General features: G+C 70.6%; 394 protein-coding genes, 2 tRNA genes, 7 pseudogenes and 1 riboswitch. Of the genes and pseudogenes, 177 read left to right on the top strand and 226 right to left on the bottom strand.

What is annotated here, in order from left to right:
* Window positions 1-213 precede the first annotated feature (213 nt).
* From ACIBAG_RS25115 to ACIBAG_RS25105, 3 genes are all read left to right on the top strand, one after another.
* Window positions 214-867, top strand: coding sequence for a TetR/AcrR family transcriptional regulator (locus tag ACIBAG_RS25115; RefSeq protein ID WP_399107725.1), 654 nt, complete (start codon window positions 214-216; stop codon window positions 865-867).
* Between the two features lie 10 nt (window positions 868-877).
* Entirely contained in the window at window positions 878-1,180 is a 303-nt protein-coding gene (locus ACIBAG_RS25110) for a hypothetical protein (protein ID WP_399107724.1), read from the top strand.
* A gap of 102 nt (window positions 1,181-1,282) precedes the next feature.
* Window positions 1,283-2,473, top strand: coding sequence for an NlpC/P60 family protein (locus tag ACIBAG_RS25105; protein WP_399107723.1), 1,191 nt, complete (start codon window positions 1,283-1,285; stop codon window positions 2,471-2,473).
* Here the strand turns inward: ACIBAG_RS25105 and ACIBAG_RS25100 are convergent.
* From ACIBAG_RS25100 to ACIBAG_RS25080, 5 genes are read right to left on the bottom strand one after another with little or no spacing between them, the layout of a single operon-like run.
* Window positions 2,391-3,644 carry a styrene monooxygenase/indole monooxygenase family protein gene (locus ACIBAG_RS25100; protein ID WP_399107722.1) on the bottom strand — a complete coding sequence of 418 codons (1,254 nt, stop codon included), beginning with the start codon at window positions 3,642-3,644 and terminating at the stop codon, window positions 2,391-2,393. The two genes, ACIBAG_RS25105 and ACIBAG_RS25100, sit on opposite strands and share 83 nt — an antisense overlap.
* 26 nt (window positions 3,645-3,670) lie before the next feature.
* On the bottom strand, window positions 3,671-4,309 hold the full coding sequence (locus ACIBAG_RS25095) for a GTP-binding protein (RefSeq protein ID WP_399107721.1): 639 nt from the start codon (window positions 4,307-4,309) through the stop codon (window positions 3,671-3,673).
* Window positions 4,290-4,727 carry a DUF742 domain-containing protein gene (locus tag ACIBAG_RS25090; protein ID WP_399107720.1) on the bottom strand — a complete coding sequence of 146 codons (438 nt, stop codon included), beginning with the start codon at window positions 4,725-4,727 and terminating at the stop codon, window positions 4,290-4,292. Before ACIBAG_RS25090 ends, ACIBAG_RS25095 begins: the two co-directional genes overlap by 20 nt.
* On the bottom strand, window positions 4,724-5,227 hold the full coding sequence (locus ACIBAG_RS25085) for a roadblock/LC7 domain-containing protein (protein WP_399107719.1): 504 nt from the start codon (window positions 5,225-5,227) through the stop codon (window positions 4,724-4,726). Before ACIBAG_RS25085 ends, ACIBAG_RS25090 begins: the two co-directional genes overlap by 4 nt.
* A complete protein-coding gene (locus tag ACIBAG_RS25080) occupies window positions 5,224-7,977 on the bottom strand; it encodes a nitrate- and nitrite sensing domain-containing protein (RefSeq protein ID WP_399107718.1) in 2,754 nt (917 codons plus the stop codon). Before ACIBAG_RS25080 ends, ACIBAG_RS25085 begins: the two co-directional genes overlap by 4 nt.
* 403 nt (window positions 7,978-8,380) lie before the next feature.
* Here ACIBAG_RS25080 and ACIBAG_RS25075 point away from each other — a divergent pair, with 403 nt between their 5' ends.
* Window positions 8,381-9,169: a protein phosphatase 2C domain-containing protein gene (locus ACIBAG_RS25075; RefSeq protein WP_399107717.1), complete on the top strand. Its 789-nt coding sequence runs from the start codon at window positions 8,381-8,383 to the stop codon at window positions 9,167-9,169.
* 67 nt (window positions 9,170-9,236) lie between these two features.
* Here the strand turns inward: ACIBAG_RS25075 and ACIBAG_RS25070 are convergent, their stop codons facing one another.
* Window positions 9,237-9,749, bottom strand: a complete 513-nt coding sequence (locus ACIBAG_RS25070; protein ID WP_399107716.1) for a MarR family winged helix-turn-helix transcriptional regulator — start codon at window positions 9,747-9,749, stop codon at window positions 9,237-9,239.
* A gap of 252 nt (window positions 9,750-10,001) precedes the next feature.
* Here ACIBAG_RS25070 and ACIBAG_RS25065 point away from each other — a divergent pair, with 252 nt between their 5' ends.
* Window positions 10,002-10,835, top strand: a complete 834-nt coding sequence (locus ACIBAG_RS25065) for a lysozyme (protein ID WP_399107715.1) — start codon at window positions 10,002-10,004, stop codon at window positions 10,833-10,835.
* Between the two features lie 85 nt (window positions 10,836-10,920).
* Here ACIBAG_RS25065 and lon read toward each other — a convergent pair whose 3' ends face one another.
* Window positions 10,921-13,335, bottom strand: coding sequence for an endopeptidase La (gene lon, locus ACIBAG_RS25060; RefSeq protein WP_399107714.1), 2,415 nt, complete (start codon window positions 13,333-13,335; stop codon window positions 10,921-10,923).
* Between the two features lie 187 nt (window positions 13,336-13,522).
* Between lon and ACIBAG_RS25055 the strand changes: the two genes are divergently transcribed.
* On the top strand, window positions 13,523-14,317 hold the full coding sequence (locus ACIBAG_RS25055) for a GNAT family N-acetyltransferase (RefSeq protein ID WP_399107713.1): 795 nt from the start codon (window positions 13,523-13,525) through the stop codon (window positions 14,315-14,317).
* On the opposite strand, the gene ACIBAG_RS25050 is transcribed toward ACIBAG_RS25055, so the two are convergent.
* Window positions 14,300-15,121 (bottom strand): rhomboid-like protein, encoded by an 822-nt coding sequence (locus ACIBAG_RS25050; protein ID WP_399107712.1) that lies wholly within the window; start codon window positions 15,119-15,121, stop codon window positions 14,300-14,302. The genes ACIBAG_RS25055 and ACIBAG_RS25050 overlap by 18 nt on opposite strands.
* Before the next feature lie 233 nt (window positions 15,122-15,354).
* Between ACIBAG_RS25050 and ACIBAG_RS25045 the strand changes: the two genes are divergently transcribed.
* The 5 genes from ACIBAG_RS25045 to ACIBAG_RS25025 all read left to right on the top strand — a co-directional run bounded on the left by ACIBAG_RS25045 (window position 15,355) and on the right by ACIBAG_RS25025 (window position 22,528).
* Window positions 15,355-16,032 carry a spermidine synthase gene (locus tag ACIBAG_RS25045; RefSeq protein WP_399107711.1) on the top strand — a complete coding sequence of 226 codons (678 nt, stop codon included), beginning with the start codon at window positions 15,355-15,357 and terminating at the stop codon, window positions 16,030-16,032.
* Between the two features lie 132 nt (window positions 16,033-16,164).
* Complete coding sequence (locus tag ACIBAG_RS25040; RefSeq protein WP_003997964.1) at window positions 16,165-16,902, top strand: response regulator transcription factor; 738 nt, start codon at window positions 16,165-16,167, stop codon at window positions 16,900-16,902.
* A complete protein-coding gene (locus ACIBAG_RS25035; RefSeq protein ID WP_399107710.1) occupies window positions 16,899-18,005 on the top strand; it encodes an ATP-binding protein in 1,107 nt (368 codons plus the stop codon). Before ACIBAG_RS25040 ends, ACIBAG_RS25035 begins: the two co-directional genes overlap by 4 nt.
* Window positions 18,006-18,296: 291 nt before the next feature.
* The gene (locus tag ACIBAG_RS25030; protein WP_399107709.1) at window positions 18,297-22,103 is read left to right on the top strand and encodes a multifunctional oxoglutarate decarboxylase/oxoglutarate dehydrogenase thiamine pyrophosphate-binding subunit/dihydrolipoyllysine-residue succinyltransferase subunit; all 3,807 of its coding nucleotides are present in this window, start codon (window positions 18,297-18,299) and stop codon (window positions 22,101-22,103) included.
* A 242-nt stretch (window positions 22,104-22,345) separates the two neighbouring features.
* Entirely contained in the window at window positions 22,346-22,528 is a 183-nt protein-coding gene (locus ACIBAG_RS25025; protein WP_003997970.1) for a DUF6104 family protein, read from the top strand.
* A 140-nt stretch (window positions 22,529-22,668) separates the two neighbouring features.
* Here the strand turns inward: ACIBAG_RS25025 and ACIBAG_RS25020 are convergent, their stop codons facing one another.
* A complete protein-coding gene (locus tag ACIBAG_RS25020; protein WP_399107708.1) occupies window positions 22,669-23,508 on the bottom strand; it encodes a hypothetical protein in 840 nt (279 codons plus the stop codon).
* Window positions 23,509-23,677: 169 nt separating this feature from the next.
* Between ACIBAG_RS25020 and ACIBAG_RS25015 the strand changes: the two genes are divergently transcribed.
* Window positions 23,678-24,745, top strand: coding sequence for a DUF4097 family beta strand repeat-containing protein (locus ACIBAG_RS25015; protein ID WP_399107707.1), 1,068 nt, complete (start codon window positions 23,678-23,680; stop codon window positions 24,743-24,745).
* Between the two features lies 1 nt (window position 24,746).
* Complete coding sequence (locus tag ACIBAG_RS25010) at window positions 24,747-25,784, top strand: helix-turn-helix transcriptional regulator (RefSeq protein ID WP_399107706.1); 1,038 nt, start codon at window positions 24,747-24,749, stop codon at window positions 25,782-25,784.
* 351 nt (window positions 25,785-26,135) lie between these two features.
* Here ACIBAG_RS25010 and ACIBAG_RS25005 read toward each other — a convergent pair whose 3' ends face one another.
* The 4 genes from ACIBAG_RS25005 to ACIBAG_RS24990 all read right to left on the bottom strand — a co-directional run bounded on the left by ACIBAG_RS25005 (window position 26,136) and on the right by ACIBAG_RS24990 (window position 29,465).
* On the bottom strand, window positions 26,136-26,699 hold the full coding sequence (locus ACIBAG_RS25005) for a Clp protease N-terminal domain-containing protein (protein ID WP_399107705.1): 564 nt from the start codon (window positions 26,697-26,699) through the stop codon (window positions 26,136-26,138).
* Window positions 26,699-26,908, bottom strand: coding sequence for a helix-turn-helix domain-containing protein (locus ACIBAG_RS25000; RefSeq protein ID WP_007384656.1), 210 nt, complete (start codon window positions 26,906-26,908; stop codon window positions 26,699-26,701). The genes ACIBAG_RS25005 and ACIBAG_RS25000 overlap by 1 nt, the downstream gene beginning before the upstream one ends.
* 119 nt (window positions 26,909-27,027) lie before the next feature.
* Window positions 27,028-27,990, bottom strand: coding sequence for a zinc-binding dehydrogenase (locus ACIBAG_RS24995; protein ID WP_399107704.1), 963 nt, complete (start codon window positions 27,988-27,990; stop codon window positions 27,028-27,030).
* A gap of 251 nt (window positions 27,991-28,241) precedes the next feature.
* Complete coding sequence (locus tag ACIBAG_RS24990) at window positions 28,242-29,465, bottom strand: NADP-dependent malic enzyme (RefSeq protein WP_399107703.1); 1,224 nt, start codon at window positions 29,463-29,465, stop codon at window positions 28,242-28,244.
* Window positions 29,466-30,113: 648 nt separating this feature from the next.
* On the opposite strand from ACIBAG_RS24990, the gene ACIBAG_RS24985 reads away from it, so the two are divergent.
* The 3 genes from ACIBAG_RS24985 to ACIBAG_RS24975 are packed head-to-tail and all read left to right on the top strand — an operon-like array spanning window position 30,114 to window position 32,834.
* On the top strand, window positions 30,114-31,079 hold the full coding sequence (locus ACIBAG_RS24985; RefSeq protein ID WP_399107702.1) for an ABC transporter substrate-binding protein: 966 nt from the start codon (window positions 30,114-30,116) through the stop codon (window positions 31,077-31,079).
* Between the two features lie 31 nt (window positions 31,080-31,110).
* Window positions 31,111-32,076 (top strand): amino acid ABC transporter permease, encoded by a 966-nt coding sequence (locus tag ACIBAG_RS24980; protein WP_399107701.1) that lies wholly within the window; start codon window positions 31,111-31,113, stop codon window positions 32,074-32,076.
* Window positions 32,073-32,834, top strand: a complete 762-nt coding sequence (locus ACIBAG_RS24975; RefSeq protein ID WP_399107700.1) for an amino acid ABC transporter ATP-binding protein — start codon at window positions 32,073-32,075, stop codon at window positions 32,832-32,834. Before ACIBAG_RS24980 ends, ACIBAG_RS24975 begins: the two co-directional genes overlap by 4 nt.
* Before the next feature lie 84 nt (window positions 32,835-32,918).
* Here the strand turns inward: ACIBAG_RS24975 and ACIBAG_RS24970 are convergent, their stop codons facing one another.
* Window positions 32,919-33,686, bottom strand: coding sequence for a class I SAM-dependent methyltransferase (locus ACIBAG_RS24970; RefSeq protein ID WP_399107699.1), 768 nt, complete (start codon window positions 33,684-33,686; stop codon window positions 32,919-32,921).
* Between the two features lie 112 nt (window positions 33,687-33,798).
* On the opposite strand from ACIBAG_RS24970, the gene ACIBAG_RS24965 reads away from it, so the two are divergent.
* The gene (locus ACIBAG_RS24965; protein WP_399107698.1) at window positions 33,799-34,428 is read left to right on the top strand and encodes a CGNR zinc finger domain-containing protein; all 630 of its coding nucleotides are present in this window, start codon (window positions 33,799-33,801) and stop codon (window positions 34,426-34,428) included.
* On the opposite strand, the gene sodX is transcribed toward ACIBAG_RS24965, so the two are convergent.
* Complete coding sequence (sodX, locus tag ACIBAG_RS24960; RefSeq protein ID WP_399107743.1) at window positions 34,332-34,766, bottom strand: nickel-type superoxide dismutase maturation protease; 435 nt, start codon at window positions 34,764-34,766, stop codon at window positions 34,332-34,334. The genes ACIBAG_RS24965 and sodX overlap by 97 nt on opposite strands.
* 145 nt (window positions 34,767-34,911) lie before the next feature.
* On the opposite strand from sodX, the gene sodN reads away from it, so the two are divergent.
* Window positions 34,912-35,307, top strand: a complete 396-nt coding sequence (sodN, locus tag ACIBAG_RS24955; protein WP_020123534.1) for a superoxide dismutase, Ni — start codon at window positions 34,912-34,914, stop codon at window positions 35,305-35,307.
* Window positions 35,308-35,670: 363 nt separating this feature from the next.
* Window positions 35,671-37,107 carry a hypothetical protein gene (locus ACIBAG_RS24950; RefSeq protein WP_399107697.1) on the top strand — a complete coding sequence of 479 codons (1,437 nt, stop codon included), beginning with the start codon at window positions 35,671-35,673 and terminating at the stop codon, window positions 37,105-37,107.
* 168 nt (window positions 37,108-37,275) lie between these two features.
* Here ACIBAG_RS24950 and ACIBAG_RS24945 read toward each other — a convergent pair whose 3' ends face one another.
* Together ACIBAG_RS24945 and ACIBAG_RS24940 are read right to left on the bottom strand one after the other, a co-directional pair.
* The gene (locus ACIBAG_RS24945) at window positions 37,276-37,506 is read right to left on the bottom strand and encodes a hypothetical protein (protein WP_399107696.1); all 231 of its coding nucleotides are present in this window, start codon (window positions 37,504-37,506) and stop codon (window positions 37,276-37,278) included.
* Window positions 37,507-37,587: 81 nt separating this feature from the next.
* Window positions 37,588-38,742, bottom strand: coding sequence for an anion permease (locus ACIBAG_RS24940; RefSeq protein WP_399107695.1), 1,155 nt, complete (start codon window positions 38,740-38,742; stop codon window positions 37,588-37,590).
* 169 nt (window positions 38,743-38,911) lie between these two features.
* Here ACIBAG_RS24940 and ACIBAG_RS24935 point away from each other — a divergent pair, with 169 nt between their 5' ends.
* Window positions 38,912-39,661, top strand: coding sequence for a VOC family protein (locus ACIBAG_RS24935; protein WP_399107694.1), 750 nt, complete (start codon window positions 38,912-38,914; stop codon window positions 39,659-39,661).
* A 50-nt stretch (window positions 39,662-39,711) separates the two neighbouring features.
* On the opposite strand, the gene ACIBAG_RS24930 is transcribed toward ACIBAG_RS24935, so the two are convergent.
* The 6 genes from ACIBAG_RS24930 to ACIBAG_RS24905 form a co-directional block, all read right to left on the bottom strand.
* A complete protein-coding gene (locus ACIBAG_RS24930; RefSeq protein ID WP_399107693.1) occupies window positions 39,712-39,954 on the bottom strand; it encodes a hypothetical protein in 243 nt (80 codons plus the stop codon).
* A complete protein-coding gene (locus tag ACIBAG_RS24925; protein ID WP_399107692.1) occupies window positions 39,945-40,277 on the bottom strand; it encodes a DUF952 domain-containing protein in 333 nt (110 codons plus the stop codon). The genes ACIBAG_RS24930 and ACIBAG_RS24925 overlap by 10 nt, the downstream gene beginning before the upstream one ends.
* Before the next feature lie 9 nt (window positions 40,278-40,286).
* A complete protein-coding gene (locus ACIBAG_RS24920) occupies window positions 40,287-41,513 on the bottom strand; it encodes an RNA polymerase sigma factor (RefSeq protein WP_399107691.1) in 1,227 nt (408 codons plus the stop codon).
* Between the two features lie 7 nt (window positions 41,514-41,520).
* A complete protein-coding gene (locus tag ACIBAG_RS24915; RefSeq protein WP_399107690.1) occupies window positions 41,521-41,934 on the bottom strand; it encodes a YciI family protein in 414 nt (137 codons plus the stop codon).
* Window positions 41,935-42,027: 93 nt separating this feature from the next.
* Complete coding sequence (locus ACIBAG_RS24910) at window positions 42,028-42,267, bottom strand: hypothetical protein (protein WP_399107689.1); 240 nt, start codon at window positions 42,265-42,267, stop codon at window positions 42,028-42,030.
* Window positions 42,268-42,293: 26 nt separating this feature from the next.
* The gene (locus ACIBAG_RS24905) at window positions 42,294-42,878 is read right to left on the bottom strand and encodes a dihydrofolate reductase family protein (protein ID WP_399107688.1); all 585 of its coding nucleotides are present in this window, start codon (window positions 42,876-42,878) and stop codon (window positions 42,294-42,296) included.
* A gap of 125 nt (window positions 42,879-43,003) precedes the next feature.
* Between ACIBAG_RS24905 and ACIBAG_RS24900 the strand changes: the two genes are divergently transcribed.
* Complete coding sequence (locus tag ACIBAG_RS24900; RefSeq protein ID WP_399107687.1) at window positions 43,004-43,594, top strand: TetR/AcrR family transcriptional regulator; 591 nt, start codon at window positions 43,004-43,006, stop codon at window positions 43,592-43,594.
* Between the two features lie 112 nt (window positions 43,595-43,706).
* On the opposite strand, the gene ACIBAG_RS24895 is transcribed toward ACIBAG_RS24900, so the two are convergent.
* The 3 genes from ACIBAG_RS24895 to ACIBAG_RS24885 form a co-directional block, all read right to left on the bottom strand.
* On the bottom strand, window positions 43,707-44,315 hold the full coding sequence (locus tag ACIBAG_RS24895) for a GNAT family N-acetyltransferase (RefSeq protein ID WP_399107686.1): 609 nt from the start codon (window positions 44,313-44,315) through the stop codon (window positions 43,707-43,709).
* Between the two features lie 479 nt (window positions 44,316-44,794).
* Window positions 44,795-45,880: a family 2 encapsulin nanocompartment cargo protein polyprenyl transferase gene (locus ACIBAG_RS24890; RefSeq protein WP_399107685.1), complete on the bottom strand. Its 1,086-nt coding sequence runs from the start codon at window positions 45,878-45,880 to the stop codon at window positions 44,795-44,797.
* A gap of 113 nt (window positions 45,881-45,993) precedes the next feature.
* Window positions 45,994-47,400, bottom strand: a complete 1,407-nt coding sequence (locus ACIBAG_RS24885) for a family 2B encapsulin nanocompartment shell protein (protein WP_399107684.1) — start codon at window positions 47,398-47,400, stop codon at window positions 45,994-45,996.
* A gap of 330 nt (window positions 47,401-47,730) precedes the next feature.
* Here ACIBAG_RS24885 and ACIBAG_RS24880 point away from each other — a divergent pair, with 330 nt between their 5' ends.
* Window positions 47,731-48,321: an N-acetylmuramoyl-L-alanine amidase gene (locus ACIBAG_RS24880; protein ID WP_399107683.1), complete on the top strand. Its 591-nt coding sequence runs from the start codon at window positions 47,731-47,733 to the stop codon at window positions 48,319-48,321.
* A gap of 149 nt (window positions 48,322-48,470) precedes the next feature.
* Window positions 48,471-49,385: a 1-aminocyclopropane-1-carboxylate deaminase/D-cysteine desulfhydrase gene (locus ACIBAG_RS24875; protein WP_399107682.1), complete on the top strand. Its 915-nt coding sequence runs from the start codon at window positions 48,471-48,473 to the stop codon at window positions 49,383-49,385.
* A gap of 7 nt (window positions 49,386-49,392) precedes the next feature.
* Here the strand turns inward: ACIBAG_RS24875 and ACIBAG_RS24870 are convergent, their stop codons facing one another.
* Window positions 49,393-50,988, bottom strand: coding sequence for a Na+/H+ antiporter (locus ACIBAG_RS24870; RefSeq protein WP_399107681.1), 1,596 nt, complete (start codon window positions 50,986-50,988; stop codon window positions 49,393-49,395).
* A gap of 151 nt (window positions 50,989-51,139) precedes the next feature.
* Between ACIBAG_RS24870 and ACIBAG_RS24865 the strand changes: the two genes are divergently transcribed.
* From ACIBAG_RS24865 to ACIBAG_RS24855, 3 genes are all read left to right on the top strand, one after another.
* Complete coding sequence (locus ACIBAG_RS24865) at window positions 51,140-51,400, top strand: UBP-type zinc finger domain-containing protein (protein WP_399107680.1); 261 nt, start codon at window positions 51,140-51,142, stop codon at window positions 51,398-51,400.
* 269 nt (window positions 51,401-51,669) lie between these two features.
* On the top strand, window positions 51,670-52,083 hold the full coding sequence (locus ACIBAG_RS24860; RefSeq protein WP_004925829.1) for an anti-sigma regulatory factor: 414 nt from the start codon (window positions 51,670-51,672) through the stop codon (window positions 52,081-52,083).
* 17 nt (window positions 52,084-52,100) lie between these two features.
* On the top strand, window positions 52,101-53,267 hold the full coding sequence (locus tag ACIBAG_RS24855) for an RNA polymerase sigma factor SigF (RefSeq protein WP_399107679.1): 1,167 nt from the start codon (window positions 52,101-52,103) through the stop codon (window positions 53,265-53,267).
* Window positions 53,268-53,328: 61 nt separating this feature from the next.
* Here the strand turns inward: ACIBAG_RS24855 and ACIBAG_RS24850 are convergent, their stop codons facing one another.
* Window positions 53,329-53,787 (bottom strand): hypothetical protein, encoded by a 459-nt coding sequence (locus tag ACIBAG_RS24850; RefSeq protein ID WP_399107678.1) that lies wholly within the window; start codon window positions 53,785-53,787, stop codon window positions 53,329-53,331.
* A 299-nt stretch (window positions 53,788-54,086) separates the two neighbouring features.
* Here ACIBAG_RS24850 and ACIBAG_RS24845 point away from each other — a divergent pair, with 299 nt between their 5' ends.
* The gene (locus ACIBAG_RS24845) at window positions 54,087-55,055 is read left to right on the top strand and encodes a diacylglycerol/lipid kinase family protein (protein ID WP_399107677.1); all 969 of its coding nucleotides are present in this window, start codon (window positions 54,087-54,089) and stop codon (window positions 55,053-55,055) included.
* 333 nt (window positions 55,056-55,388) lie between these two features.
* A complete protein-coding gene (locus ACIBAG_RS24840) occupies window positions 55,389-55,646 on the top strand; it encodes a WhiB family transcriptional regulator (RefSeq protein WP_003992873.1) in 258 nt (85 codons plus the stop codon).
* A gap of 565 nt (window positions 55,647-56,211) precedes the next feature.
* Here ACIBAG_RS24840 and ACIBAG_RS24835 read toward each other — a convergent pair.
* A complete protein-coding gene (locus tag ACIBAG_RS24835; protein WP_399107742.1) occupies window positions 56,212-57,678 on the bottom strand; it encodes a sensor histidine kinase in 1,467 nt (488 codons plus the stop codon).
* Between the two features lie 422 nt (window positions 57,679-58,100).
* Window positions 58,101-58,721, bottom strand: a complete 621-nt coding sequence (locus tag ACIBAG_RS24830) for a TetR/AcrR family transcriptional regulator (RefSeq protein ID WP_399107741.1) — start codon at window positions 58,719-58,721, stop codon at window positions 58,101-58,103.
* Window positions 58,722-59,040: 319 nt separating this feature from the next.
* On the opposite strand from ACIBAG_RS24830, the gene ACIBAG_RS24825 reads away from it, so the two are divergent.
* Window positions 59,041-59,793 (top strand): SDR family oxidoreductase, encoded by a 753-nt coding sequence (locus ACIBAG_RS24825; protein ID WP_399107676.1) that lies wholly within the window; start codon window positions 59,041-59,043, stop codon window positions 59,791-59,793.
* A 227-nt stretch (window positions 59,794-60,020) separates the two neighbouring features.
* Here ACIBAG_RS24825 and ACIBAG_RS24820 read toward each other — a convergent pair whose 3' ends face one another.
* Entirely contained in the window at window positions 60,021-61,109 is a 1,089-nt protein-coding gene (locus tag ACIBAG_RS24820) for an SIS domain-containing protein (protein ID WP_399107675.1), read from the bottom strand.
* Between the two features lie 718 nt (window positions 61,110-61,827).
* Here ACIBAG_RS24820 and nagB point away from each other — a divergent pair.
* On the top strand, window positions 61,828-62,613 hold the full coding sequence (gene nagB, locus ACIBAG_RS24815) for a glucosamine-6-phosphate deaminase (protein ID WP_399107674.1): 786 nt from the start codon (window positions 61,828-61,830) through the stop codon (window positions 62,611-62,613).
* A 100-nt stretch (window positions 62,614-62,713) separates the two neighbouring features.
* Here nagB and ACIBAG_RS24810 read toward each other — a convergent pair whose 3' ends face one another.
* The 6 genes from ACIBAG_RS24810 to ACIBAG_RS24785 all read right to left on the bottom strand — a co-directional run bounded on the left by ACIBAG_RS24810 (window position 62,714) and on the right by ACIBAG_RS24785 (window position 68,289).
* Entirely contained in the window at window positions 62,714-63,244 is a 531-nt protein-coding gene (locus ACIBAG_RS24810) for a hypothetical protein (RefSeq protein WP_399107673.1), read from the bottom strand.
* The gene (locus tag ACIBAG_RS24805) at window positions 63,241-63,489 is read right to left on the bottom strand and encodes a helix-turn-helix transcriptional regulator (protein WP_031479464.1); all 249 of its coding nucleotides are present in this window, start codon (window positions 63,487-63,489) and stop codon (window positions 63,241-63,243) included. Before ACIBAG_RS24805 ends, ACIBAG_RS24810 begins: the two co-directional genes overlap by 4 nt.
* An 85-nt stretch (window positions 63,490-63,574) precedes the next feature.
* The gene (locus tag ACIBAG_RS24800; RefSeq protein ID WP_399107672.1) at window positions 63,575-65,077 is read right to left on the bottom strand and encodes a glycoside hydrolase family 3 protein; all 1,503 of its coding nucleotides are present in this window, start codon (window positions 65,075-65,077) and stop codon (window positions 63,575-63,577) included.
* Window positions 65,078-65,086: 9 nt separating this feature from the next.
* Window positions 65,087-65,917, bottom strand: a complete 831-nt coding sequence (locus ACIBAG_RS24795; protein ID WP_399107671.1) for a carbohydrate ABC transporter permease — start codon at window positions 65,915-65,917, stop codon at window positions 65,087-65,089.
* Window positions 65,914-66,900, bottom strand: coding sequence for a carbohydrate ABC transporter permease (locus ACIBAG_RS24790; RefSeq protein WP_399107670.1), 987 nt, complete (start codon window positions 66,898-66,900; stop codon window positions 65,914-65,916). Before ACIBAG_RS24790 ends, ACIBAG_RS24795 begins: the two co-directional genes overlap by 4 nt.
* Before the next feature lie 111 nt (window positions 66,901-67,011).
* A complete protein-coding gene (locus ACIBAG_RS24785) occupies window positions 67,012-68,289 on the bottom strand; it encodes an extracellular solute-binding protein (protein ID WP_399107669.1) in 1,278 nt (425 codons plus the stop codon).
* A 318-nt stretch (window positions 68,290-68,607) separates the two neighbouring features.
* Between ACIBAG_RS24785 and ACIBAG_RS24780 the strand changes: the two genes are divergently transcribed.
* The 8 genes from ACIBAG_RS24780 to ACIBAG_RS24745 all read left to right on the top strand — a co-directional run bounded on the left by ACIBAG_RS24780 (window position 68,608) and on the right by ACIBAG_RS24745 (window position 78,805).
* Window positions 68,608-69,372: a GntR family transcriptional regulator gene (locus ACIBAG_RS24780; protein WP_399107668.1), complete on the top strand. Its 765-nt coding sequence runs from the start codon at window positions 68,608-68,610 to the stop codon at window positions 69,370-69,372.
* Window positions 69,373-69,708: 336 nt separating this feature from the next.
* A complete protein-coding gene (locus ACIBAG_RS24775) occupies window positions 69,709-71,865 on the top strand; it encodes a carbon starvation CstA family protein (protein WP_399107667.1) in 2,157 nt (718 codons plus the stop codon).
* Window positions 71,855-72,034, top strand: coding sequence for a YbdD/YjiX family protein (locus ACIBAG_RS24770; RefSeq protein WP_399107666.1), 180 nt, complete (start codon window positions 71,855-71,857; stop codon window positions 72,032-72,034). The genes ACIBAG_RS24775 and ACIBAG_RS24770 overlap by 11 nt, the downstream gene beginning before the upstream one ends.
* A 139-nt stretch (window positions 72,035-72,173) precedes the next feature.
* On the top strand, window positions 72,174-72,440 hold the full coding sequence (locus ACIBAG_RS24765; RefSeq protein WP_399107665.1) for a DUF3311 domain-containing protein: 267 nt from the start codon (window positions 72,174-72,176) through the stop codon (window positions 72,438-72,440).
* On the top strand, window positions 72,437-74,035 hold the full coding sequence (gene mctP, locus ACIBAG_RS24760) for a monocarboxylate uptake permease MctP (protein ID WP_399107664.1): 1,599 nt from the start codon (window positions 72,437-72,439) through the stop codon (window positions 74,033-74,035). Before ACIBAG_RS24765 ends, mctP begins: the two co-directional genes overlap by 4 nt.
* 560 nt (window positions 74,036-74,595) lie before the next feature.
* On the top strand, window positions 74,596-75,099 hold the full coding sequence (locus ACIBAG_RS24755) for a GNAT family N-acetyltransferase (RefSeq protein WP_399107663.1): 504 nt from the start codon (window positions 74,596-74,598) through the stop codon (window positions 75,097-75,099).
* A 77-nt stretch (window positions 75,100-75,176) separates the two neighbouring features.
* Window positions 75,177-75,270, top strand: a riboswitch (cobalamin riboswitch).
* Between the two features lie 146 nt (window positions 75,271-75,416).
* Entirely contained in the window at window positions 75,417-77,795 is a 2,379-nt protein-coding gene (locus tag ACIBAG_RS24750) for a ribonucleoside-diphosphate reductase subunit alpha (protein WP_399107662.1), read from the top strand.
* On the top strand, window positions 77,795-78,805 hold the full coding sequence (locus tag ACIBAG_RS24745; RefSeq protein ID WP_399107661.1) for a ribonucleotide-diphosphate reductase subunit beta: 1,011 nt from the start codon (window positions 77,795-77,797) through the stop codon (window positions 78,803-78,805). Before ACIBAG_RS24750 ends, ACIBAG_RS24745 begins: the two co-directional genes overlap by 1 nt.
* Here ACIBAG_RS24745 and ACIBAG_RS24740 read toward each other — a convergent pair.
* Window positions 78,718-78,957: a hypothetical protein gene (locus ACIBAG_RS24740; protein ID WP_399107660.1), complete on the bottom strand. Its 240-nt coding sequence runs from the start codon at window positions 78,955-78,957 to the stop codon at window positions 78,718-78,720. The two genes, ACIBAG_RS24745 and ACIBAG_RS24740, sit on opposite strands and share 88 nt — an antisense overlap.
* A 92-nt stretch (window positions 78,958-79,049) precedes the next feature.
* On the opposite strand from ACIBAG_RS24740, the gene ACIBAG_RS24735 reads away from it, so the two are divergent.
* Window positions 79,050-80,015 (top strand): helix-turn-helix domain-containing protein, encoded by a 966-nt coding sequence (locus ACIBAG_RS24735; RefSeq protein WP_399107659.1) that lies wholly within the window; start codon window positions 79,050-79,052, stop codon window positions 80,013-80,015.
* Window positions 80,016-80,067: 52 nt separating this feature from the next.
* On the opposite strand, the gene ACIBAG_RS24730 is transcribed toward ACIBAG_RS24735, so the two are convergent.
* The 11 genes from ACIBAG_RS24730 to ACIBAG_RS24680 all read right to left on the bottom strand — a co-directional run bounded on the left by ACIBAG_RS24730 (window position 80,068) and on the right by ACIBAG_RS24680 (window position 91,849).
* Entirely contained in the window at window positions 80,068-81,447 is a 1,380-nt protein-coding gene (locus ACIBAG_RS24730; protein ID WP_399107658.1) for a cytochrome P450, read from the bottom strand.
* A complete protein-coding gene (cyc1, locus tag ACIBAG_RS24725) occupies window positions 81,444-82,529 on the bottom strand; it encodes an epi-isozizaene synthase (protein ID WP_399107657.1) in 1,086 nt (361 codons plus the stop codon). The genes ACIBAG_RS24730 and cyc1 overlap by 4 nt, the downstream gene beginning before the upstream one ends.
* Before the next feature lie 299 nt (window positions 82,530-82,828).
* Complete coding sequence (def, locus tag ACIBAG_RS24720; protein WP_031479430.1) at window positions 82,829-83,479, bottom strand: peptide deformylase; 651 nt, start codon at window positions 83,477-83,479, stop codon at window positions 82,829-82,831.
* A 70-nt stretch (window positions 83,480-83,549) separates the two neighbouring features.
* Window positions 83,550-84,530: a hypothetical protein gene (locus tag ACIBAG_RS24715; RefSeq protein WP_031479428.1), complete on the bottom strand. Its 981-nt coding sequence runs from the start codon at window positions 84,528-84,530 to the stop codon at window positions 83,550-83,552.
* Window positions 84,531-84,639: 109 nt separating this feature from the next.
* Complete coding sequence (locus tag ACIBAG_RS24710) at window positions 84,640-85,920, bottom strand: HD-GYP domain-containing protein (RefSeq protein WP_399107656.1); 1,281 nt, start codon at window positions 85,918-85,920, stop codon at window positions 84,640-84,642.
* Window positions 85,921-86,083: 163 nt separating this feature from the next.
* A complete protein-coding gene (locus ACIBAG_RS24705; protein WP_399107655.1) occupies window positions 86,084-87,430 on the bottom strand; it encodes an HD-GYP domain-containing protein in 1,347 nt (448 codons plus the stop codon).
* A gap of 192 nt (window positions 87,431-87,622) precedes the next feature.
* On the bottom strand, window positions 87,623-87,925 hold the full coding sequence (gene rsrA / locus ACIBAG_RS24700; RefSeq protein WP_384766616.1) for a mycothiol system anti-sigma-R factor: 303 nt from the start codon (window positions 87,923-87,925) through the stop codon (window positions 87,623-87,625).
* A complete protein-coding gene (gene sigR, locus ACIBAG_RS24695) occupies window positions 87,922-88,617 on the bottom strand; it encodes an RNA polymerase sigma factor SigR (protein ID WP_399107654.1) in 696 nt (231 codons plus the stop codon). The genes rsrA and sigR overlap by 4 nt, the downstream gene beginning before the upstream one ends.
* 257 nt (window positions 88,618-88,874) lie before the next feature.
* Complete coding sequence (locus ACIBAG_RS24690) at window positions 88,875-89,522, bottom strand: alpha/beta family hydrolase (protein WP_399107653.1); 648 nt, start codon at window positions 89,520-89,522, stop codon at window positions 88,875-88,877.
* A 1-nt stretch (window position 89,523) separates the two neighbouring features.
* Window positions 89,524-90,339, bottom strand: coding sequence for an SOS response-associated peptidase (locus tag ACIBAG_RS24685; protein ID WP_399107652.1), 816 nt, complete (start codon window positions 90,337-90,339; stop codon window positions 89,524-89,526).
* Window positions 90,340-90,586: 247 nt separating this feature from the next.
* Window positions 90,587-91,849 (bottom strand): MFS transporter, encoded by a 1,263-nt coding sequence (locus ACIBAG_RS24680; RefSeq protein ID WP_399107651.1) that lies wholly within the window; start codon window positions 91,847-91,849, stop codon window positions 90,587-90,589.
* Between the two features lie 662 nt (window positions 91,850-92,511).
* On the opposite strand from ACIBAG_RS24680, the gene asnB reads away from it, so the two are divergent.
* Genes asnB through ACIBAG_RS24605 form a run of 15 tightly spaced genes read left to right on the top strand, consistent with a single transcriptional unit; the run spans window position 92,512 to window position 106,148 of the window.
* Complete coding sequence (gene asnB, locus ACIBAG_RS24675; RefSeq protein WP_399107650.1) at window positions 92,512-94,713, top strand: asparagine synthase (glutamine-hydrolyzing); 2,202 nt, start codon at window positions 92,512-92,514, stop codon at window positions 94,711-94,713.
* Window positions 94,710-95,537 carry a type II CAAX prenyl endopeptidase Rce1 family protein gene (locus ACIBAG_RS24670; RefSeq protein WP_399107649.1) on the top strand — a complete coding sequence of 276 codons (828 nt, stop codon included), beginning with the start codon at window positions 94,710-94,712 and terminating at the stop codon, window positions 95,535-95,537. The genes asnB and ACIBAG_RS24670 overlap by 4 nt, the downstream gene beginning before the upstream one ends.
* On the top strand, window positions 95,534-96,316 hold the full coding sequence (locus ACIBAG_RS24665) for a hypothetical protein (RefSeq protein ID WP_399107648.1): 783 nt from the start codon (window positions 95,534-95,536) through the stop codon (window positions 96,314-96,316). Before ACIBAG_RS24670 ends, ACIBAG_RS24665 begins: the two co-directional genes overlap by 4 nt.
* Entirely contained in the window at window positions 96,316-96,594 is a 279-nt protein-coding gene (locus ACIBAG_RS24660) for a PqqD family protein (protein WP_399107647.1), read from the top strand. The genes ACIBAG_RS24665 and ACIBAG_RS24660 overlap by 1 nt, the downstream gene beginning before the upstream one ends.
* 3 nt (window positions 96,595-96,597) lie before the next feature.
* On the top strand, window positions 96,598-97,659 hold the full coding sequence (locus ACIBAG_RS24655) for a diiron oxygenase (protein WP_399107646.1): 1,062 nt from the start codon (window positions 96,598-96,600) through the stop codon (window positions 97,657-97,659).
* Between the two features lie 18 nt (window positions 97,660-97,677).
* Window positions 97,678-98,823 (top strand): hypothetical protein, encoded by a 1,146-nt coding sequence (locus ACIBAG_RS24650; protein ID WP_399107645.1) that lies wholly within the window; start codon window positions 97,678-97,680, stop codon window positions 98,821-98,823.
* 36 nt (window positions 98,824-98,859) lie between these two features.
* Complete coding sequence (locus ACIBAG_RS24645) at window positions 98,860-99,537, top strand: hypothetical protein (protein ID WP_399107644.1); 678 nt, start codon at window positions 98,860-98,862, stop codon at window positions 99,535-99,537.
* On the top strand, window positions 99,537-100,247 hold the full coding sequence (locus tag ACIBAG_RS24640) for a hypothetical protein (protein WP_399107643.1): 711 nt from the start codon (window positions 99,537-99,539) through the stop codon (window positions 100,245-100,247). The genes ACIBAG_RS24645 and ACIBAG_RS24640 overlap by 1 nt, the downstream gene beginning before the upstream one ends.
* A 2-nt stretch (window positions 100,248-100,249) precedes the next feature.
* Window positions 100,250-100,975, top strand: coding sequence for an alpha/beta hydrolase (locus ACIBAG_RS24635; protein ID WP_399107642.1), 726 nt, complete (start codon window positions 100,250-100,252; stop codon window positions 100,973-100,975).
* On the top strand, window positions 100,972-101,796 hold the full coding sequence (locus tag ACIBAG_RS24630; protein ID WP_399107641.1) for a formyltransferase family protein: 825 nt from the start codon (window positions 100,972-100,974) through the stop codon (window positions 101,794-101,796). The genes ACIBAG_RS24635 and ACIBAG_RS24630 overlap by 4 nt, the downstream gene beginning before the upstream one ends.
* Entirely contained in the window at window positions 101,793-102,803 is a 1,011-nt protein-coding gene (locus ACIBAG_RS24625) for a nucleoside-diphosphate kinase (protein WP_399107640.1), read from the top strand. The genes ACIBAG_RS24630 and ACIBAG_RS24625 overlap by 4 nt, the downstream gene beginning before the upstream one ends.
* Complete coding sequence (locus ACIBAG_RS24620; protein ID WP_399107639.1) at window positions 102,791-104,131, top strand: aminotransferase class III-fold pyridoxal phosphate-dependent enzyme; 1,341 nt, start codon at window positions 102,791-102,793, stop codon at window positions 104,129-104,131. Before ACIBAG_RS24625 ends, ACIBAG_RS24620 begins: the two co-directional genes overlap by 13 nt.
* Window positions 104,124-104,318 carry a bacterioferritin-associated ferredoxin gene (locus tag ACIBAG_RS24615; RefSeq protein WP_399107638.1) on the top strand — a complete coding sequence of 65 codons (195 nt, stop codon included), beginning with the start codon at window positions 104,124-104,126 and terminating at the stop codon, window positions 104,316-104,318. The genes ACIBAG_RS24620 and ACIBAG_RS24615 overlap by 8 nt, the downstream gene beginning before the upstream one ends.
* Entirely contained in the window at window positions 104,315-104,986 is a 672-nt protein-coding gene (locus ACIBAG_RS24610; RefSeq protein ID WP_399107637.1) for an HAD family hydrolase, read from the top strand. Before ACIBAG_RS24615 ends, ACIBAG_RS24610 begins: the two co-directional genes overlap by 4 nt.
* 13 nt (window positions 104,987-104,999) lie before the next feature.
* Window positions 105,000-106,148, top strand: a complete 1,149-nt coding sequence (locus tag ACIBAG_RS24605) for a hypothetical protein (RefSeq protein WP_399107636.1) — start codon at window positions 105,000-105,002, stop codon at window positions 106,146-106,148.
* Between the two features lie 810 nt (window positions 106,149-106,958).
* On the opposite strand, the gene manA is transcribed toward ACIBAG_RS24605, so the two are convergent.
* Window positions 106,959-108,170 carry a mannose-6-phosphate isomerase, class I gene (gene manA / locus ACIBAG_RS24600; RefSeq protein WP_399107635.1) on the bottom strand — a complete coding sequence of 404 codons (1,212 nt, stop codon included), beginning with the start codon at window positions 108,168-108,170 and terminating at the stop codon, window positions 106,959-106,961.
* A 354-nt stretch (window positions 108,171-108,524) separates the two neighbouring features.
* Between manA and ACIBAG_RS24595 the strand changes: the two genes are divergently transcribed.
* The 4 genes from ACIBAG_RS24595 to ACIBAG_RS24580 all read left to right on the top strand — a co-directional run bounded on the left by ACIBAG_RS24595 (window position 108,525) and on the right by ACIBAG_RS24580 (window position 112,161).
* Window positions 108,525-109,247, top strand: coding sequence for a M50 family metallopeptidase (locus ACIBAG_RS24595; RefSeq protein WP_399107634.1), 723 nt, complete (start codon window positions 108,525-108,527; stop codon window positions 109,245-109,247).
* Window positions 109,248-109,379: 132 nt separating this feature from the next.
* Complete coding sequence (gene aroA, locus ACIBAG_RS24590) at window positions 109,380-110,699, top strand: 3-phosphoshikimate 1-carboxyvinyltransferase (protein WP_399107633.1); 1,320 nt, start codon at window positions 109,380-109,382, stop codon at window positions 110,697-110,699.
* Between the two features lie 18 nt (window positions 110,700-110,717).
* A complete protein-coding gene (gene rsgA / locus ACIBAG_RS24585; protein WP_399107632.1) occupies window positions 110,718-111,728 on the top strand; it encodes a ribosome small subunit-dependent GTPase A in 1,011 nt (336 codons plus the stop codon).
* Window positions 111,729-111,837: 109 nt separating this feature from the next.
* Entirely contained in the window at window positions 111,838-112,161 is a 324-nt protein-coding gene (locus ACIBAG_RS24580) for a multidrug efflux SMR transporter (RefSeq protein ID WP_031479408.1), read from the top strand.
* Between the two features lie 34 nt (window positions 112,162-112,195).
* Here the strand turns inward: ACIBAG_RS24580 and ACIBAG_RS24575 are convergent, their stop codons facing one another.
* The gene (locus tag ACIBAG_RS24575) at window positions 112,196-112,804 is read right to left on the bottom strand and encodes a TetR/AcrR family transcriptional regulator (RefSeq protein WP_399107631.1); all 609 of its coding nucleotides are present in this window, start codon (window positions 112,802-112,804) and stop codon (window positions 112,196-112,198) included.
* A 286-nt stretch (window positions 112,805-113,090) separates the two neighbouring features.
* Between ACIBAG_RS24575 and hisN the strand changes: the two genes are divergently transcribed.
* The 4 genes and pseudogenes from hisN (at window position 113,091) to ACIBAG_RS24555 (ending at window position 116,102) form a co-directional block, all read left to right on the top strand.
* Window positions 113,091-113,891, top strand: coding sequence for a histidinol-phosphatase (gene hisN / locus ACIBAG_RS24570; RefSeq protein WP_399107630.1), 801 nt, complete (start codon window positions 113,091-113,093; stop codon window positions 113,889-113,891).
* Window positions 113,892-114,043: 152 nt separating this feature from the next.
* Window positions 114,044-114,436 carry a cyclic nucleotide-binding/CBS domain-containing protein gene (locus ACIBAG_RS24565; protein ID WP_399107629.1) on the top strand — a complete coding sequence of 131 codons (393 nt, stop codon included), beginning with the start codon at window positions 114,044-114,046 and terminating at the stop codon, window positions 114,434-114,436.
* 193 nt (window positions 114,437-114,629) lie between these two features.
* Window positions 114,630-115,046, top strand: a complete 417-nt coding sequence (locus ACIBAG_RS24560) for a Fur family transcriptional regulator (protein ID WP_031479400.1) — start codon at window positions 114,630-114,632, stop codon at window positions 115,044-115,046.
* Window positions 115,047-115,219: 173 nt separating this feature from the next.
* A pseudogene (locus tag ACIBAG_RS24555) lies at window positions 115,220-116,102 on the top strand (hypothetical protein).
* Between the two features lie 49 nt (window positions 116,103-116,151).
* On the opposite strand, the gene ACIBAG_RS24550 reads toward ACIBAG_RS24555, so the two are convergent.
* From ACIBAG_RS24550 to ACIBAG_RS24535, 4 genes are all read right to left on the bottom strand, one after another.
* A tRNA-Met gene (locus ACIBAG_RS24550) sits at window positions 116,152-116,225 on the bottom strand.
* Window positions 116,226-116,373: 148 nt separating this feature from the next.
* A complete protein-coding gene (locus ACIBAG_RS24545; protein ID WP_399107628.1) occupies window positions 116,374-118,335 on the bottom strand; it encodes a tetratricopeptide repeat protein in 1,962 nt (653 codons plus the stop codon).
* Between the two features lie 228 nt (window positions 118,336-118,563).
* A tRNA-Met gene (locus ACIBAG_RS24540) sits at window positions 118,564-118,637 on the bottom strand.
* A gap of 57 nt (window positions 118,638-118,694) precedes the next feature.
* The gene (locus tag ACIBAG_RS24535) at window positions 118,695-121,664 is read right to left on the bottom strand and encodes a UPF0182 family protein (protein ID WP_399107740.1); all 2,970 of its coding nucleotides are present in this window, start codon (window positions 121,662-121,664) and stop codon (window positions 118,695-118,697) included.
* Between the two features lie 164 nt (window positions 121,665-121,828).
* Here ACIBAG_RS24535 and ACIBAG_RS24530 point away from each other — a divergent pair, with 164 nt between their 5' ends.
* Window positions 121,829-122,371 carry a PPA1309 family protein gene (locus ACIBAG_RS24530; RefSeq protein WP_399107627.1) on the top strand — a complete coding sequence of 181 codons (543 nt, stop codon included), beginning with the start codon at window positions 121,829-121,831 and terminating at the stop codon, window positions 122,369-122,371.
* Window positions 122,372-122,466: 95 nt separating this feature from the next.
* Here the strand turns inward: ACIBAG_RS24530 and ACIBAG_RS24525 are convergent, their stop codons facing one another.
* From ACIBAG_RS24525 to ACIBAG_RS24505, 5 genes are all read right to left on the bottom strand, one after another.
* Complete coding sequence (locus tag ACIBAG_RS24525; protein ID WP_399107626.1) at window positions 122,467-123,564, bottom strand: PDZ domain-containing protein; 1,098 nt, start codon at window positions 123,562-123,564, stop codon at window positions 122,467-122,469.
* A gap of 132 nt (window positions 123,565-123,696) precedes the next feature.
* Window positions 123,697-123,861, bottom strand: coding sequence for a hypothetical protein (locus ACIBAG_RS24520; protein ID WP_167348303.1), 165 nt, complete (start codon window positions 123,859-123,861; stop codon window positions 123,697-123,699).
* Between the two features lie 161 nt (window positions 123,862-124,022).
* Window positions 124,023-124,244, bottom strand: coding sequence for a hypothetical protein (locus ACIBAG_RS24515; protein WP_399107625.1), 222 nt, complete (start codon window positions 124,242-124,244; stop codon window positions 124,023-124,025).
* 119 nt (window positions 124,245-124,363) lie between these two features.
* Window positions 124,364-124,825 carry a molybdenum cofactor biosynthesis protein MoaE gene (locus ACIBAG_RS24510; RefSeq protein WP_399107624.1) on the bottom strand — a complete coding sequence of 154 codons (462 nt, stop codon included), beginning with the start codon at window positions 124,823-124,825 and terminating at the stop codon, window positions 124,364-124,366.
* Between the two features lie 128 nt (window positions 124,826-124,953).
* Complete coding sequence (locus ACIBAG_RS24505; protein WP_031479382.1) at window positions 124,954-126,066, bottom strand: SDR family oxidoreductase; 1,113 nt, start codon at window positions 126,064-126,066, stop codon at window positions 124,954-124,956.
* Between the two features lie 192 nt (window positions 126,067-126,258).
* Between ACIBAG_RS24505 and ACIBAG_RS24500 the strand changes: the two genes are divergently transcribed.
* Window positions 126,259-127,695, top strand: a complete 1,437-nt coding sequence (locus ACIBAG_RS24500) for a zinc-dependent metalloprotease (protein WP_399107623.1) — start codon at window positions 126,259-126,261, stop codon at window positions 127,693-127,695.
* Entirely contained in the window at window positions 127,692-128,213 is a 522-nt protein-coding gene (locus tag ACIBAG_RS24495) for an NUDIX hydrolase (RefSeq protein WP_399107622.1), read from the top strand. Before ACIBAG_RS24500 ends, ACIBAG_RS24495 begins: the two co-directional genes overlap by 4 nt.
* 66 nt (window positions 128,214-128,279) lie before the next feature.
* Here ACIBAG_RS24495 and ACIBAG_RS24490 read toward each other — a convergent pair whose 3' ends face one another.
* From ACIBAG_RS24490 to ACIBAG_RS24475, 4 genes are all read right to left on the bottom strand, one after another.
* On the bottom strand, window positions 128,280-129,035 hold the full coding sequence (locus tag ACIBAG_RS24490) for an AIM24 family protein (RefSeq protein ID WP_399107621.1): 756 nt from the start codon (window positions 129,033-129,035) through the stop codon (window positions 128,280-128,282).
* Window positions 129,036-129,052: 17 nt separating this feature from the next.
* The gene (locus ACIBAG_RS24485) at window positions 129,053-129,733 is read right to left on the bottom strand and encodes an AIM24 family protein (RefSeq protein ID WP_031479373.1); all 681 of its coding nucleotides are present in this window, start codon (window positions 129,731-129,733) and stop codon (window positions 129,053-129,055) included.
* A gap of 13 nt (window positions 129,734-129,746) precedes the next feature.
* Window positions 129,747-131,492 carry a TerD family protein gene (locus ACIBAG_RS24480; protein ID WP_399107620.1) on the bottom strand — a complete coding sequence of 582 codons (1,746 nt, stop codon included), beginning with the start codon at window positions 131,490-131,492 and terminating at the stop codon, window positions 129,747-129,749.
* A gap of 150 nt (window positions 131,493-131,642) precedes the next feature.
* Complete coding sequence (locus tag ACIBAG_RS24475) at window positions 131,643-132,239, bottom strand: M48 family metallopeptidase (RefSeq protein ID WP_399107619.1); 597 nt, start codon at window positions 132,237-132,239, stop codon at window positions 131,643-131,645.
* 357 nt (window positions 132,240-132,596) lie between these two features.
* On the opposite strand from ACIBAG_RS24475, the gene ACIBAG_RS24470 reads away from it, so the two are divergent.
* A complete protein-coding gene (locus tag ACIBAG_RS24470; protein WP_399107618.1) occupies window positions 132,597-133,817 on the top strand; it encodes a TOMM precursor leader peptide-binding protein in 1,221 nt (406 codons plus the stop codon).
* The gene (locus ACIBAG_RS24465; RefSeq protein WP_399107617.1) at window positions 133,810-135,180 is read left to right on the top strand and encodes an ABC1 kinase family protein; all 1,371 of its coding nucleotides are present in this window, start codon (window positions 133,810-133,812) and stop codon (window positions 135,178-135,180) included. The genes ACIBAG_RS24470 and ACIBAG_RS24465 overlap by 8 nt, the downstream gene beginning before the upstream one ends.
* Before the next feature lie 6 nt (window positions 135,181-135,186).
* On the opposite strand, the gene ACIBAG_RS24460 is transcribed toward ACIBAG_RS24465, so the two are convergent.
* The 5 genes from ACIBAG_RS24460 to ACIBAG_RS24440 form a co-directional block, all read right to left on the bottom strand.
* On the bottom strand, window positions 135,187-135,396 hold the full coding sequence (locus ACIBAG_RS24460) for a hypothetical protein (RefSeq protein WP_399107616.1): 210 nt from the start codon (window positions 135,394-135,396) through the stop codon (window positions 135,187-135,189).
* Window positions 135,397-135,532: 136 nt separating this feature from the next.
* Window positions 135,533-135,856 carry a hypothetical protein gene (locus ACIBAG_RS24455; RefSeq protein WP_399107615.1) on the bottom strand — a complete coding sequence of 108 codons (324 nt, stop codon included), beginning with the start codon at window positions 135,854-135,856 and terminating at the stop codon, window positions 135,533-135,535.
* Window positions 135,853-136,221 (bottom strand): WhiB family transcriptional regulator, encoded by a 369-nt coding sequence (locus ACIBAG_RS24450; protein WP_126394927.1) that lies wholly within the window; start codon window positions 136,219-136,221, stop codon window positions 135,853-135,855. The genes ACIBAG_RS24455 and ACIBAG_RS24450 overlap by 4 nt, the downstream gene beginning before the upstream one ends.
* Before the next feature lie 176 nt (window positions 136,222-136,397).
* Window positions 136,398-136,724, bottom strand: coding sequence for a hypothetical protein (locus tag ACIBAG_RS24445; protein WP_399107614.1), 327 nt, complete (start codon window positions 136,722-136,724; stop codon window positions 136,398-136,400).
* Window positions 136,725-136,888: 164 nt separating this feature from the next.
* Window positions 136,889-139,141 (bottom strand): ATP-dependent DNA helicase UvrD2, encoded by a 2,253-nt coding sequence (locus ACIBAG_RS24440; protein ID WP_399107613.1) that lies wholly within the window; start codon window positions 139,139-139,141, stop codon window positions 136,889-136,891.
* A 129-nt stretch (window positions 139,142-139,270) separates the two neighbouring features.
* Here ACIBAG_RS24440 and ACIBAG_RS24435 point away from each other — a divergent pair, with 129 nt between their 5' ends.
* The gene (locus ACIBAG_RS24435; protein ID WP_031479355.1) at window positions 139,271-139,513 is read left to right on the top strand and encodes a mycoredoxin; all 243 of its coding nucleotides are present in this window, start codon (window positions 139,271-139,273) and stop codon (window positions 139,511-139,513) included.
* A 108-nt stretch (window positions 139,514-139,621) separates the two neighbouring features.
* Here the strand turns inward: ACIBAG_RS24435 and nudC are convergent, their stop codons facing one another.
* The 5 genes from nudC to ACIBAG_RS24410 form a co-directional block, all read right to left on the bottom strand.
* Window positions 139,622-140,563, bottom strand: a complete 942-nt coding sequence (gene nudC / locus ACIBAG_RS24430; RefSeq protein ID WP_399107612.1) for an NAD(+) diphosphatase — start codon at window positions 140,561-140,563, stop codon at window positions 139,622-139,624.
* Between the two features lie 156 nt (window positions 140,564-140,719).
* Window positions 140,720-142,123: a dipeptidase gene (locus ACIBAG_RS24425; protein ID WP_399107611.1), complete on the bottom strand. Its 1,404-nt coding sequence runs from the start codon at window positions 142,121-142,123 to the stop codon at window positions 140,720-140,722.
* Window positions 142,124-142,133: 10 nt separating this feature from the next.
* Entirely contained in the window at window positions 142,134-145,673 is a 3,540-nt protein-coding gene (locus tag ACIBAG_RS24420; RefSeq protein ID WP_399107610.1) for a UvrD-helicase domain-containing protein, read from the bottom strand.
* Between the two features lie 139 nt (window positions 145,674-145,812).
* Window positions 145,813-149,382, bottom strand: a complete 3,570-nt coding sequence (locus ACIBAG_RS24415; RefSeq protein WP_399107609.1) for an ATP-dependent helicase — start codon at window positions 149,380-149,382, stop codon at window positions 145,813-145,815.
* A gap of 258 nt (window positions 149,383-149,640) precedes the next feature.
* Entirely contained in the window at window positions 149,641-150,048 is a 408-nt protein-coding gene (locus ACIBAG_RS24410; RefSeq protein ID WP_399107608.1) for an MGMT family protein, read from the bottom strand.
* Window positions 150,049-150,234: 186 nt separating this feature from the next.
* Between ACIBAG_RS24410 and ACIBAG_RS24405 the strand changes: the two genes are divergently transcribed.
* The 3 genes from ACIBAG_RS24405 (at window position 150,235) to ACIBAG_RS24395 (ending at window position 156,441) form a co-directional block, all read left to right on the top strand.
* Window positions 150,235-153,108, top strand: a complete 2,874-nt coding sequence (locus ACIBAG_RS24405; RefSeq protein ID WP_399107607.1) for a lysylphosphatidylglycerol synthase domain-containing protein — start codon at window positions 150,235-150,237, stop codon at window positions 153,106-153,108.
* A 104-nt stretch (window positions 153,109-153,212) separates the two neighbouring features.
* Window positions 153,213-154,757: an alpha/beta hydrolase gene (locus ACIBAG_RS24400; protein ID WP_399107606.1), complete on the top strand. Its 1,545-nt coding sequence runs from the start codon at window positions 153,213-153,215 to the stop codon at window positions 154,755-154,757.
* Between the two features lie 133 nt (window positions 154,758-154,890).
* Window positions 154,891-156,441, top strand: a complete 1,551-nt coding sequence (locus ACIBAG_RS24395) for an alpha/beta fold hydrolase (RefSeq protein ID WP_399107605.1) — start codon at window positions 154,891-154,893, stop codon at window positions 156,439-156,441.
* A 71-nt stretch (window positions 156,442-156,512) separates the two neighbouring features.
* On the opposite strand, the gene moeZ is transcribed toward ACIBAG_RS24395, so the two are convergent.
* From moeZ to ACIBAG_RS24335, 12 genes are all read right to left on the bottom strand, one after another.
* On the bottom strand, window positions 156,513-157,691 hold the full coding sequence (gene moeZ, locus ACIBAG_RS24390) for an adenylyltransferase/sulfurtransferase MoeZ (RefSeq protein WP_399107604.1): 1,179 nt from the start codon (window positions 157,689-157,691) through the stop codon (window positions 156,513-156,515).
* A 63-nt stretch (window positions 157,692-157,754) separates the two neighbouring features.
* Complete coding sequence (locus tag ACIBAG_RS24385; protein WP_399107603.1) at window positions 157,755-158,543, bottom strand: spherulation-specific family 4 protein; 789 nt, start codon at window positions 158,541-158,543, stop codon at window positions 157,755-157,757.
* Window positions 158,531-159,526 carry an NAD-dependent epimerase/dehydratase family protein gene (locus ACIBAG_RS24380; RefSeq protein WP_399107602.1) on the bottom strand — a complete coding sequence of 332 codons (996 nt, stop codon included), beginning with the start codon at window positions 159,524-159,526 and terminating at the stop codon, window positions 158,531-158,533. Before ACIBAG_RS24380 ends, ACIBAG_RS24385 begins: the two co-directional genes overlap by 13 nt.
* A gap of 319 nt (window positions 159,527-159,845) precedes the next feature.
* Window positions 159,846-161,369, bottom strand: a complete 1,524-nt coding sequence (locus tag ACIBAG_RS24375; RefSeq protein ID WP_399107601.1) for a hypothetical protein — start codon at window positions 161,367-161,369, stop codon at window positions 159,846-159,848.
* Window positions 161,366-163,075, bottom strand: a complete 1,710-nt coding sequence (locus ACIBAG_RS24370; protein WP_399107600.1) for a DUF3492 domain-containing protein — start codon at window positions 163,073-163,075, stop codon at window positions 161,366-161,368. Before ACIBAG_RS24370 ends, ACIBAG_RS24375 begins: the two co-directional genes overlap by 4 nt.
* Window positions 163,076-163,315: 240 nt before the next feature.
* Entirely contained in the window at window positions 163,316-164,944 is a 1,629-nt protein-coding gene (locus ACIBAG_RS24365; RefSeq protein WP_399107599.1) for a dipeptide ABC transporter ATP-binding protein, read from the bottom strand.
* Window positions 164,941-165,948, bottom strand: coding sequence for an ABC transporter permease (locus tag ACIBAG_RS24360; RefSeq protein WP_399107598.1), 1,008 nt, complete (start codon window positions 165,946-165,948; stop codon window positions 164,941-164,943). Before ACIBAG_RS24360 ends, ACIBAG_RS24365 begins: the two co-directional genes overlap by 4 nt.
* Window positions 165,945-166,931 (bottom strand): ABC transporter permease, encoded by a 987-nt coding sequence (locus ACIBAG_RS24355; RefSeq protein WP_399107597.1) that lies wholly within the window; start codon window positions 166,929-166,931, stop codon window positions 165,945-165,947. Before ACIBAG_RS24355 ends, ACIBAG_RS24360 begins: the two co-directional genes overlap by 4 nt.
* A gap of 4 nt (window positions 166,932-166,935) precedes the next feature.
* Window positions 166,936-168,654 carry an ABC transporter substrate-binding protein gene (locus tag ACIBAG_RS24350; protein ID WP_399107596.1) on the bottom strand — a complete coding sequence of 573 codons (1,719 nt, stop codon included), beginning with the start codon at window positions 168,652-168,654 and terminating at the stop codon, window positions 166,936-166,938.
* A 189-nt stretch (window positions 168,655-168,843) separates the two neighbouring features.
* Window positions 168,844-168,936: an Ms4533A family Cys-rich leader peptide gene (locus ACIBAG_RS24345; protein ID WP_399107595.1), complete on the bottom strand. Its 93-nt coding sequence runs from the start codon at window positions 168,934-168,936 to the stop codon at window positions 168,844-168,846.
* 82 nt (window positions 168,937-169,018) lie between these two features.
* The gene (locus tag ACIBAG_RS24340; RefSeq protein WP_399107594.1) at window positions 169,019-170,812 is read right to left on the bottom strand and encodes a DUF3152 domain-containing protein; all 1,794 of its coding nucleotides are present in this window, start codon (window positions 170,810-170,812) and stop codon (window positions 169,019-169,021) included.
* A gap of 8 nt (window positions 170,813-170,820) precedes the next feature.
* Entirely contained in the window at window positions 170,821-171,879 is a 1,059-nt protein-coding gene (locus ACIBAG_RS24335) for an alpha/beta fold hydrolase (protein ID WP_399107593.1), read from the bottom strand.
* A 250-nt stretch (window positions 171,880-172,129) separates the two neighbouring features.
* On the opposite strand from ACIBAG_RS24335, the gene ACIBAG_RS24330 reads away from it, so the two are divergent.
* From ACIBAG_RS24330 to ACIBAG_RS24315, 4 genes are all read left to right on the top strand, one after another.
* Complete coding sequence (locus ACIBAG_RS24330; protein WP_399107592.1) at window positions 172,130-172,354, top strand: hypothetical protein; 225 nt, start codon at window positions 172,130-172,132, stop codon at window positions 172,352-172,354.
* Between the two features lie 241 nt (window positions 172,355-172,595).
* A complete protein-coding gene (locus tag ACIBAG_RS24325) occupies window positions 172,596-173,237 on the top strand; it encodes a TetR/AcrR family transcriptional regulator (protein ID WP_031479313.1) in 642 nt (213 codons plus the stop codon).
* Between the two features lie 161 nt (window positions 173,238-173,398).
* Window positions 173,399-173,626, top strand: coding sequence for a DUF3107 domain-containing protein (locus ACIBAG_RS24320; protein WP_019754243.1), 228 nt, complete (start codon window positions 173,399-173,401; stop codon window positions 173,624-173,626).
* A 194-nt stretch (window positions 173,627-173,820) separates the two neighbouring features.
* A complete protein-coding gene (locus ACIBAG_RS24315) occupies window positions 173,821-174,090 on the top strand; it encodes a hypothetical protein (protein WP_399107591.1) in 270 nt (89 codons plus the stop codon).
* Window positions 174,091-174,261: 171 nt separating this feature from the next.
* Here the strand turns inward: ACIBAG_RS24315 and ACIBAG_RS24310 are convergent, their stop codons facing one another.
* Entirely contained in the window at window positions 174,262-175,026 is a 765-nt protein-coding gene (locus ACIBAG_RS24310; RefSeq protein WP_399107590.1) for a ferritin-like fold-containing protein, read from the bottom strand.
* Between the two features lie 475 nt (window positions 175,027-175,501).
* Between ACIBAG_RS24310 and ACIBAG_RS24305 the strand changes: the two genes are divergently transcribed.
* Both ACIBAG_RS24305 and ACIBAG_RS24300 read left to right on the top strand, forming a co-directional pair.
* A complete protein-coding gene (locus tag ACIBAG_RS24305) occupies window positions 175,502-178,132 on the top strand; it encodes a DEAD/DEAH box helicase (RefSeq protein WP_399107589.1) in 2,631 nt (876 codons plus the stop codon).
* 198 nt (window positions 178,133-178,330) lie between these two features.
* Window positions 178,331-179,245, top strand: coding sequence for an alpha/beta fold hydrolase (locus tag ACIBAG_RS24300; protein ID WP_399107588.1), 915 nt, complete (start codon window positions 178,331-178,333; stop codon window positions 179,243-179,245).
* A gap of 68 nt (window positions 179,246-179,313) precedes the next feature.
* On the opposite strand, the gene ACIBAG_RS24295 is transcribed toward ACIBAG_RS24300, so the two are convergent.
* On the bottom strand, window positions 179,314-180,210 hold the full coding sequence (locus tag ACIBAG_RS24295; RefSeq protein WP_399107587.1) for an NYN domain-containing protein: 897 nt from the start codon (window positions 180,208-180,210) through the stop codon (window positions 179,314-179,316).
* A 227-nt stretch (window positions 180,211-180,437) separates the two neighbouring features.
* On the opposite strand from ACIBAG_RS24295, the gene ACIBAG_RS24290 reads away from it, so the two are divergent.
* Window positions 180,438-180,590 (top strand): hypothetical protein, encoded by a 153-nt coding sequence (locus ACIBAG_RS24290; protein WP_107049884.1) that lies wholly within the window; start codon window positions 180,438-180,440, stop codon window positions 180,588-180,590.
* A gap of 94 nt (window positions 180,591-180,684) precedes the next feature.
* Here ACIBAG_RS24290 and ACIBAG_RS24285 read toward each other — a convergent pair whose 3' ends face one another.
* The 3 genes from ACIBAG_RS24285 to ACIBAG_RS24275 form a co-directional block, all read right to left on the bottom strand.
* Window positions 180,685-181,290, bottom strand: a complete 606-nt coding sequence (locus ACIBAG_RS24285; RefSeq protein ID WP_399107586.1) for a MarC family protein — start codon at window positions 181,288-181,290, stop codon at window positions 180,685-180,687.
* 162 nt (window positions 181,291-181,452) lie between these two features.
* Window positions 181,453-182,310, bottom strand: coding sequence for a PHP domain-containing protein (locus tag ACIBAG_RS24280; protein ID WP_399107585.1), 858 nt, complete (start codon window positions 182,308-182,310; stop codon window positions 181,453-181,455).
* 204 nt (window positions 182,311-182,514) lie between these two features.
* Entirely contained in the window at window positions 182,515-183,156 is a 642-nt protein-coding gene (locus tag ACIBAG_RS24275; RefSeq protein ID WP_399107584.1) for a DUF6758 family protein, read from the bottom strand.
* A 116-nt stretch (window positions 183,157-183,272) separates the two neighbouring features.
* Here ACIBAG_RS24275 and ACIBAG_RS24270 point away from each other — a divergent pair.
* Window positions 183,273-183,659, top strand: a pseudogene (locus tag ACIBAG_RS24270) (MFS transporter); the annotation flags it as partial.
* Window positions 183,660-183,881: 222 nt separating this feature from the next.
* Window positions 183,882-184,432: pseudogene (locus ACIBAG_RS24265) on the top strand (MFS transporter); the annotation flags it as partial.
* Window positions 184,433-184,462: 30 nt separating this feature from the next.
* On the opposite strand, the gene ACIBAG_RS24260 reads toward ACIBAG_RS24265, so the two are convergent.
* On the bottom strand, window positions 184,463-185,047 hold the full coding sequence (locus ACIBAG_RS24260) for a suppressor of fused domain protein (protein ID WP_399107583.1): 585 nt from the start codon (window positions 185,045-185,047) through the stop codon (window positions 184,463-184,465).
* Window positions 185,048-185,554: 507 nt separating this feature from the next.
* Here ACIBAG_RS24260 and ACIBAG_RS24255 point away from each other — a divergent pair.
* From ACIBAG_RS24255 to ACIBAG_RS24245, 3 genes and pseudogenes are all read left to right on the top strand, one after another.
* The gene (locus tag ACIBAG_RS24255) at window positions 185,555-186,670 is read left to right on the top strand and encodes a magnesium and cobalt transport protein CorA (protein ID WP_399107582.1); all 1,116 of its coding nucleotides are present in this window, start codon (window positions 185,555-185,557) and stop codon (window positions 186,668-186,670) included.
* Between the two features lie 41 nt (window positions 186,671-186,711).
* Complete coding sequence (locus ACIBAG_RS24250; RefSeq protein ID WP_399107581.1) at window positions 186,712-187,224, top strand: hypothetical protein; 513 nt, start codon at window positions 186,712-186,714, stop codon at window positions 187,222-187,224.
* Between the two features lie 44 nt (window positions 187,225-187,268).
* A pseudogene (locus ACIBAG_RS24245) lies at window positions 187,269-187,487 on the top strand (hypothetical protein); the annotation flags it as partial.
* 37 nt (window positions 187,488-187,524) lie between these two features.
* On the opposite strand, the gene ACIBAG_RS24240 reads toward ACIBAG_RS24245, so the two are convergent.
* Window positions 187,525-188,277: a hypothetical protein gene (locus tag ACIBAG_RS24240; protein ID WP_399107580.1), complete on the bottom strand. Its 753-nt coding sequence runs from the start codon at window positions 188,275-188,277 to the stop codon at window positions 187,525-187,527.
* 230 nt (window positions 188,278-188,507) lie between these two features.
* On the opposite strand from ACIBAG_RS24240, the gene ACIBAG_RS24235 reads away from it, so the two are divergent.
* The 3 genes from ACIBAG_RS24235 to ACIBAG_RS24225 are packed head-to-tail and all read left to right on the top strand — an operon-like array spanning window position 188,508 to window position 191,584.
* Window positions 188,508-189,806: a magnesium transporter MgtE N-terminal domain-containing protein gene (locus ACIBAG_RS24235; RefSeq protein WP_399107579.1), complete on the top strand. Its 1,299-nt coding sequence runs from the start codon at window positions 188,508-188,510 to the stop codon at window positions 189,804-189,806.
* Window positions 189,796-190,407 (top strand): DUF1003 domain-containing protein, encoded by a 612-nt coding sequence (locus ACIBAG_RS24230; protein WP_399107578.1) that lies wholly within the window; start codon window positions 189,796-189,798, stop codon window positions 190,405-190,407. Before ACIBAG_RS24235 ends, ACIBAG_RS24230 begins: the two co-directional genes overlap by 11 nt.
* A 43-nt stretch (window positions 190,408-190,450) precedes the next feature.
* Window positions 190,451-191,584: an Mrp/NBP35 family ATP-binding protein gene (locus ACIBAG_RS24225; RefSeq protein ID WP_399107577.1), complete on the top strand. Its 1,134-nt coding sequence runs from the start codon at window positions 190,451-190,453 to the stop codon at window positions 191,582-191,584.
* A 158-nt stretch (window positions 191,585-191,742) separates the two neighbouring features.
* Here the strand turns inward: ACIBAG_RS24225 and ACIBAG_RS24220 are convergent, their stop codons facing one another.
* The 5 genes from ACIBAG_RS24220 to sigE form a co-directional block, all read right to left on the bottom strand.
* Window positions 191,743-192,411, bottom strand: coding sequence for a hypothetical protein (locus tag ACIBAG_RS24220; protein WP_399107576.1), 669 nt, complete (start codon window positions 192,409-192,411; stop codon window positions 191,743-191,745).
* A gap of 239 nt (window positions 192,412-192,650) precedes the next feature.
* On the bottom strand, window positions 192,651-193,103 hold the full coding sequence (locus ACIBAG_RS24215; RefSeq protein ID WP_399107575.1) for a sec-independent translocase: 453 nt from the start codon (window positions 193,101-193,103) through the stop codon (window positions 192,651-192,653).
* Between the two features lie 251 nt (window positions 193,104-193,354).
* Entirely contained in the window at window positions 193,355-195,379 is a 2,025-nt protein-coding gene (locus tag ACIBAG_RS24210) for a trypsin-like peptidase domain-containing protein (protein ID WP_399107739.1), read from the bottom strand.
* A gap of 990 nt (window positions 195,380-196,369) precedes the next feature.
* Window positions 196,370-197,344: a zf-HC2 domain-containing protein gene (locus ACIBAG_RS24205; protein WP_399107574.1), complete on the bottom strand. Its 975-nt coding sequence runs from the start codon at window positions 197,342-197,344 to the stop codon at window positions 196,370-196,372.
* Window positions 197,341-198,039 carry an RNA polymerase sigma factor SigE gene (gene sigE, locus ACIBAG_RS24200; RefSeq protein WP_037642843.1) on the bottom strand — a complete coding sequence of 233 codons (699 nt, stop codon included), beginning with the start codon at window positions 198,037-198,039 and terminating at the stop codon, window positions 197,341-197,343. Before sigE ends, ACIBAG_RS24205 begins: the two co-directional genes overlap by 4 nt.
* Before the next feature lie 235 nt (window positions 198,040-198,274).
* Here sigE and ACIBAG_RS24195 point away from each other — a divergent pair, with 235 nt between their 5' ends.
* On the top strand, window positions 198,275-198,973 hold the full coding sequence (locus ACIBAG_RS24195; protein WP_399107738.1) for an O-methyltransferase: 699 nt from the start codon (window positions 198,275-198,277) through the stop codon (window positions 198,971-198,973).
* Window positions 198,974-199,089: 116 nt separating this feature from the next.
* On the opposite strand, the gene ACIBAG_RS24190 is transcribed toward ACIBAG_RS24195, so the two are convergent.
* On the bottom strand, window positions 199,090-199,257 hold the full coding sequence (locus tag ACIBAG_RS24190; RefSeq protein WP_003966491.1) for a DUF3117 domain-containing protein: 168 nt from the start codon (window positions 199,255-199,257) through the stop codon (window positions 199,090-199,092).
* A 145-nt stretch (window positions 199,258-199,402) separates the two neighbouring features.
* Complete coding sequence (locus ACIBAG_RS24185) at window positions 199,403-199,567, bottom strand: hypothetical protein (protein ID WP_399107573.1); 165 nt, start codon at window positions 199,565-199,567, stop codon at window positions 199,403-199,405.
* 66 nt (window positions 199,568-199,633) lie between these two features.
* Between ACIBAG_RS24185 and ACIBAG_RS24180 the strand changes: the two genes are divergently transcribed.
* A complete protein-coding gene (locus ACIBAG_RS24180; RefSeq protein WP_399107572.1) occupies window positions 199,634-200,437 on the top strand; it encodes an enoyl-CoA hydratase/isomerase family protein in 804 nt (267 codons plus the stop codon).
* 93 nt (window positions 200,438-200,530) lie between these two features.
* Here ACIBAG_RS24180 and ACIBAG_RS24175 read toward each other — a convergent pair whose 3' ends face one another.
* Both ACIBAG_RS24175 and ACIBAG_RS24170 read right to left on the bottom strand, forming a co-directional pair.
* Window positions 200,531-201,118: a DNA-3-methyladenine glycosylase I gene (locus ACIBAG_RS24175; RefSeq protein ID WP_399107571.1), complete on the bottom strand. Its 588-nt coding sequence runs from the start codon at window positions 201,116-201,118 to the stop codon at window positions 200,531-200,533.
* Window positions 201,115-201,477 carry a DivIVA domain-containing protein gene (locus ACIBAG_RS24170; protein WP_399107570.1) on the bottom strand — a complete coding sequence of 121 codons (363 nt, stop codon included), beginning with the start codon at window positions 201,475-201,477 and terminating at the stop codon, window positions 201,115-201,117. The genes ACIBAG_RS24175 and ACIBAG_RS24170 overlap by 4 nt, the downstream gene beginning before the upstream one ends.
* 144 nt (window positions 201,478-201,621) lie before the next feature.
* Here ACIBAG_RS24170 and folP point away from each other — a divergent pair, with 144 nt between their 5' ends.
* Entirely contained in the window at window positions 201,622-202,482 is an 861-nt protein-coding gene (folP, locus tag ACIBAG_RS24165; protein ID WP_399107569.1) for a dihydropteroate synthase, read from the top strand.
* 115 nt (window positions 202,483-202,597) lie between these two features.
* On the opposite strand, the gene ACIBAG_RS24160 is transcribed toward folP, so the two are convergent.
* Window positions 202,598-203,356 carry a TIGR00730 family Rossman fold protein gene (locus ACIBAG_RS24160; protein ID WP_399107568.1) on the bottom strand — a complete coding sequence of 253 codons (759 nt, stop codon included), beginning with the start codon at window positions 203,354-203,356 and terminating at the stop codon, window positions 202,598-202,600.
* Between the two features lie 172 nt (window positions 203,357-203,528).
* Window positions 203,529-204,608 (bottom strand): succinyl-diaminopimelate desuccinylase, encoded by a 1,080-nt coding sequence (dapE, locus tag ACIBAG_RS24155; RefSeq protein ID WP_399107567.1) that lies wholly within the window; start codon window positions 204,606-204,608, stop codon window positions 203,529-203,531.
* Between the two features lie 85 nt (window positions 204,609-204,693).
* Here dapE and ACIBAG_RS24150 point away from each other — a divergent pair, with 85 nt between their 5' ends.
* Both ACIBAG_RS24150 and ACIBAG_RS24145 read left to right on the top strand, forming a co-directional pair.
* Window positions 204,694-205,671: a heavy metal transporter gene (locus ACIBAG_RS24150; RefSeq protein WP_399107566.1), complete on the top strand. Its 978-nt coding sequence runs from the start codon at window positions 204,694-204,696 to the stop codon at window positions 205,669-205,671.
* Window positions 205,672-206,016: 345 nt separating this feature from the next.
* Window positions 206,017-206,493, top strand: a complete 477-nt coding sequence (locus ACIBAG_RS24145; RefSeq protein WP_399107565.1) for an ATP-binding protein — start codon at window positions 206,017-206,019, stop codon at window positions 206,491-206,493.
* Window positions 206,494-206,651: 158 nt separating this feature from the next.
* Here ACIBAG_RS24145 and ACIBAG_RS24140 read toward each other — a convergent pair whose 3' ends face one another.
* Complete coding sequence (locus tag ACIBAG_RS24140; RefSeq protein WP_399107737.1) at window positions 206,652-207,746, bottom strand: bifunctional succinyldiaminopimelate transaminase/glutamate-prephenate aminotransferase; 1,095 nt, start codon at window positions 207,744-207,746, stop codon at window positions 206,652-206,654.
* 167 nt (window positions 207,747-207,913) lie between these two features.
* Entirely contained in the window at window positions 207,914-208,234 is a 321-nt protein-coding gene (fdxA, locus tag ACIBAG_RS24135; protein WP_003998156.1) for a ferredoxin, read from the bottom strand.
* Window positions 208,235-208,374: 140 nt separating this feature from the next.
* Between fdxA and ACIBAG_RS24130 the strand changes: the two genes are divergently transcribed.
* Together ACIBAG_RS24130 and ACIBAG_RS24125 are read left to right on the top strand one after the other, a co-directional pair.
* A complete protein-coding gene (locus ACIBAG_RS24130) occupies window positions 208,375-209,397 on the top strand; it encodes a GNAT family N-acetyltransferase (protein WP_399107564.1) in 1,023 nt (340 codons plus the stop codon).
* Window positions 209,398-209,429: 32 nt separating this feature from the next.
* Window positions 209,430-210,281: a tetratricopeptide repeat protein gene (locus tag ACIBAG_RS24125; protein WP_399107563.1), complete on the top strand. Its 852-nt coding sequence runs from the start codon at window positions 209,430-209,432 to the stop codon at window positions 210,279-210,281.
* A gap of 197 nt (window positions 210,282-210,478) precedes the next feature.
* On the opposite strand, the gene ACIBAG_RS24120 is transcribed toward ACIBAG_RS24125, so the two are convergent.
* The 8 genes from ACIBAG_RS24120 to ACIBAG_RS24085 all read right to left on the bottom strand — a co-directional run bounded on the left by ACIBAG_RS24120 (window position 210,479) and on the right by ACIBAG_RS24085 (window position 218,265).
* Complete coding sequence (locus ACIBAG_RS24120; RefSeq protein WP_399107562.1) at window positions 210,479-211,093, bottom strand: response regulator; 615 nt, start codon at window positions 211,091-211,093, stop codon at window positions 210,479-210,481.
* Window positions 211,090-212,253 carry a sensor histidine kinase gene (locus ACIBAG_RS24115; RefSeq protein WP_399107561.1) on the bottom strand — a complete coding sequence of 388 codons (1,164 nt, stop codon included), beginning with the start codon at window positions 212,251-212,253 and terminating at the stop codon, window positions 211,090-211,092. The genes ACIBAG_RS24120 and ACIBAG_RS24115 overlap by 4 nt, the downstream gene beginning before the upstream one ends.
* Window positions 212,250-212,990 carry an ABC transporter permease gene (locus tag ACIBAG_RS24110; protein ID WP_399107560.1) on the bottom strand — a complete coding sequence of 247 codons (741 nt, stop codon included), beginning with the start codon at window positions 212,988-212,990 and terminating at the stop codon, window positions 212,250-212,252. The genes ACIBAG_RS24115 and ACIBAG_RS24110 overlap by 4 nt, the downstream gene beginning before the upstream one ends.
* Window positions 212,987-213,892 (bottom strand): ABC transporter ATP-binding protein, encoded by a 906-nt coding sequence (locus tag ACIBAG_RS24105; protein ID WP_399107559.1) that lies wholly within the window; start codon window positions 213,890-213,892, stop codon window positions 212,987-212,989. The genes ACIBAG_RS24110 and ACIBAG_RS24105 overlap by 4 nt, the downstream gene beginning before the upstream one ends.
* 131 nt (window positions 213,893-214,023) lie before the next feature.
* Window positions 214,024-216,459 (bottom strand): hypothetical protein, encoded by a 2,436-nt coding sequence (locus tag ACIBAG_RS24100; RefSeq protein WP_399107558.1) that lies wholly within the window; start codon window positions 216,457-216,459, stop codon window positions 214,024-214,026.
* 246 nt (window positions 216,460-216,705) lie between these two features.
* The gene (locus ACIBAG_RS24095; RefSeq protein ID WP_399107557.1) at window positions 216,706-217,113 is read right to left on the bottom strand and encodes a DUF6113 family protein; all 408 of its coding nucleotides are present in this window, start codon (window positions 217,111-217,113) and stop codon (window positions 216,706-216,708) included.
* Complete coding sequence (gene mshB / locus ACIBAG_RS24090; protein ID WP_399107556.1) at window positions 217,110-218,024, bottom strand: N-acetyl-1-D-myo-inositol-2-amino-2-deoxy-alpha-D-glucopyranoside deacetylase; 915 nt, start codon at window positions 218,022-218,024, stop codon at window positions 217,110-217,112. Before mshB ends, ACIBAG_RS24095 begins: the two co-directional genes overlap by 4 nt.
* 46 nt (window positions 218,025-218,070) lie before the next feature.
* Window positions 218,071-218,265: a hypothetical protein gene (locus tag ACIBAG_RS24085; RefSeq protein ID WP_019755516.1), complete on the bottom strand. Its 195-nt coding sequence runs from the start codon at window positions 218,263-218,265 to the stop codon at window positions 218,071-218,073.
* A 176-nt stretch (window positions 218,266-218,441) separates the two neighbouring features.
* Here ACIBAG_RS24085 and ACIBAG_RS24080 point away from each other — a divergent pair, with 176 nt between their 5' ends.
* Window positions 218,442-220,559 carry a prolyl oligopeptidase family serine peptidase gene (locus ACIBAG_RS24080; RefSeq protein WP_399107555.1) on the top strand — a complete coding sequence of 706 codons (2,118 nt, stop codon included), beginning with the start codon at window positions 218,442-218,444 and terminating at the stop codon, window positions 220,557-220,559.
* Window positions 220,560-220,573: 14 nt separating this feature from the next.
* Here ACIBAG_RS24080 and ACIBAG_RS24075 read toward each other — a convergent pair whose 3' ends face one another.
* The 6 genes from ACIBAG_RS24075 to ACIBAG_RS24050 form a co-directional block, all read right to left on the bottom strand.
* The gene (locus ACIBAG_RS24075; RefSeq protein WP_399107554.1) at window positions 220,574-220,699 is read right to left on the bottom strand and encodes a hypothetical protein; all 126 of its coding nucleotides are present in this window, start codon (window positions 220,697-220,699) and stop codon (window positions 220,574-220,576) included.
* Window positions 220,700-220,926: 227 nt separating this feature from the next.
* Entirely contained in the window at window positions 220,927-221,964 is a 1,038-nt protein-coding gene (locus ACIBAG_RS24070) for an ABC transporter ATP-binding protein (protein ID WP_399107553.1), read from the bottom strand.
* On the bottom strand, window positions 221,957-222,931 hold the full coding sequence (locus tag ACIBAG_RS24065; RefSeq protein WP_399107552.1) for an ABC transporter ATP-binding protein: 975 nt from the start codon (window positions 222,929-222,931) through the stop codon (window positions 221,957-221,959). The genes ACIBAG_RS24070 and ACIBAG_RS24065 overlap by 8 nt, the downstream gene beginning before the upstream one ends.
* A gap of 188 nt (window positions 222,932-223,119) precedes the next feature.
* Window positions 223,120-224,118: an ABC transporter permease gene (locus ACIBAG_RS24060; protein ID WP_399107551.1), complete on the bottom strand. Its 999-nt coding sequence runs from the start codon at window positions 224,116-224,118 to the stop codon at window positions 223,120-223,122.
* Complete coding sequence (locus ACIBAG_RS24055; RefSeq protein WP_399107550.1) at window positions 224,111-225,034, bottom strand: ABC transporter permease; 924 nt, start codon at window positions 225,032-225,034, stop codon at window positions 224,111-224,113. Before ACIBAG_RS24055 ends, ACIBAG_RS24060 begins: the two co-directional genes overlap by 8 nt.
* 7 nt (window positions 225,035-225,041) lie before the next feature.
* On the bottom strand, window positions 225,042-226,667 hold the full coding sequence (locus ACIBAG_RS24050) for an ABC transporter substrate-binding protein (protein WP_399107549.1): 1,626 nt from the start codon (window positions 226,665-226,667) through the stop codon (window positions 225,042-225,044).
* Between the two features lie 510 nt (window positions 226,668-227,177).
* Here ACIBAG_RS24050 and ACIBAG_RS24045 point away from each other — a divergent pair.
* The 7 genes from ACIBAG_RS24045 to ACIBAG_RS24015 all read left to right on the top strand — a co-directional run bounded on the left by ACIBAG_RS24045 (window position 227,178) and on the right by ACIBAG_RS24015 (window position 235,272).
* Complete coding sequence (locus tag ACIBAG_RS24045) at window positions 227,178-228,206, top strand: ABC transporter permease (RefSeq protein ID WP_399107548.1); 1,029 nt, start codon at window positions 227,178-227,180, stop codon at window positions 228,204-228,206.
* A gap of 82 nt (window positions 228,207-228,288) precedes the next feature.
* Window positions 228,289-230,055, top strand: coding sequence for an ABC transporter substrate-binding protein (locus ACIBAG_RS24040; RefSeq protein ID WP_399107547.1), 1,767 nt, complete (start codon window positions 228,289-228,291; stop codon window positions 230,053-230,055).
* Between the two features lie 120 nt (window positions 230,056-230,175).
* Window positions 230,176-231,156, top strand: coding sequence for an ABC transporter permease (locus ACIBAG_RS24035; RefSeq protein WP_399107546.1), 981 nt, complete (start codon window positions 230,176-230,178; stop codon window positions 231,154-231,156).
* Between the two features lie 48 nt (window positions 231,157-231,204).
* Complete coding sequence (locus ACIBAG_RS24030) at window positions 231,205-232,242, top strand: ABC transporter ATP-binding protein (RefSeq protein ID WP_399107545.1); 1,038 nt, start codon at window positions 231,205-231,207, stop codon at window positions 232,240-232,242.
* Window positions 232,243-232,268: 26 nt separating this feature from the next.
* On the top strand, window positions 232,269-233,315 hold the full coding sequence (locus ACIBAG_RS24025) for an ABC transporter ATP-binding protein (RefSeq protein ID WP_399107544.1): 1,047 nt from the start codon (window positions 232,269-232,271) through the stop codon (window positions 233,313-233,315).
* A 108-nt stretch (window positions 233,316-233,423) separates the two neighbouring features.
* Window positions 233,424-234,464: an amidohydrolase family protein gene (locus ACIBAG_RS24020; RefSeq protein WP_399107543.1), complete on the top strand. Its 1,041-nt coding sequence runs from the start codon at window positions 233,424-233,426 to the stop codon at window positions 234,462-234,464.
* Window positions 234,465-234,513: 49 nt separating this feature from the next.
* Window positions 234,514-235,272 (top strand): methyltransferase domain-containing protein, encoded by a 759-nt coding sequence (locus tag ACIBAG_RS24015; RefSeq protein ID WP_399107542.1) that lies wholly within the window; start codon window positions 234,514-234,516, stop codon window positions 235,270-235,272.
* Between the two features lie 60 nt (window positions 235,273-235,332).
* Here the strand turns inward: ACIBAG_RS24015 and ACIBAG_RS24010 are convergent, their stop codons facing one another.
* From ACIBAG_RS24010 to ACIBAG_RS23975, 8 genes are all read right to left on the bottom strand, one after another.
* On the bottom strand, window positions 235,333-235,632 hold the full coding sequence (locus ACIBAG_RS24010) for a hypothetical protein (protein WP_399107541.1): 300 nt from the start codon (window positions 235,630-235,632) through the stop codon (window positions 235,333-235,335).
* A 57-nt stretch (window positions 235,633-235,689) separates the two neighbouring features.
* Window positions 235,690-236,808, bottom strand: a complete 1,119-nt coding sequence (locus tag ACIBAG_RS24005; protein WP_399107540.1) for an ABC transporter ATP-binding protein — start codon at window positions 236,806-236,808, stop codon at window positions 235,690-235,692.
* Window positions 236,809-236,821: 13 nt separating this feature from the next.
* Entirely contained in the window at window positions 236,822-237,883 is a 1,062-nt protein-coding gene (locus ACIBAG_RS24000) for an ABC transporter ATP-binding protein (protein ID WP_399107539.1), read from the bottom strand.
* Between the two features lie 12 nt (window positions 237,884-237,895).
* Entirely contained in the window at window positions 237,896-238,876 is a 981-nt protein-coding gene (locus ACIBAG_RS23995; RefSeq protein WP_399107538.1) for an ABC transporter permease, read from the bottom strand.
* Between the two features lie 85 nt (window positions 238,877-238,961).
* Entirely contained in the window at window positions 238,962-240,770 is a 1,809-nt protein-coding gene (locus ACIBAG_RS23990; protein ID WP_399107537.1) for an ABC transporter substrate-binding protein, read from the bottom strand.
* 152 nt (window positions 240,771-240,922) lie between these two features.
* A complete protein-coding gene (locus tag ACIBAG_RS23985; RefSeq protein ID WP_399107536.1) occupies window positions 240,923-241,957 on the bottom strand; it encodes an ABC transporter permease in 1,035 nt (344 codons plus the stop codon).
* 351 nt (window positions 241,958-242,308) lie between these two features.
* Window positions 242,309-244,216 (bottom strand): translational GTPase TypA, encoded by a 1,908-nt coding sequence (gene typA / locus ACIBAG_RS23980; protein WP_399107535.1) that lies wholly within the window; start codon window positions 244,214-244,216, stop codon window positions 242,309-242,311.
* A gap of 231 nt (window positions 244,217-244,447) precedes the next feature.
* The gene (locus ACIBAG_RS23975; protein WP_399107534.1) at window positions 244,448-246,745 is read right to left on the bottom strand and encodes an ABC transporter substrate-binding protein; all 2,298 of its coding nucleotides are present in this window, start codon (window positions 246,743-246,745) and stop codon (window positions 244,448-244,450) included.
* A 388-nt stretch (window positions 246,746-247,133) separates the two neighbouring features.
* Here ACIBAG_RS23975 and ACIBAG_RS23970 point away from each other — a divergent pair, with 388 nt between their 5' ends.
* Genes ACIBAG_RS23970 through ACIBAG_RS23955 form a run of 4 tightly spaced genes read left to right on the top strand, consistent with a single transcriptional unit; the run spans window position 247,134 to window position 251,014 of the window.
* A complete protein-coding gene (locus ACIBAG_RS23970; RefSeq protein WP_399107533.1) occupies window positions 247,134-247,424 on the top strand; it encodes a hypothetical protein in 291 nt (96 codons plus the stop codon).
* A 31-nt stretch (window positions 247,425-247,455) separates the two neighbouring features.
* Window positions 247,456-248,277, top strand: a complete 822-nt coding sequence (locus ACIBAG_RS23965; RefSeq protein WP_399107532.1) for a hypothetical protein — start codon at window positions 247,456-247,458, stop codon at window positions 248,275-248,277.
* Window positions 248,278-248,297: 20 nt separating this feature from the next.
* A complete protein-coding gene (locus ACIBAG_RS23960; RefSeq protein WP_399107531.1) occupies window positions 248,298-250,244 on the top strand; it encodes a fumarate reductase/succinate dehydrogenase flavoprotein subunit in 1,947 nt (648 codons plus the stop codon).
* A complete protein-coding gene (locus ACIBAG_RS23955) occupies window positions 250,241-251,014 on the top strand; it encodes a succinate dehydrogenase/fumarate reductase iron-sulfur subunit (protein WP_399107530.1) in 774 nt (257 codons plus the stop codon). Before ACIBAG_RS23960 ends, ACIBAG_RS23955 begins: the two co-directional genes overlap by 4 nt.
* On the opposite strand, the gene ACIBAG_RS23950 is transcribed toward ACIBAG_RS23955, so the two are convergent.
* Window positions 250,992-251,993, bottom strand: coding sequence for a phosphotransferase family protein (locus tag ACIBAG_RS23950; protein ID WP_399107529.1), 1,002 nt, complete (start codon window positions 251,991-251,993; stop codon window positions 250,992-250,994). The two genes, ACIBAG_RS23955 and ACIBAG_RS23950, sit on opposite strands and share 23 nt — an antisense overlap.
* Before the next feature lie 147 nt (window positions 251,994-252,140).
* Between ACIBAG_RS23950 and ACIBAG_RS23945 the strand changes: the two genes are divergently transcribed.
* Window positions 252,141-253,802: a hypothetical protein gene (locus ACIBAG_RS23945; RefSeq protein WP_399107528.1), complete on the top strand. Its 1,662-nt coding sequence runs from the start codon at window positions 252,141-252,143 to the stop codon at window positions 253,800-253,802.
* Between the two features lie 89 nt (window positions 253,803-253,891).
* Here the strand turns inward: ACIBAG_RS23945 and ACIBAG_RS23940 are convergent, their stop codons facing one another.
* From ACIBAG_RS23940 to ACIBAG_RS23900, 9 genes and pseudogenes are all read right to left on the bottom strand, one after another.
* Window positions 253,892-256,633, bottom strand: coding sequence for a SpoIIE family protein phosphatase (locus ACIBAG_RS23940; protein WP_399107527.1), 2,742 nt, complete (start codon window positions 256,631-256,633; stop codon window positions 253,892-253,894).
* 295 nt (window positions 256,634-256,928) lie between these two features.
* Complete coding sequence (locus ACIBAG_RS23935; RefSeq protein ID WP_399107526.1) at window positions 256,929-257,393, bottom strand: ATP-binding protein; 465 nt, start codon at window positions 257,391-257,393, stop codon at window positions 256,929-256,931.
* Window positions 257,394-257,451: 58 nt separating this feature from the next.
* Window positions 257,452-257,844, bottom strand: a complete 393-nt coding sequence (locus tag ACIBAG_RS23930; RefSeq protein ID WP_399107525.1) for a (deoxy)nucleoside triphosphate pyrophosphohydrolase — start codon at window positions 257,842-257,844, stop codon at window positions 257,452-257,454.
* Between the two features lie 41 nt (window positions 257,845-257,885).
* On the bottom strand, window positions 257,886-258,077 hold the full coding sequence (locus tag ACIBAG_RS23925) for an SPOR domain-containing protein (protein WP_399107524.1): 192 nt from the start codon (window positions 258,075-258,077) through the stop codon (window positions 257,886-257,888).
* Window positions 258,078-258,468: 391 nt separating this feature from the next.
* The gene (locus ACIBAG_RS23920; RefSeq protein ID WP_399107523.1) at window positions 258,469-259,221 is read right to left on the bottom strand and encodes a GntR family transcriptional regulator; all 753 of its coding nucleotides are present in this window, start codon (window positions 259,219-259,221) and stop codon (window positions 258,469-258,471) included.
* Between the two features lie 159 nt (window positions 259,222-259,380).
* Window positions 259,381-260,610 (bottom strand): DUF4190 domain-containing protein, encoded by a 1,230-nt coding sequence (locus ACIBAG_RS23915; RefSeq protein ID WP_399107522.1) that lies wholly within the window; start codon window positions 260,608-260,610, stop codon window positions 259,381-259,383.
* A 356-nt stretch (window positions 260,611-260,966) separates the two neighbouring features.
* Window positions 260,967-262,544 (bottom strand): S8 family peptidase, encoded by a 1,578-nt coding sequence (locus tag ACIBAG_RS23910; RefSeq protein ID WP_399107521.1) that lies wholly within the window; start codon window positions 262,542-262,544, stop codon window positions 260,967-260,969.
* A gap of 303 nt (window positions 262,545-262,847) precedes the next feature.
* Window positions 262,848-263,153: pseudogene (locus ACIBAG_RS23905) on the bottom strand (ABC transporter permease); the annotation flags it as partial.
* A gap of 87 nt (window positions 263,154-263,240) precedes the next feature.
* Window positions 263,241-264,071, bottom strand: a complete 831-nt coding sequence (locus ACIBAG_RS23900) for an oxidoreductase (RefSeq protein ID WP_399107520.1) — start codon at window positions 264,069-264,071, stop codon at window positions 263,241-263,243.
* A gap of 103 nt (window positions 264,072-264,174) precedes the next feature.
* On the opposite strand from ACIBAG_RS23900, the gene ACIBAG_RS23895 reads away from it, so the two are divergent.
* The 8 genes from ACIBAG_RS23895 to ACIBAG_RS23860 all read left to right on the top strand — a co-directional run bounded on the left by ACIBAG_RS23895 (window position 264,175) and on the right by ACIBAG_RS23860 (window position 274,552).
* Entirely contained in the window at window positions 264,175-265,089 is a 915-nt protein-coding gene (locus tag ACIBAG_RS23895) for a LysR family transcriptional regulator (protein WP_399107519.1), read from the top strand.
* A gap of 101 nt (window positions 265,090-265,190) precedes the next feature.
* Entirely contained in the window at window positions 265,191-266,897 is a 1,707-nt protein-coding gene (locus ACIBAG_RS23890; RefSeq protein WP_399107518.1) for a serine protease, read from the top strand.
* A 10-nt stretch (window positions 266,898-266,907) separates the two neighbouring features.
* Window positions 266,908-269,016 (top strand): tetratricopeptide repeat protein, encoded by a 2,109-nt coding sequence (locus tag ACIBAG_RS23885; protein WP_399107736.1) that lies wholly within the window; start codon window positions 266,908-266,910, stop codon window positions 269,014-269,016.
* A 96-nt stretch (window positions 269,017-269,112) separates the two neighbouring features.
* Window positions 269,113-270,573 carry a VWA domain-containing protein gene (locus ACIBAG_RS23880; protein WP_399107517.1) on the top strand — a complete coding sequence of 487 codons (1,461 nt, stop codon included), beginning with the start codon at window positions 269,113-269,115 and terminating at the stop codon, window positions 270,571-270,573.
* Window positions 270,570-271,463, top strand: a complete 894-nt coding sequence (locus tag ACIBAG_RS23875; protein WP_399107516.1) for a hypothetical protein — start codon at window positions 270,570-270,572, stop codon at window positions 271,461-271,463. The genes ACIBAG_RS23880 and ACIBAG_RS23875 overlap by 4 nt, the downstream gene beginning before the upstream one ends.
* Window positions 271,460-272,689, top strand: a complete 1,230-nt coding sequence (locus ACIBAG_RS23870; RefSeq protein ID WP_399107515.1) for an extracellular solute-binding protein — start codon at window positions 271,460-271,462, stop codon at window positions 272,687-272,689. Before ACIBAG_RS23875 ends, ACIBAG_RS23870 begins: the two co-directional genes overlap by 4 nt.
* A gap of 55 nt (window positions 272,690-272,744) precedes the next feature.
* Window positions 272,745-273,080, top strand: a complete 336-nt coding sequence (locus ACIBAG_RS23865; protein ID WP_399107514.1) for a CU044_2847 family protein — start codon at window positions 272,745-272,747, stop codon at window positions 273,078-273,080.
* Between the two features lie 155 nt (window positions 273,081-273,235).
* On the top strand, window positions 273,236-274,552 hold the full coding sequence (locus ACIBAG_RS23860) for a phosphatase PAP2 family protein (protein ID WP_399107735.1): 1,317 nt from the start codon (window positions 273,236-273,238) through the stop codon (window positions 274,550-274,552).
* A 99-nt stretch (window positions 274,553-274,651) separates the two neighbouring features.
* On the opposite strand, the gene ACIBAG_RS23855 is transcribed toward ACIBAG_RS23860, so the two are convergent.
* Both ACIBAG_RS23855 and ychF read right to left on the bottom strand, forming a co-directional pair.
* A complete protein-coding gene (locus ACIBAG_RS23855) occupies window positions 274,652-276,070 on the bottom strand; it encodes an ATP-binding protein (protein ID WP_399107513.1) in 1,419 nt (472 codons plus the stop codon).
* A gap of 183 nt (window positions 276,071-276,253) precedes the next feature.
* A complete protein-coding gene (gene ychF, locus ACIBAG_RS23850) occupies window positions 276,254-277,342 on the bottom strand; it encodes a redox-regulated ATPase YchF (protein ID WP_031483778.1) in 1,089 nt (362 codons plus the stop codon).
* An 805-nt stretch (window positions 277,343-278,147) separates the two neighbouring features.
* Between ychF and ACIBAG_RS23845 the strand changes: the two genes are divergently transcribed.
* The gene (locus ACIBAG_RS23845; protein ID WP_399107512.1) at window positions 278,148-278,549 is read left to right on the top strand and encodes a DUF6542 domain-containing protein; all 402 of its coding nucleotides are present in this window, start codon (window positions 278,148-278,150) and stop codon (window positions 278,547-278,549) included.
* Window positions 278,550-278,562: 13 nt separating this feature from the next.
* Here ACIBAG_RS23845 and ppgK read toward each other — a convergent pair whose 3' ends face one another.
* Both ppgK and ACIBAG_RS23835 read right to left on the bottom strand, forming a co-directional pair.
* On the bottom strand, window positions 278,563-279,312 hold the full coding sequence (gene ppgK / locus ACIBAG_RS23840; protein ID WP_399107511.1) for a polyphosphate--glucose phosphotransferase: 750 nt from the start codon (window positions 279,310-279,312) through the stop codon (window positions 278,563-278,565).
* A 29-nt stretch (window positions 279,313-279,341) separates the two neighbouring features.
* A complete protein-coding gene (locus ACIBAG_RS23835) occupies window positions 279,342-280,367 on the bottom strand; it encodes a 4-hydroxy-3-methylbut-2-enyl diphosphate reductase (protein ID WP_399107510.1) in 1,026 nt (341 codons plus the stop codon).
* Window positions 280,368-280,543: 176 nt separating this feature from the next.
* Here ACIBAG_RS23835 and xseA point away from each other — a divergent pair, with 176 nt between their 5' ends.
* From xseA to ACIBAG_RS23820, 3 genes are all read left to right on the top strand, one after another.
* A complete protein-coding gene (xseA, locus tag ACIBAG_RS23830; protein WP_399107509.1) occupies window positions 280,544-281,788 on the top strand; it encodes an exodeoxyribonuclease VII large subunit in 1,245 nt (414 codons plus the stop codon).
* Window positions 281,789-281,797: 9 nt separating this feature from the next.
* Window positions 281,798-282,043: an exodeoxyribonuclease VII small subunit gene (locus tag ACIBAG_RS23825; RefSeq protein ID WP_399107508.1), complete on the top strand. Its 246-nt coding sequence runs from the start codon at window positions 281,798-281,800 to the stop codon at window positions 282,041-282,043.
* A 229-nt stretch (window positions 282,044-282,272) separates the two neighbouring features.
* On the top strand, window positions 282,273-282,863 hold the full coding sequence (locus tag ACIBAG_RS23820; protein WP_399107507.1) for a malonic semialdehyde reductase: 591 nt from the start codon (window positions 282,273-282,275) through the stop codon (window positions 282,861-282,863).
* Window positions 282,864-282,964: 101 nt separating this feature from the next.
* On the opposite strand, the gene ACIBAG_RS23815 is transcribed toward ACIBAG_RS23820, so the two are convergent.
* Window positions 282,965-283,486, bottom strand: coding sequence for a DUF4245 domain-containing protein (locus tag ACIBAG_RS23815; RefSeq protein WP_399107506.1), 522 nt, complete (start codon window positions 283,484-283,486; stop codon window positions 282,965-282,967).
* 128 nt (window positions 283,487-283,614) lie between these two features.
* Here ACIBAG_RS23815 and glpX point away from each other — a divergent pair, with 128 nt between their 5' ends.
* A complete protein-coding gene (gene glpX / locus ACIBAG_RS23810; RefSeq protein ID WP_399107505.1) occupies window positions 283,615-284,652 on the top strand; it encodes a class II fructose-bisphosphatase in 1,038 nt (345 codons plus the stop codon).
* A 177-nt stretch (window positions 284,653-284,829) separates the two neighbouring features.
* Here the strand turns inward: glpX and ACIBAG_RS23805 are convergent, their stop codons facing one another.
* Window positions 284,830-285,207, bottom strand: a complete 378-nt coding sequence (locus tag ACIBAG_RS23805) for a WhiB family transcriptional regulator (protein ID WP_078504059.1) — start codon at window positions 285,205-285,207, stop codon at window positions 284,830-284,832.
* Window positions 285,208-285,382: 175 nt separating this feature from the next.
* The gene (locus ACIBAG_RS23800) at window positions 285,383-286,066 is read right to left on the bottom strand and encodes a DUF1707 domain-containing protein (RefSeq protein ID WP_399107504.1); all 684 of its coding nucleotides are present in this window, start codon (window positions 286,064-286,066) and stop codon (window positions 285,383-285,385) included.
* A gap of 174 nt (window positions 286,067-286,240) precedes the next feature.
* Here ACIBAG_RS23800 and ACIBAG_RS23795 point away from each other — a divergent pair, with 174 nt between their 5' ends.
* The 6 genes from ACIBAG_RS23795 (at window position 286,241) to ACIBAG_RS23770 (ending at window position 296,258) form a co-directional block, all read left to right on the top strand.
* Window positions 286,241-287,908, top strand: a complete 1,668-nt coding sequence (locus ACIBAG_RS23795) for a fumarate hydratase (protein ID WP_399107503.1) — start codon at window positions 286,241-286,243, stop codon at window positions 287,906-287,908.
* A gap of 168 nt (window positions 287,909-288,076) precedes the next feature.
* Window positions 288,077-288,451, top strand: a complete 375-nt coding sequence (locus ACIBAG_RS23790; RefSeq protein ID WP_399107502.1) for a hypothetical protein — start codon at window positions 288,077-288,079, stop codon at window positions 288,449-288,451.
* A gap of 232 nt (window positions 288,452-288,683) precedes the next feature.
* The gene (locus tag ACIBAG_RS23785; RefSeq protein ID WP_399107501.1) at window positions 288,684-291,593 is read left to right on the top strand and encodes an NACHT domain-containing protein; all 2,910 of its coding nucleotides are present in this window, start codon (window positions 288,684-288,686) and stop codon (window positions 291,591-291,593) included.
* Between the two features lie 69 nt (window positions 291,594-291,662).
* Entirely contained in the window at window positions 291,663-293,060 is a 1,398-nt protein-coding gene (locus ACIBAG_RS23780; RefSeq protein ID WP_399107500.1) for a class II fumarate hydratase, read from the top strand.
* Window positions 293,061-293,143: 83 nt separating this feature from the next.
* The gene (locus ACIBAG_RS23775; RefSeq protein WP_399107499.1) at window positions 293,144-293,839 is read left to right on the top strand and encodes a DUF402 domain-containing protein; all 696 of its coding nucleotides are present in this window, start codon (window positions 293,144-293,146) and stop codon (window positions 293,837-293,839) included.
* A gap of 289 nt (window positions 293,840-294,128) precedes the next feature.
* Window positions 294,129-296,258, top strand: a complete 2,130-nt coding sequence (locus ACIBAG_RS23770; RefSeq protein WP_399107498.1) for a SpoIIE family protein phosphatase — start codon at window positions 294,129-294,131, stop codon at window positions 296,256-296,258.
* 51 nt (window positions 296,259-296,309) lie between these two features.
* Here the strand turns inward: ACIBAG_RS23770 and ACIBAG_RS23765 are convergent, their stop codons facing one another.
* Window positions 296,310-298,703, bottom strand: coding sequence for a transglycosylase domain-containing protein (locus tag ACIBAG_RS23765; protein ID WP_399107497.1), 2,394 nt, complete (start codon window positions 298,701-298,703; stop codon window positions 296,310-296,312).
* Between the two features lie 320 nt (window positions 298,704-299,023).
* On the opposite strand from ACIBAG_RS23765, the gene ACIBAG_RS23760 reads away from it, so the two are divergent.
* The 5 genes from ACIBAG_RS23760 to ACIBAG_RS23740 all read left to right on the top strand — a co-directional run bounded on the left by ACIBAG_RS23760 (window position 299,024) and on the right by ACIBAG_RS23740 (window position 303,860).
* The gene (locus ACIBAG_RS23760; RefSeq protein ID WP_399107496.1) at window positions 299,024-299,968 is read left to right on the top strand and encodes an SPFH domain-containing protein; all 945 of its coding nucleotides are present in this window, start codon (window positions 299,024-299,026) and stop codon (window positions 299,966-299,968) included.
* A complete protein-coding gene (locus tag ACIBAG_RS23755) occupies window positions 299,965-300,213 on the top strand; it encodes a hypothetical protein (protein ID WP_399107495.1) in 249 nt (82 codons plus the stop codon). The genes ACIBAG_RS23760 and ACIBAG_RS23755 overlap by 4 nt, the downstream gene beginning before the upstream one ends.
* Window positions 300,214-300,319: 106 nt before the next feature.
* The gene (locus ACIBAG_RS23750; protein WP_031483740.1) at window positions 300,320-300,844 is read left to right on the top strand and encodes a PadR family transcriptional regulator; all 525 of its coding nucleotides are present in this window, start codon (window positions 300,320-300,322) and stop codon (window positions 300,842-300,844) included.
* The gene (locus ACIBAG_RS23745; protein WP_031483739.1) at window positions 300,841-301,530 is read left to right on the top strand and encodes an ABC transporter ATP-binding protein; all 690 of its coding nucleotides are present in this window, start codon (window positions 300,841-300,843) and stop codon (window positions 301,528-301,530) included. The genes ACIBAG_RS23750 and ACIBAG_RS23745 overlap by 4 nt, the downstream gene beginning before the upstream one ends.
* A complete protein-coding gene (locus ACIBAG_RS23740) occupies window positions 301,527-303,860 on the top strand; it encodes an ABC transporter permease (RefSeq protein WP_399107494.1) in 2,334 nt (777 codons plus the stop codon). The genes ACIBAG_RS23745 and ACIBAG_RS23740 overlap by 4 nt, the downstream gene beginning before the upstream one ends.
* Window positions 303,861-303,878: 18 nt before the next feature.
* On the opposite strand, the gene ACIBAG_RS23735 is transcribed toward ACIBAG_RS23740, so the two are convergent.
* Entirely contained in the window at window positions 303,879-304,826 is a 948-nt protein-coding gene (locus ACIBAG_RS23735) for a LysR substrate-binding domain-containing protein (RefSeq protein WP_399107493.1), read from the bottom strand.
* Window positions 304,827-304,963: 137 nt separating this feature from the next.
* Here ACIBAG_RS23735 and ACIBAG_RS23730 point away from each other — a divergent pair, with 137 nt between their 5' ends.
* Complete coding sequence (locus ACIBAG_RS23730) at window positions 304,964-305,518, top strand: peroxiredoxin (RefSeq protein WP_399107492.1); 555 nt, start codon at window positions 304,964-304,966, stop codon at window positions 305,516-305,518.
* 5 nt (window positions 305,519-305,523) lie between these two features.
* Entirely contained in the window at window positions 305,524-306,057 is a 534-nt protein-coding gene (locus ACIBAG_RS23725) for an alkyl hydroperoxide reductase (protein ID WP_399107491.1), read from the top strand.
* 56 nt (window positions 306,058-306,113) lie between these two features.
* On the opposite strand, the gene ACIBAG_RS23720 is transcribed toward ACIBAG_RS23725, so the two are convergent.
* From ACIBAG_RS23720 to ACIBAG_RS23705, 4 genes are all read right to left on the bottom strand, one after another.
* The gene (locus ACIBAG_RS23720) at window positions 306,114-307,505 is read right to left on the bottom strand and encodes an AI-2E family transporter (RefSeq protein ID WP_399107490.1); all 1,392 of its coding nucleotides are present in this window, start codon (window positions 307,503-307,505) and stop codon (window positions 306,114-306,116) included.
* Window positions 307,506-307,754: 249 nt separating this feature from the next.
* Window positions 307,755-308,459 carry a transglycosylase SLT domain-containing protein gene (locus tag ACIBAG_RS23715; protein WP_399107489.1) on the bottom strand — a complete coding sequence of 235 codons (705 nt, stop codon included), beginning with the start codon at window positions 308,457-308,459 and terminating at the stop codon, window positions 307,755-307,757.
* Window positions 308,460-308,859: 400 nt separating this feature from the next.
* On the bottom strand, window positions 308,860-310,185 hold the full coding sequence (locus ACIBAG_RS23710) for a PhoH family protein (protein ID WP_399107488.1): 1,326 nt from the start codon (window positions 310,183-310,185) through the stop codon (window positions 308,860-308,862).
* A gap of 340 nt (window positions 310,186-310,525) precedes the next feature.
* Entirely contained in the window at window positions 310,526-311,299 is a 774-nt protein-coding gene (locus ACIBAG_RS23705) for an isoprenyl transferase (protein ID WP_399107487.1), read from the bottom strand.
* Window positions 311,300-312,986: 1,687 nt separating this feature from the next.
* Here ACIBAG_RS23705 and ACIBAG_RS23700 point away from each other — a divergent pair.
* Window positions 312,987-314,144, top strand: a complete 1,158-nt coding sequence (locus ACIBAG_RS23700) for a winged helix DNA-binding domain-containing protein (protein ID WP_399107486.1) — start codon at window positions 312,987-312,989, stop codon at window positions 314,142-314,144.
* Between the two features lie 18 nt (window positions 314,145-314,162).
* On the opposite strand, the gene ACIBAG_RS23695 is transcribed toward ACIBAG_RS23700, so the two are convergent.
* The 3 genes and pseudogenes from ACIBAG_RS23695 to ACIBAG_RS23685 all read right to left on the bottom strand — a co-directional run bounded on the left by ACIBAG_RS23695 (window position 314,163) and on the right by ACIBAG_RS23685 (window position 316,561).
* Complete coding sequence (locus tag ACIBAG_RS23695; protein ID WP_399107485.1) at window positions 314,163-314,954, bottom strand: methyltransferase domain-containing protein; 792 nt, start codon at window positions 314,952-314,954, stop codon at window positions 314,163-314,165.
* A gap of 137 nt (window positions 314,955-315,091) precedes the next feature.
* Window positions 315,092-315,526: pseudogene (locus ACIBAG_RS23690) on the bottom strand (GNAT family N-acetyltransferase); the annotation flags it as partial.
* 150 nt (window positions 315,527-315,676) lie between these two features.
* A complete protein-coding gene (locus ACIBAG_RS23685) occupies window positions 315,677-316,561 on the bottom strand; it encodes an LLM class flavin-dependent oxidoreductase (RefSeq protein WP_399107484.1) in 885 nt (294 codons plus the stop codon).
* Between the two features lie 66 nt (window positions 316,562-316,627).
* On the opposite strand from ACIBAG_RS23685, the gene ACIBAG_RS23680 reads away from it, so the two are divergent.
* The 3 genes from ACIBAG_RS23680 to ACIBAG_RS23670 all read left to right on the top strand — a co-directional run bounded on the left by ACIBAG_RS23680 (window position 316,628) and on the right by ACIBAG_RS23670 (window position 320,123).
* The gene (locus ACIBAG_RS23680; protein WP_399107483.1) at window positions 316,628-316,993 is read left to right on the top strand and encodes a DUF192 domain-containing protein; all 366 of its coding nucleotides are present in this window, start codon (window positions 316,628-316,630) and stop codon (window positions 316,991-316,993) included.
* Window positions 316,994-317,088: 95 nt separating this feature from the next.
* Window positions 317,089-317,568 carry a hypothetical protein gene (locus tag ACIBAG_RS23675; protein WP_399107482.1) on the top strand — a complete coding sequence of 160 codons (480 nt, stop codon included), beginning with the start codon at window positions 317,089-317,091 and terminating at the stop codon, window positions 317,566-317,568.
* Complete coding sequence (locus ACIBAG_RS23670) at window positions 317,568-320,123, top strand: hypothetical protein (protein WP_399107481.1); 2,556 nt, start codon at window positions 317,568-317,570, stop codon at window positions 320,121-320,123. The genes ACIBAG_RS23675 and ACIBAG_RS23670 overlap by 1 nt, the downstream gene beginning before the upstream one ends.
* 82 nt (window positions 320,124-320,205) lie before the next feature.
* Here ACIBAG_RS23670 and ACIBAG_RS23665 read toward each other — a convergent pair whose 3' ends face one another.
* The 16 genes from ACIBAG_RS23665 to ACIBAG_RS23590 all read right to left on the bottom strand — a co-directional run bounded on the left by ACIBAG_RS23665 (window position 320,206) and on the right by ACIBAG_RS23590 (window position 331,958).
* A complete protein-coding gene (locus ACIBAG_RS23665; protein ID WP_399107480.1) occupies window positions 320,206-320,418 on the bottom strand; it encodes a hypothetical protein in 213 nt (70 codons plus the stop codon).
* Between the two features lie 103 nt (window positions 320,419-320,521).
* On the bottom strand, window positions 320,522-320,656 hold the full coding sequence (locus ACIBAG_RS23660; RefSeq protein WP_399107479.1) for a hypothetical protein: 135 nt from the start codon (window positions 320,654-320,656) through the stop codon (window positions 320,522-320,524).
* A gap of 111 nt (window positions 320,657-320,767) precedes the next feature.
* Window positions 320,768-321,397, bottom strand: coding sequence for an OmpA family protein (locus ACIBAG_RS23655; protein ID WP_399107478.1), 630 nt, complete (start codon window positions 321,395-321,397; stop codon window positions 320,768-320,770).
* Between the two features lie 8 nt (window positions 321,398-321,405).
* The gene (locus ACIBAG_RS23650) at window positions 321,406-321,987 is read right to left on the bottom strand and encodes a hypothetical protein (RefSeq protein ID WP_399107477.1); all 582 of its coding nucleotides are present in this window, start codon (window positions 321,985-321,987) and stop codon (window positions 321,406-321,408) included.
* Between the two features lie 23 nt (window positions 321,988-322,010).
* Complete coding sequence (locus tag ACIBAG_RS23645) at window positions 322,011-322,631, bottom strand: pilus assembly protein TadG-related protein (protein WP_399107476.1); 621 nt, start codon at window positions 322,629-322,631, stop codon at window positions 322,011-322,013.
* Entirely contained in the window at window positions 322,631-322,828 is a 198-nt protein-coding gene (locus ACIBAG_RS23640; RefSeq protein ID WP_399107475.1) for a hypothetical protein, read from the bottom strand. Before ACIBAG_RS23640 ends, ACIBAG_RS23645 begins: the two co-directional genes overlap by 1 nt.
* Window positions 322,829-322,973: 145 nt before the next feature.
* Entirely contained in the window at window positions 322,974-323,690 is a 717-nt protein-coding gene (locus ACIBAG_RS23635; RefSeq protein WP_399107474.1) for a response regulator, read from the bottom strand.
* A complete protein-coding gene (locus ACIBAG_RS23630; RefSeq protein WP_399107473.1) occupies window positions 323,687-325,042 on the bottom strand; it encodes a sensor histidine kinase in 1,356 nt (451 codons plus the stop codon). The genes ACIBAG_RS23635 and ACIBAG_RS23630 overlap by 4 nt, the downstream gene beginning before the upstream one ends.
* Window positions 325,043-325,075: 33 nt before the next feature.
* Entirely contained in the window at window positions 325,076-325,963 is an 888-nt protein-coding gene (locus ACIBAG_RS23625) for a DUF5936 domain-containing protein (RefSeq protein ID WP_399107734.1), read from the bottom strand.
* Between the two features lie 49 nt (window positions 325,964-326,012).
* A complete protein-coding gene (locus ACIBAG_RS23620) occupies window positions 326,013-326,960 on the bottom strand; it encodes a type II secretion system F family protein (RefSeq protein WP_399107733.1) in 948 nt (315 codons plus the stop codon).
* Between the two features lie 38 nt (window positions 326,961-326,998).
* Complete coding sequence (locus ACIBAG_RS23615; protein ID WP_399107472.1) at window positions 326,999-328,336, bottom strand: CpaF family protein; 1,338 nt, start codon at window positions 328,334-328,336, stop codon at window positions 326,999-327,001.
* 12 nt (window positions 328,337-328,348) lie between these two features.
* Window positions 328,349-328,705, bottom strand: coding sequence for a TadE/TadG family type IV pilus assembly protein (locus tag ACIBAG_RS23610; RefSeq protein ID WP_399107471.1), 357 nt, complete (start codon window positions 328,703-328,705; stop codon window positions 328,349-328,351).
* A gap of 1 nt (window position 328,706) precedes the next feature.
* Entirely contained in the window at window positions 328,707-329,030 is a 324-nt protein-coding gene (locus ACIBAG_RS23605; protein ID WP_399107732.1) for a pilus assembly protein, read from the bottom strand.
* 59 nt (window positions 329,031-329,089) lie between these two features.
* Window positions 329,090-330,352, bottom strand: coding sequence for a CpaE family protein (locus ACIBAG_RS23600; protein WP_399107470.1), 1,263 nt, complete (start codon window positions 330,350-330,352; stop codon window positions 329,090-329,092).
* A gap of 9 nt (window positions 330,353-330,361) precedes the next feature.
* The gene (gene cpaB, locus ACIBAG_RS23595) at window positions 330,362-331,069 is read right to left on the bottom strand and encodes a Flp pilus assembly protein CpaB (RefSeq protein WP_399107469.1); all 708 of its coding nucleotides are present in this window, start codon (window positions 331,067-331,069) and stop codon (window positions 330,362-330,364) included.
* Window positions 331,070-331,148: 79 nt separating this feature from the next.
* Window positions 331,149-331,958, bottom strand: coding sequence for a hypothetical protein (locus ACIBAG_RS23590; RefSeq protein ID WP_399107731.1), 810 nt, complete (start codon window positions 331,956-331,958; stop codon window positions 331,149-331,151).
* Window positions 331,959-332,201: 243 nt separating this feature from the next.
* Between ACIBAG_RS23590 and ACIBAG_RS23585 the strand changes: the two genes are divergently transcribed.
* Window positions 332,202-333,878, top strand: coding sequence for a chitinase (locus ACIBAG_RS23585; RefSeq protein ID WP_399107730.1), 1,677 nt, complete (start codon window positions 332,202-332,204; stop codon window positions 333,876-333,878).
* 12 nt (window positions 333,879-333,890) lie between these two features.
* Here ACIBAG_RS23585 and ACIBAG_RS23580 read toward each other — a convergent pair whose 3' ends face one another.
* Both ACIBAG_RS23580 and ACIBAG_RS23575 read right to left on the bottom strand, forming a co-directional pair.
* Complete coding sequence (locus ACIBAG_RS23580) at window positions 333,891-334,349, bottom strand: hypothetical protein (RefSeq protein WP_399107468.1); 459 nt, start codon at window positions 334,347-334,349, stop codon at window positions 333,891-333,893.
* 105 nt (window positions 334,350-334,454) lie between these two features.
* Window positions 334,455-334,646: pseudogene (locus tag ACIBAG_RS23575) on the bottom strand (RNA-guided endonuclease TnpB family protein); the annotation flags it as partial.
* Between ACIBAG_RS23575 and ACIBAG_RS23570 the strand changes: the two are divergent.
* Complete coding sequence (locus ACIBAG_RS23570) at window positions 334,581-334,742, top strand: hypothetical protein (protein WP_399107744.1); 162 nt, start codon at window positions 334,581-334,583, stop codon at window positions 334,740-334,742. The pseudogene ACIBAG_RS23575 and the gene ACIBAG_RS23570 overlap by 66 nt on opposite strands.
* A 58-nt stretch (window positions 334,743-334,800) precedes the next feature.
* Window positions 334,801-335,073, top strand: a complete 273-nt coding sequence (locus tag ACIBAG_RS23565; protein ID WP_399107467.1) for a hypothetical protein — start codon at window positions 334,801-334,803, stop codon at window positions 335,071-335,073.
* A gap of 4 nt (window positions 335,074-335,077) precedes the next feature.
* Here ACIBAG_RS23565 and ACIBAG_RS23560 read toward each other — a convergent pair whose 3' ends face one another.
* The 4 genes from ACIBAG_RS23560 to ACIBAG_RS23545 form a co-directional block, all read right to left on the bottom strand.
* The gene (locus tag ACIBAG_RS23560; protein ID WP_399107466.1) at window positions 335,078-336,397 is read right to left on the bottom strand and encodes an Nramp family divalent metal transporter; all 1,320 of its coding nucleotides are present in this window, start codon (window positions 336,395-336,397) and stop codon (window positions 335,078-335,080) included.
* Between the two features lie 86 nt (window positions 336,398-336,483).
* On the bottom strand, window positions 336,484-336,966 hold the full coding sequence (locus tag ACIBAG_RS23555; RefSeq protein WP_399107465.1) for an ATP-binding protein: 483 nt from the start codon (window positions 336,964-336,966) through the stop codon (window positions 336,484-336,486).
* Window positions 336,967-337,042: 76 nt separating this feature from the next.
* A complete protein-coding gene (locus tag ACIBAG_RS23550) occupies window positions 337,043-337,966 on the bottom strand; it encodes an anti-sigma factor RsbA family regulatory protein (RefSeq protein ID WP_399107464.1) in 924 nt (307 codons plus the stop codon).
* A 49-nt stretch (window positions 337,967-338,015) separates the two neighbouring features.
* A complete protein-coding gene (locus ACIBAG_RS23545) occupies window positions 338,016-340,520 on the bottom strand; it encodes an ATP-binding protein (protein WP_399107463.1) in 2,505 nt (834 codons plus the stop codon).
* Window positions 340,521-340,867: 347 nt separating this feature from the next.
* Between ACIBAG_RS23545 and ACIBAG_RS23540 the strand changes: the two genes are divergently transcribed.
* Window positions 340,868-342,220: a M14 family metallopeptidase gene (locus ACIBAG_RS23540; protein ID WP_399107462.1), complete on the top strand. Its 1,353-nt coding sequence runs from the start codon at window positions 340,868-340,870 to the stop codon at window positions 342,218-342,220.
* Here the strand turns inward: ACIBAG_RS23540 and ACIBAG_RS23535 are convergent, their stop codons facing one another.
* The 6 genes from ACIBAG_RS23535 to ACIBAG_RS23510 form a co-directional block, all read right to left on the bottom strand.
* On the bottom strand, window positions 342,221-342,832 hold the full coding sequence (locus tag ACIBAG_RS23535; protein ID WP_399107461.1) for a hypothetical protein: 612 nt from the start codon (window positions 342,830-342,832) through the stop codon (window positions 342,221-342,223). It abuts the gene before it with no gap.
* Between the two features lie 83 nt (window positions 342,833-342,915).
* Window positions 342,916-344,481, bottom strand: coding sequence for an AAA family ATPase (locus ACIBAG_RS23530; protein WP_399107460.1), 1,566 nt, complete (start codon window positions 344,479-344,481; stop codon window positions 342,916-342,918).
* 52 nt (window positions 344,482-344,533) lie between these two features.
* Window positions 344,534-345,112, bottom strand: a complete 579-nt coding sequence (locus ACIBAG_RS23525; RefSeq protein WP_399107459.1) for a hypothetical protein — start codon at window positions 345,110-345,112, stop codon at window positions 344,534-344,536.
* Complete coding sequence (locus tag ACIBAG_RS23520) at window positions 345,109-345,795, bottom strand: hypothetical protein (protein WP_399107458.1); 687 nt, start codon at window positions 345,793-345,795, stop codon at window positions 345,109-345,111. The genes ACIBAG_RS23525 and ACIBAG_RS23520 overlap by 4 nt, the downstream gene beginning before the upstream one ends.
* Window positions 345,792-347,564: a hypothetical protein gene (locus ACIBAG_RS23515; RefSeq protein ID WP_399107457.1), complete on the bottom strand. Its 1,773-nt coding sequence runs from the start codon at window positions 347,562-347,564 to the stop codon at window positions 345,792-345,794. The genes ACIBAG_RS23520 and ACIBAG_RS23515 overlap by 4 nt, the downstream gene beginning before the upstream one ends.
* 77 nt (window positions 347,565-347,641) lie before the next feature.
* Window positions 347,642-348,160, bottom strand: coding sequence for a hypothetical protein (locus ACIBAG_RS23510; RefSeq protein WP_399107456.1), 519 nt, complete (start codon window positions 348,158-348,160; stop codon window positions 347,642-347,644).
* Window positions 348,161-348,356: 196 nt separating this feature from the next.
* On the opposite strand from ACIBAG_RS23510, the gene ACIBAG_RS23505 reads away from it, so the two are divergent.
* Window positions 348,357-350,276, top strand: coding sequence for a caspase domain-containing protein (locus ACIBAG_RS23505; RefSeq protein ID WP_399107455.1), 1,920 nt, complete (start codon window positions 348,357-348,359; stop codon window positions 350,274-350,276).
* Here ACIBAG_RS23505 and ACIBAG_RS23500 read toward each other — a convergent pair.
* The 8 genes from ACIBAG_RS23500 to ACIBAG_RS23465 form a co-directional block, all read right to left on the bottom strand.
* Complete coding sequence (locus tag ACIBAG_RS23500) at window positions 350,270-354,472, bottom strand: CHAT domain-containing protein (protein ID WP_399107454.1); 4,203 nt, start codon at window positions 354,470-354,472, stop codon at window positions 350,270-350,272. The genes ACIBAG_RS23505 and ACIBAG_RS23500 overlap by 7 nt on opposite strands.
* Window positions 354,473-354,513: 41 nt before the next feature.
* Window positions 354,514-355,167 (bottom strand): RES family NAD+ phosphorylase, encoded by a 654-nt coding sequence (locus ACIBAG_RS23495; protein WP_399107453.1) that lies wholly within the window; start codon window positions 355,165-355,167, stop codon window positions 354,514-354,516.
* Between the two features lie 3 nt (window positions 355,168-355,170).
* On the bottom strand, window positions 355,171-355,878 hold the full coding sequence (locus ACIBAG_RS23490; protein ID WP_399107452.1) for a hypothetical protein: 708 nt from the start codon (window positions 355,876-355,878) through the stop codon (window positions 355,171-355,173).
* Entirely contained in the window at window positions 355,878-356,972 is a 1,095-nt protein-coding gene (locus ACIBAG_RS23485) for a hypothetical protein (RefSeq protein ID WP_399107729.1), read from the bottom strand. Before ACIBAG_RS23485 ends, ACIBAG_RS23490 begins: the two co-directional genes overlap by 1 nt.
* 147 nt (window positions 356,973-357,119) lie before the next feature.
* The gene (locus tag ACIBAG_RS23480; RefSeq protein WP_399107451.1) at window positions 357,120-358,607 is read right to left on the bottom strand and encodes a GntP family permease; all 1,488 of its coding nucleotides are present in this window, start codon (window positions 358,605-358,607) and stop codon (window positions 357,120-357,122) included.
* A gap of 106 nt (window positions 358,608-358,713) precedes the next feature.
* Window positions 358,714-359,187 carry a RidA family protein gene (locus tag ACIBAG_RS23475; RefSeq protein WP_399107450.1) on the bottom strand — a complete coding sequence of 158 codons (474 nt, stop codon included), beginning with the start codon at window positions 359,185-359,187 and terminating at the stop codon, window positions 358,714-358,716.
* A gap of 22 nt (window positions 359,188-359,209) precedes the next feature.
* Window positions 359,210-359,971: an IclR family transcriptional regulator gene (locus tag ACIBAG_RS23470; protein ID WP_399107449.1), complete on the bottom strand. Its 762-nt coding sequence runs from the start codon at window positions 359,969-359,971 to the stop codon at window positions 359,210-359,212.
* On the bottom strand, window positions 359,968-361,182 hold the full coding sequence (locus tag ACIBAG_RS23465) for a sugar kinase (RefSeq protein WP_399107448.1): 1,215 nt from the start codon (window positions 361,180-361,182) through the stop codon (window positions 359,968-359,970). The genes ACIBAG_RS23470 and ACIBAG_RS23465 overlap by 4 nt, the downstream gene beginning before the upstream one ends.
* 135 nt (window positions 361,183-361,317) lie before the next feature.
* Here ACIBAG_RS23465 and ACIBAG_RS23460 point away from each other — a divergent pair, with 135 nt between their 5' ends.
* Window positions 361,318-362,616, top strand: a complete 1,299-nt coding sequence (locus ACIBAG_RS23460; RefSeq protein ID WP_399107447.1) for an amino acid deaminase — start codon at window positions 361,318-361,320, stop codon at window positions 362,614-362,616.
* A 12-nt stretch (window positions 362,617-362,628) separates the two neighbouring features.
* Window positions 362,629-364,251, top strand: coding sequence for an amidohydrolase family protein (locus ACIBAG_RS23455; RefSeq protein WP_399107446.1), 1,623 nt, complete (start codon window positions 362,629-362,631; stop codon window positions 364,249-364,251).
* Window positions 364,252-364,255: 4 nt separating this feature from the next.
* Here ACIBAG_RS23455 and ACIBAG_RS23450 read toward each other — a convergent pair whose 3' ends face one another.
* Both ACIBAG_RS23450 and ACIBAG_RS23445 read right to left on the bottom strand, forming a co-directional pair.
* Window positions 364,256-365,185 (bottom strand): serine protease, encoded by a 930-nt coding sequence (locus ACIBAG_RS23450; protein ID WP_399107445.1) that lies wholly within the window; start codon window positions 365,183-365,185, stop codon window positions 364,256-364,258.
* 287 nt (window positions 365,186-365,472) lie between these two features.
* Window positions 365,473-366,054, bottom strand: a complete 582-nt coding sequence (locus ACIBAG_RS23445; protein WP_399107444.1) for a Uma2 family endonuclease — start codon at window positions 366,052-366,054, stop codon at window positions 365,473-365,475.
* 429 nt (window positions 366,055-366,483) lie between these two features.
* Here ACIBAG_RS23445 and ACIBAG_RS23440 point away from each other — a divergent pair, with 429 nt between their 5' ends.
* The gene (locus ACIBAG_RS23440; RefSeq protein ID WP_399107443.1) at window positions 366,484-366,633 is read left to right on the top strand and encodes a DUF397 domain-containing protein; all 150 of its coding nucleotides are present in this window, start codon (window positions 366,484-366,486) and stop codon (window positions 366,631-366,633) included.
* Here the strand turns inward: ACIBAG_RS23440 and ACIBAG_RS23435 are convergent.
* Window positions 366,606-367,463, bottom strand: a complete 858-nt coding sequence (locus tag ACIBAG_RS23435; RefSeq protein WP_399107442.1) for a hypothetical protein — start codon at window positions 367,461-367,463, stop codon at window positions 366,606-366,608. The genes ACIBAG_RS23440 and ACIBAG_RS23435 overlap by 28 nt on opposite strands.
* Before the next feature lie 126 nt (window positions 367,464-367,589).
* Between ACIBAG_RS23435 and ACIBAG_RS23430 the strand changes: the two genes are divergently transcribed.
* From ACIBAG_RS23430 to ACIBAG_RS23405, 6 genes are all read left to right on the top strand, one after another.
* A complete protein-coding gene (locus ACIBAG_RS23430) occupies window positions 367,590-368,801 on the top strand; it encodes a pyridoxal phosphate-dependent aminotransferase (RefSeq protein WP_399107441.1) in 1,212 nt (403 codons plus the stop codon).
* A 135-nt stretch (window positions 368,802-368,936) separates the two neighbouring features.
* Complete coding sequence (locus ACIBAG_RS23425) at window positions 368,937-369,359, top strand: hypothetical protein (RefSeq protein WP_399107440.1); 423 nt, start codon at window positions 368,937-368,939, stop codon at window positions 369,357-369,359.
* Between the two features lie 253 nt (window positions 369,360-369,612).
* Window positions 369,613-370,677 carry a hypothetical protein gene (locus ACIBAG_RS23420; protein ID WP_399107439.1) on the top strand — a complete coding sequence of 355 codons (1,065 nt, stop codon included), beginning with the start codon at window positions 369,613-369,615 and terminating at the stop codon, window positions 370,675-370,677.
* 15 nt (window positions 370,678-370,692) lie between these two features.
* Window positions 370,693-371,862 (top strand): toxic anion resistance protein, encoded by a 1,170-nt coding sequence (locus ACIBAG_RS23415; protein WP_399107438.1) that lies wholly within the window; start codon window positions 370,693-370,695, stop codon window positions 371,860-371,862.
* Complete coding sequence (locus ACIBAG_RS23410) at window positions 371,859-373,415, top strand: substrate-binding domain-containing protein (protein WP_399107437.1); 1,557 nt, start codon at window positions 371,859-371,861, stop codon at window positions 373,413-373,415. Before ACIBAG_RS23415 ends, ACIBAG_RS23410 begins: the two co-directional genes overlap by 4 nt.
* A gap of 19 nt (window positions 373,416-373,434) precedes the next feature.
* A complete protein-coding gene (locus tag ACIBAG_RS23405) occupies window positions 373,435-374,025 on the top strand; it encodes a hypothetical protein (RefSeq protein WP_399107728.1) in 591 nt (196 codons plus the stop codon).
* Window positions 374,026-374,034: 9 nt separating this feature from the next.
* Here ACIBAG_RS23405 and ACIBAG_RS23400 read toward each other — a convergent pair whose 3' ends face one another.
* Both ACIBAG_RS23400 and ACIBAG_RS23395 read right to left on the bottom strand, forming a co-directional pair.
* Complete coding sequence (locus ACIBAG_RS23400) at window positions 374,035-375,768, bottom strand: Ig-like domain repeat protein (protein ID WP_399107436.1); 1,734 nt, start codon at window positions 375,766-375,768, stop codon at window positions 374,035-374,037.
* Window positions 375,769-376,079: 311 nt separating this feature from the next.
* A complete protein-coding gene (locus ACIBAG_RS23395; protein WP_399107435.1) occupies window positions 376,080-377,903 on the bottom strand; it encodes a phosphoenolpyruvate carboxykinase (GTP) in 1,824 nt (607 codons plus the stop codon).
* Between the two features lie 341 nt (window positions 377,904-378,244).
* On the opposite strand from ACIBAG_RS23395, the gene ACIBAG_RS23390 reads away from it, so the two are divergent.
* The 4 genes from ACIBAG_RS23390 (at window position 378,245) to ACIBAG_RS23375 (ending at window position 382,043) form a co-directional block, all read left to right on the top strand.
* Window positions 378,245-378,991, top strand: a complete 747-nt coding sequence (locus ACIBAG_RS23390) for a hemolysin III family protein (protein WP_399107434.1) — start codon at window positions 378,245-378,247, stop codon at window positions 378,989-378,991.
* Between the two features lie 110 nt (window positions 378,992-379,101).
* Window positions 379,102-380,646, top strand: coding sequence for a DHA2 family efflux MFS transporter permease subunit (locus ACIBAG_RS23385; protein WP_399107433.1), 1,545 nt, complete (start codon window positions 379,102-379,104; stop codon window positions 380,644-380,646).
* Window positions 380,643-381,281, top strand: coding sequence for a TetR/AcrR family transcriptional regulator (locus ACIBAG_RS23380; protein ID WP_399107432.1), 639 nt, complete (start codon window positions 380,643-380,645; stop codon window positions 381,279-381,281). Before ACIBAG_RS23385 ends, ACIBAG_RS23380 begins: the two co-directional genes overlap by 4 nt.
* A gap of 33 nt (window positions 381,282-381,314) precedes the next feature.
* Window positions 381,315-382,043: a Mut7-C RNAse domain-containing protein gene (locus ACIBAG_RS23375; RefSeq protein WP_399107431.1), complete on the top strand. Its 729-nt coding sequence runs from the start codon at window positions 381,315-381,317 to the stop codon at window positions 382,041-382,043.
* Here ACIBAG_RS23375 and ACIBAG_RS23370 read toward each other — a convergent pair.
* From ACIBAG_RS23370 to ACIBAG_RS23350, 5 genes are all read right to left on the bottom strand, one after another.
* A complete protein-coding gene (locus tag ACIBAG_RS23370; RefSeq protein ID WP_399107430.1) occupies window positions 382,040-384,460 on the bottom strand; it encodes a galactose oxidase-like domain-containing protein in 2,421 nt (806 codons plus the stop codon). The genes ACIBAG_RS23375 and ACIBAG_RS23370 overlap by 4 nt on opposite strands.
* A 115-nt stretch (window positions 384,461-384,575) precedes the next feature.
* A complete protein-coding gene (locus ACIBAG_RS23365; RefSeq protein WP_399107429.1) occupies window positions 384,576-385,778 on the bottom strand; it encodes a glycosyltransferase in 1,203 nt (400 codons plus the stop codon).
* Window positions 385,775-387,424 (bottom strand): ArnT family glycosyltransferase, encoded by a 1,650-nt coding sequence (locus ACIBAG_RS23360; protein WP_399107428.1) that lies wholly within the window; start codon window positions 387,422-387,424, stop codon window positions 385,775-385,777. Before ACIBAG_RS23360 ends, ACIBAG_RS23365 begins: the two co-directional genes overlap by 4 nt.
* A complete protein-coding gene (locus ACIBAG_RS23355) occupies window positions 387,421-388,698 on the bottom strand; it encodes a glycosyltransferase (RefSeq protein WP_399107427.1) in 1,278 nt (425 codons plus the stop codon). Before ACIBAG_RS23355 ends, ACIBAG_RS23360 begins: the two co-directional genes overlap by 4 nt.
* Before the next feature lie 191 nt (window positions 388,699-388,889).
* Complete coding sequence (locus tag ACIBAG_RS23350) at window positions 388,890-390,923, bottom strand: thioredoxin domain-containing protein (protein WP_399107426.1); 2,034 nt, start codon at window positions 390,921-390,923, stop codon at window positions 388,890-388,892.
* A gap of 206 nt (window positions 390,924-391,129) precedes the next feature.
* On the opposite strand from ACIBAG_RS23350, the gene ACIBAG_RS23345 reads away from it, so the two are divergent.
* Window positions 391,130-394,330 (top strand): tetratricopeptide repeat protein, encoded by a 3,201-nt coding sequence (locus tag ACIBAG_RS23345; RefSeq protein ID WP_399107425.1) that lies wholly within the window; start codon window positions 391,130-391,132, stop codon window positions 394,328-394,330.
* 59 nt (window positions 394,331-394,389) lie between these two features.
* Here the strand turns inward: ACIBAG_RS23345 and ACIBAG_RS23340 are convergent, their stop codons facing one another.
* Window positions 394,390-394,650 (bottom strand): hypothetical protein, encoded by a 261-nt coding sequence (locus ACIBAG_RS23340; protein ID WP_399107424.1) that lies wholly within the window; start codon window positions 394,648-394,650, stop codon window positions 394,390-394,392.
* Entirely contained in the window at window positions 394,643-395,503 is an 861-nt protein-coding gene (gene mca, locus ACIBAG_RS23335; protein WP_399107727.1) for a mycothiol conjugate amidase Mca, read from the bottom strand. Before mca ends, ACIBAG_RS23340 begins: the two co-directional genes overlap by 8 nt.
* A gap of 168 nt (window positions 395,504-395,671) precedes the next feature.
* Between mca and ACIBAG_RS23330 the strand changes: the two genes are divergently transcribed.
* Together ACIBAG_RS23330 and greA are read left to right on the top strand one after the other, a co-directional pair.
* A complete protein-coding gene (locus ACIBAG_RS23330) occupies window positions 395,672-396,070 on the top strand; it encodes a DUF4307 domain-containing protein (RefSeq protein WP_399107423.1) in 399 nt (132 codons plus the stop codon).
* A 211-nt stretch (window positions 396,071-396,281) separates the two neighbouring features.
* Window positions 396,282-396,782 carry a transcription elongation factor GreA gene (gene greA, locus ACIBAG_RS23325; RefSeq protein WP_031483582.1) on the top strand — a complete coding sequence of 167 codons (501 nt, stop codon included), beginning with the start codon at window positions 396,282-396,284 and terminating at the stop codon, window positions 396,780-396,782.
* 78 nt (window positions 396,783-396,860) lie between these two features.
* Here greA and ACIBAG_RS23320 read toward each other — a convergent pair whose 3' ends face one another.
* The 3 genes from ACIBAG_RS23320 to ilvA form a co-directional block, all read right to left on the bottom strand.
* Complete coding sequence (locus ACIBAG_RS23320; protein ID WP_399107422.1) at window positions 396,861-397,715, bottom strand: ABC transporter permease; 855 nt, start codon at window positions 397,713-397,715, stop codon at window positions 396,861-396,863.
* Window positions 397,712-398,689 carry an ATP-binding cassette domain-containing protein gene (locus tag ACIBAG_RS23315; RefSeq protein WP_399107421.1) on the bottom strand — a complete coding sequence of 326 codons (978 nt, stop codon included), beginning with the start codon at window positions 398,687-398,689 and terminating at the stop codon, window positions 397,712-397,714. Before ACIBAG_RS23315 ends, ACIBAG_RS23320 begins: the two co-directional genes overlap by 4 nt.
* 207 nt (window positions 398,690-398,896) lie before the next feature.
* Window positions 398,897-400,126: a threonine ammonia-lyase gene (gene ilvA, locus ACIBAG_RS23310; protein ID WP_399107420.1), complete on the bottom strand. Its 1,230-nt coding sequence runs from the start codon at window positions 400,124-400,126 to the stop codon at window positions 398,897-398,899.
* A 163-nt stretch (window positions 400,127-400,289) separates the two neighbouring features.
* Between ilvA and ACIBAG_RS23305 the strand changes: the two genes are divergently transcribed.
* The 3 genes from ACIBAG_RS23305 to ACIBAG_RS23295 all read left to right on the top strand — a co-directional run bounded on the left by ACIBAG_RS23305 (window position 400,290) and on the right by ACIBAG_RS23295 (window position 401,815).
* On the top strand, window positions 400,290-400,796 hold the full coding sequence (locus tag ACIBAG_RS23305; RefSeq protein ID WP_399107419.1) for a MarR family winged helix-turn-helix transcriptional regulator: 507 nt from the start codon (window positions 400,290-400,292) through the stop codon (window positions 400,794-400,796).
* A 261-nt stretch (window positions 400,797-401,057) separates the two neighbouring features.
* Window positions 401,058-401,570 (top strand): sigma factor-like helix-turn-helix DNA-binding protein, encoded by a 513-nt coding sequence (locus ACIBAG_RS23300; protein ID WP_399107418.1) that lies wholly within the window; start codon window positions 401,058-401,060, stop codon window positions 401,568-401,570.
* A complete protein-coding gene (locus tag ACIBAG_RS23295) occupies window positions 401,567-401,815 on the top strand; it encodes a hypothetical protein (RefSeq protein WP_399107417.1) in 249 nt (82 codons plus the stop codon). The genes ACIBAG_RS23300 and ACIBAG_RS23295 overlap by 4 nt, the downstream gene beginning before the upstream one ends.
* A gap of 110 nt (window positions 401,816-401,925) precedes the next feature.
* On the opposite strand, the gene ACIBAG_RS23290 is transcribed toward ACIBAG_RS23295, so the two are convergent.
* Complete coding sequence (locus ACIBAG_RS23290; protein ID WP_399107416.1) at window positions 401,926-403,080, bottom strand: cystathionine gamma-synthase; 1,155 nt, start codon at window positions 403,078-403,080, stop codon at window positions 401,926-401,928.
* Between the two features lie 347 nt (window positions 403,081-403,427).
* Here ACIBAG_RS23290 and ACIBAG_RS23285 point away from each other — a divergent pair, with 347 nt between their 5' ends.
* Together ACIBAG_RS23285 and ACIBAG_RS23280 are read left to right on the top strand one after the other, a co-directional pair.
* Window positions 403,428-404,546, top strand: coding sequence for a hypothetical protein (locus tag ACIBAG_RS23285; protein ID WP_399107415.1), 1,119 nt, complete (start codon window positions 403,428-403,430; stop codon window positions 404,544-404,546).
* Window positions 404,547-404,627: 81 nt separating this feature from the next.
* Window positions 404,628-405,605, top strand: coding sequence for a threonine/serine dehydratase (locus ACIBAG_RS23280; protein WP_399107414.1), 978 nt, complete (start codon window positions 404,628-404,630; stop codon window positions 405,603-405,605).
* A 92-nt stretch (window positions 405,606-405,697) separates the two neighbouring features.
* Here the strand turns inward: ACIBAG_RS23280 and msrA are convergent, their stop codons facing one another.
* From msrA to ACIBAG_RS23265, 3 genes are all read right to left on the bottom strand, one after another.
* A complete protein-coding gene (gene msrA, locus ACIBAG_RS23275) occupies window positions 405,698-406,210 on the bottom strand; it encodes a peptide-methionine (S)-S-oxide reductase MsrA (protein ID WP_399107413.1) in 513 nt (170 codons plus the stop codon).
* A gap of 112 nt (window positions 406,211-406,322) precedes the next feature.
* The gene (locus ACIBAG_RS23270; RefSeq protein ID WP_399107412.1) at window positions 406,323-407,030 is read right to left on the bottom strand and encodes a hypothetical protein; all 708 of its coding nucleotides are present in this window, start codon (window positions 407,028-407,030) and stop codon (window positions 406,323-406,325) included.
* Between the two features lie 80 nt (window positions 407,031-407,110).
* Window positions 407,111-407,863 carry a helix-turn-helix domain-containing protein gene (locus ACIBAG_RS23265; RefSeq protein WP_399107411.1) on the bottom strand — a complete coding sequence of 251 codons (753 nt, stop codon included), beginning with the start codon at window positions 407,861-407,863 and terminating at the stop codon, window positions 407,111-407,113.
* A 244-nt stretch (window positions 407,864-408,107) separates the two neighbouring features.
* On the opposite strand from ACIBAG_RS23265, the gene ACIBAG_RS23260 reads away from it, so the two are divergent.
* Together ACIBAG_RS23260 and ACIBAG_RS23255 are read left to right on the top strand one after the other, a co-directional pair.
* A complete protein-coding gene (locus ACIBAG_RS23260) occupies window positions 408,108-408,779 on the top strand; it encodes a DUF4097 family beta strand repeat-containing protein (protein WP_399107410.1) in 672 nt (223 codons plus the stop codon).
* 99 nt (window positions 408,780-408,878) lie between these two features.
* Window positions 408,879-409,343: an SRPBCC family protein gene (locus tag ACIBAG_RS23255; RefSeq protein WP_399107409.1), complete on the top strand. Its 465-nt coding sequence runs from the start codon at window positions 408,879-408,881 to the stop codon at window positions 409,341-409,343.
* Window positions 409,344-409,356: 13 nt separating this feature from the next.
* On the opposite strand, the gene ACIBAG_RS23250 is transcribed toward ACIBAG_RS23255, so the two are convergent.
* Complete coding sequence (locus ACIBAG_RS23250) at window positions 409,357-410,316, bottom strand: helix-turn-helix transcriptional regulator (RefSeq protein WP_399107408.1); 960 nt, start codon at window positions 410,314-410,316, stop codon at window positions 409,357-409,359.
* Between the two features lie 184 nt (window positions 410,317-410,500).
* Here ACIBAG_RS23250 and ACIBAG_RS23245 point away from each other — a divergent pair, with 184 nt between their 5' ends.
* Together ACIBAG_RS23245 and ACIBAG_RS23240 are read left to right on the top strand one after the other, a co-directional pair.
* Window positions 410,501-411,541, top strand: coding sequence for an NAD(P)-dependent alcohol dehydrogenase (locus ACIBAG_RS23245; RefSeq protein ID WP_399107407.1), 1,041 nt, complete (start codon window positions 410,501-410,503; stop codon window positions 411,539-411,541).
* A 239-nt stretch (window positions 411,542-411,780) separates the two neighbouring features.
* On the top strand, window positions 411,781-412,164 hold the full coding sequence (locus ACIBAG_RS23240; RefSeq protein WP_399107406.1) for a VOC family protein: 384 nt from the start codon (window positions 411,781-411,783) through the stop codon (window positions 412,162-412,164).
* Between the two features lie 38 nt (window positions 412,165-412,202).
* Here ACIBAG_RS23240 and ACIBAG_RS23235 read toward each other — a convergent pair whose 3' ends face one another.
* Entirely contained in the window at window positions 412,203-416,321 is a 4,119-nt protein-coding gene (locus tag ACIBAG_RS23235; protein WP_399107405.1) for a trypsin-like peptidase domain-containing protein, read from the bottom strand.
* An 11-nt stretch (window positions 416,322-416,332) separates the two neighbouring features.
* Window positions 416,333-416,632 (bottom strand): trypco2 family protein, encoded by a 300-nt coding sequence (locus ACIBAG_RS23230; protein ID WP_399107404.1) that lies wholly within the window; start codon window positions 416,630-416,632, stop codon window positions 416,333-416,335.
* A 163-nt stretch (window positions 416,633-416,795) separates the two neighbouring features.
* Between ACIBAG_RS23230 and ACIBAG_RS23225 the strand changes: the two genes are divergently transcribed.
* Window positions 416,796-417,314, top strand: a complete 519-nt coding sequence (locus ACIBAG_RS23225; RefSeq protein ID WP_399107403.1) for a TetR/AcrR family transcriptional regulator — start codon at window positions 416,796-416,798, stop codon at window positions 417,312-417,314.
* Window positions 417,311-417,685 carry a VOC family protein gene (locus tag ACIBAG_RS23220; RefSeq protein ID WP_399107402.1) on the top strand — a complete coding sequence of 125 codons (375 nt, stop codon included), beginning with the start codon at window positions 417,311-417,313 and terminating at the stop codon, window positions 417,683-417,685. Before ACIBAG_RS23225 ends, ACIBAG_RS23220 begins: the two co-directional genes overlap by 4 nt.
* 24 nt (window positions 417,686-417,709) lie before the next feature.
* On the opposite strand, the gene ACIBAG_RS23215 is transcribed toward ACIBAG_RS23220, so the two are convergent.
* Complete coding sequence (locus tag ACIBAG_RS23215) at window positions 417,710-418,480, bottom strand: group II truncated hemoglobin (protein ID WP_399107401.1); 771 nt, start codon at window positions 418,478-418,480, stop codon at window positions 417,710-417,712.
* A gap of 66 nt (window positions 418,481-418,546) precedes the next feature.
* Window positions 418,547-419,086 (bottom strand): YceI family protein, encoded by a 540-nt coding sequence (locus tag ACIBAG_RS23210; RefSeq protein ID WP_399107400.1) that lies wholly within the window; start codon window positions 419,084-419,086, stop codon window positions 418,547-418,549.
* Window positions 419,087-419,271: 185 nt separating this feature from the next.
* On the opposite strand from ACIBAG_RS23210, the gene sigJ reads away from it, so the two are divergent.
* On the top strand, window positions 419,272-420,195 hold the full coding sequence (sigJ, locus tag ACIBAG_RS23205) for an RNA polymerase sigma factor SigJ (protein WP_399107399.1): 924 nt from the start codon (window positions 419,272-419,274) through the stop codon (window positions 420,193-420,195).
* A gap of 68 nt (window positions 420,196-420,263) precedes the next feature.
* Here the strand turns inward: sigJ and ACIBAG_RS23200 are convergent, their stop codons facing one another.
* From ACIBAG_RS23200 to ACIBAG_RS23180, 5 genes are all read right to left on the bottom strand, one after another.
* A complete protein-coding gene (locus ACIBAG_RS23200) occupies window positions 420,264-423,572 on the bottom strand; it encodes a S8 family peptidase (RefSeq protein WP_399107398.1) in 3,309 nt (1,102 codons plus the stop codon).
* Window positions 423,573-423,767: 195 nt separating this feature from the next.
* Window positions 423,768-424,451, bottom strand: a complete 684-nt coding sequence (locus tag ACIBAG_RS23195) for an ABC transporter ATP-binding protein (protein ID WP_399107397.1) — start codon at window positions 424,449-424,451, stop codon at window positions 423,768-423,770.
* Between the two features lie 166 nt (window positions 424,452-424,617).
* Window positions 424,618-426,099, bottom strand: a complete 1,482-nt coding sequence (locus ACIBAG_RS23190) for an ABC transporter permease (protein ID WP_399107396.1) — start codon at window positions 426,097-426,099, stop codon at window positions 424,618-424,620.
* A 157-nt stretch (window positions 426,100-426,256) separates the two neighbouring features.
* Window positions 426,257-427,507, bottom strand: a complete 1,251-nt coding sequence (locus ACIBAG_RS23185) for an Ig-like domain-containing protein (protein ID WP_399107395.1) — start codon at window positions 427,505-427,507, stop codon at window positions 426,257-426,259.
* A gap of 224 nt (window positions 427,508-427,731) precedes the next feature.
* Entirely contained in the window at window positions 427,732-428,085 is a 354-nt protein-coding gene (locus ACIBAG_RS23180) for a hypothetical protein (protein ID WP_399107394.1), read from the bottom strand.
* Between the two features lie 109 nt (window positions 428,086-428,194).
* Between ACIBAG_RS23180 and ACIBAG_RS23175 the strand changes: the two genes are divergently transcribed.
* Together ACIBAG_RS23175 and ACIBAG_RS23170 are read left to right on the top strand one after the other, a co-directional pair.
* Window positions 428,195-428,533: an LAETG motif-containing sortase-dependent surface protein gene (locus tag ACIBAG_RS23175; protein ID WP_399107393.1), complete on the top strand. Its 339-nt coding sequence runs from the start codon at window positions 428,195-428,197 to the stop codon at window positions 428,531-428,533.
* A gap of 42 nt (window positions 428,534-428,575) precedes the next feature.
* Entirely contained in the window at window positions 428,576-429,328 is a 753-nt protein-coding gene (locus ACIBAG_RS23170) for a hypothetical protein (protein ID WP_399107392.1), read from the top strand.
* A gap of 88 nt (window positions 429,329-429,416) precedes the next feature.
* Here the strand turns inward: ACIBAG_RS23170 and hutH are convergent, their stop codons facing one another.
* The 3 genes from hutH to ACIBAG_RS23155 all read right to left on the bottom strand — a co-directional run bounded on the left by hutH (window position 429,417) and on the right by ACIBAG_RS23155 (window position 433,138).
* Window positions 429,417-430,955, bottom strand: coding sequence for a histidine ammonia-lyase (gene hutH, locus ACIBAG_RS23165; RefSeq protein WP_399107726.1), 1,539 nt, complete (start codon window positions 430,953-430,955; stop codon window positions 429,417-429,419).
* A 129-nt stretch (window positions 430,956-431,084) separates the two neighbouring features.
* Entirely contained in the window at window positions 431,085-432,236 is a 1,152-nt protein-coding gene (locus tag ACIBAG_RS23160) for a diguanylate cyclase domain-containing protein (RefSeq protein ID WP_399107391.1), read from the bottom strand.
* Window positions 432,237-432,328: 92 nt separating this feature from the next.
* A complete protein-coding gene (locus tag ACIBAG_RS23155) occupies window positions 432,329-433,138 on the bottom strand; it encodes an enoyl-CoA hydratase/isomerase family protein (RefSeq protein WP_399107390.1) in 810 nt (269 codons plus the stop codon).
* Between the two features lie 215 nt (window positions 433,139-433,353).
* On the opposite strand from ACIBAG_RS23155, the gene ACIBAG_RS23150 reads away from it, so the two are divergent.
* Window positions 433,354-434,088, top strand: coding sequence for a hypothetical protein (locus tag ACIBAG_RS23150; RefSeq protein ID WP_399107389.1), 735 nt, complete (start codon window positions 433,354-433,356; stop codon window positions 434,086-434,088).
* A gap of 40 nt (window positions 434,089-434,128) precedes the next feature.
* On the opposite strand, the gene ACIBAG_RS23145 is transcribed toward ACIBAG_RS23150, so the two are convergent.
* A complete protein-coding gene (locus ACIBAG_RS23145) occupies window positions 434,129-435,259 on the bottom strand; it encodes an adenylate/guanylate cyclase domain-containing protein (RefSeq protein WP_399107388.1) in 1,131 nt (376 codons plus the stop codon).
* Window positions 435,260-435,417: 158 nt separating this feature from the next.
* Entirely contained in the window at window positions 435,418-436,284 is an 867-nt protein-coding gene (locus ACIBAG_RS23140; protein WP_399107387.1) for a biotin--[acetyl-CoA-carboxylase] ligase, read from the bottom strand.
* Between the two features lie 110 nt (window positions 436,285-436,394).
* Between ACIBAG_RS23140 and ACIBAG_RS23135 the strand changes: the two genes are divergently transcribed.
* Both ACIBAG_RS23135 and ACIBAG_RS23130 read left to right on the top strand, forming a co-directional pair.
* Window positions 436,395-438,017 carry an acyl-CoA carboxylase subunit beta gene (locus ACIBAG_RS23135; RefSeq protein ID WP_399107386.1) on the top strand — a complete coding sequence of 541 codons (1,623 nt, stop codon included), beginning with the start codon at window positions 436,395-436,397 and terminating at the stop codon, window positions 438,015-438,017.
* Window positions 438,018-438,034: 17 nt separating this feature from the next.
* Entirely contained in the window at window positions 438,035-438,244 is a 210-nt protein-coding gene (locus ACIBAG_RS23130) for an acyl-CoA carboxylase epsilon subunit (protein ID WP_399107385.1), read from the top strand.
* Here the strand turns inward: ACIBAG_RS23130 and ACIBAG_RS23125 are convergent.
* Entirely contained in the window at window positions 438,241-439,371 is a 1,131-nt protein-coding gene (locus ACIBAG_RS23125; protein ID WP_399107384.1) for an SGNH/GDSL hydrolase family protein, read from the bottom strand. The two genes, ACIBAG_RS23130 and ACIBAG_RS23125, sit on opposite strands and share 4 nt — an antisense overlap.
* Before the next feature lie 120 nt (window positions 439,372-439,491).
* Between ACIBAG_RS23125 and mmpB the strand changes: the two genes are divergently transcribed.
* Both mmpB and ACIBAG_RS23115 read left to right on the top strand, forming a co-directional pair.
* Complete coding sequence (gene mmpB, locus ACIBAG_RS23120; protein ID WP_093905041.1) at window positions 439,492-439,620, top strand: morphogenic membrane protein MmpB; 129 nt, start codon at window positions 439,492-439,494, stop codon at window positions 439,618-439,620.
* Between the two features lie 46 nt (window positions 439,621-439,666).
* Window positions 439,667-440,287 (top strand): Maf family protein, encoded by a 621-nt coding sequence (locus ACIBAG_RS23115; RefSeq protein ID WP_399107383.1) that lies wholly within the window; start codon window positions 439,667-439,669, stop codon window positions 440,285-440,287.
* Here the strand turns inward: ACIBAG_RS23115 and ACIBAG_RS23110 are convergent.
* Entirely contained in the window at window positions 440,256-440,756 is a 501-nt protein-coding gene (locus ACIBAG_RS23110; RefSeq protein WP_399107382.1) for a hypothetical protein, read from the bottom strand. The genes ACIBAG_RS23115 and ACIBAG_RS23110 overlap by 32 nt on opposite strands.
* 375 nt (window positions 440,757-441,131) lie before the next feature.
* Here ACIBAG_RS23110 and ACIBAG_RS23105 point away from each other — a divergent pair.
* Window positions 441,132-441,224: biotin carboxylase N-terminal domain-containing protein (locus ACIBAG_RS23105; RefSeq protein WP_280842533.1), on the top strand; the 93-nt coding region annotated here is incomplete at its 3' end.

Raw genomic sequence — 441,224 nt, 5'->3', positions numbered from 1 at the left:
CCCCCCCCCCCCCCCCCCCCCCCCCCCCCCCCCCCCCCCCCCCCCCCCCCCCCCCCCCCCCCCCCCCCCCCCCCCCCCCCCCGACCCACCCACCGCCCCGTAAGCACTACGCGCAACCCCACCGAACCCGCACCGGCGCCGCAGGCATCAACGCGCACCCCCACCGGCCGGGAACAGACCGCCCCAGGCCCCACCCCGACTACCCTGCTGGTCATGACGCCCTCGGCCGCCACCCCCGCCTACCGCCGCCTCAGCGTCGAGGAGCGCCGCACCCAGCTCCTCGACGCCGCCCTCGCCCTCTTCGCCCACCGCACCCCCGAGGACGTGTCCCTGGACGACGTCGCAGAGGCAGCCGGCGTCTCACGCCCCCTGGTCTACCGCTACTTCCCGGGCGGCAAGCAGCAGCTGTACGAGGCCGCCCTCCGCTCGGCCGCCGAAGAGCTCCAGCACTGCTTCGACGAACCCCGCGAGGGCCCCCTCCTGCCCCGCCTCTCCCGCGCCCTCGACCGCTACCTCACCTTCGTCGACGAGCACGACACCGGCTTCAGCGCACTGCTCCAGGGCGGCAGCGTCGTGGAGACGTCCCGCACCACGGCGATAGTCGACGGGGTACGCCGCGCCGCCGCCGAGCACATCCTCAGCCACCTCGAGGTCACCGACCCCGGCCTCCGCCTGCGCATGACCGTGCGGATGTGGATCACCGCGGTCGAGGCGGCCTCCCTCATCTGGCTCGACGAGGACAAGCAGCCACCGGTGGAGGAACTGCGGGACTGGCTCGTCGAACAGTTCATCGCCGTGCTCTCGGTCACCGCGTCCCGGGATCCGCAGACCGCCGCGCTGGCCGAGAAGCTCGCGGCGGATGGCTGACACTGGTGCCGTGAAGAGCGAAGACACCCCCTTCGAGGGCGGCCCCATGGACGGCCGCGTCCTGCCCGTGCTCCTGGGCATCACGGGCCACCCGCCCAAGACGTACCGCATCCCCGTCCCCGACCCGCACGGCGGCCCGCCCACGGTCCTGGTCTACCACCGCGTACCGCGCACCCCCGGCGCCCGAAAGGGCCTGACCCAGCGCTGGAAGTACGCGTACGACCCCGAGGGCCGGCAGAGCCGCCGGCTGAACTGGCCGTGGTCCAAGCCGGACGCCACGCCGCGCGGCAAGCCGGACGACACCGACGGGTGACCGGATTACGCCGATCCGCGCACACTTGACACACAAACCCGGCAACCGCGTCTAAAGCTCTCGATGCGGAGCAGAGAGCCTCTCCGCACCGGAGGTGATGACGTGTCAGGAAGGCTTCTCCGCCTGGCGTGTACGGCTGCCGCGGCGACGACGGCGGCCGGCACACTCCTCGCACCGACCCACGCGACGGCTGCCCCCGAACCACGAGAACCGCAATCGACGGCCGCCCTCGAACCGCGAGATCCCCAGGGGTCGGCCGCCGCCCCAGAATCCCAAGAGCGCACGGTGACAGCACTCCTGACGGACCTTCAGCGTCTCTACCGCGAGGCCGAGCGGGCCACGGAGACGTACAACGCGACCGAGGAGGCGCTCAGGCGGCAGCGTGCCGAGGTCACCCGTCTGGACACCGCCCTGTCCCGCGCCCGCCTCGCCCTGCACGACAGCCGGGCCGCCGCGGGTCGTCTGGCCCGTCAGCAGTACCAGAACACCACGGACATCTCGCCGTACGTACGCCTGCTCCTGGCCCGCGACCCCCAGCACGCCCTGGACCAGGGCCACGTCATCGGCAAGCTGGCCCGCGAGCGCGCCGAGACGGTCGGCCGGCTGACCGGTGCGGAGCGCAAGGCCGACGAGCTGGCCCGCAAGGCCCGCAAGGCGCTGGACGGTCAACTCGCCCTCGCCGAACGCCGGAAGAAGAACAAGGACGCCGTGCACAAGCGCCTGAAGGAGGTCGAGGAGCTGCTGGCCTCCCTCACCGCCGAGCAGCTCGGCGCACTGGCCGAACTGGAGAAGAAGGACACCGCGAAGTCGCAGCGGGCCCTTCTGGCGTCGGGCGCCCTCGCCGGGGACGACCGCAAGCCGTCCCCCGAGGGCGCCCGGGCGATCCGCTACGCCAAGCGACAGCTCGGCAAGCCCTACAAGTGGGGCGCCGAAGGCCCCAGGTCCTACGACTGCTCAGGCCTGACGTCCAAGGCCTGGGCCCACGCGGGAACGCGCATCCCCCGCACGAGCCAGGAGCAGTGGGCGCGGCTCAAACGGATCCCGCTGACGAAGCTGCGCCCCGGTGACCTGGTCGTCTACTTCCCGGACGCCACACACGTGGCCATGTACCTCGGCAAGGGCCAGGTGGTCGAGGCCCCGCGCACCGGCGAGAAGATCAAGATCTCCGAGATCGCCTCGAACCCGGTGCTGGGAGCCGTACGCCCCCGGGTCAGGTCCCAGAAACCTCCGCGAGATAAGCCGCGGTCTTCTCCGGCTCATAGAAGTAGTTCTCGAAGTCGGCCGGGTCATTGAACCCGTTGGCGAACCGGTCGGCGACCGGCGGCAGCTGCCCCGCCGCGCCGATGAGGCCGAGGATGTGCTCCGGCGGCGGCGCCAGCATCGCGTTCGTCCACTTGGTGACGTGCTGCGCGGTGGCCCAGTACCGGTCGAAGGTGCCGCGCATCCACGCCTCGTCGAACTCCTTGTCCCCGTGTTCGAGGATCGAGGCGAGGTAGGCGGCCGCGCACTTGGACGCGGAGTTCGACCCCTGGCCGGTGATCGGGTCGTTGGCCACGACGACGTCCGCCACGCCCAGCACGAGCCCGCCACCGGGAAGCCGGCCGATCGGGTTGCGCACGGTCGGCGCGTACCGCCCGCTCAGCACACCTCCCGCGTCGGTGAGCTCGACCTTGGTCGCCCGGGCGTACTCCCACGGGGTGTACTTCTCCATGAGCCCCAGGGTCAGGGAGAGGTGCTCCGCCGGGTCCTGCACGCCGTCGAAGACGTCGAGCGGCCCGCCGGGGATGCCCTCCCAGAACAGGATGTCGGCCCGCCCGGAGGTGGTCAGGCACGGCATGACGAACAGCTCTCCGACGCCGGGGACGAGGTTGCAGCGGACCGCCTCGGTGTCCGGGTGCTCGGGGCGCGGGCCCAGGCCGTGGACGTACGACACGGCCAGCGCGCGCTGCGGCTCGCCGTACGGGGACCGCTCCTGGTCCCGGCCGAACATCTGGACCAGCTCGCCCTTGCCCGCCGAGACCATCACCAGGTCGTACGTACGGGAGAAGTAGTCGAGATCGCCGACTGCCGCGCCGTGGATGACCAGCTGTCCGCCGCGCTGTGCGAACGTCTCCATCCAGCCGGCCATCTTCACCCGCTGGTCGACCGACTGCGCGAACCCGTCGAGGTGCCCCAGCCAGTCGATCGCGCGGGCCGCGGGACCCTCGGCCCAGGAGCCGGGGGCCGCCACCGAGACGCCGAGTCCCTCGATCTTCGGGGCCTGGGACTCCCAGAAGTTCAGCTGGAGATCGCGCTCGTGCTGCAGTGCCGTGTGGAACATGCACTGCGTGGACATGACCCGGCCGGAGCGGATCTCGTCCGCCGTCCGGTTGGACATCAGGGTGACCTCGTACCCGTGCGACTGGAGTCCGAGGGCGAGCTGGAGTCCGGACTGGCCGGCTCCGACGACGAGTATCTTCCGCATCCGGGGCTGTTCTCCTACTCGGGGATCTACTCGGGGGTTTCGTCCAGCGCGTGCCCGACCAGGGACAGGAGGGTCTCGATCACCGAGATCCGGCGCCGGGCGTCCATGATCATGACAGGTATGTGCGCGGGGACCGTCAACGCCTCCCGCACGTCCTCGGGCTCGAACAGCTCGCTGTCGTCGAAGTGGTTGACCGCGACGACGTACGGCAGGCCGCAGCTCTCGAAGTAGTCCAGCGCGGGGAAGCAGTCCTTCAGCCGCCGGGTGTCGGCCAGGACGACCGCGCCGATCGCGCCGCGCACCAGGTCGTCCCACATGAACCAGAACCGCTGCTGGCCGGGCGTGCCGAACAGGTAGAGCACCAGGTCGTCGTCGAGCGTGATGCGGCCGAAGTCCATGGCCACGGTGGTGGTCAGCTTGCCCGGCGTCGAGGTGAGGTCGTCGGTCTCCTCGCTCGCCTCGGTCATCAGCGCCTCGGTCTGCAGGGGCGTGATCTCCGAGACGGCGGTGACCAGCGTGGTCTTGCCGACGCCGAAGCCGCCGGCCACGACTATCTTCGTGGCGATCGGGGCCCGGGTGCGGTCCGTCTGCCAGGGCTGTTCGGGCCCCTCTGCGTCGAGGAGCGGGGAGACACCGCGAACGGCGTCAGAGACGACGGAGTCCACTCAGCACCCTTTCCAGCAGCGCGCGGTCCGGCCGGCCCGTGCCGTGGCCGGTTCCGGTGCCGTACACACGGATCTTTCCCTGGTCCGCGAGGTCGCTGAGGAGCACGCGGACCACGCCGAGCGGCATCTTCAGCAGCGCGGCGATCTCGGCCACCGTGCGCATACGGCGGCACAGTTCGACGATGGCCCGCATCTCCGGCATGACACGGCCGTACGGACCCGTGAGGGAACCATTCGTCAGTTCCTTGCGCTCCTCGGCGGCCTCCAGGGCGGCGGTGCTGCCGACGATCGTCTCGACGAGCAGGACGTGGCCGAAGCGGGTACGGCCGCCGGTGAGCGAGTAGGGCCGTACGCGGGCGGGTTTGCGGTCGCCGCCGCGGACGGGGAGCTGGGGCCGGTTCTTCGGGGCGTTGCTCATCGGGTACCCCCTGCAGACGCGGTCTCGAGGGATTTCCGTAGCTCGCTGCGCAGTTCGGGGGTGAGGACATGGCCGGCCCGGCCGACGAAGAGCGCCATGTGGTAGGCCACCACGCTCATGTCGCATTCGGCGGAGCCGTGCACGCCGAGCAGCGAGCCGTCGCTGATGGACATCACGAACAGGCTGCCCTCGTCCATCGCGACCATCGTGTGCTTCACCCCGCCGAACTGCATCAGCTTGGCGGCGCCGATGGTGAGGCTGCCGATGCCGGAGACGATGGTGGCGAGGTCGGCGGAGGAGCCGCGGGGGCCGGTGGGCCTGTCGTTCCCCGCCTCCCGGGCCGCCTCGTTGTGGGCGTGGTCCGAGGAGAGCAGGAGCAGGCCGTCGGAGGAGACCACGGCGACCGACTGGATGCCCGGCACCTCCTCGACCAGATTCGTCAACAACCAGTGCAGGTTGCGGGCTTCACTGCTCAGTCCGAAGGTACTGGGCGCGGTCAACTGCTTGCCTCCTCGACTGTGCCCCCCGTGGCTGCTTCGGATTCACTGCTGGGTGTCGCGTTCTGGCCGGTCTCTTCGGCGATCTCCGCCTGTACGTCGCGATAGCCGGCCTCCGCTCCCCGGCGGAAGCCGCCGAGCCTTCTGCGGAGGGCTTCGGCGTCGACACCGCCGGTCCGCTGGCGCGGGGCCTGGACCGGGGCGGTGATCTTCGGGGTCCGCTTGGGCAGACCCTTGTCGGTGACGAGGTCCTCGGCCTCGTCACCCTCGCCCCTCTCGTCCGCCTGGTCCCTCTCGTCCCGGGCACGTTCATGGGTGTCCGGTCCGATCGCGTACGGGTCGGTGACCGGGGTCGGCGTCTCCTGGGCGGGTCCGTCGGGCTGTTCCGGGATCAGGAGTTCCATCGTCGTCTCGGCGGGCGCCGCCTCCGGCTCCGGTGCCGGTGCCGGTGGGTCCTCCTGCGCGCCCTCCTCCGCAGTCTCCCGTACGGCCTTCTCGGCCAGCGCCACCAGCGGGTCGCCGTCCTTCGAGCGGCCTCGCAGGACGTTGGAGTTGGCCTCCGCGTCGGCGCCGGGCAGCGAGAAGGTGTGGGTACCCGTGCGGTGCGGGGAGTCGGAGGGGACCGCGGCCGCGGGGGCCGCCGCGAGGAGGCCCTTGGGCAGGACCGCGACCGCCGCGATGCCGCCGCTCTTCTGCTCGCGGAGCTGGACGCGGACGCCGTGGCGGTGGGCGAGGCGGGCGACGACGTACAGGCCGAGGCCCAGGCCGTCGTCGCCTTCCTGGTCGTAGGAGACCTCGGGGTCGAAGTCGGCGAGCCGGGAGTTGAGGCGTGTCAGGCGCTCGCCGGTCATGCCGATGCCCTCGTCCTGGACGGAGAGCATGACCTCGCCGTTCTCCAGCAGCCAGCCGGAGATCTCGACGGGCAGGTCGGGCGGGGAGAACGAGGTGGCGTTCTCCATGAGCTCGGCCAGGAGGTGGGAGAGATCGTCGGCGGCGAACCCGGCCACGTGCGCGTGCGGCGGCAGCGCGGCGATGCGGACGCGCTCGTACCGCTCGATCTCGCTGACCGCCGCGCGGACGACGTCGACGAGCGGGACCGGCCCGGCGTGCTGCTGGACGTGCTCGGTGCCGGCCAGGACGAGGAGGTTCTCGCTGTGCCGGCGCATGACCGTGGCGAAGTGGTCGAGCTTGAACAGGGTGGCCAGCCGGTCCGGGTCCTGCTCGCGCTCCTCCAGGCCCTCGATGACGGCGAGTTGGCGCTCGACGAGACCGAGGGTGCGCAGGGCGAGGTTCACGAAGGTGGCGCCGATGGTGTCCCGCAGCCGGTCCAGCTGGGCCGCGGACTCGGCGAGTTCGGAACGCAGTTCCTCGCGGGCGTCGGCCATCTTCTGCCGCTGGCCGACGAGGTGCTTGCGGTCGGACTCCAGCGTGGTGATGCGCTCGTGGAGGGCGACGGCGTGCGCGTGCAGGGCGTTGACGGAGTCGACGACCTGGGCGAACTCGTCCTTGCGGCCGGTGAACTTGACGGGCTCCTCGGCCGCCGGGTCCTCGGCCCGGGCGAGCCGCGCGGAGCCGATCCGCAGGACGGCCAGCGGCCGGGTGAGGGAACGCGCCATGGCGGTGGCGACGCCGACGGCGAGCAGCATCAGGGCGCCGAGGATCGCGATGCGGATCTCCAGCGCGGTGACGTCGTCGTCGCGGAGGGCTTCGAGGTCCTTGGTGCGGCGGTCGTAGAGGGCGGACTCGACGCCGCGCATCGCGTCGACGCGGGCGGAGAGGGCGGCCTCGGCACGCTGGGTGCTGGTGTTCAGGTCCCGGTCGGAGAGCGCGGCCTGGTCGGTGAGGGAGGCGAGGTACCGGTCGGCGGTGTTCACCTCGGGGCCGGTGACCGTGGAGTCGTAGGAGGTGCGCGCGGACTTGGGGGCGCTCTCGTGGAAGTCGGCGAGGGCGGCGTCGGAGCGCAGGCGGGCCTGCTGGGCGGCGGCGCTGAGCGCGGCGCGCTGCTTGGCGTCGGCGGCCGAGGAGGTCTTCTGCGTGGTCGCGAGGCCGGTGACCGGGTCGATGACGGTCTCGGTGGTGGTCGGCACGCTGAGGGCGGCGAGGAGCAGCCCGCGGGCGGCGGCGGCCTGCTGCACCGCGGAGTCCAGCTCGGCCAGCGCGTAGGAGCCGGATCCGGCGCGGGGCGGCAGTTGCTCGGCCAGCCGCTCGGCGAGCCGGTGGAGTTCGGTGATGGTGGCCGAGTAGGCCTGGTGCGCCTCCAGCGCGGTGCTCTGGCCGGTGAGCGCGGCCCGGCGCACGGCCGCGATGCCGTCGAGGTCGTCGCGGAGCGAGGCCGGGGCGTCGGGGTCGGCGCGCAGTTCCTCGACCTGCCGGTCGACGCGGGCGCTGCGCTGCTCGCTGGGCGCCTTGGACTTGGGCCGGCCGGCGGCGATGTACGGCGTGACCTCGTCGCGCTCGTCGGCGAGGGAGTGCGCGAGCGTGAGCGCGTCCTCGGTCTGCTCGGCGAGGGTCACCAGTTGCTGGGAGTCGTGCAGCTGCCCGGAGGCGGCGACGATCGAGGGGACGCCGGCCCCGGCGATGGCGGCCGCCACTACGGCCACGGCGACTATCAGCCGGTTCCGTACGTGGGTCGGGCGCCCCTTGCCGGCGGGTGTGACGTCGGTGGTGGTGCCGGGAGTGGGCTTGGTCCCCCCTGCGGAGGCCGTCTGCTTGCCTGAGCGACGAGGCCGCATCTTCTGCACCGGTGCTCGCATTCCTGACTCGTGATACCCATGGGTCCGGATGACGCTCCGTCAACTACCGCCGACCTCGCGTACACCCCTCCCCCAAGCTCGACTTGCTCGAGCAGGGGGTGTCCTCACCGGTCCCCGACCCTCCCAGTGCCGGTGGGCAACGGCCGCGCATCACCTGACCCGCCACCCGAAGGAGTGAACCCCGGAGGGGAGTTGGCGGGCAAGTTTCTCTGGCGGATGCAGATGCCTTCCGCGGCGGGCCGGTTGGACCTCTGCGGCAGGCGATGGCAGTATTCGCCGCCACGCCTGGCAGGAGCGCTCCATTCCACCTCAAATCAGGCGCCTGACCTGCGCGGCTGCACGCTTTCGACAACCGATGCGACCCCTTCGCGAACCTTGTGAAGGCCTCGTGCAGACTGACCGAATGCGAACAGAGCTTGTCTCCGAACCCGGCGACCCGGCCCGCCCCAACGAGGACTTCGCCAGTGTCGGACTGCCCGCCTCGGGACAGGGTGGCGCGCTGGTCGTCCTGGACGGAGTGACCCCGCCGAGGAGCGGGACGGGCTGTCTCCATTCCGTCCCCTGGTTCACCGCACGGCTCGGCGGAGCCCTGACCGAACTGACCGTTTCACTCCCGGATGTTCCGCTCGGGGACGCGCTGGCCCGCGCCATCGCTCGTACCGCTGACGCACACCGGGAAACCTGTGACCTTTCTCACCCGCGCACCCCACAGGCAACAGTGGTCATGGCGCGGTGGTCGCCGGAGTCGGTGGAGTATCTGATCCTGTCCGACTCGGCCCTGCTCGTGCAGTCGCCGGACGGCACGGTCACACCCTGCCTGGACGACCGCCTGGCCCGGCTGCCACGGGCGTCCCTGGCCACGGACGCGTTGATCGACGCCCACATCCGCAACAAGGAGGGCGGCTTCTTCACGGCCGCCGCGGATCCGTCGGTGGCGGACCGGGCGGTCACGGGGGTGCTGGGGCGGGCGGAGGTGCGGGCGCTGGCGGCGCTCACGGACGGGGCGACGAGGTGGGTGGAGAAGTTCCGGGAGGGCGACTGGGCTGAGTGCTTCACCGTCGTACGGAAAGAGGGGGCGCGGGCGCTGGTGGACCGGGTGCGGGCGCTGGAGTCGGCCGACGCCGAGGAGCGGGTGTATCTGGGCCGGAGCAAGACGCATGACGACGCGACGGTCGTGTACGCGCAGTTGTGATCGCGCGGCCCGGCGCGGGAACGCCTGGTTCGGCGTCGGGGCTCTTCTCCGTCTCCCGCCCTCCGGCCTACTTCTCCATCCCCCGGTTCAGCTGGTTCAGCAACCGCGCCAGCTCCGCGACCTCGCCGCGGTCCCAGTGGGACAGCTGCTCGACATACCGGGCCCGCCGGGCCTCCCGCACCTTCGCCACCCGGCCGCGCCCCTCCTCGGTGAGGTGCACCAGCCAGGCCCGTCCGTCGGCGGGGTCCGGCTCGCGGGCGACGAGTCCGAGGTCCTCCAGGGCACGCAGTTGGCGGGACATGGTGGCCTTGCCGACGCCGATGTAGGCGGCGAGCTCGGTGGCCCGCTGGCGCCCTGACTCACCCAGCCGTACCAACAGGCCGTACGCCGCGGACTCCAGGTCAGGATGGACCTCCCGGGCCATCTCGCCCTGCTTGGCCCTGGCGCGCCGGAACAGGACCGTCAACTCGCGTTCGAGATCGAGGAATTCGGGCTGGTCCATGCCACGCTCGGGCACTCCCCCGGCAGGGTCGCCCCCGGGCCCGACTCGCCGACCCTCGCCGTTTCCGTCTTCGCGCACGTCAGCCCCTGCCTCGTGTTTCCCGGTCCGGAAAGTTTCCTTCGACCGCCGTCGTCGCCGCAGCTCCGCCAGTATTTCGCAGGCCCAGACCAAAGGCAGCCTCCGGACCCCCTTCCACCTGCGCTTCTCCGTGCCTGGCTTCTCCACCAGGGGCTTGACCGGCATGCACACGCCACCATCCATGACCCCAATGGCGGCCGCACCCCTACGCGTTTTCCCACCGAGCACCACCGAGCCTTCGGAGGCACGCTTGTGCCCGTGCACCGACCCGAACCGCTCCGCACCCGGCGCGCGCACCTCGCCGGGCTCCTGCTCACCGCGATCCTGTCCCTCGTCCTCGCCACCCAGCCCTCCCCCGCGTCCGCGGGCGACGACACCCCACGCCGGGGTTCCGCGTACATGGGCATGGGCGTCATCGCCCACGACGGCGTACACGGCGTCCCCCCGGGGACCATGGCCACCAAGACCGAAGGCGTGGACGTCTCCAGCCATCAGCGCAACGTCGCCTGGTCGACCCTGTGGAACAGCGGGGTGAAGTGGGCCTATGCGAAGGCGACCGAGGGGACGTACTACACCAACCCCTACTTCCCCCAGCAGTACAACGGCTCCTACAACGTCGGCATGATCCGCGGCGCCTACCACTTCGCGACCCCGGACACCACCAATGGCGCAACGCAGGCCAACTATTTCGTCGACCACGGCGGCGGCTGGTCCCGCGACGGCAAGACCCTGCCCGGCGCCCTGGACATCGAGTGGAACCCGTACGGCGACACCTGCTACGGCAAGACGCCGAGCGCCATGGTCACCTGGATCCGCGACTTCGTGAACCAGTACAGGGCCCGCACCGGCCGCGCCCCCGTCATCTACACGGCGACGAGCTGGTGGAAGCAGTGCACCGGCAACTACAGCGGTTTCGCCTCGGCCAACCCGCTGTGGATCGCCCGGTACGCGACGGCGGTCGGAGAGCTGCCGGCCGGGTGGAGCTACTACACGATGTGGCAGTACACGTCCTCCGGACCGACGGTCGGGGACCACAACAGGTTCAACGGAGCGCTGGACCGCGTCCGGGCATTGGCGAAGGGCTGACCCGTCGCCGTACGGCGGAATGTCGTACGGCGAAGGCCCGGGCCTCCCTCACGGGACCCGGGCCTTGCCTGTCCGGACGCGTCCGTCACGCCGCGACCGGAACCTCCGGAGCCACGCCGTCGGCGGCCGGCGACAGGGCCAGTTCCAGGACCTGGCGGACGTCGGTGACGGCGTGGACGTCGAGCTTGTCCAGCACCTCCGCGGGGACGTCGTCCAGGTCGGGCTCGTTGCGCTTGGGGATGACGACGGTCGTCACCCCGGCGCGGTGGGCGGCCAGGAGCTTCTGCTTCACGCCGCCGATCGGCAGCACCCGGCCCGTCAGCGAGACCTCGCCCGTCATCGCCACGTCCGTGCGGACCAGGCGGCCCGACAGCAGCGAGGCCAGCGCCGTCGTCATCGTGACGCCCGCGCTCGGGCCGTCCTTCGGCACCGCGCCCGCCGGGAAGTGGATGTGCACGCCCCGGTCCTTCAGATCGGCTACCGGCAGCTCCAGTTCGGCGCCGTGGCTGCGCAGGAACGACAGGGCGATCTGCGCGCTCTCCTTCATCACGTCACCCAGCTGGCCGGTCAGCGTCAGACCTGCCGCGCCCGTCTCCGGGTCGGCCAGCGACGCCTCGACGAACAGCACGTCCCCGCCCGCTCCGGTGACCGCGAGGCCGGTCGCCACGCCCGGTACGGCCGTACGGCGCTCCGCCGGGTCCTGGGCCGACTCGGGCACGTGGTGCGGCCGGCCGATCAGGCCGCGCAGGTCACCGTCGCCGATCGTGAACGGCAGCTCCCGCTCGCCCAGTTCGTGCTGAGCCGCCACCTTGCGAAGCAGCCTCGCGATGGACCGCTCCAGGTTGCGCACGCCCGCCTCGCGCGTGTACTCGCCGGCGAGCTTGCGCAGGGCGCCCTCGTCGATGGCGACCTCGTCCGTGTTCAGGCCCGCTCGCTCCAGCTGGCGCGGGAGCAGGTGGTCACGGGCGATGACGACCTTCTCGTCCTCGGTGTAGCCGTCGAGGCGGACCAGCTCCATCCGGTCGAGCAGGGCCTCGGGGATGGCCTCCAGGACGTTGGCGGTGGCCAGGAAGACCACGTCCGACAGGTCCAGCTCCACCTCCAGGTAGTGGTCCCGGAAGGTGTGGTTCTGCGCCGGGTCCAGCACCTCGAGGAGAGCCGCCGCCGGGTCGCCCCGGAAGTCGGATCCCACCTTGTCGATCTCGTCGAGCAGGACCACCGGATTCATCGACCCGGCCTCCTTGATGGCCCGCACGATCCGGCCGGGCAGCGCGCCGACGTACGTACGGCGGTGACCGCGGATCTCGGCCTCGTCGCGGACGCCGCCGAGGGCGACCCGGACGAACTTGCGGCCCATGGCGTGCGCGACGGACTCGCCGAGCGAGGTCTTGCCGACGCCGGGCGGGCCGACGAGCGCCAGTACGGCACCGCCGCGCCGTCCGCCGACGATCCCGAGCCCCCTGTCCGTACGGCGCTTGCGCACCGCCAGGTACTCGGTGATCCGCTCCTTCACGTCCTCCAGACCGGCGTGCTCGGCGTCCAGCACGCCCTTGGCGCCCTGGATGTCGTAGGCGTCCTCGGTACGGGAGTTCCACGGCAGTTCCAGAACCGTGTCCAGCCAGGTGCGGATCCACGACCCCTCGGGCGACTGGTCGCTCGTCCGCTCCAGCTTGTCGACCTCCTTGAGCGCGGCCTCGCGGACCTTCTCCGGCAGGTCGGCGGCCTCCACGCGGGCGCGGTAGTCGTCGGACTCCTCGCCGTCCTGCTCGCCGTTCAGCTCGCGCAGTTCCTTGCGCACCGCCTCCAGCTGACGGCGCAGCAGGAACTCGCGCTGCTGCTTGTCGACGCCCTCCTGGACGTCCTTGGCGATGGTCTCGGCGACGTCCTGCTCGGCGAGGTGGTCGCGCAGTTGCTGCGTGGCGAGCTTCAGCCGGGCCACCGGGTCGGCGGTCTCCAGGAGCTCCACCTTCTGCTCGGTGGTCAGGAAGGGCGAGTAGCCGGAGTTGTCGGCGAGGGCGGAGACGTCGTCGATGGCCTGCACCCGGTCCACGACCTGCCAGGCGCCGCGCTTGCGCAGCCAGGCGGTGGCGAGGGCCTTGTACTCCTTCACCAGTTCGGCGACCTGTCCGGGCAGCGGCTCGGGCACGCTCTGGTCGATGTGGGTGCCCTCGACCCACAGGGCGGCTCCGGGGCCGGTCGTTCCCGCACCGATCCTCACCCTGCCCCGGCCCCGGATCAGTGCGCCCGGGTCACCGTCGGCCAGCCGGCCCACCTGCTCGACGGTGCCGAGCACACCGGTGCTCGCGTACGTCCCGTCGATGCGTGGGACCAGCAGCACCCGTGGCTTCCCGGGCTGGGACCGGGCGGCGGCCTGCGCGGCCTCCACGGCGGCGCGTACATCGGCGTCGTTCAGATCCAGCGGGACCACCATTCCGGGCAGCACGACCTCGTCGTCGAGCGGCAGCACAGGCAGGGTGAGCGGTGTGGACGTCGAAGCCATGATCTCCCCTTCGGCAGTCAAGTTGAGTTATGCCGACTCAATGCACGGGGGAGCCCGAATGTTCCCAGGCCTCCGTTCGCTGTGAGCGATCACCCGGCACACATGCCGTGACCTCAGGTTTCCCGGACAACGCGGATATGCGGATATTCGGTTGCCCATGCCCCGTCCCCTCGCCGACCGTCTTCCCGTGACAGACAACGAGACCCTTCTCGCCGCCTACGACGGCCAGCTGCGTGGCGCGCCCCCGACCCCGCCCTCGGGCGTGACGTACGAACAGGACGGCCCGCTGCTGCGGATCGTCGGCGGATTCCGGGGCCTCGTCAGCGGCCCGCGCTCCCTCGGCGTGCGCGGCGCCGAACTCGACCGGCTCATCGCCCGGCAGCGCGACTACTTCGCGGCGCGCGGCGAGGCGGTGGAGTGGAAGACCCGGTCCCACGACGACCCCGCCGACCTCACCGACCGCCTGCGTGCGGCGGGCTTCGCGCCGGAGGACGAGGAGACGGTGCTGGTCGGACGCGCCGCCGACATGGCCGCACGAGAGCCGCTCCTGCCGGAGGGGGTGACGCTGCGTCGGGTCACGGCCGACGCGGACATGCGCCGTATCGCCGCGATGGTGTCGGCCGCGTGGGGCCAGGACTGGAGCTGGCTCGCCGCCGATCTGAGCGGCCGTGTCGCGTCCGCGCCCGACGAGATCGCCGTCTATGTCGCCGAGGCGGACGGCGAGGTCGTCTCGGCGGCCTGGCTGGTCTTCCGCGAGGGCACCGAGTTCGCGAGCCTGTGGGGCGGGTCGACGCTGGCCGAGTGGCGCGGCCGCGGTATCTACCGCGCCCTGGTCGCCACCCGCGCCGCCCTCGCCGTCACCCGCGGCGTCAGGTATCTGCATGTCGACGCGTCCGACGACAGCGCGCCGATCCTGCGGCGGCTGGGCTTCACCGCGGTGACCACCACCACGCCGTACGTCTGGTCACCCGAGGGCGGCTGACTCCGGTCCGTGCCACCGCCGCACCACCGGCCACATGCCGACCCCGATGACCAGGGCGATCAGATGCCCCCAATTGGTCAGCGGATCGGTGAGGTTGAGCAGGTCCTGGACCAGCATCCCGCAGAACAGCCCCAGTACGGGCCACCGCAGCCACGGCCGCAGCAGTCCGGCCAGCGCGCCGACGCTCGCCGCCACGCCGAAGCTGATGCCGTAGTCCAGGCGGTGCAGTGAGCTGTCGGGGAGGTGGCCGACGAGCACCGCGAGTCCGACGGGGCCCTCGGTCGCGAGGGTCGCCAGGACGTGCCCGGCCAGGAAGACAACGGCCGTGCGGGCACCGCCGATCCGCCGCTCCAGCGCGGTGAGCACGAGCAGGAAGCAGAGTGTGTACGGCGCCACGATCCCGCCCGCGACCCACAGCGCGCTGGCGAGCAGCACGAAGACGGGGGTGCTCACCAGGTGGGCCACATCGGTGCTGGAGCCCTGGTGGAGTGCGTGGACGAGGGCGGGGTCGGCGTAGGCGGCGACCAGGGAGGTGACGGTCAGTACGGCGGCGTAGGCGAAGGTGAACGGGGTGCCGGCGGGGGTGGGGAGCAGCCGCCGGGGACGGACGGCACGGGGTCGGGGTGCGGTGGCCTCGCGTGCGGGCGGCGCGGTGACGACCGGCGCCGGGGACGGCGGAGCGGTGGCGCTCAGGGGTCCGCGCTGGCGCGGCATCCCGTCCAGCAGCCCGGCGAGCTCGGGCAGGCCCGCCTCGCCGGACTCCGAAGCAGAGCCCGTCACACCCCCAGCCGCAGAACGTTCCAAGGTGAGGCGCTCCTTCCGTTTCCCTCAGCCTTGGTCCGCCGCCCGCCCGTGTCTGTGAGCGACGCCACACGGGACTCGATTCTCAGCAACCTCTCAAGAAGCTCACGCGTCTCTCCAGGACGCCCACGCGGGCGCCGGACGAGTTCCCGGCCCCGCGTCAACCCGGAGCGCTCTGCCGTACTCCCGGAGGTAATTCACTCGGCCCTCCCGGCCCCGGCTGCCAGGATGGCCGGATGCCCACTTCGTACGACACCCCTGAAGTACTGGACCGTCACGAAGGCCCCCACGGCGAGGTCGTGCTGCGGCGGCACGGCGATCAGCTCCAGATCATCGTGAACGGCTGCTTTCTGATGGACACCTCCGACGGGCGTTCGGAGCGGCTGCTCGTCGACGCGGCGCTCGCCTCGCTGGACGGGCGACCGGAGCCTCATGTGCTGATCGGCGGGCTCGGCGTCGGGTTCTCGCTCGCACATGCCGCCGCCGATCCACGCCCGGGACGGATCACCGTCGTCGAGCGCGAGAGCGCGATTATCGGCTGGCATCTTGACGGACCCTTGTCGCACTTCTCCGCCGGGGCCCTCGCCGATCCGCGCACCGAGATTCTGGAAACGGATCTGGTGGCGCATGTGCGTGAGACATCCGCCACGTATGACGCACTGTGTCTCGACATCGACAACGGGCCGGACTGGACGGTCACCGAGGGGAACGACAGCCTGTACTCGCCCGGTGGACTCGCTGGCTGCGCAGGGGCGTTGAGGCCCGGTGGGGTGCTTGCCGTATGGTCCGCCCAGCCGTCTCCGGAATTCGAAGAAACCTTGCGTAATGCCGGATTCCAACGGGTGCGTACCGAAGAGATCCCCGTTGCCCGGGGCGTTCCGGACGTCGTGCACCTCGCCGTACGACCTGGATAGCCGTGGCGCGGTGACTCCCCGTACTCTGCTTCTCTGACGCGGATCATTCAAGCGTCAATCGCAAGCATGCGCAGGCATAGCCAGTAAGCGGGATCACCCCACGGATTCCGGAAAGCAACTTTGGGGCGGGCGATGGAGCAGACACACACCTCCCACAACGGCACGGCGGCGACCCCTGGCGCACAGCGCCGGGTTCTCGTGGTCGAGGACGATCCGACCATCGTGGACGCCATCGCGGCCCGCCTGCGCGCCGAGGGATTCCTCGTGCAGACCGCGGGTGACGGCCCGGCGGCGGTCGACACGGCGGAGGCCTGGCAGCCCGACCTGCTGATCCTCGACATCATGCTGCCGGGCTTCGACGGCCTGGAGGTCTGCCGCCGGGTGCAGGCCCAGCGGCCCGTCCCGGTGCTGATGCTGACCGCGCGCGACGACGAGACCGACATGCTGGTCGGGCTCGGGGTCGGCGCCGACGACTACATGACCAAGCCGTTCTCGATGCGGGAGCTGGCGGCACGCGTGCATGTGCTGCTGCGCCGCGTCGAGCGCGCCGCGCTGGCCGCCACGACCCCGCGGTCGGGCATCCTGCGGCTCGGCGAGCTGGAGATCGACCACGCGCAGCGGCGGGTACGGGTGCGCAGCGAGGACGTCCACCTCACGCCGACCGAGTTCGACCTCCTGGTGTGCCTGGCGAACACCCCGCGCGCGGTGCTCTCCCGCGAGCAGCTCCTCGCCGAGGTGTGGGACTGGGCGGACGCCTCCGGCACCCGGACGGTCGACAGCCACATCAAGGCGCTGCGCCGGAAGATCGGCGCCGAGCGCATCCGTACCGTGCACGGCGTGGGCTACGCCCTGGAGACGCCGACGCCATGAGCGACGGCCCGGCCGCGGGAAGAGGCCCCGGGGAGCCCTGGGGCGGCGTACGTCCGTTCTCGATCAAGACCAAGCTGGGCGCGCTGGTCGTCACCTCGGTGCTGATCACCACCGGACTGTCGATGATCGCGGTGCGCACCCAGACGGAGCTGCGCTTCATCACGGTCTTCTCGATGATCGCCACACTGCTCATTACGCAGTTCGTGGCGCATTCGCTCACCGCACCGCTGGACGAGATGAACACCGTGGCCCGGTCCATCTCGCAGGGCGACTACACGCGCCGGGTGCGGGACAACCGCCGGGACGAGCTGGGCGACCTGGCCGAGACGATCAACCTGATGGCCGACGAGCTGGAGGCCCAGGACCAGCAGCGCAAGGAGCTGGTGGCGAACGTCTCGCACGAGCTGCGCACCCCGATCGCGGGTCTGCGGGCCGTCCTGGAGAACGTGGTCGACGGCATCGCCGAGGCCGACCCCGAGACGATGCGCACGGCGCTGAAGCAGACCGAGCGCCTCGGCCGGCTCGTGGAGACGCTGCTGGACCTGTCCCGGCTGGACAACGGCGTCGTACCGCTGCGCATGCGGCGCTTCGAGGTCTGGCCGTACCTGTCCGGTGTGCTGAAGGAGGCCAACATGGTCGCCTCCGCGCGCGCGGGCATGGCCTCGGGCTCCGGCAGCCACACCCGTACGGACGTCCATCTGCACCTCGACGTCTCCCCGCCGGAGCTGACCGCGCACGCCGACCCCGAGCGCATCCACCAGGTCGTCGCCAACCTCATCGACAACGCGATCAAGCACAGCCCGGCGCACGGCCGCGTGACGGTCAAGGCGCGGCGCGGGACGCTCCCGGAGTCGCTGGAGCTGGAGGTCCTGGACGAGGGGCCGGGCATTCCCAAGTCGGAGTGGCACAAGGTCTTCGAGCGGTTCAACCGGGGCGCCGTGCGCCGGCCGCACGGGCCGGGCAGCGACGGCGGTACGGGGCTGGGGCTGGCGATCGCGCGCTGGGCCGTGGATCTGCACGGGGGCCGCATCGGCGTGGCCGAATCCGAGCGAGGTTGCCGGATTCTTGTCACGCTTCCAGGGCAGCCATCTGTGCCAAGTTGACGTAAAGTTCGAAGCGGAGCCACAAGATCCATGTGCGTCCTGACTGACGGACACGTGTGATCAGGTACAGGCCCTCGCCTTCGGCGTGCCGGGCCGTGGTCGAGGCATCCCATCTGCGGTCTCTCGAAGCGGAACCACGCTTGTTTCCCGCCATTTCCAGGCCCGAAACACGCTTCCCGATGTGACTTACACGACGATGACCTTGCTCGGCCTCACCTTCCCGGCCATGGAGGCGTAGCCTTTATTCCCGCTGTCCATCACCTTGTGAAGCGGAAGAGGGCGGTTGCCGCCGTGTCGCCACAGTCCCCCAGTAACTCGAGCATCTCGACCGACACCGACCAAGCGGGCAAGAACCCCGCGGCCGCGTTCGGTCCGAACGAGTGGCTCGTCGACGAGATCTATCAGCAGTACCTCCAGGACCCCAATTCGGTAGACCGCGCCTGGTGGGACTTCTTCGCCGACTACAAGCCCGGCGCCGGCGCCGCGGCTCCGGCGGGTACTGCGGCCACGGGGGCCGCAGGGACCACCAGCACGGCACCACCGGCGGCTCCCGCAGCCCCGGCTGCTCCGGCCGCCCCGTCGGTCCCGGCACCGGCACCGGCCCCGGCCGCCGCGAAGCCCGCGGCCGCCGCTGCTGCCCCGGCCCCGGCTGCGGCGAAGCCCGCCGCCCCCGCCCCGGCCGCGAAGCCCGCTCAGCCGAAGAAGGCCGAGCCCGCCGCCGCTGCCGCCGACGGTCCGGAGCTCGTGACGCTGCGCGGCCCCGCCGCCGCGGTCGCGAAGAACATGAACGCCTCGCTGGAGCTGCCCACGGCCACGTCCGTGCGCGCGGTCCCGGTGAAGCTGCTCTTCGACAACCGCATCGTCATCAACAACCACCTCAAGCGCGCCCGGGGCGGGAAGATCTCCTTCACGCACCTGATCGGCTACGCGATGGTGCAGGCCATCAAGGCCATGCCGTCGATGAACTACGCGTTCGGCGAGAAGGACGGCAAGCCGACGCTGATCAAGCCGGCGCACGTCAACCTCGGCCTCGCCATCGACCTGGTCAAGCCCAACGGCGACCGCCAGCTGGTCGTCGCGGCGATCAAGAAGGCCGAGACGCTGAACTTCTTCGAGTTCTGGCAGGCCTACGAGGACATCGTCCGCCGCGCCCGCGACGGCAAGCTGACGATGGACGACTTCACCGGCGTCACGGTCTCCCTGACCAACCCCGGCGGCCTCGGCACCGTCCACTCGGTCCCGCGCCTGATGCCCGGCCAGTCGGTGATCATGGGCGTCGGCTCCATGGACTACCCGGCGGAGTTCCAGGGCACCAGCCAGGACACCCTGAACAAGCTCGGCATCTCGAAGGTCATGACGCTCACGTCGACCTACGACCACCGGGTGATCCAGGGCGCCGCGTCCGGCGAGTTCCTGCGCCAGGTCGCGAACCTCCTCCTCGGCGAGAACGGCTTCTACGACGAGATCTTCGAGGCGCTGCGCATCCCCTACGAGCCGGTCCGCTGGCTCAAGGACATCGACGCCTCGCACGACGACGACGTCACGAAGGCCGCGCGCGTCTTCGAGCTGATCCACTCCTACCGGGTCCGCGGCCACGTCATGGCCGACACCGACCCGCTGGAGTACCGCCAGCGCAAGCACCCCGACCTGGACATCACCGAGCACGGCCTCACCCTGTGGGACCTGGAGCGCGAGTTCGCCGTCGGCGGCTTCTCCGGCAAGTCCCTGATGAAGCTTCGCGACATCCTCGGCGTCCTGCGGGACTCCTACTGCCGCACCACCGGCATCGAGTTCATGCACATCCAGGACCCGAAGCAGCGCAAGTGGATCCAGGACCGCGTGGAGCGCGGCCACACCAAGCCGGAGCGCGAGGAGCAGCTGCGCATCCTGCGCCGGCTGAACGCCGCCGAGGCCTTCGAGACCTTCCTGCAGACGAAGTACGTCGGCCAGAAGCGCTTCTCCCTGGAGGGCGGCGAGTCCGTCATCCCGCTGCTCGACGCGGTGCTGGACTCGGCCGCCGAGTCCCGCCTGGACGAGGTCGTCATCGGCATGGCCCACCGCGGCCGCCTGAACGTCCTCGCCAACATCGTCGGCAAGTCGTACGCCCAGATCTTCCGCGAGTTCGAGGGCAACCTCGACCCGAAGTCGATGCACGGCTCCGGCGACGTGAAGTACCACCTGGGCGCCGAGGGCACCTTCACCGGCCTGGACGGCGAGCAGATCAAGGTCTCCCTGGTCGCGAACCCCTCCCACCTGGAGGCGGTGGACCCGGTCCTGGAGGGCGTCGCGCGCGCCAAGCAGGACGTCATCAACAAGGGCGGCACGGACTTCACGGTCCTGCCGGTGGCCATCCACGGCGACGCGGCCTTCGCGGGCCAGGGCGTGGTGGCCGAGACCCTGAACATGTCGCAGCTGCGCGGCTACCGCACCGGCGGCACGGTCCACATCGTCATCAACAACCAGGTCGGCTTCACGGCGGCTCCCGAGTCGTCGCGCTCCTCGATGTACGCCACCGACGTGGCCCGCATGATCGAGGCGCCGATCTTCCACGTGAACGGCGACGACCCCGAGGCGGTCGTCCGCGTTGCCCGTCTGGCCTTCGAGTTCCGCCAGGCGTTCAACAAGGACGTCGTGATCGACCTCATCTGCTACCGCCGCCGCGGTCACAACGAGTCGGACAACCCGGCCTTCACCCAGCCGCTGATGTACGACCTGATCGACAAGAAGCGCTCGGTGCGCAAGCTCTACACCGAGTCCCTCATCGGTCGCGGCGACATCACCCTGGAAGAGGCCGAGCAGGCGCTGCAGGACTACCAGGGCCAGCTGGAGAAGGTCTTCACGGAGGTCCGCGAGGCCACCTCGCAGCCGGCCGCCGTGGAGCCCTCCGACCCGCAGGCCGAGTTCCCGGTGGCCGTCAGCACGGCGATCACCACGGAGACCGTCAAGCGGATCGCCGAGTCCCAGGTCAACATCCCCGACCACATCACCGTCCACCCGCGTCTGCTGCCGCAGCTGCAGCGCCGTGCGGCGATGGTCGAGGACGGCACCATCGACTGGGGCATGGGCGAGACCCTCGCGGTCGGCTCCCTCCTCCTCGAGGGCGTCCCGGTCCGCCTGGCGGGCCAGGACTCGCAGCGCGGCACGTTCGGCCAGCGCCACGCGGTCATCATCGACCGTGAGACGGGCGAGGAGTACACGCCGCTGCAGTACCTCTCCGAGGACCAGTCGCGGCTGAACGTCTACAACTCCCTGCTGTCCGAGTACGCGGCCATGGGCTTCGAGTACGGCTACTCGCTCGCCCGTCCCGACGCGCTCGTGATGTGGGAGGCGCAGTTCGGCGACTTCGTCAACGGCGCCCAGACGGTCGTGGACGAGTTCATCTCGTCGGCCGAGCAGAAGTGGGCACAGACCTCCGGTGTGGTCCTGCTCCTGCCGCACGGCTACGAGGGCCAGGGCCCGGACCACTCGTCCGCCCGCCCGGAGCGGTTCCTCCAGCTCTGCGCGCAGAACAACATGACGGTCGCGATGCCGACCTCGCCGTCGAACTACTTCCACCTCCTGCGGTGGCAGGTGCACAACCCGCACCACAAGCCGCTGGTCGTCTTCACGCCGAAGTCGATGCTGCGTCTGAAGGCCGCCGCGTCGAAGGCGGAGGAGTTCACGACCGGGCAGTTCCAGCCGGTCATCGGCGACTCCTCGGTCGACCCGGCCGCCGTCAAGAAGGTCGTCTTCTGCGCCGGCAAGGTCTACTACGACCTCGAGGCCGAGCGGAAGAAGCGCGGCGTCACGGACACGGCGATCATCCGCATCGAGCGCCTGTACCCGCTGCCGGGTGCCGAGCTCCAGGCCGAGATCGCCAAGTACCCGAACGCCGCGAAGTACCTGTGGGCCCAGGAGGAGCCGGCGAACCAGGGTGCGTGGCCGTTCATCGCGCTCAACCTGATCGACCACCTGGACCTGGCGGTCGGCGCCGACGTCCCGCACGGCGAGCGCCTGCGCCGCATCTCGCGTCCGCACTCCTCGTCCCCGGCCGTCGGTTCCGCCAAGCGGCACCAGGCCGAGCAGGAGCAGCTGGTGCGCGAGGTGTTCGAGGCCTGAGCCCGAAGAACGGGACGCCCGAAGAACGGGACCGAGTCCCTGATTCGGGGCTGAGCCTCTGAACCGGCTTGAACGCAAGGCCCGGTTCCCCGTCCGTGCGACAGGGAACCGGGCCTTCCGGCGTCCACGGCCAACTCGCCCGCCACACCGCCCAGTCGCAGGTTCCACGGGCCGGACGGCGTCTCGCGCGCGCGTCCTGGGCCGGGCACGCACGCGTGGCGGCCAGGACATATCCTCACTGCATGTACTTCACCGACCGAGGCATCGAAGAACTGGAGAAGCGGCGCGGCGAGGAGGAGATCACCTTCGAGTGGCTGGCCGAGCAGCTGCGCACCTTCGTCGACCTGAACCCGGACTTCGAGGTACCGGTGGAGCGGCTGGCGACATGGCTGGCCCGGCTGGACGACGAGGACGACGACGTGTAGCCGAGCTGGAGGAGATCGGACGGCGCGCTCACGCTGAGCGTTCTGCTTTCGGGGCGCCCTGATGCGGGGCGCCCTTCTGCTGTGTACGGCTCTGCTGTGTACGGCGATCAGTCCGCTGCGCACGGCGATCAGTACGGCCGTCAGTCCAGCGGCCGCACCGCGCTGTACGCCAGCCCCAGCGCACCGTGGGCCAGCAGCACCGCGCCCGCGACGATCCAGCCGCCGCTTCGGTGCCGCAAGCCCCAGGCCGTGAGGGGCAGACCGGCCGCCACCTCGGCAAAGGCGAGCACCCGGGCCCGCGGGCCGCCCGCCCAGGGCAGCCAGGGGCCGAGGCGCCCGTCCTCGGCGTCCAGTTCCGTACGGAAGGCGTTGCGCCAGCCCGACCACTCGATCCTTACGTGCGGCTGGTCGTGGATGGCCTCGTGGAGGCTCTCGGCGCTGTCGCCAGGGGCGAGGCCGGGCGGCAGGGACACGCCCGCGCGCGTGAGGACGGCGATGAGACCACGCATGCGTGCCCGGGCGTCGGCCGCGCTGTCGGGACGCGTCAGCTCTTCCAGGGACTGCATGTCGAGGACCGGGTCGAGGCCGAGCCGGCCGGCGAAGGTGCGCATGGCCTCGTCCTCGCCGACCGGGGTGCCGTTGGCGAGCCAGACGTAGCCGACCGGACGGCGGAAGCCGGAGGCGAGGGTGTATCCGGCGCGGTCCGCGTCCCACCAGAGGGCGAGGACGGGCCAGGGATGGCCGACAGCGAGCGCGGTGGCCCAGCCGGTGAGCACGCGGTCGACCGGCTCGCCGCCCTCCTGCCAGGGCCCGCCCTCGGGGACGAGCACGCTCCACTCCGCGCCGGCCGGCGAGAGCAGCATGTGTTCGCGCAGCAGCTGGGCGGCGGAGGCGACGGGCTCGGGCTCCGCGCGGCAGAGCAGCAGGGCGCCCGGGGCGGGTCGGGCCTGGCGGGCGGTCCTGGAGTCTTCCGGCGACATGGCAACACGCTAGGCCGGTTGTCCATCCCGCGTGATTTGTGATCACCAGAACGAGTGCCTTGACTTTCCTCGCCCACGATATATCGTGTTTTACGTAAGACGCGATATGGCGTGTCGTGTTCAGGCCCGGCCCGTGCGGCCGCGTCCGGTCGCCCAGGAGGTCCGCACCATGTCCGAGTGGTCCGTAGCCGAACCCAGGAAGCTCAGCTTCGACGAGCCGGTGAGCGAGCTCCAGGTACGCATCGTCAACGGCACTGTGAACGTCGTGGGGACGGACGAAGGTTCCGCCCGGCTGGAGGTTTCCAGGATCGAGGGGCCGCCTCTGGTGGTGACCCAGCAGGGCGGCACGCTGACGGTGGCTTACGAGGACCTGCCCTGGAAGGGCTTCCTCAAGTGGCTCGACCGCAAGGGCTGGCGGCGCAGCGCGGTGGTCTCGCTGGCGGTGCCGGCCGACACCCGGGTGGAGGTGGGCGTGGTCGGGGCCGGGGCGGTGGTCTCCGGCATCCACGGCCCGTCGGTCGTCAAGGGCGTCACCGGCGACACGACTCTCGTCGGCCTGTCCGGCCCGGTCCGCGCCGACACCGTCTCCGGGAACCTGGAGGCGCAGGCGGTCACCGGCGACCTCCGCTTCAACTCCGTCTCCGGCGACCTCACGGTCGTCGAGGGCTCCGGCCCCTCGGTGAAGGCCGACTCCGTGAGTGGCGCCATGATCGTCGACCTCGACCCGGAAGGCCCGACCGACGTCCGGCTGACCAGCGTCTCCGGCGAGATCGCCATCCGGCTGCCGGCGCCGGCCGACGCGGACGTGGAGGCCAACACCGCGAGCGGCACGATCTCCAACGCCTTCGAGGGCCTGCGGGTCCACGGCCAGTGGGGCGCCCACAAGATCACCGGCCGCCTGGGCGCCGGCACCGGCAAGCTCCGCGCGACGACGGTCTCCGGCTCGATCGCCCTGCTGCGCCGCCCGCCGAAGGAGGACGAGCCGTGGGATGCGGAGGCCTGGGAGGAGCCCGAGCCCGCCAAGGACGAGGGCACATCGAGCGGCACCTCGGAGACCTCGCCGACGGACCCGACGACCACCCCGGCGAGCAGCCCGCACCACACCTCGGGGGACAATTCCGTCTCCGGCCAGGGCGACACAGCGGGCGACGGCAACGGCGGCGGATCCACCGACGCCGCCACCGACTCCGCGACCGCCGCCCCGGCCGACGGCACGACCGACAAGAAGGTGCTCTGACATGCCCCCCGTCTTCGCCCATGGACGCCTCCGCCTCTACCTGCTGAAACTGCTGGACGAGGCCCCGCGCCACGGCTACGAGGTCATCCGCCTCCTCGAAGAGCGCTTCCAGGGGCTGTACGCGCCGTCGGCCGGTACCGTCTACCCCCGGCTGGCCAAGTTGGAGGCCGAGGGCCTGGTCACGCACACCACCGAGGGCGGCCGCAAGGTGTACGCCATCACGGACGCCGGCCGCGCGGAACTGGCGGACCGCAGCGGCGAGTTGGCCGATCTGGAGCTGGAGATCAGGGAGTCGGTCGCGGAACTCGCCGCCGAGATCCGGGCCGATGTGCGCGGCGCGGCGGGCGATCTGCGGCGCGAGATGCGCGCGGCGGCGTCCGAGGCCCGCAAGGGCAATGACACCAAGGCGGAAACGCCCTTCGGCGACTTCTCGGACTACACCGACAAGGAGGCGTGGCGCGCCGCCAAGGAGGAGATGCGCCGCGCCAAGCAGGAGTGGAAGGAACAGGCCCGCCGCGCCAAGGACGAGAGCCGCCGCGCCCGCGAGGAGGCACAGCGCGCCCGGCGACAGGCCAAGGAGGCCCAGGACCACGCCCGGGCCCAGGCACAGGAGGAGATGCAGCGCATCGCCCGCCGGGTCCAGGAGCATGTACAGGACCACTTCGCGCGCGGTGACTGGCCGACCGGCGTCAGGGAGGGCCTGACGGAACTGGCCAAGGAGTTCGGCGACTTCGGGAAGGAGTTCGGCAAGGACTTCGGCTTCGGCCGCCAGGGCTCCCCCAAGTCGGCGCAGCAGCACCCCGACTACTCCGAGACCCCGGAGGACTTCCCCGCCGGCTACGAACCCTCCTGGGCCCACGAGACGCCCAGCGGCGACCCCGCCCGCGACCTGGACCGCCTGCTCGACCGCTTCCGCGACGACATCCGCGACGCGGCGAGGGACCACGGCGTGACGGCGGACCAACTCCGCGAGGCACGCCGCCACTTGTCGACGGCGGCGGCCCACATCGGAGCGCTACTGCGCACACCGCGGCCGTGATGCCGGTCTCCTGGGCGGTACGGCCACGAACCCGGCGTACTGCCCAGGATCCGGTCGGCCCGCCCGGCGCCCATCCGGGCATCCCGGGCACATCCCGACGCCCCAGTGCCCCTCCCGGCTTTGCGGCGAGTTCGTGCGCGCGTCCTGCCACCCCGACGCCCGTCACTCGACGCCCGTCACTCGATGCCCGTCACCCGACGCCCGTCACCCGACGCCCGTCACCCGACGCCCGTCACTCGGTGCCCGTCACCCGACATCCGGCGCCCTGCGACGCACCCTCGCACCCCGCCCGTCCACAGCCCTCAACCGGCCAGATCCCCCAACCGCCCATCCCGCCAATCGCCCTCACCCTCAACCGGCTTTGGCCTCTCCGCCGCCATACAGCACTCGCATGAGCGCCTCGTACGTCACCCCGTGATCGGCGAGAGCCTCGGCGGGCACGCCGGGGCGGCTGGTGAGAGCCAGCAGGATGTGCTCGTCACCGATGTGCCGGTCCCGTCGGGACGTTGCCACGCGCAGCGCCCGTACCAGCACGTCCTTGGCATCCCGGCCGAACGGACGGTGCCCCCACCAGGACCCCTTGTCCCTCCGCCCCCCGGCCATGGCCCCCACTCCATGGACCTCCTCCACCCGGGCGACGATCTCCCCCACATCGATCCCCAACCCGGCCAACGCATCGGCCTCGGCCTGCGAGAGCCCTCCCCGCCGCCGAGCCTCGCCCAACGCCGTCCGTACGGACTCCAGCCACTCCCCGCCCCCGAGCGCGGCGAGCGCGAACGACGCCCGGCTGCCCTCCCGATCGAGCAGGGCGAGCAGCATGTGCTCGGCCTCGACGGTCTGCGCCCCGCCCCGCTCGGCGTGCTCGACGGCACCCGTCACCACCGCGCGGGCATCCTTGGTGAACCGCTCGAACATCAATGCCTCCCGTACTTCTTGTGCACGGCCTGCCTACTGACCCCGAGTTCCGCGGCGATCTCCTGCCAGGACCACCCCTGATTGCGCGCACTGCGCACCTGCACGGATTCCAACTGCTCCAACAACCGGCGCAGGGCGGCAACGGCCCGCAGTCCGACCCGCGGATCGCGATCCCCCGCCCGCTCGGCGAGATCTGTTGCTTCGGTCATGATGTCAACCTACGTTGACACGGCTCCTTTCGTCAACCCTGGTTGACAAGGCAAAGCAAACGGCGGGTTCGGGGCGATGCACTGCCCCGAACCCGCCGCGAAAACCGGCAACGGCTCCGTCAGTTGGTGAGCACGATCTTCCCGAACTGCTCCCCCGACTCCATCCGCTCGAAGCCTTCCCGGGCCCGGTCCATGGGAAGCACCTCATCGATGACAGGCCGCACCCCGGTGGCCGCGCAGAAGGAGAGCAGATCTTCCAGCTCATCCTTGGTCCCCATGGTGGACCCCACGACCTTCAGCTCCAGGAAGAAGATCCGCGTGAGCTCGGCGTGCGAGGGCCGGTCGCCACTGGTGGCACCGGAGATGACCAGAGTGCCCCCGGGCTTCAGCGATTTGACGGAGTGTGACCACGTGGCAGCGCCGACCGTCTCGATCACGGCGTCGACCCGCTGAGGCAGCCGGGCCCCGGACTCCAGCGCCTCCACAGCCCCCAACTCCAGGGCACGCTTGCGCTTTGCCTCGTCCCGGCTGGTGGCGAAGACCCGCAGCCCCGCGGCCTTGCCGAGCACGATGGCGGCGGTGGCGACGCCGCCCCCGGCACCCTGCACGAGCACGGAGTCCCCGGGCCGTACGCCCGCGTTGGTGAACAGCATCCGGTAGGCCGTCAGCCACGCGGTCGGCAGACAGGCTGCCTCCTCGAAGGAGAGTTCCTTGGGCTTGGGCAGGATGTTCCAGGTCGGCACGGCGACCTGCTCGGCGAACGTGCCCTGGTACCGCTCGGTGAGGATGGACCGGGGCTCCCTCGGACCCACCCCGTGTCCGCTCTGTCCGATCACGGAGTGCAGAACGACCTCGTTGCCGTCCTCGTCGACGCCGGCGGCGTCACATCCGAGGATCATCGGCAACTTGTCCTCCGCGAGGCCGACACCCCGCAGCGACCACAGGTCGTGATGGTTGAGAGAGGCGGCCTTGACGTTGACGGCACTCCAGCCGGGGCGGATCTCGGGAGCCGGCCGCTCCCCCGACTCCAGTCCGGAAAGCGGCTGGTCGCGGTCGATTCGGGCGGCGTAGACAGCGAACATGACGTTGACGATAGGTGCACACGTCGATCGACGGAACCGAAGCACCCTGTGAGACACGCCCTCTTGTCAAGGCGTCCGACTCGGCACAACCACCCGAACGGCCGCACCCGGGCACAGAACTCCAGAGGAAGAAACCGCGCAGGCAAATGGCCCCGCCCGAACCGGACGGGGCCATTCAACCGACACTCACGTCAGCGACCTTCGCATCCGTGACACGCGCATCAGTGACACGCGCATCAGCGACACGCACGTCAGCGCCGAGCGACACCCTCCGCCCGGGCCGCAGCCGCGACCGCCGCGGTGACCGCCGGGGCCACCCGCTCGTCGAACGGCGACGGGATCACGTAGTCCGCGGCGAGGTCGTCACCCACGACCGCCGCCAGCGCCTCCGCCGCCGCGATCTTCATGCCCTCGGTGATCCGGGAGGCCCGCACCTGCAGCGCGCCCGCGAAGATCCCCGGGAACGCCAGCACGTTGTTGATCTGGTTCGGGAAGTCCGAGCGCCCGGTGGCGACCACGGCCGCGTACTTGTGGGCGACGTCCGGATGCACCTCCGGGTTCGGGTTGGCCATGGCGAACACGAAGGCGCCCTCGGCCATGGAGGCGACGGCCTCCTCCGGCACCGTACCGCCGGACACGCCGATGAAGACGTCAGCGCCCTCCAGTGCCGCCTCCAGCGACCCGGTGATGCCGGCCTTGTTGGTGAACCCGGCGAGTTCCCGCTTGACCGGGGTCAGGTCCTCCCGGTCGGCCGACACGACGCCCTTGCGGTCGGCCACGGCCACGTCCCCGATGCCGGCCTCGACCAGCATCTTCGCGATGGCGACACCGGCCGCGCCCGCACCCGAGATGACGGCCCGCAGATCACCGATGGACCGCCCGCTCAGCCGCGCGGCGTTGCGCAGCGCCGCCAGCGTCACGACGGCCGTGCCGTGCTGGTCGTCATGGAAGATCGGAATGTCGAGCCGCTCCTGGAGCTTGCGCTCGATCTCGAAGCACCGCGGCGCCGAGATGTCCTCCAGGTTGACGCCGCCGAAGGACGGGGCGAGTCGCACCACCGTCTCGACGATCTCGTCGACGTCCGTGCAGTCGAGCGCGATCGGAACCGCGTCCACGCCGCCGAACTGCTTGAACAGAATCGCCTTGCCTTCCATCACGGGAAGGGAGGCCTCCGGGCCGATGTCCCCGAGCCCGAGCACCGCCGTGCCGTCGGTGACCACGGCCACGACGGACGACTTCCACGTGTAGTCGTGGACCAGCTCCGGCTGCTCGGCGATCGCGGTGCACACGCGCGCCACGCCGGGTGTGTATGCGAGGGACAGGTCGTCCTTGTCACGGACCGGCACGGTGGCCTGCACGGCCATCTTGCCGCCGCGGTGCAGCGCGAACGCCGGATCGAAGGAATCGAGGGGCTCGCCCCCGCCGTCCTGATCCGTATTGCTGTCGCTGCGAGGATTGACGATCTCCGCTGCCACTTTGTTTTACCCCTTAAATCTTCATTGGTTGAGGGTGGCCACTCCTGGTGAGGGGTGGGCGGGACCGCGTATGCCCGATCTGTTGATGCGTACGGGTCATACGCGATGGGCGCGCCGCACACGCGCCCTGAGCCCCGGATGAGGGGTGTAAAGAACCTTCTTACCGGACGGACGGCACCGACGACGAGTCCAATACGTGCAAGATCACATGACGGGAAGGGAAACAGGCACACCGACAACACGAATCGGACACGACCCGGCGACGGAATCGCTGTGATTCATGGCTGAATAAGCGGACAATCGACACCGGAAACCGCAAAAAGCCACCGGCACCGACAAACGCCGCACGCGCCCGTTCCACATCCCGAGATGCGCCGAAGATCTTCCGGCCGGAAGGACAGATTCCCGCAGAAGGTGCGGTCGTGATGTACCGACCTGAGGCGGTTCGGGGGTAACCCGTTATCCGATTTTGACATGGCGGGCGGCCTGAATGGCTCAGTCCGAATGGCAAGATGCCGTAATCACACGAGGTCGCGACACTCGAAGGTGTGTGTTCCCGTCGACCTACGAAACCAAGGCACCTGCCGAACCCATCGCCAGATGCCTGCCCCATCGGCAACTCCACCCCATCCGCCGGAGGAACCCACCATGACCGCACGCTCCATCCGCCGTTCGTCCGCCGCGCGCTCCAGGGCAGCCGCGGTAGGTGCGATCGCGGTCGCAGGCGCTCTGATTCTCACCGGCTGCGGTGACCAGACCGAAAGCGGCGGCAACGGCGGCACGAACGAGACGGGGAAGTCCAGCGCCGCCCCGCTGTTCGACAAGCTGCCCAAGAAGATCCAGGACGCGGGCGTCATCAAGGCCGGGACGAACGCCGAGTACGCCCCGATGGAGTACCAGGAGGGCGGCAAGATCGTCGGCGTCGACCCCGACATCGCCGCCGCGCTGGGCGAGAAGCTGGGCGTGGAGTTCCAGTTCACCTCCGGCTCCTTCGACGGCCTGATCACCGCCCTGAACTCCGGCCGCTACGACGTCGCCATGTCCTCCATCACGGACAACAAGCAGCGCCAGGAGGGCCTGGACGACAAGGGCAAGAAGCTCGGCCCGGGTGTCGACTTCGTCGACTACTTCGTGGCCGGCACCGCCGTGTACGTCCAGAAGGGCAACCCGAAGAAGATCAACTCGATCGAGGACCTCTGCGGCCAGACGGCTGCCGTGCAGCGCGGTACGACGTACGAGCAGGCGCTGAAGGACCAGTCCAAGAAGTGCACGGACGGCGGCAAGAAGGCGATCAACATCGAGTCGTTCGAGAACGACACCGAGGCCCAGACCCGGGTGAAGTCGGGCGGCGCGGTGGCCGGCGTCAACGACTACCCGGTCGCGGTCGACCTGGCCCGCAAGGCCGACGGCGGCAACGCCTTCGAGGTCGTCGGCGAGCAGATCGACGCCGGTCCGTTCGGCATCGCGGTGAACAAGGACAACAAGGAGCTCACCGCGGCCCTCGAAGAGGCCGTCAACGCCATCATCGAGGACGGCACGTACAAGAAGATCCTCGAGAAGTGGGGCGCCGAGTCCGGCGCGATCGACAAGGCCGCGATCAACGGCGGCAAGTGACCGTCCCGAGCAAGACTGAAGGGCAGTCACAGTGACTGACAAGTTCGACAAGGAGCCGGCCGACGCCGACCCGTCGGCCGTCGCCTCCAAGGACGGCGGGGCCCTCCCGCCCGAGGCGATCAAGGCCATCCCGGTACGGCACTACGGCCGTTGGGTCAGCGGTGTCGTCGTGCTGGCCCTGGTGGCCCTGCTCGTCAACGCGTTCGCCACCGCCGAGAAGATCCAGTGGCAGGCGGTCGGCGACTACGTCTTCGACGAAACGGTCCTCGCGGGCGCCGGCCGCACCCTGCTGATCAGCGTTCTCGCGATGGTCATGGGCGTGGTCCTCGGCGTGATCCTGGCCGTGATGCGCCTGTCCAAGAACCCGGTGACGAGCTGGGTGGCCTGGGTCTACATCTGGTTCTTCCGCGGCACGCCGGTCTACGTCCAGCTCCTGCTGTGGTTCAACCTGGCGCTGATCTTCCCGGTGCTGAATCTCGGTCCGATCTACAAGGACGAGATGGTCGACGTCATGACCCCGTTCATGGCGGCCCTGCTGGGCCTGGGCCTGAACGAGGCGGCGTACATGGCGGAGATCTGCCGCGCCGGTCTGATGGCCGTCGACGAGGGCCAGACCGAGGCCGCGCACGCGCTCGGCATGAGCCACGGCAAGACGCTGCGCCGCATCGTGATCCCGCAGGCGATGCGGGTGATCGTGCCGCCGACCGGCAACGAGTTCATCAACATGTTGAAGACCTCGTCGCTGGTGTACGCGGTGACGTACAACGAACTGCTGCGCGCCACCTCCACGATCGGCTCCACGTCGTACGCCGTGATGGAGATGCTCTTCGTCGCGTGCATCTGGTACCTGGTCATGACCAGCGTGTTCAGCGTCTTCCAGTACTACCTGGAGCGGCACTACGCCCGCGGTTCGACCCGGAACCTGCCGGCGACGCCGTGGCAGAAGATCAAGGCGAACATGCTCGGACTGGGTCGTGAAAGGGGTGCTGGGGCATGACCGCCATGGTGAAGGCCGAGGGCGTCCACAAGTCCTTCGGCGCCGTCCAGGTCCTCCAGGGCATCGACCTGGAGGTGCAGACCGGCGAGGTGTTCTGCCTCATCGGACCCTCCGGCTCCGGCAAGTCGACGTTCCTGCGGTGCATCAACCACCTGGAGAAGATCAACGCCGGTCGGCTGTACGTCGACGGTGAGCTGGTCGGCTACCGCCAGAAGGGCGACAAGCTGTACGAGCTCAAGGACAGCGAGGTCGCGCAGCAGCGCCGGGACATCGGCATGGTGTTCCAGCGGTTCAACCTGTTCCCGCACATGACGGCGCTGGAGAACGTCATGGAGGCGCCGGTCCAGGTCAAGGGCACGAGCAAGACCCAGGCAAGGGAGCGCGCACGGGAGCTGCTCGACCGCGTCGGCCTCGCCGACAAGGCCGGGAACTACCCCTCGCAGCTCTCCGGCGGTCAGCAGCAGCGCGTGGCGATCGCCCGGGCGCTCGCGATGGACCCGAAGCTGATGCTCTTCGACGAGCCGACCTCGGCCCTGGACCCGGAGCTGGTCGGCGACGTCCTCGACGTCATGCGCGACCTCGCCGAGTCCGGCATGACGATGGTCGTCGTCACCCACGAAATGGGCTTCGCCCGCGAGGTCGGCGACAGCCTGGTCTTCATGGACGGCGGCGTGGTCGTGGAGTCCGGCGACCCGCGCGAGGTCCTGACCAACCCGCAGCACGAGCGGACGCAGGCGTTCCTGTCCAAGGTGCTCTGACGGTACGACGGGGAAGGGGCGGTACGGCGATGTCGTACCGCCCCTTCGCCATGCATGCTCCTCCCCGCCGTGACCGGCGTCGGCCTACTTCAGCGCGAGCATCAGCGTGTCCGAGGGCGAGCACCACACCGGCCGTGCCTCCCCGAAGCCCCTCTCGCGCAGCACGCGCGCGTGCCACTCGGCGGACGGCATGTCGCCGTCGGCGTGCTCGCCGTAGATCTCGAAGCGCCGGGCCGTGGGCTCGGCCAGTACCGGGTCCTTGGCGGCCAGCTGCCACCACTCGGACCAGTCGAGGGCGCCGTCCGCCTTGGCTTGATCCATGCGGGCGTGGCGCTGGGCGCGCTCCGCCGCGTTGATCCGGGGCGTCGACTCGTCGATCATGTGGTCCGCGTTCAGGAAGACACCGCCGTCGCGGACGAGCTCCGCGACCTGACCGTAGAGGGTCGCGAGGGGTTCACGGTGCAGCCAGTGCAGGGCCGTGGCGGTGAGGACGGCGTCGTACGAGTCGTACGGCAGCCTCGCCAGCCAGTCGGGGTCCTTGAGGTCGGCCGTGACGAGCGTGACCCGGTCGTCGCCCGCGAAGGTGCCCTCGGCGATGGCGAGGAGCGCGGGGTCGAGGTCGACGCCGGTGCTGGTGGCCTCCGGGAACCGTGCGAGCAGCCGGGCCGTGATACTTCCCGTGCCGCACGCGAGATCGAGCACGCGCGGGGCGGGGCCGACGAGGGCCCCGACCATGTCCAGCATGATCCGGAAGCGTTCCTCGCGGTCGGGCATGTACCACTCCTGCTGCCGGTCCCAGCTGTTCTGCCAGGCGGACCAGTCGGCGGTCGTGGTGGTGTCCGTGTCCGTCATAGAGCCCCTCCATCGCGCACGTCACAGAAACGCTTCACGTAATACCCTGGAAGCACGATCAGCTGTTACCCGACCGCACCACGACGATAGAACGCCTCCGTAAGGACTACAAGTGGAACTGGCCTATTACTCGGATTACGCCGTACGACTCGTCAACACCGAGGACCCGGCCCGGGGCAAGGACTCGCTGACCTCGGTCGAGGCCGTCCGCGATCTGTTCGGCGTCAGCCAGGAGGCGGCCCGCCGTGCCACCGACGCCGACGTCACCCGCTTCCGCTCGGTCCGCGCGCGGCTGAGGGCGGTCTTCGAGGCGGCGGACGAGGGCGACGAGTCGACGGCGGTGAACCTGCTGAACTCGCTCCTGCTGGAGTTCCCGGTGAGCCCGCAGATCTCCGGCCACGACTTCCGGGACGACGACGGCCGCCCCCTGTGGCACATGCACCTGGCGGACCACCCGTCGAACGCGACCGCGGGCTACGCGGCGATCGCGGCGATGGGCCTGGCGTTCCACCTGACGGAGTACGGCGTCGACCGGCTGGGCCTGTGCGAGGCGGCCCCGTGCCGCAACGCCTACCTCGACACCTCCACCAACCGCTCCCGGCGCTACTGCTCGGACCGCTGCGCCACCCGCGCCAACGTGGCCGCCTACCGCGCCCGCAAACGCCTGGAGGCCGACCGGTCCGCGAAGACGGGCCGCACCGCCGACAGCGCCCAGCGCGCCAGCGCGAACGGCGAGCGCTGATCGGGCTTGCGGGGCCGGTAGCGCAGCCGGACCCTGCCCAGGATCAACTCGTCCGGCACCACTCCGTAGTCGGTGCTGTCACCACCGGCGTAGGCGTTGTCCCCGAGCACCCACCAGCCGCCTTCCCGCCGCTCCGCGGCCCGCTTGACGACGAGCAGGTCCTGCTGGAACGGATGCCGCAGGATGACGACGTCCCCGGCCCTGATCCGGCCCCGGTGGACCACCACGAGCAGATCGCCGTGGTGCAGCGTGGGCACCATCGACGGCCCGGTCACCTCGGCCCACCCGAAGGGCCGGCCCGCCCGCTCGCGCTCGGTCTCCTGTGACAACTCCGGCATCCCCGGCACCTCCCCGGTACGGTCCTCCACCAGTCTCAGTCTGACCCTGGACTTTTGTCCTAAGCCCATGGGGGCACCCGCGAAAACCCGTCTTGTAGGGAGTAATGTCCCACCTGAGAAGACGATCACGAGGAAGGAATGCTCCATGCTTTCCCGCCTGTTTGCCCCCAAGGTCAAGGTCAGCGCACACTGCGACCTGCCCTGCGGTGTGTACGACCCGGCCCAGGCCCGCATCGAGGCGGAGTCGGTGAAGGCCGTCCAGGAAAAGATGGCCGCCAACGACGACCCGCACTTCCAGGCGCGTGCCACCGTCATCAAGGAGCAGCGCGCCGAGCTCGCGAAGCACCACGTCTCGGTGCTCTGGAGCGACTACTTCAAGCCCCCGCACTTCGAGAAGTACCCGGAGCTGCACCAGCTGGTCAACGACGCCCTGAAGGCCCTCTCGGCCGCCAAGGCCTCCACCGACCCGGCCACCGGTCAGAAGGCTCTGGACTACATCGCGCAGATCGACAAGATCTTCTGGGAGACCAAGAAGGCCTGACCCCAGGCACTTTCGTTCTCCCGGACTTCGCAAGGGGGCCCGACCGGTTCGCCGGCCGGGCCCCTTCGCGTACCCCGACGGTTTCACGGGCTCAAGGTTGCGTGAATTCGCGGTGATTGTGTTCACGCGGCAGACAGTGGCTGCCGCTTGTTCACATCCCGTAGGTTCTGGCGTGCCCACCTGGTCATTCGCACTCCAGTGCTGGTGGGCTCACGGGGGAAGCTGAGCGGCCTTCAGATCTCGTCCCGACCAGTGCGGTCGGGGCGGCGTTCGGTGTGCTCTGCGACAGCGGGCGAGTGGGATCACCTCACCCGGCGGCCGGCCCCCGCCGGATGGAACGCCGATCCCTTGGAGAACGCTCGCTTGAGACCTCGCCCATTCCTCTGGTCGATCCCCCTGCTCTGGACCGTGGCCCTCGGCCTTTGGGGGCTGTCCCGGCAGCACAGTCTGTGGCGGGACGAGGCCGCGACCTGGCAGGTTGCCCGGCGGTCCGCCGGGGAGATCTGGCACATGCTGGGGCAGGTCGATGCCGTGCACGGGCTCTACTACCTGCTGATGCACGGGCTTTTCGAGTGCTTCGGGGCCGGCATCGCCACACTGCGGCTGCCTTCCGTGCTGGCCATGGCGGTCGCGGCGGCCTGCGTCACGGTCATCGGGCAGCGGTTGGCCGGGGTCTGGGCGGGACTGGCCGGAGGGCTGGCGTTCGGGCTGCTGCCTGCCGTGCAGTTCCATCTCCAGGAAGGGCGGCCGTACGCGCTCGTCACGGCCGGAGCCGGGATATCGACCCTGTTGCTGGTGACCACTCTGCAGGGCCGTGAGCGAGCGGTGCGCTGGGCCGCGTACGGGGGCACGGTCGCGGTGTGCGGGCTGCTCAATTGGCTGTCACTGCTGATCCTTCCCGCACACCTGGCGACGCTGACGTGGACACGGGCGGGGCGCGGCACGTACGCGCGCTGGGCCGCGGCCTCGACGGCGGCCGTCGCCACCGTGCTGCCGCTGATCCTGTTCAGCCGGCGCCAGGCCGGCCAGGTCTCCTGGATACCGCCGCTGACCTGGCACATGCTGATCGGCCCGGCGATCCTGCTGGCGATCGGCGGCCTCGGGGCCCTGCTGGACCGGCCGCGCGCCGGCCGGTTGTCCGTCGCGGCCGTCGGGCTGCCGCTGCTCGTGGTACCGCAGCTCGCCCTCATCGGCCTGTCCCTGGTCAAGCCGCTGTTCCTGGACCGCTACATCCTGTTCGGCATGCTCGGCCTGGCGCTGCTGATCGGCACGGCGCTGGGGACCGCTGTACGGGCGACCAGGCCGCGCTTCCCGAGAGCCTCGCTGTGGCTCGTCCCGGCGGTGGTCGCCGTGGCGGTCGTGGCGCTGTTGCCGCAGTCGCTCGCCAAGCGGTCCCCGGCCAGCCGGGTGGACGACGTGCTGGCGGTGGCGGCCGACGTGCGGCGGCTGAAGGAGAACGGGGACGCGGTCGTCTTCGTGCCGGCGGCCCGGCGGGACACCGCGCTGGTCTCCCCCGGTCACTTCGCCGGGCTGCGGGACATAGCGCTGGCCGAAAGCCCGGTGAGTTCGGGGACGTTGAAGGGCGAGGAGGCGGATCCGGCCCGGATACGGTCCGCGATGCTGGCACAGCGGCGGATCCTGCTGGTCACCGACGCGTCCGACGTGGCCCGGCCCCTGTCGAACGAGCGGGACAAGGCGAAGGCCGCGGTGCTGGAGGAGTACTTCACCGTGGTGGCGGACGAGCAGGTCCGCGGGCGGCGGGTGACGGTGTACGAACGGTTCGGACCGGCGCGGAGGTAGAGGCACGGCCGGCGTGGCCGTAGTGGCCCGGCCGGCATGGCCGTAGAGACCCGGCCGGCATGGCCGTAGAGACCCGGCCGGCATGGCCGTAGAGACCCGGCCGGCATGGCCGTAGAGACCCGGCCGGGTTTCCGGCCGGGCCTTCGCCGCTGTCGCGGACCGGAGCTGTCAGTGGAACTGCGGCACGATCAGATAGATCCCGTACGCCACCACCGCCGCGCAGGCGAGGAAGCACAGCCCGGCCTGCGCGAAGCCGAGCGTGGACGTGGCGCCGTCCTCGCGTGTCCCTTCGTAGCGGGCCAGGCCCAGCACGCCGAGGGCGAAGACGGCGACCACGGCCACCGTGACGGCGAGGCTCACCGCGGCGACCTGGCCGAGTGCGGTCCAGTCGAGGTTCATGGTGTGAACTCCCTTGTCTCAGGCGCCCCTGTCCGGGCGCCCGTCGTTTCAGACGGCCGTCGGGTCAGGGCGGCCGTCGTGTCAGGCCGCCGTGCCGACCCGCGTCGGCTCGGCGCCGCGGACGGTGACCTCGTGGGTGTCGTTGACGTTGTGCGCGGACACCGGGTTGCGGCGGGAGACGAGCACGATGCCGGCGGCCACGGCGGCGCCGACCAGCGCGACCACGGCCGTACCGACGTTGCCGCCATGCGTGACGGCGCTCGCCGCGACGCCGCCCACCAGCGCGGCCGCCGGCAGGGTGACCAGCCAGGCCACGACCATGCGGCCGGCCACCCCCCAGCGCACCTCCGCGAGACGGCGGCCGAGGCCCGCGCCGAGGATGCTGCCGGAGGCGACCTGGGTGGTGGACAGAGCGAAGCCGAGGTGGGCCGAGGTGAGGATCACCGTCGTGGAGGCCGTTTCGGCCGCGAAGCCCTGCGGGGACTGGATCTCCGTGAGGCCCTTGCCCATCGTGCGGATGATCCGCCAGCCGCCGAGGTAGGTGCCGAGGCCGATGGCCAGACCGGCCGAGGCGATCACCCACAGGGGCGGGCCCGCGTCATGGCCCAGGGCACCGGCCGAGATCAGGGTCAGCGTGATGACGCCCATCGTCTTCTGCGCGTCGTTGGTGCCGTGCGCGAGGGAGACCAGCGAGGCCGAGGCGATCTGGCCGAGGCGGAATCCCTTGGTGACGGACTGGTTGCGGGCCCGAGAGGTGAGCTTGTACGCCAGGTAGGTGGCCAGCAGCGCCGCGACCCCCGCCACGATCGGCGAGGCCACCGCCGGGATCAGCACCTTCTCGACAACCTTGTCAAAGTGCACGCCGTGCGCCCCCGCACCCACCCAGACGGCCCCGATCAGCCCGCCGAACAGCGCGTGCGACGAACTGGACGGCAGGCCGACCAGCCAGGTGAGCAGATTCCACAGGATCGCCCCCACGAGCCCGGCGAAGATCATGCCCGGGGTGACGAGTGTGTCGTCCACGATGCCGCCGGAGATCGTCTTGGCGACCTCGGTGGACAGAAAGGCGCCGATGACGTTGAGGACGCCGCTGATGAGCACGGCCGTCCTCGGTTTGAGGGCCCCCGTGGCGATGGACGTGGCCATCGCGTTCGCCGTGTCGTGGAATCCGTTGGTGAAGTCGAAGGCGAGGGCCGTCACGATGACGACCGCCACCAGGAACGTGATGTGGTCCATTCCCCAATGCAAACAAGCGCGAGCCAATAGGCGGGGAACTGACGGCAAAGCGTGTCCCAGGAGCCGGCGCGCGGTTGGTAAGGGTCCCGCAAAGCCGGTGTGGTGACCTCCGGGGACGCCGTTCGGCCGTACCGGGCCGGCGACACCTGGTGGGATCTACGATCGCCTGATGAGCATCCGCTGGACCTATGCCTTCGTCGACCGCCCCGCAGCGTCCTTCGAGCGGGCCAACGCCTTCTGGACCGCGGTGACGGACACCCGGCTGTCCGAGTTCCGCGGCGAGCAGGGGGAGTTCGTGACGCTGGTGCCCGGTGGCGGGGCCGACGCCTGCGTCAAGGCCCAAGGGGTCGACTCGGGTGCCGGCGGCGCGCATCTCGACTTCGCCGTGGACGACGTACCGGAGTTCGTGAAGGCCGCGCTTCGGCTGGGCGCGGACATGGCGGCCGAGCACGAGGGGTGGGCCGTACTGCGGTCACCCGCCGGGCAGTCGTTCTGTGCCGTGCCCTGGCACGGGGAGTCGGTGCGGCCGCCGGTGGTGCGCGGGAACCGGCTCGACCAGGTCTGCGTCGACGTACCGCCCTCGCGCTACGACGCCGAAGTCGCCTTCTGGAGCGGCCTGTTGGCCGACTGGGCGTCGGCGCCCGGCTCCCGCCCCGAGTTCCATGTGCTCAGGCCGCCGGCCGGGCTGCCGATCCGTGTCCTGCTCCAGCGGCTCGACGAGGAGCGGCCCGCATCGGCCCACCTGGACCTCGCCTGCGCGGACATCCCGGCGACCCGCGCCCGGCACGAGTCACTGGGCGCCACGCTCGTCGCCCCGGGTGCCCATTGGACGGTGATGCGCGATCCCGCGGGCGGCCTCTACTGCCTGACGGGCCGCGACCCGCAGACGGGCGGACTGCCCGGCCCCAGCGGGTCCTGACGCAACCAGCGGCCTCAGCGCGAGTTGCGGAGGCGGCGCAACCGGCGGACTCAGCCCGAGGTGCGGAGGCAGAACACCCGCGTCACACCGCCCTCGTACGCGGAGGGGCTGGGGCACGCCGACCCGACCTCCTGCGGAAGCGACGGCGTCGGACTCGCCTCCTCCCAGCGGTACGGCCCCGGCGGCTCGGCCGCGTCCTGGAGCCACAGCGTCGCCCCGCCCGCGGCGGCCACGACGATCACCCACGCCGCCACGACCCAGCGCCACAACCGGTGCCGTCCGGTCAGCTCCACGGCTCCACGTCCACCACCGCGGCAACCGGAATCGGGCCGTACACATGCGGGAACTCCTCGCCCCCGGGCTGCGGCGCCTCGTACTTGAGCGGCACGCCGAGCCGCGCCGGATCCACGACCAGCACGACCAGTTCGTCGGGGCCGTCGTAGGAGCCGTACAGGAAGTCCGCCACGGCGGGGAGTTGGGCGCGGGTCGAGCAGTGGATGAAGCCCTCCTCCTGGAGCGTGCGGCCACGCGTCGACATCTCGTACGTGCCGTGCTCGCGGGCCGCGTCCCACAGCCGACGTTCGGTGATGTGGAGGATGTACGTGTGTTCGGGCATGAGGCGAGGTTACGACCTCAGCCGGGCCGCCCGCTCGTGCAGATAGCGCTGCTCCGGCAGGCTCAGGGTCTTGGTGGCCGCGGCCTCGTAGGCGGCGCGCGCCTCCTCGTGCGCCCCCGCCCGCTCCAGGAGGTGCCCTCGCACCGCGTCCAGGCGATGCCCGGAACCCAACTCGCCCTCCAGCGTGGCGAGTTCGGCCAGTCCGGCACGCGGGCCCCGGACCATGGCGACGGCGACCGCGCGGTTGAGGCGCTCGACGGGACCGGGGACCAGGCGGATCAGGACGTCGTAGAGGCCGAGGATCTCCTGCCAGTCGGTCTCCCGGGCCGAGGGCGCCTCGTCGTGGACGGCGGCGATGGCGGCGCGCAGCTGGTAGGGGCCGGCGGGGCCGCGGGAGAGGGCGCTGGTGACCAGGGCGACGCCCTCGTCGATCGCGGCCTTGTCCCAGCGGTCGCGGTCCTGTTCGTCGAGGGGGACGAGCTCGCCGTGCGGGCCGGTGCGCGCGTCGCGGCGGGCGTCGGTGAGCAGCATCAGGGCCAGCAGGCCGGCCACCTCGCCGTGGCCGGGCAGGAGGCGGTGGGCCTCGCGGGTCAGCCGGATCGCCTCGGCGGCGAGGTCCCGGCGCTGCAGGCTCGTGCCCGAGGTCGCCGTATAGCCCTCGTTGAAGATCAGGTACAGGGTCTGCAGAACCGCGGGCAGGCGGTTCTCCCAGTTGTCGGGGCGCCCGAAGCGCACCCCGCGGACCTTCTGTTTGGCCCGGCTGATGCGCTGGGCCATCGTCGCCTCGGGAACGAGGTACGCGCGGGCGATCTCCGCCGTGGTCAGACCGCCGACGGCGCGCAGGGTGAGGGCGATCTGGGCGGGCGACGTCAGGTTCGGATGGCAGCACAGGAAGAGCAGGGTGAGGGTGTCGTCCTCGCGGGGAGCGCGGTCCGTACCCGGTGGCGGGGCGGTGAAGGCGTCCCTCGGCGACAGCGCCGCGACCTTCTCCTCCCGGGCCCGGCGGGCGTCCTCCGCGCGCAGGGCGTCGGTCAGCCGGCGGGCGCCGACCCTGATCAGCCAGCCGCGCGGATTGTCGGGCACACCGGTGCGCGGCCACTGCTCGGACGCCGCGAGCAGGGCCTCCTGTACGGCGTCCTCGGCGGTGTCGAAGTGGCCGTACCGCCGCACCAGCGCGCCGAGGACCTGCGGCGCGCGGCGGCGCAGCAGGTCCTCGGTGGCGGTCGGGTCGGCCATCGGCGGCTCAGCAGTCTCCGGAGCCGTCCTGGATGGGCCGGATCTCCACCGGGTACACCGGGGTCCCGGCGGGCTGGGGGCAGCGGATGATGCGGTCGGCGATCTCGGTGACCCGCTCCAGGCTGGCGCAGTCCAGCACCCAGTAGCCGGCCAGCAGTTCCTTGGTCTCGCTGTACGGCCCGTCGGTGATCACCGCCTTGCCGTCCTCGCCCAGGGTGACGTGCCGGATCTTCGCGGGCTCGGCCAGCCCCTGTCCGTCGATCATCTCGCCGGTCTCGGCGAGGTCGTCGTTGATGGCCTGCATGTAGGCGTACATCGCCTGGATGTCCTCCTGGCTCCAGGCCGCGGAGTGCTCGGACGCCTTGCCCTGCATCGCCTCGTAGTCCGCCTGCGTGCCCTGCACCATGACCAGGTACTTCATGACTGAACTCCTTCGGTTTCCGTCGGCTCACCGCCGTCGTGGGCGGCTTTCACAGGGGACGTCGGAACCGATCCGGGATTCTCGACACGGGGCTCAGGATTTTTTCGCGGCGGGCTTGGTGGCTGTGGCCGGTTTGGTGGCCGTGGTGGGCGTGTCGGGCTGCTCGTGCTTCTCCGCGCGCTCGGCGCCTTCCTCGGCGTACGCCTCGCACTCGGGGTTCCGGCAGGGGCCGGCCACCCAGGTGGGGACCCAGGCGCCCAGCGTCTTGTGGCGCTTGACGACCGTATCGACGGGCTGTCCGCAGACGGGACAGACGTGCTCTTCGCTGCCCATGTCCTCAGAGTAGGGCGGGAGGGGGCTCAGCGCTTCCTGCTGTACGTACGAACCACCGCGCCGTTGCCGAAGGCGCGGACCTCGTCGAGGGTGAACTCCGTGAGGGCGAAGTCCGAGCCGAACATCGGCATGCCGGTGCCGTAGACGATGGGGTAGCTCTTGATGACGAGCTCGTCGATCTCGTCGAGCAGCGCGCCGGCGAGCTGGGAGCCGCCGCACAGGTAGATGCCCAGCTCGCCCTCCTCCGCCTTCAGTTCGCGGACCTTGCCGACCAGGTCGTCCGAGACGATCTCGACGTCCGGATCGGGCGACTCGGTCAGCGTGCGCGAGGCGACGTACTGGCGCAGATGGGCGTAGGGGCTGGTGATGCCCTCCTTCAAGGCCAGGTCGTAGCTGGCCCGGCCCTGGATGATCGTGTCGAACCGCCTGTTCTCCAGATCGTCGCAACCGAGGGCGCGGCGGCCGTGGGTCGGCAGGGTCTCCGGGTGCTCCTCCTTGAGGAACGCCAGGAACTCCTCGTCGACGAAGCGGATCATCGCCGAGCCGTCGCCGTCCGGGCCGCCGATGAAGCCGTCGAGGGAGCAGGCGATGAAGTAGGTGAGCTTTCGCAAGCCGGTCTCTTTTCGTAGGGTGGGCACACAACCACTCTGGTTGTAGTGCTTCAGTTGTAGTACTTCGCTTGTAGTGGTTGCAAGGCATTTCCCGGAGCGGCTTGAAGTGATAGAAGGGATTCCGAATGGCGGGCAATCCGGAGCGTCGGGCAGCCCTCGTCGACGCGGGCATCGAGGTACTCGCCCGCGAGGGGGCGCGCGGACTGACGTTCCGCGCGGTGGACACCGAGGCGGCGGTGCCGGTCGGCACGGCTTCCAACTACTTCACCGGGCGCGACGACCTGTTCCGCCAGATCGACGCCCGGCTGCACGTCCGGCTCGCGCCCGACCCCGAGGTGATCGCGGGGCTGCTGACCCGGCCGAAGGACCGCTCCCTGGTCACCGCTTTCATGCACGACCTGATGGGCCGCGCGACCCGCGACCGCACCGGCTATCTGGCCCTGCTGGAGATGCGCCTGGAGGCGGGCCGCCGCCCCGAACTGCGCTCCTCCTTCACCAAGTCGGTACGCGGCGACCTGGAGGAGGGCATCGAGTTCCACCGCAACGCCGGGCTGCCCGGCGGCGACGAGGTCGTCACCGTGCTCTACCTCGCGATGCTGGGGTTGCTCGTTGAGCACCTGACCCTGCCGGAGGTGCTGGACGGCGTCCTGCCGGGGGTCGACGTGCCGGACGGACTGGTCGAACGGATCGTCGCCACGGTCGTGCCGGAAGGGTAGGCGGCGTGGCCGGAGGGGCCGTTCAGGGTGCACGTGCGTCAGCGTTGCGTGTGGGGCGAACGGTGCTTGTGATGAGAATCGTGTCTACTGGCTCACAATGCCCGGCTCCGGCTCAACCGCGGGGCTCGCGCCACATCGGCCACATCCGGGGGCCGTCGGGGAGGTCGAGGGGGCGGCCCTTGAGGTCGAAGCCCAGTCGCTCGTACAGCTTCCGGCTGCGGGCGTTGCTCGCTTCCAGGTAGGCGGGCAGCCCCTCCTGATCGCAGCGGTCGAGGGCCGAGGTGAGGAGTGCGGTGCCGAGACCCCGGCCCTGGTGCTCGGGGGCGACGGCGATCATCCACAGGTACTCGTGCGCGGCGCCGGCGGGGTGGATCTCGGCGGTGAGCCGGGCGATCTGCTCCACGCGCTCGTTGTCCGGGTCGACCTCGGCGCGCAGCCGGGCGGGGCCTTCGTCGTCGGCGTGCTCGGGATCGAGTCCGTGGTCCTGCGCCGGTACGGACAACCACAGCGCGCAGGCCGTGCCGTCCTCGGTGACGTCGATACGTCCGTCGTCGAGCACGATGTCGGTGAACGCGGCCATGAGCCTGGGGTGCCTGGTACGGCGGCGCTCCTCATCCGGGAACACCCAGCCGCTGACCGGATCGTGATGGAAGGCCGCGTCCAGCAGCCGCCCCACCAGCTCCCGGTCCCCCGCGCCCGCCGTCCGGATCGCCACGCCCATGTCCACCCGCTCCCTTCTGTCAACCGGCCTTGATCGTAGGGGGATTGGGGTGGCCGCGTCCTTCGTGGCAGGAGTTTGTGTCCTTCGTGGCAGGAGTTTGTCGAGATCCGGCCGGTGCGGGGGCGGCGGTACGCGGGGGCCGACCCGTAACACCGGGCGGATGTCCGGTACCCCGTTCCGCACGGTGCGCGGGCGGCCGTACGCGGGGACCGACCCGCAACGCCATGGCGGATTCCGGTACTCGTTCCGGCCGGTGCACGGGCCTCGATACACGAGGACGGGCCCGAAACACCGTGGCGGATTCCGGTACTCGTTCCGGCCGATGCACGGGCCTCGTTGCGTGGGAACGGGCCCCGCACACCGTGGGGATGTGCGGGACCCGCCGGCCCGGAGCCCCTCGACCGCCGTACGGGGTCAGGAACCGTACGGCCCCGTGGCTCCGGGGTCTTGAGGAGTGCCGTCGGCTGCCGCCGCGGCCCTCAGTTGCTGCGTCGGGTCACGAACTCCGCGAGGGACAGGAGTCCGCCCGCTTCCTCCGGGTCGGGAACGGCCCGGGCCAGTTCCTGCATGGCGCGGGCCATCCGGTCGGCGGCCTGGGCCTGCGCCCAGTCGCGTCCGCCCGCCCGCTCGACGGCGAGCGCGGTCCGCGCGACGCCGTCCTCGTCGGCCGTGTCGTACGGCATCTCGTACAACGCGGCCAGTTCCGCAGCCGCCGGGCCACCGGAGGTCAGCGCGGCGACGACCGGCAGGGACTTCTTACGGGCGGCGAGATCCGCACCGGCCGGCTTGCCGGTGTGGCTCGGGTCGCCCCATATGCCGATCACGTCGTCGATGAGCTGGAAGGCGAGCCCGGCCTCACGGCCGAACGCGTCCAGCGCCGCCACGTCCTCGTCCGCCGCCCCCGCGTACAGCGCGCCCAGGGCACAGGCGCACCCCAGCAGGGCGCCCGTCTTGGCCTCGGCCATGGCGAGCACCTCGTCGAGGCCGACGTCGCCGGGGCCCCGCTTCTCCATCGCCGTGTCCGCGTGCTGGCCGGCGCAGAGCTCGACGACGCAGTCCGCGAGCCGGGCGGCGGCGGCCGCGGACGCCGGGTGCGTGTCCTCGGCGAGCAGCCGCAGGGCCAGCGCCTGGAGGGCGTCCCCGGCGAGGATCGCGTCGGCGTCACCGAACACCGTCCATGCGGTGGGCCGGTGCCGGCGGGTGGTGTCCCGGTCCATCACGTCGTCGTGCAACAGCGTGAAGTTGTGCACCAGTTCCACCGCCACGGCCGCCGGTACGGCCGCCGCCCGCGCCCCCGGTCCGCCGAGCGCGGCGGCCGCCGTGAGGACGAGGGCGGGACGGATCGCCTTGCCCGCGTTGCCCGCCGCCGGGGTGCCGTCCGCGTGTTCCCAGCCGAAGTGGTAGCGCGCGATCCGGCGCATCGAGCCCGGCAACGACTCGATCGCGGCGCGCAGTTCGGGGCCGACCGACGCGCGGGCCCGCTCCAGGATCACCGCCGCCTCGGGCCCGTCGAGCGGACCGGTCACGGTGGTGTGCCGCGTCGTTCGCGTTGTCGACTCGGCCATGGGGTCCCCCTCGGAGAGTCCGCGGACGGTGGCGCCTGCGCTGCGGCTGGGCGCATACGACGGGGGTCTACCCGCCCTGCCGCGCGCAGACACGGCCCCGAGGTGCGGAAACGTCACCTCCAGCGACCGATCTCGACGTTCTCCAGCACACCGAGGGCGTCCGGTACCAGCACCGCGGCCGAGTAGTAGGCCGTCACCAGGTACTTGATGATGGCCTGTTCGTTGATGCCCATGAACCGGCACGACAGGCTCGGCTCGATCTCGTCCGGGATGCCCGACTGCTGCAGCCCGATGACGCCCTGCTCGGCCTCGCCGGTACGCATGGCGATGATCGACGTCGTCCGGGCGTCGCTGACCGGGATCTTGTTGCACGGGTAGATCGGCACTCCGCGCCAGGTCGGGATGCGGTTGCCGGCGATCTCGATCGTCTCGGGAACGAGGCCGCGCTTGTTGAGCTCACGCCCGAACGCGGAGATCGCGCGCGGGTGGGCGAGGAACAGCTTGGTGCCGCGGCGCCGGCAGAGCAGCTCGTCCATGTCGTCAGGGCTCGGCACGCCGTCGTGCGGCTGGAGCCGCTGGTCGTACTCGCAGTTGTGGAGCAGCCCGAACTCGCGGTTGTTGACGAGCTCGTGCTCCTGGCGCTCCTTCAGGGCCTCCACGGTCAGCCGGAGCTGCTGCTCGGTCTGGTTCATCGGCTGGTTGTAGAGGTCGGCCACGCGCGTGTGGATGCGCAGAACGGTCTGGGCGACGCTCAGTTCGTACTCACGGGGCCTGGCCTCGTAGTCGACGAAGGTGTGCGGGATGTCGGGCTCGCCGCTGTGGCCGGCGGCGAGGTCGATCTCCTTCTCGCCGTACTTGTTGGTGCGCTGCTCGGGGGCCGCCCGCAGCTGTTCGAAGTGCTCGCGCAGGGAATCCGACCGCTCCGCGACCTGCTCGACGTCCTGGCGGCGCAGGACGAGCACCGTGCACGCGGTGACCGCGCGGATCGTGTACTCCCAGATCGTGTCGGAGTCGAGCAGTGCCTGCTCGCCGAGGTAGGCCCCGTCGGCGAGGACGCCCAGTGACTCGTCCTCTCCGTACGGCCCGCTGCCGAGCTTCTCCACCCTGCCGTGGGCCAGCAGATACACCTCGTCGGTCCGGCTGCCGAACGAGGCGATCAGGTTCCCTGCCGGGAACTCCCGCTGCTGGCAGCGCTGGGCGAGCTCCAACAGCACGTCCTCGTCCTCGTACGACCGCAGGGCCGGCAGTTCGCGCAGTTCGGCGGGGATGACCTCGACGCGGTCGCCGGTCTTCACGAACGTGATGCGTCCGTCCCCGACGGCGTAGGTCAGACGCCGGTTCACTCGGTACGTGCCGCCCTGCACGTTCACCCAAGGCAGCATGCGGAGCAGCCAGCGGGAGCTGATCTCCTGCATCTGGGGTGCGGACTTGGTCGTGGTGGCCAGGTTCCGCGCAGCCGCAGTACCGAGACTCTGCTGCGGCTTGCCCTGCTCCGTGCGGACCTCTTCGCCTACCGACATAAGGAATTGCCCTCCCGGTCATGCCCCGATGCCGATCTGGCACCGCGCATCGCGATCTGCCCGGCAGAGCCTTCCATCACGGGGTGTGTCTGTGCTATTACCCGAAAGAGCGGGAATGGATCATCGGCGGACTGGGCAAACTGGGGCCGCCTGTCCAGTCGTTGTGCCGTTGCTCCTGGCTGTGCGCCTGGTGGTGCTTCGGGCTGACCGCCTGGCCGAAACAGCTCGCACACCGTGCGATTCGAGGAGTCCCGTCCGGTCCTTTTCGGTAAAGCACGGGTACGGGGCGGCCGCGTAAGGCGGCCGACGCACGGTGTGAAGGAGGCGGTCATGGCCTCACCCATGTCCGCGAGCAGATTCCTGGAGAGACTACGGGCCGAGGGCGCCACGGTCGTCGAGGTCGGCGACTGGGAGCACCACAACCGCAACCACGTGGGCCCTTGGGGCCCGGTCCACGGCGTGATGATCCACCACACGGTGACCAAGGGCAGCGAGCACACGGTGGAGCTCTGCCGCAAGGGTTACGAGGGACTGCCGGGGCCGCTGTGCCACGGCGTGATCACCAAGGACGGCCGCGTCCATCTGGTCGGCTACGGCCGGGCCAACCATGCCGGGCTCGGTGACGACGACGTCCTGCGCGCGGTCATCGCGGAGAAGGCGCTGCCGCCGGACAACGAGGCGAACACCGACGGCAATCGGCACTTCTACGGCTTCGAGTGCGAGAACCTGGGGGACGGCAAGGATCCTTGGCCACAGCCGCAGTTGGAGGCGATCGAACGGGTCTCGGCGGCGATCTGCCGGCATCACGGGTGGACGGAGCGGTCGGTGATCGGACACCTGGAGTGGCAGCCGGGGAAGGTGGATCCGCGGGGGTTCACCATGGCGTGGATGCGTGAGCGGATTCGGGAGCGGCTGAAGTAGCCTCCGGTGCTTGGGCCGGGGGTGCCCGCGGCGGCCTGTTGCTGTCCGGTGGGCGTGCGCGCAGCGCCACCGATTGTGTTGTGGGTTCGGGCCGGGCCGGGGGGGGGTACACGCCGTCCGCTGTGGCGGCGTCGGGCGACAATGGGCGTGTGACCAGCCCCGAACCCGTGCCCGATCTCGCCGCGCTCCGGCCGCGGCTCCCCTCGCCCTTGCAGGAGGTGGTCGACGAGCGGTTCGGGCGTCGTGGGGTGCGGCTGTTCCTCAAGCGTGATGACCTCATTCACCCTGAGCTCATCGGCAACAAGTGGCGCAAGCTCGCGCCGAATCTGTCGGCGGCCGCCGGGCGCACCGTGGTCACCTTCGGCGGGGCCTACTCCAATCACCTGCGCGCCACCGCCGCCGCGGGACGTCTTATCGGGCTGTCCACGGTCGGTGTGGTACGTGGCGAGGAACTCGCCGACCGGGAGCTCAATCCGTCGCTGGCGCGGTGCGCGGCCGACGGTATGCGCCTGCGGTTCGTCGACAGGTCGACGTATCGGCGCAAGTCCGAGCCGGATGTCCTGTGGGGCATTCTGCGCGGCATCGGCGCCGAGGACGCTCATGTCGTGCCCGAAGGCGGCAGCAACGCCCTTGCCGTACGGGGGTGCCGGGCGCTCGGTGAGGAGTTGCGCGGACGGGCCGATGTGGTCGCGGTCGCCTGCGGTACGGGCGGGACGCTGGCGGGGCTCGCCGCCGGGCTCGGTCCCGGTCAGCGGGCCTTGGGCGTGCCCGTCCTCAAGGGCGGCTTCCTGGGCGATGACGTGCGGGGCTTGCAGGCCTCGGCGTTCGGGGGACCTCGGGGTGAGTGGTGGCTGGACGAGCGGTTCCACTTCGGGGGGTACGCCCGTACGACCCCCGCACTGGACTCCTTCGCCGCGGACTTCGAGGAGCGGCACGGGGTGGCCGTCGAGCGTCTCTATGTCGCCAAGTTGTTGTACGGCCTTGTCGCCCTCGCCGAGGAGGGTGCCTTCCCGCGCGGGACGGTGATCGCGGCGGTCGTCACCGGAGCCCCGATGGAGGGATGACCAGGGCTCACTGGGCCTCCCGATAGGCAGCCGCCTCCTCCAGGTCGAGTCTGCGCAGCAGGGTTCGCAGCATCTCGTCGTCGATATAGCGACCGTCCCGCAGCTTCACGAACACCGCGCGCTCGGCGCCGATCACCTCGCGGGACAGGCGGCGGTAGGTGTCGTCGACGGACTCGCCGGTGATGGGATTGGCCTGGCCCAGGCGTTCCCAGACGGAGTTGCGGCGGCGTTCCAGGACCGCTCGCAGGCGGGCGGCGAGGGGATCGGGCAGGGCGTTGCGTTCGTCGGAGAGGAGCTCCTCGAGGCGTCGTTCGGCCGCGCGGGAGGCCTGTGCCTGGGCGTTCGCCTCGGCGAGGGTCTCGGCCTGCGGGTCGCGGGTGGGGAGTTTGAGCATGCGGATCAGCGGCGGCAGCGTCACACCCTGGACGACCAGGGTGCCGATGACCGTCGTGAAGGTCAGGAAGAGGATGAGGTTGCGCTCGGGGAACGGCTCGCCGCCGTGCACCGTGAGCGGGATCGAGAACGCGATGGCCAGCGACACCACGCCCCGCATGCCGGCCCAGGAGATGATGAACGGACCCTTCCAGGTCAGATCACCCTCGCGCTCGCGGATCCGTGCCGACAGTTTGTGCGGCAGGAAGGTCGCCGGGTACACCCACACGAACCGCGAGACCACGACCACGGCGAACACCACGAACGCGTACCCGGCGGCGCGGCTGCCCTCGTACTCGCCCAGGCCCTTGAGGACCACCGGCAGTTGCAGTCCGATCAGCGCGAACACCGACGACTCCAGCACGAACGCGACCATCCGCCACACCGCCTCCTCCTGGAGCCGGGTGGCGAAGTCGACCTCCCACGCGCGGTGTCCGAGGAACAGCGCGACGACCACGACGGCCAGCACGCCGGAGGCGTGCACCTGCTCGGCGGCGGCGTAGGCGACGAACGGGATCAGCAGGGAGAGCGTGTTCTGCAGCAGCGCTTCCTTGAGGTGCGTGCGCAGCCAGTGGATCGGCACCATCAGCACCAGCCCCACACCGACGCCGCCGACCGCCGCGAGCAGGAACTCGCCGATACCGCCGGCCCAGGTGGCGCCCTCACCGACGGCGGCCGCGAGTGCGACCCGGTAGGCGGTGATCGCGGTGGCGTCGTTCACCAGGGACTCGCCCTGCAGGATCGTGGTGACCCGGGACGGCAGGCCCACGCGGCGTGCCACCGCCGTCGCCGCGACGGCGTCCGGTGGCGCGACGACCGCGCCCAGCACCAGCGCCGCGGTCAGCGGCAGTCCCGGGACGACGAGATAGGCGATCCAGCCGACCGCGAAGGTCGCGAAGAGGACGTAGCCGACCGACAGCAGCATCACGGGCCGCAGCTGAGCCCGTAGATCGAGGTAAGAGCTGTCCGTCGCCGCGGTGTGCAGCAGCGGGGGCAGCACCAGGGGAAGCACGATGTGCGGGTCGAGGGTGTACTCCGGCACGCCCGGCAGGTAGGAGACGGCCAGTCCGGCGGCGACCAGCAGCAGCGGCGCCGGCACGGGCGTCCGCCGTGCCGCAGCGGCCACGACCGCGCTCCCCGCCACCAGCAACAGCAGCGGCATCACATCCATACGCCTCGCCCACCCATCACCGCTCGCCCTGGTCCGCGCCGCCCCACCGGCGACCCGTTCATGGTCGTCGCCCGCCGTCGTACATCGCCGCCGCGGTCCGCCCTCGATTTTTCCGCGCCCTCGCACGCGTGGCCGTCGTAACCTGGCAATCATGAAACAGTGCACGCACGCCGACGCGCTGCCGCACCCGGAACCCGGCCCGCTCAGCGAGACGTGTCCCGAGTGTCTGGCGGAGGGGGCGCACCCGGTGCAGCTGCGGCTGTGCCTCACCTGCGGTCACGTCGGCTGCTGCGACTCCTCGCCGGGACGGCACGCCACGGAACACCACAAGGAGTCCGGGCATCCGGTCATGCGGACGTTCGAGCCCGGCGAGGCCTGGCGCTGGTGCTTCGTGGACCACGTACTCGTGTGACGGGGACGTACGCTGGACGACCGGGGATCCGGACGGTTCGACCGTCTGACGCCTGGGTACGTCAAACCGGCGCGCGCTCTTCCCAATTGGGCCCGCAGACCCCTAGCCACGGAGCGTATCCGTGTGTTTACTATGAGTGACAGCAAGGGGTTGGGGTCCTGGGGACAGGAAACTTCGGAGCGCGATAGCGTCACCGCTGAACCACACATCGCGTTACCCCGGGGGGCGACCCTCGGCCCCGAGAAGCTTGTACCACCTTGGAGGTGAGGGTGTCCCAGATCGCAGGCGAGCCCGCGACCCAGGACTTCGTGGAAGTCCGGCTGCCGGCTGCGGGTGCCTACCTGTCGGTGCTGCGTACGGCGACTGCCGGCCTCGCCGCCCGTTTGGACTTCACCCTCGACGAGATCGAGGACCTGCGCATCGCGGTCGACGAGGCCTGCGCGATCCTGCTCCAGCAGGCCGTGCCCGGCTCGGTGCTCAGCTGTGTCTTCCGGCTGGTCGACGACTCGCTCGAAGTCACCGTCTCGGCCCCGACCACGGACGGCCACGCTCCCTCCAGGGACACCTTCGCCTGGACCGTCCTGTCCGCCCTCGCGGGCAAGGTCTCCTCCGCCGTGGACGAGGACAAAACCGTTTCGATCAGCCTCTACAAACAGCGCGGCGCGGGACCCGGGCCGGCGTGAGGAACGGGGACGGGCCGGTGCGGGACGAAGAGCGCGGCACACGGGAGCTGCCGGAGAGCACTCCCCCCTGCTCGGACGGAGCCGGGAGCCTGGGGGCGGGCCCGAGCGGTCCGAGCGGCTCCCGACGCATGGCGGACGGCATCGACGGCATCCCCGAGCAGGCTCGGCCGCACCCGGAGGACGACTCCGCGGAGGCCGGCCCCCTGGCCGAGGGACGGGATGACGAAGCTGCGGTGCAGGGCGCGCCTCTGGGCGGGCGTATCGGGGTCTCCCCTGTCCATGGGGGTCCCCCTGCTCGAGCGAAGCCGAGAGTGGGGGCGGAGGCGAGGGCTCGGGAGAGGGCGACGGGCAGGACGATGAGCGAGCACGAGCGATACGCCGAGGACGAGGCGATGGGCGCGCACAGCGCGCAGGCCACGCAGCACGACCCTCAGGACCGCAGCGGGGCGCGCGCCATGTTCGTCGAGCTGCGCAAGCTGCAGGACGGCAGCCCGGAGTACGCGGAGCTGCGCAACCAGCTGGTCCGTATGCACCTGCCGCTCGTCGAGCACCTCGCACGCCGCTTCCGCAACCGCGGCGAGCCGCTCGACGACCTCACCCAGGTCGCCACCATCGGCCTGATCAAGTCGGTCGACAGGTTCGACCCGGACCGCGGCGTCGAGTTCTCGACCTACGCGACCCCGACGGTCGTCGGCGAGATCAAGCGGCACTTCCGCGACAAGGGCTGGGCGGTCCGGGTACCGCGGCGCCTGCAGGAGCTGCGCCTCGCCCTGACGACGGCCACGGCCGAGCTGTCCCAGCAGCACGGCCGCTCCCCCACCGTCCACGAACTCGCCGAGAAGCTGTCGATCTCGGAGGAGGAGGTCCTGGAGGGCCTGGAGTCCGCCAACGCGTACTCCACGCTGTCCCTGGACGTCCCCGACACGGACGACGAGTCGCCGGCGGTCGCCGACACCCTCGGCGCGGAGGACGAGGCGCTGGAGGGCGTCGAGTACCGCGAGTCCCTGAAGCCGCTGCTCGAGGACCTTCCGCCGCGCGAGAAGCGGATCCTGTTGCTGCGATTCTTCGGCAACATGACCCAGTCGCAGATCGCGCAGGAGGTCGGCATCTCCCAGATGCACGTCTCCCGGCTGCTGGCCCGCACGCTGGCCCAGCTGCGGGAGAAGCTGCTGGTGGAGGAGTGACGGTCGGGTCTGGGGATTGAGTCCCAGGCCCGAGCTGTGACGGCTTCTCCGGAACCGGTCACTACTTCTGCTTCTGTGCCTGATCCTGTGCGCGGCCGGGCCCCCGGATCCCGAGGGCCTCGGTCGTCGCCGGGTTGATCAGCAGCACGAGCGTGGTCACCGCGACCACCGCGATCGCGATCCCCGCCGGGATGGCGATGCTGTCGGCCTGCAGCAGGCTGTAGGCCACCGGCAGCGCCATGATCTGCGTGATGACGGACGGCCCCCGGCTCCAGCTGCGCTGAGCGAAGAGCCCCCGAGCCGCGAGCAAGGGCAACAGGGCGAGCGCGACGAGCGTGACCCCGAGCGTGACGGCCTGCTGCCGGTCATCCGGATCACCGGCGATCCCCAGCACCAGCACCCACAGCCCGCCGACGGCAAGCCCGAGCCCTTCGAGCGCGGTGAGCACCGCCGCATACGTCAGCCGCCGCGGACGCGGACCGGCGGTCTCGGGGGTGGCGGGGTTCTGCTCCTTGGTCACCCCAGAAGGGTAGCCCTCCGGGATATCGCCCTCGGAAGGGCTTCACCGTCCAACGCCGGGCCCGCTGTTTTCAGCCGGTCCGGCGATTGAGGGCGAGGCCCTTCAAGGGCCGAAGCGGGGGCCTGGGGGCGGCAGCCCCCAGGCGACGGCAACCCCAACGCCGGGCGCCAGGAAAACCGGCGGCCCGAGAACCCCGGTCCAGCGACGCAGTCACCCCGTGTCGAGGCTCACGCCCGATCTCTTACTGGATCCCAACCTCGACCTGTGCCCGGTACCCCCCAGTAGGTACGCTGCCAGTCATGCGTGCACTTCTCGTGGTCAATCCGGCAGCAACCACCACAAGCGCACGTACGCGCGATGTCCTGATCCATGCGCTGGCCAGCGAGATGAAACTCGAGGCGGTCACCACCGAGTACCGCGGTCACGCCCGCGACCTCGGCCGGCAGGCGGCCGAGAGCGACGACGTCGACCTGGTGGTCGCCCTCGGCGGCGACGGCACGGTCAACGAGGTCGTCAACGGACTGCTGCACAACGGCCCCGACCCGGACCACCTCCCCGGCCTCGCCGTGGTCCCCGGCGGCTCCACCAACGTCTTCACGCGTGCCCTCGGTCTGCCCAACGACGCCGTGGAGGCGACCGGCGCCCTGCTCGACGCCCTGCGCGAGGGCAGCGAGCGCACGGTCGGCCTGGGGCTCACCACCGGCACCCCGGGCACGGACGACGAGGCCGTACCCGGACGCTGGTTCACCTTCAACGCGGGCCTCGGCTTCGACGCCGGCGTGGTCGGACGCGTCGAGCAGCAGCGCGAGCGCGGCAGAAAATCCACACACGCTCTTTACGTCCGCCAGGCCCTGCGCCAGTTCTTCGGCGAGGCGCACCGCCGCCACGGGACGATCACCCTGGAGCGCCCGGACGCGGAGCCGGTGACCGATCTGGTCCTCTCCATAGTCTCGAACACGTCCCCCTGGACCTTCTTGGGCAATCACCCGATGTACGCGTCACCTAAGGCCTCGTTCGATAAGGGCCTCGACGTACTCGGTCTCAGCCGTATGACGACCGCCGCGGTTGCCCGATATGGCACCCAGTTGCTCACTTCGTCCCCCGAGCGCGGCCCCCATGGCAAGCACGCTGTCTCCCTGCACGACCTTGACCAGTTCACCTTGCATTCGAAGGTCCCGTTGCCCCTTCAGATGGACGGCGACCACCTCGGGCTGCGCACGAGCGTGACGTTCACAGGCGTACGCCGTGCACTGCGTGTGATTGTGTGAGCGGAATAGGCCAAAGTCCTTTCACTCGAACGTTTAGGCCAGGATCCACCCCATGGAAGTACGGCTGTGACCTAGTCGACACCGAGGAATCAAAAAAAACTTTCCGGAAGGGGTTGTATCCGTCGCTGAGGTTTGCGAGTCTCTACGTGGCGATCGGGACGGCCCGCAAGACCGGCCTCCACTGATCACCGGAACCCCTCTTCACATCACAGGACCCACGCCGGGGAACTGGCGGTCGGCCCTTCACTTGTTGAGGGATTCGTGAAAGCGTTCACATTCACAAGCACCCCTGCACGTGACTACGTACAGGAGAACCAAGGAGAGGTAGCAGCCATGGACTGGCGTCACAACGCCGTTTGCCGCGAGGAAGACCCCGAGCTCTTCTTCCCCATCGGCAACACCGGTCCTGCGCTGCTGCAGATCGAGGAAGCCAAGGCCGTCTGCCGTCGCTGCCCGGTTATCGAGCAGTGCCTGCAGTGGGCGCTCGAGTCCGGTCAGGACTCCGGCGTCTGGGGTGGTCTCAGCGAGGACGAGCGCCGCGCCATGAAGCGCCGCGCCGCCCGCAACCGGGCCCGTCAGGCCTCCGCCTGACAACACCCGCCCCGCAAACAGCCTGAGCTTGGCGGCGCGTACAGCGAGTACGCATCTCCCGCCCCCGAGCCGCAGCGCGCAGTACCCCCGATGCGCAGCGAATGCTGGCAACGAGCATGTTGAGCCCCAGCCCCCTGAACGGGCTGGGGCTCTTTGCTGTCCAGGGGGCGGGCCGGCTGTTCAGGGCCTGCAGGCTCTTCAGGGCCGGCGGCTGTTCAGGGCCGGCGGCTGTCCAGCACTTCGAGGGCGCGACCTGCATGACGGGCATCCATCCGTCGGGGGCGGCGGAAGCGGGCACCGCCCGCCCCACTCCCCCGCAGCGCTGGATGAGCACTTCCGCGATGAACGCCGCGAGTTGGGCGTGCAGCCATGCCCGGTCGTCCGCCTCGAACTCCCGCCAGGGAATCCGGGACACGATGTCGTCCAGCACCGGTACGGCGGTGAGGGCGTCGCGCTCGAAGGACTCCACGTCGCCGCCCAGCCCGCCCGACCATGTCGCGGATCGCCGGGGCGGGCCTCACGCGCCCACTCCTGGATGTCCGCCTCGACGCCCATCGGCCAAGGCCTACTTGTGGGCCCGCACCGGAATGTCGAGGATCACCCGGGTCCCCCGCTCGGGCGCCGGGACCATGTCGAACGTGCCGCCCAACTCGCCCTCTACCAGGGTCCGTACGATCTGCAGGCCGAGGTTGCCCGCGGTGTGCGGGTCGAAGCCCTCGGGAAGGCCCACACCGTCGTCCTGGACCGTGACCAGGAGGCGGGCCTGCTTCGTCGTACCGCCACGGACCGCGGTGACCTCGACCGTGCCGGTCTCGCCCTCGCGGAAGCCGTGCTCCAGGGCGTTCTGGAGGATCTCGGTCAGGACCATCGACAGCGGGGTGGCGACCTCGGCGTCCAGGATGCCGAAGCGGCCGGTGCGCCGGCCGGTGACCTTGCCGGGTGAGATCTCGGCGACCATGGCCAGCACCCGGTCGGCGATCTCGTCGAACTCCACGCGCTCGTCGAGGTTCTGGGACAGCGTCTCGTGCACGATCGCGATCGAACCGACTCGGCGGACAGCCTCCTCCAGCGCCTCACGGCCACGGTCGGACTCGATGCGCCGGGCCTGGAGGCGGAGCAGGGCGGCCACGGTCTGGAGGTTGTTCTTCACCCGGTGGTGAATCTCCCGGATGGTCGCGTCCTTGGTGATCAACTCGCGTTCGCGGCGGCGCAGTTCGGTGACGTCCCGGAGCAGCACCAGCGATCCGATCCGGGTGCCCTTGGGGCTCAGCGGGATCGCCCGGAACTGGATGACGCCGTCCTCGGACTCGATCTCGAAATTGCGGGGCGCCCAGCCGCTGGCGACCTTGGCGAGCGCCTCGTCCACCGGGCCGTGCGTCGGGGCGAGTTCGGCGGTGGTTCTGCCCAGGTTGTGGCCGAGGAGGTCGGCGGCGAGGCCGAGGCGGTGGTAGGCGGACAGCGCGTTCGGGGAGGCGTACTGGACGATGCCCTCGGCGTCCAGGCGGATCAGCCCGTCACCGACACGCGGCGAGGCGTCCATGTCGACCTGCTGGTTGGCGAACGGGAAGGCGCCCGCCGCGATCATCTGCGCGAGGTCCGAGGCGCTTTGGAGGTACGTGAGCTCAAGCCGGCTCGGGGTGCGGACGGTGAGCAGGTTGGTGTTGCGGGCGATGACACCCAGGACGCGGCCGTCCCGTCGTACCGGAATCGACTCGACGCGGACCGGTACCTCCTCGCGCCACTCGGGGTCGCCCTCCCGCACGATGCGGCCCTCGTCGAGCGCGGCGTCCAGCATCGGGCGGCGGCCGCGCGGGACGAGGTGGCCGACCATGTCGTCCTGGTACGAGGTCGGGCCGGTGTTGGGCCGCATCTGCGCCACGGAGACATAGCGGGTGCCGTCGCTGGTGGGGACCCACAGGACGAGGTCGGCGAAGGAGAGGTCGGAGAGCAGCTGCCACTCCGAGACCAGCAGATGGAGCCACTCGAGGTCGGAGTCGTCGAGGGCCGTGTGCTGGCGTACGAGTTCGTTCATGGAGGGCACGTGGCCGAGCGTACCTGCCGGTACGGACATCGCTCGAAACCAGCCATCCGCGGAGGCGATCCGGGCCCGGGAACACCCGCGGGCCGCGGCGCCTGAGAGGGACCCTCAACCCTCCCGGCACCGCAGCCCGGAGCAATATCGGCCGTGGGGTGTGCGGTCCCGGTCGGCCGAAGGATGAGGAGCCGGGGCAGTCAGGGCAGAGAGCTCCGGTTCCTCGGTCCGCCTTCCTGTGCGGGGAAGACGGAAGTCGGTGCGTTCTTGTCCTACGCACTCCCTCGCATTGTGGACTAGACCACTCTCGTGTGTCCATGCGTTGGAGCCTGTTTGCTGTTGGCGCTTCTTCGCGGGGCCCGACCGGTCGGAGAACTAGTAGGACGCCCTGGTATCCACCACGCAGCCTAACCCGTGTGGGTTCATGTGCGGGGCCAGTTGGCCATGGCAATTTCCGCGAGCGCCTCCAGTTCCTCCCGGCTCGCCCCGTCGCGCGCCTGTTGTGACATGCCCTGGATCATCGCGCCGGCGTGCCGGGCGAGGGCGGCGGCATCTACGTGCGACGGGAGGGCGCCTGTGGCGATGTCCGCTTCTATACGGCTTCGAATGGCGGCGATGTTGGCGTTGCGCCGCACCCGCAGGGACTCCTCCACTTCGGGCGTCGAGCAGTTCGTCGCCGCGTGGACGACGAGGCAGCCGTGCGGGCGGGCCGGGTCGGTGTACTCCGAGGCGGCCTCGCGCAACATCCGCGCCACGGCCGCGCGGGCGGTGGACTCCTCGGCGAGGGCGCGATCGGCGAACGAGCCGTACCGCACGCCGTACACGCGGACGACCTCATCGAAGAGGGACTGCTTGTCACCGAAGGCGGCGTACAGGCTCGGGGCGCCGATGTCCATGACCCGCGTGAGGTCGGCGACGGAGGTCGCCTCGTAGCCGTGCTCCCAGAAGGCGAGAAGGGCCTTCTCCAGGGCGGTCTCACGATCGAAGGAGCGGGGGCGGCCGCGGCGCCTGGACGGCGGACGGGCCTTCGCCGGCGCCTCCACGGCTTCCCTCGCCGTCGAGTTGCCCACCGAGTCCCCGGCCTCCTCCAGCGCCTCCCTCACCTCCGTCGCCACTGCGGACCCCCCGACCTCGCGGGTCGGCGCAGCCTCCTGAGCCGGCCCGGCCTGCGGAGTCGACGCGACCTTCGCAGTCGGCCCGCCCTCGCCGGTCATCCCGCTCAGTCCGGCCTCCTCTGTCTCCTCGGTCTCCTTGCCGCTCACCATGGGGTGCATTTTATAGCGGGCGCTAGACAAACGTCCGCGGCGTGATCTACGGTCATTTTTGTAGCGACCGTTAGGGAATTGCGAAGGAGGCGCCGCGATGAGTGCGCTTGCGGGCAGGACGGCTCTGGTCACGGGGGCGAGCAGGGGGATCGGGCGAGGGATCGCCGAGCGGCTGGGCCGCGACGGCGCACGGGTCGGCGTGCACTACGGCAGTAACGAGGCGGCCGCGAAGGAGACGGTCGCCGCGATCGAGGCCGCGGGCGGCTCGGCGTTCGCGATCGGCGTCGAGCTGGGGCTGCCCGGGGACGCGGAGGCGCTGTGGGAGGAGTTCGACCGGCACGCGGACGGGGTGGACGTCCTGGTCAACAACGCGGGGATCGGCACCTCGTCCGCTCTTGAGCACATCGACGAGGAGGAATACGACAGGGTCTTCGCGGTGAACGTGAAGGCGCCCCATTTCATCGTCAAGCGCGGCCTCGGCCGACTCCGCGACGGCGGGCGGATCATCAACATCTCCTCCGGACTGGCGCGCACCGCGGTGATGCCGGACAAGATGGCGTACGCCATGACCAAGGGAGCGCTCGACGTCTTCACGCGTGACCTGTCCAAGGTGCTGGGGCCTCGCGGAATCACGGTGAACTCGGTGGCGCCGGGAATCATCGACACCGACCAGACCGCCGAGCTGCTGCACGGCACCGAGGACGGGTGGACGCAGGCCGCCGCGATATCGGCGCTCGGCCGGGTGGGCGAGACGGCCGACGTCGCCGACGTGGTGGCGTTCCTGGCGTCGGACGCGGGGCGATGGGTGACGGGGAGCTGGGTGGACGCCACGGGAGGTTCGCTGACGTAGTGCGCGTGCCCGTGAGGCACTTGGGCTCGCCCCTTCGGCGACCTGAGCTCGACCCTTGGGTCACTTGAGATCGACCCTTCGGCCACCTGAGCTCGACCCTTGGGCATTTGGGCTTGACCCTTGGGGCGCTCCGGCTCGGCGCAACCCCCTCCAGTCACGCGGGCATCGGTGCGGCCTCGGAAGGTGTGCGGGGTGAGACTCGGCGCCCGCTCTCCAGGCGCCCGGGGTCAGCGCGTCTCCGTCACCTTCGCCAGCGCCCTGGGCGCGTCCGGGTCCTGCCCCCGGGCAATGGTGACCTCGTAGGCGAGGAGCTGCAGCGGGAGGATCTCCAGGATCGGCTGGACCTCCTCGGCCACGTTCCCGGTGGGCAGGACGAAGCCGGCCGAGGCCTGTTCGACCTGGTGCCGGGGGCCGATCACGACCAGATCGGCGCCACGGCCGCGGAGGCGGTCGAGGACGGGCTGGAGAGCCTCGCCGCCCTTGCCGTCGGTGACGACCGCGATGACCGGGGAGACGTTGTCCACCATGGCCAGCGGACCGTGCAGCAGGTCGGCGCCGGAGTAGGCGAGCGCCGGGATGTAGCTGGTCTCCATCAGTTTGAGGGCGGCTTCCTTGGCCGTCGGGTAGCCGTAGCCGCGGGAGGTGATCACCATGCGTTCGGCGAAGCGGTACCGGGCGGCGAGCGCGCGGACTTCGTCCTGCCGGGCGAGCAGTTGCCCGGCGAGGTCCGGGAGCACCTGGGCGGGGGCGGTGTCGCCGCCGCGCAGGCCTTCGACGAAGAGGTACAGCGCGAGAAGGGAGGCCGTATAGGTCTTGGTCGCGGGAAGGGCGCGTTCGGGTCCGGCCATGATGTCGAGGTGGTACTCGGAGACGGCGGCCAGCGGGGAGTCGGGATTGTTGGTCACCGCGAGCGTGATCGCACCGGTGTCGCGGGCGGCCCGGGTCGAGGCCACCAGGTCCGGGGAGCCGCCGGACTGGCTGACGGTGATGACGAGGACATCGGTGAGGTCGGGGCGGGCACCGTAGGCAGTGGTGGTCGACATCGAGGTCAGGCCGCAGGGCAGACCGAGGCGGATCTCCAGGAGGTACTTGGCGTAGAGCGCGGCGTTGTCGGAGGTGCCGCGGGCGGTGAGCAGAACGAAGCGGGGTGCGCGGGCGGCGATCTCCTGAGCGACCTTGCGGATGGGGAGGGCGCCGTCGGACAGGATCCGGCGCAGCACGGTGGGCTGTTCGGCCATCTCGCGGGCCATGATCCGGCCGGGTGCGTCGTTGTGGGGGGCGTGCGGGTCGGGAGGGTACGGGATCGAGGTGGTCATGGGGCCCTTCCTGCTCTCGCGCTTGTCGTTCCGGTCTCTCGCGCTTGTCGTTCCGGTCTCTCGCGTTTGTCGTTCCGGTCTCTCGCTGCTCGTCGTGGCCGGGGTGCGCTGCCACGACCTGGCGCGCCGCCGCGGCCGGGCGCGCTGCTCGTCGGCCGGGCGCCTTGCTCGTCGTACCCGAGCGGGTCTCACGCTCGCCGCATCCGAGTCTCACGCTCGCCGCGCCTGACTCGGCTCAGCTCGCCACCCGGTCTCAGCTCGTCACCCCGGGCCCAGCTCGTCACCGCGGGCTCAGCTCGTCATCGCGGGCTCAGCTCCACAGGGCGAGCTCAGTCCTGCTCGCGGGCTCAGCTCCACAGAGCGAGCTCAGTCCTGCTCGCGGGCTCAGCTCCACAGAGCGAGCTCAGTCTGCTCGCGAGCTCAGCGCTACCTCGCGGGCTCAGCCCCACAGAGGTCAGGCTCAGCTCCTCGCGTCCACATGGCAGCCTCAGCTCCTCGTGCCGAACGGCGTGTCAGGGCGCATCGCGCCTGTCGGTGCGGATGGCCAGTCTCCATTGCACTCCCCCACGGGGAATGACGCCTGTCCGAAGGTCTCCGGAACCGTGTATGCGGCTTGAGTCCATCTGGGCCCGGGAGCCCTGCTCTGTTAGATTGGTCTAAACCACATGCCCCAATTCAGGGTGCCCTTCGAGTCCCTCTTCAGATCGGCAGGCCCAGCGTGGAAGTTGTCATCGTTCCGGACGCCAAGGCGGGTGGCGAGCTGATAGCCGAGGCCATGGCACAGCTGCTCGGGCGCAAGCCCGACGCCCTGCTCGGTGTGGCCACCGGGTCGACGCCGCTGCCCATCTACGCGGCGCTCGCGGCCAAGGTGCGCGCCGGTTCCGTGGACACCTCTCGGGCGCGGATCGCTCAGCTCGACGAGTATGTGGGGCTGCCCGCCGAGCATCCGGAGTCGTACCGGTCGGTGCTGCGGCGCGAGGTGCTGGAGCCGCTCGGGATCGGGATGGACGCGTTCATGGGGCCGGACGGTACGGCCGCGGACGTGCAGGGGGCGTGCGAGGCGTACGACGCTGCGCTGGCCGAGGCCGGGGGTGTCGATCTGCAGTTGCTCGGGATCGGGACCGACGGGCACATCGGGTTCAACGAGCCGTGCTCGTCGCTCGCGTCGCGCACGCGGATCAAGACGCTGACGGAGCAGACCCGGGTCGACAACGCGCGGTTCTTCGACGGGGACATCGAGCAGGTGCCGCATCACGTGATCACGCAGGGGATCGGCACGATCCTGGAGGCGCGGCATCTGGTGTTGCTGGCCACCGGTGAGGGCAAGGCGGACGCGGTCGCCGCGACCGTCGAGGGGCCGGTCGCGGCCGTCTGCCCGGCCTCGGCGCTGCAACTGCATCCGCACGCCACGGTCGTCGTCGACGAGGCGGCCGCGTCGAAGCTGAAGCTGGCGGACTACTTCCGGCACACGTACGCCAACAAGCCGGAGTGGCAGGGGATCTAGCCGGCGCCTCGGCTCAGGCCGGGCACGCCGGCGAACCATGCGCGGGAGGGCGCCCGCGGCGGTGGATCCCGCACCGGGCGCCCTGCTGCATGAACACGCGTCAGAGGTTGGCCGCCTCGTCGTCGGCCGGCTCGTCCTCGGCGGTCAGGCCGGCCACCCACAGCGGCATCAGCCAGTGGACCACGAGGACTGCGGCGAGGGTGGGGGCCGCGTAGGCGCGAAGGGCGTCCCCGCCGGCGGCGCCCACCGCGAGCAGGCCCACCACGGCCCCGGCCAGCAGAGCCGTCATCAGACGGTGGGCGCGGGCGAGCACCCGGCTGCGTTCGGCCAGCTGCCGCTCGTCCAGGGCGCGTTCACGCAGTTCCAGCAGGCCTCGGGTGGCGCTGTTGATCACGCCCGTCGCCACCATCCAGGGCAGGGTGAGCACCAGAGCGACGACGGCCGCCCAGGTCGGTTCCGCCCGTGAGAGGCAGAAGTGTCCGACCAGCGCCACGATGGCGACGGTGAGCACGACATGCGCGGCGACAACCGACCGCCTGCGCGCGGCCGTGGCGTGCAGCGGCCACCCCCGGCGATCGTTCATCAACCGCAGCATGCTCCGGTCGTAGCGCGTCATCCGCGTCGTCGTCATGACTGTTTCCTCCCGTAGACCTCGTCCGTGAGCGGGCGGAACGGTTCGAGGGAGAACAGCGCCTCGACCGGCAGATCGAAGAACTTCGCGATCTTCAACGCCAGGTCGAGGCTCGGGTTGTACTGCCCCCGCTCGATGTAGCCGATGGTCTGGTAGTGGGCTCCCACTGCCTCGGCCAGGCTCTGGCGCGACACCTTGCGCTCGGCGCGCACCATCGCCAACCTGTTGTGCACCTGCTCGCTCATGTATAAGAAGTACTACATTCGGGAGCAGGGCTGCAACCAGCGAACATGGCGAGCGGGGCCGCGTCCGCGTGGCACAGCGGCGTCCTCACTCCCCCGCGATGACCTCCGCCGCCGCCCGCCCGCACACGCGGGCCGCACCGTGTGTGGCGATGTGCAGGGCACCTCGCGGGGACGCCTGGGGGACGCCCATCTCGACGACGATCGTGTCGGGGCGCGACTCCAGCAGGGCGTCCAGTGCCGCGGCCATCCAGGGGTGGCGGTGTTCGTCGCGGACCACGGCGACCACGCGCCGGCCACCGGCCGATTCGAGGGCCGCTCGGCCCGCGCCGTCCCCCGTGTAGCTGCCCGTCTCCGTGCCGGGGAGCAGACGGGTCAGTTCCGCGGCCACGCCCCAAGGGGTCTCGTCGCCGACCGCGATGTTCGCGACCGGGGTGAAGGCGGCGACGTACGGCGGTTCGGTGAGGGTGCGGAAGGGCGACGTGGAGGTCAGCTTCAGGGCGCGGCGGGCGGCGACGAGCCCGATGTCCGTCCGCGTCTCGCTCTCGGCCGCCGGGGCCGCCGCCGTCCAGCGGGCCAGTTCGCGGACCCGCTCCGCCGCCTCAGCCAGCCGCGCCTCGGGGAGTTCACCCGAGCGGACCGCCGTGACCAGGGCGTCTCGCAGGCGCCGTACCGTCTCGTCGTCCGCCAGCCCGCCACCCACGCAGATGGCGTCGGCGCCGGCCGCGATGGCGAGGACGCTGCCGCGTTCGATGCCGTAGGTGGCGGCGATGGCCTGCATCTCCATGCCGTCGGTGACGATCAGGCCGGTGTAGCCGAGGTCGCCGCGCAGGAGGTCGGCCAGGACCGGGCGGGAGAGGGTCGCCGGGTGGTCGGGGTCCAGGGCGGGGACGAGGATGTGCGCGCTCATCACCGCCCGGGTGCCGGCGGCGATCGCGGCACGGAACGGGGCGAGCTCGCGGTCGGACAGGGTCGAGGCGTCCGCGTCGATGCGGGGCATGGCGTGGTGGGAGTCGACCGCCGTGTCGCCGTGGCCCGGGAAGTGCTTCGTGCAGGCGGCCACGCCCGCCGACTGCAGGCCGGTGACGTAGGCCGCGGTGTGGCGGGCGACCAGGGCGGGGTCGGCGCCGAAGGAGCGTACGCCGATCACGGGGTTGGACGGGTTGGAGTTCACGTCGGCCGACGGCGCCCAGTTGAGATTCACCCCGCAGGCGGCCAGGCGGCGCCCGAGCTCGGCGGCCACGTCCCGCGTCAGCTCCACGTCGTCCACCGCGCCCAGGGCGTGGTTGCCGGGGAAGCCGGAGCCGGTGCGCACCTCCAGCCTCGTCACATCACCTCCCTCCTCGTCGATCGCGACCAGCACGTCGTCGCGCTCGGCGCGCAACTGGGCGGTCAGCGCGGCCAGTTGCTCGGGCGAGGCGATGTTGCGGCCGAACAGGCCGACGGAGGCCAGGCCCTCGCCGAGCCGGCGCAGCAGCCAGTCGGGGGCGGTGGTGCCGGTGAAGCCGGGCTGCAGGACGGTCAGGGCATCGCGCGTCAGACCATCTTTTTCCGAATTGGATGCAGAGGTGCCGCTGGCGAATGTCGTCATCGGGTGGCGTTATCCCTTCACGGCGCCGGCCGTCAGGCCGCTGACAGCCCTGCGCTGCAGGAAGACGAAGAGGAGCAGGATCGGGACGGCGAAGAGGGACGACGCCGCCATCGTGGCGCCCCAGTCGTTGCCGAAGGCGGTCTGGAAGCTGGACAGCCACAGTGGCAGGGTCTGCGCCTCGGCCTCCTTGTTCAGCACCAGGACCAGCGGCAGTTCATTCCATGCGGTGATGAACCCGAACAGGGACGTGGACATCAGGCCCGGCGCCAGCAGCGGCAGGATGACCTTGCGGAAGGCCTGGGCGCGGGTGCAGCCGTCGACCATCGCGGCCTCCTCCAGGTCCCGGGGCACCGCCGCGACGAAGCCGCGCAGGGTCAGGATGGTGAAGGGCAGGATCATCATCATGTAGAAGACCGTCAGCGGCACGAGGCTGTTCAGCATCGAGGCGTCCCGCACGATCATGTACATCGCGATGATCATGACTTCCCAGGGCGCCATCTGGGCCATCATGAAGCCGATGACGAAGCCGCGCCGTCCCTTGAACCGCATCCGCGCGAGGGCGAAGGAGCCGGCCAGCGCGACGACCAGGGCGAGACCGACCGCGCACAGGGTGACGATCAGCGAGTTGGTGACGTAGGTCCAGAAGTGGTCGACGCCGGTCGCCTTCTCGAAGTGCTCGAAGGTGATGTCGGTCGGGAACCACACCGGGTCCTCGGAGATGATGTCGCCGGTCGGTTTGAAGGCCGTGGCGAACATCCAGTACACGGGGAAGACGAAGCCGATGAACAGGACGACGGCCGTGACGTTGGGCCACAGGCGGCCGAAGAGCGAGCGCTTCACAGCTCGTCCTCCTCTTGCTTGAGCACGATCCTGAGGTAGTACGCGGTCAGGCCGAGCAGGATCAGGATGGTCAGGACGGCGATCGCGGCGCCCATGCCGTAGTGCTGGTTGCCGACGCCCTCGATGTAGGCGTAGACGGGCAGGATCTCGGTGAGCCGGTCGGGGCCGCCGCCGTTGATGGTGAAGACCTGCACGAACGCCTTGAAGACCCAGATGATCTCCAGGAACGTCGTGGCGTAGAGGAAGGGACGCAGGAACGGCAGCGTGACCGTGGTGAAGCTCTTCCACCCGCCCGCGCCGTCCAGCGACGCCGCCTCGTACAGCTCGGCCGGGATGGTGGTCGTGGCCGCGTAGAGGTTGATCGCGACGAACGGGATCGACATCCAGACGATCAGGACGGTGACCACGAAGAAGGTCGACAGCTGGCTGCTGGTCCAGCTGTAGTCGGCCATGGAGTGCCAGCCCAGCTTGTCCAGGACCCAGTTGACGACACCGAAGCGCTGGGCGAACAGCCACTGGTAGACGGTGGTCGCGGCGACCACGGGCATCGCCCAGGCCAGCACGAGCCCGATCAGCAGCACGACCCGCATCCGCCTGCCGAGGCGGGCGAGCAGCAGGCCGACCAGGGCGCCCAGGATCATGATCAGGACGACGTTGACCGCCGTGAACAGGATCGAGCGCAGGGTGACGCGCCAGAAGTCCTCGCCGGTGAGGACCTCCTTGTAGTTGTCGACGCCGTTCCACTCGGTGACGTGCTGGATCAGCTGCGCCATGTTGAGGTTCTGGAACGACAGCAGGACGTCCTTCAGCAGCGGCCAGCCGAGCAGCAGCACGGTGGCCGCGCAGGCCGGCAGCAGCAGGAGGTACGGGGTGAGCGCGGCGGCGCGGGACGCGGCTCGGGGCCGCGGCACGGCGGGGCCGCTCTCATCCCTCTTGGCCACGTCCACCGGGCCGGAGGGCGGCCGTTCGGTCTGCACGGTCATGCTCGCGATCTCTCTTCTCGACCTACGTACGTGGACCCGCGTACGGTCGCCGGGGCGGGGGGCGTCACGCGCATCCCCCGCCCCGGCGCGAACCCGGCGCCGTTACTGCTGCTACTGCTGCTGGGCCAGGCGCTTGTTGAACTCGTCCTCGACCTGCGCCGCCGCCTCGGCCGGCGACTTTCCGTTCAGCACGGCGGTCATGTACGTCTTGATCGGGTTGGGCGCGTTCTCCACGGCCGCCCACTCCGGGATCAGCGGCGTGGTGCCACCGCCCGCCGCGGCGGGAGCCGCCGCCTCGGCGACGACGTTGCCCTTGAGGTTGGTCTGCAGCGACTCCTTGTTCGGGATGACGCCGTTGAGCTTGGCCAGCTCGCCCTCGTACTTGTCGGACAGGGCGATCTTCAGGAACTCCTTGGCCAGTTCCTGCTTCTGGCTGCCCGCGGCGACCGCGAGGTTGGAGCCGCCGAGGAAGACACCCTCGGGCTTGTCGGCCGTGGCACCCGGGATGGTGAAGTAGCCGATCTCCTTCTCGATCTTCTTGTTGGCCTCGATTGCGATGCCGGCCTCCCAGCCCATCCCGATGAAGGCGCCGACGTTGCCCTTGCCGAAGACCTCGCCCTGCTGCGGGGTGGCCTCGTCCTTGTCCTTGGGCGCCTTGGACAGCGCCTGGAACTTCTTGTACGTCTCCATGGCGGCGGCGACCTTCGGGTCGGCGAGGTTGGAGACGTACTTGTCGCCGTCCTTCTTCACCAGCTCGGCGCCCTCACCGATGGTCAGGCCGACGAAGTGGTACCAGTTCTGGCCCGGCAGGTAGATGGGCTCGGCGTCGGTCTTCTCGCCGATCGTCTTCAGGTCGGCGTAGAACTCGTCGCGAGTCTTGGGGGTGTCCTTGATACCGGCCTCGGCCCAGATCTTCTTGTTGTAGAGGACGACGCGGTTGGCGAAGTACCAGGGGGCGGCGTACTGCTTGCCGTCGTAGATGGAGGACTCGTTGAGGGACTCGGTCCAGTCGGCGCCGATCTCGGACTTGAGGTCGGCGAGGTCGGCGAGGCCGCCGGTCTTGGCGTAGGCGGGGGTCTGGGTGTTGCCGATCTCGAAGACGTCCGGCGGGTTCTCCTCCGACAGGGCGGTGGTCAGCTTCTGCTGGATGCCGTTCCACTGCTGGACCTCGAACTTGACCTTCGCCTTGGTCTGCTTCTCGAAGGCCGCGGCGACGTCCTTCTGCCACTGGTCAGGGGAGGAGCCGTCCATCACCCACACGGTGAGCGTCTGGCCCGCGTAGCCGTCCGCCCCGGCCTTGTCCCCGCCGTCCCCGTTGTCGCCCCCACACGCCGCCAGGGAGATCATCATGCCCGCGACACCGATCGCGGATATCAGCTTGCGCTTCACGCCACCCTCCTCAGGGATGCCACACCCCCTGCCTCCCCGCACGAGCGTTGGGCCGGGACCTGGACCAATGGTGTAGACCAGTACGGGGAGCTTGGACCAGACCAAAACGCCTGTCAAGAGGGGTCGTATGTGCTCTGACCAGCCGTTATGCGACCTACATATGCAAGAACCTTTAAGTAAGAAGCCAGCGAAAACAGCGGCACGGGAGTAATCTCGTCGACTAGACCACTCAGCGCTGTGGACTAGACCAAGTGAGGCGCCACCGGTATATAGAAGGGATCACGATGTGAGTCCCATCCGGGGCCGGGAAGGCGGAGCATGAGCACCGACGTCAGCAGTGCGGAGAACGAGAACGGCGCCACTGTCCGTACCGCCCGCGTGCCCAAGTACTACCGCCTGAAGAAGCACCTCCTCGACATGACGGAGACCCAGGCCCCCGGCACCCCGGTGCCGCCCGAGCGCACGCTGGCGGCCGAGTTCGACACCTCCCGCACGACCGTCCGCCAGGCCCTTCAGGAGCTCGTCGTCGAGGGGCGCCTCGAGCGCATCCAGGGCAAGGGCACGTTCGTCGCCAAGCCGAAGGTCTCCCAGGCGCTGCAACTCACCTCCTACACCGAGGACATGCGCGCCCAGGGCCTGGAGCCGACCTCGCAGCTCCTCGACATCGGCTACATCACCGCCGACGACCGCCTCGCCGACCTGCTCGACATCACGGCCGGCGGCAGGGTGCTGCGCATCGAGCGGCTGCGCATGGCCAACGGCGAGCCGATGGCCATCGAGACGACCCACCTCAGCGCGAAGCGCTTCCCCGCCCTGCGCAGGTCCCTGGTCAAGTACACCTCCCTCTACACCGCGCTCGCCGAGGTCTACGACGTCCATCTCGCCGAGGCCGAGGAGACCATCGAGACCTCCCTGGCCACCCCGCGCGAGGCCGGCCTGCTCGGCACCGACGTGGGCCTGCCGATGCTGATGCTGTCCCGGCACTCGCTGGACCGGGAGGGGCAGCCGGTGGAGTGGGTGCGGTCTGTTTACCGAGGTGACCGGTACAAGTTCGTGGCCAGGCTGAAGCGGCCTACGGAGTAGAGCTCCGGCGCGAGCGCGGTGGGCTGGGGGGCCGGGGGTTATCCCCCGGGACAATGCAGCGTGGCGCGGCTCAAGCGGCCGGTGGAGTAAGGCTGCCTCATTTGCCGCAAGGCGGGCGCTCGCCAGGTGCGTAGCTGTTACGCTCATCGCGCCGACGACAGTCAAGTCGGCACCACCGAGCGGGTCTTGACCCGCTCCGGCCGCTGGGAGAGTGGTCGCTGGACGGGCATGTCCCGTCAAACTCCCCGGAGCGATCCAGGGGAGAGTCTCCCGCGGCCATGCGGGAGAGAACTCCAAGGTCCTCCCGTCGCCGTACGAGTTGGGAGGACGACTCGGATGCGCACCACCAGCACGCGAACCATCCTGATCTGGACGCTCGTGGCGCTGGTGGGCGCCGTCGGCTGGACCGTACTGGCGCTCTCCCGGGGCGAGGAGGTCTCCGCCGCCTGGATGGTCGCCGCCGCCCTCGGCTCGTACGCCATCGCCTACCGCTTCTACGCCAAGTTCATCGCGTACAAGGTCCTGAAGGTCGACAAGACCAGGGCCACCCCGGCCGAACGCCTCGACAACGGCATCGACTTCCACCCCACCGACCGCCGCGTACTCCTCGGCCACCACTTCGCCGCCATCGCCGGCGCCGGACCGCTGGTCGGACCCGTGCTGGCCGCGCAGATGGGCTATCTGCCCGGCACGATCTGGATCATCGCCGGTGTCATCTTCGCGGGCGCGGTCCAGGACATGGTGGTGCTGTTCTTCTCCACGCGCCGGGACGGACGCTCGCTGGGGCAGATGGCACGCGAGGAGATCGGACCGTTCGGCGGCGCGGCCGCGCTGCTGGCCACCTTCGCCATCATGATCATCCTGCTCGGCGTGCTGGCCCTGGTGATCGTCAACGCCCTCGCGCAGTCCCCGTGGGGCACCTTCTCCATCGCGATGACCATCCCGATCGCCCTGCTCATGGGCTTCTACCTGCGGGTGCTGCGCCCCGGCCGGGTCGCCGAGGTCTCGCTCATCGGCGTGGCCCTGCTGCTGTTCGCGCTGGTCGCGGGCCGCTGGGTCGCCGAGTCGTCATGGGCCGACACCTTCACCCTCGCGCCCTCGACGCTGGTCGTCTGGATGGTGGCGTACGGCTTCATCGCCTCGATCCTGCCGGTGTGGATGCTGCTGGCGCCGCGCGACTACCTGTCCACCTTCATGAAGATCGGCACGATCTTCCTGCTCGCCCTCGGCGTGGTCGTCGCCCTGCCGACGCTGAAGATGGACGCGGTGACGGACTTCGCCTCGCGCGGCGACGGCCCGGTCTTCGCGGGCTCGCTCTTCCCCTTCGTCTTCATCACCATCGCGTGCGGCGCGCTGTCCGGCTTCCACTCGCTCATCTCGTCCGGTACGACGCCGAAGATGATCCAGAAGGAGACGCAGGTCCGGATGATCGGCTACGGCTCCATGCTGATGGAGTCGTCGGTCGCGGTGATGGCTCTGGTGGCGGCGAGCATCATCGATCCCGGCCTCTACTTCGCGATGAACGCGCCCGCCGGGGTCATCGGGGACACGGTGCAGAACGCGTCGCAGGTGGTGGGGAGTTGGGGCTACCAGATCTCCCCCGAGGCACTCGCCCGGGCCGCGGAGAACGTCGAGGAGGCCTCCCTGCTCTCGCGGACCGGCGGTGCGCCCACCCTCGCGATCGGTGTCTCGGAGATCTTCTCCCAGGTCACCGGCGACGGCCTGCGCGCCTTCTGGTACCACTTCGCGATCATGTTCGAGGCGCTGTTCATCCTGACCGCCCTGGACGCCGGCACGCGCGTGGGCCGGTTCATGCTCCAGGACATGCTCGGCAACATCCACCGGCCCTTCCGCAACGTCAGCTGGAAGCCCGGCCTGGTCATCACCAGCGCGATCGTGTGCGGCCTGTGGGGCTACTTCCTGTGGGTCGGCGTCCACGAGCCCCTCGGCGGCATCAACCAGCTGTTCCCGATCTTCGGCATCTCGAACCAGCTGCTCGCGGCCGTCGCCCTCGCCGTCTGCACGACCCTGCTGGTGAAGTCCGGGCGCCTGAAGTGGGCCTGGATCACCGGGGTTCCGCTGGCCTGGGACGCCACGGTGACGCTCACCGCCAGCTGGCAGAAGGTGTTCTCCAGCGACCCGAAGGTCGGCTTCTTCAAGCAGCGTCAGGTCTTCCAGGAAGCCATCGACCGCGGCGAGGTCCTGCCGCCCGCCAAGACCATGGACGACATGCACACCGTGGTCACCAACTCCACGGTGGACGGCGTCCTCTCGGCGGTGCTCGCGCTGCTGATCATCGTGGTGATCGTCGACGCGACCCGCGTCTGCGTCCGGCACGTGCGCCGTCCGGCCCTGTCCACGCTCAGCGAGACACCGTACGTCGAGTCGAAGATCATCGCTCCGGCGGGGCTGTTCCCGACCAAGGAGGAGAAGGAGGAGGAACGCCGTGCGATCGCTTCGGCGGGCAGTCGGTCTTCGGCGGGTGCTCAGTAGCCTGCGCTGGTACGTCCGTGAGCTGACCGACGAGTCGGCGTACGACCGCTATGTCGCGCATGTGCGCCGCGACCACCCGGACGCGAGCGTGCCGTCCCGGCGCGACTTCGAGCGGATGCGCACGGACCGTCAGGAGGCGGATCCGCGCCAGGGGTTCCGCTGCTGCTGAGCGCACGCCCCACGCACCGCTGCCGTGCACACCAATCCTCCACATCCGATATGCGGACAGGGGCTTCCGCTGTCGTTGCACCGTCACCTACATTGCCTGCGCGTTTCTCAGGTGATCAGTGAGGGGACGGAGCCGTCAGATGTCAGATGCCCCAGAGGTGAACAGAGGGCCGGTGGTGACACCCGTGCGGGTCGTCATCGCGCTCTGTCTCGGCGCGCCCTTCGTGGCGATGCTGTGGGTCGGGTCGTACGCCAAGACCGATCCGCAGTTCGCCGGCATCCCGTTCTTCTACTGGTACCAGATGCTGTGGGTGCTGGTCTCCACGCTGCTGACGATGGTCGCGTACAAGCTGTGGCAGCGTGACCAGCGTGCCCGCGCCGCTCAGAAGGGCGGTGCGTCGGAGTGAAGGACGGCGTGAACGGCGTGGCACTCGCCGTCTTCATCTTCTTCTTCCTGCTCGTCACGGTCATGGGCTTCCTGGCCGCGCGCTGGCGCAAGGCCGAGAACGAGCACAGCCTCGACGAATGGGGCCTGGGCGGCCGATCGTTCGGCACCTGGGTGACCTGGTTCCTGCTCGGCGGCGACCTGTACACGGCGTACACCTTCGTCGCCGTGCCCGCGGCGATCTACGCGGCGGGCGCGGCCGGCTTCTTCGCGGTGCCGTACACGATCCTCGTCTACCCGCTGATCTTCACGTTCCTGCCCCGCCTGTGGTCGGTCTCCCACAAGCACGGCTATGTGACGACCTCGGACTTCGTGCGCGGCCGGTTCGGCTCGAAGGGTCTGTCGCTGGCGGTGGCCCTCACCGGCATCCTGGCGACGATGCCGTACATCGCGCTGCAGTTGGTGGGCATCCAGGCGGTCCTCGACGTCATGGGCATCGGCGGCGGCGAGAACACGAACTGGTTCATCAAGGACCTGCCGCTGCTCATCGCCTTCGGTGTGCTGGCGGCGTACACCTACTCGTCGGGGCTGCGCGCTCCCGCGCTGATCGCGTTCGTGAAGGACACGCTGATCTACCTCGTGATCGCGGTGGCGATCATCTACATCCCGATCAAGCTGGGCGGGTTCGACGAGATCTTCGCCGCGGCGGACAAGAAGTACACGGACGCCGGGGCCGGCGGGCTCATCCCGCCCGCGGCGGCCCAGTGGGGGTACGCCACGCTGGCGTTCGGCTCGGCGCTGGCGCTGTTCATGTACCCGCACTCGATCACGGCCACGCTCTCGTCGCGCAGCCGTGAGGTGATCCGCCGCAACACCACGATCCTGCCCCTGTACTCCCTGATGCTCGGCATGCTGGCGCTGCTCGGGTTCATGGCCATCGCGGCCGGAGTCATCGTCACCAACCCCCAGTTGGCGATCCCGCAGCTCTTCGAGACGATGTTCCCGGACTGGTTCGCGGGCGTCGCCTTCGCGGCGATCGGCATCGGCGCCCTCGTGCCCGCGGCCATCATGTCCATCGCGGCCGCCAACCTCTTCACCCGCAACATCTACAAGGACTTCATCAAGCCGGACGCGACGCCCGAGCAGGAGACCAAGGTCTCCAAGCTGGTGTCCCTGCTGGTGAAGGTGGGCGCCCTGGTCTTCGTCCTCACCATGGACAAGACGGTGGCGATCAACTTCCAGCTCCTCGGCGGCATCTGGATCCTGCAGACCTTCCCGGCCCTGGTCGGCGGCCTGTTCACCCGCTGGTTCCACCGCTGGGCGCTGCTGGCCGGCTGGGCGGTCGGCATGATCTACGGCACCGTCGCCGCGTACAACGTCTCCACGCCGAAGCAGCCGCACTTCGCCGGCTCGTCGGCCGAGATCCCCGGCCTCGGCGAGATCGGCTACATCGGCCTCACCGCGTTCGTGCTCAACGTGGTCGTGACGGTGGTCCTGACCTTCGTCCTGAAGGCGGCGAAGGCCCCGGAGGGCATCGACGAGACCAAGCCGGAGGACTACACGGCGGACGCGGGCGACCCGGGAGTGAAGACGGAACTTCCGGCGGCGACCCACTAGTTCAGCCTGTTCGTCCAGTCCATCCAGTCTCAGGCCGGGCGCACCGCACCAGCTGCGGGTGCGCCCGGCCGTCTCGTGCCAGAAGTCGTCCCGTTCCCGGACGCGCGGGCTCACCCAGTGCGGTGGCTTGCGGCGCAGCACCCGGGGAAGGTGGCGGCGCACACGTCCGGGCAGCAGCGCCTGCTGCCGGCGACAGAAGGGCTCACGGATCTCACCCCGTGGTACGCACCCGCGCGGCGGATACGGGCAGAGCTGGAACTCGCCCACACCGGGCGCCACCTGTCTGCCGGGCGGGCCCGCCACACCGGCCCGCAGGTCGGCGCGGAGCGGGCCGCGGTCGCTGCGGATGCACGGCGGGAGCGGCATTCCGGGCTGCTCCGCGCGGGCCATGCGCTCCTCGACCTCGTCCGGGTGCCCGTCCCGGTCGATGAGGTTCGGCTCTCGAAACGGAGGGACCGCGGCCGCCGGCGTCCACCTCCATGGAAAGCACTCCCGCAACGCCCCGCAACCCGGCGAAAACCCCAGGCCGCGGTCATGCCGGTTCCGGCAGACTCGGGGCCATGGACCTCGTGATCCGGCCGGTGGAACCCGGCGAGTACGACACCCTCGGCGAGATCACCGCCCAGGCCTATCTCCAGGACGGCCTTCTCGACTTCGGCGAGAGCGACGAATATCTCGGCGAGCTCAAGGACGTGGCCAAGCGCGCGGCCGCCGCCGAGGTGCTGGTGGCCGTCGACAACGGCCGGCTGCTGGGCGGCGTGACCTTCGTGCCGAGCGGCGGTCCCATGGCCGACATAGCCCGCCCCGGCGAGGCCGAGATCCGGATGCTGGCGGTCGCGCGGAGCGCCCGGGGCCGCGGCGCCGGAGAGGCTCTCGTACGCGCCTGCGTCGACCGCGCCCGGGCAGAAGGCTGCGTACGCATCGTCCTGTCGACCCAGCGCACCATGCACAGCGCCCACCGCATCTACGAACGTATGGGCTTCGTCCGCACACCGGACCGGGACTGGAATCCGATCCCGCACCTCTCCGACATCACTCTTCTCACCTATGAGTTGACGCTCTGACACCACCACGACACAACATCTGGGGGTGGCGTGGCGGGTGAGCACAAGATGTATGCTCATCCTCGCTGTCGCCGCAGGGGAATCCGGTGCGAATCCGGAACTGTCCCGCAACGGTGTACTTGTGCATGTCCGTCCCCAGCGGCGCCGTGCACAGGAGTCAGTCCGAGGACCTGCCGACAGCGCGCCCGGCCACCCGGCCGGTGCGCTCTGACGTCCGGGCCTCGTGGAATGGGCCGGTGGACGCGACGCCGCGTGCGCTCGTGTGCTGCCCCCTGCCCTCTGTGAGGCCCCCGTGCCGAGCGAGGGAGAGCCCCCACGTGACCATCGCGCCAGCCGATCCTGCTTCAGCAGCTCCAGTGGAGACCGACGATCCCGGTGCCGCGCTGCTGCGGACCCTCACCGAGCTGACCGCCGACCTCCCCGACGCCGACCCCGGCCGGGTCGCCGCCGCCGCGCTGCGCGGCCGGTCCGCCCTCGCGGACGAGGCGGAGCTGCGTGAGCTGGCCACCGAGGCGGCGGCCGGACTCATCTCCGAGGACCCCGCCTACAGCAGGCTGGCCGCCCGGCTGCTGACCGTCTCCATCGCCGCCGAGGCCGCCTCGCAGGGCGTCACGTCCTTCACCGAGTCGGTCGCGGTCGGCCACCGCGAGGGCCTCATCGCCGACCGGACCGCCGACTTCGCACGCATCCACGCGGCCCGCCTCGACGCCCTGATCGACACCCGCGCCGACGACCGCTTCGGCTACTTCGGCCTGCGCACCCTGCACAGCCGCTATCTGCTCCGGCACCCCATCACCCGCAAGGTCATCGAGACCCCCCAGCACTTCATGCTGCGTGTCGCCGCCGGCCTCGCCGAGGACGACACCACCCGCTCCGCCGACGAAGTCGCCGCGCTCTACGGGCTCATGAGCCGCCTCGACTACCTCCCCTCCTCCCCCACGCTCTTCAACTCCGGCACCCGGCACCCCCAGATGTCGTCCTGCTACCTCCTGGACTCCCCCAAGGACGAGCTGGACTCCATCTACGACCGCTACCACCAGGTCGCCCGCCTCTCGAAGCACGCCGGCGGCATCGGCCTGTCGTACTCCCGTATCCGCAGCCGCGGTTCGCTGATCCGCGGCACCAACGGCCACTCCAACGGCATCGTCCCGTTCCTGAAGACCCTCGACGCCTCCGTCGCCGCCGTGAACCAGGGCGGCCGACGCAAGGGTGCCGCCGCGGTCTACCTGGAGACCTGGCACTCCGACATCGAGGAGTTCCTGGAGCTGCGCGACAACACCGGTGAGGACGCCCGGCGTACGCACAACCTGAACCTCGCGCACTGGATCCCGGACGAGTTCATGCGCCGCGTCAACGCCGACGAGCTGTGGTCGCTGTTCTCCCCCGCCGACGTTCCGGAACTCGTCGACCTGTGGGGCGAGGAGTTCGACGCGGCCTACCGCAAGGCCGAGGCCGCCGGGCTGGCGAAGAAGACCATCCCGGCCCGTGACCTGTACGGCCGCATGATGCGCACCCTCGCCCAGACCGGCAACGGCTGGATGACCTTCAAGGACGCCGCCAACCGCACCGCCAACCAGACCGCCCTGCCGGGCCATGTCGTCCACTCCTCCAACCTCTGCACGGAGATCCTGGAGGTCACCGACGACGGCGAGACAGCGGTCTGCAACCTGGGCTCGGTCAACCTGGGTGCCTTCGTCGACACGGCGACCGGCGACATCGACTGGGAGCGCCTCGACGACACCGTGCGCACCGCCGTCACGTTCCTCGACCGCGTCGTCGACATCAACTTCTACCCGACCGAGCAGGCGGGCCGGTCCAACGCCAAGTGGCGTCCGGTGGGCCTCGGCGCGATGGGCCTGCAGGACGTCTTCTTCAAGCTGCGCCTGCCCTTCGACTCGCCGCAGGCCAAGGCCCTGTCCACGCGGATCGCCGAGCGCATCATGCTCGCCGCGTACGAGGCGTCCACCGACCTGGCCGAGCGCAACGGCCCGCTGCCGGCCTGGGAGAAGACCCGTACGGCCCGGGGTGTGCTGCACCCCGACCACTACGGCGCCGAACTCACCTGGCCGGAGCGCTGGGCCGCCCTGCGCAGCCGTATCGCCACGACGGGCATGCGCAACTCCCTCCTCCTCGCCATCGCCCCCACCGCCACCATCGCGTCCATCGCCGGTGTCTACGAGTGCATCGAGCCGCAGGTCTCCAACCTGTTCAAGCGCGAGACGCTCTCCGGCGAGTTCCTCCAGGTCAACTCCTACCTGGTCAACGACCTGAAGGAGCTGGGTGTCTGGGACGCCCGCACCCGTGAGGCCCTGCGTGAGTCGAACGGCTCGGTGCAGGACTTCGCCTGGATCCCGGCGGACGTACGGGCGCTGTACCGCACGGCGTGGGAGATCCCGCAGCGCGGCCTGATCGACATGGCGGCGGCCCGGACCCCGTTCCTCGACCAGTCGCAGTCCCTGAACCTCTTCTTGGAGACGCCGACCATCGGCAAGCTCTCCTCGATGTACGCGTACGCCTGGAAGTCCGGCCTGAAGACGACGTACTACCTGCGCTCGCGCCCGGCGACCCGTATCGCCCGCGCCGCCCAGGCCCAGGCAGTCCAGCCCGAGAAGACCATCCCCGCCCAGCAGGTGACCGATCCCGACGCCGTCGCCTGCTCCCTGGAAAACCCCGAGTCCTGCGAGGCCTGCCAGTAATGCCCAGCAACCAGAACCTGCTCGACCCCGGCTTCGAGCTCACTCTGCGCCCGATGCGCTACCCGGACTTCTACGAGCGCTACCGGGACGCCATCAAGAACACCTGGACCGTCGAGGAGGTCGACCTCCACTCGGACGTCGCCGACCTGGCCAAGCTCAGCCCCGCCGAGCAGCACCTCATCGGCCGTCTGGTGGCCTTCTTCGCGACCGGCGACTCGATCGTCGCCAACAATCTGGTGCTGACCCTCTACAAGCACATCAACTCCCCCGAGGCGCGGCTGTACTTGAGCCGTCAGCTCTTCGAGGAGGCCGTCCACGTCCAGTTCTATCTGACGCTGCTGGACACCTACCTCCCCGACCCGGAGGACCGCGCCGCCGCCTTCGCGGCCGTGGAGAACATCCCCTCGATCCGCGAGAAGGCCGAGTTCTGCTTCAAGTGGATGGACTCGGTGGAGAAGCTCGACCGGCTGGAGAGCAAGGCCGACCGGCGCCGCTTCCTGCTCAATCTCATCTGCTTCGCCGCGTGCATCGAGGGCCTGTTCTTCTACGGCGCCTTCGCGTACGTCTACTGGTTCCGCAGCCGGGGCCTGCTGCACGGTCTGGCCACCGGCACCAACTGGGTGTTCCGCGACGAGACGATGCACATGTCCTTCGCCTTCGACGTCGTCGACACCGTCCGCAAGGAGGAGCCGGACCTCTTCGACGACCAGCTCCAGCAGCAGGTCACCGACATGCTGAGGGAGGCCGTCGAGGCCGAGCTGCAGTTCGCGCGCGACCTGTGCGGTGACGGCCTCCCGGGCATGAACACCGACTCGATGCGGCAGTACCTGGAGTGTGTCGCCGATCAGCGCCTGACGCGGCTCGGCTTCGCTCCGGTGTACGGCTCCGAGAACCCCTTCTCCTTCATGGAGCTCCAGGGTGTTCAGGAGCTCACCAACTTCTTCGAGCGGCGTCCGTCGGCGTACCAGGTGGCGGTGGAGGGCACCGTCGACCTGGACGAGGACTTCTGAGCCTCACCCTTGTCGTGTTCCTGGGCCTCCCTGATCTGACGGTCGATGCGCCGGTCGTGCACGATCCCGATCACTGACGGGAGGACCAGGAGGACGAACATGCCGAGCACGGCGACCATGGCGAGCAGTGTCTGTGTCTGTTCCGTAGTCATGACACCACTGTCGCGCCGGACACTCCTTACGAACAGTGGCAGGACTGCCGCACACCCTCGATTTACTGCCAACCGCGAGGCACACTGGCAGCATGCTGAAGAACGTGGCGGCCGTCCTGCTCAACGGCGTGCATCCCTTTGAACTCGGGGTCGTGTGCGAGGTGTTCGGCATCGACCGCAGCGACGAGGGACTGCCCACGTACGACTTCGCGGTCGCCTCCGCCGAAGGGGCGACGCTGGGTACGCATGTCGGCGGGCTCTCCTTCTCCACGCCGTACGGCCTGGAGCGGCTGGCGGAAGCCGACCTGATCGCCGTGCCGGCGGGGGACGAGTACATCACCCGTGACTTTCCGCCCGAGCTGCTGGAGGCCCTGGTCAGGGCCGTGGAACGGGGTGCGCGCGTGCTCAGTGTGTGCTCCGGCGTCTTCGTGCTGGGCGCGGCGGGACTGCTCGCCGGACGGCGGTGCAGTGTGCACTGGCGGCACGTCGAGGAACTGTCCCGGCGGCACCCGGAGGCGATCGTCGAGCCGGATGTGCTGTACGTCGACGAGGGGCCGGTGATCACCAGCGCCGGCACCGCCGCCGGCATCGACGCCTGCCTCCACATCGTCCGACAGGAGCAGGGGCCCGAGGTCGCCAACAAGATCGCCCGGCGCATGGTGGTGCCGCCGCACCGGGACGGCGGGCAGGCCCAGTACATCGAGCGCCCGCTGCCCCGCAGCCAGTGCGACACGGTCGGCGAGGTGCTGGCGTGGATGGAGAGGCACCTCGACGAGGAGGTCACCGTCGAGCAGCTGGCCGAGCGCGCGCACATGTCCCCGCGCACCTTCGCCCGCCGCTTCCAGCAGGAGACCGGCACGACTCCCTACCGCTGGATCCTGCGCCAACGCGTGCTGCTGGCGCAGGAGTTGCTGGAAGCGACGGACGAGACGGTGGACGCGATCGCCGGTCGAACAGGGTTCGGCACGGCGGCCGCGCTGCGCCACCAGTTCGTACGGGCACTGGGGACGACCCCGAACGCGTACCGAAGGACGTTCCAAGGACCCAACGCGGCGTGAGCCCTCCCCAGACCCTCACTCCCCGGCACCGGCTTCACGCCCGGCACCGGCTTCAGTCCCTCGGCACCGGCCTCAGCAGCAGCTTGTGCGGGCGGAGCGTGATGCCCACGCGGGTCGCGTCGTTGCTGCCGGACACCTGCTCGAAGCGGTACTTGGTGGCCAGCGCCGCCGTGATCAGGGTCAGCTGAGCCATCGAGAAGTGATCGCTCGGGCACTTGCGGTTGCCGACGCTGAACGGGCTCATGGCGTACTTCGGTACCTCCTTGACGCGATCGGGAAGCCAGCGGTCGGGGTCGAACTCGAGGTTGTGCGCGTAGGACTTCCCGTCACGCTGGATCGCGTACGGGCTGTAGACGATGTCCGCCCCGGCCGGAATGCGATAGCCGCCGAGTGACGTATCGGTCACCGCACGTCGCGTGAGAATCCAGACCGCGGGACGCAAACGCATGGCCTCCACGACGACATTGTTCGTGTGCCGGAGGCTACGGACGTCCGCAAATGCCACCGGCCGGCCGCCGGTGACGGATTCGACCTCCGCGCAGATCCTGTCCGCGTGTTCCGGATGTTCCGCGAGCACATGCAGCAGCCACATGATCGTGGAGGCCACGGTTTCACTGCCCGGGGTGACAATCGCGACGACCTGGTCGTGGATCTCCTGTTCCCCGATGGGGTCGCCATTCTCGTCCTTCGCCTCCAGCAATGCGGTCAGCAAATCGTCCGGCTTTTGACCAGATGACCGACGCTCGGCGATGATCTCGTCGACCAGGAGATGCAAATCGGCCAGCGCCCGGTTGAATTCGCGGTTGGTCGGCAGCGGCAGCTTGTACAGCGGCCCGAGCGGGACCACCATCCGCCGGTACATGCCCCGGAAGACGGTCGCGAGCGCGTTGCACAGCCGCTCGGCCCGCTCGTCCATGTAGTCGCCGCGCAGCAGACAGCGGGCGGCGATGCGCACGGCTATGCGGAACGACTCCGAGGTGCAGTCGACGGTCTCGCCGGGCTTCCAGCGCTCGGTCAGCGCATGCGCCTCCTCCTCCATGATCGGCCCGTACTCCGGGATCGCGTCGAGGCGGAAGGCGGGCTGGATGGTGCGCCGCTGACGGCGGTGCCGGGGGCCGTTCGCGGTGGCCACGCCCTCCTTGCCGAGCAGGCCCTCCAGGGACTCCCACAGCGGCCCGTCGATCTTGAAGTCGGTGCTCAGGGCCAGCGCGCCGGTGAGTTCCGGGGTGGTGACGGCGTACACCGTCTTGGGACCGAGCTTCAGCCGTACGACGTCTCCGTGGTCCCGGAGCGCGGACATGAAGGCCAGCGGATCTCGGACCAGCTTCCAGCCGTGGCCGAGAAGCGGAACACCTCCGCCCGCGAGGGGCGGCTCACGTAGCTCCGAAGCCTCACGGGGCTGGGCTTCGGGGCGGACGGATTCGACGGTCATTTCTCACCTGCCGCTTCGTTGTTGACGTACGGGGGCGTGGACCGGTCGTCCCAGCTGTCGACCATGTACCGGCCGGACTCGTGGTGGAACCAGTAGACCGAGCTGAACCAGTTGCGCATGTTGCAGACACAGGCCCGCACGGCGGCGCTGAGTTCCTTTCCGCGCAGCGTGCCGTCGGACAGGGAGTCGGCGAATTCCAGGGCATCCCGCTCGGCCACCAGAAAATCGGAAATGCAGGTCTCGACGCGTTGCCTGACTTCCGCGACCGCCTCTTCCAGGGTCAGCCCCTCATGCTTTATGAGACTGAGCCCGAGATTGTGGACCTCATCCCCCGCTATTTCCTTGGGAAGCGAGCAGAGGTCGTTGTACCAGGCGGCGAATTCCTGACTCAGCAGCGCCGCCCGCCGATATGCCGGGTGTTTCCGTACCGCATCCGGCAGTTCGAGTTCCGCAGCCGGCTCCAGCAGATCGGTCCAGATCCAGTGCGCGAAGGTCAGCCGACGCAGAGCGAGATATTCCTCGACGGTGGGAATGATTCCTTCGGTGCGGTTGCGGAATTCCCTGTCGTAGGCCTCGATCACCGCGTGGAAGTGACGGGCGAACCGGGTGTTCCAGGTGCGGGGCAGGAACGAGTACAGCCGCACCATGCTGTCCGCGAACCCCGCGACCAGCGGGTCCACGTGGTGCAGATGCGCCGCGGGTGAGTCGAGGGCCGCGTGCAGCCGGAACCTCAGCCGCCGCCAGGCGTCCGGACGGTAGTGGACGATGTCCCGGTCGTGCCGGTCGTCCCAGACGAAGAACCACGCACTGTAGTCGCCGATCGCCTGGAGCACCTCGTCCGGGGCGCCAATGTAGTACCCCGCCATGAGGTCGGTGTAGCAAAGGCCGTCGGCATATTCTTCGACCTTGTCGGCCGGCATCAGCCGTTTTTCCAGCAGCCAGGTGCGGGTCTTCTCCTGGAGCCTGGGCCAATATGGATGGAGTTGCCTGGGAAACGCTGCTTCGATCACCGGGAGAGAGAGCGATGGTGGTACCTGTACCGCCGTCGGTGTCGATGTGGTGCTGTGTGAGAAAGCATGCACGAACAAACCCCTCTCAGCCGCCAGTTGTGCAGTTGTGCACGCCCCTCCCGCCGTGCCGGGCGTGCGCCGTTGCGTATCCCCGCACTTCCATTCAGCACCACAACTGACCGATCTGGGAACGGATTTGCTTCATTCACTACCCCGTAGTGCCGAGAATCTCCCCCTATGTGACTGGTTCTGGATCACAACCTGGGTGTATGGGATCGAACGTGCGACGGACATGCGAACGGCGCCTGGTCAGGGCGGGGAACCTGAACAGGCGCCGGGCGCAGGGGACTTGTGGGGCGTTCCGGTGGACCTCAGTCGTTCGCGACGACGGGGTAGCGGGGCTCGTTCTCGGCCATCTGACGGAGCGCGTCCTTGCGCTCCCGCTTGGAGAGACGGTCGATGTAGAGGTAGCCGTAGAGGTGGTCCGTCTCGTGCTGCAAACACCGAGCGAAGTAGCCGGTGCCGCGCACCTTGATCGGGTTGCCCTTCTCGTCCTGCCCGGTCACCTCGGCGTAGTCGGGGCGGGCCAGCGGCGCGTACGCCGTGGGCACGGACAGGCAGCCCTCGTTGCTGTCGTCCAGGCGGCGCTGCTCGGCGGGCAGCTCGACGAGCTTCGGGTTGCAGACCACGCCGACGTGCCGGACACCCTGGTCGTCCTGGCAGTCGTAGACGAAGACCTTCAGATCGACGCCGATCTGGTTGGCGGCCAGGCCCACGCCCTCGGCGGTGCGCTGCGAGGCGAACATGTCCGCCACCAGCTGGTCCAGCTCGGCGCCGAACTCGGTGACGTCCTTGCACTCCTTGTGCAGTACCGGGTTCCCGACGACGGTGATCGGCCGCGAGGTGCCGCGCTCACGCCAGGCGTTCTCCCGCTCCTCCGTGTCCTCGGTGTCGACGACGAACCCCTCGTCGTCGACGGGGAGCACGCCCGCGTGCTGCTGCTCGGTGTCCTGCTGGGCCATGACCGACGTATGCCTTCCTGCACAAACCAAAACCAAAGGGTGTGACGCTGATACAGGGTACGGCGAATGGTCAGCAGACCTCTTCGAGATCCCGCCAGTCCCTGGAATCCGGGCTGTCCGCGACCCATCCGTCCAGCAGGCCCCGTACGAGCGAGGCCGGCGCCGCAACGCCACACTCCCGCTCCGGCACCCACAACTGCCCGTCCGTCCGATGCCCCAGCGGCCCGGGATGCCCCGGCTCACTGTGATCATGCGGATCCAGATGCTCCCCGTCACCCTCGTCGGACGGCATCCGCGACTCCGAGCACATCCGGCACAGCAGCCGCACCGACGACGACCAGTCCTCCGCGGCGAACCCTGCGTCGGCGGCGAGCTGCTCCAAAGCGTCCCGGTCGGCCTCGGTGGCGGCCTCCAGCAGCACGACCCACGTCGGCACCGGCGACGGCGCCCACAGCTCGATCTCGTCGAAGACGGGGTAGGCGTGCCCCGCGGACGTGGTCCGCTCACCGTGCGGCACCCCGTCGTGCAGCACGACCTCGCCCCAGCGCCGCCCGGACGACGGCAGCGGAATCGACAGCACCTCGATGCGGGCGGGGTCCAGGCGCCGCCCCCACACGACCTCGGCCTCCCCCTCAGGAGACAGCCGTACGGCCGCGCTGCCCAGGTCCATCCCGACCGGCTCACCGGACGCGGTCGCACCGCCGGGCACCCGCAGCCCGTACGCCTGCCAGGCCCGCCGGGCCAGCGGCCAGTCCTGCAGGGCGGTGGCGGCGATGCCGACGTTCCACCAGTCGGGCGCCCCGGTCTCCCGGTCGAGCAGCGCCACGGCACGCAGTCCGGCCGCCCGGGCCTGCTCCCAGTCGTGGCGGAACTTGTGCAGCAGGGCGAGGTTGAACCAGGACTCGGAAAGCCAGGGCTCCAGATCGGCGGCACGTGTCAACAGCGCGCCCGCGTCCTCGTACCGGCCGTCGCCGATGAGCGTGAAAGCCCGGTCGGTGGCCTGCCGCCAGGAGGCGGAGGGCCGGTGCCGTCCCTTGCCGAAGATCCTCACGATTCCCGCCTGCCAGTTCCGTGGAGATGGGCTGGCTAGTGCTGCCCCCGGACACCCTCTCATTCGCATCCAACCACGTACGGCTGGAAGGGCGCTCATTACCCATGGGTTACCCACCCACAGGCATACCCAGACTGTCTCTGGACAGCACTCTCGCCAGCGACCCGACCACCTCCGGCGCATACTCGCCGGCGGTCCCCAGCCGCAGTTCCTCCAGTGCCTTCAGCGGCCCGCCCGGACCGGCGTCCCGCGTCTTCTCCTCGTACGCGTTCACGGCCCGCACGATCCGGGCCGCGACCGGCTGCTCCGGACAGGGGTCGGCCAGCCGCTCCACCACCGTCGCGACCTGCGGACTCACCCCGGTCTGCCGTACGACGGCCCCGCCCAGCAGCGCGATCCGCCGCTGTTCCTCGACGGGCAGCACGGCGGTGGCCCCGGCCGGCACCGGGTCGACCAGGCTGAGCTGCCCGATGTCATGCATCAGGGCCGCGTACTCCAGCACGGTGAGCTCGGCCTCGGACAGGCCCAGATCCCGCCCGACCTCCCGGCTGAGCGCGGCCACCCGCCGGGCGTGTCCGGCCGGTGTGTACCCGGCGATCTCGGTGGCCCGGGCGAGGGAGGCGATGGTCTGCCGGTAGGTGGCCCGCACGGCGGCGTACCGGCGCAGCGACATCTGGGTGAGCAGGAGCGGGAGCGAGAAGACGGGCAGCGCCCACAGCCCGACCACGGCGACCGCGAGCGCCATCACCGCGCCGGTCGCGCAGACGGCCGACCCGATCCCGAGCGTCGCCCGCAGTTCGTCCCGCAGTACCGGTCCGAAGGGCCACCGGGTGCGGGAGTGCGCCAGCGCGGCGGTGAGCAGGGCGTCGCACAGGGCCGTGAGGGCGAGGATCGCGAGCAGGAGCAGCGCGTAGGCGGTGCCCCAGCCGTGGAAGGTGCCCTGGTTGTACAGGGGTTGGAAGCAGACCGCGGCGAACCCGGCGGTGAGCACGCGCCGGGCGAGGCGGTCGAGCACGGGGCGGCCGCGCGCGATGTGCGGCACGGTGCCGAGGAGCGAGGCGGCGAGGACGACGGCGACGACCTGCGCGACGCCGTGCCGGGTGGGCTCTCCGCCCATCTCCCCGAGCAGGGCGTACGCCAGCGCCGCGGCGGCCCCGAGCGGTGCGGCCTCCCTGCCCTCCGCCCCGGTCATGCGGATCCCCCCTCCGCGAGCGGAGCCGAGCGCTCGGGGAAGGGTGAGCTCGCCCAGGGTGACGAGGGCCCCGAAGGCGATCGCGGTGCCGCGCGCCTCGAGGCCGCTTCGCAGCGTGTCGAGCAGGCAGCCGGCGGCGAGGAGGGCGGCGCAGGCGTGGACGAGGGTGAGCAGGAAGGGGGGCCTCGGGGCGCTCATCGGTGTGCTCCCGGGGCTCTGGAGACCGCCGGGACGCTCATCGGTGAGCTCCCGGGGCGCTTGGAGACAGCCGGGACACTCACCGACGTGCCCCCAGCACACTTGAGGACAGCCGAAACACCCACCGACCTGCCCCCAGCGCACTTGGAAACAGCCAGGGCGCTCATCGGTGAGCTCCCGGGGCGCTGGAGACCGCCGGGCGGGGACCGCCCGTGCAGGCCTCGTCGGCGGTCACGGCGGGACGCCATCCGTACTGGTCCACGGCTCGGGACAGGGCCGTGACCATCCGGGGGTCGAACTGCGAGCCCGCGCACCTCTCCAGCTCGCGCAGGGCGACGGACACGGGCCGGGCCCGCGAGTAGGACCGGGTCGACGTCATCGCGTCGAACGCGTCCGCGACCGCCACCACCCGCGCCGGCTCGGGGATCTGGTTCCCCCTCAGCCCGTAGGGGTAGCCGCTGCCGTCCAGCCGCTCGTGGTGATGCAGTACGGCGGCCCGGGCCTCGCCGAGGAAGGAGATGCCCCGGACCATCTCGTGGCCGTACTCGGGATGCAGCTCGATCACCCGCCGCTCCTCGGGCGTGAGCGGCCCGTCCTTGCGCAGCAGCCGCGTGGGCACCCCGAGCTTCCCCACGTCGTGCAGGATCCCGGCGAACCGCACCACCTCGACGCGCTCGTCGTCCATGCCCAGCTCGCGCGCGATCATCATCGAGGCCTGCCCGACCCGCTCGCTGTGGCCACGGGTGTAGCCGTCCTTGATGTCGACGGCCTGGACGAGCGCCCGGATGGTCGCCTGATGTGCCGCGCGCTCCCGGTGGTACTGGGCGAACATCCACCACGAGACGCACATCGGCAGCAGCACGAGCAGCGCGGCGACGGGACCGTACCGACTGCGCCACAGCACGGCCATCATCAGCCCGGCCAGGCCGTGCACGGCGATGGGCGCGAGCGAGCGCAGGAACAGCCCTCGCCAGGCGCGCCGCACGGGCACGCCGCCCCAGGCTCTCGACTCCGCCCGGGCAGGCGGTACCCCCACGGCGAGCGCCCGGATGCCGCCGTCCAGCGCGGTCAGGACCAGGCAGAAGGCGAGCACCGCGCCGCCGGCCGGGATCAGCTCGTACGGGAAGTCACCCGCCACGACGACAGCCCGTCCGCCGAGCTCCCGGCGCACCAGGGCCGCCGCCCAGACGGCCAGGGCGAGCTCGGCGGCCCGCCAGATCCGCCGGGTCCACAGCGGCCGTTGCCCGGTCGGCGACAGCAGGGCGCCCGGCACCGCGACCAGCGCGGCGGCGGACGGCGACAGCAGAAAGGCTCCGGCGAGCAGTACGGGATAGAAGGTGCCGGCGAACCGCCAACGGGTGGCGACCCGCTCACCGGCGGCGTACAGCACCGCGAGCAGGACGACCGCACGCCAGGGCGTGGGGTTCGTGAGCAGCGGCAGGAGGCAGGCCAGGGCGCACAGCGCCACACAGGCGATGTACGCGCGCGCCCGTGCCGGTATCGCCTCCATCTGGACGCCCTCCCACCATGACCTGTTCAGCTCAACGCGGAGCCTAGGTCGGCAAGAGGGGCAACTGTGGGCTTATCACCCGCCGATTAGCACGTTCGAGTGACGACAGCCCGTTCCAGGGAGCCCAGGACGGGAGTCCAGGAATGGGGTCCAGGAAGGGGCCCCCGGAAGGGGGGATCCAGGAAGGGGAGTTCAGGACTCCTGGGGCGTGACGGTCACGTCGTGCTCGGGCACGGCCTGGCCGGAACGGATCAGGTCGAGCCGCCCCAGCACCTTGGCACGCAGGTCGGTGGGCACGTCGTCATGGCCGCAGCACCGCTTGACCAGCTTCTTCACGGCCTGCTCAAGACCGTACTTCTCCAGGCACGGCGAGCACTCCTCGAAGTGCTGCTCGAACTTGGTGCAGTCGGCGTCAGGCATCTCACGATCGAGGAACTCGTACAGATGATCGAGTACCTCACTGCAGTCCGTCTCGTGCGGCTCTCCGCAGCTCATGAGCCCGAACCTTTCGCTTCGTTCGACTCTCCGGCGCCGGCCGGGACCAGCCCGCGATCACGGGCGTAGTCCTCGAGCATGCCGCGCAGTTGCCGGCGGCCCCGGTGCAGCCGGGACATCACCGTACCGATGGGTGTCCCCATGATGTCCGCGATCTCCTTGTAGGCAAAGCCCTCTACGTCGGCGAGGTAGACGGCGATGCGGAACTCCTCGGGGATCGCCTGCAGTGCTTCCTTCACGTCCGAGTCGGGCAGGTGGTCGAGCGCCTGCGACTCCGCGGAGCGCAGTCCTGTCGACATGTGCGACTCGGCACGCGCGAGCTGCCAGTCCTCGATCTCCTCCGCCGCCGAACGCTGCGGCTCACGCTGCTTCTTGCGGTAGGAGTTGATGAAGGTGTTGGTGAGGATCCGGTACAGCCACGCCTTCAGGTTGGTGCCCTCGCGGAACTGGTGGAAGGACGCGTACGCCTTGGCGTACGTCTCCTGCACCAGGTCCTCGGCGTCGGCCGGGTTGCGCGTCATGCGCAGCGCGGCCGAGTACATCTGGTCGAGGAACTCCAGCGCGTCCCGCTCGAAGCGCGCGCTGCGCTCGGCGCTCGTCTCCGTGGACGTCGCCGCGCCGGTGCCCAGGCCCTCGGGCTGCTCCGCCTGGCCGTTGTCGGTCCCTGCGTCGGTACCGGGAACCGGACCCACCTCCTCAAGATTCCGGGCAGGACCGAAGCCGGTCCCACCTGAATCGGAGGATAGACGACCTGCCGTACCTGCCGCCGCTCGAATAGGAGCGGTCCTGGCCGCGTGCAGCACCGTCCAGTCCAGATCAGTGCGGCTGCTGCGGGCCGGGCAGAAGGTCGAACCCATGCGGCGGACTTCCTCTCCTACGTCGTCGGCGCTGGTGTCTCAGCACCGCTGTCCGCCACAACAGAGGTCCGGTCCACAACATTCCCGAACCTTTACCCGAGTGACCCGACCCACTTCACGACACTGTCGGTGACGATCGCCACGGCCTCGTCCTGATCGAGGGGTGCCCGCTTGGGCACGGCGAAGCCGTGATCTCCGTACGGCACCTCGACGAGTTCGTGGTCCCCGTCCGGGAACTCCTCCGGCTTCCCGAACGGATCGTTCCCGCCCTGGACGACCAGGGTGGGCACCCCGGCTCCGAGCAGTTCGTCGGCGCGGGACTTCTCGGGCTTGCCCGGCGGGTGGAGGGGGAAGCTGAGGGCGAGCACGGCACGGGCGCCCAGTTCGAGGGCCGTACGGCAGGCGACCCGGGCTCCGGCGCTGCGGCCGCCCGAGATCACCGGCAGTCCGGGCGCGGTGAGGGCGGGCCACACGCCCCGCCAGCCGACGTCCAGGGTCTTCGGCGCGGGCGCCACCTTCTTGCCGGCCACGCGCCAGGGCTGCTCGACGAGGGCGACGGTCACACCGTGGGCGGGCAGGGCGAAGGCCAGTGCCCGCAGGTCCCGCGCCTCGATGCCGCCTCCCGCGCCGTGGCTGACGGCCAGCACCAGCCGGGCCTTCTTCGCCGGGTGCCAGGTGATGCGGGCGTCCCCCGCATCCGTACCGATGATCTCGGTGGTCACGTCGGACTCGGTAGTCACGTCAGAAGAGTGTGCCCTCTTCCGGCCCGTCCAGCTCCTTCAGCAGCTCCGGGCCGTTGTTGCGGACGTTGCTGACCAGGGTGGAGACGGGGTAGGCGCGCATCAGGCCGGCGGGCGGCGGGGCGAGGAGCGGACGCAGCTCCTCCGGGTCCGTGCGGGACGGGTCGAGCCAGGCGTCCCAGCGGTCGGGCGTCAGCATCAGCGGCATCCGCGGATGGATCTCGGCGAGCGAGTTCGGGCCCTCCGCGGGCGCCACGGCCAGCGGGGTCGTCTCCGCCTCCGTGGTGATGACGGAGCAGGTCACCCACCAGGCCTGCGGATGCTCGTCGGGCAGGGTCCGGTCCCGCCAGAACTCGTAGAGCCCCGCCATCGCGAACACCGACCCGTCGGCGGGCAGCACGAAGTACGGCTGCTTGCGCGGCCGTTTGCGCTTCCCCTCGACCTCCAGGTCCCGCTCCTGCCTGCCGGTGACCCACTCGTAGTAACCGTCGGCGGGGATGATGCAGCGCCGGGAGGTGAAGGCCCGCCGGTACGACGGCTTCTCGTGCACGGTCTCCGCCCGCGCGTTGATCATCTTGAAGGCGCTCTCGGGGGTCTTGGACCAGCTCGGCACGAGCCCCCACTTCAGCTTCCGCAGCTGTCGAACCGGCCGCGGGTCGGCCGCGTCTTTCAACGGACGGTCGAGGACGACGTGGACCTCCTTGGTGGGAGCCACGTTGTAGTCCGCCTCGAGGGTCTCCTCGGGCTCCCACTTCTCGATGTCGAAGATTCCTGCGAGATCCTCGGGTCCACGACTCGCCGCATACCGTCCGCACATATGCAATACCCCTCCGACCTGCGGAAACGCCAGATCATGCCGCTTCAGTCAGCACCAGTCGGCACCGTGCTGAGGTCAGCGCCGCGTCCATCACCCCGACCGCCCGGCCCGTGGCGTCCTGGGTGCGGTGCCCCGTACGTGTCCACCGTCTTCTTGATGTTCCTGTGCCCCGGCCACCGGGACACGTCCAAGAGTGGCAGACCCTCGCCGGGCCGGTGAGGGCGCAGGGCGCAAGTCCCGGCGCGGTTCAGCGACCTTCGGTCATCAGGTCCCTGATGCGTCGGACGCGGCTCAGCAACAGGATCATCGGCGCCAGGGCGATGACGAGGCAGGTGAGCCAGAACGCTCCGCGCGGGCCGACCGCCGTGGCCGCGAGGCCCGCGGCCAGTGCGCCGAAGGGGATGACACCCCAGGAGATGAAGCGGACCGTGGCCATCACGCGCGGGAGGAGGTCCGGCGGCGAGACGGTCTGGCGATGGGTCCGGGTCAGGATGCTGAACACCACCACGCCGGCGGTGAACCCGGCGTTGCCGAGGGCGAAGAGGACAGTGAGCCAGCCGTGGCCGGCCAGCGGTATGAGGGCGGTGGAGCCCGCGGAGACGAGGGTCGCGAGGACGATGGCGCGGGCGCTGCCGACGCGCTTGCTGATCCGCGGCGTCAGGGCGGCGCCGACAAGGCTTCCCACACCGCCTGACGCCATCAGCGCGCCGAAGACGACCGGCGGGGCGTCCAGGGTGCGCAGCAGGAACACGGGGGTGAGCGCCATCTGAGCGCCCGCCACGAAGTTGATGAGGGTCGCCACGGCCACGCACGGGGCCATGACCCGGTGTCGGACGACGTAGCGGACGCCGTCCCTGATCAGCGCCACGAACGAGGTGCCATGGCGCGTGGGAGGGGCGGGGGTCGGCCGGGGCAACGTCCACAACAGCACGGCGGACACCAGGTAGCTGATGGCATCGACGATGAGGCTGGCGGCCGCGCCGAGGAACTGGACGAGGAAGCCGCCCAGCGACGGGCCGCCGAGGTCGGTCGCCGCGCTGGAGGCCGAGGTGAGGCTGTTGCGCGAGGTCAGCTCCTCCTTGCTCACGATGGAGGGCAGGAAGGAGGAGTTGCCGACGTCGAAGACGACGTTCGCCAGCCCGACGACGAGGGCGACCAGGACCACCTGGGCAAGGGTGAGCACGCCGAGCACGGCGGCGAGGGGGATGGACAGCATCGCCGCAGCGCGGATCAAGTCCATGGCGACCTGGCTGCCGCGCAGCGGCAACCGCTGGACGATCACTCCGGCCGGCAGGCCGATGAGGAGCCAGGCGGCGTAGCTGGCGGCGGTGATGAGGCTCACCTGGAAGTTGGAGGCGTCCAGCGTTTTCACGGCGACCAGGGGCAGTGCGACGGAGGTGACCGCGCTGCCGACCTGACTGGCCGTCGATGCCGTCCAGAAACGCCAGAAAACGCCCGCGCCCCCTGACCTGAGGGGTGCGTCCCCTTTTTGTGCGGCCAGCTCGGTCAATGTCCCCCCTCTGGCGGTTCCATCACTCAGGCGGACTCACTATTTCCGACCCTCAGGCGCCATTACAAGGGAGCTCCCGACCAGAATGTTGAATTCCGCTTCATGATTGGTTTGAAACTGGCCATTGCCTGTCCGAAAGCCACCCCTCGAGGCGGGATCAGCATTCCCAAAGGATGGTAAATCGGGCGCGATATGGAAGATCCTTTGTTGATAGGGGTTGACTGCCGAGTGGTGCCGGTGATCGACTTGCGGCAACGCAGCGGAGCTGTAACGGGGAATGGGCGCCACTGAATCTGTACGGGGGAAAGACCTGAAGTCGCCATTATCGGCGCACTGCTCCATGCTTTCACCCGCAGGCTGGTCCGCGCCTTTGGCGGCTGCCTTTCATTGGCCTGCCCATGTCGCAAGATGCGACGCTCCACCGGAACGCTCGGCGTGTTCCTGGGAGGAGGTGGAAAACCATGCGCAAGTACACCAAGCCGGTGGCCAAGAAGGTCGTCTTCGGCACCGTTCTTTCGAACGTCGCGTGATGACCGAACGTGCCGCACCCACCGCGGTGCGGCACGTTCGTGCCATTGCTTCTTCTCTCTTTCTTTTTCTCCACGGATCACCGCATCGCGGTGATTCTCATTTCTCCGAACCTCAGCACAGCGGGGGAGCGTATGTGTGGTCTGGCAGGAGTCGCCCGGCTCGGGGGCGGCTCGCTCGGTGACGGGGCGGACGGTCTGCTCCGGCGCATGACGGATGTCATCGCCCACCGGGGCCCCGACGGCGTGGCCTTCCACCGCTCAGGCCCCGTGGGGCTGGGCTTCGTGCGCCTCTCCCTGGTCGACCCGGTCGGCGGCGGCCAGCCGCTCAGCACCGAGGACGGCGACCTGGTCCTCATCGCCAACGGCGAGATCTACAACCACCGCGAGCTCGCCGCCGGCCTCCCGCGCGGCACCAGCATGCGGACCGGATCCGACTGCGAGGTCCTGCTGCATCTCTACCGGCGCGACGGCCTCGCCTTTCTCGACTCGGTGCGCGGAATGTTCTCACTGGTCCTCTTCGACCGGCGCCGCAACCGCCTGGTCTTCGCCCGGGACCGCTTCGGCATCAAGCCGCTGTTCTACCACCGCGACAGTGAGCGCGTCATTTTCGCGTCCGAGATGAAAGCACTGTTCCAGGACCCGTCCTGCCCGCGCAGAATCGACTGGATCGGTGCCCTGTCGGACCAGATGATGACCGGTGCCATGGTCTTCGACGACGGTCCGCCCCGTACGTGGTTCGAGGAGATCGAACTCGTACCGGCCGCCTCTGTCGTCACCTTCGATCTGACCACCGGCGACACACACACCCACCGCTACTGGGAATTCCCCGCATTCGACGGAACGAGCACCGGATCCGAGGACGACCTCGTCCGCTCCTACCGGGAGACGCTGGCCAGCGCGGTCACGGACTGCGGAATGGCCGACGTCGAAATCGGCCTCTTCCTCAGCGGCGGAATCGACTCGGCCGCGGTCGCGGCCCTCTCCGATGTCAAACCGCGCACGTTCACGGCGCTCAACGGCAGCACGCTGGAGAACACCGACGCGGAATTCGGCCACCGCATCGCCGGGATGCTCGGACTGACCAACCACCAGGTCCTCTTCGACACGTCGTCCACGCCGGGCGTCGAGGAGTGGAAGCAGTTCGTGTGGCTGCTGGAGACTCCGCTCGCGGGCCCCGAGTCGTACTACAAGTACGAGTTGTACCGGTACGTCGGTGCGCACGCGCCCGAGATCAAGGCCATGCTGCTCGGCGGCGGTGCCGACGAATTCAACGGCGGATATACCAAGTCCTTCGCCGGAGGCGGCGAATGGCCGGACTTCGTCGCCAACGTGCGCCGCATGGGAATCCGTGGCGACCAGGCACTCAGGCCCGATCTCGGCGTCTGGTGGGACCAGTCCGACCTGCCGCTCGTCAGGGAATCCGTGCTGCGCGACGCCGCGAACAGTTCTGCCCGGGACCCGTACGAGATGCTGCACCGCTGGAAGTACCGCGACGTGCAGCAGTACAACTGCTGGCACGAGGACCGGACGGCCGCGGGCAACGGCATCGAGGCCCGGGTGCCCTTCCTCGACCACCGGCTCGTCGAGATCATCGCCGCCGTACCGGACCCGCTGCGCCCTCGCCTCATCTGGGACAAGCAGATCCTGCGGCAAGCCATGGACGGGCTGCTGCCCGAGGAGGCGATCGCCCGCCCGAAGATCCCGTTCTTCTACGGCGACGGCGTACGGCACACCTACCGCACGTTCACCCGCATGCTCGCGCAGGACGGCGACCGGCTGCTGGACGAAGCACTCGCCGGACCGGGCGCCCGGGAACACCTGGACACAGAAAACATCCGCGCGATGCTGCGCCGCCTGGAACAGGACCCGACCGCAGGTCACGTGGAGTTCCTCCTCCACGTGGTCAACCTCGGCCTGCTGGAACGACTCGCCGCCGACCTGCCCGCCACGCCGCACGCGCTGGCACCCAAGGCGCCGGTCCCGGTCGCCGTCCCGGTGACCGACTGGGACGAACAGCGGGAGGAGATCGAGGCAGCCACGGTGCGGCGGCCGCCGGTGGACTTCGACGCGGTGGCCGAACTCGCCGAGGACGTGATGCTGCTCCACTCGCCGGACGCCACGACCCTCTGGTATGTCGTGATCAACGGCACCGTGGAGTTCGTCGTCGACGAGACCGAGACCCCCGAGTGGCTCGCCGTGCTGCGCGGACTCGACGGCGTCCGCAGCATCGGAACGGTCGTCACCTCCCTCGGCCACAGCTCCGAGAGCCTGGAACCGCTGATCGGCGAGGCCCTCGAACTCGGCGTCCTCACCTGTCCGGCGGCGGCCCGATGACTGCGGAGACCGTGACCGGGGACGACGCTGCCGCCACGCCCGCAGCGCGGCGGCGGCCGACCGGGAAGAAGCGCCCCTACGAGTCCGGCTTCGACCTGTCGCACTACGAGTTCGGCGTGCGGCGCCTGGCGGCCGTGTCCTGCGTGATCGCCTTCGCGGTCGGACTGTGGAGCATGGGCTCCACCGCCCCGCGGGTCCTGGCGGTCCTGGTCGTCGTGGAAGCCGGCCTGATGATCCTGCCGTGGCGGGTGCCGCGCACCATGCGCAGCGGGGTCAGCTTCTGGGCCGAGACGCTGGCCGGACTTGTGGCCCCCATCGGCGCGCTGGTCCTCACCGCCGTCACCCGCCCGGACTGGCTGACCAAGGGTGCCGACTGGTGGTGGTATCCGGTGGCCGTCGCCACGACCGTGGGCCTGATCGCCGTGAGCAACATGCGGATGAAGTCGCTTCTCTCCGGCGAGCTGGCCTTCGTGTTCGGCCCCACACCCCGGGCGCACGGCGCGGCACGGGCATTCGCCAGCGCGGTGTGCCCGGTGGGCGAGGAAGCGGTGTTCCGCGCGCCCGTCCTGCTGGCCGGCGCGACCACACCGCTGGGCCTGCTCGGTGCCATCGCGTTCGTCGCCCGCCACCACATCCAGCCGGGCACCAATCGCCGCGGGACCACGCGCTCGATGGCGGTGGAGATCTCGGCCGCCGTGGCGCTGCTGTTCCTGACCATGGCTTCGGGCTCGCTCTATCCCGCGCTGCTGGCGCACGTACTGAACAACATCCCGACCATCGTGCTCGAACTGCAGCGCGATGACGACGACAGGGGCTGGTCATGAAGCTCGACCTCAGCGGGTGCGTGGACGAACTGAGGCGCCGGGAGCTGGTGCCCGATGACACCCTCACCATCTTCAACGTCGGTTCCGTGGCCCGTGGCTGGGCCAACCCCACCAGCGACTTCGACTTCTACCTGGTCTCCCGGGCGGTGCCCGTGATCGAGGGTGCCCGTACGGTGCCGGTCCCGCTCGCGCACGAGACGATCAGCACGTACGTGTTCCAAGTGGACGGCCGGCGCTGGGAGGTCGCCTACTGGCTCGATTCCCAGGTCGACCAGATGCTCACCAAGGTGTCCTGGGAGGAGTTCGACGCGGGCGTGTCCTCCCTGAAGGCCATGGTCGACACCGAAGAACTGTTCCTGGAACGGATCGTGACCGGGCTGCCGCTGTTCGGTGAGGACTGGATGAAGCGGCGCCGCGCCGAACTCGACGACACCGCGTACAAGGCCTTCATCACCGCCAGGTCCCTGGCCGAGGCGGACGGCAACGTCGAGGACGCCCTGGGCATGCTCACCGTCGGCGACACCGAAAGCGCCGTGATGGCCGCCCGCAAGGCGCTCGGCCACATGGTGGACGCCGTCCTGGAGAGCTCGGGCAACTACGGCTCCCGCACGCCGAAGTGGCGGGCCCGGCGGGTCAAGGAGGCCCGGCTGGACCTCATGCCCTTCGAGACCTTCTGGGCCCTGGAGACCATGGCCGACTACGACGCGGCCGCGCCCGAGGAATGGGTCCACCGCGTCGTCACGCTCTGCAAAGACCTTTCGATCGAGGTGGAGATCTGATGCCGTCCCCCCAGCCCTTCGGCCCCGACTCGGTGCCGCGTCGCAGCCTCGACGCGCGGGTCCGCAAGTTCCGCGGAAAGCTGTTCGTCGCCAACGCCTCGCTTGCCTTCGAGCTGGACGACGTGGCCGAGTTCTTCTTCAAACAGGTCGACGGTTCGACCACCGTGCGGCAGATCGGCGAGAAGGTCGCCGCCGAATTCGACATCTCCGTGGACGAGGCCGTGGCCGACTGCGCGGAGTTCCTCAACGAGCTCGCCGCCAACGGGATGGTCGAGTAACGGATGTGCGGCACAGTCGGTATGTTCGTCGGCTGCCCAGCGCTGTCCTACTGCCCGAAGCAGCTGCTTCTGGACTCCGGGCCCATGGACGCCGTGCCCGCGGACAGCGAACAGACCGAAGTCGCCGAAACCGGGCAGACGGCCGCATACCGCAGCCCGTTCGGCACGTGGTACGAGCGGGCGGGGGTGCGGCAGGCCCCGCGACGCGTGCTGGAGAGCGACGAGGGGGACCGCCACTACTTCTCCCCCGACCTCGTGCCGATCGCGCACCACCCGCTCGTGAAGGGCCTCCCGGCCAACCGCTTGGAGGAAGTGCTCGTCCAGCATCTCTACCGCTACCTCGATTTCACGGCCCGTCTGGAATTCATGGTCGTCAACCGGACCGTGCTCGGTATCGCGCATGGTTCGATCGGTGTGGACCTGCCCGAGGAGATGCGGTTCGATGCCTACAAGATCTACTGCGATGAGGCGTACCACACCCTCTTCTCCGTGGATCTGTCGCGGCAGGTGCAGCAGCGCACACGCATCCGGCCGCGGCTGCCGGCCGAGCCGTACTTCCTGACGCGTCTGCGCGAGCTGCTGGAGCGAATCCCGTCCCAGAACCGGGCCCTCGGGGAGATGCTCTTCGTGATCGTGTCGGAGACGCTGATCTCCGCGACCCTCGCCGAGATGCCGGAGCGGCCCGACGTGGTCGCCGCCGTGCGCGGCACGATACGGGACCACGCCATGGACGAAGGGCGGCACCACGCCTACTTCGCCGCCTTCCTGCGTTACCTGTGGGGGCAGCTGTCCCCCTCGGAACGGCGCTGGTCGGCGCGGCTCGTGCCCCGGCTGATCGACACGTTCCTGCGGCCGGACCTGCCGGCCCTGCGCCAGGAGCTCGCCGGCTACGGGCTGTCGCCCGACGACGCGGAACAGGTCATCGCCGAGACCTATACACCGGAGGCGATACGGAGTCACTTGACGGCCACGTCCCGCCAGACCGTCAGGTACTTCGAGGCGCTCCACGCATTCGACGACCCGGAGGCCGCCGAGGAACTCCAGCGCCTCCAGCCGGTCGTGTAACAGAGGGGAATGCCTGCGATGGGCAACAGTACGATGCAAGAACAGCACGGGGACCTGGGACTGCCGGTCGAGGTCCACTGCCACGGGTTCGGTGAAGTGGACTTCTCCGAGTTCGCGACGCTCGACCTGCTGCTGCTCGATCGGGAATGCGCCGATGAGAATGTTGCCTGCATTCCCACGCTCTATCTCCGGCAGTCCAGACTCGGCGAGTTCGAGCAGTTCATGCGGCGCTACCACGCGCTGCGCACGGCCGGCAGGCTCCCGCACATCGTGGGCATCGCGCTCGAGGGCCCGCTGCTCGCCAGCCACGGCGGGACACCTGCGACGACGGTGTGGGCGCCCACCCGCCACGAATGGGAGCGGCTCGCGCGCCTCGGTGACCTCGGGCTGGTGTACACGGTGATGTCCCCGGACGCGTTCACACCCGCGTCCGGGCTCCACGACAACCTGGACGACCGGCATCCGCGCTTCGACTGGATCGTGCCGCTCCTGATGGCACACGGCGTCCGGCCGGCGCTGGGCCACTTCACCCGGGACGACCCGGCGGGCTCAGCCGAACTGGTGCGCGACATCGTGGACCTGGCGTGGGCCGGCGAGTGGACCGGCGGCGGAGCCCGGGTCATCACCGACCACCTCTTCAACGACATGCCGCTGAACATCCGGCATGCCTTCCGGACCTCCGCCGCCCGCGCCAAGCGGGACGCCACTCTCGACGCGTACGACCTGCCCGGCTGGACGCTGGCCGACATGGACGGGATCGCCGGCCCCGTGCCGGCCGCCATCATGCGGGAGGCCGCGAGCGGGCGCATCGCCGCCTGCATCAACTTCGACGGCGAGCACGTGGACCTCGCCATCGCCACGCGGGCCGTCGAACTCATGGGGCACCGCAACTCCATGATGATGACGGACCGTTGCGACTCCGCGCGGATCGGCGGCCAGGCCCTCCACCAGACGGAGGAGAACGGCCTCTGGTACCAGGAGGGCGGCATCGTCGCCGCAGGCTCCCAGCCGCTCGCCCGCCAGATGCGCAACGCACGCGGCATGGGCGTCGCCGACGCACCGCTGTGGCAGCTGGTGGCCGGCACCGCGCACCGCGCCTTCGGCACGGGCGCCCCGACGGAGCTGACCGTGCGAGCGGGAGCCGCCGCCGGGCACCACGGCTGACCCCCCATCCGATGCCAACCCAACGAGGAGCACTGCATGCTGGACGCACTCGACCGTCTGACGGTGGACTGGTCGGACCTCCCGAAAGCACGGGCCCAGACCAAGGACATACTGCTCGCCCTGTCCGAGGACAAGGCCGCACTGCGCCAACTGCTGGAGCGCGCCCGGGAGGAGGAGGACCTCTTCGACAAGTGCGAGCACCACCGGCTGCTGGACAAGCTGGTCATCTACGACGCCCTGGACCGGGGGTTCCGCATCCGCGTCCACGTCTCCACGGACGACCACCGCGACCGCCCGCACGACCACCGGTTCTCCTTCACCTCGCTCATCATGCGGGGCACCTACCGCCACGTACGGCACCAGCTCGTCGGCCGCGCCGAGGGCGTCCCGGAGGACGTGCAGAACGACTTCGAGGCACGCGACAGCGACCTGCGCGTCGAGCCGCGCTTCGTGACCAACGAGGTGCCGGGCAACTGCTACACGCTGCACCACAGCGAGATCCACACCACCTTCACCACCCCGAACACCGTCTCCCTCTTCCTGCGCGGCCCCGCGGAGAAGGAGCGCTCCCTCATCACCGAACGGGAGACCGGCAGGGTCTGGTGGCGCTACGGCGAAGCCCAGGAGAAGGCCGAGCGCCGCAACAGCAAGCGCATCAGCAAGCAGTACTTCGACGACCTGAGCCAGCGGCTGCAAGCGATGGAGGTCCTGTAATGGCCCTGATGAACCCGGCGACCGACCTGCTCGACGAGGAGCGGGCGGTGTCCGAGGCGGACGCCGTCGCCTTCATGGACTCCCTGCCCGCCGTACGCTGGGACGACCTGGAGTCCGCCGCCGAGGTCACCGAGCGCATCGCCCGCCGCATCGGCGACTCCCGCCCCCTGCTGCGCGCGCTCGTCGACCGCGTGCGCCGCACCCCGGAGCTGCGCGAGAAGTGCGAGTGCCACTCGCTCGACGACAAGATCGTGATCTGGGACGCGCCCGAGAAGGGCCTGCGCATCCGGCTGCGGCTCGCCAACACCGACCAGTACGAGCGGGTGCACAACCACCGCTTCAGTTTCACCGCGTACATCCTCCACGGCGCGTACCAGCACACCCTGTACGCGACGGACCAGCCGCTGGACGAGACTGCCGACGTCACCCGGTTCTGGCCGTACTTCGTGCGGGAGGAGCCGGCCGGGCACAGCATCACGCTGCACCACGAGCAGTTGCACACCACGATCACCGAACCCGAGACCATCTCGCTGATGATCCAGAGCCCGGCGCAGAAGCGCCGCGCCTTCATCATCCGCAAGGACGACGGTCACGTGTGGTGGCGCCAGGGCGCCGCCGACGAGTCCGCCGAACGGCGCGCCGAGGTGCGCATGAGCGACGAGCGGTTCGAGCACTGGATCACCCGGCTGAAGGCGATAGGGGTTTTGTGAACGTGCGCGAGAGTGTCGTGCGCTACGGCCCGTCGCCCTGGCACCGCATCGATCTCTACAGCCCGGGCGACACGCCGGTGGCGGCGCCGGTCGTGCTGTTCCACGGCGGCTTCTGGCGCCACGACCGCACCGCGCGCGATCTGGAGCCGCTGGCCGTAGCCCTGGTACGCCGCCAGCACACCGTCGCCGTCGTCGAGTACCGGCCCGTGTGGGACGGCGGGACCTGGCCCGGCGCTGCCCACGACGCGGCCGGCGCGCTCGACGCACTTGTCGACCACGACCCGGCGTGGAAGGGCGCGGTGCTGGCCGGTCATTCGGCCGGCGCGCACCTGACGATGGCGGCGGCCGCCGGCCGCGGCGCCGGCAGCACGCTTGTGCTGCTGGCGCCGGTGGTGCAGCTGGCGCGCGCCGACGCTCTGGGGGTCGGCGGCGGAGCTGTGCGTCACTTCGTGGGACCGCACCTCGCCGCCGGCGGCACCCTGGAGGAGGCCACGCCCCGGCCGGACCGCGCGGACGTGGCCCGGCTCCTCGTCGTACGGGCCGGAAGCGACCAGGCCGTGCCGCGCGAGTTGACGGACGCCCAGCTGGACGACTGGCGCGCCGACGGTCTGCGCCCGGAGGACCGGCTCGTGCCGGACGCCCGGCACATGCACCTGGTCAACCCGGAGCGGCCCGGCTGCGCCACCACGCTCGACGTGCTCACCGCAGCCACGGGAGGTGCGGCATGAGCCGGGCGGCCCCGCACGGCGTCACCCCGCTCGGGCCGAACCGACGGTCCGGGGGCCCGCTGCGGATCGGGGTGCTGGTCTCCGCGACCGGCGCCAACCTCAACACACTGCTCGGGATGCAGAAGCGGCAGCCGGACGCCTTCCAGGTCTGCCTGGTCGCCTCGCACGGCAGCACGGCCAAGGCTCTGGACGTGGCCCGGGACGCCGGAGTGGAGACCTGGACCGGCGATTTCGACGCGTACTGCGGATTGGCGTCCAAGGCCGTCGGCGACGAGGGCCGCCTCCGCTACCGGCGGCGCGCCCGGGAGTGGCACGACACCCTCGACGCGCGCATCGCGGACTGGGAGGCGAGGCACGGGGCGCTGGACCTCGTCGTGCTCGCGTACCACCGCTGGATCGAGGGCAGCCTCCTCACCCGCTTCGAGGGCCGCATGATCAATCAGCACCCCGGCGACCTCTCCGTGCTCGACGCCAGTAACCGCAGGCTCCTGGTGGGCAACGACCCGGTCCGGCTGGCCATGACCGCCGGCCACACCACCACCCGCACCTCCTGCTTCCTCGTCGACGCCCGCCATGACGGCGGTGCCGTGCTCTGCATGGGCCCGCCCGTGCCCGTCGAAGGACGCCGCGCCACGCCCGAGGACGCCTGGGAGCAGGAACTGCGCCAGAAGGACCTGAGCGACCGGCCCTGCCTGGAGTGGACCGTACGCGCCTTCGCAGCCGGGCGGCTGGCGCTCGGCGAGGGCACACACGCAGACGGCAGCAGGGGCGTCCTGGTCGACGGCCGGCCCACGGAACTCGGCGGAAGGAGACTCGCATGACAACGCCGACGAAGGCGCCCCGGTCGGCGGTGCCCGCGACCGCGCTGGACACGCTGACGGCGGACCCGGCGAAGCGGGAGGTCTACCGCCACGACACCTACGCCCGGGAGGGCCTGCGGTCCTTCGCCACCGTGACCGAGCTGCACCGTAGCCACGACGTCACCTTCGTCGTACTGAAGCCGGACGCGGTCGCCGGCCGGCGCTGCGAGCTGATCCTCGACATCCTCAGGGACGAGGGCTGGCTCCCGGCCGCCGCCACCACGCTCCGCTTCGACCCGCTGCTCACCCGCGAACTGTGGCGTTACCAGTTCAACGCGGCATCCAGCCAGCGCATCGACGTGGTCGACCACCTGCTCGGCTCAGGCCCGTCGCTCCTCGTGCTGCTGTACGACACGCGGCGGCCCGCCTGGATGCCGGCCAGCGTACGGCTCACCGCGGCGAAGGGCTCCGCCGACCCGGAAGCGGCCCGCCACGGCGACCTGCGTACCCGCATCGGACGGGTCAACGGGCTGTTCAACTTCATCCACACCGCCGACGATCCGGCGGACGTGATCCGCGAACTCCAGCTGTTCTCCTACCAGACGGGCTGGGACTGGTGCCGTGCCGCGCTCTGCGCCGTCGGCCCCCCGACGACCGCCGACGGCCGCTCGCGGGTGTCCGACCCGGCCCACGCGCTGCTGGCCGCCGTCCACGAGGCCATCCCCGCGCACGACCTCGACGTCACGGCCGCCCTGCGGCGGCTGTCCGCGGGAACCGGCCCGTGGGCCGAGCTCGCCCGGCACGCGGGCACGCCGAAGCACATCGGGCACTGGCTGGCCGAACTGCGCCGCGGCCCGATCAACGACGAGGCGTCGCGGTGGGACGTCCTCACCGTCGCCACCCAGTGGATCGACTGCAACGAGCCGGGCGTCGCCCCGATCCTGCCCACCTCGTCCCCCGCCATGTGGCGCGCCGTGGCCGACGGACGTCTCCCCACCGAACTGGAGGACGCAGCATGCCGGGTGTGACGAACGCGGCGGCCGTCCCGCCGTTCGCGGGCGCGGGGAACCTGATCTACCGCGCCACGGAGGTGCCGAGGTTCGTCCGGGGATCCGGCTGCCATCTGGAGAGCGACGACGGCCGCCGCTACCTGGACGCGGAGGCCGCGAACGGAACGTTGGCCCTTGGCTACGACGCGTCGATCCTCCAGGAGGCCGCACGGCGCTGCCTCGACCTGCCCGCCCTGCCGTCGTTCTGCGAGTCCCCGTTCCGGCTCGGCCTCCTGGAACGCCTGGAGCGGCTCTTCTCGGGCGTGCTCGGTGTGCCGGGCCGCGTCGAACTGGACCTGGGCGGCGCCCAGGGCATGGAGACGGCCCTGCGCATCGCCTTCAGCGCCAACGGCCCCGGCACCGTCGTGGTCTTCGAAGGCGCCTTCCACGGCAGGTCCGGCGTGACCAGCATGCTCAGCGCCAGCCCGCGCTACCGCGAACTGCTGGCCGCCTGGGGACTGGAAGTCGTACGGCTGCCCAGCCCCGACTGCCGCACCTGCCCGCACGCCGACCGCTCGTCGGATCGGTGCGGAACCGGCTGCGTCGGCGCCGTGACCCGCTGGGGCTCCGAACTGTCGGGCGTCGGCGGAACGGGCTTCAGGCGCAAGGTCTCGGCGTTCGTCTTCGAAGCCGTGCAGAACGTGGGCGGCATGGTCGTCCCCGACCCCGCCCTGCTCCGGGCCGCCGTGGACCACGCGCGCGCCCAGGGAGCCGTGGTCATCGCCGACGAGATCTTCACCGGCATGCACCGGGTGGGGCCTCGATGGGGCTTCGAACTCGCTGGCGTCGAACCCGACGTGGTCGTGACAAGCAAGGGCCTCACCAACGGCGGGGCAGCGCTGAGCGCCGTCTGGGCGCGCGAGCCGCTGGCCGACGCCGACCACTACCCGCCCGGCAGCCACTCGTCGACGTTCGTCGGCATCCCGCACGCGCTGGCCGTCGCCGATACCGTGCTCGACCGCTGGGAGGAGTGGCGGACCGTCCGTGACGACGTGGAGCTGCTGGCCGACGGCATGCGCAAGCGGCTCGCCTACCTCGCCGAGGCCCACCCCGTCCTCGTCAGCCGTACGGACGCCACGGGCGGCACGGCGCGCATCGTGCTCACGGGACCGCACGCGCCGCGGCTGCGGCAGCTGTGCGGCACGGTGCACCCTCGGCTCGGCCTGCTGGTGGCCTCCACGGGCATGGCCCCGGACGTGATCAACATTCATCCGCCGCTGGTCATCACGCCCGAGGAGCTGGACGCGATGAATGAGGTGCTCGACCTGGCCCTCGGAGCCGTCGAAATGGAGCTGCCCTGTGGATGACACGCACGACGTGGTGGTCTGCGTCTGCATGGCGGTCACCGAGGCACAGCTGCTGGAGGCCGTGGCGCGGGGCTTCCACGACCTGCCGGCGCTGCGCGAGGCGACCGGTGCGAACACCGGCTGCGGCGACTGCGCCGAGGACATCGAGGAGCTCGTGGAGTTCGCAGGCGAGGGGATCGGCGGGTGAGCGGTGTGACGCACACGGTGGAACTCGTGATCCTCGACTGCGACGGGGTGCTCGTCGACTCCGAACGGCTGGCCAACACACTGCTCGCCCGGATGCTCACCGACGCGGGCCTGCCCACCACCCTGGAGGAGAGCCTGCGGACGTACATGGGCAGTTCCTTCGCACGGGTCCGAGAGCTGGCCGAGGAGCGTCTGGGGCGTCCGCTTCCCGCCGGCTTCCGAGAGCACTTCGAGGGCCGGCTGCGCGACGCGCTGAACAGCGGGCTGCGACCGGTGGCGGGCGCTCGGGAGCTCCTGGAGAACCTGACCGCCCACGGCCCGCGGTTCTGCGTGGCCTCCGGCTCGCACCGCGACCGGCTCGACCAGTCCCTGCGGGTGACCGGCCTCGCGCCGCTGCTCGACGACCGGGTGTTCAGCGCGGACGAGGTCGCCCAGGGAAAGCCCGCACCTGACCTGTTCCTGCACGCGGCCCGGCGCATGGCGGCCGACCCCGCCGCCGCGCTGGTGGTGGAGGACAGCCCGCTCGGCGTGGAGGCCGCGCGGGCCGCCGGGATGCGCGTCGTCGGCTTCGCCGCGACGACGCCGGCCGAACGGCTCTCCGCGGCCGACCACGTCATCACATCACTGGCCCGGCTGCCCGCACTGATCGACGTACCGGCACCACGATGAGAAGGCCCGATCCATGTTTCTGGTGATACCCGCGAAGGACGACCTCACGGTCACAGTGGTCCTGCCGACCGGAGTGCGCGACGGCGACGCGGCCACGGCCGCCGCCCTGGCGGCACTGTCCCGGAGCGTGCTCCGCGCGCCCTGCGGGTCCGGTGGCACGCCACTGCCGGAGCTGCTGGCCGGGCACGGCGCGGTGGCCGACGCCGACGTCGGCTACGAAACCCTCACGTTCCGGTGCCGGATGCCCGCCGCCACCGTCGCGGTCTGTCTGCCGGCCTTCCTCGAGGCCGTGACCGGTCCCGTGTCCGGGCGCCCCGACGAGGACGCGACGGACGCACCGTGTCCCGCGGAGGCCCGGCTGAGGGAACTGCTCTTCGGCGACCACCCCCTCGCGCGCCCGCTGTACGGCCCCGGCGGGACATCGGATCTCGCCCGGGCACACCGGGAGGTCATGGCGAGCGGCACCCCGGTCGTGGTCGTGGCAGGGCCGGACGGCGTCGTGCGGGACGCGCTCGCCCTGCTGCGCGGCCGCTTGCCCGAGCCGGGCGCAGCGCCCGGCGGCATGAAACGCGAAGCGCCGTCCACGGAGTTCTCCTCCGTCGGCGGCGTCAACCTCCGCGCCGCCGCGGGGGCCTCACGGGCCCGCATGGTGGCCGGCGGCATCGGCGTCGCGCGCACGGAGCCCGCGTCGGCCGCCGCACGCGTGCTCGTCGAGCTGTTCGGTCCGGGCAGCGCTTCGGTCCTGCGCCGCACCTTGCGCACGGACATCGGCATCGACTGCGACCTGGAGGCCGTGTACGAGGGCTACCAGGACTGCGGGCTGTGGTGGCTGCGGCTCGGCCTCGACACCCTGTGGGTCGCCACGGTCGAGTCCCTCGTCCGCGAGCTGCTGGAGGTGACGGCGGCGGGCCGGCTGGACGAGTCGGCGGTGCTGTCGGCCCGTGCGGCGGCGTGCGAACGGGCCGCGGCGGAGGCATCGGACCCGCCGCTCGCCTCCTACCGGGCCGCCCTCGCGGCACTCGACGGCGCCGGGCGCGACGAGGCCGTGCGCGACGGCGCGGGGCGCGACGAGGCGGTCCGGCGCCTGGAGCGGGTGACCCCCCACCACGTCGCGTCGGCGGCCTCCCGGGTCCTGCGGACCTATGCGGTCGCGGTGGTCTGAGCCGCGTCGTGTCCCTGACGGAGATGTGGAGATTGAGACATGGATCGTGATCTGACCCGGCTGCGGCGGCTCGACTGGTCGCGGATCGAGGTGGCGGAGCATGTGGCGGGCCAGGTGGCCAGCACCGTGTCGGCCCCGGGCGCCCTGCGCGAACTGATCGACAGCGCCCTGGACGACGCCGACCTGCTGAACCTGTCCGAGCGCCAGTGGTGGGGCGACCGGATCGTGCTCTTCGACGATCCTGACAGCATGCTCCGCATCCGGCTGCACCGTTTCGACCAGGGCACCCACTTCCCGCACAGCCACCGCTGGCCCTTCCACACCCGCATCCTCAAGGGCCGGTACCTGCACCGCCTGTACGGACCCGAGTCGTATGTGCGGGCACAGCTCGAGAGTGAGAACCCGCAGCCGCTGGTGCCCAGCACCATCCGGACCGAGGGTGAGGGGTCCTCGTACTCGATCGACCAGCACATGGTGCACTCGGTCACTTCGGCGACGGACACCTTCTCGCTGGTCATCCAGGGGCCGCGCCTGAAGGCGCAGTCGCTGCGCACGGCCCAGGACGGGTCGATCATCTGGAAGGGCGGGCGGTCCACCGAGGCCAAGAGCGCCGTCGAGCAGGTGGAGATGCCCAAGGACCGGCTGCTGGAAGTACGCGAACTGGCCCTGCGCTCGGGACTGATCGACCCTTGTCGGCGGCCGCGCCGGCCCGGGCGGGGGGGGCGGCGGGGGGGGCGGGGGGGCCCCCCCCCCCGGCCCCCGCCCGCCCCCCCCCCCCCCCCCCCCCCCCCCCCCCCCGGCACGCCGCCGTCAGCCGACCGTCGCGAGGAAGAGCGTCGCCTCGCCCGCCACGGTGACGGCACCGTCCACAGCCGACAGGAAGCAGGACTCGCCGCGGCCCAGCTTGAGTTCGGACCCGTCGGCGTCCCGCAGCGTCGCGACGCCGTCGACGCACAGCGCGATCCTCGGCCCCTCACCCGGCACACCGGACGGCTCCCCTTCGACGCGGACGCGGTGCAGCCGGAACTCCGGAGCCGTGGAGTCGTACACGTCCACCGCGGCTGCGCCGGGCAGCCGGCGGGCACGCAGGACCGGCACCTCGACGGACGGGTCGACGACGCGCAGCAGCTCCGGCACGTTCATGTGCTTCGACGTGAGTCCGGCCCGCAGCACGTTGTCGGAGTTGGCCAGCAGTTCCACGCCGACGCCTTGGATGTACGCGTGCAACCCGCCGGCCGGCATGAACAGCGCCTCGCCGGGCTGCAGGACCCGGTGCCGCAGGAGCAGCGACGCCAACAGGCCGATGTCGCCCGGATGGTGAGCCGCCATCCGTACGACAGCGTCGTACGCCGCCGCGTGCGGGCCGCCGTCCGCCGCCGCCCGCTCGCAGGCCGCGACGACCGCGTCGAGCAGTGCCCCGCGCTCCTCCGCGGGCCAGGTCAGCACCAACCGCAGCGCCTCGGTGAGGCGCTCGGGCCCGCCCGCGGCGCGCAGCGCCCCGCCCACCGGGCGCAGCGGTGCCAGGTCCAGGGCGTTGAGCACGTCGGCGGCTTCGTCGGCGTCCCGGAGACCGGCCAGCACCTCGAACGGCGTCAGCGCGCACAGCAGCTCGGGCTTCGGCCAGTCGTCCACGTAGGTCCACGCGCCGCCCCCGGGAACGCCGTCCACCGCGCCCGGCCGCGCCCGCTCGGCGGCGAAACCGCGCTCGGCCTGCGCCCGGTCGGGGTGGACCTGGATGGACAGGGCCTTCTCGGCTGCCAGCACCTTCAGCAGGAACGGCAGCCTGCCTCCGAAGCGGTCCCGGACCTCCGCCCCCAGCTCCCTCGCCGGATCGGCGGCCACCACGGCGTCGAGGGTTGTCTCCCGCCCGTCTCGGGTGACCCCGGAAGGTGCCGACGGGTGTGCTCCCATCCACAGTTCCGCCTCGGGCCCCGGGGACGGAACCGGGCGCCCCTGGAGGTCAGCGATCACATGTCTGGAGCCCCATGCGTAGGGCTGGATGACAGGCCTGAGAAAGTCCATGTGACGAACGTACCGCCGCCGGGCCCGGCGCGAGGTGACAGTGCCCAACACCTCGCGGGCACGGTGCTGCTGACGGTCTGTGACCCAAGGAGGCGGCGGTTGGTGCCGGTCGCGCCGACCCGGCCCGACAGAGCCTGGCGAACTGTTCCAGCGCGACGACGCCACCCCCGAAACCCGGCTCGCCCGGCTGCCGCGGGTAGCGCGAGAGCCCCGGATCACTCCGCGGCTCTGACACTGTGACCTGGATGCTTGCCGCCAGGAACGATCGCTGCCAGGGCGGCGTCTCAGATACCGTCCGCACGCACGTGCCACACTGCCAGATTCCAGCCGACCGCAGGGGAGCCATCGCCTTACATGGACAGCACCGCATCCGCCTCGCTCGCCTCCCTCTGGGACGAGGTCTCCGGCACCCAGCCCGACCCCGATGTGTGGGTGGTGATCGCCACCCTGGTCGCCGCGCTCGCCGTGATCGTCCCGCACGGCCTGTGGCGCGTCTCCCGCAACGCCATCACCATCGCCCACGAGGGCGGTCACGGCCTGGTCGCGCTGCTGACCGGCCGCACCCTGACCGGCATACGCCTGCACTCGGACACCAGCGGCCTCACGGTCAGCCGAGGCAAGCCGCACGGCATCGGCATGATCCTCACGGCGGCCGCGGGCTACACGGCTCCCCCGCTGCTGGGGCTGGGCGGCGCGGCACTCCTGGCCGGCGGCCGGATCACGCTGCTGTTGTGGCTGGCGACGGCTCTGCTGGTGGCGATGCTGGTGATGATCCGGAATGCGTACGGGGCGCTGACGGTGTTCGTCGCGGGCGGCACGTTTGTGCTGGTGAGCTGGTTGACGGGCCCGCAGGTGCAGGCGGCGTTCGCCTATGTGGTGGTGTGGTTCCTGTTGCTGGGCGGGGTGCGCCCGGCGTTCGAGTTGCAGGCGAAGAGGGCGCGGGGCGGGGCCGGCGATTCGGATGCGGATCAGCTGTCGCGGTTGACGAATGTGCCGGCGGGGTTGTGGTTGTTCTTGTTCCATGCGGTGAGCTTGTGCTCGCTGATAGGCGGGGGGCGTTGGTTGCTGGAGGTATGAAGCGCCCCGAAGGGGCAGCTTCAGGGGCGCGAGGCTGTAGCACCGTGCGGCTCCCCGCGTGGGCGCGACCAGCCACCACGGCGGCGCACCCGAACAAAGGCCTGCACAACCGCCTCCTTATAAAGTGAACCCATGGCCCAAAACCCCGCCGCACAAACCGCCCTCTGGCCCGCCCCGCACGCGAGCGGCCCCGTCGACGCGACGGTCCACGTGCCGGGGTCCAAGTCCGTCACCAACCGCGCCCTCGTCCTCGCCGCCCTCGCGAGCGAGCCCGGCTGGCTGCGCCGCCCCCTGCGCTCCCGCGACACCCTGCTGATGGCCGGCGCCCTGCGCGCGATGGGTGTCGGTATCGAGGAGGGCGTGGGCCCCGAGGGCACCGGCGAGGCGTGGCGGGTGCTCCCCGCGGGCCTGCTGCGGCCGGCCACGGTCGACGTCGGCAACGCCGGCACCGTGATGCGCTTCCTGCCCCCGGTCGCCGCGCTGGCCGACGGCCCCGTCCGCTTCGACGGCGACCCCAGGTCGTACGAGCGCCCCCTGCACGGCGTGATCGACGCCCTGCGCGTGCTCGGCGCCCGGATCGACGACGACGGCCGGGGCGCGCTGCCGCTGACGGTGCACGGCTCGGGTGCCCTGGAGGGCGGCCCGGTGGAGATCGACGCCTCGTCGTCGTCCCAGTTCGTGTCGGCGCTGCTGCTGTCCGGCCCGCGCTTCAACCAGGGCGTGGAGGTCCGCCACACCGGCTCCACGCTCCCCTCGATGCCGCACATCCGCATGACCGTCGACATGCTGCGCTCGGTCGGCGCCCAGGTGGACACCCCCGAGTCGGGCGGCGAGCCGAACGTCTGGCGGGTCACGCCGGGCGCCCTGCTGGGCCGCGACCTGACCATCGAGCCGGACCTGTCCAACGCCCAGCCGTTCCTGGCCGCGGCGCTGGTGACCGGCGGCAAGGTCCTCATCCCGGACTGGCCCGCCCGCACCACCCAGCCCGGTGACCGGCTGCGGGAGATCTTCACCGAGATGGGCGGTTCCTGCGAACTCACCGAGTACGGGCTGGTGTTCACCGGTTCGGGTGCGGTCCACGGCATCGACGTGGACCTGAGCGAGGTCGGCGAGCTGACCCCGGGCATCGCGGCGGTGGCCGCCCTCGCGGACTCCCCGTCCACGCTCCGCGGCGTCGCGCACCTGCGGCTGCACGAGACGGACCGCCTGGCCGCCCTGACCAAGGAGATCAACGAACTCGGCGGCGACGTCACCGAGACCGCCGACGGCCTGCACATCCGCCCGCGCCGACTGCACGGCGGCGTCTTCCACACCTACGAGGACCACCGCATGGCGACGGCCGGCGCGATCATCGGCCTCGCGGTCGAGGGCGTACGCATCGAGAACGTGGCGACGACGGCGAAGACCCTGCCGGACTTCCCCGAACTGTGGACCGGGATGCTCGGGGCGTAGGGACGCGGGGAAACAGCCATGCGCCGCTACGGCAAGCACACCGACGAGGACGACATCCGCACCCGTCCCGGACGCCGGAACACCCGGCCCCGTACGAACATCCGGCCCAAGCACGAGGACGCCGCCGAGGGCATGGTCCTCACCGTCGACCGGGGGCGGCTGACCTGCCTCGTCGAGGACCGGGTCGTCCTGGCGATGAAGGCACGCGAGCTCGGCCGCAAGGCGGCGGTGGTCGGTGACCGGGTGGCGCTGGTCGGCGACCTGTCCGGCAAGAAGGACACGCTCGCACGGATCGTGCGCATCGAGGAACGGACGTCGTTGCTACGCCGTACCGCCGACGACGACGATCCGTTCGAGCGCGTGGTCGTGGCGAACGCCGACCAACTCGCCATCGTCACCGCCCTCGCCGACCCCGAGCCACGGCCGCGGCTGATCGACCGCTGTCTGGTGGCGGCGTACGACGGCGGTCTCGAGCCGCTGCTGGTGATGACCAAGTCGGACCTGGCGCCGCCGGACAAACTCCTGGAGCTGTACGGGGATTTGGACATCCCGTTCGTCGTCACCAGCCGCCAGGAACTGGAGGACGGCGGCGCGGCGGACCGGGTGCGGGAGCATCTGGACGGCAAGGTCACGGCCTTCGTCGGCCACTCGGGCGTCGGCAAGACGACACTGGTGAACGCGCTGGTGCCCGAGGAGCGCCGGCGTACGACGGGGCATGTGAACGCGGTGACGGGCCGGGGGCGGCACACCACGACGTCCGCGCTGGCACTGCCGCTGACGGACGTGGCCGGCTGGGTCATCGACACACCCGGTGTCCGCTCCTTCGGCCTGGCTCATATCGATCCGTCCCGGGTGATCCACGCGTTCCCGGATCTGGAAGCGGGAACCGAGGGCTGCCCGCGTGCGTGCAGTCATGACGAGCCGGACTGCGCTCTGGACGAGTGGGTGGCCGAGGGCCACGCCGATCCGGCACGGCTGTACTCACTGCGGCGACTGCTGGCCACGCGGGAGCGCAAGGAAGGCGACTGACCTCCGCGTTGTTTGTCTGCCCGTGAGTCCGGTAAGGGCATAATCGCACCGAGCCGGATCCAAGCCTGACGAAGCGGTCACAGAACGTGGGGATACGGGAGGACAGCACATGGCGTGGCTGCTGGTGATCGTGGCGGGGCTGCTCGAAACCGGCTTCGCCGTCTGCCTGAAACTGTCGCACGGATTCACCCGGCTCTGGCCGACCGTCGCCTTCTGCATCTTCGCCCTCGGCAGTTTCGGACTGCTGACGCTGTCGCTGAAGAAGCTGGACGTGGGGCCGGCGTACGCGGTGTGGACGGGGATCGGGGCGGCTGGTACGGCGATCTACGGGATGATCTTCCTCGGGGACATCGTGTCGACGTTGAAGATCGTGTCGATCACGCTGGTGATCGTGGGGATCATCGGGTTGCAGCTCTCGGGCTCGGCGCACTGAGCAGCAGCACGCCGAGGCGAGGCTTCCGCGGAGGTCAGCCGGTCAACTGCCGGTGCAGGGCGGTGCGTACGAGGTCGGAGACGCCGCCTTCGCCGGGTGGGGCGGCGACGCAGGACAGGGCGAGCCTGACGACCAGTTCGCAGGAGCGGGCGAGGTCGGCGGTGTCGGACTTGTTGATGCCGGGGCCGGAGAGAACGGCCACCGCGCGGTCGCGGACGATGGCGACGAAGTCCCCGGGCGAGGGAAGCGGCCCGTCGGCCCGCCGCTGTGCCGGTACGGCGGAGGACGAGGGCACGGCGGACAGCGTGGGCGACGGCAGGCGCTCGCTCCAGCAGCCGGTGAGCATGGCGCGCACGAGGGCGTTGTCGCGGGCGAGGCCGGCGGTCCACTCCGCGGTGGCGGTGAGGCGGTCGCGGGCGTCGCTCGGGGTGGCGAGGGCGCGGTCCACGCCGGCGAGAAAGCCGTCGGCCTCTCTCCTCACCAGCGCGCGGGCGAGGCCCTCCTTGCTCCCGAACTCGTTGTACAGCGTCTGCCGGGACACTCCGGCCGCCGCGGCCACGTCCACCATCCGCACGGCGGACCACGACCGGCGCGCCAGCGCCGTGTAAGCGGCGTCCAGCAGGGATTCCCGCGCTGCAGGCATCATCGCCTCCCTGGGACGAGCGGCTCTGCGCCCAGATTTGACGCGCACAGAGGCACTGTCAAGGGTTCGCGAGGGCACGCGGGGGCGCCAAGGGGGTACGGCGCGCGGGACCCCGTCGGGCCGGGCTGCGCATCCACCCCCGGCCCCCACGTCGGGCAAGCGACCGGGCGACGGCACCGATCTCACCGATGCGACACACCACCCGCACCCGACCGCCACACGCAACCGGCCCACAACCCCAAGCCCTCCTAGCCCCACCCCGACCACGCCGGATACCGTTCGTCCCATGCCGGACTACCTCGACGACCTCCGCCTCGCCCACGTCCTCGCGGACGCTGCCGACGCCGCCACCATGGACCGCTTCAAGGCCCTCGACCTCAAGGTCGAGACCAAGCCGGACATGACCCCGGTGAGCGAGGCCGACAAGGCCGCCGAGGAGCTGATCCGCGGACAGCTGCAGCGCGCCCGGCCGAGAGACGCGATCCTCGGCGAGGAGTACGGCATCGAGGGCACCGGCCCCCGCCGCTGGGTGATCGACCCGATCGACGGCACCAAGAACTACGTACGCGGCGTCCCGGTCTGGGCCACCCTCATCTCCCTGATGGAGGCGGGCGAGGGCGGCTACCAGCCGGTCGTGGGTGTCGTGTCGGCCCCCGCCCTGGGCCGCCGCTGGTGGGCCGCCAAGGGCCACGGCGCCTTCACCGGCCGAAGCCTCTCCTCCGCGACCCGTCTGCGCGTCTCCGGGGTCTCGAAGCTGACGGACGCGTCGTTCGCGTACTCCTCGCTCAGCGGCTGGGAGGAGCAGGGGCGACTCGACGGCTTTCTCGACCTCACGCGCGAAGTGTGGCGCACACGCGCGTACGGCGATTTCTGGCCGTACATGATGGTCGCCGAGGGCTCGGTCGACCTCTGCGCCGAGCCGGAGCTCTCCCTCTGGGACATGGCCGCAAACGCGATCATCGTCACGGAGGCCGGCGGCACCTTCACCGGCCTCGACGGCCGCCCCGGCCCGCACAGCGGCAACGCGGCGGCCTCCAACGGCCTCCTGCACGACGAGTTCCTGGGGTATCTCAACCAGCGCTACTGAGAACCACGGGTCGACAGCGCACGCCCGTGGCCGCGCGCACGCGCCCCCTTGTTGACCCCCGCTTTGCCTGCCACTCTGAAAGTCCCCCCACTTGTGAATTTGTGAAGCGATGAACAATCGGTGCGGGGGCACTTCAGGAGGTGGCTCCATCCATGCTCGTACGTGACGCCATGAGCACCGTGGTCCTCACCGTCGGCCCCACTCACACCCTTCGCCAGGCCGCCGCACTGATGTCCGCCCGCCGGGTCGGCGCGGCCGTGGTCCACGACCCCGACGCGGGCGGTATCGGCATCCTCACCGAACGCGACATCCTCAACTCCGTCGGCCTCGGACAGAACCCGGACATCGAGCACGCCCACGACCACACAACCAACGACGTCGTGTTCGCCGCCCCGTCATGGACCCTGGAGGAGGCGGCCCGCGCCATGGCACACGGCGGCTTCCGCCATCTGATCGTCCTGGACCACGACGAGCCCGTGGGCATCGTCTCGGTCCGCGACATCATCCGCTGCTGGGCACCCGTACGACAGCACGTGCCCGCCTAGCACGCGAAACGGGCCGGGCCCCTGGAGGAACCGGACCCGGCCCGTCGCTCACCACGGCACAGGAAGCCGCCCCGGCAGTCGGCACACGTTCAACCCCGCCTTCGATCGCACACTGGACAGTGTCCAAGTCAAGCCAAGCTCCAAAGTCACATCCATTCGGAACCTGGTCCGCCCGGCTGTTAAGGTGTTCTCCATGAGTGACCTTCTGGAACGGCTGCGCGGACGCGGATGGCGGATGACCGCGCAGCGGCGCGTCGTGGCCGAGGTACTCGCCGGCGATCACGTCCACCTGACGGCCGACGAGGTTCACGCACGAGCCGTCGCCAAGCTGCCCGAGATCTCCCGGGCGACCGTCTACAACACGCTGGGCGAGCTGGTCTCCCTCGGCGAGGTGCTCGAGGTCTCCACCGACAAGCGCGCGAAGCGGTACGACCCGAACGCCCACCGGCCCCACCACCACCTGGTCTGTGCCCAGTGCGGCGCCATCCGGGACGTCCACCCCACGGGCAATCCGATGTCCGACCTCCCCGACTCCGAGCGCTTCGGCTTCACGGTCTCGGACGTCGAGGTGACCTACCGCGGCATCTGCCCGAACTGCGCGAAGGCCTGAGCCCACCCCCCTGAGCGCGCCCGCCCCGAGCCCCGGCACCGTTGAGCCCCGGGGCTTTGTGCTACGCACACCTTCCCGAATCTGACGCCCCGTCACATCTTCGTGCGCGGGCACCCCTTCTCCGTACCGAACTCCGCAAGGAGCAACCGTGGGAGACGAGGACGGGGGCGGTCATGCCGTGGAGGACCCACCGACACGCATACGGCGCCGTCCTCGCCGCCGGAGCGTTGCTGGCGTCGGCGGCGTGCTCATCGCCGTACGAGTCCGACTCCTCGTCCAAGGCGGCCGCGGGTGACCGCACGATCCGCTCGGTCGAGGGCTGCGGCACGAAGTCCAGGACGGACCCCAACGACCTCTCCCCGGCCCGGACACCGGCCCGCTGCCTCCCGGGAGCCCCTTCCCCACAGCCCCTGTCCGAGCCGCGCGAGCTGACGATCGCGACGGGAACGCTGAGCGCCGAGTACGTGGCCCCTCTGCAAGTCGCGCTCGCCAAGGGCGAGTCAAGAGGGAGGGCCTGGACGTCACATTCAAGGTGCTCCCGACGCCGGACGCGCTCCCTCTGCTCGCCAAGGGCGACATCGACGCCCTGTGGGCGGCCCCGGAGGCGGCGGTCATGAACGGCATCAAGGGCGGCTTCGACATCAAGTGGGTAGCGGGCAACTTCTCTCTCCCCCCACGGCGGCGGCCTCGCCGACATCCAGCACCAGCAACTGGGCTCCGCCGACGTCCTCACGGCCCTGCGAACGACGGCGTCGACTCGGCGTGGCTCCTCGACCCGGTCTGGCGCAAGGTGGACGGCGAGCGGGGCTACGCCTTCCTCGGCGGCCAGCCGCGGGGCGAGCCCTTGGGCGGCATGCTCTACGGCCGCACCCTGCTGCGAGCTTCGTCACACACCTGGCCAAACTCCTCAAGGCGGACTGGGAAATCCGCGCCGGCACCACAACACGCCTCCAGTCGGCCTACGAGGCCCAGGGCGTGGCCGAGGGCAGCCCGCTCCCGGAGAGCCGGACGGTGAACCGCGCTCTGTACGAGGAAGCGGTCGGCCACCAGCCCTGAAAACAGCTGGGGCCAGGATCCTTTACGGATCCCGGCCCCAGGCCTTCAGTAGCGGGGACAGGATTTGAACCTGCGACCTCTGGGTTATGAGCCCAGCGAGCTACCGAGCTGCTCCACCCCGCGTCGGTGAACGCAACATTACGTCAACGACGCGGGCAGAGGCAAATCGCTGGTCGGCGGCGTCCCACGGCCGTGTGTCCGAGCCGGTCCGGCTTCGGGGGCGCGGGCCCCCGCGAGCCACCCCGGCTCCGCTTCCCTCCTCACGGCGACATCACGCCGAGAGCTCCTCCCGCAACGCGTCCCGCAACCGAGCCGCCCGCTCCGCGACCTCGCCCGGCCCCAGCGTCACCGCCCGGTCGGCCCACCGCTGCCCCTCGGCCAGCTCCCCACGACGCGCGTAGACCAGAGCCAGCCGCAACGCCGACCGCCCATGTCCGGCGTCAGCCGCCCGCGTCCACCACACCGCGGCCTCCGGCTCACTCCCCTCCCGGGCAAGCAGCAGCCCCAGGTTGAACGCGCCGTTGCGCGACCCGGCCTCAGCGGCCTCCCGGTACCACCGTGCCGCCTCCACCACGTCACCCCGGGCCGCGGCCATCATCCCGACCCGTACCTGGGCCCGCCGATGCCCCTGGGAGGCCGCCCGCTCGTACCACTCCTCGCACTCGGTCTTCTCGTGCACCTGCTCGCCGAGCTCATGCGCGGGCTCCGGCGGCCGCCGGGCATCCAGCAGCGTGGCCAGCCGATACGCCCCCTCCGCACTGCCGCCCCCGGCCGCGCACCGCAGATGCCGCTCGGCTGCCGGCTCGTCCCCGTCCCGCAGCCGGGCGATCCCGACCTGCAGCGCCGCCTCGGCGTGCCCCGCCGCGGCCGCACGCTCGTACCACCGCAGCGCGGCCCGCTCCTCGCCCCGGCCGGCGTGGAGGATCCCCAGGTTGAAGGCCGCGTCGACGCTGCCCGCCTCCGCCGCCTTGGAGAACCACGGCTCGGCACCGGTCGCGTCCCCGCCCTGGAGCAGCAGGATCGCCAGGGCGTTCGCCGCCTCCCGGTGCCCGGCGTACGCCGCGCGCCGGTACCACTGCTCGGCCTGCGCGGTGCGCGCCTGCTCGGCGCAGAGCAGCCCGAGGTTGTACGCGCCGTTCACGTCTCCGGCGTCCATCGCCGCCCGGTACCACCGCTCGGCGGTCTGCGTCTCGCCGCGCTCGGCGTGCAGCGCGCCCAGCGCGTTCGCCGCGTTGCCGTCCCCGTCCTGCGCGGCCCGCAGCCACCACACGGCGGCGCTCTCACTGTCCCCCGCGTCGCGGAGCAGGAACCCGAGCGCACAGGCGGCCCGCGCCTCCCCGTCCTTGGCGGACGTCAGGTACCAGCGCCCGGCGCCCTTGAGATCCCCGCGCTTCTCCAGGATCGCCCCGAGGTGCAGCGCGGCCCTGCGGTGCCCGCGCGCGGCGGCCTGCCGGTACCACTGCTCGGCCTCTTCCAGCGCCGACTCGCTCGCGGCGACACCGTTGTCGGCCCCGTCCTCGCCCGACCGCGTGGCCTGCCGGTCGAGCGCGCGCGCCAGCCGGTACGCCGCCTCCCGGTGCCCCCGCTCCGCCGCGGCCCGCATCCACTGCTCGGCCTGGGCGTCGCTGCGGTGCTCCAGCAGATCGGCGAGCGCGTAGGCACCCAGCGCGTGCCCCTGCTCGGCGGACTGCCGCAGCCAGTACTCGGCGGCCGGCTCGTCGCCGCGCTCACGGTGATGACGTCCCAGCGCGTGCGCGGCCGCGGCCGACCCGGCGACGGCGGCGATCCGCCACCATCCGGCGGCCTCGTCGGCGTAGCCACGCTGGTGAAGCAGGACTCCCAGATTGTTTGCGGCGGCCCGGTCCCCGGCGGCGGTGGCGGCACGCAGATGGGGCTCGGCTCCGTCGAGGTCACCGCGGCGCAGCAGCATGGCCCCGAGGACGCTCATCGCCTCGGCGTCCCCGGCCTCCGCGGCGAGCCGCTGCCGCGCCTCCTCGACGGCTTCCCCCGTCTCGTCCTGGTCCGTCGGCCGGCCGAGGGCGAGGTCACCCTCCGGCTGCGAGAGATCACCCACCGGCAGGGAGCCACCGTCCGTCGGCAGCGAGACGTCGTTGTGCGTCGGCGAGGCATCGTTCTGCGGCTGCGCGAAATCGCCCGTCGGCTGCACAAAGTCGGCAGGCTGCACAAACCGCCCTGTCTCCAACAGAGTTGCCTTGTCCCCCATAACGTCCATCGTCGCACCACCTGCAACCTGGGTACACCTGGTATACCGCAGCCAGTGAGGTCACTTCAGCGTTTTGTCGACATGCCCACAGAGAGACAAGTCAAACACAGTTCTCCCAACTCCCCACGGCGGCGTGGCCGTCCCGCCCGTCGGCACATGCGTTCGCACACCACGAAGGCCCGGATCCTCTGGAGGATCCGGGCCTTCGCTGTCGTACGAGATACTCGTCGACTTCAGTAGCGGGGACAGGATTTGAACCTGCGACCTCTGGGTTATGAGCCCAGCGAGCTACCGAGCTGCTCCACCCCGCGTCGTTGTTCGGCAACCGTATCACGACGCGGGGTGGGCTATTTGATCAACCCTCGTCCCTAGGTGCCGGTGGGACTGCTGGTCGGGCTCGGACTCCCACTCGGGCTCGCGCTCGGGCTCGCCTTGCCGCCGTCGCTGTCGCCGCCACCGGCGCCGGTCTTGTCGGCCTGCGCCTGCGCGTCCTCGGCCCGCTTCAGCGCCTCCTCGAGGTCCTCCTGCGCCCGGCCGTACGCCTCCCAGTCACCCTTCTTCAGGGCTTCCTGGCCGGCCTCGAAGGCCTTCTGGGCATCGTTCAGCGCCTCTTGGACCGTCGGGTTGGTCGAGGTCGGCGGAGGTGTCGTACCGCCTGGCTCCTCGCCCTCGTCCGGTGGCTCGGTGGTCGGGCCCTCCGCTCCGAAGACCTTGTTGAGGGCCTCGCCGAGCGTGTCCTCGAAGGCTGTGGTTCCGCCGTAGGACACCAACACCTTCCGCAGCAGCGGGTACTTGAGTCCGCCACCACGGACGTAGACCGGCTCCACGTAGAGCAGTCCGCCGTCGAGCGGGACAGCCAGCAGGTTGCCGTACTCGACCTCCGAGTCGCCACCTCTCAGCAGCCTGATGGTCTCGGCGATGTTCTGCTCGGAGTTGAACTGGCTCTGGACCTGACTGGGGCCGTTGACCGTGGTGTTGGTCGGCAGTTTCAGAATTCTGATCTTGCCGTAGTCACTGGTGCCCGCCTCGGCGTCGACGGCCATGAAGGCACTGAGGTTGTCCCGGCCGTTCGGCGTGAACGTCGTCGTCAGCGAGAACGCCTGTGCCGCCTGGTCGGGCATCTTCATGCTCAGGTAGTACGGCGGCACCGCGTTGCCCGACTTGTTGGTCGGGTCGTCCGGCACCTGCCAGACCTCGCTGCCGCTGAGGAACGTCGTGGCGTCCTTCACGTGGTAGCGGGTGAGCAGCTCGCGCTGGACCTTGAACAGGTCCTGCGGGTAGCGCAGATGGGCCATCAGCGACTTCGAGATCTCGCTCTTGGACTCCACCGTGTCCGGGAACGCCTTCATCCAGGTCTTCAGGACCGGGTCCTCGGTGTCCCACTGGTAGAGCTTGACCTCGCCGGTGTACGCGTCGACGGTCGCCTTCACCGAGTTGCGGATGTAGTTGACCTGGTTCTGCTGGGCCACCACCGCGCGCTGGTTGTTGCTCGCCGTCAGCGAGTCGGCCGTAGTGTCCCCGAGGGTCGTGCGGGACGAGTACGGGTAGCCGTTCGTCGTCGTGTACGCGTCGACGATCCACTGGATACGGCCGTCCACGACCGCCGGGTAGGCGTCACCGTCGATGGTCAGCCACGGGGCGACCGCCTCGACGCGCTCCTTGGGTGTGCGGTTGTACAGGATCCGCGAACCGTCGCCGATCGCACCGGAGTACAGGATCTGCGGCTCGCCGAACGCCACCGCGTACGCGGCCCGGTTGACCGGGTTGGAGAGACTGACGCCGCTGTCGGCCTGGTAGCTGTAGGTCTTCTCACCGCTGTCGTCGGAGTAGTCGATCTCCTTCTGGGGACCGCCGACGATGGAGTACATGGTGGTCTTCTCGCCGTAGTAGACCCGCTGCTCGTACGTCCCGAGGTCGCCCTTGGACGGCAGGTCGGACTCGGTGAAGTCCGGGCGGCCCTGGTCGTCGGCGTTGGTGCCCTCGGCGGCGACCACGCCGTAGCCGTGGGTGTAGCGGAAGTGGTCGTTGATCCAGTTCCGCTTCGGAATGCCGTTGAGGTTGATCTCACGCAGACCGATGACCGTGTCCTGGTCCTTGCCGTCCTTGCTGTACCGGTCGACGTCCAGGTTGGTCGGGAACGCGTAGTAGTTCCTGATCTGCTGGAGCTGCTGGAACGTGGGCGAGACGATGTTCGGGTCCAGGATCCGGATGCTCGCCGCGGCGTCCACGTCGTCGCGCAGTTGGGTCTTGTCCTCGGTCTGGCTCGTGCCCGGGTACTCGGTGACCTGGGTGCCGTCGATGCCATAGGCCTCGCGCGTCGCCTTGAGGTTCTTCGCGACGTACGGCGCTTCCTTGGCCTGCTCGTTGGGCTGGACCTGGAACTTCTGCACGATCGCCGGGTACAGGCCGCCGATGAGGATCGCCGAGAGCACCATCAGGCCGAAGCCGATCACGGGCAGCTGCCAGGTGCGCCGCCACAGGGTGGCGAAGAACAGCAGGGCGCAGATGACGGCGATGCAGAACAGGATCGTCTTGGCCGGCAGATAGGCGTTGGCGTCGACGTACCTCAGGCCGGTCCAGTTGTCGGTCGCCTTGAAGTCGCTGGACTTCACGGCGAGCCCGTACCGGTCTAGCCAGTACGCGACCGCCTTCAGGGCGACGAAGATGCCGATCAGAACCGACAGATGGCCGGTGGCGGCAGCGGTGGCGCGCGCACCCGGGCTGGTGACGCGCAGCCCGCCGTACAGGTAGTGGGTGAGCGCGGCGGCGATCAAGGAGAGGATCGCGGCGGCGAAGCCGAAGCCGAGCAGGAACCGGTACCAGGGCAGGTCGAAGGCGTAGAAGCCGACGTCCAGGTGGAACTGCGGGTCCTTCTCACCGAACGGCACGCCGTTGACCCACATCAGCCAGGTGCGCCACTGGCTGGAGGCGGAGGCGCCGGCGATCAGGCCGACCAGGGCGGTGATCGCCAGCAGCAGCCACTTCTTGTACGGCGCGATGCCCATGCGGTAGCGGTCGAGGCTCTGCTGCTCCATCGACATGGCGCTCAGCGGCGGGCGCAGCCGATGGGCCAGCCAGATGTTGAAGCCGACCGAGAGGGCCATCAGCAGACCGAAGACGAAGAACAGCCCGATCTTCGTCCAGAGCGTGGTCGTGAACACCGACGAGTAGTTCACCGACCGGTACCAGAGCCAGTCCGTCCAGAAGCCCGCGAACATGGTGAAGGCCATGCCGAGGACGGCGAGGACGCCCAGTGTCATGAGCAGCGTCCGGACACGCCGGGACGGGCGGCCCACTCTGATCCGTGGCCCGGTCGGGCCTCCGCCGCGGTCCGGCATCTGGAAAGCCAAGGTTCGCACCCCGAGGTTCGCTGTTGATCCGTCAGGCCCGCGTCTTCGTGGACCCTCCGTGGCCCCCCGTGATCGTGGGCCCACACCTATGCAACTTACTCACCGTTTACTCAGTTCCCGATTCCGCCCAGGAACGAGGCAGGATTGTGACCATGTCCAACACTCCCATGGCGGCGAGCCCGCTCACCCGGGCCGTGCTCGAGATCGACGAGTACGCCTCCGGCCTCGGCTGGGACCAGCCCGCCCGCCTCTTCGCCCTCGTAGACACCGCACGGCTGCGGGCCCAGGAACCCGGCCTCGCCGCCCAGCTCGGCCTGGGGGACGAGCAGGAGTCCTCCGGCCTGACCCCGATCGAGCAGGACGAACTTCCAACGGGCCAGGCGCTCGACGAGTTCCTGGGCACGATCGCCTGGCCCGACGCCGTGGCCGGCTGCGCGCTCACCGTCGAGCGCCTGATGCTGCCCCCCTCCGCGGAGGCGCAGGTCCCGCAGGGCCTGAGCGAGGGCAAGCTCGCGAAGTGGGTGGCCGACCATCCCGACCGCCAGGAGGTCCGCATGACGGTCGCGGTCCTGCGCGACGGCGCCCGCGAGTCGGCCGTGCGCATGCGTGAGAAGGACAGCCCGACGGAGGTGCTCACCGGCCCGGACCTGGTCCCGGGACTGGCGGAGGCACTGGCGGCGACGTTCGAGGACTGAGGCCGTCCGGTACGGCGGACCAGGTTCTTCCGGTACGACGACGGGGGCGCCCTTGATGTGAGGGGCGCCCCCGTCGTCGTACCGCGTGCTGTCCCTCAGCTCTTGGTCGTGCACTTCGGCAGGTCGGCGGTGTCACCGGAGCGGATGTCCTTCAGAGCGCCGAGGGCGTCGCCGATGGTGCCGACCTTGACGAGGGTGAGCCCCTCGGGGACGTCCCTGGCGGCGGTCGCGCAGTTGTCGGCGGGCGTGAGGAAGTACTGGGCACCCTTTTCCCGGGCGGCGATGGTCTTCATCTCGATGCCGCCGATGGGTCCGACCTTGCCGTCGTCGTCGATGGTGCCGGTGCCGGCGACGAACTTGCCGCCGGTGAGGCTGCCCGGGGTGAGCTTGTCGTAGAGCCCGAGCGAGAACATCAGGCCGGCGCTGGGTCCGCCGACGTCGGCGAGCTTGATGTCGATGGTGAACGGGAAGGTGTGGTCGGTCCCGGCGGAGATCCCGACGATGGCGCGCTTCTCGCTGCTGTCGTCGGACTCGGCGGTCCGGATCGTGACCTTCTCGGTCTTCGTCGGCGTCCGGCGCTCCTTCTCGGCGGCGGCCTGCTCCTTCGCCGGCACGATCGTGAAGACGACGTCCTGGCCCGGCTTGTGCTTGGTGACCAGCTCGGCGACGTCCGCGGGCTCCTTCACCGCCGTACCGTCGACGGCCTTGACCACGTCTCCGGCGTGCAGCTTGCCCTCGGCCGGCGTCCCCTTCACCACGGTCGAGACGATCACCCAGCTCTGCACCGGGATGTCCAGCGCCTTCAGGGCGGCGACCTTGGCGCTCTCCTGGGACTGGCTGAACTCCTCGGCGTTCTCCTGGGTCGACTCCTCCTCGGTCTTGCCGTCCGGGTAGAGGGTGTCGTGCGGCACGACCTTGTTGTCATGCGCCAGCCACCCGTAGACGGCCTCGACGAGGTTCATCTTGTAGTCGGCGCTGGTGACCCGGACGGTGGTCATGTTGAGGTGCCCGGTCGTCGGATAGGTCTTGCGCCCGGAAATCTGCAGCACCGGCTCGCCGTCGTGCTCGCCGAGGGTGTTCACCGTCGGCCCCGGGGACATCTCCGAGTACGGCACGGGGATGAAGACTCCCGCGCACAGGAGCGCGATCAGCATGAGGGTGGAGGCGAGCATCGTCGCGGTGCGGCGTGGCATGCCACGACAGTACGGGACACTCCTGTCAGCGCCCCGTCAGGGCCGTCCGCCGGGGCACTGACAGGGCCGTTTCCGCCGGCGCCCGCGTCAGGGCCCGCCGGCCCACCCCGCGATCATGTGCGGGCCGCGCGATCACGAGCGGGAGGTGGGCCTCTCCATGGCCTCGCGGAACCGGGCATAGCCGTCGAGCTCCGGCCCGTCTCCCCGGGCCTTGCGGGTCCGGTTGGCCCAACTGCCCCACAGACCTGCGCCGATCGCAGCCACAAGCGGAATCAGCAACCAGGCGAGCGCCGCCATGCCGTCCTCCCATCCCCAATGAGTGACCGCAACTGACTGATCAGCAGATTAACCACTGGCACTGACAACGCTCACGGCAGGGGTGCGGTTACGCAACCGGAGTGGGGTGGATGGGGGTTCGAAGGGACCGCGCTGCGGGCGGGGAGAGGCGGTGCGGTCGCTCAGCAGGGAGGCGTCGAGGCGGGCCGCTCGGCGGACGGATGCCCGGGTGCGCCGGTCAGGAGGCAGGCGACACGGGTGGGCCGCACGGCGGACAGATACCCGGGCACGCCCCTCAGCAAGCAGGCGACACAGGCAAGCCGCACGGCGGACAGATACCCGGGCACACCGGTCAGGAGGCAGGCGAGCCGGGTGGGCCGCACGGCGGACAGATACCCGGGCACACCCCCCAGCAAGCAGGCGACACGGGCGAGCCGCCCAGTAGTGAGGCACGAAGGCGGGCCACGCCGAGGCAGACGTCCGTACGGGAAGCGCGGCAGGCCGAAGCAGCCGGGCGGGCCGCTCAGCAGGCGCCCACCCACTCCTCGGTGCCGTCGGAGAACTTCTGGTGCTTCCAGATGGGCACCTCGTGCTTGAGATCGTCGATCAGCTTCCGGCAGGCCTCGAAGGCCTCGCCGCGATGCGGACAGGAGACGGCGACGACGACGGCGAGATCCCCGACTGCGAGGTCCCCGACGCGGTGCACGGCCGCGAGCGCCCGCACCGGGTACTCGGCGACGACCTTCTCGGCGATGCGTCGCATCTCGGCCTCGGCGTTGGGGTGGCACGAGTACCCGAGCTCGTCGACGTCGGCACCCCCGTCGTGATTCCGCACGGTGCCCACGAACAGCGCGGTCCCACCTGCGGCATCGTCCCCGACGGCCCGGAAGACCTCGTCCACGGAGAGGGCCGTCTCACGAATGGCGATGAGCTTCACGGGATCCTGAGCGCCCTGCTCACCGGGGTGATCGTTGGTAGGTGCCATGACCCCATCGTGCCCCACGCGCGCGAGGACGGGGAATAGCGTCATCGCCCGGCACGCGCGCGTGCGGCTTGGAGTCTCCTACAGGCCACGAGCGGGCAGCCCGCACCAGGGCCGCCATCCCGGCTCGCTCAGATCCGCCGCCGGGCCTTCCGCGCCCGCCGCACCACCGCCGCCGCGCCCAGCAGCGCGACCGTCGCTCCCGCGGCCCCTGCCGCCGTCGCGTCCTTGCGACCCAGCCGCCGCCCGGCGACCGTGTGCCTGCCGGAGACCTCCTCCAGCAGCTCCGCGAGCACTTCCTCGTTGGTCCACTGCGGCCGCCAGCCCGCGTCATGGAGCCGGCTCCCGCTGACCACCCAGGGGTACATCGTGTACGCCAGGTCCCCGGCCGGAGAGGGGGTCAGTCCGATCCGGTGCAGCCGGGCCGCCGCGCCCAGGGCGACCGCCGACGGCAGCTCCATGCGCCGGATCCCGCTGAGCTCCTCGACCTCCTCCTGCTCCAGCCAGCCGTCGCAGCCGACGGCGAGCTCCCCGTCGACCTTCTCCAGGACGGCGTACTCCAGGGCACCGCACAGATCCTCGACATGGCAGAACTGCCAGGCGGGTCGTGACCCGGCGACGACAAGGAGCCGCGGCGACTCGAAGTACCTGGTCAGCGCGGTGTCGGTGCCGCCCACCAGCACGGCCGGCCGGACGACGGTGACATTGAGCCCCGGGTGCGCGCGGGGCGCCCTGCGCGCGAGGCGCTCGATCTCCAGCAGGTCCCCGACCCCGGTGGCCTCCGCCGTCGCGCGCAACTCGGCGTCCTCGGACAGCGGCAGCTCGTTGTCGGGCAGCGCCCCGTAGACCATCGCGGAGGTGCACAGCACGACCCGGTGGATCCCGGCCGCCGCCGCGGCCGTCAGGACGGTCTGCGTCCCCCGGACGTTGTAAGCCGTCCGCGCGGCGGGGTCCGTCTCCAGGTCCAGGTCGAGCGCCAGGTGCACGACCACGTCGGCGCCGCGCAGCTTGTCCGCGATGGCCGGGTCCCGTACATCGAGGATGTGCCACTGCGCCGCCGCGCAGTCGCCGCGCCGCTCGTCGATGGCGACGACCTGCTTGACCTCGTCCGACGCGACGAGCCGCTCGGTGAGCAGCGCGCCGATCCCGGACGCGGCACCGGTCACCGCGACGACGGGCCCGCGCGCGGCGGGTGGGGTTGACCGGTTTCGCGCTGCGCGAACCTGCGGATCAGGGGAACTCACCGGGCGTCTCCAGCGGTTGTCTTCAGTACGAACGCGAGTGACGCGTACGTACCAGGTGGCATCCATCCTGCCGCAGGCCGAGAGTCGGCGAAGCACCGAGGCCCGAACGGCTCGCGGTGTCTACGCTGGGTGGTGTTATCGGGCAGTCGCGCCGCCGGTGCCAGCCGGTGGCCTTACCAGCCGAGGAATCCCGTGAGTGACACCCCATTCGGATTCGGCCTTCCGCCGGAGGAGCCGGAAGACGGCGACGAGGGCAAGAAGAAGGACCAGCAGAGCGGTGGTGGTCAGGGACCGGCCAACCCGTTCGGCTTCGGGCTGCCCGGTGCCGGGGGCTTTGGCAGCCCGGGCGCCGACAATCCGTTCGCTGCCATGTTCGGTTCGCTGAACCCCACCGACCTGGGCGCCGCGTTCCAGCAGCTGGGCCAGATGCTCTCCTACGAGGGCGGCCCGGTGAACTGGGACATGGCCAAGCAGATCGCCCGCCAGACGGTCTCCCAGGGCACCGCGGACGGCACCAAGGACGCGAGCGTCGGCCCCGCCGAGCGCACCGCAGTCCAGGAGGCCGTGCGCCTGGCCGACCTGTGGCTCGACGACGCGACGTCCCTGCCGTCCGGCGCGGGCACCGCCGTCGCGTGGAGCCGCGCGGAGTGGGTCGAGGCGACTCTGCCCGCGTGGCAGGAGCTCGTCGACCCGGTCGCCGAGCGTGTCGGCACCGCCATGGGCGACGTCCTGCCGGAGGAGATGCAGGCCATGGCCGGCCCGCTGATCGGCATGATGCGCTCGATGGGCGGCGCCATGTTCGGCACGCAGATCGGGCAGGCCGTCGGTGTGCTCGCAGGTGAGGTCGTCGGCTCGACCGACATCGGCCTGCCGCTCGGCCCGGCCGGCAAGGCCGCGCTGCTGCCGGTCAACATCGAGACGTTCGGCAAGGACCTGGGCGTTCCGAAGGAGGAGGTGCGGCTGTATCTCGCCCTGCGCGAGGCCGCCCACCAGCGTCTGTTCGCGCATGTGCCGTGGCTGCGCTCGCACCTGTTCGGCGCGGTCGACGGCTACGCGCGCGGGATCAAGGTCGACACCGCCAAGCTGGAGGACGTGGTCGGCCAGTTCGACCCGCAGAACCCCGAGCAGTTGCAGGACGCCCTGCAGCAGGGCATGTTCCAGCCGGAGGACACGCCCGAGCAGAAGGCGGCCCTGGCCCGTCTGGAGACCGCTCTGGCACTCGTCGAGGGCTGGGTGGACGCGGTGGTGCACGCGGCCGCGAAGCCCCGCCTGTCGTCCGCCGACGCGCTGCGCGAGACGCTGCGCCGTCGCCGCGCCTCCGGCGGCCCGGCGGAGCAGACCTTCGCCACGTTGATCGGCCTGGAGCTGCGCCCGCGCCGCCTGCGCGACGCTTCCCGTCTGTGGGCCTCGCTCACCGACGCGCGCGGCGTCGACGGCCGTGACGCCCTGTGGGCCCACCCGGACATGCTGCCGACGGCCACCGACCTCGACGACCCGGACGGCTTCGTGCACCGCGAGCAGATCGATTTCTCCGAGCTGGACAAGATGCTCGGCGAGGCGGCGGGCGGCTCCGGCGAGAAGCCGAACCTGAAGAAGGACGACGACTCCAAGGGCGACGACACCGAGTGAGCCTGTACGACGACGCGGTCCTCGTGCTGAAGGGCTACGAGGGCCAGGAAGAGCTGCGCCAGGCCTATCTGGAGCACCTGGGGACCCACCCGGACGGCATGTGGAAGGCGTGCGAGGACGGGCACATCACGGCGAGCGCGCTGGTGATCGACCCCGCGCGCGAGCGGGTTCTGCTCACCCTGCACAAGAAGCTGCGCATGTGGCTGCAGATGGGCGGCCACTGCGAACCCGGTGACACCGGCCTCGAGGCGGCGGCGCTGCGCGAGGCCACGGAGGAGTCCGGCGTCGTCGGTCTGACGTTGCTGCCGGGCGGCCCTGTGGCACTCGACCGGCATCCGATCCCGGCCCCGTGCAACTGGCACTTCGACGTCCAGTACGCGGTCCTCGCCCCGCCGGACGCGGTGCACGAGGTCAGCGACGAGTCCCTCGACGTGCGCTGGTTCGCCTACGACGAGGTGGCGGACGTGGCGGACGAGTCGGTCGTACGACTGCTGGAAGCGACCCGCGCCCGCCTGTGAACAGGTGAGGGGCGACCGCCTGTAGCGGTCGCCCCTCACGTCCGCCTTCCGGACGGTGCCGTCGGCTCAGCTCCAGACGTTGCCCTGGTTCTGGCCCCGGGCCCCCTGCTGTCCCACGCCGTACTGCGCGGCGAGGCCAGAGCCGATCTGGGCGTTCTGCGGCGGCAGCAGCTCACTGGGCTGCACGAGCGCGTAGCCGGTGCCCATGAAGCTGAGCTCCCAGCCCTCACCGGTGTTGCCGCGGCGCCGCCACACTCCGGAGGAGTGCGTCTGGGCCTGCATCTGGACGCGCAGCCCGGTCGACCAGGCGACGATCGCGTCGGCGTCGCAGTTGACGTACTTGTCGGGCGTCACCTGCATCATCAGCGGCATGCCGGAGGTCATGAGGGCGACCTTGCCGCGGCCGGTGATGTTGAGCTGGTACTTCCCCGAACCGGAGATGCCGTAGAGGCTGTCCACGGCGATGACCTCGTGGTGCAGCGAGGAGTCCATCGCCAGCACATAGCTGCTGTCGACGGTCAGCCCGTCCTGGTCGACATCCACCAGGTGGACGTGCTGCTTGAGGTTGGCGAGATAGACGATGCCCTGTCCGTGACAGCGCATCAGGTCCAGGCCCTCACCGGTGCGCGCACGCGCGCGTCCCTGCTGGTTGCTCTGGAACTCTGCGTCGAACTCGACGAGTCCCTGGTAGGCGACCATCGTGCCCTTGCGGGCGAGGATGTCGTCGTGGCCCTCCAGGGCGACGCGGAGCATCTGCTTGTTCTGCAGGCTCCAGCGGTCCTGGGTCTGCTGCTCGTTGTAGGCGAAAATCGGGCTCTGCATGGCGTTCTTGCTCCCCCTCAGCCCCGGACCCGGAGACGGTCGGTGCTGTCCTCGCTGGGCTGGACGACGACGATGCCCTGTCCGGAGAAGGCCATCTGGTAGGCCTCGCCACTGCCCCGGCCGATGAGCGACTGCGCCTTGAAGCTGCGCTTGCCCTTCACCTTGAGGTTCGGCGACCAGGCGACGAGCGCGTCCGGGTCGACGTACGTCTCGTCCTCACCGCCGCCGCAGTCGACGACGATCGGCTTGCCCCGGGAGGTCAGCGCGACCCAGCCCTGCCCGGAGATCTTGGTGTTCCACAGGCCCTGCCCGGCGAACTTCGCCAGACCCTTCACCCGCTCGACGCCCCACGTCAGATGGGCGTCGAAGGCGAGCAGGTTGGTGGCGTTGACGGAGATTCCGTCGCCGTTGAGGTTGATGACGACGACGTCGGCGCCGTAGTCGGCGAGGTAGAGCAGGCCGTCGCCGGAGCACTTCATCAAAGGCGCTCCCTCGCCGGTCATCCAGTCCTTGGCGATCTGGCGCACGGCCGGCGGGTTGGGCTCGTACTGGACGAAGCCCTCGTAGGCGACCATCGACCCCACGCGCGCGAAGAGATCGTTCCCGGTCTGCATGGCGACCTTCAGCATGTGATTGCCGTGGTTCTCCATGCGGGCGGTGACGGGTGCGGGAGCGTAGCCCGCGAGCGGCTGGTTCATGACGGGCTCTCCCTCAGATCTCGTACGGCTGGACGACGATGAAGTTGCCGGGCGCGGCCCGGAACTGGAGGTTGACGCTCTCGCCGGTGTCGCCGGGGTAGGCGTTGCGGCGCATGCGCACCTGGCTGGAGACGACGACCTGGGCGGCGGACGACCAGGCGACGACTGCGTTGCAGTCGGCGAAGGTCGTGGGCGTGACCGGCAGCACCACGGGCGTGCCCTGCGTCTTGACCACGATCGTGCCGGTGCCCGTGAACTGCATCGTGAACAGCGCGCCACCCGGGATGCCGTGGCCCTCGATACGGCGGACCTCGTACTGGAGGCTCTCGTCGAAGGCGAGGACGTTCTCCGCGGAGACACAGATGCCGTCGCCCTGGAGCTCGATGGGATGCAGCATCGCCGAGTTCTCGGCGAGGAACACCTGGCCCTGGCCGGTGCAGCGCATCAGCTGCATCTCCTGGCCCGTCGCGTTGCCCACGATCCGGCCGGCGAACCCGGCGCCCTTGTAGCTGAAGTCGACCTTGCCCTGGTAGAGCACCATGCTGCCCTGCCTGGCCAGGACGGGGTGTCCGCCGATGCCGAGGTCGACCCGGATCAGCTTCTTGTTCTGCTGCGTCCAGCGCTGGCCGGTGGGCGTCTCCTTGAACTGCTGGAGCGCGGCGGCCACGCCGGCGCCCTGCGGTGCACCCTGCGGTGCACCCTGGGGCGCTCCGTAGGGGGCCTGCTGGCCCGGGACCTGGCCGTAGCCCGGGGGCGGGGTGGGCTGGCCGTAACCAGGCGGCGGGGTCGGGGCCTGGGGGGCTTGGGGGGCCTGAGGCTGGGCGTAGCCGGGTGGCAGCGGGGCGGTGGGAGCCGCGGCCTGGCCGTACGGCGCCTGCTGGCCGGGCTGCCCGTAGGGCGCCGCTTGGCCGGGCTGTCCGGGCGGCTGCTGCTGACCCGGCTGGCCGTAGGGCGCCGGAGCCGGGGGCGGCGGGGTGCCGCCGGGCGGCGTCACGGGCGCCACGATGGTGGGCTGGGCGTGCACCGACGGGGCGGGAGCCGGGGCCGGAGGCGGGGGGTTGGAGCCGGGCGGGGGCGCGAAGCCCTGCGCCGCGGGCGCGGGAGCCGGTGCGGGAGCCGGGGCCGGTGCGGCGGGGGCGCCGAACGCGGGCGGCGCGGCAGCCTGGGCGGGCGGTGCGAAGCCGGGAGCGGCCCCGGTCTGCGGCTGCTGCGGGGCGGCGGGCGCCTCCTCCTCGGCGACCTCGCCGCCGAAGTTCTTCAGCAGCGCCTCGAGGCCGCCGTCGAAGCCCTGTCCGACCGCGGCGAACCGCCAGACGTCCTTCAGATAGAAGTCGCCCAGCATCACGGCGCGTTCGGTGGAGAACTCCGAGCCGTCGAAGGCGTACCGGGCCACCTCCTCGCCGCCGGCGACGATGCGGATGTACCCGGGGCTGATCTGCGACATCTGTCCGGCGCCGTCGATCGTCGCCGTGAAGGACAGCTTCTGGATCTGCGGGGGGATCTTGTCGAGCGTGACCCGGAAGGACTCCGTGTCACCGGCCTGGGCGCCCAGGAGCTGGATGGACTCCTCGGGGGACTTCGGCTGGTTGAAGAAGACGAAGTACCGGTCGTCCGAGAGCCGTTCGTCGGCGTCGAGACCGAAACAGCTGATGTCGAAGGTCAGCCCGGGGGCCGAGATCTGCACACCTACGTACAGATCCGTGCCCGCGGTGAGGTCACTGATCCTGGCCTTGTGGCCGCGTTGGAATTCCCTGGCCATGCGTAACGACCGTCCCCCATCCCGAGTGTGAGTGCGTCGCGCCAGGCTAACGGCAAACTCGGACATCGGACGAAGCCGGTACAGACCCGGTACACAACCCCTCTTCCGGCCGGATCGGAAGCACCGTCCTAGGGGTGCCTCAGGGTGCGGTCACTCGCCGCGCGCGCCGGGAACATGGGGCAGCCGCTCGGCGGCGACCACGCCTTCCAGGTAGCCCTTCGCCCGCTCAGTGCGGGGGTAGGCCTCCAGCAGCCGCCAGAAGCGGGGCCCGTGACCGGGGACCAGAAGATGTGCGAGCTCGTGCAGGAGGACGTAGTCGACGACGTACTCGGGCATGCCCTGCAGACGGTGCGAAAGACGGATGCTGCCCTCGGCCGGAGTGCACGAGCCCCAGCGGGTGTTCTGGTTGGTGACCCAGCGGACCGACCGGGGCCGGGCGCGGCCGTCGAGGTACTGCTCCGACAACTGCTTCGCACGCTCGGCCAGTTCGGCGTCCCCGAGGACCTGCTTGCTCTCCTGGGCGGCCAGCTTGTCCAGCATGACGTTCACCCAGCGCTTCTCCTCGGCCTCGGACATCCGGGCAGGGATGAGCACAACGGTGCGATCGCCCTCGCGGTACGCCGAGACCGTCCGGCGGCGCCGGGCGCTCCTGCGGACCTCGATCGCGCTCGCCCCCGGGCCGCCCTGTGGCGGGCTCGTCGTACTGCGCTGTGGCGTTCCGGCGCGGTGCAGTGGGTCGGCGGACACGCCCCGACGTTACCCGCTGCACATGGGGGAAGTCCCGCCTCCGGGACGGTTCGATGCCGATCCCCCGCCATGCGTTTGATTTGTACGACGAATATCCACCACCTGTGGACAACTTTCGACGCCGGGCGCCGCGTCGGGGCATGCTGACAGTCACCGGCGGAGCCTCGACCGAGCTCCACCGGCGCAACGGGGATGTTCCACGACGGCTACGGGGGCCTGTTCATGCAAGCGACGACTTTGCCTGTTCCGGCGAATTCAGCGCATCCAGCAGATTCAACGCATTCAGAACATTCTGAGCATTCGGTGTATTCATCGCATACGGCAGGCGCGACGCATTCCGCGGATGCGACGGTTCCGGTGGCTCCGCTGGTGAAGCCCGCACTCAGGCGAGGGTGGCGCGACCTCAACACCGTGCAGTTCGGGATGACTCCGGCGCACGCCATGACGGTGGGCCCGATGGACACGGCGACAGGCAGTTTCCTCGACCTGCTCAACGGCACCCGCGGCCTGGAGCTGCTGCGCGAAGAGGGCCGCCGAATGGATCTGCCGGACGGCCATGTCGACGGGCTGGTGCGGCGACTGGCGCGGGCCGGACTGCTCGACGACGCCAAGGGCGGCGGACCGGCCGCCGACACCCTGCGCCGCAAGCGGGAAGTCCTGGACCGGCTCCGCCCCGACCTGGCCTCCTTGTCCCTGACCACATCCGAGCCCGGCGAGGCGATCGGCCGCCTGGCCGCCCGCCGCTCACTGCGTGTACAGGTGAGGGGTGCCGGACGGGTGGGCGCACAGGTGGCCTCGCTGCTGTCGGGGGCGGGCGTCGGCGAGGTCGACGTACGCGACGTCGGCCGTGTCGAGCCCTGGGACGTGTCACCCGGCGGGCTGCCCGTCGAGGCGGTCGGTGACCGCAGGGCCGAGGCGGCGCGGCGAGCCGCACGCCACTCGGCACCGGACCGCCCACCGCGCCGCGCCCCCGGGGCGTCTCGCGGGGAGGACAGCACGGGCCACTCCCTGGTGATCATCGCCCCGCGCGACGACGTCGCCGTGCACGCACCCTCCCCCTCCGCCGCCGAACCCCTGATCACTTCCGGTACGCCCCATCTGTACGCCGGTGTCGTGGAGGGAACCGGGGTCGTCGGCCCGCTCGTCCTGCCGGGCGAGACCGGCTGCGCCGGCTGCCTCGACCAAGGGCGCACCGACCGCGATCCGACCTGGCCCCGCCTGGTCGCGCAGTGGCGCTCGGGCTCGGGCAGGGCGCGCCAGGTGCCGCCCTGCGATCTCACGCTGGCCACCACGGTCGCCGGGTTGGCGGCCGCGCACGCCCTCGCCTTCCTGGACGGACACGTTCCGTCGAGCGCGGGTGCACGCTGGGAAGTGTCCCTGCCCGGTCTGAGCTGGCACGCCCGGCCGGTGTGGGCACACCCGGCGTGCTCCTGCGGCGCCGCGGAGAAAGGTGAGGGAGAACACCCCTCCGAGTACGAGGAGTCGCACGAGACAATGGCGGAGCAAGGGCCGTCGAACGAGTTGAGCCGTAAGGCAGAGGCGGAGCGGCCGGCTGGGACCTGGAGGGCGCATGTCTGATCTTCCCCGCAAGGCGGTCACGCGTACCGCCAAGCTCGCCGCGCTTCCGCTCGGCTTCGCCGGGCGGGCGACCTGGGGGCTGGGCAAGCGGATCGTCGGCGAGTCCGCCGAGATCGTCGGCCGTGAGCTGCAGCAGCGCACGGCGGAGCAGATGTTCAAGGTGCTCGGCGAGCTCAAGGGCGGCGCGATGAAGTTCGGCCAGGCCCTGTCCGTGTTCGAGTCCGCCCTGCCCGAGGAGATCGCCGGTCCCTACCGCGCGGCGCTCACGAAGCTGCAGGAGGCCGCGCCCCCGATGCCGACGCGCACCGTGCACACGGTGCTGGCGGAGCGGCTCGGCGAGGACTGGCACGACCTGTTCCTGGAGTTCGAGGACAAGCCCGCCGCGGCGGCCTCGATCGGCCAGGTGCACCGGGGGGTGTGGCACGACGGCCGTGAGGTGGCGGTCAAGGTGCAGTACCCGGGAGCCGGCGAGGCCCTGCTGTCCGACCTGAACCAATTGAGCCGGTTCGCCCGACTTTTGGGGCCGCTGATCCCCGGCATGGACATCAAGCCGCTGATCGCGGAGCTCAGGGACCGGGTTTCCGAGGAACTGGACTACGGCCTGGAAGCACAGGCCCAGCAGGTGCACGCGGAGGAGTTCGCCGACGATCCGGACGTCGTCGTGCCGGCAGTGGTCCACCAGTGCGAGCAGGTCCTGGTCACGGAGTGGATGGAGGGCGTACCGCTCTCGGAGGTGATCTCACACGGCACCCAGGAGCAGCGCGATCGCGCCGGCCAGCTCCTGGCCCGCTTCCTCTTCTCCGGCCCGGCCCGCACCGGCCTCCTGCACGCCGACCCGCACCCCGGCAACTTCCGCCTCCTGCCGGGCGGTCCCGACGGCGAGGACGACTGGCGGCTGGGTGTCCTGGACTTCGGCACGGTAGACCGCCTTCCGGGCGGGCTGCCCACCCCCATCGGCGACTCCCTTCGGCTGACTCTGGACGGCGAGGCGGACACCGTCTACCAACTCCTCTGCGCCGAGGGGTTCGTCAAGGAGTCCATCGACCTGGACCCCGACGCCGTCCTCGACTACCTCCTGCCGATCATCGAACCGGCCCAGGTCGAGGAGTTCACCTTCACCCGCGGCTGGATGCGCAGCCAGGCCGCTCGCGTGGCGGACCCCCGCTCCCCCGCCTACCAACTGGGCAAGCAACTCAATCTGCCCCCCGCGTACCTCCTGATCCACCGCGTGACCTTGAGCACAATCGGCGTGCTGTGCCAGTTGGGCGCGACGGTACGGCTGCGCGAGGAACTGGAGGAGTGGCTGCCCGGGTTCGCGCCGGAGGAGCTGACGGACGAGGAGGAGTCGGCGGCAGAGGCGTGAGCGGAGCTACCACCAGGCCGAGTCCAGTCGCCCCTCGATCGCCCTGAGGTTCTCCCGGGAGCAGGCGTCGCAGAAGTACTGGCGGACGCCGTTCTCCACGGAGCAGGTCCAGGTGGGCTGCGGCACCTGGGCCCGGGTGCCGCAGCGAGCACACACGAGCGGCTCGGGCTCCGTGGCGGAGCCGCCGTTGTCACTGCCTCCGGGAAGACTCGTCACTCGGCGACGATAACGCCACCACCGGCTGTTAGGCGGGCACAACGCACCGCGGGGGCCGGTCCGTTCGCACGGACCGGCCCCCGCGGGGAGCTACCGCCTCCCCTGTCGGGAGGCCACCGTCTGGCGGTGTGGTCGGTTACTGCATGACCGCCCTGGCGAGCGCGCGGCGAGCGCGCATCGAGGCGCGCTCGGCCCGGCGCTGCATGCGGCGAGCGGTCACCACATGCATGGCCCGGCGTTCCCGCTGGGCCTCGTGCCGTCGCTCGTGCATATGCGCACGTGCCAGGGCTTCTTGGATGAGTTGCATCTCTCGGTTCCTGTTCTGACGCGAGTCGTTCGCGCCACGCGTGGTGAAGTCTTCAGGCGCGGAGCCTGCGAGCTCGTGGGTTGACGGCTTCATCGGGGCCTGCTTCTGGGGGTCGTGCGTGAGGGGACGGTCGATCGTTCCTGCGGTGTTCATGCCGTGACCGGGTTCTTGCGCGGGCGACCACGCGGCCGCTTCCGGGCGACGACAACACCCTGGACGAACAGCTCGCCACCCCAGACGCCCCAGGGCTCACGCCGCTCCTTGGCGCCGGCGAGGCAGGCCTCGATCAGCGGGCAGGTGCGGCAGAGGGACTTGGCGTACTCGACGTCCGCCGGCGACTCGGCGAAGAAGACCTCCGGGTCGTAGGAACGGCAGGGGACGGGTACGCCGAGGTTCTCGATGGCGTCGTCGAGCGCGGTGAGCGCAGTGAGCGGGGTCAAGGTGGAGTCCTCCGTGAGGCCGGGCTTGGGGATCACGTCTGAAGGCGGTACGGACGGGGCGTGCGCTTCGAGTTGCACGGTTGGTCTTCCTCGTCTGTTCGTTCCGGTCCTGTGGGACCGGGTGGCGGCTGGTACCGGGTTCTTTTCTTGTCCCGAGGCCCCTTCGCTCCGTCATCCCCGTTGGGGGACAAACAGAAGGGCCGCGGATCCCGGATGGGGTTCCGCGGCCCTGAAGGCGCCGGCCTGATCGACTGTCAGGCTGGATCACTCCAGGGTTCTGGCCCACGGAAGGCCCACACCAGGTGGTGCTGCGTCGTCTGCTTCCGGAATCCGGCACCGGTCGCCGTAAAGGCATAGGCCTGCGCCTTTGCCTCTACTGCCGCTTCCAGTGCCTTGGTCGGTCGCTCATTGCGCTCACGGACGGGAAGGCCCGCGAGAGACACGGAGGACGCCGGACGCACGGCACGGATGCCGGACAGACCGGTGCCCTGGTTGGAGGCGCCGAGCATGCACAGGGAGGCGACGACCGAGCGATCGGTCATTTTGACGGTGCTGATGGAGCTGCTGTTGATGCTGATCACTGGACTCGCCTCCTCTCGGCGTCTCGGGGGACTGGGTGAGCCAGTCCGACGGGTATGCAAGTAGAACACGGAATTGGGGCCTCCGAGAAGGCCTCCGTTCCCGTGGCTAAGAACCTATGGGGATTGCTGGGGCATGCGCAAACTATTTTTTCGACGAGTTCGTGTCATTCCCCGTCGACGCCCTCCCCAACCTCCTGGCCTGCGCAGATGGCCAGCACATCGGCTCCGTAGCGTTCGAGCTTGCGCTTGAGGACACCAGGGATGCGGGAAAGCTCAACCGGACTGGTTGGCTCCGCCTCGGCGATGGCCATCAGCGTCCTGTCCGTGAAGACACAGAAGTCCGGCTGGCCGCTGAGCCGCGCCTGGACCCCACGCCATTCGCGGAGGCGTTCGTAGAGACGCTCGTCCATGTCCGAGGGGCAGTCCTCGCAACGCATCAGCTTCATCTCACCGGCGTCGGTGAGAGTGCGTCCGCACACGCGGCAGCGGGCAGGGGTGCGCTGTGTCCGTCTCGGGGCGGTGTCCGGTCTGCTGGTGAAACCGCGCTCGATCCCGCCGGAACCGCCGGTGGCGTTGCGCCCGGCCGTGGCGGTCGAGCCGGGACGCAGTCCGTCGAGGAAGCGGCTGGGGCGGCGGTTCGGGCGGCCGCCGGGTGCCCGGGTGAGCGCCCAGGAGACATGCAGGCATTGCCGGGCACGGGTGACGCCGACGTAGAGGAGGCGGCGCTCCTCCTCGATCTGCTCGTCGGTCTTGGCGTAGGTGATCGGCATCATGCCCTCGGCGACACCGACCAGGAAGACGACGTCCCACTCGAGGCCCTTGGCCGAGTGCAGGGAGGCGAGGGTGACGCCCTGGACGGTCGGGGCGTGCTGGGCGTTCGCCCGCTCGTCGAGTTCCGCGACCAGGTCGGCGAGGGTCGCTCCGGGCTTGGCGGCAGCGAAGTCCTGGGCGAGGTTCACCAGGGCGGCCAGCGACTCCCAGCGCTCTCTGACGGCTCCGGAGCCGGCCGGGGGCTCAGTGGTCCAGCCCTCCCCCGACAGCACGGCACGCACCTGCGAGGGCAGGTCGACGGCGTCGTCGAGGAGTGAGTCGTTGCCGCCGAAGCGGGCCGCGCCGCGCAGGGCGATGCCCGCCTTGCGTACCTCGGGGCGGTCGAAGAACCGCTCGGCGCCCCGCAGCTGGTAGGGGATGCCCGCGTCGGCCAGGGCCTGCTCGTAGGTCTCGGACTGGGAGTTCGTGCGGAACAGGATGGCGATCTCGGCGGCTGGAACGCCGGTGCCCATGAGTTCCCGAATGCGACGGGCGGCCCCCTCCGCCTCGGCGGGCTCGTCGGTGTACTCCGTGTAGACGGGTTCGGGGCCGGGGGCACGCTGGGAGATCAGTTCCAGGCGATGGTCCGCGGCGCGGCCCCGGGCCTGGGCGAGCAGTCCGTTGGCGAGATGGACGACCTGGGGCGTGGAGCGGTAGTCGCGGACCAGCTTGACGACGGTGGCGCCGGGGTGGCGGGTGCGGAAGTCGAGCAGATGGTCAGGGGTTGCTCCAGTGAACGAGTAGATCGTCTGGCTGGCGTCGCCGACCACGCACAGGTTGTCCCGGTCGCCGAGCCAGAGCTCCAGCAGGCGCTGCTGGAGCGGGCTGACGTCCTGGTACTCGTCGACCACGAAGTGCTGGTACTGGGCGCGGACCTGGTCGGCGATGTCGTGCCGGTCCTGGAGGATGCCGACGGTGAGCAGCAGGACGTCCTCGAAGTCGATGACCGAGCGGTCCCGCTTGAGGTCCTCGTAGACGTTGTAGAGCTGGGCGATCTCGGCCGGGTCGCGCGGGGCGTCGCGGCCGGCCTTGGCGGCGGCGAGGGCGTAGTCGGCGGGGACGGTCTGGGTGACCTTGGACCACTCGATCTCGGCGGTGACGTCCCGCAGCTCGTTCCGGTCGAGGCGGATGCGGCAGGCGGCGGCCGCGTCGGCGACGAGCTGGATCTTGCGGTCGACGAGCCGGGGCATGGAGCCGCCGATCGCTTTCGGCCAGAAGTACTGGAGCTGACGCAGGGCGGCCGAGTGGAACGTACGGGCCTGGACCCCGGCGGCGCCGAGCTGGCGCAGCCGGCCGCGCATCTCTCCGGCGGCCCGGTTGGTGAAGGTGACGGCGAGCACGCTGGAGGGCTGGAGGATTCCGGCGCGCACCCCGTAGGCGATGCGGTGGGTGATGGCCCGGGTCTTGCCCGTGCCGGCGCCCGCGAGCACGCACACCGGTCCGTGCAGGGCGGTCGCCACCTCGCGCTGCTCGGGGTCGAGCCCTTCGAGCACCGCGTCGGCAGAGTCCGGTGCCTGCGGGAAGAGGGTGGAGTGCGTTGCTGCTGTCACACGGCCATGCTGCCAGGTCGCCGGAGACGGCTGCGCCGGTTGTCCACAGGCAGGCATGGATAGTCGTACTAATGCGGCAGGCGTCACGTGGCCGGGCATACCCCGGGCGGGAATGGTGTCCCGGTCGCGTACGTTCCCTGGTGCGGACGACTTGTTCCCCGGAGCCACCTAAGGAGCGCGCGAGACATGCAGGGCACTGTGACGATGTACAGCACGACGTGGTGCGGTTACTGCCAGCGGCTGAAGAAGCAGCTGGACCGCGAGGGCATCGCGTACACCGAGATCAACATCGAGCAGGACCCCGCGTCCGCGGCGTTCGTCGAAAAGGCGAATGGCGGAAACCAGACGGTCCCGACGGTGCTTTTCGCGGATGGTTCGACCCTGACGAACCCGTCGCTGGCTCAGGTGAAGCAGAAGATCGGCGTGTGATCGACGCACTTCAAGAGGGTGGCCGTCCCGGCTCGGGGCGGCCACTCTTTTGCTTGGGCCACGATTACCGCTCTTTTGCTTGGGTCACGATTACCGCGCGTCCGGCGCTCAGACGCTGCGCGTCGGCAGCGGCTTGCCGTACCAGAGCTCGATCAGGCGGGCCGCGATCGAGATGCCGTACGGCGGCATGACCTCGCCGGATTCGAAGGCGGCGCGCAGTTCCTCGCGGGAGAACCAGCGGGCCTCGTGGATCTCGTCGCCGTCGACGTCGACCTCGGTGGAGGTGGCTCGGGCCATGAAGCCCAGCATCAGGCTGGACGGGAACGGCCAGGGCTGGCTGGCGACGTACTCGACCTGGCCGACGGTGATCCCGGCCTCCTCGTAGACCTCGCGGCGCACCGCCTGCTCGATGGACTCACCGGGCTCGACGAAGCCGGCGAGCGTGGAGAAGCGGCCCTCGGGCCAGTGGACCTGGCGGCCGAGGAGGATGCGGTCGTCCTCGTCGGTGACGGCCATGATCACGGCGGGGTCGGTGCGCGGGTAGTGCTCGGCGCCGCAGGCGGGGCAGCGGCGGATGTGGCCGGCCGCGGCGATCACGGTGCGCTCACCGCAGCGGGAGCAGAAACGGTGGGTGCGCTGCCAGTTCTCCAGGCCGACGGCGTGCACCATCAGGCCCACGTCGCGCGCCGACAGCAGCAGGCCCGCCTCGCGCAGGCCGGCCGCGCGCGCGGACTGGTCGATACGGCCGGGCAGCGCGTCCTTCTGCAGGGCGAAGTAGCTGACGCCGTCCTCGTCGATGCCGAGGAAGTAGCGGTGCGCTTCGGTGAGGGGGGCCTCGAAGGAGGGCGTCATGACGAGTTCGGTGCGGCCGTCCGCCGTCTCGTCGATGAGGACCTGACCGCCGGAGACCACGAAGCAGCGGGTGGTGGGGTGACTCCACGCCGCCGCGAGCCAGGCCTCGTCGAGCCGGTGGTGGGCGGCGCGGTCGATGCCGCTCGGGGCGGTGAGCGAGATGGGTCGGTCGGCGGTGTGGTCGGTCCAGGTGGTCACGGGTGCTTCCAACTCCCCCAGTGGAACGGTGTGCTTCGGCGGGCGGATCGGCGGGACGTGGGACGGGATGCGACCGGGTGCGGCAGGGCTCGGTGGTGCGGGGCGGCCTTTTCAGTGTGCCCCGCGCTCGACGCGGCTACGGACGGCCCCGGTGGCTCAGGGCGCATGGCGCCAGTTCGCGGCGAGGTCGCCCCACAGGTAGGCGGTGGTCTCGACGCCTTTGAGGAGAAGGTCGAGCTCGACCTTCTCGTTCGGGGCGTGCCAGCCGTCCGAGGGGACGGAGATGCCCAGGAAGAGCACGGGTGCGCCGAGGACGTCCTGGAGGTCGGCGGCGGGTCCCGAGCCGCCTTCGCGAGTGAAGCGGACGGGGCCCTCGAAGGCGCGGCCCATGGCGCGTACGACGGACTGCAGGGCGGGGTGGTCCAGTGGTGTCAGGCACGGGCGTGTGGCTCCGCTGAAGGTGATCTCGCAGCGGATCCCGGCGGGAACCTGGTCGGCCACCCACGCGCGGACGGCCTTCTCGATGTGGTCAGGGTCCTGTCCCGCGACCAGCCGGAAGGAGAGCTTCACCATGGCGGAGGACGGGATGATCGTCTTGCTGCCGGGGCCCTGGTATCCGCCACCGATTCCGTTGACCTCGGCGGTGGGCCGGGCCCAGATGCGCTCCAGGGTGGTGTGGCCGGCCTCGCCGTGGGTGGCGTGCGACTTGGCGGTGCGCAGCCACCGCTGCTCGTCGAAGGGCAGCTCGGCGAACAGTTCGCGCTCGCGGTCGGTCAGTTCTACGACGCCGTCGTAGAAGCCGGGGATCGCCACGCGCGCGTGCTCGTCGTGCAGGGCGGCGACCAGGCGGGCGACGGCGGTCGCCGGGTTGGGGACGGCGCCGCCGAAGGAGCCGGAGTGAACGTCCTGGTCGGGGCCGTACAGATGGATCTCGCACTCGGCGAGGCCGCGCATGCCGGTGCACACGGTGGGCGTGTCAGCGGACCACATGCCGGTGTCGGAGACGATCACGGCGTCGGCCGCGAGCCGCTCGGCGTGCTCCTCGACGAGCGCGCGGAAGTGCGGGGAGCCGGACTCCTCCTCGCCCTCGATCAGCAGCTTCAGGTTGACGGCCGGGGTGGTGCGGCCCGTGGTGGCGAGGTGGGCGCGGACGCCGAGTGTGTGGAAGAACACCTGCCCCTTGTCGTCGGCCGCCCCGCGCGCGTAGAGGCGTCCTTCGCGGACGACGGGCTCGAAGGGCTCGCTGTCCCAGCCGTCCTCGCGTGCGGCGGGCTGCACGTCATGGTGACCGTAGACGACGACCGTGGGCGCCTCGGGGTCGTCGGAGGGCCACTCGGCGAAGACGGCGGGCGCGCCCGGGGTCGGCCAGACCTCGGCGGTCGGGAAGCCGGTCTCCTTGAGCTTGGCGGCGAGCCAGTCGGCGCTGCGGCGTACGTCGGGCGCGTGGTCGGGCTGGGCCGACACGGAGGGGATGCGCAGCCACTCGGCGAGCTCGTCGAGGAAGGCGGCGCGATGCTGCTCGATGTACGTGCGGACGGCGCTGTCCGGGGTCTGGCTCATGGTCACGAGCCTATCGGCCCGCACCGACATCCTCGGTGGGCGGTTGCTCACAGTCCGCCTCCGCGACCGGCTCCTCGGTCAGCAGTCTTTCCAGTGCCGCCCGGTCGGGCAGGTCGTCCGGGCGTACGACCTCGCCGCTGCGGACGTACAGGAACGCGGCGTCGACGGACTCGAGGGGCACGCCCTGCTGCTCGGCCCAGGCGAGCCGGTACAGGGCGAGCTGGAGCGGGTCGGCGGTGCGGGTGCGGTTGGTCTTCCAGTCGACGATCTCGTACGTCGCCCCGTCGCCGTCGCCCTCCTTGTAGACGGCGTCTATACGGCCCCGTACGACGCGGCCGGCGATGGCGAGCTGGAAGGGGGCCTCGACCCGGTACGGCGTGCGGTGCGCGTACTCGGTGCGCTCGAAGGCGTCCTTGAGGGCTTCCAGGTCGCGCTCGTCGGCGATCTCGGCCTCGCTGCCGGGCAGGTCCTCCGGCTCCAGCATGGGCAGCGTCAGCTCCTCGAAGCGGGCCTCGACCCAGGCGTGGAACCGGGTGCCTCGACGTGCGGCGGGTTGTGGGGGGCGCGGCATGGGGCGCGCGAGTTCCTGCGCGAAACCGTCCGGGTCGGCGGCCAGGCGCAGTAGCTGGGACGCGGTCAGTGACGCGGGCAGGGGTACGTCCGTGACGCTCGCGCGGGCGCGCAGAAGTTCCCCGGTCAGGGCGTCGAGGTCGCGATCCCAGGAGGCGATGGTTCTGGCCTCCTCCGGAGTGAGGGGTTCCACCTCCGGAGTGAGAGGTTCCTCCTCAGGTGTGAGGAGTTCCCGTTCCTGGGGGTGGGGGCGTGCCTTCGGGGGCTCGGCGGAGGATTCCGGGGACGTGCCCTGGTGCGGGACCGAGGGGCGGTCCGTGGTCCAGGAGTCCCAGTCGCCCGGGTCCTCTGCGGAGAAGGGATCCTCCTCGTCGTACTCCTCCTGGAGGGCTTCGTCGTCCGGTGGTGGCGGCCAGTCCGGATCGTCGTAGGTGTCCGGGTCGTGCGTCGCGGCGGGACGGCCGTCGTCCCGGGCGGTGGTGAGGCTCTCCAGGTGGGCCAGGACCGTCTCCGCGGCCGTGCGGCGTCGGGCCAGGGCGGCTTCGTCGAGTGGCAGGGGCCATACCTGGTCGGCGTTCTCCCGGTGCAGGGCCGGGTTCTCCTCCACCTCGGCGGGCTCGTCGGCCCAGGCCTCGATCTCGCCGTATCCGGCCGTGCAGTGGTCGTACAGGGCCTGCAGGAAGTCGGACGGGCCGCGGGGCTTCTTCTGGCTTGGGCCCCACCAGTGGCCGGAGCCGAGGAGCAGGGAGCGGGGGCGGGTGAAGGTGACGTAGCCGAGGCGGAGTTCCTCGGTGTGCTGGTGGTCCTTCATGGCCTCCTGGAAGGCCTTCAGGCCGCGGGAGTCCCAGGAGGTGACGTCGGGGAGCGTGTCGGCGTCGCCGCGCAGCTCGTGCGGCAGCACCTTGCCCTGGGCGGTCCACTTCTCGCGCCCTTTGGTGCTGGGAAAGGTGCCGGTGACCAGGCCGGGGACGGCGACGACGTCCCACTCCAGGCCCTTGGACTTGTGCGCGGTGAGCACCTTGACGGTGTTCTCACCGCCGGGCAGGGCGTTGTCGAGGCCCTTCTCGTACTGGGCGGCGGTGCGCAGGAAGGCGAGGAAGGCGAGCAGGGTCGCCTCGTTGTCGCCGGCCGCGAAGGAGGCGGCGATGTCCAGGAAGTTGGACAGGGTCTCGCGGCGGCGGGCGGCCAGGGCGTGCGGGGACGCCGAGAGCTCCACTTCCAGGCCGGTGACGGCGAGGACACGGTGCAGGACGTCCATCAGCGGGTCGGACAGGGAGCGGCGCAGGTCGCGCAGCTCGGTGGCCAGGCGGGCGAACCGCACGCGCGCGTCCGGCGAGAAGGGCAGGTTGTCGTCGTCCTCGTCGCCGTCCAGCGGCGTTTCCAGGAAGGTGTCGAGGGCGTCCGCGAGCGAGATCACCTCGGCCGGGTCGACCCCCTCGACGGCCTCGGCGAGGCGGCGGTCCGGGTCGTCGTCGCCGTCCACGCGCGCGTGGGACACCAGCCGCCGTGCGCGGCGGCCCAGGAGGGCGAGGTCGCGCGGGCCGATGCGCCAGCGCGGGCCGGTGAGCAGGCGGACCAGGGAGGCGTTGGCGCCGGGATCCTGGAGGACCTCGCAGACGGCGACGAGGTCGGCGATCTCCGGCAGGTGGAGCAGCCCGGACAGGCCGACCACCTCGACGGGGACGTCCCGGGCGACGAGCGCGCCCTGGATCTCGGCGAAGTCGGTCGCCGTGCGGCACAGGACGGCGATCTCGCCGGGCGCCTTCCCCGTGCGCACGAGGTGGGCGATGGAGTCGGCGATCCAGTCCATCTCCTCGGCGTGCGTGGGCAGCAGCGCACAGCGGACCGTGCCGTCGCGCTCGGCTCCCGGGGCCGGGCGGAGGGCCTCCACGCCCGCGTGCATGGCGCGCAGGGGCTCCGCGAGGCCGTTGGCGAGGTCCAGGAGGCGGCCGCCGCTGCGACGGTTCTCGCTGAGCGCCTGGCGGCGGGCGGGGCGGCCGTCGGCGTGGGCGAAGTGCTCCGGGAAGTCGTCGAGGTTGGCGACGGAGGCGCCGCGCCAGCCGTAGATCGCCTGGCAGGGGTCGCCCACGGCCGTCACGGGGTGGCCGGTGCCGTCCCCGAACAGGCCGGCCAGCAGGACGCGTTGGGCGACGGACGTGTCCTGGTACTCGTCGAGGAGGACCACGCGGAACTCGTCGCGCAGGATGCGGCCGACTTCGGGGATCCGGGCGAGCTGTGCCGACAGGGCGATCTGGTCGCCGAAGTCGAGGAGGTCGCGCTCGCGCTTGGCGGCCCGGTAGCGGACCACCAGGTCGGCGAGTTCGCGGCGGGCCGCGGCCGTCTCGGGGACCTTGCGCAGATCGGCGTTGCTGAGCTTGGCGCCCTGGAGCGTGAGCAGCAGCTCGGCGTCGTACGCGCGCAGGGCCTCGGGCCGTACGAGGTGCTCGGCGAGTTCGGAGTCGAGGGTGAGCAGGTCGCTGACCAGGTCGGCGAAGGAGCGGGTGAGCGCCGGGTACGGGCCCGGGGCCTCGCGCAGCACGCGCGCGGCGAGCTGGTAGCGGGTGGCGTCGGCGAGGAGGCGGGAGGTCGGTTCCAGGCCGATGCGCAGGCCGTGGTCGGTCAGCAGGCGGCCGGCGAAGGCGTGGTACGTCGAGATCACCGGCTCGCCCGGCGGGTTGTCCGGATCGATGACATCGGGGTCGGTGACGCCGGCCTTGACGAGCGCCTTGCGGACACGTTCGGCGAGTTCACCGGCGGCCTTGTTGGTGAAGGTCAGGCCGAGGACCTGTTCGGGGGCGACCTGGCCGGTGCCGACCAGCCACACCACGCGTGCCGCCATCACCGTCGTCTTGCCGGATCCGGCTCCGGCCACGATCACCTGCGGGGCGGGCGGCGCGATGATGCACGCCGTCTGCTCCGGAGTGAACGGGATGCCGAGGAGCTCCTTGAGCTGCTCGGGATCGGTGATACGGGCGGACACATCTGAGAGGCTAGCTGCGGGCACTGACAGTGGATGCCCGGATCGGCCGTCGGGCCAGGAGAGGCGCAGGTCAGCACGGGTGGTGTGATCGCTCACTCCGGTTTCTGACGATATGTCGGGCGACGTCTTGGACGATGCCTCACTCGACCACGTGCCGTCCCTCGGGCCGCGCGCTGCACGACGCCCGGAACGCGCAGTGTGTGCAGTGCTGGCCCGCGCTGGGCGTGAACCGCTCGTCGAGGACCTTGCCCGCCGCCGTGGCCAGCAGCTCGCCGACCCACTCCCCCTCCGGGCCGTCCAGGGGCTCCTGCCCCTGCACCTTGGGCAGCGTCTCTCCGCCGTCCCGCTTGGCGGCGCCCTGGCGCAGCTGGACGAGTTCGGCGCCGCCCGGGTCGGGTCGTACGCCGTCGAAGGCCTCGTCGACGGCGCCCTCGCGGACGGCGAGCTGATAGACGGCGAGCTGCGGGTGGCGGGCCACCTCGGCGGCGCTCGGTGCCTGCTTGCCGGTCTTGAAGTCGACGACGTAGGCGCGTCCTTCGCCGTCGGCCTCGACGCGGTCCATCTGGCCGCGGATGCGCACCTCGAAGTCGCCGGCCTCCAGGGTCACGTCGAAGTCGTGCTCGCTCGCCACGGGTGTGCGCCCCGAGCGGTCCATCACATGCCACTTCAGGAAGCGTTCGAGCGCCACGCGCGCGTTGTCCTTCTCCTGTGCCGACTTCCACGGCGCGTCGAAGGCAAGCGCGTTCCACACGGAGTCGAGGCGCTCCATGAGGACGGCGAGGTCGGCCGGGGTGTGCCCGGAGGCGACCTCGTCGGCGAGGACGTGCACCACGTTGCCGAAGCCCTGGGCGGCTGTCGCGGGCGCGTCGGCCTTCACCTCGCGGCCCAGGAACCACTGCAGGGCACAGGTGTTGGCGAGCTGTTCGAGGGCGCTTCCGGAGAGCACGACGGGCTGGTCGCGGTTGCGCAACGGCACCTTGGACTCGGTCGGCTCGAACATGCCCCACCAGCGGTAGGGGTGCGCGGACGGGACGAGCGGGCGGCCGTCCTCGTCGGCGAGCGCGGCGAGCCGGGCCAGCCGGCGTGCGGCCGCCTCCCTGAGGGCGTCCGACGCGCGCGGGTCGACCGTCGTGGCCCGCAGTTCGGCGACGAGCGCGGCGACGGAGAGCGGCCGGCGCGGGCGGCCCGTCACGTCCTTTGGCTCCACGCCGAGCTCGGTCAGGAAGCGGGAGGGCTGGTCGCCGTCGTCGGCCGGGGCCTTCACCGCCGTCACGACGAGGCGCTCACGCGCGCGTGTGGCAGCGACGTAGAACAGGCGGCGTTCCTCCGCCAGCAGCGCCCCCGGGGTGAGGGGTTCGGCGAGTCCGTCGCGGCCGATGCGGTCGGCCTCCAGGAGGGAGCCGCGGCGGCGCAGGTCCGGCCACAGGCCCTCCTGGACGCCCGCGACGACGACCAGGCGCCACTCCAGGCCCTTGGAGCGGTGCGCGGTCATCAGGCGCACGGCGTCGTGACGTACCGCACGCCGCGTGAGGGTGTCGGCGGCGATGTCCTCGGCCTCGATCTCCTCCAGGAAGTTCAGTGCGCCCCGCCCGCCGGTGCGCTCCTCCGCGCGGGCCGCGGTCGCGAACAGCGCGCACACGGCGTCCAGGTCACGGTCGGCGTTGCGGCCGGCCGCGCCGCCGCGGCGGGCGGTGCGCTCCAGGCGCGCGGGCCACGGCGTGCCCTCCCAGAGGTCCCACAGCGCCTCCTCGGCGGTACCGCCGCCCGCGAGGCGCTCACGGGCCTTGCGGAGCAGCGCGCCGAGGCGCTGGGCGCCACGCGCGTACGTGGGGTCGTGCACCGCGAGCCGCTCCGGCTCGGCCAGCGCCCGCGCGAGCAGTTCGTCCGAGGGCGGCGGCAAGGGGTTGCCCGCGGCCCGCTCCTCGTCCCGCAGCGCCCGCCCGAGGCGGCGCAGGTCGGCGGCGTCCATGCCGGCGAGGGGGGAGGCGAGCAGGGTGAGGGCGGTCCCGGTGTCGAGCCAGCACGGCGCCGGGCCCTCCGGCTGCCCCGACCTGGGTTCCGCTGGCGGCTCCAGCTCGGCGTCCTCCGGCTGCCCCGACTCCGGCTCCTCCAAGCGCCCCGGCTTACCCTCCTCCGGCCCCTCCGGCCCCTCCGGCCCCTCCGGCCCCTCCGGCCCCTCCGGCCCCTCGGCGTGAGCCTCGTCGTCGGGACGCGCCGAAGCCTCCGCACCCATGACCACCGCAGCCTCCGCCGGGGCCACCGCGGCCTCCGCCCTGGCTGTCGAATTCTTCGCCGAGGCCACCGACGCCACCGACGCCTCAGCTGTGGCCACCGCCCGCAACGCCGTCAGCAGTGGTGCCACGGACGGCTCGTGCCGCAGTGGCAGGTCGTCGCCGTCGATGTCCAGCGGCACCCCGGCGGCCGTGAGCGCCCGGCGCACGGTCGGGATCGTGCGGGACCCCGCACGCACCAGGACGGCCATCTCGCCCCAGGGGACGCCGTCCTCCAGGTGCGCCCTGCGCAGGATGTCGGCGATGTTGTCCAGCTCCGTGCCGGGCGTCGGATACGTGAAGACCTCGACGCGTCCGCCCTCACGGACCGGGGCGAGCTCTCGGTGGGCGCGTACTTTCTCCGCCGGGAGCCGGGTCAGCGGCATGCGCTGGGTCAGCAGCCGGGTCGCGGACAGCAGGGCGGCACCGGAGCGGCGCGAGGTGCGCAGGACCTCGACGGGCGCGGGGCGGCCGTCCGCGCGTGGGAAGGCGTGCGGGAACTCCAGGATGCCGTTCACGTCGGCGCCCCGGAACGCGTAGATCGACTGGTCGGGGTCGCCGAAGGCGACCAGGGTGCGGCCGCCGCCCGCGAGGGCGCGCAGCAGTCGTACCTGGGCCGGATCGGTGTCCTGGTACTCGTCGACGTACACGGCGTCGTACTGCGCCGCGAGCCGCGCGGCGGCCTCGGGGCGGCGGGCCAGGAGCACCGCGCGGTGGACCAGCTCGGCGTAGTCGAGCACGCCCTGCATGTCGAGCACGTCGAGGTACTCGGCGAGGAAGGAGGCGGCGGCGCGCCAGTCGGGGCGGCCGATACGGCGGGCGAAGGCGTCCAGGGCTTCGGGGCCGAGGCCCAGCTCACGGCTGCGGGCGAGGACCGCGCGGACCTCGTCGGCGAAGCCGCGGGTGGTCAGGCAGGCACGCAGTTCGTCCGGCCAGCGCACGTGCGCCAGACCGAGCCGCTCCAGGTCGGGCTGGCCGGCGAGCAGCTCCCGTACGGTCACGTCCTGCTCGGGGCCGGACAGCAGCCGCAACGGCTCCACGAACAGGTCGCTGTCCTGGTGGGCACGGACCAGGGCGTAGCAAAAGGAGTGGAACGTGGTCGCCTGGGGCGCTCTGGCCGCCCCTATGCGCAGGGCCATGCGGTCGCGCAGTTCCACGGCGGCCCTGCGGCTGAAGGTCAGCACCAGGATGCGCTCGGGGTCGCCGCCGCGGGCGATGCGCGCCGCCACGGACTCGACCAACGTGGTGGTCTTTCCGGTGCCCGGACCTGCGAGGACGAGCATCGGGCCGGTGGCGTGGTCAACCACCACGCGCTGTGCCGCGTCCAGATGAGGGGGAGCCACTTGCTCGACAGGGGTCCGCACCAGCCGGTAAGCGCCACGGGTCCCCTGTCGCACCTGGGGGTGCGACAGGCGCCTGGTGGAGGAAGAGGAGCTCACGTGGTTCGCCGGTCCTGGTGGGTGTGCTGGGTGGGTGGCCCCTCGCGCGTGGAGGGCGGTGGCCGCGGGGCGAGGGGTGCACGCGCCGTTGACGCTACGCCGGGGAGCGGGGCGGAAGCAGGGCTTCCGATTCATCCCTCCGGGCACTCGGGCCACGTGCGTCCCTCGCCTCACGAACGTACGTCATGTCACGGACGTGCCCGGCTTCCCCCGTACGGATCACAGGTCACACCGAGGACGGTCGGATGTCGGAAGCTGTCAGGTGTGACCCTGTGCGCGTTCACCGCCGTCCCAGCGCGCCCGCTTCATGTCGAGGCGCGGCAGGTGGCCCTCGGCGGCCCTGCTCGCCTCCTTCAGAGGCGTGCCCTCCGCACGGTAGTGCTCCAGGGCTCTCAGCTCGTGGCCGGGCAGCAGGATCCCGTCGGAGCGGACCACCCGCCACCACGGAACGGCTCCGCCGTAGAGGGCCATCGCCCTGCCGACCTGGCGGGGCCCGCCCTCCTCCAGCCACTCGGCGACGTCCCCGTACGTCATGACGCGCCCCGGCGGGATCAGTTCGGCGACCTCGAGGACGCGCTCGGCGTACTCCGGCAGCGCGTCCGGGTACTCCTCATGGGCGGTGTCGTACGCCGGACGGGCGTCGCCCGGAAGGCTCTCCTCGCTCATCCGCCCCATCCTGCCCCACCCCACCGACAATGTGACGCGCTCGCCACTGTGCGTATCCCTCGCTCCGCGGCGACGCTTCGGGCAGACTGTGCGACCCCGCATTTGCACCCTGATGCCCCCGTGTGTCGGTGCGGCATGCCACCATCATGCGGGCGGTGACTGGTGATACGAGATCAAGAAGAGACGATGAAGCAACAGGGTGTGCACCCGGAGGGCACGGAGAGCACCTCTGACGCTTCGTCGCGCCCGGGCACCGCGAACGCCGCGCAGAAGGCCGGCGGCGAAGGCGAGGGCAGCGTGAAGCACGAGGTCGGGAAGGACGCCGACACGAGCGACACGGGCCGCGAGACAGAGAAGCGGGCCGACGCGAGCACCACCGGTCGCGAGGCCGGTAAGGACGCCGCCACGAGCGACGTCGGCCGCAAGGCCGTCGAGGGCAAGGCCGCGTACGACATCGAGGAGACCCACGTCGACGAGGTCGAGGGCGACGAACCGCTGCTCCCCGCGCGCGTGCACCGCCCCTCCGACCTGATGCGGCTCCTGGTGGGCGTGCTGGGCATCGCCCTGCTGCTCGCGATCGCCGCGTTCGCGCACGGCACCACCTCGGGTCTCGAGCAGGACATCAACAAGGGCACCGGACAGGCGCCCGACGTGTTCAGCAAGATGGCCGGGCTGGTGTCCAGCATCGCGATCCTGCTGGTGCCGGTCGCCTTCGCGATCGAGCGGCTGATCAAGCGGGACGGGCTGCGCATCGCGGACGGCGTCCTCGCGGCCGTCCTCGCGCACGGAGTGACGCTCGCCACGGACCTGTGGGTCGCGCGAGCCGCCCCGGACTCCATCCGGGACGCGCTGACCCAGCCCTCACCCGGTGACGTCGGCTCCCTCACCGACCCGGTGCACGGCTATCTTGCCCCGGTCATCGCGTACATGACCGCGGTCGGCATGTCCCGCAGACCCCGCTGGCGTGCGGTCCTGTGGGCGGTGCTGGTCCTGTACGCCTTCTCCATGCTGGTCACCGGCTACACCACGCCGTTCTCGATCATCCTGACGCTGCTGATCGGCTGGACCGTCGCCTACGGCACCCTGTACGCGGTCGGCTCGCCCAACGTCCGACCCACCGGGCGGACCCTGATGGCAGGCCTCAGGCACGTCGGCTTCCGTCCGGTGAGCGCGGCCCGTGAGGAGGGCTCCGACACGCAGGAGACCGGCGACCGCGGCCGGCGCTACTTCGTCACCCTGGAGGACGGCCCGCCGCTGGATGTGACGGTCGTCGACCGGGAGCAGCAGGCTCAGGGCTTCTTCTATCGCGCGTGGCGGAATCTGACGCTCCGCGGCTTCGCCACCCGCAGCAGCCTCCAGTCGCTGCGCCAGGCCCTGGAGCAGGAGGCGCTGCTCGCCTACGCCGCCATCGCGGCCGGCGCCAACGCCCCCAAGCTGATCGCCACCTCCGAGCTGGGCCCCGACGCCGTGATGCTCGTGTACGAGCACACCGGCGGGCACACCCTGGACTCGCTGCCGGACGAGGAGATCACCGACGAGCTGCTGCGCGGCACCTGGCACCAGGTCAAGGCGCTGCAGTCCCGGCGCATCGCGCACCGCAGGCTGGTGGGTGACGCGATTCTGGTGGATCGTTCCGGCAAAGTGATCATCACAGATCTGCGCATCGGGGAGATCGCGGCCAACAATCTGCTGCTGCGCATGGACATCTCCCAGTTGCTGGTGACGCTCGGCCTGCGGGTCGGCGCCGAACGCGCGGTGGCCTCGGCGGTGAGTGTGCTCGGCCCCGACGCCGTGGCCGACTGTCTGCCGATGCTGCAGCCCATCGCGCTGAGCCGCTCCACGCGCGCGACGCTGCGCAGACTCGCCCGGGAGCGCGCCCAGCGCGAGCGTGAGGCGGTGCTGGAGGCGTCCCGGCACGCCAAGCAGGCCCGCAGCGAGGAGGTCACGGACGACTCCGGGGCCGTATTCGACAAGCCGGACAAGAAGACCGTACGGGCACAGGCGCGGGCCGAGAAGCGGGCCATCGACGAGGCCGTGTACGAAGCACGCGAGGAGGACCTGCTCACGCAGATCCGCCACGAGGTACTGCTGATCAGGCCGCAGGCGCCGGTCGAGCCGGCCCGCCTGGAGCGGGTACGGCCGCGCACGCTGATCAGCTTCATCGCCGGAGCCATCGGCGCGTACTTCCTGCTGACGCAGCTCACGCACATCGAGTTCGGCCCGCTCGTGTCCAACGCCCAGTGGGGCTGGGTGGCCGCGGCCGTGCTGTTCTCGGCCGCCAGCTACATCGCGGCGGCGATGGCTCTGCTGGGGTTCGTGCCCGAGCGGGTGCCGTTCCGGCGTACCGTGGCGGCGCAGGTCGCCGGATCGTTCGTGAAGATCGTCGCGCCGGCCGCGGTCGGTGGCGTCGCCCTCAACACCCGCTTCCTGCAGCGCGCGGGAGTGCGGCCGGGGCTCGCGGTGGCGAGCGTCGGCGCGTCGCAGCTGTTCGGGCTCGGCTGCCACATCCTGATGCTGCTGGCTTTCGGCTATCTCACCGGCACCGAGAAGACGCCGTCACTGTCGCCGTCCCGGACCGTCATCGCGGGTCTGCTGACGGTGGCCGTCCTGGTGCTTGTCGTGACCTCGGTGCCGTTCCTGCGGAAATTCGTCGTCACGCGCGTGAGGTCACTGTTCGCGGGTGTCGTGCCGCGCATGCTCGACGTGCTCCAGCGGCCGCAGAAGCTGGTCACGGGCATCGGCGGCATGCTGCTGCTGACCGCCTGCTTCGTGCTGTGCCTGGACGCCTCGATCCGGGCCTTCGGCAGCGAGGGCACCTCGCTCAGCATCGCCAGCGTGGCCGTCGTCTTCCTCGCGGGCAACGCGCTCGGCTCGGCGGCCCCGACACCGGGCGGCGTGGGCGCCGTGGAGGCGACGCTGACCGTCGGTCTGATCGCCGTGGGCCTGCCCAGCGAGGTCGCCGCACCCGCGGTGCTGCTGTTCCGCCTGCTGACGCTGTGGCTGCCGGTGCTGCCGGGTTGGCTGGCCTTCAACCATCTGACCCGCAAGGGCGCGCTGTAGCGCGGGGCAGCGCACCGAGAGGGCACGGAAGCGGTGCGGCGCAGTAGTACCTCGTACGGCTCGCGCCCCGAGCGCCCCGCCAGGTGCGACCGCAGGATGGGACTATGCCGAACCCGCCGTGGATACGCGCCGTTGCCCTGGCCACCACCGCACTGCTGCTGATCTCCCTGCCGACCGGCTGCAGCGACGACGACTCCGGGGACGAGGATCTGACCGTCCAGGAGCTGAGCTGGGAGGACTGCCCCGCTCCCTCCCAGGCGCAGGGCGGCGGGGGCAGTCCGTCGCCTCTGCCGGACGACGGCACATGGCAGTGCGCCACGATGAAGGCACCCCTCGACTGGGACGATCCCAAGGGCGACACGATCGGCATCGAGCTGATCCGGGTGAAGGCCGGCGACCAGAACCGGCGCATCGGCTCGCTGATCTTCAACTTCGGCGGGCCCGGCAGTTCGGGCGTCTTTACGCTCCCCAGCTTCGGCGACACGTACGACAAGCTGCGCACCCGCTACGACCTGGTGAGTTTCGATCCCCGCGGGGTCGGCCGCAGCGAGCCCGTGCTGTGTGCGAACGACCAGCACCTCGACGCCTTCTTCCAGCAGGACGCCACACCGGAGGACGCCGTCGAGCGGGCCGAAATGCTCGAAAGCATCAAGGAGTTCAACGATGCGTGCGAAGAGAACTCGGAGGAGATGCTGCCGCATGTGCGCACCACCGACGCCGCCCGTGACCTGGACCTGATGCGCCAGGTGCTCGGCGACGACAAACTTCACTACTTCGGCATCTCGTACGGCACCGAACTCGGCGGCGTCTACGCCCACCTGTTCCCCAAGAACGTCGGACGCGCCGTCTTCGACGCGGTTGTCGACCCGACGGAGAATCCCGAGCAGGGTTCGCTCACGCAGGCCCGGGGCTTTCAGCTCGCGCTCGACAACTTCGCCGCGGACTGCGTGTCCAAGGCCGAGGCGTGCCCGATCGGCGACACCGCCCAGGACGTCAAGGACCGCATCGCCAAGCTGCTCAAGGACCTCGACAGCAAGCCGATCCAGGGCATCTTCCCGCGCGATCTGACCCAGACCGCCGCGACCTCCGGCATCTTGCAGTCGCTGTACAAGAAGGACTACTGGCAGTTGCTCACGCAGGGCCTGGTGCTGGCGTACGAAGGTGACGGCGGCACCCTGATGCAATTGGCCGACCTGAGCCACGGACGCAAGGAGAACGGCGAGTACAGCAACATCATCCCGGCCAACCTGTCGGTCAACTGCTCCGACGACGCACCCCGCTACACAGCCGAGTACGCAGAGCGGAGGCTGCCCGAGTTCCGGGCCGCCTCGAACCTGTTCGGCGACTCCTTTGCCTGGTCCTTGCTCAGTTGCACCGACTGGCCCGTCGCGGGCGCCGCCGACCACCCCGACGTCAGCGCGCCCGGGTCGGCACCGATCCTCGTCGTGGGCAACACGGGCGATCCGGCCACGCCGTACCAGGGCGCACGGCGGATGGTGGAGTCGCTGGGCAAGGGGGTGGGCGTCGAGCTGACGTACAAGGGGCAGGGACACGGGGCGTACAACAGCAAGAACAGGTGCGTGCAGGACGCGGTGAACGGTTACCTGCTGGACGGGAAGGTGCCCGCGGCAGGAACGGTGTGCTCCTGATTCGCATTGAGGAGCTCGAATCCGCAGGTCAGAGAGTTATCCACAGGCTGCGACGGCTGTTTCCCGATCCGCCTACCATGGCCTGACCGCCATCCGCGGCACAGAGCGGACGGCCTGCGAGGGGGGAAGCGACATGGCGCGTTTCGTACGGTGGACTGCCCTGACGGCCGCCGCCGCGCTGCTGGTGACGGGCTGCAGCGGCGGCTCGTCCGAAGGCGGCGCGACCGACGGGAGGACCGGCGGGCCGAGTTCACCGGCGGCGTCCGCGGACTCGGCGACGAACCCCCTGCCCTCCTCGCTGACCTCGCAGAAGCTCGACTGGGGGCGCTGCAAGGCCACCGGTGACTCCCCCGCGCCGGGCGACGAGTGGCAGTGCGCGACGCTCAAGACCCCGCTGGACTGGGCCGAACCGGACGGCAGGACGATCGACCTGGCGCTGATCCGTGCCAAGGCGACCGGCGACGACCGCATCGGCTCGCTCCTGTTCAACTTCGGCGGCCCGGGCAGCTCAGGGGTTTCCACGCTGCCGTGGTACGCCTCGACCGCGTCCGAGCTGCGCGAGCGGTACGACCTGGTGAGCTGGGACCCGCGCGGGGTGGCCTCGAGTGAAGGCGTCCGCTGCCGCAGCGACAAGGAGATCGAGGCCTCCGAGTCCGTGGACATCACGCCGGACACCCCTGCCGAGGAGACGGCGTACTTCCGGGATGCCGCCGCCTTCGGCCAGGGCTGCCAGAAGTCCGCAGGCAGGCTGATGGCACATGTATCGACCACCGACACCGCCCGCGACATGGACCTGATGCGCCAGGTCCTAGGCGACTCGAAGACGCACTACTTCGGCATCTCTTACGGCACCGAACTCGGCGGTGTCTACGCACACCTGTTCCCGAAGAACGTGGGTCGCCTGATCCTGGACGCCGTCGCCGACCCGAGCGCCGACTCGAAGGGGCACGTCGAGAACCAGGCCCGGGGCTTCCAGCGCGCGCTCGACAACTATCTCGAGTCCACCGGCCAGAACGCCGGCGAAGGCTCGCAGAAGATCGTGAACATGCTGAAGCGGATCGACGCGAATCCGCTGCCGACGTCCTCCGGACGCAAGCTCACGGAGACGCTCGCGCTCATCGGCCTCCTCAATCCGCTCTACAGCGAGGGAAGCTGGCCGACGCTGACGAGCGCCCTGGAGGCGGCCGAAGAGGGCGACGGCTCGGAGCTCCTGGCGCTCGCCGACGACTACAACGACCGCGACACCTCCGGCCACTACGCCACGGGGACCCACTCCCAACGGGTCATATCGTGCCTGGACGACAAGCAGCGGCCGACGGTCGAGGAGACGAAGAAACTGCTGCCACGCTTCGAGAAGGTCTCACCCGTGTTCGGACCCATGCTGGGCTGGGACACGTCCGGCTGGTGCTACGACTGGCCGGTGCCCGGGCAGTACGACACTCCGGAGGTGAGTGCGCCGGGTTCCGCACCGATCCTGCTCGTGGGCAACACCGGCGACCCGGCGACGCCCTACGAGGGCACCCGGAGGATGGCGGACGAACTGGGCAAGGGCGTCGGCGTGGTGCTCACCTGGAAGGGCGAGGGCCACTCCGCGTACGGGAAGGGCAGCGACTGCGTCGACTCCACGGTGAACGCCTACCTGCTGGAGGGAGCGGTGCCGAAGGACGGCAAGGTCTGCTCATGACGACGGCGGGGGCTTCGGGCACCCGTGGTGCCCAAAGCCCCCGCCGACCGGAGAGCGGGACGAGCCGGTGCTCAGTAGACCGGCTTGTGCGGCTCGATCTGGTTGACCCAGCCGATCACGCCGCTGCCGACGTGCACGGCGTCGGCGAAGCCCGCGGACTTCAGGACCGCGAGGACTTCCGCACTGCGGACACCCGTCTTGCAGTGCAAGACGATCTTCTTGTCCTGCGGGAGGGACTCCAGGGCGGTGCCCATGAGGAACTCGTTCTTCGGGATCAGCTTGGCGCCGGGGATCGAGACGATCTCGTACTCGTTGATCTCGCGGACGTCGATGATCTCGATGTTCTCGCCGTCGTCGATCCACTCCTTGAGCTGCTTGGGAGTGATCGTGGAGCCGGCGGCCGCCTCCTGGGCCTCCTCGGAGACGACGCCGCAGAAGGCCTCGTAGTCGATGAGCTCGGTGACGGTCGGGTTCTCGCCGCAGACCGCGCAGTTGGGGTCCTTGCGGACCTTGACCTGCCGATACTGCATCTCCAGGGCGTCGTAGATCATCAGGCGGCCGACCAGGGGCTCACCGGTGCCGGTGAGGACCTTGATGGCCTCGGTGACCTGGATGGAGCCGATGGACGCGCACAGCACGCCCAGCACGCCGCCCTCGGCGCAGGAGGGGACCATGCCCGGCGGCGGGGGCTCCGGGTAGAGGCAGCGGTAGCAGGGGCCGTGCTCGGACCAGAAGACCGAGGCCTGGCCGTCGAAGCGGTAGATCGAGCCCCACACGTACGGCTTGTTCAGCAGCACGCAGGCGTCGTTGACCAGGTAGCGGGTCGCGAAGTTGTCCGTGCCGTCGACGATCAGGTCGTACTGGCTGAAGATGTCCATCACGTTGTCGGCCTCGAGCCGCTCCTCGTGAAGGATCACGTTCACGTACGGGTTGATGCCGAGGACGGAGTCACGCGCGGACTCGGCCTTGGAGCGGCCGATGTCGGACTGGCTGTGGATGATCTGGCGCTGCAGGTTCGACTCGTCGACCTCGTCGAACTCCACGATGCCGAGCGTGCCGACGCCCGCGGCGGCCAGGTACATCAGCGCCGGGGAGCCCAGGCCGCCGGCGCCCACACAGAGCACCTTGGCGTTCTTCAGCCGCTTCTGCCCGTCCATCCCCACGTCGGGGATGATCAGGTGGCGGGAGTACCTGCGAACCTCGTCTACGGTGAGCTCGGGGGCCGGCTCGACCAGGGGTGGCAGCGACACGGGGACTCCGTTGGTCGGTCGATCACTACAGTTGTTCTCCCCGTAACACTGCCACGGGCTTTTTCATTCCGAGACACCTGTTCCGATCCGCGAGACGATTTCGTCCCAGTAGCCGGGCATGGTCTCCCAGGGGTCGGTGCGGCCGCCGCGGTCCGTGCGGTCGGTGAACCAGATCGTCGCGGCGCCCTGCCAGCGGGCGATGCGCAGGGCCTCGTCGAGGTGGCCGAGCGGCACGCCGTGGACGAAGTGGCAGAAGCGGTCGGGTGGGTAGTCGGCCGTCCACTCCGCGACCTGCGACCAGCGGTAGTCGCTCCAGGAGCCCTGGAAGGTGACCAGTTGGTCGGCGCACTCGGCATAGCCGGGGTGCGGGTGGGTGCCGTGGCCGAACACGATGTGGGCCTTGTCACGCAAGGCACGGAGTGTGGTGGCCGTGCGGCGGATCTCGGGCAGCGCGGCTCCGTCGGCCGGGCACCGGTCCAGGAGGAAGCCGTCGGCCCGGTACCAGTCGAGGTACCGGTGCGCCTCGGAGACGACCTCCCCGAAGGCACGCGCGCCGGAGGCGGTGCCGAGGTGCGCGGTGCCGAGGCGAGCCGTGTCGAGACGGCCGAGGACACGGACTCCCGCGGTGCGGAGCTGTTCGACGGCCCGCACGCAGTGCGTGTCGGGGCGGGTGCCGGGACCGTCGGCGACGTTCAGGACGACCCAGTGCACCGGGGTGCCGGGGCGGGTGAGTTCGCCCCACTCGGTGGGAGCGAGAAGGGGGTGGGCGTAGCCGGGGACGCCGAGGCCGGTGCGGAGGTCTGTGCTCGGCGCGGTCGACGCGGTCGGGGTGGTGCCGGTCAGATGCGGCATGCCGCCTCCATCCAGATGTCACCCAGGGACTCTTCGAGATTGATACGGGGGCGCCAGCCGAGCCGGTCGCGTGCGGTGCGCACGTCGGCCTGCTGCCAGCTGCCGCAGCCGTCCGGGTACGGGTACGCGGCCGGGGCGGCGTGGCCCGGATGGGACCCGTGTCCCACATGGGACGCATGGTCCGAGTCGGCGCGGGGGTGGCCGATGGTGGTACGCAACGGGCCGGGCGGACCGTCCAGTTCATGGAGGGCACCGCCGTATCCGGCCACGCGGGCGAGGACCGCGGCGGCGTCACGGAGGCGGACGGCACGGCCCGAGCCGATGTTGATGACGCCCTGGGCAGCGGAGAGCGAGGCGGCGTGGACGGCGCGGGCCACGTCGCGGACGTCCACGAAGTCGCGCTGGGCGCCCAGACCGGTGAGTTTGAGCTCGCCGTCGCCGGACTGCATGGCGCGGCGCATGGCCTCGGCGAGGCGGCCGAGAGGGGAGCCGGCCGGTGTGCCGGGGCCCGCGGGTGAGAAGACCCGCAGGACCACGGCGTCCAGGCCGGATCCCAGGACCAGTTCGGTGGCGGCGAGTTTGCTGACGCCGTACGGGCCGCCGGGGCGGGGGACGGCGTCCTCGGCCGTGGAGGAGCCGGGCTGGCTCGGGCCGTACTCGGCGCCGCAGCCGATCTGGACGAGGCGGGCGCCGCAGCCGCTGCGGCGCAGGGCCTCACAGACGGTGGCCACGGCGACGGTGTTGTGGCGGGTGAGTTCGCGGGCGCCGCCCCGGGTGGCGCCCGCGCAGTTGATCACGACGCCGGGGTGGACCGCGTCGAGGAAGCGGGTGAGGGCGCCAGGACTGCCGGACGCGAGGTCGAAGCGGACGTCGGCGTCGTCGCCACGGCCCAGCGCGGTGAGCTGGACGGCGGGGTCGGCGAGGAGACGGTCGGCCACGAAGCGGCCGAGGTAGCCGTTGGCTCCGATCAGCAGGACTCTCATCGGGCGGCTCCCGTTGCCGAGGGGTGGTCGGATCGGGAGGTGATCATTTGAGGTCTCCGTTCAAGGGCGTCAGGGAGGGGATTTTCAATAAGGCCGGACTGCAAGAAAGCCGGACGGGCAGAAATGCGGACGGCAAGAAATGCGGACGGCAAGAGCCACCGCCGTTGGCATCGGGCGGTCTTCAGGAAGGGGGCTTCAGCGGGTATGCGGGCGCGTACGCCCGCTGCGGTCCATGACGCCGCCGAGTGGAGGTGCGCACAGCGCCCAACGGTGACGGTGCGTTGTGGGTCGCGTCCCGGTGGGGCGACTTGGTGGCGCGTCACCACGGCTGGTCCCGCGTCATGTGTGCGGACGCCCTGGTGAGGGTGCGTGTGGCGTGGAGCAGGAGGGTCAGCGCGCCCGCACCGCAGGCGATGGTGGGGACTGCGGCCGTGCCCCACGTGTCGATCAGGGCCTGTACGGGCGTGGCCAGCCAGGCACAGCCGGGGAGGCGGGCCGCGAAGAGGGTGAGCAGGGCTGTCGCCTCGGCCGAGGCTGTGGCGGTGAGGACGAGTGCGGGGGCGTGGGTGAACCCGTGGGTGGTGAGGAGGCGGGCGAGGAGGAGCAGGGCGCCCAGGGTGAGGGTCTGGGGGTAGGCGGCCGGCTCGTCCAGGGCGGTGGTGGTCAGGGTCAGCAGGGCCGTCAGGGCGCCGAGGTAGAGGGCGAAGATGCCCAGGAGCAGGGGTTTCGCGGAGGTGGCGAACTCCTCCAGGCCTCGGCTGGCCGCCAGTTTGCGGCGGGCGCGAACGGCGAGGAGGTGGGCGCACCAGGCCGCCGGGGCGCAGGAGAGGGTGAGGGCCAGGACGGGTGCGGTGGTGAAGGGCCAGGGGCCGTCGGCGGCGCCGGTGGGGAGGGTGTCGGGGCCTCCGGTGACTGCTGCCCGGAGGAGTCCGTCGCCGAGGAGGGCGTAGGCGATGAGCCAGGAGGTCCGGGTGGCGGTCGGGTTCGTGCGGTCCGTGGCGGCGAGCGGGCCACGGGCCAGGGCCGCGCGCAGGGCGAGGGCGACGGCCAGGGCTCCCACCGCGGCGGCGATCACCCGGGACTGACCGTGGGTGAGGTGCAGGGCCGTCACGGCCGCCGCGCAGAGGGCTCCGGGGAGGAGGGTGAGGAGCAGCCAGTCGGCACGGGCGCGGGGCGTGGTCAGGGGCTGGCCGCCAGGCGGTTTCTCGGAGTCCCGGGGCACTCTGGCGTAGATCTCCTCCGCCAGGGAGAAGACGTCCCGGTGCAGGAAGCGCGCGGCGGTGCGGTCGGTGATGCCGTGGGCTTCCAGGCCGGCGGCGATCTCCAGGGGGTCCACCGCACGTTCGCACAGGTCGCGGTGCCGGTGCATCAGCGCCTTCACGGGGTCGGCACCGGTACGGCGGGTGGAGGCCGGTCGAGGGCCGACGGCGGTCGGTTCCCTGGCGGAGGTGAAGGACTTGTCGGCCCCGCCGACGCCGGCCGAGGAGTCGCCGACCCCAGCGACACGCCCCGACGACTCACCAACGCCACGGACACCGGCCGAAGACTCACCAACGCCACGGACACCGGCCGAAGACTCGCCAACCCCGCCGACACGCCCCGAAGACTCGCCGACCTCACCGACACCGGCTGACGACTCGTCAGCCCCGCCGACACGGGCCGAGGACCCCTCAGCCCCGCCCACACGGGCCGAAGGCTCATCCACTCCGGCGGCGGTGCCGGTCACGCCGGCTCCGCTTTCGCGTGGGTGCGGCTCCGCCTCGAGCCACTCCTCGGACCGTTCGTCCCATGCCCCAGGGCTGGTCGGGGCTCCTGGGCGGTCCAGTCCGCCGAGGCCGCTCATCGTGCCCCCTCCGTCGCGGGCAGCGAGGTGGCGCGTACGGGGGCTTCCGTCGGTCGGGCCGGGCCGCCGCGGGCCACGACGCGTGCGGTGCGCCCGGTCAGGCGGCCGGGCACATGGGCCTCGGCGGGGACGGCGAAGGGCAGGGGGGCTCCGGCCCCGTCGAGGATGACTCGGCGGACCGGTGTGCGCGAGACGATCTCCAGGTAAATGCCGTGAAATGCCGCGACGTTCTGCTCGACGGTGAACAGTTCGAGCGCACGCGCGCGTGCGGCAGCGCCCAGGCGTTCACGGCGCTCGGGGTCGCGCAGCAGGGCCACGCATGCCTCCGCCAGCGCTCGCGGATTGCGCGGTGGTACGACGAGACCGGTGCCGCCGATGACCTCCACCACCGCGCCCACGTCGGTGGACACGGTCGCGCGGCCGCAGAGCATCGCCTCGACCAGGCCGATCGGGAACCCCTCGACGACGCTGGACAGGACGGTCACGGCACCCGAGGCGTACGCGTCGGCGAGGGCCGGGATCTCCGGGCCGCCGATCTCCTCGAAGGAGACGGGGTTGTCGCCGACCTTGTGCGGGCCCTCCGCCTCGTCGGGGAAGAGCTGTACGGCCAGCGCCCTGCAGTGGCCGAGGTAGGCGACCCCCTCGGGACCCGAGGGGGCGCCGACGATGCGCAGGCGGGCCTTCGGCTCCTCCTTGCGGACCTCGGCGAAGGCGTGCAGCAGCGACACCAGGTCCTTGGCGGGCTCGACCCGGCCGACCCAGACGAGGGTGTCCGGGTCCGCGCACTCCGGGGCCTCGCCGACCTCCGCGAAGCGGGCGGCGTCCATGCCGGGGTAGACCGTGCGGAGCTTCCCGCGGTCGGCGCCGCAGCGCTCCTGCCAGCGGCGGGCGTGGCTGTTGCCGGGGGTGATGAGGGTGGCCCGGGTGTAGGTCTCGGCGGCGAGCCTGCCGTGGAAGGCGGCGAGCAGCGCGCGTACGGCGGGCGAGGACTCGGTGGCGGCCAGATAGTGCGTGCGGAGCCGGACGCCGTACTCGGTCAGCAGCAGCGGTACGTCGCAGAAGTGGTGGGCGAGCAGGCCGGGCAGGGCCGCGGCGCCGCCGGAGGTCGCGTGGCACAGGTCGACCGAGCCCAGACCGTCGTCCTCGTACCAGTCGAGCGAGAGGGGGCGCAGGGCGCGTTCCAGGTGCGCGGCGACGGCCAGCAGATCGGGTACACGCGCCTCACGCGCTGCGCTCGTGGCACCGCGCGCCCGGCAGGCGCGCTCCAGGGCGCGTACGGCGGCTTCCGAGCGGAGCGCTCCCACCAGTCCGCCCTCGTCGCGGGCGAGTTCGGCGAGCCCGTACAGCGCGTTGCCGAAACGGTCCGCCTCAGTGGCGGACGTGTCCTCGGGTGGTCCGGCACCGTCCATGGCACTGCCCGCGCAGAGCACGGCCACCAGCTCGCCGTAGCACTCGGTGAACCGTCGGCGCGCGCGGCGCCCGTACCCCACACCGTCGTCCTCCGCCGTCCACAGCGGCGCCGTACGCACGCGGTTGACCTGCGGCGGCAGCGGGACCCAGCCCTCGGCCTCCTGGCGCTCGCTGCGGCTGAGCGCGTAGATGTCGAACTCGTGCTGTCCGAGCCCGCGCACGAGCCGGTCGCACCAGAGGCCGGCGTCACCGCTCACATACGGATAGCCACCCTCCGCGATCAGTCCGATGTGCACGAGTACACCCCCGATCTCCCGTAAGGGGAGCCGCCGTTCCCCCGGCGGCTCACAGCGGGACGAACGTATGCGGACAAGGCGGTGGCGCGACGGACGGTTGTCCATCGCGCCACCAAAAGGGGTGAACGGTCGTAACTTTCCCGTGCGGGTCGCGTTCCGTCGCGCTAGGAGACCAAACGCGCACGGATCGTCACAGTCGAACGGCTCGGACGGCTCGGACGGCTCGGACGGCCGAGGCGTTCACACCACGGCCAACTCCCGCCGCGCGGCCCGCCGCTGGGCCGCGATCCGTGGGTCGAGTGCCGGTACGGCGGCCAGGAGCTGCTTGGTGTACGGGTCCCGCGGGCGGTCGTAGACCTCGTCGACCGGGCCCTCCTCGACGATCCGCCCGCGCCGCATCACCGCGACCCGGTCGCTGACCTGGCGTACGACGGCGAGGTCGTGCGCGACGAAGACGAGCGCGAGTCCGAGTTCGTGTTGCAGCTCGCCGAGCAGGGCGACCACCTGGGCCTGGGTGGTGACGTCGAGCGCCGAGACGGGCTCGTCGCAGACGATGAGGCGGGGGTCGGCCGCGAGCGCCCGCGCGATGCCCACGCGCTGGCGCTGGCCTCCGCTGAACTCGTGCGGGTACCGGTCGTAGTGCGCCGCTTCGAGCCCCACGCGCTCCAGCAGCTCCCGCACGCGCCGCCGAATGCACCCTTCGTCCTTCTCGCCCCGCGCGCGGAGCGGGTCGGCGATCGACTCGCCCACGCCGCGGCGGGGGTTGAGCGAGGAGACTGGGTCCTGGAAGACCATCTGCACGGCCGGACGCACGCCCACGCGCGCGTGCCCTTCGTGACGGACCTCCCCCGCCGTCGGCTCCAGGAGACCGACGAGCATGCGCCCCAGCGTCGTCTTGCCGCTGCCGCTCTCCCCCACGATGCCGAGTGTCTCGCCTCGGTGGATCGTCAGCGACACGTCGTCCACGGCCGTGAACGCACGCTTCCCACGTCCGAATTCACGCCGGAGGCCGGCCGCCTTCAGGACGACCTCCCCCGCCGCGTCGTCCGCCTGCTTCACGGGCTCCCCGGCAGGCGTCTGCGCATGGGCGCGCGGCGCGTCCACGCGCGGGACCGCGCCGAGCAGTTCGCGCGTGTACGGCTGTGCGGGCGATCCCAGGACGGTGCCGACCGGACCGTGCTCGACCGCACGCCCGTGCCGCATGACGAGCACCTCGTCGACGCTCTCGGCGGCGACGCCGACGTCGTGTGTGACGAGGAGGAGCCCCATGCCTGTCTCCTCGCGGAGCGTGTGCAGGAGGTCGAGGATCTGGGCCTGGACGGTCACATCGAGCGCGGTCGTCGGCTCGTCGGCGATCAGCAGGTCGGGTTCACAGGCCAGCGCCATGGCGATGAGGGCGCGTTGCCGCATGCCGCCGCTGAACTCGTGCGGGCGGGAACGGGATCGCCGTACCGCGTCCGGAATGCCGACGCGGTCCAGCACCTCCACCGCACGCGCGCGTGCCGCTCGTCGCGAGGCACGCGTGTGTACGCGGTACACCTCGGCTATCTGGTCGCCGATCGCGTGGTAAGGGTCGAGTGACGACAGCGGGTCCTGGAAGACCATCGCGGCCTTCGCGCCGCGCAGCCGCCGCAGTTCCTCGTCCGACGCCTCCTGTACGTCCACGCCGGCGACCTCGATCGCCCCACCGACCCGCGCGCCCGTGCCCCGGTGCAGGCCGAGCAGGGCGGAGGCGACGGTGGACTTGCCGGAGCCGGACTCGCCGACCAGGGCGAGCGCGGCGCCCTTCTCCAGCTGGAAGGTGAGGCCGTCGACCGCCCGCAGGGACCCGAACCCGACTGTCAGATCCGTGACGTTCACCAGGCTCATGCCAGCACCACCCGTCGGTCGGCCACCGCGTACAGGACGTCCGCGACGGCGTTGGCGAGAACCACGAAGAAGCCGATGACCAGGACCATCCCGACGACGACCGGGAGATCGACCACGTTGACGGCGTGGACCAGTTCCTGCCCGATGCCGGGCAGTCCGAAGAGCGTCTCGGTGAGCACGGCACCGCCGACCGCGCCGCCGAAGTTGTTGGCGTTCAGGGCGATGACCGGAGCGAGGGCCCCGCGCAGCGCGTGCCGCCCGATGACCGACCGCTCGGCGACGCCGTAGGCCCGGAAGGTGCGGATGTGGTCCTCGGCCAGCGTCTCCAGCATCGCCGCCCGGGTCAGCCGGGCGAACGCCGCGGCCTCGATCAGGGCGAGCGAGAGCCAGGGCAGCAGCAGGTTCCACGCCCACTGCTCGGGATCGTCGGTGAAGGCGACGTACTGCGGGAACGGCAGCAGTTGCAGCTGTCCGCAGACGACGATCATCAGGACGAGGCCGATGACGAAGACCGGTGTGGCCACGCCGATGAGCGTGACGCCGGTCAGCAGCCGCTCGGTGAGACGGCCGCGCCGCCATGCGGACAGGACACCGGTGCCGACGCCGAGGATCAGCCACAGCACCATGGCGCCGAACACGAGCGACAGACTGACCGGCAGCTTCGCCAGGATCAGCGCGGTGACCTGCTGGTCGCTCTGGTACGACAGCCCGAGACAGGGCGCCGAGCAGTGCTGGACGGACGTGCCGGTCGAGTAGTCCTGGCCGGCGACGAGGCCCTGCAGGAAGTGCCAGTAGCGGGTGTACAGCGGGTCGTTCAGGTGCAGTTGCTCGGCGACCTGCTGCACCTGGGCCGGCGAGCAGCGCGGGCCGCAGGTGATCTGGGCGACGTCGCCGGGGGTGACGTAGAAGACGACGTAGACGATCACCGAGATGGCGAGCAGGGTGACGACGGCGCCGACGGTCCGGCGCAGCGCGAAGCCGGTGAGACCGGCGAGGCCGCTCATGCCTTGGCCTCCCTCTTGCGGCCGGTCCCGACCCGCAGCCGGGACGCCGCGCGCGAGTCGAGCGCCGTGCGGACGCCGTCGCCGAGGACGGTCAGGGCGAGGACGGTCACGAAGAGCGCGCCGGCGGGCAGCAGCAGGTACTGCGGGGCGGCCTGGTACCAGACGTCGGCGGCGGTGAGCATCTGTCCCCAGGACGGCGTCGGCGGCTTCACGCCGACGCCCAGGAAGGACAGGGCGGCCTCGACGGTGATGTTGGCCGGGACGAGCAGCGCCGCGTAGGTGATGACCGGTGCGGCGATGCCGGGGAGCAGCTCACGGCGGGCGATCCGCCAGGTGCCCCAGCCGCTGAGCCGGGCCGCGGCGACGTAGTCGAGCCCCTTGAGGGTGAGCGTCTGGGCGCGCACGATCTTCGCGATGTTGCCCCAGGCGATCAGTCCGATCACCAAGGCGACCAGCACGGGCCGCGGAAAGCTCGTCGGCACGATCGCGAGCAGCGCCAACGCCATGATCATCAGCGGCATGGCCACGATGACGTCGGTGAAGCGGCTCAGCGCCTGGTCGACCCAGCGGCTGCCGAGCGCGGCGGCGACGCCGACGGCCACACCGATGGCGACCTGGACGACGGTCGCGGCCAGCGCGACCCCGAGGGAGACCCTGGCGCCGTACACGAGCCGCGCGAACAGGTCCCGCCCGGTCTGGGGTTCGACGCCGAGCCAGTGGTCCGCGCTGATCCCGCCGAAGGGCCCGACGGGCACGCCCCCGCGCGCGGAGTCCACCAGCGAGGGGTGATAGGTGGTCGGGTCCTGGCCCTCGATCGCGGTGAGCAGCGGTGCGGCGAGCGCGACCAGGACGAGCAGCGCGACGACGGCCGCCGCGACGAGGGCGGCGCGCTGGGTCCGCAGCCGCCACCAGAACTGACGGGCCCCCGAGGCCCCCGGAGCGGCTGCCCCGGGAGCCTCGGTGACGAGAACTGCCTCACTCACGGCGCTACTTCACCGCGACCTGGGAGATGTCCAGTACGCCGGTCCAGTCACTGATCACGACGTTCCTGATGTCCTTGCCGTACAGCCGCTTGTAGACCGGGTGGAAGAGCGGCACGGTCAGCGCCCGCTCGCCGATCTTCTTGTCCAGTGCACCCCACCTCTTGGCCGCCGCGTCAAGATCGGTCAACCTGTTGATCGCGTCAATCTCGGCATTGACCGACTTGTCATCGAGCAGGCCCGTATTGAAGTTCGCGCCGTCCCTGACGATCTGCCGGCCGTCGAAGATCGGGGCGAGGAAGGGGCCGCCGGAGGGCCAGTCGGCACCCCAGTGGGCGAGGAAGAAGCCGGGCTCGGTCTTCACGTCGTGGATCTTGTCGGAGTAGTCGTTCTCCTCCAGACCCTGCAGCTTGACCGTGATGCCGGCCTTCTTCAGCGCGTCCTGGATCGCGGTGGCGATCTCGGGGCTGGTCTCGAAGTCCTTGGCGTTGGAATGGGTCAGGGTGACGGTCAGCCCGTTCGGGTGACCGGCCTCCTTCAGCAGCTCCCTGGCCTTCGCCGGATCGCCGCTCGTGCCGGCCGGGAAGTGGTCGTACGGCGTGTAGCCGAAGGACTTCTGGTTCGGCAGGAAGGTGGTGGCGGGCTCGGCCAGCGCGGAACCACCGGCGGCGTTGACCACGGACGACCGGTCGATGGCGTACGCGATCGCCTGCCGCACCTTGACGTTGTCGAACGGCTTGATCGTCGGGTTGAACGCGATGTAGTTGGTGTAGCCGAAGTGCCCCGTACCGACGCGAGCGGCAAGCTCGCCGTCACCGCTCACCTTCGCCAGCTCGGCCGGCCCGAGGTTGGTGTCCGTGGTGACCGCGGCCGCGTCCGCCCCCTGGGACGAGGACAACCGCTGGTTGATCACGGAGGAGTCGAGCCCGGACCGTACGTCGATCCTGTCGGGGTATGCCTTGCGCTCGGCGTCCGTCGAGGCGGACCAGTGCGTGTTGCGCTCCAGGACGAGGTGCTCGCCGTCGTTGTCGTTCTCGACGACCTTGTACGGCCCCGAGGAGATCGGGTGCTCCTCGTACTTGGTGCCGGTGTCCTTGGCCTTCGGCACGGGCGTGAACTGCGTCTGCGTGGCGAGGTACGGGAACTCGCCCTCGGGCTTGTTCAGGCGGAAGACGATGGTCCGCGCGTCCGGCGTCTCGATCGCCGACAGGCCCTTCTTGTCCTTGTACGGCCCCTGATAGTCGGCCGCGCCGACCAGCCAGTCCCTCAAGTACGGGGCGCCGCCGGACAGTTCGGGGGCGAAGGAGCGCTCGATGCCGTACTTGATGTCGGCCGAGGTGATCGGCGTACCGTCCTCGTACTTGAGGCCTTCCTTGAGGGTGTACGTCCACACCGTGGCGTCCTTGTTCGGGCGCCCGGTGTCGGTGGCCAGGTCGGGGACGACCTCGGCGCCGGCCTCGCCGTTCTCGCGGTTGCGGGTGGTGAGGGTGCGGAAGACGAGGGACGGAACGTTTCCACCGCCTGAGGTGTACAGGCGGGCGGGGTCGAAGTCCTGCTGCGGATTGGAGTTCAGGACCGTGAGCGTGCCGCCCTTGTGGGGCGTGGAGTCGCCGCCGGCGCCCTTGGCATCGTTGTCCTCAGGGCCGCAGGCGGCGGCGCCCGCTGCCACGACCAGGCTGACGGATGCCGCGGCCACGCGGCGCGCTATGACGGACGGTTGACGCATCGGAGACGACCTCTCGAAATGATGAGTCTCGAACGGCGAGACGGATTGACGCGGAGTGAGACGCGGAAGAGCAGACGTCCGCCCCGGCGTCGGGTCGTCGAAAACCCGTGAACGAGCTGCGGGATGAGCACACCCGTCAGCAGGTCACAGCAGGGAAGAAGATCGCGACGCGAACGCCAGGGGCGAGCGTCAGCGACAGTCGATGTCGGCCACGCACAGAGCGGTCACACCGATGAGCGCCAGCTCGATGGCGGCGCGAGAGGTGGTGTGACGGGTCGACATGTGCAGAAATATGTACGAGCACGCTGCACATGTCAATGTGACGTATGAGTCAGCCGCCCGGGTCGGACGCCCGGGCCACCGGTCAACTCCCGGGATACGCCCAGGGGTTGGCCCGGCAGGAGATCCCGTCGTGCTCCAGGAACTTCGTCTGCTGCTGCATGACGGGCGCGAGGTCACCGTCCTTGTCGCAGCTGACATGGGGGAAGCCGAGCCGGTGGCCGACCTCGTGGTTGATCAGCATCTGCCGGTACGCGTGGATCTGATCACCGTATGTCTTCGATCCCTGCGCCCACCGGTACGCGTTGATCATCACGCGCTCGGTGGCGGCCGAGTTGCACGACACGTTGTCCTCGGTGGTGTCGAGTCCGGACTTGGCGCACCAGTCGGCGGTGGTCCCGGGACTGGCCAGCGTGATCACGAAGTCGGGCTCTCCGGAGTAGATGCGCTCGAAGGTCCGGGCGCCGTTGTGGGCCCAGCTGCGGTCGTCGTTGAGGGTCTTCTGCACGGCCTCGGCGAAGAGTTCGCCGTCGAGCCCGAGCCCCTGCTCCACGTCCACGCGGTAGGTGAACTTCTGCCCCTTGCCGGGCGCTTTGGCGATCCCCCGGACCGCGTCGAACTTCCCCGAGCCCTTGAGGGTGGCGCTGAGCGCGTACTTCTCGCCCATCTTCTGCTCGTACGTCAGCGGCGTCGCGCTCGGCGAACCGGACGGCGTCGGCCGCCCGTCCCCGCGTGAGGCCGAGTCACGGGCGTCCCGCGCGGCCTGATCGGTGGCGGACTGCGACTGTACGTCGCTGTCGTCCCGCCCCTTCGCGACCTGCCCGGCGACCACGACGGCCAGCGCGGTGACGACGGCGGCGGCCGCGATGCCGGTGAAGGCCCGGCCCTTGGCGCTCTTCGCCGGCACGGGCTCGCCGGTCGGCGGGGCGTCGTCCTGGTCGGTGTCGTTCGGTACGCCCACACCGGTCCGGGTGTCCCAGTCGGTGACGGAGGCGTACGGGTCGGCGGCCTGCGCGGAGCCGGGCGAACGGGGCGCGAAGACGTCGACGTCCTCGCCGAAGGCGTCGAGGTACTCCTGCCGGGGCCCTTCGGACGCCGGTGCCCGCCGGGGCCTCGGCAGGGGAACGCCGGTCACGGGCGGAGCACCGGCGGCCGCGGGAGCACCGCCCTGGGCAGCCCCGGCCCGCCCGCTCAACTCGCCCCAGCCCCCACCGGGTTCACGCTGCTCGGGGTGGCCTCCGCGGATGAGGGGGGTGCCGTGGGCGGGGGTGCCGTCCGGGAGACGGGGGACGCCGTGAGCCGGGGTGCCGTCGGGGAACCGCGGCAAGCCGTGCGCGGGGGTGCCGTCCGGCAGCCTCGGATAACCGTGCGCAGGGGTACCGTCCGGCAGCCTCGGATAGCCGCCGTGGGCCGGGGTGCCGTCCGGCAGCCGCGGGAAACCGTGTGCGGGCGTGCCGTCGGCGAACCTCGGGAAGCCGTGCGCCGGCGTGCCATCGGGCAGCCGCGGGATTCCCTGCGGCGGCGTGCCGCCCTCGAAGCCACGGCCTCCGTACGCCGGCGCCCCACCCGTCGGCATCCCCTGCCGGCCGGGCATCCCCTGCCGGCCCGGCGTCGGCCCCGGCATCCGGCGACCGCCGGGGCCGCCAGGGCCGACCGGCCCACCGGGCTGCGGCCAAGCGCCCTGTCCCCCACCCGGTGCCGCGCCCGCCCCCGGCGCCGTATCCGGCCGGGAAGCCGGAACCCTGCCGGGGCTCCCGCCCGGCGCGGACGGCCCGCGTCGGCCCGCACCCGGGTCCGGCGACGCCGCCCGAGAGCCCTGTCGTGCGGTTGTGTCCGTGGTGTCGCGCTTGGCGGAACCGCGGCGGCTGTGGCGTCCCACGTCGCGCCTCAGCTCCCCGTGCTCTCGGGCACGGCGTCGCCCTCACCCGGGTTCCGAGTCACACCCTTAGGCGTGCCCTCGCCCGCGATGTGCCGGCCGGCCTCCGCCTGCGCCTCGCCGGTCTCCGCGAGGAACCCGCGGAACGCCCGGGCGACCACCTCCGGGTACTCCATCATCGCCACGTGCCCGGCCTCGGGCAGGCTCAGCAGCCGGGAGTCACGGAAGCTGCGCGCGGCCTTCCGGCACATGCGGTAGCCGACGAGCTGGTCCCGGCCGCCGTAGATGAGCAGGGTCGGCGCCAGCACCCGCTCGGCCTGGCGCCACAGCGCGTGCTGGCCGCCCAGTGTGTAGGCGTTGACCAGTCCGCGCGCGGAACGCGTCATCGCGTCCCAGAAGTACGGCAGTTGCAGCCGCCGCTCCATCTCCTCGACCGCGTGGCGGAATCCCTCGGACGTCACCCGACCGGGGTCGCCGTAGCACAGGTGCAGCACGCCGCGGACCCGCTGCTCCGCCGTCCACTGCCTGGTGAAGCGGGTGAAGAGCGCGGTCACTCCGGGCACCGCGAGCAGCGCTGTGGGCACGGCGCTGCGCTGGACGCGGATCTCCGGCAGCGCGGGCGACACCAGCGTGAGCGTACGGACCAGGTCGGGGCGCACCGCGGCGACGCGGGTCGTGACGGCGCCGCCGAGCGAGTTGCCGAAGAGGTGCACGGGGCCGCGGTCGGAGGCATCCAGATAGCGGATCACCGCGCGTGCGTGCGCGGTGATCGAGTAGTCGCCGTCGTCCGGCGGCGGTGAGTCGCCGAAGCCCGGCAGATCGACGGCCTCGCAGTCCACGTCGCCCTCGAGCTGCTCCATCAGCGCGGACCAGTTCTGCGAGGAACCGCCGAGTCCATGGACGTACAGCGCCGGTGGCAGCCCCTCGCGCGCGGGCGGTCTCGAACGCACCGTGAGCGAGATCCCCGGCAGCCCGACCGATCGAAGCCGCTCCCCTTCGGCGACCCTGACGGTCGCCACCTTGGGGAGCACATTGGCGGCCGACACGGACGGCAGCTCGGTCGAAGACATGCGGCAATGTTACGAGACGATCACGCCATGGTTCATGTGTTCGCCGTCACAACTCGACCAGTACATGGCAAACAAACGGCCAACCGGGGCACTCCTGAACCACCGCGAATCACCAGCAGATGCCCCGCGGATCGCATAGCGTCCGGAACCGGTGTCTCCTAGGCTCGTACGCAGGGCACCCGCACATGGATCCCTGCTTCACCCAGGGACGTCGTGCCCCCCACGGGGACGTCTAGGAAGGGAGCCCGCCATGGCCGTCGATCCCACCGACCCCGAGACCTTCGTGAACGACGACACCGAGGAAGCCCAGGAGTTCGACGTCGAGGCCCCCACGGCTGACGCGGCGGAACAGCACGCCGACGTCAGGCCCGACCGCGACGACCCGCTGACCGGAGCGGACAAGGACCGGGCCAACGAGGCCGATCTCGTCGAACAGGCACGCGTCGTCTCCATCGACGAGGACGACTACCGGTGAAGCGGGCACAGCCATGAGGGCTTCGAGCACAAACTCGTGCGCCTTTGAGTGGGAACTCGTGGGTCTATGAGCAGGAAAGAGGCCGCTTCCTGCCCGTTCCAGCCCGGTTTCAAACCTTCTGCGCGACTTTCGTCACCGTCCGGTCCGTGAAATTCTGCGCTCGCACCGCGCACAGCAGGGTTACCGAAAAGTACGATGGCCGCGCGGCGCACACCGCATGTGGACGACTTTGGGAGGCGGCGTGACAGCCATCGAGCAGACAGAGGCGGCACGCCCGCGGGGCACTCGCCTGCCGCGCCGTGCCCGACGGAACCAGCTCCTGGGCGCCGCCCAGGAGGTCTTCGTCGCGCAGGGCTACCACGCTGCAGCGATGGACGACATCGCCGAGCGCGCCGGCGTCAGCAAGCCGGTGCTCTACCAGCATTTCCCGGGCAAGCTCGATCTCTACCTCGCGCTGCTGGACCAGCACTGCGAGTCCCTGATCCAGGCCGTACGCAACGCGCTCGCGTCGACGACCGACAACAAGCAGCGCGTACGGGCGACCATGGACGCGTACTTCGCGTACGTCGAGGACGACGGCGGCGCCTTCCGCCTGGTCTTCGAGTCCGACCTGACGAACGAGCCGGCCGTGCGCGAGCGCGTCGACAAGGTCACGAACGAGTGCGCCGAGGCGATCTGCGACGTCATCGCCGAGGACACCGGCCTCTCGCGCGCGGAGTCGATGCTCCTCGCCTCCGGCCTCGGCGGCCTCGCCCAGGTCGTGGCCCGCTCCTGGCTGCACAGCGACCGCAGCGTGCCGCGCGACCAGGCGGTACAGCTGCTCACCTCCCTGGCCTGGCGTGGCATCGCGGGCTTCCCGCTGCACGGCTCCGAGCACCACTGAGCCCTGCGGACGCGCACGCGCGTGTGGTGGGGCGTTTGTTCCCGCCCGCTGTTCGCTCCTGGCGTTCTTGGGCGGAGGGTGTACGTCCCCTCACCGGGCTAATGTGTGCTGGTACGGCGCGGAAGGTCGCGCACTTCACTGACCGTCGGAGGGACATAGCCGTGGAGGTCAAGATCGGCGTGCAGCACGCGCCCCGCGAGATCGTTCTGGAGAGCGGTCAGAGTGCCGAGGAGGTCGAGCGGGCGGTGTCCGAGGCGCTGGCCGGAAAGTCTCAGTTGCTGAGCCTCGTGGACGAGCACGGCCGCAAGGTCCTGGTCCCGGCCGACCGTCTCGCGTACGTGGAGCTCGGTGAGCCGGCTCCGCGCAAGGTGGGCTTCGGCGCGCTGTAGAGAGCAGCGGCAGACAGACAGAGCGGGAGGGCCCGGCGACTCACGGTCGCCGGGCCCTCCCGTTTCTCCGCCCACGGAAGTTCTCCACGGATGGCGCACAAGTCAATCACAGAGGAGGATTGCATTCCGCAGGTCAGGGGTATGACGGGCTACGACCGATTCGAGCAGGCCGGCCATGTGGGAGGGACCCCAACATGCTCTTGGAAGCGCTCAGCTCCGCGATCCTCGGCCTGGCCCTGGCCTGGGCTGCCGCCCACCGCATGCCGCAGCGCCTGCCCACCCGCTCCCTCGTCCTGCCGACGGGTGTCGCCGGCGGCCTCTTCGGCGCCTTCATCACGCACACCGCGCTGGACTTCGGCAACCTCTTCGTGATCCTCATCGGCGCGGCGATCGTCTCCGCCGCCTCCCTCTCCCTGCTGGTACGCCCCTCGGGAAGACTGAGCCGCCACTCGGCGACCGCGTAGCCCCAGAGAAGGACCGGCCGCCGGAGCCATGACGCCTCGGCGGCATTCGTAGGCAGCCTCGACTTCTCGATGCCGGTCCCGGCACTTCAGCCCGTCCGGGGGTGCCCCCTCTGGGGGGAGCGCCCCTGGAGGACGGGACGGGGGGCGGCGGGGCGGCGGGGGCGAAAACCCCTACGCAGCCAACCCCAACGCAGCCATCCGCTTGGTGTGCGCCTCAGTGATCCGCGAGAACATCTTCCCGACCTCCGCGAGATCGAACCCGTCCGCGACCCCGCCCACCAACATCGTGGACAGCGCGTCCCGGTCGGCGACAACCCGCTGCGACTGCGACAACGCCTCCCCCATCAACCGCCGAGCCCACAGCGCGAGCCGCCCACCGACCCGCGGATCGGCGTCGATCGCGGCCCGCACCTTCTCCACGGCGAACGACGCGTGCCCGGTGTCGTCGAGCACGGCCAGCACAAGACGCCGCGTGTCCGAGTCGAGCCGAGCCGCGACCTCCCGGTAGAAGTCACTGGCGATCGAGTCACCGACGTACGCCTTGACGAGCCCCTCGAGCCAGTCCGACGGCGCCGTCTGCTTGTGGAACCCGTCCAGCGCGGCGACGAACGGCTCCATGGCCTCCGTCGGCTCCGCCCCGATCTCGGTCAGCCGGTCCCGCAGCTTCTCGTAGTGGTGGAACTCGGCCGACGCCATCTTCGCCAGCTCCGCCTTGTCCGCCAGCGTCGGCGCCAGCTTGGCGTCCTCCGCCAGCCGCTCGAACGCCGCCAGCTCCCCGTAGGCCAGCGCGCCGAGCAGGTCCACGACAGCGGCCCGGTACTGCGGATCGGCGGAGGCCTGCGCCCAGTCCTGGGCGGCGACCCCGGTGTGTTCGACGGTCGAGTCAGCGGTGTCAGAGGCGTCAGGGGTGTTGTCAGGCGTCGTCATGAAGCGCACAATAGCCCGCTCACCGTGTCACGGAAGGCCCTGGTCAATCACTGTGACGCCGACTACGTGACCAATTCGGCCATCGCATGTGCGCGTTTCCGGGGTATGGTGGTAATGCGCCCGCTGAGTACTCAGACGTATCTCGACGGGCCGCACGTTATGAGGATGCCCGGTCGGTGGCCCGATCGGCTCCGACCCGACAGCCCTCCAAGGCCGTACGGCACTCTGCGTACGAAGCCCGGAGGGGGACACCCTCAGCGGTACGAGCGCTAGAGCGTCGGCAGTGGTCCCGTGCCTTACGGCCCGACCGTACGGCAGCCGACGTCCCCGGCACGGTCCGTCAAAGACCCCCGCGCTCGCCTCGCACCGCGCACACAGAAGAGGCAGCACCCTGACTACGACTTTCCGAGAGCTCGGAATCCTTCCCGAGACCGCCGAGGCACTTGAGGCCGTCGGCATCGTCAACCCCTTCCCCATCCAGGAGATGACCCTCCCCGTCGCCCTCTCCGGCACGGACGTCATCGGCCAGGCCAAGACCGGCACCGGCAAGACGCTGGGCTTCGGCCTTCCGCTCCTGGAGCGCGTCACCGTCCCCGCCGACGTGGAGGCCGGGCGCGCCAAGCCCGAGTCCCTCACCGACGCCCCGCAGGCGCTCGTCGTCGTCCCCACGCGCGAGCTGTGCACGCAGGTCACCAACGACCTGCTGACCGCGGGCAAGGTGCGCAACGTCCGCGTGCTCGCCATCTACGGCGGCCGCGCCTACGAGCCCCAGGTCGAGGCCCTGAAGAAGGGCGTCGACGTCGTCGTCGGCACCCCGGGCCGGCTGCTGGACCTCGCGGGCCAGAAGAAGCTCAACCTCAAGCACATCAAGGCGCTCGTCCTCGACGAGGCCGACGAGATGCTCGACCTGGGCTTCCTGCCCGACGTCGAGAAGATCATCGACATGCTGCCGCCCAAGCGCCAGACCATGCTGTTCTCGGCGACCATGCCGGGCGCGGTCATCGGCCTCGCGCGCCGCTACATGTCGCAGCCCACCCACATCCGCGCCACCGCGCCGGACGACGAGGGCGTGACCGTCGCGAACATCGCGCAGCACGTCTACCGCGCGCACAACATGGACAAGCCGGAGATGGTCGCGCGCATCCTGCAGGCCGAGGGCCGCGGGCTGGCGATGATCTTCTGCCGCACCAAGCGCACCGCCGCCGACCTCGCCGACCAGCTCCAGCAGCGCGGCTTCGCCTCCGGCGCGGTCCACGGCGACCTCGGCCAGGGCGCCCGCGAGCAGGCGCTGCGCGCCTTCCGCAACGGCAAGGTGGACGTCCTCGTCTGCACCGACGTCGCCGCGCGCGGCATCGACGTCGAGGGCGTGACGCACGTCATCAACTACCAGTCGCCGGAAGAGGAGAAGACGTACCTGCACCGCATCGGCCGAACGGGCCGCGCGGGCAACACGGGTACGGCGATCACGCTCGTCGACTGGGACGACATCCCGCGCTGGCAGCTGATCAACAAGGCGCTGGAGCTGAACTTCAACGACCCGCCGGAGACCTACTCCACGTCCCCGCACCTCTTCGAGGAACTGAACATCCCCGAGGGTACGAAGGGCGTCCTGCCCCGCTCGGAGCGCACGCGCGCCGGGCTGGCGGCGGAGGAGCTGGAGGACCTCGGCGAGACCGGCGGGCGCGGTTCGCGCGGTCGCGGTGGCCGAGGCGGCCGGGACGAGTCCCGTACGTCGTCGGAGCGCGAGCGCCCGGCCCGTACTCCGCGTCGCCGCCGCCGTACGCGCGGCGGTGCCCTGCTCGACGGGACGCCGGCGCCCGCCGCCGGTTCCGACGCCGTGGAGGAGACCGCGGAGGCGGTCACCGCGCCGCGCACCCCGCGTCGCCGTCGCCGCACCCGCGGCGGCGCTTCGCCGGAGCCGGCGCCGGCCGTGACGGCCACGTCCGCGGACGCCGCCGAGGCAGCCGTCACGACGGCCGAGGGCCCCTCCCTGGACACCCCCGAGGAGACGCCGGCCAAGCCGCGCCGCCGCCGCACGCGAAAGTCGGCGGAGCCGAAGGCGACTTCGGCGGAGGCCGTGGCAACGCCGGAGCCGGAAGCCGCGCAGGTGCCGGAGACCGCGAAGGTGGCGGAGAGCGCGAAGGTCGCGGAGAGCGCGAAGGTCGCGGAGAGCGCGAAGGTCGCGGAAGCCGTCCAGGCCTCCGAGCCCGCCACGGCTGCGCAGGCCGCCGAGCCCGAGGAGGCTCCCGCCACCAAGCCGCGCCGCCGCACCCGCAAGGCGACGACCACGGCCGAAGCAGCGGTCGCCACGGCCGAGGCCACCACGGAGGCCGTACGGCCGACTCCGGAGGCCGCGGACATCGTGGAGGCAGCGGAGTCCAAGCCGCGCCGCCGCACCCGCAAGGCAACGGCCGCAGCGGAGGACGCGGTCGACACGGCCGAGGCCACCGAGGCCAAGCCCAGGACGCGTCGTACCCGCAAGACCGCCGCGTCCGCCGAGGCCGCCGACATCCCGGCCCAGACGGTCCCGGCCCAGACGGCCCAGGAGCCGGAGGCAGCCGAGGCCAAGCCGAAGGCACGGCGTACGCGCAAGGCGACCGCCGCCGCCGAGGTGGCCGTCGACACGGCCGAGACCGCCGAGGCCAAGCCCAAGGCACGCCGCACCCGCAAGACCGCGGCCACCGCCGAAGCCGCCGTCGACACGGCCGAGGGCACGGAGGCCAAGCCGCGCCGTACGCGCAAGGCCGCCGCGACCGTTGCCGAGCCGGTGGCCACCGCGACCGCCCCGGAGCCGGAGGCCGCCGAGGCCAAGCCGAAGGCACGGCGTACGCGCAAGGCGACCGCCGCCGCCGAGGTGGCCGTCGACACGGCCGAGACCGCCGAGGCCAAGCCCAGGGCACGCCGCACCCGCAAGACCGCGGCGTCCACGGCCCTGGCCACGGACATCCCGGCGCAGGCCACCAAGGAGCCGGACGCCACGGAGGCCCCCGCACCGCGCCGCCGCACCCGCAAGGCCGCGGCGACCGTGGAGGCCGCCGACGGCACGGCCGAGGTGAAGCCCAAGGTGCGCCGTACCCGCAAGGCCACGGCCGCCACGGAGCCCGCGGAGAGCTGATCTCCCGTACGACGGCCCGGTCCCGCATCACGTGGGACCGGGCCGTCGGCGTTGTCGGCGCCCTGGCTCGGCGCGGCCGGCACCGCTTGGCGGCGGTCGGCACCACTGGGGCGGACGGCGGGAACTCCCCAGGCCCGTCCCAGCACCGGCCCAGCACCGGCCCGTCACTCGCCCGCCCCCACCCGCTACCCTCCCCCCGTGACCACCCAACCCGCCGCCACGCCGCTCCCGAACGCCCGCGCCTACCCCCTCCACACCCCTCGCGGCACCTTCGCCGTCGTGGACCATCCCGCCGCCCCCGGCGTGGAGCCCCGAGGCGTCGCCCTGCTGCTCCCCGGATTCACAGGCAGCAAGGAGGACTTCACGCTCATGCACGAGCCGCTGGCGGAGCGCGGCTACCGCACCGTCGCCGTCGACGGACGCGGACAGCACGAGTCGGACGGGCCGGAGGACGACCAATCCGCTTACGCGCGCGGCGAGTTGGCCCAGGACGTCCTCGCCCAGGCGGCGGCGCTCGACACCGACGGCACCGCGCTCCACCTCCTCGGCCACTCCCTGGGCGGCCAGATCGCCCGCGCGGCCGTGATCCTCGACCACGCGCCGTTCCGTTCGCTCACCCTCATGGCGTCGGGCCCCGCCCAGATCTCCGACTCCCAGCAGCAGCGCGTGAAACTGCTGCGGGACGCGCTCGCGGTGATGACCATGGCCGAGACCTGGGAGGCGATCCTGGCCATGGGGCCGCCGGAGGAGGTCGGCGGCCCGGCTCGCGGCATCGGCGGCCCGGACCTGCTGCGCAGGCGGTGGCTCGGCACGAAGCCCGCCCAACTCATCGCCACGGGACGTCAGTTGTGCACGGAGCCGGACCGGGTCGACGAACTCGCCGCCCTGCCCCTCCCGTTCCACGTCCTGTCGGGCGCCAGCGACGACACCTGGCCGGTCCCGGTCCTCGACGACATGGCCACCCGGCTGCGGGCCCGCCGGACGGTCATCCCCGGCGCCGAGCACTCCCCCAACGCCGACCAGCCCCTGCCCACCGCCCAGGCCATCGCCGACTTCTGGGACAGCGTGGACGGCATCGAGGGCGCGGAGGGCACACCCCCGACAGCGGACTAGAAGGCCCGGTACCGCGGAGCCCTGGTGCTGCGTAGGTCCGGCACCGCTGCGGGCCTGGTACGGCGGGCCTAGTACTGCGCCTGCAGGTGCTCCCAGAACCCGTCCCGCAACGCCCGTCGCAGATCCGCCTGCCCGCGCAGCGAGTACTGCAGCAGCCCCTCCGCCTCCACCAGCAGGTCCTGGTCGACCGAGCCGGGCAGGTACGGGTGCCCGGGCAGCAGCTCGACCAGTGACTCCCGCCCCCGCGCCGCGAGCCACTTCGCCGCGATCTGCGCGCCGACGAACCGCACGTCCTCCCGCGAGGGCCGGGCGGCTCCCGCGGCCTCGTACGCGGCGGCGGTGCGCCGGGAGACGTACGGCTTGAAGAAGTCGAGGTCGAGGGTGCGCTGGCTGTCGACCTCCCAGAGCAGGGGCTCGGCCTGGTTACGGCCCTCCGGCGCCTCGATGCCCCACAGGTGCACGCGCGCGCCGTACCCCTGCGCGGCCTCGACCGCCGACACCAGGTCCTCGTCCCCGCCGAGCAGTGCCGCGTCGCTGATGGCGCGGTGTCTGGCCAGTGACTCCAGGTCGGTCCTGATGAGCGAGTCGACGCCCTTCTGCTGGTTGTTCGCGTTGAGGTTGCCCAGCCGCACCTTCACATCGGGAAGCTCGGCGATCGACTGCTGCTCCGCGGTGTGGATACGGCGTCGCGCGCCGTCGTACCAGTAGACCCGCAGCAGCCTGCTGTCCGCGAAGATCGTGCGTGCCCTGTCGATGAGCGCCTCGATGAGTCCCTCGGCGTCCAGGTCGAAGGCCCGGCGGTCCTCGGTCCCGGCGACCAGCCGCCCCGCGGCGGCGTACAGATAGCCCGCGTCGACGAAGATCGCGTGGGTGGAGGGCGTCTTCGCCACCTCGGCGAGCATGCGTTGCAGCAGCTCGTTGGTGCGGTCGATACGGGCGGAGAGCGCCGCGAGGTCGTCGTTCATCGCTTCCATTGTCCCGGCGGTCACGCTGCGAACACAACCGGTCCCGGTCTGTCCCGCCTTGATCCACCAGCAATCAGCAACCACTTACCAGTCAGTAGTTAGCTGTTCGAAAAATTTCTTTAGCGTAGGGAATGTTTGTAACAGGCGAGCAGTTGGATACCCGTGTAACCCCAGTAGTTCTCCCCAGCAGTGCTCATCGGGAGGATGACCAGACGAAGGGAGAAGCCATGCGCTTCGAGATCATGCGACTCGACGAGGTCGACGGCACGCCCGTGGACAGCACCGTTGTGGACGCCGCCTCCGTCAACCGGATCGTTCAGCAGGCCGCCTCGATCGGCCAGCGGCTGTGGATCCGCCCGGCAGAGGCCTCGGCCTCGTAACGCGGATCCCGGAAGAAGCTTCAAGGCCCCGTACGGCTGTGACGCCGTGCGGGGCCCTTGGGCGTTCGGGGCCCTTGCGGCCCTCGGTCGGGCCTCAGCTCCCCTGAATGACCTGCGTGACGCCGTTGATGATCTGCTGCACGGCGATCGCGGAGAGCATCATGCCGGCGAGCCGCGTCACCAGGACCACGCCGCCGTCCTTGATGACCCTGATGATCAGCAGTGAGTACCGCATCACGAGCCACAGCACGACATGGATGGCGAGGATCGCCGACCACACCGACACCTGCGTGGCCACGCTGTCGGCCTTCTGCACCGCGAGGATGACGGACACGATCGCACCCGGCCCGGCCAGCAGCGGCATGCCCAGGGGCACGAGGGCGACGTTCACGTCCTTGGTCTGCTTGGGCTCGTCGGTCTTGCCGGTGAGCAGGTCGAGCGCGATCAGCAGGAGCAGCAGCCCGCCCGCGATCATCAGCGCGGGGACGGAGACATGCAGGTAGTCGAGGATCTGATGGCCGAGCAGCCCGAAGACCGTGATCACACCGCCGGCCACACAGACGGCCTGGAAGGCCATCCGCTTCTGCACCTTGGCCGGCCGGCCGGAGGTGAGCGCGAGGAAGATCGGGGTGATCCCGGGGGGATCCATGATGACGAAGAGGGTCAGGAAGAGGGAGCCGAAGACGGCGAGATCGAACATGCGGAGGAGGCCTTGCGAGGTGAGTGAAACGCACGGTGGACAGGCAGAGCCGGGTTACCGGCGCCATGCCGCTACCGCTGTGGGCAGACGTTCCGCGGCGCGGAACGGGTGGGCACGGCCGACAGCGCCGGGTGCCTCTGAACGAACGTGAAGGTGACCGGCCTAGACCCCGCCGGTCCCCGGCACGGGAAACGCCCCGGTCGCCCGTCGCGTGATCTCCCCGTACACCTCGGGATCCGTCGTGTACTCGCCGAGCACACACGTCTTCCGGCTGCCGTGGTAGTCACTGGACCCGGTGGCCAGCAGCCCGAGCTCCTTCGCGAGCCCGTGCAGCCGCGCCCGCGTGTCGGGGTCGTGGTCCATGTGCTCGACCTCGATGCCGTCGAGGCCGGCGGAGGCCATCTCGGCGATGGCGGACTCCGGCACCGTACGGCCCCGCTTGCTCGCGGCCGGGTGCGCGAAGACGGCGACGCCCCCCGCGGCCTTGATCAGCCGGATCGCCTCGAACGGGTCGGTCTCGTGCTTCTCCACGAAGGCCCGGCCGCCGTCGGCCAGCCAGTCCTGGGTGAAGGCGTCGCCCACGGTCGGTACGACACCGAGCTCGACCAGCGCGGAGGCGACATGCGGCCGGCCGACCGAGCCGTCACCGGCGATCCGCAGGACCTGCTCCCAGGTGACGGGCACACCCAGCTCGTTGAGCTTGGCGATCATGCCCTTAGCCCGCGGCACCCGGTCGTCCCGCACCAGCTCCCGCTCGGCGAGCAACGCGGGCTCCTCCGGGTCGAACAGGTAGGCCAGCATGTGCATGCTGACCCCGTCGATACGGCAGGACAGCTCGGCACCGGTGACAAGGGTGAGTCCCGCCGGCAGCGCCGCGATCGCCTCGGCGTACCCACGTGTCGTGTCGTGGTCGGTGAGCGCCACCACGTCCAGCCCGGCCGCGGCGGCGTTGCGCACCAGCTCGGCCGGGGTGTCCGTACCGTCGGAAGCGGTGGAGTGGGTGTGCAGATCGATGCGCACGACGCGAACTCCAGACGGGGACGGCACGGATGGGGACGCTCAAGGATAACCGCACTTTCAACGACCCCTGTCACACCCGCACAGCCCAGCGCCCCTTACACGGAGCGACCTGAGGGAGCGGGGAAGTGCCCGAGCAACCCACGACCACCCGCAGCCGTCCGTCGACGACACACCCCACCTCAGCAGTAGAGCCCTACGTAGGCCCTACGGCTCAAGCAAGCGCGGCGACAGCGCGCCGCAGGGCACCAACTCCACCTCCGCCCCCGCATCCCGCAGATCAGTCAGCACCAGCTCGTCGTACATCAACAATCCCGACTGCTCGGGCCACATGACCGCCCACAGCCACATCCCGAGCGCCTCCCCCGCGAACACGGCACGATCGTCGGGCGTACCCGACACATGCCACAGCGGCGTAGGCCGCCCGGCGGCGAGAACCTTGGCCTGAGGCGGCTTCTCGACGTTCATGTACGGCCCGGGATCCGGACCGTCGATCCCCGCATAGCGTGCGCCAAGACCGACACCGAGCTCCTCGGCGACCAGGATCAGCTCGCCCATGCCGCCGAGCGGGCCGGGACCGGAGCAGGCCACGGCGCTCGCGCGGCCGCCACTGCGGTCGTCGCCCGCGCTGGCGACTCCCGTGAACAGCCAGCCGATCGGCAGCGGCCACGGCATCCACACCGGCACCTGCGTGCGATGCACGACCACACCGAGGGCCTCGACGCTGGGCGGGATCACGGGCTGCACCGGATGGACGGTGCCGTGCACATCGCATTGCCAGGTGTCGGCGAAGAGTCCGGGAGCCCTGACCCGGCCACCACACTTCGGGCAACTGGGTTCGCCCCTCATAGGGCCCCACGGTCCTACCCCTTCTCCGTCACGTCAAGGACGATCACCCGTCCGGGCGGAAGCCGCCTGGCAAGCAGGCTCTGCCCGCGGTACATCGTTAGCCTGTCTAAATTAATATGTGCATATGCCATCTAAATTTCTGCGGGCAGCCGAAGGCGGTCTGGGCGACCGCCGGCGCGTCCGTCGTCGCCTTCATGGGCATCGGACTCGTCGACCCGATCCTGCCGTCCATCGCGAGCGGCCTGAACGCCACCGCCGGCCAGGTTTCCCTGCTCTTCACGTCGTACTTCCTCATCGCCGCCGTGGCGATGCCGGTCACCGGCTTCGTCTCCAGCAGGATCGGCGGCCGCGGGACCCTGCTGCTCGGCCTCGCCTTCGTGGTCGTCTTCACGGGGCTCGCGGGCACGTCCGGATCGGTCGGCGAACTGGTCGGGTTCCGGGCGGGCCGGGGACTCGGCAACGCGCCCTTCGTCTCCACGGCCCTCGCGGTCATCGTCGGCACCTAGGCCAACACCGCAATAGCCCGCTTTAACGGCATCACCCCGGAAAACACCCGGTACGCTCAATTGATCGCAGAGGGCAACAGCCAAGCCCTCAACGGCCCCGAGTGAGTCACGCACTTGCTCCGGCGGCCGGGAGGGTCGTCGCCGGACGGGCACGCCCCGTCAAACTCTCCGGAGCGATCCAGGAGGGAGCCTCCGGGACCCGTCCGGAGAGAACTCCAAAACCACACGTTCTTCACAACGAGGCAGTTTCTCGCCCCTGGTGGGGATGACGCCACATGGTTCGTGTGCCCTCATCCCCACCAGGGGCGTACTGCTGGCCGTGTTCTCAGTGATCGTGGCTCCGCGCCTGCAGACGCGGTTCGCTGATAGTGCTCGGCGGGTCGCTGGTGCCGCTCGCCCTGGACGTGCTGGTCCTCGGCTACGGCGGCCACACCACCGCCGTCGTCTGCACGGTCCTGTCCGGCGCGTGCATCGGTGTGAACAACACCGTCTCCACGGAGCTGGCCCTCGGCATCTCGGACGCGCCGCGTCCCGTGGCGAGCGCGGGCTACAACTGCGTGCGCTGGTTCGCCGCTGCGGCCGCGTCCTTCTTCGCGCCCAGGATCGAGGAGTGGACCGGCAGCGTCCGCGTCCCGTTCGTGGTGGGGGCGGTCGCGGCCGTGCTGGGTGCGCTCGTGGTCGTCGTACGGCGCAGGGCGCTCGGGGATGAGGCCGAGGAGTCGGCGTCGCGGCACGCGACCGAGGACAATGTCACTGTCTTCGCCAACTGACGGTTTTCGGCCACCGGTTGGTGAGGTTCCTCACTCCAGCGGGACGGACGTGCGGACGGGGTCCCGGAGGTCCGTCCCGTTCGTCAGCCAGCGCTCCTGGAGGGCCTGGGCGCCGTGCACGCGCTTCCAGGCGGCCTCGTTCGGGGTCATGGGGAGCAACGGCAGAAAGTGCACCGGGTCGAGGGGCCCGTCCAGTTCCAGGTCCTCGACCAGGCCGCCCGGCTCGGCGACCAGGACCGAGGTGAACGGGGCGCCGGGCCACAGGGGCTCGCCGACGTCGAGGGAGGCGCCGGGGGCCACGATCACACCTTCCACCTGCGGGGACGCGGCGAGCACCGCGAGCGGGCGGAGAACCTTGTCGGTGTCGGCCAGGCCCGAGCGGACCGAGAGGACCAGCTCGGCGCGAGGGCCCTTGACCGGGTCGGCGACCATCGCGGTGGGGTCGTTCATGGGCTGCGCGGACATGCCCAGCGTGGCGTAGCGGACGATGTCGCCCTCCTGGAAACGGAGCACCTCGATGCGGTCCGTACCGAGGAAGGTGACCGCCGCACGGGCGTCCGGTTCGCCGAGCGCGGTGCGCAACCGGGCCTCGACCAAAGGGAGAACATCAGCCATGCCGCGAGCATAGAACTCGTCAGGACCGGGCAAAGCAGCACCTTGACACTTCTGTCGGCTGATACTCTTGCCCGGTGTTCGGGACAGCATGCATAAGCGTCGCGATCGAATCCCGGCACCGAGATTGAGACTCCCCTACGGGGAACCCCGAACGGGGTATGGAACGTCCCTCACGAGGGACCGGCCGGAGGAGGTGGGGCTGCTATGGATCGAAGTCGACCGTGCAGTACCACTCGCTCTTCCCGCCACTGATGTAGCTGATCCGGCTGTTCCGCTCCGGCTGACCGCCGCCTTTCACGCTCGCGTCCTTCACGGAAGAGCACTTCGTTTCGCTTTGCCTGATCGGTCCGATCTGAATCAGCAACGAAGCCCATCACCGCGACGGTGCGGTGCTCCCCGCTTTGTGGACGTGCCAAACATCCTGAGGTCAGGACGTCCCCATTCCGGGCAGTTCCACCCGTGCCGCGGCCCTCCACGCTTCGTTGCCCGTTGCGAAGGAGCCTGCTCATGTCGATGATCCGTGACCTGCGTGCCGTGGTCCGTCCGTCCCGCGTCTCGCTGCGCAAGGACAACGGCACCTACGACACCACCCGCGACCCCGCGACGCCCTCGGCCGTCGTCGACTGCGCCGTCTACCGGCACGGCGCCCGCGTCGAGACCCCGAAGCCCCTGACCCCGCACGAGGCGATGCGCCAGGTGCGCCGCGACGGCGGGTTCGTGTGGATCGGCCTGCACGAGCCGACCGAGGCCGAATTCTCCGGTATCGCAAGCGAGTTCGGTCTGCACCCGCTGGCCGTCGAGGACGCGGTCCAGGCCCACCAGCGCCCGAAGCTGGAGCGCTACGACGACTCCCTCTTCACGGTCTTCAAGACCATCCATTACGTCGAGCACGACGAGCTCACCGCCAACAGCGAGATCGTCGAGACCGGCGAGGTCATGTGCTTCACCGGACGGGACTTCTTCATCACCGTCCGGCACGGCGGGCAGGGCTCGCTGCGGGCGCTGCGGCACCGGCTGCAGGACGACCCCGAGCTGCTCGCCAAGGGCCCGTCGGCCGTGCTGCACGCGATCGCCGACCATGTCGTCGACGGGTACATCGCCGTCGCCGACGCCGTGCAGGACGACATCGACGAGGTGGAGACCGAGGTCTTCTCGCCGGGGCGCAAGGGCTCGCCGCGCGGCACGGACGCGGGGCGGATCTACCAACTCAAGCGCGAGGTGCTGGAGTTCAAGCGCGCGGTGTCGCCGCTGCTGCGTCCCATGCAGCTGCTGAGCGAGCGGCCTATGCGGCTGATCGACCCGGACATCCAGAAGTACTTCCGGGACGTCGCCGACCACCTGGCCCGGGTGCAGGAGCAGGTCATGGGCTTCGACGAGCTGCTGAACTCCATCCTCCAGGCCAACCTGGCACAGGCGTCCGTCGCGCAGAACGAGGACATGCGGAAGATCACCTCGTGGGCCGCGATCATCGCCGTACCGACGATGGTGTGCGGTGTGTACGGGATGAACTTCGACTACATGCCGGAGCTGCGCTGGAAGTTCGGGTACCCGATGGTGCTCGGGATCACGGCGATGATCTGCTTCGGCATCCACCGCACGCTGAAGCGGAACGGCTGGCTCTGACCGGCCCGGACATACCCGGATGGGCTGGATAGTCTTGCGGCATGACTAGCGAGCTGCTCGACCAGGCCCTCGTCGAGGAGGCCACGAAGAAGTCCGGCCTCATCTGGGTCAAGGGGCCCGGTCACCCGGCCCGGGCGCTGTGGCACGTGTGGCACGAGGGCGCGGCGTGTGTCGTGGGCGACGGTCCGGGCGAGCAGCCGCTGCCGGGGCTGGTCGACGGGGCCGGGGCCGAGGTGACGGTTCGCAGCAAGGACAAGGGCGGGCGACTGGTCTCGTGGCCGGCGAAGGTCGTGGAGCTCGCGTCGGGCTCCGAGCGGTGGGACGCCGCGGTCGCCGAGCTCAAGGGCAAGCGCCTCAACGCCCCTGACGGCGAGGCGATGCCGCAGCGCTGGGCGCGTGAGTGCCGGGTACTGCGCCTGGAACCGGTGGGCACGACGGCGCCCTTGCCGGACGGCAGCCTGGCCGAGGCTCCGTTGCCGACGCCGGCGACGACCCGGCAGCCGATTCCGGCCGGCCTGCCGAGGTTGCTGATGAAGAGGCGCAAGCGGAAGTAGCCGACGGCCCGGCCGGCTCCAACGACGTGGACGCCGCGGTCGCCGAGCTCAAGGGCAAGCGCCTCAACGCCCCTGACGGCGAGGCGATGCCGCAGCGCTGGGCGCGTGAGTGCCGGGTACTGCGCCTGGAACCGGTGGGCACGACGGCACCCTTGCCGGACGGCAGCCTGGCCGAGGCTCCGTTGCCGACGCCGGCGACGACCCGGCAGCCGATTCCGGCCGGCCTGCCGAGGTTGCTGATGAAGAGGCGCAAGCGGAAGTAGCCGACGGCCCGACCGGCTCCAACGACGTGGCCGGCGCCTAGGACGTCGGCAGCTGCTTGCCGTAGTCCACCGTCTCGTCCTTGGCCGGCTCCGTCAGCGCGAAGTCCTTGCCCCAGGCCGAGAAGGTGAGGCTGCCCGCGCCGCCCGCCCGGGTCAGGCGCAGGGGGTAGGGAGTGCCCTCGAGGGAGACGTCGAGGGTGCCGCCGGAGCCCTTGTCGCCGGTGATGCGGATGGTGCGGGTGCCCGCCTGCTCGTGGCGGCCGTCGGTGGCCAGCGCGCCGTGGAGGGTCAGCAGGCCGTCGAGGAGTACGTCCTTCTCCGTGAAGCCGCTGAACTTCTTGTACGACGGGTCCGCCTGGGGCACCTTCACGTACTTGCCGCCCAGCTTGTCCGCGGCCGCCGCATCCGCCTTGCCGCCGCCCTGCCCGTCCGCGCCGCTCCAGAAGCCGGCGTCGGCCTTCAGGTACAGCTGCTCACCGATCCGCAGCAACTGGAACGTCGTTCCCTGCGCCGTGACCGACCCCGTCGCCCCGTCGGCCTTCAGCCGCATGTCGAGCTTGTAGGTGCGCCCACTGGTCACCACGTTCCCCGACAGACGCACCGCCTCGGCGGAGTCCGCGGCCGTACGGGTCTTGCGCTGGATCTCGGCGGGCGGCAGCTTGCCGACCCCGTTGGTGCCCTCGTCGGGGTCCTCGCTGCATCCCGTCAGTCCCGTTCCCGACACGACCAGGGCGCACACGGCGCTCACCAGCGCGGCCCGGCGCGCACGACCCTGGGGAATCGCAGTCACAGGTGGGGCTGCCTTTCTGTTGTGGGACCTGAGCGGCGTACCGCAGCGTACCCGGGCCTCACGGCCCTGGCGGAGCCAGTCCGTCCGTACCGCTCACCAGGGCATATCGGATCCGGACGGGCTAGCCTGAAGCCCACCCGAGCGGGCAATTCGGATATGCGGCCCTGCCCGCTCGACCGCACCAGCAACACGGCAACCCGGCACACTTCGCACGCAAAGGAGCCTCAGCCATGGCAGCCGGCGCTCCCCGGATCTTCGTCTCGCACCTCGCCGGCATCGCCGCCTTCGACCCCAACGGCGACCAGGTGGGCCGCGTCCGCGATCTGGTCGTCATGCTCCGCGTCGGCCGGCGCCCGCCACGGCTGCTCGGCCTCGTCGTCGAACTCTCCACCCGGCGCCGCATCTTCCTTCCCATGACCCGCGTGACCAGCATCGAGTCCGGCCAGGTCATCACCACCGGCGTGCTCAACGTCCGCCGCTTCGAGCAGCGCCCCACCGAGCGCCTCGTCTTCGGTGAACTGCTCGACCGGCGCGTCACCCTCGTCGAGACCGGAGAGCAGGTCACCGTCCTCGATCTGTCGGTGCTGCAGCGGCCCGCCCGCCGGGACTGGGAGATCGACAAGGTGTTCGTGCGCAAGGGCGGCAAGAGCGGCCCTCTGCGGCGTGCCAAGGGCGAATCGCTGACCGTCGAGTGGACGGCCGTCACCGGCTTCTCGCTGGAGGAGAAGGGGCAGGGCGCCGAGAGCCTGCTCGCCACCTTCGAACAGCTGCGCCCCGCCGACCTCGCGAATGTGCTCCACCACCTCTCCGCCAAGCGCCGTGCCGAGGTCGCCGCCGCCCTCGACGACGACCGCCTCGCCGACGTACTCGAAGAGCTCCCCGAGGACGACCAGATCGAGATCCTCGGCAAGCTGAAGGAGGAGCGGGCCGCGGACGTCCTTGAGGCCATGGACCCGGACGACGCGGCCGACCTGCTCGGCGAGCTCCCGACGGACGAGCAGGAGCGGCTGCTGAGCCTGATGCAGCCCGCCGACGCGGCCGACATGCGCCGTCTGATGGCGTACGAGGAGCACACGGCCGGCGGCCTGATGACCACCGAGCCGATCATCCTGCGCCCGGACGCCACCGTCGCCGACGCCCTCGCCCGCGTCCGCAACCCCGACCTGTCCCCCGCGCTCGCCGCCCAGGTCTACGTCTGCCGCCCGCCCGACGAGACACCGACCGGCAAGTACCTCGGCACGGTCCATTTCCAGCGCCTGCTGCGCGACCCGCCGTACACCCTGGTCAGCGCGCTCGTCGACGAGGCCCTGGAGGCCCTGGAGCCGGATGCCCCGCTGCCGGTCGTCGCCGGGTTCTTCGCGACGTACGACATGGTGGCCGCGCCCGTCGTCGACGAGGGCGGTTCGCTGCTGGGCGCGGTGACCGTGGACGACGTACTGGACCACCTGCTGCCCGAGGACTGGCGGGAGACGGAGTTCCATCTGGACGAGGACGAGGGTGCCGAGGAGGTGGCCGCCCATGGCTCCTGAGCGCGAGGGCACGCGCGAGCGCATGCCGGCGGGCGCCACCGCGACCACCCGGGCGCCCCGCACACGCCTCGACCAACCCCGGCCGCCACGCCGCCGGATCCTGCCCGAATGGGACCCGGAGGCCTTCGGACGGCTCTCGGAGCGCATCGCCCGGTTCATCGGCACCGGGCGGTTCCTCGTCTGGATGACGGTAGTGATCATCGTGTGGGTGCTGTGGAACATCTCCGCACCGAGCAGCCTGAAGTTCGACGAGTACCCGTTCATCTTCCTGACCCTGGCCCTGTCCCTGCAGGCCTCCTACGCCGCCCCGCTGATCCTGCTCGCGCAGAACCGGCAGGACGACCGCGACCGGGTCAACCTCGAGCAGGACCGCAAGCAGAACGAGCGGTCCATCGCCGACACCGAGTACCTGACCCGCGAGATCGCCGCCCTGCGCATCGGGCTCGGGGAGGTCGCCACCCGGGACTGGATGCGCTCGGAGCTGCAGGACCTGATGAAGGAGCTGGAGGAGCGGGGCAACGGTCACCGCGGGGACGGCCACCACGAGCACGGTGTATTCCCGGCAGAACGGTCGCGCGGACGTGACGTAGAAGACCGCTGACAGGCTTTCCGGGGCATGGCTACCGAGCCGTACCATCGTCCTTATGGCTACGGAAGACGCGGTGCGCGAGGCACTGGCGACGGTGAACGACCCCGAGATCAACCGCCCCATCACCGAGCTCGGGATGGTCAAGTCGGTCGACATCGGGGCGGACGGAGCGGTCGCGGTCACCGTGTACCTGACGGTCTCCGGCTGCCCGATGCGCGAGACGATCACGCAGCGCGTGACGGACGCGGTCTCCCGGGTCGACGGCGTCACCCGCGTCGACGTCACGCTCGACGTCATGAGCGACGAGCAGCGCAAGGAGCTGGCGAACGCCCTGCGCGGCGGCCAGGCCGAGCGCGAGGTCCCCTTCGCCAAGCCCGGCTCGCTCACCCGCGTGTACGCGGTCGCCTCCGGCAAGGGCGGCGTCGGCAAGTCCTCCGTCACGGTCAACCTGGCGGCGGCGATGGCGGCCGACGGCCTGAAGGTGGGCGTCGTCGACGCCGACATCTACGGCCACAGCGTGCCGCGCATGCTGGGCGCCGACGGCCGTCCGACCCAGGTCGAGAACATGATCATGCCGCCGTCCGCGAACGGCGTGAAGGTCATCTCCATCGGCATGTTCACGCCGGGCAACGCCCCGGTGGTCTGGCGCGGCCCGATGCTGCACCGCGCACTCCAGCAGTTCCTGGCGGACGTGTACTGGGGCGACCTGGACGTCCTCCTGCTGGACCTCCCGCCCGGCACCGGCGACATCGCGATCTCCGTCGCCCAGCTGGTCCCGAACGCCGAGATCCTGGTCGTGACGACGCCGCAGCAGGCGGCGGCCGAGGTCGCCGAGCGCGCGGGCTCCATCGCCGTGCAGACCCATCAGAAGATCGTCGGCGTGGTCGAGAACATGTCCGGCCTGCCCTGCCCGCACTGCGGCGAGATGGTCGACGTCTTCGGCACGGGCGGCGGCCAGGTCGTCGCGGACGGCCTCACGCGCACGACCGGCACGAACGTCCCGGTCCTCGGCAACATCCCCATCGACGTCCGCCTCCGCGAGGGCGGCGACGAGGGCAAGCCGGTGGTCCTGACCGACCCGGACTCCCCGGCGGGCTCGGCACTGCGGGCGATCGCGGGGAAGCTGGGGGGACGGCAGCGGGGCCTGTCGGGACTGTCTCTGGGGATCACTCCCAAGAACAAGTTCTGAGACGCCCTGGGGCGCGGGGCTGTATCCATGTGCAGCTCCGCCGCGTGGGCGCGAGCAACCACGCACGACCCGCAAGCCGCCGAAGGTTCTGAGCCCTACGGCGAAGGGGCGCCGAATACCCACGGCGCCCCTTTTTGACTTCTGCTCAGCCCCGCCGGCTAGGCGTACGCGGCGATGTCCTTGATCATCGCGAAGCCCAGCCCGTAGGCACTCATGCCTCTCCCGTACGCCCCCACATGCACACCCTCCTGAGTGGACCCCGCGAGCACCCACCCGAACTCGGACTCCCGGTAGTGGAAGGGCGTGGGCACCCCGTCGACGGGCAGGGAGAGCGTCGACCACGCCGGACCGCTCAGATCATCGGCCAAAGCCCACGCGGTCTCCGTCTGCTGGTCCAGCCAGTCGTCGCGCAGCGAGTGATCCATCTGCCCGGGCCAGGTGAAAGACAGCAGCCCCACTCCCGCGAGCCAAGCCGCCGACGACACCGACGTCGCCTCCAGCAGTCCCGTACCGTCGGCGCTGCGCCGGGACGGATTCGCCGCGACGGTCACCACGACCGCGAACCTCTCCCGGTCCTCCGACCCTTCGTTCCGTACGGAGGGTTCGTCACCGTGCCCGATCGATCCGTGTTCCACGGCTCCGTCGGCTGCCGTGCCGACCTGCATCAGCCAGCGCGGACCCGTGAAAGCCTCGTCGAGGCCGTACCACGGGAAGGGCGCCAGCAGGTAGCCGTCGACAGTGCGCCGGGCGGAGGGAACCTGCTGTCCGCTCTCCGCGGCCGACGCCTGCGCGCCTGCCCGACTCGTCGTCTGACTCGTCGTCTCCATGTGCCCGGACGCCTCCTCGCTCTCGCCGGACCAGCCCGGCCCGCCCCCCTTCGGGCGTACTCGTCCGGTCCGCACAACAACTCGGCAGCATAGCCACACCGCTTTAAGCCGCAGGGAAAGCGCCCGGCGCGCGGGGCGCGCGAAGGGCGTGTTCAGGCCGTGTGCGACCCGGGCGGCGTATGAGAAGCGTCACGTATGAGTGGTGTTCCGCCCCTGTGTTCGTACGGCTTTCGTACGGCTCAGGTGGCGTCCGCGTCGAACGGCGGGCGGTCGTCGCGCGGGTTCTCGGGCTTCTTCGTCATGTCGATGCTGCCGCCGGAGGAACCGGAGGAGGACGAGGAGGCCGAGGAGCCCGCCGACGACTCCGAGTCACGGCCGTGCACGGCGTCGGTGACCTCGGCCATTTCCTTCTTCAGGTCGAAGCCGTTGCGGATCTCCTTGAGCCCCAGCTCGTCGTTGTCCAACTGCTTGCGGATGAACGTCTTGGGGTTGAGGTCCTCGAACTCGAAGTCCTTGAACTCCGGGCCGAGTTCCTGCCGGATGTCCTGCTTGGCGCTCTCCGAGAACTCGCGGATCTTACGGATCGTCCGCGTGGCGTCCTGGATCAGCTTCGGGAGCTTTTCCGGACCGAAGACGAGCACGGCGAGGACGATGAGCGTCACCAGCTCGAGCGGTCCTATGTCATTGAACACCTGAAGCTCCTTGCGATGTCCTCGGTCCTCGGCCCTCGGTGGTCGATTGCGGGTCTTCCGTGGTCCGGGCCGGATCCACGGTACCCGGCGATCCGCTACGACCGGTACTGTCCCGAGGCCTCCGAATGCGGGTGGGGGTGCGGTTTTCCGGGTTGTTTGCCTTGTCAGGGCCTGTGTGGAGCGGTGACACGGGCCGCGCTGTGAGCTTTCTGTGATTCTCGACTGCCGCCCGGTCCCCGCTCAGTCGCCACTCAGTCCCCGCTGGACGAGCCCAGCGTCAGCGAGATCGTGATCTCCTTGCCGCCGCGCTCCAGGGTCAGCTCCAGGCGGTCGCCGGGGCGGTGGGCACGGGTCTTGACGATGAGTTCCTCGCCGGAGTGGACGCGCTGGCCGTCGACCTCGGTGATGACGTCGCCCGGCTTGATACCGGCCTTGTCGCCCGCGCCGCCCTGGGTGACCGCCGGTCCGCCGTCGCTGCCCTTGGTGCCGACACGGGCGCCGTCGCCGGTGTAGTCCATGTCGAGGGTGACGCCGATCACCGGGTGGGTCGCTCTGCCGGTGTTGATCAGCTCCTCGGCCACGCGCTTGGCCTGGTTGACCGGGATGGCGAAGCCGAGACCGATGGAGCCGGACTGGCCGCCGTCGAGCTCGGAGCCGCTGTCGGCGGAACGGATGGCCGAGTTGATGCCGATGACCCGGGCCCGGGCGTCCAGGAGGGGACCGCCGGAGTTGCCGGGGTTGATGGGCGCGTCGGTCTGCAACGCGTCGACGTACGACACATCGCTCCCGTCCCCGCTCTCACCGCCGGCCGTGATGGGCCGCTCCTTGGCGCTGATGATGCCGGAGGTGACGGTGCCGGCCAGGTCGAACGGGGCGCCGATGGCGACGACGGGGTCGCCGACCTGGACGTTGTCGGAGTTGCCGAGCGGCAGGGGCGTGAGCCCGCTGACCCCGCTCACCTTCACGACGGCGAGGTCGTAGCCGCCGTCCCGGCCGACGACGGTGGCCTTGGCCGTGTCACCGCTGTGGAAGGTCACCGATATCTCGCCGTCGTCCCCGGCGGGTTCGACGACATGGTTGTTGGTGAGGATGTGGCCCTTGTCGTCGAGCACGAACCCGGTCCCTGTGCCCTGCTCCTCGCTCCCGCTCACATGCAGCGTCACGACGCTGGGCAGCGCACGAGCGGCGATCCCGGCGACACTGTCCGGCGCCCGCCCACTGGACTCGGCCCCGGCCTGCGGCAGCTCCAGCTCACCCACACCACCGTTGCGCTCGAGATACGCGCCCACGACACCGCCTACCCCGCCGGACACGAGCGCGATCAGCAGCGCTCCGACGAGCATCACCTTCTTGGCCCGATTGCGCCGCTGCTGCTTGGTGGCGATCGCGGCCCCGTTCTGCTGGAAGGGGGCGGCGGGGTGGGGGTTACGGGCCCAGGGGTCGTAGTTCTGCCAGGGCGGCGTGGTCGGGGATGGGGGGTCGGCGTAAGGGGGTGCGGGCGTGGCTGGGCTGGGCATGGCTGAGTTGGGGGTGCCGTGGGGCGCGATGGGCTGGGGCGGGGGCTGAGCGTGGGTTGCTTGGGTTGCTTGGGTTGCTTGGGTTGCTTGGGTTGCTTGGGTTGCTTGGGTTGCTTGGGTTGCTTGGGTTGCTTGGGTTGCTTGGGTTGCTTGGGTTGCTTGGATGGCCTGGGGAAAGACGTCGGCCGCCGGGGGTGCCGCCTGGGCGGGGATTCCGGGGGACGGCGCCGGGGCGGGAGCGCCAGGGACTGGGGGCGCTGCCGGGGCAGGGACGCCGGCAGTGGGGGCCTGAGCCGGAGCGCCGGGCGACGTCGGGTTCGGTGGCGGCATCGGTACGGCCGTGCCGTGCGCGGGCGTGGTCGCCGGGTGCTGTACGGGCGGAGCGGGGGCCCAGGGGCCGGGCTCGCCGTAGGGCGGGGTGCTGTAGGGGTCGGGGTCGTGCAGGGGCTTGGGGTCGTGCAGGGAGTTGGGGTCGTGCAAGGGCTCGGGGTGGGTGTCGGCGGGCTCTGGCTCCGGGGACACGGTGGCCGCGGCGTCGGCAGGCTGCGACGGTACGGCCGCGGGCACCCCACCAGGCCGCGCCAGCTCGAAGTCACCCTCGGCGGAGGCCACGTCACCACCCCTACCGCTCACACCAGGCCGCTGAGGCTCGAAACCCCCCTCGGCCGAAACCGCCTCTCCACCACTGCCGCCCGCACCAGGCCGAGCGATCTCGAAGTCCCCCACAGCCGAAGCCGGCGCACCATCAGCGGCGCGCACCGCGGGCCGACGCAGCTCGCAGTCCCCCTCGACCGAAGCCGGGTCGCCATCACTGCCGACCGCTGCGGGCCGCCGAAGCCCGTCCTCGGCAGACGCCACGTCACCACCACTGACGCCCGCCGCAGGCCGGGAAAGCTCGAAGTCCCCCGCAGCCGAAGCCGGCGCACCATCAGCGGCGCGCACCGCGGGCCGACGCAGCTCGCAGTCCCCCTCGACCGAAGCCGGGTCGCCATCACTGCCGACCGCTGCGGGCCGCCGAAGCCCGTCCTCGGCAGACGCCACGTCACCACCACTGACGCCCGCCGCAGGCCGGGAAAGCTCGAAGTCCCCCTCGGCCGAAGCCGCGTCGCCGGCCGTGCGCGCAGCGGGCTGTGCCAGCTCGAAGTCGCCATCCGTGCCGGCGTCCGTGGTGCCGTCGAGGCCCTCTTCGCCGGCGCTTGCGGGTGCGCTGTGCCCGACCGCGCCCGATGTACCCGGCGCCGCCGCATCGCCCGTCGCGTCCGGCGTCGGCTCGGTGGTCTCGGCCTGGGCGGCCGGCTCCTGCGGCCGAGGTCGGTTCCACCACTTCGCCTTAGCGGGCTTCCCCTCGTTCATGCTCTGCTTCCTGCTCGCTGCTGACCGTTGCTCGAGTAGGACGCTTCGCATTCCGCCGTGTCCGAAGGGACCGGGCCGGAGCGCGGCCGGACAGCCCCGGCCGATCGGCCGTCGTCGCGCGGCCCGCGGCTACGACGGCTCTGGTCTGCCGGCCCCACCAACCCTGTCTCGCGGCAGGCCGCCACCGGGAACGACCCGGCGCCCGAACGCCTACTCAACTATGCGCTGTCGCGCTCGAGTTCCCTCAGGAAACCCGGCGACCTCGTGCTCCCTCCCCCATCCGGCACGCGGCGTCAACGGTGGCCGCGGTTCGTCGACTCCACGCCCCGCCGTCAGGCCAGGGCGCGGCCCACCCCGGATTCAATCAGGTTCGTGGGCCGCTGCGCAGAGGCCGGGTCAGCGGCCGGTGGCCGGCGGGGTGGAGGGGGACGACGTGGTGTCGGGGACGGATGCGGCGAACAGGTCGGGGGTCGGCGTGGTCCCGGGAACCGTGGACCACGAGGTCAGGGCGAGCGGCGGGGTGGCGCTGAGCGGGCGTATGAGAGGGGACATGGCGGCCGCGCCGGCCACCACGGGCGCCGTCAGGGTGTGTACCGCCTGGTCGACGGGCTGGGCCGGCATCCCGGGCAGCAGAGGAGCCGACACCTCGGTCGGGGCCGCCGGGGTGTCCGGCATCCGCTGCCCCTGTCCCTGCGCGAGCAGCGGGCCGACTCCACGGCGGCGCTGGTTCTCGGGTGCCGTCGAGGCGCCGGTGCCCTGCGTCCGGGCCGGCGTCACATTGCTGCCGCCCGAGCCGCCGCGTGCCTCCGCGTCGGTCGGTGCGCTCGATGTGACGCCGCCCAGCGAGATGGCGGCCAGGGACACCGCGCCCGCCGCGACCAGCGCGAACCGCACCCGCGAGGAGCCGACGCGGTCGGCGTCCGGACGGCCCACGGGATGGGTGCGGAAGCCGCGGTCCGAAGAGTCGGGGAGCGCCGGGGCATGGGGACGCGAGGGGACGTAGCCGAACTCGAAGCGGTCGCCCCGCTTCATGCCGAACACCCCGGTGGCGCCTGGCCGTCCGGACAGTCCGCCGAATCCTCCCCCGCCCAGCGGCGAGCCACCGCCGTCCAGGTCACCTCCCCCGGGGAGGCCCTGAAGGCGGGCCAGGAAGCTCTCGGAGGGAGGCGGCGGGGCCGCCTCCGCGAAGACGTTCTTCAGTCGGCGCTGGGCGTCGACCTCGGCCTTGCACCTGGCGCACGTCGCCAGGTGGGCCAGGACACGCTCACGCGTCTCATGACCGAGCTCTCCGTCGACGAGGGCGGAGAGTCGGTCTCCCAGGTGCTGCTCTGCCAGGAGCCTTTCGGCCGGGTTGGGTCGGGAGCCACTCACGCGGTCGCGCCCCCTCCCCCCAGAGCGGCCACCCGCGGCACGAAGGAGCGGCGCTCTGCGCGCGCCTCCGGCGAGCGGTGGGCGAGGGCCTTGCGCAGCTGCGAGCGGCCTCGGTGGATACGGGACCGGACGGTGCCGAGCTTGACGCCCAGGGTCGCGGCGATCTCCTCGTACGACAGCCCTTCGATGTCGCACAGGACGACCGCGGCCCGGAACTCGGGCGCGAGGGTGTCGAGGGCCTGCTGGACGTCCGCGTCGAAGTGGGCGTCGTTGAAGACCTGCTGGGGCGTGGGCTCCTTGCTGGGCAGCCGCTCGGCCGCGTCCTCGCCCAGCGCGTCGAAGCGGATGCGCTGCTTGCGGCGGACCATGTCCAGGAAGAGGTTCGTGGTGATGCGGTGCAGCCAGCCCTCGAAGGTTCCCGGCGTGTACGTCGACAGGGAGCGGAAGACGCGGACGAAGACCTCCTGCGTGAGGTCCTCGGCGTCGTGCTGGTTGCCGGTGAGGCGGTACGCCAGCCGGTAGACCCGTCCGCTGTGCGTGCTGACGATCTCCTCCCAGGTGGGCGGAGTCCACGCCTGCCCGTCCGCGTCGGTGGAGAAGGTCGCGGTCTGGGCGTAGTCGCCGGCGTGGCTGTGGTCAGCGGTGTCGTTCACGGATTTCGGCCTGCCCGCCGATCCGAGAAAGCGCCGCAGCACTCCTCCCCGATCCACAGGCGCAGCCGCACCTCCCCTGTCGGCTCTGGTGGTGTCCAGTGGAGCCCCTACCATAGCCACCTCGCCCGTTAGCTCCGGATAAGCGGTTTTACGAGAATTTGATCTGGGCTGATACGGCTGGTGGGCCTGCGTCAGCACTTGCTCGCGGTCCCGTTCCTCATCGTGATCCAACTGTGTCCCCCCGCTCGTCTTCCCACCCCTCTAAACGCCCGGTCCCATCTGCGGGTTCCCGCCCGCAACGGATACAGTCACGCCCAGGCAACCACGGGGACAGGAGAGGGTCATTACCGGCAACCGGCAGACGAGCTGGGCGTTCGCCGACGCCTACGTCGCCGAGGACGACGTCCTGCGCTGGGCCCGCGACCGGGCCCGTGAAGCGGGACTGCGCTCGGTGTCGCCCGGCACGGGCGCCGCGCTGCGGATGCTGGCCGCCTCGGTGGACGCGAAGGCGGTGGCGGAGATCGGCACCGGCACCGGCGTCTCCGGCATCCACCTCCTGCACGGCATGCGCCCCGACGGCGTCCTGACGACCGTCGACCCCGAACCGGAGCACCAGCAGTTCGCCCGCCAGGCCTTCCGGGCGTCCGGCTTCGCCAGCAACCGCGCCCGCTTCATCCCGGGCCGCGCCCTGGACGTCCTGCCCCGCCTCGCGGATGCCGGCTACGACCTCGTCTTCTGCGACGGCGACCGGCTGGAATTCCTCGAATATCTCGCTGAATCGTTGCGCCTGCTGCGTCCGGGTGGCCTCGTCGTCTTCGAGGGCGTCTTCGCCAACGGCCGCACGGTGGACTCGGGCCCGCAGCCCACGGAGGTCATACGCATCCGGGAGCTGCTGCGCGCGGTACGCGAGAGCCAGGAGCTGGTGCCGTCGCTGCTGCCGGTGGGGGACGGCCTGCTGTGCGCGGTCAAACGATGAGGACAGCCGAACGGTGACGGCCTGATCGGTTGTATGACACGGACGTAGGGCAAAAACAGCGACCCCGGCACCATGTGCGATGCCGGGGCCACCGAAAGGGTAGGGTCGCTTCCGCGTCAGCCGACGACCTTCTTGAGGGCGTCGCCCAGTGCGTCGGCCTCGTCAGGGGTCAGCTCGACGACGAGCCGACCGCCGCCTTCGAGCGGAACGCGCATGACGATGCCCCGCCCCTCCTTGGTCACCTCGAGCGGGCCATCGCCCGTCCGCGGCTTCATGGCCGCCATGCTCGTTCCCCTTCCTGAAACCAGCTCCGTCAAAGCCGACGGCCCCATGGAGGGCACGCGCGTCTGGCATTGAGACACGCGACACCGGCATCGAACACATTGCTTCCAAGCCATTATCCCGCATCTCAGGACCCGATGACCAACATCAGTCGGCATCGCTTGGGCAACGCGCGCGAGCAAAACCACTCAATTCGGCGATGTGACTGCGATACTGCGCCACCGCACGCGCTTGGACCGAACAGAACCGGACGTGAATTCTTTGACGCAGGTCACACGTCGGGTCGGGGCCGTTGTCGGCGATCTCCGCCATGCTGTCCTTCGGACAAGCGCGTACCGACCAGTACGCCCAAGCCTCGACCCCCGGAGGGGATACGCCATGGCCGACACCGTGCTCTACGAGGTGAGCGACGGACTCGCGACGATCACGCTGAACCGCCCCCAGGCGATGAACGCGCTGAACGTCGAGGCGAAGGTCGCTCTGCGGGACGCGGTGCAGGCCGCCGCGGGGGACGACGCCGTACGGGCCGTGCTGCTGACCGCCGCCGGGGATCGGGCGTTCTGTGTGGGGCAGGACTTGAAGGAGCACATCGGGCTGCTGGTCGCTGACCGGGAGACCGGGTCGGGGCAGACGATGAGCACGGTGCGGGAGCACTACAACCCGATCGTGCGGGCGCTGGCGGGGATGGCGAAGCCCGTGGTGGCCGGGGTGAACGGGGTCGCGGCCGGGGCGGGGTTCGGGTTCGCGCTGGCTGCGGACTATCGGGTGGTGGCGGACACGGCCGCCTTCAACACGTCGTTCGCGGGTGTCGCGCTGACCGCGGACTCCGGGATCTCCTGGACGCTGCCGCGGGTGGTGGGGCCGGGGCGGGCTGCTGACCTGCTGCTCTTCCCGCGGAACATCAAGGCGCAGGAGGCGTACGAGCTGGGGATCGCGAACCGGCTGGTCCCTGCGGGTGAGCTGCGCGAGGAGGCCGCGAAGGTGGCTCGGGCGCTGGCCGAGGGGCCGACGGTGGCGTACGCGGCGATCAAGGAGGCGGTGGCGTACGGGCTGTCGCACTCTCTTGAGGAGACCCTGGAGAAGGAGGACGAGCTGCAGACTCGGGCGGGGTCGTCCGAGGATCATGCGATCGCTGTGCAGGCCTTCGTGAACAAGGAGAAGCCGAAGTATCTGGGCCGATGAGCTCGGGGCGGTAGCGCCGTCGGGGGCTACGGGTGCGTGGGGGCTGATCGCGCCTGCGGGGCGGAGCCGCGAATCGATACAGTCCCGCGCCCCTCAAGGGGCGCTTCTGGCGGCGCATGCCTGCAAGTGATCGTCCACCAGACCGCACGCCTGCATCAGGGCGTACGCCGTCGTCGGACCCACGAAGCGCAGGCCTCGCTTCTTCAGGGCCTTGGACAAGGCCGTCGATTCCGGGGTGACCGCCGGGACGTCTGCCAGCGTCTTCGGGACCGGGCGCACAGCCGGATCCGGGGCGTGGGACCAGATCAGGTCGTCCAGGTCGCCCGGGGTCCAGTCGGCCAGTACGCGTGCGTTGGCGAGGGTCGCGTCGATCTTGGCTCGGTTGCGGATGATGCCCGGGTCGGCGAGGAGGCGGTCGCGGTCGTCGTCGGTGAAGGCGGCCACCTTCGCGATCCTGAAGTCGGCGAAGGCGGCGCGGAAGCCCTCGCGGCGGCGCAGGATCGTGATCCAGGACAGGCCGGACTGGAAGGCCTCCAGGCTGAGGCGTTCGTAGAGCGCGTCGTCGCCGTGGACCGGGCGGCCCCACTCCTCGTCGTGGTACGTGACGTAGTCCGGGGTGGACAGGGCCCAGGGGCAGCGCAGTGCGCCGTCCGGGCCGGCGAGGGCCGTGCCGTCGCTCATTGCTGTTCCTCCTGGCCGGGCTTCTCCATCGACACGTGCGGCATGTGGCCGCCGGTCGACGCCTGGGCGCCGGCCAGCGCGGACTCCAGGTCGGCGATCCGGGCGTCGCGCTCGGCGAGCTCGGCGCCGAGGCGGCTGAGGGCGTCGTCGACGTCGGCCATGCGGTAGCCGCGGGCGGCGAGGGGGAAGCGGAGGCTCTCGATGTCGGCGCGGTTGACCGGGCGGTCCGGCGGCAGCGGGTCCTGCAGGCGCTCGGGCGCGGCCTCCGGCAGCGGGCCGTCGCCCTCGCCGCCGCCCACCACGGCGAGCGTCACCGCGGCGACCACGACGGCCAGCGCGACGACCAGGAACAGGAACATAACCATCGCTGTGGCCCCCACGGTCGGTAATGCGTGCGGTCGAGTGTCTCAGTGTCCGATCGTGCCATGCGACTCTGACAGTTAGGGTCGCAGGCGGCCGTAAGCAGGCGACTTGCCAGGACGTACTAGGAGAGGTCACAGGGGATGCTCAGGCTGGGCACGCGTGAGTTCGGCACGCACGAGCCGGTGATCATGGCGATCGTGAACCGGACCCCGGACTCCTTCTACGACCAGGGGGCGACGTTCCGCGACGAGCCGGCCCTCGCGCGCGTGGAGCAGGCCGTGGCGGAGGGGGCGGCCATCATCGACATCGGAGGGGTCAAGGCCGGGCCGGGGGAAGAGGTGACCGCCGAGGAGGAGGCGCGGCGGACGGTCGGGTTCGTGGCGGAGGTGCGGCGGCGGTTTCCCGATGTCGTGATCAGCGTGGACACCTGGCGGGCCGAGGTCGGGGCGGCGGTGTGCGAGGCGGGGGCCGATCTGCTGAACGACGCTTGGGGCGGGGTGGATCCGGGGCTGGCGGAGGTCGCCGCGCGGTACGGGGTGGGACTGGTGTGTACGCATGCGGGAGGCGCGGAGCCGCGGACCCGGCCGCACCGGGTGACGTACGACGACGTCATGGCGGACATCCTGCGGGTGACGGTGGGCCTGGCCGAGCGGGCGCTCGCGCTGGGGGTGCCGCGGGAGTCGATCCTGATCGATCCCGGGCACGACTTCGGGAAGAACACGCGGCACAGTCTTGAGGCGACCCGGCGGTTGGGGGAGATGGTGGAGACGGGGTGGCCGGTGCTGGTGTCGCTGTCGAACAAGGACTTTGTCGGGGAGACCTTGGACAAGCCCGTGAAGGAGCGGGTGGTGGGGACACTGGCCACGACCGCGGTGTCGGCGTGGTTGGGCGCGCAGGTGTACCGGGTGCATGAGGTGGCGGAGACGCGGCAGGTGCTGGACATGGTGGCGTCGATCGCGGGCCACCGGGCGCCGGCGGTGGCGCGGCGGGGGCTGGCCTAGCGACTTGTCCGGACCGTACCGGAAGGTCCGGACCGCACCCGTCCAGCACCGGCCGCTCCACTTCGGCTCAAGCCCGGCGCTACGCCGCGGGCAGGCGGGACTTTGCGGACACGGCCTAGCGCCCCGCCTCCTTCGACACCAACGCCACCGCCTCGTCCACGTCGTCCGTCACGTGGAACAGGAGCAGGTCCTTCTCCGAGGCCTTGCCCTGGGCGATCAGGGTGTTCTTGAGCCAGTCGACCAGGCCGCCCCAGTACTCGCTGCCGAAGAGGACGATCGGGAAGCGGGTGACCTTCTGGGTCTGGACCAGGGTGAGGGCCTCGAAGAGTTCGTCGAGGGTGCCGAGGCCGCCGGGGAGGACCACGAAGCCCTGGGCGTACTTGACGAACATCATCTTCCGGACGAAGAAGTACCGGAAGTTCAGGCCGATGTCGACATAAGGGTTGAGCCCCTGTTCGAAGGGCAGCTCGATGCCCAGGCCCACCGAGATGCCCTTCGCCTCGCAGGCGCCCTTGTTCGCCGCCTCCATGGCGCCCGGCCCCCCGCCGGTGATCACCGCGAAACCGGCCTCGACCAGGCCCCGGCCCAGACGGACGCCGACCTCGTACTCCGGCGAGCCCGCAGGCGTGCGGGCCGATCCGAACACGCTGATCGCCGCCGGGAGTTCGGCGAGTGTGCCGAAGCCCTCGATGAACTCCGACTGGATGCGCAGGACGCGCCAGGGGTCGGTGTGGACCCAGTCCGAGGGGGCGCGCTCGTCCAGCAACCGCTGGTCCGTGGTGCTCGGCGTCACCTGGCCCCGCCTGCGCAGCACCGGGCCCAGCCGCTGCTCCTCCGGTGGCTGCTTCTTCCCCTCGGGGTTACCGGTAGCCATGTGCGCTCCCTCCACTGCGGGGCCTGCGGGTGTTGCAGGTCTTTCCACCTCAGCGTAGATCCACGCGGGTTACGGACGGGGGACGTGAGCATGACCGCCGTGAAGCGCCGTCCGGGCGATCCCCTGGCTCGATTCACGCCCCGCCCCTCCGGCGCCCGCCGTCACCACGCCCCTACGCGGTGAGCCACGCCCGCAGCCGCTCCTCCCCCGCCAGGACCTTCGCCGTCTCCACCCGCTCGTCCCGCTTGTGCGCCAAGTGCGGGTTGCCGGGGCCGTAGTTGACCGCGGGGATGCCCAGGGAGGAGAACCGGGAGACGTCCGTCCAGCCGTACTTCGGGCGCGGGGTGCCGCCGACCGCGGCCATGAACGCCGCGGCCGCCGGGTGGGAGAGGCCGGGGAGCGCGCCGCCGCTGTGGTCGTCCACCACGAACTCCTCGACCCCGCAGTCGGCGAAGACCTCGCGGACGTGCGCGATGGCCTCCTCCTCCGTACGGTCCGGTGCGTAGCGGAAGTTGACGGTTACGACACATTCGTCCGGGATGACGTTGCCCGCCACTCCGCCCGAGATGCCGACCGCGTTGAGGCCCTCGCGGTACTCCAGGCCGTCGATCACCGGATAGCGCGGTTCGTACGACGCCAGCCGCGCCAGGATCGGCGCCGCCGCGTGGATCGCGTTCGAGCCCATCCAACTGCGCGCGGAGTGCGCGCGCTCCCCCTTGGTCTTGAGGAGCACCCTGAGCGTGCCCTGGCAGCCGCCCTCCACCTCGCCGTCCGACGGCTCCAGCAGCACCGCGAAGTCGCCCTCGAGCCACTCGGGACGGTTCTCGGCCACGTGCTTGAGGCCGTTGAGCTCGGCGGTCACCTCTTCGTTGTCGTAGAAGACGAAGGTCAGGTCGCGGTTGGGGGCCGGGACCGTGGCCGCGATGCGCAGCTGGACCGCCACGCCCGACTTCATGTCGCAGGTGCCGCAGCCCCACAGGACGCCGTCCTCGTCCAGCCTCGACGGGACGTTGTCCGCGATCGGCACCGTGTCGATGTGGCCGGCGAGGATCACGCGCTCCGGCCGCCCCAGGCTCGTCCGGGCCACGACGTTGTTGCCGTACCGCTCCACCGTCAGGTGCGGCAGGGCGCGCAGGGCGGTCTCGATGGCGTCCGCGAGGGGCTTCTCCGTGCCGCTGACGGAAGGGAAGTCGACGAGCTGCGCGGTGAGCTCGGCGGCGTTCAGCGTGAGGTCAAGAGAGGTGTCGGCCATGGTGCCGACCCTAACCCGCCGGGTCGTCCTCGCTGTTTTCCCACTGCGCCCATACCCCCCAGTAACCTCGGCTACCTTGTAGGACGTGCCGAAGTCGACCGCCTCTCCGAAACGTCGTGGCCGCCTCCTGCGCAGCGGGGCGGCCTTCGTGGTCCTGCTCGCCGTCGCGGGGTATCTCGCGGTGCAGTACGTCACCGGAGGCGCGGGAGCCCCGGGCTGCGAGGTCGTGTCGGGCAAGGGCGACGGCGCGCGGTACGAGTTCACGCCGGAGCAGGCGGTGAACGCCGCCACGATCGCCGCCGTCGGCACGGGGCGCGGGCTGCCCGAGCGGGCCGTGACGATCGCCCTCGCCACCGCGCTGCAGGAGTCGGGCCTGCGCAACATCACCCACGGCGACCGTGACTCGCTGGGCCTGTTCCAGCAGCGGCCCTCGCAGGGCTGGGGCACGCAGCGGGAGATCCTGGACCCGATCTATTCGGCGGGCATCTTCTACGAGCACCTGGTGAAGGTGCGCGACTACACGGAGTTGCCGCTCACCGTCGCCGCCCAGCGCGTCCAGCGCAGCGGTTTTCCGGAGGCGTACGCCAAGCACGAGCCGGACGCGACGCTGCTCGCCGCCGCACTCACCGGCCGTTCGGCCGCGACGCTGACCTGCGAAGGGCTCGCCGGGGGCACCTCGGCCGACGGTCCGGACTCCGTACGGGCCGCGTTCGTACGGGACTTCGGGCAGGACGCGATCCAGTCCGCCGCCGCCGAAGTGGGCGCCGCGAAGGCCACGCCCACGCCGACCGGCTCCGCGATCGAGGGCGACGGGCGGACCGTCCTGCTGCCGGTGACCGGAGGCAAGGGCTCCGTCGCCGGCCGAAGCGTCCGCGAGCGCGGGTGGCAGCTGGCCCACTGGGCCGTGGCCAACGCCTCCGACCTGCACATCCGGCGGGTGTCGTACGCCGGGCGGGAGTGGACCGCCGGGCACACCGACAGCCAGTGGCGCGCGATCGCCGGGGCGGGTGCGTCGGGGTCGAGCAGCGGGCTCGACGCGGTCCGGATCGTCACGACCCACTAGCCGGGCAGCCGTTCGGGGATCCACCCGCACGGGTCACCCGGGACGTCGACCGGCGACGGCGTGCGCGGGATTTCGCGCGGTCATCCTCGTATCCGTCAAAGGCCTTGAGAACAAAGGGCTGTAAGGATTCGGCAGGCTTTCCGGCGCGACGCGATTTGACCGTTTTTATCCGCAGGCGATTATGCGACGCATTGCCAACTCTTTACGTTGCGGCGCCGCAACCTTCGGGGGCTTCGAGCGGTAGTCACTGCGTCCGAGCCCGGAGATCAACAGCCAGTCGGTCAACTACCGGGATTGGTCGGACACTTCATCGTTCTCATCCGACTTACCCGTCGAAGGAGCATCATGTCCCTCCCCCTGACCCGCCGGATCGCCCGTGCCGCGCTGCTCGTCGCTGCGGGAGCGGCTGCCGGGGTCGGTGCGGCCGGCTCCGCCAGCGCGGCCCCCGAACTGCCCGACGCCTCCAAGGTCGGCGGGCTGACCGCTGTCGACAGCACGAGCGTCGTCGACGGTGCGGCTCAGAACGCCACCGGGATCGCGAGCGGCGCCGTCGACACGGCCGTCGACAAGGCGCTGCCGACCGCGACCAAGGCCGGCGACAAGGTGACCAAGACCGGCGGCAAGACCGCGAAGAAGGCGGTGCCGACCGCCGCCAAGGCCGGCAGCAAGGTCGCGAAGAAGGCGACGCCCGCGGCGCAGGAGACCGCGGGTGGCCTGGCCGGATCGGTCGGGACCGTCCTCGGTGACACGGCCGGTGCGGCCACGGAGGGTGGCGTGCCGAAGACCGGGTCGCTGCCGGTGCAGGCCCTGCCGATCGGCTGACCGCCTGGGTTTGGCCGGCGTTGAGCCGGCGTTGAGCCGACGGGGTTCAGGGAGTTCCTGGGCCCCGTCGGTTTGTGTGTGTGCGTGGTTACGTCGGCTGGGGCCGGGGCGCGTTCGGGCGGTGCCCCGCGCTGCGGGCTGTGCCCCCGTCGTGGCCGTTACGCCAGCCGTCGCACGGCCTCCGCCACCCGCTCGTCCGTCGCCGTGAACGCCACCCGTACGTGCCGGGCGCCCGCCTCGCCGTAGAAGTCGCCGGGGGCCACCAGGATGCCGAGGTCGGCGAGGTGGGCGACCGTGGTCCAGCAGGACTCGTCCTTCGTGGCCCAGAGGTAGAGGCTGGCCTCGCTGTGCTCGATGCGGAAGCCGTGGCGTTCCAGGGCCTCGCGGAGGCCGGCACGGCGGGAGGCGTAGCGCTCGCGCTGGACGCGGACGTGTTCGTCGTCGCCGAGGGCCGCGATCACCGCCGCCTGGGTCGGCGCCGAGGTCATCATGCCGCCGTGCTTGCGGATCTCCAGCAGGGGGCCGAGGACCGCCGGGTCGCCGGCCAGGAAGGCCGCTCGGTAGCCCGCGAGGTTCGAGCGCTTCGACAAGGAGTGCACCGCGACGATGCCCTCGTACGAGCCGCCGTTCACGTCCGGGTGCAGGACCGAGACGGGGTCGGCCTCCCAGCCCAGCTCCAGGTAGCACTCGTCGGAGAAGAGCAGGATGCCGTGCGAGCGGGCCCACGCCACGATCCGGGTGAGTTCCGCCTTGGACAGGACCTTGCCCGTGGGGTTCGACGGCGAGTTCAGCCAGAGCAGCTTCAGGCCCTCGGGGTCCAGCTCCGTCGGGTCGTCGTACACCTCGTAGTCGGCGCGGGCGAGGCGCGCGCCCACCTCGTACGTCGGGTAGGCCAGCCGCGGGTAGGCCACCTTGTCGCCGGGGCCGAGGCCCAGCTGGGTGGGGAGCCAGGCGACCAGTTCCTTGGAGCCGACGATGGGCAGGACGTGGCGGTGGGTGACCTCGCGGGCGCCCAGGCGGCGCTCCACCCAGCCCGTGATCGCGTCGCGCAGCGCCGGGGTGCCCCAGACCGTCGGGTAGCCCGGGGAGTCCGCAGCGTCGATCAGGGCCTTCTGGATCAGCTCGGGAACCGGGTCGACCGGCGTGCCGACGGAGAGGTCGACGATGCCGCCCGGGTGCGCGGCGGCCGTCTTCTTGTACGGCTCCAGCTTGTCCCAGGGGAAGGTCGGAAGGCGGTCGGTGACTGCGGACACGGACACGGGATCTGGCTCACTTTCTGGTACGGCCGCTGGTACTGCCACTGCTCTTGCCGGATACGGCAACGCCTCGGTCCCGTACGGCGATCAGGCGATCGGGGTGATCACGGTGATTCAGGCCGTACGGGACCGAGGCGGCACGCTGTGCGGGTCGCCGGCGGGGATTACTCGGCCTGCGGCGGCAGTGCGGCGACGAACGGGTGGTCGCGCTCGATCAGACCCAGCTTGCTGGCACCGCCGGGCGAGCCGAGCTCGTCGAAGAACTCGACGTTCGCCTTGTAGTAGTCCTTCCACTCCTCCGGCACGTCGTCCTCGTAGAAGATCGCCTCGACCGGGCAGACCGGCTCACAGGCTCCGCAGTCGACGCATTCGTCCGGGTGGATGTACAAGGACCGGGAGCCCTCGTAGATGCAGTCGACCGGGCACTCCTCGATGCACGCCTTGTCCTTGACGTCGACACAAGGCTGCGCGATGACGTAGGTCACGCTGTCGTTCCTCCTCGATAGGGCGCTGGCGGGCCTCCACAGGCTCCGCCGCCTGGCGCGCGGGAGCGCGGCGTCGTCGATGCCCGCCCCTAGTATCTCCGTTCTTGGGCATGATCCGAACAGGAGGGGTGAACTGACCTGTGGAAATCTCTGCGACGGGGCGCCTTGAGGTCCGTATCACCGCTGCTGACGTGGGTAAACGGGTCTCCGTACGCCGCCTGAACGATCCTGCGGCGGAGGGTGAGAAGTTCACCGACACGGTGGGTGTTCTCGCATCATGGGACGACGGTGTGCTGCTGATCACACGGAAGAGTGGCGAGATCGTCCGCATTCCGGAATCGTCGCTGGTCGCGGGCAAGGTCGTCCCGGCCGCCCCCGCCCGGCGCCGGGGACCCGCCGCCTCGTACGAGGAACTCGCGCACGTCGCCACGCGCGCGTGGCGGCCGCTCGAGAGCGAGCGGCTCGGCGAGTGGGAGCTGCGGGCCGCCTCGGGGTTCACCCGCCGGGCCAACTCGGTGCTGCCGATCGGCGACCCCGGGATGCCGCTCCAGGCCGCGCTCGACGCCGTACGGCGCTGGTACGGCGACCGTGGGCTCCCCGCGTACGTCCAGACCGCGACCGGCGCCGCCGGCACACAGGAGCTGCTGTGCGCCGAGCTGGAGCGGCTGGGGTGGGTGCGGGAGGTTTCGGCGGAGATGTGGATCGGGGCGCTGGCGCCGGTCGCCGACCGGGCCGAGGGTGGCGGGGTGGTGCTGTCCCGGGAGGCGGACGAGGCTTGGCTCGGGCGGTATCAGCGCAAGGGGGTGAGCGACGTGGCCCTGAAGGTGCTGGCGGGCGGGCCGTCCGTGTGGTTCGCGACCGTCCCCGGCGCCGCGGGTGACGCGCCCGCCGCGATCGGGCGGTGTGTCGTGGACGGGCGGTGGGCCGGGTTCGCCGCCGTGGAGGTCGATCCGGCGCTGCGGCGGCAGGGGCTGGCCACCCGGGTGATGGCGGCTCTGGCCCGGCGGGCCCTGGACGAGGGGGCCTCGGCCGCGTGGCTGCAGGTCGAGACGGAGAACGCGGGGGCGCGGGGGCTGTACGCCGGGATGGGGTTCACCGCGCATCACACGTACCACCACTACCGGGAACCGGAGACGCCGGGTACGACCGGCGCCGGACGGTAGTACCGATCGCCGTGAAAGGGCACGAGCCAGCTATGCGTCCCCCCTACCCCCCACCGCCCGAGCGCTCCGCCGAACTGCGGCGGCGGTTCGCCGAGGAGGCGCGGTCCGAGCGGCCCGATCTGTCCACGTTGTGTCTGCTGGTGGGGGCCGAGGCGGACGGGGCGCTGGACGAGGCGGGGATGGACTCCGCCCAGGTGGAGCTGGACGCCCTGGCCGGGCAGCTGCCGTTCCGGCCCGGGGGGCCGCGGTCGTGGGCGGTCGCGCTGCGGGAGCTGCTCGGGGAGCGGTACGGATTCCGGGGCTCCACCGCGGACTATCAGCGGCTGGAGTCGTCGTTGCTGCACGAGGTGCTGCGGCGGCGGCGTGGGCTGCCGATCCTGCTGTCGGTGGTGTGGATGGAGGTCGCTCGGCGGGCGGGGGCGCCTGTGTACGGTGTCGCGCTCCCCGGGCACTTCGTGGTGGGGTTCGGGCCGACGGACGAGCAGGTGCTCGCCGATCCGTTCGACGGGGGGCGCGTGCTGACGGGGGGCGATGCGGAGCTGCTGGTGGCGGGGGCCACGGGGGCGCCGTTGCATCCGTCGATGCTGACGCCGGCCGATCCGCTGGATGTGGTGCTGCGGATTCTGAACAATGTGCGGGCCTGGGCCGCGACCCGGCCCGAGCGGACGGACGTGGCGCTGTGGGCGGTGGAGTTGTCGCTGCTGCTGCCGTCGCATCCGGCGCGGTTGCGGTTCGAGCGGGGGCAGTTGCTGGTGCAGAGGGGGGAGTTCGTGGAGGGGGCGGTGGAGTTGGAGGGGTACGCGGAGCTGATCAGTGCGGTGGACGAGGGGGCGGCGGAGCGGGTGCGGGGGCAGGCTCGGGCGGCTCGGGCGATGCTCAACTGATCTTCGCCGGTTCGCCGGTTCGCCGGTTCGCCGGTTCGCCGGTTCGCCGGTTCGCCGGTTCGCCGGTTCGCCGGTTCGCCGGAGAAGCTTGCGTGGTTGTGCGAGTGCGAGTGCTTCGTGGCTGATCGCGCCCACGCGGCGGAGCCGCACATCGATACAGCCCCGCGCCCCTGGCGGCGTTGCCGCTGGTCGGCGACTTACAGCCAGCCCTTCTCCCTCGCCGTCCGCACCGCCTCCGCCCTGTTCCGTACCGCCAGTTTCTGGATCGCCGTCGACAGGTAGTTGCGGACCGTTCCCTGGGACAGGTGCAGGGCCGCCGCCAGCTCGGCGTTGGTCGAGCCGTCCTCCGCCGCCCGGAGCACCTCTCGCTCGCGATCCGTCAATGGGTTGGCGCCCTCCGCCAGGGCCGCTGCCGCCAGGGTGGGGTCGATGACCCGTTCGCCCGCCAGTACCTTGCGTACCGCTTCTGCCAGCTGGGCCGCGGGCGCGTCCTTGACCAGGAAGGCGTCGGCGCCCGCCTCCATCGCGCTGCGGAGGTAGCCGGGGCGGCCGAAGGTCGTGAGGATGACCAGCTTCACGGCCGGGAGTTCCGCGTGCAGGAGCGCCGCCGCCTCGATGCCCGTCGCGCCCGGCATCTCGATGTCGAGGAGCGCCACGTCCACGTCGTGCTCGCGGGCCGCCGCGAGGACCTCGTCGCCGCGGGCCACCTGGACGACGACCTCGATGTCGTCCTCCAGACCGAGCAGGGCGGCGAGGGCCTCGCGGACCATCGACTGGTCCTCGGCGAGGAGGACCCTGATCGTCGTGCTCATGCCGGGGATCCTACGTCCGCCGAGGTCAGGGCCACCGGGACGCGGGCGGCCAGCCGGAAGCCGTGCCGGGTCCCGCCCGCCTCCAGGGTGCCGCCCGCCTTCGTGAGGCGTTCGGTCAGGCCCGCGAGTCCGTTGCCGGGACCGCTGCCCCGGTCGCCCGAGCCGTTGTCCTCGACGGAGAGTTCGAGGACGGGGCCGTCCAGGGTCTGGCGGCGCAGGAGTTCCACGGTGCAGCGCCGGGCGCCGCTGTGGCGGACGACGTTGGTGACCGCCTCGCGCAACGCCCAGGCGAGGGCAGTCTCGCTGTCCTCGGGGACGCCGGAGAGGTCTGGTTCGGCGGGGAGGTCGGCCACCACTCCGGCGGCCGTCAGGGCGACCCTGGCGCCCGCCAGTTCCGCGGCCAGGCGCGGACGCCGGTAGCCCGCGACCGCCTCCCGCACGTCGACCAGGGCCTGGCGGCTCACCTGCTCGATGTCGGCGACCTGCTGGGCGGCCCTGTCCGGGTGGTCGGGGAGCATCCGGCCGGCGAGTTCGCTCTTGATGGTGATCAGGGACAGGGAGTGGCCGAGCAGGTCGTGCAGGTCCCTGGCCAGCCGCAACCGCTCCTCGTTCGCGGCCAGTTGGGCGACCGTGGCGCGGGCCTCCCGCAACTCGATGCTGGTGCGGATGATTTCCCGTACGCCGGTCATGGAGAAGCCGCCGAGAAGCGCCGGGAACAGCAGTCCGGCCAGGAACGCCGCGCCGCCGGGGACCGCGAGGGCGACCCCGGTCAGCAGGGCGGACACCGCCGGCACGGTCCAGCGGGCGAGGCGGAACGGCAGGGCGACGCCGCTGGAGATCGCCACGTACACGAACAGGACGAGCCACTCGCGGCCCAGGGTGAGGGCGAGCACGCTCGCCTGGGTGGCCAGCACGGCGATCGAGGCGAGCACCACGCCGTTGGTCTCGCCGCGTCCGGTGCGGAAGATCAGGGCGAAGTACCAGGCGACGAAGGCGACCAGGCCGATCCAGCCGAGGACGACGACGCCGCGGCTGTGCCCGCCGTGCAGCAGATCGCTCACCGGCGCGCTCAGGTAGGCGAGCCAGATCCCGACCCAGAGGAACTTGACGGCCTTCTGCCTGCGGTTCTGCGGGCGCTGCCCGATGCCGACGCTGCTCACGCCTTCAGCGTGTCCTTCCGGTACAGCCAGGCCGCGCCGCCGGTGAACAGGACGAAGAAGGCGACGAGGATGGCGATGTCCTGGGCCTGCGGGGCCCGGCTCTGCTCGATGGCCCGCCCCAGGGCAGCGTACGCGTGCGTGGGCAGCCACTCGGCGATGTCCTGCAGCCAGACCGGGAAGCTCGAGGACGGGAACCACAGGCCGCCGAGGATCGACAGGGCGAAGTAGACGATCATCGTGACGGGGCGGACCGCGTCCCCGGAGGCGAGGTAGCCGATGGCGACGCCGAGCGCGGCGAAGACCAGGCTGCCGGCCCAGATCGCGGCGGTGAGGGCGAGCCACTGCCAGGCGTCCAGCCGTACGTCCTTGACGACGGCGGCGACCAGGAAGACGACCACGATGGACGGCAGGCTGACGACGGCGGCACCGGCGGTCTTGGCGAGGACATAGCCGCGCCCGGGCAGCGTGGTCAGCCGCAGCTGCCGTACCCAGCCGTTCTCCCGCTCCTTGGCGATGCGCTCGCTGTTGCCCATCAGCACGGCGGTCAGGGCGCCGAAGGAGGCCATGGAGACCATGACGTACGCCGCGACGGTAAGACCGGTGCCGGCGACCTCGCCGTCGGTCCCGTTCTGGTTCGAGGCCAGCAGGAAGATCACCGAGGGGTAGATCACCGAGAAGAACATGAACTTGCGGTTGCGCAGGGCGCGGGTGAGTTCCAGCTTGATGAGGCTGTTCATGAACGGGCCTCCTCGGCCTCGGTGATGGCGACGAAGGCCTGTTCCAGGCCGAGGCCGGCGACTTCGAGGTTGCGGGGGTACACGCCGAGGCCGTAGAGGGCGTGGACGGTGGCGTCGGCGTCGGTGGACTGGATGCGGACGGTGCGGCCGGAGACGGCGATGGTGCTGAGGAAGGGCAGCGCGCGCAGGGTCGGCTCGTCGGTCTGCGGATCGTCCAGGTCGAAGGAGATCCTCCGGGCGCCGGCCTTGGCCTTGATCTCGGCCGCCGTGCCGTCGGCCAGCAGCCGGCCCCGGTGCAGCACCAGCACCCGGTCGGCGATGGCGTCGGCCTCCTCCAGGTAGTGGGTGGCGAAGAGGACCGTACGGCCCTGGTCGGCCTGTTCGCGCATGGTGGCCCAGAAGGCATGGCGGGTGGTGACGTCCATGCCGGTGGTCGGCTCGTCCAGGACGATCAGGTCGCTGTCGCCGGCGGTCGCCAGGGCGAAGCGGACGCGCTGGGCCTGGCCGCCGGAGAGCTTGTCGACCTTGCGGTCGGCGATCTGCGCGATGCCGGCACGGGCCAGGACGTCGGACACCTGGTACGGCCGTGGGTGCAGATCGCAGGCGAGCCGCACCAGCTCCGCGACGGTCACCTCGTCCATCAGCCCGCCGCTCTGCAGCATGGCCCCCACCCGCCCGGCGACGATCGCCTCGCGCGGTCCGGTCCCGAAGACGCGGACCGTCCCGCTGTCAGGCCGTTTGAGGCCGAGCAGCAGATCGAGCGTGGTCGACTTGCCGGCGCCGTTGGGGCCGAGCAGGGCGACGGTCTCCCCCGGGTGCAGGGTCAGACTCAGGCCGTCCACGGCCCGGACGTCGCCGTATACCTTGCTCACCTGGTCGAATGCGACCGCTGTCGTTGTCATGCGATCCAGAGTGGCCATCACGACCCCGGGCCCGGCAGTGTCGGCGGTCCTGACTGCCGGATGACAGATGTCATACGACGACCGCGGGGCACCCGGCGATCGCCGGGTGCCCCCTGCCCGGAGCGGCTGTGCTAACTCGGGTTGGTGTCGATGGTGACGGTGCGTTCCGCCGCCGACTTGCCGCGCAGGGCCTTGCGCAGGGCGGAGGCCACGTCCTCCGGCAGGACGTCACGCTTGCCGCTCGCGCCGTTGATCTGCACACCGTTGAAGGTGGCGCCGTACGCCTCCTTGAGCGCCTGCAGGTTGTACGTGTCGACGAGCTTGCCGTCGACGGCCTTGGCGCCGAGGATCTTCGGCAGTGACAGGGAGCCGAACTGGATGCTGTGTGCGGCGTCCGTCTGGATCGTGACCTTGTCGGCCATCGCCGGCTCGGCGAACTCCTTCATGAACCGGTCGACCTCGGCGTTCGTGATCGTCGGCTGCTGGGTGGTCGTGGCGACCCGCACCGCCGCGGACGTACCCGTCTCCACCTGGCTGCGGTACGCCTCCTCGACCGCCGTGGTCGACTTGGCGACGTCGATGCCCTGGCCGGCCTTGCCGTACACGGCGACCGCCTTGCCGGACTTGAAGGAGACCGTGCCCTCGGTCACCGAGCCGGAACCGCCGGAGACCTCCTGCAGGGCTGCGTGCAGCTTCTCCTCGTCGGTGGGCATGACCGGGTCGACGACCCGCTCCTGGCCGAACAGCGAGCCGATGACGGAGATCGGGTTGTAGTCGCTGGTCGCGGCCTTGCTGACGGTCTGCTGCATGTCGAACTGCAGCCCGGCCTTGTCCGGCTCCAGCGTGACGGTCTTGCCGCCGACCGACAGCTTGAGCGGCTTGTTCACCTGCTCGTCGAAGGCGTCGTTGAGCTTCTTGACCGCTTCGTCCCGGGTGCCGCCGCCGATGTCGACGCCGAGCACGCTCGTGCCCTTGGGCACGTCGGAGTGGGCCATCAGCAGGCCGGCGCCGTAGACGCCGCCCGCGAGGACGATCACTCCGCCGCCGACCAGCGCCAGCTTGTTGCGGCCCTTCTTCTTGGGCGCGCGCGAGGCCGGGCCGTCCGACGAGCCCGGCTCGGGCAGCTTCGGGGGTGTGTGCGGCGCCGGTGCGTCGGTGGTGCCCGCGCCGAAGGGACCGTTCTGGGCGCCCGGGGGGACGACGGGGATGCCGCTGGTGACGGTGTGGCCGGAGACGTTGTCGGCGACGCCGCCGTAGTGCGGGGTGCCGGGTTCGGGGGCCGGCTTCTGCGGGGTGAGGATCGCGGTGTCGTCGCTCAGGCCACCGCCCGGACCGGCGGGACCACCGGAGACACCCAGGCCTCCCGGACCACCCGGACCGGCGGGCCCACCGCCGAGACCACTGCCGGGACCGCCGGGCCGACCCGGACCCGTGAAGATCCCGGTGGCAGCCGAACCGCCCGGTCCGCCCGGACCTGCGGAAGCGCCGGAGCCGCCCGGACCGCCCGGACGCCCCCGCGTACCGGAGCCGCCGGGACCGCCGCCGGCGATCGGCGGCACCGCCGGACCGTCACCGGTGACCGGACCGGTCGTCGGGCCCGCGGGACCCTGCGGGCCGCCCTGCCCGCCTCGGCCGTTCGGGCCGCCGTAGTCCGGCCCGTTGAAGTCGCCGGAGCCGTCGAAGCCGTTGGGGGTGCTGAAGTCGCCTGCGGCGTCGAAGGGGTTCGGGGCGGTGAAGTCGGCGGAAGCGCCGAAGCCGTTCGGGCTCTTGGGGCCGCCTTGTGCGCCGAATCCGTTCGGGCCGTTCGGGCCGTCCTGACCGTTCTGGCCGTTCTGGCCGTTCTGGCCGTTCTGGCCACCGTTCTCCGAGAAGTACGGCAGGTCGTCACGGCGTGTCTCGGCGCCGGGACGGGAACCGTTGCCGTTGCCGTTTCCGTTGCCCAGCGAGCTCGCCGCCAGTGCCTCGGTCACGTCGAAGGAACCGGTGCCGCCGCCGTGCCCGGGAGCCACGGGGCCGCCGGTCGCGCCGGGGAGCCCCGCGCCCGCCGTACCGCCGGGGCGGGAACCGCCGGGCACGCTCATCGAACCGACCACGCCACCGGGCCGGCCGGCACCGGGACGCGCACCGCCGGGCGCACCGGCACCGGCGCCGGAAGCCCCGGCACCCGTACCCGCACCCGCACCACCGGGACCGCCGCCCCCGGGGCCCGAACCGCCGGGCAGACCGGCCCCGTTGCTGGGCGGACCGCCCTGACCGCCCTTGCCCGCCGAGGACTTGCGGGGCGCGAACCAGTCGCTCGTCTTCTCCTCCGCCTGCCCCGTGGGCTCGGCCGGAGTCTCGACGGTGCCCGTGGACGTGGCGGTGGGCGCGGACGGCGCCGGCGGCTCGGTGTCCGCGACGGCCCCGGCACTCTCGGCCTCGGCCACGGGCTTGCGCACGACGACCGGCGGAATGGGCCGCGATCCGGGGATGTTGATCCGGATCCGGGTCGTCAGCGTGGTCTCGGTCTTGCGTTCCTCCGGCTGCGTGGCCGAACGACCCGCGTCCGCACCGCTGTCGGAAGCCATGGGGGTCCCGTACGGCGGCGTGCCCGAGGGGTATGCGGCTCCGCCGTGCCCGTTGGGCCCGGTGGACGGAGTGTCAGTTTCACGACTCAAGGCAGGTTCTCCCGGTTGGCTCCGCCGCCCGTACCTCACTGCTTCGGGCGGCTCGGCGGCGCGCACCACCATACTGGCCACTTCTGGCCCGTATCCCACGACCGCCAGGGAAACCCACACGGGACTCGCACGAGTGCGGCGTGGAGAAGTGGTACGTCAATTGCCAAGTCGGACGCCGTCGTCGCCCGGTTGCCGCACCGGGGCGAGGGTGGCGCAGATCACAGCCACCGCCATGCCACCGAGCAGGAAGAGGTAGGAGGTGGCGCCCGTGCCGAAGAGGAAGTCCCCTTCGGGGCGGCTGGCGGTGAGGAGTATGACGGTGATCATCCAGCCGCCGGCGGGTGCGACGGCACCGGCCCGGCCGGCCGTCGCGCGGGCGCCGCCGAGACAGAGCCCGGCCTCGCCCGCGAGCGCCAGGAGCAGACCGCCCGGGAACCACGCGGGCTGTATCAGCGCCCCGGCCACCGCGACCACGGCGCCGAGCAGGAAGAGCCCGAGGTGGGCGAGGGCCCGCAGGGCGGAAGGCCGCTTCAGCTTCAGCGGCTGCGCGAGCATCGAGCTCATGACGCCTCCTCGAAAGGGACACCCGCGAACAGGTCGGACTCCGTCCGCGCCGGGACCGGCTCCCCGCCCACCAACTCGTAGTACTCGGTGGTGAAGAGGGGTTGCGCGAGTTCGTTGGAGAGCGCGAAGTACCGCTCGCCGGGCGCGACCTCGATCTGGGTGGCGTGGGCGCGCATCGCGGCTGCCTTGGCGGTGGCGTGGGCGGTGCCGTCGATCACGGTGGTGATCCGCTCGTCGTCGACGACACCCGGTACGTCCTCGACGGTGGCGGCCTTGCCGAAGGGCAGTCCGGGCAGCTCCGCCTGAAGCCGGGCGAAGGCCTCGTCGGCGACCGTGCGCGGGACGCGGTTCCAGTAGATCTTGGGGATCCGCCATCCCGCTTCGGCGGCCAGCTCGGCGGCGCGCATGGCGATGCGGTGGGCCTGGATGTGGTCCGGGTGCCCGTAGCCGCCGTCCGGGTCGTAGGTGACGAGCACCTGGGGGCGTACCTCCAGGATCACCTCGACGAGAGCCCGGGCCGCGTCGTCCACGTCCGCCCGCCACAGGCAGGCCGGGTCGTCGTTGTCGGCGATGCCCATCATCCCCGAGTCCTCGTAGCGCCCCTTGGCGCCGAGGAGACGGAAGTCCTCGACGCCGAGCTCGCGCATCGCGGCGGTGAGCTCGGCCAGGCGGTGTTCGCCCAGCTCGGTGCCGGTCAGGTGCTGGAGCTCGGGGGGAATGACCTCGCCGTGCTCGCCGAGGGTGCAGGTGACCAGGGTCACCCGGGCGCCCTCGGCCGCGTACTTGGCCATGGTCGCGCCGTTGTTGATCGACTCGTCGTCCGGGTGCGCGTGCACGAGCAGCAGACGACGCGCGAAGCGCGATGGGGTTCCCCCCTGCTCGAAGAGCGTGGGGGATGGCAGTTCCGTCATGGAGCCCACCCTACGAGGCGGCACCGACAGCGGCGCGCGGCGCTGCTCAGAACTTGATGCTGCCGATCATGCCCGCGATGTTCGTCGTGAGCTCGCTGATGGTGGGAGCGACGGTGGATGACGCCAGGTAGAAACCGAGCAGCATGCAGACGACCGCGTGGCCGGCCTTCAGCCCTGATTTCTTGATCAGCAGGAAGACGATGATCGCCAGCAGCACCACCGCCGAAATCGAGAGTGCCACGGCGGCTCACCTCCAAGAATCCCAGGCGCGGGGGGTCGGACTATGGGGGCAGATAAATCCATGCAGCAGCCAGCGGGTTCATACCCACTATGCGGTTGTGATCATAACTATCCGGGCGTGCGCATCGATCGGCGCACAGCCGCACAAGGGGGCGCACTGGCCAATATGGTCGGGGCATGACGACCGAGCCTGTGTCCTTCCCCCGACGGCACGCCCGCACCCAGCGGTTCACCCTCGGCGCGCCGCGCGCGTTCACGGTGGCGCCCGACGGCAGCCGTGTCGCGTTCCTGCGCTCCACCTCCGGCACGGACCCGGCGAATTCGCTCTGGGTCCTCGACACCGCGGACGGCGGGGAGCGCGTGGCCGCCGACCCGCGCGCCCTCCTGGGCGGTGCGTCGGAGGACCTCTCGCCGGAGGAGCGGGCGCGGCGCGAACGCAGCCGTGAGGCCGGCGCCGGCATCGTCTCCCACGCCACCGACAGCGCCGTCGAGTTGGCGTCTTTTGCCTTGTCAGGGCGGCTTTTCACGGCGGAGCTGCGAGCCGGCACGGCACGCGAACTCCCGGTCCCCGGACCGGTGATCGACCCGCGCCCCTCCCCCGACGGACGGCACGTCGCGTATGTCGCGCAGGGCGCCCTGCGGGTGGTGGGCGCCGAGGGGGCGGGCGACCGTGCGCTCGCCGAGCCGGAGTCGGACGGGGTCACCTATGGACTGGCCGAGTTCATCGCGGCCGAGGAGATGGGGCGCCATCGAGGCTTCTGGTGGGGTCCGGAGTCGGACCGGCTGCTCGTGGCGCGCGCGGACGACACGCCGGTGCGCCGGTGGTGGATCGCCGATCCGGCGCGTCCGGAGAGCGAGCCGAGGCGGGTCGCGTACCCGGCGGCGGGCACCGGGAACGCGGACGTACGGCTGTTCGTGATCGGTCTGGACGGGGTACGCACGGAGGTCTCGTGGGACCGGGCGCGGTACCCCTATCTGGCGCGAGTGCACTGGTCAGCGGCGGGTGCGCCGCTGGTTCTCGTCCAGGCGCGGGACCAGCGCAGCCAGTTGTTCCTGGCCGTGGACACGGCGACGGGGGCCACCCGGATGGTGCACGCGGACGAAGATCCACAATGGCTGGATCTTTTCCCTGGGGTGCCCTGCTGGTCCCCTTCCGGGCAGCTCGTGCGGATCGCCGACGAGGGCGGCGCGCGGGTGCTCGCGGTGGGCGAACGCCCGCTGACAGGACCGCAGTTGCACGTCCGCGCGGTGCTGGACGTCTCCGACGACGACGTGCTGATCTCGGCGTCCGCCGGTGAGGCGGCGGCCGATCCGGAGATCGGCGAGGTGCATGTGTACCGGGTGAACGAGCTCGGCGTGGAGCGCCTGTCACAGGAGCCCGGCGTGCACTCCGCGGTGCGCGCGGGGGGCGTGACGGTGCTGGTGTCCCACACCCTCGACCGGCCCGGGTCTCGGGTACGGGTCCTGCGCGAAGGAAAGCCGATTGCGGCGGTCCCGTCGCATGCCGAAGATCCCGGTCTGACCCCGCGCGTGACCCTCACCGAAGGGGGCGCACGCCGCATCCCGTGCGCCGTGCTTATGCCTCGGGACTACGCCGGTGACACCCCGCTCCCGGTTTTGCTGGATCCCTACGGGGGACCGCACGGCCCCCGGGTGGTCGCCGCGCACAACGCCCACCTGACCTCGCAGTGGTTCGCCGACCAGGGGTTCGCCGTGGTCGTCGCGGACGGGCGCGGTACGCCGGGCCGCTCGCCCGCCTGGGAGAAGGCCGTGCGCGGTGACTTCACGGTCTCGCTCGACGACCAGGTCGACGCGCTCCAGGACCTCGCCAAGTCGCACCCCCTCGATCTGTCCCGGGTGGCGATCCGCGGCTGGTCGTACGGCGGCTGGCTGGCGGGACTGGCGGTGCTGCGCCGCCCGGACGTCTTCCACGCGGGCATCGCGGGCGCGCCGGTCACGGACTGGCGCCTCTACGACACCCACTACACGGAGCGCTACCTGGGCGACCCGGCCGGTCAGCCGGAGTCGTACGCCAAGAGCTCGCTCATCACGGACGACGGCCTCTCCTCCCCCGCCGAGCCGCACCGGCCGCTGATGATCGTGCACGGTCTGGCCGACGACAACGTGGTCGTCGCGCACGCCCTGCGGCTGTCCTCAGCCCTGCTGGCCGCCGGCCGGCCGCACGAGGTGCTGCCGCTGTCCGGGGTGACGCACATGACCCCGCAGGAGCAGGTCGCGGAGAACCTGCTGCTGCTCCAGGTGGACTTCCTGAAGCGGTCACTGGGACTGAACTGAGCCCCTCGGCCCGGTCAGTCGACCGACCGGCCGAGGACGGCCACGAGCGGAAGACCGGTGAGCAGGAGGTGGGCGACACCGGTCTTCCAGTAGCGCAACACCGCGGCAAGGGCGAGGAGCAGCCGCCGACGGCCGGCCACGCGGCGAAGACCGTGATGCCGTCCTGCCCCTCGGCCGCCCGCTGATCGGCGCACTCGTCGAAACCCGAGCCGATGCCGCACAGCAACGGACCGGGGTGACATGGCGCACCCCGGTCCGTTTACGGCACCCGCACGGCCGTACGCTGTACAGCCTGACGCGTCCGTATATCGGGACCGGGTCGATGAAGTTGCCTGCGTGTTAACGCGATTCGGGTGCGTTTGTACGGCTATGGCGCCGGCTCGGGCAGCACCACCCGCTTCACCTCGGCGAAATGACAGGCCGAGTCGTGCGCCGCGGGCCCGGCCGGATCGGCGAGGTGCGGCGGCACCGCGAGGGCCGGCGCCTCCTGGGCGCAGCGGTCCCGGGCCTTCCAGCAGCGGGTGCGGAAACGGCAGCCGGAGGGGATGTTCGTCGGGGACGGGACGTCGCCCGCCAGGATGATGCGCTCGCGGTGCGCGCGGGCCTCCGGGTCGGGGACGGGGACCGCGGAGAGCAGCGCCTGGGTGTAGGGGTGCGTGGGGTGGTCGTAGATCTCCGCGTCCCTGCCGATCTCCACGATCCTTCCGAGGTACATCACCCCGACCCGGTCGGAGATGTGCCGGACGATCGACAGGTCGTGGGCGATGAAGACGTAGGAGAGCTCGAACTCGTTCTGCAGGCGGTCCATCAGGTTGATGACCTGGGCCTGGACGGAGACGTCGAGGGCGGAGACCGGTTCGTCGGCGACGATGATCTCCGGGCGCAGGGCCAACCCCCGGGCGATGCCGATGCGTTGGCGCTGGCCGCCGGAGAACTGGTGCGGGTAGCGGTTGATGTGCTCGGGGTTGAGACCGACCACGTCCAGCAGCTCCCGCACCCTCCTGCGCCGGTCGCCCTTCGGGGCCGCCTCGGGGTGGATCTCGTAGGGCTCCCCGATGATGTCGCCGACCGTCATCCGCGGGTTGAGGGATGTGTACGGATCCTGGAAGACCATCTGGATGTTGCGCCGTACGGCCTTCAGGGCGCGGCCGGACAGTCTGGTGATGTCCTCGCCCTTGTACTTGATCGCGCCGGCCGTCGGCCGTTCGAGGTTGACCAGCATCCGGGCGACCGTGGACTTGCCGCAGCCGGACTCGCCGACGATGCCGAGGGTTTCGCCGCGGTGGAGGGTGAAGTCGACGCCGTCGACCGCCCTGACCGAGCCGATCTCCTTTCTGCGCAGGACGCCCCGGGTGAGCGGGTAGTGCTTGACGAGGCCGCTGACCTCCAGAATCGCCTCAGCCATTCAGGCACTCCCTCCAGAAGTGGCAGGCGCTGCCCCGCACTTCGGAGACCTCGCTCAGCGGAGGTACGTCGGTGCGGCACACGTCCCGGGCCATCGGGCAGCGGGGGTGGAAGGCGCAGCCCCGCGGGATGTCCATGAGGTTGGGGGGCAGGCCCTTGATGGCGTAGAGCTCCTGGCCCTTGTGGTCCAGGCGCGGGATGGAGTCCAGCAGGCCTCGGGTGTATGGGTGGGCGGGCGCCTTGTAGAGGTCGTGGACCGGAGCCGTCTCGACGATCCGGCCCGCGTACATCACGGCGATCCGGTCGGCGACGTCCGCGACCACGCCGAGGTCGTGGGTGATGAGGATCAGCCCCATGGCGTACTCGCGCCGCAACTCCGCGAGCAGTTCCATGACCTGGGCCTGGACGGTGACGTCGAGGGCGGTGGTGGGCTCGTCGGCGATGATGAGGGCGGGTTCCAGGGCGAGGGCCATCGCGATCATGATGCGCTGGCGCATACCGCCGGAGAACTGGTGCGGGTACTGCCTGACGCGTTCCCCGGCGGCCGGGATGCGCACGCGGTCCATCAGCTCGACGGCCTTCGCGCGGGCGTCCTTGCGCGACATCCCCCGGTGCACCACGAACATCTCGCCGAGCTGGTCGCCGACGGTGAGGACGGGGTTCAGCGAGGACAGCGCGTCCTGGAAGATCATCGCCATCTCGGCGCCGCGGACCCTGCGCCGCTCCTCCTCCTTCAGCTTCAGCAGGTCCCTGCCCTGGAAGAGGACCTCGCCGCCGGTGATCCGGCCGGGCGGCATATCGAGGATGCCCATGATCGCCTGCGCGGTGACGGACTTCCCGGAGCCGGACTCACCGAGCACGGCGAGGGTCTCGCCGGACTCCACGGCGTAGCTGACCCCGTTGACGGCCTTCGCGACACCGTCCCGGGTCCTGAACTCCACGTGCAGATCCCGCACTTCGAGCAGCATGCGCCGGCTCACCTCAGCTTCGGGTCGGGGCGTCGCGCACCATGCGCTCCGCTGGGGGTGCCACAACGGGCCGCCTCGTCCGCGGCTCCGTCGCGGCGGGTCGCGCCGGTACGGCGGAAGCCGCGCGTCGACCCGGCCCCGCGCCCCTTCGGGGCGCGCACCACGTCACCGTGCACACCATCACGCCGTCACCTCAGCTTCGGATCCAGGGCGTCGCGCACCGCGTCGCCGAGCATGATGAACGCGAGGACGGTGATCGCCAGCGCTCCGGACGGCCACAGCAGGGCGTGCGGGGCGTTGCGGATGTACGGGGAGGCCGCCGAGATGTCGATGCCCCAGGAGACGCTCGGGGGTTTCAGGCCCACGCCGAGGTAGGACAGGGTCGCCTCCAGGGCGATGTAGCTGCCGAGCGCGATCGTCGCGACCACGATCACCGGGGCGACGGCGTTGGGCGCGATGTGGCGGAGCAGGACCCGGGAGTTGGAGGCGCCCAGGGCGCGGGCGGCCTGGACGTAGTCGTTCTGCTGGGCGGTGATGACCGCGCCGCGCGCGATCCGGGAGAGCTGCGGCCAGCCGAGCAGCACGATGAAGCCGATCACCGGCCAGACCGAGTTGCTGGTCACCACCGACAGCAGGACCAGGCCGCCGAGGACGACCGGGATGGCGAAGAAGATGTCGGTGATCCGGGAGAGGAACGAGTCCCACAGCCCGCCCAGGAAGCCGGCCAGCGCGCCCAGCACCGAGCCGAGCACGGCGACCCCGAGCGTGGCGCAGACACCGACCACGACGGACGTACGGGCGCCGTAGACCGTGCGCGTGTAGACGTCGCAGCCCTGTCCGTCGTAGCCGAAGGGATGGCCGGGCGCCGAGCCTTGCTGGGACTTGGCGAGGTCGCACTTGAGGGGGCTGCCGGAGGCGATCGCCGACGGCCACAGCGAGACGAAGACCAGGAAGACGATGATCAGGCCCGAGACGATGAAGACCGGGTTGCGGCGCAGGTCGCGCCAGGCGTCGGACCACAGGCTGCGGGGTCGCTCGGCGGAGACGGCCGCCGGCTCCGGTTCCACGGGCGCCCGCCCGCCGAGGGGCCGCTCCAGGGCCTCCGCCTCACTGGCGGCCAGGTGCATCGCGCCGGCCGTGGCGCCGCCGGAGATCGTCCCGTCGGAGGGGAACGGCTGGTCAGGCATAGCGGATCCTCGGGTCGAGTACGGCGTACAGGAGGTCGACGACCAGGCTGCAGAGGAGGAAGACGAGGACCAGCACCGTCACGAAACCGACGACGGTCTGGGTGTTCTGGCGCAGGATGCCCTGGTAGAGCTGGTAGCCGACGCCGTGGATGTTGAAGATCCGCTCGGTGACGATCGCGCCGCCCATGAGGAAGCCGATGTCGGCGCCGATGAAGGTGACGACGGGGATGAGGGAGTTGCGCAGCAGGTGCCGGGTGACGACCCGGTGCCGGGGCAGGCCCTTGGCGATGGCCGTGCGGACGTAGTCGGAGCGCCGGTTCTCCGCGATGGACGTCCGGGTCAGACGGGTGACGTACGCGAGGGAGACCGAGGCGAGGACGAGGCCGGGCAGGAGCAGTTCGTCGAAGGGGGCGGCCGGGGAGACGGACGGCCGGATCCAGCCCCATTCCACACCGAGCAGCAGTTGGAGCAGCAGGCCGGTGACGAAGGTGGGGACGGAGATCACGACGAGGGTGAGGAGGAGGACGCCGGTGTCGACGGGGCGGCCGCGGCGCAGGCCGGTGACGACGCCCAGCGTGATCCCGATGACGATCTCGAAGACGATCGCCACGATGGTGAGCCGGAGCGTGACCGGGAAGGCCGTGGACATCAGCTCGGTGACTTCCTGGCCGTTGAACGCCGTACCGAAGTCCCCGGTGAAGACGTTGCCCATGTAGGTCAGGTACTGCTGCCACACCGGCTGGTCGAGGCCGAACTCCTGCCTCAGCCGTGCGGCCGTCGCCGGGTCGCACTGCCGGTCGCCGCACAGGCCCGCGACGGGGTCGCCCATCACGTTCACCATGAGGAAGATCAGCAGGGTCGCCCCGACGAAGACCGGGATCATCTGCAGCAGGCGCCGTACGACGTACTGCCCCATGGCGGGCTCAGCCGACCTTGATCTGGTCGTACACCGGGACGCTGAACGGGTTGAGGGCCACGTTCGACAGCCGCTCGGACCAGCCGGCGCTGCCGTTCTGGTACCAGAGCGGGATGGCCGCCATGTTGTCCCGGACGACCTCCTCGGCCTTCTGGAAGGTCTCCACGGCCTTGGCGACGTCCGTCTCGGCGTTCGCCTGGTCGACCAGCTTGTCGAACTCCTCGTTGGACCACTTGCCGTCGTTGGAGGAGGCGTTGGTGTAGTAGAGCGGCTGGAGGAAGTTCTGGGGCAGCGGGTAGTCCATCTGCCAGCCCGCCCGGAAGGGCCCGGAGAGCTTCTGGGTCGTGGACTTGCTCCGGAAGTCGGCGAAGGTGCCGATCGGGTTGCCGACGCAGGCCCGGTCGTTGCCGAGGGCGTTGTTGATGGAGTTGCAGACGGCGTCCACCCACAGCTTGTGGGAGCCGGTGTCCGCGTTGTACGTGATCTTCACCTGCCCGCCGGGCAGCCCGCCCCCCTCCTCGATCAGCTTCTTCGCCGCGGCGGCGTCGTACTCGCACCACTCACCGCACAGCCCCTTCTTGTAGCCGCCCTCCGCGCCGAGGACGGGCGAGGTCCAGTCGGTGGCGGGAGTGCGGGTCCCCTGGAAGATGGTCCGGGTGATCTGCTCCCGGTTGATCGCCCGGGACAGCCCCTTGCGGACCTTGACCGAGCCGGGCTTGTTCCAGTCCTTGTCGTAGTGGGGGAAGGCCAGGGTCTGGATGATGCCGGCCGGGGTGTTGAGGTAGCGGTCGCCGAGGTCGCTGCGGACGTTCCTGAGCTGCTGGGCCGGGATGTCGTCGAGGAGGTCGAGGTTGCCGGCCATCAGGTCGGTGTAGGCCGTGTTGTTGTCCGTGTAGACCTTGAGGGTGACGCCGTCGTTGCGGGCCGCGTCCTGGCCCGGATAGGCGTCCCATCTCGTCAGGCGCATCTGCGAGCCCTTGGTGTACGACTCCACGGCGTACGGCCCGTTGCCGACGGGCTTGGCCAGCCAGCCGGCGTGGTCGTCGAAGAACGCGCGGGGCAGCGGGACGAAGGCGTTGTAGCCGAGGGTGTCGGGGAAGCTGGAGAACTTCTGGCTGAGCCGGACGGTGAAGGTCCGGTCATCGAGCACCTTCAGCCCGGACATCGTCTCGGCGCTCTGCTCGCCCTTCGCCGGGTGGACCTTGTCGTAACCCTCGATGTAGCTGAAGAAGTAGGCGTTCTTCTGGTTGTTCCTGAGGCTCGCCCCGTAGTTCCAGGCGTCCACGAAGGATCTGGCGGTGACCTTCTCCCCGTTGCTGAAGGTCCAGCCGTCCTTGACGGTGATGGTGTAGTTCCGCGAGTCGGTCGTCTCGAACTTCTCGGCGAGCATGTTCTCGGCCTCGCCGGTCTTCGGGTCGTACCGCTTCAGCCCCCGGAAGATCATGTCGAGCACCTTGCCGCCCTGCACCTCGTTGGTGTTGGCGGGTTCCAGCGGGTTCTGCGGATCGGTCCACGAGGAGCTGAGCACCGCGCCCCCGTCGGCGGCACTGCCGCCCCCGCTCCCGCAGCCCGCCGCCGCGAGTGCGAGCACCACCGCGCATGCGGCCCATCTGGCGTGCGTGGCTTCGCGCATGGAGCGCCTCCTCCGGGTGCCGGTCCGGGTGCTGATCGGGCTGCTGATCCGGTCGCTGATCCGGCCGCTGATCGAGCAATGATCCATTACGGGCCAATATCGATCCAAAGGGGGCATATCGCACACGGACCGACCCAATGGGGCGACACGTCATCCGGATGCACGCATCCGACGGATGATCTTTGATGCAACACGCAACGGATCTTCGCGATCCGATGCCGAACCGTTGGATTGCGCCCTCGGGATGTACACATTTCGGCACTGGACCGTCCGCATATCGAACTCGTTGCCCGAATAGTCCAGTTGGTCCGAGTCAAGGCACAACTCAATCACGTTGCGCTACCCGCGTAGCTACGGAATGGTCAAGGCAGGGTAAAGAACGTAAAGAGACAACCAAGTCGGCCGAGAATTTATTGACCTTGAATGAATTGCGTTGAAAAAGTCCGGCGTAGCCCGTAGGGGAGCGTGCCCTGCGGAGTCACTCAGACCCTCCCTTGGGCCAGGAGCACCATGACCCCCCCAACTCCATCAGCGGCTGCCCCGCTTGAGGTAACCGATGAGAGCGCCGAGAAGTCGATCACTTCTCCCGCCCCCTCGGCCAACGAGAGCAAGTCCCCGGGACAGCTGGCCTGGCGTCGCTTCAAGCGGGACCGCACGGGCGTCGCCGCGGCATGCATCGTGATCTTCTTCTTCGTGATCGCGCTGTGCGCGCCACTGATAGCCAAGCTGTACGGGAAGGATCCGTACACGACGTACGGCCTGAGCACCCCCGGACTGCTGGGTGACAACGGCTTCCCGGTGAAGCCCAACGGTGGTATCGACAGCGAGTTCTGGTTCGGTATCGAGCCGGGGCTGGGCCGGGACCTGTTCACCTTCCTGCTCTACGGGATCCGCAACTCCCTGCTCATCGCCACGGCCATCACGCTCCTTGTCGTGATCATCGGTGTGACCCTGGGCGTCACCGCCGGCTATGTGGGCGGCAAGACGGACTGGTTCATCGGGCGGATCATCGACATCCTGCTGGCGTTCCCCTCGCAGCTGTTCTTCGTGGCCTTCACCCCCGTGGTGCTCGCCCTGTTCGTGGCCGCCGACGAGAACACGCCCACCTGGCTCACCGTCGTCTGCCTCGTCGGCCTGCTCACCGTCTTCGGCTGGGCCTCCATCGCCCGACTGCTGCGCGGCCAGGTACTGGCCCTGCGCGAGCGGGAGTTCGTCGAGGCAGCCAAGGTCACGGGCGCGTCTCCGGTGCGCATCATCTTCAAGGAACTGCTGCCGAACCTCTGGACGCCGATCCTGATCCAGGCAACCCTCAGCGTCCCGGCGATGGTCACCACGGAGGCCGGTCTCGCCTTCCTCGGCGTGGGCATCCAGGACCCGACGCCGGACTGGGGCGTCATGATCGGCCAGGCTGCCAAGGTGTACCAGGACGACATCACTTTCCTGCTCTTCCCCGGCCTGTCCATGGTGATCTTCGTTCTGGCGTTCAACCTCCTCGGCGACTCGGTGCGCGACGCACTGGACCCGAAGACCAAGCGTTAGCTCCGGCCCTTTTCAGGACCACGGCGAAGGCGCCGGGGTGCCGGATCTCTCTCATCACTCACATTTCGAAGGCAGGATTGCGATGTCCTTCTCGCGTAGAAACTTCCTCATTGCCACCGGTGTCGTGGCGGCGTCCAGCTCCGTGCTGTCCGCGTGCAGCAGCGGCGACACCACCAACAACGCCGGTGGTGGCGGCAAGCAGGAGGCGGCCAAGGCCAACGCGACCGTCGTCAAGATCGGCACCGCCGAGGACTCCAAGGGCCCGGCTCCCGAGGTCTCCGGTGCGAAGAAGGGCGGCACCGTCTACCTGCTGAACGACGACGACTTCTCGCACCTCGACCCGCAGCGCATCTACTACGCGTGGAACTCGCTCGCGGCGATGGTCCTCTCCCGCACCCTGACCGGCTACAAGATCGCCGACGACGGTTCCATGACGCTGGTCGGCGACCTCGCCACCGACACGGGCACCATGAAGGACGGCGGCAAGACCTGGTCCTTCACCCTGAAGGACGGCATCAAGTGGGAGGACGGCTCCGACGTCACCGTCGACGACGTCCGCCACGGCATCGAGCGCTGCTTCGCCAACTTCGTCACCGAGGGCGCCTTCTACGTCCAGACCTGGCTGACCGGCTCGGCGGAGTACCGCAAGTCGTACCCGGGCCCGTACGGCGGCAAGCACCTGAAGTCGATCGAGACCAGCGGGAAGACCATCACCTTCCACCTCTCCGAGGCGCGTCCCGACTTCAACTACGTCGTGGCGATGCACTCCTACGCGCCGACCCCGGTGAAGAAGGACACCAAGCAGGACTACGACAAGAAGCCTGTCTCCAACGGTCCTTACAAGATCAAGTCGCACGTCACCGACAAGTCGATGACCCTGGTCCGCAACGAGAACTGGGACCCGGCCACCGACCCGATCCGCAACGCCTACCCGGACCAGTTCGACTTCACCTTCGGCATCGAGCAGCTGACGGCCATCGACCGTCTGCTGGCCGACTCCGGCAAGGACCAGTACGCCACCAGCTGGCGCACCATCCCGCAGGAGCGCATCCAGAAGGCGCAGACCGAGGCCAAGGACCGGGTCTTCTCGGAGCTCGGCAGCGGCGTCAGCTGCTACTGGATCAACACCAGCCGGGTCAAGGACAAGGCCGTCCGTGAGGCCCTCATCAAGGCGTGGCCGACCGCCGGCATCCGTCAGCTGCTCGGTGGCCAGGTCCGCGGTGATTACGCGACCGGCATCATGAGCCCGCTCGTCGCCGGCTACGAGTCGCAGGACGTCTGGGGCAAGCTGGCGAAGCCCGAGGGCGACCCGAAGGCCGCCAAGGAGATCCTGAAGAAGGCCGGCAAGTCCGGTTACAAGGTCGTCTACGCCTACCAGCAGGACCCGCAGCAGGCGAAGATCAAGGTCGTCATCGAGAACGCCCTGAAGGAGGCCGGCTTCGAGGTCGTCACCAAGGGCATCGACTCCACCACCTGGTACGACCAGATCGGCAAGCTGGACAACCAGTTCGACGTCTACTGGGGCGGCTGGTCCTCCGACTGGCCGACCGGTTACTCCGTGTTCCAGCCGCTGTTCGACAGCAAGAACGTCGTCGACCAGGGCCAGAACTACTCGCACCTGAAGGACCCGGCCATCGACGCTGCCATCAAGGCCGCGACCGCCGAGACCGACCAGGACAAGGCCAACAAGATGTGGGCCGCCCTGGACAAGCAGGTCACCGAGACCGGCGCCTTCATCCCCGACGTGTACATGCGCCGCATCTACATGCACGGATCCAAGCTCGGCAACGTGAAGATGGACCCGAACTTCGACGGCAGCATGCTCTACAAGATGTACGTCAAGTCCTGATCCACCCCTGAGAGGTGGGGCGGCCGTGTGCCGCCCCACCCTCGGCTCGTCCACCGGGCCCCCGGGTGATCCCCGGTCCGGCCTTTCCGCACGACGGCCCTCCCAGGAAAGCCACTCCCCATGCTTCGCTTCCTAGTCCGCCGGCTCCTCGGCGCCGTGATCACGCTGCTGATCATCAGCGCGGTCACGTTCATGCTCTTCTACGCGGTGCCGCGCGACCCGGCCCGGATCGCCTGCGGCAAGCTCTGCACGCCGGAGACGCTGGAGCTGATCCGCCACAACATGGGGATCGCGGATCCGATGCCGGTCCAGTTCTGGCACTGGCTCTCGGGCATCTTCCTCGGCCGGGAGTACCCGGGCTTCGGCACCTGTGACGCGCCGTGCCTGGGCTACTCGTTCGTCAACCGCGAGCCCGTCCTCGCCACCATCCTGGACCGGTTCCCGACGACCTTCTCGCTGTTCATCGGCTCGTCCGTGGTGTTCCTGGTCTTCGGTGTCGGCGCCGGCATGCTGGCCGCCGTGAAGCAGGGCAAGGCCACCGACAAGATCGCGAGCGGTGCCTCGCTGGTCGCCTCGTCCATGCAGATCTACTTCGTGGGCACGCTGGCCCTGTACTTCTTCGTGTACCAGTGGCACGTCCTTGACCAGCCCGGTTACACGCCGTTCTCCGAGAACCCGGCCGAATGGTTCGCTGGACTGCTGCTGCCATGGCTGATCCTGGCGCTGATCTTCACCGCGAACTACACACGTATGACGCGCTCCCAGATGGTCGAGCAGCTCAACGAGGACTACGTCCGCACGGCCCGGGCGAAGGGACTGTCCCGTCCCAATGTGTTCTTCCGTTTCGCCTGGCGCGGGGCCATGGGCCCGATCGTCACCATCTTCGGCATCGACATGGGCGTACTGCTCGGCGGCGGCATGATCACCGAGCAGACCTTCAGCATCCAGGGCATCGGCATGCTGGCCGTCAAATCGGCGACGAACAACGACCTGCCCATGCTCCTCGGGGTGATGGTGGTCACCGCCACCTTCGTGGTACTCGCCAACATCGTCGTCGACGCGTGCTACGCCCTGATCGACCCCCGCATCAGGCTCGCCTGACCCCGCCCCCACCAGCTACCCCGCATCACCCCTCACTGGAGCGTCCCCGTGACGAGCACCGATCAGCAGCCCTTCCTCTCCATCAAGGACTTGAAGGTGCACTTCTCGACCGAGGACGGCACCGTCAAGGCCGTCGACGGTCTGTCCTTCGACCTCGTACGCGGCAAGACGCTGGGCATCGTGGGTGAGTCGGGGTCCGGCAAGTCGGTCACCAACCTGACCATCCTGGGCCTGCACAACCCGGACAGCACCACGGTCGAGGGTTCCATCACCCTGGACGGCGAAGAGCTGAACGGCGCCTCGGAGAAGACGCTGGAGAAGCTCCGCGGCAACAAGATGTCGATGATCTTCCAGGACGCGCTGACCTCGCTGTCGCCGTACCACACCATCGGCAAGCAGATCGGCGAGACCTACCGCAAGCACACGGGCTGCTCCAAGAAGGCGGCCCGGGAGCGGGCGATCGAGATGCTGAAGCGGGTCGGCATTCCGCAGCCCGAGGTCCGCGTCGACGACTACCCGCACCAGTTCTCCGGCGGTATGCGCCAGCGCGCGATGATCGCGATGGCGCTGGTCTGCGACCCGGAGCTGCTGATCGCGGACGAGCCGACCACGGCCCTCGACGTGACCGTCCAGGCGCAGATCATGGACCTCCTGAAGGACCTCCAGAAGGAGTTCGGCACGGCGATCATCTTCATCACGCACGACCTCGGTGTCATCGCCGACATCGCGGACGACGTGCTGGTGATGTACGGCGGCCGGTGCGTGGAGCGTGGGTCGAAGAAGGAGGTGCTGAGCAACCCTCAGCACCCCTACACCTGGGGCCTGCTGAGCTCGATGCCGAGCCTGGACCACCCGGTGGACGTGCCGCTCAACCCGATCCCGGGTTCGCCTCCGTCGCTGCTGAACCCGCCGTCGGGCTGCCGTTTCCACCCGCGGTGCGCGTTCGCCGAGAAGGTCGACGGGGGGCTGTGCTCGTCGGAGCGGCCCCTGCTGGAGATCGTCGACGGACGGGGCTCCGCCTGCCACCTCACCGCCGAGCAGCGCGGCGAGTACTTCTCCGACCTGGCCGGCAGCGCGGCCAACTGACGTACAAGAGACGGGATTTCACCACCATGAGCAGCACCACTCCCCTCCTGGACGTCTCCGGGCTGACCAAACACTTCCCGATCAAGGGCGGCTTCCCGATCCGCCGCACGGTCGGCCACGTCCAGGCCGTCGACGGTCTCGACTTCCAGGTCAACGAGGGCGAGAGCCTCGGCCTGGTCGGCGAGTCCGGCTGCGGCAAGTCGACCACGGGCCGGCTGATCACGCGCCTGCTGGAGCCCACCAGCGGCAAGATCTCGTACCAGGGCAAGGACATCACGCACGCCAACCGCAAGCAGTTGGCGCCGGTCCGCTCCGAGATCCAGATGATCTTCCAGGACCCGTACGCGTCGCTGAACCCGCGCCAGACGGTCGGCAAGATCATCTCGGGCCCGATGGAGATCAACGACATCAGGCCGGAGGGCGGCCGCGAGAAGCGGGTCCGTGAGCTGCTGGAGATCGTCGGCCTCAACCCCGAGCACTACAACCGCTTCCCGCACGAGTTCTCCGGCGGTCAGCGCCAGCGCATCGGCGTCGCCCGGGCCCTGGCCCTGGAGCCGAAGCTGATCGTCGCGGACGAGCCGGTCTCCGCCCTCGACGTCTCCATCCAGGCACAGGTCGTGAACCTGCTCCAGAAGGTCCAGCAGGAACTCGGCATCGCGTTCCTGTTCATCGCCCACGACCTCGCCGTCGTACGGCACTTCTCGCAGCGCGTGGCGGTCATGTACCTCGGCAAGATCGTCGAGATCGCCGACCGCGAGGACCTGTACGGCAACCCGCGCCACCCCTACACCCGGGCGCTGCTGTCGGCCGTACCCGAGGCGACGGTGGACGAGGCCCCGGCCCGCGAGCGCATCCGGCTCCAGGGCGACGTACCCTCGCCCATCAACCCGCCCTCCGGCTGCCGCTTCCGCACGCGCTGCTGGAAGGCGACGGAGAAGTGCGCCACCGAGGCCCCGCCGCTGGTCCAGGCCGAGGGCAACAAGCCCGGCCACCTGACGGCCTGCCACTACCCGGAGACGGCCGACGCGACCGCCGCGCCCCGTCTGTCGAAGGACTCTCAGCCGGCGGCCTGACGCAGCGCCTCTGGAGAAGGAGGGCCCGTGCTCACGTTCTGTGGGGACGGGCCCTTGCCTTGCGTGGTCTCATCCAAGTCAGGGCGCGGGAGCGACTACGTTGACGAGGTGGCCCTTCACCTGCACGGCACCGTCCTCCCAAGCGGCATCGCCCGTGACCTCTGGATCCTCGGCGACCGCATCACCTTCGACCGCCCCTCGATCGAGGCGGACACGGTGGCGGACGGTGGCTATCTGCTCCCCGGCCTCGTCGACGTACACACGCATCCGGGATCCCCGTCCGAGGACGAACCCGCCTTCGACCCCGGCGTGTTCGCCGAGCAGGTCGCCGCGCACCGGGACGCCGGGACGACGGCGTTGCGGTTCCCGGGACTGCTCGGGGAGATACCGGCCGGCATGCGGGACGCGCCCGACACACCGCGCATGATCACGGCCGGGCGCTGGCTGGCCTGGGCGGGGCTGTCGAAGAGCGCCGGCTTCCACACGGTCACCGACGACCTGGTGGCGGCCGCTGTCGCCGAGGCCAAGGCCCGTGACGGCTGGTGCAAGCTCATGGGCGACTGGGACTTCGAGGCGGACCCGGTGCCGTACGACATCCTGCGCGCCGTCACCGACGCGGTGCACGCGGCCGGAGGGCGGGTCGCCGCGCACTGTCAGTCCGCCCAGGGCGTGCTCAACGCGGCCCGCGCGGGCGTCGACTCGATCGAGCACGGCATGGGGATGCCGGAGGAGTGCGTGGGGCTGATGGCCGCGCATGGGGCGGCCTACGTCCCTACCCTCACCCCCTTCGCCCGCCGCGCACCCCGGATCATCGACAACCCCCGCGGCCGGCTCTGGCACGAAGGCCACCGCATCATGATCCGCCGTGTCCGCGAGGCCCACGACGCCGGCGTCACCGTCCTCGCCGGCACGGACTCCGCGCCCTTCGGCAACGTCGCCACCGAGGTCGAGCACCTCATCGCCGCCGGGCTGCCCGCCGACGTGGCGGTGGGGGCGGCGAGCTGGGCGGCGCGGGACTTTCTGGGGCTGCCGGGGCTGGTCGAAGGAGGGCTCGCCGACGTCACCGTGTACGACGCGGATCCGCGGCTCGAGCCGGGGGTGCTACGGCATCCTCGGCGGATTGTGCTGCGGGGGCGAGTCGTGCGCTGAAGGGCCTGAAACGGCCACCGCTGTACGGCCGTTGTGAAACACTGCCGCGATGGTCGATCGGTCGTTCGCGGATCTCGCGCTCGCCGCGTTGTACGACGCCCTCAACCCCTGGGGGCCGGGGGACGACTTCTACCTCGGTCTCGTGATGTCCGCCGACTCGGTGCTCGATGTCGGGTGCGGTACGGGTCGGCTGCTCCGGCGGGCCCGTGCCGGCGGTCACCCTGGGCGGCTCGTGGGGCTCGATCCGGCAGCCGCCATGCTGGTGCAGGCCAGGCGGCACGGCGGTGGTGTCGAGTGGGTGCTCGGAGATCTGCGGACCTGGGGCCGGCGAGCGGGGTTCGATCTGGTCGTGATGACCGGGCACGCGTTTCAAGTGCTCGTGTGCGACGAGGAGTTGCGCCAAGCGCTGCGCGTCGTGCACGAGGCCCTGCGTCCCGGCGGGCGGTTCGTGTTCGAGACGCGGAATCCGGCCGCGCGGACCTGGGAGACGTGGACGCCGGACCGGGTGCGTCAGATCACCGACAGGGAGGGGCGCGTCGTCCGTGTGCGGCACGAGGTCGAGGGGCCCGTCGTCGGAGACCGCGTCACCTTCGCCGAGACGTTCGACTGCGACACCTGGCCTGCGCCCGCCGTCAGCCGCACCACCCTCCGCTTCCTCGACGTGGACGCCCTGTCCGGCTTCCTCCGCGAAGCCGGTTTCACCGTCGTCGACCGCTACGGCGACTGGGCGCGGGGGCCGCTCACACCCGCCGCCCCCGAGATCATCACCGTGGCGCGGAGGGCCTCCCACGGCTCGAACACGTCCTAGGCCGTGTCCGCAAAGTCCCGCCTGCCCCGCGGGCGGACGACGGGACTTTGCGGACACGACCTAGTCGTCCTCGTCCTCGAAACTCCATCGGATGTCAGCCTGTGCGGCGGGAGCGACCGCACGCACGGTGTCTTGAAGCCCCTGCTCGATCTTGTCGGCCCAACTGCCGAAGCGGGTCACGATGATCGGGTATTCGCTCCACGCGGAGACCTGTCCCGCCGACGGGTCCTGTCCCACCGTCACGTCCCTCTCGAGATCGTTCTTGGTGAGGAACCCGGTCAATGCCTCGGCGACACGCGCCGTCTCCTCTCCGGGCTGCAGACCGGACACGTCAAGGCTGAGGCCAACAGATATCGACATGCGCCCAACGTACCGCCGACCACTGACATCCCCCGTCCAGGACCTGTCCGGCTCCGGCTAGTCGTCCGGGTCCTCCAACGCGGCCAGCGCCGGATCCAGCACGATGTCCTCGTCCCGTGCCTCGGTCGTCGGCTCCTCCGGGAAGTGGCAGGCCGTCAGGTGGCCCGCGTGGTTGCCGGAGATCTGGATGAGCGGCGGCTCCTCGGAGGCGCACTTGTCCTGCGCCTTCCAGCAGCGGGTGCGGAAGCGGCAGCCGGAGGGCGGTGAGATCGGGGACGGCACGTCACCGGCCAGACGGATCCGCTCGCGCTGGGTCGCCTCCTCGCCGGCCACGTTGACCTCGGGCACGGCGGAGAGCAGGGCGTGGGTGTAGGGGTGCCGGGGGCGGGTGTAGATGGAGTCGCGGTCGCCGACCTCGATCACCTTGCCGAGGTACATGACCGCCACGCGCTGCGAGAAGTGCCGTACGACGGCGAGGTCGTGGGCGATGAACAGGAACGCGATGCCGAGTTCCTGCTGCACCTTCTGGAGCAGGTTCACGACCTGTGCCTGGATGGAGACGTCGAGGGCGGAGACCGGCTCGTCCGCGACGATCAGCTTCGGCTCCAGGGCCAGGGCCCGGGCGACGCCGATGCGCTGGCGCTGACCGCCGGAGAACTCGTGCGGGAAGCGGTTGTAGTGCTCGGGGTTGAGGCCGACGATCTCCAGCAGCTCACGGACCCGCTTCTCCCTTCCCCCCTCCGGCTCGATCCCGTTGATCTCCATCGGGCCCGAGATGATCTTGCCGACCGTCTGGCGCGGGTTGAGGGAGGAGTACGGGTCCTGGAAGATCATCTGGATCTCGGACCTGATCGGTGCCAGCTGCTTGCGGGTGGCCCGCGTGATGTCCTTGCCGCGGTACGAGATCCTGCCGCCGGTCGGCTCCAGCAGCTTGGTGATCAGCCGGCCCGTGGTCGACTTGCCGCAGCCCGACTCCCCCACCAGACCGAAGCTCTCGCCGACGTGCACGGTCAGGTCGATGCCGTCCACCGCCTGCACCTGGCCGATCGTGCGGCGGATCGGGAAGCCGCCCTTGACCGGGAAGTGCTTGACGAGCTTCTCCACCACCAGCAGCGGTTCGCCGGGCGCCTCAGCGGCGGCCTCGCGGGGTGCGGGGAGGACGAGGTCCTCTGTCATCTCCGTGGTCCTCCTAGCCCAGTCGGGGCCTGATCTCGTCGATGAAAATGGTGCGCTTCTGCTCCGCCGTGAGGTGGCAGGCCGAGGCGCGGTCCGGGCCGAGCAAGGGGCGTTCGGTGACACAGCGGGCTGCGCCGACCCGTTCCTGGAACGTACAGCGAGGATGGAAGCGGCATCCAGACGGCGGGGTGAGCAGGGACGGCGGAGTGCCGGGGATCGGGGCCAGCGGGGCCGCGGGGTCCGAGTCCAGGCGCGGCATCGAGTTCAGCAGACCCCAGGTGTACGGGTGCTGGGGCGCCCGCAGCACCTCGTCGACCGTGCCGCGCTCGATCGCCGAGCCCGCGTACATCACCATGATGTCGTCGGCCATGTCGGCGATGACGCCCAGGTCGTGGGTGATGAAGATGATCGCCGAGCCGAACTCCTGTTGCAGCGACTTCAGCAGGTCCAGGATCTGGGCCTGCACCGTCACGTCGAGCGCGGTGGTGGGCTCGTCGGCGATCAGCAGATCGGGGTCGCAGACCAGCGCCATCGCGATCATCGCGCGCTGGCGCATACCGCCGGAGAACTGGTGCGGGTAGTCCTTCGCCCGCTGCCTCGGGTTGGGGATGCCGACCTTGTCCAGCATCTCCACCGCCCGCTCCCAGGCGGCCTTCTTCGAGGCGCGCATGTGCTTCATATACGGTTCGGCGATCTGCCGGCCCACCGTGTAGTACGGCGACAGCGCGGTGAGCGGGTCCTGGAAGATCATGGCGACCTTGTTGCCGCGCAGCTTCTCCAGCTCGGACTCCCGGGCGGTGGTCAACTCCTGGCCCTCCAGGAGGATCTCGCCCTCGACGGTGGTGAACATCGGGTTGTGCAGGCCGAGGATCGTCAGGTTCGTCACCGATTTCCCGGAGCCCGACTCGCCCACGATCCCCAGCGTCCTGCCGCGCTCCAGGTCGAAGGAGAGTCCGTCGACGGCCCGTACGACACCGTCTTCCGTCGTGAAGCTGACGTGCAGGTCCCGCACCGAGAGAAAGGCACCCGGATCGGCCGGGAAAGGAGCACCGGCTTCCTTGGTCAGAGTGGTCATGACGAGGCGCTCCTAGGCAAGCCGCACGCGCGGGTCGATGAAGGCGTAGGCGGCGTCGACGACGATGTTGCAGAGCAGGATCATGGTGGCGGAGAACAGCATCACGCCGAGGAGGAGCGGCAGATCGCTGAAGAACACCGACTCCACCGCCAGCCGGCCGAGCCCCGGGAGCCCGAAGGTGTACTCGGTGATGATGGCGCCGCCGAGCAGTGAGCCGAGGTCGATGCCGAAGATGGTGACGATGGGGATCAGCGAGCCGCGCCAGGCGTAGCGGAAGAAGACGTACCGCCGGGACATGCCCTTGGCGCGGGCCGTGCGCACGTGTTCCTCCTGGAGCTGCTCGATCATCGACGAGCGGGCCATACGGGTGTACTGCGAGGCGAAGATCGTGGACAGGACGACCCACGGGATGATCAGGCCGGTGAACCAGGCGCCCGGGTTCTCGGTGAACTCGTTGTAGGCGGGCTTGTCGAACAGGTGCGTCTGGTAGACGAGGATCGCCAGGGCGAGCGGGCCGAGGAAGTAGATCTGCATCGAGCTGATCACCATCGCGCCGGCCGTGAAGCTCTTGTCGACGATCGTGCCGCGCTTCCAGGCGGCGATCAGTCCGGCGCCCAGGCCGATGATCAGGAAGCAGACCGCCCCGCCGAGGGTGAGCGAGAGGGTGGTGGGCAGCCGGTCCATCAGGGTGCCCCAGACCTGCTCGTTGGAGTGGTACGAGTATCCGAAGCAGGGGGCGGGGCAGGGGCCCTGGGCGAAGTCGTCGCTGCCCGTGACGAGATTGGTCAGGAAGATCCAGTACTGCTCGGGGATCGGCTTGTCGAGGCCCAGCACCCGGTGCAGGTTCTCCAGGTTGGCCGGGGTGCAGGTCTTGCCGCACATCAGGAGCGCCGGGTCGCGCGGCATCCCGAAGAACAGCAGGAACGTGACGATGCTCAGCAGGAAGAGGATGACGACGGCGCCGAGGGACCGGCGGACCAGGAAGCGCAGCATGGCAGGCAGCTCTCAGACGTCGGCGGGCCGGACGGCGCCCGGTGCGCCCTCGTCGCGGGGCGCACCGGGTGCCTGAGCGGGCGGGTTACTTGACGTACAGGCGGCGCGGGTCGACGCCGGCGATGATGTCGTCGTAGACGAGGCCGCCGATCTTGGACCCGGCGATCTGGGTCTGCTTGTAGTAGCCGGTCGGCACGACGTTCACGACCTTCGTGAGCAGGTACTTGTCGAGCTTCTCCCACTCGGCCGCGGCCTTGACCGGGTCGGTGATCTTGCTGATCCGGTCGATCTCGCTGTTGACCTTGGGGTCGTTGACCTGGGAGTAGTTCTGTGCGCCCTCGGCGATTCCGCGTCCGTCGTACAGCGGCGGGATCACGGTCGAGGCGGACGGCCAGTCGGCGCCCCACGCGGTGTGGAAGATGTCGTAGTTGTTGTCCAGCCTGCTGACCTGGTCGTAGTACGTCTCGGCCGGGATCTCCTGGCGCTGGACGTCGAAGCCGGCCTTCTCCAGGCCCGCCGCCATGGCGGTGGAGTACTGCTGGCCCTCCGGGGTGTTGATGTAGCCGAAGGTCAGCTTCAGGCCGACCTTGCCGGCCTCCTCCAGGAGCTTCTTGGCCTTGGCCGGGTCACCGGCGGGCTTCTTCTTCTTGCCGAACGGGTCGAACGACGGGTCGTAGCCGCTCACGGTCGGGCTGATGATGCCGCCCGCGACCTCCATCGCGTCGGTGCCGCCGTAGGCACGCACGAACGGCGTGGACGGCAGGGCGTAGGCGATGGCCTGACGGACCTTGAGTTCCTTCATCTCCGGGTGGCTCATGTTGATGTTCATCTGGCCGACGTACGGCTGGTAGCCGCCGACGGTGCGCGACTTGAGCTTCGGGTCGTTCAGGACCTTGGAGAGGTTGCCCGCGTCGACGGCGTTGCTGAAGCTGACGCCGGTCCGGTCGGTGCCGCTGTCGGCGAGGAGCGCCTTGGTGGAGTCCTCGTACTGCTGGTTGAAGGTGATGTTGAACCGGTCGACGTACTGGTGCCGCAGCGGGTCCGTGGCCGGGTCCCAGTTGGTGTTCTTCACCAGCACCATCGACTTGCCGGACTTGAACTCCTGGATCTTGTACGGCCCGGTCACCACCGGGTCCTTGTCGTACTTCTCCTTGGTGTCGCCCTTCTCGGAGACGATGGCGTAGCCCGTCATGGCCAGGGCGTACGGCAGGTCCGGGTGTGGCGTCTTGAACTTGAAGACGACCGTTTTCTCGTTCGGCGTCTCGAGGATGGTGTCCGGCAGGTGCTTGCCCTTGTACGGGCCGTCCGGCAGCAGCTTGCGGTAGTCGGCGCCCGGGGTGTCGGCCAGCCACTGCTGGATGTAGGGCGGGCCCTGGTTGATGAAGGACGCGAACTGCCGCTCGAAGGTGTGGCGGACGTCGGCCGAGGTGATCGCGGAGCCGTCCTCGAACTTGATGCCGTCCTTGAGCGTGAACTTCCAGGTCTTGCCGCCGTCCGTGGTGGTGCCGGAGTCGGTGGCGAGGTCGCCGACGACCTCGTGCTTCTTGCCGTCGTTGCTGGTCGCCTTGTAGCCGGTGAGCCCTCTGTGCAGCAGCTGGGAGACCGACATCTCGTCCTGGACGTAGACCTGGGCCGGGTCCAGGTGGGCGTAACTGTCGCGGGCCAGCACCGAGATGGTGCCGCCGCTCTTGGCGCCGGGGACCTCGGCGGCGGGGCCCTTGGACGCCGCGGCGTCCCCGAACTTGATGGCCGCCTGCTGCCGTTCGGCGTTCTCCTGCTGTTCCTTGTCGTTGCCACTGCCCTTGCTGCCGCCCTCGCTGCACCCGGTCAGCACGAGTGCGCCGGCCGCGAGCACCGAGATTGCCGCGTATACGTGGCGTCCGCCCCTACTCATCACTCAGTTTCCACCCATCTGTGTGTCACCAGTGCTGTGCCAAGGAAGTGCCAGTGCGTAGTGCCAAGTGGGTACTGCGAAGTGCGTACTGCCTAGTGCCAAGTGCGTACTGCCTAGTGCGTAGTGCCTGGTGCTTGGTGCCGACCAGTGCGTCAGCGCGCCGTCTTGGGGTCGAAGGCGTCCCTGACGGAGTCCCCCAGCAGGTTGAACGCCACGATGAAGATGATCATCGAGATGCCGGGGAAGAACATGTAGGTGATGTCGTTCTGCATCACGAGCTCGGTGGACGCCTTGGAGAACATCTGCCCCCAGTCCGGCGTCGGTTCGACGATGCCCACGCCGAGGAAGGACAGACCGGCCTCGGCGGTCACGAAGTTGGGGAGCATGTAGGTGCCCTGCACCAGGATCGGCGTGACCACGTTCGGCAGGATCTCCTTGCGGATGATCCGCCACGGCGGGGCCCCGCTGACCTTGGCCGCCTCGATGAACTCCCGTTCCCGCAGGGCGAGTGTGGTGCCTCTGAGGATCCGCGCGAGGCTCATCCAGCCCAGGAACCACATTACGAGGATCAGGGCGACCACCCTGACGTAGACGGGCGTCTCGTCGCGCGGGCTGACGAACAGTGAGACCACGACCGGCATGCTGGCGATGAAGAACAGCTGGGACGGGAAGGCGAGGAGGAAGTCGATGACCCGGCTGATCCAGTAGTCCGCCTTGCCGCCGAGGTAGCCGGCCGTGACGCCGAGGAGGATCCCGGTGAGCACGGTCGCGAGGGTGACGGCGACCGAGATGCCCAGCGAGGTCCGGATGCCGTAGAGGAGTTTGGTGAAGACGTCGTACCCGTTGCCGGGTTCGAGGCCGAACCAGAACTCGCCGCTGATCCCGCCGTTGGGCTGCACCGGCACGCCCGCGCTGTCGAACAGCTCGGGGCGTTCGTCGGCGTACACCGTGTACGGGTCCTTGCCGTACAGCCAGGAGATCACGGGCGCGAGCAGGCCGATCAGGAAGAAGAAGATGACGACATAGGCCGAGATCACGCCGGTGCGGTCACGTTTGAAGCGGATCCACATCAGCTGGCCGGGGGAACGCCCGACCAGCTGCTCGTCCTCGGCCTTCGCGTCCGGCGGTGGTTCGCCGTCCGCGATGGCCGAGGTGCCGCCACCCTCAATACCGATACGACTTGTCACGTTTCGCCCGTTTCACTGGTATGGATATGCCAGAACGAGGCGTGCGGGATCCCGCAGCCGGACGCGCGTAGGAAGGGTCAACCAACCCCCTGGTGCCGCTAACTATCTGCCATGCGCCAACTACCGACCACCCGTCTTTAATCTCAATTCAGTCACAGCTCACGCAAAGATCTTCCAGATTCCGGACAAACCGTTTGCGCGATAAGGGCGCGAAACGGACTTGTTACCTGGCTATCATGCGGGAATCTCCGCATTTCGGACATGGGGTTGGTTCTCGGCCAGGCAAAAACGGCTTGCGAAAAAGCCCGGGCTCCCCCATGACGGGGGAGCCCGGGCTCAGGTGTCCGATACTCAGCCGTGCTTGGCGCGGCTCGCGGCGCGGGCGCGCTCGCGGGCGTCCAGGTTCACCTTGCGGATGCGGACCGCCTCCGGCGTCACCTCGACGCACTCGTCGTCACGGCAGAACTCCAGGGACTGCTCCAGCGACAGCTTGCGCGGCGGGACGATCGACTCGGCGACATCGGCCGTGGACGACCGCATGTTGGTGAGCTTCTTCTCCTTGGTGATGTTGACGTCCATGTCGTCGGCGCGCGAGTTCTCGCCGACGATCATGCCCTCGTACACCTCGGTGCCGGGCTCCACGAACAGCACGCCGCGCTCCTGGAGGTTGGTCATCGCGAACGCGGTGACGGCACCGGAGCGGTCGGCGACCAGCGAGCCGTTGTTGCGGGTCGTCAGGGTGCCGAACCAGGGCTCGAAGCCCTCGTGGATGGAGTGGCCGATGCCGGTGCCGCGGGTCTGCGTCAGGAACTCGGTCCGGAAGCCGATGAGACCACGGGACGGAACGACGAACTCCATGCGCACCCAACCGGAGCCGTGGTTGGACATGTTGTCCATACGGCCCTTGCGCACACCCATCAGCTGCGTGACGGCACCCATGTGCTCCTCGGGCACGTCGATGGTCATGCGCTCGACGGGCTCGTAGACCTTGCCGTCCACGTCCTTGGTGACGACCTGCGGCTTGCCGATGGTCAGCTCGAAGCCCTCGCGGCGCATCTGCTCGACCAGGATGGCCAGCGCCAGCTCACCACGGCCCTGCACCTCCCAGGCGTCCGGCCGGTCGGTGTCCAGGACACGGAGGCTGACGTTACCGATCAGCTCGCGGTCCAGGCGGTCCTTGACCTGACGGGCGGTCACCTTGCGGTCCTTGACGGCCGCCTTGGCGTCGGCGCCCTTGCCGGTGCCGCCGCGGCCGACCAGCGGGGAGGTGTTGGTGCCGATGACCATGGAGATCGCGGGCTCGTCGACCGTGATCAGCGGGAGCGGCACCGGGTTCTCGGTGTCGGCCAGGGTCTCGCCGATCATGATGTCCGGGATGCCGGCGACGGCACAGATGTCACCGGGGCCGGCCACCTCGGCCGGCTTGCGGGTGAGCGCCTCGGTCATCATCAGCTCGCTGATGCGGACGTTGGTCACGGAGCCGTCGCGCTTCATCCACGCGACGGTCTGGCCCTTCTTCAGCTCGCCCTGGTGCACCCGCAGCAGCGCGATACGGCCGAGGAAGTTGTCGGCGTCGAGGTTGGTGACGTGGGCCTGGAGCGGGGCGTCCTCGTCGAAGGTGGGCGCCGGGATGTGCTCCAGGATGGTGGAGAAGAACGGCTCCAGGCTGGTGGAGTCGGCGGGCACGGTCCCGTCGTCCGGCTTGGTGAGGGACGCGATGCCGTCGCGGCCGCAGGCGTAGACGATCGGGAACTCGATCTGCTCCTCGTCGGCGTCCAGGTCGAGGAAGAGGTCGTACGTCTCGTTCACGACCTCGTCGATACGGGCGTCCGGCCGGTCCGTCTTGTTGATGCACAGGATGATCGGCAGCCGGGCCTGGAGGGCCTTGCGCAGCACGAAGCGGGTCTGGGGCAGCGGGCCCTCGGAGGCATCGACGAGCAGCACGACACCGTCCACCATCGACAGACCGCGCTCGACCTCACCGCCGAAGTCGGCGTGGCCCGGGGTGTCGATGATGTTGATCGTGATCGGGTCCCCGCCGTCCTTGGGGTGGTACTTCACCGCCGTGTTCTTGGCGAGGATCGTGATGCCCTTCTCACGCTCCAGGTCGTTCGAGTCCATGACCCGGTCGTCGACGGAGTCGAGCTGGTGCGCGGCGAAGGCGCCGGCCTGCTTCAGCATGCCGTCGACGATGGTGGTCTTGCCGTGGTCGACGTGGGCGACGATGGCGACGTTGCGGATGTCGTGGCGCGTGGCCATATTGCGGCGTACTCCCGGAGTGAGTGGACGGCCCTGCTGCGTACGTCTGTGTTACGCGGGCCCTGCCGGGCGGAACATGCCACGGCCTCACCCCATGGTACGGGGCCGCTGCCGCTGGGGCTTGGCGGGATGCTTCAGTGCAGGTCAGCTGGAGGATTGCCGCTCCTGCACGCCCGCACTGGGGGCCTGCGGCCCCCAGACCCCCGCTTCGGCCCCGAAAGAGCCTCGTCCTCAGACTCCCCCAGAGGTGGCACCCCCGGACGGGCTGGATGATGCCGGCCTCGCCGCCTTCTTCAGGAAGCCCATGTCCTCGTACACCGGCGTCCCGAAACCGAAGGCGCCGGCGTTGGCGACGTTCGTCTTCGCCGCGGTGAGCTGGGGGCGCTGGTAGAGGGGGATCGAGCCGGCGGCCGCCCAGATGCGGGAGTCGGCCTTGCGGATCAGGGAGCGGGACTCGGACTCGTCGAGGGTGGCGATCGCCTGGTCGAAGAGCTGGTCGACCTGGTCGGTGCCGACGCGTGTGTAGTTCTGCTCGACGTTCAGGGAGCCGTCGGCGGCCGGCACCGGCTTGGCGTAGATCGGGCGGGCGTCGGTCGCGGGGTAGGCGGAGCTGGGCCAGGAGTAGAGGGCGAGGTCGTACTGGCCGGACGCGATGTGGTCCTTGAAGTAGCTCTCGTCCGAGACCTTGGTGATCGCCGTGCGGATGCCGACCCGTTCCAGCATCAGGCTGATCCGGTCCGCCACCGTGCGCAGCGTCTGGGAGCCCTCGCCCTCCGGGACCACGAAGCGCAGCGACAGGGGCTTGCCGTCCTTCGCCAGCGGCCGGGCCGCCGCGCCCGCCGGTGCCGGAGAGCCTGCCGGTGCCGGGGTGCCTTGGGGGGCGTACGCGCCGGGTGCCGAGCCCTGGTGCAGCTGGTTGTTGCCGTACTGCTTGCCGTCCTGGGCGAGGTGATCCCCCTTGCGGCCTTCATCGCCGTCCGCCTTGTTGTCCTCGCCGACGATGTATCGCCCGTCGTTCCCGCCCGGCGACTCGGAGTCCTTCCGCGAGTCGTTCGCCGACCCGTCCGCCGAGTCCTTCGCGGTCTCCTTTCGGGTGTCCTTCCCGCCGCCCTTCTCGCCTTCGTCCGCCTTGCCCTCCTTGCCTTCCTTGCCCTGCTTGCCTTCCTTGCCTTCCTTGTCTTCCTTGTCAGCCCTCTTCCCCGCCGATCCCGCCGCCTTCTCCTCCTTCGTCCCCTCCTTGATCGGCCCGCCCCGCACCCACCCCGCGTCCGCCAGCAGCGCCTGGGCCTCCGCCGTGTCCTGGCCGCCGATCGCCCCGCTGTTGTCGGCGTACGCGGCCTGGCCGGACAGCGCGAGGTGGCTGCCGACCGGTTCGGCGGGCAGGCCGAGTGGGGTGAGGACCAGCTTCGCCAGTTCCTTGCGGTCGATCGCGCGGGCCACGGCCCGGCGCACGCGTTCGTCGGCGAGCGGACCGTCGGCGCCGTTGAGGGCGAGCTGGGTGTACGTCGGTTCCAGGGACTTGCGCACCTCGAAGCCCCGGAAGGCCGCCGCCTCGCGCCGCTGCTCGGGGGTCGTCCTGCGCCCGTCCGGGCCCATCAGCGGCGAAGCCGATCCGGTGGCACTGGCGGTCGCGGCCCTCGGCGGCGCCGCGAGCGCGATGCGCCGGGCCGCTGCGGGGTCGACCTCGGCCAGGTCGAGCCGGCCCGCGGCCAGCTCGGCGGCGCGCTCGTCGCGCGGCACGGCCCGCAGCACGATCTCCTGCAGCTTGGCCCGCTCTCCCCACCAGCGGGGGTTGCGGGCCAGCCGGACCTCGTCGTTCTTGCGGTCGATCCGCTTCACGGCGAACGGCCCGGCGCTGACCTTGAGCTTGCGCCGCGCCCCGTCGTTGAACGAGTCCGGCGTGCCCATGACCTCCTTCGGGTACAGCGGCGAGAAGAGAGAGCGCCAGTCGGCGTACGGCCGCGCGAAGGTCACCCGGACCTCCAGGTCGCCCTTGCCGCGCTCGATCTTCTCGATCCGGTCGTAGCCGGCGTTGCGGGCGGTCCAGTAGGCGCTGTCCTTGCCGGACAGGGCCCGCCACTGGGCGGCGAAGTCGGCGGCGCCGATCTCCCGGCCGTCGCTCCAGACGGCCTGCTGGTTGAGCTTGTACAGCACGACCTGCTTGGGCTCGGTCTCGACGATCTTGGCGGACTCCAGGTAGTCGGGGTTGCGCTCCGGGCGGCCGCTCGCGTCGAGCCGGTACATCGAGGGCAGGGTGGCCTGGGCGATCCGGGTGGTGGTCGCGTCGGCGTCCGACTGGAAGGTGTTCAGCGTCTCCGGGACGGCGTCCACGGCCCACCGCAGCGTGCCGCCGTCGGCGACCTGGTCCCGGTCGGCCGATCCGATGTCCTGTCCGGCGAGCGGCTTTCCGGCCGGATCTGGGTCGCTGCACCCGGCGAGCGCGGGCACCGCGAGCACACCAGCGGCAAGGAAGGCGACCGACCGCATGACCGCGCCCCGGCCGGGCCCGGTTCCTACGCTGTGGGACATCTCAGGTACCTCCGGGGAGCCGCTCCCGCCGGTGACGATTAGTGTGTTCTGATCACGTTTGGCGGTATTTTGGAGTTGATCAGATCTAAGGGCCCCCACTGAAGAGGAAAGGGTTCGCCAGGCGGAGTCGACACGGCGGCGGGGACGCGCAAGGCCACCCGTGTGGAGCAACGCATCAGCGACGCGCTCCCACACGAACCGAGCGGCGCTCCCCCGCGCTCCCTCCGGCCCCCCGGCGTACACAGAGCGCATGCGGGCGCGCGTCGGAGGCGTGCAATCCGCCAATCGCTGCACACGCCTTCACAGCGACAGGTGTGACGCGCAACACTCGCAGGCGCATGAACGTTGCCACCCAGGGCCGAAGGGCCCACGGAAGTGAGGTCACGTCATGTCCGTGCAAGACGACCTGACAGCTGTCCAGCGCTGCCTCGACGACCTGGCCCGGTCCGTGGGCCGCCTCGAGCAGCACCTGGGCACCGCCGGGCTGGAGATGCGCCGCGTGCGCACCGACGCCAACCACCTGCGCGAGAGCGTGGCACTGCTGCGGGAGTCGGCCACGACCCCCGGCGGTCAGCGCAGGCCGGAGCTCGTCACCATCCCCGACACGCCGTACGACGACTCTCTGTGGATCGACACGGATGACGAGGGTCTCGGCGCCCGGGACCGCCGCGCCCCCTGATCCCTCCCCCTGACCCGACCGGAGTCATGCATTGGCCACTGGTACGGAACCCCATCTGAACAGCGGCGGCGTACGAACGGGTACGCGCGCCGCGATCGCCGCCCCGCACCTGCGGACCGACCGCTGGTGGCTGGCCCCCGCCGTCACCGCGGCCGGTCTGCTCGCCTTCGTCGTCTACTCGACCTGGCGGGCCTTCGCCAACGCGGACTACTACGCGGCGCCGTACGTCTCCCCGTTCTACTCGCCCTGTCTGGCGGAGAACTGCGAGCCCATGCGCGCCGGGCCGAACTGGGACCTCTTCGGGAGCTGGTGGGGCGTCTCCCCCGCGATCATCATCCTGATCTTCCCGCTCGGCTTCCGGCTGACCTGCTACTACTACCGCAAGGCCTACTACCGCGGCTTCTGGATGTCGCCCCCGGCCTGCGCGGTGGCGGAGCCGCACAAGAAGTACTCCGGTGAGACGCGGTTCCCGCTGATCCTGCAGAACATCCACCGGTACTTCTTCTACGCCGCGATCCCGGTCGCCGGGATCCTGACGTACGACACGGTGCTCGCCTTCCGCGACGAGAACTACGAGTGGGGCCACATGGGCCTCGGCACCCTCGTCTTCCTCGTCAACATCGTGCTGATCTGGGCTTACACCCTGTCCTGTCACTCCTGCCGGCACATCGTCGGCGGCAAGCTCAAGCACTTCTCCAAACACCCCGTGCGCTACCGGATGTGGCAGTGGATCGGGAAGCTCAACGCCCGCCACATGCTGCTCGCCTGGACGTCGCTGGTGAGCGTGGCGCTCGCCGACTTCTACGTCTATCTCGTCGCGTCCGGGGTCTTCGACGATCCGCGCTTCTTCTAGATTTGGTGGGGACTGAACTGATGTCCGTGGTCGAACGGCAGGAGTGGGACGTCGTCGTGGTCGGCGCCGGGGGCGCGGGCCTGCGGGCCGCGATCGAGGCACGCGAGCGCGGCGCCCGTACGGCGGTGATCTGCAAGTCGCTGTTCGGCAAGGCGCACACGGTGATGGCCGAGGGCGGCATCGCGGCGGCCATGGCCAACGCCAACGAGCACGACAACTGGCAGGTCCACTTCCGCGACACCATGCGTGGCGGCAAGTTCCTCAACCAGTGGCGGATGGCCGAGCTGCACGCCCGGGAGGCGCCGGACCGGGTGTGGGAGCTGGAGACGTGGGGCGCGCTGTTCGACCGGACGAAGGACGGCCGTATCTCGCAGCGCAACTTCGGCGGCCACGAGTACCCGCGCCTGGCGCACGTCGGCGACCGCACCGGCCTGGAGCTGATCCGCACCCTCCAGCAGAAGATCGTCTCGCTCCAGCAGGAGGACAAGAAGGAGACCGGGGACTACGAGTCCCGGCTGAAGGTCTACCAGGAGTGCACGGTCACCCGGATCCTGAAGGACGCCTCGGGCCAGGTCTCCGGGGTGTTCGCGTACGAGCGCGAGAGCGGCCGGTTCTTCGTGCTGGAGGCGCCCGCCGTCGTCATCGCGACGGGCGGGATCGGCAAGTCCTTCAAGGTGACGTCGAACTCCTGGGAGTACACCGGCGACGGGCACGCGCTGGCGCTGCTCGCCGGGGCACCCCTGCTGAACATGGAGTTCGTGCAGTTCCATCCGACGGGCATGGTCTGGCCGCCGTCGGTGAAGGGGATCCTGGTCACGGAGTCGGTGCGTGGCGACGGAGGGGTGCTGCGCAACTCCGAGGGCAAGCGGTTCATGTTCGACTACATCCCCGACGTCTTCAAGGAGAAGTACGCCGAGTCGGAGGAGGAGGGCGACCGCTGGTACGAGGACCCGGACAACAACCGGCGGCCCCCCGAGCTGCTCCCGCGTGACGAGGTGGCGCGCGCGATCAACGCCGAGGTGAAGGCCGGCCGGGGCTCGCCGCACGGCGGGGTCTTCCTCGACGTGTCCACCCGGATGCCGGCCGAGGTCATCCGCCGTCGGCTGCCGTCCATGTACCACCAGTTCAAGGAGCTGGCGGACGTGGACATCACGGCGGAGGCGATGGAGGTCGGGCCGACCTGCCACTACGTCATGGGCGGTATCGCGGTCGAGTCCGACACGGCGGCGGCGCGTGGCGTGCCCGGCCTGTACGCGGCCGGTGAGGTGGCCGGCGGCATGCACGGCTCGAACCGCCTGGGCGGGAACTCGCTCTCCGACCTCCTGGTGTTCGGGCGCCGGGCGGGCTGGCACGCCGCCGAGTACGCGGCCGCGCGGGCCTTCCAACGCCCCGAGGTCAGCGACCTGGAGGTCGACACTGCGGCCGCGGAGGCGCTGCGGCCCTTCTCGGCGGAGGGCCCGGTCGGGGGCGAGGCGGACGGACGCCCGCCGGAGAACCCGTACACCCTCCACCAGGAGCTCCAGCAGACCATGAACGACCTCGTCGGCATCATCCGCCGCGAGGGCGAGATGGAGCAGGCGCTGGAGAAGCTCGCGGAGCTGCGGGTACGGGCCCGAAGGGCCGGAGTCGAGGGTCACCGTCAGTTCAACCCCGGCTGGCACCTCGCGCTCGACCTGCGCAACATGCTGCTGGTCAGCGAGTGCGTGGCCCGGGCGGCGCTGGAGCGCACGGAGTCGCGGGGCGGCCACACCCGCGAGGACCATCCGACGATGGACCGCAAGTGGCGCAACATCAACCTGCTGTGCCGGCTGGCCGACCCGACGGGCGGACTCGCGGCCACCGACCCGGAACGCGGCCAGATCGACCTCGTACGGGAGACCACCGACCCCGTCCGCCCGGACCTGCTCGCTCTCTTCGACAAGGAGGAGCTGGTCAAGTACCTCGCCGAAGAGGAGCTCTACCAGTGAGCAGCTACGAGGCCCGCTTCAAGGTGTGGCGGGGCGATGTGCAGGGCGGCGGCCTGGAGGACTTCAAGGTCGAGGTGAACGAGGGCGAGGTGGTTCTCGACATCATCCATCGCCTGCAGGCCACCCAGGCCCCCGACCTGGCCGTCCGCTGGAACTGCAAGGCGGGCAAGTGCGGTTCGTGTTCGGCCGAGATCAACGGGCGGCCGCGGCTGATGTGCATGACGCGCATGTCGGTGTTCACCCGGGAGGAGACGATCACCGTCACGCCGCTGCGCGCCTTCCCCGTCGTCCGGGACCTGGTCACGGACGTCGGCTTCAACTACGAGAAGGCGCGCGAGGTCCCGTCCTTCGTGCCGCCGGAAGGCCTGGGGCCCGGCGAGTACCGGATGATGCAGGAGGACGTGGACCGCTCGCAGGAGTTCCGCAAGTGCATCGAGTGCTTCCTGTGCCAGGACACCTGCCATGTCGTGCGTGACCACGAGGAGAACAAGCCGGCGTTCGCGGGCCCGCGCTTCCTCATGCGGGTCGCCGAACTGGACATGCACCCGCTGGACGCGGCGGGCGAGAGCGGACTGGACCGCAAGAAGACCGCCCAGGACGAACACGGCCTCGGCTACTGCAACATCACCAAGTGCTGCACGGAGGTCTGCCCCGAGGGCATCAAGATCACGGACAACGCGCTGATCCCCTTGAAGGAGCGGGCGGTCGACCGCAAGTACGACCCGTTGGTGTGGCTGGGGTCGAAGATCAGGAGGCGCACCCCGCAATGATCAGGGCCTGTTCGAGACTGTGCTCGGCGATGCCGCGCAGGAAGTCCGGGTCGTGGAAGTCACCGACGTCGAGGAGGCGCAGGGGGCCTGCCACGAGGGAGAGGTGCATCGCCAGCCGGTAGAGGCTCAGGCGGTGTTCGTCGAGGCCCGGGGCGCGCAGGGCGGCGTAGTGAGGGCCGAAGCGCCGGCGCAGGAAGACGTGCTCGTACTCGACGTCGAAGTACAGCAGGCCTTCGATGTCGATGAGGGCGAGGTCGCCGTCGGCGGTCAGGAGGACGTGGTCCCCGCCGAGTTCGCCGTGGATGAGCGTGGGACGGCCGGTGCGGGGGCGGACCTCGGCCGCCAGGCTCCGCAGCGTTTCCTCGAGTGGGGTGTGCGCCGCGGCGACGCGGGGCTCGCGGGCGACGAGTCGGTTCAGGTCGCGCAACGCCCCGTCGAGGACGCGCTGCTCGCACGAAACGCCGTGTGAGGAACCGCCGTTGTCGACGACGGCGACCTTGCCGAGGCGCGGTCCGGTGCAGGCGTGCAGGGTGTCGAGCAGGACCCTCATCCGGGCCAGGGCCCCGGGCGCGGCCTGCGGATCGCGGGCCAGGAGGTCCTCCAGGGTGCCGCCGGAGAGGTCCTCGACGATCGCCGCGTCCGCCGGGAGGTGGGTGTGGGTGGGGTCCGCGTGCAGGAGGCGCGGGGTGCGGACGCCGGCCGCGGTCAGGCGGGCGTGGGCCGCGGTGAAGAGGTCGAGGCCGGAAGCGTGTGAGAAGGGGTCACGGGGGTCGGCCGGACCGGCGTCCCAGTAGTCCTCGTCGGCGGACCAGACGTAGGCGACGGCGGTCGAGCCGTCGTCGAGGGTGAGGCGGTAGACGCCCTTTCTGGTGCCGCCGCGCAGTCGGGTCACGGCGGTGAGGGTGCGGGTGGGGCCGAGGGCGGCGCGGGTGAGGGGTGCGAGGTCGGGGGCGGCCAGAGTGCGGCGGGTGGCGGTCATCCGGCCCAGTTTTCCGGATACGCAGTCCGGGCCGCCTCCGTGTTTCCGACCGACGGCCCGTACGGCTCCCCACCCTGGGCGCGCCCCGCAGGCACTGCGGACGCACCCCGCTCGCGCGCCGGCATTCCTGCTCATACGCTCCGAAATGTGACGTCATCCTTGAGCCGGGGCCGCCCACGGCGGGCCTCGCACATATCCGTGCGGGTGGTGCTCGCGCTGGTGGGTGGGCTGATCGGGGTGGTGTGGCTGATGTTGCCCGGGGTGACGGACCGGGGCGAGGGGCGGGTCACGGGCGGGGCGGCGCGGCCCGTTGCCGGTGGGGTGGGGCAGGGGGAGGTCGAGGAGACGTCCGCGGCCGATCTGGTGATGCCGATGCTGGCCGTCGTCGCGGTGACGGTACTGGCGGGATACGGGTTCCTGCGGCGCAGGCGGCGGGCGCGGGGGCGTACGACACCGGGTGGGGCGCCGGTGCCGGGCGCCGAGCCGGAGATCGGGGATCTCGACGAGCGGGCACGGGCCCTGCTGGTCGAGGCCGATGACTGGGTGCGGGTCAGCCGGGAGGAGCTCGGGTTCCTCGAGGGGCGGGTCGGGCTCCTCGCCGACCGGCCGAAGGCCCCGCCCGTACCGGTCGACGTCGAGCCGTTCACTCGGGTGCTGCGGGATGCCGAGGCGGAGCTGACGGTCGCCTTCCGGATGCGGTGGCAGTACGAGGGTGGGGTTCCCGGTGAGACCGCGGCTCGGCGGCATGTACTGGCGGGGATCGTCGGGCGGGGTGAGGAGGCGGGGCGGTTGCTGGACGGGCAGGCCGCCGCGTTCGACCAGGCGCGGGGGTTGGAGGAGGGACTGGGCGGCGGGCTGGGCGAGGCGTTGGCCGTCGCGGAGGGGCGGTTCCGGGAGCTGGCGGGGCGGACCGGGGCCGCCGATGCCGTGCTGCGCGGCATCGGTGAGCGGTACGCCGCCTCCGCGACCGCCGCCGTCACCGGCCACGTCGAGCAGGCCAAGGACCGGCTGGTGTTCGCCACGGCCCGCCTCAACCATGCCCGCCAGAGCGCCGACTCGGGCGAGATCGAGCGGGCCACGGGCCTGTTGCGGGCCGCCGAGGGTGCCATCGCCCAGGCCGCCGTGTTCATCGACGGCATCGACCGGCTCGCCGGGGAGCTCGCGACGGCTGCGGCGATGATTCCCGCCGCGCTGACCGGCGGGGAGGTGGAGCTCGCCGGGGCGCGGGAGTCGGCGCCGGGGGTGGCAGAGGCGTACGCGGACGTCCCTCCCGGGGAACTGCGCGCCCGGGTCGGCCATGCCGACGTCGTCCTGGCCGGCGTACGACAAGAGCTGACTTCGGGGCCGTACGACCCCCTCGACCTGCTGCGGCGGATCGTGCGGGGCCTCGGGCCCGTCGTCGCCGGGCGGGGCGGGGTGATCACGGCCGCCGCGCAGGTGTGTGCGCACAGTGCTGTCGCCGATGCGGACGACGTCGTCGCGACGCATCGGGCCGCGGTGGGCGACGAAGCGCGGACCCGGCTGGCGGAGGCTCGGCGACTGCTCGCTCCGGCGTCCGCACCGGCCGGGCGCGGCCCACGCCAGGAGCTCGCCGAGCTCATCACGGCCGACACCCTGGCCCAGCAGGCCCGCCACCTGGCCGAACAGGACATCCGCACCCACGGCCACCCCGTCGACGGCCCCGGCGCGGACGCCATCGGACTCGCCGGAGCGGTACTCGGCGGGATCCTGCAGCGGACCGGCGGACAACCGGTCAGCTTCGGCGGACCGCGCACACGGGGGCGCCGCGGCGACGCACCCTCCATGTGAGCGGCCCCACGCCCGGCCGGGCCGGGAACCGGCCATGGGCCACCCGCCGGCCCCAGTCGGCCACCCACACAGGCGCGACCCGAGCGCACTCAGAACAAGCTCAGCAACGCCTCCGCCGGGTCCGTCAGCCCGTTCTCCCCGTCCGGCAGCGGGAGTTCGAACCAGACCGTCTTGCCGCGGGGCGTCCGGCGGGAGCCCCAGGCCGCGCTGAGGAGGCCGACCAGTTGGAGGCCCCGGCCGCCCTCGTCGGTGTCCCGGGCGCGGCGGCGGCGGGGCTGGACCAGGCCGGAGTCCCACACTTCGCAGACCAGGGTGCGGTCCAGGAGGAGGCGCAGCCTGATGTCGCCCTCGCCGTAGCGCAGGGCGTTGGTGACGAGTTCGCTGACCAGGAGTTCCGTCGTGTCGACCAGCGGCTCCAGGTCCCAGGACAGCAACTGGCCGCGGGCGTACTCGCGGGCGCGGCCCACGCTGCGCGGCTCACGCGGCAGGGTCCAGTCGCCGACCGACTCCGCGGGCAGCCCCTGGACGCGCGCCATCAGCAGGGCGATGTCGTCCTCGCCGTGGTGGGAGTCGAGGGTGTTGAGGACGTGGTCGCAGACGTCCTCCAGGGGGCGTGCGGGGTCGGTGAGTGCGCCCACGAAGGCCTGGAGGCCCTCGTCCAGGGGGTGGTCGCGGGATTCGACCAGTCCATCCGTGTAGAGCGCCAGCAGCGCGCCCTCGGGCAGTTCGACCTCCACCTCCTCGAAGGGTTCGCCGCCCACGCCCAGCGGCATTCCCGGCGGCACGTCCAGCATCAGTGCCGCCTCGCCGGGTTCGACCAGGACCGGTGGGAGGTGGCCCGCGTTGGCGAAGGTGCAGCGGCGGGTGACGGAGTCGTAGACGGCGTAGACGCAGGTCGCCAGGTACACCTCGGACAGGTCCGCCTCGCGGGGCCGGCGGGCCGCGCGGGTGGCCTGCTGGACGCCGCCGGGGGCGCCGAGGCCACGCGCGATCTCGTCCAGCGCCGAGAGGACTTCGGCCGGTTCGAGGTCCAGCAACGCCAGCGTTCGTACGGCCGAACGGAGTTCGCCCATGGCGACGGCCGCGCGCAGCCCTCGGCCCATGACGTCCCCGACGACCAACGCCGTGCGGTGTCCGGGGAGTTCGATGACGTCGAACCAGTCGCCGCCCACCTCGCTGGGGCGGTCGGAGGAGGCGTTGCCGGGGAGGTAGCGGCAGGCGATGTCCAGGCCGGACGCGACCGGGTCCCCCGGCGGGAGCAGGGACCGTTGCAGTATCAGCGCGCGTTCGTGCTCGCGGCGGTAGAGGCGGGCGTTGTCGATGCAGACCGCCGCCCGTGCGGCGAGTTCGACGGCCAGGTCGCGGTCCCGTTCGCCGAACGGCTCGCTGCCCTTCGTACGGGCGAACTGCGCCAGCCCCACGACCGTGTCGTGCGCGACCATCGGCACAGCGAGCGTGGACTGCACGAGGCCGCCCTCCTCGCCGGGCACGTGTCGCGGCCGGGCGGTGCGCAGGGCGTCCGCGCAGGGCGAGTTGAAGGGGTAGTGGTGGACGGCGCCGACCGCGACGGGGGCGCCGCCGCCGACGAAGGGCGCGTCGGAGACCGCGCTGGCGAAGGCGACGCGGCGCAGCTCCGCGCTGCCGTCGGCGAGGCCGGGCGGGGTCTCGTCGCCGGCCAGCAGGCCCTGGTAGAGGTCGACCGTGGCCAGGTCGCAGAAGCCGGGGACCACGACGTCGAGCAGTTCGCGGGCCGTGGTCTCCAGGTCGAGGGAGTTCCCTATGCGGGCCCCGGCCTCGTTCAGAAGGGCGAGATTGCGCCGGGCGGCGGCCGCCTCGCGGGCGGCGGCGCGGCGGGACGTGATGTCGGTTCCGAGCCACGCGATGCCGATGGGACGGCCGCTGCCGCTGTGGACCCGGTAGAGGTTGATGGACCAGTGGCGGCGCTCGTCGGAGCCGGGCAGGAAGCCCGTGATGTGCATGTCGGTGATGGAGGCGCCGCTCTCCAGGACCCGGCGCAGGGTGGCCGCGACCCGGTCGGCCTCGGGGCGGGGCAGATAGTCGTGGACGCCGCGGCCGCGGTGGTCGTCGGGTGCGCCGCCGAAGACGGAGGCGAACCGCTGGTTGACGCGGCGGACCTTCAGTTCGGGGTCGATCAGCACGAAGCCGAAGGGAGATTGACCGAATATCGACTGCGAGGCCGCGAGATCGGTCTCGATACGGCGCAGGGTACGGACGTCGACGACGATGCACACGGCGGCCTTCTCGCCGTCCTCCGTCCGCGTCGGCATGACGTACACCTCGGCGAGACCGTCCTTGCCGCGCCCCCCGTCACCGCCGTTCGGCACCCGGAAGGGGACCACGCCGGTCCACTCCCGCCCGTCCAGGATCTCGGCCATCTTGCGCTGCCCGTGCTCGCGCAGATCGGGGTCGATGAACGCCTCGATGGGGTCCATGCCGACGGCACGCCCGGCCGGGATGCCGAAGAGCTGCTCGGCGCGCAGGCTCCACTGGTCGACCAGGCCGTCGGGGCCGATGGAGAAGGACGCGACCTTGATGTAGTCGTAGATCGAGCCGGGCGGGCTGCTCTGCCAGACGGCCTCGCCGGGGCGGGCGTCGTCGGCGAAGCCGGGGGTGGTGGCGGTGGGCGCGATGGCCTGTGTGTCCGGTGAGGTCTGCGAGGCCGGTGTGTCTTTCGAGGCTCGGGGGTCTTTCGAGGCCTGTGTGTCTGGCGAGTCCTGTGTGTCGTAGACCGCCCGCTCTCCGGCGGCCTTCGCCCTCGCGCCCTCCGACGGGTCCTCGGACTCCGTGGCCTTCGCTGGTATCTCGCTCACGCGAACCGTCCCCTCCAGCTCACCGCGTCCGGCACCGGTCACCGGCGGCGGCTGCCCGCAGTATCCAGCACTACGGCCCCGCACAACACGGTGTTCACGATCACAGCACGGTCCCGATGGTTTTCGGTCCCGGCCGCGGAAACACTTCCAGACTTCTAACCAGCGGACACGCAGTCGAATCACGCTGCGGTCCAACTGCCACTGGCCTGAACCAGGCGTTCGACAGGGTGCGGGCGGACGTACAGCGGTGTGGACGTTTACTGACGGGTTGTAAGGACGCGGGAGTCAGCGGAGGTCACTCCGGCACCGCGAGCTCGAACCACACCGTCTTGCCCGCGCTCCGGCCCGGCCGCGTTCCCCAGCGGCGTGAGGAGTGCGCCACGAGCTGGAGTCCGCGGCCGCTTTCGTCCTCGGGGTGGGCGATGCGCTCGCGGGGTGGGTCGGGGAGGGGGTCGGAGACCTCGACCAGAAGGACGTCACCGAGTGCGGCGGGGCGTACCAGGCGTACGCCGATGGGGCCCGTGGCGTGCCGCAGGGAGTTGGTCACCAGCTCGCTGACCAGGAGTGCCGTGACGTCGGCGAGGCTGTCCAGACCCCAGTCGCGCAGGCGGCCGCGAACGGCTGCGCGTGCGGCGCGGACCGCGCCCGGCTCGGCGGGGAAGCTCCAATCGGCGCAGTCGCCTTCGGTGTCGATCACGCCGATCACTTCCCAGGCCAGCGGGTTCGCCCATGTCCGGTTTCGTGGGGTTAATAGGCACATACCCGATATCTGGGAGCCGGTACCGCAGGAGATCCGCGAGCCGGTACGGCGGGAGTGGCTACAGCCGCCCGGCCACCTGCCGGACCGCCGGCACATCCTGGTCGAGCCAGTCCACGTCCCACAGTTCGCCGGGGCTCAGCCAGCGCAGCGCGTCGTGATCCTGGAGGGGCTTGGGCTCGGGAGTGGCGGGCAGCAGGCGGGCGGTCCACACCTGCAGGACGTACGGGGGCTTCAGCGGCCACTGCCCCGGCACCCGCTCGAGCACCTCGGCGTCGACGCCGAGTTCCTCCCGGAGCTCCCGCACCAACGCCGCCTCGGGCGCCTCCCCGGGCTCGACCTTCCCGCCGGGCAACTCCCAGCGCCCGGCCAGCTCCTCGGGTGCGCTGCGGCGTGCCGCGAGCAGGCGGCCCCGGTCCAGCAGCGCCGCACCGACCACGATCCGTTCCGTCATGCGCCGGAGCCTACGGGAGCCGGAGTGCGAGCAGCGATTCGTCAGCCGCCCGCGCTGTCCCCGTTCTGCGCGATCCGCTCGACCCAGTAGAGCTGCTTGTGCCCGCGACCGTCGAGGCTGTCCGCGATCTTCTGGGCCTCCGCCCGTGTCGCGTACCGGCCCACGCGGTAGCGATTGCCGTTGTCGTCCTGCCGGACGACGAGCCAGGGAAGAGTGATCGTGCTGTCGTTCATCGCGCCCCACCGTTCCTTCCCGCCCACGACCGCCCGAGCCCCTCCCCCGGCCTTCGGCCGGAGGGACCCCCATCCCGCTTCGCTCGCGGCCTGTGCCGTGCCCCGTCCGCTAAGGAAACCGCAATCCGCATATGCCCGAGCCTACGCCTAACCTTTACGCAGCGAATACGCCTTTTCACAAAGAGGTACGCAACCAGCCAAGTCGGAGGGGGCGCACGGCATCGAATGCGCCGTGCGTGGACGCCGATGCATCCGGTCACAGGCATGGCGGACACGCCCGCTACGACCTGCGAAAACGGCCAGATTCCAACGGCGAGGGGAGGGACGGGAGTTGGGGCTCTGGCGGGGGCAACCGCAGTGAAGGTGTGCGCTACTTCACCAAAGATGTGCGCTACTTCACGGGGAGGTGGTACGCGGCCCGGTAGCGGTCCGCCGGGATCACCACGTCCGCCGTCTCCACGGGACGGCCGGACGCGTAGTAGGTGCGCTGGATGACGAGGACCACATGGCCGGGGACGCCGCCCAGCGCCAGCAGTTCCTCCGCCAGGCCGGGGCGCGCGCCCACCTCCTCCGTCACGTTGTCCACGACGACGTCGATGGCCGCCATGCGCTCGACGACGCCCATGCCGCCGAGCGGGCCCTCCTCGGGGAGCATCACGGGCGTACGGCCGGTGACCGCGAGGGGCTCCCAGGAGGTGGAGAGCATCATCGCCTCGCCGGCGTCCCGGAAGACGTACCGCGTGCACATGACGCGGTCGCCGGGCCTGATGGCGAGCCGCTCGGCGACGGCGACGCTCGCCTCGGCCTGCTCGCTGCTGGACTCCCAGGTGCCGCGGGTCTCGCCGTCGGCCTGCTCCTGACGGAAGGGCGTGGCACCGCTCGGCGGGCGGAAGCCGGAGCGGGCGATACGGCGGGGCACGGGGCGCTCACGGACGTACGTCCCGGAGCCGGAGCGGCCCTCGACGAGCCCCTCGGCCATCAGCACCTTGCGCGCCTCCAGCGCGACGGTGTCCGAGACGCCGTACTCCTCTCGAATCCTGGCCTGGGACGGGAGGCGGGTGTGCGGTGGCAGCGAACCGTCGACGATCTTCTTGCGGAGATCACCCGCGACGCGCAGGTACGCCGGCTGCTCACCGAATGTCACTGGCCGCTCCCATCAGATTGTACAGACAGCAACAGCGTGGCAACCCTGGGTTGTGCCGTGCAAGTAAAGGCCAGAGAATCACTCGATGTGATGACTTGTGGGCCCGGAGGGCTTTACGCAGGCACTTTCTCCCCGGTATAGCCGCGATCACACATCCGGTCACACGGGGAGGCCGCCCGCGTTCTCGCTTCCGTCGCCCCCGTCCGAGTCCTCCTCGTACGTCGGCACGGTGGTGTCCAGGCCCAGAGCCTTGCGCGCGGTGACGGTGGTGCGGCCGTCGACGTACTCGTACGCCTTGTCGTAGTGCTCGTAGTACGTGTCCGCGTCCCGGGCGACGGCCGCCTTCGCCCACTCCCTGCGGGCGTCCTCCATGTCCTTGACCAGGTCGGTGACCGGCTGCTTCGCCTCCGCGGGCCAGGTGTAGGCGCGCATCCGCCCGATGCGTTCGGCAAGCGCCGCCTCGACGTCCCGCGCCCAGGCGCGGTTCGCCTCCAGGTCCTCCTCGGCGTATGCGTCGGGCTCCTCGTAGAGGGCCGCGTCGATGGCGTTGAGCGCCGTCAGGAACACGACCTGGTCCGGGGTGAGCGTCGTCCCGTCGGTGCGGAGCGAGCCGGTGAGCTTGCCGTTCTCCTTCGTGCTGCCGAACAGGCAGGTGATCTCGCGGTCGCCGAAGCGCCAGCTCTGCGCGGAGGGGATGAAGTAGTACACGTCCGCGTCGTCCGGTACGGCCCAGGTGTCCATGGCGTAGGCGTCCGAGAGCGCGTAGCACTTCTCGTCGGCGGTGTCGGTGACCTCGTCGTCGCCCGGGAAGTCGCCGTCCGGCAGCGTGACCACGGCGAAGACCTCGCCGTCGTGCTTGCCGGAGCAGGGCACCTCGTCGACGTCGTAGGCGTCGCCCTCCAGGTTGCCGGTCGGCGAGTCGAAGCAGTCGCCCTTGGCGAGCGCGTAGGCGGTGCCCTCGCCTCTCGCGGCGTCCCTGAAGCCTTCCCAGAAGTCGGAGGCACCGCCGGTGGACAGCGCCAGGACCCACAGCGCCAGGCCGACGGAGGACAGGATGGAACCGGCCAGCGCCATGCCCTTGCCGCGCTCGCCCTTCTTCTTGATCTGCGCGAGCGCGATCAGGCCGAGGACGAGGCCTACGGCTGGGACGAAGCAGAGGATGCCCAGGACGAGGGCGCCGATGGCTACGCCGTTCACGGGGGCGGGGTTGCCGTAGGGGCCGTACGGGTTGTACGCGCCGTAAGGCTGGTACGCGTACGGGACCGGGGCACCGGGTGCACCGTGAGCGTACGGCGACGGGGGTGGGTACTGGCCCGGCGTGTACGGCCCTTGGGGCTGCTCCGGGGACCCTGGGGGTTGCTGGGGTCCGGGGGGCGGAGGTATGGACACGAGTACCGTGCTCCTGGGTCGGGCGGCGGTGCCGGGTGGTGGGAACTGGCGTACGGCTGCGCGAATGGTAAGCGCGGGGCGAGGGGGATTGTCATCCGTGTTACGAAAGTGACGATCCGGGACAGCGCCGGCTGCGGGTTGGGTGGGGGTTCGCGTGGCGCCTGCGGGTGCGTTGTGGGTCGGGGCCGGGTCGGGGGGTGCCCGTCCTCGGACCGGAGGCTGGACTCAGGCCAGGAGGTGCCGCGTGTTGACGCCGACCACTGCGGGCGCCCCACACACACGGCTCGTCCTCGCGGCGGGCCGGGTCGAGGGCCCGGTGCCGTACCGCGAGGACGAGGAGGACTACCGACCCAGGGCTAGAACTGCAGTGCCCAGGCGTCGATGCGCCCGGTGTCCAGGTTCGCGTTGTCGCTGACGCGGAGCTTCCACGTGCCGTTGGCGGTCTCCGACGAGGCGTTCACCGAGTACGTGGTGTCGATGTTGTCCGAGCTGCCGCCCGTGCCGTACGACTTGAGCGTGTACGCCGTGCCGTCGGGGGCGATCAGCTGGACCTGGAGGTCGCCGATGTACGTGTGGACGATGTGGACCTCGACGGCCAGGGCCGAGGGCGCGTTGCCGGAGACGCCGGAGACCGTCACCGGGGACTCGACCGTGGAGTTGTCGGCGATGGCGTAGTCACCGGTGTTCTCGAAGCGCGGTCCGGGCGGGGTGGTCGTGCCGCCGCCGACGTAGAGGAGGCGGTTGGGTGAGCCCGTGCCCGGGCTGGTGACTACGCCGGTGGTGGCTGTGGATGTCAGGGCCGAGGAGACCTGGGCCGGGGTGGCCGAGGGGTTGGCGGCGAGGTAGAGCGCGGCCGCGCCCGCTACGTGCGGGGTCGCCATCGACGTGCCGGAGATCGTGTTGGTCGCCGAGTCGCTGGAGTTCCAGGCCGAGGTGATGGACGAGCCCGGCGCGAACAGGTCGAGGACCGAGCCGTAGTTGGAGTAGCTCGCCTTGGCGTCGGTGGATGTCGTCGCGCCGACCGTGATGGCCTCTGTGACGCGTGCGGGGGACCTGGTGGAGGCGTTCGTCGACTCGTTGCCGGCCGCCACGGCGAAGGTGACGCCGGAGGCTATGGCGTTGCGTACGGCCGTGTCGAGGGCCGTGTCGGCGCCGCCGCCCAGGGACATGTTGGCCACCGCAGGCTTGACGGCGTTCTGGGCGACCCAGTCGATGCCCGCGACGACCTGGGCGGTGGTGCCCTGGCCGGAGTTGTTCAGGACGCGGACGCCGACGACCTTGGCCTTCTTGGCGACGCCGTACGCGTTTCCGGCGACCGTGCCCGCGACGTGGGTGCCGTGGCCGTGGCCGTCCTGGGCGGTGTTGTCGTTGTCGATGGCGTCGTAGCCGTAGGAGGCGCGGCCGCCGAAGTCGCTGTGGGTGATGCGGACGCCCGTGTCGATGACGTAGGCGGTTACGCCCTGGCCGGCCGCGTCCGGGTAGGTGTACGAGCTGTTCAGGGGGAGGTTGCGCTGGTCCACGCGGTCCAGGCCCCAGGAGGGCGGGTTGGTCTGGGTCGCGTCGATGCTGAACGTGCGGTTCTGGACGACGGAGGCTACCGCCGGGTCGGCGGCGAGCTTCTTCGCCTCGCTCTCGGAGGCCTCGATCGCATAGCCGTTCAGGGCCTTCTTGTACGTTCGCTCGACGTCGGCGCCGTATCGCTCGACGAGGGCGCGTCCCGCCTTCGAGCCCGAGCGGGCGTGGTCCGCCTTGAGGGTCACGATGTAGCTGTCGGCCACGGCGTTCGCCGCGCCCGCGTACTGGATGCGGCCTTCGGGTGCGGCCGCTGCGGGGAGTGCGGAGACGAGGCCGGCGACGAGCGCGGCGGTGGCCGCCGCGCTGAGCGTGGCGAATCTTCGGCGGGAGTCTCTGCGGGAATTACGCATCACTGCCATCTGAGGGATCCTCCTCAATCGGTGGTGCGCTGGTGGGGGGTGCACCGGTGCGCGGACGTGCTGGACAGGCAGGGACATGTCAATCGCCTGTGTCGCACCTGTGCGCCAGCCGAAAGATTGAGGCCTCCACAGGAATTGCACAAGGGCCCTGCACGGGCGGACTGAGGCGGCTGCGCCGGGCGGTCCCCGGCGTCGCCTCGGTCCGCCCCGGAGAACCGCCGGACCGCCACCGCAGGGCCACCGCGCAGAACACCACGACCACCGCGGCGGAGAGTGCGGCGGGGACCTGCCGGCCCGCCCAGGTCACCGGGGCGAAGAAGCTCTGCGAGTACTCGCCGGGGCGGAAGGCCACCACCGTGCGCCGCACCCGCGATCACCAACGCCCATCAGCGTCATCGCCAGTGTCGCGAGCAGCAGTTCGGCCAGCAGCACGGCGAACAGCTCGATCCGGTACGGCACTCCGATCAGCCCGGCGCTGGCGAGCACCACCGCGCCCTGGCAGGTGGCGATCGTGGCACCGCCGACGCATGTGCCGACCAGCAGCGTGCCGCGCCGTACGGGAGCCGCGAGCATCTCGCGCAGGAACCCGCTCTGCCGGTCCCGGACGACGGACGCGCCGACGGAGACGGCCGGGGCCTGCGCGGGTCAGCCGTCCGCGCAGGTCAGTCGTCCCCGCAGGTCAGTCGTCCCCGCAGGTCAGTCGTCGAAGGCCGTCGCCCGTGCGCGCTTCTCCCAGGCGGCGACGTCCTCGCGGACCTGGTCGAGGTGGCCGAGTACCGCGGTGACGCCGTCGTCGCCCAGGGGCAGCCGCAGCGGGGTGCGGTCGGCCTCCAGCGCGGCGAGGATGAGGGCCGCCGCCTTCGCCGGGTCGCCGGGCTGGGTGCCGTCGCCGCCGGAGACGAAGTCCCGGGTCCGGCTCACCTTGGGGTACAGCCCGCTGTCCGCGCTGGCCCCCCTCCGGTCGGCCTCGAACAGCGACGTACGGAAGGAACCCGGCTCGACGATCAGCACCTTGATGCCGAAGTCGGCGACCTCGTCCGCGAGCCCCTCCGACATGCCCTCCAGCGCGAACTTGGTGGCGCTGTACGCCGAGAAGCCCGCGAAGGACATCTGCCCGCCCATGCTGCTCATCTGCACGATCGCTCCGGCCCGCCGCTCCCGCATGTGCGGAAGCACCGCACGTGTGAGGGCGGCGGGCCCGAAGACATGCACATTGAACAGCTTGCGCAGCTCGTCCTCGGTTGTCTCCTCGAACGCGCCCACATGGGTGCGTCCCGCATTGTTGACCAGCACGTCGATCCGTCCGTGCCGGGCGATCACATCTCGTACGGCGGCTTCGGCGGCCCCCGTGTCGGCCACGTCCAGCCGCAGCGCCTCCACCTGGTCGGGGTGGGCGGCCACGAGATCGTCCAGCCCACCGGGGCGCCGTACCGCACCCACGACCACATCGCCCTCCGCGAGGGCCGCCTCCGCGACGGCCCGCCCGAAACCGCTGCTCGCACCGGTGATCAGCCACACCTTGTTCATGACAGCTCCTCGTCCTGCGACGTCCGTGTCCGGGTCGCGTCGGCCTGCGCACTCCACCCTGCCGCCGGCCCGGTTGCGCGTCCAAGACCCACGCTGATAACCGATGGCTATGACCGTGGACGTCCATGTGCGCGACCTGCGCTACTTCGTGACAGTGGCCGAGGAACTGCACTTCACCCGCGCGGCCGAGCGGCTGTACGTCTCGCAGCCCGCGCTCAGCAAGCAGATAAGGGCGCTGGAGCGGCAGTTGGGCGTGGAGCTGTTCCGCCGTGATCCCCGGGGCGTCGCGCTCACCGAGGCCGGCACGGCACTGCTGCCGTGTGCCCGGCGGGTACTGGACGCCTGGGCCGAGGGGGCGGCGGCGGTGGAGGCGGCCCGGGCGGCGGCGCGCGGCACCCTGGTGGTCGGTATGAGCACCAGCCCGGGCCGCGGCGGCCTGCTCCCGGCGATCCGCTCCCGCTTCACCGCCGCGCACCCCGACACGGCCCTGCGTCTGCGCCAGGCGGGCTGGCAGGACCCCACGGCGGGCCTCGCGGACGGCGACGCGGACGTCGCCTTCGTCTGGCTGCCCCTCCCGGACGCCGACCGCTACGCCTGGACGGTGGTCGCCGAGGAACCCCGCCTGGTCGCCCTCCCGGAATCCCATCCGCTCGCGGCCCGCGCGGAGGTCGACTTCGCGGACCTCGCCGACGAGCCGTTCCTCGCCCTGCCGTCGAGCGCGGGGCCGTTGCGCGACCACTGGCTGGCGCTGGAGGAGCGGGGCGGCCGGCCGCCGCGCGTCGGCGCGGAGGTCGCGAGCACGGAGGAGACGTACGAGGCACTGGTCGCCGGTCTCGGCGTCTGCCTGATCGCGACGGGCAACGCGCCGCTGATCACCCTGGGCGGGGTGGTGACGCGTCCGGTACGGGGGCTCTCGCCCAGCCGGTATGCGCTGGCCTGGCGCGCGGAGGACGGGGAGCGGCCGCTGGTGCGGGCGTACGTGGAGGCGTGCCGGCGGGTGCCGCGCCCCGTGACCTGACGTCGGCTTCCCGGCGGAACTCGTCGTTCGCATCCGCGTGCGGGTCGATGCTTGCCTGACAACTCGGCTGCATGGGGCGGCCGTTGCCATACCTTGGTCATATGGCGCTGCATCACCACAGTGACAGTCCGTGGCGGGTGAGGGTGGACGACGAGGACGGCACGCCCTGTGGCGCCGGGGTGCTGCTGGACGACCGTCATGTGCTCACCTGCGCGCACGTCGTCCGGTACGCGGGGGCGGAGCCCGGGGGCACCAGGCGTCGTGTGCGGATCAGCAGCGTGGGGTGCCGGCCGGAGTGGACCCGCCCCGCACAGGTGGCGCCGGGGACGTGGCGGCACGTCGACGGCACGCAGCGCGGCGACGTGGCGCTGCTCGAACTCGACGAGCCGGCCGGGTGCGGCACCCGGACCACGCTGTGGAAGGCGCCCATCTCCGGCGGCACGGTCCGGGTGTACGGCTTTCCCCACGCCGACCCGATCGGCATGGGGACCGACGCCGAACTCGCGGGTTCCGGCGGGCGGCAGGGCGAGTGGGGGCTGCTGAAGCGGGCGCGTACGGGCGATCCGTGGATCGAGCGGGGGTACTCGGGCGCCGGGGTGATGGCGCTGGGCGGCTCGTTCGACGGGCGGGTCATCGGCATCGTGGTGGCCGACTTCGTCGACGGCGACGCGCGGGCGGCCTGGATGCTGCCGACCGAGACGGTACTCCACTATCTGCCCCGGCTGCGGGAGTTGGGGTTCGTCGACGGCGACCGCAGCAACGAGATGGGCGACACCCACGACGGGTTGCCCGACAACGTGCTGGGCGACCCGCTGCGGCTCGCCCTCACCCAGGAGCTCACCCGGCTGCTCGACAGCGGCCGGCCGGGCACCGTCGTCGTCGGCACCGGCGGCACGACGGCGGTGGGCGACTCCTGGCTCGTCCGCCTGGTGCGCACGGCCGACCCGGCGGCCCGGGCCGCCGTTTCCGACGCGGAGCTGACCGGCGCCCCCGGCGACACGGTCCTCGGCCTGGGCTCCATCGACGCGGCCTACGAGGCGCGCGGCAAGTCGGTCGCCGACGTGTGCGGCTATCTCGCGCGCCGTTTCGGCCTCCCGAGCGGGGACGCGGACGCGGTGGCGTGGCATCTGCTGCGCCGCAGGCCGCCCGCCTGCCTGGTGGTGGGCGGCGTCGACCGGGCCGAGGATCCGGAGGCACTCGTGCGGGAGCTGCTGGGGACGCTGGCCGACCGTGCCCGGTCGAGGGGGCTGCGTCTCGTGCTCGGCTTCGAGGGCGCGCCGCCCCCGGGCCTCGCCCACGACGTGTCCCTCGACCCGGAGCCGATCCCCGGATCCGCCGTCGGGGGCGTGACCGCGGCCCGGGCACAGGAGGTCGTCGGCCGGCTCGCCGACGAGGAGGACGCCGCGGCCGCACTGGATCAGGAGTGGGGCGTGCGGTTCTTCGGCGCGCCCCGGCTGCCGCCCCGTATCGCGCCCCGGCTGCGGGTCCGACTGGCCGTCGCCCGCGCCACGGAGCCCAGCCCCGAACTCACCGCGGTGCACGACCGGGCCGCCGCGGCCCGCGCCGCCCTGGCCGCCTTCGACCGCGACCTGCGCCGGATGACCGAGGCCCACCAGGACCTCGCCTCCACCCTGGAACTGCACCGTCTGCGGGCCGCCCGGTACTTCGGCGAAGAGGACCGCCGCCTCGCCGAGCTCCACGCCCCCGCCGCCCGGGCCCTGCAGACCGTGCCGATCAGCCTGGCGGCCGCCCGCCGGTCGGTCCGCCGCTACACCGACGAGGTCAACCGCCGTATCGACGAAGGGTGACGCCGTGCGGATGTGCAATCGCCCCGACTGCGGGCGCGGCGAGATCGACGAGGAGGACTTCTGCGTCGTCTGCGACCGGAAGCCGCTGCCGCGGGACGACGCCACGGCGGCGGTCCGCGTCCCCGGACCGGCGCGGGGCGCGGGCGGCGTGGCACATGTGCGGCCGGACCCCTGGTACGGCCTCGGACTGGTCGATTCCGACCAGGGTCCCGACGCCCCGGAGGTGCCGCCCCCGTCGGCGCACCCCATCGCCGAGGAGCATCGTTTCTGCCCCAACTGCGCGCAGCCGGTCGGCCGTGGGCGCGACGGCGCACCGGGCCGTACGACGGGCTACTGCCCGGAGTGCGGCACGGGCTTCGACTTCACCCGGCCCGACGGCCGCACCATCGCCGGCCGCTACGACGTCGAACGCGTCCTCGGCGCGGGAGCGTACGGCGCGGCCTACCTCGCCCACGACCGCAACCTCGCCACCCATGTCGTCCTCAAGGCCCTGCACAGGTCGGTCGCGGAGACCGCCCTGCACGAACGGGACGTGCTGGTCGGGCTCCGGCACGACAGCATCGTGCGCATCCTGGGCTACGAGCACGAGGGGCCGCACCTCGTCCTGGAGTACGTTCCCGGCGTACCGCTCTCGGCGGGCGACGGCGACCGGCTGGAGACCCTCCTCGCGCACGGCATCCGGGTCCTGCAGGCGCTCGACTACCTGCATGTGCGGGGCCTGCTGCACTGCGACGTCAAACCGCTGAACATCATGCGGTTCCGCGAGCAGAGCCCGGCGGGCACGCTGGACCAGGTACGGCTGATCGACTTCGGGGCGGTGCGCCGCCAGCGGGACGAGGGGCCGATCGGTCCGCACACCCCGGCGTTCGCGCCCCCGGAGAGCGACCCGGAGCACCGGCGTCCGACCCCGGGCTTCGACCTCTACTCCGTGGGCATGACCCTGCGCGAGGTGTGCCGTGAACGCTGGAGCGACCGCTCGGCGCCGGGCGTCGACTCGCTCCACCTGCTGCTGGAGCGGGCCACGGACACCGAGCGGCCGCCGCGGCGGTTCGTGTCCGCGCGGCAGTTCGCGGAGCAGCTCAGCGGGGTCATCCGGCAGGTCGTGGCGGCCCCGCCGACCCAGCGTCAGGTCGCCCGCCCGTCGGCCCTGTTCGGTTCGATGCCGCACTCCCTGGACGGCGGGCTCGGGGCGGCCCGGCCGCTCGCCCACTGGGTCGAGGCACGGACCGGCGAGGACGCGACGCTCGCGCTGCGGGCGCCGTTCTCCTCCCCCGATCCCGGCGACATCGCGACCGCGCTCCCGGCCCCGCTGTCCGACCCCGACGCCCCGGACATGGCGGGCTCCACCCGACGTGCCCTGGCCGAGAGCCGGCAGGCCCTGCGCAGAAGGGACCCGGAGCTGGCGGAGCGGGCGCTCGCGGCGGCGGGCCTGGACGACTGGCACTGGCTGCACGCCTGGTACTCCGGCCTGATCGCGCTGGCTCGCGAGGACCTCCCCTCGGCCACCACGGCGTTCACCACCGTGCGCGAGGCCGTTCCCGGCGAGTTGATACCCCAGCTCGCACTCGGCCTGTGCGCCGAACTGCGCAAGGACCTCAGCGCCGCCCGGTCCCACTATGGCGCGGTCTTCGACACGACCCCGGCACTGGGCGCGGCCGGCTTCGGCCTGGCCCGGGTGCAGCTGCTGGCCGACGAGCGGGCGAAGGCGGTGGGCACCGCCGTACGGCTGGCGGAGGAGTTCCGCTACGAGCGCGGGGCGCGGGTGGCGGCCGTACGACTGAGCGTCATGGTCCTCGACGGGCAAGACCGTCCGGCGCCGACCGGGGACGACCTGGAGCGGGCCGGGGCGGCCCTGGACGGCCTCGACGTGGACCGGGCGGAGAGCGCCGGGCTGCACGCCGAGCTCCAGTACGCGCACTTCCTGCACCATCGCGACAGCGAGCGGCTGTCCGGCGCGATCCGTGAACTCGGGCGGCACGCGCCCACCGAGCGGGAGTACGTCGCACTCGTGGACCTCGCGAACCGGCTGCGTCCCCCGCTGCGGTGGAGATGGCGCGAACGGCGTGGCAGAACCGGTCATTCCCGTTTCGGAGGAACACCCAGAACGCTAAGCTCCTGATACGCCAAGTAGCGGACGAATCCACGCTCCGTAAGGGACACAGGGACACGCACGCAGCGACGCGATCGGGTGGTGCCGGTGGGGGACAGCTCGCCCTTGGGACTCAGCTTCGCCCTGGAAGTGGACGCACCCTCGGACCTGGCCTACGACGAGCGGCGCGCGGACGCCCTCATCACCGTCACGGCACGTTCCACCGCGCAGGCGGCGCCGGACACTCCGGGCGCCGAAGTCCTCATCATGGACCGGTCGTTGTCCATGTCCGGCCGCAAGCTGGACGAGGCCAAGCGCGCGATGTGCGCGGCCATCGACACCCTCCGGGACGGCGCCCTCCTGGGCATCGTCGCGGGCAACCACAAGGCCGAGGTGATCTTCCCGGCGACCGGTGGCCTCGCCCGCGTCGACGCCCTGACGCGGGAGGACGCCAAGCTGCGGGTCGTCGGCCAGTTCGCCGAGGGCGGCACGGCGATCGGCACCTGGCTCACCTGTGCCCAAAACCTCTTCGCCGCGACGCCGGCCCCCTCCGGTGTCCGCCACGCCGTGCTGTACACGGACGGCAAGGACGAGCACGAGACGCCCGAGCAGCTCGACGACGTACTCACCGCGTGCACCGACCAGTTCGTCTGTGACGCCCGGGGACTGGGCGGCGACTGGCACTACGCCGACCTGCTCCGCGTCACCGCGGCCCTGCACGGCACCGCCGAGGCCGTCACCACCGTCTCCGACCTCACCGAGGACTTCACCCGGCTGATGCGGCAGGCGCAGCGCATCGTCGTCCCCCGGGTCTATCTGGGCCTGCGCCTCAACGACCGTTTCCAGCTCGCCTTCGTACGGCAGACCCGCCCCGTGGAGGCGGAACTGACGGCCCGCCGGCAAGTCGACCTGGAGACGCACGTCCCCCTGGGTTCCTGGCCACCGGAGACCCGCCAGTACCAGGTCTCCCTCCGCTTCGACCCGCACACCCTGACCGTCGACGAGGACCTGCGCGCCGCCCGCGTCACCCTGCACGCCGAACGCCCCGACGGCACCCGCACCCCCTGCTCCGACACCGCGTCCATGGTCGTACGGCGCCGCTCGACACCCGGCTTCGGCATTCCCCGCTCGGCCGACCTCACCCGGGTCGAGAACGAACGCGAACTCGGCATGGCGATGCGCGCCTGCGCCGACGCCCAACTGCGCGGTGACCTCGAACGCGCGGACCGCGAACTGCGCCTGGCGACCGGCCTCGCCCAGGACCTCCGCGACACCGCACGCCTGCGCCTGCTGCGCGCCCTGGCCGCCACCGGCCCCGACGGCCGGCTGCGGGTACGGCGCGATGTCTCCCGGGCTCAGATCCAGCGGATCGGGGTGGAGTCGACGAAGACGGCGGTGCCGCCCGGGGATCCGGTCGACGCGGTCCGGCTCCCGCCGGGCGACGCCTCGTCGGGGCCGGCCGGGCGCCCGCGCGAGTGCCCGCGGTGCGGTACGGCTTCGGCCTCGGGGTCGGCCAAGTTCTGCGAGGAGTGCGGGTTCCGATTCGGGGCCGGGACGTCGGGCGGTGGGCCGGTGGGTGCGTCGTGAGTGCGGGATGGCGGGCGTTGTGGACGCGGCTGCGCGCCTCCCATCCGAGCGTCGTGCTGCGGTGGCTGAGGGCGGGGATGCTGGGGATGGTGGCCCTGACCGCGTTGCTGTATGTCGTGGTCGCCAACCGGGCGGGGGACCAGGCCGACGCGGTCGGCCGCACGGACGAGGCCATCGAGGACATCGTCGCCGCGCAGCGCTATGCCGACCGGGCGAGGGACGCGCTGAACGCCGCGATCAGCGCCGACGCGGAGAACCTGATCGGTCCCGGCTCCGACTTCGCGAACCGCACCACCCAGGTGAGCATCCTGCTCACCTCCGCGGCCGAGGGCAACGCGGACAAGGACGAAGGGCTGCGCGACTTCCAGTTCGTGCAGGGCCAGTTGAGCACCTGCATGCAGTTGGCCAACAGAGTCGTGAGCGAAGGCCCGAAGTGCATGTCGGCGGCGCACGCGGTGGTGACCGACCGGACGGCGAGCACAGCGAAGGACCGCGAGGTCAGGGTCCAGTTCACCGGCGGGCTCATCCAGTCGCTGCACGACCTGGAGGTGAACGAGGCCAGGGCCCTGGCGCGGCAGCGCGAGGCGCGCTGGCTGAACCCGCACCTGCTGTGGCCCCTGCTCACCGTCCCGGCGGCCGTCATGCTGCTGCTGGTCTGGGCGACCGGCTACGTCGTCGCCCGCCACTTCCGCCAGTACCCAAGTCCCGCGCTCGTCCTGGCCCTGCTGCTGACCGCGTCCGTCGCCGTCACCACGTGCCTGCGGTGCAGGGACGGCGGGGCCGACGGAGGGGTCATGGCGATCATGCTGCCGCTGCTCGCCGTCGCCGGTGCGCTCACCTACCTGGGGTTCAAGCCCCGGCTCGCCGAGTACAGGTTCCCCCGCCCATGAGAAGGCCGACGACACCACTCGCGCGGTGCCTCCTGGTCGTGGGCCTGCTCCTGACGGCGGTCGGGTGCGGCGCCTCCGGGACGGAACGGGTGACGATCATGGTCCCGTGGACCAAGACCGAGTTCGCGGCCTTCTACTCGGTCATCCAGGCCTTCGAGGACAACCACCCGACCATCGAGGTCGACCCACGGGTGACCCGCGACCTGACGCCGCAGCTCGACGCCGCGGTGGCCGCGGACGCGGCGCCCGACCTGGCCGTGCTGCCGAACGTGGGGGCGCTCACGAAGTTCCACAACGACGACGTACTCGAGACGATCGAGGTCGACACGGAGTCCTTCCTGCGGCCCTTCGGCGACCTGGCCGTGCAGGACGGCGACGTCTACGCGGTGCCGGTCAAGGCCGACGTCAAGAGCCTCATCTGGTACGACCCGAAGGTGACCGTCCCGCCACCCCCGAGGACCTGGTCCGCCCTCCGGTCCCGGCCCGAGCCCTGGTGCCTCGGACTGGCGTCCGGCCCGACCTCCGGCTGGCCCGGCGCGGACTGGATCGCGGACATCGTGCTCGCCGAAGAGGGCATCGGCACCTACGAGGCCTGGGTCTCGGGGAAGCGGAAGTGGGAGTCGAAGCCGGTCGCGGACGCCTGGTCCATGTGGCACGACCTCATCGAGAGGAACGGCAGCGGCCTCGCCCAGGCGTCCACCGTCGCGTTCGACGCGGCGGCGGCCGGCATGAAGGACAACTCCTGTTCGCTGAGCCGCGGCGCGCTGTCCGCGACGGGGCTGGAGCCGCAGGAGGTGAGGAAGTACACCACGGTTGAACCTCCCGAGAATCAACCCCTGGAGGTATCGGCGGATTTCGTCGTGAAGTTCACCGGCAGCGAGAGCGCCACCGAGCTCATCGAGTACCTGGCATCGACGGAAGCCCAGCAGGCCTGGGTGGACGAACCCGGATTCGCGCTCTCCGCCCACAAGGACGTGACGCGCTACCGGGACAGCACGCAGGGCAAGGTGGCGCGCATGCTCCGCTCCGGCCACCCCCTCTGCTTCAGCGCGGCCGACGCCATGGACCCCGACGTCTCGGCGGCCTTCTACCAGGCTGTCCTGGAGTACGTGAACGGCGAGGACCTGACCGAACTCCTGCGCTCACTCGACAGAGTCCAGGAAACGCTGGGAAGGGACGACTCCCCCGCCTCCACCCCGCTCTGCGGCACCCCGAACCAACCCTGAACCCTGGCCCACCGCCCCGCCCGCACGCCGCCCCCGAGAAGCCCCAAGGAGCCCCATGCCGGACGCAGTCCAGTTCACCCTCTCCGACGGCACCGTCGTCCTCGTCGCCCCACCCGCCCGCGCGGGCACCGGGGCGGTGGGACTCGGGACACGCCTGGAGAGCGCGGCACAGTCCCTGCGCGACGCGCTGGCGCCGGTCACCGCGGCCGCGTCCGACGTGATCGGCGGGTTCCGGTCCCTCGCCCAGCGGCCCGACGAGGTGGAGGTCACCTTCGGCGTCGTACTGGACGCCAAACTGGGCGCGGTCCTGTCGAGCGCGAGCGCCGGTGCCCACCTGGACGTCACGCTCCGCTGGAACGGCACGGACGCGGCGCCGGACGCGCGACCGTGACGCCCTCATGGCCGACAGGTGACGCATGACCAACGAGATCCTTGCGCTCCTCGGCTAACATGATCGAACCAACTTTCGATCACTCTTAACACCTAACAATCGGCCAACAATTGACATCCATAGCATCGCGTGCGTTTTCCCGAATAAGACGCGGAATTACGTCCCACGGACGGCAGTTGCCACGGGCGGCGCTGTGGGCCACGGCTGGCGTCGTGGCCCTCGGATTCCTCATAGCCCTGGAGATCGCCGCGCGCCGCTACGGCATGCCGGGCCCGATCACCAACCAGGCGCGAGAAGTCATATTCCCGCCCAAGTCAGGATTCCTGCTGTACGCCGGAATGGCGTTGACGTTGGTCGTGCTCACCTGGCGCCAACGGTTCATCGCGATCGGTGCCGCGATCGGCATCGACATCACCATCCTCGTGGTGCGGTGGGCGGTTGGCGTCAGAGTGACCGAGGGCCATCCGTTCGGCAACGGCGCGTTGTTGGTGGTCCTCGGCTGCGCGGTCATCGCGGTCACCCGCCGCACCGGCCGTGAACGGACCCTGCTGCTCAAGGGAGTGGGGCTGGGCCTGCTGCTGGTGGCGGGCCGCAAGACCGGCGACGCATGGCTGCTCATCACGTCGAAGACCCGCCCGACGGTGCTCGACCCGTACCTGGCGGTCGCCGATCACGCGCTGGGCAACCCGTCGTGGCTGGTGGGCCGGGTGGTCCGGGCCACCGGCCCGATCGGCGCCCATGTCCTCGACTACGTCTACGTCCAACTCGCGGTCGCCGCGGTCGTCTTCGCCCTGTACCAGCTGCGCCATGTGGCGGTCGAGCGCCGCTTCCCAGCCCACCATCTGGTGCGCACCTTCCTGGTGATCGGCCTCCTCGGGCCGGGCATCTACATGATCTTCCCGGTGGTCGGACCGATCTTCGCCTACGGCGCCGACGGCGGGCCCTGGGCGGCGGCCAACCTGTGGCCTGAGACAGCGGTGCCGATCAGCCCCCCGCACCCGATCCCCTTCGACGAGATCACCCCCCGCAACTGCATGCCCAGCCTGCACACGGCATGGGCCACCGCGATCTTCATCCACTCCCGCAAGGGCCCCCGTCTCCTGCGCTACGCGGGAACGTTCTGGCTGATCGCCACGCTCGGCGCGACGCTGGGCTTCGGCTACCACTACGGCGTGGACCTCGTCGCCGGCGTGGTGTTCACGCTCACGATCGAGGCCGCGCTGCGCTCCATGGCCCGCGGCTGGGATCGCCAGGGAATCCAACTGGCCGCTTACGGCGCGACGGTCTTCGTCGTGCTCCTGGTGTCCTACCGCTTTCTGCCGATGCAGCTGGCCGGCTACCCGTGGCTGTACGGACCGCTTCTCATCCTGGCGATGACCTCGGTGATCTACGGCTACGTGCGAACCACCAGACTCTGGGAACGAAACGCGGAGCCGACGCCGCAAGCGGCACGGCAACCCGAACTGGTCTGAGAAGACAAAGGGGCCGACTCCGCCGAGTCGGCCCCGGCACGGATTTCACGACAAAACGACAGAGGTCTCAGGGCCTGCAATCCCTCCGGCATCCGCCCCTCACAACGGCCAAGCGTTCAGCAAATCGCCAGGGCCGTAGGTGGCATCGAGGCCCGGGGAGTCGACGCCGCTGCGCGAGACCGCCACGACCGGAACGGGTTCGTCGGTGAGGGCGGCCCGGTGCCGATGGAGAGCTGCCAGGTCGTGCCGGTCGAAGGGGGACTGCTCCAGCCACTTGATGGAGCCGAGGAAGAGCAGCTCCTTGGCAACGGGCGCGCGGTCCGCGCCCACGATGTCGATCTCGACGTCGTTGGTGCGGGTCCAGTAGCCCCCGACCGCCGGGGCCGCGGGCAGCCGGCCGTCGGGCAGTATCCGGGCGAGCGCCTCGCGGACGAGCGGCTCGATCGCCCGGCCGCGCCAGCTGGTCCAGCTCTTCCGAACCCGCGCCAGGGTCAGATCCCCCCGCCCTCGCTCGATCTCCTCCATGGAGGGGCCGAGCAGGTGCAGCCAGAACCGCAGGTAGGGATCCGCCACCCGGTAGCGACGGTCCTTCGACGAACGCAGCGACACGGGCAGCTCCGCGGCGACGATCCGCTTGTTCGTGAGCAGTTCCAGGGCCCGCTGCAGCGGCGTGGCCCCGATCCCGCCGGCCGCACGGGCGATGTTGGTGAAAGTCCGCTCACCACTGCCGATGGCCGCAAGCACCGTACGCGCCTGAGCCTGCGGGGGGAATTCGGCGGCCAGCGAGCGCTCGGCCGACACCAGCAGGGCCGAGACCGGATCGCCCAGCGCCTCGCCGAGGAATTCCCACAGTCCCGCACCGTGCGGCCACTCCGCGCAGATCAGCGGCAGCCCGCCCGTGACCAGCGCGGCGTCGAAGGCTTCCGCCGGCTCCAGCCCGAGCATCCGCCCCACCTCGGCCGGGTTCAGCGGGCCGAGCACCATCTCCCGCCCACGCTGATGGAAAGGCCGTCCATAACTGTTCAGCGCCTCCATCATCGACAGGTCCGAGCCAATGAGGACCAGCAGCACGGGCTTGGTCTCCAGCACCCGGTCCCAAGCCCGCTGCAGCATCCCCTCGAAGGCACCATCGGCATCCATGAGATACGGCACCTCGTCGATGACCAGCACGCTCGCCCGGTCGGCGGGCAGCGCCGCGGCCAGCACATCGAAGGCGGCATCCCAGCTGTCCGGCCGCGCGGCGGCCACCAGCTGCGCCAGCGGGAGCGTCGACGCCTGGGCGTCCCGGGCCAACCGCGCGAGATCGTCCCGCGGGGATGCACCGGTAGCCGCGTAGAACAAGAACGGCGCCCCGGAGCGCTCCACAAACCGCTCGACCAGCCGCGACTTGCCCACCCGTCGCCGCCCACGCAACATCACACACCGGCCGGGCCGCTCCCCACCGACCCCTGCCGCCACCTTCTGCAGCTCTCGCTCCAGCGTCGCCAGCTCCTGCCGACGGCCTACGAAGTCCACCATGTCCGCCGACCTCCAGGCGGGGTACTAACGGCAATGTTACTAACATTGACATTAGTAGAGCCCCGCCGTCCAGCCGACCCAGCACAAGCCCGGCACGGGAACTGAGCAGGGGCCCGACCTCGAACGGTCGGACCCCCTTCTGACCTGCATGCTTGCCAGATCAGCGACGTGATACGTCAGCCACTACACGTTGAAGCGGAACTCCACCACGTCCCCGTCCTGCATGACGTAGTCCTTGCCCTCCATCCGCGCCTTCCCCTTCGCCCGCGCCTCCGCGACCGAACCGGTCTCCACCAGGTCGGCGAAGGAGATGACCTCGGCCTTGATGAAGCCCTTCTGGAAGTCCGTGTGGATGACGCCGGCGGCCTCGGGGGCGGTGGCGCCCTTCTTGATGGTCCAGGCTCGGGATTCCTTCGGGCCGGCCGTGAGGTAGGTCTGCAGGCCGAGGGTGTTGAAGCCGACGCGGGCGAGCGTGGCGAGGCCGGGCTCCTCGGCGCCGACCGACTCCAGCAGCTCCATGGCGTCCGCCTCGTCGAGCTCGGCGAGGTCGGCCTCCAGCTTGGCGTTCAGGAAGATCGCCTCGGCGGGGGCGACCAGGGCGCGCTGCTCGTTCTTGAAGTCCTCGTCGACCAGTTCGTCCTCGTCGACGTTGAAGACGTAGAGGAAGGGCTTGGTGGTGAGCAGGTGCAGGTCGTGCAGGAGCTCGTTGCGCTCGGTGCCCTGGACGATGCCGTGGGCGAAGAGCGTGTCGCCCTTCTCCAGGATCTCCTTGGCCTCCTCGACGGCCTTCACCTTGGGCGCGACGTCCTTCTTGATCCGCGACTCCTTCTGGAGCCGGGGCAGGACCTTCTCGATGGTCTGCAGGTCGGCGAGGATCAGCTCGGTGTTGATCGTCTCGATGTCGTCCTTGGGCGAGACCTTGCCGTCGACATGGACGACGTTCTCGTCCTTGAAGGCGCGGATGACCTGGCAGATCGCGTCGGACTCACGGATGTTCGCCAGGAACTTGTTGCCCAGGCCCTCGCCCTCCGAGGCGCCACGCACGATGCCCGCGATGTCGACGAAGTCGACGGTCGCCGGGAGGACGCGCTGGGAGGAGAAGATCTCGGCCAGCTTGGTGAGACGGGCGTCGGGGACGCCGACCACGCCGACGTTCGGCTCGATCGTGGCGAACGGGTAGTTGGCCGCCAGCACGTCGTTCTTGGTCAGGGCGTTGAACAGGGTCGACTTGCCGACATTCGGCAGACCGACGATTCCGATCGTGAGCGACACGTTGCGACTTCCCGTACGTGAGAGGACTTCAGGGGCTGGGCTGGGGCCCGGTCCTTCTTCGATCTTCGATGCAGATCGATCTTCGATGCAGATGCACGGGCCGATCCACCAGTCTACGGCGTACCGGACCCGGTCCCGCCGCCGTATCGAACACCTGGCCAAGGCCCGCCCCAAGGCGTGTCTGATGGGCCATTCGGCACATAAACCGACCTAGGTTGGTCCAGTGGAGCAGGACAGGACGCGATCTGCCGGGTACGGATCGCCACGCGGTACGGCGCCGTCGTCGCGGTCGTCGCCGTTGTCGTTACAGCTGCCGTCACAGGTGGCACGGCGGGGCGCGGGCGGGGTCACGCGGGGTGTGGGCGGATTCGCGTCGAGCCATGGCGGAATCCCAGCGGACGGGGACAGGGTGGAGCGGGGCGAAGGTCGTACTGGGCGCGGCGAGGGCGAGTTCGCCCACGGAGGGGTCCGTGGCGGGGCCCGGGGAGAGGCCCGGGGAGGGGCTCGTGGAGGGGGCGGTTCGGCTCGGTCCGCCTGGCCTGCGCGGCCCTCCCGGTCCCCCGCCGCCGGGTCGTCACGGTCCGCAGCCGCCGAATCACGCCAGTCCGCGGCCTCTAGGTCGTCCCAGTCCGCGGCCGCCGAGTCGTCCCGGTCCCGGTTCGCCGCTGCCCGTTCCTCCCGGGCCACGGCCTCCGACCGGCCCGTCCGCTCCTCCCGGCCCGTACCCCAGCGCCGCCCGGGTTCGGGTACGGCCCCGGCGGCAGGGGCCGTACGGCGGCCCGGGCCGTCCCCGGCGCCGCAGGCGGTGCGCCGGTTTCCCAACCCCCGGCTCACGGGTCTGGGCAGCGGGCTGTTCTGCGGTGCCGTGATGGTGCTGGTCGGTTACCTGGACGCGCTGCTCTTCGGGGCGTCGCTCGCGGTGTACAGCGTGCTGTTCCTGCCGGTGTGCGTGCTGACCGCCGTCTGGGTGCGCAGGGGCGACCTGGTGACCGCGCCGGTGGTGCTGCCCATCGCGTTCGCGGCGGGGCTGGTTCCGGTGGCCGACGACGGAGGGGGAATCAGCGGCCACCTGATGGGACTGTTCACCGCCCTCGCCACCCAGGCCGGTTGGCTGTACGGGGGGACGCTGGTCGCCGGTCTCATCGTGACCGTACGAAGGGTCCGGCTGATGGCGCGCAGGGCGGCGGCCCGCCGCCGGTCGCCGTGACCGTCGGCGCCGGCTAGCCCGCCTTCTCCGCCGCGTGCATCGCGGCGCCCACGATCCCCGCGTTGTTCTGCAGCTGGGCCGGGACGATCTCCGCCTTGATGCCCTCGATGTACTGCAGGAACTTGTGGGACTTCCGGCTCACCCCGCCGCCGATGATGAACAGCTCGGGGGAGAACAGCATCTCGACATGGGCGAGGTACTTCTGGACGCGGTGGGCCCAGTGCTCCCAGGTCAGCTCCTCGTCCTCCTTGGCCTTGCTGGAGGCGCGCTTCTCGGCGTCATGGCCGTGGAGTTCGAGGTGGCCCAGCTCGGTGTTGGGGACGAGGGCGCCGTTGATGAACAGGGCGCTGCCGATGCCCGTGCCGAAGGTGAGGAGGATCACGGTGCCCGGGCGGCCGCGGCCCGCGCCGAAGTGCATCTCGGCGACGCCGGCCGCGTCCGCGTCGTTGACCACCGTCACCGGGTGGCCGCCGAGGCGCTCGCTGAACAACGCGCGCGCGTCGGTGTCGATCCAGCTCTTGTCGACGTTCGCCGCCGTACGGATCGTGGATCCGCCGGTGACCACACCGGGGAAGGTGAGCCCGACCGGTCCTGTCCAGCCGTAGTGCTCGACGACCTGCTTCACACCGTCGGCCACCGCGTCGGGCGTGGCCGGGTGCGGAGTGAGCACCTTGAAGCGCTCCTGAGCGAGGTCGCCTCTGTCCAGGTCCACCGGGGCGCCCTTGATCCCGGATCCGCCGATGTCCAAGCCGAAGATCTGCATGGCCCTACGTTACGACGGTGGACTGACAGTCACTGCCCGGAGTCGCCGGAGCCGCCGGAGCCCTCGGCCCCCGTGCGCTCGGCGATCAGCGCCGCCGCCTCCTCGCGCAGGTCGCGGCGGAGTTCCTTCGGCAGCGAGAAGGTGATGGACTCCTCGGCCGCCTTGACCAGCTCGACGTCGCCGTAGCCGCGCTGGGCGAGCCACTCCAGGACCTCCTCGACGAGCACCTCCGGGACGGAGGCGCCGGAGGTGACCCCCACCGTCGTCACGCCCTCCAGCCAGGCCTCGTCGATCTCGCTCGCGAAGTCCACGAGATAGGCCTCGCGCGAGCCGGCCAGCTTGGCGACCTCGACGAGCCGCTTGGAGTTGGAGGAGTTGCGGGAACCGACCACGATGACCAGCTCGGCCTCGGCGCCCATCTGCTTCACCGCGAGCTGACGGTTCTGCGTGGCGTAGCAGATGTCGTCGCTGGGCGGGGAGATGAGCTGCGGGAACTTCTCCTTCAGAGCGTCGACGGTCTCCATGGTCTCGTCGACGGAGAGGGTGGTCTGGGAGAGCCAGACGACCTTGGACTCGTCGCGGACCTCGACCTTGGCGACGTCCTTCGGTCCGTCGACGAGCTGGATGTGGTCGGGGGCCTCACCGGAGGTACCGATGACCTCTTCGTGGCCCTCGTGCCCGATCAGGAGGATGTCGTAGTCCTCCTTGGCGAAGCGGACGGCTTCCTTGTGGACCTTGGTGACCAGCGGGCAGGTCGCGTCGATGGTGGCGAGCCTGCCGCGCGCGGCCTCCTCGTGGACGACGGGGGCGACACCGTGCGCGGAGAACATCACGATGTTGCCCGGCGGGACCTCCTCCGTCCGCTCGACGAAGACGGCGCCCTTCCTCTCCAGGGTCTGCACGACGTACTTGTTGTGGACGATCTCGTGCCGGACGTACACCGGAGCGCCGTACTGCTCCAGGGCTTTCTCGACGGCGATCACGGCGCGGTCCACACCCGCGCAGTAGCCACGGGGGGCGGCGAGCAGGACACGGCGGCCAGGCGAAGCAGTCATGCGTCCCATCGTAAGGGGGCGTTCGGCGGGCCAACGCGCGCGTGGGTGACGGGTTCGTGACGAGACGGACGGTGGACTGTGAGGGGGGTTGACGGTGCTACGGGCGGGGCGGTGGCGGAGCGGTGATGCGCCTGCCGACCGCCGTCGTTGTCAGCGGTGGCCATTACGCTCGGCGCATGGCTGTGAACACGACCCCGGAGTCCCCCCTGCCCGTCGGTGAGGTGTCGCGGCTCATCGGGGGGTGGATCGACCGGCTCGGAGCCGTGTGGGTGGAGGGCCAGATCACGCAGTTGTCGCGGCGGCCCGGTGCCGGGGTGGTGTTCCTGACACTGCGCGATCCTTCGTACGACATCTCCGTGAGCGTGACGGCCTACCGTCAGGTCTTCGACGCCGTCGCCGACGTCGTGAGCGAGGGCGCCCGTGTCGTCGTACTGGCCAAACCGGAGTGGTACGCCCCGCGCGGCCAGCTCTCCCTGCGGGCCACCGAGATAAGGCCCGTCGGCGTCGGCGAGCTGCTCGCCCGGCTGGAGATGCTGAAGAAGGCCCTCGCCGCCGAGGGGCTGTTCGCGCCGGAGCGGAAGAAGACTCTCCCCTTCCTCCCCCAGCTCATCGGCCTGGTCTGCGGACGGGCCTCCGCCGCCGAACGGGATGTACTCGAGAACGCCCGCCACCGCTGGCCGGCCGTCCGCTTCGAGGTGCGCAACGTCGCCGTGCAGGGCGTGCACGCCGTGCCGCAGGTCGTGCAGGCGGTGAAGGAGCTCGACGCGATCGACGACGTGGACGTGATCATCGTCGCCCGCGGCGGCGGCAGCGTCGAGGATCTGCTGCCCTTCTCCGACGAGCAGCTGGTACGGGCCGTCGCCTCGTGCCGTACGCCCGTCGTGTCGGCCATCGGGCACGAGCCCGACAACCCTCTCCTCGACCACGTCGCCGACCTGCGCGCCTCCACCCCGACCGACGCCGCCAAGAAGGTCGTACCGGACGTCGGCGAGGAGTACGAGCGGGTGCGGATGCTGCGGGACCGGGCCCGGCGGTGTGTCGAGGCGTACATCGACCGGGAGGAACGCGGGCTCGCCCACGCCCTCGCGCGGCCCTCGATAGAGGATCCGCACCGGATGATCGACGAACGCGCCGATCACGTGGCCTCCCTCCTCGACCGCGGCCGCCGCTGCCTCGGCCACCACCTGGACCGCGCCGAGTCGGAGCTGACGCACACGCACGCGCGCGTGGTGGCCCTCTCCCCGGCGGCGACCCTCAAGCGGGGATATGCGGTGCTGCAGAGGGCCGACGGGCACGTGGTCCGCGACCCGGGCGAGGTGACGGCGGACGAGGCGCTGCGGGCGCGGGTCGCCGAGGGTGAGTTCTCCGTACGAGTCGACGCACGAAACGACGCACAAGGCGATGCACGAAGCGATGCATAGGGTGGGCGCATGACCAGCAAGGTGGAAGAGGCACTGGGCTACGAGCAGGCCCGGGACGAGCTGATCGAGGTCGTACGGCGGCTGGAGGCGGGCGGTACGACGCTCGAGGAGTCCCTCGCCCTCTGGGAGCGGGGCGAGGAACTGGCCAAGGTCTGCCGGCGCTGGCTGGACGGGGCGCGGGCCCGGCTGGACGCGGCGCTCGCGGAGGAGGCCGAGGCGGAAGCCGCACGGGAGAGCGGCGGGGGCGACTCTTGAGGCACGACTCCTGAGGCGGGCTCTTGAGACGGGACCTCTGAGACGGGGCTCCTGGGACGGGACTCCTGAGACGGGCCCCTGGGACGGGCCGGGGTGTGAGCCGGGTCACCCGAGCCCGGCCTTTGTTGAAGCTTGAACTTGTCTCGCGTAATGTCATCCTCGTAAGCGGTCCCCGGTCCGCTTCGGCGCACGACACCCCACGCACCCCGTACACCGAGAAGGTTCACGTATGTCTCTCGTCCTTGACCCCGCCGCCCAGGACCTGCTGTTCCGCGAGGCCCGTACCGCGAACACGTTCACCGACGAGCCGGTGACCGAGGAGCAGGTCCAGGCGATCTACGACCTGGTCAAGTACGGCCCCACCGCCTTCAACCAGACCCCGCTGCGCATCACCCTGGTCCGCTCCGCCGAGGCCCGTGAGCGCCTCGTGCGGCACATGGCCGAGGGCAACCAGGCCAAGACCGCCACCGCCCCGCTGGTCGCGATCCTCTCCGCGGACAACGAGTTCCACGAGGAGCTGCCGACCCTGTTCCCGGCGTTCCCGCAGGCCAAGGACGTCTTCTTCAGCGAGCGCGCCGCCCGTGAGAACGCCGCCGGCATGAACGCCGCCCTGCAGGCCGCGTACTTCATCGTCGGCGTCCGCGCCGCCGGGCTGGCCGCCGGCCCGATGACCGGCTTCGACTTCGAGGGTGTCCGCAAGGAGTTCCTGGACGACGACCACACCCCGCTGATGGTCGTCAACATCGGCAAGCCGGGCGCCGACGCCTGGTACCCGCGCTCCCCGCGCCTGGAGTTCGACCAGGTCGTGACCACGGTCTGAGCCGACCGAACGCGTTCCTGCCGACAGGCATGGCGAAGGCCCCCGGTTCACCACCGGGGGCCTTCGCCATGCCTGTCGGTCTTGGGCCATGCCCATGGGGCTCACGACGTCTTCAGCGCCGCCGCCACCTGCTCGAGCTGCTTGAACGACCCCGTGCCCGCCACCACGGTCGTCGCGCCCTTCTCCTCGTGCACGAGTGCGCTGTAGCGGCCACCCGTGTACCGCGTCCACGTCCGGTCGCCGATCTTCTGGGTGACCTTCGTCGCCTGCGCGCCCTGGCTGGCCTCGTCGATGAACGTCGACGGCTTCTGAGTCGACTGCTCGATCTGCACGTACTCCCCGTCGGGAGCGTGGAGGCCGAGATGCCAGGCGTCGAAGTCGTCGCCCTGGAAGCGGACGGAGGTCGCCTTCCAGGAGTCGGGCAGACCCTGGGGCGCGACCACCGCGTACGACGCCGCGCGGCGGGCCGTCAGCAGCTCCACGCGGTAGTCGACCCGAGGGAGGTCGGGAGTACCGTCCTCATGGGGGATGAAGAGATAGATGACCCCCGCCGCGAGCATGGTCACTCCGAGGGAGAGGACCATGTTCCGGACCGACTTCTGCTTGCCGTTCGAACCTGCCACGCCCCCTATCGTCGCAGGTGCCCTGGTCTGCTCATCCGTGGGGCCCCCTGCTCATTCTGTCCGCCCGAGGATAGAGTCAGGGCCGTCACCCTCATCCGGCCGTCGTCGTATCAGAAAGGTGCGCTCCGATGACCGAGAATCATCATCATCTGCCGTCCGAGCTCGAGGTACCGAGCGAAGCCCCCGACCGCAACCTGGCCCTGGAACTGGTCCGTGTGACCGAGGCGGCGGCGATGGCCGCGGGCCGCTGGGTCGGGCGCGGCGACAAGAACGGCGCCGACGGTGCCGCGGTGCGCGCCATGCGGACCCTCGTCCACACCGTGTCGATGAACGGCGTCGTCGTCATCGGTGAGGGCGAGAAGGACGAGGCGCCGATGCTCTTCAACGGGGAGCGGGTCGGCGACGGGACCGGGCCCGAGTGCGACATCGCCGTCGACCCGATCGACGGGACCACGCTGACCGCGAAGGGCATGCCGAACGCGATCGCCGTGCTCGCGGCCGCGGATCGCGGGTCCATGTTCGACCCGTCCGCCGTGTTCTACATGGACAAGCTCGTCACCGGCCCCGAGGCCGCCGACTTCGTCGACATCAACGCGCCCGTGTCCGTGAACATCCGCCGGGTCGCCAAGGCGAAGCGGTCGACGCCTGAGGACGTCACCGTCGTCATCCTCGACCGGCCTCGGCACGAAGGCATCATCAAGGAGATCCGGGACGCCGGTGCGCGGATCAAGCTGATCTCCGACGGCGACGTCGCGGGGTCGATCTACGCGCTGCGCGAGGGCACCGGAGTCGACATGCTGCTCGGTATCGGTGGTACGCCGGAGGGGATCATCTCGGCGTGCGCCGTGAAGTGCCTCGGCGGGACCATCCAGGGCAAGCTGTGGCCGAAGGACGACGAGGAGCGGCAGCGGGCGATCGACGCGGGGCACGACCTGGACCGGGTGCTGATGACCGATGACCTGGTCGCCGGGGACAACGTGTTCTTCGTCGCGACCGGGATCACCGACGGTGAGCTGCTGCGGGGTGTGCGGTACCGGTCGGAGACCGCGACGACCGACTCGATCGTGATGCGGTCGAAGTCGGGGACGGTGCGGAGGATCGATTCCGAGCACCGGCTGAGCAAGCTGCGGGCTTACAGCGCGATTGACTTCGACAGGGCGAAGTAGCACGCAGTACGCCGCAGAAAGGGGGACTGCGGGCCGTCGGCGGCTGCGGGTGACTCGTGGCTGGTCGCGCCCACGCGGCGGAGCCGCAAAATCCCACACAGCCCCGCGCCCCTGACAGAAATGGCGCAGCCAATTGGGCGCCCCCGGTGCGGAGGGGGCGCCCAATGTGTTTGCCGGTTATCCCGCCTGTGCTATCCGGTTCGCCGCCCGCGCCGCCTTCTTCAGTTCCATTTCGCGGCGGCGCCGCCTCGCCAGGACCACTCGGCGTTCCGCTGCCGTGAGGCCGCCCCAGACGCCGTACGGCTCGGGCTGGAGGAGGGCGTGTTCGCGGCACTCGACCATGACCGGACAGCGGGCGCAGACCCGCTTGGCCGCCTCCTCACGGGAGAGACGCGCCGCGGTGGGCTCCTTGGAAGGGGCGAAGAACAGGCCGGCCTCGTCGCGGCGGCACACGGCCTCTGTGTGCCATGGGGCGTCTTGGTCCCTGTCTCGCACTGGCACCCGCTGGGCCGGAACGGCAGCTACCTGCAGGGACGAATGCGGCGGTTGCAGCACGGTCTACTCCTGACGACGGCTTCGCGAGCGAGAGACGATGCAGCAAGGTCTACCCGCTGTACGCGCGCCTATGCAGGCAGTTCCGAACCGCTGGATTTCGGGGGGTCCTGGGCGCCCGTGTGCGGCGGGCGAGAGGATCGCGGAGGCGGGTGGAAAGCGGTTGGATTCACAACCGTCAACGATCCAGATGCTTGCGCAAATTCTTGTCGACCTTGCGCTGAATCCGGTCGAGAATGTCCGCGACCAGCTTGCCCCGCTTGGGCCTGCCCTCGATGCTGCCCAGCACGGCCCAGCCGTCGACATGGACGACCGGCGCCTCGGGGTCCTCCGCGTCGAGCGTGTCCACCTCGAAGCTGCCGAGCACACCGCCGCCGGCGCCGCGCAGCGAGACGTTCTCCGGGACGCGGACCTCGACGCTGCCGAAGACCGATATCGCCCGGATCACGACCTGCTGGTACTCGAAGAGCGCCTCGCTGAGGTCTATCTCCACACTGCCGAAGATCGCGTACGCGTGGATACGGCGGCCCGCGCGCCAGCGGCCCTTGCGGACGGCGGCGCTGAAGACCGCGACCACGTTCTCGTCCGGGTCGGCGGGCATCGCGGCGGGGGCGGGGCGGCCGGCGGCCGGCACGTGGGGTGCGCGGCGTGGGTGGGCGGCCGGCAGGTCGCGTATGTAGACGTCCAGTTCGCCGACCGTCTTGGCCGTCAGCACGCCCTCGACGCGCTCCGCGTGCTCGTCGGCGGTGAGGCGGCCCTCGGCCAGGGCGTCGCGCAGGATGTCGGCGATCCGGTCGCGGTCGGCGTCGGATGCGCGGAGCTCGGTGGCGGCAGCGGGCGGGGTCTGCTTCTGAAGGTCCACGGCAGCAGCGTACCCAAACACGATAGATCGCGATAGCCCCTGTGGCGTCGAACTGAGCCTTACCTCACAAGCTCGCCGTCAGCGGCAGGTTCTACGCTGGTTGGCGCTTGCCAATGGAGGCCGGCCGCAGGCGAGAGCGCCTCGAAGAAGCTGCCGAGTGAGGAATGGGCACCGATGCCTGAGTTCGCGTACACCGATCTGCTCCCCATGGGAGAGGACACCACCCCGTACCGGCTGGTGACCGCCGAGGGTGTCTCCACCTTCGAGGCCGACGGGCGGACGTTCCTCAAGGTGGAGCCCGAGGCGCTGCGCAAGCTGGCCGAGGAGGCCATCCACGACATCCAGCACTACCTGCGGCCCGCGCACCTGGCCCAGCTGCGCCGCATCATCGACGACCCCGAGGCGTCGAGCAACGACAAGTTCGTCGCGCTGGACCTGCTGAAGAACGCGAACATCGCGGCGGCGGGCGTGCTGCCGATGTGCCAGGACACCGGTACGGCCATCGTGATGGGCAAGCGCGGGCAGAACGTGCTGACCGAGGGCGGCGACGAGGAGGCTCTGTCCCGCGGCATCTACGACGCGTACACCAAGCTCAACCTGCGGTACTCGCAGATGGCTCCGCTCACCATGTGGGAGGAGAAGAACACCGGCTCCAACCTGCCGGCGCAGATCGAGCTGTACGCGACCGACGGCGGCGCCTACAAGTTCCTGTTCATGGCGAAGGGCGGCGGCTCGGCCAACAAGTCGTTCCTGTACCAGGAGACCAAGGCCGTCCTGAACGAGGCCTCCATGATGAAGTTCCTGGAGGAGAAGATCCGTTCGCTGGGTACGGCCGCCTGTCCGCCGTACCACCTGGCGATCGTGGTGGGTGGCACGAGCGCCGAGTACGCGCTCAAGACCGCGAAGTACGCCTCCGCGCACTACCTGGACGAGATCCCGGCCGAGGGTTCGCCGCTCGGGCACGGGTTCCGGGACAAGGAGCTTGAGGAGAAGGTCTTCGAGCTGACGCAGAAGATCGGGATCGGGGCACAGTTCGGCGGCAAGTACTTCTGCCACGACGTGCGCGTGGTGCGGCTGCCCCGGCACGGGGCTTCGTGCCCGGTCGCCATCGCCGTGTCCTGCTCCGCCGACCGGCAGGCCGTCGCCAAGATCACCGCCGAGGGTGTCTTCCTGGAGCAGCTGGAGACCGACCCGGCGCGGTTCCTGCCGGAGACGACGGACGAGCACCTCGACGAGTCCTCCGACGTGGTGAAGATCGACCTGAACCAGCCGATGGACACGATCCTCGCCGAGCTGACCAAGTACCCGGTGAAGACCCGCCTGTCCCTCACCGGTCCGCTGGTCGTGGCCCGTGACATCGCGCACGCCAAGATCAAGGAGCGGCTGGACGCGGGCGAGGACATGCCGCAGTACCTGAAGGACCACCCCGTGTACTACGCGGGTCCGGCCAAGACGCCGGAGGGCTACGCGTCCGGGTCCTTCGGGCCGACCACGGCCGGGCGTATGGACTCCTACGTCGAGCAGTTCCAGGCGGCGGGCGGCTCCAAGGTGATGCTGGCGAAGGGCAACCGCAGCAAGCAGGTCACCGACGCGTGCGGTGCCCACGGTGGCTTCTACCTGGGCTCCATCGGCGGGCCCGCCGCCCGGCTCGCGCAGGACTGCATCAAGAAGGTCGAGGTCGTCGAGTACGAGGAGCTCGGCATGGAGGCCGTCTGGAAGATCGAGGTCGAGGACTTCCCGGCGTTCATCGTGGTCGACGACAAGGGCAACGACTTCTTCCAGGACCCGGCTCCGCAGCCGACGTTCACGAGCATTCCGGTACGGGGGCCCGGGCTGGCGTAGCTCCCTCGGTGCTGCGGGGTCGGGTTCCATCCCCGCAGCACCGTGCCGCGCCACCCCTCCTGCAACACTTACCCCCTAAGCAACCATTTCGCCCGGATTGCCGCCAACTCGCTGTGGGTGGCCCTACTCTGACGGCAGGTCAGGGTCGGAATGCATCGGGGGACGTCAGTGACCATCAATCAGTCAGGGTGGCAATTCCACGGCAGCGCTCGGGTCTACACCATCGCAGGCGACCTCCATCTCACGGAGAACAGCGGTCCGCAGGAGTTCGCCGCGGTGCTCAACGAGCTCCGGACGAGGATTCAGGCCCTGGAGGAGATCCCTGCCGAGGAACTCGCGGATCTCGACGCCGAGTTGGAACAGGCCGCCGAGACAGGTCCCGGGGAGGACGACGACGAAGCCGAGGTGGACGGGGACGCCGTCGCCGGGCGGCTGACCCGGCTCGCGAACCGGCTGCGGGGGCTGAGCGGCACGACGAACGCGGCCCTGGAAGCGAGCAACTCCCTGGAGCAGTTGGCGCAGTGGGCCGGCGCCCACTTTTGATCCGCCCCGCGGTACGACGCGGGGCTTCGCCAGGACAGGGCCCGAAGGGGGCTTCCAGCAGCAGGGCTGGACGGCCAAGTACGTCAACAACACACAGATCAACTTCAACGGGACGCCCCCCAACCAGACCGCCGCCTCCGCCCCGCCTCCGCCGGGGACGCGGAACACGGCGAACGACCGGGCGTTCCGCAGGCATCTGGCCACGCTTCTGCTGCGCAAGCTCACGTCGACGATGGACGAGATCCACTGGCTGGATCACAAGTTGATCGAACTGTCCGCCATCGTCGAAGACGTCGACCAGTACCCGAACACCGGTCGCCGACGTCTGCGCGGGCGATACGGGCGGCAGGCCACCCGTCCCCTCACCGAGGTACTCGCGCACCCGCAGACGGACCTCGTGCTGCTCCAGGGCGCTCCGGGATCGGGTAAGAGCGTGGCGCTGCGGCAGCAGGCCCGGCTGGCGCTGGAGCAGATCGCGAGCGGGAAGACCCCGGACGCACCGCTGCCGATCTACGTCAACCTGCGCGATCTGCGAGCGAGGCCGAACGAGATCAACGTGGCGGTACTGCGCAGGTACATAGAGCAGCAGACCGGCCCCAGGGGCAGCATCGAGATCGCGGCCTACTTCGCCCACCACTTCAGCGAGGACCTGCGTGACCGCAGGGTGACCCTGCTGCTGGACTCCTTCGACGAGATTCCGTCGATCCTCGGCAGCGCCACCATCCAGGAAGCGGTCACCCCCTACGTCCAGACGGTCATCGAACTCATCGGCGGAGGCGGCCGCTGCGTCCTGGCCTCCCGGGTGTACAAGGGCCCGTCGGCCGCCGGCTGGACCAATCTCAAGATCCTCGGTCTGTCACCGCAGCAGCAGGAGAAGTTCCTCCACCGGCTCGGCCTCGACCGCCAGGGCATCGAGCTGGTCCAGCCGCTGCTGACCGATCCCCGGCACGGTTTCGTGACGGAGCTGCAGAATCCGCTGAACGTCAAGCTCCTCGCCGCCTATGTGCGGACCAGGAGGACGCTGCCGGACCGTCCGGGCGACCTGTTCAGGGAGTATGTCACCGAGCGCCTTCGTACGGCCTGGGCGGAGGCGGACCCGGAGGGGGAGGTCGACAGCGCCGCCGGGCTCCGGCTGACCGAGAACTTCCTCGAGCGATTCGCCTTCCAGCTGACGTCGACCGGCCGTGGTCTGTCGGTTCCGGAGCAGGCCTACCACGGGGCCATCGCCGGGCACGCAGACCATGACCGTGCCCGCAGGCTGCTGACCGTGGCACTGTCCAGGTCGATGCTGCTGGCGTCGTCGGGCGAGGAGCCCGGAAAGCTGAGGATCTTCTTCTGCCATCGGCTGGTCAAGGAGTACTTCACGAGTCGCTATGTCACCGAGCACCCGTCCGCCATCTCGGCACACGACCTCGCAGTCCACGGCCGGTGGCGCGAGACGGCGGTCACCGTGCTCCAGAACGGCTCGCCGGAGGTCGCGGCTCCCCTCCTGGCGGAGCTCGCCGGCATCCTGGAGGACGAGCTGTCCCTCCATCGGGCCGCCGAGGAGGCCAGCCGCCGCCCTCAGGTCCCCGTCCCGCCCGAGCTCGGCTGGTCGTCGTACGGGAGCCTGGTGGGCTCGGAGAAGTCCTACGTGCCGCCCGCGCACACCCCGTTCGCGTGGTCGTCGGCCGCCGTGCACTGTCTGGAGCTGCTGACCACGGCGTATCAGGGCCGCTCGGAGTGGCCGCACGAGCGGATCCAGCCACTGGTGGAGTCCCTGGTGAATGCGGCCTGGCTGCGCGGCAGCATCAGTGACCGCAAGTTCGCGATCGACTGTCTGCCACTGCTGCCCGAGCGGGCCCGGGAGCAGTACATCGACCGCGCCTTCTCCGGTGGCAGTTACTGGATCCGTACGACAGCACTGCGCGACTGCGTCACCCTGCCCACGCTGACCAAGGGCATCCGGCTGTCCATCCGTCGGCTGCTGATCACCATGCTGAGCGAGCGGTCGCTCGCGGTGGAGTCCCACGCCGTCGACGTCGACCTCCGACGGCTGCAGACCGACGACGACCTCGTCAAGGTGCGCAGAGTCGTGAGCAAGACACCCCTTGGTGTCGCGTTCGTCTGTGCCCTGCACGTCCTGGTCGGTGTCACGCTCTACCCGGACGGCACCTGGTGGCGCCTGCGGGACCAGCTGGTGTGGTGGTACGCCGTACCCTTCTTCTTCTTTTGGTGGTTCCAGTCCACCCAGCCGCTGTCCTACGGAACAGGCAAGAGCCGCGCTCGTGAGTTCCTGGAACGGATCCTCAAGCGCACGGTGGGCCTGGAGATGGACACCGTCGAGACAGTCGTGCTGCTGCGAACCCTGGTGCTGTTCGCCGGTCTGTTCGCGGCCCTGCAGGTCGGTCTCGGCATCAGCGACATGCTGAGCGGACAGCTGCTCCCGGGTCTGCTGCAGGCAACCGTCTACGCCCTGCTGAGTGCCTATGCGCTGCTGTGGGGGCCGAGCGTGCTGTACGCCGTGCGCCAGGGGCGGACCGCCAGGGAACTCCGGGTGTCCAGGCTGCTCCTGGCCGTGCCCGACGCGATGCGTCTCGAAGGGCACCCCGTGCGCGGCCTGTCGGTGTGGCACTGGATCGCGTTCCTGGTGAGAGCGGTCTGGGACCTGATCAAGTTCATCGTCCTCATGTCCCCGCTGTGGGGCGCCTACTACCTGCTGTACTACCTGGGAGGCCGCGTCGGCCGGATCATCGCCCTCGTGCTGGTCGGCCTGCTCACGGCCTGGTTCCCGCTGGTCGTGCTGGTGAACCTGGTGCGGGCGGTGCGGGCGACGCGACGCGTGCAGCAGGCCGCGCGACGGGGCTCCCGGGGCGGCCCCGCCTTCTTCGACAACCTGTTCTCCCTCCGGGACGGCTACGAGGCCGCCGAGTACGTACGGCTGATCCGCGGTATCCCCGGCCTGGATCTCAGCACGGTGGACCGTCGGATCGTCCGTGTCTGCATCGCTCGGCTGCAGGACCGCCCAGCCCCGGAGGCCGTGGGTGCCGGCGTGCCGGACCACTTGCCGCAGGAGGCGACGCAGGCGCTGCGGTCGTGGCGAGGGCATGACGGACTGCTCGACGAGTTGGGCCGGCTGGACGAACAGCTGCGCGCGCGATAGATGCCGATGCACCACCCTCGGGAACACTGCGCACGCCAGTGGTGCTTTGAGTGGTGGAGGTGATCGGCTGTGGCCGACGAGGAACAGCAATACCGTATCGAGCACGACTCCATGGGCGAGGTCCGCGTCCCCGCGGACGCCAAGTGGCGGGCGCAGACCCAGCGTGCCGTCGAGAACTTCCCGGTCTCCGGGCAGCGCATCGAGCGCGCCCACATCGAGGCCCTCGCCCGTATCAAGGGCGCCGCCGCCAAGGTGAACGCGCGGCTGGGGGTGCTCGACGAGGACGTCGCCGGGGCGATCCAGGAGGCGGCCGCCGAGGTCGCCGAGGGGCGGTGGGACGCGCACTTCCCGGTCGACGTGTTCCAGACCGGGTCCGGCACCTCGTCCAACATGAACACCAACGAGGTGATCGCCACTCTCGCGACCGAGCGGCTCGGGCGGGACGTCCATCCCAATGACCATGTGAACGCCTCGCAGTCCTCCAACGACGTCTTCCCCTCGTCCATCCACATCGCCGCCACCGCCGCCGTCACCCGTGACCTGATCCCGGCCCTGGAGCACCTGGCCGCGTCCCTGGAGCGCAAGGCCGAGGAGTTCGCCGACGTCGTGAAGTCGGGGCGGACCCATCTGATGGACGCCACTCCCGTGACGCTGGGCCAGGAGTTCGGCGGGTACGCCGCCCAGGTGCGGTACGGCGTCGAGCGGCTGCACGCCTCCCTTCCCCGGCTCGCCGAACTCCCCCTCGGCGGCACGGCCGTGGGCACCGGCATCAACACGCCCCCCGGCTTCTCCGCCGCCGTCATCGAGGAGGTGGCCCGCGTCACCGGGCTGCCGCTCACCGAGGCGCGCGACCACTTCGAGGCGCAGGGCGCCCGCGACGGGATCGTGGAGACCAGTGGGCAGCTCAGGACGATCGCGGTCGGGCTGACCAAGATCGCCAATGATCTGCGGTGGATGTCGTCCGGGCCGCGCACCGGGCTCGCCGAGATCAGCCTCCCCGACCTCCAGCCGGGGTCCTCGATCATGCCGGGCAAGGTCAACCCGGTCATCCCGGAGGCCGTCCTCATGGTCGCCGCGCAGGTCGTCGGCAACGACGCCACGGTGGCCACCGCCGGGGCCGCCGGCAACTTCGAGCTGAACGTGATGCTCCCGGTGATCGCGAAGAACGTCCTCGAGTCCGTCCGGTTGCTGGCCAACGCCTCCCGGCTGCTGGCCGACCGGACCGTCGACGGCATCGTCGCGCACCGCGAACGGGCCCTGGAGTACGCCGAGTCGTCACCCTCCGTGGTCACGCCGCTCAACAAGTACATCGGGTACGAGGAGGCCGCCAAGGTCGCCAAGCAGGCCCTCGCGGAGCGCCGGACGATCCGCCAAGTCGTCCTGGACAACGGGTACGTGGAGCGCGGTGACCTCACGCTCGAGCAGCTGGACGAGGCCCTGGATGTCCTGCGGATGACACGGCCGTAACCAGTGGCCGCCGGACTGCCTCGGCGGCGTGAACCGTGACACTCTCCGCAGCGTCGTATGCCTGTGACACCTAATATCTGTGCATGGCAGACGGCGGAGCGGTGACGACGGAAGTGGAAGCGGGCGGCTCGACGGGCTACTGGGCGCCCGGGACGCGGATCCTGTGGCGGTACCGGGAGAACGCGGGCCGTGGCTTCCACATCGCGCGTCCCGTCACCGTCGTACGGGACGACGACGAGCTTCTCGCCGTATGGCTGGCGCCGGGGACGGAGTGTGTGAAGCCGGTCCTCGCGGACGGAACCGCCGTGCACCTGGAGCCGCTTGAGACGCGGTACACCAAGCCGCGTTCCGTCCAGCTCGACCGCTGGTTCGGCACCGGGGTGCTGAAGCTCGCGCGGCCCGGTGAGCCGTGGTCGGTGTGGCTGTTCTGGGAGCCCGGGTGGCGGTTCAAGAACTGGTACGTGAATCTTGAGGAGCCGCTGGCGCGTTGGTCGGGCGGGGTGGACTCCGAGGACCACTTCCTCGACATCTCCGTGCATCCGGACCGCAGTTGGCACTGGCGGGACGAGGACGAGTTCGCGCAGGCCCAGCGGGACGGGCTGGTCGACGAACGGCTCGCCGCGCGGGTGCGGGAGGCGGGGCGCGAGGCGGTGGAGGTGATCCGCGCCTGGGGGCCGCCGTTCTCGGAGAGCTGGCCGCACTGGCGCCCGGATCCCTCCTGGGCTGTACCTTCTTTGCCTGAGGACTGGGATCGCACGCCCGCGCACCAGTCCTCATGAGACCCTTGATGCGCCCCCGGGCAACAAACGTAGGATCGTCCTCCGCAAGGGCGCGCATGGGCAACTACCGGAGTGCGCGCCGGGCTTGACCGATCGTCACCGAGGGGCGGCAGGACGTGAGCGAGGGTTACCAGGGCAACGCCCGTGGCGCCGGTACGGGCCGCGGAGGTTCCATCGGCGGCACAGGAACTGCCTCTGGCCACGCGGGAATTCCGTTCCTGGGGCACGTATTCCGGGTATCGGAGTTTCGGCGGGACGAACTGCACGCGTGGCGCGCAGCCCCGGACGGATGGATTCGAAAGGCGTGACGGAGCAGCCGACCTCCTTCGAACGCCCCGAGACGGGCGTCGACCCCGCGGAGTCCCGCGGGGCGCTCGTGCGTACCTCGACGCCGTCGACGACGCACTCCACGCCGCCGCACAACCCCGGCGGCGCAGCAGCCTTACCGGCGCAGGCGCGCACCGGAGAGACCCCTTCCACGCCGGGCACCCACACGCCGTCCGGCCCGAGCAAGGAGCCCCCAGTCATCGTCGGCAACGGCCCCGAGCACTCGCAGCCCTCCGTCGCCGCCGAGCCCGACACACACCGGCCGCGGCCCGTCCCGGAGGCCATACCGCCCCAGCCGGGCACCGAGCCGTCACAGGCGTCCGCCGAGCGGCGCACCGGGCAGAGCCTGCCGCCCGGGCGCCCCACGCCGATGCGGCGGGACGGCGACCGGCTGCGCTTCGTGGGTGCCGCCACCCGGCGGATCGCCCGCGGCATAGACCTGGACGAGATCGTGATGGGGCTGTGCCGGGCGACCGTGCCGACCTTCTCCGACGCGATCCTCGTCTATCTGCGCGACCCGCTTCCGGTCGGCGACGAGCGGCCCACGGGCCCCGTCGTGCTGCGCCTGCGCCGCACCGACCGGATCCCCGAGGAGCGGGACACCGAGGGCGGCGGCTTCCTGCCCGCGCAGGCCCAGCCGGAGCCGACCGAGCTGGCCGAACTGTCCGCGCTCACCGCCGAGCTGTGCGAGGTGCGGCCCGGCGGCGCGCTCGCCGAGGTGCTGCGCGGCGTACGTCCCGTCTTCGCCGACGCGCCCGCCGCCCGCGCCGCCCTGCCCGAGCTCCTCGGCGACGACGGCCAGTTGATCATCCCCGACGGTCAGAGGGCGATCCTCGCCCCGCTGCGCGGCCGCCGCCGGGTCATCGGCGCCGCGGTCTTCCTGCGCCGCCCGGACCGCCTCGCCTTCGAGCCGGACGACCTCCTCGTCGCCGCCCAGCTCGCCACGCACAGCGCGCTCGGCATCGACAAGGCGGTGCTGTACGGCCGTGAGGCGTACATCGCGGACGAACTGCAGCGCACCATGCTCCCGGAGACACTGCCGCGTCCGACGGGCGTACGGCTCGCCTCCCGCTACCTCCCGGCGGCCGAGACGGCCCGGGTGGGCGGCGACTGGTACGACGCGATCCCGCTGCCGGGCAGCCGCGTGGCGCTGGTCGTCGGTGATGTCATGGGCCACTCCATGACGTCGGCCGCGATCATGGGCCAGCTGCGGACGACGGCCCAGACCCTCGCCGGTCTCGACCTGCCCCCGCAGGAGGTCCTGCACCACCTCGACGAACAGGCCCAGCGGCTCGGCACCGACCGCATGGCCACCTGCCTGTACGCCGTCTACGACCCGGTCTCGCACCGCATCACCATCGCCAACGCCGGCCATCCGCCGCCCGTTCTGCTGCACCTGGGCGGCCGGGCGGAGGTGCTGCGGGTTCCGGCGGGCGCGCCGATCGGCGTCGGCGGCGTCGACTTCGAGGCCGTCGAGCTGGACGCGCCGGCCGGAGCGACGCTGCTCCTCTACACCGACGGTCTGGTCGAGTCCCGGCTGCGTGACGTGTGGACCGGCATAGAGCAGCTGCGCGAGAAGCTGGCCGCGACCGCCCAGCTCACGGGCCCTGATCATCCGCCGCCGCTGGAGGCCCTCTGCGACGAGGTCCTCGACATGCTGGGCCCGGGCGACCGGGACGACGACATCGCGCTGCTCGCCGCCCGCTTCGACGGGATCGCGCCCAGCGACGTGGCGTACTGGTTCCTGGAGCCGGAGGACGCGGCGCCGAGCCGTGCCCGGCGGCTCGCGCGGCGGGCGTTGGCGCGGTGGGGCCTGGAGGAACTCACGGATTCGGTCGAGCTGCTGGTCAGCGAGGTCGTGACGAACGCCGTGCGGTATGCCTCGCGGCCGGTCACCCTCCGGCTGCTGCGGACCGATGTGCTGCGCTGCGAAGTCGGCGACGACGTGCCACAACTGCCCCGTCTGCGCCAGGCCCGGGCAACCGACGAGGGCGGCCGTGGGCTCTACCTGGTGAACCGGCTGGCCCGACGGTGGGGGGCGACGCGGTTGAGCACCGGGAAGGTCGTCTGGTTCGAGCTGAACCGAGGGTGACACCCGACGGGAAGGGGCACCCGGCATGATGCCGGGTGCCCCTTCTCGTCGCTACTGGCCGTCGTCGGGTCTGACCGGGTCCAGCGTGACGTCGTCCGTCGGTTCGCTCGTCGGCGGTGCCGTCGGCTCCTGCGTCGTCGGGGTCTCCGTCGGCTCCTCGGTCGTCGGGGTCTCCGTCGGCTCCTCGGTCGTCGGGGTCTCCGTCGGCTTCTGGGTCGTCGGGGTCTGCGTCGGCTCCTGGGTCGTCGGCTCCTGCGACGGCGTCGGCGTCCAGGTCGGCTGGACCGCCGCGCCCTGGTCGGTCTCGAGGTCGAACCTGGCGTCCGTCTTCGTCACGCCGAACATGTACGCCGCCCAGATCTCCGCCGGGAAGCCGCCGCCGTTGACGCGGTCGAAGCCGCCGGCGCCGTACATCTTGGTCTGGGCGTGCGTCTTGTCGTCCTCGCCGAACAGGCCCACCGAAGTGACCAGGTCGGGCGTGTAGCCGGTGAACCAGGCCGACTTGTTGTCGTCGGACGTACCCGTCTTGCCGGCGACCTTCTGGCCGTCGTGCTCGGGGTTGTTCGCCACGGCCTTGCGGGCCGTACCGTCGTCGACCACGCCCGTCAGCACCGAGGTGACGGTGTCGGCGGACTCCCGGCTGATGACCTGCTCGCCGATGGGGTTCGGCATCTCGACCGCCTGGCTGTTGTGCTCGGCCGCCTTGATGACGCTCGGCGTGACCTTCTTGCCGTGGTTGTCGAGGGTGGCGTAGACCCCTGCCATCTGCAGCGGGCTCGCCCCCATGGTGCCCAGCGTCTGGGCGGGCACGGCCTGCTCGTCGGCGACGTCCATGCCGAGCTTGCCGGCCACGTCCATGACGTTCTCCATGCCGACGTCGACGCCCATCTGCGCGAAGACGGAGTTGACCGACTTGTTCATCGCCGTCTGGACCGTGATGGGGCCGTAGTTCTCGTCGTCCTCGTTCTCGGGGGCGAAGCCGACCTTCTTGCCGCTGCTGTCCACGACCGGCCGCTTGCTGGTGCCGTCGTAGATCGTGTTCGCGGTGATCGGCTTGCCGGACCGCGTCTCGGCGTTCTCCTCCAGGGCGGCGGCCAGGATCACCGGCTTGAACGTCGAGGCCGGCTGGTAGTCCGTGCGGGTCGCGTTGCTCGTGTAGTGCTTGAAGTAGTCCACGCCGCCGTACAGGGCCACGACCTTGCCCGTCTTGGGATCGACGGAGACCGCGCCGGCCTGGATGTCCGCGTCGACCTTCCGCTTCTTGCTGTCCAGCTTGCTGGTCAGCTGTGCCTTGACGGCCTTCTCCAGCTCGGCCTGCTTCTTCTTGTCGATGTTCAGGGTGATGGTCCAGCCCTGGTCGACGACCGCGGCCTCGGCCTGGGAACGGCTCAGGCCCTGCTCCTTCATCAGCTGGTCCTCCAGCTGGCGGTTGGCGAGCGCGATCAGATAGCCCTTCTGGCCCTCCAGGCCGGCGGTGGGCTTCGGCTCCCTCGGCTCGGGGAACTTCATGCCCTGGCGCTCGGTCTTGTCCAGCCAGCCTTCCTCGACCATGTTGTCCAGGACGTAGTTCCAGCGGGCCTTGACCAGCCTCTTGCCGGTGTCGGAGGCGACCGCCCAGTCGTACTGGCTGGGCGCCTGCAGCAACGCGGCGAGATACGCGCCCTGTTCGACGTCGAGCTTGTCGGCGTCGACGCGGTAGTAGGCCTGGGCGGCGGCCTGGATGCCGTAGGAGTTGCGGCCGTAGTAGCTGGTGTTGATGTAGCCGGCGAGGATCTCGTCCTTGGACATCTGGCGGTCGACCTTCAGGGAGATGACGATCTCCCTGAGCTTGCGGCTGACCGTCTGTTCCTGGCTGAGGTAGTAGTTCTTGACGTACTGCTGGGTGATCGTCGAACCACCCTGCGCGCCCTTGCCCATCAGCGTGTTGAGCACACCGCGGGCCGTGCCCTTCAGGTCGATGCCGTTGTCGTTGTAGAAGGACTTGTTCTCGGCGGCGACGAACGTGTACCGGACCTCCTTCGGCACCTTGGACAGGTCCACGATCTCGCGGTTGACCTCGCCGTCACGGGCCAGGGTCGAGCCGTCGCTGTACTTGTAGATGTTGCTCTGACGCTGGGCGGCCCGGGCGGCGGCGTTGTCCTCCGGGATGTCCACGTACAGGTACAGCGCGATGAAGGCACCGATGACGAGCAGGCAGGTGCCGAGGAACGTGCCGAGGATCTTCTTCCAGGTGAAGAGCCGGCGTATTCGGCCCTTGCCGTCGCCCTTGCCGCCACGGCCCTTGGCCGCCCGGCGGGCCGCGGCCCGGCCTCCCGGGACGGGCGCCGAGCCCACCACGGTGACCGAATCGCCTCCGGCGGCGGCCGACGGCGTCCCCGACGAACGCCGGGGGGCGGCGCGGCGGCCGCCACGCTGACGCGCTCGTCTCTCTTCCGCTCGTCCCATGGGTCCGTTCCGCTCCGCTTCGCTTTTGTGTGCACGCCTGCAACACAGGTTCGCCGCTCAGGTCAGCTCAGAAAGCTAACACCGGAAGTTGTGACAAAGGACTGCCGATCCGGGCTTTTACGGACGTGACAATCAGCACCTGTCCCAACGGAACCGACGGCTGAGGGGGGCGTAGGGTTGCTCGGACGGGGTAAAGTGATATCACTTAGCTAGACCGAAGCTAGTGAGCCAGACCGAAGCCAGAAGAGCTGGACCGAAGCCGGAAGACGGAAGCCGCACGGCACCCGCTGCGGCTTCCGGAGGAAACGGGGGACACACCCATGCCCAACGACAACAACGACGCCATAGCGGTCGCCGCCGACGTGCCCGCCATGCCCGCGCCCCGCGTGCGCGAGTTCGCCGCGCACAGCATCGGCGGCGGGCGGGCCCTGCTGCTCGCGCTGGCCGGGCTGCTGATCGGGCTGGGGCTGATCTGCGGCGGCGCGCTCATGTCCTCGGCCGGCGGCACGGCGGCGCTGGCGATCACCGGGGTCCTGGTCTTCATCGCCTCCGCCCTCGCCATGTGCGGGCTGAACATGGTCGCGCCGGGTGAGGCCCGGGTCGTCCAGCTCTTCGGGCGGTACCGGGGGACGATCCGGCAGGACGGACTGCGCTGGGTGAACCCCCTCACGTCCCGTACGAGGATCTCGACCCGGGTCCGCAACCACGAGACGGCCGTCCTCAAGGTCAACGACGCCTACGGCAACCCGATCGAGCTCGCCGCGGTCGTGGTGTGGAAGGTCGAGGACACCGCGCAGGCGACCTTCGAGGTGGACAACTACCTCGAGTTCGTGGCCACCCAGACGGAAGCGGCGGTGCGGCACATCGCCATCGAGTACCCGTACGACGCCCATGACGAGTGCGGCCTGTCGCTGCGCGGCAACGCCGAGGAAATCACCGAGAAGCTCGCCTTCGAACTGCACGCGCGCGTGGAGGCGGCCGGCGTGCAGATCATCGAGTCGCGCTTCACACATCTCGCGTACGCTCCCGAGATCGCCTCCGCGATGCTGCAGCGGCAGCAGGCCGGGGCCGTCGTCGCGGCGCGGCGGCAGATCGTCGACGGGGCGGTGGGCATGGTGGAGGCGGCGCTCGCGCGGATCTCCGAGCAGGACATCGTGGAACTGGACGAGGAGCGGAAGGCGGCGATGGTGTCGAACCTGATGGTGGTGCTGTGCGGTGACCGGTCCCCGCAGCCGGTCCTCAACACCGGGACGCTCTACCAGTGACGGTTCCCTCCGGGGGCTCGGCTCCCAAGCGTCGGCCGCAGCAGCGCAAGCAGGTGTTGCTGCGGCTCGACCCGTCCGTGTACGAGGCGTTGGCACGGTGGGCCGGGGACGAACTGCGCTCGGCCAACGCGCAGATCGAGTTCCTGCTGCGGCGCGCTCTGGCGGAGGCGGGGCGGCTGCCGGGCGAGGCCAAGCCGATTCCCCGCCGGGGGCGTCCCCCGGTGAACCCTCCCGAGTCCCAGTAGCAGAACCGTGACAATCGACCCCCACCTGGGGCTACGCACCCCACCCCGGGGATCTACACACTCTGCGTATACATGTGGCGTATACACCCCGTGTACAGTCCTTGGCATGTCCATCGGTCACACCCTTCTAGGGCTCCTGGAGTCGGGCCCCCGCCACGGTTACGACCTCAAGCGGGCCTTCGACGAGAAGTTCGGTCACGACCGGCCGCTGCACTACGGCCAGGTCTACTCGACGATGTCCCGGCTGTTGAAGAACGGGCTCGTCGAGGTCGACGGGATCGAGCCCGGCGGCGGGCCCGAGCGCAAGCGGTACGCCATCACCGACGCCGGTATCACCGACGTGCAGCGCTGGCTCGCGACGCCCGAGAAGCCGGAGCCGTACCTCCAGTCGACCCTGTACACCAAGGTCGTCCTCGCCCTGCTCACCCGGCGCAACGCGGCCGACATCCTCGACACCCAGCGCGCCGAGCACCTGCGCATGATGCGGATCCTCACCGACCGCAAACGGAAAGGCGATCTCGCCGATCAGCTGATCTGCGACCACGCCCTGTTCCACCTCGAGGCCGACCTGCGCTGGCTGGAACTCACCGCCGCGCGCCTCGACAAGCTGGCGGAGGTGGTGGCCAAGTGACTCCGCCGCCCGGTTCCCTGCTCGCGGCCGAGGAGCTGCGCAAGGCCTACGGCCCGACCGTCGCCCTCGACGGCGCCGAGTTCTCCATCCACCCCGGCGAGGTCGTCGCCGTCATGGGGCCGTCGGGCTCCGGCAAGTCGACGCTGCTGCACTGCCTCGCCGGCATCGTGCCGCCCGACTCGGGGTCCATCACCTACAACGGCCGCGAGCTGGCCACCATGAGCGACGCCCAGCGCAGTGCGCTCCGCCGCTCCGAGTTCGGGTTCGTCTTCCAGTTCGGGCAGCTCGTACCGGAGTTGACCTGCGTCGAGAACGTCGCCCTTCCGCTGCGGCTCAACGGCACCTCCCGCAAGGAGGCCGAGAAGGCCGCCCTGACCTGGATGGAGCGGCTGGAGGTCGACGACCTGCGCAAGAAGCGGCCCGGTGAGGTCTCCGGCGGTCAGGGGCAGCGCGTCGCCGTCGCCCGTGCGCTGGTCACCAACCCGCGCGTGCTCTTCGCCGACGAGCCGACCGGAGCGCTCGACTCCCTCAACGGCGAGCGCGTGATGGAGCTGCTGACGGACGCTGCCCGGTCCACCAACGCCGCCGTCGTGCTCGTCACGCACGAGGCCCGGGTCGCCGCCTACTCCGACCGCGAGATCGTCGTACGGGACGGCAAGTCCCGGGACATGGAGCGCGTCGTATGAGCGTCGGCCAGTGGGGCAAGGATCTGGCCCTGGGGGTTCGGTTCGCCTTCGCCGGCGGACGGGAGGGATGGGTCCGGGCCCTGCTGACGGCCGTCGGCGTCGGGCTCGGGGTGGCGCTGCTGCTGCTGACGACCGCCGTGCCGAGTGCGCTGACCGAGCGCGAACACCGCGGCACCGCCCGGGACGACTTCACGTACGGCGCGCAGCAGCTGTCCAAGGCGGACGACACGTTGATCATCGCGAATGTCGACACGACCTTCCGCACCGAGGACATCCGGGGCCGCCTCCTGGAGCCCGAGGGCTCGCGGGCGCCGCTGCCGCCGGGTGTCGAGAAGTTCCCCGCGAAGGGCGAGATGGTCGCCTCGCCCGCGCTGAAGCGCCTGCTGGAGTCCGACTCGGGCAAGCTGCTGCGCGAACGCATCCCCTATCGGATCACCGGCACCATCCACAAGTCCGGACTCGTCGGGCCCGCCGAACTCGCCTACTACGCGGGCGGCTCGGGGATGGCAGGCCATCTGAGCAACGGTTCCATCGAGCGCATCGACTACTTCGGTCCCTCCTCGGGGGCGGTGGACGACGGGCTGGACCCGATCCTGATCCTGCTCGTCATGATCATCTTTGTGGTGCTGCTGCTGCCGGTCGGCGTGTTCATCGCGGCGGCCGTGCGCTTCGGCGGCGAGCGCCGGGACCGTCGCCTCGCGGCCCTCAGGCTGGTCGGCGCGGACGGGGGCATGGCGCGCCGGGTCGCGGCCGGCGAGGCACTCGCCGGAGCGCTGCTCGGGCTCGTCCTCGGTACCGGGTTCTTCCTGGCGGGGCGTCAGCTGGCGTCCCTGCTGAAGGTGCGCAACATCAGCGTGTTCCCGAGCGACCTCAATCCGTCGCCCGCGCTCGCCGCGCTGGTCGCCGTCGCCGTACCGGCCGCGGCCGTGCTGGTGACGCTGTTCGCGCTGCGCGGGGTCGTCATCGAGCCCCTCGGCGTCGTCCGTACGGCGAAGCCCCCGCGCCGTCGGCTGTGGTGGCGTCTGCTGCTGCCACTGGCCGGCCTCGCGTTGCTGTACCCGATGATGGGTCAGGGCAACGGCAACGGGAACTTCAACGAGTGGATGGTGATCGGCGGCACCGTACTGCTGCTGGTCGGCGTCACCGCGCTGCTGCCGTGGCTCGTCGAGGCCGTGGTGGCCCGGCTGAACTCGGGCTCGGTCTCCTGGCAACTGGCTGTTCGCAGGCTGCAGTTGAGCAGTGGCACGGCAGCCCGCATGGTCAACGGCATCGCGGTCGCGGTGGCCGGGGCGATCGCCCTGCAGATGCTGTTCGCCGGGGTCGAGTCCGACTACACCGAGGACACGGGCAACGACCTGAGCCGGGCTCAGCTGACCTTCTACGTGCGGGACGACGCCTCGCTGGGCGAGCTCGCCGGGCAGCTGACGGGCACCGAGGGCGTACGCCACACGACGGCCCTCGCCGAGGGCGTACTCGGCGACCGGGCCAAGGAGGCGGACACCTCGGTCGAGGTGACCGTCGCCGGCTGCGCCGAGTTGCGTGAGGTGGCCCGTCTGACGTCCTGCCGGGACGGCGACGTCTTCAGGATCCTCGGCACGGAGTACGACGGCGAGACGGAGAAGCTCACCACGCCGGGCCGGACCCTGTACTTCGACCCGGCCTACCCCGGTTCGCCGAGCCACACGGTGCCCTGGAAGGTGCCCACCGGCATCAAGGCGGCGGCGCAACGCGAGGATCCCACCGGCTACGCGCGCGGCGGCCTGCTGTTCACCCGGGGCGCACTGCCCGAGGGCGCGGCAGCGGGCATGTTCGAGAAGGTGTACCTCTCGCTGGACACCTCGGTGCCGGACGCCGCCGAGTTCGCGCGCAACACCGCCGCGCGGGTCGATCCGCTGACGGACGTGAGCGCCCTGACCGCCAGTCGGCAGTCCGAGGAGTTCCGCGCCATCCGCAACGGCCTGTTCGTCGGCGCGACCTGTGTCCTGCTGCTGATCGGCGCGAGCCTGCTGGTCTCCCAGCTGGAGCAGTTGCGCGAGCGCAAGAAGCTGCTGTCGTCCCTGGTCGCCTTCGGCACCCGGCGCCGCACGCTGAGCCTGTCGGTGCTGTGGCAGACGGCGATCCCGATCGCGCTGGGCCTGCTCCTTGCCTCGGTGGTGGGGCTCACGCTGGGCGCGGTGCTGCTGAAGATGGTCGAGGCCACGGTGAGCGTGGACTGGGCGAGCGTGCTGACGATGACGGGCATCGGCGCCGGAGTCGTGCTCGCGGTGACGCTGCTCAGCCTGCCGCCGCTGCTGCGGCTGATGCGGCCGGACGGGCTGCGCACGGAGTGAACGAACGGGGGCCGAGGCTCAGGCGTCGGCCCCCAGCACCCGTACGGGCAAGGGCCGCAGCGCCTCCCGCAACGCGGCCGCCAGCTCCTCGTACTCCGCTCCCCGCGCCGCCCCCGTCCGCATGGCGAGGGCGACGCGGCGCGTGGGGGCGGGGTCGGCGAAGGAGCCGGTGAGCAGGCAGTTGCTGCGGGTCGTCTCCAGCTTGAGGGCGGTGCGCGGCAGCAGCGTGCAGCCCAGGCCGCCCGCGACGAGCTGGACGAGCGTCGACAGACCGGCGGCCGTCGTGGTCACCGGAGCATCCTCGCGGCCCGCCTCCCGGCAGATGTCCAGGGCCTGGTCGCGCAGGCAGTGCCCCTCGTCCAGCAGCAGCAGGTTCAGCTCCTTGAGGGCCTCGCGCGGGATTCCCTCGCGGCCGCCGAGCTGGTGGCCGAGCGGCGTGACGAGCACGAAGTCCTCGTCGAAGAGCGGGAGTTCGGCGATGCCGGGCACGCCGAGGGGCACCGCGAGCAGCAGCAGGTCCAGGCGCCCGGTGGTGAGCCCCTCGACGAGGCTGGCGGTCTGCTCCTCGTGCACCTGGAGGTCGAGGTGCGGGTACCGGCCGTGGACGAGCCGCAGAACGGTCGGCAGCAGATACGGCGCCACCGTAGGGATGACCCCGAGGCGCAGGGCTCCGGTGAACGGGGCCCGCACCGCCTCCGCCTCCTCCATCAGCGCCCCGACCTCCGCCAGAACGGCCTTGGCCCGTACGGCCAGACGCTCGCCGGCGGGCGAGAGCAGCACCTTGCGGGTGGTGCGCTCCAGGAGCGTCACTCCGAGTGACTCCTCCAGGGCGGATACGGCACCCGACAGAGCGGGCTGGCTCATGCCGATCGCCGCGGCGGCGTCCCGGAAATGAAGGTGCTCGGCGACGGCCGCGAAGGCGCGCAACTGGGCGAGGCTGGGCTGCCTTCTCTTACTCACGGTCACTGATAGAACTCTCCGATCAACCCGACCGAGTCTAGCTATTTCCCGTATCAATGCAGCCCGTGCGAGGATCGGTAAGGTCCAACCCACCTGGAGACACCTGTACCGAACAGGTGTCTCTTTCGCTGCAAGGAGAGCGTGTGCTCACTGTCGGTGACAAGTTCCCCGAGTTCGAACTGACCGCCTGCGTCTCGCTGGAGAAGGGCAAGGAGTTCGAGACGATCAACCACAAGACCTACGAGGGCAAGTGGAAGATCGTCTTCGCCTGGCCGAAGGACTTCACCTTCGTCTGCCCGACCGAGATCGCGGCCTTCGGCAAGCTGAACGAGGAGTTCGCCGACCGCGACGCCCAGGTCCTCGGCTTCTCCGGTGACTCGGAGTTCGTCCACCACGCGTGGCGCAAGGACCACGACGACCTGCGCGACCTGCCGTTCCCGATGATGGCCGACTCCAAGCACGAGCTGATGCGCGACCTCGGCATCGAGGGCGAGGACGGCTTCGCCAAGCGCGCCGTCTTCATCGTCGACCAGAACAACGAGATCCAGTTCTCCATGGTGACCGCCGGCTCCGTCGGCCGTAACCCCAAGGAGGTCCTGCGGGTCCTGGACGCCCTGCAGACCGACGAGCTGTGCCCGTGCAACTGGACCAAGGGCGAGGAGACCCTGGACCCGGTCAAGCTCCTCGCCGGAGAGTGAGTGACATGTCCCTCGACTCCCTGAAGTCCCGTATACCGGACTACGCCAAGGACCTGAAGCTCAACCTGGGCTCGGTCATCGGCAACTCGGACCTCCCGGCCCAGCAGCTGTGGGGCACGGTGCTCGCCACCGCGATCGCCTCCCGCTCCCCCGTCGTGCTGCGCGAGCTGGCGCCGGAGGCGAAGGCGAACCTCTCGCCGGAGGCGTACAACGCTGCGAAGTCCGCCGCCGCGGTGATGGCGATGAACAACGTCTTCTACCGCACCCGGCACCTGTTGTCCGACCACGAGTACGGCAACCTGCGCGCGGGGCTCCGTATGAACGTCATCGGCAACCCCGGTGTCGACAAGGTCGACTTCGAGCTGTGGTCGTTCGCGGTGTCCGCCATCAACGGCTGCGGGATGTGCCTCGACTCGCACGAGCAGGTGCTGCGCAAGGCGGGCGTGGACCGGGAGACGGTCCAGGAGGCGTTCAAGATCGCGTCCGTCGTCCAGGCGGTCGGCGTCACGCTGGACGCGGAGGCGGTTCTGGCGGAGTAGCGCTTCGCCGGTAAACGTGGGGCCCGTTCACCCTCGGGGTGAACGGGCCCTTGTCATCACTCGGACACCGGCTTGTCCTGGCCGGACGGGGGTGACGGGTCGGCGGAAGCCACACCCACCGCCGTGGCCCCGCGCGGCTCGGGCGCGTAGCGAAGCGCCGCTTGCTGCGAGTACGCCCGCAGATACCCCACGATCGTGTTCGTCACCGCCACCAGCGGTACGGCCACCACCGCGCCCCCGATCCCCGCCACCATGCCGCCGGCCGCCACCGACAGCACCACCGCCAGCGGATGGACACGGACCGCGCGGCCGAGGATGAACGGCTGCAGGACGTGGCCCTCGATCTGCTGGACGGCCAGCACGACCACGAGGGTCATGACCGCGGTGAAGACGCCCTGCGTCACCAGGGCGACGACCACGGCGAGAGCACCGGAGGCCACCGCGCCGACGAGCGGGATGAAGGAGAACAGGAAGATGAAGACGGCCAGCGGGACGGCCATGGGGACGTCCAGGAAGTAGATCCCGATGCCGATGAAGACGGCGTCGATCAGGGCGACCATCACCGTGCCGCGCACATACGCCGTCAGCGTCGCCCAGGCCCGCGGCCCGGCCCCCGCAACGCCCGGACGGGCCGCGGCCGGGACCAGCTTGAGGGTCCACTGCCAGATCCGCTTGCCGTCGTAGAGCAGGAACAGCGTCGAGAAGGCCGCCAGCAGGATGCCGGTGAGCGCCTCGACGATGACCGTCACGCCTTCGAGTCCGGCCGAGGTGATCGCGTCGGTGTTGGCGCCGATCGCCTCCCGGAGGTTCTCGGCGATGTCGTTGATCTGCTTGTCGGTGACGTGGAACGGGCTGTTGAGCAGCCAGTTGCGCAGTTCGTCGATACCGTCCTGGACCTGGTCGGAGAGGTTGTCGATGTTCTCCATGACCTGCCAGGTCACGAACCAGCCCATCAGCCCGATGACGACGAACCCGAGGATCGCGGTCAGCGCGGTGGCGAGCCCGCGCGGCACCCCGCGTCGCATCAGCCACGCCACCGAGGGCTGCATCAGCGCGGTCAGGAGCAGCGCGATGACGAACGCCAGCACGACGAGCTGTACGGCGCTGATGACCCGCATCAGCACCCAGAGCGTGCCGGCCAGCACCAGCAGCCGCCAGCCGGCCTCCGCCGCCACCCGTACGCCCCACGGCACGACCTGTGCGGGGTCGGGGCGGGGCGGCGGAGCCGCGGGCGCGTAGTCGGGGGGCCGGGGGACGTGGTCGGCGGGCGGTGCCGGGGCGTCGGCGGCCACGGGCTCGGGCGCGACGTCGGTGGCGGTGTCGGCCCCCCGCTCCGGCCGGAACTCGGCGTCCTCCCGCTCCACCGCGGCACGACGCTCGTCCAACCGCTCACTCATCTCGGTCAGTCCGGCGCCGAGCCGACCGAGCCACCCTGGCACTCGCGACATGATCCGTCCTCTTCCCCCGTCTTTCCTCACCACTCCCCCCTGGAGTCGCTGCGTCCGACCGTACATGGCACCGGGGCACGAAAGCGCGAAGGCCCCTCACCAAAGGACGGTGAGGGGCAACGCAGGGTTGAGAAGCGCCGCCAGGGGCGCGGGGCTGCATGAAGCGTGCGGCTCCGCCGCGCGGGCGCGACCAGCCACGACGGCGCCGCACACAACCAACGACGTATGTCGGCCGGACCGGCGGAGCGCCTAGTACCAGTTGTTGGCCTGCCAGAACGACCAGGCGCCGCAAGGGCTGTCGTACCGCTCGTTCATGTAGTTGAGGCCCCACTTGATCTGGGTCGCCGGGTTCGTCTGCCAGTCCGAGCCGACGGACGACATCTTGGAACCGGGCAGGGCCTGGAAGAGGCCGTAGGCACCGGAGGAGGGGTTGACGGCCCGGTAGTTCCAGTCCGACTCGTGGTCCACGATGTTGCTGAAGCACTGCCACTGGTCGGCCGGCACCATCTGGCGGGCCATCGCCTGGATCTGCTCGATGGTGTACGAGCTCTGGATCGGGAAGTCCGCGGAGGAGGACCGTGAGGCCTTCGCCTCGGCCTCTTCGCGCTCCTTGGCTTCCTTCGCGGCCTGCTCGGCGGCTTCCTTCTTGTCGAAGGCCGTCTGGGCGGCTGCCTTGCGGGCCGCTTCCTCGGCGTCCTTCTTGGCGCTCGCGTCCGCGGCGATGGCCTGGACATTGGCCTGTGCCGTCAGGGATTCGGTCTGCACCTGGGCCTGCTGGCCCGCGGGTATGTCCGCGAGGAGCGTCGAATCGGCAGCCGTCGCCTCGGCGTCGTTGTTCTGCGCGGTGCTGCCCGAGGCAACGCCGACGACGCTTCCGACAGCGGTGACCGCGGTGGCCGAGGCCACTGCGAATCCCCTGACCGAAATCGGACTCACACGGTTTCCTTCCAGCATCGCCCGCTTCGGTGACCCTGGCGGACGCAATCGTGCCCCTGGCGCTGGCCTCCCACCTACGGGGTCACGGGAGGCACGGACCCGGTGGGCAACTCCCTTGCGGGGAGCGCCGCGTGAAGACTCGGGCGGCATACGACGGCGCTATGCAGTTGGCTGTGGTGCTGCTGTGGTTCCGTACCGCTGGGGGTACAGGTGTGTCGTATGCGGGGCCTGACAGGAGTGAGACTCTGCCGTACCCGGACGCCGCAAGGCAATTCTGTGTTGCGTGTGAAAGCTCACACCTCGTTTGTCCCTGGGCTTTTCCGGAAAGCCGCACACACCGAGGCGCCGCCCGGATAGGCTCTCTGCCTTTCCGAACGGCGCCAATCAGCTGGTAACTACCGCAAGTTGAGCACTCGGGTCAGACCTGCCCGTCCTCCAGCATTTCGGTCACAAGGGCGGCGATCTGGGACCTCTCGGACCGCGTCAGCGTGACGTGGGCGAAGAGGGGATGCCCCTTCAGCTTCTCCACGACGGCGACGACACCGTCGTAGCGCCCGACCCGCAGATTGTCCCGCTGGGCCACATCATGGGTGAGAACCACCCGCGAATTGGCTCCAATTCGGGACAGAACGGTCAGCAGGACGTTCCGTTCCAGCGACTGTGCCTCGTCCACGATCACGAACGCGTCGTGCAGCGAGCGGCCGCGGATGTGGGTGAGGGGCAGGACTTCGAGCATCCCGCGCGCGGTGACCTCTTCGATGACCTCGCGGCTGGTGACCGCGGACAGCGTGTCGAAGACCGCCTGCGCCCAGGGGCTCATCTTCTCGGCCTCGGTGCCGGGCAGATAGCCGAGCTCCTGCCCGCCCACCGCGTACAGCGGCCGGAAGACCATCACCTTCTGGTGCTGCCGGCGCTCCAGCACCGCCTCAAGACCCGCGCACAGCGCCAGCGCCGACTTGCCGGTGCCGGCCCGGCCGCCCATGGACACGATCCCGACGTCCGGGTCGAGCAGCAGGTCGAGCGCGATCCGCTGCTCGGCGCTCCTGCCCTTGATGCCGAAGGCCTCCCGATCCCCGCGCACCAGACGGACGTTGCCCTCGGGCGTGATCCGGCCCAGCGCCTTGCCGCGCTCGGAGTGGATCGTCAGTCCGGTGTGGACGGGCATGTCGGCGGCTTCGGGGACGTAGACGTGCCCTTCCTCGAAGAGGACGTCCACCTGCTCGCCGGGCAGGGTCAGTTCGGACATTCCGGTCCAGCCGGAGGAGTCCGTGATGGCGAGCTCGGCGCGGTACTCCTCGGCGAGGAGACCGACGGACGAGGCCTTGATCCTGAGCGGCAGGTCCTTCGACACGACGGTGACGTCGAACCCCTCGGCCTGCAGATTGCGGGCGACCGCGAGGATACGGGAGTCGTTGTCCCCCAGGCGGTAGCCGGTCGGCAGCACGCTGGGGTCCGAGTGGTTGAGCTCGACACGGACGGTCCCGCCGAGGTCCCCGATCGGAATGGGGGCGTCGAGACGGCCATGCTTCACCCGGTAGTCGTCGAGCAGGCGCAGCGCCTGCCGGGCGAAGTAGCCGAGTTCGGGATGGTGCCGCTTGGCCTCCAGCTCCGTCACCACGACGATGGGGAGCACGACCTCGTGCTCGTCGAAGCGGATCAGGGCGTTCGGGTCGGCCAGCAGGACGCTGGTGTCGAGAACGTAGGTGCGCCGGTCGGGCTTGTGGCGCTTTGTGCTGGTCACCACGGAAGGACGTACCCCCTCGGATGAGGTCGGGGAGCGACGGAGTGGAGCTGGACCGGTCGTCGGCCGCCCTGCACGTCGAGCACGGGCCGAGAACCGGCCCTCCACTGCTTCTTCCATGCCGTGATCGCACGGTCGAGCTGGTGCAAAGGGCCTCCCGGGCGGACGGCTCCGGCGCCGCCCGCTGAGATACGACACCCGTGGTTCGGGTGTCGACCTGCTTGGCTTATGCCCTCGAACATGCGGCGCCATGCTTACGCATATGACGGCGCCCTGGTGAACTCCTTGTTACTTCCGCCCCAAATGCGGTACTCGCGCCCCCCCCCGCTGGGGGGGTGGCGTTTCAGCCGCCGTAACGCCGGTGACGCGCCGCGTAGTCACGCAGGGCGCGCAGGAAGTCGACCTTGCGGAAGGCCGGCCAGAAGACCTCGCAGAAGTAGTACTCGGAGTGGGCCGTCTGCCAGAGCATGAATCCGGACAGCCGCTGCTCGCCGCTGGTGCGGATCACGAGGTCGGGGTCGGGCTGGTCGCCGGTGTAGAGGTGGCGGCCGATCAGGTCGACACTGACGGACTCGGCGAGGTCCTCCATCGAGGTGCCCTTGTCGTGGGCGTCGAGGATCATCGAGCGCACGGCGTCGGCGATCTCCTGGCGGCCGCCGTAGCCGATGGCGACGTTGACCAGTATCCCGTCGATGTGGGCGGTGGCCTCCTCCGCCTCCTTCAGCGTGGTCTGCATCTGGGAGGGCAGGAGGTCGGGAGTGCCGACGTGGTGCACACGCCAGCGGCCGTCGGCGGCGAGGGAGCGGACGACGTCCTCGATGATCCCGAGGAGGGGGACGAGCTCCTCCTGCGGGCGGTCGAAGTTGTCGGTCGACAGCAGCCAGAGGGTGACGACCTCGACGTCGGTCTCGGTGCACCAGCCGAGGAACTCCTCGATCTTCTCCGCGCCGGCGCGGTGACCGTGCACGGTGGTGGAGCCCGCGGCCTTCGCCCAGCGGCGGTTGCCGTCCATGATCACGCCGATGTGCTTGGGCACCTGAGCGTGGTCCAGGTGACCCTCCACCCGGCGTGCGTACAGCCTGACCAGCAGGCCGCGCAGCTTGTCGCGCAGGTTCACGTGATTGTCAGCCCCTCCGTACGGATCGGACAGGCGGCGCGGGCGCTGCGGCGCGCTGCGGGTGGCGTGCGGCGCAGTCTTGGGCGGGTGCTGTCCGGGTGGCGGTCGCCTACCGCCGAAGCGTACCCCTGCGGGGCTTGGGCCGTGGTTGTGGGGGCGGGGGTTCTTGGGTCGGGGTTCTTGGGTCGGGGTTCTTGGGTGGGGTGGCTTGGGTCGGGGTTCTTGGGTCGGGGTGGCTTGGGTCGGGGTTCTTGGGTGGGGTGGCTTGGGTCGGGGTTCTGGGGTGGGGGTGCCTTGGTGGGGGTGCCTTGGGTGAGGGGTGGGTCGGGTTGGGTGGCGGGTGCAGGCGGGGTGGGGGTTGTGGTTGTTGGGTGCCTGGGTTGGGGCGTCTGGGTTTGGGGCGGCGAGTGCGGATCGGGTTGGGCGCCTTGAGTGGGGGTGGGTGGGGTTGGGTGGCGGGTGCGGGTGGGTGGGGGCTGGTCGCGCAGTTCCCCGCGCCCCTTTAGGTGGGTGCGGTCGTCGGTGATTGAGGGTGGCCCTAGGTGGTCGACCGACGTGTTCGCCGTCTGTTCCGCCGACGAGGCCCCAGCTGTTCCGCCGACGGGATTTCGGTTGCCCGTCGACGCGGCCCCCGCCTGTTCGACCGACGGCACCCCCGGCTGCTCGTCGGATGTCCCCGCTTGTTTCACCGACGGCACCCCCGGCTGCCCGTCGCATGTCCCCCACCCGTTCCACCCACGGCACCCCGGCAGCCCATCGACATGTCCCCCCGCCCGCTCCACCGACCGTCACACCGGCAGCCCATCGACAGGTCCCCCACCCGCTCCACCCACGACACCCCGGCAGCCCATCGACAGGTCCCCCCGCCCGCTCCACCGGCGGCCCGTCTGTGAGGTCACGGCTGGCCGTCGTGGTGGCATCGGCTGCTCGTTGCCGTGAGTGCCAGTGCCTCGATCGGCGTCGGCCTCGGCCCTCATTCGGTGCGGGCTCGTCCCTCGGTCGGGGGGAGGCGGCTGTTCGGGAGAGGCGTAAGGGTGGGTGGGCAGAAAAAACGGGCCGGTCCGTGGGGGGGAGACGGACCGGCCCGAGGGGGGGTTTCCACCATAACCCTTCGTAAGGGATGCTGCGCGCATCGGCGTGCCACAACTACTCTCCGAAATCGCTCGGCGACGGCGCGGTGGCCTTCGGACGGCGTCTTCGTGGCGGAATCGTGGCCCTGCGGGAGCGGATTGCCTGGGGAAACGCGGGGGATGCGGATGGATCCGTAGGGTTTGCCGTGGGTTGGGGGCCGCTCGGTGACTTGTCCGGGCTTCCCTCCCCTGGGTGACCCCGACCGCGAACGTCGGCTTGACGGTGCCGATGGCCCGGCGGGGCGGGGGCGGGGGCGATGCGATGCGCGTCCAGCAGGGGGTGTGAGGGTGCACGGCACCGCGCAGCCCCCTCCACTGCGCGGTGCCGCCGCGCAGCTTTGCGTACGCGAATTACCTTGGTCTGAACTTACGCGGCGAGCGGGGAGAAAGCGAGTCAGCCGTCATAACAATGTGGAAAAGGTGTGGGCTCCTTGGATGTGCAGGGGATGGACGGTGTTCGGGCACGGATGCGTGGTTTGCACCGGGCGCGGCTCAGGGTTCGCGCCGCCGTTGAATAGCGGACAGTTTCTGGCCTCTATCCGGCCTAACGTCGCCTTATGACTGTCACTGTCACGTGGGATCAGGCGAGCGCGCGGCGGCTGGAGCGGCAGTTCCTGGACCGTCCCGCGGGGCTCGGAACGCCGGTCGCCGATGTGGTCGCGGCGATGCTGGGCGCGCATGCGCAGGTGCTGTCCGCCGCCGAGGTGTCGGTGGGGGTGCGGGCCGCCGGGGTGACGCGGGCGGAGGTGCGGGCTGCGCTCTGGGACGACCGGTCGGTTGTGAAGACGTTCGGTCCGCGCGGCACCGTACATCTGCTCCCCGCCGCCGAACTGCCTCTGTGGTGCGGTGCGCTGAGCGCCGTTCCGCGGGGGCCGAGCCCGTTTCCGCCGGACGTACGGGTGACCGAGGAACAGGCGGAGCAGATCGTGGCGGCGATCGGGGACGCCCTGGACGGGGTCTGTCTGACCGTGGAGGAGCTGGGCCAGGAAGTGGTCGCCCGTACCGGCCCCTGGGCCGGTGACCTGGTGATGCCCGCCTTCCAGGACCTGTGGCCGCGCTGGCGGCAGGTGATGCACCGGGCGGGCCGGTCGGGCGCGCTGTGCTTCGGGCCCGATCGCGGGCGGAAGGTGACGTATACGCGGCCGCCGGGGTTCGATCCGGGGGCGGCGGGAGAGGGGGCGCTTCGGGAGTTCGTACGGCGGTATCTGCGCGCGTACGGTCCGGCGACACCGCAGCACTTCGCCAGGTGGCTGGCGGCGCCGGCGGGATGGGCGGTGGCGTTGTTCGGGGAGCTGGCGGAGGCCGGGGAGGTCGAGGAGGTGTCGTTCGAGGGAGGGGTTGCCTGGGTGGCGGCGGGTGACACCGGGTTTCCGGGCGGGCCCGTGCGGGGCGTGCGGTTGCTGCCGTACTTCGACGCCTACGCCATCGCCGCGCAGCCGCGGGAGTCGCTGTTCCCCGGGAAGGCGTACACGCGGGCGCTGGCGGGTGGTCAGGCGGGGAACTATCCGGTGCTGTTGGTGGACGGTGTGGTGTCCGGGGTCTGGCACCAGCGCCGCCGGGGGCGTCGTACGGCGGTCACCGTGGAGGTGGTCGGACGACGGCTGACGGCGCGGCAGGAACGTGAGCTGGGCGAGCAGGTGGAGCGGGTCGGCGAAGTGCTGGACGCGAAGGCGGAGTTCGTGGTCGGGGAGGTGACCGTCGGTCCGCACGCGTGAGGGCCGCGCCGGACGGGCTCAGGCGCCGGGCTTGCGGGCCTCGAAGAGGTGGCGGGTGCTGTGCGCGACGAAGGGGCCGTGGGTCTGGATCCGCTCGTGCAGCGCGCGGAGTCGGGGTTCGTAGGCCTCGACGGTGAAGTCGGGGACCATCCACACCACCTTCCGCAGGAAGTGGACGACCGCCGCGATGTCGTGGAACTCCATGCGCAGTCGCTCGGCCCGCAGATCGACGATGTCGAGCCCCGCTGCCTCTGCTGCGGCACGCTCGCGGTCGGGGTGGCGGGCGTTGCCCTGTTCGTCGGGGATCGGGCCGAGGAAGTGCTCGACGAGCTCGAAGACGCTGCGCGGTCCGACGTGCTGGGCGAAGTAGCTGCCGCCCGGCTGCAGGACGCGGGTGATCTCGGACCAGTGCGGGCTGACCGGGTGCCTGCTGCCGACCAGGTCGAAGGTGTCGTCGGCGAAGGGCAGCGGGGCGTCCTCGGGACAGGCGACGACGGCGACGCCGCGCGGTCGCAGGAGGGCGGTGGCCTTGGCGACGTTCGGCTGCCAGCCCTCGGTGGCGACGGTGAGAGGCGGAGCCTTGACCGCGCGACCGAGGGCGAAGTCGAGTACCTCTCCGCCCCCGGTCTGGATGTCCAGAGCGGCCGTGGCGCGGGACAGCCGCTCGGCCAGGGACGTGGCGTATCCCCAGGAAGGCCGGGCCTCGGTGGCGCGCCCCTCGAACCAGGAGAAGTCCCAGCCCTCGGTGGGGACGGCGGTGCCCTCGGCGACGAGGTCTTCAAAGGTGCGGGGGTGCTGCGGCTTCTCCATACGGTGATCGTCCCAGGGAGTCGTCAGTGACCGCCTCCGATTTTCCGGTCGTCGCCGGCATCGGCATCGGCATCGGCATCGGCATCGGGGGCAGCGTCGGTGCCGGCCGCGGCGTCTGCGTCGGCGTCGGCGTCGGGGAGAACCAGCAGCACATGTTCGTCGTCGCCGTGGTGGACCGTGCCGGCGTGCTGGAAGCCGTGGCGTTCGAGGAGGCGTACGGAGGCGGTGTTGCCGTGGAAGGGGTCGGCGTACAGCGGGCGCGTGCGGTCGAGTTCCAGGAAGAGGGCGAGCGCCCTGGTGGCGATGCCCCGCCCCCAGTAGGGCCGCCCGAGCCAGTAGCCGAGGAAGCGGCGGTCGCCGTCCCACCAGGAGACGACGCTGCCGGCCACGTCGGCCCCCACCGTGACGGTCTGCACGAGGCAGGTCTCGTCGCCCAGCACTCCGGTCCGCCAGTGCTTCATGAAGGCGTCGCGCGGCCGGGGCGTGAATCTGGACCGGTGGAGGGCCTCCGGGTCGTGCTCGTAGGCGAGGAAGGCCTCCAGGTCGGAGTCCAGCACGTCACGGAGGCGGACGTCCGCGCTGCCGCGGCTCGGTTCACCGCCCTGTCCGTGGCTCGGTGAATCGCCCTGTCCATGGCCCAGTTCATCGCTCATCTCGCTCATGCCCAGGAGTCTGGCAGGAGCCACTGACAACGCCGCCGTACCGGACGCGGGCCCGTGCGGCTACGGAACCAGCGGTCGCACTTCCTCCGCCACGAACCGCACGAACCCCTCCGGATCGGGCTCGTCCCCCGTCGGCTGCAGCACCACGGTGTCAGCACCGGCGTCCGCGAGCCGCTGCACGGCCTTCGCGACCGCGCCGGCGTCCCCGGCGACACCGAGATCGGGCACGGAGCCGAGCCCTTCCGCGGCGAGCTCGGCCTTGAGGCGGGCGGCGCCGTCGGGCCCGGTGGCGGTGAGCAGATAGACGACGACCGGATGCGGCTCGGCACCTGTGCCCGCGCGTCCCGCCGACTCCCGCCCCTCGTCGATGAGTTGCCGTGCCCGCCGCAGTACCTCGGGTGACGTGGAGGCGGTGAGCAGGGTCCCGTCGGCGGCCTCACCGGCGAGTCGCAGCGAGCGGGGCCCGGTGACCCCGGCGAGGACGGGCACCGGCTCGGCGGGCGGCCAGTCGAGGGCGACGTCGTCGAGCTTGACGTACCGGCCCTGCACGGTGAGCCGCTCCCCGCGCAACAGGGCACGCAGCGCGTCGAGATGCTCCCGCAGCAAGGTCACCGGCGACTCGGCCCGCGCCCCGACCTGGCCCATCCAGTCCTGCACACCATGCCCGACGGCGAGGATCGGCCGCCCCGGGAACATCCGGTGCAGGGTGGCGGCCTCCATGGCGGCGATGGCGACGTTCCGCAGCGGGACCGGCAGCAGACCGACGCCGACCCTGACCCGCTCGGTCCAGGCGAGGGCGGCCGCCGCCGTGGAGATCCCGCCCTCCCGGAAGCAGTCCTCCCACAGCCAGAGTTCCTCAAGGCCTGTGGCGTCGGCGAGTTCGGCGACGGATCGCAGTCGTTCGGGGGCGAGCTGGGGGCGGAATACTGCTCCGAGTGCGGTCATGCGAGCTTTCCTACCCGGGTAGCACCGGGCAGACAACAGAGATGGGGACCCAGGAGGTGGCCGGGGATGGGGCGGCGATGGCGTGACGGACGGGGGACCCTCGTCGTCCATGGGGAGCGGGGTGACGTCTCGGTCCCCCTCGAGATCGCCGCGTCCTACCGGGCCCGTACGAAAGGGCTCCTGGGGCGCGACGCCGTCGACGGGGCGATGCTGCTCACGCCGGCCGGCGGTGTGCACACCTTCCGTATGCGCGTCCCGATCGACGTCGCGTACCTCGACCGGAAGCTGAACGTCATCGCCGTACGCACGATGAAGCCGGGACGGTTGGGTCTGCCGCGGCTTCGTTCGCGGCATGTGGTGGAGGCGGGGGCCGGGGTCATGGCGGAGTGGGGGGTCCGGGCCGGGGTGCGGGTGACGGTCGACGCCCGGTGACCGGGCGGCTTCAGCGCCGGGTCGCCCCGCGGACCGGGCGGTGGAAATCTCGTGAAGCTCATACAGCGCAAGGGATTCCTCGGTATCAGTGATGCATGCCTGAGCCGATAACGCTGGCCGCCATCTCACTTGCGGGGATACCGGTCGTTGCCACGTTCCTCCTGGATCGCGTCGGATACATCCTGGATCGCCGACGTGAGGACAGGGACCTTCCGGTTGTGCGGGAGCCGTCGCCGCAGCAGCGGGACGAACTGGAGGAACTGCAGGGGACGCTGAGCGGGGTGCTTGCGCGGCCGGCCGATGAGGTCATGGCCGACGCGGACGCGCTGGCGGCGTTGGACCGGGCGCGAACGTTGCTCGAGCATCTCCTCGATCGCCAGATCGACTTCGAGGGTGAGAGGCGGGCGCGCCCGAAGCACCGGGTCAGGGGTGTCGTCGAGGTCGAGGAGCTCGGGGACAACGCCGCGGGGGTCCGGCTGGGTGACGTGCGGGCGTCGTCGAACGTTGAAGGGATCGTCAAAGGCAAGTCGGCGCAGGGGCCGACTTACGGCGTTCAGATCGACTCGCTCGAGTAATGCACCGCGACGAACTGCTCTTCGAGGATCTCCTGGACGAGCACCTCACCCGCGATCTCGTCCGCCGGGACTGGCTCGTGGAGCAGGTCAAGGAACTCCTGGACGCGCCACGTGTCCGGTTCATCGTGCTCGAAGGGGTCGCCGGGACCGGGAAGAGCACGTTTCTCGCGTCACTGGCGCGGGAGCCGGGGATCAATCCTCGCTACTTCATCCGGCGCGACAGTGTGGCGCCGCTGTCGTCGGGAGACGGACGGGCGTTCCTGGTCCGCGTGGGACACCAGATCGCGGTGCTGCGGCCCGAGCTGATGGATCTCGACCTGACCGTGAACGCGACGATGGAGGTCGAGCAGGCCGACGACCTGATCGGCGTCGAGATCCGCCGGCTGGTCGTGTCGTCCTTTCGCAGGACGGCCTTCGAGGTCAGGCAGTCGGCGGCGCGGGCCGGGCAGGTGATCGCGGTCCGGATCGGGGAGCTCATCGACGACCTGTCACGCACCAGTCTGGCCGATCTGACCAGACAGGCGCTGATCGAGCCGGCGGCTCGGCTGGCCGAGGCCGATCGGTCGGCCTCGATCGTGCTGCTGATCGACGGACTGGACGAGATCGGCGCGGCCACCGGCTGGGCCGGCGGCGAGGACTCGATCGTCGACTGGCTCACCGACTGCGCGGAGCTGCCGGAGAACCTGCGGGTGGTGGTGACGACCCGCCCGCTCCCGCTGAAGCAGTTCTACCTGCGCCAGCGCAGCCGGTACGCGCGGATCAGCCTGGACGGGCACCGCCGGCAGATCGAGGACGAGATCGCCGAGTACGCCGCGTCCGTCCTCGCCCGCGCCGGGATCACCGGACGCCCCGGGCTGGCCCGCGAGGTGGCGCGCAAGGCCGACAACGTCTTCCTCTACGCCGCGCTCTGGGCCAGGACCGTCCCCGACCTGCTCGACCCGGCCAGCCTCCCCGACGGCCTCGACGACCTCTACGAGTACCTGGTCGGCCAGGCGCGCCGGGCCTCGGGGCGCCGCGTCCCCGGCGAGAGGGCGGGAGACAGCCGCTGGAAGGCCTACTACCAGCCCCTGCTGGCCACCCTCGCGATCGCCTTCACCCCGCTGCCGCCGCACAACCTGGCGCGGTATCTCGGGTTCCCCGCGAGCTCTCCGGACCTTCTCGCGGCCGTCCTGGACGACCTCGGGCCGATCCTGCGCGTCGACCAGGACCAGGTCAGGTTCTGCCACGGGAGCCTGGCGGACTTCCTCACCGCCGAGTCCAGGGACGAGTATTGGAGCGTGCAGCCCTCGACGAACCACCTCCGACTGGCCCGGAACCTGCTCGGTCTGTACGGCCACGACTGGGCGTCCTGCGAGGACGTCTACGCGTTGACCAACACGGCCAGACATCTGGTCACCGCGCTGGAGGAGGGCGTCCCCGAGGCCCTCGACCCGCTCGTGGGCCTGCTGGGAGGTCTGCCGTTCGGCCGGGCGAAGGCGCGGCACACCGAGGTCGGGTTCGGGAGCCTGGTCACCGACTACATCGCCGCCTGGGCGGTCGCGCCGGACGTCCGGGACGAGCTGGCCCGCGGGCTCGCCCGGGTCGTCATCAGCCTCGAAGCGCACGACCAGCTCGGCGACACACTGGGCTACCGCGCCGACGGCAACGAGCTGCACGAACGGGTCCTGACCCTGCTGAGCGACGAGGAACTGCTGGGGGAACACGCCTCCCCGGGGCGGCAGCAGGCGCTCGCCCTGGTCGCGGCGCACCGCGAGTCGGCCCGGATCCGTCGGCTGGGCGGCGCGGCCAACCTGGCGCGAGCGGGCGAGATCCTGCGCCGCCTGGTCTCGGCGGACGTCCCCGGCGACGAGGCGCCGGACAACCTCTCGGCGATGTACTACGACTTCGCCTACCTCGAGTTCCTCCTCGGCAACGCCGAGGCGGCGCGCTCGTGGTTCCACCGCTCCATCGAGGTGGACGAGCGCCGGGGCAACTCCAAGGGCCGCTACATCACGGCGACCGCACTGCGCCGCCTGGAGTATCACCTCGGCGTGCTGACCCCTGACGGGTACCGGGCCTTCCTCGACGAGGCCGAGGCCTACTTCAGCGGTCTCGGCCCCGACGCCCGGGCCGAGCGCCTGATCATGACCCTGACCTTCCACCGCCTGGAACTCGCCATCGCGACGGACGACCCGGCCCTGGCCGACGCCCAACTGACCGCGCTCGAGGACAACGCCTGGCTGCGCGACCACGGCCGCACCGACGACCGCGCCAAGGACGACCTGATCACCATCGCCCGAGCCAGAACGGAGCTGGCCCGACGGAACTGGGCAGCCGCCGTCCCCCTGTTCGAGCAGCGCCTCGGCGAGGACCTCGACGGCGACCCGGAACACCGCGAGGAGATGGCCCGTGACCTGTACGAGTACGCCAGGGCCCTGGCCGGCGCGGGCCGTCCCGACGACGCCCGGCGGGTGCTGACCCTGGCGTCCGGTCTCCCGGACGGCACCGGAGCCTGGCTGTGGAAGCCCCACATCCGCGCCCTCCAGGCCACCTTGGAGCAGCCGGGTCACCGCTGAGGCGCCCGCTCCGAGCGGCTTCCGGTTGGCTTCGGCTCGCTTCGGTTGAGTACGTGCACCCGCTCCCGGGCGGACACGCGGGTCACCCGTCCGAAGCGCCGCAGTCGTAGTTGTCCACCGCGTCGAAGGCGGGACGGATGTGTTCGCCGTACAGGGGATCCACGACGTCGCGCACCTTCGCGCCGGGCTTCAGTCTGCTCGCGGAGACATCGACCGCTTTGAGCACCGCACGGAACTCCTCGTCGATGGCGGCCGGCGCGCTCGCCCGCATCTCCTCACCGAGGTCAGCGATCAAGGCGGCCTTCCTCCGCAGCTCTTCGAAGTCCAGCGGCTGCCCCTCGATCGCCGCGCCCGCATCGGAGCGGAAGGCGAGGACGCCGACCTGGAAGGTCGACAGATCAAGGCAGAAGGCCGAGGTTGCTCCGGCGGTCGGCGGAGCGGTCGAGGTGCTGGACGAGCCCGATGCCGAGGACGACGTCGGTGCCGATGCCGATTCCGATGCCGGTGGTGCGGCTTCCGGGGAACTCGAGCACCCAGCCGTCATCAGTGCGGCTGCCATCACGAGGATCCAGCTGCGGGGAGCGGTCATGGACGCAGGCTGGGCACGGGGGTCCGGGAGGGGTCCCGGAGTCCCGGCAGACCGGTCAGCTCTCCGAGCGCGGGAAGGAGACCTCCACCCTGCGGTTCTTCTTGCGGCCGGCCTCCGTCGCGTTGGACGAGATCGGGTACTGCTCGCCGTAGCCCCGCACCTCGTACGTGATCGTCGAGTCGTTCAGCTCCGACTCCAGGACGCCCTGGACGGCGTTCGCGCGCTGCCGGGACAGGACATCGCCGTGCGCCGACGAACCCAGGTTGTCCGTGAAACCGAAGACGCGGATCCGTGTGGCGTTCTGGGTCTTGATCTCCTCCGCTATCGAGGAGATACGGGCCTTCGCCTCGCCGGTCAGTTTCGCGCTGTCCTTGGGGAACAGGACCTCCGCCTGGAGCGCGAACTTCACGTCCGTGTTGGTGTCCTCCCGGCGTTCCTCGCCGGCCTGGTCCTCGACGACCTGCTTGATGTCCAGCACCTTGGGTTCGGCGAGCGTCGCACCCTCCGGGAGTTTGAGATCCGGATCGTTGGCGTCCACCTCGACGGGCGCGGCGGCCGTCGCCTCGGTGCCGGGGGGAACGCTGGGGTCGTCGGCCGCGTCGGCTGTGGTGGCGCCGAGGATGTTGGCGGCGACCATGAGGGTGGCGGCGGTGAGGGTGAGGGGGAGGCGGGGGGTGCGGGTCATTTTTGGCCTCACCCGGAGATCTGGAGGGTGGCGGTGGCGAAGGTCGGAAGTTGGAAGGTGACCTCGGTCGTGTCCGTGGGCGGAGAGGGGAACTGCATGAACACGGCCAGGCTTTCGCCGGCCTTGAGTGTCGAGAAGCCCGTAGTGGTCAGCGGTCGGCCGTCCGTGTCCCGCAGTACGTAGTACCGCTTCTTGCTCTTCGAGTCGACGAGCGTGGCACCACCGAGCGATCGGCCGTTCCTGATGATCTCGGTCTCGTTGCCGCTCAACGCGGACGGGACAGAGGTGCTCTTGGCCCCGTCGTTCTTCAGGTTGCCGTTCACGGTGACGAAGCCACCGGAATCGCGCTGGGCAGAGGTGATCTGAAGGAGGAGGCCGTCCGAGCCCTTCAACTCCGCCAAGGGCGTGTCGGCCTGCCCCTCCTGTGCACTCGGGTCGGACCCACCTTGTGTGGCGGCGGACGCCGTGGCCTCCGGCTTCTTGTCGTCGTCTCCGCCACTGCCGCAGCCGGCCACGCCGAGGGCCAGTCCAGCCGCAACGGTCAGTGCGACCATCCCCCTGTGGGCCTTCGTGGTGAACCGAATGCTCATTCCTCTGCTTCCTTCGTCACTCGTCATTCGCTGTCGGCCAGGTGGACGTCGAAGAGGTCCTCGGGGCCCGGAAGGGTTGCCGGATCGTCCGGATCGGGGTCCCAGTCCCTGTCGTCCTCGCATTGGAGTTGCGGCAGAGGCAGCACGTCGTCCCCCTCACCGTCCCCGGTGCCCTCGCCGGGGAGATCGAACGTGCAGCGAGGCTCGATGACGGCGGTGGCGGATGCCTGTGACTTCTCGTCCTCTGTGCCGGGGACGATCGAGTCTCCGACGGACTTATCCGTCTCGACCTCGACCTCGTAGCTCAAGACCCCTGGATCGCATCCCAGTACATGGGCGTCATTCTGCGCGGCGAGTTCATCTGCTCGCCAGCACGACAGATCCAGGCCCTCGACGTCACCGTCGAAGATGGCCTGCCACTTCGCGGGGTCGAGTACGTCCTCCACCCACTTGCCCGCAAGCTGGTCCCGAGTGTCCAGCGCCGCCGCCAACGCCGCTGCGTCCGCCGCGGTTTGGGCACCGTTCCTGTTTGCCGCGGCCTGGCCGACCGCAAGGTACGCGAACGCGAGAAAGAGCAGACCCGCCACCACCGTGATGTAGATGGGAAAGGCCTGCCCTGCGTCGCCGGACCTGGATGGCCGCATCAGCCGCCGGTTACTTCGGCGATCTTCTCCGTGATCGCGTCGAAGATGGTCTGACCGATGTCCGTCCCGGTGATAGCCAACACAATCGCCACCACCACCGCAATGATCCCCAGGTACTCCACCGCCGTCTGCCCCTCGTCCCCCCGAGCAGCCCGCGAGCGGAGGTATGCGACGGTGGTGTTGATCCAGTTGCTCATGGTGTTCCCCTCTGGTGTCCGGCGATCGCTGAGCACTTGGCTCGTATTGCTCAGGAGAAAAGTAAGCGGGATTACCCGGAACACCAGAGGGTCCCTGGGCCCAATTCCGAGCCCAGGCCGAAAACCATCGCTGTGTCATCGCCGGTCAGCTCCGTCCTGGGTGCGAACCCGGGGCCGTGCCCAGCCACTTGGCGGCGGCTTCCGCCCGGCTGGTGCTGTGGAGTTTGGCGAAGATGCGGTTGATGTGGTTCTTGACCGTCTTCTCGCTGATGAAGCAGGCGGCGGCGATCTGCTGGTTGTTCATGCCCGCTGCGATGAGGTCCATGATCTCCGCCTCCCTCCTGCTCAGCTGGAACCCTGACCGGTACGACGACGACTGTCCCACATCCGGTTGCACTTGCGAAAGCGGTTCCGGGGAATTGCCCGTAGGAGTTGGTAGTTGAGTGTTTGCTTCCGTTAGTGATGCTGCCGCCGTGGGGCTGAGCCGAGGCGGCCCGCCCCGTCTGATGTCCCGTACGGCCGCCACCAGTTCGTCCGCCGTGAACTCACCGTGGACCAGGTAGCCGACGGCCCCTCGGCGCAGGGCCTCCCGGACCGTCTCCGACTCACCGCTGTAGGTCAGCATCATCACCGGAGCCGTACGGACCAGGTGCGGGAGTACCTCGATACCGCCCACGCCCGGCATGCGAACGTCCAGGAGGATCACGTCGGGACGGTGATCGCGCGCCGCGGCCCGGGCCTCGTGACCGTTGGTCGCCTCCGCTACGACCGTGATGTCCTCGTGGCTGGACAAGAGGGCCGTCAGACCTGCTCGGACCACCGGGTTGTCGTCGGCCACGACGATCCGCAGAGCGGTGTTCATGGGGTCGCCTTCGTCGTCGTCAGGGCCGCCAGCGGGAGTTCCAGGCGGACCTCCGTGCCGTGTGCGTGCCTGCGCCTGCCGATGTGGATACGCGCTCCTATCGAGGCGGCCCGTTCCGTCATGCCCAGCAGGCCGAAGTGGCCCGTCCGGCGGAGCTGTTCGAGCGTCGTGCCGGCGGGGAGGCCCTGGCCGTCGTCGTGAACCGTCAGGCGCAGGGCGTCGGCCTCCACTCCTGCGCGTACCTCGACCCTCGTCGCCCTCGCGTGGCGGTGGGCGTTCTCCATGGCCTCCTCGGTGATGGTGAGAAGGTGGCGGGCGACCGCCGGCGGGACCGCAGGCAACCGTACGGTCTCGCCCGTGACGTCGAACGTGGTGTGCAGGCCCGTGCGGGTCGTGAAGTCCTGTGCACGGGCGGCCAGTTCCGGTGCGATGTCCGTCGTGTGGTCCGGGTCGGACTCGCGGCGCAGGTCCGCCAGGAGTTCCCGGGACTCGGCGGCTGCTCGGCGGGCCGCCCGGGACACCAGCTCCGCCTGCTGCCTGAGCACGCCCGGGTCCGGGGCGAAGGGGCCCTTGGCGGCCAGTCCGTCCGCCGCCAGCGCCACGCCGTGCAGCGTCTTCGCCACCGAGTCGTGCATCTCACGGGCCAGCCGGGCCCGTTCCGCGCTCACCGCTTCCGTGACCGCCAGGCGGGCCTGGATCGCGGTGAGGGCCTGGGTCGCCGTGCCGAAGCGGAGCATGAGGTTGCGCAGGGAGGAGCCCAGGGCGCCCGTGATGACGCAGAAGCCGGGCAGGAGGAGCTTCTCCGCCAGGCCGCTGCCCGCCTGTGCCTCCCTGTCGATCGCGTAGGCCAGGAGCAGGATCAGGGACTGCACGCTGGCGAACACCGCAGCGCCCCGGTAGCCGTAGACGATGCCGGCCAGGAGCGGGGTGCAGACGCTGACGTAGGCGAGAGTCGTGTCCGGGCCCGCGGAGACCAGGAGGAGGGAGGTGAAGAGGGTGTCCGCCGCCAGAAGGGTGGGGTGGCGCAGGAGGAGGGGGCCGAAGCGTTCCCAGTCGCGGAACAGGGCGTAGGAGACCATGAAGGTGATCACCACCGCCGCGCCCACCAGCCGGGTGCCCAGGCCCGGCGCCGCGTTGAGCAGGGCCCCGGGGGCGGCGAGCGCGATCATGGCCAGCCGGAAGCCGAAGACCTGGCGGCACAGCGCCTGGAGGGCGTTTGTCTGGAGGGAGATCGTCGCTGAGCGCTCGGCCTGCTCCCCGGTCGCCGACCGGGGCGTCCAGCGGCTGCGCAGAAGCGCGCGGCCGGCCCTCCACGCGCCCCGGTCCGCCGCCGTACCGGCCCCAGCACTCATCCGCACCGGCATCCCCGCCATACAGCCCGCCCCCTACTCCCCCGTCAGCGACCCGAAGTCCGTCCCCGACCCCAGCAGCAATCCCGCCCCCAGCAGGATCATCGTCGCCGGAACCATGAACGTCGTGATCATCATCGTGGCCTTGGGCACCGCCCTGGCCGCCTTGCGCCGGGCGTTCTGCGCATCCGTCCGCCGCATGTCCTTCGCCAGCGCCACCAACGTGTCGACGATCGGCGCGCCCAGTTCCTCGCCCTGCTGCAGCGCCGTCACGAACATCGCGACCTGCTCGGAGTCGTTGCGGCGCCGCAGCTCCGCGAAGGCCTGGCGGCGGCTCATGCCGAGGTCCATCTGGCGCAGGGTGATGCGGAGTTCGTCGGCCCAGGGGCCCTCGTACTTCGAGGCCACCCGGTCGAGTGCCTGACGGAAGCCGAGGCCCGCGCTCACCACCACCGCCAGTACGTCCAGGAAGTCCGGCAGGGTCCGTTCGATCTCGTCCTTCCTGATGCGGATCGCCGACCAGATGCCGACCTCCGTCCAGAAGGCGCCGAACGCCAGCAGCAGCAAGGCCACCAGCACCTGGCCCCGGGCCAGGAACACCAGGAAGCCGACCGCGCCCAGGAAGCCGTACACCGCCCGCCTGGCCGCGTAGCGGTCGATGGTCAGGCCGCCGGGGTTGCCCGCGAGGTCGATCTTGCGGCGGTACTTGGCGACCAGCTTCGGGCCCATCAGACGCAGTACGGCGGGGGCGTAGCGCATGCCCATGCGGTCGATGAGCGAGTCCACGGCGCCGGTACGGGTCGCGCCGACCTCCAGGGCCAGCGCGAGGTCGCTGGGCAGTTTGGCGTCCGCCCGGTACAGACGGATGCCGGCGAAGATCCCCCACACGCTCAGGCCCGCCACCAGGGCCAGGAGCAGGCCCAGTTGTCCCATTGTCATGGTCGTCGTCCTCCCCTCGAGTGCCTCACGCGGCTCATACGTCGATCCTCGACAGACGGCGGATCAGGATGAAGCCGACCGCGTACAGCCCGAAAGCGATCAGCACCGCCGCCTGGCCGTACGGCGAGCCCGTCATACGGTCCAGGGCGCCGTCCTTCACGCCGTTCATGAGGAACAGCGATCCCACGCCCAGCACCGGGACCGCGTACGACGTCATGCTGACCTGGGAGAGCTGGGTACGGACCTCGCGCCGGGTCTCCTTGCGCTCCTCCAGCGTCTCCGTCAGGTTCCGCAGGGCGCTCACCACCTGGCCGCCCGCCCGGTTCGAGAGCACCAGGGTCGTGACCAGGACGACCAGTTCGCGGGACGGGAGGCGTTCGGCGAGTTCGCCGAGGGCGTCGTCCATCGAGGCGCCGAGGGCCAGCTGGTTGGAGACCTTGGCGAGTTCCTCGCCCGCCGGGGCCTCCAGCTCCTCGGCCGCGAGGCCGATGGCGGTGCGCATGGCCAGGCCCGCGTGGGCGGCGTTGGCGAGGATCCGGGCGAGCTCGGGGAGCTGGTTGATGAACTTCTCGATGCGCTTCTGGCGTTGCCAGTTGAGGAACTGGACCGCGGCCCAGACGCCCAGCAGGCCCGCGATCGGGCCGAAGAAGGGCGCGAGGGTCGCCTGGCCGACGAGCCACAGGCCCGCGACCGTCGCCAGCATGTAGACGAAGAACTCGCCGGGTGTCACGTCCAGGCCCGTCGCCGCCAGGCGCAGTTCGAGCCGCTTGCCCGGCTTCGTACGGCGCAGCCGGCGGTCCAGGTCGGCGAAGCGGCGCCGGCGGCCGCCGGCCCCGGTGATCTGGCCGGTGGACGTCAGACGGTCGACCAGCGCCTGGCGCTGGGCCCGGCCGGAGGCGTACGCGTGGACGCCCAGCACGGCCAGTGCGCAGGTCAGCAGGGCTATGCCGGTCGTGAGCGTGATGCGGGTCTGCAGGTCCACGGCGACCGTGACGGTGTGGGGTTCCATGGCAACGGTTCCTACCTGGCTTCTCGGGTGGCGAGCTCGAGCGGGGACTGGGCGACACCGAAGGCCTGCGGGATCGGCTGGCTCGCCATGTAGAGGCGGTCGGCGGTGCGGCGCGGGAGCGGGAAGTAGCCGAAGGCGCCGTGCACGCGGCCGTCCGGCGTCATGGGCTGGGCCTGGAAGCGGGCCACCGTGGCCAGGCGGTACGGCTCCGCCCCGTGGCTGTCCAGGATCGCGATCTCGGTGATCCGGCGGGCGCCGTCCGGGAAGCGGGTCAGCTGGATGATCACGTCCACCGCGCTGTTGATCTGGTCGTGCAGCGCCTCGAAGGGGACCGCGACGTCGGACATCGACGCGAGGGTCTTCAGGCGCATCAGGGCGTCCTCCGCGCTGTTGGCGTGCACGGTGGCGAGGGAGCCGTCGTGGCCGGTCGACATGGCCTGCAGCATGTCCAGGGACTCGCCGCCGCGGACCTCGCCGACCACGATCCGGTCGGGGCGCATGCGCAGGGAGTTGCGGACCAGGTCGCGGATGGTCACCTGGCCCTTGCCCTCGACGTTGGGGGGCCTGGACTCCAGCCGGATCACATGGGCCTGCTGGAGTTGGAGTTCGGCCGAGTCCTCGATGGTGATGATGCGCTCGGACTCGGGGATCAGACCGGACAGGGCGTTCAGCAGGGTCGTCTTTCCCGTGCCCGTGGCGCCGGAGACGATGATGTTGGACTTCGCCTGCACCAGCCCGGCCAGCAGGTACACCATGGGCTCGTCCAGCGAGCCGAGGCCGATCATCTCGTGCAAGGTGAAGGAGCGGGGGAAGCGGCGGATGGTCAGGGTCGCGCCGGTCAGGGACAGGGGCGGGATGATGACGTTCACGCGCTCGCCGGACGGCAGCCGGGCGTCCACCATCGGGTTGGACTCGTCCACGCGCCGGTTCACCGTGGAGACGATGCGCTCGATGGTCTGCATCAGCTGGTCGTGGGAGGGGAAGCGGAGCGGCAACTGCTCGACGCGGCCCCCTCGTTCGACGAAGATCGCGTCCGGGCCGTTCACCATGATCTCGGTGATCGACGCGTCCTCGAGGAGCGGTTCCAGGATGCCGAGGCCCAGCGCCTCGTCGACGACCCTGCGGATCAGCTGCGAGCGCTCGACGGTCGACAGCACCGGGCCCTCACGGCTGATGATGTGGCCCAGGACCCGTTCAAGCCGGGCCCGGCGCTCGGCCGCGGCCAGTGAGCTCATCTCCGCGAGGTCGATCTCCTCCAGGAGCTTGGCCCGGTAGGAGGCGACCAGGTGGCCGTCCTCGCCCCGGCTGCCGTTCTCCTCGGGGGTGTTGATGCGTGACCTCAGGCTCATGGGGATCCTCGTTCAGTGGTCGAGAGGCATGGTCGCGGTCTTCTGGGCGTCGCCGAAGTCCCAGCCGGGGACGATCGACGGGATCTCGACGGTGGCGGTGACGGTGACCTCGTCGCCGCCGTACGACGCCGGACAGCTGGTGCCGTCCGCGAGCCACCCGCTCACCGCGGCCTGACAGCCGTCCTCGGCGCTCTCCTCCAGCGAGGCCGCGCGTGCCCCCGCCCTGGCCGCCGTACCTGCCTGCTGGGCGGTGTAGGCGATCAGGCCGATCTGCACGCCCGCCAGGGCGACGAGGATCAGGATCGGGATGAACCCGAGGTACTCGATGGCGACCTGGCCGCGCTCACGGCCCCTACGGACGTACGGCATCTCAGTCCGTCTCCTCTTCTACGGCACCCGCGTGGCCCTCGACCTCGAACGGGAAGCCGATCGCGCCGGGGAAGAGGACGGGAACCTTCAGGGTGACGTCGGCGGTGACGTAGCCGCCCCCGGTGGAGCAGGTCACCTCGCCGGCCCACGCGTCCGGAAGCTTCTCCAACCCGGCCTCCTGGCACGCCGCCTGCCGCCCGCCCGGGTCCGCCGCCGTCCCCGCCCGCACCGCCTCGTCCGCAGCATTCCCCGCGAGCGAGAACGTGTACCCCACCAGCACGAACTGCCACAGCAGCACCAGCGTGATGATGATCAGCGGCATCATGCCGAGGAACTCGATGGTGACCTGACCCTTGTCCCCCCGTCGCCTGTCCCCCCGCCCCCTCACCGCCCCAGCTCCCTGCGCCGCCGGAACGTCAGCGCCGCCCGCTCCCCGCCCCGTGCCTTGCCGTTGCGCCGCTGCAGGGCCCCCTCCGTGCCCTTGACCAGCCCCAGCTCCCCGGCGAGCGCCCACAGGGCCTGCCGGACCGCTCCCTTGCCGTCCAGCTCGTGCACGCGGCCGGCGTCGACGGCGCCCTGGAGTTCCTTGTAGTTGGCGGGGATCGCGGTGGCGGCGATGCCGGTGCCGGTGATCTTCTGGATCAGGGCGGGCTGGATCTCCGCACCGCGCGAGTACCGGTTGACGACGATCGTGGTCTCCTCCGCCTTGCGGATCTGCAGGCGGTCCCACATCCGTACGGTGCGCTTGGCGCCGCGGACGGCGACCACGTCCGGGGTGGTGACCAGCAGCGCCGTGTCGGCCATCTCCACGGCGGCGGCGCTCGCGCCGGTCAGCTGGCCGCCGCAGTCGATGACGACGATCTCGTAGCGGGAGCGCAGGGCGCTGACGATGTGGCGGGCGGCGCGGTCGGTGACCTCCTCGCCGCGCTCGCCGTCGCCGGGGGCGAGCAGCAGGGCGACCCCCGAGTCGTGCCGGAACACGGCGTCCGCGAGCACGCGGGGCGAGATGTCGTTGATGGCGGCGAGGTCGGCGACCGAGCGGCGGAACTGCACGTCCAGGAAGGCGGCGATGTCCCCGGTCTGGAGGTCCATGTCGAGCAGGGCGGTGCTGCGGCCCGACGCCTGTGCGGCGAGCGCCAGTTGGATGGCGGTGAGGGTGGTGCCCACCCCGCCCTTGGCGCCGCTCACCGTCACGACGGTGCCGCCGACGCCGCTGAACACGTCCCCGCCCGCGCCCAGGTGACGCCGTACGCCCACCGACCACTGGGCCACCGCGTGGACGCGGCTGGCGAGCTCCTCGTAGTGCAGGGGCAGGGTGACCAGGCCGCGGGCGCCGTAGTCCATGGCGGCCTGGAAGAGGCCGGGGCCGGCGTCGGACGTCACGAGGATGACGCCGACCGCGGGGAAGCGCAGGGCGACCTCGCGGATGAGCTCCAGGGCCGGTACGGGACCGATGCGTTCGTGGACGACGACGACCTCGGGCAGTTCGTCGACGGACTCGGCGGCCAGCCGCGCGAGGGTGTCGACGAGCTGGGTGGAGTCGGTGACCGGGGCCACCGGCTCGGCGTCGGGGAGCTGGCTGAGCAGCGTCGTGAGGGACCGGACCGCGTCCGCGTCGCCGACCGCCGGGAGGATCCTCGTGGGCATGGGGGCCTCTCACTTGTCCTTGGCGAGTTCGTACGTGCGGTCCGTCGGGGAGATGTCGGACTCGCCGCCGGGTGCCACCAGGGCGAGCCGGACCTCGTCGGCGAACGACTCGGCGTAGGTGATGCGCTGGGCGTCGACGGCGTTCAGGGCGAAGGTGATCGGGACGGCCTCGGTGGTCCGGCGGGTGCGGTCGTCGTCGTCGGGCTCCAGCGAGGTCAGCCTGCCCACGTCGATGACCCGGGCGTTCTCGATGATGAGTTTGGACTGGTCGGGATCGGCGTCGCGCTGCCCCTCGAAGGTGGCGTAGACGTTGACCGTGGAGCCCGGGGTGATCTTGCCCGCCACGCCGGTCGCCGCGTCGATCATGATGGCGATCTCCTGCTCGCCGGCCTGCAGGGCGGGCTGGCCCACGATCATGTCGCTCTGCAGGAGGGAGCCCTCGCGCAGGGTCGTGACGGCGATCTTGCCCTGGATCTGCCGGAGGTCGGTGACCGCGTTCTTCGACAGCCACCGCTCGGGCATCTCGATCTTCTGGAACTGGGCGGCGCTGAGCGGGGTGTAGGGAGCCACGTCCCGCTTGAGCTGGTAGGCGGAGACCTCGGGACCGACCTTGGACTTCACGTCGTTGATGACGGAGAGGACGCCGGCGAAGGCGCCGAGGGCGCAGACCACCGACAGGAGCAGGAGTATCACGCCGCGGCGCTGACGGGAGTTCATGAACCGTACAACCTCATTGGGGGAATCGGTCGGGAGCGGTCGGGTGGGGTCGGGGCGGCCTCGGTGGGCCGGGGTCCGGTCAGCCTGCGCGGGCCGGCTGCTCGTGGGCGGGCGGGACGGCGGAGCAGAAGACGCAGCGGTCGCCGATGACGTCGATGCCGCACCAGTGACAGGAGTTCTGCCGTACGGAGGTGACCAACTGGTAAAGCACCGACAGGTCGGGCAGATAGGCGCAGAACTCGATCAGCTTGGACGTCCCCCACCAGGCGGCCGACTCGGCGGGCAGCGCCGCCTCCCGCAGGCCCCGCGCCCTCCAGGACGGGGCAAGGGCGGTGGTGACCCAGTCGGACTGGAGCTGCCCCTTGGCGAACAGCAGCGAGGTGTCGAACTCCGGGCCGTCGAGGGTGACCCCGGGGCCCATCCTGACCAGTTGCGGGTTCGGGTGGGCGAGGACGCCGAACTGGCTGCCGGGGACCCAGGACTTGGCGTGCGACTTGAGGTCGACGGGGATGCGGTCGAGTTTGGTGACGGAGCCGAGGAGCGCCCCGGCGTGGATGTAGTGGGTGAGCAGCCGGCCGGCCGAGGCGAGGACGCCGGGGCTGAGGTCACAGGAGGCCAGCTGCCGCAACTGGCGGGCGAGGACGGCGAGTCCGAGCGGGGGCAGTTCGGGGCGGAACAGGGCGATCCGGTCGCTCTCCAGCAGGGACCGTACGATGCGCAGCCGCTGCTCCACACTCCGGGGGACGGCCTGCGAGCAGACGACGACGACATGCCCGTGCTGCTCGATCAGCGTCTGCATGTCCGCCAGCGAGTGGTCCAGCGGCTCGCGGTCGAGGTCCCCGAGCACGACGGCGGGCACGGTTCGCTGGTCCTGCGCCGGCAGCGCCATGTCGGCGCTGGTCACGGCAATGGCAGTTGGCACGCGCAGCTCCCCGATGACTTCATTGCGTGACTGTCTCAGCACTGTATCCGCGGCTCTGTGGCCGGAGAACAGCTTCTCTCCAGCCGGGAAGCAACTCCACTCGCACAAGTCACACCAAAACGGGGCAGGTTACGCACACAATTTCTCCACCACCGGACTCTCTTGACACGAGAATTGGTCTGGACCAAGCTGTTCGGCATGTCTATTGTCATGTCCATACGCAGCAGATTCGGGGTGGCCGCGGTCACCGCGGCACTCGCCCTCACCTTCCTCCCCGCGGGCCAGGCGTCCGCGGCGGACGTCAACAACGCCAGGAACGCCGGCTTCGAGTCCGGCCTGAGCAACTGGACCTGTTCCGCGAACAGCGGCACGACCGTCTCCTCCCCGGTGCACGGCGGCACCTCCGCGCTCAAGGCGACTCCGGCCGGTCAGGACAACGCCCGCTGCTCGCAGACGGTGGCGGTGAAGCCCAGCTCGACGTACACGCTGAGCGCCTGGGTGCAGGGCGGCTACACCTACCTGGGCGTGACGGGCACGGGCACCACCGACGTGTCCACCTGGACGCCCGACTCGACGGCCTGGAAACAGCTCTCGACCACCTTCACCACCGGCGCGTCCACGACCTCGGTGACGGTGTACACCCACGGCTGGTACGGACAGGCCGCCTACCACGCGGACGACGTCTCGGTGTTCGGCCCCGACGGCGGCGGTGGCACCGACCCCTCCCCCACCATCCCGGGCGCGCCGAGCGGGCTCTCCGTGGCGGGCACATCCTCGTCGTCGGTCTCCCTGGCCTGGAACACCGTCTCGGGCGCGACCGGCTACCACGTCTACCGCGACGGCACCAAGGTGACCGCGGTGACCGGCACCTCCGCGACCGTGACCGGGCTCGCGGCCTCGACGTCGTACTCCTTCCAGGTCACGGCGACCAACGCGGCCGGTGAGTCGCCGAAGTCGGCGGCGGTGACGGGGACGACCACGGCGGGCCCGGTGGGTCCGGCGCTCCCCAAGCACGCGGTGACCGGCTACTGGCAGAACTTCGACAACGGCGCGACCGTGCAGAAGCTCGCCGACGTCCAGTCCCAGTACGACATCATCGCCGTCGCCTTCGCGGACGCGACCTCGACGCCGGGCGCGGTGACCTTCAACCTGGACTCGGCCGGCCTCGGCGGCTACACCGTCGACCAGTTCAAGGCCGACATCAGGGCCAAGCAGGCCGCCGGGAAGAAGGTCATCGTCTCGGTGGGCGGCGAGCGCGGCACGGTCACGGTGAACGACTCGGCGTCGGCGACGAACTTCGCGAACTCGGTGTACGCGCTGATGCGGGAGTACGGCTTCGACGGCGTCGACATCGACCTGGAGAACGGCCTCAACGCCACCTACATGACGCAGGCGCTGCGCTCCCTGTCGGCGAAGGCGGGCTCGTCGCTGATCATCACGATGGCGCCGCAGACCATCGACATGCAGTCGACGTCGAACTCCTACTTCCAGACCGCGCTGAACATCAAGGACATCCTCACGGTCGTCAACATGCAGTACTACAACAGCGGTTCGATGCTGGGCTGCGACGGCAAGGTCTACAGCCAGGGCTCGGTGGACTTCCTGACCGCCCTGGCCTGCATCCAGCTGGAGGGCGGCCTCGCCCCGTCCCAGGTCGGGCTGGGGCTGCCGGCCTCGACGCGGGGCGCGGGCAGCGGGTACGTCTCGCCCACCGTCGTGAACAACGCCCTGGACTGCCTGGCGAAGGGCACGAACTGCGGCTCGTTCAGGCCGTCCAGGACCTATCCCGACCTGCGGGGCGCGATGACCTGGTCGACCAACTGGGACGCGGCGGCCGGGAACGCCTGGTCGAACGCGGTCGGGCCGCATGTCCACGCGCTGCCGTAGGCGCCGCCGGCCTCACCCCGTCGGACGGTAGTGGCCGAGCACCCAGGCGAGCTGCGGGAACCACTCCTGCAGCCTCGTCCGGGGCTTGGCCTCCACCACGCACTCGTAGAACCGGCCGTCCATGTGGACCACGGCGACCATCAGGGCCTTGCCGTCCGGGCTCGCCTTGTAGTGGACGCTGCGGATCTCGGGCCACTGGAACTCGAGCGTGTTCCCCGACATCTCGAAGGCGACGCCGGACGCGTCGACGACGACCGCGTTGCGCTTGTCGACGGCCAGGAAGTCCGGGCCGGCCGGGGCCGGCTGGGGCGGGAGGGGGGCGTACGGGGGCTGCGGCGCGGGGGCGTACTGCGGCGCGGGCTGCTGGTGGGCCGGCGGGTACTGCGGCGGCTGCGCGGGCTGGCCGGGCGCATACTGCGGTGGGGGTGGGCCGAAGCCTGGGCCGGGTGGGGGTGGGGGCTGCTCGGTCATTCGTGGGGTCCTCGGTCCGTGTGCTCGCGGTGAGCTTTTCTGCGTGGTGCGGTGAAACATTCTCCCTGCCCCGCCGCATCATTGAATGCTCCACTCCCCGAAGGGATTGTGTTCGTGCACGGACTTGGACTTGGCCACACACTCGTTCCACACCCACCGGCACCGGTCCCACTCCGCCAGCAGCGCGGCATGGGCAGCCGCCGACACACGCAGCCGGAACGTGTACCGGGCATGCCCACCCTCCCCGACCCCCTCACCGCCAACACTGGCACATGCGTTCGCCTGCCCAGGCTCCATCGGTGGCCTGCAGGCACAAAGGCGATCCTGGGCACCCTGCTGCCGCTCCTCCCCGACGACATCGACGGCGTCGAGCAGGGCGGCGACTACTCCTAGGTCGTCCTGGACGACGGCAAGGGCAGGAACTACGTCTTAGATCGACGCGCAGCACGGCATGGGCGACGTCGCCGACGAGCTGTTCGGGAGCGACGCGGAGACCCTGGCGGACGGCACCAAGGTCACGGACCGCGCGGACGCGGGCGACAAGGACGTCCCGGGCTGCGTGCGGTGGACCGTCGACACCCTGCGCACCGACGGCTTCCGCGTCGTGGTCAGCGCCTACAACGCGGACGGCCCGCACGCCGCCCCGTCCCGCGGGACACCGGCCCTGACCACGAAGCAGCTCCGGGAGATCGCCCTCAGCCCGCAGTGGGACCGGTTCCGCTAGGCCGTCAGAAGAAGTCCGCCCACGGCTGGTCCCAGATCTGCTTCACGCACAGCACCAGGAACAGCAGCCCCGCGATCGCCAGCATGGCGTTGCTCACCGGCCCGTTGCGCCACTCCCGCGGTGTGCGCGCGGAGTTGAGGAGCCAGATCAGCGTGCCGGCGAGGAAGGGGAGGAAGGCCGCGCCCAGGACGCCGTAGATGATGATCAGGCGGAACGGCTGGCCCTGGAAGAGCAGGACGATGGGCGGGAAGGTCAGCCAGAGCAGGTAGGCACGGAAGGGCCAGGAGCGCTCCCGCTCGCCGGAGGCGACCTCCTCGCCCTTCAGCTCCTCCCGGCCCCGGTAGCGCGCCACGAAGTCCGCGAACATCAGGCTCACGCCGTGCCAGACGCCGATCAGCGAGGTGAAGGAGGTGGCGAAGAAGCCGATCAGGAAGAACTTGGCCGTCACCGTGCCGTACTCGTCCGCCAGGATGTCGCCCAGCTGGATCAGGCCCTTGTCGCCGCTGGCGATGGCGATGTTGGCGGAGTGCAGCAGCTCGGCGCCGACGAACAGCATCGAGATGACGAAGATGCCTGTGGTGGCGTAGGCGACGCGGTTGTCCAGGCGCATCACCTTCATCCAGCCGGTGTCGGTCCAGCCCTTGGCGTTGACCCAGTAGCCGTACGCAGCAAGGGTGATGGTGCCGCCGACGCCGCCGATCAGGCCGAGGGTGTTGAGGATCGAGTCCTTCTCGTCGGGCAGGACGGGCAGCAGACCGGCGAAGGCGTCGGCGAGGTTCGGCGTGACGCGGATCGCCAGGTAGACCGTCACCACGAACATGACGCCCACCAGGACCGTCATGACCTTCTCGAAGACGGCGTACTTGTTGAACCAGACGAAGACCAGTCCGACCAGACCGCAGGCGATGGCCCACCACTCCAGGTCCATCACGTCCGGGAACAGCGCCTGCAGCGGCAGTGCGCTGGACGACATCGCGGCCGCGCCGTAGACGAAGCCCCAGATCACGACGTAGCCGACGAAGAACCAGGTGGTCCAGCGGCCGAGGCTCGCCCAGCCGTCGAAGAGGGTGCGGCCGGTGGACAGGTGCCAGCGTCCGGCCGCCTCGGCGAGGGAGATCTTCACCAGACAGCCGATGATCGCGGCCCAGAGGAGGGTGTAGCCGAAGTTGCTGCCCGCGATGAGGGTGGCGACCAGGTCGCCCGCGCCGACACCGGTCGCGGCGACGACGATGCCGGGGCCGATGTAGCGCCAACTGGACTTACGGGGACGGGAGTCCGCCTCGCCGACCCGTGATGCCGATGTGTTGCCCGTGGTGTCCGCCATGAGCGTCAAGAAAGCGCAAAGGCGCTGACGGGACAAGAGGGCGTGCGCGATCTCCACCCGATGTGCTCATGGAGGTTTGGCGGGCCCTACGACTGTCGCCGACAGCAGTCGTCGGACCCGCACGTCCCGAGCTCGAACCACACCGTCTTGCCCGTCGTGTCCTGCTGGCAGCCCCACCGCCGGGCCAGCGCGTCCACCAGGAACATTCCCCGGCCGCTCTCCGAGGCGCCCGCGTCCAGCACCGTGGGAACGCGGCGACCGGCGTCCCGGACCTCGCAGCGCAGGATCCCGTGCGCGGCGAAGAGGGTGAGCCGGAAGCGGCTCGCCGAGTGCAGCAGGGCATTCGTCGCCAGCTCGCTCACCAGCAGCTCGGCCACGTCCGCCACGTCGTCCAGGTCGGCGAGGCCCCATCCCTCCAGTTGTCGGCGGACCTCCGCGCGGGCCTCACGGACCGCGGAGGGACGGGGGTCGTACTCGACGCTCAGATGGCCGGCCCCCATGGGTGGTTGGGGATACGAACCGTACTGGTGATCGCGATCAGGGAAGCGCGCCCCGGAGAGGTGCAGCATGGGTCCACAGTGGCGGGTACGGGGGTACGCCCGCATGGGGAGGAATACCCGATTCCATACCTGCGCCGTGCATCCGCTACCCGTACTGCAGCCGTACGCTCGCGCCCTCCCCCTCCGCACGGACATCGACGTACGCGCACACCTGCCGTGCGAACCACAGCCCCTGCCCGGGTTCCAGTTCCGCGCTCGGCGGCGGTACGAAGCCGGCGAGCGGGTCGTCGACGCGGCGGGCGGCGCGCAGTTCGGCGACGCACGCGGGGGCCGCACCCCACAGCAGGGCTCCCTCGATCGGGCCGAGGGCCTGGGCCGCCTCGGTGACGGCCGTGGCGAACAACTCGGCGTCCGCGGCGGACAGTCCGCGCGCGCCCGCCCGGTCGCGTACGACGTCGGCGGTGGGCGCCGGGCCGGGGAGCCGCTCGGCGTCGGCGGGAGCCGGTGGCAGCGGTACGGCGTCGAGTTCCGCGGCGATGCGGACCGGGTCCTCGTAGACGTCGGTGTCGGGGTGGGCCCGGCGGGCGGCAGCCACGATGGCGGGGCCCGCGACGCGGGCGTCGTAGGCGCACAGGGCGGTCGTCGCGAGCGGGGCGAAGAGGAGGTTGGCGAGGGCCTCGTAACGGATCCACTCGGCGGTCTCGCGCGGCGAGCGGCCCGCGCGGCCGCCCCAGACGGGTTCCATGAGGAGGTGGATACGGCCGCCGGGGCCGGCGTTCGCGGCGAGGTAACCGGCGCCCTGCGCGATCGCGTTGGCGGCTGAGCCGGTGTACCACTCGGTGTGCGGGACGAGACCGACGTCCTTCGCGTCGGTGCCGAGGGCGTCGCGCAGGAGGTCCAGTCCGGCGGGGGCGGCGATGGCCACCGGCGGGGGTTCGCCGGGGGCGCCGAGGCCTTCGGTGAGGAAGGGCAGGGCGGCGGCGAGGAACTCCTCGTCGGTGGCGTAGACGGCCATACGGTGGTCGAAGGGGGACTGAGGCGGGGCCGATCGGGGGGACTGGGGGGTCATGGGGTGGGTTCTCCTTGGGAGCGGTTGGCGGACGGGCCGGTCGGGTGGCTCAGCGCTGGGCCGCCACCCAGGCCGCGATCTGGCTGCGGTTGCTGAAGCCGAGCTTGCCGAGGATGCGTTCCACATGGCCCTCTGCGGTGCGCCGGGCGATGACCAGGCGGTCGGCGATCTGCTGGTTGGCGAGGCCCTGGGCGACGAGTTCGGCGACCTCGGACTCGCGGCGGGTGAGGTGGACGCCGATGGTGGAGTGGAGGGACCCGGGTCTGCCGTTGGTCCTGCGGGGGCCGGTGGCGTCCGCCGCGCCCCTGATGCCCGTGGCATCCGCGGTGCGTGCCGGGCCCGTCCTGTTTCTGGCGCCCGGGGTGCCCGTGGGCCGTCGGGGCCGTCCGCCGTCGTTGACCGCGTAGTCGACGGTCTCCGCGAGACCCAGTCCCGTGCCGTGGTCGTACGCCCGTTGGAAGGCGGGTCCGTCGAGGGCCTCGCGGGCGCGGGTCTCGCTGTCCCGGCGGGTCGCGTTGAGGGCCGCCGATCCCCAGCGGTCGCTGTCGATGGCGGACCAGGTGCGGTCGGCCGCGCCGAGCAGGACGGCCGCGCGCTCGTGGGCGCCGGTCTCCGTGGCGACGCGGGCCAGGAGGTCGAGGGTGAGGGCGATGCCGGTGACGTCGTGGACGGCGAGTTTGAGCCGCAGGGCCTCGCGGGCCTGGTGTTCGGCCCGCCGCCAGTCGCGCCGCACGGTGTGGGCGAGGGCGAGCATCCGCAGGACGTACGAGTGCACCCACTCCTCGCCGTGCCGTTCGCACATCCGCCGGGCCCGCTCGCAGACCTCGACGGCACGGTCGGCCTCGCCCAGGAAGCCCAGGGCGCAGGCGAGTTCGACCTGGTCGAGGCCGTACAGGCTGAGGTGCTGGCCGGGGACGGGGCCGCGGGCGACGCTGGCCTCGAAGTGCTCGAGTGCGGTCGGCAGGTCGTCCATGAACAGGGTGATGACGCCGATGGCGTACGCGGCGTGGGCCGCCTCGGCCTCGTCGGCCAGCTCGCGGGCCAGGGCGTGGGCGTCGCGGGCGCGGGCGAGGCCGGCGGTGACGTCGTGGGTGGCGGCGGCGAGGAGGCCGGCGATCCACAGGCCGCGGGCCCGTTCCCGGGTCGGCTCCGGGTTGGCGGCGAGGGCGCGGTCGAGCCAGTGGCGGCCCTCGCGGGGGGCTCCGCAGGCGTGCCAGTAGAACCACAGGGTGCCGGCGAGGCGCAGTCCGGCGAGGCGTTCGCCCGGGGTGGTGAGGCTGAAGTCGAGGGCGCTGCGCAGGTTGTCCTGGTCGGCGCGCAGGCGTGCGACGATCCTTCGCTGGCCGGGCCCGAACCAGGCCTTCTCGCAGGCGGCGGCACGGTGCAGCATCCAGTCCCGTTGGCGGCGGCGGGCGGCGGGCTCCTCGCCGGGGAGCCGGTGCAGGCGGTCCAGGCCGTAGTGGCGGAGGGTGTCGAGGAGGCGGTAGCGGACGCCGTCGGGGCCGGACTCACGGCACAGTACGGACTTGTCGACGAGGCCGGTGACAGCGTCGAGGACGTCATGGGTGTCCGAGGGCTCCACATGCCCCGCCTCCTCCGCGCGCTCCCCCTCTGCGCGCTCCCCCTCTGTGCCCTCCCGCTCCGCGCACACCGCCTCCGAGCACACCGCCTCCGCCGTCTCCAGGTCGAAACTCCCCGCCAGCACCGACAACCGCGCCCACACCAGCCGCTCCCGCTCGGTGCACAGTTCGTGGCTCCAGTCGACGGCCGCGCGCAGGGTCTGGTGGCGGGGCAGGGCGGCTGGGCTGCCGCCGGTGAGGAGGCGGTAGCGGTCGTCGAGGCGGTCGAGGAGCTGGTCGACGTCGAGGACGCGCATACGGACGGCGGCGAGTTCGATGGCCAGGGGAAGGCCGTCGAGGCGGCGGCACAGGCGGGCGACGGCCACCCGGTTCGCGGCGGTCAGCCGGAAACCGGGGACCACCGCGGCGGCCCGGTCGGCGAACAGGGCGAGGGCCGGGTAGCCCTCGGGGGCGGAGAGGTCGCCGTCGGGGTCGGGGACCGGCAGCGGTCGTACGTCCAGGAGGTGTTCCTCGGTCAGGCCCAGGCGGTGGCGGCTGGTGGCCAGGATCCGTACGCCGGACGTGCCGTGCAGCAGGGCCGCGGCGAGTTCGGCGCAGGCCGGCAGCAGGTGTTCGCAGTTGTCGATCAGCAGCAGCAGCCGACGGTCCCGCACCCGCTCCACCAGCGCCTGCAACGGCGGCCGCGCGGAGTGGTCGTGCAGGTCGAGCGCGTCGGCGGCGGCCAGCGGGACGAGTTCGGGGTCGTCCAGACCGGAGAGGTGGACGAAGCGCACGCCGTCCGGGAAGGTGCGCCGTACGGCGGCCGCGATGCGCGCGGCGAGGCGGGTCTTGCCGACACCGCCGGGTCCGGTCAGCGTGACCAGCCGGGTCCTGGACAGCAGTTCGCGTCCCGCGGCGAGTTCGCCGCGCCGGTCGACGAAGCTGGTCGTCTCGACCGGCAGCTGGTGGTCCCGTCGTGGCGCTGATCCGCCCATGATCAGCCGTTCCTCTGGGGTGTCGTCCGAAGGAGCCGGGGAGGCGGAGGGTGCGGCGTTCCCCACCACTCCCGCCGCTCCCACCGCTCCCCCCTTGCGCGGTTCCTCACCCTTCCCGCCCCTCGCGCCGCCCCGCACGTCCGGATCACACCCCTGGGTGGACTTGGTCGGAGACCGCTCCGCGCGGAAGGTGCACGCGTACACTGCGCGGCTGATTTCCGCATGATTCTCGCCGTCGATCAGCGAGTCACCCTTGACCTGAACATGCCACCGCTCCACGATGAGCGCCACACCCGCATCACGTACGTCGCACTGAACCCCACCCCCCACTCCCACAAGGAGAATTCATGCGACTCCGCATCCGCGGCTCAGGCGCTCGAAGCGGCAGACGGACCGCCACACTCGCGGCACTGCTCGCCCTCACGCTCGCGGCGCCTCTCTCCGCGAACGTGACCGCGAACGCCGACAGCGCCGCCAAGCCGGCCCCTTCGGCCGACGACGTCCGGCAGTACGAGATCCATATGCACTCGACGGCCAAGGACCGCACGGCACTTCAGCGGACCGGCGTGACCGTGGACGAGGTCCACGGTCACGGTGTGGTCGTCTCCGGCCGCGCGGACCAGATCAAGAAGCTGAAGGCGCAGGGCTACGACGTCACCCCGCTCGGCGCGGTCCCCGACCGCTCCGCCGGTGAGGACGACATCCGTCTCTACGACTTCCCGTCCGGCGACTCGCGCTACCACAACTACGCGGAGATGACGAGCGAGATCAACTCCCTCGTCTCGGCCAACTCCTCGATCGCGAGCCAGCGCGTCATCGGCACGTCGTACCAGGGCCGGAACATCGTCGCGATCAAGATCAGCGACAACGTGGGGACGGACGAGTCCGAGCCCGAGGTCCTCTTCACGCACCATCAGCACGCCCGTGAGCACCTGACGGTCGAGATGGCGCTGTACCTGCTGCGCGAGCTGACCTCCGACTACGGCAGCGACTCCCGCGTCACCAGCATGGTGAACAACCGCGAGATCTGGATCATCCCCGACCTCAACCCGGACGGCGGCGAGTACGACATCGCCACCGGCTCCTACCGGTCGTGGCGCAAGAACCGGCAGCCCAACTCCGGTTCCTCGTACGTCGGGACCGACATGAACCGGAACTGGAACTACCGGTGGGGTTGCTGCGGCGGTTCGTCGGGGTCGCCGTCCTCGGACACCTACCGGGGTACGGCGCCCGAATCCGCGCCCGAGGTGAAGGTGGTCGCGAACTTCGTGCGCAGCCGGGTCGTGGGCGGCGTCCAGCAGATCAAGGCGGGCATCGACTTCCACACGTACAGCGAGCTGGTGCTGTGGCCGTTCGGGTACACGTCCTCCGACACCACGACCGGGATGACGGCCGACGACCGGAACGCGTTCGCGACGGTCGGTCAGAAGATGGCGGCAAGCAACGGCTACACGCCGGAGCAGTCCAGTGACCTGTACATCACCGACGGGTCGATCGACGACTGGCTGTGGGGGTCCCAGAAGATCTTCGGGTACACCTTCGAGATGTACCCGTCGTCCAGCGGGGGTGGCGGGTTCTACCCGCCCGACGAGGTGATCGAGCGGGAGACGTCCCGGAACAGGGATGCGGTGTTGCAGTTGCTGGAGAACGCCGACTGTATGTACCGGTCGATCGGGAAGGAAGCCCAGTACTGCAGCTAACTACTTGACGTCGGCTTCCTCGGCGTCCGCTTCGTCGGCGTCCGCGTCCTCGAAGTAGGCGTCGAGGACCGCGTCCAGCTGTTCGTCCCACTCCTTGAAGCGGCTCCTGGCCGTCGCCTCGATCTCGATCGGGTACCAGCGGCGGTCAGGAGTGTGCACCGTGACGGTGAAACGCTTCCCGAAGCGCGGGGACTCCGTCTCGACGGCGCCGATCTCGTCCCAGCGGAACTCGCACTCCTGGTCGTCCAGGGAGAGCCGTACGCCCTTGTGGTCGGCGACGATACGGGCCCGGCGGTCGGCGGCCTCGAAGACGGGGCCGTCGGCGGGAGCCTCGTCGTCGTCCTCCTCGCCGTCCGCCGCGTCGGCTGCCTCGCCGTCGTCCGTGTCGTCCTGCGCCACGGCCCCGGCGTCCGTCGCCTCGGACTCGGTGTCCTCGGAACCGGTCTCCGCGGATCCCGTCTCCGGCTCCTCGGAGGCGGCCTCCTCGGCGACGTCCTTCTCCTTCACACCCCCCGGCTTGGCGGACGCGGGCGTGGTGAGCCCAGGGATGAAGGCCGGGTCGAAACCGGCGCCTTCCAGAGGCTGGCTGCCTGAACCTATGCGCTGCTCCACAACGGGCAGTATGGCGGACGAGCCTGTGCCTTGGGGCGCCGGGGGCGGAAGCCGTCTCACGGTGCGGACGGGACGGGACTGACTCACTCGTCCATGAAGACGATCCGGCGGGCGGGTCCCGCGGAGCCGGCTGCCGTGGCGGCCGCCGTCCGACCGGCCGGCACCGCGCGCTCGCGGCCCCAGGCGCGGATCTCCTCGATCTGCTCGGGGTTGACCCGGCTGAGCGGGACGGTGTTGGCGAAGGCGTCGAGCAGGAAGGACGGCTTCAGGCGGTCGGCGCCGCCGCAGCGGTAGGCCTCCTGGCCGGCGTCGTGCAGGGTGGACTCGATGTCGGACCCGGCGAAGCCCTCGGAGAGGTCGACGAGGCGGTCCACCTGCTCCCGCTCCGGCTGCGTCTTCAGATAGCGGCGGTAGTAGAGCTCGATGATCTCCCTGCGGTCCTCGCCGTCGGGCAGGTCCACGAAGAACAGCTCGTCGAAGCGGCCCTTGCGCAGCAGCTCCGGCGGCAGACTGCGGATGTCGTTGGCGGTGGCCACGACGAACGCCCTGGACCGGGACTCCTGGAGCCAGAACAGGAACTGGCCGATGATCCGCTGCGGTACGCCGGACATGTCGTCGCGGCCGGCGAGGCCCTTCTCGATCTCGTCGATCCACAGGATGCAGGGCGCCACCCGGTCCGCCATCGCCAGGGCCTCCCGGAAGCGGCCCTCAGACTCGCCGAGGTACTTGCCGTGGATGCTGGCCATGTCGAGCCGGTAGAGCGGGAGCCGCCACTCGTGGGAAATGGCTTTGGCCGACAGCGACTTGCCGCAGCCGGGTACGCCCACGAGCAGGACGCCCCGGGGCGGCCGCAGCTCCGTGTCGCGCAGGTCGGCGTGCATCATGTCGTGCTTGCGGCGCAGCCACTCCCGCAGACTGGTCAGGCCGCCGACCGTGTAGTCGCTCTCCTTGAGGTGGACGCGCTCCAGTCCCGTGAGGTCGCTGAAGATACGGTCCTTGGCCTGGGCGAGCCCGAGGACGTCGCCCTTGAGGATGGAACCCTTGGCGGCGATGGTGGCCATGAGGTTGATGCACTCGGCCTCGGTGACCCCGCTGAGGAACTCGGCCGCGCGCCGGGCGTCGTTCTCGTCCCACTCGATGGGGATGTGGCCCTGGTGGTCGCCGAGGAAGCCGGAGAGCGTGCCGTACATCTCGTCGGTGTCCGGCAGGTCCAGGTGCAGGCTCATGCCGAGCCGTTGCAGACCGCTCCAGATCGGGGCGTCGGTGATCAGGACGATGCTGCCCGAGTTGTTGTCGGCGAGCCGGGCGAGTTCGGCGATGTGCCGGGTGACGGGGGTGTCGTCCTCGAGGTGGTCGGGGTCGACGAACACCACGGTGGCGTTGGCGCGGCTGCTGAACTGCGCGGCCGCGAAGTCCATGGCCCCGGTCAGCGAACGGTCGTCGTGCACCGGGGCGTTGGTCCTGAGGTCGCGCAGGCCGGTGGCCCGGGTGTAGATCCAGAACGGCATGCTGCTGCGACGCGCCTGGGTGGCCGCCTCCCGCAGCAGCCGCAGGGCGCGCTGCTGCTCGATGGTCCGCATGCCGATCACGGGTACTCGGGCGGAGATGTAGCTGTCGAGGTGGGCCAGGCTTTCGGTGAAGTTCGACATGCGGGCCTTCGGTGGCGTGGGCGGACGGCGGGTGTTCGGTGGGGACGCGGTGTCAGTCGGTGATCACCCGGCGGCGGGGACCGGCCCCGGGGGACTGGGCCGCCCACGGGTCGGGTACGGCATGGGCCGCCGGGGTCTGCGGGGCGTCCGTGAGCAGGGCGATGAGGGAGTTGTCCCGGAGGGTGCGGCGGCGTCGCTCGATCCAGCGCGGGTCGGAGCCGCCCGCGGCGGCGAGTCCGTCCAGGGCGCGTTCCATCTGGTCGTGCAGGTCCCTGATCTGACCGTCGACCAGTTCGGTGAACCGGGTACGGGTCGACTCGGGCAGCCCCGGGTGCCCGGCGAGCGCCCGCACCGACCGCAGCCCCTCCCTGGCCTGGGTCAGCGCCCGGCCCGCCGAGAACTCGTCCGGTGCCGCGGTCATCGCCGCCAGGAACCGGTCGGCCCAGGAGCGCAGCCGTGCGTCGAGGGCGTTCCCGAAGTGCAGGGCGAACCGCTCCCAGGTCTCGCCGGGCCACTGCTCCTCGGCGAGCGCCGGCAGCGCACCCGGGTCCACCGGCTCCTCGGCGGCCCATCGGCGCAGGAACTCCGCCCAGGTCTCGTAGGCCCCGCCATGCCCCCAGTACGTGCTCACGCCGTGCCACGGGGTCGGCGTACGACGGTCTCGCCGGGCGGCAGCGGCTCCCAATCCGGCAGCCCTTCGGCGATCTTGCGCACCCGGCTGGTGACCCGCTCCCCGGCGGACCTGCGGGTGGCCCCCCAGGGCGAGGCCGCACCGCCCGCCCCGGCGGCGCCCCAGGGCGAGGACGCGGTGGAGGCGGGCGCGGGAGCGACGGGCGCCGGGGCGGCTGCGGGCACCTGCCCGGCGTAGGCGCGCTGGGCGGGGCCGGAGGCCGGTGCGGGCGCGGTGGGTCCGGGGACGGCGGACGGCGGGCCGTAACCGGGCGCCGGGGCCGAGCCGGGCGCCGGGGCGGCCGCGGGCACCTGCCCGGCATAAGCCCGCTGGGCGGTACCGGACGCCGATGCGGGCGCGGTGGCCGACGGGGCCGTGGCCGGCGGACCGAAGCCGGGCGCGGAGCCCGAGCCGGGTCCCTGACCGGGGACGGGCACCGCTCCGGGAACGGACGGCCGACCGGAACCGGAAGCCACACCCGGAACAGAGCCCTGACCGGAGACCGGCCCCGCACCGGGCGCCGCCCCCGTGGGTGCCTCCACGGGTGTCTCCGTCGGCGTCGACCACTGCGGATCCCCCGGCGGTCTGCGGGGCGGTGGCGGAGCGGATGCGTAGGCGTCGGAGTCCGGGCCGTTGGTGGTCATGATGCGTTGTCCTCCTTGCTGACGGTGCGGCCCTCGAAGGGGGAGGCGCCCCGCGTCGCGGTGGCCAGGGACTGGATCAGTTCCCGGCAGCCGGGCTCGACGCCGTCGGCGGTGCGCAGCTTGGCGTTCCAGTCGGTGAGTTCGGCGGAGGCCGCCCGCAGATGGTGCAGTGACTCCTGCTTGGCCGACGCCAGGATCCCGCGGGCGTTGTTCTGGAGGCGCTGGGCGGCCTGGGCGCCGTTGTACAGGACGAGCCCCCAGACGCCGCCGGTGATCAGGGCGACCACCAGCGCGAACCCGAAGCTGAAGGACCCGACGACCACCAGGATGCCGAACAGGACCAGCGCGAGCGGCGTCGCCTTCTTCGCCCACGGGAAGGCGAAGGAGTCGATGAAGGGCCTCATGTGCTGGTCCCAGTGCGCGGACAGCGACCGCTCCAGGTCGGCCAGCGGCTGGGTGAACGAGCCAGTCCACGGCGGCAGTTGGAAGGTCCGCGCGGCCACCGTGTACGCCGTGCCGAACTGCGCCTGCACGTCCTGCGGCACCGCGGCCCGGTAGTCCCGGGTGAACTGGGCGTGCGCCTGCAGGAACCACTCCTGGCAGGCGGCGACGGCCAGCCGCTGGGTCGCCGGCGAGGTGCCGATCGCCGCCGGGTTGAGCGCCGCGGTGGTCTGCACGGTCAGGTAGTCGAGCGTCTCGTCGTACGAGGCGGAGTCCGCGTCCGCCGCCCTGCGGGCCTCGTCCAGGTCGCCGCCGTGGTCGATGACCGCGTGGTTGAAGGCCAGTTCGCGGCGCAGGGGCAGCTCGTCGTTGTCGTACTCGGAGACGAGGCGGTCGAGGATGTCGTCGACGGCGTCCTCCAGACGCTGCGACGGCTGGAACTCGCGGGCCATGATCGCCTGGTACTTGTCGAGCACCGCCTGCTGGGCGCGGGCCCGGCCGAGGACGGAGTCGAGCTGCGCCCACTGCGGGCTGACCTGGGCCAGCCGCGGGAACTCGGCGGCCGCGGAGGGCTGGGCGAGGGAGTCGATCTCCTCGCGCCAGCGGGTGATCTGCCGCGCTTGGGCGTCCGCGCTGTCCATGAGCTGCTCGCGCCAGCCGGCCAGCGTGCTGTCGAGCAGTTCACGGCCGGCGAGCCCGAACGCGCCCTGAGCGATGGACTCCAGGATGACCGCGAACTCCCGGCCGAGGGCCGCCGGGTCCTGGGCGATCAGATAGTGCCGCAGCCAGCGCACCGCCGCCTCCCGGCGGTCCTGCCGGCGCAGCACGAGGGCGAAGAACAGCGAGGTGCGGTCCGGCGAGCGACGGAAGGCCTCCTCGACGGCCTTCTCGCACAGCGTGCGGTCGTCGGCCGACCAGGAGGCGAGGGCCACCAGGGCGGGCGCCAGCCAGTAGCGGGGCGTCTGGATCATCAGCTGGTCGCCGACGAGCCGGACGTTGTCCTCGGAGACCAGGCCCAGGTCGAAGGCCTGGAGCATGCCGACGGCGGTGCGCCGTACGGTCTTGTGGTGGCCGAACTCGTGGTCGACCTGGTCCTGGATCACGCCGACGCGGGTCTCGGCGCGCTGGACGTTGGCGGTGAGCTGGGCGGTCTTGACGAAGGCGAGGAACTCGTCGCGCAGTTCCTGCAGTTCGGTGCGGGTCTGCTGCTGGTTGGCCTCGACGGCCGAGACCTGGCCGGACACGGAGCCCACCTGCTCACTGAGCCGGACCACGAGGTTGCTGACCTGCTGCACCTTCTGGTGAAGGGCGTAGTCCACCTCGGACATGCGGTTTCTCCGATCAGACGTGCGATGTCAGGGACGGGCGGGGAGTGGGGGGCCGGGCGGACGTGGGCGGGCGTGCGTCAGGGACGGACGACCGTCCCGTCGTCGAGGACCGGCAGGAGCAGGCCCCCGGAGTAGACCTCGACGAAGGCGTAGCCGCCGGAGCGCACCAGCATCCGGGCGCCCGCGAACGGTTCGGGCACCTGGTCGGAGGGGGCGAAGTGGCGGACGATCACCTGGAAGAGGTCGAGCTGGTGGTCGACGTAGGGCGGGCCCAGGTAGCAGCGGGCGAGGAAGCCGAGCGGGATCTCGCCGTAACCGGCCTGGTACTGCTCGCCGATCCACTCGGCCAGCTGCCGGCGCGCGTTCTCGTCCAGGCCCGCGTCGAGCCGGCCCACCGCGTCGCGCAGTTCCCGCGGGCGCGGGGCGAGGCGCTCGCGGCGCAGCGGGGCCGCGGGGCCCGGTGCACCGACGGCGCGGCGCGAGGTGCCCGTGGTGAGGTTCTGGCCGGTGCCCCGCAGGACGTCCGACGAGGTGGAGGGTGTGCCGGCGACGCCGCCCGGCTGCACGATGCGTCGAGGCCGCTCGAACTGGCCCATGTCTCCCCCGACTTGAGTTCCAGCGCGGTCCGCCGTTCTGCGCGTTCCGCGAGAGGTGAAGAATAGTGACGTCAGGTCAATAGTGCGAGCACATCGGCCACTTGGCACACCCGCGACCGGTTTCGGGCCAGGATCCGCCCCGGCTCCGACCAGTTCACTCACGTCGCGGGGCGCCCGGGGTGTCAGACTGCCCGCCATGGGGTCGATCTACGCGTTCATGGCGGGTGTCAACGACTACCCGTCGCACATCGCCACGCCGCTCACGGGCTGTGTCAACGACGTCCGGGAGGCCCGGCGGCTGCTGGTGGAACGGACCGGGGGCGCCGCCGAGGTGCGGACGGTGCTGGACGGCGAGGTGACGGTCGCCGCCGTCGAGGACGGGATCCGCGGGTTCCTCGGGTCGGCCGGGTCCGGGGACACGGCGCTGTTCTGGTTCTCCGGGCACGGCACCCAGCGGCTCGCCACGGGTGCGGATCTGCTCGTCGAGGCGACGGGCTGGAACCAGGCGCTGGTCTGCGCGGACGGTCCGCTACCCGACAAGCGGCTCGGCGTGCTGCTCGACGAGGTGGCGGCTCGCGGGGTCACCGTGGTGGCGATCCTCGACTGCTGCTACTCCGGGGGCGCGACGCGCGACCCCCTGGTCCCGGCGGGCCTGACGGCCCGGTTCGCGCCGCCCCGGCCCGAGTGGGCGGCGGTGCGGGACGCGGTGGTGCCCGAGGGGCCCGCGCGGCATCTGCTGCTGGCCGCGAGCCGGCTCGACCAGCTGTCGTACGAGGGCTTCTACGACGGCCGCCGGCACGGCATGTTCACGCACGCCTTGCTGAACGCGGCGCGGACGGCGGGCCCGGACGCCACCTACCGGCAGCTGCTGGCGGCGGCCGACGCCCGGGTACGGCGCTCCGGCGGACGGCAGCAGCCGGTGCTGTACCCCGAGGCACCGGGCCCCGCCGATCTGCCGTTCCTCGCGGGCGCGGTGGCGGGCACGCCGAGCGAGCATCTGCTGCGCCACGGGCCGGACGGCTGGGAAGTGGACTGCGGCACCGGTCATGGGCTGCGGGACGACGCGGGCGCCGAGGGCACCCGGTTCGCGGTCGTGGGGGACGGCCCGGACGCGGGTGCCGTCGTACGGGCCAGGGTGGTGCGGGCCGACCGGTCGCTCGTGGACCCGGTGGACTGGACGCCGGACCCTGAGCGGGTCTACCCGCTGGCACTGACCGCGCTGGCGTCGGCGCCCGCGACGGTGAGCATCGAGGGGCCGGACGGACCCCTGCGGGCCGCCATCGGGTCGTACGGCGCCGGAGGCGGGCCCGCGCCGCACTTGCGGGTCGTCGAGACCCCGCAGGAACACGGCGACCCGCACTTCCGGGTGGTCGTGGCGGACGGCACGACACAGGTGCTGGGCCGGGACGGGACGGCGTTCGTCCAGCCGCTGCGGCTCGACGCCGGCACCTCCCCCGGCGACGCGCGACGTGTCGTGGACTGCCTGACGCACCTCGCCCGCTGGCATCGGCTGCGGGACCTGACCTCCCGTCCGTCGGTGCTGGACAACCAGGTGCGGGTGGAGATCGTGCCGTGGCACACCCCCGACGGCCCCGCGCTCATGCCGGACGGCAGGGGAGAGATCGTCTGCGAGTACGGACCGGAGGACTCGGGCGGCCCGCGCGAGCCCTGGGTCTCCATCCGGCTGCACAACCGCTCGCAGCGCCCCCTGTGGTGTGTGCTGCTCGACCTCACCGACAGCTATGCCTCGAACCCGGCGCTGTTCCCGGGCCACTTCATCGGCCCCGGACAGACGGGGTACGCCCTGAACGGCAATGCGGTGCAGCTCTCCCTGCCGGAGTCCCGGCCCGCCGTGCCCGGCGCGGAGGGCCGGGACTGGCTGAAACTGATCGTCTCGGAGGGCGAGTTGAACACGCTGCCCTTCCAGCTGCGGGCCTGGGACCCGTTGGCGCCGCCGGGCAGCCGCAACCCCGGCGAGGAGGACGACGGGGTGCTTTGGTTCGACGGCCCGGTACGCCCCTCGCGTGACGCCGGGCCCGTCAAGGGCGGCGGCGCCGGGCGCTGGAGCACCCGCACCATCGCCCTGCGCACCGTCGTGCCCCCGGCGGCCTATTGACCGAGGTGGGTGAAGCCCGCCCAGGCACTGAGGTCGTCCGGGTCGACGCAGCGGGCCCGCTCGGCGAGACGTTCGGGCAGGTCTGCGGGGAACTCGCGGGCCGGGTCCAGCATCCACAGCTGGGCCCGGCGCAGGGCGCGCGCGGGCGGCTCGCCCTCGGTGCGCAGGTAGTGGTGGGTCAGGAACATCAGCACCGAGGTCGCGTCGTCCGGCACCGGCCACAGCGAGCCGATTACGGACCGCGCTCCGGCCACCAGGAAGGCGGTGGCCAGACTGTAGGCCTCGTTGTACCCGCGCCCCGAGACATTGCTGCGGCACGCGGCGAGCAGCACGAGCCCGAGCCGCCCCCGCCCCGCGCCGCCGACGGCCTCGGTCAGCTCCTCGGCCGCCAGCTCACCGCCGTGCAGCGAGAGATGTGCCGTGCGCCGGGCGTCCCGCGCGATGGCGGCGTGACAGGCGAGATGCAGTACGGCACCTTCCTCGACGCCTTCCCCGGAGCCTCCTTCGGCACCGTGGCCGCCGCGCGTCAGCCACTCCAGCACCTGCTCGGGCGTCCCCGCCCCGTCCGCCTCCCCCGTGTCCCGGCGCCCGAGGAAACGCCCCCGCGGATAGAAGACCCGCTGGACCGCGTCCGCCTCCTCGCCCGCGTACCACAGGTCCCCGGTGGGGTTGCCCACGACGAGCGCGGCGCCCGAGTGGCCGACGGCGGGACGGGCGGCGACGTCGCACAGGAGGCGGGCGGAGGCGGCGTAGGAGATCTCCGCCTCGTGCAGCGCGTACCGGCGTCCGTCGTCCGGCCCGGGACCCCACGCGGCGTGCCAGGGGACCAGGCTGAGCGTGTCCATCGGTATGAACACCAGCCGGGGCACGCGTCCGGTGCGGGTGGCGAACATGTCGAGCAGCGGCCGCATTCCGGCGTACCAGGCCCATCCGCACAGCCTGTCGAGACGCTGCCGCAGCGACGGGCGGGCGGTGGCGGCCGACTGGTAGCCGGGTACGGGGCCCATGTCGCGGTCCGCGACGCCGCCCGCTGCCGCCGCGTACTCCCGCAGTGCCGCCGCGTCCGCCCGCAGGGCCGGCAGCGGGACGGAGTGGACCGCGCCCGTGGAGGTGACGACGACGGCGGTGCCGGGGGTCTCGTCGGTGACGGGCACCAGGTAGACGAGGGCGTCCTTGCGGAGGGCGCGCAGGGCCGTGCCGATCTCGTCGGGCGACGGCGGGTCGAGGAGGCGGTCCTGGACGGAGTCGGTGCCGGTGAGCGCGGCCAGGACCCGGCGGCGCAGGCTGCTGGGGACGCTCTGGGAGGCGCGCATCGCGGTGAGCGGGTCGGCCGGTTCGCTGCCGAGGCCCGCGGCCTGCCACTCGTCGGCGAGATCGTCGCGCCCGGCCGCGACGAGGCGTTCGGGCACGGTGCGGGAGGTGGTGGCGGCGTGCAGGACGAGACCGCGGCAGGCGTCGAGGGCGCGCACGGCCTCCTCGGGGGCGTTGTCGCGCAGACACCATCCGGCGACTTCGAACGCGGTGTCGGTGGCCTCCCGCACGGCCTGTGCGGCGTGTTCGGTGCCGGACTGCAGCAGCGCGGCCCAGGCGTGGCCGCGCAGGGCGTCGAGGCCGGTGCGGCGGCCTGCGGCGCGGTCGTCCCGGCTGAGCTCGCCGCGGGTGCGGTAGGCGCGGCCGAGGGCGAGTCCGGTGCCGGCGTAGAGGCGGTGCTCGGGGCCGCCGGCCAGGTCCATCGCGCTCTCCAGCAGGGCGATGCCGCGGGTGAGGTGGCGGGTGCGGGCGGCGGGCAGGCGTTGCATCTCGGCGAGCGCGCAGTGGCTGCTGCCGAGGCAGTGGGCGTAGCGCAGTTTGCTGTCGCTGCCCTCGTCGACCAGGTCGTAGGCCTCCTGGAGCAGTTCCATGGCCTCGGCGAGCAGCTGGGGGTCCCGGGCCTCGCCGGCCCGCACACAGCGGGTGATGCCGTTGTCGCCGAGCACCCAGGCCCGGTGGTCGCGGGGCAACTGCTTGGCCGCGCGGCGCAGTTCGAACAGGGACGGCCGGCCGACGAGGGGCGGCGCGGGCGGGGCGCCGAGGGTGCGGGCGAGACGGTCGCGGGCCGAGCGGGCGTTCTCCAGGTGGGTCCACAGTTCGACGCGTGAGTGGTCGTCGGGGTCGAGGGTGGCGTGGGCCGCCTGCAGGTCGGCGAGGTGCCGGTCGGTGGCGGCCAGGTCGCCGCGCTGGGCCGCGGCCGCGGCGTCGAACGCGGACTGCTGGGCGGCCATGACCTTGCGCAGATGCGGGGTGAGCGCGGGGTTGTCGCGCAGCTTCCCCCACATCGCGGCGGCGGCCTCCATGTCGTCCCCGGCCCCCGCGGTCTGTCCCCGGTGGTGGGTGGCGGCGATCCGGGCCAGGTCGATGCCGTGGCCCAGGCCCTGGTCGCCGCCGCTCGCGTCGGCCGCCTCCTCGGCACGCGCGAGGTGGTCGAGGACCTCGTCCATGCCCCGGCCCGTGCCGGCGAGTTCCTCACGCAGCCGCACCGTGGCGACGACGGCATGGGCCCTGCGCTGCCACACCGGGTCGTCCTCGCCCCAGGAGAGGGCGCAGTCGATCAGCTCCTCCTTCTGCTCGGCGGGGATGTGGGTGCCGTGCGGGTCGAGGAGCATGCTGTGCGAGAGCAGGGCGACGGCGAACCAGGCCCGGTCCCGCCCCGGCTCCAGTTCGCGGAAGCGGGCGTAGCCGTGGTCGAAGCCCTCCCCCAGCCGGCCGACGCCGCCGAACGACTTGAAGATGCCGGGGAAGTCCTCGCTGCTGTCGCTGAAGTCGAGGAAGCCACGCCCGGACTCGAGGTCCCTCAGCATGGCGAGGTAGGCCTCCCGGGCGTCGTCGGTGCCCATTCCCTCCGGGACGCCGTCGCCCGCCTCGGGCACGATGCCGTGCGCGTCCTCCAGGGTGATCCAGGCCCAGGCTCCCATCATCCGGGCGAGCTGACGCATCCCGTCGTCGAACGCCTCGTCGGCGAGGACCAGCCCCGCGGCCTCGGCCACGTCGTGCAGGCGGCCCGGGTCGGGATCGTCCCGGTAGCGGCTCTGCTGGAAGACGCCGAGGAAGAGGGCGGTGGTGGTGACCGCGCCGTCGCGTTCGGGCACCCACTCGTCGACGGCCTTGCGGATCAGGGCGATCGCCCGGTCCTGGGCGGCCCCGTCGCCGCGGACGCCGCCGCGTTCGAAGAGCAGCCGGCCGAACGTGTCCAGGTACAGCGGCGGCAGCCGGTCGACGTCGGCCGGGTCGGCGAGCAGCCCGGCGAGCTCCACCTCGGCGGCGGCGGCCTGCGCGTGGTCCTTCCAGTGGGCCCAGATCGTGGCACGGACGAAGACCGCGCGGATCTCGGCCTCCCAGGCCCAGGAGGGCGGCGTATCCGTCGTCTGCCGGACTTCGAGCAGCGCGGCGCCGAACTCCTCCCGCGCCCGCTCCAGTTCCTCCCGGTCCTGGGTCATCCGGCCGTGCGCCATCAGCGCGAGACCGAGGCTGTGCCGCAGCAGCGGCACGTCGGTGCCGGGCAGGCCGGCGTCCAGGGCGGCGCCGTAGTGGCGGGCCGCGGCCTCGGCGTCCGCCGGGTCGGAGCGCAGCTCCACGCGCTCCAGGTGCAGATAGCCGCGCGACACCATGAGGTCGACGGCCTCCTCGCTGCCGGGTTCCAGGGTGCGGGCGGCGTCCTCGTGCAGCCGCAGCGCCTCGTCGAGGAGTTCCAGACGCCGCGCGGCCGGTCCCTCGCAGCCCATGTAGCGCTGCTTGGCGCAGGCGGCGAGGAGTTGCCGGGCCAGATCGCGTACGAGGTCGTGGTAGTCGTCCGCGTCGTCCAGGCCGGAGACGCCGTCCCGCAGCAACTCCCACATCTCCTCGCGGAGTTCGGGGCTCGGCGCGGCGTCGTACTGGAAGGCCCGGACATGCCCGTAGAAGATCCGCCAGGCCGCCCAGTCCCCGCCCGCGAGGTGGCCGTCGTCGTCCCCCGGCGTCCGGAAGGCGAGCGCGAACGCCTCGGCGGCCAGCCTCAGGTCCTCCTCGCCGCCCTCCATCACCAGCAGGCGGTAACTGAGCTCGCCGACCAGCCCGCACAGGGCGGGTGCGTCGGGGTCGTCGGAGGCGGTGTTCGCGAGGGTGTCGAGGAGTTCGTCGCGGTGGGCGCGGACTTCCTCGGCGGTCGGGTTCAGGTCGGTCACGGTGCGAGCATTCCAGGAAGCCGGGGGGTCAACGCCTCGTGTCAGGGGGCGAGTTGGACGAGGTAGGGCGCGAGGACGGAGTTGAGCCACTCGACGCCCTCGGCGGTGTCGAAGTCGGTGACGTCCTCCTCCCGCGCGGGCAGTTCCCCGGCGAGGCCGCGGTCGCCGAACAGGACCACCGCCCGTTCCGCCGGCTCCCGCTTGGACGACCACACCAGCCCCTGCGCCCACGGGCCGGCGTTGCGGCGGATCCAGTGCGCCCAGTCACGCGTGTAGGCGTACTCCTGGGCCTCGGCGTGCACCAGCCAGCTGTCCTGGTGCACGGCGGCCAGGTCCCGCGCGCTCATCAACGGCAGGACACACAGGTCGGCGGCGAGCCGCAGGGTGGTCATCCGGCGGCCCTCGATCGCGCGGTGCGGCAGCAGCCGGGGTCCGCCCGAGGGGTCGAAGGGCAGGGAGCGCAGCAGGGTCTCGCAGACGGCGGCGGCCGGGCCGAGCCCGGCGTACAGATAGCCGTACCGGTCGCAGGAGGTGGCGTCGAAGCGGCCCCCGCCGTACAGGCAGTGCGACGGCTTCGGGTTGAACGAGGCGGCGGGGTGGCGGGAGGCGTGGACGCGGTACAGCAGGGTGCCGCGGGTCAGCGTGACCTTCCCGGGAGTGCCGGTCAGCGCGTCCGGTGGCCGGTAGTTGGGCACGGGCTACTCATCCTCCATCAGGAACCGTGCGGTGTCGGCGAGTCGGTGGTCGCGGCCGGTGCCGAGCAGTCGTGCGGGGCTGGTGCCGAGCCAGGCGTTGGCGGACAGCCACCAGTCGGCGGCGCCCCACGGGTCGCGGTCGGCGGCGAGCAGGCCGTTGACCTCCAGTACGACGGGCCAGGGCAGGGTGTCCTCGGAGAACTGGAAGCGCGGCAGCCGCACCTGTCCGCCGGTCCCCCGCAGCCGGATCAGATCGGGCGCGAAGGGGTCGCCGCCGCGCAGGCGCAGGTCCTCGGCGTCCAGCGCGGGCTCGGCGAGCAGCCGTTCGCGTACCGGGCCGAGCACCGGCCCCACCATCCGGTGCCCGTCGATGAGCAGGACGGCGAGGTCCTCGGGCGCGAACCCCTGCACGGTCACCCGCCCGCCGGGTGCCGGGGTGGCGACGAGCCTGGCCCCGGTGTCCTCGCCGAACTCCTCGGGGACTCGCTCCCGCAGCAGCCCCGCGGCCTCGCGAGCGGCGCCGCGGCGGACGTCCGGGTCCTGGCCCCCGGCCCGTACGAGACCGAGCAGGACGGCCAGCCGATCGCGGGTGTCCCGCCCGATCCGGTCCGCGACGAGCCCCCACTTCGCCGCCGCGGCGGCCAGGACGACGTGCGCGTCGAGCGGCTCCTCGCTCTCCGGGTGGAAGTGCGGGGGCGGTGGGTGTCCCATCAGTCCTCCCTGGCGGCCAGCAGCCGTTCCAGCAGATCGGCGCGGGCGTGTCGGCGTACGACGAAGTGGATCTCCCAGTCGGCGCCGCGGGCGAGTTCGGCCTCGACGGCGGCCCACAGCGCGGCGAAGCTCTCCAGCGGGCTGAGGCCGCCGCGTCCGGCGCCGAGGAGCGGCAGGCAGACCGAGCGCAGGGGCGGGTCGTGCCGTGCGGCCTCCTCGGCCAGCAGCGCGAAGACCCGGGCGACGCCTCTGGTGATGTCGGCCGGCTGCACGTCGTAGTCGTTGCTCTCCGGGCGGGGTACGGCCACGGCGACGTGGTAGATGCGGCGGATGCCCTGCCCGTCGAGCGCGCCGGCGGAGGTGACGGCGACGGTACCGGGCTGTGCCGCCCGGCCGGGAGCCCCGTGCCGGGCGGTCCAGCCCCGTAGCTCGTCGTCGATCCTGTCGTCGACGAGTCCCCCGACGGGGTCGCGGTGCGCGCCCGCGCGGCGCAGCGTGGCGGAGACGGACGACTTGTACGGCGCGGGCAGCGCGAAGTAGGTGTTCGTCGGGGAGACGACGACGTCGATGTCGCGCAGCAGGTCGACGGAGTGGACGTGCAGAGTGACGGGGACGGTCCCGTGCTGGACACGGACGGGCAGTGTGCGATGGGCGGCGGGGATGCGGTCGTACGACACCGGCGCGGCCCCCGCACGAGCACCGCTTTCGGCGCCGAGCTGGACGATCTGCTCGGCGACCTGCCCGAGGACCATCAGCTCATGGTGTTTGCGGAAGCGTTCGACACTCACCCCGTACACCTGGGCGGCCCGTCTGCGCCGGTCGGCGGCGGGCCAGTCGCGGGTGCCCTGCGCGAGGCCGAGGCTGTACTCGGCGGCGGTCTGGAGGGTGCCGCCGCCCATGCGGGAGACGGCGAGCCGTAATACCTTCTCCACCGGCCCCCCTGGCGACTCGCCGTCCCCCCGCGGAAGGTCACGGGCGACCCCGGCAAGTGCCGGCACGTCGAGTGCGCGCAGTCTGACGACTCCCGCTCGCCGCACCTTCCGCACCTCCGCGAGGACCGCTCCGTGATCGGGCGCGTGAGGAGACGGCGGCATGACGATCAGCATCGCACCGCCGCCACGGCCCTCACAACCCCGTTCCCGCCCCTCCATTCCAACGCACGCCCCGGGCGCGAACGGGTCATGTCCGGGGCGTGTTCGGGGCGTTGGGGGGGCGGGCGGTTCGCCGGGACGGAGGAACGCCTAGACGAAGACGCTCAACACCCCGGCCACCAGGAACCCGGCCACCGACAGCACACTCTCCAGCACCGTCCACGTCTTCAACGTGTCCCGCTCACTGATGCCGAAATACTTCGCGACGATCCAGAAGCCGCCGTCGTTGACGTGCGAGGCGAAGATCGAGCCGGCCGAGATGGCCATGATGACCAGGGCGATGAAGGCCTGGGAGTGGTCGCCCTCGGTGAGGAGGGGGGCGACGATGCCGGCCGTGGTGACGATGGCGACCGTCGCCGAGCCCTGGGCGACCCGGAGGACCACGGAGATCAGGTACGACAGCACGATCACCGGGAGGCCGACGTCGTTGAAGGTGTCGGAGAGGGCCTGGGCGACGCCGCTGCCCTTGAGGACCGCGCCGAAGACACCGCCCGCGCCGACGACCAGGAGGATGTTGCCGACGGGCTTCAGCGACGAGGTCGACACCGTCTCCAGGGACTTGCGGGACCAGCCGCGGCGGATGCCCAGCAGGTAGTACGCGAGGAGCAGGGCGATCGTCAGGGCCACGAACGGGTTGCCGAAGAACTCGATCACCGAGCGGGCGGTGGACGGGTCCAGGGCGATCGAGGAGAACGTCGCGGCCAGGATCAGCACCAGCGGCGTACCGATGATGGCGAGGACCGTGCCGAGCGGCACCGGCTTCTCCTGGGGCTCGACCCCGGCCGCCCGCTGCTCGTCGATCACGGCCTGCTTCGCCTCGTCCGCCGCCTCGACCATGTCCTGCGGTACGGCGACGAAGATGCGCCGCCCGATCCAGGCCGAGAACGCCCACGCGGCCAGCACCGCCGGGATGCCGCAGACGATGCCCATGAGGATGACCCAGCCGAGGTCCACGTGGAGCAGACCGGCCGCCGCGACCGGGCCGGGGTGCGGGGGCAGGAAGGCGTGCGTCATCGACAGGCCCGCCAGCAGCGGCAGGCAGTACAGCAGGATCGACTTCCCCGAGCGCTTGGCGGCGGCGTACACGATCGGCGCGAGGACGAAGATGCCGACGTCGAAGAAGACCGGGATACCGAAGATCAGGCCGGTCAGCCCCATGGCCACAGGGGCGCGCTTCTCACCGAAGAGGTTGAGGAGACGGGACGCCAACACCTCCGCGCCGCCGCTCACTTCGAGGATCGCGCCGAGCATCGTGCCCAGGCCGATGATGATCGCGACGTGGCCGAGGATGCCACCCATGCCGGACTCGATGGTCGACACGGCGTCGCTCCGCTGGACCGTGCCGAAGAGTTCGGTGACCGACAGGCCGGCCATCAGGCCGACGGCTATGGAGACCGCGAGCAGCGCCACGAAGGGCTGCAGACGCACCTTGATGATCAGGAACAGCAGGAGGGCGATACCGATGGCGGCGACGGTCAGGAGACCGGCCGTACCGTCGATCCAGAGGAGCAGGCCGCCGGTGTGGGGTGGGGCCTCGGCGGGGGCGGATGCGGCGAGCGGGAGGGACAAGGGGGACATTCGGGGGTCCTCGGGGTAAGTACATGCTGCTTTCGGGCAGGGGGAATCGCGGCACGGCACCACAGCGGGCGCCGTGCCGTTCACGGCGTGCGGGAGTTGAGTGGCGTCAGCCGAGCACGGCCAGCGCGTCGATCTCGATGAGGAGCCCGGCGGGCAGACCGACGTACACGGTCGTGCGGGCGGCGGGCGGCTGGGTCAGGCCCTGCGCCTCGAAGTAGGCGTTGTAGATCTCGTTCATCTCGGCGAAGTGGGCGACGTCCGTCAGATAGACGCGGATCATCATCACGTCGTCCCAGGAGGCTCCGCCCTCCTCCAGGATCGCCTTGACGTTGGCGAGGGTCTGGAGGGTCTGCTCGCGCAGGGTGGGACCGGCGGGCGTCGGGGCCTGGCCCTCGACCGCGGGGAGGAACCCGACCTGGCCGGCGACCTGGAGGATGTTCCCCTTCCTCACACCGTGCGAGAACTTCGCGGGCGGGGTCGTGTGGGTCTTGGGGGTGAGTGCGATCTTCTCGGCCTTCTCAGCCTTCTCAGCCTTCTCGGTCGTCTCGGTCGTCTCGGTCGTCTCGGTCTTCTCGGTCATACGGATTCCTTGCCGTCCTCGGTCATACGGAGTTCTTCGCTGAGGTCCTGCCGGAGTACTCGCCGCTGATGTCGTCCGCCGTACGGCGGACGAGCGGGAGCAGCGTGAGGAGTTCTTCGGCGGTGACGACGACGTTCGGCGCGGACACCGACATCGCGGCGACGACCCGGCCGTCGGCGCCGCGGATCGGCGCGGCGACGCAGTTGATGGACTCCTCGTGGCCACCGAGGTCGGTGGCCCAGCCCTGTTCGCGCACCTTGGCCAGTTCCTTGAGGAAGGCCTCCTGGTTGGGCGTCGAACGGGCCGTGTACATGGGGTAGTCGAGCTTGTCGACGAGTACGCGGCGCTCGTGTTCGGGCAGGTCGGCGAGCAGCAGCTTCGCGACGGCGGCGACGGTGATGGCGACGGGCTTGCCGATCCGCGAGTACATCCGCACCGGGTAGCGGCTCTCGACCTTGTCGATGTACAGCACCTCGTCCTCCTCGTACACGGCGAGGTGGACGGTGTGTCCGCACTGCTCGTTGAGGCGTACGAGGTGAGGGTGGGCGATCTCGCGGATGTCGAGGTTCTCCATCGCCTCCTGGGCGAGGGCGATGAGGCGGGCGCCGAGGCGGTAGCGCTGGTCGGACTGGCGGTAGACCATGCCGTGCTCGTGGAGGGTGCGCAGCAGGCGCAGGGCCGTGGATTTGTGCACGCCGAGGCGGTCGGCGACCTGGCCGAGGTCGGCGGGGCCCTCCGCGAGCAGCGGCAGGATGCTGAGTGCTCGGTCGACGGTCTGGCTCATGGCGTACGTACCTCCTCGTCGGCCCTTCGCTCGGCTTGCGTCCAGCCGGGGCCGAGTCGAAGTTTCTCCCACGCGGCGTCGTCGAGGGCGGCCAGGCGGTCGGCGTGGTCGCGGGAGGGGGGTGCGGCGAGGTCGCCGGGGGCGGTGAGGGTGGCGGCGGCCCAGAGGTGGGCGTGGCGGAGGCGGTCCCGTACGGGCAGGTCGCGGAGGGTGGCGGAGAGGAAACCGGCGGCGAAGGCGTCGCCGGCACCTGTCGCTGCCGCGACGTGAACGTGGAGGGCGGGTACGAAAGTGGCCGCCGATTCGTTCGTACCCGGCGTCTGTGCCGGCCGGGGGCGGGTCGCGCAGCCCGGCGCTTTCGCGCCGCCCGCAGCTTGCGACGGGGAGCCGTATGCCGACCTCAGGGGCGCGGGGCTGTGACATATGCGGCTCTGCCGCGTGGGCGCGACCAGCCCACCACCACTCGCAGTCGACACAGATGCCGTGGCCCCCGTTCCTCCCTGCTTCACCACCAGCACCCCGGGCTCCGGCAGCAACCCCCGGATCGCTTCCGGCCCGCCGGTGACCCCCCACGCTGCCTCCGCCTCGTCCTCCCCCACGAACACCACATCGGCCCGGCGGGCCAGATCCAGCAGCACCGTCGGACCGCTGTCGTCCCCCCACAACCCGGGCCGATAGTTGACGTCGAACGAAACCAGCGGACGCCGCTCCCCCGGCCCCGTCAGCTCCCGCATCAGCACCAGGCACCCTTCCGACAGGGCCGCCGTGATCCCCGACAGATGCAGTACCCGCCCCGCCCGCACCGCCTCCAGGTCCACGTTCTCCACGGACATCGCCGACGCCGCCGACCCCGCCCGGTAGTACGCCACCTCGTGCGCGTCCGTCCCGCGGTCCCCCGCCGTGCGGAAGTACACCCCCGTCGGCCGCGCCGGATCCCGTCGTACGGACGCCACGTCCACGCCGTAGCCCCGGATCGCCTCCACCAAGTGGTCGCCGAACCCGTCGGCCCCCACCCGGCTCACCCACCGCACCGCATGCCCCGCGGCGGCGAGCCCGCACGCCACGTTCGACTCCGCGCCCCCGATCCCCCGCTCGAACGACGGCACATCGGCGAGGCGCCCCGGTCGGGTCGGCAGGAACGTGACCATGGACTCGCCGAGCGCGACAACGTCGACGACGTCGAGGGCATTGCGGGGTCCGGTGACAGTCACGATCGTCGTAGCTCCTCGGCGGTTTCGCGGGACGCGGCTCCGTTGACCCCGCGTTGGCCGAGATGTTAGACAGCTGTAAGCGATATACGCAATGAGCGTTGCAGTGAGTGCAACCGCCCAGATCAGGGAGGCTCCATGACAGCCGACAGCCCCGGCAGCCCCTCCGAAGCCCTCGCCCGCCTCGCCGAGGACCGTGTCGACCACCGCTTCAAGGGCCTCCCCCCGGACGCCGACGGCCTGACCGTCGCGGAGCTCGCCGCCCAGCGCCGCAACCTCTTCACCGGCGGCTTCGCCACCCCCGTCCTCGCGCTCTCCGCCGAGCGCCTGCAGCACAACCTCGACCTCATGGAGACGTACGCCGCCCGCCACGGCCTCGCCTTCGCCCCGCACGGCAAGACCTCCATGGCGCCCCAGCTGTTCCAGCGGCAGATCGAGCACGGCGCGTGGGGCATCACCCTCGCCGTGCCCCACCAGGTGCGGGTCGCGCGGGCGTACGGCGTCCAGCGGGTCTTCCTCGCCAACGAGCTGGTCGACGCGGCCGCCCTGCGCTGGATCGCCGGCGAGCTCAGCGCCGACCCGGACTTCCGTCTCGTCTGTTACGTCGACTCCGTGCGCGGCGTGGAGCAGATGGACGCGGCGCTGCGGAGCGCGGACGCCACCCGCCCGCTGGACGTCGTCGTCGAGCTGGCGGCCGGCGAGGGCGCCCGTACCGGCGTGCGCACGGAGGCCGAGTGCGCGGCCGTCGCGGACGCGGTGGCCGCCGTGCCGTCACTGCGGCTGGTCGGTGTCGCGGGGTACGAGGGCGAGGTGCCGCGGGCCGACCCCGAGCGGGTGCACGCGTGGCTGCGGCGGCTCGTCGCCCTCGCCGTCGAGTTCGACAAGGCGGGGCGGTTCGCGGGGCTGGGCCTCGACGAGATCGTCGTCAGCGCGGGCGGCAGCGCGTGGTTCGACGCGGTGGCGGACGTGTTCGCCGAGATCCCCGAACTGTCCCTTCCGGTGCTGAAGTTGCTGCGCTCCGGCGCGTACGTCTCGCACGACGACGGCCACTACCGCAAGCTGACCCCGTTCAACCGGGTCCCGCAGGAGGGCGCCCTCGAACCCGCCTTCCGGCTGTGGGCCCAGGTCGTCTCGCGCCCCTCCCCCGAGCAGGCCTTCGTCAACGCGGGCAAGCGGGACGCGGCGTACGACCTCGATCTGCCGTTCGCCCAGGTGGTCCGCCGGGAGGGGCGGGAACGCCCGGCGACCGGCATCTCGGTGACCGGTCTGTCCGACCAGCACGCGTGGCTGCGGACGACCGAGGAGGCGGACCTGGAGGTCGGGGACTGGGTCGGCATGGGGCTGTCCCACCCGTGCACATCGTTCGACAAGTGGCAGCTGATCCCGGTCGCTCAGGCGGACGGGACGGTCGTCGACTACATCCGCACGTTCTTCTAGGGGGTGCCGGTCGTGGAAGAGCTCGTCATCCGGGACGCGGAGGTCGTGGACGGCAGTGGCGGTCCCTCCTACCGCGCCGATGTGGTCGTGGACGGCGGCCGGATCGTGTCGATCGTGCGCGAGGCGGCTGCCGCCGGCTGTCAACGCCCGAAGGCTCGCCGGGAGTTGGATGCCGAGGGCCTCGTCCTCTCCCCCGGCTTCATCGACATGCACGCCCACAGCGATCTGGCACTGCTCCGGGACCCCGACCACAGCGCCAAGGCCGCGCAGGGCGTCACCCTGGAGGTCATAGGCCAGGACGGGCTGTCGTACGCCCCGGTCGACGACCGCACCCTCGCCGAGGTCCGCCGTGCGATCACCGGCTGGAACGGCCCCGGCGACGACATCGACTTCGACTGGCGGTCGGTGGGTGAGTACCTGGACCGCCTCGACGCCGGTTTCGAGGGCCGGGGCATCGCCGTGAACGCGGCGTACCTCATCCCCCAGGGCACGGTCCGCGCGCTCGCCGTCGGCTGGGAGGACCGGGTGGCGACGCCGGACGAGCTGGACCGGATGCGGCAGTTGGTCGCCGAGGGCATGGAGCAGGGCGCGGTCGGCCTGTCGTCGGGGCTTACGTACACGCCCGGCATGTACGCCAAGGACGCCGAGCTGACGGAACTGTGCCGGGTGGTGGCGTCGTACGGCGGCTACTACTGCCCGCACCACCGCTCCTACGGGGCCGGGGCCCTGGAGGCGTACGAGGAGATGGTGGCCCTGGCGAGGGAGGCGGGCTGTGCGCTCCATCTGGCCCACGCCACCATGAATTTCGGCGTGAACAAGGGCCGGGCGCCCGAGTTGCTGTCCCTGCTGGACAAGGCGCTCGCCGAAGGCGCCGACATCACCCTCGACACCTACCCCTACACACCCGGCTGCACGACGCTCGTCGCCATGCTGCCGAGCTGGGCGAGCGAGGGCGGGCCCGAGGCGGTCCTGGCCCGTCTGTCGGACGAGGAGACCGCCGAACGCATCCGCCACCACATGGAGGTCGTCGGCGCGGACGGCTGCCACGGGGTGCCCATCGAGTGGGACACGATCGAGATCTCGGGTGTGGGCGATCCGGCGCTGGGCGATTTCGTGGGCCGTACGATCCGGCAGTCCGCGGACCTTCGCGGCGAGGCGCCCTGGACCACCGCACGCCGTCTGCTCCTCGACGACCGGCTCGCCCCGACGATCCTCCAGCACGTGGGCCACGAGGAGAACGTGCGGGAGATCATGCGGCACCGCGTCCACACGGGCGGCTCGGACGGCATCCTTCAGGGCGCGAAGCCGCACCCGCGGGCCTATGGCACGTTCCCGCACTATCTCGGCCGGTACGTACGGGAGTTGAAGGTCCTGTCCCTGGAGGAGTGCGTGGCCCATCTGACCGGCCGCCCGGCGGCCCGGCTGCGGTTGCCGGACCGCGGGCTGGTACGCGAGGGCTACCGGGCGGACCTCGTCCTGTTCGACCCGGAAACGGTAGCGGCGGGCTCCACGTTCGAGGAGCCGCGCACGCTACCGACGGGCATCCCGCATGTCCTCATCGAAGGCCGTTTCGTGATCGAGGACGGCCGCCGCACGGACGAACTGGCGGGACGGGCAGTCCGTAGAACCGCGTAGCCGGTTACGGCTTGGGCAGCACGCACCCGCTCGCGCTCAGGTCGAGCTTGTTGTCGACGCCGAAGCAGGCGGGGATCTGGTACGTCTGCTGGGCGTAGTTGATGCCCTGGCGGACGGTGACGTTGCCGCTCTCGTCGACCTCGCACGGGTTGTTGACCGTGCAGCGCTGGCCGTCCTCGTTGCCGGTGTTGTTGACGGCGACGACCTGCTTGGTGGCCTGGTCGATGACGGGGGAGCCGGAGGTGCCGCCGATGGTGTTGCAGGCGGAGGTGTAGCGGACCGAGTCCTTGAAGGTCCAGTCGCCTTCCTTGAGGCGATAGGCGAACCCGTCGATGTTGCAGTTGTACAGCCGCTTCCAGTAGCCGGAGGCCACCGTGATGGCCGTGCCGGCGACCGGGTGGGTGTCGGCCATCTTCAGCGCGTCGATCCCGTACGAGCTCTTGATCTGCGCGTATGTGGTGGTGAGCTGATAGATCGCCACGTCCGTGTCGGTCATCGTCCCGTAGGCGATCTTGCTGGCGCGCAGCGTGCCGATCCGGGAACCGGACGAGTTGAGCAGCCCGAACGTCCGGCTGGAGGTCCGGTCGACGACGACCTCGCCGGGTCCCGGCATGCCGGTCTCCAGACAGTGGCCGTTGGACATCACCAGCGCCGGGTCGTTGTCCTCCGAGTCCGGGAACCGGACGACCGAGCCGGAACAGTTGCTGAGCGAGACGGTACCCGCGAAGTCGACGGCCCGGACCTGGGGGTTCAGGACCTGGTTGAGGCTCTCCGTGGTGGACGTGACGACGTCCCGCACCACCGAGGTGGCCGTGTCGGTGTCGGCGCTCTTGCCGAAGGACTCAGCCCTGTCCACGGGAGCCGCGACCGCGGGAGCGGCGCCGGCCCCGGCTATCGCCAGGGCGAGGAGGGCGGCGCCGAGAGGTTTTCTCATGTGGGGGTCCCCTCATAGAGGAGGGTGACCGGAAAATCTCCGGCCACCCGCACTTTTGTCATGCGCATTCTCACGCAGGAGGGGGGTGTCGACAAGGAGTTGATTACTGGTGAGTTCGCGCCGTAGGGGATTCCCTATCACGGCGAGTGAGCGCCAACAGGCCTACGGCGCAGGACGTTCACGAGAGGGTGCTGAGATCACCACAGCCGGGGGCGGCGCCGCGGCGCGCGCAGCGCACGGGCCCGCCCGACCACCGCGATCATCGACCGGGCGGCGAACGCCGAGTCTCAGGCGTCGCCCTGAGCGCCCTCCCCACCGGCGTCGTCCGTGGACCCCGCATTCGGGCGGACCGCGAACCCCGACGTGTCGAGATCGAAGTCGAAGGGCGGGGCCACATACAGAGGCTCACCGAAGGGGACGGAGCGCCGGGACCGGTAGCCCCTCGGGGAGGGGTCCCAGAATGCGGTGATCTCCTGAAGTTGCATGTCGAGCACGAGGTACACCGGCACGATCCGCCCGTAGGTGTCCAGCTTGTCGAGCCAGTCCGCGTCCTTGGTCGAGTCCGACGTCAGCTCTGCGACGAGTGAGAGAGCGGTGCCGTCGGCGTGCCGGCCTTCGGCGTCGAAGGCGGCCTCGTCGGCGACGTGCAAGTCAGGGCCGAACCCCCGCTCGGAGCTGGGGAAGGTGAAGAGAAACGGCGCCACATCAACGTCATGCCCGTCCGGAGCATGGGGCTCCAGCTGCAGCCGCAGTGACTTCATCACCTTCTTGTAGCGCAGCTTCGACCACGGCGACACGACGATCTTCCCCCGGATGAGCTCGGCCTTGTAGCCGTCAGGTGTGTCCAGTCCCTCGACGATGCGGAGCATGTCCTCAAACGCATCGGACGCTTCCCCGGGAGGGCCGTCTATGGCCGTCGGGCGCTCGATCATGGTGGTCACCACGGTCCTCCGCTGGTTACAGAGCGTGTCGTCATTCCCACGATAGCGTCGGGCCACGGCGTCCGCCCGCCACTCCATCACCGTCACGCCGCTGCCACCCGGTCCGCGGCTCCGGCCCCAACCTCGCACCAAAGCAGCTTCCCGCCTGGACCGACGAGACCATTCCCGAGCGGATACCGGCCCCACGCGTCCGCCTAGTGGCATACGAGGAACAGCCCGCGTCCAAACTCATCGACGCCGCAGCACAGTTGACGAAATATCGATTGATCCTGGATCGAATGGAGGAAGCCGTCCTGGAGCCCAACGCCTCCCGCGACCTCATCCACCACGTCGCCCAAGACACCTGAAAGCCGCGCCGTGCCTGACACCGAACTCACCTGGCAGAAGTCGACCTACAACGAAGAAGGCTCCGCCTGCGTCTACCTCGCCACCAGCCCACAACAACTCGCCGTCCTGATATCAGCCCTGCGGCTGGGCCCTCAATCCGGCTTCTTGGTGTTGCCCTGACCCTGTCCCGGCTTGTCGTCCGAGTTGCCCGGCGCGTTCGTGGTCGCGGTGGGCGTGGAGGCAGGCGGGGGCGCGCTGGTGGTGTTTGGGTCGGGCGAGGGGCCCTTGTCGCCGGAGTCGGAATCGGAGTCCGAGTCGGAGTCGGAGCTGTCGGATGCGGACGGGCTCGTGGAGGCGCTCGGGGAGGTGCCGCGCGACGACTCGGTGTCGTCGGAGGGGCCGGCACCGGCGGAGGTGCCGCTGAAGGGCTCCGTCGGTATCGCCGGGTCCCCGGCCGTCGGGCTGGTCCGGTCGTGCTTGGTCTGGGCGCCGCCCCCCGCCGGGGAGGAGGAAGGGGACAGGGCGAAGCCGGCTATCAGCGCCGCCACCGACACCGCCCCCACCGCACCGGCGGCCACTGCGACGCGCCTCGAACGCCAGACGCCGGGCTGGTGCCGGCCTCGGTGGCTGCGGGGGCCGTCGCGGCCCGCGTCGAAGTCGTCGCCGTAGTCGTAGCCGGTTTCGTAGACGTAGTCGTAGCCGCCACCGCTGGCAGCGGACGCCCCGCCGGCCCCGCGATTCTCATGGGCACCATGAGCCCCATCGACCACCAGAGGCAGCTCGGTCGTCTCGTCGTACGCGTTCTGCCACCCGTGGGCGGCCGCGGGGTCGGCGTACGCCTCGTACACCGGGGACGACTCGACCAACGGGTGGTACACGTTCGGCGACGCCTCGGGCGCGTCGGCCGGCTGGATCCCGCCATGGGTGTCGTACGCATCGGGAGTACCGGGCGCACCCTGCACGGTATTCGCCCCGTACGTTCCGTTTTGATGCTCCGGCGGCCTGGACATGACCGCGCATTGTAGAGACCGGAGTGGCCACTGGGACAGCTACCGGCGATAACAGCACAAACCCCCGCGTCTCACGTGTCGGAAAACACGGCCCAAGGGGCGTTACCGGGCCGTAAGCTCCCTGACATGCAGGTGATCCAGTCGACCAAGCTCGCCAACGTCTGTTACGAGATCCGGGGCCCGGTGCTCGAGGAGGCGATGCGGCTCGAGTCGGCGGGGCATCGGATCCTCAAGCTGAACACCGGCAACCCGGCCGCGTTCGGCTTCGAGTGCCCGCCCGAGATCCTGGAGGACATCCTCCGCAACGTGTCCACGGCCCACGGGTACGGCGACGCGAAGGGGCTGCTCGCCGCACGCCGGGCCGTCGTCATGCACAACCAGACCCTCGGCATCGAGACCGACGTCGAGCACGTCTTCATCGGCAACGGCGTCTCCGAGCTGATCGTCATGGCGATGCAGGGACTGCTGGACGACGGCGACGAGGTGCTGGTCCCCGCGCCCGACTACCCGCTGTGGACCGCCGCCGTGTCGCTGTCCGGGGGCACCGCCGTCCACTACCGGTGCGACGAGCAGGCCGACTGGATGCCCGACCTCGCCGACATCGAGCGCAAGGTCACCGACCGCACCAAGGCCATCATCATCATCAACCCCAACAACCCGACGGGGGCCGTGTACGACGAGGCCATGCTCCGGGGGCTGACCGACATCGCCCGGCGGCACAACCTCCTCGTCTGCTCCGACGAGATCTACGACAAGATCCTCTACGACGGCGCCACGCACACCCCGACGGCCGCCGTCGCCCCCGACCTGCTCACCCTCACCTTCAACGGCATGTCGAAGGCGTACCGGGTCGCCGGGTACCGGGTGGGCTGGATGTCGATCTCGGGCCCCCGCGCCCACGCCGACTCCTACATCGAGGGCCTCACCATCCTCGCGAACATGCGGCTGTGCGCGAACATGCCCGGTCAGCACGGGGTCGTGGCCGCGCTGAGCGGGCGGCAGTCCATCAATGACCTGGTGCTGCCCGGGGGGCGGCTGAAGGAGCAGATGGACGTGGCGTACGAGCTGCTGACGCAGATCCCCGGCGTCACGTGCGTACGGCCGAAGGGTGCGCTGTACCTCTTCCCGCGCCTCGACCCCAAGGTCTTCAAGATCAAGGACGACCGGCAGCTGGTCCTGGACCTGCTGCGGCGCGAGAAGATCATGGTGGTACAGGGCAGCGGCTTCAACTGGCCGGAGTCCGATCACTTCCGGGTGGTGACCCTTCCGACGGTCACGGACCTGCGGGACGCGGTGGGGCGGATCGGACGGTTCCTGGACGGTTACAGCCAGCCCTGACACTTACGCCGCCTGACGCACACCCCGCCTGACGCTCACGCTGCGTGTACAGAGCGTCCGGCTTTGTGAGGCGCTCAACTTTAGACGGAATCTAAGCTAGGATGGCTTCCTGTCAGCGCACAGGAGGCCATCCCCATGTACGAACCGATCCGCACCAAGTCGGTCCACAGCACGATGGCCGGCAACACCACCGACTTCCCCCACCGCTCGCGTGAGGAGGAGCTGGACATCCAGCTCGCGGGCCATCTCGCCGCGCTGCTCGCCGTCACGGACGAGCTGCGCGCGACGGCACCCTCGGAGGACCTGGACCTCGCGGCCGAGCGGCTCGCCGGCCAGGTGGCCCGGCTGCGGGAAGGACGTAAGCCGGCCCGCGCGGTGGCCTCCGGCGGTAAGCCGAAGGTCGCGGCGCTGCATCGCCGTGCGCATGCCCTTGCGGGGCGGGCGCTGGTTGTCGCCGCGTCTCGCGCTGATACGGCTGCGGCGATCCTGGCCGCCGAGCGGATGGATGCGCATGCTGCTGCGCAGGCTGAGCCGCAGGAGTTGACCGGCGTCGGCTGACACCCGCTGATCGGCCCCGGTCCGCGCGCACCCGCAGCGACGCGCGGACCGGGTTGCCACAGTCTGTTTGTGTCGCGGCTGACGGTTGTGTGTGGCTGGTCGCGCCCACGCGGCGGAGCCGCAAATCGACACAGTCCCGCGCCCCTGAAAGACAGGGCGTAGCTGTTGCCCCGTGTTGTACCGGGACCGGTATGACACCTGCCGTTCATCCCATTCCGCGGGGAACGTTGGATTCCGCGAGCACTCTCCCCGCGTGAGACGTATCGCAGGAATCATCCTCGCGGTGTTGCTGATCGGTGGCGTGGTGGCCGCCGTCGTCGCAGGCCGCAGCAACGAGGAGACGGGCACGGCAACGAAGACCGTGCAAGCGGTGATCGGGTCGGAGAAGGCCGAGTTCTTCGCCGATCCCGACGTGGTGAAGGCCCTCGCCGCCAAGGGCTACACCGTGAAGGCCGAGACCTCCGGGTCGTGGGCCATGGAGGGGCTGGACCTCAAGGGCTACGACCTCGCGCTGCCGTCGAGTCAGGCGCCGGCCGTCGAACTCGCCGCGAAGTACAAGGTGACGGGCACGCTCCCCCGCCCCTTCTACTCGCCCCTCATCGTCGTGGCGCACCGGAACGCCGCCGAGGTGCTCGCGGCGAACAAGCTCGCCACCCTGGACACCGAGCACCGCGGCACCTTCAAGATGGCCGCCTATCTGGCCGCCGCCCGCGCCGACCGCACCTGGCAGCAGCTCAAGGGCGCCCAGAAGTACGGTGAGTTGACGGGCACCCTGTACCTGTCCAGCACCGATCCCGAGACCTCGAACTCCGGCGCCCTGTATCTGGCCGCCGCCTCCTATGTCGAGAACGGCGGCAAGGTGGTCGCCACCGACGCCGAGATCGGGCGCACGGCACCGCTGCTGCAGAAGCTGGTCCGTGTGCAGGGCGCCCAGCAGTCCAGCAGTGACGCCGTCTTCCGGGACTTCGTCAGCGGGGCCGGCAATCCGCTCGTCGTGGTCTACGAGTCCCAGGTCGCCTCCCTGCCGGCTCAGGGACAGCAGCCCGACGACCTGGTCGTCCTGTACCCGGACACCACGGTCAACAGCGACCACACCGTCGTACCGCTGACCGACGACGGCAAGGCCGTCGCCGAACTCCTCTCCCAGGACAAGCGGTTGCGGGAGCTGGCGGCCCGGCACGGGTTCCGGCCGCAGGGTGAGGCCGCCGAGTTCGCCTCGGACACCACCTATCTCAAGCAGGAACTGACCGGCGTCCACCAGGCGGCCGTGCCCACCTCCGGGGTGCTGCACGAGCTGGCGCGACGGGCGCGCGGATAAGGGGGGAAGCAGTACATGAGCAACAGCGACGACACCTTCGTCCTCACTCCGCCCGAGCCCGTGGCCACCGTGCCGCGCGAGAAGGCCGGCGGACTCGTCCCGGTCGATGACGGCGTCCGTACCGACATGGCCAAGAAGGCCTCCGCCTACGTCGAGGGACTCGCGGCGCTCGACGCCCGCTCCCCCCAGTTCGCCGGCAAGGTCGGGGAGATCACCGCCCTGGGCGCCGGCGAGATGCGTACCGCCGCCGCCCAGTCCAACCGCATGCTGGAGCGGACCATCCGGAGCCTGCCCGACAAGGGCGGGGACGCCCAGTCGCAGGTCGCGGGCTCGCTCGTCGAGCTGCGGCGGGTGGTGGAGGACCTGGATCCGCGGGATCTGCCCGCTTCCAAGGGGCGCAAGTTCCTGTCCAGGCTGCCCGGCGGCAACAAGCTGCGCGACCACGTCGCCAAGTACGCCTCCGCGCAGGGGACCCTCAACAGGATCGTGGGGTCGCTGCGGGGCGGGCAGGACGAGTTGCGGCGGGACAACGCCGCCCTGCAGACCGAGCGGGTGCGGCTGTGGGAGAGCATGGGCAAGCTCCAGGAGTACGTTGTCCTGACCGAGGCCCTGGACGTCGCGGTCGAGCAGCACATCGCCCAGGTCGCCGACCCCCAGCAGGCCGACAGTCTGCGCGCCGACATCCTCTTCCCGGTCCGGCAGAAGCACCAGGACCTGCTCACCCAGCTCGCGGTGTGCGCGCAGGGATACCTCGCCATGGACGTCGTACGCCGTAACAACGAGGAGCTGATCAAGGGCGTCGACCGGGCGGCGACCACGACCGTCTCGGCCTTGCGCATCTCCGTGATGCTGGCCTCCGCCCTGGACAACCAGAAGAAGGTCGTCGAGCAGGTCAACGCCCTGCGCGGGACCACCGAGGACCTGATCCGGGGCAACGCCGAGATGCTCGCCACGCAGAGCGGCGAGATCCAGCGCATCGCCGCCGACCCGGCGGTGGGAGCGGAGACCCTCCGCAACGCCTTCCAGCAGATCTACCGCACGCTCGACGCGATCGACACCTACAAGGTCCAGGCGACCGAGGCGATGGCGACGACCGTGGAGAACCTGACCGCCGAACTGCAGCACGCGAGCGCCTACCTGGAGCGCAGCCGTTCGCAGGGCGCGCTGGAGGGTGGGCTCGGATGAGACGCCCCCACGGCCGGCGTCTGCTCGCCGCCGCCCTCGCCGCACTCGCCCTGCTGACGGCCTGCACCTCGCAAGAAGCGGGCAACGAGCCGGACAACGCCCCGCAGCCCGGCACCCTGCGCGTCCTCGCCTCCAGCGAGCTCAGCGACATGAGCCCGGTCCTCGACCGGATCGCCGACGACACCGGTATCAAGGTGCGGCCCACCTACATGGGCACCCTGGACGCGGTGGAACTGCTGGCGAAGGGCAAGGCGGACGGGCAGTACGACGCGCTGTGGCTGTCCTCCAACGACTATCTGCGGCTGCGGCCGGAAGCCGCGAAGAAGGTCGTGTCGGAGACCCCGGTGATGTCGAGCCCGGTCGCCATCGGGGTCAGGACCACGGCCCTGGGCACGCTGGGCTGGAAGCCGGACGACGTCACCTGGTCGCAGGTCGAACAGGCCGTCCAGGACGGCCGCCTGACCTACGGCATGACCGACCCGGCCCGCTCCAACTCCGGCTTCGCCACCCTCGTTTCGGTGGCCTCCGCCCTCTCGGACGCCCAGTCGGCCCTGACGGACGCGGACGTCGACAAGGCGACGCCCCGCCTGAAGGAGTTCTTCAAGGGGCAGAAGCTGACGTCGGGTTCGTCGGGCTGGCTGGCGACGGCGTACAAGCGGCGCGGGAACGTCGACGCGCTGCTCAACTACGAGTCCGTCCTCGAGGGCATCCCGGGCCTGACCGTGATCCGCCCCAAGGACGGCGTCGTCACCGCCGACTACCCGCTCTCCTCCCTCGCGTCGACCAGCGCCGCCACCCGCGACGACGTCCGCCGCGTCACCGAGGCCCTGCGCACCGAGGACGTCCAGCGGCTGATCACCGACCGCACCCATCGCCGCCCGGTCGTCGCCTCCGTCCCGCCCGCGTCCGGTCTCGACCCCGACCGGCGTCGCGAACTGCCCTTCCCGGGCAGCCGTTCCGTCGCCGACGGCCTGCTGGACTCGTACGAGAACGAGCTGCGCCGCCCGTCCAGGACGGTCTACGTCCTCGACACCTCGGGCTCGATGGAGGGTGACCGCCTGGAGCAGCTGAAGCAGGCGCTCACCGACCTCACCGACGACTTCCGCGAACGCGAGGAGGTCACGCTGATGCCCTTCGGGTCGGACGTGAAGAGCGTGCGGACGCATGTCGTGGAGCCGGCCGACCCCAACTCCGGGCTGGCGGGGATCCGCGAGGACACCGAGGCGCTCACCGCCGAGGGCGACACCGCGATCTTCACCTCGCTGGAGAAGGCGTACGACCATCTCGGCGCCGGACGGTCCCAGGACACGTTCACGTCGATCGTGCTGATGACGGACGGCGAGAACACCGCCGGCGCCGAGGCGGCCGACTTCGACTCCTTCTACGCCGGGCTCGACCGCGAACGGCGGGAGACGCCCGTCTTCCCCATCCTCTTCGGCGACTCCGACAGGTCCGAGCTGGAGCACATCGCCGAGCTGACCGGCGGCCGCCTCTTCGACGCCCAGGAGGGCTCGCTGGACGGCGCCTTCGAGGAGATCCGTGGCTACCAATAAGTCGGCCGCGAGCAGGGTGGTGGCCTACCTGGAGTCCCGCAAGAACATCGCCGGGAGCGCCTGCGGGCTGGTCGGTCTGGTGCTGACCTTCACGGGGGTGGCGGGACCGTACTGGCCCGTCGTGGTCGCGGGTCTGTACGGCGCGGGCGCGCTGATCGCCCCGCCGGAGCGGCCCGCACTGCCCGACTTCCCGGACCCGTCGGCCCAACTGGACGAGCTGCGGGGCGACTTCGAAAAGCTGCGCGGCTATCTGACGGAGATCGAGGTGTCGGTCACGGCCGCGGCCCGGCTGCGTGAACTCACCGAGCTGCTGGCCGCGTTGCTGGACCGGGGCTGGGTGGCCGAGTTGCTCGCGCACGATCCGGAGGGCGTGCATGTGCTCTCCCGGATCGTGCGGCGCGACCTTCCCGAGGCCGTCGACAGTTTCGTACGGACTCGGTGGTGGACGCGGATGTCGCCGGGCACCGAGTCGCCCGAGCTGCATCTGGAGCGGCAGCTCGGCCTGTTGAAGAAGGACGCCGAGCGGCTGGCGGCGGGTCTGCGCGAGGTGGAGGCCCGCCGCCAGGAGTCCCACACCCGGTATCTGGAGGACCGGGGCGGGACCGTGTGACCCGGTGGGTTACCGCCTGACGTAGACCGTCGCCGAAGCGGTCGACGCGGTGTGCAGGTCGTCGCCCGGCCAGCTGACCGTGTAGGTCACGTCGCGCCGGGCGCGCGGGATGTCGTTGATCGTGAAGGTGCCGTCCGCGGCGACGGTCACCGACGACAGGGTGCCGGTGCCGAGGCTGTCGGTCCGCTCGACCTTGAGCACCGCACGGTCCGGCAGTGGCTTGCCCTGCGCGGTGAAGGTGCCGGTGATCTCGATGCCCGTGCTCATCGAGGCCTCCTCGGGCGCGGTGAGCGCGATCGAGGTGGGCGCCTTGCCGACGGAGACCGTGGTGGTGACGTCGTCGGCGGGGCGGTGGGTCAGGTCGCCGAGGTAGGAGACGGTGTAAGTGGCGTCGCCGACGAGGTCGGGCTCGTCGAGGACGGTGAACGTGCCGTCGGCCTTGACGGTGAAGGTGCCCAGGTCGTGGGTGCCGTTCGCGTCGGTGCGGGTCGCCTCGACCTTCAGGGGCTCGGCGGGTGCCGGGCCGTCCTGCTCCAGCTTGCCGCGCACGGCGAGCGGTTCGCCGGCCACGGCCTGGGCCGGGCTGTGGGTGAGGCCGCCGGTGAAGCGGGCGTCGTACTGGACGGCCGGGGGCTGGATGATGTGCAGCCAGTACTGGCTGCCTGCCGCGTTGGCGGTCACCGCGAACAGCCGGGAGCCGTCGGCCGACCACTCCATGCCGCGCGGCACGACCTTGTCGCCGTCGAGGCTGCCCTCGAAGACGAACTCCAGCGGGGCGGTGGCGTCGGTCGGGTCGGCGGGCTGGACCAGCAGGTCGGGCGTGGAGCCGGTGGCCGAGGCGCCGCGCGCGATGTACTTGCCGTCGCCGCTGAAGGCGACCGAGCTGGCGGTGGCACCGGACGGGAGCGCCTGGTAGCCGGCCGCCGCGTCCGACAGGTCGTCGGTGTTCAGCAGCCGGGTGCCGGCGGTGGCGTCCGCTACGGCGACCTTGGTGCCGTCGGCGGAGAGTGCCAGGTCCTTGAGGTCCAGGGCGCCCTTGCCCTCGGCGTCGGCGAAGCGCCGCGCGGCATTGCGGACGAGGGCGCCGTCACTGGTGTCGAACACCGTGAGGAAGGGGTTGGCTGCCTTGGTGTTGAGCGGCTGGCCCATGAGCATCCTGTTTCCGGCGCCGGCCTCCAGCAGCAGATCGCCGTAGTCGTTCCAGCCGGTGCGCGTGTGCCCTCCGTTGACGATCGCGTCCAGGTTGGTCTCGGCGGTGGCGCACTGGGAGACGGAGGACGCGAGCGGTGTCGTGAAGTAGGTCTGGCCGCCGGACTGGGCGACCTCGCGGCCGCAGTAGTCCGTGTTGGCGTAGGCCACGATGGTGCGCGCGTAGGTCGTGGTGTCGTAGGCCTCGACGCGGTCGCGCAGTCCGGCGTACAGCTTGCTGCCGTCGGCGCTCACCGCCAGGCCGGAGACATGGGCCTGGTTGGTGGTGATCGTCGTCAAGCGCTCGCCCTCGAAGTTGTAGACGGCGATGGTGCCGGAGTTGAGGTAGTAGCCGACGTTGCTGTCCGCGACGAAGACCCGCTCGTGGACGTTGTCGACCGCCAGCGCCGAGTACGACGAGATCGGCAGCTTGACCACGGCGTCCGAGGCCGCCGCGTGGGCCGCGGGTGCGGCGGCGACCGTCAGGCCGGTCCCGGCGAGTGCGGCGGCGAGCAGCGTGGCCGCGAGAGGTCTGGGACGGTGTGCAGTATTCAACTGTGCCCCCCACAGGCTGAATTGAGCGGTCACTGGGGTCAGCGACGCTCCTGTGTCGAACAGGTAACAGCCGTGAAGATCGTTCGATCAAGGGGGCGCGAACGTACAAGTGAACGAAAAACAGGCGAGGGCCTGTCGTCGCGTTCCTCCCGTCGGGGCGGACGGGATCATGCGACGACAGGCCCACAGCCCCGCACGCCGTTGTACGGAACCTCGCCGGTCTGTGGTGCTGTCACCGCGGCCGGCCGTGACGATGTTGCTGGTCAGGGCACTGTCGGTTGGACCGGCCGCGGCGTCTTGGGGGGCTGCTCTCAGCCCAGGCGGCGCACCAGCGCGTCGTACTCGTCCCACAGCTCCTTCGGCGTGTGGTCGCCGAAGGTGTTGAGGTGGTCGGGGACGAGCGCGGCCTCCTCGCGCCAGATCTCCTTGTCGACGGTGAGGAGGAAGTCGAGGTCGGAGTCGGCCAGTTCGAGCCCGTTGGTGTCGAGGGCCTCCTTGGTCGGCAGGATGCCGATCGGGGTCTCGACGCCCTCGGCCTTGCCCTCGAGCCGCTCGACGATCCACTTCAGCACGCGGCTGTTCTCGCCGAAACCGGGCCAGACGAACTTGCCCTCGTCGTTCTTGCGGAACCAGTTGACGTAGTAGATCTTCGGCAGCTTGGACTGGTCCTTGTCCTTGGCCACGTCGACCCAGTGGGCCATGTAGTCGCCCATGTTGTAGCCGCAGAAGGGCAGCATCGCGAACGGGTCGCGGCGCAGCTCGCCGACCTTGCCCTCGGCGGCGGCGGTCTTCTCCGACGCGACGTTCGCGCCGAGGAACACGCCGTGGTTCCAGTCGAAGGACTCGGTCACGAGGGGTACGGCGGTGGCGCGGCGCCCGCCGAAGAGGATCGCCGAGATCGGCACGCCCTTGGGGTCCTCCCACTCGGGCGCGATGATCGGGCACTGGGACGCGGGCACCGTGAAGCGGGCGTTGGGGTGGGCGGCCGGGGTCTCGGACTGAGGCGTCCAGTCGTTGCCCTTCCAGTCGGTGAGGTGGGCCGGGGTCTCCTCCGTCATGCCCTCCCACCAGATGTCGTTGTCGTCGGTGAGGGCGACGTTGGTGAAGACCGAATTGCCCCACAGCGTCTTCATCGCGTTGGCGTTGGTGTGCTCACCGGTGCCGGGCGCGACGCCGAAGAAGCCGGCCTCGGGGTTGATGGCGTACAGGCGGCCGTCCTCGCCGAAGCGCATCCAGGCGATGTCGTCGCCGATCGTCTCGACCGTCCAGCCGGAGATGGTGGGCTCCAGCATGGCGAGGTTGGTCTTGCCGCAGGCGGAGGGGAAGGCCGCCGCCACGTACTTCGACTCGCCCTGCGGCGGGGTGAGTTTGAGGATCAGCATGTGCTCGGCCAGCCAGCCCTCGTCGCGGGCCATCACGGAGGCGATGCGCAGGGCGTAGCACTTCTTGCCGAGCAGGGCGTTGCCGCCGTAGCCGGAGCCGTAGGACCAGATCTCGCGGCTCTCCGGGAAGTGCGAGATGTACTTGGTCTGGTTGCAGGGCCAGGGGACGTCCTCCTGGCCCTCCTCCAGCGGGGCGCCGACGGAGTGCACGGCCTTCACGAAGAAGCCGTCGTCGCCGAGTTCGTCGAGGACGGCCTGGCCCATGCGGGTCATGGTGCGCATGGAGACGGCGACGTAGGCGGAGTCGGTGATCTCGACGCCGATCGCGGAGAGCTTGGAGCCGAGCGGGCCCATGCAGAACGGGACGACGTACATGGTCCGGCCGCGCATCGAGCCGCGGAAGACGCCCTTCTCCCCGGAGAAGACCTCACGCATCTCGGCGGGGTCCATCCAGTGGTTCGTCGGGCCCGCGTCCTCCTCCTTCTCGGAGCAGATGAAGGTCCGGTCCTCGACGCGGGCGACGTCGGTCGGGTCGGAGGCGGCGTAGTAGGAGTTGGGGCGCTTGATCGGATCGAGCCTGCGGAAGGTGCCCTTCGCGACGAGCTCCTCGCTCAGACGGTCGTACTCGGCCTCGGATCCGTCACACCAGACCACGTTGTCCGGCTGCGTCAGTTCAGCGATCTCGTTGACCCACGAGATCAGCCCCTGATGGTTGGTGGGAACGACGGGGGGAGCCGCGATGTCGCGCGCCACGGTTGCTCCTAAATGAGGGATTTTGTCCTGAATATGCCCTTGTATGCCCCGTGGGGGCCGCGACCCGGATGCTTCGCGAAATGGACTGCGTCTGGATCTTCCGCGCTCATCCGGTGCCGACCGCACTCATTTGATCATCCGACGGGTCTGCGCATATGTCCAGAGGGCGTCACAGGTGAGCGGCGTGAGCATCGCCACTCATCCAGATGTTTTCGATGCGTCACCACGGCTTCACCGGTGGTGTGGCCACACCGGGTACCCCGTGAGACGATGGCCACTTACGGGCCCCCATCTGACCTCTCTGACGCGTAACTTACGGTTCCGTAGGTACGATGCCCCGCATGACTGCGCCCGTCCCCGACGCGCCCACGGACAGGCCGGCCGCCGGCCGCGATTCCGACGCGCCCTCCTTGCCGCACCAGATCGCGCACCACGCGCACCAGATCACGGAAGAGATCAAGCCCAGACTCCGCGGCTGGCTGCACCTGGGCATGTTTCCGGCCGTCCTGGTCGCGGGCCTGGTCCTCACCGCCCTGGCGGACTCACCCCGGGGCCGGGTCGCCTGCGGGATCTACGTCCTCACGGCCTGCCTGCTGTTCGGCGTGAGCGCGCTGTACCACCGGGGCAACTGGAGCCCGCGCATGGACGGCATCCTGCGCCGGCTGGATCACGCCAACATCTTCCTGATCATCGCGGGCACGTACACACCACTGACCCTGCTGCTCCTGCCGGACAGCAAGGGCCGATGGCTGCTGTGGGGCATCTGGGCGGCGGCACTGGCCGGAATCGTCTTCCGGGTCTTCTGGGTGGGCGCCCCGCGCTGGCTCTACACCCCCTGCTACATCGCGATGGGCTGGGCGGCCGTCTTCTTCCTGCCGGACTTCATGCGCACCGGCGGCATCGCGGTGCTGGTCCTGGTGATCGTCGGCGGTGTCCTCTACAGCGCGGGCGGCGTGATCTACGGCATCAAGCGCCCGAACCCGTCACCGCGCTGGTTCGGCTTCCACGAGGTGTTCCACTCCTTCACGCTGGCGGCCTTCATCACGCACTACGTCGGCATCTCGCTGGTGGCGTACCAGCACGGGTAACCCACCGCACAGCTCTTTCAAGGGCCACGGCTTGCGAGCCGTGGCCCTTTTGCATGCCCTTTCCAGGCGAAGATTGACATCATCTCTCTTTTGAGAGCTACTCTCATTTCATGGACCCTGTCACTCCAGACCCTCGCCGTTGGTGGGCGCTCGGCGCCCTGGTCGCGAGCATGCTGACCCTCGGCTTCGACACGACGATCCTCAATGTGGCGCTGCCGACGCTGGCCGCCGACCTCGGCGCCGGCACCGGCGAGCAGCAGTGGATGGCCGACGCGTACGTCGTCGTCTTCGCGGCGCTGATGCTGCCCGCCGGACTGCTCGGCGACCGCTTCGGGCGGCGGCTGATGCTGATCACGGGCCTCGGGATCTTCCTCGCCGGGTCACTGGTCGGCGCGCTGGCCGGCGAGGTGAACGTGGTGATCGCCGCGCGTGCGGTGATGGGCGTCGGGGCGGCGCTGGTCACCCCGCTGGCACTCTCCGTGCTGCCCTCGCTCTTCGGCCCCGACGAGCGCACCAAGGCCGTCGGCATCGTCTCCGCCGCCTCGGCGCTCGGCCTGCCGCTCGGCCCGATCATCGGCGGCTGGCTGCTGAACCACTTCTGGTGGGGCTCGGTCTTCCTGGTCAACGTCCCGATGGCCGCGATCGGCATCGCCGCCTGCGTCTTCCTGCTCCCGGAGACCAAGGACCCCGCCTCCCCCAAGGTCGACGCCCTCTCCACCGCGCTCACCGCGACCGGCCTCGGCGCGCTGGTCTACGCGATCATCGAGGCGCCCACCCGTGGCTGGGGCGATGCGCTGGTGGTCGCCACGCTCTGCGCCTCCGTCCTGCTGATCACCGCGCTGGTGGTGCGCGAACGGCGGGTCGAGCGGCCCCTGCTCGACATGAGCCTGCTCGCCCACCGCGGCTTCCTCTTCAACACGATCGCCGCGACCCTGGTCATGTTCGTCCTGTCCGGCCTGCTGTTCGTGCTGCCGCCCTACCTCCAGGCGGTCCTCGGCCACGACGCCCTCGGCACCGGCATCCGGCTGCTGCCGATGATGGGCGGGATCCTGGTCGCCTCGCGGACCGCCCCGCCGGTCGTCGCCCGGTTCGGCGCGCGGGCCACGGTGAGCGCGGGCCTGGTGGTGCTCGCTTTCGCCGCGTTCCTCGGCAGCCGTACGACGGCCGACTCCGGCTACGGCTTCACCGCCCTGTGGCTCGCCCTCACCGGTCTCGGCTTCGGCTTCTCGCTGATGCCGGCGATGAGCAACGCCCTGGGCACCCTGCCCCGCGACCGCGCCGGCAGCGGCTCGGGCCTGCTGATGACACTGCGTCAGGTCGGCGGGGCGATCGGTATCGCGCTGCTCGGCAGCCTGCTGGCCGGTGCGTTCCGGGACCGGCTCGACATCTCCGGACTGCCCTCGCGGGCCGCCGACACCGCCGGGGAGTCCGTGGTCGCGGCGCACCTCGTCGCCGGGAAGGCGGGCTCGGCCGAACTCGCGGCCTCCGCCAACAGCGCGTACGTGCACGGCATGGGCGTCGTCCTGCTGGTGTGCGGCGTCGCGGCGCTCGTCGCCGCCCTGCTGGCGGCCGCGTTCCTGCCGGCCACGGAGCGCCCGGCCAAGGCCTCCGAGACCCCGGACATGGCTGCCGAGCAGGCCGATGCCCGACAATGACCCGCATGACACCCGCACGACCCGTCCCCCTCCCCGAAGGCCCCCAGCTGGGACTTCGTGAGCGGAAGAAGATCAAAACCCGGATGGCGATCCGTGAGGCGACGTACGCCCTGATCAAGGAGCAGGGCTACGACGCCACCACGATCGAGCAGATCGCCGAGCGCGCCGAGGTGTCGCCGTCCACGGTCTTCCGCTACTTCCCGACCAAGGAGGACATCGTCCTCACGGACGAGTACGACCCGATCCTGCTGGCGGAACTGCGCAAGCGGCCGGCGGACGAGCCGTGGATGGAGTCCCTGCGGTACGTCATGCGACTGGCCATCGGCGCCGCGACGCAGGAGGACCCCGAGGTCGTCCGGCTGCGGTCGCATCTGCTGGTCAAGGTTCCGGCGGTGCGCTCGCGGATGCTGGAGAGCATGTCGGTCACCGGCCGGATGCTCGGCGAGGCCATCGCCGAGCGCACCGGCCTGCCACAGGACAGCTTCGAGGTGCGGGTCTTCACGATGTCCCTCATCGGCGGCCTCGCGGAGATCTCCCTGTACTGGGCGGAGAACGACTTCAAGGACGACGTCCGCGACCTCATGGACCGCGCCCTGGACGTCATCGAGCACGGCCTCCCCGCGAAAGACACCTGAAGCGCGAGCCCCGGGCCGTGACATCCTGACCGGGTGAACGGTCCCGAGGTCCATGTCGAGTTCGCCCCCGAGCTGCGCTTCTTCCTGCCCAACGGACGGCGCGAGAACGGTGCCGCCCGGGTCACCGCCGACCGCGTCTCGACCCTCGGCCATGTCGTGGAGTCCCTCGGCGTCCCGCTGACCGAGGTCGGCGCCGTGGTCGTGGACGGCCGGGAGGTGCCGGTGTCGTACGTCCCGGCAGGCGGCGAGTCCGTCTCGGTACGGCCCGTCACGCGCCCCCAGCGGGTGCCCGGCGCTCCCCTGCGCTTCCTGCTCGACGTCCACCTCGGCACCCTCGCCCGCCGTATGCGCCTGCTCGGCGTGGACACGGCGTACGAGTCGACGGACATCGGCGACCCCGCGCTCGCCGCCCGCTCGGCTGCCGAGCAGCGGGTCATGCTGAGCCGGGACCGGGGTCTGCTGCGGCGCCGCGAGCTGTGGGCCGGCGCGTATGTCTACAGCACCCGGCCCGAGGAGCAGCTCCGTGACGTACTCGACCGGTTCCGGCCCGAGTTGCGTCCCTGGACCCGGTGCACCGCCTGCAACGGGCTGCTCAAGGAGGCCACGAAGGACGAGGTGGCGGACCAGTTGGAGGGCGGGACACAGCGGTCGTACGACGTGTTCGCCCAGTGCACGGCATGCGGGCGCGCGTACTGGAAGGGCGCGCACCACGAGCAGCTGGTCGCCATCGTGGAACGCGCCCTCGCCGAATACGCGGACTAACGCCGGGTCACATCACCCTTTCCGCAGGCGATTCCGTCCCGGTTGCGGTCCAGCCGCAGCGGGTCGTCCTTGCCGTTGACCTTCAGGCGGCCGTAGTCGTTCTTCTTCAGCCAGTCGCAGCGGGCCTTCGTCGTCGCCTTCACGGTCGGCGGGAAGTCCGTCGGGACGCACACGTTGGCGGAGCCGTAGTGGCGGTCGCAGCCGGAGACGGTCGGGCTGACCTTCTGCGACGTGCGCTTCTTGCCCGGTCCCGTGACCTTGCCCTTGAGATTGCCGGCGAAGTCGTGGACGTGGGGCGAGGCGTCGGTCGCGCTCAGGGCCTGCGGGCCCTGGAGGTGCACCCACTTGGCGACCGACGGGACCCCGTTGGCGTCGACCGCGAAGAGCATGTACCAGCCGGGCGGGGCCAGGTTGGGGTTGCTCGTCACGTTCAGGTCGATGTTGTTGCCGTCCACGGACAGCGGCAGGTCGACGAACCGCTGGTTGGGGTCGGAGGAGTGGGTGACGGCGGCCGGGCGGATCAGCTCGGCCTTGGCGATGGGCCGGTCGACGGTGATCCGCTGGGTGTCGCCGTAGGTCCACTCGGTGTCGATCACCGAAGTGATCGTCGGGCGTTCGCCCTTGAGGAGATAGGGCGGGGTGTAGATCGACACGTCGTGGTTCCAGGTGCCGTTGCCCGGGTTGTCGCCCGTCGTCATCACGCGGCCGTCGGGCAGGAGGAACGCCGAGGAGTGGTAGCCGCGCTCCTCCGGGTCGGGCGCCACCGGGTCGAAGGTGTTGGTCGCCGGGTCGTAGATCGACGACTCGTACACCGGGTCGGCCCGGTTGTGCAGGGCGCCGCCGGTCTCCAGGACCTTGCCGTCGGGCAGGAGTACGGCGGAGACGTACATCTTGCCCTGGTTGCCGGTCTGGGCGACCTTGCCGGCTCCGAGGTCGACGGTGCCCTGCGGGAGCGGCGGGCCGGCGACGTAGGACGGGTTGGCCTGCTTCAGGTCGATGATGTCCGTCAGACGGTTGGCGTCCGGGTTGGAGTCGATGTTGCCGCCGCCGACGGTGAGGACCTTCTGGTCCTGGGCCGGGGGCAGCAGCACGCTCGCGGACTGGTCGCGCTGGTCCTTGTTCTGCAGGCCCGGGATCTGGGTGACCGTGTTGGCGTTGTAGTCGTAGATCGCGGAGCCCGTGCCGGGGATGTTGTTGCCGAAGACATGGCTGCCGGAGTAGAAGAGGCGGCCGTCCTGCATCAGGATCATGGACGGGTACAGGCCCCAGTAGGACCAGGTCTGGTTGACCTTCCAGAGTTCGAGCCACTTCTGCTCGGCGTCCGACCACAGCTCGGCGGTGACCGAGCCGGTCGAGTCCTCCTTCAGCCCGCCGAAGGAGATGACGTCACCGTTGCCGAGGACCGTGGCCGACGGGTACCAGTGGCCGTCGTTCATGTCGTTGGTCTTGGTGTACGTCTCGGTGGCCGGGTCGAAGATGTACGAGTCCTTGTAGCCCTGGTAGCCGATCGTGCCGTCGGCCGACGGATAGCCCTTGTTGCCGCTCATCACGAGCACACGCCCGTCGTCGAGCTGGACGTGGCCGGCGCAGAACATGTCCTTGGGCGTGGGGATCTGCTTGTACGTGCCGTTCTGGGGGTCGTAGACCGCGCTGGTGAACGTGCCCGCCTGGAACATCGACTGGTCGTTGCCGGAGCCGGCGATCAGCAGCACCTTGCCGTTGTGCAGGACGACGGAGTGCATGGAGCGGACGGGGTTCTTCGTGGGCAGCACGTCCCAGCGGCCGTTCGCGCACTCCTCGGCCGTGCCCGTGCACACCGGGTCCGGGACCGGGTCGGCGACCTGGTCCATCGTGTAGTCGTCGGTGGTCACCGAGCCGGTGCCGTAGACGGAGACACCCCAGGCGATCCGGTCGGTGCCGGCGGGCACCTCGGGCGTGCGGACCGTGGCCTCGGTCCAGCTGCCCGCCATCTCCAGCGTCTTGAGGTCGGTCCAGTACTGCCAGCCCGCTGTGGGGTCGTGCCGGAAGAGGGTGACCGAGGTGTCGGGGGTGGTCGACTTGTACCAGAGCCCCAGGTCGTACTGCTTGCCCGGCGTGACGACGGGCGCGCACTCGGCGGACTCGGTGATGAGCGCCTTGCGGTCGCCGTCGACGCGGCGGGTCAGCGTGACCTTCATGGCCTTGCCGCCCGAGTGGGCGTCGGCCACCGTCTCGAAGGTGAAGTCGTTGTCGCCCCAGCCGGACTTCTTCCAGCAGTAGGGCATGCCGTCGGTGCCGGCGGTCTCGAAGCCGGGGTTCCTGATGAGGTTGGCGGCGTTGGCGGACTGGGGCGAGGTGAGGAGCAGACCGGCGGTCAGGGCCCCCACCCCGACGAGCGCGGTCCTTCTTCGGTGCTTGTTGGCGAAGCGCTTGTTCACACGGCTCTCCTTGCGGTGCGACTGCTGTGCTTACTCGGGCGCTCTCCGGGGCGCTCCAGTCGGGGTCGAGAGCCCGATCGTGCTCAGCCCTTCGGGCCTCCGCGCGTTCGGCCTCTCAACCCCGACGCGCCCCTGCGATCGCCCCGCGCCGCAGACCTGAACTGCGGCGTGGCAGATAGACCAGCGCTTCCGTACCGACGAAGCGCAGGACGAAGGTGATGACCAGGGCCAGTGCGGTGGCGGGCAGCACCGCCAGCCCGAACTGACCGACCAGCAGCGCGATCAGCGGGATGCGCAGGACCAGGTCGGCGTTGGCGAGCAGCGCGAACCGGACCGTGCGGTCGGCCCAGTGGCGGTGCTGCCGCCGGTCGCGGAACAGCAGCTTCTCGATCAGCAGGAAGTTCCAGGCCACGCCGAACTGGTTGGCGACGATCTCCGCGGGGAGGTAGTGCAGCCCCGCCTGCGTCAGCCCCCACAACGCGGCCAGGTTCGGCACGAAGCCCGTCAGCCCGATCAGCCCGAACACCAGCATCCGGGACAGCGGGTCGGCCGTACGCAGCCCTGCGAGATGCCGCAGGAAGCGCCGCCCCTCGGCCGCCGTGGACTTGGACTCCCCCGCGAACCGCTCCTGGAAGACGAACGGCACCTCGGTGACCGTGCGCGGACGGCTGCGCACCGCCAGCTCCAGCAGGATCTTGTAGCCGAGCGGCTTGAGCGCCGACGCGGCGATGTCGCTGCGGCGGATGGCGAAGAAGCCGCTCATCGGGTCGCTGATGCCGTGCAGCCGGCGCGGGAAGAGGGCCTTGGTCAGCCAGGTCGCCGCCCGCGACACCGCCACGCGGTAGCTGCCCGCGAGCCCGGCCCGGCTGCCGCCCTTGATGTACCGGGAGGCGACCACGAGCCCGGCGTTGGCGCGCTCGCCGGTGGCGACCAGGTCCGGGACGAGGGACGGCGGGTGCTGGCAGTCGCCGTCCATGACGACGATCCAGTCCGAACCGGCCGCCTTGATCCCCTCGACGACCGCGCCGCCGAGCCCGCCGACGGGTTCGTCGCGGTGGATGACGGTGACCGGGAACGGGCAGTCCTGCGCGGCCTCCTTGACGACCTGCGGGGTGTCGTCGGTGGAGTCGTCCACGAAGACGACCTCGCAGGGCAGCCGGGACGGCACCGACTCGGTGATCTGGTGCAGCAACTGCCGTACGTTCGCCGACTCGTTGAAGGTCGGCACGACGATGGTGACGGCGCCGGGCTCGGGCACCTCGACGGCCTCGACCGCCGGATCGCCGAGCTCCTCGGGCGCGGTGTACTCGTGGGTCATCGCACGCCTCCGGCGGCTGTCTGGATCTGGCGGATCTCGATGCGGTCGGCACCGCTGCCGAACACGGCGACCGGCGTCGAGTGCTCCATCGCCGCCTTGACGTTGGGCAGGTCGACCGCGTCACGCCGCACCGTCGGCGAGGCGACGACGTAGTCGAGGTCCTTCCAGCCGCGCGGCATCGTCTTCGTCACGGCCGGGTCGAGGTCGGCCTTGTAGAACCAGATGACGCCGCGCCCGGGCTGGTACCCGGCGTGCACCAGGTCCAGCCACAGCGCGTCGTCGACCAGCACCCGGGTGTCCTTCGGGTCCTCCACCTCGGTGGACAGCCACTTCGAGGCGGCCTGGTAGGGCGCGTTGGCGTCGGCGGTGACGGCGGTGCGGTCGCCGTCGTACCAGCGCGGGACGACATACGCCCCGGCGGCGATCGCGAGGACGGCCGCGAGCGCGTACCGCCCGCCGGTCAGGTACCGGTGCTCGGCCTCGGACCGCCACCGCCGCAGTACGGCGTGGGCGACGGAGGCCGTACCTCCGGCGAGCACCAGGGCGAGGAAGGGCAGCGCCTGGATGACGTACATCGCGGGCAGGTAGCCGCTGGGGCGCATGGCCACCAGGGCGAGGATCGCCACCGCGAACGACGGTCCGGCGAGGGCGCGTGCGGTGACCGACCAGCGCCAGGTGAACAGGAGCAGCAGCGCGCCCGCGAGTCCGCCGACGATGAGGACGCGGTCGTAGTAGAGCCACGACTGCAGGACGCCGTGCGAGCCGGAGCCCTGGTCGAGGATGAAGCCCGAACCCGGCCTGGTCATCTGGTACTTGATGCCGTCCCACAGCGAGACGTGCCCGCTGCCCGGGAACATCTCGCCCTTCAGCAGGGCGAACAGGGGGTACGAGAGGCCGATCAGCGCGCAGGCGGTGACCGCGCCGGTCAGGGCGAACTTGCGGGTGTCGCGGTGGCTGTGCCGCCACATGGTGACGAAGACCGCGGGGAGGACGAAGAGCATCGTCTCCTTGGTCAGCACGGCCGTGGCCGCGGCGATCCCGGCGCCGAAGTGGTGCCAGAGGTGACGGCTCGGCGAGGCGGCGAGGGCGAACGCGAGGAGCGTCCACATCACCGCGAGGTTGTCGAGGAAGATCTCCCGCTGGAGGACGACCGACAGCGGCGACAGGCCGAACAGGGCCATGCCGAGCCCGGCCGCCCAGCGCGGCAGGGACAGCCGCCGCCCGAGCACGTACACGAGGACCGCGCTGACCGCGCTGATGACGAGCATCGCGGCGCGCATCGTGCCGACGGTCATCGACTCGGGGCTGAGGGCGGCCGGTATCCAGGTCAGCAGGGCTATCTGGATCCAGCCGAGCGGCGGGTGGTCGTACCAGTACGTGTAGTGGGCGAGACCCCGGCCCTCCTGGACGGCCCAGGCCTGGGCGAGGTAGGTGCCCTCGTCGTCGCTGAGGGTGGGGTAGTCGGCGATGTTCCAGCCCTGCACGACGAGGATCGCGACGAGGAGTACGCCGCACAGGAGCAGGTCGGGGCGGGAGGAGCGGAGCCGGAGCGGTGGGTTCGTTCGACTGGCCGAACGCTCAATGGGGACAGGTTGTCTCTGCGCGGGGACCTTAGGAGTGGTCACCGCGGGAAGGGTGGAGGTCACGCAGGGACGTCCTCTCGGAGGTCTCGGGTGGCTTCGGCGTCGGTGAGATGCGCGCCGACGTGGGTGGTCAGCTCCCAGTCGTTCTGGCCGCGCTGCTCACGCCATACGGCGCGGACGGCGGCCCCCGCGAGGAGCACCTGGTAGAAGGGACCGCCCACGACGAGCTTCAGGTAGTGGACGAAGCGGACGCGAAGCCCGTACTGCTTGCCGAAGTCGTGCAGTCCGACGATCTCGAAGACGAACGTGACGAGCGCGGTGACGGCCGGCAGGAAGGTGATGAACGCGACGCTCACCGGCACGTCGAGGAAGACGGCGATCGCGATGTTGAGCGGGATGATGAGCCCGGTGAAGGCCTGCATGAACGGCGTCATGAGCGTGTACCGGGCGAGCAACCGCTGGCCGAAGGTGGGCAGTTGCTTCCAGTCCTTCTTCCGGTAGACCTGCAGGAAGCCCTGGTTCCAGCGGGTGCGCTGCTTGAGCAGCGACATCAGGCTGCCGGGCGTCTCCTCCTTGGTCACCATGTCGGAGTCGTAGGCGACGACGACCTTCTTGCCGACGCTGGACAGCCGCACACCCAGATCGCAGTCCTCGGCGAGGCAGTGGGGATCCCAGCCGTCGGCTTCCCTGAGCACATCGGTGCGCACGAAGACGGTGTTGCCGCCGAGCGGGATGAACCCCTTCTGCGCGTGCAGATGCAGCCGCGAGCGGAACCAGAAGAAGTACTCCAGGCAGTTGCGCAGGCTGTACCAGCTGGAGTGGAAGTTGATGAGCTGTACGCCGCCCTGGACGACATCGGCTCCCGTGGTCCGGAAGGCGTGGTCCACGTGCGCGAGCAGCTCCGGGTGGACCTGGTCCTCGGCGTCGAAGACCCCGACGACATCGCCGCGGCAGTGCGGCAGCGCCGTGTTCATGGCCTTCGGCTTGTTCTTCTTCTCGTGGGTGTCGACGACGACACGGACCCGCGGGTCACGTGCCGCGGCCCTCTCGGCGACCTCCGTGGTCTCCGGGTCGTCGTGCCCGACGATGACGATGATCTCGAAGTCGGTGTGTGTGGACTCCAGCAGGCGCTGGATGGTGTGGTCCAGCACGGCCTGTTCGTGCCGTGCCGGAAGCAGCAGCGAGAACGACACGTGCTCGCCACCGTCCGGTCTGCTGAACCGGGTGGAGGCGAGCACCTCGGGCGTACGCCACGCGTGCATCTGCCACCACAGAGTGAAAGCCGCCATCCAGAACAAGGCCAGCGAGACGACGGCTATGAAGACAGACGTCAGCAACAGATCCCCCCAGATCCCCAATGCCCCCTGTCGCGACGGTGCGTCACACCTGCCGCATAACTGTGTAGACATTAGGGGGGATCTGTGAAGCGTGCAGGCCCTTTCGATGAAGAGCGCGTTTCATCACAACGAGCCCCGAGAGTGAACAATTCGAACACAGGCTGCGTAAGTGCCCCATGCACATGGCCGTTTCAGCTGCTCAGCGCGGTTCGCAACCGGTCCGGATCGGTGGTCGGGGTGTCGCACGTGAAGTTACGGCAGACGTAAGCGGCAGGTTGACCCTGCTGCAGGGGCCGGTCAACGAGGAGCGGGAACTCGTCACTCTCCGGAGTGCCCACGGCCACGACCGCACCCGGGGCCGTGCCCAGAAGCGCCGTACGGTGCAAGGCTTTTGTGTCCTCGTCAGCCAGGGACGGACCGACGACCGCGACCTCGCGGGGCCCGTCGAGGTTGGCCTCGGCGACGGCAAGACCCCAGCCGATGAAGCGGGGGACGCGCGGGCCGAGGGCCTTGACGACGCCGAGCGCCTTCTCGGCGGCGGTGCGATGGGGCTCGGCGCCGGTCTGGGCGGCGTAGCCCAGCAGGGCGCCGGCCGCCGCGGTCCAGCCGGAGGGGGCGGCGTTGTCGGTGGGGTCCTGGGGACGGCGGATGAGCCGCTCGGCGTCGGCGGCCGTGTCGTACAGGGCGCCGGACTCCTCGTCCACGAACCGGGCGAGCACGTGATCGAGCAGGAACCCGGCGAAGTCCAGCCAGACGCCCTCGCCGGTGACGGAGGCGAGCGCGAGGAAGCCCTCGGCGACGTCGGCGTAGTCCTCCAGCACACCCGCGTTGGCGCCGACCCGGCCGTCCTTGCTGGTGCGGGCGAGGCGGGCGGCGTCGTCCAGGTGCAGCCGGACGAGCAGGTCGGCGGCGCCCAGGGCGGCGTCCACGAGGTCGGGGCGGTCGAAGTAGGCGCCGGTCTCGGCGAGGGCGGCGATCGCGAGGCCGTTCCAGGCCGCGACGATCTTGTCGTCCCGGCCCGGGGCGGGACGCCCGGCCCGCGCGGCGAGCAGCCGCTCCTTGACGGAGGCGATCTTCCCGGCGTCGAACACACCCTCGTGCTGGGGCAGTTGGAGGACGGAGGAACCGTGCTCGAAGGTGCCCTCCTCGGTGACGCCGAAGTAGTGGGCGGCGAGTTCGGCGTCGTCGTCGCCGAGGACCTCGCGCAGCTGCTGCGGGGTCCAGACGTAGTAGGCACCCTCCACGTGCCTGCCGGTGCCGTCGTCGCTGTCGGCGTCGAGGGCCGAGGCGAAGCCGCCCTCGCTGGTGCGCAGTTCGCGGACCATGAAGTCGGCGGTCTCGAGGGCTACGCGGCGGGCGAGCTCGGAGCCCGTGGCACGCCACAGGTGGGCGTAGACACGGCACAGCAGGGCATTGTCGTACAGCATCTTCTCGAAGTGCGGCACGACCCAGTCCCGGTCCACGGAGTACCGCGCGAACCCGCCCCCGAGCTGGTCGTAGATCCCGCCCCGCGCCATCCGCTCACAGGTGTCCCGCGCCATCTGCAGCGCGCCCTCGGCCCCGGTCCGAGCGTGATGCCGGAGCAGGAACTCGATCACCATGGACGGCGGGAACTTGGGCGCCCCGCCGAACCCGCCGCGCTGCGGGTCGTACTCCCGGGTGAGCCCGAGCAGCGCCTGCGCCAGCTCCTGCTCACCGGGGGCCTCGGTGCCGCCGTAGGAGATCTCCCGCTCGGCGAGATCCCGGGTGATCTTCCCGGCGACGTCGGCGACCTCGTCCCGCCGGTCGGCCCAGGCGCTCGCCACACCCTCCAGGACCTGCCGGAAGGACGGCATGCCGGAGCGGGGTGCGGGCGGGAAGTAGGTGCCGAAGTAGAAGGGCTCGGCGTCGGGGGTGAGGAACACGGTCATGGGCCAGCCGCCCTGGCCGGTGGCCGCCTGCACGGCCTCCATGTAGACGGCGTCCACGTCGGGGCGTTCCTCGCGGTCGACCTTGACGCTGACGAAGTGGGCGTTCAGGTAGTCGGCGGTCTCCTGGTCCTCGAAGGACTCGTGGGCCATGACGTGACACCAGTGACAGCTGCTGTAGCCGACGCTGAGCAGGACCGGTTTGCCGCTCTTACGGGCCTCCTCGAAGGCCTCGGCCGACCACGGCCACCAGTCGACGGGGTTGTCCGCGTGCTGGAGCAGATAAGGGGACGTCTCGTGAGCCAGTCGGTTCGGCATGGGGTCCATCCTGCCGCAGTACCCCTGTGGCGTCCGACATCACACAGCGCGGGCCGGTACAGCGGGTGTGCCAGGCGTCACCGGGCGGGCGGGAATCGCCGGGCAGGCCCTGAGGGCGGGATGATCCGTTCCGGCCCTCTCCACAGGGCGCCCCATGCGCAGCACACTTGACCAAGAACGCTGTTGCCGCCGGAGGGGGACGCACCATGCGAGACAGCCATCGGGCCGATGCCGAGCGGCTGTTGGCCCGGGCCGTGGAGGAGGAAGTGCGGCGCTCGGGCGGGCGCACCGACGGGCAGGTGCTGATGTCACGGGCGCGCGGGGAGCTGGACGCCATGGCCCAGGCGGCGGCCGAGGAGTACGAGGCGTACACCCGGGCGCTGGACGAGGCGGAGGCCGGCCGGCTGACCTTCGGGCAGCGCTTCGCCCGCGAGGGCGGCGGTACGCCGCTGATGGTGGCCGGTGTCGCCGCGGTCGCCGCACTCGTGTCCGACCTGGCCCTCGGCACCAGCACGGGAACGGCGGTCGGCGCGGGCGTGACCGTCGGCGTCGTGGGCGCCGCGGCGACGGTCGTGAAGGTGGCCGGCACCCACCTCCCCGCCGCACACCAGCGCGCCGGCGCCGTCGCCCAGCCCGGCGGCCCGGAACAGCTGCGGCTGCAGTGGCTGACGGCGCTGGAGGTACGGGGCATCCGCCCGTTCCTCGACCAGCAGCGGGTGATCAGCGCGTCCACCGGCCCGAAGAAGACGGGGCCGCGGCTGAAGGGCGCGGACAAGAGCGCGGCGGCGCGCGGGCGCAGTGTGCTGGAGCAGTCGTTCGGGCAACTCCCGGAGACGGTCGGCCCGTTCGCGGGGCGTCGGCAGGAGATGGCCCGGATCCGGCAGTGGGTGCAGGCGGCACGCGCGAGTACGGAGACGAAGCCGACGGTCGTCGTGCTGCACGGGGCGCCCGGCAGCGGTCGTACGGCACTGGCGATCCGCGCAGCCCACGACCTGAAGGACCAGTTCCGCGGCGCCTGCGTCGTGGACCTGCGCGGCGACACCGCCGACGAGCCGCCGCTGTCCACCAGAGACGCGCTGCTGCACCTGCTGAACCGTCTGGGCGCGCCGCGTGAGCAGCTCCTGTTCCGGGAGCGTTCGTCGGCCGACCAGCAGGTCAAGCGGCTGAGCGAGCTCTACCACCAGCACCTCACCGGCCTCCCCGTCACCGTCGTGCTGGACGACGCCTCGGACCCGGAGCAGGTCCGCACCCTCGTCCCCGAGCGCTCCGACAGCCTGGTCCTGGTCACCGCCCGCGAGCCCCTCGGTCTGCCCGCTGACCTCGCCGCCTGGGTGTACGAGCTGCCGGTGGAGTCGCTGGACGCGGCGGGCGCGGAGGAGCTGCTGACCGCGGCGGCGCAGGACTCGTCCGGCCCCTATGACGCCGAATCCGCCGACCGGATACGGCAGTTGTGCGGCGGTCTGCCGCTCGCCCTGCGCATCGCGGGCTCGTCGCTGGGCCCCCGGTCACCGCGCACCCTGGCGACGGACCTGGGCGCGTACGGCCCGGTGGAGCCGGTCGAGCGGGTGCTGTGGCTGCGCTACACGGACCAGTCGGAGGCGGCGCGGCGACTGCTGCGCAGACTGGCGCTCGCGGGCCGTGCCTCGCTGGGCGCGGCGGCGGCCGCGTCACTCCTGGCCACGGACGAGGCGGAGGCGACCCGGCACCTGGAGGCGCTGTCCCGGTCGGGCCTGATCGACCACGTCCGCGGCAGCCGCTACCGCCTGCACGACCTGGTCCGCGCCTTCGCCCAGGCCCGCCTCCTCGACGAAGAGGACCCGGCGGAGCGTACGGCGGCCCAGGAGCGCCTGATCGTGAACTACGCGGAGCTGGCGGACTCCGTCCTGCGTCTGGTCGACGGCAACATGTCGACCCGCTCGGACCGGTTCAGCCCCCACGGCTTCACCTCGCTGGACGACGCGCTGCGCTGGCTGGACGACGAGTCGAGCTTCATCACCGCGGCGCTCAGGCACGCGGAGGACGTGAACCAGGCGGCGGTCCTGAATCTGCTGGGCGCCCTGTGCGACTACTGCCTCCTCCGTGGCGACCTCTACCGTCTCGGCGAGATCAGCGAGCTGGCGGAGGCGGTCGACCAGGGACTGCTGGTCCGCTCGGTGCAGTGGCGCACCGGCATCGCGGCCCGCCAGCTCGGCGAGCTGGACAAGGCCCGCACGACCCTGACCTCGGTGGTCGACCTGTACATGGAGGCCCACCACGACGCGGGCGCCGCCCGGGCCCTGTGCTCCCTCGGCATCACCCTGCACCACCAGGGCAACCTCACCGAGGCGGCGACGAAGCTCCGCGAGGCCCTGGAGCTGCAGTCGGCCCCGGCGCTGTCCACGGACCGGGCCTGGACGATGCACGCGCTGGCGGCGGTGGAACGGGACCGCGGCCGGGTCTCCGAGTCGCTGGACCTGCTGACCGAGTCCCTGTCCCTGCACCGCGCCGGCGAGTCGATCCACGGCGAGGCCTGGGCCCACTTCCAGCTCGGCCAGCTGAGCCTGCGCATGGGCGACGTGTCGCGCGCGGAGTCGGAACTGCGGACGGCCCTGGACCTGTACGGCCGTACCCGCGACGCCCGAGGTGAGGCGTGGGCGCTCACCCAGCTGTCGCGTGCCCGCCTGGTCGCCGGCGACCCGTCCCCGGCGGTGGACGGGCTGCGCCGGGCGGCCTCCCGCCACCGCGACAACGAGGACGCGCGCGGCGAGGCCTGGTCCGTCTACTACCTGGGCCAGGCCCTGGAGGAGACCGGCAACCTGGACCTGGCGGTCCGCGAGCTGGAACGCTCCCGGACGATGTTCTCCCGCATGCGCGACGTGTACGGCCTCGCCTGCGCCCGCCACCACTCGGCCCGGGTGACCCGCGACCAACGGGCGGCCCAGACGGGCTCGTTGAAGAACTCCGGGTTCGCCCGTCAGCTGCTGATGGACGGCCGCGCCGACTTCCAGCGCATCGGCGTCGCACACGGCGAGGCGTGGACGTGTCTGGAACTGGCGGTGGTGGACGCCGGGAACACCCGTACGCAGCAGGCGCTGACGCTGTGCGACGACGCCCTGGCGCTGTTCGCGTCGTACGGCGACCGCAGAGGCGAGGACTGGGCCCGCTTCCTGCGCTGCACGCTGCTGCCGTACGCGGCCCCCGGCGGCGTGGAGGTCGGCACGGCGGTGGCGCAGGAGGAGCTGGCCCAGCTGGCCCGCGCCGGCCATCCGCTGCGGGACACGAAGCTGGACGACTACGTGGAGGCGTACCGGCTCCTGCTGGAACGCGGCGTGAACCTGGAGGCCGGCTGGCAGGCATGGCGGCTCGGCATGGTGCCGAACCGCCATGCGCGGGAGGTCATGGGGGTGCCGGTGACGGCGCGGCAGTGACGCGCGCCGGTCCGGCAGGGACGCGCTCCGGCCCCGCAGGGACGCGCCCCGGGCGTCCCTCAGCCCTGCTGCTGCTTGGCCGGGCCGCTCGTCTCGGCGCCCTCGCCGGAGGCCTGCGCCTCCGGGTCCGGGGCCTCCTTGAAGTCGACCCGGCTCATGTGCCGGTTCATCGACTTCATCAGCCCCCACACCGCCACCGCCATCACCGCGAAGACGATGAAGCCGAGGACACCAGGGGTGACCTTGTCCTCGTCGACCTCCTTGGCGAGGGTGACGAGCTGTGTCATTGCCAGGCTTGCGCTTGCGCTCATGTCAGGCATTGTCGCGGATGCCCGCAAAGAGGTCGTCCTCGGGGAGGGACGTATCGACGAGGGACTTCGCCAGCTCGTACTCCTCCGTCGGCCAGACCTCCTTCTGCAGCTCCAGCGGGACGCGGAACCAGCCGCCGTCGGGGTCGATCTGGGTGGCGTGCGCGATCAGGGCCTTGTCGCGAATCTCATAGAAGTCGCCGCACGGGACGTGCGTGGTGAGCGTGCGCGTCTTCATCCCGAACTCGTCCCAGCGCTTGAGCCAGTCGCCGTAGGGGGACTCCAGGCCGCGGTCGAGCATGGCCTGGTGCAGCGCCTCGGTGCGGGGGCGGTTGAAGCCCTGGTTGTAGTAGAGCTTCTGCGGCTGGTAGGCGGGCCCGTACTCCGCCTCCGGGTACTTCTCGGTGTCCGCCGCGCCCTCGAAGGCCACCATCGAGATCTTGTGGGTCATGATGTGGTCGGGGTGCGGGTAGCCGCCGTTCTCGTCGTAGGTGGTGATCACCTGCGGGCGGAACGAACGGATCTGCTTCACCAGCTCGCCGGCCGCCTTGTCGACGTCCTCGAGCGCGAAGCAGCCCTCCGGCAGCGGCGGCAGCGGGTCGCCCTCGGGCAGGCCGGAGTCGACGAACCCGAGCCACTCCTGCTTCACCCCGAGGATCTCGCGAGCCTCGTCCATCTCCTTCTTGCGTACCTCGTGGATGTGCTCCTCGATGTACTTGTCGCCCTGCAGCTTCGGATTGAGGATGGAGCCGCGCTCCCCGCCCGTGCAGGTCACGACCAGCACGTCCACCCCCTCGGACACGTACTTCGCCATGGTGGCCGCGCCCTTGCTCGACTCGTCGTCGGGGTGGGCGTGGACGGCCATCAGTCGCAGCTGGTCAGTCAAGACTCAATCCTTGTAGTCGGCGCCCCGGGGTCAACCGGTGCGATCGGCGGCTTCTATAGTGACCGAATCGGGGGCCGGATAATTCCGGGGTACGGCCCGGAGACCCCGTTTCGGGACATCCGTCCCGCCCCGGCCGAGAGGACGATCATGAGTACGGCGAGCACGCGGCTGCCCGAGGGCCGCTACGGCCGTTCCTCGGACGCGCACGCCGACCGCACGCTCAAGGTCGTCGGCACCGTCCTCGGGGTGGTGCTGCTGGCGCTGGTCGGGTACTTCGGCTACCACTACGTCGGCCAGAGCAAGATCAGCGCCGAGGTGATCGAGTTCGACGCGACCAAGGACGCGGTGAAGGTGCATCTGGAAGTCCGCAAGGACGCCGGCGCCTCCGGTTACTGCACCCTGCGCTCCCAGGCGGAGAACGGCGCTGAGGTGGGCCGGGCCGACTTCCGCTTCGACGGTGACGCCACCCGCATCGACAAGGTCGTCACGCTCCGTACGACGTCCCAGGGGACGACGGCCGAGCTGCTCGGCTGCCACACCGACTGACCCCGCCGATCACATCCGACCGACACTGGTCGACACCGACCGGCGCTGTCCGGAATACATACGCGCTGACCTGCGTTGACGGGATTCTGATGGCTTATGTCCTCCCCCTTCGGCCATTGAATTGTTAGGCTCGTGGTTTCGCCCTTCCGTGAGGGAACATCCTTCTGGGTAGGGCGATGCTTTGTATTCCCAGTAACTACGAGGAGCACCTGTGACCCAGACCAGCGAGAACGTCACCTGGCTGACCCAGGAGGCGTACAACAAGCTCAAGGACGAGCTTGCGTACCTTACTGGTCCTGCGCGCACGGAGATCGCCGCCAAGATCGCGGCCGCGCGCGAGGAGGGCGACCTGCGCGAGAACGGCGGGTACCACGCGGCCAAGGAGGAGCAGGGCAAGCAGGAGCTCCGTGTGCGCCAGCTGACCCAGCTGCTGGAGAACGCCCAGGTCGGCGAGGCGCCGACATCGGCGGAGGGCGAGGTCGCGCCCGGCATGGTCGTGACGATCGCCTTCGACGGCGACGAGGACGACACCCTGACCTTCCTGCTCGCCTCCCGTGAGTACGCGAGCGCCGACATCGAGACCTACTCGCCGCAGTCACCGCTGGGCGCCGGCGTCATCGGCCACAAGGTCGGCGAGGACGCCGAGTACGAGCTGCCGAACGGCAAGAAGGCCTCGGTGAAGATCATGAAGGCCGAGCCGTACAGCGGCTGACCGGACAGTGCGGCGGCCGCCCCCGACCGACCCGTCCTTGACCGGCCCCCGGCGCCCATGTGGCGCCGGGGGCTTTCGTCATGCCGTGGCCGAGCGGTACTTCCGCACCGACAGGGTGCGGAATATGACGATGATCAGGAGCGAGTAGATCAGCGAGGCCCACACCGGGTGCTGCATGGGCCAGGCGTCCGAGGGTGAGACCCCGGGGTTGCCGAAGAGCTCGCGGCAGGCCTGGACGGTGGCGCTGAAGGGGTTCCAGTCGGCGACATGACGCAGCCACGGGGTCATGTGGCTGGTGTCCACGAACGCGTTCGAGATGAAGGTGACCGGGAAGAGCCAGATCAGCCCGCTGGACGTGGCCGCCTCCGGCGTACTGACCGACATGCCGATCAGGGCACCGATCCAGGTGAACGCGTAACCGAGCAGGAGCAGCAGCCCGAAGGCCCCCAACACCCGGCCGGCGTTGGTGTCCCCGTCCGACCCGACGCGCCAGCCGACCAGCAGGGCGACGACGGCCAGGACGACCAGCGTCAGGGCGGTCTGGACGAGGTCGGCGAAGGTGCGCCCGGTGAGCACCGCACCCCGCGCCATGGGCAGAGAGCGGAACCGGTCGATGAGGCCCTTGTGCATGTCGTCGGCGATGCCCGCCCCGGAGCTGGCGGTGGCGAACGTGACGGTCTGCGCGAAGATGCCCGCCATCAGGAAGTTCTTGTAGTCCTCGGCGCTGGTGCTGGCCCCGATCTGCATCGATCCGCCGAAGACGTAGGTGAACAGCACCACGAACATGATCGGCTGGATGAGCCCGTAGATGATCATCTCCGGAATCCGCGACATCCGGATCAGGTTGCGTTTCGCGACGACCACCGAGTCCCGGACTGACTGGCTGACCGGGTTCGTGGACGGAGCGACGCGTACGGTGTCGAGAGCACTCACTTGACGGCCTCCTTGCCGTTCTCCTCGTCCTTCGCCTCGGCCACGTGTCCCGTCAGGGACAGGAACACATCGTCCAGGGTCGGGCGGCGCAGGCCGATGTCGTCGATCTCGATACCGCGGGTGTCGAGCTCGCGGATGACCTCGGCGAGGAGCTTGGCGCCGCCGGTCACGGGCACGGTGAGCTGGCGCATGTGGTCCTCGACCGTGGTCTCGCCCTTGCCGAAGCCGCGCAGGACCTCGGAGGCGGCGGGGATGTCTTCGCGCTCGTGCACCACGACCTCGACGCGCTCGCCGCCGGTGCGGGCCTTGAGCTGGTCGGAGGTGCCCTTGGCGATGACGCGGCCGTGGTCGACCACCGCTATGTCGTGCGCCAGGTGGTCGGCCTCTTCGAGGTACTGGGTGGTCAGCAGCAGGGTCGTGCCTCCCGAGACCAGCCGTTTGATGACGTCCCACAGCATCTGGCGGTTGCGCGGGTCGAGGCCGGTCGTCGGCTCGTCCATGAACATCACGGGCGGCGAGACGACCAGGGCGGCCGCGAGGTCGAGGCGGCGGCGCATGCCGCCGGAGTAGGTCTTGGTGGGGCGGTCGGCGGCGTCGGTGAGGCCGAACTGCTCCAGCAGTTCCGCCGCGCGGGCCTTCGCCGCCTTCGCCCTCATCTGGTAGAGCTGGCCGACCATCTGCAGGTTCTCGCGGCCGGTGAGGTACTCGTCGACAGCCGCGAACTGGCCGGACAGGCCGATGGAGCGGCGTACGGCGTCGGGGTGCTTGAGGACGTCGATACCCGCGACCACCGCCGAGCCGCTGTCGGGGCGCAACAGGGTCGTCAGACAGCGGACGGTCGTCGTCTTGCCCGCGCCGTTCGGCCCGAGCAGACCGAGGACCGTGCCCTCGGGGACATCGAGGTCGACGCCGTCCAGAGCCCTTACGTCACCGAAGGTCTTCACCAGGCCTTCGGCGTAGATGGCGCCTGGCATATGAATCTCCACGTCGTCGGGGATGGATCCGGAAGCGTTCGGAAAGCCTAGGTTTGCACTGGGTCGGCACTTTTCGCTCCATGCCGTGACTCAGCGTTGCGGCGAGGATACGAGACACACCATAACGCGATGTATCGCGTCTCTCAACGGGGTTTACCCGAACGAGTGACAAAGAGTCTCCGACCTGGCCTTTCGCCGGTTCGCCCCTCAGCCGATGACGGTGTAGCCCGCCTCGCGCAGGGCCTGGCCGACCTCGACGCAGTGCGTGTGGCCCTTCGTCTCCAGGTGCAGCTCGACCTCCGCCTCCGTGAGCCCGAGCCGTGGGTCGGTCCGTACGTGGCTCACATCGAGGACGTTAGCGTCCACCACTGACAACACCCCCAGAAGCGTGGCGAGCGCGCCCGGCCGGTCCGTCAGCCGCAGCCGTACGGCCAGGTAGCGGCCCTGCGCGGCCATGCCGTGCCGCAGGACCCGCTGGAGCAGCACCGGGTCGACGTTGCCGCCGGACAACACCGCGACGACCGGTCCCTCGAAGGCGCCGGGGTCGCTCAGCAGCGCCGCGACGGGACTCGCCCCGGCCGGCTCGACGACCAGCTTCGCCCGCTCCAGGCACAGCAGCAGTGCGGTGGCCAGCTCGTCCTCGGTGACCGTGCGGACCTCGTCCACCAGATCACGGATGAGCCGGAACGGCACGTCACCGGGTCGGCCGACCTTGATGCCGTCGGCCATCGTCGCCGGGTTGTCGACCGCGACCGGACGCCCGGCCGCCAGCGAGGGCGGGTACGCGGCCGCACCCGCCGCCTGCACGCCCACGATCCGCACGTCCGGCCGCAGCGTCTTCACCGCCATCGCGATCCCCGCCGCCAGCCCGCCCCCGCCGATGCCGACGACGATCGTGCGCGCCTCCGGGCACTGCTCGAGGATCTCCAGGCCGACCGTGCCCTGGCCCGCGATGATGTCGGGGTGGTCGAAGGGGTGGATGAACACCGCGCCCGTCTCCGCCGCGTACTCCTGCGCGGCGGCCAGCGTCTCGTCGACCACCTGGCCGTGCAGGCGCACCTCGGCGCCGTAGTCCCGGGTGGCGCTGATCTTCGGCAGCGGGGCGCCCTTCGGCATGAACACCGTGGAACGCACGCCGAGCAGCGACGACGCCAGGGCGACACCCTGCGCGTGGTTGCCGGCGCTCGCGGCCACGACCCCCGCCGCCCGCTCCTCCGGGAGCAGCCCCGCGATCCGCACATAGGCGCCGCGCAGCTTGAACGATCCCGTCCGCTGGAGGTTCTCGCACTTGAAGTGCACCGGCGCGCCCACCAGCTGGGTCAGGTGCCTGCTGCCCTCCATCGCCGTCACCCGCGCCACGCCCGTCAGCATCTTCTGGGCGCCGCGCACGTCGTCGAGCGTGACGGGAGGCAAGGAGTCAGCCGTGCTGTTGCTCATGACTCAAGTCTCGCAGTTCACAGGCGTGAGGCCCTGGTGTGACCAAGCACCGAGATGGGTTTCGCCAGCGCCGGTACACCCCGCGTCCGGGCCGCGTACCCTGTCCCCCAACCCAGCACCCCCTTCATGAAGTGAGCCCCCGGCCATGCCCACAACACCTGAAATGTCGATGGACATGACGACCGTCGCTGACAGCGGTCTCCTCGACACGCTGCAGCACGAGGTGGCGGTGTTCGCCCGCCGTGCCGAACAGACCCGGCTCGGTGGGGTCGGCCAGGTGCGCAACTCCATGGACCGCGCCGCATATCTGCTGCTCAACCGCCTCGACAAGGAAGGCCCCATGGGTGTCAAGGCACTCGCCGCGAGCATGGGGATCGACTCGTCGACGGTCACCCGGCAGGTGGCGCCGCTCGTCGACACGGGACTGGTCAAGCGGACCTCGCACCCCGAGGACGGGCGGGCGGTGGTGCTCCAGCTGTCCCCGCGCGGGCAGTCGCGGCTGGAGGAAGTGCGCTCCTCCCGGCGCCAGTTGATGGCCGAACTGACGCACGACTGGGCACCTGAGGAGCGCGAGGCGTTCTGCACGCTCCTGACTCGCTTCAACACCGCGCTGTCCACGCGGATGGCCGCGCAGGGCATCACGGGCGCGGAGACGCCTACGGCGTCCTGAGGGGCCGTCGACGGGGGTGGCCGTCGGCGCGCCCGACGATCAACCGGCACCGGGAGCGACCCGGCACTGGCACCGGCACGCGTCGTGATCGTGTGATCAGACACCGGCACGCGCGCGTGGACGTGTGATCGGGTCCCGGCTCTTGACCCTGGGCCGCCGCTGGCCTCATATGAAACCGGGTCCTCTTCTCGTACGCGAGCGATGTCTCACGTACCTGGTCCGGGGCCCGGTTCCGCAGGGCTCACTCAGGCGGGAGGGGCGGTGGGACGACGACGTGCGGCCCAGGACGCCCGCCGGGCCCGGGAGTTCAAGGCGTTCGTCGCGGGCGCGGCAGGGCGGCTGCTGCATGCCGCCACGCTGCTCACCGCGGAGCCACCCGAGGACAACCCGCGCGCGAGACGCCTGCTGACACTGTCCCTCGCGCACACGTACGCGTGCTGGGACCGGCTGCGCGGCGAGGACCCGTACGACCGAGCCCGCCAGTACCTGGCCACCCGCTTCTCCCGCGCCGCCTGGCACCAGTACGGCGGCCTGGGCGCGCTCGGCCGGTTCCGACCGCACCCGGCCGGCCCGCTCGCCCGGCTCTCCCCGCAGGAACGCCTGATCGTGGTCCTGCGGCTGTACGAGGGCGTCGCCGAGGAGCAGGTGGCGGCACTGCTGGGACTGCCGAGGGAACGCGTGCACGCGATGTGCGACCGGGCGACCGCGACCCTGCTGCATCCGCCGCGGGGCCCCGCACGGGCCGTGCTCGGAGCGAAGGCGGTCTCGCCGTGAATCGCCCCCAACGGGAAGCGGCCGTACGGCGGATCATGGAAGGCACGCCGCCGCCCGTGCCGCCGGAGCTGTACGCGGAGGTCGTACGCCGCGGTGGCCGGATGCTGCGCCGAAGGACGGTCGCCGTACGGCTGATGTGGCTGCTGCTGTCCGCCGCGACGGTGGCGTTCGTGGTGTGGGCGGTGACGGCCCGCCCGTGGGTGGAGCCGCCGTCGGAGACGACTCCACCGCTGACGGGCTGGTGAGGACACTGACCCGCTGGTGATGACCGCTGACCGGCTGGTCAGGGCCGCTGACCGGCTTTGCTGAGACCTTCCTGCAGGCCCGCTGGACCGGCGGCCCCGGACGGCGTGGACTAGCCGAGCGCCTGCTGGAGGTCCTCCAGGAGGTCGTCGACGTTCTCGATGCCCACGGAGAGGCGGACGAGGTCGGCGGGCACCTCCAGGGCGGAGCCGGCCGCCGACGCGTGCGTCATGCGTCCCGGGTGCTCGATGAGGGACTCGACACCGCCCAACGACTCGCCGAGCGTGAAGATCTTGGCCCGGTTGCAGACCTCGACGGCAGCCTCCTCGCCGCCGCTGACCTGGAAGGAGACCATGCCGCCGAACGCCCGCATCTGCTTGGCGGCGACCTCGTGACCGGGGTGCTCGGGCAGGCCCGGGTACAGAACGCGCGTCACGCGCGCGTGCCGGGTGAGCATGTCGGCGATCTTCGTGGCGTTCTCGCTGTGCCGGTCCATGCGCACCGACAGCGTCTTGGTGCCGCGCAGCACGAGCCAGGAGTCGAAGGGCCCGGCGACCGCGCCCATCGCGTTCTGGTGGAAGGCCAGTTCGTCGCCCAGGTCCGGGTCACTGACGATCAGCGCGCCGCCGACGACATCGGAGTGGCCGCCCATGTACTTGGTCAGGGAGTGCACCACGACGTCCGCGCCGAGGGACAGCGGCTGCTGCAGATACGGCGTGGCGAAGGTGTTGTCGACGACCAGTTTCGCGCCCGCGTCCCGGGCGATCTGGGCGACGGCGGCGATGTCGGTGATGCCGAGCAGCGGGTTGGAGGGGGTCTCCACCCACACGACCTTGGTCTTCGGGGTGATGGCGGCTCGTACGGCGGACGGATCGCCGGTGTCGGCGACCGACCACTCCACCCCCCATCGCGCGACGACCTTCGCGAACAGCCGGAACGTACCGCCGTACGCGTCATTGGGGATGACCACGTGGTCGCCGGGACTGAGCAGCGTACGCAACAGGCAGTCCTCGGCCGCCAGTCCGGACGCGAACGCAAGCCCGCGGCGACCGCCCTCCAGGGCGGCGAGGTTCTCCTCCAGGGCGGTCCTGGTCGGGTTGGCGCTACGGCTGTACTCATAGCCGCCGCGCAGGCCGCCGACCCCGTCCTGCTTGTAGGTCGAGACCTGATAGATCGGCGGGACGACCGCACCGGTGAGGGGGTCCGCCGTGTTGCCCGCGTGGATGGCGAGCGTCTCGAAGTGCTGACTGATGTGCCTGTCACTCATGTGCACTGAGCGTAGTGCGCGGACGGGGCGGATGCCGCCCGCTGGTGGGTTGCCCTGCGTTGCGGCTGGGTGTCCGCCCGCAGTGGCCGGCGTCAAGAACAAGAAACGGCACCTGCTGCTCGACCTCAGCCGCCGGTCCGAGGACGGACACCCCCCGACCCGTCCCCGACCCACAACCCACAACCCACCCGCAGGCGCTACGCGCACCCCCACCGAAGAGCAACAGGCCGCCGCAGGCATCACACCCGCACCCCCACCGAACACCAGCAGGCCGCCGCAGGCACCCCCGCCCAACCGCCGGAGGCCCTCGTTGGCCAATTGTCGGCGGCGTCTGGAACGCTGGAGGCATGGAGATTCTCTGGGTCCTGATCGCGATCGTCATGCTCGGCTTTGTGGTGCTGCCGTTCCTGAGGCGCAGGCGGGGCATGATCGAGCAGGTCGCGCCGGGCCACCCGGACGCCGCGGACCCTGCGAACTACGGCTTCGTCCGGCAGGAGGAGCTCGACATCCGCATGCCCGGCCCCGACCAGGACCTGCTGGACGTCCTGGACCTGGTGCAGCGCACCCAGGACTACCGCGCGGCCTCCCAACTGCTGGCCGGCACTGAGGCCGAGGGCGAGCTGCGCTGGCAGCGCGTACAGGCCTTCGCCGGCGCCGCGTCGCTGGAGCTGCAGCAGCGCCCGGGCGGCGTCAGCGAGTCGCCGGGCGGGCAGTGGCTGCGGGTGTGGCGCTCCGAGCAGCCCAAGGACGCGGGCGGCGCGGCCGTGCACGCGGAGTTCCTCGTGCAGCAGGCCTGGCGCACGGCGACGCCGGGCACGGACGAGTTCCGGATCATCATGGAGGAGGCGAGGTCGGCGTGCTCGGACGCGGCGCTGCTCGCCCCCGGTGACCCGATCCCGTACATCATCGAGCTGTCGGTGGCCCGTGGACTGGCCTACCCCCGGCAGGACTTCGAGCAGCTCTGGCTGAAGATCCTGGACCGCGCCCCGGCCCACATGGGCGCCCACCTGGCGGCCCTGCACTACTGGTGCGAGAAGTGGCACGGCTCGCGCGACCAGGCCTACGACTTCGCGGAGGCCGCGGCGGCCCGCGCACCCCAGGGCTCCCTCCTCGCCGCCATGCCGCTGTTCGCGGTGTTCGAGCACATGCCCGACCTGAACCTGGTCCGCGGCTTCTACCAGAGCGAGGTCGTGACGAAGGCGATCCACGGCGCGCTGTTCGCGGTGCACGCGGCCCGCCCCGACGACCCGATGCTGGCGCACGTGCGTCATCTGCTGGTCTTCTTCCTGGTCCGGGGCGAGCGCTGGGCGGAGGCCATGAACCAGCTGATACACGTCGACGGTCATGTCGGCGCCCTCCCCTGGACCCTGTCCGGCGACCCGGCCGCGGAGTTCGCGGTCTACCGGGCACTGGCGGTGGCGGGCTACGAGGCGAACGGCGGCAGCCCGGCGACGCTCCCGCACTGAGCGAGGCGAGGAAGGAACCTCATGCTCTTCGGCGGGAATTGACCCGAAGGGGACAGGCCGGCGGCGCTACGCTGCCGTTTCATGCAGGAGACGCGCCTCGACACCGCTCGGATCAGGGCGGCTCGCCAGGTGATCGACCCGGTTTTCCTCGACACTCCGCTGTACCGCTGCGAGGCGCTGGAGCCCGCCCTCGGATGCGCGGTGAGCATCAAGCTCGAAACGGCGAACCCGGTCCGCAGTTTCAAGGCCCGTGGCACCGAGCTGGTTGCGAGCCGGCTCGCCGGCCATGGCTCGCGAGCCGTGGTGTGTGCCAGCGCGGGCAACCTCGGCCAGGCCCTCGCCTGGTCGGGTCGCCGTCGGGGGCTCGACGTCACCGTCGTGGCATCCCACTTCGCGACCGCGGCCAAGCTGGATCGCATCCGCGCACTGGGCGCCGGGCTGGAGCTGGTGGACGGCGACCACGAGATGGCGCGCGAGCGGGCGGCGGCCATCGCGCGCCACGACGGCATCCGGCTGCTCGAGGACAGCCTGGACATCGAGACCTGTGAGGGCGCGGCGACGATCGGCCTGGAACTGGTGGACGCGGCGCCGTCGTTCGACACCGTCCTGATCGCTCTCGGCGGCGGGGCGCTGGCCACCGGTGTGGGGCATGTGGTGAAGGCCATGGCGCCCGAGGTGGAGGTGGTCTGCGTCCAGCCGCTGGGCGCGCCGGCGATGACGCATTCGTGGCACCAGCGCCGCGTGGTCACCACCGACTCGACCGACACCATCGCCGACGGCGTCGCCGGCCGGTGCCCCATCCCGGCCGTCCTGGACGACCTCCTCCTGGTCGCCGACGACGCCGTGCTGGTCCAGGAGGCGTCGATCATCGCCGGTATGCGGATGCTCCTCGACAACGCCGGCCTCGTGGTCGAGCCGTCGGCCGCTCTCGGCGTCGCGGCGGTCCTCGAGGACCGGGACCGCTTCGCCGACCGGCACGTGGCCGTCATCGTGTGCGGCGGCAACGTCGACGTGGACGCCTATCGCCGCTGGATAGGTGCCGCCGCTCCCACCCGCTAGCGCCGCCGCTCCCACCCGCTAGCCCTGAAAACCGCTCCCGGGCGGCGGGAGCACGCCGATGTGACCGAGTCCGCCGCCCGGCCGTCTCGCGGTCAGTCCTGGGCGCGGGCGGGCAGCCGCCATCCCGGGCGCGGGAAGTGGCAGGTGTAGCCGTCCGGGTAACGCTCCAGGTAGTCCTGATGCTCGGGTTCGGCCTCCCAGAAGGGGCCGACCGGCTCCACCTCGGTGACGACCTTGCCGGGCCACAGGCCGGAGGCGTCCACGTCCGCGATGGTGTCCTCGGCGATCCGCTTCTGCTCGTCGTCCACGTAGTAGATCGCCGAGCGGTAGCTGAGGCCGATGTCATTGCCCTGGCGGTTCTTGGTGCTCGGGTCGTGGATCTGGAAGAAGAACTCCAGGATCGCGCGATAGTCGGTCTTCTCGGGGTCGAAAAGGATCTCGATGGCCTCCGCGTGCGTGCCGTGGTTACGGTACGTCGCGTTCGGCACGTCACCCCCGGTGTATCCGACCCGGGTCGCCGTCACGCCCGGGAGCCGCCGGATCAGGTCCTGCATCCCCCAGAAACATCCGCCGGCCAACACGGCCCTCTGCGTCTGCGCAGCCATTGCGACCCTCCATTACTTCTCAGCATGCCGACTCGGGCTCTCGGCTCACACCACCGGCCTCTGATGCCCACTCTCGTGAACGCGCGAGGGCGCCTCAGGATTCCGCGCCCGCTCAGTCCGCCCGGTCCACCCGGTCCACCTGGTCCGCCCAGTTCTCCCGGTCCGGGCTGATCGACACGGCCAACCAACGGAACTCGCCCCCTGCTCCGCCCAGTTCGGAGTAGGGCCGCCAGTCGAGGTCGTACGTACCCCGCAGTGCGCAGGTGTTGTCCTTGTACTCGCCTTCGGCCCACAGCAGTGTGCCCGCGAGCCGGCGACCTTGATGGATCCTGAACGCCTGGTCGCGGGTCTGCCTCCGGCCCGGGCTCGGCACAGTCCACAGGGACGCGTCGTTCGTGACCATGACGGCCAGACCGTTCTGGTCCGATCGATGGCAGAAGCGCTCCAGTCTGGCTATGTCGCGAACGAAGTGGAGGCGGGCCAGGTCCGTCGCGGCATGCCCCTTCAGGGCGTAGTCCTCGGCAGGCGTGCCCGCGGCGCCTGACCAGCGCCGCGTGAAGTACTTGAACTCGATGGCGGTGCGGGCCGATGGGCCGATGCACAGGAGATCCAGGTACTCAGCCCTTCCCAGGTGCCGCTGCGGTACTTCGAGCCGTGAGTGCACGTCCGGCGCGAGTTCCCACAGCGACCTGGCGAAGCTGTGCTGAAGATCGGCTTCGGAGTGGAAGACCGGTCTGTGCCGGCCGAGTCGTGCGATGACGTCGTCGAGTGCGATCTGTCCGGCGACGGTTCTACCGCCGGCCGTCGGTGTCGTGGTCACCGTGCCATTGAAGCGCTTCCACAACCCGGCAGAGGGAGGCCGAGCAGCCCGGCTCGCCGAGGTGGACGACTTGCCGTCCGTCAGCGATCCGGACTCGGCTCGGGGGTGCCTCCCGCGGCCGTCTCGGGTTTCGTGTGGAGGATTTCGCGAGCCTGCTCCGCGGCACGGACGATGCTCTCGGAGATGAAGTCGACGAAGCGGGCGATGTTCTCGAGGCGGGCGGCGGCCGGGGTGCCGGGGCCGAGGACGCCGACGCCGTACCGTGCGGTTTCGCCGAGGTGGGCGGTGGCGCGGGCGCTGGCCATCACCGATTGGTACATGACGTCGTCGTCGACGATGTAGCGCTCGCGGCGGCGTTCGTCGCGTTCCCGGCGGACGAGGCCCTGACTCTCGAGGAACGCGATCGCTTTGGACACGGTCGCCGGGCTGACCTGGAGGCGCTGGACGAGCCCGGCCGCGGTGAGGCTGCCCGCGTCGGTGGTGTAGAGGCAGGTCAGCACGCGGGCCGTCATCTTGGGCAGGCCCGACTGCATGAAGACGGTGGTGAGCGTCTCCTCGTACTCGCGCACGGCCTCGGCGTCACGTCCGTGGGGCTGCGGGGGCGTGTTCGGGTTTCTGGGCACGGCCTGCCGGCGGCGGTGGGCGCGGTGTTCGGTGGCGCGGTGGGCGAGGTCGGCGCGGTAGCCGACGGGGCCGCCGTTGCGCATGACCTCGCGGGTGACGGTCGAGGTCGGGCGGTCCAGGCGTCTGGCGATCTCCGCGTACGCGAGGCCGTCGGCCAGTCCCAGCGCGATCTGCTGGCGTTCCTGCTGGGTGAGCCTGCCTCCCGGCATCGCGGTCTCCTTCGTGGTCGTGGTGACCGCAGCCTAGCGTTCACACTCAGACCATTGCAACGAAACAGGTGCGGACTGTTGCGTTAGATCCAATCCATTGCAACGATTTACCGTCGCTCACCTGCACTTATCGGAGTTTGATGCAACAAGCTTGTTGCCATATCCATAAACGCAACTTAGCGTTTCCGTCATCAGAAACGACGACGGGCCACACCGGCCCGCGACGCAGACGAAGGAGCGCACGATGCTGAAGTTCGACACTCCCGCCCAGGTGACCGCCGTCCTCGACATCCCCGCCGGACGCATCCAGCTCATCGCGGCCGACCGCACCGACACCACCGTCGAGGTCCTGCCCGCCAACGCCGCCAAGAGCCGCGACGTCAAGACCGCCGAGCAGATCGAGGTCAGCTACAGCGACGGCGTCCTGCGCATCGAGGCCGCGGAGGCACAGAACCGGCTCCTCGGGCACTCCGGCGCCGTCGAGGTGACGGTCCGGCTTCCCGCCGGCTCCCGCATCGAGGCCAAGGCCGGCGGCGCCGAACTGCGCGGCGTCGGACGCCTCGGCGACGTCACCTTCGACGGCGGCTACCGCTCGGTCAAGCTCGACGAGACCGCCGGCGCCCGTCTCACCGCCCACGACGGCGAGATCACCATCGGCCGGCTCACCGGCCCCGCCGAGATCAACACCCAAAGGGGCGACATCCAGATCACCGAGGCCACGCGTGGCACCGTCACACTGCGCACCCAGCAGGGCGACATCACCGTCGGCGCCGCCCGCGGAGTCTCCGCCTCCCTCGACGCCGGCACCACCTACGGCCGCATCCACAACACCCTCAACAACACCGACGGCGCCGACGCCGCCCTGACCATCCATGCGACCACCGACCACGGCGACATCACCGCCCGCAGCCTGTAGACGGGTACGCAGGGCATACGCGGACCGCGGCGCCGGCAGATCAGGGTCGGCGCCTCGGCCGTCGGGCGACTGTCAGACCCTGCTGCTTTCATGGGTGGCATGACCAGCAGAAGCGTCCTCGTCGAGCGGCGTATCGCCGCGGGTCAGGGCCCCGTGTGGGAGGCCCTGACCGATCTCCGGGGCATGGAGCGGGTGCTCAGCGGTGTCTCGAAGGTCGAAGTCATCACGGAGGGTGCCTTCGGTGTCGGGACCCGGTGGCGGGAGACCCGGCGGATGTTCGGCAAGGAGGCCACCGAGGAGATGTGGGTGACCGCCTGCGAACCGCCCGAGCGCTATGTGGTGGAGGCCGAGTCGCACGGCACCCACTACATCTCGGAGTGGGTGCTACGGGCGGACACGCCATCGGCGACGACGGTCCGGATGACCTTCACGGCCGAGGCCTCCGGCGGCGTCACGGGCCTGCTCGCCAGAATTCTGGGCGGCCTGGGATCACGGGCGGTGAGCAAGGCGATCGCCAAGGACCTGGATGAGGTCGCTTCGGCGGTCGAGGGACGTAGCCGCTGAAAGCGAGCGACACCTACGGCGCCGACATCCCCGTACCCGTCCCCGTCCCCGTACCCGTCCCCGCCTTCGTCGCATCCGCCCCCCAGCTCGCCAGCAGCCGCAACGCCTCCGCCGACGGCGACCCCGGCTCCGCGTGGTAAGTGATCAGGGTCTGCTCCGTGCCGTCGGACAGGCGGAACGACTCGAAGTTCAGGGTCAGTTCGCCCACCAGGGGATGCCGGATGTGCTTGACGCCGTAGGTCTTCTCCTTGACGTCATGCGTGGCCCACAGCCGTCGGAACTCCTCGCTCTTGACGGAGAGTTCGCCGACCAGGGCGGACAGGCGCGGGTCGTCCGGGTGGCAGCCCGCGTCCATGCGCAGATAGCTGACCATGTCGTACGCCTTCTGGTCCCACTCCACGAACAGCTCGCGGTACTCGGGCCTCAGGAACACCAGCCGAGCCCAGTTCCGCTCCTGCACCGGCAGCTCCGACCAGTCGCCGAAGACCGCCGCCGCCATCCGGTTCCAGGCGAGGATGTCCGACCGCCGGCCCGTGATGTACGCGGGCACCCCGTCGATCGAGTCCAGCAGCTGCGCCAGCGCCGGCCGCACCTGCTCCGTACGCGCCGCCGGCTTCTTCTTGTGCTGCTTCGGCTTCGCGAGGTGCGTGAGGTGGGCGTGCTCGGCGTCGCTGAGCCGCAGCGCCCTCGCGATCGCGTCGAGGACCTCTGCCGAGACGTTCCGCCCGTTGCCCTGCTCCAGGCGCGTGTAGTACGCCACGGACACCCCGGCCAGCTGCGCCAGCTCCTCGCGCCGCAGCCCGGGCACCCTGCGGTGCCGCCCGAAGTCCGGCAGCCCGACGTCCTCGGGCTTCAGCCGGGCCCGCCGGGTGCGCAGAAACTCGCTGAGTTCGGCGCGCCGGTCCAGGCCGGCACCGGGGCCGCCGGCGGTACCGGCGGAGGGACCCGTCACGGATTCGGGCTGTTCGTCCATGCGGTCAAGTATTCCCGGTCGTACGCACACGAGCCTGACCCCGTCAGTGGTAGGACCGGCGAACGTACGAAAACCCGAGGTCTGGGTGGCTTCGAAGCCCTTCGGCAGGCTTGACGACGTGCCCGGACAGAAGCAGGACCAGACCAGAAGGCAGCCGGGCGCGAACCCCCTAGGAGATCCCGGCATGACCACCGTTGCCGCATACGCAGCACCCGCCGCAAAGGCTCCGCTGGAGCGCACCACCATCGAACGCCGCGAGGTCGGCGAGTTCGACGTCCTGATCGACATCAAGTTCGCCGGTATCTGCCACTCCGACATCCACCAGGCCCGGGAGGGCTGGGGCGAGGCGATCTTCCCGATGGTCCCCGGCCACGAGATCGCGGGCATCGTCGCCGAGGTCGGCTCCGGCGTCACGAAGTACCAGGTCGGCGACCGGGTGGGCGTCGGCTGCATGGTCGACTCCTGCCGTGAGTGCGACAACTGCAAGGCCGGCCTGGAGCAGTACTGCACCAGCGGCATGGTCGGCACGTACAACGCCGTCGGCAAGGACGGCGAGCCCACCTACGGCGGCTACTCGGAGAAGATCGTCGTCGACGAGAACTACGTCGTGCGCATCCCGGACGGCCTCTCCCTGGACGTGGCCGCGCCGCTGCTCTGCGCCGGCATCACCACGTACTCCCCGCTCAAGCGCTTCAACGCCGGCCCCGGCAAGAAGGTCGCCGTCCTCGGCTTCGGCGGTCTCGGCCACATGGGCGTGAAGATCGCGCACGCGCTCGGCGCCGAGGTGACCGTTCTGTCCCAGTCCCTGCGCAAGCAGGAGGACGGCCTGAAGCTGGGCGCCGACCACTACTACGCCACCAGCGACCCGAAGACCTTCGAGGACCTGAAGGGCACCTTCGACGTCATCCTCTCGACGGTCTCGGCCCCGCTGAACCTGGACGCGTACCTGTCCCTGCTGAAGACGGAGGGCGCCTTCGTGAACGTCGGCGCGCCCGAGGAGCCCGTCGCGCTCAACCTCTTCTCCGTGATCGGCGGCGGCAAGACCCTCGCCGGCTCCATGATCGGTGGCATCCCCCAGACCCAGGAGATGCTGGACTTCTGCGCGGAGCACGGCTTCGGCGCCGAGATCGAGCTGATCCGCGCCGACCAGATCAACGAGGCGTACGAGCGGGTGCTCAGCAGCGATGTGCGGTACCGGTTCGTGATCGACACGGCGACGATCTGAGACAGCGCCGCTGATGACCGAGGGCACCGGAGCCGCACTGCTCCGGGGCCCTCAGCGTGTCGCCGCACTACGGCGCCCCGGCAGCCACGACGGCCGACACCGGAGGAGCACCGGCCGAGCACCGGCCGAGCACCGGAGGAGTACGGCCACCCCCTCCCTGCGACCGATGTGCCGCGCGACAGCGCTGCCTAGCGTGAGAGCAGGCCAGTCCGAACCGTGCACACGAGGAGGCAGCCCCGATGACCGTCCAGCTCAACCACACCATCGTCGCCGCGCACGACCAGAAGGCGTCGGCCCGGTTCCTCGCCGACATCCTGGGCCTTCGGGTGAGTCCGCAGTACGGTCCCTTCATCCCGGTCGAGATCCCCAACGGCGTCACGCTGGACTACCTGGAGTCACCCGGCGACATCACGCCGCAGCACTACGCGTTCCTGGTGTCGGAGGACGACTTCGACACGATCTTCGGCCGGATCCGGGAGGCGGGCCTGACGTACTGGGCCGACCCCTTCCACCGCCGCCCCGGCGAGATCAACCGCAACGACGGCGGCCGCGGCGCCTACTTCGAGGACCCGAACGGCCACAACCTGGAAATCCTCACCAGGCCGTATGGGAGCGGAGGCTGACGCGGACGGCCGGGTACCGCGGGTCGCGACCCGATCGGTCAGGGATCACCGGTTCCGTCCAGATCAGCCTGTCCCAGGGCCACCTGCCTCAGGCGCGCTACGCCCTCCGGAGCAAGCACGCTCAGCGGGCGCAGTGCCAGGAACCACTTGTCGGTGGTGAGTAGGTGGTGAACTATGCGGCGTCCGATCCCACGGTCCTCGGGGACACGAACACCCTGTCCGGAGCCCCGAGGGATGCATGCCTGAATGCGCCTCGCCGAGGGGAGGTCCACCTGCCCCGGAGCCGCACCGAGAAGCTCGGACCTCGACACGTCAACGCCGACAGCCAACTCGGCGACCATCGCGAGCGCTTCGAGCATGTCACCACGCGAAGGTGTCTGCGGAGCTGCCGATTCGTCCGGCACCTCCAACGTCATGCCGGCTACGCGCATGGCCTCCTTGAAGTCTCCGGTGGCGGCGAGGGCACAGACAATCTCTGCGCATTCCCCCTCCCACCGCTTGATGGCAGCGAGCAGTCCCTCCCATGTGCCGTCCGGGCAGCTTCGCAGGCTCACCAAGGCAGCAGCTCCGAGTTCGGCGTCGACGAGACCTGACTCACCGAGCGACTGAGCCGCAGTCGCGAGTCGATCGCGCTGGACGTTCGAGATAACGCCTCGGTTCGCGATCACCTCGGAGACATAACAGAAGAGGAGGTCTTCGTCGACGACCATGCCGAACAACTCGGGGTCCACCTGGCGGAAGGGATGGAAGGGATCGATGTCCTCCTCGCGATGCAGCAGTTCGATCAGTGCGGTGATGGCCTCCTTGGCCTCCGCCCGTGCCGCCTCTTGCCCCTCACCGAGGCTGGCAGCCAGCACCGCGAGGGCATCCGCTTGCGAAAGGCGGTCCGCGAAGGCATCGCACAGCTCCCGCGCCCGGACGCTCCGGCCAGCTCTGGCCAATACTTCGACCACTCCAACGCTCCGAGCCCAATAGGCTGCCGCGTATCGGTCGACCCGCCCACGAGCGTCGCGGCTCACCATGGCGTCCAAGAGGTGATGCGCCTCGTCGGCCAACTCGACAGCACGCTCCTGGTTCCTGGTGGCATACGCGCGAGCCAAGTGGAGCAGTACGGCGACCTTGGCGTCCCGATCGGGCAGAGTGCGTGCGAGTCGCTCCCCGCCCAAGTCGTCCTCGCCATCCACCAACATCTGTGCGACGGCGGCCACGGCGTATTCCTTCTGAGGCAAATCCGCTCTCTCGAACGACGCACGTTCCAGATCCCTTGCGACCGACTCGGCAGTCTCCGGGGCGCACTGAGCGAGAGCGACGGCGCACAGAAAGGCATACTCGTCGTCCGCCGGCAGCGTCGCGGTCTTCGACCTTCCTGACGGGCGCCACACCTTCATCAGAGCCTGCTGCGCTTGCCCACGTTCAATGAGCCCCTCCACCCAGCCCGGCCCCCATGCGTTGCCCCACGGGCTCGTGCGGTCGTGTGCGGCGAGCTCCCGATTCAGTGCCCGTTGCACGCGGTCCAGGACAGTAGGTTGTGCACAGCGTACGATCTCGGTCGCCTCGTCGAATTCGCCGCAGCGCACCAGAGCCTGGACGGCGGCGGTCTCGTCCTCGGCCGCACGCCATCCGCGACGCGCGGTCAGAGCAGCGCGCCTCGCCAAGATCCGGGCATAGCGCGGATCAACCTTGGCCAGCAAGAGCGCCGTCATCGCCAGCGGCGCAACCTCGTCGCTTGTTCCACGCCACTCGACCGCCTTGCCGACGAGCGCAGCACAGCGGGCCGGTTCCGTAGGCAACAGCGCCAGGCCGGCGATCGTGAAGAGAGCCGCTGTGTCCGCCCCTGCCGTTGTCTGCGCCCGGGCGAGTGAGTGGGCAGCGGCAGAGAGAGACTTCCGGTCACCGGCAGGAACCGCCCGCAGCACGGCCAGCAGCACCTGAGCCCTGTCGTACAGGTCCATGAGGAAAAGCGCAGTGGTGAGGGCCATGGAATGCTGACCCAGGGCGGCATAGACAACGGCCAAATGCGAGTGGAGCTCCTTCGCAGCCGTACTGGCCTGATCCACCTGGTCCACGAGCACTTCCGTTTCGTCGACCAGTCTTCTTGCACGGTCCGAATCGCGTTGCACAACTTGTCGGGCCACGGCGGCCAGTGCTACGGATCTCCTGCTGGCATCCGAGATGCAACGCGCGAGGGCAACCCCCTTGTCCACCTTTCCCAGGGCGGTCCAAAGGGCCGGAAGGTCGGCCGTCAGAGCAGCGTTACGCGCGACGAGGCATGTTTCGGAGAACGCGAGCATGCACACCGACCACAGGTCCTCGTCTCGATCCGACGATCTCAACGCGTCCCGTGCCAGGGCGAGCTCTCTCAGGGCGGCGGCATCTGCGCCCGTGACGGCACGCAGTCTGCGGTGGCGGTTGGGGTCCACCACGAGTTCGACGTGGCGCCGGCTACCGGCAGATTCGGTCTGCACCACTCGGCCATAAGCCTGCAACAGGTACGACGGGGTGTGCGCGGGCCACTGGAGTTCCTGGTACGTCCGTGCCCAAGCATGCAGCCGCAGGCGGTACTTCTCGATCGTCGAGCCGATAGCGGCTTCCGCCTCGTCGCGCAGGGTTTCGTGCGCGACGAGATATCCGCGCTCCGCTGTGTCCGTGCCCCTTGCACGGGTGCTCAGGCTGCGACCGAAGGAACTGTTCAGGCCGATTTTCAGTTCGTACGGCTCGATGCCGGTGAGCTCTTCGAGGTCATGGATGGTGAGACCACCTCGAGCGGCTGCCACAAATCCGAGGATCTCGCGCGGCACTGGGCCACTGCGCAGCGCGCGGAACAGTTCGTGCTGCGCTCCGTCGCGGGTGTGCTGTGCCGATGGGCTTATGCCGAGTTGTCGAATCTGGAGATGCCGCAGTGGATGATCGGGGGCGACATCCGACGGGAGCTCCGGGTGGGGGCGACTCGTGACCAGCACTCGTACGTTGGCCGGAGGTCTTGGCGGCAGGAGTGAAGCGATGCTCGGGCGATTGCTGCCCGGCGACGCTGCTTCGTCCTCGTCCAGACCGTCAACGACGATCAGGAGTCGTTCCCCGCGTTCGTTCAGCCGCTGCGCGGCTTGGTTGATCAGGGCTCTTCTGTAGCTGTCGCGGTTGGTGACCATCGCCGGCGGAGTGTTCACCAGCTCGGCCAACTGCTCGATCAACGCGTCCGTGAAGGCATCACTGTCCGCCTGGCCTGCAAGCCGCGCCGTGACGAAGAAGGGGACGGTGACGACACCGACCGGCGCATGGAGGGAGAACCAGGCGGCGAGGGCGGTCTTGCCTGCCCAGGGCGGGGCCTGCCACCACTGGTACTGATCATCGCCCGCACAGAAGTCGATGAGCTGGGCGACCTCCGCCTCTCGCCCGATCAAGTCGTCGGGCGCGATGTCATGTACCTGCGCTTGATAGGCACCGCGCACCATGCCCCAGGTACCTGCCGGTATCGCGTCAGGAAGCCCGGAAGCCCGTACGGGCCTTCTCAGGAGGCCCTGAAGGACGCCGACGTCGGCTGGTTCCAACTGGTGGAACCAGCGGTCGATCCGCAGAACGGCGAGTCGACCGAGGCCATCGGAGCGATGATGTCGTCCCACGATTCCGATGAGCAGGCCATTGCTGAAGACAGGCGCGCCGGACATACCCTCCCACGGTGAGTGCTCAGGATCGGCATCGTGTTCGGGCGGCGCGACGATCAGCTCCAGCGTGCCTTCGCGACGGTGTGACAGGACCGGCGAGGTGCCTTCGGCGTGACAGGTGTCCCGGTAGTTCGCTCCGTTGTGATACGTCCTCAGCTTGAACCGGGGAAAACCCAACGTGCTGCATTTCAGGATGGCGTCGTACTCCCCCACGTGGCCGAAGGCGACAGGCGCGTCGGTGTTCTCTCCAGGCACACCGAGCAAAGCGAAGTCCATCCCGTGGTGACACCACAGAACTTGCGCGTCCAGGACCCTCTCGGTCGGCAGATCCGCATCGAAACGCACGGAGATGCGCTCGGCGCTCCGTACGACATGAGCCGCCGTCAGAAGCACACCGTCGCGGATGAGGTATCCCGAGCCCCGACGCCCTCGCCCATTCGCCACCGTGACGATGATCTCCGCGGCTCGCGCAGCGGTCAGGCCACCCTCTCCCAGCATTACGCGCTCACTCAGCGCTCCCCGGCCACCGCATCACCGGCGATTTCAGGGGGACCTGTGTGGCCGTCAAGCTTCGGCGTCAACGTGAACTTGATGCGATGTGCGCTCGTCTCGGCAAGTTTGCCGCCGCCGTGTACGTCGACCACCCAGATGCGGACCTTGGCTCCGGCATCCGTCGACTGCTCCACCGTGATGCTGGCTTCGACCTCGACCGGGCCGAGCTCGAATCGCATCCGCTCACCTGCACCGGCGGACATCGCGAGATCCAGTTCACGCCTCAGCTCGCCGATGACCTGGGACAGTTCAATCACAGCATCCCCCTTGCACGCTCCAGGCAAGAGTACTGGTCGGCCACTCACGCCGCGATGGTCCCGGGGCTCGATGCCGATGATCACTGGGCATCGTGCACTTTCGCCACTGACGGAGTGAGCACTCACTCCGTATCGTCATCATGGGACCGAGCGTGGTGCTGCCGTGACCACCGGACGGATCGCCCGTGCCGCCGGGATCGGGGAGGCGACGATCTTCCGGGTCTTCGCCGACAAGGACGAACTGCTGGACGCCTGCGTGGCCGAGGCCGTCGACCCCGATCACATACTGCGCGAACTCGCCACCGTCGACCTGGAGTTGCCGCTGGCCGAGCGGCTGACCGAGGCCGCCGACGCAATGAGCGCGCATCTGGAGCGGATCGGCGCCGTGGTCGGCGCCCTGTTCGCGTCGGGGCGGCGGCGCGGCCGGGCCGACGGCGAGCAGCCCACGCAGCACGACCGCGACGCCTCCACCCGCGCCCTGCGCGAGGCCGTCGTCGAACTGCTCGAACCCGACCGCGAGGCGCTGCGGCTGCCGCCCGAGAAGGTGGCGGCCCTTTTCATCGGCGGCCTCTTCGCCCAGCTCCGCTCCGGCTCATCGGGCGAGGACGGCAGCCCGACCCCGGCCGAACTGGCCGACGTGCTCCTGCACGGCGTACTCAAGCAACCAGGGAGCCGGCCATGACCGTGACGCTCGACCACACCATCGTCCCGGCCACTGACCACACCGCCGCCGCCCGCTTCTTCGCCACCGTCATGGGCCTGGAGCAGCTTCCTGCGGACGGCAGTGGCGGCCACTTCGCGCCCGTGCGGGTCAACGAGCACCTGACGCTCGACTTCATGACGGCCGAGGGCGCCGAGGGGCACCATCTCGCCTTCGACGTCGACCCCGGGACCTTCGACGCGATCCTCGGCCGACTGCACGCCCTCGGCGTCCCGTACGGCAACGGACCCTCCGCCCCGGACAACGGCCGTGTCGACCATCCCCTGTGCGCCCGGGGGCTGTATTTCACCGACGAGGCGGGGAATCTGTACGAGATCATGTCGCCCCGATGACCGGCCCTGTGATCCGGTGAGCCGTCACCCCCGATACGGCGGCGCGGCCCCCCAGTTCCACCTCGGCACCGGCTGCTCCGCCGGCGCCGCCGCGTCCGGACCCGAGAAGTGCACCGCCAGCCTCGTCCCCCACTCCACATACGCCAGGAACGCCGAGCGGAACTCCGCGTCCGTCGGCAGGCCCGCCTCGTCGGCCGCGTCCTGGATGAGGTCGACCCAGCGGCGGCGCTGCGGCTCGGTGATCCCCCGGCCCATGTGCTTGGCGACCATGTGGCCGTGGCCGCCCTGGGGCTCGGAGTAGGCGGGCGGGCCGCCGAAGACCTCGCCGAGCCAGAGCGCCACGTGCTGCGCGTGGGCCGGGTCCAGGTCGGCGAAGAGCGGGGCCAGCAGGTCGTCCTTGCGGACCTTGTCGTAGAAGACCGACGTCAGGCGGGCGAACGCCTCCGCGCCGCCCGCCCAGGCGTACAGCGTCGGCACCGACGCGCCCGCACCGCGCACCGCCGTCGGCTTGTAGTGGCGCATCTCCTCGATGTGGGTGATGTACGGCCGGATCTCGGCGAGGAAGTCCGGGAACAGCTCCGACTTGCGGAAGCCCTCCAGGTGGTCCTCGGTCGACGTCCAGGTGATGCGCAGGACGTAGTGCTCGAAGTCCTCCTCGCAGCGGGCGAGTTCGTAGTCGACGCAGTGCGGGGAGGCGGCGAGCTGGGCCGCTGCGCGGGTGTAGGCGGCGAGGAACTCCGCCGACTTCTGCTCGGGGATGCGGTACCGGATGTATTCGACCGTGTGAGCCGTCATGGCCTCACGGAAACACGAAAACCGACCGGACGCTCGCCCTCCGCAGTTTCCCGTGCCCTCGGGCCCTCAGGACCGCCGGATCACGGTGACGTCCAGCTCGATCACCACCATGTCGCCGATCAGGAAACCGCCCCGGCTGACGCCCCAGTCATTGCGGTTGACGAGCGCGTTGCCCTTGAAGCCGACCCGGAGGCCGCCTCGCGGGTCGTGCTCGGCGCCGGTCAGCTCGAAGCCCACGGTGGCCGGCTCGGTCACGCCGTGGACCGTCAGGTCACCGGTGACCTTGAAGCCGGTCCGGCCGACCTGCTCCACCCCGGTCGAGACGAAGGTGATCGTCGGATGGTTGTCGATGTCCAGGAAGTCGGCACTGCGCAGATGGTCGTCGCACCGCTGCTTGCCGGTCCGGACGCTGCCCGCCCGGATCACGAGCCGGACAGCGGACATCGCCGGGTCGTCGCCGTCCAGGTGCGCGTCGCCCTCGAACTCGTCGAACCGTCCGCGCACCTTGCTGACCAGCGCGGCCCGGGCGACGAAGCCGATCCGGGTGCGGGCGCTGTCGAGGACGTAGTCGCCGGTCAGCTCGCTGAGCGTGGTTGTGGTGGTCATGGTGGTCACTCCTCCGACATCTGACTCGGCGATACGACGAGACAGCCCCGCAGAATGTGAGGCGAGGGATGTGAGGCGAAGGAAGTGAGGCGGCATGTGATGGGAGGGACGCCGGACATCACATCTCGGTGCGCTGTCTCGTCGTACCGGTGAGGGAAGAAGTGACCGAGGGAGTCAGCAGCACCATGACCACCACACCGCCGCCGGCCGCACTGGGCGCGATCATGAGCGAGCGCCGTCAGCTGATCAACGTCGCCTACCGGCTGCTCGGCTCCCTGGCCGACGCCGAGGACGTCGTGCAGGAGACGTACGCCCGCTGGTACGCCATGACCCCACGGCAGCAGGAGGCCATCGAGTCCCCCGGCGCCTGGCTGACCAGGGTCGCGAGCCGTGTCTGCCTGGATCTGCTCCGTTCGGCGCGGGCCCGGCGGGAGAGCTATGTGGGCGAGTGGATCCCCGAGCCGCTGCCCGACCGTACGGAGTGGATCGACGGGGGTCGGGACGCCGGCTCGGCGGACCCGGCGGACCGGGTCACCCTCGACGAGTCGGTCAACATGGCGTTCCTCGTCGTGCTCGAGTCGATGACCCCGGCCGAGCGCGTGTCGTTCGTTCTGCACGACGTCTTCCGCTACTCGTTCGCCGAGGTGGCCGAGATCGTCGGCCGAACGCCCGCGGCCTGCCGTCAGCTGGCCTCCTCGGCCCGCCGCCGCATCCGCGCGTCCAAGCCGGCCGCGAGCACGACTCCGGCGGCCCGGCGCGCCGATGTCGTCAGGGAGTTCAAGCAGGCCTGGGAGGCCAAGGACCTCGACGCCCTGATCCGCCTCCTCGACCCCGAGGCCACGGCGGTCGGCGACGGAGGCGGTCTGGTCGGCGCGGCACTCCACCCGGTGGCGGGGGCCGAGCGGATCGCGCGCTACTTCGTCGACCTCGCCGAGCGGGCACCCGGCGTGGAGATCCTGGAGCGCACGGTCAACGCCCAGCCCGGCCTGGTGGTACGACAGGACGGCATCACCGTGACGGTGCTGGCGTTCGAGGTCACCGGCGACCGGATCAAGCAGGTCTGGGGCGTACGGAACCCGGAGAAGCTCCGCCCCTGGACTACGGCCTGACCCCCGCACCGCACACGAAAGCCCCGCCGGAGGCAGCACCTCCGGCGGGGCTCTCGCTCAGGGACCTGTTACTTCCCGTAGTACGCGTTGTAGATCGAGACCGTCGACTTGTTGCCCTTCTTGTCGGCGACCTTGGCGTGGAAGGAGATGGCCTTCCCCTTCGCCGGGTTCTTCACGGTGATCTTGCCGTTCTTGACGTCGACCTTCTTCCAGCTCTGCCCGTAGTCGTACGACACGTACACGTGCAGCGACTTGAGGTTGCTGCCCGCGGCCGGGCCCACGACGGTGACCGGGAACGTCACCTTCTTGTCGGCCTCGACCCGGCTGTCCAGACCCGTCTTGGCGTTGAAGCGGACCGTGGACGCGGGGAGCATGACCCGCTCGGACGGCTTCTTGGAGCGGAAGGTCCAGCTCGCGTCGATCCGCGTGGACGCGGCCGCGACCTTGACGCTCCGCTTGACCGAGGTCGTCAGCTTGTACTCGGCGTCACCGGCCGGGACCTTGAACGTCTCGCTGCCGAACAGCGGGTCCTGGTTGGTGCCGATCTTGGTGCCGTTGCGGTACAGGCTGGTGGTGACCGAGGTGAAGTCGGACGAGCCCGCGTGCTTGCTGCCGTCGGCGAACAGCGGCAGGAAGCCGTAGATCTCGTTGCCCTCGCGGATCAGGCCGTAGTCCTTGTTGATGTGGGGCCCGAAGACCGCGGTGTTGAAGGTCTTCGCGTAGCTCTGGCCGCCCTTGAAGGTCTGCGGGTCACCCAGGACGTAGTACGCGTCGACGATCGGGAGGCCGTCCGCGTCCTTGCCGGCGTACTGCTCGAAGTCGAAGGTCCACTTGATCTTGTCGGACGTCGACAGGTACACCGTCCGCGAACCGGGCAGCTTCTGCTCGATCGGCGTGCTGAGCACGGTCTCCTGGGGGAACATGCCGACCGGGAGCAGCGCACCCGTCTTGTTCGCGGCCGGGGCACCGAGGCTGTTCTTCACCTTGGCGAGCTCATCCGCCCTGAAGTGGCGGACCTTGTTGCCCTGGATCTTCTTGACCTTGGCGGTGGTGGCGACGTCGTACTCGGTGCCGGCGCCCTTGGTCCACTGGCCGTTCCAGGTCTGGGTCAGACCGCTCGCGATCTCCGGACCGAGGTGCGCCATCCGCAGGTTGGCGAAGGAGTCGACGCCGACGCCGACGCCGATGGCCGCCGCTTCGTAGGAGTAGTTGCTGGCGGCGAAGACCGGCTTGGCCTGCGCGTCCGGCACGGTGATGTCGGCGCTCTTGGCCGTCCGGGCGTCGATGGTCACCGAGGTGTTCTTGGTGACGCTCAGCTTCGGCTGGACCAGCCAGTCGAGGCCGCCCTCCAGGTTCACCCAGTCCTTGGCGATCCAGGCGTCCAGCAGATACGTGCCCTTGGGCAGCCGCATCTTGGTGCTGCCGGACTCGGCGAGCGGCACCTGGTAGATGCGGTCCGTCGCCAGGCCCGAGTAGCCGAACAGGGCGGTGTTGTAGTCGGGGGACGGCTTGCCGTCCTTGCCGATGTGCTTGACGGTGACGTCGTACGACTCCACCTCACGCTGCACCGCGGCGGCCGTACGGACGCTCTGCCCGCCGCCCGTCGCCGTCACATAGGCGGAGTAGGCGCCGTCGACGGTGCCGCCCAGCTTGGTGTTGACGGTCATGTCGACGGAGGCCTTGCCGCCCGCCGGGACCGTCACCTTCGTCGCGCCGAGCTTGAAGAAGCCCGCGGGAGCCGGCTGGCCCTTGGGGTTGGTGGCCGTGGCGGAGAGCGTCAGCTCGACGTCCTTCGTACCGAGGTTGCGGTACGTCAGTTCCTTGGTGACCGGCGTGTCGTCGGTGTGCGGCCAGGCCTGCGTGCCGAAGCTCACCGACACCGGGTCGGCGATCACGGTCTGCTTGATGGCCTTGTCGACCTGGATCCGGCCCGAACCCTGCTCGAAGGGCGTGTACTTGCCGCCCTTGGTGGAACCGGTCAGCGCGCCCTTGAGCTCGGCGTACGTCCAGTCCGGGTGCTGCTGCTTGAGGATCGCCGCCGCACCCGCGACATGCGGGGTCGCCATGGACGTACCGTCGATGGTCAGGTAGCCGGGCGGGTTCTCGCCGACCTCCTGCTCGATGAGGCTGCCCTTGGCGGACGCGGCCGTGATCTCCACGCCGGGCGCGGTCACGTCCGGCTTGATGGCGCCGTCGCCGAGCCGCGGGCCGGTGCTGGACCAGGGGGCGAGGGCGTCCTTGTCGTCGACGGCGCCGACGGTGAGCGCGGCCTCGGCGCTGCCCGGCGAACCGACCGTCTCCGGTCCGGAGTTGCCCGCCGCGATGGCGAACAGGATGCCCTTCTCGGCGGACAGCTTGTTGACCGCCGCCTCCAGCGGGTCGATCTCGGGCGTGTCCATGCCGCCGAGGCTGAGGTTGACGACCTGGGCGCCCTGCTCGGCGGCCCACTCCATGCCGGCGAGGATGCCGGAGTCGTCACCGGAGCCGGTGTCGTCGAGGACCTTGCCGTTGAGGATGTCGGCGCCGGGCGCCACACCCTTGTACTTGCCGCCGGACTTGGCGCCGGTGCCCGCCGCGATGGACGCGACGTGCGTGCCGTGACCGACCTTGTCCTCCGCGGTGGCGGCCGGCGTGAAGTTCTTGGCCGCGATCACCTGGTCCTTGAGGTCCGGGTGGGTCGCGTCGACGCCGGTGTCCAGGACGGCGATCTTGACGCCCCTGCCGTCGTAGCCGGCCTCCCACGCCTTGGGGGCGCCGATCTGCGCGACCGACTTGTCGAGGCTGGCCTCGCGGACGCCGTCGAGCCAGATGTGCGCGATGCCGGAGGCGGCCTTGTCCCCGTTGGTGAGCGCGTCCCACAGTTCGGGCGTGTCCTGGTGCGGGGTCTGCACCGCGTCCGCGTTCAGGGACTTCAGGGTCCGGCGCAGCCGGCCGGCGTCCCGGACGTCCGCCTTGGCGTCGGCGGCGGCACCCTTGTAGCCGACGATGACCTTCAGGCCCTTGGCCTGGGAGGCACGGGTGGCGGACCTGGACAGCTCGGTGATGTCGAACAGCCGCTGGTCGAGCTTGCCGGTGGCGACCAGGCGGACCGCGTCGGCCGGGATGACGAGCGTGCGCCCGTCGACCTTGCGTATCTGTACGGGTATGTGCTCGCGCCCCTTCGCCCGCTCCAGGCCGACCACGCGGCCCTTGGAGTCGACGGAGACCCGGTCACCCGTGATCAGGGTGATGCGGTGGGGGGACGCGAAGGAAGCGGCGGCGTCGGACGCGCGCTGCTCCGGTTCGGCCGACGCCGGGCTGGTCATGCCCGCGGCGAGGGCGACGGCGGCCGCCGTGGCGACAGAGGCCGCGCATGCTCTTTTGAGTTGTCTGCGCAAGTTTCCCCCTTGCAGAAGTTCCGGGCGAATTCCCCGTTCACCCGGCCGGGGGAGATCCCGTACGCATGCACGTCACCCCCCGGAATACGCAGTATGCCGAGGGGTGATCAGGCTCCTCAATAGTTGAGAAGGAGATAAGAAGAACGCCTGCCGGCTGTTACGCGACGGCGTGAACTCCGTTACAGAATCGTCGAGTTACGCCCCGGCGTTCTCCTTGACACTGATCCGTCCCTTGCGGATGGTGGCCAGCCGCGGGGCCTTCCTCGCGATCGCCGAGTCGTGGGTGACCATGATGAAGGTCAACCCGAGTTCCTTCCACATGCGTTCGAGTACGTCCATGATCTCGTCGCGCATCGACTCGTCGAGGTTTCCGGTGGGTTCGTCGGCGAGCAGCACCTTCGGTTTCTTGACCAGGGCGCGGGCGATGGCGACGCGCTGCTGCTGGCCACCGGACATCTCCGACGGAAGGTGCCCGAGCCGCTCGCCGAGCCCGACCGACTTCAGTGCCTCGGCGGCCCGTTCGCGCCGTTCCTTGGTCTTGACGCCGAGGGGGACGAGGGCGGTCTCGACGTTCTCGTGGGCGGTGAGGGTGGGGATGAGGTTGAACGACTGGAACACGAACCCGATGTTCTCGCTGCGGACCTTTGTCAGCCGGGTCTCGGAGAGCTTGGCCAGGTCGGTGCCGTCGAGAACGACCTCACCTTCGGTGGGCCGGTCCAGGCCGCCGAGCATCTGCAGGAGGGTCGACTTGCCGCCGCCGGTGGGGCCCTGGATGACGAGACGGTCCCCGTCGGCGATGGTGAGGTCGACGCCGTCGAGGGCGTGGACGGTGTCCTTGCCTCGGGTGTAGCGCTTGGTGACGTTTCTGAGTTCGTACATGGTGGTTGCTCCTGGGAGAGGTTTTTGGGGTGGTGCGAATCGCTTTTGGCTGCTGGTTCGTGGGGGCCGGTCGCGCAGTTCCCCGCGCCCCTAGGGGCGTTGCAGCGGCACCCTGCCAGCGCGGGCGAGCGACACCCACCCCCGCCCCAGCCACAGCCGGCGTCGGCTACTCGACGCGCCGCAGCGCATCCGCCGGACGGAGCCGAGACGCCCGCCAGCCACCGAACGCACCGGCGATCAGCCCACCCGTCACCGCCAGCCCAACCGCCAGCGCAACCGTCGTAAGGCTGACCGGCGCCGTCAGCGCGACGTCCAGCGTCGTGCTCGAAACCTGCCGCCCGGGACCGCCGCCGAAGCCACCGCCCCCCGGACCGCCGCCCATACCGCCGCCACCGGTGCCACCACCCAACTGCGCCTGCAACGTCGGGCTGATCGCCGTCACGACGTAAGCCCCCGCGACCCCGATCGCGATCCCCAGCGCCCCGCCGAGCAGCCCGTTCACGACCGCCTCACCGACCACCTGCCGGGTCACCCGCCCGGACTTCCAGCCCAGCGCCTTGAGCGTGCCGAACTCCCGCACCCGCCGCGACACCGCCGAAGAGGTCAGCAGACCGGCCACCAGGAACGCCGCCACGAGCACGGCGATCGACAGCCACTTGCCCACGCTCGTCGCCAGCGACGACGCCGTGGACAGCGACCCCGACACCGTGTCCGCGAGATCCGCGGAGGTGGTCACCGTCGTACCCGAGATGTTCTTCTGGATGGCCGACTTGACGGAGTCGATCTGCTGGGAGTCGGTCGCCTTGACGTAGATCGTGGTGACCTTGTCCTTCGCGTCGGCGAGCGTCTGCGCCTGCTTCAGCGGGATGTAGAGGTTGGCGGCCGCGTCCCCGCTGTCGGGCGTGGCGATACCGATGACCTCGAACTCGGTGCCCTTGACGGTGACGGTCGAGCCGACCTTGAGCTTCTTCTCCTTGGCGTACGAGGTGTCGGCGACGACGACCTTGGCGTTCGTCTCGGTCGTCTTGAAGGTACGCCCGCTGGTGATCTTCGACGACGTCAGCGGACCGAGCGCCGGCTTGGTGACGTCGGTGCCGTAGACGGAGTAGTTGTTGACGTCGAAGTCGGCGCCGCCGCCGCGCACCTCGCCCTGCGGCTGCCCGCTGCCGCCACCGCCCTGCTGCCCAGGGCCCCCGCCCTGCTGTCCCCCGCTGTTCTGGTCCTGCTGGAACTGGCCCCGCGTGAACTGCCCGCTGACCTTGATGACCTGCAGGCTCAGCCCGCCCACGGCGTCCGAGACCCCGTCCTGCGAGCCGACCTCGGTCACCGTCGAGCCGGCCAGCGTCTGGAAGCCCTGGACCATGACGCGGTCGCTGCTCTGCTCCTCGTCGGAGCCGTTGTCCTGGGCGTCGAACTGGAAGCGCGGCCGCTCGGAGCTGTTCGCGGTCGGTTCGGCGGCCTTGGTGACGGTCATGTCCGTGCCCAGGCCGTACAGGGACTGCAGGACCTTGTCCTGGGCCTTGCTCATGCCGGAGGACACGGAGTTGACCACGATGACCAGCGCGATGCCCAGCGCGAGTCCGGAGGCGACGACGAGGGCCGCCTTTCTGCGGCGGCGCAGCTCGCGCCTCAGGTAGGTGAAGAACATGCGCCGCAAGCTAGGGACGGCGCGTGATGACTGGATAAGGCCGAAATAAGAGGAGCATGAGAAGGCTGGGACCGGCCCCGGAGACACCGATGCCGCCCCTGGGGGCGGCATCGGTCAGCTGTGGGAGAGCTGTGGGTCGGCTACGCGCACGGACCGGTCAGACGGCCGAACCGGCCTTCCACTGCGCCCAGTCCATGTTCCAGCCGTTGAGGCCGTTGTCCGGCGCGATCGTCTTGTCGCCGGTGTTCTCGACGACCACGACGTCACCGACGATCGAGTTGTTGTAGAACCAGTAGCCCGCGGTGCCCTTGTCGTTGGCGCCCTTGGTGTCGTTCAGGCCCACGCATCCGTGACTGGTGTTCACGTTGCCGAAGATGGAGTCGCTGCCCCAGTAGTTGCCGTGGATGAAGGTGCCGGAGGTGGACAGGCGGATGGCGTGCGGCACGTCCTTGATGTCGTACTCGCCCTTGCCGTCGTCGTCCGTGAAGCCCACGGTCGCGCCGTTCATGCGCGTCTCCTTGAACTTCTCGGACATCACCATGATGCCTTCGTAGGTCTTGTTCTCCGGCGAGCCGGCCGAGATCGGGATGGTCTTGATCGTCTTGCCGTCCTGCGTGACCCGCATCTGCTTGGTCTTCGCGTCGACGTACGAGATCTGGTTGCGGCCGATCTTGAAGGTGACCGTCTTCTCCTGGACGCCGTAGACACCGTCGGCGCCCTCGACGCCGTCCAGCGCCATCTTCAGGGTGACGGTCGAGCCCTCCTGCCAGTACTCGTCGGGCCGGCAGTCCATGCGCTGGTCGTTGAACCAGTGGCAGGCGACTTCCTGGCCGCTGGTCGTGGAGACGGTGATGCCCTTCTGGACGTCCGCCTTGTTGCTGATCGCCTTGTCGAAGTTGATCGACACCGGCATACCGACACCGACCGTGGAGCCGTCCTCCGGCGTGAAGTAGCCGAGGAAGCTGTTGTCCGGGGAGACGGTGGTGAAGGAGGCGTTCTCGTGGGCCTCCAGGCCCTTGGAGTCCTTCGCGGTGACCGCGACCTTGTAGGTCGTGGAGCGCTCGAGCTGGGCGCTGGGCTTCCAGCTGGTCTTGTCGGCGGATATCTCGCCCTCGACGGCCGCGCCCTCGGCGGTCGTCATCGTCACCTGGGTGAGCGTGCCCTTGCTCACGGTGACGGCGGCGGAGTTGTTGATGGAGGCGTTGTCGGTGCCGTCCTCGGGCGTGATCTTGATCTGGGCCTCGGAGGTCTTCTTGGCGGCCGCCTCGTCGACCTTGGCCTGGGAGGTGTCGCCGTCGCCGCTTCCGGAGGCGTTGTCGTCGCCGCCGGAGCAGGCGGAGAGCACCAGGACACCGCCGAGCAGTGCGGACGCGACCGCGAGGCCCTTGCGCCGCTTACTGTTCGTCATCACACGCTTCTCCATAGTTCCCGAATCCCAAAAACCCCGAGAGTCCCCGTCAAGAATCTTCAACGCTACGACCGGTTCATCCCGTTCCACATACCGGGTATGTGTGGGGCGCACCACGTCTCAAAGCCGTGACGAATGGTGCGGGTGTCGGCCAGTGCGCACCATGAGACGACGAAACCCCGGACGGCGGTTGCCGTCCGGGGTCACGGTTTCCCCAAGACGTCTCAGCCGACCCTGTTCGGCGCTTCGTCGTCGAAGTCCTCGGCGACATCATCGTCGTCGAAGTCCCACTCGGGCGAATCCGGATCGTGCTCGATGCGTTCGCTGGACCAGGAGGCCTGCGCGAGCTCGATCCCCGGCACCTCGCTGACCAGGTCGAATGGATCAACGAGATAGGCGAGAGCCTCCGCGGTGTCTTCCGTCACACTCCCCTCGGCATGGGCCCGTTCGTCGGCCGGCATGGTGCTGTCGCCGGCGATGCGCCGCAGCGCGGCCTTGGTCAGGGCGTCCTCGTCGTCCACTTCCAGGACGACTTCAACGCGAAGCCGGACAAACCGTGATGTTTCTGGATTGCTCATGCCCGGAGCGTACGGCTCATTTCCCCCGTGACTTTCCCGTGACCCGCGACTTTCACTAACATCGCCCCACACGGCCAATTCGCCAGCACCACAAGGGGATCGATATTCCGTGTCCGCCGCTCACCGATCGTCGTCCACCGCACGCCGATCGCTGCTGACCGCCACCGCCGCGGGGGCCCTGCTGGGCGCCCTGTGGTTCGTGCCCTCCGCGAACGCGACGGGCGACGAGCCGGCGAGAACGGAGCCTTCGGCGGCCCCCTCGGCGCAGACCACCCAGCAGGCGCGGGCCGTGTCCGAGAGCTCCGAGGACACCACCGCCGACGGCACCCGGCTCGCCGACACCGGAAGCTTCGACACCACGCCGTACATCGTCGGCGGGACCGTCTGCCTGGCTCTGGGCGCGGGCTTCGTCGCCTATTCGGTACGGCGGGAACGTCTCGGGTTCTGAAATTACTTGACGCTCTGTTCATCCGGGCTTCATAGTCCGCGCATGAAGAGATCATCGGGCGTGCGTGCAGCCGCCACGGTTGTCGTGAGCGCGCTGTCGCTCGCCCTTGTCACGGGTTGCGGCGGGGAGTCCGGCGGTTCTGACGCGAAGGCGCTCAGCTCCGCGGAGTTGAAGAAGGCCCTCATCGCCGAGGGCGATGTCGACGGGTACAAGGTCTCGACGGCCGAGGCCATGAAGATCGAGACCCCCAGCACCCTGGACGAGAAGTGCAAGCCGATCGTCCAGGTCATCACCGGCGACGCCCCGGCCGACGCGGCCGCCGAGGCGAAGACGATGGCCACGCAGGAGAAGAAGCCCACGGACACCGCCTCCAAGTCCATCGAGGACTTGTCCGAAGGGGAGTTCGAGGACGCGTTCAACGAGTCGTTGAGCGTCGACGTCACCGTCGTGGGGCTCTCGTCCTACGACGGCGACGGCGCCGAGAAGGCGTTCAAGTCCGTCTCCGACGCGGTGAAGAACTGCGCGGGCGGCTTCACCGCCGGGGAGAAGAGCGACGGGGGCAAGTTCACCAAGGTCGCCGCCGAGAAGGGCTCGGGCGCCGGTGACGAGTCGGTGGCGTTCGCCCTGACCTCGGACCTGGAGGACGGGGAGACCGGTCAGGCCCACGCCGAGGTCGTCCGCCACGGGAACACCGTCGCGACGTACTACACGATGAACATCGGCGCGCTGATGACCGGCAAGGACTACACGGTCCCGGCCGCGGTGGTCGACGCCCAGGGCGCCAAGCTGAAGTAACGGACCGCCAGGGCCCTGCCCGCCGTACGACGCGAACCGCTCGTACGGCGGGCAGGGCCCCTTCCATGTCACCGAAGCGGCACGGGTGTCACTGGAGCGGCCCGGTGACCTTCTCCGCCGCCGCCACCAACTCCCCGCCGCGCACGAACGCGTCGGCCGCGGCGAGGTCGGGGGCCAGGAACCGGTCGGGGCCGGGGCCCTGTACTCCGGCGGACCGTACGGCGTCGATGACCGCCTGGGAGGCCGGTGCCGGGGCGAGTCCCTCACGCAGTTCGATGGCGCGGGTGGCGGCGTACAGCTCGACGGCGAGCACCCGGGTGAGGTTGTCGACGGCCGTACGGAGCTTGCGCGCCGCCGACCAGCCCATGGAGACGTGGTCCTCCTGCATGGCGGAGGACGGAATCGAGTCGGCGGACGCGGGCACGGCCAGCCGCTTCATCTCGCTCACCAGGGCGGCCTGGGTGTACTGGGCGATCATCAGCCCGGAGTCGACCCCGGCGTCGTCGGCGAGGAACGGCGGCAGCCCGTGGCTGCGGTTCTTGTCGAGCAGCCGGTCGGTGCGGCGCTCGGCGATGGAGGCGAGGTCGGCGGCGGCGATGGCGAGGAAGTCGAGCACATACGCCACGGGCGCCCCATGGAAGTTGCCGTTGGACTCGACGCGCCCGTCGGGCAGTACGACGGGATTGTCGACGGCCGAGGCGAGCTCCCGCTCGGCGACGAGCCGCGCGTGCGCCATGGTGTCCCGACCGGCGCCGGCGACCTGCGGGGCGCAGCGCACCGAGTAGGCGTCCTGGACGCGGGGCGCGTCGTCCTGGTGGTGCCCGGTCAGCCCCGAACCCTTCAGCACGGCCAGCATGTTGGCGGCCGAGGCACCCTGCCCCGGGTGCGGCCGGATGGCGTGCAGCTCGGGCGCGAGGACCTTGTCCGTCCCGAGCAGGGCCTCGAGGCTGAGGGCGGCGGTGACGTCGGCGGACTTGTAGAGCATGTCGAGGTCGGCGAGGGCCATGATCAGCATGCCGAGCATGCCGTCGGTGCCGTTGAGGAGGGCGAGGCCCTCCTTCTCGCGCAGTTCGACGGGGACGATGCCGTGCGCGGCGAGCAGCTCACCGGCGGGCCGCACGACCCCGTCGGGCCCCTCGGCGTCGCCCTCGCCCATGAGAGTGAGGGCGCAGTGCGAGAGCGGAGCGAGGTCACCGGAGCAGCCGAGGGAGCCGTACTCGTGGACGACCGGGGTGATACCGGCGTTGAGCAGGTCGGCCATGGTCTGCGCGACCTCCGGCCGCACGCCCGTGTGCCCCGAGCAGACCGTCTTGAGGCGCAGGAACATCAGGGCCCGTACGACCTCCCGCTCCACGCGCGGCCCCATCCCGGCGGCGTGCGAGCGGACGATGTTGCGCTGCAGCTGTGCCCGCAGCTCCTGGCTGATGTGCCGGGTCGCCAGGGCGCCGAACCCGGTGGAGACGCCGTACACGGGGTCGGGCTTGGCCGCCAGCGCGTCCACGATCTCGCGAGCCGCGCCCAGTGCCGCGACAGCCTCCACCGACAACTCGACCCGCGCCCCGCCCCGCGCCACGGCGAGAACGTCGGACGCGGTGACCCCGGAGGTCCCCACCACCACAGTGTGCATATCCATATTCAGGAGCGTACGCAGTGAAGACGAAGATGTCACTAGTGGGTGGGGGGTACACCCCTTACCGCGCCGGACAGGGCCGGCCGGGGCGGGGAGAGCCATGGCTCGCTCCGGGCGCCGGGCGCGTCACGGCACGCGCCCCCGGAACCTCCGCCGCTCGACGACCCCCTCCTCCCCGGACGGCTCCGCGTCGGCGAGCCGCACCACCGGATCGTCCGGCCCCTCCCGCCCCGCGACCACGGCCCGGTCCGCCCGCACCGCCTTCGCCTGGTACTGCGCCGCGTCCGCCAGCCGGAACAGCCGCCGGGCGGACCGAACGGGCCCGACGGCGTCGTCCGTCGACGCCACCCCGCACGCGACGCCCTCACCGAGCTCCAACTCGGCGGCCCGCCGGCACAGTTCGTCGGCGGCCTTCACCACCTCGTCGACCGGCGACCCCACGGCCAGCAGGCAGAACTCGTCACCGCCGAGCCGCGCGGCGAGCGCACCGGGCAGCATCGCCCCGCACAGCGACAACACCGACCCGAACCGCTCCAGCAGCCGGTCCCCGACGGCGTGCCCCCGTGTGTCGTTGACCCGCTTGAGCCCGTTGAGGTCACACACGACGAGGCTGACGACGACCCCGTGAGCACGGTGCCGCTCGATGGCCTCCTCCAACCGCACATCCACCGCACGCCGATTGGCGAGCCCGGTCAGCGCGTCGGTGAACGCCAGCCGCCGCGCCTCCTCCAGCCGCTCGCTCTGCGCGATCCCGGCGGCCACGACGGACGCCAGCACGGTCGCGAAGTCGGCGTCCCCCCGGTCGAAGACGGGCGCCCCGACGGAACGGGCGACATACAGCTCCCCCCAGGCCCGACCGTTCAGCACGATCGGCGCGACGACACAGCATCCTCGCCCACGACGCCGCAGAGCGGCGACCCGCTGATGGCAGTACCCGGGGTGCTCCGTGGCCGGCCCGTCGGCCGTCTCCACCCAGGCGTTGGGCTCACCACCGGACGCCCACCGCTCGTGCAGGAACTCGGTGATCTCCGGAAACTGATGCACCGGATAGGCCTCGTCCCCCGGAAACTCCTCCTCCCCCTGCGCCCGGTCCCCCACGTTCACGAGCACTCGCAGCCGCCCGAGCTCCCGCTCCCACACCGACAGCGCGGCAAAGCTCCCGGCCAACGCCCGACACGCCCCGAGCGCCGCCGCCCGCCAGGACTCACGCGGGGTGTGCGCCGCCGCCATCCCCTGCGCCAGCGCCACCACGGCCGCGAGCCGTCTGTCCTCACCCATCACTCCAGGCTAGGACGTTCAGGGCGAACTAGGACATTGATACGGCGCTGGAGTGACGGTCACGCCTGTGGGTTCGGCGCACCGAGGCACACCTACTCCCCCGGCCACTGCGGCTTCCGCTTCTCGTTGAACGCCGCCACCCCCTCCGCCCGGTCCCCCGAGAACGCCACCGCCCGCCACGCCGCGTCCTCGACCTCCAGCCCGGCCCGCAGATCCAGCCCGTGCCCCAGCCGCAACGCCCGCTTGGCCGCCCGCAGCCCCACCGGGGAGTTCGCCGCGATCCGGGCGCCCAGCGCCAGCGCCTCCTCCCGGTCCCGCCCCTCGTCCACCAGCTCGTCCACCAACCCCAGCTGCCGGGCCTCGACGGCCTCGACCCGGCGCGCCGTGAAGATCAGCTCCGCCGCCCGGGCCGCCCCCACCCGCCGCGGCAGCAACTGCGTCCCGCCGCCGCCGGGAATGACCCCGACCGAGACCTCCGGCAGCCCCACCACGGCCGTACGGTCGGCCACGATCACATCGCAGGCCAACGCCAGCTCGAAGCCACCGCCCAGCGCGAAGCCGTGCACCGCCGCGATCGTCGGCACCGGCAACTCCAGCACCCCGGTGTACGCCCCCCGCGCCACCGGCCGCTGCCGCACCAACTCCGCGTCACTGAAGGAATTCCGCTCCTTCAGGTCCGCCCCGACACAGAACGCCCGCTCATGCGTCGAGGTCAGCACCACCGCCCGTACGTCACGGTCCGCACCCAGCGCGGCACACGCCCCCGCGATCGACCGGGCCATCTCCGTCGAGACGGCGTTCATGGCCTTGGGCCGGTCGAGGGCGAGTTCCGCGACATGCCCGACACCCCCGTCGCCGTGCCGCCGCACCAGCACGAACTCCCCGTACCGCTCCTCGCTCATGACACCCTCCGGTTAACGCGGGTTAACAACACTCGCCCCGATCATCGCAGCCGCACCCCGCCGGGGAAAGGCCCACCACGAGCGGTTCCGAGTCCAGGCCCGACACCCCGTTCGAGTGACATGCCGCCCAAGTCCCGCCGCACCCTCACGGACAGCGCATAACGTGCGCGACACCACGGCGCATTGGGGGCGCGGGCGCATGGGGAGGGGTCGCGATGGGTGTTACGGCGAACGGGGCGAGGGCGAGCGCTGCGGGGAACGGAGCGGGGGCTGACGCTACGGCGATCGGGGCAGGGGCGAACGCTGGGGCGATCGGGGCGAATGCGAGCGGTGCGACGCCTCGTACCGCAGCCACGGAGCCGTCACCGGAAACCGGGGCGAGCGAGCCGTACGCCTCCACCGCCCGCCTCTTCGGCCCGCGCGGCCGCCACCGCCGCCCCCGCCCCCGCAAGGCCCTCCTCGCGGCCGGCGGACTCGCCCTGGCGGCCGGCGCCCTGAGCCTCGTACGCCTGACCCCCGACTCCGACGTCACCGGCCTCGGCACGCCGGAGACCGACCCCGCCTCGGACCCGATCACCGCCCCGGAGCACGCCGACAACGCCGCCGCCACGGTCCCGACGACAGCCCCGCAGCCGAGCCCGTCGGCGACCCACGCCATGGGCGGCCAGGGCGCGACACCGACGACGGCCACGATCGTCGTACCGACCACGAACACCAGGGCGACGCCGCCGGACACGACAACGGCCGGCACCGGCACCCCGACACCCCGCCGACCAGCTCCGACGAGCCAGGCACCCCGACCGGCCCCGACCCCGTCCCGGACTCCGACCCCACCAGCGGGCCGGCCCACCCCGAACCCCCCGGCCCCACAGCCGACTCAGCCCGACGACAACCCCGTCTGCGTCCCGGTCATCGGCCTGTGTGTGGATCCCTTGAGAAGCGACGACTGACAAGCTCCCGCACCGCAACGCCCGCTCGACTCAACGGCGCTCACTCGCCCCCGTCGGACGCCCTCCGCGTCAACAGCCACGGCTCGACCACGCCAAGTCCCCGCACCGGCCGCTGCCACATCGGCTGCAACGCGAACCGATACACCGGCGGCTCCTCGCCTTCCTTCTCGGCGGCAGCAGCCGCTTCCGCCGCCTCCGCCTCCGACACCGGCGCTTCACCCGTTCGGACGAGCTCCTCCGCGAACGCGCTGTCGACGAGAACGGCATCACGCGGAGCTATCGACGTCAGCCGGGAGGCAAGGTTCACGGTCGTACCGAAGACATCGCCCATTCGAGTGGTCACCGTGCCGAACGCGATGCCGACGCGCAGCTCGGGCATCGTCTCGTCGTTGGCCATCGTCTCGATGAGGCGAAGGGCGATCTCCGCGGCGACCCCGGCGTCGTCGGCCGCGTACAGAACCTCGTCACCGAGGGTCTTGATCAGCCGCCCACCACGCGCGGCGACCAGGTCGGCCGCGGTGGTCTCGAAGGCCTCGACGAGCTCGCCGAGTTCCTCCTCCTCCATACGGCGGGTCAACCGCGTGAAGCCGACCAGGTCGGCGAAGCCCACGGCCAGGCGCCGGTCGACCATCTCCTCGTCGTCGGCGGCCTGGATGACCCGGCCCGCCGAGGCGGCGAGCTGGCGCCGCCAGACGTAGACGAGGAACTCCTGCAGCTCGGGCAGGAGCAGTTCGATGATCGGGTACGTCACCTCGGTCCGCGTCATCCCCGGCTCGGGCGGCTCGGTCAGGCCCTCCAGGAACGAGTCGATCTGCCACTCGGCCAGCCGGGCGGTGGTCTGCCCGGTGGACCGGGCCACCTGCACGGCCATGGCCTCGCTGAGCAGCCCCGCCTCGACGAGACCGGCGAGACGTCTGAGCGCCAGCACGTCGGCCTCGGTCAGCGCCTTGGCCTGCCCGATGTCGGCGAACCCCATGGCCCGCCAGAACCGGGATGCCAGTTCCATGGAGACACCGGCGCTACGGGCCGCCTGAAACGGGGTGTAGCGTCGCTCCGCGCCGAGGATGAGCTGTTCCAGGCGCAGGGCGAGCGGATCCTCGCCGGGGTCGGCGGCGTGGGGGTCCACCCGGCCGTCCGCGCCCGCGCCGGAGCCCGTGTCGTCGACGGTCACGCCTGCTGCCCTTCCGATCTGCCGCGGTCAGTACTCGACCGGCCTTCACTGTACGGCAGGTGTGCGCCAGCTCACTCCGTCAGGTTGAGCCGACGGTTCCCGTGACTGCCTGCTGGTGGGGCACCCGGCAGGGGTGCGGGCCTCTGGGTCGGCAATCCTCACGCCAACCGCAAGTGCACGATGTCCCCCGCCCCCACCGCCTCCCGCGCCCCTTCCTCCGTCACGATCACCAACCGCCCGTCCCCGTCGATCGCCACGGCCTCCCCGACAACCGACCGCTCCCCCGGCAACTCGGCCCGCACGACCCTCCCCAGCGTCGCGCACCCCGCCGCATACGCCTCCTGCAGCCCGCTCACCACCGGATCCCCCAGCGCGGCCCGCCACCGCCCGTACCACTCCTCCAGCGACCGCAGCACCGCCCGCAGCAACGGATCCCGGTCCGTGCTCACCGCCCCGGCCAGCGCCAGCGAACCCGCCTGGGGCACCGGCAGCTCGTCCTCACGCAGCGTGACGTTGATGCCGACCCCGATGACGACCCCGGTGCTCCCGGCCCGCTCCGCGAGGATCCCGCCGGCCTTGCGTTCCTCGCCGCCGACGGTCACCAGCAGGTCGTTCGGCCACTTGAGTGCCGTATCGACGCCCGCCGCCCGCGACAGCCCCGTCGCCACGGCCACCCCCGTGAGCAGCGGCAGCCACCCCCACCGGGCCACCGGCACCGGCACCACGGCCGGATTCAGCAGCACGGAGAAGAACAGCCCCGAGCGGGGCGGAGCCGTCCACTGCCGGTCGAGGCGGCCCTTGCCGGCCGTCTGCTCCTCGGCCACCAGGACCGCGCCCTCCTCCGCCTTGCCCTCGGTGGCCAGGGCCACGAGGTCCGTGTTGGTGGAGCCGGTGCTCCGCACCACGTCCACGTCGCACCACAGCCCGCCCTCCCGTACGAGCCCGCGTCGCAGCGCGGCGGCGTTGAGCGGCGGACGGTCCAGGTCGGACCAGCGGCTGTCGTCTGATGCATCTCGCGGCGTCATGCAAGCCACCCTAGGTGTGGCAAACGCCGCACTGCTGTTTCGTAGGCACCCCACTACGCTACGGATGAGTAACCGTCCCCCCTTTTGAGCAGGCAGGGAGCGCCATCCCGATGTCCGAGCCGGAAGAGCGTCACGAGATCCAAGAGCCCCAAGGGATCGACATCCACACCACCGCGGGCAAGCTCGCGGATCTCCAGCGCCGTATCGAGGAAGCGACGCACGCCGGCTCCGCACGCGCCGTCGAAAAGCAGCACGCCAAGGGCAAGTTGACGGCCCGTGAGCGCATCGAGCTGCTCCTCGACGAGGGGTCGTTCGTCGAGCTCGACGAGTTCGCCCGGCACCGCTCCACCAACTTCGGGCTGGAGAAGAACCGCCCGTACGGGGACGGGGTGGTGACCGGGTACGGCACCGTCGACGGCCGTCCGGTGGCGGTCTTCTCGCAGGACTTCACCGTGTTCGGCGGTGCGCTGGGCGAGGTCTACGGCCAGAAGATCGTCAAGGTCATGGACTTCGCGCTGAAGACCGGCTGTCCGGTCATCGGCATCAACGACTCCGGCGGTGCACGGATCCAGGAGGGCGTGGCCTCCCTGGGTGCCTACGGCGAGATCTTCCGCCGCAACACCCACGCCTCCGGGGTGATCCCGCAGATCAGCCTGGTCGTGGGCCCGTGTGCGGGCGGCGCGGTCTACTCCCCCGCCATCACCGACTTCACGGTCATGGTCGACCAGACCTCGCACATGTTCATCACCGGCCCGGACGTCATCAAGACCGTCACCGGCGAGGACGTCGGCTTCGAGGAGCTGGGCGGGGCCCGTACCCACAACTCGGCCTCCGGCGTGGCCCACCACATGGCCGGCGACGAGAAGGACGCCATCGAGTACGTCAAGCAGCTGCTGTCGTACCTGCCGTCCAACAACCTCTCCGAGCCGCCGGCCTTCCCGGAGGAGGCGGACCTCTCCGTCACCGACGAGGACCGCGAGCTGGACACGATCGTCCCGGACAGCGCGAACCAGCCGTACGACATGCACACGGTGATCGAACACGTTCTGGACGACGCCGAGTTCTTCGAGACGCAGCCGCTGTTCGCGCCGAACATCCTCACCGGGTTCGGGCGGGTGGAGGGCCGTCCCGTCGGCATCGTCGCCAACCAGCCGATGCAGTTCGCCGGCTGCCTCGACATCGACGCGAGTGAGAAGGCCGCGCGGTTCGTACGGACGTGTGACGCCTTCAACGTCCCAGTCATCACCTTCGTCGACGTCCCCGGCTTCCTCCCGGGCGTCGACCAGGAGCACACCGGCATCATCCGGCGCGGCGCCAAGCTGATCTACGCCTACGCCGAGGCGACGGTCCCGCTCATCACGGTCATCACCCGCAAGGCCTTCGGCGGCGCCTACGACGTCATGGGCTCCAAGCACCTGGGTGCCGACCTCAACCTCGCCTGGCCGACCGCCCAGATCGCCGTCATGGGCGCCCAGGGCGCCGTCAACATCCTGCACCGCCGCACCATCGCTGAAGCGGAGGCAAACGGTGAGGACCTGGAGGCGGTGCGCGCCCGGCTGATCCAGGAGTACGAGGACACCCTCCTCAACCCCTACATCGCGGCCGAGCGCGGTTACGTCGACGCGGTGATCATGCCGTCCGACACACGGCTGCACGTCGTACGCGGCCTGCGTCAGCTGCGTACCAAGCGGGAATCCCTGCCCCCGAAGAAGCACGGCAACATCCCCCTCTAGGCCTGCTGGGAGCCGTCATGAACATCAAGGTCCTCCGGGGCAACCCGACACCCGAGGAGCTGGCCGCCGCACTGGCGGTGGTCCGCGCCCGCGCCGCGGCGGCAGGCGCCCTGCCGCCCGGCGCACCGGCCCCGCGCGACTCCTGGGCGGACCCGGCCCGCATCGCGGCACAGCGGGTGCCGCAGCCGGGGCCCACGACGTGGGCGCGGACGTACTGGCCCGCCTAGAGAAGCGTCGACACGACTTCGGCCATGACCTCGTATCCGGCGTCGTTCGGGTGCAGGTGATCGCCGAAGTCGTACGCCGGCCGCAGCCGGTCCGGGTCCGCCGGATCGGCCAGCGCCCGGTCGAGGTCCGCCACCGCGTCGTACTCCCCCGAGCAACGGATCCATTCGTTCAGCTCGTGGCTCACCTTGGCCGCCCGCTCACCCCAGTGGTCCGACCCCCCGAACGGCAGCAGGGTCGCACCGATCACCCGTAGCCCCGCCGCCCTGCCCTGCCGTATCAACTCCCGGTGACCGGCGACGAGTTCGGGCGTCTCGACCACCGGCGCCGGTTTGTACGTCGGCTGCTCGTCCGTCTCGCTGAAGCCGATGTCGTTGAGGCCGAGCAGCACGACGAGCGTGTCCACGCCGGGCCGGTCGAGGACGTCCCGCCGCAACCGCCGGACACCCCGCTCGCCGTACCACGCCGAGTCGTTGAGCAGCAGGTTCCCGCCGATACCGGCGTTGAGCACCGGACGCCCCGTGCGCCCGGCGAGCGCGTCCGACCAGCGCAGGTTCGCACCCGGCGTCGAGCCGAACCCGTCCGTGATCGAGTCGCCGAAGAGGGCGACGGCGTCCGCGCGGCCGGAGTCGACCTCCACGGCCGACAGGAAGTACCAGGACTCGGTGATCTCGTCGAAGCCCTCGCCGCCGGTCTCCGCCGACAGGTCTCCCCCGCCCCGGTAGCCGGTCGTGAAGGCCTGCGCGTGGAAGGTCGCGGGACCGGTCGCGGCGTCGAAGTACAGCGTCACGGTCACCGACTCCCCGGCGGCGACGGCGAGCGGCACGTCATCGCTGACGACCTCCCCGCGCGCCGGCATCGCGGTCTCACCGGCGCCTCCGAAGGTGAGCCGCGTGAGCGACCCCGGCTCCACACCGGCCCCGGCGGCCGTACGCCCCACGCTCCCACCCGCGACCCGCACGGGCGAGGTGCCGTACGCGTTGGAGAGCCGCACCCGCACCCGGCCACCCCCCGCCGACAGCCGTACGACCTGCCGCAGCGACTGGCGCCAGAAGCCCTCGCGGGACCAGTTGGGCGTGAAGCCCTCGCTGGGCAGCTGAGGTGAGGCGATCCAGGAAGCGGTGAACACGATGCGACCTCCAAACGGAACCAACGACCCATTAGCTAATGGAACGCTAGCACCGTTTGGAGAAAAGTTGAGTACGGGTACTCAGGCGCCGCCCCCGATCCCCGACGGACGATGGAAGGCATGCTGTGGTCCGACCCCGAGAACGAGCCGCCCAAGGAACTGCGTGACATGCAGGAGATGTTGCGGCGACTGGGCGTTCTCATGGCGCTGGCCATGGTGCTCACGATGATCGTGCTCGGGCTGTGGTGAATCCGGCCGTGATGAGTCCCGCCGGGCACGCCGATACGCTGACCGCATGACTGATCAGCCCCGCCGCCGGCTAGTCCTCGCCTCCCAGTCCCCCGCCAGGCTCAACCTCCTGCGCCAGGCCGGACTCGACCCCGAGGTCATCGTGAGCGGCGTCGACGAGGACGCCGTCACCGCACCCACCCCCGCCGAGCTCGCGCTGGCGCTGGCCGAGGCGAAGGCCTCCGTCGTGGCGGCGAAGCCCGAGGTCAAGGGCGCGATCGTGATCGGCTGCGACTCGGTCCTCGACCTGGACGGCGAGGCCCTGGGCAAGCCGGCCGACGCCGAGGAGGCCACGGCCCGCTGGAAGTCGATGCGCGGCCGGGCGGGCACACTCCAGACCGGCCACTGCGTCTACGACACCGTCACCGGCCGGTACACCTCCGCCACCGCCTCCACGGTCGTCCGCTTCGGCGAGCCGACCGACGACGAGATCGCCGCGTACGTGGCCTCCGGCGAACCCCTCTACGTCGCCGGGGCCTTCACCCTCGACGGCCGCTCGGCCCCGTTCATCGACGGCATCGACGGCGACCACGGCAATGTGATCGGCATCAGCCTGCCACTGGTCCGCCGGCTGCTGGGCCAACTGGGCATCGGCATCACGGAGTTGTGGGCGCCGGCGGAGAGCTGACCGGGGAGCCCCCGGCCGGGGAGCCGTCGTCGCCCTGATCCCCGTCGGGAACGGCGTCGGCGGGCTCCTCCGGCGCGCCCTGGGCGTCGTACGTCATGAGCAGCAGCACTATCAAGGCGAGTACGACCATCATGAACAGGAACGCCGTCCAGCCCACCAGCCCCCAGACGAACGCGCCCAGCAGCCCGTGCACCACGGCCGCGCTGATCAGCAGGATGCGGCCGAGGCCGGCCGGGGCCCGGTTGCGCACGCCGACGAGCAGGGCGACCAGGCCGCACAGCGCGAAGTAGGCGCCGAAGACCAGACCGCCGACCTTCGACGACACCGACATCACGTCCGGGTCCAGCCCCGCCAGGGACATGTCCTGACCGTCGACGACGTTCCCGAGGAGCCAGTTCAGCCCCGCGATGCCGAGCGCCTCGACGAAGAGCACCAGCGCCAAAACCAACGCCACCGGCCTGCGCACCACCGGCCCCCACCCACCTTCGGCCGCCGCCCGATCGAGGCGCCGGTTACCCCTAGTACGTTCGAGACATCGCGAACGCTACTAACGGGTAAACCCCGGGACAAGGGTTCGGGCGGAGGCAAAGAATCATTGGGCCATTCGTAGGGATTCCACAAAGAAACCAAGTGGCCCGCAGCACGTGATGACAGAGACCTTGACCACAGCGGAGGGCTAGGGTTTTCCGGGAGAGACCTGCGTGCCGAGGCGCGACATGGGATTTCGCAGGTCGAGCGAGCCTGGAATCACGCTCCGTGTGGGCAAGCTCACCACCGGGGACGGGTCGATGTGGCGTGTCGGCAGTCCCTAAACTCGGCTTGTTTCAAGGAGGGAGCCTCAATCGTGCGCAAGGTGCTCATCGCCAACCGTGGCGAAATCGCTGTCCGCGTGGCCCGGGCCTGCCGGGATGCCGGCATCGCGAGCGTGGCCGTCTAC

Source organism: Streptomyces sp. NPDC051243 (genome assembly GCF_044455405.1).
Taxonomy (GTDB): Bacteria; Actinomycetota; Actinomycetes; order Streptomycetales; family Streptomycetaceae; genus Streptomyces.
Note: the sequence above shows the minus strand (reverse complement) of the source record. Positions and strands in the feature narration are given on the sequence as shown.

Excerpts from the sequence above, each read along its gene's own strand:
- ACIBAG_RS24935 (WP_399107694.1), top strand. The coding sequence starts at position 38,912 with ATGAGCATCCGCTGGACCTATGCCTTCGTCGACCGCCCCGCAGCGTCC.
- ACIBAG_RS23475 (WP_399107450.1), bottom strand. The coding sequence starts at position 359,187 with ATGACCGAGAAGACCGAGACGACCGAGACGACCGAGACGACCGAGAAG.
- ACIBAG_RS24870 (WP_399107681.1), bottom strand. The coding sequence starts at position 50,988 with ATGGATGTGATGCCGCTGCTGTTGCTGGTGGCGGGGAGCGCGGTCGTG.
- ACIBAG_RS24385 (WP_399107603.1), bottom strand. The coding sequence starts at position 158,543 with ATGCCGCATCTGACCGGCACCACCCCGACCGCGTCGACCGCGCCGAGC.
- ACIBAG_RS23760 (WP_399107496.1), top strand. The coding sequence starts at position 299,024 with ATGCCCAACGACAACAACGACGCCATAGCGGTCGCCGCCGACGTGCCC.
- ACIBAG_RS24315 (WP_399107591.1), top strand. The coding sequence starts at position 173,821 with ATGCTCTTGGAAGCGCTCAGCTCCGCGATCCTCGGCCTGGCCCTGGCC.
- ACIBAG_RS23785 (WP_399107501.1), top strand. The coding sequence starts at position 288,684 with ATGGACGAGATCCACTGGCTGGATCACAAGTTGATCGAACTGTCCGCC.
- ACIBAG_RS24900 (WP_399107687.1), top strand. The coding sequence starts at position 43,004 with ATGGCGGGCAATCCGGAGCGTCGGGCAGCCCTCGTCGACGCGGGCATC.
- ACIBAG_RS24180 (WP_399107572.1), top strand. The coding sequence starts at position 199,634 with ATGGCCGACACCGTGCTCTACGAGGTGAGCGACGGACTCGCGACGATC.
- ACIBAG_RS24650 (WP_399107645.1), top strand. The coding sequence starts at position 97,678 with ATGGGCAACAGTACGATGCAAGAACAGCACGGGGACCTGGGACTGCCG.
- ACIBAG_RS25115 (WP_399107725.1), top strand. The coding sequence starts at position 214 with ATGACGCCCTCGGCCGCCACCCCCGCCTACCGCCGCCTCAGCGTCGAG.
- ACIBAG_RS24865 (WP_399107680.1), top strand. The coding sequence starts at position 51,140 with ATGAAACAGTGCACGCACGCCGACGCGCTGCCGCACCCGGAACCCGGC.
- ACIBAG_RS24970 (WP_399107699.1), bottom strand. The coding sequence starts at position 33,686 with ATGACGGACACGGACACCACCACGACCGCCGACTGGTCCGCCTGGCAG.
- ACIBAG_RS23885 (WP_399107736.1), top strand. The coding sequence starts at position 266,908 with ATGTGCAATCGCCCCGACTGCGGGCGCGGCGAGATCGACGAGGAGGAC.
- ACIBAG_RS23315 (WP_399107421.1), bottom strand. The coding sequence starts at position 398,689 with ATGCCAGGCGCCATCTACGCCGAAGGCCTGGTGAAGACCTTCGGTGAC.
- ACIBAG_RS23415 (WP_399107438.1), top strand. The coding sequence starts at position 370,693 with ATGAGCAACAGCGACGACACCTTCGTCCTCACTCCGCCCGAGCCCGTG.
- ACIBAG_RS23505 (WP_399107455.1), top strand. The coding sequence starts at position 348,357 with ATGGGGTCGATCTACGCGTTCATGGCGGGTGTCAACGACTACCCGTCG.
- ACIBAG_RS23480 (WP_399107451.1), bottom strand. The coding sequence starts at position 358,607 with ATGTCCCCCTTGTCCCTCCCGCTCGCCGCATCCGCCCCCGCCGAGGCC.
- ACIBAG_RS23515 (WP_399107457.1), bottom strand. The coding sequence starts at position 347,564 with ATGTCCGAGGTGGACTACGCCCTTCACCAGAAGGTGCAGCAGGTCAGC.
- ACIBAG_RS23550 (WP_399107464.1), bottom strand. The coding sequence starts at position 337,966 with ATGACCCCCCAGTCCCCCCGATCGGCCCCGCCTCAGTCCCCCTTCGAC.
- ACIBAG_RS24425 (WP_399107611.1), bottom strand. The coding sequence starts at position 142,123 with ATGAGCCAGACCCCGGACAGCGCCGTCCGCACGTACATCGAGCAGCAT.
- ACIBAG_RS24410 (WP_399107608.1), bottom strand. The coding sequence starts at position 150,048 with ATGAGCGAGGAGAGCCTTCCGGGCGACGCCCGTCCGGCGTACGACACC.
- ACIBAG_RS23795 (WP_399107503.1), top strand. The coding sequence starts at position 286,241 with ATGCCTGAGTTCGCGTACACCGATCTGCTCCCCATGGGAGAGGACACC.
- ACIBAG_RS24405 (WP_399107607.1), top strand. The coding sequence starts at position 150,235 with ATGAAGCAACAGGGTGTGCACCCGGAGGGCACGGAGAGCACCTCTGAC.
- ACIBAG_RS25005 (WP_399107705.1), bottom strand. The coding sequence starts at position 26,699 with ATGTTCGAGCGGTTCACCAAGGATGCCCGCGCGGTGGTGACGGGTGCC.
- ACIBAG_RS23960 (WP_399107531.1), top strand. The coding sequence starts at position 248,298 with ATGTCCGTGGTCGAACGGCAGGAGTGGGACGTCGTCGTGGTCGGCGCC.
- ACIBAG_RS23195 (WP_399107397.1), bottom strand. The coding sequence starts at position 424,451 with ATGTACGAACTCAGAAACGTCACCAAGCGCTACACCCGAGGCAAGGAC.
- ACIBAG_RS24525 (WP_399107626.1), bottom strand. The coding sequence starts at position 123,564 with ATGCCACGCCGCACCGCGACGATGCTCGCCTCCACCCTCATGCTGATC.
- ilvA (WP_399107420.1), bottom strand. The coding sequence starts at position 400,126 with ATGAGCAACAGCACGGCTGACTCCTTGCCTCCCGTCACGCTCGACGAC.
- ACIBAG_RS24745 (WP_399107661.1), top strand. The coding sequence starts at position 77,795 with ATGCCCAGCAACCAGAACCTGCTCGACCCCGGCTTCGAGCTCACTCTG.
- ACIBAG_RS24380 (WP_399107602.1), bottom strand. The coding sequence starts at position 159,526 with ATGAGAGTCCTGCTGATCGGAGCCAACGGCTACCTCGGCCGCTTCGTG.
- ACIBAG_RS24465 (WP_399107617.1), top strand. The coding sequence starts at position 133,810 with ATGTCTGATCTTCCCCGCAAGGCGGTCACGCGTACCGCCAAGCTCGCC.
- ACIBAG_RS24255 (WP_399107582.1), top strand. The coding sequence starts at position 185,555 with ATGTCGATGATCCGTGACCTGCGTGCCGTGGTCCGTCCGTCCCGCGTC.
- ACIBAG_RS23725 (WP_399107491.1), top strand. The coding sequence starts at position 305,524 with ATGTCCCTCGACTCCCTGAAGTCCCGTATACCGGACTACGCCAAGGAC.
- ACIBAG_RS23530 (WP_399107460.1), bottom strand. The coding sequence starts at position 344,481 with ATGTCGAACTTCACCGAAAGCCTGGCCCACCTCGACAGCTACATCTCC.
- ACIBAG_RS24015 (WP_399107542.1), top strand. The coding sequence starts at position 234,514 with ATGGTCGATCGGTCGTTCGCGGATCTCGCGCTCGCCGCGTTGTACGAC.
- ACIBAG_RS24825 (WP_399107676.1), top strand. The coding sequence starts at position 59,041 with ATGAGTGCGCTTGCGGGCAGGACGGCTCTGGTCACGGGGGCGAGCAGG.
- mmpB (WP_093905041.1), top strand. The coding sequence starts at position 439,492 with ATGCTGTGGTCCGACCCCGAGAACGAGCCGCCCAAGGAACTGCGTGAC.
- ACIBAG_RS23825 (WP_399107508.1), top strand. The coding sequence starts at position 281,798 with ATGACCAGCAAGGTGGAAGAGGCACTGGGCTACGAGCAGGCCCGGGAC.
- ACIBAG_RS23765 (WP_399107497.1), bottom strand. The coding sequence starts at position 298,703 with ATGGGACGAGCGGAAGAGAGACGAGCGCGTCAGCGTGGCGGCCGCCGC.
- ACIBAG_RS24220 (WP_399107576.1), bottom strand. The coding sequence starts at position 192,411 with ATGGAGACGACGAGTCAGACGACGAGTCGGGCAGGCGCGCAGGCGTCG.
- ACIBAG_RS24805 (WP_031479464.1), bottom strand. The coding sequence starts at position 63,489 with ATGAGCGAGCAGGTGCACAACAGGTTGGCGATGGTGCGCGCCGAGCGC.
- ACIBAG_RS23235 (WP_399107405.1), bottom strand. The coding sequence starts at position 416,321 with ATGCTGGGAGAGGGTGGCCTGACCGCTGCGCGAGCCGCGGAGATCATC.
- ACIBAG_RS23560 (WP_399107466.1), bottom strand. The coding sequence starts at position 336,397 with ATGGCGGACACCACGGGCAACACATCGGCATCACGGGTCGGCGAGGCG.
- ACIBAG_RS23425 (WP_399107440.1), top strand. The coding sequence starts at position 368,937 with ATGTACGAACCGATCCGCACCAAGTCGGTCCACAGCACGATGGCCGGC.
- ACIBAG_RS23410 (WP_399107437.1), top strand. The coding sequence starts at position 371,859 with ATGAGACGCCCCCACGGCCGGCGTCTGCTCGCCGCCGCCCTCGCCGCA.
- ACIBAG_RS24335 (WP_399107593.1), bottom strand. The coding sequence starts at position 171,879 with ATGTCTTCGACCGAGCTGCCGTCCGTGTCGGCCGCCAATGTGCTCCCC.
- ACIBAG_RS24575 (WP_399107631.1), bottom strand. The coding sequence starts at position 112,804 with ATGCCTGCAGCGCGGGAATCCCTGCTGGACGCCGCTTACACGGCGCTG.
- ACIBAG_RS23215 (WP_399107401.1), bottom strand. The coding sequence starts at position 418,480 with ATGACGGCTCACACGGTCGAATACATCCGGTACCGCATCCCCGAGCAG.
- ACIBAG_RS23650 (WP_399107477.1), bottom strand. The coding sequence starts at position 321,987 with ATGAGCATTCGGTTCACCACGAAGGCCCACAGGGGGATGGTCGCACTG.
- sodN (WP_020123534.1), top strand. The coding sequence starts at position 34,912 with ATGCTTTCCCGCCTGTTTGCCCCCAAGGTCAAGGTCAGCGCACACTGC.
- ACIBAG_RS24080 (WP_399107555.1), top strand. The coding sequence starts at position 218,442 with ATGACGACCGAGCCTGTGTCCTTCCCCCGACGGCACGCCCGCACCCAG.
- ACIBAG_RS24305 (WP_399107589.1), top strand. The coding sequence starts at position 175,502 with ATGACCCTCCCCGTCGCCCTCTCCGGCACGGACGTCATCGGCCAGGCC.
- ACIBAG_RS25035 (WP_399107710.1), top strand. The coding sequence starts at position 16,899 with ATGAGCGACGGCCCGGCCGCGGGAAGAGGCCCCGGGGAGCCCTGGGGC.
- ACIBAG_RS24800 (WP_399107672.1), bottom strand. The coding sequence starts at position 65,077 with ATGACGACATTCGCCAGCGGCACCTCTGCATCCAATTCGGAAAAAGAT.
- ACIBAG_RS23925 (WP_399107524.1), bottom strand. The coding sequence starts at position 258,077 with ATGAACGACAGCACGATCACTCTTCCCTGGCTCGTCGTCCGGCAGGAC.
- ACIBAG_RS24840 (WP_003992873.1), top strand. The coding sequence starts at position 55,389 with ATGGACTGGCGTCACAACGCCGTTTGCCGCGAGGAAGACCCCGAGCTC.
- ACIBAG_RS24620 (WP_399107639.1), top strand. The coding sequence starts at position 102,791 with ATGCCGGGTGTGACGAACGCGGCGGCCGTCCCGCCGTTCGCGGGCGCG.
- ACIBAG_RS23715 (WP_399107489.1), bottom strand. The coding sequence starts at position 308,459 with ATGCTGGAAGGAAACCGTGTGAGTCCGATTTCGGTCAGGGGATTCGCA.
- ACIBAG_RS24530 (WP_399107627.1), top strand. The coding sequence starts at position 121,829 with ATGTCCAACACTCCCATGGCGGCGAGCCCGCTCACCCGGGCCGTGCTC.
- lon (WP_399107714.1), bottom strand. The coding sequence starts at position 13,335 with ATGGCTTCGACGTCCACACCGCTCACCCTGCCTGTGCTGCCGCTCGAC.
- folP (WP_399107569.1), top strand. The coding sequence starts at position 201,622 with ATGCTCAGGCTGGGCACGCGTGAGTTCGGCACGCACGAGCCGGTGATC.
- ACIBAG_RS23950 (WP_399107529.1), bottom strand. The coding sequence starts at position 251,993 with ATGACCGCCACCCGCCGCACTCTGGCCGCCCCCGACCTCGCACCCCTC.
- ACIBAG_RS24895 (WP_399107686.1), bottom strand. The coding sequence starts at position 44,315 with ATGGGCGTGGCGATCCGGACGGCGGGCGCGGGGGACCGGGAGCTGGTG.
- ACIBAG_RS24345 (WP_399107595.1), bottom strand. The coding sequence starts at position 168,936 with ATGTCGACCCGTCACACCACCTCTCGCGCCGCCATCGAGCTGGCGCTC.
- ACIBAG_RS23460 (WP_399107447.1), top strand. The coding sequence starts at position 361,318 with ATGACAGCCGACAGCCCCGGCAGCCCCTCCGAAGCCCTCGCCCGCCTC.
- ACIBAG_RS23220 (WP_399107402.1), top strand. The coding sequence starts at position 417,311 with ATGACCGTGACGCTCGACCACACCATCGTCCCGGCCACTGACCACACC.
- ACIBAG_RS23605 (WP_399107732.1), bottom strand. The coding sequence starts at position 329,030 with ATGATGCCGCTGATCATCATCACGCTGGTGCTGCTGTGGCAGTTCGTG.
- ACIBAG_RS23695 (WP_399107485.1), bottom strand. The coding sequence starts at position 314,954 with ATGGAGAAGCCGCAGCACCCCCGCACCTTTGAAGACCTCGTCGCCGAG.
- ACIBAG_RS23490 (WP_399107452.1), bottom strand. The coding sequence starts at position 355,878 with ATGGGACACCCACCGCCCCCGCACTTCCACCCGGAGAGCGAGGAGCCG.
- ACIBAG_RS23680 (WP_399107483.1), top strand. The coding sequence starts at position 316,628 with ATGGGGCGGCGATGGCGTGACGGACGGGGGACCCTCGTCGTCCATGGG.
- ACIBAG_RS24035 (WP_399107546.1), top strand. The coding sequence starts at position 230,176 with ATGCTTCGCTTCCTAGTCCGCCGGCTCCTCGGCGCCGTGATCACGCTG.
- ACIBAG_RS23160 (WP_399107391.1), bottom strand. The coding sequence starts at position 432,236 with ATGGGTGAGGACAGACGGCTCGCGGCCGTGGTGGCGCTGGCGCAGGGG.
- ACIBAG_RS24065 (WP_399107552.1), bottom strand. The coding sequence starts at position 222,931 with ATGCTGCTCGAAGTGCGGGATCTGCACGTGGAGTTCAGGACCCGGGAC.
- ACIBAG_RS23835 (WP_399107510.1), bottom strand. The coding sequence starts at position 280,367 with ATGACTGCTTCGCCTGGCCGCCGTGTCCTGCTCGCCGCCCCCCGTGGC.
- ACIBAG_RS24330 (WP_399107592.1), top strand. The coding sequence starts at position 172,130 with ATGGCCGTCGATCCCACCGACCCCGAGACCTTCGTGAACGACGACACC.
- ACIBAG_RS23615 (WP_399107472.1), bottom strand. The coding sequence starts at position 328,336 with ATGAGCCTGAGGTCACGCATCAACACCCCCGAGGAGAACGGCAGCCGG.
- ACIBAG_RS24490 (WP_399107621.1), bottom strand. The coding sequence starts at position 129,035 with ATGCAGAGCCCGATTTTCGCCTACAACGAGCAGCAGACCCAGGACCGC.
- mshB (WP_399107556.1), bottom strand. The coding sequence starts at position 218,024 with ATGACGGAACTGCCATCCCCCACGCTCTTCGAGCAGGGGGGAACCCCA.
- ACIBAG_RS25090 (WP_399107720.1), bottom strand. The coding sequence starts at position 4,727 with ATGAGCAACGCCCCGAAGAACCGGCCCCAGCTCCCCGTCCGCGGCGGC.
- ACIBAG_RS24605 (WP_399107636.1), top strand. The coding sequence starts at position 105,000 with ATGTTTCTGGTGATACCCGCGAAGGACGACCTCACGGTCACAGTGGTC.
- ACIBAG_RS24190 (WP_003966491.1), bottom strand. The coding sequence starts at position 199,257 with ATGGCGGCCATGAAGCCGCGGACGGGCGATGGCCCGCTCGAGGTGACC.
- ACIBAG_RS23630 (WP_399107473.1), bottom strand. The coding sequence starts at position 325,042 with ATGAGTGCTGGGGCCGGTACGGCGGCGGACCGGGGCGCGTGGAGGGCC.
- ACIBAG_RS23350 (WP_399107426.1), bottom strand. The coding sequence starts at position 390,923 with ATGCCGAACCGACTGGCTCACGAGACGTCCCCTTATCTGCTCCAGCAC.
- ACIBAG_RS24595 (WP_399107634.1), top strand. The coding sequence starts at position 108,525 with ATGGACAGCACCGCATCCGCCTCGCTCGCCTCCCTCTGGGACGAGGTC.
- ACIBAG_RS24100 (WP_399107558.1), bottom strand. The coding sequence starts at position 216,459 with ATGGCTTCCGACAGCGGTGCGGACGCGGGTCGTTCGGCCACGCAGCCG.
- ACIBAG_RS23385 (WP_399107433.1), top strand. The coding sequence starts at position 379,102 with ATGGACCCTGTCACTCCAGACCCTCGCCGTTGGTGGGCGCTCGGCGCC.
- ACIBAG_RS23340 (WP_399107424.1), bottom strand. The coding sequence starts at position 394,650 with ATGCCTGACATGAGCGCAAGCGCAAGCCTGGCAATGACACAGCTCGTC.
- ACIBAG_RS25040 (WP_003997964.1), top strand. The coding sequence starts at position 16,165 with ATGGAGCAGACACACACCTCCCACAACGGCACGGCGGCGACCCCTGGC.
- ACIBAG_RS25010 (WP_399107706.1), top strand. The coding sequence starts at position 24,747 with ATGCCCCCCGTCTTCGCCCATGGACGCCTCCGCCTCTACCTGCTGAAA.
- ACIBAG_RS24350 (WP_399107596.1), bottom strand. The coding sequence starts at position 168,654 with ATGCGTCAACCGTCCGTCATAGCGCGCCGCGTGGCCGCGGCATCCGTC.
- glpX (WP_399107505.1), top strand. The coding sequence starts at position 283,615 with ATGACCGAGAATCATCATCATCTGCCGTCCGAGCTCGAGGTACCGAGC.
- ACIBAG_RS23740 (WP_399107494.1), top strand. The coding sequence starts at position 301,527 with ATGAGCGTCGGCCAGTGGGGCAAGGATCTGGCCCTGGGGGTTCGGTTC.
- ACIBAG_RS23970 (WP_399107533.1), top strand. The coding sequence starts at position 247,134 with ATGTCCGTGCAAGACGACCTGACAGCTGTCCAGCGCTGCCTCGACGAC.
- rsrA (WP_384766616.1), bottom strand. The coding sequence starts at position 87,925 with ATGAGCTGCGGAGAGCCGCACGAGACGGACTGCAGTGAGGTACTCGAT.
- ACIBAG_RS24880 (WP_399107683.1), top strand. The coding sequence starts at position 47,731 with ATGGCCTCACCCATGTCCGCGAGCAGATTCCTGGAGAGACTACGGGCC.
- ACIBAG_RS24230 (WP_399107578.1), top strand. The coding sequence starts at position 189,796 with ATGGCTCCTGAGCGCGAGGGCACGCGCGAGCGCATGCCGGCGGGCGCC.
- ACIBAG_RS23210 (WP_399107400.1), bottom strand. The coding sequence starts at position 419,086 with ATGACCACCACAACCACGCTCAGCGAGCTGACCGGCGACTACGTCCTC.
- ppgK (WP_399107511.1), bottom strand. The coding sequence starts at position 279,312 with ATGCAGATCTTCGGCTTGGACATCGGCGGATCCGGGATCAAGGGCGCC.
- ACIBAG_RS23435 (WP_399107442.1), bottom strand. The coding sequence starts at position 367,463 with ATGTCCAGGCCGCCGGAGCATCAAAACGGAACGTACGGGGCGAATACC.
- ACIBAG_RS24665 (WP_399107648.1), top strand. The coding sequence starts at position 95,534 with ATGAAGCTCGACCTCAGCGGGTGCGTGGACGAACTGAGGCGCCGGGAG.
- ACIBAG_RS24125 (WP_399107563.1), top strand. The coding sequence starts at position 209,430 with ATGCGTCCCCCCTACCCCCCACCGCCCGAGCGCTCCGCCGAACTGCGG.
- ACIBAG_RS23470 (WP_399107449.1), bottom strand. The coding sequence starts at position 359,971 with ATGAGCCAGACCGTCGACCGAGCACTCAGCATCCTGCCGCTGCTCGCG.
- ACIBAG_RS23910 (WP_399107521.1), bottom strand. The coding sequence starts at position 262,544 with ATGGCAGTGATGCGTAATTCCCGCAGAGACTCCCGCCGAAGATTCGCC.
- ACIBAG_RS24765 (WP_399107665.1), top strand. The coding sequence starts at position 72,174 with ATGTCAGATGCCCCAGAGGTGAACAGAGGGCCGGTGGTGACACCCGTG.
- ACIBAG_RS24480 (WP_399107620.1), bottom strand. The coding sequence starts at position 131,492 with ATGGCCAGGGAATTCCAACGCGGCCACAAGGCCAGGATCAGTGACCTC.
- def (WP_031479430.1), bottom strand. The coding sequence starts at position 83,479 with ATGGCCCAGCAGGACACCGAGCAGCAGCACGCGGGCGTGCTCCCCGTC.
- ACIBAG_RS24295 (WP_399107587.1), bottom strand. The coding sequence starts at position 180,210 with ATGAACGACGACCTCGCGGCGCTCTCCGCCCGTATCGACCGCACCAAC.
- ACIBAG_RS23930 (WP_399107525.1), bottom strand. The coding sequence starts at position 257,844 with ATGACGGAACGGATCGTGGTCGGTGCGGCGCTGCTGGACCGGGGCCGC.
- ACIBAG_RS24360 (WP_399107598.1), bottom strand. The coding sequence starts at position 165,948 with ATGAGCGGCCTCGCCGGTCTCACCGGCTTCGCGCTGCGCCGGACCGTC.
- ACIBAG_RS24945 (WP_399107696.1), bottom strand. The coding sequence starts at position 37,506 with ATGAACCTCGACTGGACCGCACTCGGCCAGGTCGCCGCGGTGAGCCTC.
- sodX (WP_399107743.1), bottom strand. The coding sequence starts at position 34,766 with ATGCCGGAGTTGTCACAGGAGACCGAGCGCGAGCGGGCGGGCCGGCCC.
- ACIBAG_RS24260 (WP_399107583.1), bottom strand. The coding sequence starts at position 185,047 with ATGGCTGATGTTCTCCCTTTGGTCGAGGCCCGGTTGCGCACCGCGCTC.
- ACIBAG_RS24000 (WP_399107539.1), bottom strand. The coding sequence starts at position 237,883 with ATGACCACTCTGACCAAGGAAGCCGGTGCTCCTTTCCCGGCCGATCCG.
- ACIBAG_RS25100 (WP_399107722.1), bottom strand. The coding sequence starts at position 3,644 with ATGCGGAAGATACTCGTCGTCGGAGCCGGCCAGTCCGGACTCCAGCTC.
- ACIBAG_RS25015 (WP_399107707.1), top strand. The coding sequence starts at position 23,678 with ATGTCCGAGTGGTCCGTAGCCGAACCCAGGAAGCTCAGCTTCGACGAG.
- ACIBAG_RS24250 (WP_399107581.1), top strand. The coding sequence starts at position 186,712 with ATGACTAGCGAGCTGCTCGACCAGGCCCTCGTCGAGGAGGCCACGAAG.
- ACIBAG_RS23555 (WP_399107465.1), bottom strand. The coding sequence starts at position 336,966 with ATGCTGCACCTCTCCGGGGCGCGCTTCCCTGATCGCGATCACCAGTAC.
- ACIBAG_RS23870 (WP_399107515.1), top strand. The coding sequence starts at position 271,460 with ATGAGAAGGCCGACGACACCACTCGCGCGGTGCCTCCTGGTCGTGGGC.
- ACIBAG_RS23720 (WP_399107490.1), bottom strand. The coding sequence starts at position 307,505 with ATGTCGCGAGTGCCAGGGTGGCTCGGTCGGCTCGGCGCCGGACTGACC.
- ACIBAG_RS23485 (WP_399107729.1), bottom strand. The coding sequence starts at position 356,972 with ATGCCGCCGTCTCCTCACGCGCCCGATCACGGAGCGGTCCTCGCGGAG.
- ACIBAG_RS23255 (WP_399107409.1), top strand. The coding sequence starts at position 408,879 with ATGACCAGCAGAAGCGTCCTCGTCGAGCGGCGTATCGCCGCGGGTCAG.
- ACIBAG_RS24535 (WP_399107740.1), bottom strand. The coding sequence starts at position 121,664 with ATGCCGGACCGCGGCGGAGGCCCGACCGGGCCACGGATCAGAGTGGGC.
- ACIBAG_RS24920 (WP_399107691.1), bottom strand. The coding sequence starts at position 41,513 with ATGGCCGACCCGACCGCCACCGAGGACCTGCTGCGCCGCCGCGCGCCG.
- ACIBAG_RS24145 (WP_399107565.1), top strand. The coding sequence starts at position 206,017 with ATGTCCCTCCCCCTGACCCGCCGGATCGCCCGTGCCGCGCTGCTCGTC.
- ACIBAG_RS25000 (WP_007384656.1), bottom strand. The coding sequence starts at position 26,908 with ATGACCGAAGCAACAGATCTCGCCGAGCGGGCGGGGGATCGCGATCCG.
- ACIBAG_RS23655 (WP_399107478.1), bottom strand. The coding sequence starts at position 321,397 with ATGACCCGCACCCCCCGCCTCCCCCTCACCCTCACCGCCGCCACCCTC.
- ACIBAG_RS24775 (WP_399107667.1), top strand. The coding sequence starts at position 69,709 with ATGCGCACCACCAGCACGCGAACCATCCTGATCTGGACGCTCGTGGCG.
- ACIBAG_RS24755 (WP_399107663.1), top strand. The coding sequence starts at position 74,596 with ATGGACCTCGTGATCCGGCCGGTGGAACCCGGCGAGTACGACACCCTC.
- ACIBAG_RS23510 (WP_399107456.1), bottom strand. The coding sequence starts at position 348,160 with ATGGGCCAGTTCGAGCGGCCTCGACGCATCGTGCAGCCGGGCGGCGTC.
- ACIBAG_RS23775 (WP_399107499.1), top strand. The coding sequence starts at position 293,144 with ATGGCAGACGGCGGAGCGGTGACGACGGAAGTGGAAGCGGGCGGCTCG.
- ACIBAG_RS25080 (WP_399107718.1), bottom strand. The coding sequence starts at position 7,977 with ATGCGAGCACCGGTGCAGAAGATGCGGCCTCGTCGCTCAGGCAAGCAG.
- ACIBAG_RS24285 (WP_399107586.1), bottom strand. The coding sequence starts at position 181,290 with ATGTTCGATCTCGCCGTCTTCGGCTCCCTCTTCCTGACCCTCTTCGTC.
- ACIBAG_RS23330 (WP_399107423.1), top strand. The coding sequence starts at position 395,672 with ATGAGTACGGCGAGCACGCGGCTGCCCGAGGGCCGCTACGGCCGTTCC.
- ACIBAG_RS24975 (WP_399107700.1), top strand. The coding sequence starts at position 32,073 with ATGACCGCCATGGTGAAGGCCGAGGGCGTCCACAAGTCCTTCGGCGCC.
- ACIBAG_RS23265 (WP_399107411.1), bottom strand. The coding sequence starts at position 407,863 with ATGCCGGGAGGCAGGCTCACCCAGCAGGAACGCCAGCAGATCGCGCTG.
- ACIBAG_RS24885 (WP_399107684.1), bottom strand. The coding sequence starts at position 47,400 with ATGTCGGTAGGCGAAGAGGTCCGCACGGAGCAGGGCAAGCCGCAGCAG.
- rsgA (WP_399107632.1), top strand. The coding sequence starts at position 110,718 with ATGCGCCGCTACGGCAAGCACACCGACGAGGACGACATCCGCACCCGT.
- mca (WP_399107727.1), bottom strand. The coding sequence starts at position 395,503 with ATGGCCGTCCACGCCCACCCCGACGACGAGTCGAGCAAGGGCGCGGCC.
- ACIBAG_RS24810 (WP_399107673.1), bottom strand. The coding sequence starts at position 63,244 with ATGACGACGACGCGGATGACGCGCTACGACCGGAGCATGCTGCGGTTG.
- msrA (WP_399107413.1), bottom strand. The coding sequence starts at position 406,210 with ATGGCTGCGCAGACGCAGAGGGCCGTGTTGGCCGGCGGATGTTTCTGG.
- ACIBAG_RS23150 (WP_399107389.1), top strand. The coding sequence starts at position 433,354 with ATGGGTGTTACGGCGAACGGGGCGAGGGCGAGCGCTGCGGGGAACGGA.
- ACIBAG_RS23130 (WP_399107385.1), top strand. The coding sequence starts at position 438,035 with ATGAACATCAAGGTCCTCCGGGGCAACCCGACACCCGAGGAGCTGGCC.
- ACIBAG_RS24375 (WP_399107601.1), bottom strand. The coding sequence starts at position 161,369 with ATGAGCGGCCTCGGCGGACTGGACCGCCCAGGAGCCCCGACCAGCCCT.
- ACIBAG_RS23600 (WP_399107470.1), bottom strand. The coding sequence starts at position 330,352 with ATGCCCACGAGGATCCTCCCGGCGGTCGGCGACGCGGACGCGGTCCGG.
- ACIBAG_RS24705 (WP_399107655.1), bottom strand. The coding sequence starts at position 87,430 with ATGGAGGCGATACCGGCACGGGCGCGCGCGTACATCGCCTGTGTGGCG.
- ACIBAG_RS23155 (WP_399107390.1), bottom strand. The coding sequence starts at position 433,138 with ATGAGCGAGGAGCGGTACGGGGAGTTCGTGCTGGTGCGGCGGCACGGC.
- ACIBAG_RS23585 (WP_399107730.1), top strand. The coding sequence starts at position 332,202 with ATGTCCATACGCAGCAGATTCGGGGTGGCCGCGGTCACCGCGGCACTC.
- typA (WP_399107535.1), bottom strand. The coding sequence starts at position 244,216 with ATGGCCACGCGCCACGACATCCGCAACGTCGCCATCGTCGCCCACGTC.
- ACIBAG_RS24940 (WP_399107695.1), bottom strand. The coding sequence starts at position 38,742 with ATGGACCACATCACGTTCCTGGTGGCGGTCGTCATCGTGACGGCCCTC.
- ACIBAG_RS24160 (WP_399107568.1), bottom strand. The coding sequence starts at position 203,356 with ATGGCTACCGGTAACCCCGAGGGGAAGAAGCAGCCACCGGAGGAGCAG.
- ACIBAG_RS23430 (WP_399107441.1), top strand. The coding sequence starts at position 367,590 with ATGCAGGTGATCCAGTCGACCAAGCTCGCCAACGTCTGTTACGAGATC.
- ACIBAG_RS24730 (WP_399107658.1), bottom strand. The coding sequence starts at position 81,447 with ATGACCGTCGAATCCGTCCGCCCCGAAGCCCAGCCCCGTGAGGCTTCG.
- ACIBAG_RS23820 (WP_399107507.1), top strand. The coding sequence starts at position 282,273 with ATGTCTCTCGTCCTTGACCCCGCCGCCCAGGACCTGCTGTTCCGCGAG.
- ACIBAG_RS23170 (WP_399107392.1), top strand. The coding sequence starts at position 428,576 with ATGAAGAGATCATCGGGCGTGCGTGCAGCCGCCACGGTTGTCGTGAGC.
- ACIBAG_RS24520 (WP_167348303.1), bottom strand. The coding sequence starts at position 123,861 with ATGGCGGCGCTCGCCTGGTTGCTGATTCCGCTTGTGGCTGCGATCGGC.
- ACIBAG_RS24670 (WP_399107649.1), top strand. The coding sequence starts at position 94,710 with ATGACTGCGGAGACCGTGACCGGGGACGACGCTGCCGCCACGCCCGCA.
- ACIBAG_RS24440 (WP_399107613.1), bottom strand. The coding sequence starts at position 139,141 with ATGCCTGCCTGTGGACAACCGGCGCAGCCGTCTCCGGCGACCTGGCAG.
- ACIBAG_RS23280 (WP_399107414.1), top strand. The coding sequence starts at position 404,628 with ATGCAGGAGACGCGCCTCGACACCGCTCGGATCAGGGCGGCTCGCCAG.
- ACIBAG_RS24235 (WP_399107579.1), top strand. The coding sequence starts at position 188,508 with ATGGCAGCCGGCGCTCCCCGGATCTTCGTCTCGCACCTCGCCGGCATC.
- ACIBAG_RS23900 (WP_399107520.1), bottom strand. The coding sequence starts at position 264,071 with ATGAACAAGGTGTGGCTGATCACCGGTGCGAGCAGCGGTTTCGGGCGG.
- ACIBAG_RS23135 (WP_399107386.1), top strand. The coding sequence starts at position 436,395 with ATGTCCGAGCCGGAAGAGCGTCACGAGATCCAAGAGCCCCAAGGGATC.
- ACIBAG_RS23685 (WP_399107484.1), bottom strand. The coding sequence starts at position 316,561 with ATGACCGCACTCGGAGCAGTATTCCGCCCCCAGCTCGCCCCCGAACGA.
- ACIBAG_RS23590 (WP_399107731.1), bottom strand. The coding sequence starts at position 331,958 with ATGGCGCTGCCGGCGCAGGACCAGCGAACCGTGCCCGCCGTCGTGCTC.
- ACIBAG_RS24660 (WP_399107647.1), top strand. The coding sequence starts at position 96,316 with ATGCCGTCCCCCCAGCCCTTCGGCCCCGACTCGGTGCCGCGTCGCAGC.
- ACIBAG_RS24915 (WP_399107690.1), bottom strand. The coding sequence starts at position 41,934 with ATGAAGTACCTGGTCATGGTGCAGGGCACGCAGGCGGACTACGAGGCG.
- ACIBAG_RS23770 (WP_399107498.1), top strand. The coding sequence starts at position 294,129 with ATGGATTCGAAAGGCGTGACGGAGCAGCCGACCTCCTTCGAACGCCCC.
- ACIBAG_RS24395 (WP_399107605.1), top strand. The coding sequence starts at position 154,891 with ATGGCGCGTTTCGTACGGTGGACTGCCCTGACGGCCGCCGCCGCGCTG.
- ACIBAG_RS24365 (WP_399107599.1), bottom strand. The coding sequence starts at position 164,944 with ATGAGCCTGGTGAACGTCACGGATCTGACAGTCGGGTTCGGGTCCCTG.
- ACIBAG_RS23635 (WP_399107474.1), bottom strand. The coding sequence starts at position 323,690 with ATGAACACCGCTCTGCGGATCGTCGTGGCCGACGACAACCCGGTGGTC.
- hisN (WP_399107630.1), top strand. The coding sequence starts at position 113,091 with ATGCCGGACTACCTCGACGACCTCCGCCTCGCCCACGTCCTCGCGGAC.
- ACIBAG_RS25025 (WP_003997970.1), top strand. The coding sequence starts at position 22,346 with ATGTACTTCACCGACCGAGGCATCGAAGAACTGGAGAAGCGGCGCGGC.
- ACIBAG_RS24510 (WP_399107624.1), bottom strand. The coding sequence starts at position 124,825 with ATGGCACCTACCAACGATCACCCCGGTGAGCAGGGCGCTCAGGATCCC.
- ACIBAG_RS23285 (WP_399107415.1), top strand. The coding sequence starts at position 403,428 with ATGGAGATTCTCTGGGTCCTGATCGCGATCGTCATGCTCGGCTTTGTG.
- ACIBAG_RS23250 (WP_399107408.1), bottom strand. The coding sequence starts at position 410,316 with ATGGACGAACAGCCCGAATCCGTGACGGGTCCCTCCGCCGGTACCGCC.
- ACIBAG_RS24435 (WP_031479355.1), top strand. The coding sequence starts at position 139,271 with ATGCAGGGCACTGTGACGATGTACAGCACGACGTGGTGCGGTTACTGC.
- ACIBAG_RS24565 (WP_399107629.1), top strand. The coding sequence starts at position 114,044 with ATGCTCGTACGTGACGCCATGAGCACCGTGGTCCTCACCGTCGGCCCC.
- ACIBAG_RS23895 (WP_399107519.1), top strand. The coding sequence starts at position 264,175 with ATGGCTATGACCGTGGACGTCCATGTGCGCGACCTGCGCTACTTCGTG.
- ACIBAG_RS23540 (WP_399107462.1), top strand. The coding sequence starts at position 340,868 with ATGCGACTCCGCATCCGCGGCTCAGGCGCTCGAAGCGGCAGACGGACC.
- ACIBAG_RS24005 (WP_399107540.1), bottom strand. The coding sequence starts at position 236,808 with ATGACAGAGGACCTCGTCCTCCCCGCACCCCGCGAGGCCGCCGCTGAG.
- ACIBAG_RS24095 (WP_399107557.1), bottom strand. The coding sequence starts at position 217,113 with ATGAGCTCGATGCTCGCGCAGCCGCTGAAGCTGAAGCGGCCTTCCGCC.
- ACIBAG_RS24290 (WP_107049884.1), top strand. The coding sequence starts at position 180,438 with ATGCGCTTCGAGATCATGCGACTCGACGAGGTCGACGGCACGCCCGTG.
- manA (WP_399107635.1), bottom strand. The coding sequence starts at position 108,170 with ATGGACTTTCTCAGGCCTGTCATCCAGCCCTACGCATGGGGCTCCAGA.
- xseA (WP_399107509.1), top strand. The coding sequence starts at position 280,544 with ATGGCTGTGAACACGACCCCGGAGTCCCCCCTGCCCGTCGGTGAGGTG.
- ACIBAG_RS23520 (WP_399107458.1), bottom strand. The coding sequence starts at position 345,795 with ATGACCACCAACGGCCCGGACTCCGACGCCTACGCATCCGCTCCGCCA.
- ACIBAG_RS23675 (WP_399107482.1), top strand. The coding sequence starts at position 317,089 with ATGCCTGAGCCGATAACGCTGGCCGCCATCTCACTTGCGGGGATACCG.
- ACIBAG_RS23935 (WP_399107526.1), bottom strand. The coding sequence starts at position 257,393 with ATGTGCCTATTAACCCCACGAAACCGGACATGGGCGAACCCGCTGGCC.
- ACIBAG_RS24835 (WP_399107742.1), bottom strand. The coding sequence starts at position 57,678 with ATGAACGAACTCGTACGCCAGCACACGGCCCTCGACGACTCCGACCTC.
- ACIBAG_RS24225 (WP_399107577.1), top strand. The coding sequence starts at position 190,451 with ATGGCTACGGAAGACGCGGTGCGCGAGGCACTGGCGACGGTGAACGAC.
- ACIBAG_RS24185 (WP_399107573.1), bottom strand. The coding sequence starts at position 199,567 with ATGGCGGAGATCGCCGACAACGGCCCCGACCCGACGTGTGACCTGCGT.
- ACIBAG_RS24400 (WP_399107606.1), top strand. The coding sequence starts at position 153,213 with ATGCCGAACCCGCCGTGGATACGCGCCGTTGCCCTGGCCACCACCGCA.
- ACIBAG_RS24070 (WP_399107553.1), bottom strand. The coding sequence starts at position 221,964 with ATGGCTGAGGCGATTCTGGAGGTCAGCGGCCTCGTCAAGCACTACCCG.
- ACIBAG_RS23975 (WP_399107534.1), bottom strand. The coding sequence starts at position 246,745 with ATGTCCCACAGCGTAGGAACCGGGCCCGGCCGGGGCGCGGTCATGCGG.
- asnB (WP_399107650.1), top strand. The coding sequence starts at position 92,512 with ATGTGTGGTCTGGCAGGAGTCGCCCGGCTCGGGGGCGGCTCGCTCGGT.
- ACIBAG_RS24630 (WP_399107641.1), top strand. The coding sequence starts at position 100,972 with ATGAGCCGGGCGGCCCCGCACGGCGTCACCCCGCTCGGGCCGAACCGA.
- ACIBAG_RS23995 (WP_399107538.1), bottom strand. The coding sequence starts at position 238,876 with ATGCTGCGCTTCCTGGTCCGCCGGTCCCTCGGCGCCGTCGTCATCCTC.
- ACIBAG_RS24040 (WP_399107547.1), top strand. The coding sequence starts at position 228,289 with ATGTCCTTCTCGCGTAGAAACTTCCTCATTGCCACCGGTGTCGTGGCG.
- ACIBAG_RS24045 (WP_399107548.1), top strand. The coding sequence starts at position 227,178 with ATGACCCCCCCAACTCCATCAGCGGCTGCCCCGCTTGAGGTAACCGAT.
- ACIBAG_RS23180 (WP_399107394.1), bottom strand. The coding sequence starts at position 428,085 with ATGAGCAATCCAGAAACATCACGGTTTGTCCGGCTTCGCGTTGAAGTC.
- ACIBAG_RS23700 (WP_399107486.1), top strand. The coding sequence starts at position 312,987 with ATGACTGTCACTGTCACGTGGGATCAGGCGAGCGCGCGGCGGCTGGAG.
- ACIBAG_RS24010 (WP_399107541.1), bottom strand. The coding sequence starts at position 235,632 with ATGTCGATATCTGTTGGCCTCAGCCTTGACGTGTCCGGTCTGCAGCCC.
- ACIBAG_RS24175 (WP_399107571.1), bottom strand. The coding sequence starts at position 201,118 with ATGAGCGACGGCACGGCCCTCGCCGGCCCGGACGGCGCACTGCGCTGC.
- ACIBAG_RS24735 (WP_399107659.1), top strand. The coding sequence starts at position 79,050 with ATGCTGAAGAACGTGGCGGCCGTCCTGCTCAACGGCGTGCATCCCTTT.
- hutH (WP_399107726.1), bottom strand. The coding sequence starts at position 430,955 with ATGCACACTGTGGTGGTGGGGACCTCCGGGGTCACCGCGTCCGACGTT.
- ACIBAG_RS24455 (WP_399107615.1), bottom strand. The coding sequence starts at position 135,856 with ATGAACACCGCAGGAACGATCGACCGTCCCCTCACGCACGACCCCCAG.
- ACIBAG_RS23990 (WP_399107537.1), bottom strand. The coding sequence starts at position 240,770 with ATGAGTAGGGGCGGACGCCACGTATACGCGGCAATCTCGGTGCTCGCG.
- ACIBAG_RS24820 (WP_399107675.1), bottom strand. The coding sequence starts at position 61,109 with ATGACCACCTCGATCCCGTACCCTCCCGACCCGCACGCCCCCCACAAC.
- ACIBAG_RS23750 (WP_031483740.1), top strand. The coding sequence starts at position 300,320 with ATGTCCATCGGTCACACCCTTCTAGGGCTCCTGGAGTCGGGCCCCCGC.
- ACIBAG_RS23245 (WP_399107407.1), top strand. The coding sequence starts at position 410,501 with ATGACCACCGTTGCCGCATACGCAGCACCCGCCGCAAAGGCTCCGCTG.
- ACIBAG_RS24995 (WP_399107704.1), bottom strand. The coding sequence starts at position 27,990 with ATGTTCGCTGTCTACGCCGCCCGAATCGACCGCGACCAGCCGCTTTCC.
- cpaB (WP_399107469.1), bottom strand. The coding sequence starts at position 331,069 with ATGAACTCCCGTCAGCGCCGCGGCGTGATACTCCTGCTCCTGTCGGTG.
- ACIBAG_RS23185 (WP_399107395.1), bottom strand. The coding sequence starts at position 427,507 with ATGACGAACAGTAAGCGGCGCAAGGGCCTCGCGGTCGCGTCCGCACTG.
- ACIBAG_RS24060 (WP_399107551.1), bottom strand. The coding sequence starts at position 224,118 with ATGCCTGACCAGCCGTTCCCCTCCGACGGGACGATCTCCGGCGGCGCC.
- ACIBAG_RS24985 (WP_399107702.1), top strand. The coding sequence starts at position 30,114 with ATGACCGCACGCTCCATCCGCCGTTCGTCCGCCGCGCGCTCCAGGGCA.
- ACIBAG_RS23240 (WP_399107406.1), top strand. The coding sequence starts at position 411,781 with ATGACCGTCCAGCTCAACCACACCATCGTCGCCGCGCACGACCAGAAG.
- ACIBAG_RS23855 (WP_399107513.1), bottom strand. The coding sequence starts at position 276,070 with ATGGTGGACTTCGTAGGCCGTCGGCAGGAGCTGGCGACGCTGGAGCGA.
- ACIBAG_RS23670 (WP_399107481.1), top strand. The coding sequence starts at position 317,568 with ATGCACCGCGACGAACTGCTCTTCGAGGATCTCCTGGACGAGCACCTC.
- ACIBAG_RS25075 (WP_399107717.1), top strand. The coding sequence starts at position 8,381 with ATGCGAACAGAGCTTGTCTCCGAACCCGGCGACCCGGCCCGCCCCAAC.
- ACIBAG_RS24560 (WP_031479400.1), top strand. The coding sequence starts at position 114,630 with ATGAGTGACCTTCTGGAACGGCTGCGCGGACGCGGATGGCGGATGACC.
- ACIBAG_RS24890 (WP_399107685.1), bottom strand. The coding sequence starts at position 45,880 with ATGGCCGAGTCGACAACGCGAACGACGCGGCACACCACCGTGACCGGT.
- ACIBAG_RS23305 (WP_399107419.1), top strand. The coding sequence starts at position 400,290 with ATGTCGATGGACATGACGACCGTCGCTGACAGCGGTCTCCTCGACACG.
- ACIBAG_RS24845 (WP_399107677.1), top strand. The coding sequence starts at position 54,087 with ATGCGTGCACTTCTCGTGGTCAATCCGGCAGCAACCACCACAAGCGCA.
- ACIBAG_RS23345 (WP_399107425.1), top strand. The coding sequence starts at position 391,130 with ATGCGAGACAGCCATCGGGCCGATGCCGAGCGGCTGTTGGCCCGGGCC.
- ACIBAG_RS24925 (WP_399107692.1), bottom strand. The coding sequence starts at position 40,277 with ATGCCCGAACACACGTACATCCTCCACATCACCGAACGTCGGCTGTGG.
- ACIBAG_RS23645 (WP_399107476.1), bottom strand. The coding sequence starts at position 322,631 with ATGCGGCCATCCAGGTCCGGCGACGCAGGGCAGGCCTTTCCCATCTAC.
- ACIBAG_RS23450 (WP_399107445.1), bottom strand. The coding sequence starts at position 365,185 with ATGAGAAAACCTCTCGGCGCCGCCCTCCTCGCCCTGGCGATAGCCGGG.
- aroA (WP_399107633.1), top strand. The coding sequence starts at position 109,380 with ATGGCCCAAAACCCCGCCGCACAAACCGCCCTCTGGCCCGCCCCGCAC.
- ACIBAG_RS23610 (WP_399107471.1), bottom strand. The coding sequence starts at position 328,705 with ATGCCGTACGTCCGTAGGGGCCGTGAGCGCGGCCAGGTCGCCATCGAG.
- ACIBAG_RS23865 (WP_399107514.1), top strand. The coding sequence starts at position 272,745 with ATGCCGGACGCAGTCCAGTTCACCCTCTCCGACGGCACCGTCGTCCTC.
- ACIBAG_RS24710 (WP_399107656.1), bottom strand. The coding sequence starts at position 85,920 with ATGAGCGCCCCGAGGCCCCCCTTCCTGCTCACCCTCGTCCACGCCTGC.
- ACIBAG_RS23445 (WP_399107444.1), bottom strand. The coding sequence starts at position 366,054 with ATGCTCCGCATCGTCGAGGGACTGGACACACCTGACGGCTACAAGGCC.
- ACIBAG_RS23190 (WP_399107396.1), bottom strand. The coding sequence starts at position 426,099 with ATGTTCTTCACCTACCTGAGGCGCGAGCTGCGCCGCCGCAGAAAGGCG.
- ACIBAG_RS24580 (WP_031479408.1), top strand. The coding sequence starts at position 111,838 with ATGGCGTGGCTGCTGGTGATCGTGGCGGGGCTGCTCGAAACCGGCTTC.
- ACIBAG_RS24625 (WP_399107640.1), top strand. The coding sequence starts at position 101,793 with ATGACAACGCCGACGAAGGCGCCCCGGTCGGCGGTGCCCGCGACCGCG.
- ACIBAG_RS23260 (WP_399107410.1), top strand. The coding sequence starts at position 408,108 with ATGCTGAAGTTCGACACTCCCGCCCAGGTGACCGCCGTCCTCGACATC.
- ACIBAG_RS24740 (WP_399107660.1), bottom strand. The coding sequence starts at position 78,957 with ATGACTACGGAACAGACACAGACACTGCTCGCCATGGTCGCCGTGCTC.
- ACIBAG_RS24105 (WP_399107559.1), bottom strand. The coding sequence starts at position 213,892 with ATGACAACGACAGCGGTCGCATTCGACCAGGTGAGCAAGGTATACGGC.
- ACIBAG_RS24110 (WP_399107560.1), bottom strand. The coding sequence starts at position 212,990 with ATGAACAGCCTCATCAAGCTGGAACTCACCCGCGCCCTGCGCAACCGC.
- ACIBAG_RS24780 (WP_399107668.1), top strand. The coding sequence starts at position 68,608 with ATGAGCACCGACGTCAGCAGTGCGGAGAACGAGAACGGCGCCACTGTC.
- ACIBAG_RS23140 (WP_399107387.1), bottom strand. The coding sequence starts at position 436,284 with ATGACGCCGCGAGATGCATCAGACGACAGCCGCTGGTCCGACCTGGAC.
- ACIBAG_RS24790 (WP_399107670.1), bottom strand. The coding sequence starts at position 66,900 with ATGACCGTGCAGACCGAACGGCCGCCCTCCGGCCCGGTGGACGTGGCC.
- ACIBAG_RS24025 (WP_399107544.1), top strand. The coding sequence starts at position 232,269 with ATGAGCAGCACCACTCCCCTCCTGGACGTCTCCGGGCTGACCAAACAC.
- ACIBAG_RS23115 (WP_399107383.1), top strand. The coding sequence starts at position 439,667 with ATGACTGATCAGCCCCGCCGCCGGCTAGTCCTCGCCTCCCAGTCCCCC.
- ACIBAG_RS24910 (WP_399107689.1), bottom strand. The coding sequence starts at position 42,267 with ATGGGCAGCGAAGAGCACGTCTGTCCCGTCTGCGGACAGCCCGTCGAT.
- dapE (WP_399107567.1), bottom strand. The coding sequence starts at position 204,608 with ATGGCCGACACCTCTCTTGACCTCACGCTGAACGCCGCCGAGCTCACC.
- ACIBAG_RS24685 (WP_399107652.1), bottom strand. The coding sequence starts at position 90,339 with ATGTGCGGACGGTATGCGGCGAGTCGTGGACCCGAGGATCTCGCAGGA.
- ACIBAG_RS23390 (WP_399107434.1), top strand. The coding sequence starts at position 378,245 with ATGACTGCGCCCGTCCCCGACGCGCCCACGGACAGGCCGGCCGCCGGC.
- ACIBAG_RS24640 (WP_399107643.1), top strand. The coding sequence starts at position 99,537 with ATGGCCCTGATGAACCCGGCGACCGACCTGCTCGACGAGGAGCGGGCG.
- ACIBAG_RS23290 (WP_399107416.1), bottom strand. The coding sequence starts at position 403,080 with ATGAGTGACAGGCACATCAGTCAGCACTTCGAGACGCTCGCCATCCAC.
- ACIBAG_RS24645 (WP_399107644.1), top strand. The coding sequence starts at position 98,860 with ATGCTGGACGCACTCGACCGTCTGACGGTGGACTGGTCGGACCTCCCG.
- ACIBAG_RS24655 (WP_399107646.1), top strand. The coding sequence starts at position 96,598 with ATGTGCGGCACAGTCGGTATGTTCGTCGGCTGCCCAGCGCTGTCCTAC.
- ACIBAG_RS23545 (WP_399107463.1), bottom strand. The coding sequence starts at position 340,520 with ATGGGCGGATCAGCGCCACGACGGGACCACCAGCTGCCGGTCGAGACG.
- ACIBAG_RS23380 (WP_399107432.1), top strand. The coding sequence starts at position 380,643 with ATGACCCGCATGACACCCGCACGACCCGTCCCCCTCCCCGAAGGCCCC.
- ACIBAG_RS23580 (WP_399107468.1), bottom strand. The coding sequence starts at position 334,349 with ATGACCGAGCAGCCCCCACCCCCACCCGGCCCAGGCTTCGGCCCACCC.
- ACIBAG_RS23365 (WP_399107429.1), bottom strand. The coding sequence starts at position 385,778 with ATGACCCACGAGTACACCGCGCCCGAGGAGCTCGGCGATCCGGCGGTC.
- ACIBAG_RS23890 (WP_399107518.1), top strand. The coding sequence starts at position 265,191 with ATGGCGCTGCATCACCACAGTGACAGTCCGTGGCGGGTGAGGGTGGAC.
- ACIBAG_RS24275 (WP_399107584.1), bottom strand. The coding sequence starts at position 183,156 with ATGAGGGGCGAACCCAGTTGCCCGAAGTGTGGTGGCCGGGTCAGGGCT.
- ACIBAG_RS24120 (WP_399107562.1), bottom strand. The coding sequence starts at position 211,093 with ATGAGCACGACGATCAGGGTCCTCCTCGCCGAGGACCAGTCGATGGTC.
- ACIBAG_RS24055 (WP_399107550.1), bottom strand. The coding sequence starts at position 225,034 with ATGGGGCAGTACGTCGTACGGCGCCTGCTGCAGATGATCCCGGTCTTC.
- ACIBAG_RS23570 (WP_399107744.1), top strand. The coding sequence starts at position 334,581 with ATGCCCACCCTCCCCGACCCCCTCACCGCCAACACTGGCACATGCGTT.
- ACIBAG_RS25045 (WP_399107711.1), top strand. The coding sequence starts at position 15,355 with ATGCCCACTTCGTACGACACCCCTGAAGTACTGGACCGTCACGAAGGC.
- ACIBAG_RS25020 (WP_399107708.1), bottom strand. The coding sequence starts at position 23,508 with ATGTCGCCGGAAGACTCCAGGACCGCCCGCCAGGCCCGACCCGCCCCG.
- ACIBAG_RS24170 (WP_399107570.1), bottom strand. The coding sequence starts at position 201,477 with ATGTTCCTGTTCCTGGTCGTCGCGCTGGCCGTCGTGGTCGCCGCGGTG.
- sigJ (WP_399107399.1), top strand. The coding sequence starts at position 419,272 with ATGACCACCACACCGCCGCCGGCCGCACTGGGCGCGATCATGAGCGAG.
- ACIBAG_RS23565 (WP_399107467.1), top strand. The coding sequence starts at position 334,801 with ATGGGCGACGTCGCCGACGAGCTGTTCGGGAGCGACGCGGAGACCCTG.
- ACIBAG_RS23640 (WP_399107475.1), bottom strand. The coding sequence starts at position 322,828 with ATGAGCAACTGGATCAACACCACCGTCGCATACCTCCGCTCGCGGGCT.
- ACIBAG_RS24050 (WP_399107549.1), bottom strand. The coding sequence starts at position 226,667 with ATGCGCGAAGCCACGCACGCCAGATGGGCCGCATGCGCGGTGGTGCTC.
- ACIBAG_RS24485 (WP_031479373.1), bottom strand. The coding sequence starts at position 129,733 with ATGAACCAGCCGCTCGCGGGCTACGCTCCCGCACCCGTCACCGCCCGC.
- ACIBAG_RS24545 (WP_399107628.1), bottom strand. The coding sequence starts at position 118,335 with ATGGACGTTATGGGGGACAAGGCAACTCTGTTGGAGACAGGGCGGTTT.